The organism is Allobosea sp. BK604 (assembly GCF_004341515.1).
GTDB lineage: Bacteria > Pseudomonadota > Alphaproteobacteria > Rhizobiales > Beijerinckiaceae > Allobosea.
Map to the genome: position 1 here is coordinate 1 of NZ_SLZF01000003.1, position 455,427 is coordinate 455,427.

Consider the following 455,427-nt stretch of genomic DNA (forward strand, 5'->3'; position numbering starts at 1 on the left):
ACCATCGCCGTCATGCGAAAACTCATCGTCATCGCCAACGCCAAAATCCGCGACGCCAGACCTAAACTCCCAAATCAACAAGTGAGTTGATGACGTGGTTTGCGACGACTACATCCGCTCGTACAGCAACCTTGCCCGGATCGTTCCGTCGAGCGCCCTGATCTCCGACAGGATCGCATCGGCATCGGGACCGGTGCGATCGGCCTCCATCACCACGTAGCCGATCTCGCCATCGGTCTGGTAGTTTTGCGCGGAGATGTTGACGCCGCGCCGGGCGAAAATCTCGTTTAGCCGCTGCAGCATGCCCGGCTGGTTGCGCTGCACCTGGATGAAGCGCGTGCCGATCGGCCGCGGCGCCAGCTGCACCTGCGGGAAATTGACCGCGCCGACCGTCGAGCCGACATCGGAATAGTCGAGCAGCTTGCGCGCGACTTCAGAGCCGATGCGCTCCTGCGCTTCCTCGGTCGAGCCGCCGACATGCGGCGTCAGGATCACGTTGGGCAGCCCCTGCAGCGGCGTGACGAAGCGCTCGCTGTTCGAGGCCGGCTCCTTCGGGAAGACGTCGACCGCGGCGCCGGCGAGATGGCCGCTGCGCAGGGCCTCCGCCGCCGCCTCGAGATCGACCACCGTGCCGCGCGAATTGTTGATCAGGTAGCTCCCCCGGCGCATCGCGGCGATCTCGGCCTTGCCGATCATGCCATGCGTCGCGGGCGTCTCCGGCACATGCAGCGAGACGATGTCACAATTTCCGAGCAGCGCGTTGAGGCTGTCGACTGGCTCGGTATTGCCGTGGCGCAGCCGGTCGGTGTGATCGTAATAGATCACCCGCATCCCCATCGCCTCGGCGATGTTGGAGAGCTGGCTGCCGATATTGCCGTAGCCGATGATGCCGAGCGTCTTGCCGCGCACCTCGAAGCTGCCATTGGCCGACTTGTCCCAGCCGCCGTCATGCGCCGAGCGCGAGCGGTCGGGAATGCGCCGCAGCAGCATGACGATCTCACCGATGGTCAGCTCGGCGACGCTGCGCGTGTTCGAGAACGGTGCGTTGAAGACCGGGACGCCGCGTACACGCGCCGCCTCCAGATCGACCTGGTTGGTACCGACCGAGAAGCAGCCGACGGCGAAGAGCCGGCTCGCCCTCGCAAAGACCTCTTCGGTCAGGTGCGAGCGCGAGCGGATGCCGAGCACATGCACCTTCTCGACTGCTTTCAGGAGCTCCTCGTCACCAAGGGCCTTGGGCAGGCGGGTCATGTTGGTATAGCCGGCCTGGACCAGGAGGTCGGCGGCGGAATCGTTGATACCTTCGAGCAACAGGACGCGGATGCGGTCCTTGGGCAGCGACAGGCGTTCGGTCGTGTTCATCGGAGCAAATCGAGCTGGCGTCGGGGGCTTCGCTATACGCCTCGCCGGCCATTCTGTGCAGCCCGATTTCGCATTCGCGAAATGACGTGAGGACGCAGCGTGGATAGTCCGCACGGAGCGAACCTTGCCCGACATGGTCGCCCCTGTGGCGACCATCCCCGTCTCGCGACGCTCGTCGCAGACGAAGACGCAGGTGCTCGTGACAAGCCCGAGCATGACGGCGCGGGCGAAAGGAGCGGCTGAGCTCTAAGCTTTCTCCACGACCAGCGTCGCGCCCTCGACTCGCACGACCCGCACCTCGCTGCCCGCCAGCAATTCCGGCCCAGTGATGCGCCAGGAGGAATCACCGACGCGGATGCGGCCCTCGCCTCCGGCCATCGTCGCCTCCAGCTTGAAGACCTTGCCGATCAACTGGCGGCCGCGATCGTTCAGCCCCTGCGCCAGATCGGGCTCGTCGCTCCTGCGCCTGGTCAGCAGCCGCCCTGCGATGACGCTGGCGATCGAGAAGGCAGCGAAGACGAGCGCCGAAATCTGCCAGCCGACATCGAACAGGCCAACGACGAGCCCAGTCAGCAAGGCAGCCAGCCCGAGCCAGAGCAGGAAAATGCCGGGCGCAAGCAATTCGCCGCCGATCAGCACGAGCCCGAGGATGATCCAGCCCCAGCCGCCAAGCGATGCCAGCCACGTCGTCATGTCGGCCTCAGGCGCCGGTGCGGCCGGAGGCAGGCACCGAGCCGCCGCCGCGGCGAGCTTCGACCGCCTCCTCGCCGAAGACCGCGCGGGTGAGCTGGGCGATGCCGCCGACGGTACCGGCCAACGCCGCCGCCTCGATCGGCACGATCACCACCTTGCTGTTATGCGACGAGGCGATCGCTTTGAGCGCATCGGTATAGCGCTCGGCGATCAGGAAGTTGGCCGCCTGGATGTCGCCGCGGCTGATCGCCTCGCTGACCATGGCGGTCGCGTTAGCCTCGGCCTGGGCCAGGCGCTCACGCGCCTCGGCGTCGCGAAGCGCCGCTTCCTTGCGGCCCTCGGCGGCGAGGATCTGCGACTGCTTCTGGCCCTCGGCCTTCAGGATCTCGGCCTGCCGCAGGCCCTCCGCCTCCAGCACGGCCGCGCGCTTCTCGCGCTCGGCCTTCATCTGCCGGTTCATCGCGCCGGCAATGTCGGCCGGCGGCATGATGTCCCTGATCTCGATGCGCGTGACCTTGACGCCCCAGGGCGAGGCGGCAGCGTCCATGACGCGCAGCAGGCGCTCGTTGATCTCGTCGCGATGCGACAGAAGCTGGTCGAGATCCATCGAGCCGACGACCGTGCGGATATTGGTCATGGTCAGCACGACCAGCGCCTGGTCGAGCGAGGAAACCTCGTAGCTGGCCCGCGCCGCGTCGAGCACCTGGTAGAAGGCAGCGGCGTCGATCTTCACGCCGGCATTGTCCTTGGTGATCGCCTCCTGGCTGGGAATGTCGAGCACCTGCTCCATGACATTCACCTTGTGTCCGACGCGCTCGATATAGGGCACGATCAGGTTGAGCCCGGCGCCGAGTGTGCGCGAATAGCGGCCGAAGCGCTCGATCGTATAGTTGTATCCTTGGGGAACGGTCTTCACCAGAAAGGCGACCGTGATGACCGCCAGCAGAACCAGGGCGACGACAAAGATACTAAAGCCCGACATCGTAGCCATCTGACCGCCCGCCCCCAAAGCCCAAGCGCAAATGCGCTCTCCGGCGCAGTGAAACTGGCAATTGCGACAGCGCTATGCAAGCAGGGCTTATGGCGTCCCGCCCTCGAGCGCCTTCGCCACCCGGCGCATCATCTCGCCGATCGAGTTGCATTCCTCGTCGCTGAGCACATGCATCATCGCCTCGATGCGTTCGACATGAACCGCCATCGCCTTGCGCGTCACGATCTCGCCCTCAGGCGTCAGCCAGAGCCGGCGCACCCGCCGATCGGCCTCGTCGCCGCGGCGCTCGATCAGCTCGCGCCGCTCCAGTTCGGGCAGCAGCATGCTCATGGCGCTGCGCCCGACCAGCAGCTTCTCGGCGAGCTGCTGCTGGGTCAGCCCGGGGTGATGGAAGATATTGGCGAGCACGTCGTAATGCGCGAGCTGGATGCCGAGCGGCGCCAGGGCCTCGGTGAAGACCTTCTTCCAGAGCGCATGCACGCGCGCGACTGCGATCCAGTTGTGGAATCGCGGCAGTTGCCAGGGCAGCACCTGCGTCTCGGCTCGCACGTCCTCATCCGACGCTATTGAAATCGGCTCTTGAGTTTTGTTCATGGCTGAACATAATTGTTCATCGCTGAACGAACTAGGGCTTGTTCCATGTCCAGTCCTGCACTGCGTCTCATTCGCCCGCTCGTCCATTTCTCCAGCCTGGTTGCCCCAGGGACGACGGGGCGTCTTGCCTTCAAGGCCTTTTGTACTCCGCCGCGCCCCAAACAGCGAAGTGCGCAGAACGGTTCCACTGCCAGGACGGCTCAAAGCCGCCTGGCCGGGGCCGAGCGGCACGCGATCCCCTATCCGTGCGGCTCTGTGACGGCCTATGTCTTCGAGCCCGAAGGCGCTGAGGACTTCGCGGATCCGGCTCCGACCGTGCTGCTCCTGCATGGCTGGACCAGCGAAGCGGCTTTCATGACCGCTTTCGTCGCGCCGCTGACGGGAGCGGGCTTCCGCGTCGTCGCCTATGATCTGCCGGCCCATGGCAGCTCGACCGGGAGCGAGCTCAACCTCCCGCTCGGCGTCGCCAGCGTTGCCGCGGTGGCGCGGGCTTTCGCGCCGATCCACGCCATCGTCACGCATTCCTTCGGCGGCGCGATCGCGCTCGCCGCCATGGCCCAAAGCGTGCCGGGCCAGCCCGCCGTTACGGCCACTCGCCTTGCGATGATCGCGGCGCCCTCCTCGATGACGCAGATCACCCGCCAGTTCGGCGCGACGATCGGGCTCGGCCGTCGCGGCCAGGCCGCGCTGGAGCGGCGCATCCATGTCGTCGCCGGCAACCCGGTCGAGGCCTTCGAGGGCCGCGACCAGCTCCAGGCGATCCGCCTGCCGACGCTGCTGGTCCATTGCCGTGACGACCGTGAGCTCGAGTTCCGCCATGCCGAGGCGCTGGCGAAAGCCGGGCCCTTCGTGACGCTGGAGCCGGTGAAGGGCTTTGGCCACCGGCGGATCTTGCAGGCGCGGCCGGTGGTGGAGAAGGTGACGCGGTTCGTGATCGGGTGACACGATGCCCGTCCCGCTCGCGTCATTGCGAGCGCAGCGAAGCAATCCAGGAGCGGCAGCGCTCTACGTCCCCCTGGATTGCTTCGTCGCGATGCTCCTCGCAATGACGGCCGGCCTCAAATCCAGCCCATCAGCTCGCGCCGGACCACCGCCTCGATCACCCTGATGCCTTCCTCGGAATCGTTCAGGCAGGGCAGATAGGCGAATTTCTCCCCGCCATTATGCAGGAAGATCTCACGGTTCTCGACATCGAGCTCCTCGAGCGTCTCCAGACAATCGGCCGAGAAGCCGGGCGCGACGATGGCGAGCGATTTCGTGCCGCCTTGCGCAAGCGCCTTCACCGTCTCGTCCGTATAGGGCTGGAGCCACTCATCCGGCCCGAAGCGTGACTGGAAGGTCAGCTTGAAGCGCTCTTCCGGCAGGCCGAGTTCCTCGCCCAGCAGGCGCCAGGTCTTGACGCATTGGCAATGGTAGGGGTCGCCCTTGAGCAGATATTCCTTCGGCATGCCGTGGAAGGAGCAGAGGATCACCTCCGGCTGGAAATCGAGCTTCGCCAGCGAGGCGCGCATCGAGGTCGCGAGCGCGGCGATATAGACTGGATCGTCATGATAGGGCGGCGCGACACGCACCGAAGGCTGCCAGCGCATCTGCATCAGCGCGCGAAACGCGTGGTCGCAGGCCGTGGCCGAGGTCGGCGCCGCATATTGCGGGTAGAGCGGCACCAAGAGGATCCGGTCGCAGCCCTGGTCGAGCAGCGCCTTGAGCCGGCTCTTCACGTCAGGAAAGCCGTAGCGCATCGCCCAGTCGAAGACGAGCTTGTCGCCACCGAGCCCGGCAAGCCGCTCGGCCAGCTTCTCGGTCTGCCCCCGCGTGATCGTCTTGAGCGGTCCCTCGTCGCGCTCCTTGTTCCAGATCGAGGCGTAATCCTTGCCCTTCGGCCCCGGCCGCTTGGTCAGGATGATCAGGTTGAGCAGCGGCCACCAGACGAGGCGCGAGGTCTCGATCACGCGGCGGTCGGAGAGGAACTCCTTGAGATAGGCCCGCATCGGCCAATAGCTCGTGCCTTCCGGCGTGCCGAGATTCATCAGCAGCACGCCGACGCGGCCGTTGCGGATCGGCGGATGATCCGCCGGCAGGCGGGCGGCTTCCGGAAGCTTGCTCTGGACTGTCATCGGTCCCCGACTTTCGTTTGCTCGTGATTTAGACGAGTTGGAGCATTCGTCCAGCCGCGCCGGCGAAGGTGCGACATCGGAGAACCTGATCTGAACCCCGCCGGGCCGTCGGTTGTGTGAGATTTCTCACTTGTCAGTATCGCGCATCGCGCGGACGATCGCTTGCGATGACGCTGCCATCTGCGACGCGGAGCAATGCCATGCCGCCTCCAGGCCCAAAAGCACCGGTCTACGAGATCAAGAGCCGCATCATTCACGCGAACAAGGTCGTGGTGCCGGCGCCTCGTTACGGCGTCAAACCACCCCGGGGCCTCGATGTCGACGATCTGCGGATGCCGAATTTCGTCAAGCCGCAGGAGATGATGGCACTGCTCACCGATACGCCGCACCATAATCCAAGCCGCCTCGCGGTCACCCATGGGCTGGTCAAGACGCAGTTCGCCTTCGTCTTCAGCGATATCGAGCAGCAATGGCGCAGGTTGGCCGGCGCCCAGAACCGGATCACCCGCCAGTTCCAGGGCGGCGACGTCTTCGTCCAGGCCACGATCGCGGTGAACATCCTCGACGCCGACCGTCCGATCGAAAAGAACAAGCTGAGCGAGAAGCTGTTCGCGGTGATCTGGGAGCACGAATTGCTCCATGTCCTCGACGATATCGAGATCATGCGCAAATGGCTGCCGGAGAAGGCGCGCGAGGACGAATGGCTGAAGAAATACATGACCGAGGCGCGGGAACTCGATGAATCCTCCTTCGACCACTACATCCGCAAGGATAATCTGACGCCGTGGCTGCGGGACGGGCTGTGGACGGCCGAGCGCAACAGGCGGGCGGAGATCCGCGACGCGCCGGCGCGCTATGCCGAGCTCAACGAGGCGATCGCCAACATCCGCAGCCAGATGTGAAACACTGAGCCGATTAAAGACTGCGCGAGCAGTCTTGAACCTTTCCATTCAAGACTGCGATATTGCGCAGACCGCATCAGGCCCCCGCAGGGAGTCCGCTTCATGACCAAGCTCACCCGCCGCAATGCCCTCGGCGTCATCGCTGCCCCGGCCGCGCTCGCCGCGACCGCCCCTGTCGCCCATGCGCAGCAGCCGGCCCCGGCCTTCACGCTGCTTCTGGTCAACGACATCTACAAGATGAGCGACGACAAGGGTCGCGGCGGCTTCGCCCGCGCTGCCGGCATCGCCAAGGCCGAGCGCGCCCGCGGCGTGCCCGTCCTCTTCTGCCACGCCGGCGATTGCTACTCGCCCTCGCTGATGTCGGGCTTCGACCAAGGCGCCCATATCGTCGCGATGCAGAACAAGTTCGGGCTCGACGTCTTCGTTCCCGGCAACCACGAGTTCGATTTCGGCAAGGAGAACTATCTCAAGCTCACGGCGGCGCAGACCTATCCGACCTTCGCCGCCAACCTGCGCGACGCCGCCGGCAACGCCTTGCCCGGCCACAAGGATTCGCAGATTTTCGAGCTCGGCGGCCTCAAGGTCGGCGTCATCGGCACGGCCTATGATCCGACGCCGCAGATCTCCAATCCGGGCGACCTGAAATTCTCGTCGACGATGGAAGCACTGCGCCGCGAGGCCAAGGTGCTGAAATCGCAGGGCGCCGACATCCTCGTCGCCGTCGTCCATGCCGACCGCGCCATGGACCTGGAGATCGTGCGCTCGCGCGTCGTCGACATCCTGCTCACCGGCCACGACCACGATCTCGCCATCGCCTATGACGGCAAGGTGGTGATGGTGGAGTCGAACGAGGAAGGCAATTACGTCACCGCGATCGACATCGCCGCGACCGTGACCGGCGAAGGCGCCGCCCGGCAGGTCGCCTGGACGCCGACCTTCCGCGTCAACGATTCCCGCTCGGCGACGCCCGACCCCGAGGTCGTCGCCATCGTGAAGGGCTACGAGTCCGAACTGTCGAAAGAACTCGATGTCGAGATCGCGACGCTCGCCGCGCCGCTCGATTCGCGCACGGGCGTGATCCGCACCCAGGAGACCGCGATCGGCAATCTGATCGCAGACGCGCTCTGCGCCTCGACCGGCGCCAAGCTCGCGATCAGCAATGCCGGTGGCATCCGCGCCAACAAGCAATATCCCGCCGGGCACAAGCTGACCCGCCGCGACGTGCTCTCCGAGTTGCCCTTCGGCAACGCCTCGATCATGGTCCAGATCACCGGCAAGGATGTGAAGAACGCGATCGAGAACGGGCTTGCGCCGGCGCCGCAGGGCTCGGGCCGCTTCCCGGTGATCTCCGGTTTCAAGGTCGAGGCCGACGTCAAGCGGCCGCCCGGCCAGCGCGTCATCTCGATCACGGTCGATGGCCAGCCGATCGACGAGGCCGCGACCTACACCGTGGCTTCCAACAACTTCATGCTGGCGGGTGGCGACGGCTACACGTCGCTGGCGCGTGGCAAGGTGCTGATCGGCCTCACCGACGGCAAGCTGATGGCGAACGAGACCATGGTCTATCTGCGCCGTCTCGGCACCGTGGACGCCAAGGTCGAGGGCCGGATCGTCCTGACGTGAGTGTCTACGCGGCGGCGCTCGCACAATTTCTGGCGAGCCCGGCGAGCAGGGGCTGGAGCGGATTACCGGTCTTCGCCGCCGGTGGTGCAGCGGTGCGCGCCTGCGCCGCCGCCGATGCCGAGCGTGCGGCCGGCCATGTCGTCGCCCCGGCGCCCGAGCGCATCTTCGCCGCGCTGGCGCAAACGCCGCTGGAGACCGTACGGGCGGTGATCCTCGGCCAGGATCCTTATCCGACGCCCGGCCACGCCAACGGCCTCGCCTTCTCCTATGTCGGCCCGCCGCCGCTGCCGCGCTCGCTGGTCAATATCTACAAGGAGCGGGCGCATGACCTCGGTCATGCGGCGCCCAATGGCGGCGATCTCTCTGCCTGGGCCGCTCAGGGTGTGCTGTTGCTGAACTCGGCGCTCACTGTGCGCGAGGGCGCCGCCAAGGCGGGCTCGCATCTCTCGCTCGGCTGGAGCGCCGTCACCGACGCGATCATCACCGCCGTCTCGACGAAGCGCCCGCATGTCGTGTTCCTGCTCTGGGGCGCGCCGGCCCAGGCCAAGCGAGGCCTGATCGACGAGAGCCGGCATCATGTGATCGCCAGCCCGCACCCGTCGCCGCTCTCGGCAAGGCGGGGCTTTTTTGGCTCCAGGCCGTTCAGCCGGGCGAACGCGTGGCTCGAGGCGAAGGGCGAGCCTGCCATCGACTGGTGAAACGCGAAACGCTGTAAGGCTGCTTCAAAATTCGCCAGCCTGTGTCGGCTGGCGTGGCGGTCGAGAACCGGAGCGCAGCGTACATCTGTACGTGAGCACCGGAAGCGCAGACCGCCGCGTCAGACGGCCAGGATCGCGGATTTGGAAGCAGTCTTACCCCACCGGCCGCTCGTCCGCGATGACCTTGCCATCATTCGGCAAGGCCCCGAGCGGCAGGATCTCGACCGCGCCCTTGAGCTTCGTCACCTGCTGCAGGGTCGAGGAGACCGCGTCGACGAAGCCGGCCGGCTCGGCATAGATCTCGGCCTTGAGCGTCATCGTGTCGATCTCGTTGGCGCGGCCGACGACGAGCCTGAGCTTGGCGATCTCGGCATGGCGCCTGGCGATCTCCGCCACCTGCTCGGGACGCACGAACATGCCCTTGATCTTGGCGGTCTGGTCGGCGCGGCCCATCCAGCCCTTGATCCGCGTATTTTTCCGTCCGCTGGCGCTCGCGCCCGGCAGGACCGCCGTGAGATCGCCCACCGCCAGCCTGATCTGCGGATGATGCGGATCGAGATTGGTGACGACGATCTCGCCGACCTCCCCCTCCGCCACCGGATCGCCCGTGCCGGGCCGGACGATCTCGACGATCAGGTTCTCGTTCAGCACCATCCCGTCGCGGGAAGCCGTCTCATAGGCGATCAACCCGAGATCGGCGGTGGCATAGAGCTGATAGGCATCGATGCCGCGCGTCCTGACCCAGTCCTGCAGCGAAGGCGGGAAGGCCGCGCCGGAGACGACCGCGCGCTTGATGCAGGAGATGTCGACGCCACGCGCATCCGCCGCCTCGATCAGGATCTTCAGGAAATCGGGCGTGCCTGAATAGCATTGCGGCTTGTAGGCGGCGATCACCTCCATCTGTTGCTCGGTATTGCCCGGCCCGGCCGGGATCACGGCGCAGCCGAGCGCGCGCGCGGCGGAATCCATCAGGAAGCCGCCCGGCGTCAGATGGTAGCTGAAGGTGTTGAGGACGATATCGCCCGCACGGAAGCCGGCGGCGAAGAGCCCGCGCGCCGTACCCCAGGGATCGGCGCCTGTGCCCTCGGGCTCGAAGATCGGCCCCGGCGAGGTGAAGAGCCGGCCGAACGAGCCGAGCGGCGCTCCGACGAAGCCGCCGAAAGGCGGGGCCTCCTTCTGAAGGGAGGGCATGTCGGCCTTGCGCAGGATTGGCAGCCTTGCCAGAGCGTTGCGGTCGGTGATCGCTGCGGGATCGACGCCCCTGAGATGCTTGCCATAGGCCGGTGTTTTCAGCGCGGCTTCGAGCACGGACCTCAGCCTGGCGAAGAGAGCGGCCTCACGGTCACCCGGCGAGCGGGTTTCGAGATCGTCGTAATGCTCGCTCATCGGTGTCGTCCTCGATCTGCGTGCCGACGCGGCGGCTTTTCAACGGATGATGCGCAGGATGCGCAGGAAGTTCAGGAGCCCGACCAGCGCGCCGGCGACATAGGTGAAAGCGGCGGCCCGGAGCACGCCGCGCGCAGCCGGCAGGTCCTTGGCATGGAGGTAGCCGTCGCCGCTCAGGATCGGCAGCGCCTTGCCGAAACTGGCATCGAGCTCGAGCGGCAGGGTCACGAGATGCACGACGAGGCCGACGCCGAGCATGGCGATGGCAATGCCGGCCTGCATCAGCGCCAGCGCCGGCACATGCGTCACCGCCATGACCAGGGGCGCCGTGATCAGCACGACCATCGCGACCTTGTCGAAAATGATCAGGAAACGCGCCAGCGCCGTCCGCCAGGCGAAGAGCACGCTGCCCTGGGCATGCTGGATGGCATGGCCGACCTCATGCGCCGCGACCGCCACCGCCGTGATCGAGCGGCCATCGTGGTTATCCGGCGAGAGCCTGATCGCCCGCGCCTGCGGGTCGTAGTGATCGCCGCCCGTCGCCGTGGTCTCGACCTTGACCCAGTTCAGCTGGAAGCGGTCGAGCAGATGCCGCGCCAGTTCGCCGCCCGTGCCCTGCAGGTCCGGCCGGTCTGTCGCGTGCCGCGCCATTTCACTGCGCACCCAGGCCTGCGGCCCGAAGACCAGGGCAAGGATCAGGATGGCGATGATCAGGTACAGCATGGCGCATCTGGTACTCCGCCAGGCTTACGACAGCCAGCGCTTGCGGCGCTTGTAGCTCTTCACGTCGCGGAAGGACTTCTTGTCGCCCTCGGCGACGCCGAGGTAGAACTCCTTCACGTCTTCGTTCTCGCGCAGCATTGCGGCCTCGCCATCCATGACGACGCGGCCAGTCTCCATGATGTAGCCGTAGGTCGCATAGCGCAGGGCCATGTTGGTGTTCTGCTCGGCGACGAGGAAGGAGACGTCCTCTTCCGCGTTCAGCCTTCTGACGATCTCGAAGATCTCCTCGACGATCTGCGGCGCCAGCCCCATCGAGGGCTCGTCGAGCAGGATCATCTTGGGCTTCGACATCATTGCCCGGCCGACCGCGCACATCTGCTGCTCGCCGCCGGAGGTATAGCCGGCCTGCGAGTTGCGGCGCTGCCTGAGCCGGGGGAAGAGCTCGTAGATCTTCTCGAGGTCGCGCTTGATCGCGGCATTGCCGTCGCGCCGGGTGAAGGCGCCGGTCAGCAGGTTCTCCTCGATCGAGAGGTGGCCGAAACAGTGCCGCCCCTCCATCACCTGGATGCAGCCGCGCCTGACCAGCTCGTTCGGCGACATCCGGTCGACACGCTCGCCGTCGAAGACGATCGATCCCTTGGTCACCTCGCCGCGCTCGGCCTTGAGCAGGTTCGAGATCGCCTTCAGTGTCGTGGTCTTGCCGGCGCCATTGGCGCCGAGGATCGCGACGATGCCCTTGCGCGGCACGGTCAGCGAGACGCCCTTCAGCACCAGGATGACGTGATCGTAGATCACCTCGATATTGTTCAGCGCGAGGATCGTGTCCGTCGCGGTGGTGGCCGAGGGCTTATCGAGGGTCGCGGTCGACATTACCTGCTCCTTCCTTCTCCCCCTGCGGGAGAAGGTGGCGCGCAGCGCCGGATGAGGGGTCGCGCTGCGCGTCGAAAATTCGTTCGAACCGCAAGGCCGGATACGGCAAATGCGACCCCTCATCCGTCTCGGCTCCGCCGAGCCATCTTCTCCCGCAAGGGGAGAAGGGAGCGCGGCGCGCAACGCGTCAGATCACGACGATTTCTCGCAGGACTCCGTCCGCTTCGGCCAGCCGGTCGCCTTCTCGACATAGTCCTTGGCGCTGGCCTCGATCAGCGGGCGGACCTCGTCCTTCAGTGGCTCGATCCAGTCCGAGCCCTTGGTCCATTTGGTGCCGTCCCATTGCGAGACGAACATCTTGGAATGGCCGGAATGGTCGGTGCAGGAAACCGTGGTCGGCGTCGCGAACCCGTCCATGCCGATCTCCTTCAGCCGGGCCGGGGTGATGTTCAGCGTCTCCAGGCCGCGGCGCATGTCCTCGGCATTGACCACCTTCTTGCCGGTGACCTTCTGGGCGTTGCGGATCGCCTCGACGACCAGCATCGAGTTGTAGACACCGCGATTATAGAGCGCCTCACCGACCTTCTCCTTCGGCGTCGTGCTCTTACCCTTCTCGACGACGAACTTCATGATGTCCTGCATCGCCGGGAATTCAGTGCCCGATGCGGTCCAGCTCAGCGAACGATAGCCCTTGGCCTCAGCGCCACCGGCGCGGGCATCGTCATCGCCGCCTGCCCACCAGACGCCGACCAGCTTGTTGATCGGGAAGTTGTTCTTGATCGCTTCCTTGACCGCGGTAGGGTTCATCGCGCCCCAGCCCTGGTTGTAGAGGAAGTCGGGCCGGTCACGCCGGATCGAGAGCCAGAGCGAGCCCTGGTTCTGCATGTCCGCCGCGGCCACCGGATAGAGCTTGACCTCGAACCCGTATTTCTTGGCGAGGTTCTCGAGCACCGGGATCGGCTCCTTGCCGAAGGGCGCGTCGAGATGGATCAGCCCGAGCTTCTTGCCCTTGAGCTTGTCCATGCCGCCGAGCTCGGCCGCCATGTGCTTCACCATGACGGAGGCGCCGTCCCAATAGGTGAAGGGCGGGATGAAGACCCAGGGGAAATTCGTGCCGTCGGCCGAGGCCGAGAGGCCATAGGCCATCGACAGGATCGGGATCTTGTCGATATGGGCGCGCGGGATCGCGGCCAGCGTCGCGCCGGTCGACCAGGGCGAATAGACGATCGTGTTCTTCGATTTGGCCTGCTCGTAGCACTCGATCGACTTCTTGGTGTCGTAGCCGGTCTCGCATTCCTCGTAGACGATCTTGACGCCGTTCACGCCGCCATCGCGCTCGTTGATCATGGTGATGTAGTCGCGCATGCCGTCGCCGATCGGAATGCCCGAGCCCGAGAATGGCCCGGTGCGATAGGCGTTATTGGCGAAATAGACGCTGTCCTGCGCGGCCGCGGGTGCGATCGCCGCGCCGGCAGCCAGAAGCGCGCCCAGCGCTGCACCCTTCATCAGATTCAACTTCGTCATCTGTTGCTTCCTCCGTGGTTACATCGGACGGCGCTTTGCGCCTCTCCGTTCCTCCTGCCCGCCGCTTGTCGATGGTGGCGGGTCGTGTTCTTGGGCCGTCTCTCCCTCAGTACGGGAAGGGCCACGTCCGCAATTTCTGCTTGGTGATCTGCCAGAGCCGCGCCAGGCCATGCGGCTCGACGATCAGGAAGAAGATGATCAGCGCGCCGACCAGCATGAACGTGACATGCTCGGCGGCGGCGCCCGAGAGCGGCACGCCGAGCGCTGGCAGGCCGAATTTCAGGATGGTCGGCAGGCTCGCGATGAAGGCGGCGCCGAAGAAGGAGCCGATCAGCGAGCCGAGGCCGCCGATAATGACCATGAACAAGATGTTGAAGGAGAGGCGGATGGTGAAGACGTCATTGGCCTCGCCGCCGCCATACCAGAGGAAGATCATCATCGCGCCCGCGACGCCGGCAAAATAGGACGAGACGGCGAAGGCGGCGAGCTTGGTGTTGAGCAGCTTGATGCCCATCAGCTCGGCGGCGATATCCATGTCGCGCACCGCCATCCAGGAGCGGCCGAGCCTGCCATGGACCAGGTTCGATGCGATCCAGGTCAGCGCCACGACGAGGCCGAGGCAGACGAAATAACGCGTCTCCGGCAGCGAGGCCGGGCCGGTAACGGCGATGCCGAAGACATCGCGCTGCGGCACCTCGATCGCGCCCGAGGCATTGTAGTTGAACAGCCAGGGCACCCGCACGAAGGCCCATTGCAGAAAGAACTGCGCCGCGAGCGTTGCGACCGCGAGATAGAAGCCCTTGATCCGCAGTGAGGGCAGGCCGAACAGCACGCCGATCGCCGCCGAGAACAGGCCCGACAGCAGGATCAGGACGATGATGTTCACGCCCGGGAAAAAGGTCGTCAGCTTGTAGCAGGAATAGGCGCCGACCCCCATGAAGGCCGCGGTGCCGAGCGAGATCAGCCCGGTATAGCCGGTGAGGATGTTGAGCCCGATCGCCGCCATCGAGAAGACCAGGAACGGGATCATCACCGTCGCGATGAAGAAGTCGTTGCCGATCAGCGGGATGACGACGAAGGCGATCGCGAGGATCACGGCGATGCCGATCCGGTCCTGCAGGATCGGGAACACGGCCATGTCGGCCGCGTAGGAGGTCTTGTACTGGCCGGCTTCGCGGTAGAACACGGGTCAGCCCTCAGATTCGTTCGATGATCTTGTCGCCGAACAGGCCCTGCGGCCGGAACAGCAGGAAGCCGAGCGCGATGAAATAGGCGAGCCAGCTCTCGATGCCGCCGCCGATCAGCGGGCCCCAGTAGAACTCGCCGATCTTCTCGCCGATGCCGATGATCAGCCCGCCGACGATCGCCCCCGGGATCGAGGTGAAGCCGCCGAGGATCAGCACCGGCAGCGCCTTCAACGCCACGATCTCGAGCGCGAAGGAGACATCCGAGCGTGCGCCCCACATGATGCCGGTGATCAGCGCGACGATGCCGGCCGTGAACCAGACGATGACCCAGATCTGGTTGAGCGAGATGCCGACCGAGAGCGCCGCCTTGTGGCTGTCGGCGACGGCCCGCAGGGCCCGGCCGATCCGGGTGTACTGGAAGAACAGGGCGAGCGCCGCGATCATCAGCGAGGCGATGATCGCGGCGGCGATGTCGATCTTCTGGAAGGAGACGAAGCCGCCCAGGATCTTGGCGTCGATCGCGCCCTTCGGCAGGAAGAGCTCGTCCGTGATCATCTGCTTGGGATTGCCGCCGAAGACGGATTCGCCGAAGCCGATCAGGAAATAGGTGATCCCGAAGGTCGCCATGAACAGGATGATGTCGGGCTGGTTGACCAGCGGCCGCAGCACCACCCGCTCGATCGTGACCGCGAGCACGAACATCACGCCGAGCGTCAGGATAACTGCCAGGAAGGCAGGGACGCCCTTCTCGTGCAGGCCGACCAGCGTCAGCGCCGCGAAGACGACCATGATGCCCTGGGCGAAGTTGAACACGCCCGAAGCCTTGAAGATCAGCACGAAGCCGAGCGCGATCAGCGCGTAGAGCACGCCCGAGACGAGCCCTTCCCAGATCGTCTGCACCAGCAGGTCCGGCGCCGTGACCATTTGCTGGAACGGATCGATCAGCACGGCATAGAGCGTGCCGGAGCCGTCGAGCCTGGCGCCGACGATCGCCGCGACGACGATGGCCGCGAGGATGAGCCCGGCCTTGATCCAGCCATTGGCGAGGAGGCTCGGCGCGGGCCGGGTTGCGATATCGCTCATGGCCTGGCGCTCCTGACTACCGCGACGGAGGCTGCACACTCGCCGCCATTGCGGGCATGGCTGGGCAATCCCGGGACGGCTGCGCACCCAGTCCTCCCGGATTGCTTCGTCGCTGCGCTCCTCGCAATGACGGAGGAGCGCGTCATGCCGGAAAACGTACCGATCAATGCGCCACTCCCAGATAAGCGTCGATCACCTTCTGGTCGCGCTTGACCTCGTCAGGCGTGCCATCGGCGATCTTGCGGCCGTATTCGAGCACGACGACCCGGTCCGAGAGGTCCATGACCACGCCCATATCGTGCTCGATCAGCGCGATCGTCGTGCCGAACTGGTTGTTCACGTCGAGGATGAAGCGGCACATGTCCTCCTTCTCCTCGAGATTCATGCCGGCCATCGGCTCGTCGAGCAGCAGGAGTTCCGGCTCCATCGCCAGCGCCCGGCCGAGCTCGACGCGCTTTTGCAGGCCATAGGGCAGCTTGCCCACCGGCAGCTTGCGGATGTGCTCGATCTGCAGGAAGTCGATGATGTCCTCGACGACGCGGCGATGCTCGATCTCCTCCTGCATCGCCGGGCCGTGACGCAAAGCCTGCCAGAAGAAGCCGCGCTTCATCTTGAGCGTGCGCCCGGTCATGATGTTGTCGAGCGTCGACATGCCCTTGAACAGCGCGACGTTCTGGAAGGTCCGGGCGATGCCGGCGGCGGCAGCGCGATGGGGGCGCATCTTGCTGCGGCGCACGCCCTTGAAGGTGATCTGACCTTCCTGCGGCTGGTAGAAGCCGTTGATGCAGTTCAGCATCGAGGTCTTGCCGGCGCCGTTCGGACCGATGATGGCGCGCACCTCCCCCTTGCGGATGTCGAAGGAGACATCCGAAATCGCCTTCACGCCGCCGAAGCGCAGCGAGACATTCTCGACCGAGAGCAGGACCTCGCCTTTCTCCTTCGGGATCGGCGTGCCGGTGACGTTCATCGCTTCGGCGTTCATCATGCTGCCCTCGCCGGGGCGCTGGCCGGATAAGTCTCGGCATCGCGAACCTTGACCCTGGCCGAGATCACGCCCTTGCGGCCATCCTCGAAGGTGACTTCGGTCGAGATATCGGCGGCCTGCGAGCCATCATAGAGCGCGGCGACCAGCGGCGCATAGCGCTCGGCGATGAAGCCGCGCCGGACCTTCTGCGTGCGGGTCAGCTCGCCATCGTCGGCATCGAGCTCCTTGTGAAGGATCAGGAAGCGCTTGATCTGCGCCCCGCCCATCGCCGGCTCCGAGGCCAGCGACTTGTTCACCTCGTCGATATGCTGGGCGATCATGTCGTAGACGAGGTCGTGCCCGGCGAGCTCCTGATAGGAGGCATAGACGACATTGTTGCGCTCGGCCCAGTTGCCGACGGCAGTGAGGTCGATATTCAGCGCCACGGTCGCGTAATCGCGGCCCTGCCCGAAGGCGACGGCCTCCTTGATGTTCGGATAGAATTTCAGCTTGTTCTCGATGTATTTCGGCGGGAACAGCTCACCCGAGTTGAGCTTGCCGACATCCTTGGCGCGGTCGATGATCTTGAGATGCCCGCTCTCGTCAAAGAAGCCGGCATCGCCGGAGCGGACATAGCCATCCGCCGTCATCGTCTCGGCCGTTTTCTCCGGGTCCTTGTAATAGCCGCCGAAGATCGAGGGCGAGCGGTAGAGCACTTCGCCATTCTCATCGAGCTTGATCTCGACCAGCGGCGCCGGCCGCCCGACCGTGTCGGCCTTGATCTCGCCATTGGGCTGCATGGTGATGTAGACACCCGCTTCCGTCTGCCCATAGAGCTGCTTCAGATTGACGCCGATCGAGCGGTAGAAGCGGAAGATCTCGGGGCCGATCGCCTCGCCGGCAGTATAGCCGACCTTGATCTTGGTCAGGCCGAAGCGATTACGCAGCGGCGCGTAGATCAGCATGTCGCCGAGCTTGTAGAGCAGGCGCGCGCCGAGCGGCACCGGCTCGCCGTTGAGGATCTTCTCGCCATGCTTCTTCGCGACGCCGAGGAAATAGTGGAACATCCGGCGCATCAGCGGGCCCGCATCCTCCATGCGCACCATGGTGATGGTCAGCATGTTCTCGAAGACGCGTGGCGGCGCGAACGCGTAGGTCGTGCCGATCTCGCGCCGGTCGTCGATCACGGTCTCCGGGCTTTCCGGGCAGTTGACGCAGAATCCGGCCAGGATCGCCTGCGCATAGGAGAAGACATGGTCGCCGACCCAGGCGATCGGCAGATAGGCGATCACCTCGTCGTCCTGGTTCAGCCCGTCGAACTGGCAGCCGATCTCGGCGGCGGTAATCACGTTGTAATGGCTGAGCATCACGCCCTTGGGCCGCCCGGTCGTGCCGGACGTGTAGAGGATGATGGCGAGATCGGAGCCGACGCCCTGCTCGATCTCGCGATCGAGCGCCTTCGAGGCGGCGGCGTCCTTCAGCATGCGCTCGCCGGCGGCGATCACCTCGCCGATATCATGCAGCTTGCCGTGGTCGTAGTCGCGTAGGCCGCGCGGCTCGTCATAGAGCATCTGGCGCAGGCGTGGCAGCCGGTCGGCGATCGAGAGCACCTTGTCGACCTGCTCCTGGTCCTGCACGCAGGCGAAGACCGCCTCGGCATGATCCAGCACATAGGCCATCTCCTCGGCGACGGAGTCGGCATAGACGGGCACGGGAACTGCGCCGAGGCATTGCGCGGCGCACATCGCCCAATAGAGCCGCGGCCGGTTATAGCCGATGATCGCGACCTTCTCACCGCGCTTCAGGCCGAGCGCCTCGAGGCCCTTGGCAAAGGCGAGCACCTGCTCGGCCGTCTGCGCCCAGTTCCACGACTGCCAGATGCCGAGGTCCTTGTGGCGGAAGGCCGGGCGGTCGCCGCGCTCGCGCGCATTGCGGATCAGCAATTTCGGAAACGTATCAGCCTGGCCGGCAGCGATGCTTGCCACGATGCCGTTCTCCTCCCTGAGCGGCGGCCCGTACTTTGCGGGACGCCTTGTTGGACCATTCGGCCCTGTCGTTCATGCGATGGTTGCAAGACAGACCGATCTTCGCAAGCAGGGGCTTGACAGACAACTTGGTATTTGGTCGCTATTGTCCCGCCGAAGTGTGTGAGGACGCCTCGAAGCGCCGCCACGATGGCTGACTCTGCTGCTAGCTCTGCCTGCCTTCCGAGCATTCCCCTCCCCCGCCCAGCCCCAACGCCAGGCGCCTGTCATGAGCCCTCTTGTCATCGGCAGCGTCGCGTTCTGCTGCGTCTTTGGGGCGGCGGCCATCGGCATGCTGCTGCGCGCACGGCTGCCCGAACACCATCTGAGCGCGGATTCGCGTGACGCGATCAAGCTCGCGACGGCTGTCGTTGGAACGCTCTCCGCGCTCGCGCTCGGCCTTCTGATCGCCTCGGCCAAGCGCTCCTTCGACGAAGCCGGGCTGGAACTGCGGACGGTGGCCGCGCGCGTCCTGCTGCTTGACCGGGTCATGGCGCAATATGGCCAGGAGACCGCTCCGACCCGCGCTTTGCTGCGCAGGCAGCTAGAGGCGCGGCTGAAGGAGGCCATCGACGGCCGCGGCCGCCGAACGCTCGATGACGGCCTGGATATCGAGCCGGTCCAGGACGAGCTCAGGAAGCTCACGCCCCAGAACGACGGCCAGCGCTGGCTCCAGACCCGGGCGCTTCAGCTCAGCGGGTCGATCGCCGAAGCGCGCTGGATGCGGGCCGAGACCGAGGCAGGAGGGTTTCCGGGCCTGTTCCTCGCATTTCTGATCTTCTGGTTGGCCTTGCTCTTCGGCTCGTTCGGGCTGCTCGCACCAACCAACGCCACAACGATAGCAACCTTGTTCATCTGCGCCTTTTCGGTCACGGGCGCGCTCGCGATCATCATCGATATGGACCATCCCTATCTCGGCTTCATCCGCGCGTCCGATGCGCCGCTGCGCCTCGCGCTGGAGCGCCTGGGGCAGCCATGAAAAGATAAAAGCGGCCCAGCCCCACCGACCGGGGCCGGGTTCGCCACAGGTTTCAGAAGTCGATGGCCGTGAAGACCAGATTGTTTGCCGAGATCTCAGCCAGAGAAACGCCCTCGATCAGGATTCCGGCATCCACGAACCCTTCGAGCGTGACCTTGATTCCGGCATCCGTGTCCTGCGAGGCTGCCAGGAAGTCCTGGTAGTTGCGGACCGAGGCCAGGTCGCCATTGGCGTCGATCAGGAAGCTGAGGACGTCGCCTTCCGCGGCGTTGAAATCGGCGATCCGATCGATGCTGTCGGCCGTGCCGTAATCGACGGCCCAATGGAAGGTGTCGGCGCCCTCGCCGCCGCTCAGGGCGTCGGTTCCGGTAAAGCCTTCCAGCCAGTCATTCCCCGCACCGCCGAGCAGGCGGTCGTCGCCCGCGCCGGCGTAGAACACGTCGTTGCCGCCGCGCCCTTCCAGGAGATCGTCGCCACCCCAGGCGAAGAACTTGTCGTCGCCGTCACCACCGCGCAGTGAATCGTCGAAATGGCCGGTCTGCAGCTCGAAACTCTCGATGCCGACATAGGTCGGCCCACCCAGCATCCAGCCTTGCAGCGCATCGAACAGGAGCGGGCCTGGCAGGTCGCCGAGGCCGAACAGGAGGCGATCGTTGCCCTCCCCGCCATTGACCGTGTCCATGACATCCGCCCGGATCGTGTCATCCCCCGCGCCGCCATTGATCGTCGCGGCTCCGCCATCGAGCGAGAGGTGCGAGATATGGTCGTTGCCGTCGCCGCCATCGAGGATGTCGTTGCCTTCCCAACTGCCGATGGAATCGTCGCCGGCCCCGCCCTTGACGACATCGTCGCCCGCTCCGCCATCCAGCGAGTCATTATCGGCGCCGCCATCCAGGATATCGTCGCCGGCCCCGCCGTCGAGGGAGTCGAGGCCGTCGCCGCCGAACATCATGTCGTCGCCGTCGCCGCCGGACAGGGTGTCATAGCTGGCGCCGCCCGTAATCCAGTCATTGCCGGCGCCACCGCTCAGGGTGTCGACGCCGTCCCCGCCATGCAACTCATCGTCGCCCGCTCCGCCGATCAGTTCGTCGGAGCCGGCTCCGCCCTCGATGCGATCATTGCCCGCTCCGGTATCGGCGTAGAGATCGAGAGCGCCGGCGATCACGGTGTCATTGCCGTCCCCGGTCCTGACGACCGCCCACTCGATATCGCGGAAGAAGATGTGCTGGGCGGTGGCGGGATCGCTGCCGATCGTGCCATGGCCGCTCGCGCCGTTGAAGATGACATCCTCCGACGCTGACGTGGCATCGACGAAGAGCGCATCGTAGCCGGCGCCGCCGGTGACCGCCCCGCCCGTTCCGACCAGAGTGATCCGGTCGAATCCATCCCCGCCATCGAGACGGTCGTAACCGCTCGTGCTCGTGATGGTGTCGTTGCCTGCCCCCGCCTCGATGATGTCGTCCCCGGCGCCGCCATCGATCGTGTCGTCTCCGGCAAGGCCCCAGATGCGGTCCGCCTCATCCGTCCCGCGCAGCGTATCAGATCCATCCGTTCCAACGATTCCGGCCATGAAACCGCTCCTCCCTGGCTGAACCTCAAGGTACCGCAAATAGATAAACCGGCTCATCACAGATAATATCGATGTGCATCACACCTTATCGGGCGCGGCAAGACAATAAAAAACAGATATCGAGAGCTTAATTTTGAAATAGATCGATTATCGAAATAAATTTACGGACATCAAGGCACGCTATCTTCACCGAATGACACTTGGAAGCCGAAGTATTCTTTCGTAATGGGCAGCGCCACGCGCAGGTTGACCGAGACGTGATTGAGCGCAGCCGGATGCTCGACCAGCCACAGGACAATCGAGAGCCGGGGTCAGGCGCCCAACGAATTCCTCTCCTGCGTGTCGCTCAGCGCCACATGCCGCGCATCCGCGCCGCGACATCGATCCTGATACCGCTACCGCTCGCGGCCCGAGCCGCTGTCCCGTGCTCGGCAATCGGCCAGGCCACCTGCTCGAACAGGCCGAGCAGGCTGGCGGGAATGAAACGCGTCCGAGCGGCATAGACGTGCCTGTCACCGCGCGCGGCCTGACCATGGGTGAAGAAGCGCTGCGGCACGACGAGTTGGAGATCGTCCTTGGCGCGCGTCATCGCGACATAAAGCAGCCGGCGCTCTTCCTCGGTCTCCGCGGTTTCGCCGACAGCAAGGTCGATCGGGATGCAGCCATCGACCACGTTGAGCACGAAGACCGATTTCCATTCCTGGCCCTTGGCCGAATGGATCGTCGAGAGGATCAGATAGTCCTCGTCGAGATGCGGCGGGCCGGCCTCGGCGCTGGTCGCATCCGGCGGGTCGAGCGTCAGCTCGGTCAGGAAGCGCTCGCGCGAGGGATAGCCGCGGGCGATCTGCTCGAGCTGGACGAGATCGGCGCGGCGCGTGCTGAAATCCTCATGGATGCGCTCGAGATGCGGCTCGTACCAGAGTCGTGCCCGTTCCATCTCGGCCGGCCAGCCCGGCCCGGCACGCAGGCCAAGAGCGGTCTCGACGAAACTGTCCCAGTCGCTGCCGGTGCGCGGCGGTGGCGGCATGTCGCCGAGTGCCCTGAGCGCATCGCTGGCTGCATCGACCTGGTCGAGCACGCGCTGGGCGGCGCTCGGGCCGACACCCGGCAGCAATTGCAGGACGCGGAAGCCCGCGACCCTGTCCCGCGGGTTCTCGACGAAGCGCAGCAGCGCCAGCACGTCCTTCACATGGGCGGCATCGAGGAATTTCAGCCCGCCGAACTTGCGGAACGGGATGTTGCGCCGTTTCAGCTCGACCTCGAGCGGGCCGCTATGATGCGAGGCGCGAAACAGCACGGCCTGTTGCTTCAGCGCGGAGCCGTGCTCGCGGTTCTCCAGCACCTGACCGGCGACGTAGCGCGCCTGGTCGGCCTCGTCACGGACATTGACCAGCCGCGGACGTGCGGCCGATTCCCGCTCGGTCCAGAGATTCTTGGTGAAACGCTCGCGCGCCAGGCCGATCACCGCATTGGCCGCGGCCAGGACCGGCTGGGTCGAGCGGTAGTTGCGGTCGAGCGTGACGATCTCGGCCGGCGGCTCGAAGCTCTGCGGGAAGTCGAGGATGTTGCGGATCTCGGCTGCGCGGAAGGAATAGATCGACTGGGCATCGTCGCCGACGACCGTCAGCCCCTGCCCACTCGGTTTGAGCGCCAGCAGGATCGAGGCCTGCAGCCGGTTGGTGTCCTGGTACTCATCGACGAAGATATGGTCGAAACGGCTCCCGATCTCCTCCGCGAGGCCGGGATCGCCGACCGCCTGCGCCCAGCACAGCAGGAGATCGTCATAATCGAGCACGTTCTGGGCCTGCTTGGCCTCGACATAGGCGGCGAAGAGCTGCTTGAGCTCGGCCGCCCAGGCGGCGCACCAGGGAAAGGAGGCGCCGAGCACCGTCTCGACCGGCTGCTCGGCATTGACGCAGCGCGAATAGATCGCGAGGCAGGTTCCCTTCTTCGGGAAGCGCGCTTCCGTCTTCGAGAAGCCGAGCTCGTGCCGGACGAGATTGATCAGGTCGGCAGAATCCTCGCGGTCGTGAATGGTGAAGCTCGGGTCGAGCCCGAGCTCGACGGCGTAATCGCGCAGCAGCCGCGCCCCGACGCCGTGAAAGGTACCGGCCCAGCTCAGCGCATCGGTCATCACCGCGGCGCCCTCGCCCAGCACCTCGCGCGCGATGCGCTCGACCCGGCGCGTCATCTCGGCCGCAGCGCGACGCGAGAAGGTCAGCAGCATCATCCGGCGCGGATCGGCGCCGTTGACGATGAGATGCGCGACCCGGTGCGCCAGCGTGTTCGTCTTGCCGGAGCCGGCCCCGGCAATCACCAGCAGCGGGCGCGCGGCCGTGCCTGAGCCGTGCTCGACCGCACGCCGCTGCGCCGGGTTGAGCTTGTCGAGATAGGAATGGCGCGAATCGACTGCGAGCATGCGCCGGAGTCGATCACCTTTCGCGCTTTGTTCGCAATGGCAAAACACACCCGGCCCGGCTTCGAATGCCTGCGGCCAGTCGAAACGCTTATCCCTCGTAACGCGCCAGCCGCTCCAGATCGAGGATCGTGATCGCACCGTGCCCGATCTCGATCAGCCCGAGGGCGGCAAGCTTGGCCAGGCCCTGATTGGCCATTTGCCGGGAAATCCCGGCGAGCAGGCCGAGCTCCTCCTGCGAGATCGCGAGCGTGCGATCCTGATCGGGATAGAGGATCGGGTTGAACAGCCAGCTCAGGTTACGCGCCAGCCGCGCCGTCGAATCCAGCATACGGTCGGTCTCGGCCAGCGCGATGAACTGCGCCAGCCGCTCGTTGAACTGGTGCACGAGGAAGCGGTTGAAGGCGGCCGAATGCTCGAACAGCCAGAAGAAGGTCGAACGTCGCATCAGCGCGAGCCTGGTGTCGCGCAGGGCCACGAGATCGTAGCGCCTGGGCTCGGCCTTGATCACCGTGCCCTCGCCGAACCAGGCCCCGGAGCGCAGCCCGGCGAGCGTCGCCGATTTGCCCTCCTTCGAGGTGGTGCTCATCTTGACCAGGCCTTCGGCCACGCCGGTCCAGGATTCGAGCCTGTCGCCGACATGGCAGATATAGGCGCCCTTGCCATAGACCTTCACGCTGACGCCGCGCCGGGCCTCCTCGAACTCATCCGGCTTGAGGTCACGCGACCAGGCGGCGATGCGGCGCAGATCTTCGGGCAGGATCAAGGCTGGCTCACCGGTTGTTCGGCGAGCCGGGCGGCCCGCCACGCCGGCTTACTATGCTGCCGGTGACAGGCTCAACTCAAGGCTTCGCAGGAGAGGCCGGCCGGCCCGTGCCAATGCGAGCAGCGGATCACCGTGCAGAAATTCCCGCGCTTGAAGAGCGGGTCCTTATCCGCAAGCACATCGGCCTTGACGTTGCCGAAGGTCGTCTCCGGCTTGTGCCTGATGCCGTCATAGAAGGTCTGGATGATATCCTCCTTGAAATGCACGTCGCGCGGATGCGCGGCGACCACGGCCTCGCGCTCGGCATCGCTATAGTCGCCATAGGTCAGGCCGAGCACGTCCATCTCGACGCCGGCCGTGACGAGCGCCACGACGGGGTGCATGTGCTGCGGGATGCCCGGCGTGGTGTGCAGCGCGATCGCGGTCCAGACGGTGTCGATATCGGCCTGGACGATGCCGTGCCGGCGCAGGAAATTACGCGCCGCATTGGCACCGTCGACCTCGAAGCGCTCGTTCGGGCTGCTGTACTGCCTGGTCAGTCCCATGTCGTGGAACATGGTGCCGACATAGAGCAGTTCGGGATCGAAGCTCAGCCCGCGCTTCTTTCCCGCCAGCGCGCCGAAATAATAGACGCGGCTGGAATGGTGGAACAGCAGCGGCGCTTCGGTGTCGCGGACCAGTTCCGTCACCTCGCGCGCCAGCCGGCTGTCGGGAATGCTCACGCCCTCGATCGTCAATGCCATGGAAGCCTCCTGCAATGGGTTTCATCGGGAGGGTAGGCATCGGCTGATCTGTCTGCAATTGACGTGTTACGTCGATTTCTGCCAAATGCAGTTTCAAGCGGACGTGGGGAGATGCACGGCGATGATCCGCACAATGGCGATCCTGGCCGTGCCCGGCGTGCAATTGCTTGATGTTTCGGGGCCGCTCGACGTCTTCGCCGAAGCCAACAGGCAGGCCGGCGGGGAGCGTTACCGGCTGCTCGTCATCGCCAGTGCCCCGGGGCCGATCCGCAGCTCCTCCGGCGTGCAGCTGCTGCCGGACCATATCATCGGGACAGGCGCCGAACCCGAGATCGATACGCTGCTGATCGCCGGCGCTCCGCACGCGTCGCAGATGGAGCCCGAGCCGGCCTTGCTGGACTGGCTGCGGGCCGTCGCGCCCGGTGCGCGGCGCTATGGCTCGGTCTGCAGCGGCGCCTTCCTGCTCGCCGCGGCCGGCCTGCTCGACGGCCGCCGCGTCACGACCCATTGGGCCGACGCGGAACAGCTCGCGCGCTGCTATCCGGCTGTCACCGTCGAGCAGGACGCGATCCATCTCCGCGACGGCCGCCTGCGCACCGCGGCAGGCGTGACGGCCGGCCTCGATCTGGCGCTTGCCCTCGTTGAGGAGGATCTCGGCCGCGACATCGCGATGAAGGTCGCGGGCCAGCTGGTGATGTTCTTCAAGCGGCCGGGTGGCCAGATGCAGTTCAGCCGCAAGGGCGAGGCCCAGCCGGCTGGCCGTTCCGCCCTGCAGGAGATCCAGCGCTGGGTCGCCGCCAATCCCGCCGGCGATCACAGCGTCGCCAGCCTGGCCGGCCGCATGCAGCTGAGCCCGCGCCACTTCGCCCGGCTCTTCCGCAGTGAGGTCGGCCTGACGCCTGCAGCCTGGGTCGAAGCGGCGCGCGTCACCGCCGCGAGGCAGTTGCTTGAAACCGCTGGAACCACGCCCAAGCAGGTCGCCGCCCGCTGCGGCTTCGCTGATGCCGACACCTTGCGCCGGGCCTTTGCGCGCCATGTCGGCGTGACACCGGCGGAGTACCGCAAGCGCCATGCCCCGCCGCAGCGCTAAAGCCGAATCCGATCAATGAGGCAAGGCAAACGCCACCGACGCGATCAGCAGGATGGCGAAGACGATATTGACGATCCGGTTCGTGCGCGGCTCGCGGAAGAAGCGCGTCAGCGCTGCGCCCGTGACGAGCCAGAGCAGGTTGACCGCGGCGATGATCGCCATCAGCACGCCGGCCTTGGCCAGTGCATCGCTGGCGAGGGCGCCGCGCAGCAGCACGAAGCCTGAGAACAGCGCGGCCATCGCCGCATAGCCCTTCGGATTGACCAGCGACAGCAGTGCGCCGGCGGCGAAGGACGGCCGCGCGCCACGCTCGCTCGCATCGGTCAGCGGCGGCGCCGTGGCGATGCGATAGGCGAGATAGAGGAAATAGCCGGCCGCCGCGATGGTCACGACCGGCGCGACGCCCGGTACCGCCATCAGTACGCCGACCATGCCGCTGGCGGTGATCGCGATGACCCCGGCCATGCCGATGGTGATGCCGGTCGCATAGACCAGCCCCTCGCGCGCACCGAAGGCCGCGCCGGTCGCGGCCAGGCTCAAGGTCGCCGGACCCGGGCTGCCGGCAAGCGCGATGCCGGCGAGGACGAAGCCGAGCAATCCATCCATGTCGAGCCTCCGGCTGACCTACACTTGCGGTGTTGTCAGCCCGGATCGGCCCGCCGTCTTGAACGATCGTGCAGCGGAGCGCCTATTCCGCCGCGCGCGGCATGTCGAGCGCCTGCGCCGTGCCGGCGCGTAGCTTCGCCAGCAGCTCCGCCTCCTCGGCCTTCGCGGCCTTGAGATGGCGTTCCTTCACGTGGCCGAAGCCGCGGATCTTCTCCGGGATCGCGGCCAGCGCGACGCAAAGCGCATGGTTCTCCGGCGTCAGCTTGGCCAGGATCTCGTCGAGCAGCGCCTCGTAATCGGCAATCAGCTGACGCTCGGTCTTGCGCTCCTTGGTGTAGCCAAAGAGGTCGAAGCGGGTGCCGCGCAGGCCCTTCAGCTTCGCCAGCAGGCCGAAAGCGCCCATCATCCACGGGCCGAAGCTCATCTTGCGCGGCAGGCCGGTATTGGGATCGACCTTGGCCATCAGCGGCGGCGCGAGATGGAACTCGAAGCGCAAGGGCTTGCCCGACGCGCTGTCCTTCTCGAAGGTCGCGGCGACCTGCTTCCGGAACGAGCCGTCGGCATAGAGCCGCGCCACCTCGTATTCGTCCTTGTAGGCCATCAGCTTGAACAGATAGCGCGCGACGGTCTCGGCGAGCGCGTGCTGGCCCGACAGGACCTGCGTCTCCCTGACCTGCACCTTGGCAACGAGATGGCGATAGCGCGCCGCATACGCGGCGTTCTGGTAATCGGTGAGGAAGGCGACGCGGCGGGCGATGATCTCTTCGAACGACTCGGAGAGATGGCGCGCCTGGGTCGGCGCCTTGGCCTCGGCGAGAGCCGCAACCAGCGCGGCCGGATCATGTGCCGCGCGCCGGCCGAGCTCGAAGGCCTGCCTGTTCATCGCGACCGCTTCGCCGTTGAGCTCGATCGCCCTGAGCAGAGCCGCGCGCGACAGCGGCACCGCGCCGAACTGCCAGCCGTAGCCGAGCATGAACATGTTGGCGGCGATGGCATTGCCGAGGAAGGCCGTGGCAGCCGCCGTCGCATCGACGAAATGCGTCTGCTCACGGCCGGCGGCCGAGAGGATGCCGCGCTTCAGCCGCTCGATCGGCAGGGAGAAATCGGCATTGCGGGTGAAATCACCGGGCATGTTCTCGGCGGTATTGACAACCACCGTCGAGCCATCCTGCTTGATCGCGCCCAGCACCTTCCGCGAGCCGGTCACGGTGAGGTCGCAGCCGAGCACGAGATCGGCCTCGCCCGCGGCGACGCGGATCGCGTGGATCTTGTCGGGCGTCGGGGCGAGCTTGACATGGCTGAACACCGCCCCGCCCTTCTGCGCGAGGCCGGCCATGTCGATCATGCCGCAGCCCTTGCCCTCGAGATGGGCAGCCATGCCGAGGATGGCGCCGATCGTCACCACGCCGGTGCCGCCGACGCCGGTGACGACCACCGCGAAGGTGCGCTCCAGCGCCGGGACCTGCGGCTCCGGAATCTCGCCCGCGCCGAGCGCGCCGGCATCGAGCCGCTTCGGCTCCGCCTTCTTCGGCCGCGCGCCATGCACGGTGACGAAGGAGGGGCAGAAGCCCTTCACGCAGGAAAAGTCCTTGTTGCAGTTCGACTGGTCGATCTGGCGCTTGCGGCCGAACTCGGTCTCCAGCGGCTGCACCGAGACACAGTTCGACTGCACGCCGCAATCGCCGCAGCCCTCGCAGACCAGCTCGTTGATGATCACCCGCTTGTCGGGATCGGGATAGGAGCCGCGCTTGCGCCGGCGCCGCTTCTCGGTGGCGCAGGTCTGGTCATAGAGCAGCAACGAGACGCCCGGCACCTCGGCAAGCTCGCGCTGCACGGCGTCGAGATCGTCGCGGTGGTGGAGCGTCGTGCCCGCCGGCCATTGCGTGCCCGGCGGGTACTTGTCCGGCTCGTCGCTGACCACGGCGATGCGCTGGACGCCCTCGCCGGCGATCTGGCGCGCCATCTGGTCCGGCGAGAGATGGCCTTCCGCCTGCTGGCCGCCGGTCATCGCGACCGCGTCGTTATAGAGCAGCTTGTAGGTGACGTTGACGCCGGCCGCGACGGCCCAGCGGATCGCGAGCGAGCCGGAATGCGTGTAGGTGCCGTCGCCGAGATTCTGGAAGACGTGCTTGCGGGTGGAGAACGGCGCCTCGCCGATCCAGTTCGCGCCCTCGCCGCCCATCTGGGTGAAGCCGAAGGTGCTGCGGTCCATCCACTGCACCATGTAGTGACAGCCGATGCCGGCATAGGCGCGCGAGCCCTCGGGCACCACGGTCGACGTGTTGTGTGGGCAGCCCGAGCAGTAATAGGGCGTGCGCTTGGCGATGTCCTGCGCTTCGGCGAGCCGGCCCTGGGCATGGGCGATCTCCTCCAGCCGCGCCCGCAGCGCCGGATCGTCCTGGTATTGCAGCAGCCGGGCGCCGAGCGCGATCGCGACGTCGTTCGGGTCGAGCGCGCCATGGACCGGGAACAGCCATTCGCCGTTCTCGTCCTTCTTGCCGATCACCATGGGCTGCTGCTGGGAGCCGTAGAGCTCCTCGCGCACCTGCACCTCGATCAGCGAGCGCTTCTCCTCGACGACCATGACGAGGTCGACCCCGTCGACGAAGCTCTTCAGCTCGGACGGATCGATCGGCCATGGGCAGGCGACCTTGAAAAGGCGGATGCCGAGATCATTGGCGCGGACCTCGTCGATGCCGAGATCATCCATCGCCTGGCGCACGTCGAGATAGGATTTGCCGACGGTGATGATGCCGATACGCGGCTTCGAGCCGCCCGAGGTGATGGTCTGATTGAGCTTGTTGGCGCGGATATAGGCCAGCACGGCGGCGCGCTTGTGGATATGCAGCCGCTTCTCCTGGTCGACGAAATCGAGCTCGCGCCGGATGCTCAAGCCACCCGGCGGCATCACGAAATCGGTCGGCGTGACGATCTCGACCCGGTCGATCGAGCCGTCGACCGAGGCCGTCGATTCGATATTGTCCTTCACGCATTTGATGCCGACCCAGACCGAGGCGAAGCGCGAGAGCGCGAGGCCGTGCAGGGAATAGTCCATGATCTCCTGGACGCCGGCCGGGTTCAGGATCGGCATCATCCGGTCGACGAAGACGAATTCGGTCTGGTGCGCGTTGGTGGAGGATTCGGCGGTGTGGTCGTCGCCCATCAGGCAGATCACGCCACCATGCGGCGAGGTGCCGGCCATGTTACCGTGGCGGAAGACGTCGCCGGAGCGGTCGACGCCCGGGCCCTTGCCGTACCAGAGCGCGAAGACGCCGTCATACTTGCCTTCGCCCTGCAATTCGGCCTGCTGCGTGCCCCAGACGGCGGTCGCCGCCAGGTCCTCGTTCAGGCCAGGCTGGAAGACGACGTTCGAGGCCTTGAGCTGCTTGCCGGCACGCATCAGCTGCTGGTCGAGCCCGCCGAGCGGCGAGCCGCGATAGCCGGAGACGAAGCCGGCGGTGTTCAGCCCCGCGCGCTTGTCGCGCTCGCGCTGGACCATCAGCATGCGGGCGATGGCCTGCGTGCCGGTGAGGAAAATCTGCTTCTTGGTCAGGTCGTATTTGTCGTCGAGCGCGACCTCGCGCAAACCGCTCGCATCAGCCTGAGCGGCGACGCCGGATTTCTGCTGCATCTCGGCCATGGCCGACCTCCCACGATCGTCCGTTGACGGAATATGGGGCCGGTTGGGCCGACCTCCAACCTTCTTGAGAATACGTCAGCAATGCTGACATATCTCCCCTATAACGTCAATCACCTTGGGACGGTTCCAGGTAGCGCCGCGATTTGGCCCCGTTTGCGGGTGATGCCTGTGATGCTATTTCGTTGCAGAATCGGCGTAAGGCTTCAATGGCCGCGTCCCCTCATGCAGCACGCGCAGGATCAGGATTTTGACGCTCATTCCGCCCGGTTTGACCCTGCTCGCCATGATCGCGCTCTGGCTCGGCTTCGCCGCTCCGGCTCAGGCCCATCCCCACGTCTTCGTCAACGCCAAAGCCGAGATCGTCTATGCGCCCGATGGCAGCGTGAAGGCGCTCAAGTACATCTGGAGCTTCGACGAGGCCTATTCCGCCTACATGATCCAGGGGCTCGACAAGAACAATGACGGCAAGCTGACTCCGGACGAGCTCGCCGAACTCGCCAAGGTCAACATGGAATCGCTGCCGGATGTCGGCTTCTTCACCACCGCCAAGGCCAATGGCAAGCAACAGGAATTCAGCGTGCCGAGCGACGCCGCGCTGTCATACGAGAACAAGGTCCTGACGCTGACCTTCACCCTGCCGCTGAAGAACCCGCCCCATGCCAACCGCTCCTTCGGCATCGAGATAGGCGACCCCACCTATTTCGTCGCCTTCGACATCGTCGATGCGCCCGACGCGGTGATCACGCGGGATGCGCCGAAGGGCTGCGTCGTCCGCGTCGCCCGCCCGCCCAAGCTCGACCCGGCGACGGCGCTCAAGCTGGCCCAGGAGGACATCACCGCGACGCCGGACATGAGCGCCTATCAGGTCACCACCCGCGCGCTGGTCGCATGTCCCTGAGCACGGCGCCCGGGACGCTCGGCGCGCGAGGCGACACGAGGGCGCTGCTCCAGCGCATCCTCGTCGCCGTGCTCGCGCTGGCCCTGGTCACCGCCGCGCTCGGCCTGATCGCCTGGCTGATCTCGCTCTATCTCCCGCCACCACCTCCGCCGCCGCGCAATCCCTTCGGCACGGCGCTGCCGCGCGAAGCCCTGCCCTCGACCACCGGCATCGGCGCGCTGCTGATCGCCTGGCAATCGGCCTTCTATCGCGAGCTGACGGCTACCCTGAAATCGATCCATGACAGCGGCGCCGCGCTGCCCGCCTTGCTCTGGCTGTCCTTCGCCTATGGCGTCTTCCACGCCGCCGGCCCCGGCCATGGCAAGGCGGTGATCTCGGGCTATATTGTCGCCGATAATCGCAGCCTCCGGCGCGGGCTGGCGCTCAGCTTCGCCGCGGCGGTCGTGCAGGCTCTCGTCGCCATCGCGCTCGTCGTGTCGCTGACGCTGGCCCTAAGAGCCACCGCCGCGACGATGAGCGCGACGACGAACGTGATCGAGCAAGGCAGCTTCGTGCTCGTCGCTCTGGTCGGGCTCTATGTGCTCTGGCGCAAATCCGGCGCGCTCGTCGCGCTCGCCGGCAGCGCCACCGCACATGATCCCGCCTGCGACCATGTCCACCTGCCCGGTCCCGACGAGGTCGCACGGCTGAAGAGCTGGCGCGAGATGGCGGGCGTCGTCCTCGCCGCCGGCTTGCGTCCCTGCGCCGGCGCGCTGATCATCCTCGTCTTCGCCAATGCGCAGGGCCTGCTCTGGGCCGGCATCGCCGCGACCTTCGCCATGGCGCTCGGCACGGCGCTCACCACCGGCGCGCTCGCGGCGCTCGCCGTGTTCTTCAAGTTCACCGCCCTGAAACTGGCCAGCGGCGGCAGCCTGCGCGGCCCGCGGAACATCGCCGTGCTGGAAGTGCTCGCCGCGGCCTTCGTCGCCGTGCTCGGCGCGGCGCTATTCCTCGGCTTGTGGATCGGCGGCCAAGGAAGCTAGAGCATCGGCCCGAAAAGTGGATTGCGGTTTTCGGAAAAAGCCCATGCGAAGACAAGGAGCTTGATCACCGCTCCGGATCATTCTCCAGCAGGATCGGCTTGCCATGCGGCGTCGCCTCGGCGGCGCGCTCCCAGGCTGCTGCGCGGGCATCGACGCCATCATGCGAGGCTAAGCCCTTGGCGATGAGCAGATGCTCCAGCGCCTCGCACCAGCGCTCGTAATAATCCGAACCGTCCTTGCAACCACCGGCCGCCACCGCCTCGCGGATTTCGGCGCCGAGGGCCTCGGCCCATTCCTGCGCTGTGAAGACGCCCTTGTTCTGCAGGGCGACGACGAGCGCGAAGGCCTGGGCCTGCCAGGGCTCGGCGAAGACCGGCCCGTCGGCATCGCGCGGGATCGGCGTATTCGCCGCCAGCGCCAGCGCGAGTTCCACGTCAGGCCGGCTCAAGATAGCTCTCCCAGGCGTCGATGCTGACGCTGAGCGTCGGATCGGCGCCCCTGCCCCACAGCTCAGGGCCAGTGAACGCGACCGTGTAGAGCCATTGCGGCTGCTCGCCCTGGCCATGCGCGCTCGTGTCCGGGAAGACATGCGCGCCATGGACCAGCGCGATCGTGCCGAGCTTGGCGCGAGCATAGCGCGGCAACCGCGTATGGCCGGTCGGGTTCATGTTGATGGTGCGGACCTTGTCGCCCGGCCGGAAGCGCTGCGGACTCGTGGCCGGCCGCTCGGTCGGCCCGCCCTTGGCCAGCGCGCCCGGCACCATCTCGGCCTTGAGCACGCGCTTCGGCTGAGCCGGCACCTGGCTGACTTCCCCGCTCACCATTTCCTCGGCGCTGAGGAAGCCGTGGCGCTCCAGCAGGGTCGACAGCCCCTTGATCCAGATCTCGTAATAGCTCGACGACAGGTAGTCGGCCGGGCGCAGGCTTTCGCGCGCATGGCGGCTCTCGTCGATGCTCCAATGGCCCATGCCGCCGGCGGCGAGCGTCACCGCCAGCGCCCGCGCCTCCCAGGGCGCATGGAAGAGCGGCTCGTCCTTTTCGGGAGCGACCGGGCCGAAACCCATTTGTCCGCCGAGATCCTGTGCGCCGTTCATGCCGCGACCTCCGCCGGCTGCCGGGCAAGTCCGGTGCCGATCATCGCGTCACGGGTGACGAGATCTGCGAGCCGCTCCTCGCTCCAGCCCTCGGTGCCGGCCGGGCGCTCCGGGATGACGAGGTAGCGGATCTCTGCCGTCGAATCCCAGACGCGGATGCGCTTCGCCTCGGGCAGGGTCACGCCGAACTCGGCGAGCACGCCGCGCGGATCGATCACCGCCCGTGAGCGATAGGGCGGCGACTTGTACCAGACCGGCGGCAGGCCGAGCACGCTCCACGGGTAGCAGGAGCACAGGGTGCAGACGACCATGTTGTGCTCGTCGGGCGTATTCCAGACGCTGACCATGTGCTCGCCCTGCCGGCCGGTATAGCCGAGCTCCGCGATCGCGGCGGTGGCATCCTGCTTCAGGCGCGCGGCATAGGCCGGGTCGCTCCAGGCCTTCGCCACGACCCGGGCGCCGTTGCGCGGGCCGACCTTGGTCTCGTAGGTGTCGATGATCACGTCGAGGGCCGCCGGATCGACATAGCCCTTCTCGACCATCAGCGATTCCAGCGCCCTCACCCGCGCTTCGATCGGCGTGAAATGGTTGTCGTGCTCGTGGTCGTGATGATGGTGGTGATCGTGCCCGCTCATCGTCCTGCCTCCTCCCACGTCATTGCGAGGAGCGAAGCGACGAAGCAATCCAGGTGCCGTCCCGCGATACCTCTGGATTGCGTCGCTTCGCTCGCCATGACGATGTTACGCGATCCTGATCCGCGCCGCGCGTTCGAACTTCACCGCGAAATGGACCAGCGACTTGTCCGAGCCCTTCGGGCCGATCAGCGACAGGCCGAGCGGCGCCTCCGCGCGATGGGCGGCCGGGATCGTCACCTGCGGGAAGCCCGACAGGCCGGAAAGGCACAGGAGCCTGAGCGCCCGGTTGCGGAAATCCTCGAGCTCGCCCTCGCTGGCGCTGACCAGCGGCGCGATATCCGGCACCGTCGGCAGGATCAGCACGCCATCCGAGCCGAGCAGCTTGGCGAGCCGGTTGCGGAAGGCCTTGCGCACGCTGTCGGCCTTGGCGACCTCCTCGTCGCTGACCGATTTCGAGAAGGCGAAGCGCTCGGCCACGCCAGGCCCGAGCGGCGGCGCGTAGCGCTCGATCATGGCGCCATCGGCGTTCCAGGCGTCGCGGCCCTGGACCCAGCGGAAGGCCCAGTAGAGCGCATCGAGATCGCGCGCGGCCTTGACGGTCTCGGGCTCGCCCAGCACCGGCATGGCGCGCTGCACGACATTGCGCAGCGCATTCTCGGCGTCCGGCACGGCCTGCGCGAACATATCCTCGGCCAGCAGAAGGCGGGGCGTCTCCGACAGCGCAGTACGGTCCTTGCCGAAGACGACATCGGCGACGCGGGCAAAGGTCTTGCCGTCGCGGGCGAACCAGCCGGGCGTATCCAGGCTCTCGGCCAGCGGCCAGACCCGCTTCAGCGAGAGCCGGCCATGCGTCGGCCTGATGCCGAAGAGCCCGCCATAGCTCGCCGGAGCGCGAACCGAGCCGCCTGTATCCGAGCCCAGCGCGATATCCGCGAGCTTGCCGGCCACGGCAGCCATCGAGCCGGACGACGAACCTCCGGTGATCCGGTCGGGCGCCGCCGGATTGATCGGCGCGCCGAAATGCGCGTTCTTGCCGGTCATCGAGAAGGCGAGCTCGTCCGTATGCGTCTTGCCGACGAAGCGCGCACCGGCATCGAGCAGGGTCTTCACCAGCGGCGCCGTCTTGGCCTTGATGCCGGATTGCGCCAGCACGATCGGAGAGCCGGCCCCCGTCGGATAGCCCTTGACGTCGAACAGGTCCTTGACCGCGAGCGTGAGCCCTGCGAGCGGGCCGGTCGGCGCGCTCTTCACCGGAGCCTCCGGATAAGGCACGAAGCAGCGGAACGGATCGTCCTTGATGGTCATCGTCAAATCCCCCTGGCGTCGCCGTCCGAGCGCGGATCATGCGTCGCTTCGACATGGCCCTTCTGGTGCTTCACCAGCATGCCGGCATGGCCGAACTGGTCGGAATAGGCCTTTCCATACTCCTCGACCGGGTGACCGGCCGCTTTCAGTTGCGCCACCAGCGTCGGATCGAAGCGGCTTTCCAGCTTGAGCGAGACCGAGCCCGCGCCCCAGGTCCGGCCGAACAGGAAGCGCGGCGCATCGACGGCCGCCGCCGGATTCTGGCCGTAGCGATAGCGCGACAGGATCTGCGCCTGGAATTGCGGCTGCCCGTCGCCGCCCATGGCGCCATAGGCCATGATCCGCCCGTCATCGAAACGTGCCAGCGGCGGGTTCAGCGTATGGAATGGCTTGCGGCCGGGCGCGAGCGGATTGAGGGATGCCTTGTCGAGCGAGAAGGAGACGCCGCGGTTCTGCCAGTTGAGCCCCGTCCGCGGCAGGATGCAGCCCGAGCCGTATTCCCAGTAGATCGACTGGATATAGGAGACGGCGAGGCCGGAGCCGTCGATCGCGCCCATCCAGACCGTGTCGCCGGCATCCGTCTTGAACGGCCAGGCCGCGGCGCGCTTGCGGTCGATCGCCTCAGCCTCACGCTCGAAGACGGCCGCAGTCAGGAAGCTCGCGGGATCGACCTTGAGATGCGCCGGGTCGGTGACATGCCTGTCGCGAATGACGAAGGCGCGCTTGGTCGCCTCGACCAGGCCGTGAATGTGATCGAATCCCTCGGCGCGCTGAACGCCGAGCTTCTCGAAGATGCCGAGGATCAGCAGCGCCGCCAGCCCCTGCGTCGGCGGCGGAAAATTATAGGCGGTGAGCCCGGGCAGTTTCACCGAGAGCGGCTGCACCATCCGCGCCTTGAAGGCCTCGAGATCGGCCCGGGCGATCGGCGCGCCCATCCTTTCAAGATCGGCTGCGATCTCGCGCCCGATGTCGCCGCGATAGAAATCGTCGAGCCCGGCATCGGCAAGCTGCTGCAGCGTCGCGCCCAAGGCCTCGGGCTTGCGCCGCGCACCAGCCTTGGGCTGCTCGCCTTCCGGCCAGAAGAACGTGCTGAAGCCCGGCGCGGCCTTGGTTGCCTCGACCTCCTGCGGCACCGTCCGCAGCTCCGAAGCGGAGATTGCATAGCCTTCCGCGCAATGGCGAATGGCCTCGGCCAGCACGTCCTTCAGCGGCATGCGCCCGCCGAGCGTCTGCGAGAGTGCGAGCGCGGCCTGCCAGCCGCCGACCGCGCCGGCGACGGTGAGCGCCGCATCCGGTCCGCGCGAGGGAATCGTGTCGAAGCCCTTCTCGCGATAGCGCTCGATCGTTGCCAGGGAGCCGGCCGGGCCGCAGGCCTCGATCGCGTGGACCTTGCCGCCGGGCTCGTGCACCAGCCAGAAACCGTCGCCGCCGAAGGAATTCATATGCGGATAGACCACCGCGATCGTCGCCGCCATCGCGACCATCGCCTCGATGGCGTTGCCGCCTTCCGCCAGGACGGCGCGGCCAGCCTCCGATGCCAGACGATGGGGCGCGGCGACGGCGGCCGAGGCGAAAACAGGCGTTTCGATCATCGCGGGCTTTTCAATCCGACCGGGAGCAACCATCTGGCGAAGCGGCGCGATTTTGTTGCATGCCGCCAGCGTGTCGGCTAGGCGGATAAACACATAAGTTTTCGAGGAATAAACATGGCTGAACGCCACACCAACTGGCGCAATCTGGCACTGGTCGTCTCGCTCGGCATCCTGATCGCGGTCGAGCTCTTCGGCGTCGCGCTGGCCTCCGGCTGGGCCCTGGCCGGCCTGTTCGAGCTCGGGCCGATCGTCGGCTATGTCCTGATGGGTCTTTTTGCGGTGATCGCCGCCTATGCCCTGCTCAACCTGATGCGTCGCGTCATGCGCATCGAGCGCCTCACCGACTGGAACTGAGCGTCAGTCGCAGCGCTTGAGCGTCACCGGATCCGCCTCGGCCGGTAGATAGTCGCTCATCGCCCGGCATATCCCGGCGATGCAGATCCGGTAATCGGCCGTCGCGCCCGAGCGCCGCAGCACCACCTCCCTGAGCGGCGGCAGGTCGGGCCGCCAGCGCCAGAAGCCGTCGACGAGCTTCGCGCCATCAGGCGGGTCCATGCCGGCGCCCGAGCCCTCGACGCGCGCCTCGGTGACGCGCAGGCCCTCCGGCGTCTCGCGCCAGACCTCCTCCCACACTGTCTTCTGCACCGAGTGACGCCAGCCGAGCGTGACCTCGTCGCTGCCGAGCGCAACGACGAGGGCCCCGGCTGCGAGGCACAGGCTCACGCCGGGCTGCCGACCTGCCGCTGGCGCACCGCCCACCAATGCCGCCCGACGATCGCCGCCGTGAGCAGGTAGCCGAGCGCGTCGCTATAGGCGAACTCGCCGAACAGGAAGACGGCTGCGACGAAGGCGAGCACCCGCTCGGTCACGCTCAGGCGATCGAACAGATAGCCGATTGCGACGATACCGAAGAGGCCGATCGCGATCGTCGCCTTGAACACGGCATAGACCACCGCGGGCCAGAACCCGATCAGGTTCGACATCGGGTCGCCAGGCTGCAGCATCAGCGCCGGCGAATAGACCGCGATGAACGGGATGACGTAGCCGGCAAGCGCGACCCGCATCGCTTCCCAGCCGATCTTGTCCGGGTTTTCCCTTGCGATCGGCGCGGCCGCCAGAGCCGCCAACGCCACCGGCGGCGAGAGATCGGCCATGATGCCGTAGTAGAAGGCGAACATGTGGCTGACGATCAGCGGCACGCCGAGCTGTTCCAGCGCGGGAGCGGCGAGCGCCGCGACGATGATATAGGTCGGGATCGTCGGGATGCCGGTGCCGAGCAGGATCGACAGGATCATCGTCAGCACCAGCGCCAGGAACAGACTGGTCTTGCCGAGCCCGATCACCCAGGCGCCGAAGGTGGTGCCGATGCCGGTCTGCGTCATCAGGCCGATGATCGTGCCGACGATGGCGCAGGCGATACCGACCGGCAGCGCCGTCTTGGCCGCATCGGCGAGCGCGTTGCGGCAAATCACCAGCGTATTGCGGCCACCCAGCGTGAGGAAATTCAACAGGATCAGCGCCGCGATGATGCCGGCGACGACGCGGACATCCATGCCGTTGCGCAGCAGCACACCCGCGATCAAGCCCAGGCCCACCCAGAATATCACGCGCAAGGTCGTCGTCCTGAAGCCGAGCGCGACGCCGGTGCCGAGCAGCAGTCCGACGGTGAGCGCAAGGCCGATCGTGCCGGCGAAGAGCGGCGTGAAGCCGTGGAACAGCATGAAGACCAGCACGGCCAGCGGCAGCGCCAGGTACCAGCGTTCGCGCAGGGCCCGGAGCGGGCTCGGCAACAGCTGGCGCTCGATGCCGCGAAGCCCGTATTTGCCGGCTTCGAGATGCACCATCCAGAAGGCCGAGGCGAAATAGAGCACGGCGGGAATCGCGGCCGCCTTGACGATCTCGGAATAGTCGACGCCGAGCGTCTCGGCCATGATGAAGGCGGCGGCGCCCATCACCGGCGGCATGATCTGCCCACCCATCGAGGCCGTGGCCTCGACGCCGGCGGCGAAGGCGCGCCGGTAGCCGAACTTGATCATCAGCGGAATGGTGAACTGGCCGACCGTGACGACATTCGCCACGCCCGAGCCGGAGATCATCCCCATCAGGCCCGAAGAGAACACAGCGACCTTGGCCGGCCCGCCGCGCGACCCGCCGAACAGGCCGAGCGAGACATCGTTGAACAGGTGGATCATCCCCGCCTTCTCGAGGAAGGAGCCGAAGACGATGAAGAGGAAGATATAGGTCGCCGAGACATAGGTCGGCACACCGTAGAGGCCCTCGGTGCCGAAGGAGAGATGGCCGATGATCTGGTCGAAGCCGTAGCCGCGATGGTTGAAGGGCGATGGCAGGTATTGGCCGAAGAACCAGTAGAGCAGGCAGACGCCGCACATGATCGGCAGCGCATTGCCCATCAGCCGCCTGGCGGCCTCGAAGACGAGGATGACCAGCAGCGACCCGACGACGAGATCCATGGTCGAGGGATCGCCATCGCGCAGGATCAGGTCGGCGTAGAAGATCAGCTGGTAGAGCCCGACGCCGAAGCCGATGAGGCCGAGCCCCCAGCCGAGCAGGCGGCCGGCATCGCTCTTCGCCCGGAAATTGGCGACCAGGCCGAAGCTCAGCAGCAGCAGGAAGCCGACATGGATGCCGCGCACCGCCTGGCTCGGCAGGATGTGCCAGGCCGAGATCGCGATCTGGAAGCAGGCGAACACGAGCGCCACCGCATAGGCCACCAGACCCCAGTTGCCGGGTCCGAAGCCGGGCGGAAAGCCGTGCTCGAAATTGTCGAGCTCGGCATGCTCGACCTCGCCTTCCTTGACGCCGGAAAGCTCGTGCAGCTGATCGGTCTGGCTCGTCATCGCCGTCTTCTTTCGATTATCGACCAGGACGCCAGTGCGAGAAGCGTAGCGACGAAGCGATCCAGGGGGACTGCGTGAGGCCCCTGGATTGCTTCGCTCGCGCTCGCAATGACGATTGCGCTCCCGTCGGGTCGGCTACGAGCCGACCTTCAGGCCCTTTTCCTTGAGATAGCGCGCTGCGCCCGGATGCAGCGGGATCGGCATGCCCTCGAGCGCGCCCTCCAGCTTGATCGCCTTGCCGGCCGAATGCGCCGCGCCGACCTCGCCCAGATTCTCGAAGATGTTCTTCGTCATCTGGTAGACGAGTTCCTCCTTCACGCCCTCATGGGTGACGAGGTAGTTCACCACCGCGGCCGTGTTCACCGCGGCTGTCTGGCCGCCATAGGTGTTGGCCGGAATCTCGGCGCTGACGAAGGGGGCGCCGGCCTTGTCGATCACCGCCTTGGGCACCTCGACGACGACGATCTCGACCGAGGAGGCAAGGTCACGGATCGAGGCGACGCCGAGGCCGGCCGATTGCAGCGTCGCATCGAGCTGGCGGTTCTTCATCAGCTCGACCGATTCGGCGAAGGGCAGGTACTCGATCTTGCCGAGATCCTTGTAGGACAGGCCGGCGGCGCCGAGGATGGCGCGGGCATTGAGCTCGGTGCCGGATTTCGGCGCTCCGACCGAGAGGCGCTTGCCCTTCAGGTCCGCGAGCGTCTTGATGCCGCTCTCCTTGGAGGCGACGATCTGGACATAGTTCGGGTAGATCGCGGTGATGCCGCGCAGCTTCTTCAGCGGGCTCTTGAAGCCGGCATCCTCGTCGCCCTTCCAGGCAGAATCGAGCGAGTCGCCGAGTGTGAAGGCGATCTCGCCGCGGCCCTGCTGCAACAGCACGAGATTCTCGACCGAGGCCTTGGTCGCCTGGACCGACGGGCGCGTGCCCGGAATCTTGTCGCCATAGATCTTCGAGAGCGCGACGCCCATCGGGTAATACACGCCCGACGTGCCGCCGGTGAGGATATTGATGAACTCCTGCGCCTTGGCTCCGGCCGGCGCGGCGGCGATCAGGATAGCGGTAGCGAGTGCGGCCAAGCGGCGGCCGCGAAACAGCGTCTTCATGTTACCTCCCAGGCAATCCCGGTACGAGCGACCGGGCTGGCTCTCGTTGTAGAGCAGGCCAAGCACGAAGGGGAAGCGTAAGAAACGCAAGGCCTTATCCACTTTAGTCGGCACAGCGCGGCGCCTTCGCCATCTTTCGCCATCTTTGCCGGCCATGCCGGGGGATCATCGTCCGGTTGCCCTCGCCCCCTTGACGGGATGGCCGCGGTTACCGATCTCCGCAGAGCCCCGAGCGAAGAGAGACATGCAGAGCCGATCGAAGACTTTCGCCCTCGACCGACGCACCCTGATCAAAAGCGCAGGCGCCACCGCGGCGCTCGCCGCGCTGGGCTTCTCCCCCGAGGCCCTCGCCCAGCAAGGGCTCAAGCTCGGCAAGGCCGAGGATTTCGGCTTCGACACGCTGAAGGCCCGTGCCCGCGACCTTGCCAGCCAGCCCTATGCTCCACCGCCCCCGCCGCGCGCCGAGATTCTCGAGCGGATCGACTACGACGCGCATGGCAAGATCAAGTTCAAGCCGGAGATGGCGCTCTGGGCCAATGGCCCCTCGCCCTGGCCGGTGACCTTCTTCCATCTCGGCCGCTATTTCCGGAAGCCGGTGCGCATGCACGTGTTCGATTCCGGCAAAGCGCGCGAGATCGTCTATGACGAAAGCTATTTCGACATGCCGGCGGATTCTCCCGGCCACGACCTGCCGAGCGGCGCCGGCTTTGCCGGCTTCCGCTTCCAGGAGAGCCGCTCCGGCCATCCCGGCCGCCAGGGCGAGAAGCTCGACTGGCGCAGGAACGACTGGGTCGCCTTCCTTGGCGCCTCCTATTTCCGCGCCATTGGCGAACTCTATCAATACGGTCTGTCGGCCCGCGGCCTCGCCATCGACCCCGCTGTCGCGAGCCGGCCCGAGGAATTCCCCGACTTCACCCATGTCTGGCTGGAAACACCGCAGGAAGGGTCCGAATACGTCGTCGTCTACATCCTGCTTTCCGGACCCAGCGTCGCCGGCGCCTATCGCTTCCGCATGCATCGCGGCAAGGGCGTCTCGATGGAAATCGAGAAGGCGCTCTACCTGCGCAACGACGTCGCGCGCCTGGGCATCGCGCCGCTGACCTCGATGTTCTGGTATTCCGAGGCGGCCAAGCCGACCGCGATCGACTGGCGTCCGGAAGTCCATGATTCCGATGGGCTCGCCCTCTGGACCGGCTCCGGCGAACGGCTCTGGCGCCCGCTCAACAACCCGCGCCGCACCATCGCCTCGGCCTTCGGCGACGACAACCCGCGCGGTTTCGGCCTGATGCAGCGCGACCGGATCGGCGACCATTACATGGACGGTGTCTTCTACGAGCGCCGGCCGAGCTGCTGGGTCGAGATGATCGGGAACTGGGGCAGAGGCGCCGTCCAGCTCATCGAGATCCCGACCGATGACGAGATCCACGACAATATCGTCGCGATGTGGGTGCCGGAGGCGCCGGCCAGGGCAGGCAGCTCATACGAGTTCAAGTACAAGCTGCACTGGCTCGCCGACGAGCCCTTCGCGCCGCAGCTCGGCCGCGTCGTCGCAACCCGCCTCGGCAATGGCGGACGCCCCGGCACGATCCGGCCGAGGGGCGTGCGCAAGTTCATGGTCGAGTTCAAGGGCCCCGCCCTGGAGAAGCTTCCCTCCGGCCTGAAGCCGGAAGTGGTGCTCTCGACCTCCCGCGGCAGCTTTTCCTATATTTTCGCCGAGGCCGTGCCCAACGACGTTCCCGGCCATTGGCGGGCGCAGTTCGACCTTACTGTCGAGGGCGTCGATCCTGTCGAGATGCGCTGCTTCCTGCGTGGCGGCGATCAGGTTCTGACGGAAACCTGGCTCTTCCAGTACCTGCCGTTCTGAGGCGCCCGCACCTGGCCTCCCGTGCTTGGCCTCCCGCACTTGACGGTCTCGATCGGGCTCGTTCCGGCCGGCGCAAGCGTCCGTGACGAAGCGCACGGTCCGAGATGGCAATGGCCGCCAGAAGGGCGGGCGTGAGCGCTGAGCAGCGGTGTCATCCACAGACTCGGCTTGCTCGCGGCGCCCTGTAACATTATATCGTCCCAATGAGCCAAGGTCACAGCTATCACGTGCACCGTCCCGCTACCGAGGACCCCGGTTGGTCGCTGCTGCGCTTGTCAGCCGCAGGCCGGCTCGGGATTGCTTTCGCAATCATCGCGGCGCTCTGGGCGGCGACGCTCGCTGTAATCGCCTGAGGAAAGTTGAATATCGTGCCAGCGATCAGCATCGACGATTTGACCCTCGGCTATGACCGCCACCCCGCGGTGCATCACCTCTCGGGCGAGGTCGAGGCCGGCAGCCTGACCGCGATCGTCGGCCCGAACGGAGCCGGCAAGTCGACCTTGCTCAAGGGCATTGCCGGGGCGCTCTCGCCGCTCGATGGCGGCATCACGCTCGCCCGCGGCAAGCGCCTCGCCTATTTGCCGCAATCGGCCGATCTCGACCGCTCCTTTCCGATCCATGTCTACGATCTCGTCGCCATGGGCCTCTGGAACACGGCCGGCATCTTCGGCCGCATCGGCTTCGGCGCGAAGGGCAAGGTCGAGCAGGCCATCGCCGCCGTCGGCCTGACCGGCTTCGAGCGCCGGCCGATCGGCACGCTCTCCGGCGGCCAGATGCAGCGCGCCCTATTCGCGCGCCTGCTGCTGCAGGATGCCGACATCATCCTGCTCGACGAGCCGTTCACCGCGATCGACGCTCGCACCACCGCAGATCTGCTGGCACTCGTCCAGCGCTGGCATGGCGAGGCACGCACTGTCGTCGCCGTGCTGCACGATATCGAGACGGTGAAGCGAGCCTTCCCGCGGACCCTGCTGCTGGCGCGCGAGGCTGTTGCCTGGGGTGCGACAGAAGACGTGCTCACCGCCGCCAACCTTCTCAGGGCGCGGCAGATGGTCGAGGCCTTCGACAGCCACGCCGCCCCCTGCGAACGCGACGCGGCCTGATTTCCGCATAGAACGGCTAGGGTCTGTGTTCTACGACATCTTCATCGGCCCCTTCGCCGAATTCGACTTCATGCGCCGCGCCCTCGTCGGCATTGCCGCGCTCTCGGTCTCCGGCGCGCCGATCGGCGTCTTCCTGATGCTGCGGCGAATGAGCCTGACCGGCGACGCCATGGCTCATGCCATCCTGCCGGGCGCCGCGATCGGCTATCTCGTCGCCGGCTTCTCGCTCCCGGCCATGACGATCGGCGGGCTCGTCGCGGGCTTCGCGGTCGCGCTCGCGGCCGGCGCCGTCGCGCGGCTCACGGTGATGAAGGAGGACGCCTCGCTCGCCGCCTTCTACCTGATCTCGCTCGCGCTCGGCGTCACCATCGTCTCCCTGCGCGGCTCGGCGGTCGATCTCTTCCATGTCCTGTTCGGCAATGTGCTGGCGCTGGACGATGACGTGCTGCTCCTGCTCTCCGGCGTCGCGACGCTCACCTTGCTGACACTGGCCGCCGTCTATCGCCCGCTCGTGCTCGAATGCGTCGATCCCGGCTTCCTGCGCTCGGTCAGCCGCTCCGGCGGCATCGTCCATCTCACCTTCCTCGGCCTCGTCGTGCTCAACCTCGTCGCCGGCTTCCATGCGCTCGGCACCTTGCTCGCCGTCGGCCTGATGATGCTGCCGGCCGCCGCCGCGCGCTTCTGGACCGCCGACATCACCCGGCTGATCCTGCTCGCCACCGGCTTCGGCATGCTCTCCGGCTATGCCGGCCTCGTCCTCTCCTATTCCGGCGGCGGCAACCTGCCGGCCGGCCCGGCCGTGATCCTCGCGGCCGGCGCGCTTTACCTGCTGTCCCTTCTGCTCGGCACGCAGGGGGGACTCGCGCGCCGTGCCTTGCGCTTGCCACATCTCCAGCGCTAGTAATGTTATAGTGTTTCATTACATGCAGGAGAGACGCATGCTGAACCGTCGCCACCTCATTGCCGGATTTGCCTTCGGGCTCGCAGTGTCGGCCGCTCCGCTCGGCGCCTTCGCGCAGGAGAAGCTGCCGGTGGTCGCGAGCTTCTCGGTGCTCGGCGATTTCGTCAGGGAGGTCGGCGGCGATCGCGTCTCGGTCACCACCCTCGTCGGCCCCAATGGCGACGCGCATGTCTATTCGCCGACCCCTGCCGACGCCAAGAGCATGGCCGCGGCCAGGCTGATTGTCGTCAACGGCCTGAAATTCGAGGGGTGGATGACCCGCCTGATCAAGTCCTCCGGCGCCAAGGGCACGGTCGCGACCACTACGGCCGGCATCAAGCCGATCGAGTTCAAGGAGCCCGGCGAGGCGGATCACGCCCATGCCGGTCACGACCATGGTCGTGACGATCCGCATGCCTGGCAGAGCGTCGCCAACGCCAAGGTCTACATCGCCAATATCCGCGACGCGCTGAGCGCCGCGGATCCCGCCGGAAAGCTGGCCTATGACGCTAACGCGACGGCGTATCTCGCCCAGCTCGATCAGGTCGAGGGCGAGATCAGAGCGGCTGTCGCCCGTATCCCGGCCGACCGGCGCAAGGCTATCACCTCGCACGACGCCTTCGGCTATTTCGTCAAGGCCTATGGCATCGAGTTCATCGCCCCGCAGGGCGTCTCGACCGAGGCCGAAGCCTCGGCCAAGGACGTCGCCCGCATCATCCGGCAGGTGAAGGCGCAGAAAATCCCCGCAGTCTTCCTGGAGAATATCACCAATCCCCGCCTGATCGAACAGATCGCCCGCGAGACCGGCGCCAAGATCGGCGGCCAACTCTTCTCCGATGCGCTTTCCGACGCGAAAGGCCCGGCAGGGACTTACATCGCGATGATGCGACACAATATAACGCAAATCGAAAAGGCGCTCGGCGCCGGCCCGGCCTGACGCCGCGCCGCTTCCTCTCGCCATCGGCAGCAATCAGGTCCTATCCATGTCCGACAAGATTCCCGTCACGGTGCTCACCGGTTACCTGGGCGCCGGCAAGACCACGCTCCTCAACCGCATCCTGACCGAGGACCACGGCAAGAAATTCGCCGTGATCGTCAACGAATTCGGCGAGACCGGCATCGATGGCGACCTCGTCGTCGGCGCCGACGAGGAAGTCTTCGAGATGAATAACGGCTGCATCTGCTGCACCGTGCGCGGCGACCTGATCCGCATCCTCGACGGGCTGATGAAGCGCAAGGGCAAGTTCGACGCGATCATCGTCGAGACCACCGGCCTCGCCGATCCCGCCCCGGTCGCCCAGACCTTCTTCGTCGACCAGGATGTCGGCGACGCCACCAAGCTTGACGCCGTCGTCACCGTCACCGACGCCAAGTGGCTGAGCGAGCGGCTGAAGGATGCGCCGGAGGCGAAGAACCAGATCGCCTTCGCCGACGTCATCATCCTCAACAAGACCGACCTCGTCACGGCCGAGGAACTGGCCTCGGTCGAGGCCCAGATCCGCGCGATCAATCCCTATGCCAAGCTGCACAAGGCGCAGCGCTGCGATGTCGCGATCGACCAACTGCTCGACCGCAACGCCTTCGATCTCGACCGCATCCTCGATATCGAGCCCGATTTCCTCGAATCCGGCCATCACCACCACCATTCCGAGGAGGTGCGCTCGATGTCCTTCACCATCCCCGGTGATGTCGATCCCGAGAAGTTCATGCCGTGGATCAACGATATCTCGCAGGCGCAGGGCCCGAACATCCTGCGCTCCAAGGGCATTCTCGCTTTCAAGGACGAGCCGCGCCGTTTCGTCTTCCAGGGCGTGCATATGATCCTCGATGGCGACCTGCAGCGCGACTGGAAGGCTGGCGAGAAGCGCGAGTCGCGCCTCGTCTTCATCGGCCGCGATCTCGACGAGGACGAGCTGCGTGAGGGGTTTATGGCCTGCGCGGCGTGAGCTAAAGCCACGCCATGGAGATCACCAAACCCGTCTCGCTGCGCGAGCATGTCACCCCGATCGAGGCCGGCGAGCATGTCGTCGCCAGCTTCTGGCTGAAGCAGACGCTGGCGCTCGCGCTGGCGGATGGCCGCGTGCTGCGCTGGCGCGACGGCTCGACCGACATCATCGATGCGCATGCCGGCGGCCTGCTCTCGGCCTGCTCGGATGGCGAGCGACTGATCTCGGGCGGCGATGACGGCCGCGTCGTAGCGACCGGCGCCGATGGCGAGCCAAGCGAGATCGCCCGCGACGAGAAACGCCGCTGGATCGACGCCGTCACCGTCTCGCCCTCCGGCAGCCTCGCCTGGAATACTGGCAAGACCGTCCATGCCCGCGACGACAAGGGCAAGATCCGCACGCTTGACGCCGCCTCGACACCGCAGGGCCTCGTCTTCGCGCCTAAGGGCTACCGGCTCGCACTGGCGCAGATGAACGGCGTCTCGCTCTGGTATCCGAACACCGAGGCCAAGCCCGATTTCCTGGAATGGAAAGGCTCGCATCTCGATGTGACCTGGTCGGCGGACGGGCGCTTCATCGTCTCCTCGATGCAGGAGAACGCGCTGCATGGCTGGCGCCTCGGCGAGAAGCCGAGCCATATGCGCATGACCGGCTATCCGGCCAAGCCGCGCTCGTTGTCCTGGTCGCATGACGGGCTCTGGCTCGCCTCCAGCGGCGCCGATGCCGCGATCGTCTGGCCCTTCCAGGGCGAAGGCCCGACCGGCAAGGCCCCACGCGAATGCGGCGCCCGCCATGCCAAGGTCACCCGCGTCGCCTTCCATCCAAAGGCGCTGGTGCTGGCCGTCGGCTATGACGATGGCTGCATCCTGATGATCCGCCTGACCGACGCCTCCGAGCTGCTGGTGCGTGCGGCGCAACGCGGCAGCGGCATCACCGCCTTCGCCTGGGACAAGCTCGGCAAGCGCCTGGCCTTCGGCGCCGAGGACGGCTCGGCCGGCGTCCTCACCCTGCCCTGACAAGCGCCATGCGGTTCGGCCTCTTCGGCAAGGGCAATGACCGCAAGGCGGAAGGCGCCGGGCACGCGGCGCGGATCAAGGCCGAGACGCGCGAATTGCTCGGCCTGCCGGAGGCGGCCGCGATTGCGGTCAACGAGATCCTCTGCGCCGACCCCGCCTGTCCGGGCACCGAGACGGTCATCCTAGTGATGAACCCCGGCGAGAAGACGCGCGCCTTCAAGGCGCAGCTCGCGATGGCCGAGCTGACGCGGGAGGCTCTGGCCGCGGTACTGGCCCCGGCCAGGTAACGCGCGGAGCCACTCCCGTCCTTCCGAGCGCAGCGAAGCAATCCAGGAGGTCTCGCTCTACATCCCCTGGCTTGCTTCGTCGCAGACACTCCTCCTCGCTCGTCACCGACATCACCTGTCAGCAGCTGCGCCCGCGCGAGCTTAACCTTTCGCGCGCAGCCCCTTAGCTTGCCCTCATGGCGACACGTCCCCGCAAGCTCCGCACGATCAGCAAATCCCAGGCCCGGCAGATCTGGCTCCGCGCCCAGCGCCTCGATACGGCCGAGCCCTTTGGCTCGGGCGCAGAGGCGACACTCGCGGCGGTCGAGCATCTCGGCTATGTCCAGATCGACACGATCAACGTGATCGAGCGCTGCCACCACCACATCCTCTACAGCCGCATCCCGGCCTATGAGCGCGCGCATCTCAGGCAGGCGCAAGCGCTCGACAAGAGCGTCTTCGAATACTGGACGCATGCGCTGTCCTATATCCCCGCCAGGGACATCCGCTTCTTCCTCGGCGACATGAAGCTGCATCGCGAGAAGCCGGAGCCCTGGTACGCGTCGGTCAGCAAGAAGGACATGAGCAAGGTCATGACGCTGATCCGCAAGGGCGGCGCGCTGACCATCCGCGACATCGACGACGACGTCCTGGTCGAGAAGGACCATGCCTGGGCCAGCAAGAAGCCCTCGAAGCGGGCGCTGCAACTCGCCTTCTACAATGGCGTGCTGACCGTCAGCGAGCGCAACGGCATGCTCAAGAGCTACGAGCTCATGGAGCGGCATTTCGGCTGGGACACGCGCCCCAAGCCCGCGAGCGAGACGCAGCGCCTCGACTACCTGCTCGACCGGGCGCTACGCACGCAAGGTCTGATCAGCCTGGACTCGGCCTGCCATCTCGATGCGCCCAGCAAGCCCGGCCTCGCCGCGCGCATCGCCAGCCGCATGCGCAAGAAGGAGCTGATCCCGGTCGCGCTCGAAGGCGCCGAGAAGGTCGCGCATTGGGCGCAGCCAGCACTGCTGGAAGAGGAGCATCCGCCCGCGACGGCGCCGGTCCATATCCTCTCGCCCTTCGATCCGCTGATCATCCAGCGCAAGCGGCTGGAGCTGTTCTTCGGCTACGAGCACCGTTTCGAGGCCTATGTCCCCAAGGAGAAGCGCGTCTTCGGCTATTTCGCCCTGCCCGTGCTGGTCGGCGACGAAATCGCCGCCGTGCTGGACCTCAAGACCGACCGCGCCGCCGGCAAGCTCCTGATCCAGCAATGGACCTGGATCAAGCCGGAGACGCAGGAGCTGAAGCGGCAGATCGAGGAGGAGCTCGGCCGCTTCGAGAGATTCCAGCTCGCGAGCTAGCGCATCGGCCCGAAGATCGAAAAAGCCTCTTCGAGAACAATAAGTTAGATCAAACGTCATTGCGAGCGCAGCGAAGCAATCCAGGGGGGCGTGGAGCGCTGTCGCCCCTGGATTGCTTCGCTGCGCTCGCAATGACGGCGCTGCAGTGAACTTGGACTCAGGTCCGGTCGTTGCGGGTGCGCAGCTCGTCAAAATAGGTCTCGACGCGCTTGCGGTCGACGACATCGACATAGCGACGCTCGATATCGCGCAGATTGGCGATATGCGGCCCCTCCTCGACGTCGCCCACGCAATCCTCCGGCACGATCGTGCGATAGCCGCGCTGGAAGCTGTCGATCGCGGTCGCCCGGATGCAGCCGCTGGTATTGACCCCGGTCAGGATCACCGTGTCGACGCGCTGCTTGGTCAGAAAGGGCTGGATCGTCGTCTCGTAGAACATGGACGGGCCGCTCTTGCAGACGATCAGATCGCAGCCCGCTTCGGCGACGCGCTGATCGAGAATGGTCGTGGCATCGCCATGGAAATAGTTCCGGCGCACCGTCTCGATCTTCCAGTACGGCACGTCCTTCTCGCTGGTATATGCCGTGTAGCAAGCAGCCACCGGGATATCGTGCTCGCGCGCCTTGGCCATCAGAGCGAGCGTGTTCTCCAGCGCCCGCACGGCGAGCGGCCGGCCACCGAAGGGAAATTCGGGGCTGACATGGGAACTTTGAAAATCGATCACCAGAATAGCGGGACGCTGCCCGAAACCGACTTCGATCGCGCCGTAACCGGATGCCTTGTAGTCATCCGCGGCAACTGACTGATCCATCATCCAACTCCCATCATCTGCCAGGAAATCGTCGCTCAATACGTCAGTGCTGATATATGAGCGCCCGCGGGGGATGATTGGCAAGGCGAAAGATCAGGCGCCGAGCAGATCGACCAGATGCGGAATCAGCGGCTCGTCGGCGGGCGGCATCTCGAGCTCGCGCAGCTTTCCGGGACGCACCCATTTCAGCGCCTGCCCCTCCTGCGAGGCGACAGCGCCTTCCCAGCGCCGGCAGATATAGAGCGGCATCAGCAGGTGGAACTCGGGATAGGCGAAGCTGGCGAAGGTCAGCGGCGCCAGGCATTCCTCCTTCACGATGATGCCGAGCTCCTCGGCAAGCTCGCGGATCAGCGCCGGCTCCGGCCGCTCGCCGGGCTCGAGCTTGCCGCCGGGGAATTCCCACATGCCGGCAAGCGCCTTGCCCTCCGGACGCTGGGTGACGAGGACGCGGTTATCGGCATCGATCAGCGCGCAGGCGACGACGAGGAGCAGCTTCACGTGGGGCTCAATTCCCGTAGGAGACGAAGATGGACCGGCTCGGTGTCCTTGCCGGTCAGCGTGACCGTGTCATAGACGACCCCCGCGCCATCGGCGATGCCGAAAGCAAGGGCACTGCCGCAACGACAACGCAATCTCGGATCGGCGGCTCCGCACCAATCTTCGGCCGGCGGGGCGGGCTTACGCCCTCCTTCCCGCGCGCGATGTCGAGACCAGGTAAACACCGGCGAGGACGATGCCACCTCCGATAACCTGCCGGAGCTCCAGTTCCTCGCCGAGCACGACGATGCCCATGATCGTCGCCACGGTCGGCACGAGATAGCCGGTCATCGCCGCGCGCGTCGGGCCGGCGGCGCGGATCAGCTTCATGAACAGCGCCATCGGCACGGCGGTCGAGGCGACGCCGAGCGCCAGCATGGCAGGGATGTGGTTCTGGATCGGCGCCAGCGCCATCGGGCCGAGGAAAGCGAGCGTCAGTGCAAGCGCCACGAGGCCCGAGACGGTCTGCTGCCCGAGCGCCAGCCGGGCCGGGTCTCCCGCCGAGGCGGGCACCGCGCGCGTGTAGAGATTGCCGGCCGCATAGGCCAGCGTCACGCCGACCATCGCGAGGATGCTGAGCGCCGTCCCGCCGCCCTCTACCAGCCGCGGCCCGATCAGCACGGCGACCCCGACCATGCCGATCAGCACGCCGCCGATCCGGCGCCCCGACAGCCGCTCCTCGGCGAAGAGGAAATGCGCGGCGATCGCGGTGACCAGCGGCCCCGCCGCCTGGATCATCGCCGCCGGACCGCTGGCGAGCTGGATCAGGGCGTAGCTGACGAGCAGGTTCGGCACCCAGCCATTGGTGGTGCCGAGCACGAGCCAATGGCGCAGTTCATGCCGGCGCGGCCAGGGCTTCTGGCCGAGCCAGACAATCCAGAGCGCCAGGCTGGCGGCGCCCAGCAGCCCACGCCCGGCCGCGACCGCCAGCGGCGCCACCTCCCCGCTCATCAGCTTGATGAAGAGGAAGCTGCAGCCCCAGAAGAAGGAGCAGGTGACGAGATTACCGACGATGAAGGCCCGGCCGGGATCGGCCGGAAGGGTCGTCTCAGGAGCGGTAGTCACCATTGATCTCGACATAGGCCTTGGTGAGGTCGCAGGTCCAGACGGTGGACTTGCCTCGGCCCAGCCCGAGATCGGCGGTGACGACGATGTGCTCGCCCTTCATGTAGGTGGACACCGCCTCCTCGTCATAGGACGGCGCACGAGCCCCTTGCTTGGCGACGGTGATTTCGCCGAAGGAGATGTCGAGCCTGTCGCGATCGGCCGGCTCGCCGGCCTTGCCGACGGCCATGACGATGCGGCCCCAATTGGCGTCCTCGCCAGCGATCGCGGTCTTGACCAGCGGCGAATTGGCGATCGAGAGCGCGACGCGCTTGGCCGAACGCGCCGAGGCCGCGCCCGCGACACGAACCTCGACGAATTTGCGCGCGCCCTCGCCGTCCTTGCAAACGAGATGGGCGAGCTCGAGCAGGAGAGCATTCAGCGCCCGCTTGAAGCCGGAGAGGCGGGCATCGTTGATCTCGGTGATCTTCGGCACGCCACGCTCGGCCGCCTTGCCGGTGGCGAACAGCATCAAGGTGTCGGAGGTCGAGGTGTCGCTGTCGACCGTGACCGCGTTGAACGAGCCCTTCACCCCCTTCGTCAACAACGCCTGCAGCACGGGGGCGGCGATCGGCGCATCGGTGAAGACGAAGGAGAGCATCGTCGCCATGTCCGGCGCGATCATGCCGGCGCCCTTGGCGATGCCGGAAATGACGACCTCGTGTCCGTCGATCTTGGCCTTGCGGGTCAGCGCCTTCGGAAAGGTGTCGGTCGTCATGATCGCCTTGGCGGCGTCGATCCACGGACCGTCGGCGGCGCGTTTGGCGCAATCCTGCAGCACGCCCTCGAACTTCGTCGCGTCGAGCGGCTCGCCGATCACGCCGGTGGAGGCGATGAAGACCTCGGACGGCTTGCAGCCGGCCGCCTTGGCGGCGATCTCGGCGGTGAGCTTGACCGAATCGCGACCCTTCAGCCCAGTGAAGGCGTTGGCGTTACCGGAGTTGACGACGATGGCGCGGGCCTTGCCCTGAGCGAGGTTCTCGCGGCACCAGTCGACCGGTGCGGACGGGCATTTCGAGCGGGTGAAGACACCGGCGACCTGCGTGCCCTCGTCGAGCAGCACGAAGACCACGTCGGTGCGGCCCTTGTAGCGGATGCCGGCTTCGGCGGTGGCGAAGCGCACGCCGGGAACCGGCGGAACCTTGGGCTGGCGCTTGGGCGCGAGCGGCGAAACGGGAACATCCTTGCCAGCCATCGGGGCGTCTCCTGAAAGGGAGCACCGATGTGCCAAAGCGCCGGGCGGAAGACAAGGGCCACCGGAGCGCGGCCATGCGCGTCATCCTCGGGCTCGACCCGCGCAGATCTGGAAGAGAGGGCGCAGATTGCTTCCGCGCCCGCTCCGAAACGAGAGTCTCGGGCCGGCGCTATGCTCAGCCCGAGATTAACGCCTCAGTGAAGCTCAGGGCTTCTTCGGCTCGGCCGGCTTGTCGGTCGGAGCCGGGGTAGCGGGCTTGTCGAGCCGCTCGACCTTGGCCTTCTCGCGCAGCGCCACGACGATGTCCTGCTGCGCCTTGCGCTCCAAGTACTGGTCGATCTGCGGCTTGACCTCCTCGAATTTCGGCAACGGCTTGCTGCGCTTGTCCTCGAGCTTGATCACATGCCAGCCGAACTGGCTCTTCACCGGATCGGAGATCTGGCCCTTGTCGAGCTTGAACGCGGCCTCGGCGAATTCCGGGACCATGCGCTCCTTGGTGAACCAGCCGAGATCGCCGCCCTCCTTGCCGGAGCCGGGATCCTTCGAGAGCTCGGCCGCGACCTTGGCGAAATCCTCGCCCTTCTTCAGCCGCGCGGCGACATCCTTGGCCTTGGCCTCGTCCTCGACCAGGATATGGCGGGCATGAACCTCTTCCTCGGGCGTCATCGTCTTGACGGTGTCGTCGAAGAGCTTCTTCGCAGCTTCGGGCGTCACAGCCTTCTTCGACTCGCGCGAGATGTATTCATCGAGCAGCAGCTTGTCGCGCATATAGGCCAGCCGCGAGGTGAACTCGGGCGTGTCGGCGATCTTGGCGGCGGCCGCCGCCTTGGCGCCGAGCTTCAGGTCGACAAGGAAGTTGACGAGTTCGTCACGCTTGCGCTCGTCCGGCAGCTGGGCGAGGCGCTCCTGCAGGTCCTCGGTGGCGTTGCTGAGGTCCTGCTCGGTGATCGTCATGCCGTCGACCTTGGCGACGACCTTGTCCTGCTGCGCGAGCGCTGGCAGGGCGGCGAGCGGCGCGGCGACTAGCGCGAGCCCGAGCGGCAGCATGGCGAGACGGGACGATGTCATCGGGACGGCCTTTTGTTGATGTTGGGAACGTTTTGCTCTGCGTTCCCTGCCAGTTGAACGCGGCAAAGGCAAGGCGAGCAAGCCGCTTGCGGCCCGGTCTCACGAAGCTTTGCGACGCTGCGTCACGGCTCGCGCGGCGCAACTCTTGGCACCTGCCCTGCAAAACCCCACATGGCATGCGAACTATGTCGCAGCAACCGCGTATCGGCCTAGGCAAGGCAACGCTGGACCCCGCACCCGCACGCGTCTAAACACGCGGTCGAATTGAGATAATCCGGCTCCGCCGGCGCAGGGTCACGACCATGCGCGGCGGGGCCAGGCACCGAAAGAAGGCCAGACATGCTTGGCGCGCTCGCAAAGAAACTCTTCGGCTCGTCGAACGACCGACGCGTCAAGGGCTACGCCCCCCGTGTGGCAGCGATCAATGCGCTCGAAAAGGACATGGCGGCGCTGAGCGACGAGGCGCTGCAGGCGCGCACCCAGGAGTTCAGGCAGAAGCTCGCTGATGGCACGAAACTCGACGATCTGCTCGTCCCCGCCTTCGCCACGGTGCGCGAAGCGGCCAAGCGCGTCCTCGGTCAGCGCCCTTACGACGTCCAGCTCATCGGCGGCATTGTGCTGCACGAGGGCGCGATCTCCGAGATGAAGACCGGCGAAGGCAAGACGCTCGTCGCGACCTTGCCGACCTATCTCAACGCGCTCGAAGGCAAGGGCGTCCATGTCGTTACGGTCAACGACTACCTCGCCCGCCGCGACGCCGAATGGATGGGCAAGCTCTATAATTTCCTTGGGCTCTCCGTCGGCATCATCGTCCACGGCATCGAGGACGAGGAGCGGCAGCGCGCCTATGCCGCCGACATCACCTACGGCACCAATAACGAGTTCGGCTTCGACTACCTGCGCGACAACATGAAATACGAGGTCGCGCAGATGGCCCAGCGCGGCCACCATTTCGCGATCGTCGACGAGGTCGACTCGATCCTGGTCGACGAAGCCCGCACGCCGCTGATCATTTCCGGCCCGCTCGACGACAAGTCTGACCTCTATGTCGCGATTGACAAGATCCTGCCCGGCCTGGTGAAGACCGATTACGAGGTCGACGAGAAGCAGCGTGCAGTATCCCTGACCGAGGCCGGCAACGAGCATATCGAGGAACTGCTGCGCCAGGCCGAACTGCTCAAGGAAGGCGATCTCTACGACGCCGCCAACGTCACGCTCGTTCACCATGTCAACCAGGCGCTGCGGGCGCATACGCTGTTCCAGCGCGACAAGGACTACATCGTCCGCAACGACGAGGTCGTGATCATCGACGAGTTCACCGGCCGCATGATGCCGGGCCGGCGCTATTCGGAAGGCCTGCACCAGGCGCTCGAGGCCAAGGAGCACGTCACCGTCCAGCCCGAGAACGCGACGCTCGCCTCGATCACCTTCCAGAACTATTTCCGCCTCTACAAGAAGCTCGCCGGCATGACCGGCACCGCGGCGACCGAGGCGGAAGAGTTCTTCCAGATCTACAAGCTCGAAGTCGTCGAGATCCCGACCAACGTCCCCGTCGCCCGCCTCGACGAGGATGACGAGGTCTATCGCACCTTCGAGGAGAAGGTGCGCGCCATCATCCGCGAGATCACGGCGGCGCAGGAAAAGGGCCAGCCCATCCTGGTCGGCACCACCTCGATCGAGCGCTCCGAGCTCGTCGCCGAGATGCTGCAGAAGCAGGGCTTCAAGCTGATCGACTTCAGCGACCAGACCGCGCTGGAGCCGATCTACCAGGCTGCCCGGGCCGGCAAGCCCTCCAAGGCCTTCGCCGTGCTGAACGCCCGCTTCCATGAGCAGGAGGCCTATATCGTCGCCCAGGCCGGCGTGCCCGGCGCCATCACCATCGCCACCAACATGGCCGGCCGCGGCACCGACATCCAGCTCGGCGGCAATGCCGAGATGCGCATCCGCCACGACCTCGTCGGCATGGAGGAGGGCCCGGAGCGCGATGCCCGCGCCGCCGCGATCCGCGCCGAGGTTGCCGATTTCAAGCAGCGCGTGCTGAAGGCCGGCGGCCTCTACATCGTCGGCACCGAGCGCCACGAGAGCCGCCGCATCGACAACCAGCTGCGCGGCCGCGCCGGCCGCCAGGGTGACCCCGGCCGCTCCAAGTTCTTCCTGTCGCTGCAGGACGACCTGATGCGCATCTTCGGCTCCGACCGCATGGACGGCATGCTGCAGCGCCTCGGCCTCAAGGAGGACGAGGCCATCATCCATCCCTGGATCAACAAGGCGGTGGAGAAGGCGCAGGGCAAGGTCGAGGCGCGCAACTTCGACATCCGCAAGAACATCCTGAAATACGACGACGTCATGAACGACCAGCGCAAGGTCGTGTTCGAACAGCGCCGCGAATTCATGAGCCTGCCGAGCGTGCGCGAGACCATCGACGACATGCGCCACGGCGTGGTCGAGGACACCGTCAGCCGCCGCATCCCCGAGGACGCCTATGCCGAGCAATGGGATGCCGCCGGCCTGCGCGAGGATGTGCTGACCTATCTCAATCTCGACCTGCCGATCGAGGACTGGGCCAAGGAGGAAGGCATCGCCGATGCCGAGCTGCGCGAGCGCATCCGCACCCAGGCCGACCAGAACTATGCCGACCGCATCGCCCGCAATACCGACGAGGTGATGACCTATATCGAAAAGCAGGTGCTGCTGCAGACGCTCGATCATCTCTGGCGCGAGCATCTCGTCACGCTCGACCATCTGCGCCAGGTCATCGGCTGGCGCGGCTATGCCCAGCGCGACCCGCTGAACGAGTACAAGGCCGAAGCCTTCGAGCTGTTCGACAGCCTGATCGGCCGCCTGCGCGAGCAGGTCACCGGCAATCTGATGCGCATCGAGGTGCGCTTCGACGCGCCTGACGAGGGCGGCCTGCCGCCGCAGGAGGAGCCGCCGCTCGGCTTCGGCAACGATTACGGCGCGCCGTCCGGCGGCGGCCTGCAATATGCGGCGATCGAGGGCGACCTCGCCGTCGCCGATCGTAATCCGACCGATCCGTCGAGCTGGGGCAAGGTCGGCCGCAACGAGCCCTGCCCCTGCGGCTCCGGCAAGAAATACAAGCACTGCCACGGCCAGTTCGCCTGAGGCGCGGTGCTTCCACGCGATCGATCAAAAGGCTCCGGTCACGACCGGGGCCTTTTTTGTGGCTGCAAAGGCGGGACCGGTCCGCACCCGCAGAAGACCAAGCCTGAGGCTAGCCGATGTCGGATGTCAGCAACGCGACCGAGACAGCGCCCTTCGAGATCGTGCTCGACTTTACCGATGACGAGCTGCTGCAGTACGAGGCCGTCTCCGCGCATCGCTCCGCTGCCCGCACGAAGCCGCCCGGATCGATTTGGGAGGGTTGGACTGGGCCCATCCTCATTGGCTGCGTCTCCGCGAGCGCGGCAGCCACCCTCGCCATCGCCAGCGGAGCCGTCAGCTCACGTGCGGGTGCGGGCGTAGCGGCGCTGTCCTTCGGCACGTTCTGGGCCGGCCTGTGGGTTCCTGGCTTCATCGGCCGCCGCACGGCCGAGCAGCAGCGCAAGGTGGCCTTCGACGAGTTCCGCACCGAATGGAACGGCGCGCGCATCCTGGTGACATCTCAGGGACTCTGGATGCGTCATGGCGGCCTGCGCAGCTTCGTCAGCCGCAACGCCGTCCAGGCGACGAGCCGCGAGGCCGAGCTGTTCCTGCTCCACCTGCCCAGGGGCCGGCCTATGGTGATCCCGCTGCGCTTGCTGACATCAGCACAGCAGGCTCGGCTCGCCGCACTGTCATCGGTCGAAACGGAAAAGGGCCGCTCCTAGGAGCGGCCCCGCTGCAAACTGTTCCGATTTCTGCTCGGGCTCACTTCGCCGAGAAGATGCCCAGGCTGCTCGCAGTGATGTCGAAGGAGAGCGTCGCGACGACAGTCGGGTTGCACCATTTCGAGCTGGCATTCCCGGAATAGACGCCGCTCGGATCGGCCGTGAGCAGGAAACACTGCTTCTTCGACAGATCGGTGTCGTGGTAGCGCACGTCGGCGGTCAGGTTCTTCCAGGTATAGGAGATGCCGGCGTTCCAGTAGTTGTAATCGGGCAGATTGGTCGGGGGAATGGTCGACCAGATCGCCAGATTGGTGGTGCCGAGCCAGTAATGGCCGAACTCGCCGGAGATCGACAGGCCCTCGAGGAAGGGCAACATGTACTTCGCCGTTACCGAGGCATAGGTGCCGCTCGCGCCCGTGCCCAGCCAATCCCAGGCGTAGAAGACATTGGCGCCGACGGTCAGCTTGTCTTCCCAATTATACGAGACCTTGCCGTAGACCTCGGTGTAGTCGGTATTCCGGGGGGTCCAGTAGACGCCGAAACCGTCGATGAACTGCTTCTCGTTCGGGTAGTAGTACTGCCACACGCCGAGATCGAAGGTTACCGGACCGAATTTCGGGCGGATACCGCCGTAGAAATCGACTTCCGCCGGCGGCTTGGTGGCCAGGTCGACATTCGAGGCGTAGACGCCGGCATAGAACAGGTTGTCGTAGAATTGCAGCTCGACACCGCCCTGCACGGCCGGCTTGCGGTCGGTCTGCGAGATGCCGCGGAAATTATAGTCGGTCATCACCTTCGCGTTGAAGGCGGCATCGATCCAGACGACGCTGGGCACGACCGGAACCGGCGGCGGGCCCTTCTTGCTGGGCAGATCCGCGGCCTGGGCCGCACCAGCCGCCACGGCCAGCGACAGGACCGTGCCGGTCAGGGAATAACGAAAAAAGTCGAAAGCCATCATCAGCTCCGTCGAAGATCGAACCACGCGCAATCGCCGCGTTTCGGTCACAATCAAGGCAGTCGGAGTCCATTTTCGGCAAGATGAGCTTTTTTGCAGCACGCCCAACAATTGGGCAAAACAGGGGCCTGGCCATAGTTTTGACGCTCGTTAAATAAGCTTGGCCGACAAAGCGGAGTGATGTGTCTTTTTCGCCACCAGGAAAACGACGCGAAATCTCGCCCGCCTCAGGTCCATATGAAACTGCGAGGTGGCCCGAAGCGACCGGCTCGCGCTGAGTCGCTGGCTGCCAACCACATGAAAAACCCCTGCGGAGCTGCTCCGCAGGGGCTGAAGGCTGGAATAATGTCGGATATCAGCGCAGGGCCGACTGGCTCGAATAGGCTGCGGCCGGTTGGTCGAGCCGCGAGGTGCGCAGGCTGTCGGCACGGCGCGGCGGCAGCGGCGCGCGCACGCTGGTCGGCGCGTCCGGGATGACCGACGCAACCGGAGCCGATTCGGCAGTCGGAGCAGGCTGCGACGAGCCGCCGATCAGCGGCACGAAGCTGAGCGCGCGCTGGTAGAACGGGCGATTGTCCTCACCACCTTGCGGAGCGGCAGGTGCGGGCGCCGCAGCGACGCTGGCAGCGACCGGGGCCTGCTGGCCGGCGCCCGGCAGGACCTTGGCGACCTGAGTGGCGGCGGAGGCCGGCGCAGCCGCAGGCTTCGGCGCCGCGGGCTCGGCGGCGGCCGGCTTGGCCGGCTCGGCCTTGGCGGCAGGCGCGGACTCTGCAGCCGCGGAAGCGACCGCAGCCAGGACCGCATCGTCATCGGCGGAGGCTGCCCTGGCGGTCGCCTTCGCCTTGCCCTTATCGTCGAGCACGACGACGCGCGGGCCACCGGACAGCGCGTCCGGGCGGCTGACGCCGACATCGCGCGAGGCCCACGAGACCGAACGATTGAGCGAATCGGAGCCGCTGGCGATCAGCGTGCTCTTGAACGAGGAATGCTGGTCGCCGTCGTCATAGATCAGCTTGATCGCCGGCGTGCCCTTGGCGACGAGCGCAGCGACCTGGACCTCGTCGGAGCGGCGCTTCTCGGCAACCTGCGCAGCGGTGCTGCCGCCATTGAAGACGTAACGCCCGCCGCTGACGCCGACCGCCGGCTCGTCCTTGGCGACCTCGAAATAGTCGGTGCCTTCCTTCAGGTTCTTCCAGAAGGCGATATTCGGGTCGAGCCGGTGCTTGGCGAGGTTCTCCGGCGTCATCCGGAAGGGCAGCGCCTGCATCTGCACGGCCTTCTGACCGGCGCTCTGCGCCTCACGGACCAAGGCGTAGATCTCGCCGATCTGGTCGTCGGTCATCGAGTAGCAGCCGGCCGAGGAGCAGGCGCCATGCACCATCAGATGCGCGCCGGTGCGGCCATGCGAACGGTCATAGGCGTTGGGATAGCCCATGTTGAACGAGACATAATAGGACGAGTTCGGGTTCATCTGCCCGGGCGTGATGGCATAGAAACCTTCCGGCGCCATGCGGTCGCCCTCGCGCACCTTCGGGCCGAGCTGGCCGGACCAACGGCACATCGGGAAGGTCTTGAGCAGGGCGTATTTTCCGTCGCCGCGCTTCTTCCAGACCTCGAGCTCCGACTCCTTCTTGTATGAGCGGATCAGGATCGGCTGGTCCTTGCTCATGCCCTTCTCGGCCATGAGCGTATAGGTGGCGGAGGGGATCGGAATGTAATGGCGAGCGGAACTGCGATAGCGTTCCTCCTCGCAGGCGCCCAGGGTCAGAGCAACGAGCGCCACGAGGGCGAAGTGTCTAATTGCCACGTCGTCGATCCCATCGATCAGCGGTCGTTAGTGACCTTGTACCATGGAAGACGGCAAAATTGTGCCGCCCTTCGCCGTTGTAGAAGCGTTAGCCTTGAGCGTTCCTTACCACGGCCAGTCCATTTTTGGCCATATGGTCAAGGGACGGTTAAGTCCTGTGTCAACCGCCCCTTAGAGGCTGCGGCCGATCGCCAGGTATTTTTCCTCGCGCTGTGTCACCAACTCCTCACGTGAGAGCCCGGCGATGTCGGTCAGGGCCAGCGCGATCGCATCGCCCGCACGCCCGATCGCCGCCTCCGGATCGCGATGGGCGCCGCCGGTCGGCTCGTTGATGATGCGGTCGATGATGCCGAAGCGCAGCAGATCCTGCGCCGTGATCTTCATGCCGGTGGCGGCATCCTGCGCCTTGGCCGTGTCGCGCCAGAGAATCGAGGCCGCGCCCTCCGGCGAGATCACCGAATAGATCGCGTGCTCGAGCATCATGACCTTGCTCATCGCGGCAATTGCGATGGCGCCGCCCGAGCCGCCTTCGCCGATCACCAGCGCGACGCTCGGGCTGCGCAGGCCGAGGCACGCCTCGGTCGAGCGCGCGATCGCCTCGGCCTGGCCACGCTCCTCGGCCTCGATGCCGGGATAGGCGCCGGCCGTGTCGACGAAGCTGAGCACCGGCAGGCCGAAACGGTCGGCGAGCTCCATCAGGCGCACCGCCTTGCGATAGCCCTCCGGCTTGGGCATGCCGAAATTGTGCCGGATGCGCGTCTCCGTCGAGCTGCCCTTCTCCTGGCCGAGCACGCAGACCGCCTCGCCGCGGAATCGCCCGAATCCGCCGACGATCGCCTCGTCCTCGCCGAAGCCGCGATCGCCCGCCATCGGCGTGAATTCGGTGATCAGCTTGGCGCAGTAATCACTGAAATGCGGGCGCTGCGGATGGCGCGCGACCAGCGTCTTCTGCCAGGGCGTCAGCGCCGCATAGATTTCCTTGAGCGTCTGGCTCGCCTTGGTGTCGAGCTTGCCGATCTCCTCGGAAAGCGAATAGCCGTCGCCCTTCGCGTCGAGCGCACGCAACTCATCCGCCTTGGCCTCCAGCTCGGCGACAGGCTTCTCGAAATCAAGGTAGCTTCGCATCGTCATCCAGTTCTGGTCCGCGCCATCGGTCCGCGCGAACGCGACGAAGGGATGTAGGGGGCGCGAAAAAGCGGCGGACCTTGGCCGCGCCGCGCCGAAATTGTCAACCCGGCGAGGCCGTTCCGGGAGGGCTGCCGGCTCGCGGTGCGTTTCTCGGCGTTGGTGTCGGCGTCGCCTGCGGCAGCAGCACCGGCCGGAAGGCGAAGCTGCGCCGCGTCGCGCGCAGGGGCGCGCGACGGTAGAACTGCTTGGTCGCATCGATGACATGCACGCCGGCAAAGGGCAGCGAGATGCTGGAGCCGAGCCGCTCCCAGACCGGGGCCGAACGCATGAACAGCCGCCCCCTCAATGGCGGCACATAGAGCGCCTCGGCCCAGTTCTCCGGCGCCAGCGTCGCCCCGCGCATCAGCGCTTCGAGCTGCGAGCGGCTGAACGGCCGGCCATAGCCGAAGGGCGTCGCATCCATCCGCGCCCACAGGCCGCGGCGATTGGGCGCGACCACGAGCACGCGACCGCCCGGGCTGAGCACCCGCGCCACCTCCTCCAGCAGATCGTCCGGGCTCTCGGTCTCCTCGAGCGCATGCACAAGCACGATGCGATCGACCGAGGCGGTCGGCAGCGGCAGCAAGGTCGGCTCGACCAGTGCCGAAGCCGAGAGCCCGTCGGAGGGCCAGTTCACCACGCCCTGCGCCGCCGGCATGAAGGCGAGCACGCGTTCCGCCCCGGCGCCGAGCACGGAGAGGTAAGGCGTCGCGAAGCCGAGGCCGAGCAGGCGCTGTCGCCCGCAATCCGGCCAGAAGCGCAGCATCGCCCGACCGATGAAGCGACGCGCCACATGGCCTAGCGGGCTGGCATAGAAGGCGCGCAGGTCGACGACATCGAGAGCCATGCCACGGACATGGAATGCGGTGGGCACAATGGCAAGAGGGCGGGCCGCAACGGCGGCACGCCCCGGCGCGCTTGATTGGAACACGGCCTTGCCGCATTCAGTTCTCCAGCGATTGCCCCCACCCGGAGCCTTCCATGTCCCTCGATATCCATGTCTTCCGCACGCTCAGCGACAATGCCGGAGCCCTGATCCGCGACCCGGCGACACAGGCCTGCGCCGCGGTCGATGTGCCCGATGCCGCCCAGGTCCTGGCCGCGGCGGAGGAAAAGGGCTGGATCATCAGCGACATCTTCATCACCCATGCGCATTTCGACCACACCCAGGGCGTTGCCGAGCTGAAGGCCGCCACCGGCGCCACGGTCTACGGCCCGCCTGATTCCACCAGCCAGGCGCCGGTCGACACCGTCGTCGCGCAGGGCGACCAGGTTTCGCTCGGCGGCTTCGCTTTCGACATCTGGCACACGCCCGGCCATGCCGATGGCCATCTCAGCTATGTCGGCGTCCAGACGCGACTCGCCCTGGTCGGCGATGTCGTCTTCGTCATGGGCTGCGGCCGCGTCCAGCCGGGCCAGATGGGCGCGATGTGGAGCTCCCTCGCCAGGATCAGGACCCTGCCGGACGAGACCAAGCTCATCACCGGCCACGACTACACGCTCTCGAATGCCCGTTTCGCCATCGCCATGGATCCGGCCAATGCCGCCTTGCAGGCACGCCTCGCGGAAGCGGAGAAGGCCAAGGCCGAAGGCCGCTTCTGGGCCCTGACGACGATCGGCGAGGAAAAGGCGACGAACCCGTTCTTCCGCTCGTCGGAAGGCGCGCTCGCCGCCTCGGTCGGCCTCGTCGGCGCCCAGCCGGACGAGGTCTTCGCCGCCCTTCGCGAAGCCAAGAACAGGTTCTGAAGCAGCATGAGCCAGCAGCTCGACGGCCTGAGCGCGGCGGAGGTGATCCGCCTGCTCGAGCTCAAGCCCCATCCTGAAGGCGGCCATTATCGCGAGACGTTTCGCGACGAGGCCGGGCCGGAAGGGCGCGGCTTCTCGACGGCGATCTATTACCTGCTCGACGTCGGCGAGACATCGGAATGGCACCGCGTCGATGCGGCCGAGATCTGGCACCATTATGCCGGCGCACCGCTGGTGATCAGCGTCTCGCCCAATGGCCATGACGCCTCGGCCCATCATCTCGGCACCGACCTCAAGGCCGGGCAGCGTCCGCAATTCGTCGTGCCCACTGGCTGGTGGCAGAGCGCGACCTCGCTCGGCGCCTGGACGCTGGTCGGCTGCACGGTCGCGCCCGGCTTCGCCTTCTCGGGCTTCGAGATGGCGCCGTCCGGCTGGCGCCCGCAACCGCGCAAGCCGGGAGGTGGCCAGTGAACGCCGTGACCGCGATGACCGACGCGCCGGACGACCAGGCCCTCGTGCTCGAATGCGAACGGCGGGTCGTCAACGCCTGGCCCTCCCCCTCGACGCTGCTGATCGGCGACTGGGTGGTGCGCTTCGCCAGCGGCTATTCCGGACGCGCAAATTCCGCGTCGCCGTTGAAGCCCGGCGCCGAGCTCGACGACGCCACGCTCGCGATGATCGAGGAACTCTATCGCGCCGATGGCCTGCCGCCGAGCATCCGTCTGACACCGCTCGTCGGCGAGGACACCCATAAGCGCGTGCTGGCGCGGGGCTACAGGCTCAAGGACGCCTCCTTCGGTCTAATCGCCGATCTCGACGGCGCGGAGCCCCTGATCGAGCCCGACCTCCAGATCGAGGCCCGGCCAAGCCAGGATTGGATCGCCGGCGTCTCCTCGCATCAGGTCGAGGCCAAGCGCAACGAGGCCCAGCTCGCCGCCATCGTCGAGAAAGTGCGCCTGCCGGCCGCCTTCGCCACCTTCCTGCTGGCGGGCGAGCCGGTGGCCTATGGCATGAGCGTTGCCGAGCGCGGCATGGCCGAGATCGGCTCGGTCATCGTCGACCCCAACCATCGCGGCCATGGCTTGGGTCGCAGAATGATCACCGGCTTGATGAGCTGGGCCAGGCTGATGGACGCGCATGCCTCCTATCTCCAGGTCGATCAGACCAATGCGGTCGCGCTCAAGCTCTATGCCGGGCTCGGCTTCCGCCAGCTCTACGCCTACGAGACCCGCATCCTCGAATGACGGCTCCACCTGGCCGCCCCAATGCACGCGGCGGCCTGGCTGAGTTCTCTGGGCCCCCGAAGTCGGCGGCAGCTGCCGCCGGCATGTATATGTATGGACAGCTGCGCCTCCTCCGCTGGCCGATCCACGCCATTTCCGAGCATTTCAGTGCCGTGCTCGCTACCGGATAGACCGGCGTTACCACCTCCGGGAATCTTGCATACATTTTGGCGATGATGCTTGCCGCGCCTCGCCGCAATCTCTACCCATTGGCTTCGAGCCGCCTCAGAGCGGCCGGAACGCGTGGGAGGTCACATGAAGAATTTTACGAAAGCCGCTGTCGCGGCGGTGGCGCTGCTCGCCTCGGCCGGCGCGTCATGGGCGTTCCCCGATCGCCCGGTTCAGCTGATCGTGCCCTGGGCCGCCGGCGGCGGCATGGATTCGGTCATGCGCATCTTCGCGAACGGACTCGAGGCCGAACTCAAGCAGCCGGTCAATGTCATCAACCGCACCGGCGGCGGCGGCCTCACCGGCCATACCTTCATCGCCACCGCCCAGCCGGACGGCTACACGATCGGCGGCGCCAGCCCCGAGATCTCGTTCTACAAGAGCCTCGGCCTCGGCGATCTGACGCCCGAGAGCATGGACCTGTTCTCCCGCGTCTCGCTGATCCCAGCCGGCATCACCGTCAAGGCCGACAGCCCGTACAAGACCGTGGCCGACTATCTCAAGGCGGCGAAGGACAATCCGAAAGGCACGATGCTCGCCTCGGGCACCGGCGTCGGCGGCTCCTGGCATATCGCCTCCGGCGGCATCCTCAAGGCCGCCGGAATCGCGCCGGACGCGGTGAAATGGGTGCCGAGCAATGGCGGCGCGCCCGCCCTGCAGGACCTCGTCGCCGGCGGCATCACTGCCTTCACCGGCTCGCCGATCGAGGCCAAGGCGATGCTCGATGCCGGCCGCGTCCGCACCATCCTGCTGATGACCAACGAGCGCCATCCCAACTTCCCGGACGTCCCCAGCGCCAAGGAAGTCGGGCTCGACTGGACCTATGAGAACTGGTTCGCGCTCGCCGCCCCCAAGGGCGTCCCGGCCGAACGCCGCAAGATCCTGTTCGACGCCGCCCAGCGCACGATGCAGCGCGAGGATGTTCGCAAGGGCATGATGGACCGCGGCATCACCCCGGTCTGGGACAAGCCCGGCGAGTTCGAGACCTATGTGAAGGCCTTCACCGAGCGCGGCAACGCCGTGCTGAAGGATCTCGGGCTGACGAAGAACTGAGGCCGCGCCTTCGGGGCGGCTCGCGCCGCCTCGATCTTCGCGTCTGTGGCGATTTGGAAGTGAGGCCGGCCTCCGCCGAGGTCGGCCTTTTTTTGCGACCGGGGGCGTCTTAGACCGTGACCTGTGTGCCGACCTCGACCACGCGTCCGGTCGGGATCTGGAAGAAGCTCGTCGCGTCGGTCGCGCTCTTGGTCAGGCTGATATAGAGCTTGTCCTGCCAGATCGGCATGCCCGATTGCGGCGAGGCCTTGATCGAGCGACGCGACAGGAAGAACGAGGTCGACATGATGTCGAACTTGAAGCCCTGCTTGCGCAGCATGGCGAGCCCCTTCGGCACGTTCGGGCTCTCCATATAGCCATAGACCATCTCGACCCGCCAGAAATCGTCCGTGATGCGCGAGAGGCGCACCCGCTCCTCCTCGGGCACGCGCGGCGTATCGGCCGAGCGCACGGTCAGGATGACGTTGCGCTCATGCAGCACCTTGTTGTGCTTGAGATTATGCAGCAGCGAGGCCGGCGCGGTCTCGGGATCGCTGGTCAGGAACACCGCCATGCCCTTGACCCGATAGGGCGGGCTCTTCGAGAGCATGCCGACCAGTTCGAGCAGCGGCACGTCGGTCTTTCGGGTCTTGTCGAACAGGATCTTGGTGCCGCGCACCCAGGTCGCCATCAGCACGACCAGCATGACCGCCAGCATCACCGGCACATAGCCGCCGCTGAGCAGCTTCAGCATATTGGCCGAGAAGAAGGCGACATCGATGATCAGGAACGGGCCGATCACCGCCGCGGTCGCCGCTGTGCTCCAGCGCCAGCCCTTGCTGATCACGATCCAGGCCAGCAGCGAATCGACCACCATCGCCCCGAAGACCGAAATGCCGTAGGCGTGCGACAGGTTCGACGAGGTCCGGAAGCTCCAGACCAGGATCAGCACCACCACCAGCAGGATCGTGTTGATACGCGGGATATAGATCTGGCCCGAGGTCTGCTCCGACGTGTGCCTGATCTCGAGGCGCGGCAGCAGGCCGAGCTGGATCGCCTGGCGGGTCAGCGAATAGGCGCCGGTGATGACCGCCTGGCTGGCGATGATCGTCGCCACGGTCGCCATGATCACCAGCGGCAGGATCAGACCTTCCGGAGCGAGCTTGTAGAACGGATTGTCGATCGCGCTCGGGTCCGAGAGGATCAGCGCGCCCTGGCCGAGATAATTTAGCCAGAGCGACGGGAAGACCAGATAGAGCCAGGCCGAGCGGATCGGTCCCCGGCCGAAATGGCCCATATCGGCATAGAGCGCTTCCGCCCCGGTGACCGCGAGGCAGACCGAGCCGAGCACCGCCAGCGAGAGGCCGGGATGCGCGTAGAAGAAGTGCAGGCCGTGATAGGGGTTGATCGATGAGAAGACGCTAAGATCGTCGGCGATGTGGTAGATGCCGAGCCCGCCGAGCGTCAGGAACCAGATCAGCATGATCGGCCCGAAGAAATTGGCGACGCTCGCCGTGCCGCGGCTCTGCACCAGGAACAGCGCGAGCAGGATCGCGGTCGCGATCCAGAGCACGTAGCCATCGAAATAGGGCGTGACGAGCTTGAGGCCTTCGACCGCCGACAGAACCGAGATCGCCGGCGTGATCACCGCATCGCCATAGAACAGGGCGGCGCCGGCCATGCCGAGGAAGAGCACGAAGCCGCCGCGCATGCGCCCGAGCGCGCGCTGCGCCAGCGCGACCAGCGTCAGCGTGCCGCCCTCCCCGTTATTATCGGCCCGCAGCAGCAGCACGACATATTTCAGCGTCACGACCGCGACGAGCGACCACAGGATGAGCGAGAGCACGCCGATGACGACGCTGCGCGGCAGTGGACCGGTCAGGGCCACTTCTGCCCCGCCGCCATGGCCGCCGGCGGCCGCGCCGGTCGCCGCCAGCACGGTCTCGCGCAATGCATAGAGGGGGCTCGTGCCGATATCGCCATAGACGACGCCGAGCGCGCCGAGCGCGAGCGCGGCATAGCTCGCGGTCGAATGCCCGTGCTGAACGCCATGCCCGCCGTCGAGACCGAAACGGGAATCCCCCGTGCCAGCGGCCGGCGGATTCGGGTGGTCATGCCCCATCATGGCTCTCCACGGATGCTGCGGCGCAGCGAAAGGCCGGGGCCTCTAACACAAGCCCGGCGGCACGCAAAGGTGCATGCACGCCGAACCTGCAACGCATGACCGATTATTCGGCGGCATCGGCGCGCAGACCGTAACGCCGCTCGATATAATCGTTGACCATCGTCTTGAACTCGCCGGCGATCCCCGCTCCGCGCAAGGTCGCGACCTTCTTGCCGTCGACGAAGACGGGCGCCGTCGGTGCCTCGCCGGTGCCCGGCAAGGAAATGCCGATATCGGCATGTTTCGACTCGCCCGGCCCGTTCACGATGCAGCCCATCACCGCGACATTGAGCGCTTCCACGCCGGGATAGCGCGTCTTCCATTCCGGCATCGATGTCGAAATCCAGCTCTGGATGTCGCGCGCCAGTTCCTGGAACACGGTCGAGGTCGTGCGCCCGCAGCCCGGACAGGCCGCGACCAGCGGCACGAAGGCACGGAAGCCCATGGTCTGGAGCAATTCCTGCGAGGCCTTGACCTCGAGCGTACGGTCACCGCCGGGCCCCGGCGTCAGCGAATAGCGGATCGTGTCGCCGATGCCTTCCTGCAGCAGGATGCCGAGCGCCGCCGAGGAGGCGACCAGCCCCTTCGAGCCCATGCCGGCCTCGGTCAGGCCGAGATGGATGGCATAGTCGGCGCGGGCGGCCAGCATGCGGTAGACGGCGATCAGGTCCTGCACGCCCGAGACCTTGGCCGAGAGAATGATCTTGTCCTTGCCGAGCCCGATCTCCTCGGCGCGCACGGCCGAGAGCAGGGCCGACTGCACCATCGCCTCGCGCATCACCGCGCGCGCATCGAGCGGCTTCTCGGAGACGGCATTCACGTCCATCAGCGCCGTCAGCAGCTCCTGGTCGAGCGAGCCCCAATTGGCGCCGATCCGGACCGCCTTGTCGTGCTTGATGGCGAGCTCGATGATCTGGCCGAACTGCCGGTCCTTCTTGTCCTTGAAGCCGACATTGCCCGGGTTGATCCGGTATTTCGCCAGCGCTTCGGCGCAGGCCGGATGGTCGGCGAGCAGCTTGTGGCCGATATAGTGGAAATCGCCGATCAGCGGCACGTCGACGCCGATCCTGTCGAGTCGCTCGCGAATATGGGGCACGGCTGCCGCCGCCTCGTCGCGGTCGACCGTGATGCGCACCAGCTCCGAGCCCGCCCGCGCCAGCGCCGCGACCTGCTTCACGGTCTCCCCGACATCGGCCGTGTCGGTATTGGTCATCGACTGCACCACGATCGGCGCGCCGCCGCCGACTTCGACGCCGCCGACCTTGACCGGCACGGTAAGTCGGCGCGGCTGCGGCCCGGCGATTTCGGCAAGAGCTGCCGGCAGGACGGCTTCAGTCATGGGTAGCAGCGCTCCGGCAATGGTCGCAGCGGCCGACGATCTCGACCACCTGATGCGAGGGCGAAAATTGCCGCCCTTGCGCGATCGCCGCCACGGCCTTGCGCATGGCGGGCGATGAATCCTCGTCGACGCCGCCGCAGGCCTCGCAGATCAGGAAGGCGACGACCTCGTCGGCGCCATGCCCGTGCAGGCAGGCGATATAGGCATTGCGCGAGCTCAGCCGATGCACGAAGCCCTGCTCGACCAGGAAATCGAGCGCGCGATAGATCGAGATCGGCGCGAGCCGGCGCCCGCCCGGCGGCGAGATGCGATCAGCGAGATCATAGGCGCCCACCGGCTTGTGATCGGCATGGAGCGCTTCCAGCGCCTGGCGGCGAATCGGCGTCAGGCGCAGGCCACGCTCGCGGCAGACGCGCTCGGCCCGCGCCAGAGCCTCGGCGGCATGCTCCTGATGCTCGTGCGCGTGGCGGCATGAGCCGGCGTCATGGCTATCGTGCGCGTGGGCGAGTGGCTGCATTCTGGTCATTTTGCGTTGCAATAGCACAGTAAGCGGCGTTTCGTGACAATGATAACGTCGCAGATGCTACCCGCGCGCTATCTAAGCACTTTCTCCGGCAATGTCAGGAGCCTTGACGCTGATGTTCCTCAAAGACCGCACCGCCCTCGTCACCGGCTCGACCTCCGGGATCGGCCTCGCCTATGCCCGCGCCCTCGCCAAGGAAGGCGCCCATCTCGTGATCAACGGCATCATGCCCCCCGCCGATGCCGAGGCGCTGCGAACCGGGCTCGAGAAGGAATTCGGCATCAAGGCCCTGTTCTCGCCCGCCGACATGACCAAGCCGACCGAGATCGCCGCCATGGTCGCCGAGGCCGAGAAGGCCTTCGGCGCCATCGACATCCTGGTCAACAACGCCGGCATCCAGCATGTCGCGCCGATCGACGAATTCCCGATCGAGAAATGGGACCAGATCATCGCGATCAACCTGTCCTCGGCCTTCCACACCACCCGCGCCGCCCTGCCGAAGATGAAGGCCAAGGGCTGGGGCCGCATCATCAACACCGCCTCGGCGCATGCCTTCGTCGCTTCGCCCTTCAAGTCGGCCTATGTCTCGGCCAAGCACGGAATCGCCGGCTTGACCAAGACGGTGGCGCTCGAAGTCGCGACCCATGGCATCACCGTCAACGCCATCGCGCCCGGCTATGTCTGGACACCGCTGGTCGAGAAGCAGATCCCCGACACGATGAAGGCGCGCGGCCTCACCAAGGAGCAGGTCATCAACGACGTGCTGCTCGAGGCCCAGCCGACCAAGGAATTCGTCACGGTCGACCAGGTCGCGGCGCTCGCCGTCTTCCTCTGCACCGATTCGGCCAAGTCGATCACCGGCGCCACCCTGCCGATGGATGGTGGCTGGACGGCCGCGTGACCGGACGGCGCAGCAAGCGCGGCGCGCGCGTCGTCCCGGGCCTGGCCGGCCCGAAGGCGGAGAAGCGCGTCTCGCTGGCGCTCCAGGGCGGCGGCGCCCATGGCGCCTTCACCTGGGGCGTGCTCGACGCGATCCTGGAGGACGGGCGCCTCGCCATCGAGGCGCTCTCCGGCACCAGCGCCGGCGCGATGAACGCGGTGGTCCTGAGCGAGGGCTGGCTCGAAGGCGGCATCGACGGCGCCCGAACCGCGCTGGAGACCTTCTGGCGCCGCATCAGCGTCGACGGCAAATATGGCGGCTCGGAGCGCTCGCTGATCGACACCATGCTTGGCGCCTGGGGCGGCAGCAACGTGCCTCCGGCCCTGCTCTGGTTCGAGATGTTCTCGAAGGTCGCGAGCCCCTATGACGTCAACCCGCTCAACATCAATCCGCTGCGCGGCGTGATCGCGGACCTGATCGATTTCGACAAGGTCCGCGCCTGCCGGGCCGTCAAGCTCTTCATCGCCGCCACCAATGTCCGCACCGGCAAGATCAAGGTCTTCCGGGACGAGGAGCTGACCGCCGACCACCTGATGGCCTCGGCCTGCCTGCCGATGCTGTTCCAGGCGGTCGAGATCGGCGGCGAGGCCTATTGGGACGGCGGCTACATGGGCAATCCGGCCCTGTTCCCGCTCTTCTACGAGACCCATTGCGACGACGTGATGCTGGTGCAGATCAACCCGCTCCAGCGCAGGGAATTGCCGACCAATGCCCGCGCCATCCAGGACCGGCTGAACGAGATCACCTTCAACGCCTCGCTGCTGCGTGAATTGCGCGCCATCGCCTTCGTCAACCGCCTGATCGATGCCGGCAAATTGCCGAAGGACGAGTACAAGCGCGTGCTGATGCACCGCATCGATGGCGGCCCCCCGCTCGCCGAACTCACCAGCTCGACCCGCATGAACGCCGAATGGGATTTCCTGCTGCGCCTGCGCGACATGGGCCGGCACGCGGCGAGGCGTTGGCTGAAGCGGAACTACGACGCGATCGGCGTGCAGGGGACCCTCGATGTGCAGGAGGCGATTTCCTAGAGCATTTTCGAGCGAAGTGGACCCCGGTTCGCGTGAAGAAAATGCGTCCAAACAAATAGCTAGAGGATTTCCGCGATTCGAAGAAACGCGGAAATGCGCTAGGCGGGAGGCTGTCTGTCGCGAACCTGAGAAGCCTGGAGTGCGTGCCTATCGGGCGCCGACGCTTCGGCACCAATCCTCCAAGCTCTCCCGCACCTTCACGACGGGCTCGGCATCGCGCCGGAACGCCCACCAGACGAGTGTCCCCTGCCACAGGCCCAGCATCTGCCAGCCGAGCGCAGTGCCACGCTCGGCGTCATCGCAGAGCCGGCGCCCGAGCGCATCCGCCAGGCGCGCGCCCCATTCAGCGCCCCGCGCCCGCAGGACGGGGTTGCGAATGTCCTCGCGCAGCAGGAGCAGCCCGTCAGTGAAATCATACTCGGCGCGGCCTGAATTCGTCAGGCGCAACAGCAGCTCGATCGCCCCGGCGGAATCGGGCAAGGTATCCGCGTCGGCAGCGGCGGTCGTTTCGTCGAGCTGGTCCCACGCCCGTAGGAGGACAGCCTCCACCATTCCGACACGGGTCCCAAAGCGCTGCACCAGGGTCGCCGCGGCAAGGCCGGTCGCCTGCGACGCTTTGGCGAAGGACAGGTCCGAAGGGCCGTGCTCCCTCACGGCGGCCAGGAGCCTGTCGAGCAATTGCCCGTCGGAAATTGTCTTGCCTCGGCTCATGGGATAATTATAAATGAACATTCATTTATAATCAAACGGAACGGCGATGGCCAAGATCCTCGGCTATATTGCAGCGAGCGTCGATGGCTTCATCGCCACGCCGGACGACAGCCTCGACTGGCTTTTCAAGTATGAGGGCATGGACCTCGGCGAGGACGATTATCGCCTCTTCCTGAAGCGCATCCGCACCGTGGTCATGGGCCGCAGGACCTACGATTTCATCATGCAGGACCCCGGGCCCTGGCCCTACGGCGAACAGAGGGCGATCATCGTCACCTCCCGGCCGATCATCGCTCCGAAGGGGCCACTCGAAACCCGAGGCGATATCGACTCGTTGATCGCCGAACTGCGCAGTCTCGACGATGGGGACGTCTGGATGCTCGGCGGAGGCCAACTGCAAATGGCCTTCATGGAGCGCGGCGCGCTTGATGAGATCGAGATCTACGTCATGCCGGAATTGATCGGCGGCGGCAGACCGCTGTTTCCGCCGACCGGTTTCCGGGCAAGCCCGAGGCTCCTTAGCGCGCGGGCTTTGGAGCGGGGCTGCGTCCGACTTCACTACGCGCTCTCCACCGCCAGCACGGACTAGCGGAGATTGGGCTGACATCGCACAAGATGCCAGCCCACTCCCTCAGCCGACTGCAGGTACAGGAAGGCGGAGGCGGCCTCGCGGGCGCGACGCTGGGCTTCCTCGGGCGTCGGCGGATCGGCGAGGCGAAGCAGCAGCCCGAGCATCAGGTCGCCCCAGAGCAGGGCCAGGAATCGCATGGTCATTTCGACGGGATCTCCACTCAGGAGGCCGCGCGCCTGCGCCGTCCCGAGCAGGGCGGCCAGTTCCTTCCGGGCCGCCGCCCGCCCGATCGAGTCGAGCGCCTGCGCGATCTCCGGCGCCCGTTCGGCCTCGGCGATCGCCAGCCGGAAGACACCGACGACCACGGGATCGCTGACCTCGCGCAAGAGCCTCTCCCCAAACGCCGTCAATGCGGCCGCGAGGCTCGCGCGGTCATCGGGCTCGGGCATGTCGGCCAGCGGACGCATGCGGCCGGATCGTTCGGTGATGCAGGCGGCCAGCATGTCCTGCTTGTTGCCGACCAGCGCATAGAGCTCGCGCTTCGATACGCGCGCGCGGGTCGCGATCTCCAGCATGCTCGTCTGCGCATAGCCCTGCGCGCTGAAGGTTGCGAAGGCGGCTTCGAGAATGCGCGCCCGGGCAGATCCGCCATCTGCTCCCGCCGCTCCGGATCCTGCCGCCAAACGCTCCTCCTTGACTCTGGTACCAACTGGTACCAAGCTTATAGCGATGGATATCTTCAAGTTCCATCACCGGTGCTGACGGGGATAATCCTGACGGGAGACGCGCATGTCACCATCGACCATTCTCCAGATCCAGCTCATCCTCGGCTATCTGCCCTGGCTGCTCATCCTGGGCGCCTATGTGCTGCCGCGGATGAAGTCGCTGGACCACGCCCAGGCGCAGCGCGCCATCGCCACCCTGCACAGTTTCCGCTTCTTCGGCCTGGTCTTCATCGTGCCGGGTGTCGTCGGACCGGATCTGCCCACCGGCTTTGCGGCATCCGCCGCCTATGGCGATTTCGCCACCGGCCTGCTGGCGATGCTGGCGCTGATGAGCTTTCGGGTCCGTCCCCTGTTCTGGTTCTTCGTTGCCGTATTCAATCTCGTGGGAGCCGCCGATCTCCTCACCAACTACTATCACGGCGTCCAGTTCGGCCTTCCGGAACGGGCCGGGCAGCTGGCGGCGGCCTACTGGATTCCGATCCTCTACGTGCCCGCTCTGATGATCACGCATGTCCTGGCGTTTTATTTGCTGGTGCGGTCCCTGCGCGGGAGGGGGCATTCCGAGACCGCGCACACCACGGCTCGGGCTGTTGCCAGCTAACCACCGTCGGCTGAGAGAGCCCAGACCGTGCTCTTCTTGATCTCGGCATCCTCGAGCGAGCGTGTCACCGGCACCTGGTAGGTCGCGACTTCGACAAGCCTGTCCTTCGGTAGATAGCTCCGTCCGGGATCGCCGATCAGCACCTGCGCGCCGCGCGCGACCAGGCCGGAGAGCCAGGCGACCACGCTCTCCGCCATGGCCCGCTCGTAGCAGACATCGCCGGCGCAGATCACCTCCCAGCCCTCGTCCCGCCCGATCAGGTCGTCGAGCCTCGCGGTAATGGAAACATCGTTGACCGCGGCGTTGAGCTGCATCGCCTCGGCCGCGAAGGCATCGATATCGCAAGCCTCGACCTGCGCCGCGCCAGCCTTCGCCGCGGCGATCGCCACCAGTCCCGAGCCACTGGCGAAATCGAGCACGCGCCTGCCGCGCACGAATTCTGGATGGTCGAGGATATAGCGCGCCAGCGCCTGCCCGCCGGCCCAGGCGAAGGCCCAGAAGGGGGGCGGCAGGCCGATCGTGGCGAGCTCGTCTTCGGTCTTCTGCCAAAGCTCGGTCGCCTCCTCGGCGACATGCAGGCTGATCTCGGGCGCGTGCGGCGCCGGCAAAAGACGCGTATGCGCGAGGATGAAGCCGCGCCGGTCGAGCACCGCCTCCCCGCTCATGCCGCGATATCCGCGCTCGGCTTCGTCAGCAGCGAGCGGTAGAGCGCCTTCACCGCATCCATGACGTCGCGCTCGGTATGGCCGTCGAGCAGGCGGTTGCGGGCGCTCTGGCCCATGCGCTCGACCAGCCCGGGCGCCCCGGCCAGCACGACCAGCGCCTTGGCGAGGGCCGCCGGATCATCCGGCGGCACGACCATGCCGTCCTGCCCCTCACGCACGAAGCTGCGGCAGCCGGGAACGTCTGTGGTCAGGATCGCGCGCCCGGAGGACGCCGCCTCCAGGATCGTCCGCGGCAGGCCCTCGCCGCCGCGCGAGGGCAGGCAGCACAGATGATGCGCCCGCCAGACACCCTCGATATTGCGTGTCGGCCCGGCCCAGGTGATGCCCGGCCGCGCCGCCCAGTCGCGCAAGGTCGCCTCCGGGATCGCCTTTGGATTGGAGGGGTCGGGCGCGCCATGGATGGTCAGCTCGACCTTCGCGCCCTGCACGCGCGCCAGCCTGACGGCCTCGACCGCGAGATCGACACCCTTCGACCAGAGCATGCGCGCCACCAGCGCGACCTTGAGCGGCGGCGCCGGCGGCATCGGCTCCGGCATCAGCACCAGCGGATCGACCCCGGCACCGCCGACCAGCGCGACCTTGGCCTTGTCCTGCGGATCGAGCCCCAGCATCACCGGATCGTCGGGGTTCTCGAACAGGAAGCGCACCTGCGGCCCGTCGATCGCCTCGCGCAGCCAGAGCTTCGCCGCGAACCGGGCCGCCGCCGCTGCCTTATCCTGCCTGGCGCCGAGGAAGCCGAGGCCCGTCAGGGCGTAGACGCGCCGGTCGATCCCGGCGAGCTTGCCGGCGAGCCCGGCAAGCGCGATCGGCTTCAGCGCGATGCAATGCAGGATATCCGGCCGTTCGGCCTCGATCAGCCGCTTCAACGCCCTGACCTGATGAAAGAGCGCCTTGGGCGACAGGCTGCGCCGCTCGGCCTCGAGCGCGATCAGACGCGCGCCTGCCGCTTCGATGACGCGGCGATGCTGGCGTTCGCGCGCGATCACGGCGACGTCGAAATCCATCTCCCGCGCCGCACGCGCCATCGGCAGGAAATGCGAGGCGAAGAACCAGTCCTCGGTGGCGACGAAGAGAAGTTTTGGGCGGCGCATGATGCGCCGACATCAGGCTGATGCGGGCGCGAAGGTCAAGCGGTTGCCCTCGATCTCCGCTGCGCGCCCTGCTCAGACAGCGCCCACAGACTCACCGGTAAGTGGACGCGACAGATAGCGCACGGTCTTGCTGCCGCCATGGATCGCGGCTGCACCGACTTCGACGAAGCCGAGATTGGCATGGAAAGCGTCCGAGCCGGGATTGGGCGGGTCGGAATTGACTTCGCAAACGACCCGATCGTGCCCGGCGCGAGCGGCCTGCTTGAACAGGTCGAGATAGAGCCGGCGCGCATGGCCGCGCCCGCGCGCGGCAGCTGCGACGACGATGCGATCGACATAGACGAAGCGCGGATAGCGCGAGCGGAACCACAGGAAGTTCGGGCTGTCGTAATCGGCATCCTGGTCGAACGCGAGGAGCAGAGCCTCGTCCGCGCCGATGCGCTTGGCGAGAAAGGCCTCGGCTACGAGATGCCGCAGCCGGTCCGGCTCGAGCCAGGACAGTTCCACGGCATGGGTATTGTTGAGCGCAAGCAGCGCCTCGCTCGACGCCGTCGATTCGAGCAGCTCCGCCACGGTGAGCTGCACCAGATCGCCACTCACGCCATCGCCTCCCGGGGTTCTTTCGGCCTCAGCTCGATAACCTAGTGATGCGGCGTTTCCTTTATCCGCGGCAGGAACCAGGCGAGCAGGCCGATCGCCGGCAGGAACGAGCAGATCCGGTAGATCGTCTCGAGGCCGAGCTGATCGGTGAATTCGCCGAGCAGCGCGGCCGCCACGCCACCGAGGCCGAAGGAGAGGCCGTAAAAGAAGCCGCCGACGAGGCCGGTCCGGCCTGGCAAGAGCTCCAGCGCATAGATCAGGATGGCGGAAAAGGCGCTCGACATGATCATGTTGATGATGACCGTCAGAACGCCCGTCCAGAACAGATCGGCATAGGGCAGCACAAGCGTGAAGGGCAGCGCACCCAGGATCGAGAACCAGATGATCTTGTTGCGGCCGATCCTGTCCCCGAGCATGCCGCCGAACACCGCCCCGGCCGCCGAGGCGCCGAGGAACAGGAAGAGCATTACCTGCGAGGTCTGCACGGAGACCTCGAACCTCTCGATCAGGTAGAAGGTGTAGAACGAGCTGAAGCTCGCCGAATAGGCATTCTTCGAGAACAGCAGCACGATCAGGATCGCGACCGGCAGCGCGACATTACCGAGCTTGCGCGCTTGTTGCGGGATTGCCGCTCCGGAACTCGCCCTGGCGGCGGCTTGGCGCTTGCCGATCAGTGCATGCTGCGCGGCGGTCCATGTCATCAGCACCATCGCGATCAGCGCTGCCGCAGAGAACCACGCGATGCTGCCCTGCCCGTTCGGCACGATGATGAAGGCCGCGAGCAGCGGCCCGAGCGCGCCACCCGACTGGCCGCCGAGCTGGAACAGGCCCTGGGCGAAGCCGTGCCGCCCGCCGGAAGCGCTGCGCGCCATCCGCGTCGCCTCGGGATGGAAGATCGAGGAGCCGATGCCGACGCAGGCCGCCGAAAGCAGCAGCAGCGCGTAGCTGCCGGCAAAGGCGAGGCCAAGCAGCCCGGCCAGCGAGAAGCCCATGCCGATGACCATCGAATAGGGCATCGGGTTCTTGTCGGTATAGAGCCCGACCAGCGGCTGCAGCAGCGAGGCCGCGACCTGGAAGGTCAGCGTGATCAGCCCGATCTGCCCGAAATCGAGCCCATAGGCGCCCTTGATGATCGGGTACACCGCCGGGATCAGCGACTGGATCATGTCGTTGAGCAGGTGCGTGACGCTGAGCGCGATCAGCACCGGCATGGCGGCACGGCGGGCGACCCCGACCGGCATGGTCACGTTCATCGCAATCCGACTTCTGCTTCGGCTAAACAGTCTCTCTCCCTAATGCATGACGACCGGCCGAACAATTTTGCTGGCATGCTTGGAGAGCAATACGGAGGGCTGTTCGGCGCCGATATTCGAAAGCCGAACCACGCGCTGTCAAAACGCATCCGGCCCTCCGGGTGGGGCCGGAGGACCGGATCGGTGAGTCTGCGGGAACCGCTCAGTAGACGCTGCAGACCCTGCGGTAGCCGATCACTTCGCCGTAGCGGTTGAAGCGCTCGACCAGATCGCAGCGGCGCACCGGCACGTCCTCATAGACCGGCTCGGCATAGGCGCTGCCGGCCGAGGCCGCGATCAGGCCGCCGACGGCGAGCGCTCCGACGATGCCGGCACCGACGCCCCAATGCGCGCCGCGGTAACGCGGGCGAGCCTCGGCGCCGCCGGCGCTGGCGAGGATGGCGGTGCCGAGGGTGAGGGCGGCGAGGGCGGCGGTCACGCTCTTCTTGGAGGCGGTCATCGTCTGAACTCCGGTTCGGTGGGAGCGAACCACTCGCCCTCCATGCCCATTGGTCGCGGCAAGTCCGGAGTTGGTTCAAAGCGACTACGAAAAAATTCTGGAACGGTGGAGAGACCGTTCGAGAATTCGCTGGCGTGAGTCGATCGGCGCGGCCGTCGAGAACCGGAGCACAGCGGACATTGGTCCGTGAGCACCGGAAGCGCAGACCGCCGCGTCGAGCGGCCACGCCAGTAGAATTCGCGAATGGGCTCTCAGCGCGCCGCCGAGACCGGCAGTGCCCGCGCCAGCGCGCCTTGCGCGTCGATGCGCCCGGCGCCGAAGACCGGATCCTTGCCCTTCACGCCGAGATCAATGGCGCTCTCTGCCAGCAGCTTGCGCACGCCGTCGGGGTCAAGATCCGGCCGCTTCTCCAGCACCAGGGCAACAAGCCCCGACACATGCGCCGCCGCGATCGAGGTGCCCGACGAGAAGGCGTAGCGTCCGGCCGGCTCGGCCGCGAGCACGTCGACGCCCGGCGCGGCCAGCGCAACATAATCGCCGCGATTGGCTTGTGCGAACGGCTTGTCGTCAGCATCGGTCGCGGTCACCGCGATGACGCTGGCATCGGCACCCGGATAGAGCGGCGCGGCCTTGGCCCCACCATTGCCGGCAGCCGCGACCGCAATGACGCCCCTCGCCTTCGCCCCCGCGAGCGAACGCGACAGCAGCCGGTCCTGCGGCCCGGCGAAGCTGAGATTGAGGACGCGCGCGCCCTGCCCCACCGCCCAGTCGAGAGAGGCGAGGATGTGGAAGGTCGTACCGCTCGCCGACGCCGGTCCCGCCGTGCCGGCAAAGGCCCGCGCTGCCAGGAGCCGCGCCGCCGGCGCCACGCCCTGCAATCGCGCCTGCGCCAGGATCGCCGCGGCCATCGCCGTGCCATGCGCATGTGGCTGCGGTGGCGCCTCGCCTTCGAGTGCGTCGAAGGAGCTGACGACGACGCCCTGCAGTTCGGCATGGTTGAGGTCTGCGGCGGAATCGATCACCGCCACCTTGATCGCCGCGCCGCGCGCGATCTTATGGACATCGTCGAGATGCAGCTTCTCGACGACATATTGTTGCTGCCGCTCGCGACCGGCCGCCGCCGACGGTGCCTCCTTCGGCCTGACCGGGCTGAGGACCAGAGAGGGCTGCGATGTCACGCTCACGGCCGTGCTTCCGCCTATCGGTCGCTGCTCCTGCTGCAGTTCATATGTGTAGTTCGGCTGGGCGCTGGTGATGCGTGGATCGAGCGCCATTTCCATCAGCACCGCCCGCACATTGCGGCCGTCGTTGATCCTGATGCGGGCGATCGTGACACCCGCCAGCTCGAAGCGGCGACTTTCGATCAGCGTCGCGCGATAGGAGCTCAGCACGTCGGAGCCCTGTACGCCCGGCGCCAGCTCGAACAGGATCTCGTCATTGACCAGCCGCTGCTCGGTGGTCGGCGGTATCGAGATCGGCGGCGGTCCGGACGGGGGCAGCACCATGCTGCGTGGGGGCGTCATCGTGGCATCCGGAGCCGCCGTACCCGTGCCCCCACGACCTGACCGGGTCTGCTGCGCGTCCTGCGGCGACCCGCCACGATGGTCCTGCGCCGCGGTGTTGGGCAGGTCATAGCCGATCATAAGCAGCACCAGTCCGGCGGAACCGGCAAGGCGGGCCAGGCGTTTTGGTCGAGCGATCCGAATGTCGCGAGCCATGACGTTTTTCCCGTCTCTGTCGAAGCTACCAGAGAAGCGCCTCGATGGCCATTCACGGCGCCGGGGCGACGAAGCCGATGATCTCGCCCTCGTTCTTCATCCTCGCTGCGATGGCGTCGACCTGTGCCGGGGTCAGCGAAGCATCGCCGACGCGAACCTTGAAATAGCCGTTGGCGCGGGGCCCGTCGACCACGGCGGCATCATAGCGCTTGAAGAAAGCGGCGATGTCACCGGCCCTGGCTTCTGGCTTGAAGCTCAGCAGAACATAGCGCTCCGAGGCCTGTGCGCCCGACGTGGACGCGGTCTGAAAGCCGCCACCGCCCCCGCGCAGGACGAAGCCGGTCAGCGCCGCGCCCTGGATCGCGATCAGCGCCAGCGCCGCCGCGCTGGCATAGGCGAGCCGGCGAGGCGGCTGCGCGGCGAGCAACTGCCCGAGCCAGGTCAGGAAGCCGCCGCGCGCTCGCATCAGCAGCGTCGTCTGCTGCGGCTCAGCCTCGATCTGCGTCATCAGCCTGTCGAGGACACGCGGCGAGGGAGCCCCGAGGCTCTCGTTGAGCAGCGCCGTCTCGGCCATGTCCTCGCGGATGATCTCGAGCCGCGTGACGAGCTCGGGATCATCGGCGAGAGCTTTCTCGACCCGAACCTTGTCGGGCGCAGAGATGCGGCCATTGGCGTAGAAGGGCAGCAGTTCCTCTATGGCCACGCGCTGCGGGTCGTTCGCGATTGTATCAGTCATGACGCGCCTCCCGGAGCGATGCATAGCGAGAAATCAGGGCCAGCCCCGATCGATGCCGGCAGATTTGAGCAATTCGCCCAGCTTCTTGCGGGCATGAAAGAGCCTGGTCTTGACCGTGCTCTCGGGGATGCCGACGATCCGCGCCGCCTCCTCGACCGAGCTCTCGTGATAATAGACGAGGTCGATGACCTCGCGGTGCTCGACAGTGAGCTTGCCGAGGCAGGCACGGATGGCCAGACCCTTGTCCTGCTTCTGCAGCACGATCTCCGGATCGTCGGCCTCGTCCTCGATCGTCTCGGCGAACCCGTCGTCGAGCCCGGCCTCGCGTCGCTTGCGCAGCAGCGAATAGGCCTTGTTGCGGGTGATGGCGAGCAGCCAGGTCGAGACGGAGGAACGCGCCTCGAACCGGCCGGCCTGCCGCCAGAGATCCATGAAGACGTCACTGATCACATCCTCCGCCATCGTCTCGTCGCGGACGAGCCGCAGCGCGAAACGGTAGACATGCACCTGGTGCCGCGAGAACAGCACCTTCATGGCGAGCCGGTCGCCGGAGGCGATGCGCTTGACGAGATCGTCGTCGGTTTCGGTATGCATCGCCCCTGGCCCGGCAGGCCGGTTCACTGCTTTGTCGCAGCGAGCACGGCCGAGGTTCAATCGGCGCGAAGATTAATCGCTCGCGCGGTTTGCGCCAGTGCCTCCTTCAACCGGGGCCCCGCGAAATCGAGGAAGGCGCGCAGCTTCAGCGGCAGGAGACCGCGCCCGGCATAGACCAGGCTGACCGGCCGGGGCGGCGGCTCGAATTCCTCCAGAAGCAATGCGAGCCTGCCGGACGCAACGGCATCCGCCGCCTGGTAGGAGAGAACGCTGGTGACGCCAACGCCCTCCGTCGCCGCATCGATCGCGGCCTCGGCCGTGTTGACGGTCAGGCGCGGACGGATCGGCACGGAGATCTCCGACTTGCCGGCGCCGAAGCGCCAGATATCGGGTGAGGCCAACCCCTCGAAACTGATGATGTCGTGGCCGGCGAGATCGGCAGGCCGGTTCGGGCGGCCGCGTGCCGCCAGATAATCCGGGCTGGCGCAGACGACGCGACGCACCGCACCGACCCGCACGGCGACCATGCTGCTATCGGGCAATTCGCCGATGCGGACGCCGAGATCGACATGGTCCTCCAGCAGATGCACCACCCGATCGGCCAGCGATAGCCGCACCTCGATCTCGGGATAGGCACGCAGGAACGCCGCGATCACGGGCAGCACGTGCAGCCGGCCGAACACGATCGGCGCGGTGATCACCAACTCGCCGCGCGGAGCGCTGTATTCACCTGCAGCGGCGCGCTCCGCCTCGCCGACCTCCTCCAGGATACGCCGGCAAGCCGCGAGATAGGAGCGGCCGGCTTCGGTCAGCGAGAGCTGCCGGCTCGATCGCACAAGCAAACGGGTCCCGAGATGGCTCTCCAGCTCCGTCATCTTCCGGCTGACCGTCGTCAGCGGCATGCCCAGGCGGCGCCCGGCCGCCGAGAGGCTGCCGGCCTCGGTCACGGCGGCAAAGACCGACATCGCCTCGAACCGATCCATGTTGGCCTTCCGAAATTCGGTAGGATGCCTGCCAATCCTACCGGCTTACACCGCAATTCGGAAAGACCTACATCGCGTAGTATCAACAAGCAGCTCAGCTCGGTTCGAAACCTGTCCCGCCTCGTCGCCACGAGACGAGCTGTTCCGCACCGAGATCGGGTTTCCACGCGTCAGCGCCCCTAGGGCGACTTGAGCATCCCTTCCGACGGCCGGACAGCGTCCCGGCTGCCCCGAGATCATCAGGAGGCAAACATGACCGCGCTCCCCGCCTATGCGAGCGACGTCGCCTTCACGCCCACCGTCAAGGCCTACCAGAGCCGACGTGGCTCGCGCGCCGGCTATGCGGGGCAAGAGAAACGTGGCGGCTGGCAGACCACGATCACGCCTGATCTCGCTGGATTCATCGCGGCGCAGACCAGCGCCTTCCTCGCCACCGCCAATGCCGAGGGGCAGCCTTATATCCAGCATCGCGGCGGCCCCGCCGGCTTCCTGCATGTGCTCGACGAGAAGACGATCGCCTTCGCCGACTATGCCGGCAACAGGCAGTACATCACGCTCGGCAATCTCGCGGATAATCCCAAGGCGCATCTCTTCCTGATCGACTACGCCCATCGCCAGCGGGTCAAGATCTGGGGCGAGGCCAGGGTCGTGGAAGGCGATGCGGAACTGCTGGCGAAGCTGATGCCGGAGGGCTACCGGGCGAGGCCGGAGCAGGCGATCCTGTTCACGGTCGCGGCCTGGGACGCGAACTGCCCGCAGCACATCCCCCAGCGTTTCGAGGCCGCGGATGTAAAGGCAGCGCTCGATGAGCGCGACCGGCGCATCGCCGAGCTGCAGGCGGAGATCGAGAGGTTGCGGGCGGGAGCGACGCCAGCCTGATTGCTCCTCGATGGTCTAGCGTCTTGTTATTGCATCGGCTTGTCCGAAAACCGCAAGCCACTTTTCGGGCCGATGCGCTAACCTCCGCCGCGGCGATTCCCCATGCTGGACGGGCGACGCCGGGAGGTGGCGATGGACGGCTTGCTCGACAGGATCATGGATGCGCATCGGGCGATCCGCCCACAGGTGCCGGTGACGCCGCTCGACTACAGCAGCGCACTCTCCGCCGCCCTCGGCTGCGAAGTCCTCCTCAAGGGCGAACATCTCCAGCCGACCGGCTCGTTCAAGCTGCGCGGCGCCACCAACAAGACGCGCCTGCTGAACGAGAATGAGCGCCGCGCCGGCGTCGTCACGGCCTCGACCGGCAATCACGGCCTCGCTGCCGCGCGCGCCGGCAAGCTCGCCGGCGTTCCCGTCACGGTCTATGTCGCTGCCTCCGCCTCCAGGGCCAAGACCGATGCGATCAAGGCGCTCGGAGCCGAGCTCGTCGTGATCGACGGGCCGCCGATCGAGGCCGAGATCCAGGCGCGGCGCAGCGCCGGCGAGCAGGGCAAGACCTATATCTCACCCTATAACGATATCGACATCATCGCCGGCCAGGGCACGCTCGGCGCCGAGCTGGCCGAGCAGGCGCCGGATCTCGACGCCGTCTTCATCTCGGTCGGCGGCGGCGGGCTGATCGGCGGCACCGGCACGGCGCTGAAGCGGCTCAGCCCGCAGACCCGCATCGTCGGGGTCTGGCCGGAGAACTCGCCCTGCATGCTGCGCGCGCTCGAAGCAGGCGGGATCGTCGATGTCGCGGAACGGGATACGTTGTCCGACGGCACGGCGGGCGCGATCGAGCCCGGCTCGCTCACCTTCCCGGTCTGCCAGGCGGCGATCGACGCCAAGGTGACCGTGACCGAGGCCGAGATCGCCGCCGCGATGCGCCTGGTCGCCGAGACCGACCATTGGCTTGTCGAAGGCTCGGCCGGCGTCGCTCTGGCCGGGCTCGTCAAGCAGGCCGCGGCTTGGCGCGGCCGGAAGGTCGCCGTCGTGCTCTGCGGCCGCAACATCGCACTCGAGACTTTCCTCGAGGCGATCGGCTGAGCGGGCCATCGATCAGCGGAGCTGATGGAGAAGCCAAGAGATATTCCCGCCTCTGGCGTGGCAAATGCCAGCCGTCCGGCTTATGACGGGCGCGTCCTTCCCGTCCGGCATCCGGCCGGCCCTCCCCGCAATGATGGCTTCGCTACGATGAGAAATTTCGAACTGCCCGGCCGCTCGATGGCCGTCGCCCGCCACGGCATGGCCGCGACCTCGCATCCCCAGTCGACGCTCGCAGCGGTCAATGTGCTCCAGCGCGGCGGCAATGCCATCGACGCGGCTGTCGCGGCTGTCGCGGTGCAGGGCGTGGTCGAGGCCGGCTCGACCGGCATCGGCGGCGATTGCTTCGCGCTGCTGTCGAAGGGCGGCAGCACCGATATCGTGGCCTATAATGGCTCGGGCCGCGCGCCGGCAGCGACCGACCTCACCCTGTTCGAGCAGCAGGGCATCGACAAGATCGGCCCGCAATCCGTACATTCGGTCACCATCCCCGGCGCGGTCGAGGCCTGGGCAAGGCTCGTGCGCGACCATGGCAAGCTCGATCTCGGCGAGCTGCTCCAGCCGGCGATCAAGCTGGCGCGCGAGGGCTATGCGATCACGCCGCGCACCGCCTATGATCTCGGCCAGCAGGTCGAGCATCTCAGCGCCAACGCGACGGCGCGGAAGACCTTCCTCGATGCCGACGGCAAGGCGTTCGCGGTCGGCAGCGTCCACACTCAGCCCGAGCTCGCCAATACGCTGGAGGCCATCGCCAATCACGGCCCGGACGCCTTCTACAAGGGTGCCATCGCCGACGACATGGTCGAGACGCTGCAGGGCCTCGGCGGCGTGCAGTCGCAGGCCGATTTCGCCGCCGCCAAGGGTGAATACGTCAAGCCGATCTCGACCGAGTTCCGCGGCCGCTCCGTCTTCGAATGCCCGCCCAACGGCCAGGGCATCACGGCACTCCTGATCATGAACATCCTGTCGCGCTTCAAGCCGAAGCCCGACCCGCTCGACATCGACAACCTGCATATCGAGATCGAGGCGACGCGCCTCGCCTATGCCGCGCGCAACGCCTATGTCGGCGACAACGCCAACAGCTCGCTCGCCCGGCATATGCTCTCGGACAAGCTCGCCGACGAATTGGCCGCGATGATCGACCTGAAGCACGCCGTGGCGCTGCCGGCCTATTCAGAGGTCGAGCACAAGGACACGGTCTATATCAGCGTCGTCGACAAGGACCGGAACGCCGTCTCCTTCATCAACTCGCTGTTCTCGGTCTATGGCAGCGGCATCGTCAGCAAGCGCTCGGGCGTGCTCTTCCATAATCGCGGCCAGAGCTTCTCGCTGATCCGCAACCATCCCAACCAGATCGCGCCAGGCAAGCGGCCGATGCACACGATCATCCCCGCCATGGTCGCCCATGAGGGCAAGGTCGAGCTCTCCTTCGGCGTGATGGGCGGGCACTACCAGGCGATGGGCCATGCCCATGTCCTGTCGAAGGTCTATGACCATGGCATGGACCTGCAGAGCGCGCTCGACCTGCCGCGCCTCTTCCCGCTGCCCGGCACCGCCACGGTCGAGACCGAGGAGATCCTGCGCAAGATGCATGGCGAGGAGCTGAAGCGCCGCGGCTTCGAGATCGCAGTGCGGCCGAGCCCGATCGGCGGCGGCCAGGCGGTCGCCATCGACTGGAAGAACGGCACGCTCTCCGGCGCCTCCGATTGCCGCAAGGACGGCATGGCGCTGGGTTACTGAGGCGCTTCCCCAATCGGTGCCATGGTTGCCGCACGGGCGACCATGGCGGGAGCATTTGGCGACCCGTCCCGGTCCTAGTTCCCCACCACGCCGGCGGCCTTGATCACCGGCGTCCATTTCTCGATCTCGCTGGCGACGAGGCTGCGCAGGGCGTCCGGCCCGGTCTTCGCCGGCACGACCGCGCCGATATCCTCGAGCTTCTTGCGCGTCGCCGGGTTCTTCAGGGCCGAATCGACCGCGGCCGCAAGCTTGTCGACGATCGGCTTCGGCGTGCCCTTGGGCGCGAACATCGCATTCCAGCCGGAGGCGACGAATTGCGGCATGCCGGCCTCCGCCGTGGTCGGCACGTTCGGGATCGCGGCCGAGCGCTCCGGAGTGGCGATGGCGAACGCCTTGATATTGCCGGCGATGACCTGCGGTACGGTGTGCGGGATCTGGTCGCACATGACATCGTGCACGCCGGCGACGAGGTCGTTCAGCGCCGGGCCGGAGCCGCGATAGGCCACCTGCGGCGGCCGCGCCCCGATCATCGAAGTGAAGAGCAGGCAGCTCACATGCGAGGTCGAGCCGACGCCACCATGGCCGTTGTTGAGCTTGCCGGGGTCGGCCTTGATCAGCGCGATCAACTCCTGCAGCGTGTTCACCGGCAAGGTCTTCTTGCCGAAGACAGCGATCGGCGTGTCCGAGAGCTGGCTGACATGCTCGAAATCGGTCAGTGGGTTATAGGGCAGGTTGGGATAGAGCGCCGGCGCCGCGCCATGCGTGCCCATTTGCCCGACCAGGATCGTATAGCCATCCGGCGTCGCCTTGGCGGCGCGGTTGGAGCCGGTCGTACCGCCCGCCCCGCCGATATTCTCGACGGTGAGCTGCTGGCCGAGCGTCTGGCCCATATGCTCCAGCACGATGCGAGCCACGACATCGGTGTTGCCGCCTGCCGCATAGGGCACGATCACGTTGATCGGCTTCGTCGGATAGGCTTGAGCCAGGACCTGGGTCGCAGCCGTCAATGCAGCCGCAGCCAGCATGGCTGCGAAACTGTTACGCATCCTCATCATCGTCTCCCTGGGAAACGGCCGGTTCTCCGGTCCGCAGATCGTTTCAATCCCAGCGCCTGAGCGCCTGGATCACGAAAGAGGCGCCGCCCAGCGCGACGACGATGTCGAGCAGCAGCGCGTGGACCTTGAGCGGGATGCGGGCGAGCAGCGCCCTGGCGAGCCAGGCGCCGGGGAACATGCAGATCCCGATCACTGCGCCGAGCCAGGCCTGCGCGCCCGTCAGCACCGCCGCCTGGCCGAAGACCAGCGTCTTGATGAGATGCATGGTGAGCCCGACGATCGCATCGGTCGCGACCAGCGCAGCCCCCGCCAGGCCGGCGCCGAGCAGGATCGGAATCACCAGCAGGCCGCCGCCGATCGTCGTGCCCGAGAGCAGGCCGAATACTGCGGACGCCGCGAGCAGGCCGGCCGGCCCGACCCTGAAGCTCCGGCCGGCGAACACACGCTTGAGCACCACGACGGCGATGAGGAAGAGGCCGAGCACCAGCCCCGCCGCTTCATCGGGCTTCGTGTAGAGTAATGCGCCGGCAAAGCAGCTGGGAATCGCCGCCAGCAGGATGCGTCCGGTGACCGGCCAGTCGATCAGCCGCCAGAAGGCGCCTACGCGTGCAACGTGGCTCAGCAGCATCGCGACGCTGAGCGTCTGCACCACGGCGGCGACGCCGATGATCGGCGCCAGCACCAGCGAGAGCACGATCGCGCCGCCCGAGCCTGTCAGCGCGCTGAGCAGCGAGCCAATCAGTGCCGCGGCACCGACGGCAAGCGCCGTCGCCACATGCGCGGCCGATCCGAGCAATGCCGGGTCGGCCAGCAACGTCACGGCAAATAGGCCCCGCCATTCACATGCATGGTCTGGCCGGTGAGGTAGCGCCCGTTCGGCCCGGCGAGATAACGCACCATCGCCGCGACCTCCTGCGGCGTGCCACGGCGGCCGACGAGCGTGTGGTGGCGCTTGTGATGGTCCGGTTCGGCCGCCGAATGGCCGCCGCGCACGGTGCCGATCAGGCCCGGCGAAACCAGGTTCACCGTGATCTCGCGCTCGGCCAACTCCTGCGCCAGCGCCTTGGTCAGCCCGTCGAGCCCGGCCTTGGCGGTGACCACATGGGCGCGCTGTCTGGCGCCGGTATAGGCGGTGAGTCCGCCGATATTGATGATCGCGCCGGCCCCGCTCGCGGTCAGCGCCCCGAGCGCCGCCTGGGAGCACAGGAACGGCCCGTCGAGGATGACGCCGAGCACCTGATGCCACTGCGCCAGCGTCATGTCCGCGAAGGCGACCTCGCCGCGAATGGCGGCGTTGTTGACGAGTATGTCGAGGCGGCCGAACTGCTTGAGCGTGGCCTCGACAGCGGCGCGCACCGAGTCGGGTTTGGTGACATCGGCGAGTTGCGCTGCCGCGCGGCCACCTTCGGCCTCGACGGCGGCGACCATCTCGCTGAGTCCGGCCTCGTCCGAAAGTCCCACGCCCATCACCGCCGCTCCGCCCGCAGCGAGCTCCAGCGCAATGGCCCGGCCGATATTGCGGGCCGCGCCGGTGATCAGCGCGACCTTGCCTTCCAGCTCGCGCATCGTTCAGCCCCGCGCCGCCGAGAGATCGACTCCGCCACCCGCGACGATTTCGTCGAGCACGGCAGCCACCTTGTCGGAACGCTCGCGCGCCCAACCGCCGAAGGCCGCATTGTCGTGAAACTTCTGCAGGAGGTCGGCAGCCGAGAGCGGCTCATGCGCGCCGCCGCGCATATGCGGCTGACGCATCTCGCGCACCGAACCGTCCGTCAGCGTGGCCTTGATATGGCCGCTGAAATTGCGCGGATATTCATCGGCCGGATTGATCACGTAGGAGACCTTGGCGGCAAGCGCCCTCACCTTCGCCTCGGCCACGCGCTCCTCGGTGAACTGACCCAGGCCCGCGCCGCCATCCATGAAGCCGACGGCAACACAATAGGGCGTCGAGAACTTCGCGGCATAGGCATTCGGCGGCGCCTGCTTCAGCGCCAGCGGCTCCCAGAGCCGGTGCACCGTGCCCTCGCCGACCTGGCATTCCATGCTGACGATGTCCTCGGCCTTCACGCCCTGCTTCGCGAGGGCAACGGCGCAATCGACGAAGGGCTGGGTCATCGTCCCGCAGGCATAAGGCTTGAAGGCGAGCGTCTCGAGGATCCAGCTTTCGCCGAGCCTGTCGAGCAGCGGCACGAAGTCGGGCGTCTTCGACGGCGCGAAAGCGCGGTAGAAGCCATGATGGCCCTCGATCACCGTCGCCGGACCGAGGAAGCCGGCCTCGGCCAGGAAGGCGGCACGAATGCCGGCCTGCGCCGCCGCGCCAGCATGGAGCCGCTTGGTCCAGCTGCCATCGGCGAGATATTCGATAATGCCGGAGGCCAGGCTGCCGGCAATGCCGATCGCATGCGAGATCAGCGCCGGCGGCAGGCCGAGCGCGCTCGCCACTGCGGCAGCGGCAGCCGGCGCACCGATCACCGCCGTCGGGTGGAAGCAGGCCTTGTGGATCGCCTGCGGAGCGACGAGGCTCATCCGGCACATCAGCTCGGTGCCAACGGCGACGCCGCGCAGCACCGCCTCGCCCGAGAGCCCGCGATGCTCGGCCGCCGCCAGCACGGCCGGCACGATCACGGCGCCGGCATGGATCGGTCCGCCTTCGAACGTGTCGTCGAAATCCTCGCCATGCGCCGCCGTGCCGTTCACCAGGGCCGCGTCATAGGGACCGAGGCCGCCGGCATGGCCGATCGCGGTTGCCTTGCCCTCCGAAGCCGTCGAAGCCACGGCGGCGCGGACATAGTCGGTGTCGCGCGCGGCGACGCAGAGCCCGGCAATGTCGAGCAGCAACAGCCGGACGGTCTCACGCGCCTTGGGACTGGCGGTCGCGTGGGCGGCGAAGCTGGCGAGCCTGAGCGCGACCGGCTCGCCGATGGAAGTCTGATGGTTCACGCGTGCGCATCCTTGAGCTTGGCATTGCGCGCGTCGCGGAATTCGCGGACGAGCGACAGGGTGACGAAGACGAACGAGGCGAGCAGCAGGCCGACCGCAATCGGGTCTTCGAGGAAGATCGTGTGGTCGCCACCCGAGAGCAGCAGCGAGCGGCGATAGCTCGACTCGACCATGTGCCCGAGCACGACACCGAGGATCAGCGGTAGCAGCGGATAGCCGGCACGGCGCATCAGGTAGCCGACAAGGCCCATGCCGAGCGCGATGCCGAGATCGGCCAGCGAGGTGTTGAGGGTAAAGATGCCGGAGAGGATCAGCGCCAGGATGAAGCCGGCGAGATAGGCGCGCGGCCGGTTCACCAGCCAGACACAGACCGGCAGCAGCAGGATGCCGACGAGGATCTGCGCCAGGGTCGCGATGAATGAGCCGAGATAGAGCCCGACCACGACATCGGCATTCTGCTCGAACAGGCGCGGGCCTGGCAGCAGGCCGTGGATCAGCAGGCCACCGAGCAGCACCGCTGTCGAGTTCGAGCTCGGGATGCCGAAGGAGAGCAGCGGGATGAGCGCGGCGCTGGCCACCGTGTTGTTGGCGGTCTCGGGCGCCGCGACGCCCTCCTCCGAGCCCTTTCCGAACTTCTCCGGCTCCTTCGACCAGCGCCTGGCCTCGTTATACGAGAGAAACGCAGCGATCGAGCCGCCACCGCCGGGCGTCAGGCCCTCGAACGTACCGAGCAGGCAGCCGATGAATTGCGAGCGCTTCAGCCTGTTCATCATGCTCAGGCTCGGCAGGCGCACCCGTACCTGCTCGCTGACGCCGCCAAGCCCCTTCGAGCCCGACTGCATCATCAGCTCGCTGACCGCAAAGACGCCGATCATGATCAGTACCGGCTCGACTCCGCCCAGCAATTCCGGGCTGCCGAAGGTGAAGCGGGTCACGCCCGAGATCGGGTCGGTGCCGATCGTCGCGATCATCAGCCCGACGACGGCCGCCGCCAGGCCTTTCAGCAGCGAGCCGTTGGTCATCGAGGCGATGACGCTGAGGCCGAGGATGCCGAGCGCGAAATAGGAGGTCGGCTTGAAGGCGAGCGCCACCCAGGACAGCGGCTCCGTCAGCATGATCAGCATCAGCAGACCGAACAGGCTGCCGATCACGCCGGACCAGAGCGAGATGCCGAGCGCCTCGCCGGCGCGGCCTTGGCGCTTCATCTCGTAGCCGTCGATCACGGTCGCGGCGGCGGAATTGGTGCCGGGCGTGCGGATCAGGATGGCCGGGATCGAGCCGCCATATTCGGCGCCGATATAGGTGCAGGCCAGCAGCACGATCGCCTGAACCGGCGCCATGCCATAGGTGAAGGGCAGCAGCAGGGCCATGGTGATCGAGGCCGAGATGCCGGGAAGCGAGCCGCCAATGATGCCCCAGATCAGGCCGATGATCGAATAGAGGATGATCGGCGAGCCGAACAGAAGATCGAATGCGATACCGAGCGAATGCATCATCGCCTCCTCAGAGCATTTTCGAGCGAAGGGAGCATCGGTTCGCGTGAAGAAAATGCGTCAGATCAGATAGTTAGAAGAACCAGCCTGAGGGCTGATGCACGCCGAGAAGTTTGACGAAGATGCCCCAGTAGAGGAGCGCTCCGCCGAGGGCGGTGGCGAGGGTCTTCCAGTTCCGGGGCGCGCCCTCGTAGAGTGCGACTGCACCGATCAGCAGCGCGATCGCGGGCAGGTAGCCGATGATCGGCACAAGCACGACATAGGCGACGCCGAAGGCGAGGAAGCCCAGCGCGCGCGGCAGCGCCGAGGTCTCGTCCTCATCCTCTGACGGGGCCGAGGCCTCGGCGGCAGGCCGGGGCGCCGGCGAGAGCGCCCCGGCCATCACCGCCCGCGCCGTCAGGATGAGGCCGAACCCGGCCAGGATATAGGCCAGGATGCGCGGCAGGCCGGTCGCGCCGACATCGTCGGAGAGCGAGCTCTCCGCGATGTCGCCGATCGCCCAGTAATACAGGCCGGCAATGACCAGCACGACGATGCCGCCGGCGAGGTCCCTGAGAGCTGCGTGCTCGCGCATGGTATAGGTCTTTCCGAATAGATTCCGGGCTTGGATGCAGCCGGGGCGGCGGCGTCACTTGAGGACGCCGCTCTCCTTCAGGAAGGCTTCGGTGACGGTGCCGAAATTCTGGATGAAGCCCTGGTATTTCGCGTGCGGGATGAAATTCGCGACGAGGCTCTCGGTCCGGTAGACCTTCTTATAGTCCGGATCGGCCAGCACCTTCGGCACCGCCTCGTCCCAGATCTTGGTGATCTCGGGTGGCAATCCCTTCGGGCCGGCGAGCCCGCGGAACTTCTCCAGCGCGACCGGATAGCCTGATTCCTTCACCGTCGGGATGTTCGGGAAGGCCTCCATCCGCTGCGGATCGAAGGTCGCGAGCAGGCGGATCTTGCCGGCCTCCAGTTGCGGCCTGATCTCGGGAATCTCGCCGATGCCGATATCGAGCGTGCCGTTGAGCACATTGATCATCAGGTCGCCGCCGCCCTCATGCGAGACCACCGCCGGAAACACGTTCGCCGCCTTCTTGAGCTGTTCGGCGGCCTGGCGCTCCAGCGAGGCCGGATTGGCGGCGCCCCAGCGGCCGCGCGAGACCTGCGCCTTGTCGATCACGTCCTTCAGGGTTTTGTACGGGCCGTCGGCGCGGGTGTAGATCACCTCCGAGTCGGTGAAGAAGTTCACCAGCGGTTCGACATCCTTGTAGCCGTACTGAACCTTCGAGAGCAGCGAGGTGTAGATATAGGTCGGCGTCGTCGCGTAGAAGACGCTGCCATCGGCCGGGGCCGTCGCCAGCCGCGAGACCGCGCGCGCGCCGCTGCCGCCCTGCACGTTCTCGACGATGAAGGTCGCCTTGATGTATTTCGGCAGGTGCTTGGCCATCTCGCGCAGGAAGACGTCGCTGCCGCCTCCCGGGCTCGAATGGGTGACGAGCGTCACCACCTTTTGCGGATAATCGACCGGCGTCTGAGCAACGGCGTGACTTGCCGACCAGGCCGACAGGCTGGCGGCGACGGCAGTGGCGATGGCCAGATGTCGCATGGTATCCTCCCAGGGACCGATGAATGGGCCTCCCTGCATCGGAGAGGCCTCTTTCGATTGGTGCGGCGGCGCGGCTTCGGCCGCGCCTGCCGGTATCAGTGCGCGGCGCCGCGCAGCGGCCTTGCCGCAGTGGTGGTGTCGAAGACGAGCTGCTCGGCGAGCGTCTCGATCCGCGGCAGCTCATCGACCTTCCAGGCCATCTCGAGCAGCTTGTCCTGGGCGGCGTCGCTGATCGCGCCCTCGGCGCACATCCGGAACTTGGCCTCGAGATCGGCGTCGCTGATCGGATTGTCCGGGCCGCCGCGGTAGCGCTCGTCCGCCCATTCGACGAGCTTGCGGCCATCCTTGGTGTCGACCTCGATGCGCGAGCGGATCTTGTCATAGCCACGCGCGTCGATCTCGGGATCGCCGAGAACCTCGGTGCGCTTCTGCATGTCCTGCATCGCCGCCCCGGCGACGAACTCGTCGCTGAACTCGTGATGGCTGGCGCGGCGGCACAGCGCGATCATCGAAAGCAGCGCCGGCATCGAGAACTTGGCCTGGAGATGGTTCTGCGCCAGCGGGTAGCGGATCGGCTCGAGAATGTTCTTGCCGGCAAAGAAGCGGATGCGCTCGATCTGCTCGGGCTTGAGATCATGCTTGAGCACCAGCGCCAGCATCGCATCCATCGACTGGTGGGTCAGGATGCCCGACGGATAGGGCTTGATGCTGATGCCGGGCTCGACGATCGTCAGCGTCTTGCCGAAGCCCTGCGGCAGCTTCTCCTCGGAGAGCCCCTCGCCCATCACCTGGAAGAAGCCCCACTGGCCGTCGAGCGCGGCCGGATCGGCGGTGAAGCCGCGCGCCGCGAGCAGCGCCGCAGTGACGCCGTTCTCGGAGGCGCGGCCGACATGGAGCGGCTTGGTCATCGTGCCGAAGTTGCAGCGGATGCCGGCGGCGAAGCTCGCCGCGATGCCGAGCGCATGCGCCGCCTGGCTGCCCTTGAGGCCGAGCAGCTTGGCAGCCGCGGCGGCGGAGCCGAAGGTACCGACCGTGCCGCTGGTATGGTGGCCGCGGCGATAATGGCGCGGCGTCATCCATTCCGAGATCTTGCACTCGACCTCGAAACCGGTCTGGAAGGCGAGCATGAAGCGCTTGCCATCGACGCCGCCAAGGCGCTGCGACATCACCAGGGCCGCCGTCAGCGGCGGCACCGAGGGATGGGTCAGCAGGCCGTAGACATGGCGCGGATCCTGCGAGACCTGGGTATCGTCCCAGTCATGGGCATGGCCGGCAGTGCCGAGCACGCGGGCGGCGAGCGCGGCGGGAACACGGGTCTGGCCATGGCCGATCAGCAGCGCCTCGGCCTTGCCGCCGGTCTCGGCCGCATCGGCGGCCAGCATGCGCACCGAGCCCTCGAGCCCGCCGGCGAGATAGAGGCCCAGCGTATCGATGATGCAGCGCCGGCCGATCCGCAGCGCCTCGGCCGAGAGGTTGTCATAGCTCGCCGTTTCCATGAATTCGACGGCGGAGGCGGTGACGTGGTTGAGCTCGGTCATGGCGTGTCCGGTTTTCCCTTGTACGGTGGCGGTCAATTGGTCAGGCGCGGCGCCTGCGCCTCGGCCTTCTGATAGGCGGCAAGCAGGCGCGCCTTGGCGCGGGCGACATGGTCGGAATGGGCGCGCTGCGCCCGCTCTGGGTCCCGCGCCGTGACGGCCTCGACCATCTCGCGATGCTCGAGGTTGGAGACCTCGAGACCGCCGCCCTGCACCAGGCTGCGGGCGCGGAAGAGATGCAGCTTCTTGACCAGCCCACGATACTGCGCGGCGAGCGTGGCATTACCGCAGGCATCGATGATGAATTCGTGGAAGGCGAGATTGAGCGGGTAGTAGCGATCGAAATCGCGGCTGCGCGCCGCCGCCTCCATCTGCTCGAGGTAACCCTTCAGCCGCGCGATCTCCGCATCGGTGATGCGCGCAGCGAGGAGCTTGCCGGCAAGCCCGAACAGCACCGTGCGCACGTCGTAGATCTCGATCGCCTCCTCAACCGCCGGCTGGCGGATGAAGACGCCGCGATTGGGAATGAGCTCGACCAGGCCGAGCCCTTCGAGCGCCCGGAGGGCCTCGCGCACCGGACCGCGGCTAGTGCCGAAGCGCGTCGCCAGCAGGTTCTCGTTGACGCGCTTACCCGGCGGGATCTCCCCGCCGAGGATCGCCTTCTCGATCTCACGCTCAAGCACGCCTGAGAGCGAGCGGGTGCGGAGGATCGTCAGAGCATCGTCGGTTGCGTTCATGTCATCGGGTTATAAACGTCAACTGAAAACTGTCAACAGTTTGCAAAGCAAGCGTCAAGCGCCTGCCACGAGGGCGATCGTATCCGGACAGCAGGCGGCGATCGCTCACGATGCAGCCCGATTCCGAACGGAATGGACCTGTTTCCCCCGGGCTGTGCCGACCGCTCGCTCAGCGCTTGGAGCGTGACGTATTGAGGGCCACGGCTGCGCGAATGAGGGCCTTCAACGCTTCCTCATCGACCTCACCGCCTTCGCGGAAATCGATGGCGCGCCTGGTATTGCCCTCGAGGCTGGAATTGAACAGGCCTGCTGGATCGTCGAGTGAGGCCCCCTTGGCGAAGGTCATCTTGACCACGGCCTTGTAGGTCTCGCCGGTGCAGATCAATCCGCTGTGGGACCAGACCGGAACCCCGCGCCACTTCCACTCCTCGACCACTTCGGGATCGGCCTGCCTGATCAGCGCACGGAGCCGGGCGAGCATCTCGCCGCGCCAGTCTCCCAGCTCCGCGATCCTCGCATCGATCAGCTGGGAGGCAGAGGCTGCGCCGTCCTGAGCGTCTCTCGGATTCGCCTTCATGGATGCCGCCTTCATCATGGTCGCGCCCCGCGCTTCATTTCCGCTCACAGTCGCTCGCCGGGCAATTGGCTCGCCTGCTTTACCCAATCGACGAATTGAGCCTCGTCGAGCTGGCCCTCGTGGATGTCGAGATAGCGCACGTCCTTGTGCTTCGATTGCCCCGCCGGGAGAGGCTGCAGCGACGCGCCGCGGAAGAAGGTCACCTTGATGTAGTTCGTGAAGACATGAAGGCTGAGGAACCAGCCCTGCCCCTCATCCGCAACGCCGTAGAAGGGCGAGTTCCATTTGACCGCCTTGCGCACGCCGGGGATCGTGCGCGCGATCAGGGCGTCGAGCCGCCGCCCGACATCGCTTTTCCAGCCCGGCATGGCCGCAATATAGGCCTGCACGGGGGCGTCGCCATAGCCTTTCGCGATCTGAGGATTGCCGCCTGAGAGCAGCATCGGCTCGGCGCCGCCCGGCTTGGCGGCAACCACTTTCGCGGTCCCCTTCGGCTTTTTGGGCGCCTCTCCGGCCATGCGCTCACGTCCTTGCATCGGCGCGTCGCCTGCCCCGCCATTGCGCGGCATAAGGCAGCGCGAACATGTACAGCCCGCTGAACAGCAGCAGGAAGAGAGGCAGCAGCGGCGCGTAGACGATCCAGAGCGGCCGCTCGTTCAGCCCCAGCACGATGAAATTGGCGATGACCGTCACGGTAAAGACAATGGACAGCCAGCGATGCGCCTGTCGAATCCATGTATTCATGGGGATCTCCCTATTGCCGCGCGTCGCAGCAGATTTGACGATCGATGCCGGTGGATCTCAGTCCGCCTGCGCCAGGATCTGCTCCAGCTTCGTGAAGAACTGCTGCCAGCCGGCGCCAGCGCCGTGATAGGCCTGCTTCTGGTTCGGCCGGAACCCGGACTGTTCCATGCGCAGATGCGTCCCCGTTCCGGTCGGGGTGAGCGTGAACGTCACCACGCTCCGCAGGTCAAAGGCCGCATCCTCGTGCGAGAAATTCCATGTGTAGGACAGCGACCTGTTCGGTTCGACGGCGAGGACCTCGCAATCGAGCACACCGCCCCAATCGCCGCGAAGATTGAACTGGTGCCCCACGACAGGCTTAAAATCATTCTTCATCAGCCACTCCTCGATCAGGTGCGGTTGGGTGAGCGCACGCCAGAGCTTCTCCGGCGGATGAGCGATCTCGCGCTCGACGACGACGGAGCGCGTCTCGGCCGATGCTTCGGTCATTGGTCCATCCTTTTCAGCAAATCCTCGAGATCGTCGAACCGGGTTTCCCAGTACCCGGCCATCTGGCTCGTCCAGTCGAGCAGCGGCGCCAGGGCACCGCGCTGCGCGCTGTAATGCGTCTGGCGGCCCTCATGGCGGTCGCGCACTAGCCCGGCCTGCTTGAGGGCCCCGAGATGCTTCGACACGGCCGGTTGCGAGACGCCCGCCTGAGCCGTCAGCGCCGCGACGGTCTGTTCACCGTGACGGCACAGCCGCTCGAAGATGGCCCGCCGCGTCGGGTCGGCCAGCGTCTTGAAGAGCAGATCGGGGCTGTGCTGCATCGGAACCCATAACCCAATAGTTATTGATCAAACCAATAACCAGCGAGTTATGAGTAGTCAAGCGGCAGCGCCGGATGGCGCGGACTGGAACTGCGAGGCGACGCTATGCAGCCTCCGATCGCGATCAGAACCCTCGAAACAGAGCCTCGAACAGCTTGTCGATGAAGGCAGCCTTGCACCGGTCGGGATCGAAAACGGCCGTCAGCGTCGCGCCCTGCGCGGTGATCTCCGGGAATGGCGCGACAAGCCGGCCCTGGTCGATGAGATCGCGCAGCACGCTCGGCGGGCCGATGACGCAGCCCTGCCCCGATATCGCCGCCTGAGCCGCGATGTAGAAATGCGGCGCCGAGCGGATTGCCGCCGGCCGCTTGATTCCCGCAGCCTCGATCCAGCCTTCAAGCTCACCGCTCCGCGTTTCCGCAGCAAAGATGGTCTCGGCTTCGACACCGGCAAGACCAGTGGCGCGCAACGCCCCGGCGCGCTCAGGCGGGGCGAGTAACGTCAACCGCTCGACCCCGATTTCGCGGTGCCGCCAGCCTTCGGGCCGCCAGGAGGTGCGCAGAATGGCGATGTCGAACTGCGCGCTCTGCCAGTCATCTGTCGTGTGGAGCGCCGAGACGCGGATGGCGCGTCCGCCCGTCGCCGCCTGCGCATCGACCAGGCGTGGCATCAGCCAGTGAACCGAGAGCGTTGCATTGGCGGCCAGTGTGAGGACATGGCGCTCTCCCTTGCGCGATGCAGCCTCCCAGCCATTGCGGATCTGTTGCAGGCCGGCTCCGACGCTCTGCGCCAGCTCCGTTGCGAGCGCGGTCGGGCGCAGGCGGTGCCCCTTCTCGAACAGGGGAGCATCGATGGCTTCCTGCAACTGCCCGAGCTGCTTGCTGACCGCACCGGGCGTCACACACAGGTCATCCGCAGCGGCAACAATGTTGCCGGTACGGACGACCGCCTCGAGAGTCTCCAGAGCACGCAGTGAAGGCATTCGCGACATTGGATTTAACCTGAGCTCAAATTCAGGCGAACATAAATCGCTTTCATGTCGGCGTAAACAAGTCGATATAGCCCTCGGTAAAAGCAAAAACCGAGAGCGAAAGTGCCTGATAACTCAATATATACGAACGGCCGCGGCTATTTGCTGCCGAAAATACCTATTGTTGTGATCTGCTATGATGGATTTGATCCATCATATCTTGCAGACGCAGCCATAAGACGCATCTCGCCGCGCGTGTCCGATATGGCGGAGAACGGCTTCTACGCCAGCGCGCACTCGGCCATGCCGAGCTTCACCAACCCGAACAACGTCTCGATCGTCTGCGGCGCTCCGCCGCGCGTCCACGGCATCTCCGGCAATTACTGGTATGATCGCGCCACCGGCAAAGAGGTCATGATGACCGATGCCGGCCCGCTCAGCGCGCCGACGATTCTCGCCGGCCTCTCCCAGGCGGGCGTGAAGGTCGCCGCCGTCACCGCCAAGGACAAGCTGCGCAAGGCGCTGGCGGTCGGGCTGGCAGGCGAAGGCCTGCAAGGCATCGCCTTCTCGGCCGAAAAAGCGTCCGCCTGCACCGTGGCGGAACACGGCATCTCCGGCGAGGAAGCGCAGGCCGGACAGCCCGTTCCCGACCAGTACTCGCCGGAACTCTCGCTCTTCGTGCTGGACGCCGGGCTTCGCCTGCTCCGGACCGGCCGGGCGCAGGTGCTCTATCTCTCGCTCTCGGACTTCGTCCAGCACGCGCATGCGCCGGGCGCGCCGGAATCCGACGCTTTCATCCGATCGGTCGACCGGCGGGTCGGAGCGCTGCTGGATGAAGGCGCGACGGTCGGCATCGTCGCCGATCACGGCATGACCGATCTCTCGCTCGCCGATGGCTCGCCGAACATCCTTTACCTCGGCGACCGGCTCGATGCCCGCTACGGCGCCGGCCAGACCCGGGTCATCTGCCCGATCACCGATCCGTTCGTGCGCCATCACGGCGCGCTCGGCGGCTTCGTCCGCGTCCATATCCTCGGGGATCTCGACCATGACGAGGTCCGTGATTTCGTGAGCCGGCTTCCCGGGGTCGAGCTCGCCTTGCCGCGCGAAGAGATGTGCCGCCGCTTCGACCAGCCGATGGAGCGGGAGGGCGACGTCGCCGTCATCGCCGGCAAGGGCGTCGCGCTCGGCACTCACAAGGGCGCCCATGCGCTCGGCGAACTCGCCGGCGCCCGGCTGCGCTCGCATGGCAGCGTGGCCGAACGCGACGTGCCCTTCCTCGTCTCGCAGCCGCTCAACGCGACCTATCGGCGCAAGGCGGCGACCGAGCAGCTCCACAACTACGACATTTTCGATTTCGTGCTGAACGGCACGCGGTCCGAGGGGAACTGAGCGATGACCGACAAACGCCGCGCCGTCGTCCTCATCCTCGATGGGCTCCGCCGGGATTTCGTCACCCCCGAGCTGATGCCGCGGCTCTCGGCTTTGCGGGAGCGCGCGACCTGGTGCGCGCAGCATGGCTCGGTCTTCCCATCCGTGACCCGCGTCGTCTCGTCGAGCGTGGCGACGGGCTGCCGGCCAGCCCGCCACGGTCTCGCCGGAAACACGATCGCGCTGGTGGATAATGGCGCGCTCGCCCTGTTCGATGCCGGCAAACCCGAATTCATTACCGAGAAGCAGCGCCTTACCGGCGAGGCCCTCGCCATGCCGACGCTGGCCGAACGGCTCGCTCCGGTCGGCGGCGTCGTCATCTTCAACAATGTCTCGCCTGGCGCGGCCTATCTGCATGACCCGCTCGGGCACGGCCATGTCTATCACCGCGCCGGCAGTTTCGGTCCGGGGCGGGAGCCGGTCGCGGCTGGACAGGCGCTCAGGATCGCCGGCGATCTCGACGGCGATGCCGCCCTGGTCGCCCGTTTCACGAGTGAGGCGATCGAGGACGGCAAGCCGGCGCTGGCGCTCGCCTGGCTCGGCCATCCCGACACGACCCAGCATGATTATCCGCTCGGCTCGCCGGAAAATCACGAGGCACTGCGCAGGGCCGACGCCCATGTCGGCACGGTCATCGATGCCGTCGATGCCGCCCGCGCGCGTGGCGAGGAGATCCTGCTGCTTGTCGGCTCCGATCACGGCCACCAGACCGTCTCGGGTGTGGTTGACATCGCCGCCGAGCTGATCGCGGCGGGCCTGAAGGAGGCCCCGGAGTCGACCGATGTCGTCGTCGCGCCGAACGGCACCGCGGCGCTGATCTATGTCGATCCACAATACGAGCGCCGTGTCGCGCCGCTCGCCGCCTTCCTTGCCGAGCGCTCCTGGGTGGGCAGGCTGATCACGCCCGACGAATTCTCGGCATTCGGCATTCCCGCAGGCGGAGGGCTCGCCTTCGCCGTGTCGATGGCGGCCGATGACGAGGCCGTCAACGAATACGGCGTACCGGGCCTCAGCCTCGCGGCCAAGCCGGCGGGCGGCAAGGCCGACCGGCTCGGCTGCGGTCAGCATGGCGGGCTCGGCCGCTACGAGCAGTCGCCGGTGCTGGTGCTGGACGGCCCTGGCTTCGCGGCCGGCGCGGTGGCCGCCGAGCCGAGCTCGGCCATCGACCTGGCCCCGACCCTTCTCGCCTTTCTCGGACATGACGCGGACGGCCTCGACGGCCGATCGCTGCAGTTTCGCCCCTGACCTTCGCACCACCACTCGGAGACGCAGCCATGACCCGTTTCAGCAGTGATCACGGCCTTGACCGCCGCACTTTCCTCGCCGGCAGTGCCAGCCTCGCCGCCGCCCTTGCCGTCCTGCCCGTCGAGGCCTTCGGCCAGACCGCCCGCAAGGGCGTGCTCAAATATGCCACGCTCGGCCTCGACACCTCCGACCCGCATCGCCACACCGGCAGCATCGCGGTGCAGCAATGCTATGTCGAGACGCTGACCTCGATCGCCGCCGACGGCTCGGTCGAGCCCTTCCTGGCCGAGAGCTTCGAGATCTCGCCGGACGGTCTGAGCTATCGCTTCAAGCTCAGGCAGAACGTCAAGTTCCACAATGGCGACGTGATGAGCGCCGCCGACGTCGCCGCCAATTTCGAGCGCGTCAAGACCAAGGTGAAGGGCGGCTGGCTCGTCTCCGCCATGAAGGGCGTCGAGAAGCTGGAGACGCCCGACGCGACCACGCTCGTCGTCACGCTGAAGGAGCCCTATTCGCCGCTTCTCAGCCTGCTGTCCGAGCTCTGGATCCTGTCGCCGAAATCCGAAGGCTGGGACGACACGATCAAGACCCCGATCGGCACCGGCCCCTTCACCTTCGGCACCTGGCAGCCCAAGGTGAAGCTGTTCGCGCCGGCCTTTGCCGACTATTGGAAGAGCGGCGCGCCCAAGGTCGAGGCGGTCGAGTTCGATCTGCGCGACGGCGTCGACAAGAGCCTCGCCCTGCGCGCCGGGGACGTCCACATCATCAGCGCCGAGCGTGAAGCCGCCGAAGGTCTCGAGAAGGCCGGCGTCGCCACCATCTCGGGCCTCAAGGACTCGACCTGGTACTTCGTCGCCTTCAACAACCGCAAGCCGCGCAAGCCCTTCGACGACGAGCGCGTCCGCCGCGCCCTTGGCCTCGCCGTGGACAAGGCCGCCCTCATGAAGTTCGTCGGCGGCGACAAGGGCATCGTCACCAATCAGATCGTCGCGCCCGGCAATGTCTATTTCGACCAGGCCAGCCATGACGCCGACGCTTTCCGCAAGCCGGATCTCGACCAAGCCAGGAAGCTCCTGGCCGAAGCCGGCGTGAAGCCGGCCGACCACACGATCGAGTTCGTCTCCTGGCAGGAGCCCTATGCCCAGGTCGTCGTCCAGATGGTGCGCAAGCTCGGCTTCAAGGTGAACCATGTCGCGCTCGACGATATCGGCGCACAGAAGCGCCTCGGCCAGTACGATTGGGACATGAACGCGATGGCCTCCGGCCCGCGCGCCGATATCTTCCTGCGTTATGTCCGCCTGATGAGCGACGGCCCCAATCCGGTCCTCTGGGGCGGCATCCAGGACCCGGATCTCGACAAGCTGATCGACGAGGCGGTGAAGGAGCCAGACGCCGCCAAGCGCAGGGCGACCTATCTCAACGCCTCCCAGCGCGTCATCGACAAGGGCTATTTCTACGTGCTCGGGCACGCGCCGAGCCTGATCGCCGTCCGCAAGGGCGTGAAGGGTTATGACCCCGGCTTCACCTGGGCCTGCCACTGGGCGAGCGGCGGCGTCGCCCACACCTCGATCGACGCCTGATCTGACGGCGGGAGGGCGGCGGCCATGGCGATCCCGGGTTCAGCGGAGAAAGCCGGCCTCGAGCCGGCGCCACCATCACGGCGCCGCTGGCCGCTCGGCCTCGTCCTCGCCTGCGCCGTCGTGCTGCTGGTCGTTGCAGCCGGTGCGGCGGCGCCCTGGCTGACGGCGAACTCGCCGCTCGACCAGGATCTGCTCGCCATCAACCAGGGGCCGAGCGCGGATTTCCCGCTCGGCACAGACCATCTCGGCCGCGATGTCTTCGCGCGGTTGCTCTATGGCGCGCGCTCGACACTGGAGATTTCCGTCGCCGGCACGGCGATCGCCTTCGCCATCGGCGCCGGGCTCGGCCTCCTCGCCCTGGCTTTCGGGCGCTGGCCGGCGGCTTTTCTCTTCGCGCTCATCGATCTCGTCCGCGCGCTTCCCGGCACGCTGCTCGCGCTCCTGCTGATCGTCGGTCTCGGCAGCGGCCCCGGCCCGCTGATCCTGGCGCTCGGCATCTCCTTCGCGCCGCTCGTCGCCTATGTGACCCGCGCGACCTATCTGCGCGAGGCGGCGCGGGATTATGTCCAGGCAGCCGCGAGTTTTTCCGGGGGCAGGCTCCACATCCTGCGGCGCCACATCCTGCCCAACATTGCCGGCGCGCTGGTGACCCAGGCCGCGATCGTCCTGCCGCGCTGCATCGTCACGGAATCGGTGTTGAGCTTCCTCGGCGTCGGCTCCTCGCCGGACGAGCCGACCTGGGGCCGGATGATCGCGGATTCCAGCCGCTTCGTCGAACGTGCCCCGCACGCCATCCTGGTGCCGCTCGTGGCGCTGGTGCTGCTGACGCTCAGCCTGTCCGTGATCGGCAACCATTTGCGCCGTCACCTCGATCCAGTCCGTGGCGAAACCCGCGCTCCTGCCGGGGATGACGAGGCGGAAGCCGCAACCCAGCCGCCGCTCGCGACCGCCATGAGGGTATCGGCATGACCCGCATCCTCGCCATTCTCGCCAGCCTGCTGCGTGGCCTGCTGCAAGCCGCCTTCATCGTCATGCTGACCTTCTTCCTCTGCCGGGTGATGCCGGGCGACGTCGTCGACGTGCTCGGTCTCGAAGGTGGGCTGAGCGCCGAGCAGCAGGCCGAGATGCGCCATAGTCTCGGGCTCGACCAGCCCTTGCCGCTCCAGCTCGTGAACTGGGTCGGCCATGCGCTCGCCGGCGATTTCGGCCGCTCGATCCGTTTCGACCGCCCGGTCGGCGAGATGCTCGGGACGGCTCTTCCCGTCACCGCCAAGCTCGCCGCGCTGAGCTTCTGCTTCGGCGTCGCGCTCGCCCTCCTGCTCGCTGTCGCCGCCACGGCGCGGCCCTCGCGCTGGCTCGATGCGGCGATCGATGTCGTCAACACCTGGTCGATCGCGGTTCCGACCTTCTGCGCCGGCGTCGCGGCGATCCTCGTCTTCTCGATCTGGCTGGGCTGGCTCCCGGTCATCGGCGGGCTGCTCGTCCCGGTGCTGGTGATCGGGCTCGACAATGCCGGCCAGATCGTCAAGTCGCTGCGTGAGGAACTGCGCGAGGCGGTGATGCTGCCGCATGTGCGCACCGCGCGCGCCAAGGGGCTCTCGCCCTGGCGCATCGCCTTCGCCCATGTCCTGCCGGCCGCGATGCCGGTCGTGCTCGCTCTGTCGGGCCTCGTGCTCGGCGGACTCGTAGCCGGCTCGCTGACGATGGAGGTCCTGTTCGGGCTGCCCGGGCTCGGCAGCCTGACGCTCAACGCCATCCATGGCCGCGACTATCCGATCATCCTCGCCGCCGTGACGCTGATCGCGCTCGCGCTCGTCGCGATCAACACGGTCGTCGACATGCTTCACCGCCTGATCGATCCGAGGCTCTCCTGATGCGGCCGATCCTCGACATTGCCGATCTCGGTATCGCGATTGCCGGTCGGCGAGTCGTGCGTGATCTCTCCTTCTCGATCGCGCCTGGGGAGACCATGGCGCTGATCGGCGAATCCGGCTCGGGCAAGTCGATGACGGCGGCGGCGATCATGGGGCTGCTGCCGCCGGGCGCCCGCATCGCCGAGCGCTCGCGCCTGCGCTTCGACGGCCTGCCGCTCCGGCCCGAGGACGACGCCGCGATGCGCCCGCTGCGCGGCCGCGCCATGAGCATGGTCTTCCAGGACCCGATGAGCTGCCTCAACCCGTTCATGACGGTGGCCGGGCAGATCGACGAGGCCCTCCAAAGACTCGGGACCGGCAATAGAGCATTTTCGAGCGAAGTGGATACCGGTTCGCGTGAAGAAAATCCGTCAAAACAGAGAGATGGAGAATTTTCGCGATTCGGAGAAACGCGGAAATACTCGAGCGGTCAGCGGCGCGCGCGCATCCTGGAGCTGCTCGCACTGGTCGAGCTGCCGGATCCCGCTGCCATCGCCCGCCGCTACCCGCATGAGCTCTCCGGCGGCCAGCAGCAGCGCGTCATGCTCGCGATGGCACTGGCCGCCGAGCCGCGCCTGCTCATCGCCGACGAGCCGACGAGCGCGCTCGATGCCACCGTCCAGGCCGAAATCCTCCGGCTCCTGAAGAACCTCCAGCGCAGGCTCGGCAATGCGCTGCTGTTCATCACTCATGATCTGGCGGCGGCAGCCGAGCTCGCGCACCGCATCGTCGTCATGCAGGCCGGCCGGGCGGTCGAATACGGACCCGCCGCCATCGTTCTCGCCGATCCGCGCGAGGACTATACCCGCAAACTCGTCTCGACGCGCCGGATGCTTGCCGCCCCGCCGCAGACCCCGCCCGTGGCGCGCGCGTCCGAGCCGGTGCTGCGCATCGAGGAGCTCGTCCACGATTATCCCGCCAGGCGCATCCTCGGCCGGCCGTTCCGGTCGCTCCACGGCGTCTCGCTTGCGATCGCACCGGGCGAGACATTGGGCATTGTCGGCGAATCCGGCTCGGGCAAGTCGACGCTTGCCCGCCTCGCCATCGGCCTGGCCCGTCCCGGCGGGGGCGAGATCACGCTGTTCGGCACGTCGATTGCGCGGATGGCGCGGCTCGACCGCGCCCTGCGCCGGCGCTGCCAGATCATCTTCCAGAACCCCTATGGCGCCCTCAATCCCAGGCTCAGCGTTGAGGCCGCCATGCGCGAGCCGCTCGAACTGCTCGGCCTCTCCAATCGCGATGACCGGAGACGGATCGAGGCGGCGCTGGTCGATGTCGGGCTCGGCGGCGATCATCTCGCGCGCTATCCCCACCAGCTCTCCGGCGGCCAGCGCCAGCGCGTCTGTATCGCCCGGGCGCTCCTCTCCGAGCCTGAGCTGCTGATCTGTGACGAGATCGTCTCGGCCCTCGACGCGACCGTGCAGATGCAGGTGATCGCCATGCTCAAGGCACTCCAGGCGAAGCGCGGCTTCGCGATGATGTTCGTCGGCCACGACATCGAGATCGTGCGCTGGGTCTCGGACCGCATCGCCGTGATGCATCGCGGCCGCATCGTCGAGCAGGGTCCGGCCACGGCGATCGTCACGGCGCCGCAGGATCCCTATACGCAGACGCTGATGGCGGCGATGCCCGGCTCGATCGGCAGCGCGACCGCTGCAGGCCGTGGCGAATGGCGCACGCCCTTTAAGGAACACGTCGGGTAACCGCCCCCGTCAGCCTGAATCAGGGCTGCCGTAGGAAACGCGCGGTGGCCATGCCGCCTCGTCATGCCGCGCGCCTTGATCGCGGGCGGCCAAACCACGAAGTCACGCCGCGACACTCAATGGCGCTCGAGCCGGATCCGGTCAGGTTGCATCAACCTGATCGGTGCATCCGTCTCTCAACGATTGATAGAAAACGCGTGATCCGATCCGATCGCCTCGCGATCATATCGGCGCGTGCTCCAAGGGGCATGACATGGCTGATCTTGAACTCGGGCTGGATACGTTCGGCGACGTCACACGCGGGCCGGACGGAGCGCTCAAGCCGCATGCGCAGGTCATCCGCGACGTCATCGAGCAGGCGGTGCTGGCGGACGAACTCGGCATCGATTTCATCGGGCTCGGCGAGCATCACCGCGCCGATTTCGCCATCTCGACGCCGGAGACCGTGCTCGCCGCCATCGCCGGCCGCACCAGCCGCATCCGGCTCGGCTCGGCCGTGACCGTGCTGAGCTCGGATGATCCGATCCGCGTCTTTCAGCGCTTCTCGACCTTGGATGCCGCCTCTAACGGGCGCGCCGAGGTCATTCTCGGCCGCGGCTCCTTTACCGAGTCCTTCCCGCTCTTCGGCTATGAGCTCTCGCAATACGAGACCCTGTTCGAGGAGAAGCTCGATCTCTTCGCTGCGCTGCTCAACGACGAGGCCGTGACCTGGCGCGGCACGATCCGGCCGCCCTTGACCAACCAGCGCGTCTTCCCACCGGTCGAGAACGGGCCGCTGAAGACCTGGATCGGCGTCGGCGGCAGCCCGGAATCGGTCATTCGCGCAGTCCGCTATGACCTGCCGCTGATGCTTGCGATCATCGGCGGCGACCCGGCGCGCTTCAAACCCTATGTCGATCTCTACCACCGCGCCTATGCACAGCTCGGCAAGCAGGCGAAGCCGATCGGCGTGCATTCGCCCGGCTATGTCGCCGAGACGGACGAGCAGGCCCGCGAGGAATTCTGGCCTGACTACAAGCAGATGCGCGACCGCATCGGCGGCGAGCGCGGCTGGCCGCCGATGGCACGGGCTGAATTCGAGCAGGAGATCGAGCGCGGCTCGCTCTATCTCGGCTCGCCCGAGACCGTCGCCCGCAAGATCGCCACGACCGCGAAGACGCTGGGCATCGCCCGCTTCCAGCTCAAATACAGCGCCGGCCCCTTGCCGCATGACCGGCTGATGCGCTGCATCGAGCTTTATGGGACAAAGGTGATGCCGCTCGTGCGCGAGATGCTCAGGTAAAGCGGGCATCCTCCACATCGTCATTGCGAGCGAAGCGAAGCAATCCAGGGGCGGCAGCGCTCCAGGTCCCCCTGGATTTCCTACGGGCTAAACAAAATGGCGCGCCTCGCGGCGCGCCATTCCATTTCCAGCGATGGAAAACCGATCACTTCGTGCGCTTGGCGCCGATTTCCTCGTCCCAGCGACGGAAGGCCAGCACCATCTTGTCCGGCGTCAGCGGCACCTCGATCGGGTTGTTGGCGATCAGGGCCTCGTATTCCGGGCGGCCATATTCGGCGATCGCCTTCTGGCTCTCCGGCGGAGCCATCGAGAGGGGCACGTCCTTCACCGCCGGGCCCGGATAGAAATAGCCCTCGTCATAGGTATAGGCCTGCTGCTGCGGGGTCAGCGCGAAGCTGATCAGATCGAGCAGCACGGCGAGCTTGTCGTCCGGAACGCCCTTGGGGATGTACATGTACTGGGCGTCGGAGACCCAATGGAAACCCTTTAGCGCCTGGATCTTGGCTTCCTTCGGCACGATGCCGAGCACGCGCGGGTTGATGTCCCAGCCGGTGGTCGAGACGATCATGTCGCGCGAGCCGTCGCCGAGCTCCTTCATCGTCGCGGCGGTGCCGGTCGGATAATACTCGATGCCGTTGCCGAGCTCCTTCAGATAGGCCCAGGTCTTCTCCCAGCCATTGGCCGGATCCTTTGGGTCCTTGTCGCCGAGCAGGTAGGGCAGGCCCATGATCCAGGTGCGGCCGGGGCCGGAATTCGCCGGGCGGGCATAGAAGAAGCGGTTCGGGTTCTGCTTGGTATAGGCGAGCAGTTCCTCGGCCGTGGTCGGAACCGTCTTGACCCGGTCCGGCATGTACTCAAGCAGCGGCCCGGACGGATAATAGACCACGCACATGCCCTGGCCGGAGCCGAGATTGTGCATATCGAGCGCCGGCTTCATCAGCACCTTGGCCGGGTCCGGCAGAGACGCTGCATGCTCCGGCAGCAGCGTGACCCAGAGCTTCTGCTCGATGCCCGCCGCCAGCGCGTCGAGGCCGCCGATGACGAGGTCGATATCGTTGCGGTTGGCCGATTGCATCGCCTTGATCTTGCCGGGCAGTTCCGGCGCCGGCGCCTTGGTGAAGGTCATGCGCGAGACCAGGTTCTTCTTGGAGTCGCGATAGTTCTCCAGCGGCTTCTGCAGCAGGGCGAGCGCGCCGCCGACGTCGATGATGTTCAGCGCTACCGGCGCTTTCGGCAGCGGCAAGCCCTGCGCGAGGGCACTGGTGGCGCCGGTCGCGCCGAGCGTCAGGACGGCGGCGCCGCCCTCGACGAACTGACGGCGCGACGGGCCGGTCTTCCTGGTCTGGTCTGTCATGGTTCCTCTCCCTGGGATTGCCATTGCTTCTCGCGGTCAGGCTGGACCTGCCGCCGACTCCCGCATCACCGGGCCGGTGATGTCGGATCGTCCCGCCTCGAATTGGGGCGCCATACGGCTTCGGCCAAAGGCAAGCGCGCTGATCGCCCGTCGTCTTGTTCCCTGCATCGCCGGAGCCACGCGGTCGAGCCGCCGGTTCGCATAATTCGAAACCGTCGGGGCCGAAATATGGGCGCAGTGCGCGACGTCGATGATACTGGCCGCCATGGCGCTCTACTCAAACCGCATGGCGAGCGTTACACCATACCGGTAGACAGGCAACAAGAATTGAGTGGCGAAAGGGTGAACTATGGTCGGAGTTTCAGCGCAGGACCTCTCCGCCTGGATGACGGGAACCCTGCTGCCGCGCTGGCTTGAACGCGCCTATGACCCCGGCCGCCCCGGCTATGCCGAATGGGTCCGGCCCGATGGTGGCATCATGACGGCCGAACGACGCACGACGCTGGTCACTGCGCGGACGCTCTATGTCTTCAGCCACGCCCACCTGCTCGGCGTGCCCGGCGCGCTCGCGGCGGCGCGGCACGGCCTCTCCTTCCTGCTGAAGCAATGCCGGCGCAGCGATGGGCGCTTCAGCCATGCCTGCACCGCGACAGGTGAAGTCATCGACGGCAAATCCGATTTCTACGACCTCGCCTTCGTCATCTTCGCCCTGGCCTGGTACGCGCGGGCCACCGGTGAGGCCGAGCCGCTCGAACAGGCGGAAGCGGTGATGCGCTTCATCGAGACGGAACTCGCCTCGCCCTCGGGCGGCTTCCTCGAGGACACGCTCAATACGGTGCCGCACCGCCAGAACCCGCATATGCACCTGCTCGAAGCCTGCCATGCCATGGCCGAGTCCTCCGGCGACAAGCGCTGGCTGGAGCGCGCCGACGCGATCGTGCGGCTGATGCAGCAGCGCTTTGCCGCCGACGGGACGCTGGGCGAGTTCTTCGACAATGACTGGGCGCCATTTGCCGGCGAAAAGGGGCTCGTCCGCGAACCCGGCCATCACTATGAATGGACCTGGCTGCTCTATCATCACGAGCGGCTGACTGGCTCGAAGAGTGCCCGCGAGAGCGCCCGCCAGCTCTTCGCCTTCGGCGAGAAATTCGGCGGGGGTGCGCAGGGCAAGCCTGTCATCAACGAGGTCGACCCGCAAGGTCGGGTCCTGAACGGCGCGGCTCTGCTCTGGCCGCAGACGGAATATCTCAAGGCTCTGGCGGCGCGCGTCGAGTTCGAGGATGACCACGAGGCCGCCGCCCGGCTCGACCAGCATCTGCGCCTTGTCTTCGCGCATTTCGTCGACCCGGCAACCGGACTTTGGGCGAACCAGCTCGACGCGTCCGGCAACAAGGTTATCGAGCCGGTCCCCGTGCGCGTGCTTTATCACTTGCTGCTGGCGCTGGCGGATGTCTGTCGGGTGAAGACCGCTGCAAAAGCCTAGGGCATCATCCTCAAGAGCTCCGTCTGCCGGCCGAAGCGTAGCGGCGCAAAGGAATCCGTCGTAGGGCTGCGCTGCTTCCGTCATGGTCGGGCTTATCCCGGCCATCCACGTCTTCCTGCCGAAGCGCCGTGTTCAAGACACGGATGCTCGGCACAGGCCGGGCATGACGACAAGGATTGGGCGACGCGAAGAGGACCCGAATGCGCAGGATACTCGTCATCGGCATCGGCGCCGGCAACCCGGATTACCTGACCATCCAGGCCATTGCCGCGCTGAATAAGGCCGATGTCTTCTTCATTCCCGACAAGGGCGAGGAGAAGGCGGCCCTGCGCCAGCTGCGCACCGACATCCTCGACCGCTTCGTCGAGAACAAGGCCTATCGCAGCGTCGTCCTCAAGACGCCGAAGCGGGCCGAGGCCGGCTCAGACTATCGCGGCGCCGTCGATGACTGGCACGCGAAGCTAGCCGAGGCCTATGGCGAGCTCTTCACGGCCGAACTTGGCGAGGATCAATGCGGCGCCCTGCTCGTCTGGGGCGACCCCAGCCTCTATGACAGCACCTTGCGCATCATCGAGCGCATCCGGGCGACGGGCATCGCGCTCGACTACGAGGTCATCCCCGGCATCACCAGCATCCAGGCGCTCGCCGCCCGGCACCGTATCCCGCTGAACCGCATCGGCGAGCCGGTGCTGATCACCACCGGGCGAAAGCTCCCGTCGAACCCCGCAGAGGACACGGTGGTGATGCTCGATGGCGAGCAGGCATTTACGCGCGTCACAGGTAACTACGAGATTTTCTGGGGCGCCTATCTCGGGGCGCCGGAAGAGATCCTGGTGTCCGGCAAGCTCGGCGAGGTCAGCGAGGAGATCGAGCGGGTCAGGCGCGAGGCGCGCGAGGCCAAGGGCTGGATCATGGATACCTATCTGCTGCGCAAAGCGACGCCAGATAACGACTAGGACGCGGGAAACCCCTCTCCGGACGGGAGAGGGGCAGGGTTGAGGAGGTCTTCGCTCGCCAAGCTGTAACGTTCGCGCCGCGACAGAAGCTCACGCCTCCAGCAGGGTCCCCACACCCAGCAGCGCCTCGTCCTGGTTCACCGCGAGGCTCGTCAACCGATAGAGAATGAACCCGGCCTTCTCCGAGCGGATGCTGGCGAGCACCTTGCCAAAGGCATCCCTGATCCCACCGATCACTTCGCCTTCCGCCACCGTCTCAGAGAGCGTCTTGGCCGGATACCAGAGCCCGCTGACCGGCGCCTTGGGCACCCACATCGTCACGACCTTCTGCTCGCCTTCAGGAGCCGGCTCGGCCGCCTCGATCAGCCCGAGCTTGTGCATGACACGGTGCACGCCGGCGCTCATCATGCCGACCGTATCCTCGTCCCAGAGGCCATTGCCGCTCACCTCCGACAGGATGCCGGGGATGCCGAGCTGATGGGCCGCGTCGAGCGTATAGCCGGCGCCGCCGGACGCCACGATCACCGGCAGGCCGAAGGCCTCGGCCAGAGCCCGCGACTTCGCACAGGCGCGCGGATAGATCGTGAAGGGCGCCAGCCCTTCGTCGAGATCGCCGCCATGCAGATCGATATAGGCATCGGCGAGCGGATAGACGCTCGTCGTCAGCCAATGCGCCAGGCGCTGGCTGGTCGTGCCGGCGGCATCGCCGGGGAACATCCGGTTCAGGTTCTTCCCGTCCTGCGGCATCACGTAGATGCTGCGCTTGTGGAAGCCCTGCAGGTTGAGGATGGGCAGCACGATCAGCGTGCCCTTGATCCGCTCGGGCGAAAGCTTCAGCAGCCGCAGCGCGGTCTCGATCGAGCAATATTCCGAGCCATGGACTCCGGCCGTGACCAGCAGGCAAGGCCCGGGTTGCGCCCCCTCGATGATGCCGAAGGGAATCTCGATATCCTCTGCGAGCGGCCGGACATGGCCGAATTCGCTGCGGGCCTTGCCGGTGCGGATGGGCGGTAGGGTCGTCATCGTCGAATCCGTGTGAGAGCGCCTCGGCCGCCCTGAACCGGCTGCCGCGACGGAGCTTAGAGCGATCGGGCGCGATGAACAGCCGCCGGCGAAAAATCTCTCGTCGATGGCAGCGGCCTTGAGGTTAAATGGCACCGTCTACGGAAACCCGAGCTTCGCCCGCGATGACGATCGACAGCAGCACCGAACGCAAGGACCGGGCACTCTCGCACCACATCCTGCCGACCTCGGGCACGATGATCGGCATCTGCACCACCTTGATCGGGCTGACCAAGATCGTCGAGGCACATATCGGCCCGAGCCATGTCGATGAATACGCGGCGTTGACCGCGCTGCTCTTCCTGACCAGCGCGCTCGCCTCCTATATTTCGATGCGTCATGCCGACAGGAAGGAGTTGAGCCGGCGCTGTGAGCTGCTCGCCGACCAATGCTTCATCATCGGGCTGATCGGCATCACGATGATCTCGCTCTTTTTTGCCTATGAGATCATCTAGAGCATTTTCTGGGCGAAGTGGACACCGGTTCGCGCGAAGAAAATGCGTAAAAACAAAGGGATAGAGAATTTTCGCGCTTCGGAGAAGCGCGGACATGCCCTAGCACCGGAGCCCCAGCGAAAACGAGCGCCGGATGTCTCCGGCGCCCGCTCTCGTCACGATATCGCTGGCATCAGCGCGCCTTGCTGACATTCCAATAGACCGGCACACCGGTGGTCAGCAGCCCGTTGAGATTGGCCTGCTGGCCGCGCACCAGCCAGAGCTGGCCGACCGAGACATAGGGCACGGTCTCGACCGCGCGCTCCTGGATCTGCTTGGCGATCGCTTTGCGGGCGTCAAGATCGGGCGCGGTCGTGAAGGCCTCGCGCAGCTTCTCGATCGTCTCGTCGCAGGGCCAGCCGAACCAGGCCTTGTCGCAATTCGAGCGCAGGCCGAGATGGCCGACCGGCTCGGTCATATCAGGCGAGGCGGGCCCCGACTGGAACACCGACCAGCCGCCTTGCTCGACCGGGTTCTTGCTGGTGCGGCGGCTCGACAGCGTGCCCCAGTCCATCGCCTGGTAATCGACGTTGAGGCCGATATCGCGCATCATCTGGGCGACGACCAGCGTGTGCGGCGACAGCGCCGTCTCGGTCGCGTCGAGCAGCACGATCTTCTCGCCCTTGTAGCCGCTCTCGGCCACGAGCTTCTTGGCCGCCGCCGCGTCCGGCTTCGGATAGGCTGCGTCGGTGTAATAGGGCGAGTCGCACATGTAGAAGGACAGGCAGACGGTATAGAGCGCCTTGTCGTCGACATAGGCGCGCAAGGTCTGCTCCTGGTCGATCAGGCGCAGCATCGCCTGGCGCAGCTTCTGATTGTTGAAGGGCGGCTGCGACTGGTTCATCCGGAACACGCCCTGCAGCGCCGCGAGCTTGCCGATCTTGATCTTCGGGTTGCCCTTGACCAGCGGGATCATGTCCGGCGGCACTTCCTCGAAAATGTCGATCTCGCCGGCCTGGAGCGCGTTCAGCGCCGTCTGCGCATCCGGCATAATCACCCATTCGACGCGGTCGACATTGGCGATCTTTCCGCCGGCGAGCCCGTCCGGCGCTTCCTTGCGCGGCACATAGGTCGGCGCCTTCGCGTAGACGATCTTGGCGCCGGGCGACCATTCGTCCCTGACCAGCATGAACGGGCCGGAGCCGGTGGCATCGGTGATGTTCTGGCTCGACGGCGTCGCGGCGATGCGAGCCGGCATGATCACCGGCAGCATCGAGCTCGGCTTGCCCAGCGCGTCGAGCACGAGGCCCCATTTGGCCTTGAGCACGAGCGTGACCGTCTTCGGGTCGGTCGCGGTCAGCGAGGCCGTTTGCGCCATCAACTGCTGGCCGAGCCCGTCACGCTCGCCCCAGCGCTTCAGCGAAGCGACCACATCGGCCGAGGTCACGTCGGTCTTGTCGTGGAACTTCAGCCCGTCGCGCAGCACGAAGGTCCAGGTCAGCCCGTCCGGCGAGGTCGTATAGCTCTCGACCATTTGCGGCTTGATCAGCCCGGCCGAATTCTGCGCGAACAGCGTGTCGTAGACCATGTAGGCGTGGTTGCGGACCATGTAGTCCGAGGTCGTCATCGGATCGAGCGTGCGCAGGTCACCGAAGGGCCGCACCTTCAGCGTGGTCTGCGCCAGCGCCGGCAGCGCCGCCAAGATTAGCGCGATAGCCGCGGAGGCCATCGCCAATCGTCTCGTGAATGATCTCATCTTTCCCTCCCAGGTCTCGATCGTCGGCATCCCGCCTTGAGCCGGCGGCGTGGTCTTCGGTTCAGAGTCGGACCGTCATGGTGTCCGAAAGCCGCTGCGCCGTTTTCGGCATCATGTTCTAAGCTTGCGTGCGAGGCGCGGATCGATGGCATCGCGCAGGGCATCGCCGAGCACGTTGACGGTGAGCACCAGCAGCGCCAGCGCGATGCCGGGGAATGCGACCAGCCAGGGCGCGCGCTGCAGGAAGGGCCTGGCCTCGGCCAGCATATTGCCCCAGCTCGGGATCGTCGGCGGCGTGCCGGCGCCGAGGAAGGACAGGATCGATTCGACGATCATCGCGGAGGCGAAGACATAGGTCGCCTGCACGATCACCGGTGCCGCCGCATTCGGCAGGACATGGAGCATCAGCATGCGCGACAGCCGTGTGCCGTTGGTCACGGCGGCCTCGACATAGGTCTGCTCGCGGATCACCAGCACCGACGAGCGCACGATCCGCGCCATGCGCGGGATCTCGGCGATGCTGATCGCGATCACCACATTCTTCACGCTCGAGCCGAAGAGCGACATCAGCGCGATGGCGAGCAGGATGCCGGGGATCGCCATGATCCCGTCCATGATCCGCATGACCACGCCGTCGAGCTTGCGCACGAAGCCGGCGCTGAGCCCGATCAGCAGGCCGAACACGACGGTGACCAGCGTCACCAGCGCCCCGACCGTCAGCGAGATCGCCGTGCCGTTGAGCGTGCGCGAGAAGGTCGAGCGACCGACCTGGTCGGTGCCGAACAGGTTGTCGAGGCTGGGCGGCCTGAGCCGCTGCAGCGGGTTCAGCCGGACGGGATCGACCAGCACATGCGGCGCGATCAGAGCGACCGCCGTGAAGAACAGGATGACGATCAGCCCGCCGAGAATGACGGGATTGGTGCGCAGGAAGCGTCGCGCCGCCGCTGCCCTGCCCATCCCGCGCCCAGCGCTTGCCGATCCTGTCTCGGTCATCGCCATGGGGCCTCAGTAGCGGATGCGCGGGTCGAACAGCGCGTAGCTGAGATCGACCAGAAGGTTGACGACGACATAGACGACCGAAAAAACCAGGATCAGCCCCTGCACCACCGGATAGTCGCGCCGCAGGATCGCATCGGTGGTGAGCCGGCCGAGGCCGGGAATGTTGAACACCGTCTCGGTGACGACGACGCCGCCGAGCAGCGCAGCGATGCCGACCCCCACGACGGTGACGATCGGGATCGCGGCATTCTTCAGCGCATGGCCAATCACGACCTTGCGCGGCGCTACGCCCTTGGCATGGGCGGTGCGGACATAATCCTCCGCCAGCACCTCGAGCAGCGCCGTACGCGTGATCCGCGCCAGAAGCGCCGCATAGAGCATTGCGAGCGCAGCGCCGGGCAGGATCAGGCTGTTGAGGCAGGGCCAAAGCCCCTGCGCCAGTGGCACATAGCCCTGTGTCGGAAACCAGCCGAGCCCGAGCGCGAAGACATAGACCAGAAAGAACGCGACGATGAAGACCGGCGAGGAGAAGCCGAGCATGGCGAAGGCCATTACCGCCCGGTCAACCACGCTGCCGGCCTTGATCGCGGCGAGTGTGCCCAGCGGCAGGGCGATCGCCAACGCCATCACGATCGCGACCAAGGCCAGCATCGCGGTCGGCTCGATCCGTAGTCCAATCAGCCTGGTGACTTCCATGTCCGAGAAGACGGAACGGCCGAGATCGCCGCGGGCAATCTGCCCCGCCCAGGCGACGAGTTGCTCGACCAGCGGCCTGTTGAGGCCGAGCGTCTCGCGGATCGTCTCGATCTGCGCTGTCGTCGCCTGGTCGCCGGCAATCAGGATCGCCGGATCGCCCGGCGTCAGCCTGAGCAGGAAGAATACGAACAGCGCGACGACGGCGAGGACGGGAATGGTCGATGCCAGCCGGCGCAAGATGTAGGGGATCATGGACGGACGACCGGGCGCAGGAGCGCGTCAAGGCACGAGATCGTCATCACCAGCAGCCCCTCCCAGCGCCATTGTTGTAAAACGTTTCAAAGAAAGCTCTCACAGAAGCCAAAATCCAGCAAGCCCCATTTTTTTGTCGGTCTCTCTTGCCATTGCGGCACTTCTCCCGGAAGCTGAAGAAAATTTTGAACCGTTTTATAGGGAGGTTGGATGGCGACGATTCGAGACGTGGCGCGCCTGGCGAACGTGTCTGTGGCGACCGTGTCGAACGCGCTGAACAGCTCGGATCGCGTCAGTCCCGAATTGCTGGCGCGGGTGCGCGCGGCCGTGGAGAAGCTGAGCTACACGCCCCATGCCGGCGCGCGCTCGCTGCGCAAGCGTTCGAGCGGGCTGCTCGGCCTCGTCGTCGGCGACATCACCAACCCCTTCTTCTCCGACCTGTTCGAGGCGGTCGAGGATGCGGCGGCGGCAAACGGCTATCTCGTGCTGCTGTGCAATTCGAGCGAGCGCACTGAGCGCGAGGAAGCGCATCTGAAGATGCTGCGCACGCAGCGCATCGACGGGCTGATCCTCGCCCCGACCGGCGCCGCCTCGATGAACCGCGCCGCCCTGCTCGCCCAGCTCGAGGTGCCGGTCGTGCTGGTCGACCGCGCCATGGACGGGCTCGGCTACGACGCCGTGGTGCTGGACAACCGCAAGGCCGGATTCGAGGCGACGAGCCACCTGATCGGTTGCGGCCATAGGCGCATCGGCCTGATCAACGGTCCCGAGATCGTGCGCACCGCCGCCGACCGCATGCAGGGCTATCGCGAGGCACTGCTCTCGTCCGGACTGCCCTTCGACCCTGCCCTGGTCCGCGATGCCCTCTTCCAGGAGCGCCCTGCCTACGACTCCCTCGCCGAGCTGATGGCCCTGCCGCAGCCGCCGACCGCGATCTTCGCCACCAACAACCTGATGACCATCGGCGTGGTCACGGCCCTGGCCGATCGCGGCCTCTCCTGCCCCGAGGATATCTCGCTCGTCGGCATCGACGACCAGCCCTGGGCCGATGCCGTTCTGCCGCGCCTCACCGTTATCGCCCAGCCCGTGCGGGCGATGGGCGAGACCGCCTTCACTTTGCTCGCCGAACGCATTGGCGGGACGCGCCTCGGCCCCGGCACGACCACGGTGCTGGCGCCGCGCCTCGTCATGCGCCGCTCCTGCGGCTCACCTGCCTCCCTGAAAGCTGCCCATGTCTGACCTGACCAAGCTCAGCGCGCTCGCCGCGCGCGATCTGCTGCTCGCCGGAAAGACCTCCTCCGTCGAGCTCGTCCAGGCGGCCGAAAAGCGTCTCGCCGAGGTCGAGCCGAAGCTCAACGCCGTGCCGACGCTGTGCATCGAGCGAGCACTCGAACAGGCCGAGGCCGCTGACAGGGCTCGCCAGACCGGCAACGCGCCGCTGCTCGCCGGCCTGCCGATCGTGGTCAAGGACAACAATGATGTCGGTGGCGTCAGGAATACCGGCGGCACCTCGATCTTCAAGGACCGCATCTCCGAGACTTCGGACCGTACGGTCGCGGTGATGGAGCGGAACGGCGCGGTCGTGCTCGGCAAGTCGAACCTGTCGGAGCTCGGCGGCGCCCAGACCACCAACAGCGTCTTCGGCGCGACCCGCAATCCCTACGACACGCGCCTGACCTGCGGCGGCTCCTCCGGCGGAGCAGCAGTCGCGCTCGCCACCGGCGAGGCCTGGCTCGCCCATGGCAATGACTATGGCGGCAGCCTGCGCATCCCCGCCGCCTTCTGCAACGTCACCGGCCTGCGTCCCACGCCGGGGCGCGTGCCACGCAAGCGCCTCTCCGACCCGTTCGACACGATCGCGGTCGAGGGGCCGATGGCGCGCGACGTCGCCGATCTCGCGCTCTTCTTCGATGCCATGGTCGGTTACGAGCCCGGCGACCTGTTGACCTCGCCGTTAGGGGAGCCGCCCTTCCTCGATGCGGCCCTTCGACCGACGAAGCCAGCCCGCGTCGCGATCTCGGCTGATCTCGGCCTGCTGCCGGTGGCCGAGCCGATCCGCGCCGCGCTCGACAGCTTCGCGAACACGCTGACCACGGCCGGAATCTCCGTGCATCGCGGCTCGCCCGCAGTCGACGGCGCGATGGAGGCTTTTCGGGCACTGCGCGGCGAAGGCTTTTTCGCAGCCTGGGAGCCGATCTTCGCGGAGAATTACGAGAAATTCCCCAAGCCCGTCCTCGCCGATCTGCTGCGCGGCCGCGACCAGCCCGGCCGGGCCATCGTCGCCGCCAATCGCTATCGCAGCGAGCTCTACCGCCGCGCCGTCGATTTCCTCGACGAGCATGATTTTCTGATCTGCCCGGCGACGCAGGCCCTGCCCTTCCCGGTCGAGACGCTCTATCTCACCGAGATCGAGGGTCAGCCGATGCAGGATTATCTCGACTGGATCGCCATCACCGCGATCTGGTCGATCACCAGCCTGCCCGCGATCGCGATACCGATCGGCTTTTCGCGGGAGGGCCTGCCGATCGGCATCCAGATCCTCTCCCATGCCAGGCGCGAGGCCGATCTCTTCCGCCTCGCCGCCTGGATCGAGCGCGAGCTCGCCCTGCCCAAGACCCCGATCGACCCGCGTTGAGGCCTGTCATGCCATTACCTCGCCGCAGCATCGCCGGCCTGCAGGCCACAGCTCTCGGCTTCGGCGGCGCGCCGCTCGGCGACCTCTTCGACCATCTCGACGAGGGCACCGCGCAGGCGACGGTCGTTGCCGCGCTCGCCGCCGGCATCAGCCTGATCGACACCTCGCCACTCTATGGCCACGGCCTCTCCGAGCACCGGATCGGCGCCGCCCTGCGCAATGTCCCGCGCGACAGCGTCATCCTCTCCACCAAGGTCGGGCGCTGGATGGACCCGACCAAGCCCAAGACCGACGGCTCCGGCTATCGTGGCGGCCTGCCGCATCCGGCCGTGATCGACTATTCCTACGATGGCGCGATGCGTTCCTTCGAGCAGTCGCTCCTGCGGCTCGGCACCGACCGCATCGACATCCTGCTGATCCACGATGTCGACGTCTGGACCCATGGCGAGCTGATCGAGCAGCGCTTCGGCGAGGCGATGGCGGGCGCCTATCGCGCGCTCGATAGCCTACGCGCCTCCGGCACGGTCAAGGCGATCGGCATCGGCGTCAATGAATCCGAGATGTGCGAACGCTTTGCACGGGCCGGCGATTTCGACGTGATGATGCTCGCCGGCCGCTACACGCTGCTGGAGCAGGGCGCGCTCGACAGCTTCCTCCCGCTGGCGCTGGAGAAGAAGATCGCGATCATGCTCGCCGGGGTCTTCAATTCCGGCATCCTCGCCACCGGCGCCAAGGCCGGCGGCAACTACAACTATCGTGCCGCCTCGCCCGAGATCCTCGCCCGCGTCGCTCGCATTGAGGCGGTCTGCGAAGCGCATGGCGTGAAGCTGCCGCAAGTGGCGCTCGCCTTCGCCGGCGCGCATCCCGCCGTCGCCAGCGTCGTGCTCGGCGCCGTCACGCCCGAGCAGGTGCGCGAGAATCTCGACCTCTTCGCGCAGCCTGTGCCGCAACTGCTCTGGAGCGACCTCAAATCCGAGGGTCTGCTGCCGGCGCATGCGCCGGTGCCTGCCTAGAGCATTTTCGAGCGAAGTGGATACCGGTTCGCGTGAAGAAAATGCGTCAAAACAAGTAGATAGAGAATTTTCGCGATTCGAAGAAACGCGGAAATGCTCTAGGGGAGCCTTGGTGCCGTGCTGAAAGGTCTCGACCCCGTCCTGACGCCGGACCTGCTCTGGCTGCTCGCCGCCATGGGCCATGGCGACGACATTGCCGTGGTCGACGCCAATCACCCGGCCGAGCGCATTGCCGGGGCGACGGCGACCGGCCGGATCATCCGCCTGCCCGGCCTGACCATGGCGCGGGCGATCCGCGCCATTCTCTCCGTGCTGCCGCTCGATGATTTCGAGCCCGCGCCGGTCAGGTGCATGCAGGTCGTCGGCGATCCCGACGCCACTCCCGATATCCAGCGCGAGGTCCAGCTGGTGCTGGACGCTGCCGCCGGCCGGGCTCAGCCGATGGCTGGGATCGAGCGCTTCGGCTTCTACGAAGCGGCCAAGACCTCGTTCGGCATCGTCCAGGTCGGCGATATCAGGCCCTATGGCTGCTTCCTGCTCAGGAAGGGCGTAATCACCGCCCCTCCGGATAGCGAGCCTCAGCCCTAAAGCTGGATGTCGTCAGGCAGCCCGCCGAGCTCCTTGAGCTTCACCGGCCGGCCCTGCTTGACGCTCTCCATCGCGGCGGCCCCGCAGAGCATCGACATGGCCCCGGCGAGCGCACCGGCGCGCTGGCCGAGCGGATCGGGCGTGCCCGGCCGGAACAGCATGTCACGCAGCCGGTCGTCGCCGCCGAAATGGCCGCCGCTGTAATGCGGCACGCGGATGCGCTCGACCTTGCCGAAATTCCGCATCAGCAGGATCTCGTCATGATCAGGCACCTCGAAGGCCTGGCGCTCATACTGGCGGATCTCGATGCGCCCCTTGGTGCCGTTGAAGGCGAGGTGGTGCCCCTCGATCGGCATGAAGGTGTTCAGCGAATAGGAGACGATGACGCCGTTCTCATAGCGCAGCATCGCCGTCATCGTGTCGGGGATGTCGATATCCTCGCGATAGACGCAGCCGTCGCGATAATAGCCGTCGACATCGGCCGGCTCGTCATAGAGCGCGGTGAGCCACGGGTCCTTGCTCATATCGAGATAGAACTCGCATTGGCTCGTGTGCGGGCAGGAGGTGCAGCGCTCGCCGCGGAACGGACCGTTGCGACCATAATTGCGTTGCGTGCCATAGGCGGAGACCTCGACCGCGGTCGATTCCAGGTACCAGTTCAGCAGGTCGAAATGATGCGTCGACTTGTGGACGAAAAGGCTGCCGGAGTTCCGCTCATAGGCGTGCCAGCGGCGGAAATAGTCGGCGCCGTGCTTGGTATCGAGATACCAGTGGAAATCGACCGAGGTCACCGTGCCGATCGCGCCCTCGCGCAACAGCTGCTTGATGCGCGCCGCCGTCGGCGCGAAGCGGTAATTGAACGTGACGTCGATCTGCCGGCCCGTGCGCTTCTCCGCTTCCAGGATACGGCGGCACTTTTCTGGCGTCGTCGTCATCGGCTTCTCGGTGATGACCCGGCAACCGGCTTCCAGCGCCTTGACGATGATCTCGTCATGGGTGTCGTCGCGGCTGCAGACGATGACGATCTCGGGCTTGGCAACAGCCAGCATCTCGTCGACATTGGTGTAGATCGGTGCGTTCGTGCCCATCTGCTGGCGCGCATGGCTGGCGCGCATCTCGTTGATGTCGCAGACGGCGACGAATTCCGCGCGGTCGCGCCAGCCGGCGAGCAGTTCCTTGCCCCACATGCCCGCACCGCGATGGCCGGTGCCGACCAAGGCCACGCGATGGCGCTCTTCATTCGCGGCAGGCGCCGCCTCCCTCGTCAAACTCGCCGCGTCCGTCATCACTACATTTCCTCGTTGGTCTCTTGCTTTTGAACCCGACGGTCGGTGCGCTGAGCCGGACTCGCCGGTCGCAGCCACCAGCCGTCAGACGAAATAGTTCGGGTACGCGACGCGCAGCCGGTCGAGATCCGGGATCACCACGTTGAGATGGGTCTGCATCGCGTCCCGCGCCGCCGCGACATTGCGGCTCGCAATGGCGTCGCGGATGAGCACATGTTCGCCGATGACCTGGTGCATGCGACCCGCGACCGGCAGGGTCAGCCGACGCGCCCGGTTGATCTGCACCTTCACCTGGCGCAGCAGCTTCCAGATGCTGGGATAGCCGGCGATCAGCGCGATCGTCTCGTGGAAGGCCTCGTCGGCCTCGTGGAACGCGTCGATATCGCCGAGATCGGCGAGCATGCGCTGGCTGGCGAGCTTGGCGTCGAGCTGGGCGATATCCGCGATCGTCGCGATCTCCGCCATGCGCCTGATCGCCGTATCCTCGAGCGCCAGCCGGATCACATGCGCCTCGGGGATCGAGCCGAGCGGAATATGCGACACGAACGTGCCCGATTGCGGAAAGATGTCGACCAGCCCGTCCTCGGCGAGCCGGATCAGCGCCTCGCGCACCGGCGTCTTGCTGACGCCGAATTGCTGCGTGAGCGCCTTCTCCTGGAGAGGCGTTCCCGGCACGAGGCGCATGTTGACGATGGCCTCGTAGAGATCGTCGTAGATCACCGTCGCGGTGGTGACGCGCCTGATCGATGGTCGGATTCCCGACATGGCCGATCGGCCCCGCGGGACCGGCCCTTCCGCAACCTCGTGCTCGCCTTGCGTTTCCATCTCTTATCCTGGTCGGGGATAGCCGCTCGATCCAGCTTTGACATACTAGTATCTTAGTGTATGAGTTTTTCAAGAGTTCAAAACTAGATGCTCGCATGGAACGCCACCCCGAAGGGTCACAGCTGAATGAAAGGCCGGCCGGGCGGCGCTCGTCCGTCCGGTCCGACGCAGTCAGCCTGTCATCGCTTCGTCGTGGAATTCACGTGCAATTTCCCCCGGAAGCGCGGCAGACTATCGCCGATGCTCCCCTGAGGAGCGGCGCAAGCGAGGATTATCGTGCCCGCGGTGCAAGCCGGGCTCATGCAGGCTACAGCGCGCTGACACGCGCCAACGACATCAAGCAAAAACAAATCTTGGAAACGCACCAGTCGAGGGAGAGAGTCGATGAAAGGCTATTCTGTTAGCCGCCGTGCCCTGCTCAAAGCCGGCACCGGCGTCGCAGCGGCATCGCTGCTGGGTTTGAAATCAGTATCCGCTCAGGAGAAGAGCATCAGGGTGTTCTGGTGGGGCTCGCAGGAGCGTGCCGACCGGACCAACCGCGCCGTCGACGCCTATAAAAAGGCCAATGCAGGCATCGATGCCAAGACCGAGTTCGCCGGCTGGTCCGATTACTGGCCGCGCCTGGCGACCCGCGTCGCCGGCCGCAATGCGCCGGACCTGATCCAGATGGATTACCGGTACATGTTCGAGTACGCGCGCCGCGGCGCGATCGTGCCGCTCGACCAGTATCTCGGCAATGCGCTCAAGATCGAGGATTTCGGCAAGGCCAACCTCGAATCCTGCAGCGTCGACGGCAAGCTCTTCGGCATCAATCTCGGCGTGAATTCCTCCTGCGCCGTCTATGACATGTCGGCCTGGGAGCAGGCGGGCGTCGAGCCGATGACCTTCGGCACGAACTGGGACGAGTTCGCCAGCAAATGCGCCGCCTTCGCCAAGGGCAACAAGCGCCGGCGCTTCTACGCCACGATGGATGCAAGCGGCCATGAACCCGCCTTCGAGCTCTGGCTCGTCCAGAACGGCAAGGTGCTCTACACCGAGGACGGCAAGCTCGGCTTCGACGAGAAGGACGCCGGCAACTGGTTCAAGTACTGGGCCGATCTGCGCAAGGCAGGCGGCTGCGTCCCGGCCGATGTCCAGGCGCTCGACAAGTCGACCCTCGACACCACCATGCTGACGCTCGGCCATGCCGCGACCGTGTTCCCGCATTCGAACCAGTTCGTCGGCTTGCAGCAGCTCAACAAGGCCAAGCTCGACATCACCGCCTTCCCGGTCACCAAGGGCGGCAAGCCGGGCCAGTATCTGAAGCCGTCGCAGATGTGGTCGATCGCCTCGGATTCGAAGCTGCCGGAGGTCGCGGCCAAGCTGGCGAACTTCACGGTCGCGGAGCCCGAGGGCACGAAGATCCTCGGTGTCGAGCGCGGCGTGCCCGCCTCCTCCGCCGTCCGCGAGCAGCTTGCGCCGGATCTCGACGACGTCAGCAAGAAGGTCGTCGACTATATCGGCAAGCTCGGCCCCTATACCGCCAAGCTGCCGCCCTCCCCGCCCAAGGGCGCCGGCGAGGTCTTCACGGTTCTCGAGCGCGTCAGCCAGGAGGTCGGCTTCGGCACCTCCCCGGAGGAAGGCGGCAAGAAATTCGTCACCGAGGCCCAGACGATCCTCAAGCGGGGTTGATCCGCAATGGTAAGTTATACCGCAGGCGTTGCGGTCGATAAGCGCCCGGCGAAGGCCGGGCGCTTCAGCCGCCTCTTCTTCGCCGGCAATGGCGCAGGCTACATGTTCCTGCTGCCTTGGCTGATCGGGTTCCTCGGGCTGACGCTCGGCCCGGCCCTGGCCTCGCTCTACCTGTCCTTCACCAATTACGACCTGCTGCAGTCGCCGCAATTCGTCGGCGCGGCCAATTACGTCCACATGGCGACGGCCGACGCGAAATTCGCCGCGGCGATGAAGGTCACCTTCATCTACGTCATCCTCTCCGTGCCGCTGAAGCTCGCCTTCGCGCTGGCGCTCGCCATGGCCTTCAACCGCGGCATCAAGGGCCTGCCGGTCTACCGCGCGATCTTCTACCTGCCCTCGCTGCTCGGCGGCTCGGTCGCCATCGCGGTGCTGTGGCGCCAGCTCTTCGCCGCCGATGGCCTGGTGAACTCGGTGCTCTGGCTTTTCGGCATCGACGGCCCGAGCTGGATCTCGAACCCGAATTATTCGCTCTACACGCTGGTCGTGCTCTCGGTCTGGCAGTTCGGCTCCCCGATGATCATCTTCCTCGCCGGTCTCAGGCAGATCCCGCAGGACATGTACGAGGCTGCCAGCATGGACGGTGCCTCGAAGGCGCGCCAGTTCTTCCGGATCACCTTGCCGCTGCTGACGCCGGTGATCTTTTTCAACTTCGTCATCCAGACGATCGACGCGTTCAAGGCGTTCACGCCGTCCTTCATCATCTCGGCCGGCACGGGCGGGCCGATCAACTCGACCCTGTTCTATACGCTCTATCTCTATCAGGAGGCGTTCGGCTTCTTCCGCATGGGCTATGCCTCGGCACTCGCCTGGGTGCTGGTGCTGATCATCGCGGTCTTCACCGCCTTCTCCTTCCTCTCGGCACGCTATTGGGTGCATTACGATGACTGATGCAGCGCACACCGCCGCGCCCGGCGATGCGCCGGAGCGGTCGGTCCTCCATTCCATCCTGATCCACGCCACGCTGATCGGCGTCTCGTTCCTGATGCTCTATCCGCTGTTGTGGATGGTCTCGGGCTCGGTGCGACCCGCCGACGATATCTTCGGCGGCCAGACCTCGCTGATCCCGTCGCAGGTCACGCTTCAGGCCTACAAGACCGGCTGGTTCGGCCTGCAGGTCTCCTTCGGCACCTTCTTCCTGAATTCGCTGATCATCTCGGTGCTGGCGACGATCGGCAACGTGCTCGCCGCCTCCGTGACGGCCTATGCCTTCGCGCGCCTCGAATTCTTCGGCAAGAATTTCTGGTTCGCGCTGATGCTGGGCACCCTGATGCTGCCCTATCACGTCACGCTCATCCCCCAATATGTCCTCTTCCTGAAGATGGACTGGGTGAACACCTGGCTGCCGCTGGTCGTGCCGAAATTCTTCGCGGTCGACGCCTTCTTCATCTTCCTGATGGTGCAGTTCTTCCGCGGCATCCCGCGCGAGCTCGACGAGGCCGCGATGATGGACGGCTGCAGCGCCTGGCGGATCTACTGGAAGATCATCCTGCCGCTCTCGCTGCCGGTGCTGGCAACCGCCGCGATTTTCTCCTTCATCTGGACCTGGGAGGATTTCTTCGGCCCGCTGATCTATCTCGGCGACATCCACACCTACACGGTGCAGATCGGCCTGCGCTCGCTGATCGACTCGAGCGGCACGTCCGACTGGGGCGCTCTCTTCGCCATGTCGGTGCTCTCTCTGATCCCGATCTTCCTGCTCTTTCTCTTCTTCCAGCGCCTGCTGATCGAAGGCATCGCCACCACCGGCATGAAGCGCTGAGGAGATTGCGATGAGGACGCTCGACTTCGCCGTCATCGGCATCAACCACGACCATATCAACGGTCAGATCGGCGCGCTCCGGCGCGCCGGCGCCAACTGCGTCGGCTTCCAGGCGCCGGAGGACGACCTGGCTGCTGCTTTCGCGGCAAAGTACCCGGAGATCCCGCGCGTTGCCGAGGCCGCCCGGCTCTACGAGGATCCGTCGATCCAGTTGATCGTCAGCGCGGCGATCCCCGCCGATCGCGCCGCGATCGCCATCGCCGCCATGCGCCACGGCAAGGACGTGATGCTGGACAAGCCGGGCATGACCAGCCTTGCCCAGCTCCTCGAGATCAAGGCCGTGCAGGCCGAGACGAAGCGCATCGTCTCGATCATGTATTCCGAGCATTTCGAGGTCGCGGCCACGGTCAAGGCCGGCGAGCTCGTCGCTGCCGGCGCGATCGGCGACGTCGTCAACCTGATCGGCATGGGTCCGCACCGGCTGCGCAAGCCGCAGCGCCCCGGCTGGTTCTTCGAGCGCGAGCGCTATGGCGGCATCCTGACCGACATTGCCTCGCATCAATGCGAGCAGTTCCTGTTCTTCGCCGACGCTGTTGATGCCGAGATCCTTTCGGCCTCGGTCGACAACCGCGCCAATCCCGACAAGCCCGGCCTGCAGGATGTCGGCGACATGCACCTGCGCACACCGAAGGGCGTCACCGGCTATATCGGCGTCCACTGGTTCACGCCGGACGGTCTGCCGACCTGGGGCGACGGCCGGCTCACCATCGTCGGCACGCATGGCACGATCGAGCTGCGCAAATATCTCGACGTCGCCGGCCGGCCCGGCAAGGACCATCTCTTCCTCGTCGATCGCGAGGGCATGCAGCATATCGACTGCTCCACGGTCGAGCTGCCCTATGGCGGCCAGCTCATTGCCGATGTCCTCAACCGCACGGAGACGGCGATGCCGCAGGCTCGCTGCTTCAAGGCGATGGAGATCGCGCTCAAGGCTCAGCACCTCGCCGAGACCGGCAAGCTGCCGAGCGAATATTCCCAAGAGGCTGCCTGATGAGCGAAGTGAAGTCCGTCGCGGTGGTCGGCTGCAATATCGGCCGCTCGCATATTTTCGAGGGCTATGCGCCGCGGCCCGAGCGCTGGCGTCTCGCCGCCGTCTGCGACCTCAACCAGGAGCGGCTCGACAAGGTCGCCGACGAGTTCTCGGCCGAAAGCCGCACCAAATATTTCGACGAGTTGCTGGGCCGCGACGATATCGACGTCATCGACATCTCGACCCCGCCGGCGACGCATTACGAGCTCGTCACCAAGGCGCTCGCGGCCGGCAAGCATGTCGTCTGCGAGAAGCCGCTGGTCGGCTCGCTCCGTGACGTCGACAGGCTGCTCGAGGCGGAGGCGCAGAGCGGCCGCATCCTGATGCCGGTCTTCCAGTACCGCTACGGTGACGGCGCCCAGAAGGCCAAGCGCATCATCGATGCGAGGCTTGCCGGCAAGCCCTATCTCGGCACGGTCGAGACCCATTGGAAGCGCACGGGCGCCTATTACGAGGTGCCCTGGCGCGGCAAATGGGAGACCGAGCTAGGCGGCGTGCTGATGACCCACGCCATCCATATCCACGACATGCTGACCTATCTGATGGGTCCGGTTGCGAAGCTCTTCGCCCGCGCCACGACCCGGGTGAACGCGATCGAGGTCGAGGATTGCGTCGCCGCCTCGCTGGAAATGGCGAGCGGCGCGCTCGTCGCCGCCAGCGCGACGCTCGGTTCGCAGAACGAGATCAGCCGCCTCAGGCTCTGCTTCGAGAACGTCACCTTCGAGAGCGGCGGCGCGCAATATTCGCCGGGCGACGATCCCTGGACGATCCTGCCGGCCGATGACGAGATCGGCGCGAAGATCGATGCGCTGCTGGCCGATTACCAACCGGTCGGCCGCCGCTTCCTCGGCCAGATGGATGCGTTCCACGAGGCGCTGAACGGGCGCGCGCCGGTGCCGGTGACGATCGCGGATGCGCGCCAGGCACTGGAACTGGCGACGGCCTTCTATGAATCGGCGCAGACCGGCAGGGACATCGCCCTGCCGATCGGCGCCGACCATCCGAAATACCAGAGCTGGCGTCCGAACGGGCACTGAACCCACAGAAGAAAACCACGCGCGATCGCTGTCACAAGGCCGGAACGGCGGCGCGATCGCCAAAATGCGGAGGACGAGATGTCGACGAGCATCAGGCTCAACAAGGTGGTGAAGCGCTACAGCACGGTCGAGGTCATCCACGGTATCGACCTCGCCATCGATCCCGGCGAGTTCGTCGTCTTCGTCGGGCCGTCGGGCTGTGGCAAGTCCACGCTGCTGCGCATGATCGCGGGCCTCGAAAAGATCACCGAAGGCGACCTGCTGATCGATGGCGAGCGCATGAACGATGTCCCGGCCTCGCAGCGCGGCATCGCCATGGTCTTCCAGTCCTATGCGCTCTACCCGCATATGAGCGTCTACAAGAACCTCGCCTTCGGCCTGGAGACGGCCGGCTACAAGAAGGCCGAGATCGACGAGCGCGTGCAGCGCGTCGCCAAGATCCTGAAGATCGACACCTATCTGCAGCGCCGCCCGCGCGCCCTCTCGGGCGGCCAGCGCCAGCGCGTCGCCATCGGCCGCGCCATCGTGCGTGAGCCGAAAATCTTCCTGTTCGACGAGCCGCTGTCCAATCTCGACGCCGAATTGCGCGTGCAGATGCGCGTCGAGATCGCCAAGCTCCACCAGGACCTCGGCAACACGATGATCTACGTCACCCATGACCAGGTCGAGGCCATGACCATGGCCGACAAGATCGTGGTGCTGCGCGACGGCGTGATCATGCAGGCGGGCGCCCCGCTCGAACTCTATAACCGGCCGACCAACCAGTTCGTCGCCGGCTTCATCGGCTCGCCGAAGATGAACTTCCTCTCGGCCCGGGCCGGCGCCGCCGGCAACACGATCGAGGTCGCCGGCCGGAACGTCTCCCTCGCGGCGACCCTGGGCGTGCGCCAGGACGAGCCGCTGACCTTCGGCGTCCGGCCCGAGCATATCGTCGTCGGCGGCGAGGCCGGCGAAGTCCTCGGCGAGGTCAAGGTCCAGCTCGTCGAGCATCTCGGCGGCGAGACCGTGCTCTACACCACGACGGCGGGTGGCGAGAACCTGACGGTCTCGGCCTCCGGCCAACTGCGTGTCAATCAGGGCGAGAACGTGCCGCTTCGCATCGATCCGGCGGCCTGCCACGTCTTCGACAGCCAGGGCATGGCGCTGCGGGCCTGACCGGACCTATCCGGCCTCGCCCACGCCATCGGCGCGATTGAGCTTGATATCGGCGCCTGCCGCCCAGGCGCCGATATCCTCGCGCCGCAGCGCCGCCGCCATGAGGCCGGGAAACAGCTCGGGCGTACAGGTGAATACGGGGGTGCCTCGCCCTGCGCACGCGCATGGGTCGGCCGCTCGATGCGATCGGCGCATAGGCCCGTCCGTCTCTGCGGCATGGCAGAGCGACGCTGCCCAGGCTTGGCCCCGCCCGCGAACAGGTCGATAGTCGCGCGTCACGACGAATTTGCGGAGACTGGACGATGACGACCCCTGCGGCGAGCCCTGAGCAGCAAGCCTATCGCACCCAGAACTGGGCGCTGACCAAACCTTCGGCGCGCGGACGCAACGGCATCGTCGTCAGCCAGCAGCGCGAGGCCGCCGAGGCCGGCGCCGCGATCCTCGAAGCCGGCGGCAATGCGGCCGATGCCGCCGTCGCCGCGGCTTTCGCGCTGGCCGCGGTCGAGCCCTGGAATAGCGGGCTCGGCGGCATCGGCTTCGCCGTCGTGCACAAGGCCAACGAGACACGGGCGCAGGTCGTCGATTTCGGGCCGATCGCGCCGCACCGGGCCGACCCGGCCGACTATCCCCTCACCGGAGTGATGAAGAACGACCTCTTCACCTGGCCGGAGGTTGTCGGCGACCGCAATATCCACGGCCCCTATTCCTTCTGCGCACCGTCCTCGGTCGCCGGCTATGCCAAGCTGAAAGAGGCTTTCGGCACGGCCATGCCAATCTCCGAGCTGCTGCAGCCGGCGATCGCGCTCGCCAGGCGCGGGCTTGTGCAGGACTGGTACACGACGCTGAAGATCTCGTCCTCGGCCTCGGTGCTGCGGCTCTACGAGGAGAGCGCCCGGATCTACCTGCCGAACGGCCTGCCGCCGGTGCCGCCCTATCAGGGCAAGCCGGGCTTCTTCCGGCTCGGCAACCTGGCATCGACGCTGGAGCACCTCGCCAAGGCCGGGCTTGACGATTTCTATCGCGGCGACCTCGCACGGCGGCTCGCTGCCGATATCGCCTCCGTCGGTGGCATTGTCGATGCGCAGGACCTCGCCGATTGCCGGGCCGTCATCCGCGAGGCTCCTGTGCTCGACTGGCGCGGCACGCACCTGCTCCACACCGCCGGCGGCCTGACCGCGGCTCCGACGCTGGAAGCGGTGATGGCTGGCATGGCCGACAGCAAGCCGCGACAGAATGGCGGCGACGCCGCCTGGTTCGCGACGCTCTCGCGGGTGATGAAGCAGGCCTATGCCGAGCGTCTCGAAGGGCTCGGCGCCGCCAAGCCGATGGCGCTGGAACCGGCAGAGACCTGCACAACCCATCTTACGGTGGTCGATGGCGAGGGCAATCTCGTCGCGCTGACGACGACGCTCCTCTCGTCCATGGGCAGCCGCGTCGTGCTGCCGGACACCGGCGTGCTGATGAATAACGGCATGATGTGGTTCGACCCGCGCCCGGGCAGCGCCAATGCAATCGCGCCCGGCGCGCGCCCGCTCTGCAACATGTGCCCGGTCGTGGTGACGCCGAAGGACGGGACCTGGCCGCGCGCGGCGGCCGGCGCCTCCGGCGGGCGGCGCATCCTCGCCTCCGTCTACCAGATGCTGGCCTGGACGCTGGATTGCGGCATGGATGTCGAGACTGCGGCGCATCAGCCGCGGATCGACGTCTCCGGCCCGGACGGCACGACGGCCGATTGCAGGCTGCCGGCAGAGACGATTGCGGCACTGGAGGCCGAAGGGCCGCTCAGCATCGTCGAGCACAGCGTCATGCCGATCAACTTCGCCTGCCCCAATATCATCGTCGTCGGCAAGGACGGGGCGGAAGGCTGCAGCGACGCGGCCTCGCCGAGCTCGGCGGCGGTCGCCGCCGGCACGATGTGAGCCCGACCCACGACGTCATGCTCGGCCTCGTGCCGAGCATCCACGTCTTGAACACTGCCCTCGATCAACGAAGACGTGGATGGTCGGGACAAGCCCGACCATGACGAGTCAGCCCGTTCCGGATATCAAACCCGCTTCAGCCCCCACGGATAGGGCGCCGAGCCCGGCAGCATGCCGGTGAGGTTCTTGCGATAGGCGGTCTTGATCACGAACTGGCCGAGCGGGATCGTGGCGCATTCCTCCAGCGCCAGCCGGCCGATCGCGACCGCCGCCTTCTTCTGCGCCTCCGGATCGGGGGCGAAGAGCCATTCCTCCGCCAGCGCCTCGGCCTGGGGGCTGGTCCACCAGCCGAACCAGCCGCTGGCGCCGGGGCCGCGCACCAGGTTCGACAGTGCCGGATTGCCCCAGCCGATCGCCGCGCCGGTGGTGTGGAAGATGCTCCAGCCGCCCTTCTCGACCGGCTCGCGGCTGTTGCGGCGCTGAATCACCGTGCCCCAGTCGCTCGCTGCCATCTCGACATTCATGCCGAGATCCTTGAGCAGCTCGAAAGTCACGTCGCCGAGCGGGCCGATATCGGGGAAGTCGGTCGGATTGATGATCACGACCTTCTCGCCATTGTAGCCGGAGGTCTTCAACACCGCCTTGGCCTTGTCCATGCTCTGCGGCATCAGGTCTTCGAGCTCGCCCGTGTAATAGGGCGTGCCGCGCCACCACAGGTTCCGGCAGATCTGCCAGGTCGTGGTGTCGTCGCCCTGGCTGGCGCGCATATAGTCTTCCTGCTTGACGGCGAGGCGGACGGCGGCGCGGACCTTGGGATTGTTGAAGGGCGGCTGCAGGTGGTTGAGCCGCATGATCGAGCCGCGGCCGGCCGTGTCGATCACCTCGCGGGTGATGTCCGGGCTCTTCGCCAGCATCGGCTGGAGATCGGCGAGCGGGCGCTCCCACCAGTCGATCTCGCCCTTGACCAGTGCATTGGCGGCAGTGGCGGGGTCGGGCAGGATCGGCCATTCGACACGCTTGAAATACGCGACCTTGCCGCCGGCATTGCGGCTCGGCGGTTCGCTGCGCGGCTTGTAGCCGTCGAACTTCTCATAGACAGCCTTGCTGCCCGAGACATATTCGGCGGCGACGAATTTGTAGGGGCCGGAGCCGGTCATCTCCGTGACCTGCTTGTTGGCGTCGGTCTGCGCCAGCCGCTCCGGCATGATGAAGGGCGGATTGTCGCCCTTGGCGAGGCAGTCGAGCATCATCGGGAAGGGGCGCGTCAGCTTGATCTCGATGGTGCGGTCATCGGCCGGGTTCCAGGCTTCGACAACCTTGGCGAGAAGCTGGCCATAGGGGTCGCGCTGGCACCAGCGCTTCATGCTGGCGATACAATCGGCGGCCTTCACCGGCGCGCCGTCGTGGAACATCAGCCCCTCGCGCAGCTTGATGCGCCAGGTCTTGCCGTCGGCGGAGATCTCGTGCCCCTCCGCCATCTGCGGCTGCGGCTTGAGGGTGAGGTCGCCGCCATAGAGCGTGTCGAAGACATAGTAGCCGTGATTATTGGTCACGGTCGCGGTGGTCCAGATCGGGTCGAGCGCCGTCAGGTTGGCCTGCGGCGCCATTTTCAGGACGTCCGGGCTGGCGCCTTGCGCCAGTGCCGGAAGCGACAGTGAGGGGCCGATGGCGGCGAGTGCCGTTGCCCCCTTCAGGAATGTACGACGCTTCATGCTCTCCCTCCTCTGTCACGGCTCCCGGCCGCTCTTTGTGATCAGTCGAAGCCGATGAATCCCGGTGCCTCTCGCAAGGGCCGTGCCTGCGCGAGCATGGCGATATCCGGCGCCGGGCGAGCGGTCAGCGGATCGCCCGCGAGCGCAGCCTCCAGCGCAGCCGCGACCGCGAGCACCTTGGCATCGCCGCCACGCGGGCCGACGATCTGCAGACCGAAGGGCATGCCGAGCCGATCCAGGCCCACCGGCAGCGAGATCGCGGGATGGCCGACGATGGTGACGGCATAAGCGCAGGCGAGCCAGTGGAAATAGGTCCGGGTCGGCTTGCCGTCGATCTCGGCCGGATAGAGCTCGGTCCAGGGCCGCGGGCTCAGCGTGATCGCCGGCGAGAGGATGACGTCGTAGCGCTCGAAGAAGTTTTGCCAGTTCCTGTAGGCGATGGTCTGCTGCTTCAGCGCCCGGACGACGTCGAGCGCACCGTAGCGCAGCCCCTCCTCGACATTGGCGCGGACATTCGGGCCGACCTTCTCGGGCGTGTCGCGCACGCGCTCATGCATGTTGGCGAGGAAGGAGAGCGCGCGCAGCACCTCGAAACTCTCATCGGTGCCGCTGCAATCCGGCGTCGCCTCCTCGGCCGCGGCGAAGAGATGGCTGAAACGGCCGGTCTTCTCGGCAAAGACCTCGCGGATATGCTTCTCGGTCGGCGCAAAGCCGAAATCCGGCGTCAGCGCGACCTTGAGCGAAGCGAGATCGATCGCGCCAGGCCGTGCGAAATCCTCGGGCTTGCGTACCTGCGCGCCATGCACGGTCGTCGCCAGCGGATCGATGGCAGCGTCCGAGACCATGGTCGAGAGCAGCAGGCAGAGATCCGGCACGTTGCGCGCCATCGGGCCGAGCACGCTAAGCGGATTCCAGCCGAAGGGGCGCTTGTCGCTTGGCACCAGACCCGGCGTCGGCCGGAAGCCGACAATGCCGTTGAAGGCGGCGGGGTTGCGCAGCGAGCCGCCGGTATCCGAGCCGGTCGCGATCGGCACCATATTGGTCGCAAGCGCGACGCCCGAGCCGCCGGAGGAACCGGCAGCGCTCTTCATCGGGTCGAACGGGTTCCCGGTCGCGCCATAGACGGCGTTGCGCGTATTGGCGCCGGCGCCCCATTCCGGCGTGTTGGTCTTGCCGACGATGATCGAGCCCGCCTTGCGCACGCTGGCGACGATCAGTTGATCCTTCTCCGGCACATGCTCGGCGAAGAGCGGGCTGCCATAGGTGGTGCGCAGGCCGGCGACGTCCTCGAGATCCTTGATCGCGATCGGCAGGCCGTGCAGCGGGCCGAGCGTGTCGCCACGCGCGGTCGCCTCGTCCGCCGCCGCGGCGGTGGCGCGAGCGCGCTCGTCATCGCGCGCCACCATGGCGTTGACCGCGTGGTCGACTGTGTCGATGCGCTTGAGGCAGCTATCCAGCAGCTCGCGGGACGACAGCTTCTTGGCCCCGATCAGGGCGCGCGCCGCGACGGCGCTGAGGTCGCAAGGTTCAGTCATCGCATGTACTCAGGCTGCGAGCCGTGTCTCGACGAGACGTGCCAGCAGGCTCGCCCCCACCGGCAGGATGCCGTCGTCGAGGATGAAGGCCGGGTTGTGCACCGGCACATTGCCGGCATGGCCGACCCAGCAATAGGCGCCTGGCACCGCGCGCAGCATATCGGCGAAATCCTCGCTGCCCATCACCGGCTTCGGCTCGGTCAGCACATTCTGCGCCCCGACGATCTCTGCCGCGACACAAGCCGCAGCCTCGGCCTGCGGACCGTGATTGACCAGCACGTCGAAAATGCCGCGGATATCGACCTCGATCTGGACGCCGAAGGTCTGGCCGATACCCGCCGCGATCTCGCGCATGCGCTGGCGCGCGAGTTCGGCGGTCTCCGGCGAGAAGGTGCGGATCGTGCCGGCGAGCACCGCCTCCTCGGGAATGACGTTATAGGCCGAGCCGGCATGGATCTGCGTGATCGAGACCACGGCAGCCTCGCGCGGGTCGGCATTGCGGCTGACGATGGTCTGCAGCGCGCCCGCGAGCGTGATCGCCGCGACGACCGGATCGCGCCCCTGATGCGGCATGGCGCCATGGCTGCCCTTGCCGGTGACCTTGATGTCGAAAAAGTCGGCGCCCGCCATAGCCGGGCCGGGGAAGACCGAGATCTGTCCCGGCTCGAGATTGGGCGCATTGTGCAGCCCGTAGATCTCGTCGCAGGGAAAGCGCTCGAACAGTTTGTCGGCCAGCATGGCGCGCGCGCCGCCGAGGCCTTCCTCCGCCGGCTGGAAGACGAAGACGGCCGTCCCGGTGAAATCGCGGTTCTCGGCGAGATAGCGGGCCGCGCCGAGCAGCATCGTGGTGTGGCCGTCATGGCCGCAGCCATGGAAGCGGCCGGGATTCTTCGAGCGGAACGGCAGGTTGGTCGTCTCCTCCATCGGCAGCGCATCCATGTCGGCGCGCAGGCCGATGCGGCGGCCGGGGCCGCCGCTGCCGGTCAGGATGCCGACCACGCCGGTCTTGCCGATATTGCGATGGACCTCGATGCCCCAGGAGGCGAGCTTCTCCGCGACGATCCCCGACGTCCTGACCTCCTCGAAGCCGATCTCGGGATGGGCATGGATGTCGCGGCGGATGGCGACGAGATCATCCTTGAAGGCTTCGATCTGGGGCAGGCTGGGCATGTGGAACTCCGGGTAAGCGAGATCAACCGAAAACGGGGCCGAGCGGGGCAGTGCGGATGCCGGGGCGCAGGCGCTTCCACGGCAGGTGGGACGGATCGACCGGCATCGGGCCGGGCGCGGCGCAGACGATGATGGTCTCGGCGATCGGCTCGAAATCGGCGCGGAAATGCACCGAGCTCTTGTTGACCAGGATCGCCTGCTCGGTCGGCTCGATACCGACCTGCCGGTACATCGCCTGATCGGCCATTTGCGCCTTATGCGAGCCGACGACGATGCGTACGCCACCGATACGCAAGGCGGCGGACGGACCGAGATCGAGGCGCGAGCCACCGTAATAGGGGCCGGGCGCGACGAACCGGCCGTCGGAGAGCTGCTCGACCAGGAACTCGCCGTCGAGTGGCGCATCGCCGGGAATGCCCGACTTGGCGCCGAGCGAGAGCCTGATCGTCGCGCCGACGCCGGCCCGATGCGCCGCAGCCGCGGCCTCAGGATCGACGATGACGCCGATCGCAGCCTTGGTCGCACCATTTTCCACGAGTGCGCGGGCCATGCCCATCGTGTCGGAATCGCCGCCCGCGCCGGGATTATCCTGCGTGTCCGCGATCACGATCGGCTTCGAGGCGCCTGCAGACAGCGCCATCGCCTCGCGCACGCCCTCGTCGGGCGCGAAGACCTTGCCCCGGAAAGCGACCTCGCTCGCCATGATGCGTGCAGCGACCGCATCCGCGGCGCGGTCGGCATCGGCCTGTGTCAGGCCATAGGCCAGCACGGTCGGGCCGCAATCGGCGAAATCAGCAGCCGGAAAGCCCGGCAGGAAGGAGAGCGTCGGCACGCTTTCGCCTTCGAGAGCAGCGAGCTCGGCATAGATCGTCCTGCACGGCTCCATCGCCGTCGCCTGCCAGGCGATCGGGATCAGATAGGGGATCTGCCGGAACGCTTTTGCATGGCGCGTAGTCGTACCGATGAGGCCAGCCAGATAGGCGGTGGCGCGGCTGCCTGTCTCGGCCATGTCGACATGCGGATAGGTGCGGTAGGCGACGAGCGCATCCGCCATCGCCATCATCAGCGGCGTGACATTGCCGTGCAGATCGAGGGCAGCGACGAGCGGAACCTCGGGGCCGATGGCGGCGCGCACGCGCCTGAGCGTCTCGCCCTCGCCGTCCTCATAGGCCTCGCTGACCATGGCGCCATGCAGATCGAGGAAGACGCCGTCGAGCGGCAGCGCCGCCTTGATGCGCTCGACCAATTCACCGAGCAGTGCCTCGAAAGCCTCCGCCGTAACATGCGCGGATGGGCTCGCGGCGCACCAGTGCGTCGGGATGATCTCCCAGCCCAGGCCCTTCGCCGTCTCGACGAAGCCTGCGGCGGCGACATTGACATTGTGGACGGCGGCAAAGACCGCCTCGCCCCGAGCCAGCCCCGGCCAGCCGCCACCCTGGACGAAGGCCGCCAGATCCGCCTTGCTCGGCGCAAAGGTGTTCGTCTCGTGCAGGAAACCGCCAAAGGCGATACGTGGCGACATCAAGAGGCTCCGCCAGGACCGGGACAGGCGCAGCAGGTAATCATGCCCTGAGCCGGCGACCAAGGGCGAATTCTCGCCGCAGCTTGCTCATGCGGTAAGCAGCAACGGGAATCGCCGCTCACCGGCTGCGGCATAGGCCATGCTCAGCGCAAGCAAGCTGTCGAATTTGATCGTCAGCCCCTGAGCAGCGCGCAGAGCCCGTCCGCACCGAGCGCCCGGTTGGCGCCGCGTGACCAGCGGGCGATCCGCGAATGCATCCCGCTATTCCGCCGAAACGGGATAGCCCGGCAGGCGCGAGATCACGCCGAGCACCGGGCGCAGATGCTTTTCGAGCACGGCGCGCGCCTGCGCCTCATCGCCCGCGACCAGCGCCGCCAGCAGGGCGCGATGCTCCTCGCGGACGCGCTCGACGCGGTTGGGGTCGACGCCGAGCGTCGTCATCGCCACCCGCTGCTGGCGCGAGCCGAGCGAGCTGTAGAGCTCGGAGAGGACTTCGTTGCCGAGCGCCGAGACCATGGTGAGGTGGAACTGGCGGTTGAGCTCGACACGCTCGAAATGGTCGCGCGTGGCGAAGCGATCCATCTCGTCGAGGATCTCGGCCATGCGCGGCGGGATCGGAATCCGCTCCCCGCAGATGCGAGCGACCACGTAATTCTCGATCATCCGGCGCGTCTCGTAGAGATCGGCGAATTCCTGCGCCGTGACCTGGCGGACCTGCGCGCCGCGGCGCGGCAGCAGATCGACGAAGCGCTCTGCCTCCAGCCGGTGCAGTGCCTCGCGCACCGGCGTGCGCGAGACCGCCATCGCGGCCGCGATCTCGCCCTCCTCGATGAAGGAGCCGCCGGGGAAGCGCCCGCGCAGGATCTGCTCGCGGACATAGAAATAGACGCGCTCGCGCGTCGGCTTTCCATCCTCCTCCGCCGTGTCCCTGACAGCCGCCTCGTTGCGCTTCATCGTTCCGACCAGAAGTCCCGCCCGCCTCCTCTCCAGGCTGGGAGGCGATATGGACAGCTAAAAATCCGCCATGTATACGTGACGCATGATGAAATTTTCGGCGGCTTTTTGCAAGCGAGCACGGCTGGGCATTTGCCTCGCCCCGCGGCAGACTGCCGTCGTCGGCCTGTCCGGCACGCGCGATCACGCCAACTCACGGAACAAGCCACGGAAGGCGAGCGGCCGGCAGGCGGTGGCTCCATTCTTGCTCCGGGCAGCCCCGATCTAGCGGGCCCATCGACCGGCCCGCGTCACCAGCAGAGGATCAGCTCATGACGATATCCCGCCGCTCGCTGCTCCAGGCCGGTCTCGCTGCCCCGGCCCTGCTCTCCCCCCTGCTGTCGCAACGCGCCGTGGCGCAGAAGGCGGGCGGCATCATCCGCTACGGCCTCTCCGCCTTCCCGCCCAACCTGCAGCCCTGGGTCAGCACCGGCGCCTCGGCCGGCACGGTGAAGATGCTGATCAACCGCAGCCTCGTCGGCTACGGCCCGAATGGCGAATTGCGCGGTGAGCTCGCGGAGTCCTGGGCGCTCGACAAGGACGGCGCCTGGGTCTTCAAGCTGCGCCAGGGCTGCCTGTTCCATAATGGCGAGCCGGTCACCGCCGACGATGTGAAATGGTCGATCGAGCAGATCGCCGGCGAGAAATCGACCGCCTATATGCGGGCCCAGTTCCAGGGCGTCGAGCGCATCGAGATCCCCGATCCGCAGACCATCCGCCTCGTCACCAAGCAGCCCGAGGCGACGCTGCCGACCTGGTTCGGCAACTACAACACCTTCATCATCTGGCGGAAATCACAGCCGAACGAGCCGATCGGGGCCGGCCCCTTCCGCCTCGCCGGGCAGGAGCGCGGCACCTCGCTCGATCTCGTCGCCTTCGACAAATACTACAAGCCCGGCTTCCCCAAGCTGAAAGGCATCAGGTTCGTCGTCTATGCTGACGAGAACCTGCGCAACGCCGCGCTGATGTCGGGCGATGTCGACATGATCGAGTATGTGCCCTGGCAGTCGATGGCGGCGGTCGAGGCCGACCAGCGCCTCAAGCTCGACTCGGTCGAGGGGCCGTTCATGGACGTGCTCTTCAACGGCACCAAGCCGCCCTTCAACGATGCCCGCGTACGCCGCGCCGTCGCCCATGCCGTGAAGCGCGACGACATCGTCAAGGCGGCCTTCTTCGGCCGCGGCAAGCCGCTCGAGGGCCTGCCCATCGTCGAGGGCACGCCCTGGTACGACAAGGAGCTCGCCCATGGCTGGAACTACGATCCGGCCCGCGCCAAGGCGCTGCTGGCCGAGGCCGGCTATGCCAATGGCTTCCAGACGACGATGCTCGCCACCGCGCAATTCGGCATGCACAAGGACACTGCCGAGGTCGTGCAGCAGCATCTCGCCGCCATCGGCATCCAATGCGAGCTGCAGCTTCCGGACTGGTCGACCCGCGTCAACCGCGGCGTGCGCGGCCAATACGACATGGCGATCCACGGCGTCTCCTCCGACAATAACGACCCGGACGGGTTGACCGTGGTGCTGGACACCTCGCTCTCGCCGAGCCATGGCCGCTCCTTCAAGGTCGATGCGCCCCGCACCATCGCCGCGCTCGCCAAGGGCCGCGCCGAATTCGACCAGGCCAAGCGCGTCGAGATCTACAAGGAGATGCAACGCGTCGCGCTGGAGGAGGTGCCGCTGGTCGGCCTCGCCTGGCGCTCGCAGGGCTATGGCATGACCAAGGACGTCAAGGGCTTCGTCAACCTGCCCGGCGCGCTCACGACCTCCTCGGGCTGCATGCTCGAAGAGACCTATTTCGGATGAGCGTGGCTGCCGGAATCGCGAAGCGGTCGGGGGCGCCTGCCCGGTCATTGCGGGGAACGCGGCGACGAAGCGATTTTGGGGCCGCCAGGCGCCCGGTCCTCCTGGATTGCTTCGCTGCGCTCGCAATGACGGCGCGGGTTGGTCGGGCCTGCGCTGGCGCATTTTCGAGCGACGTGGACACCGGTTCGCGTGAAGACATGCGGAAAAGCTCTCGATGAGCGCCGGCTGGCTCGCGCGGCGCATCGCGCTCTCCCTGATCATGGCCTGGGTCGTGGCGACGATCGTCTTCCTCGCCTTGCACATGGTGCCGGGCGACCCGGCGGAGCTCCTGCTCTCGACCGGCGGCGCCGTGCCCGACGCCACGGCCGTGGCGGAATTGCGCGAGAAGCTCGGCCTGGAGCGGCCGCTGCTCACCCAATATGCCGCCTTCCTCGGCGGCCTGCTTCGCGGCGATCTCGGCACCTCGCTGGTCGACGACTATCCCGTCCTGCACGAGATCGGGCTGCGCCTGCCGCGCACGCTGGAGCTCATCTTAGCCGGCACATTGCTTGCGATCCTGATCGGCGTGCCGGCAGGCGTCTATGCCGCGCTGCATCGTGGCGGCGCCTTCGACCGCTTCGCTTCGGGCGTCACGGCGCTGCTGCTCGCCGTGCCGGTCTTCGTCGTCGGCACCCTGCTCGTGCTGCTCTTCGCCCAGACACTCAGGCTGATGCCGGCTGGCGGCTATATCGCGCTGGCACAGGACCCGGTCCAGCATCTCAAGCTCCTGACGCTGCCGGCGATCGCCATCGCCAAGGGCCTCGCCGCCGTGCTCTTCCGGATGACGCGCTCGGCGATGCTCGACGCGCTCGCCAACGACTATGTCCGTACCGCCTATGCAAAGGGGCTCGCGCCCCGGCGCGTGCTCATCGTCCATGTGCTGCGCAACGCGCTGAACCCGGTGATGACCGTGCTTGGCCTGCATATGGGCACGCTGCTCGGCGGCACCGTGCTGGTCGAATATGTCTTCAACTGGCCGGGCCTGTCGACGCCGCTGCTGCGCGCGGTCGAAGCGCGCGACTATCCGATGGTGGTCGGCATCGTGCTGACCATCTCGATCCTGTTCCTGCTGATCAACCTCGTCGTCGAGTTGCTGCAGGTGCTGATCGACCCGCGGATGAAGACGGCATGAGGCGGCTCTGGCTTCCCGCCGCCTGTGTCGGCATCATCATCCTGCTGGCGCTCTCGGCGCCGCTGCTCGGCCTGCCCGATCCGGTGCGCCAGGATATCGCCCGACGTCTCTCCGGCCCGATGCCGGGCTCCTGGCTCGGCCGCGACGAGTTCGGCCGCGACGTGCTCTCGCGTTTGATCTGGGGCGCGCGCACCAGCCTCGGCGTCGCCTTCGCGGCCGCACTCACCGCTGGCCTCGTCGGCACCGTGCTTGGCCTGATCGGCGGCTGGGCGCGGGGCTTCAGCGCCTTCCTCACCGTGCGCAGCGTCGAGATCATCATGTGCTTCCCGCCGATCGTGCTGGCATTGCTGGTGGTGACGCTGCTGGGGCCGGGCGCCGCGACGCTGATCCTCGTGCTCTCCGTGCTCTACCTGCCCGGCTTCGCCCGCGTCACCTATGCCGAGGTTCTGGCGGCGCGCGGACGCGACTATGTCGAGGCGACGCGCGCGCTCGGCGCAAGCCCGGCCCATCTCCTGTTCTTCACCGTCCTGCCCAATATCGCCGGGCCGATCCTGGTGCAGCTCTCGCTCGCGGTCGCAGCGGCCGTGGTGCTGGAAAGCGGCCTCTCCTTCCTCGGCCTCGGCGTCGTACCGCCGGCGCCCTCCTGGGGCCTGATGATCCGCGGCGCCCGCGCCACGATGGAGCAGGCGCCCCTGCTTCTGCTCTGGCCCTGCGCCGCGCTCACCCTGACCATCCTGGCGATGAACCTGCTCTGCGACGCGCTGCGTGACGCGGTCGACCCGCGCACGGCGGGGCGCTGACATGTCGCCACGCCCCTTCCCCGCGCCGCTTGCCGGCGCATCAATGACCACCCCGCTCTGCAAGGATTCCGACCATGGCCGCCAAGACTGACCCGCTCGTCCATATGGGCACCATCACCGGCGGCGAGGCGCGCGCGATCCTCGCGACGAACCCGGTGATCCTCCTGCCGATGGGCAGCCATGAGGATCAGGGCCCGCATGCACCGATGGGCGACTATCTGCTGGCCGAGAAGATCGCCGAGCTCTCCGCCATCCGCGCCTCGAAGGCCGGCGTGCGCACCCTGGTCGCGCCGGTCCTGCCCTTCGGCGGGGCCGACTGGTTCGCCGCCATGCCCGGCGGCATCGCCATCTCGCAGGCGACGCTGACCACGGTCATTGCCGAGATGGTCGACTCGTTGCACCGCCACGGCCTGACCCGGCTCATCGTCATCAACGGACACGGCGGCAATGTCGGACCGATCGCCGAGGTCGCGCGCGAGCTCTACGAGCGCGAGCGCATCGTGCTGCCGAGCCTCTATCTCTGGCGCATCGGCTACGGCCTTCTGCCCGGCATCGTCGGCGCCGAAAAATCGGCGAAGGTTTCCGGCCATGGCGCCGACCCGCTGACCAGCATCGGCCTCCATCTCTTCCCGGAGCTGATGCGGCCCGACCTGATCCCGGCCGGAACCAAGCTGAAGAACGACCCGCTGCTCGGCCTGCCCTTCACCGGGCTTGGCACCGCGAGCTTCGAGGGCGCCGAGGTCGCGATGCCCAACGGCTATGACGAGATCTACACCAAGGGCGTCGGCAAGGGCGATCCGAACCTCTGCTCGGCCGAGACCGGCGCGGCGCTGACCGAGAAGCTCAGCAATGTCTGCGCCCGCTTCATCGCCCATTTCGACGCCAAGGTCCCGGCCTAACCGTGAATCGTCCTCTACGGCCGGCGCGGATCGCCGAATTCACCTGCGAGAAGCGGCCAGCCACCGGCTCGCGCGGCATGGTCGTCACCAACCATCCGCTCGCCTCGGCGGCAGGCGCGCAGATGCTGCTCGCCGGCGGCAACGCGATCGATGCCGCGGTGGCCTCCCTCTTCGCGCTCACGGTTGTCGAGCCGATGATGGTCGGCATCCTCGGTGGTGGCCTGGCCCATATCCGCATGGCCGATGGCCGCCACACCGTCCTCGACGGGCTCTCGACCGCGCCGCGCCGGGCCAGCGCCGACATGTATGACTGCCTCTCCGACGAGATCGGCCGGGCTCGTGATGTCCGCGACCGCTTGAACGTCGTCGGGCCGAAGGCGGTCGCCGTGCCCGGCGCGCTCGCCGGCTGGTGCGAGGCGCTGGCGCGCTTCGGCACGTTGCCGCTCGAAGAGGTGCTGCAGCCGGCGATCGCGCTCGCCGAGCGCGGCTTCATCGCCACCCCCTATCTCTCGAACTGCATCGCCGGCGCAGCAGCCGACCTCGCCCGCGATCCCGGCCTGGCGAGGCTGCTCCTGCCAGGCGGCGAGCGGCTGCAGCCCGGCACGCGCCTGATCCAGACCGACTATGCCGCGAGCCTGCGCCTGATCGCCAGGGACGGGCCGGCCGCGCTCTATGCCGGCCCGCTTGGCAAGGCGCTTGCCGATTTCATGGCTGCCAATGACGGGCTGATCGACGAGGGCGACCTCGCCGCCTATCGCGTTGCCGAGCGCGAGCCGGTGCGCGGCCTCTATCGCGGCTACGAGATCGTCGGCCCGCCGCCGCCGGCCTCCTCCGGCGTCCATGTCGTGCAGATGCTCAACATCCTCGAAGCATTCGACATGGGCGGGCTCGGCTTCGGCTCGGCCGACAGCATCCATCTGCTGGCCGAGGCGCTCAAGATCGCCTTCGCCGACCGCGCCGTCGCAACCGCCGACCCTGCCTTCATCAAGGTCCCGGTCGACCGGCTGATCGACAAGGCCTATGCCGACGAGCGGCGCGCGCTGATCGCGATAGATACGGCGAAGCACTGGACAGCGGGCCTCTCCGGCGAATCCGCCGACACGACCCATGTCACGGTCGCTGACAGCGACGGCAACGTCATCTCCACCACGCAGACGATCAACGGCATCTTCGGCGCCTGCACGCAGATCCCCGGCACCGGGATGATCGCCAACAACTACATGTTCAATTTCGATCCGCATCCCGGCCGCGCACTTTCCATCGCGCCCGGCAAGCGCGTCTTCACCTCGATGGCGCCGATGATGGCGCTGAAGCAGGGCCGGCTCGCCTATGCGCTCGGCTTGCCCGGCGCCTTGCGCATCTTCCCCTCGGCGCTGCAGGCGCTGGTCAACCTGATCGACCATGGCATGAGCCTGCAGGAGGCGGTCGAGGCACCGCGCATCTGGACCGAGGGCGGCGTGCTCGAACTGGAGGAGGCGATCCCCGACGCCGTCGCCGCCGAGCTGACTGCCCGCGGCCACCGGATCGTCCGCTCCCCCCGCATCGCCGGCGGCATGAATGCCATCGCCTTCAACGCCGACGGCACCTTGACCGGCGCCGCCTGCTGGCGCGCCGATGGCACGCCGGTCGCCATGTCCGGTGGCCTGGCCCGCGCCGGGATCGGCTTCAGCACGAACTGATTTAGTAAAGCACTGGAAGCAGCATGCCTGAGACGATCGTCGTCCTCGACCTCATGACCCCCGAACGCGCCGACAAGCTGCGTGAATTCCTGCCAGAGGGTTTCGTCCTGACCCACGGCACGGCGCGCGGCGATGCGCATATGAAGGAGATCATCGCCGAGGCGGACTACGCCATTGCCGGCCAGGTCGGCGTCAACCGCGACGTGCTGAGCGCCGCCAGGAAGCTCAAGCTGCTGCATAAATGGGGCGTCGGCGTCGATAATCTCGATCTCGACGCCGCCCGCGAGCTCGGCATCAGGATCGCCCGCACCACCGGCAGCAACGCCGTGCCGGTCGCCGAATTCGCGCTCGGCCTGACACTCTCGGCTCTGCGCTTCATCTCCTATGGCCATGCCGAGCTGAAGAAGGGCGAATGGCGCGGCGGGCGGCTGCCCGGCGAGACCTTCATGCTCTCGGGCAAGACGGTCGGCATCATCGGCTTCGGCGCGATCGGCCAGAATCTCGCGCGCCTGCTCAAGGGCTTCGGCTGCACCATTCTCTACAACAAGCGCCGGCCGCTCGACGCCGTGGAAGAGGCCGCGATCGGCGCCAAATTCGCTGCGATCCCCGAGTTGCTGTCGCATTCCGACGTGATCTCGCTCAACTGCCCGCTGACCCCGGAAACCGCCAACCTGATCGACCGCGACGCCTTCAGGGCGATGAAGAGGACGGCGGTGCTGGTCAATGTCGCGCGCGGCGGCGTCGTGGCTGAGGCCGACCTGATCGAGGCGCTGAATGCCGGCGAGATCGCCGGCGCGGCCATGGATGTGTTCGAGACCGAGCCGCTGCCGTCCGACAGCCCGCTGCTCAAGGTCGAGAAGCTGGTAGTGACCCCGCATCTGGCGGCGATCGCCGCCGACAATTTCGCGCCGGTGGTGAAGCGCATGTTCGCCAACATGCTGCATGTCTCGCGCGGCGAGCCCGTGCCCGAACACGATCTGGTCGTGTAGCCACGGCCGCAGAGCGAGGGCTACGGCTAGAGCATTTTCGAGCGAAGTGGATACCGGTTCGCGTGAAGAAAATGTGTCAAAACAAGTAGATAGAGAATTTTCGCGATTCGAAGAAACGCGGAAATGCTCTTAGCGCTCGCTCTGCGTCAGCGCCATCTGCCAGAAATCCGCCTCCAGCCGCGAGGCCTTGGCGAAGAGCGCCGCCAACTCGCCGAAGCGCTGTTCGGTCATCGCCCGCGCGGCGAGATCGTCGAGATGGCGGCGCGCCTGCGCTGCCACCTCCTGGTAGCCCTCCCCGGCATATTCACCGATCCAATCGGTGTAAGGGTGGTCCGCCAGCGCGGCTACGCCATCCGGGGCCAGCCGCCGGCCGATCTCGGCATAACCGATGACGCAGGGCGCCAGCGCGACATGCAGGTCGAGCAGATCGCCCGCGACCCCGCAATCCAGCACGAAGCGCGTATAGGCGACCGTGGCCTGCAGCTCCGGTGCCGCCTCGATCTCGCCCGGAGGGAGCCCCCAGCGGCCGCACAGCCGGACGTGCAGATCCATCTCGACATCGAGGATCGCCGATAGCCCCGCCTTCGCCATCCGCATATCCGCCAGGTTCCGGCTCTTGTAGATGGCGAGCGCATAGGCCCGGGCGAACTGGATCAGGAACAGGTAGTCCTGCACGAGATAGGTCCGGAACGCCGCCTGCGGCAGAGTTCCCGCCCCCATCTGCCGGACGAAGGCGTGGTCGACATAACCAGCCCATTCCATGGGCGCAGCCGCTTTCAGGCGCTCGAAAATATCCATGCGGCCCTCGCCTAAAACGCCGTCGATACGGTGTGCCGGGCGGCTACCGCGATCCGTTCGTAGATCGCGATGAGCATCGAGCCAAGCGATGCCTGACAGGCAGCGGGGCGCCTGCCTACTGCCTCCTTGAGCGGCGTGGCTACGATCTCGCATCGACCTGCCCAGAATTTCAGCAGCGCCAGCCGGAGCGGCCGTTGACTCGTCAGGGCATCGGCGTATCGTCTCTATAAATGAAACTATAGTTCCATTAAATGGAACTCTGGGGCGTGCGAATGTCGATCCTGCTGGCTGCCGCAGATGTGCTTCGATGCTTCTCGAGCAACCGCCATGACGTGACCGTCACGGACCTGGTCACATTGCTCGGCATGCCCAAGAGCAATGCCTCGCGGCTGCTGCGGACGATGCGGGACGCGGGCATGCTCGAAGCCGTCGGCGAGACCAAGCGCTACCGCCCGAGCGTGCTGCTGCACCAGGCCGGGCAGGTCTATCGGTTCTCGGCTTCGCTGGTCGATCGCGGCGACGCCGTGGTCGCGCGCGTCGCCGGCGATATCGGCCATACCGGCTATATCAGCGTCCGCCACGGCATCGATATCGTCGGCGTCACCGCCCATCCGGGTCGCCATGCCCTGCGGGTCGTGACGGCGATCGGCGAGCGCATCAGCGCCTTCGCATCGAGCACGGGGCGTGCCCTGCTGGCACGCCTGCCGGATGACGAGATCCGCCGTCTCTATCCGGGCAATATCGTGCCGCCCTCGGCGACCGCACCGCAGCATGTCGACGAGCTGTTGCGCCGGCTCGCGGTCGTGCGCGCCAGGGGCTATGCCGAATCCGAGGACGAGGCTGTGCGCGGTGTCGGCGCCATCTCGGTCGCCGTCGGCGACCCGGCTACGGGCGACGCCGTCGCGCTTTGCATCTCCTTTCCGGCCGCCACGGCGACGGCCGAGGAGCGCAGCACCATCATCCGGTCCTTGAGCGAAGGAGCCGCAGCGATCGCGGCCGTGACCAAGGATCCGCTTTTCGTTCCTGTTCACCCCTCACCAGTGGAGTAAGCCATGAGCAATCGTTGGCGCATCGGCTTCGATATCGGCGGCACCTTCACCGACTTCATCCTGTATGACGAAGACAGCCGCTCGGTGCGCCTGCACAAGCGGCTGACCACGCCGCATGATCCCTCCGAGGCGGCCCTGATCGGCCTGGGCGAGCTGACTGAGATGGCCGGCATCACGCTCGCCGATGTCGGCGATATCGTGCACGGCACGACTCTTGTCACCAACGCCGTGATCGAGCGCAAGGGCGCCAGGCTCGGCCTGATCACCACGCGCGGCTTCCGCGACATCCTCGAGATGGGCACCGAGCAGCGCTACGACATCTACGACCTGTTCCTGACCTTCCCGGAGCCGCTTGTCTCGCGCGAGCTGCGCCTCGAAGTCGCCGAGCGCATCGACCGTGACGGCAAGATCGTCACCGCGCTCGATGCAGCCGCCGTGAAGGCCGCAGCCGGCCAGCTCGCCGCAGCCGGCTGCGAGGCGATCGCGATCTGCTTCCTCAACAGCTACCGCAACCCGGCGCATGAGCGCGAGGCCGGCCGCATCGTGCGCGAGGCCTTCCCCGAGCTCGCCGTCTCGCTGTCGAGCGAGGTCGTCGCCGAGATCTGGGAGTACCAGCGCTTCGTCACCACCGCCGCCAACGCCTATGTCCAGCCGCTGATGCAGCGCTATCTGGAACGGCTGGAGCGCGAGCTCGCGGCTCGCTCCTTCCGCGGCGTGCTGCGCCTGATGCATTCGGCCGGAGGCTTGGTCTCGCCCGAGACCGCCCGCACCTTCCCGATCCGCCTGCTCGAAAGCGGCCCGGCCGGCGGCGGCCTGGCGACCGCGCTCTTCGGCGAGCTCGCCGGGCACAAGGACGTTATCTCCTTCGACATGGGCGGCACAACCGCCAAGGCCTGCATGATCGAGGATGGCCGCGCCGAGATCGCGCCGATGCTCGAGGCCGGCCGCGTCAACCGCTTCTCGAAGGGATCTGGCCTGCCGATCAAGGCGCCGGTGATCGACATGATCGAGATCGGCGCCGGCGGCGGCTCGATCGCGGCGATCGACGAGGTCGGCCTGCTCAAGGTCGGCCCGCATTCGGCCGGCTCCGATCCCGGCCCGGCCTGCTATGGCATGGGCGGCACCAAGCCGACCGTGACCGACGCCAATCTCGTGCTCGGCTATTACGATCCGGGCTTCTTCCTGGGCGGGCGCATGGCGCTCGACGTCGGCGCGGCGCGCAAGGCCGTTGCGTCGATCGCCGAGCCGCTCGGCCTCTCCATTGAGGAAGCGGCCTGGGGCGTCCACAAGGTCGTGACCGAGAGCATGGGCGCCGCCGCCCGTGTCCATCTTGTCGAGAAGGGCAAGGATCCGCGTCGCTACGCCATGGTCGGCTTCGGCGGCGCCGGCCCGGCGCATGCCGTCGATGTCGCGCGCGTGCTCGGCGTCACCGAGGTCATCATCCCGCCGGCGTCCGGCGCGGCCTCGGCGCTCGGCTTCCTGGCCGCCCCGCTCTCCTTCGACCTGGTGCGCTCGCTGCCGGTCGAGTTCTCCGATGGCTTCGATGCCGGCGCGGTCAATGCGCTGCTCGGCGAGCTCGAGGCCGAAGGTCGCAAGCACCTGCTGGAAGCCGGCGTGAAGCCGGCCGATATCGCGGTCGAGCGCTCCGCCGACATGCGCCTCGTCGGCCAGATGCACGATATCGCGGTGACGCTGCCTGGCGGCACGATCGATTCCAGCAGCCTGGGCGCGATCCGCGAAGCGTTCAGCCGCGCCTATTCGGCCCGCTACACCGCCGTCTACGAGGGCGCCCGGCTCGAGGCGATCAATTTCCGCGTGCGCTGCACCGGCCCGGCGCCGACGCTCTCGCTCTCCGGCGCCGCCGGTGGCGGCGATGCCGATGCGAAGGTGAAGGGCGCGCGCCAGGCCTGGTTCGAGGGCGGCTGGAGCGAGGCGACCGTCTATGACCGCTACGCGCTGCGGCCCGGCGACAGCATCAGCGGCCCGGCCATCATCGAGGAGCGCGAGGCGACGACTATCGTGCCGCCCGGCGATACCGTGACGATCGACGACGTGCTGAACCTCGTGATCAGCGTCGCCAAGGCGAGCGCGGCCGAAACCTCGATCACGGCCGACATGCCGCTGGCGGAAGCCGCGCGGCGGATCGAGGCCGATCCGATCTCGTTGGAGATCATGTGGAGCCGGCTCGTCAACGTCGTCGAGGAGATGTGGCTTACCGTCTGCCGCACCGCCTTCTCGCTGGTGATCTCGGAATCGCAGGATTTCGCCTGCGAACTGCTTGATCCCGAAGGCGAGACGCTGGCCCACAGCCCACGCGCCATGCCGGTGTTCAACCTGACGCTGCCGCGCGCGGTCAAGGCGCTGCTCGAGCGCTATCCGGCCGAGACCCTCAAGCCGGGCGACGTGCTCATCACCAACGACCCCTGGCTTTGCGCCGGCCATCTCTTCGACATCGCCATCGTCACCCCGGTCTTCCTGGGCGAGCGCGTCGTCGGTCTGATGGGCACGGTCGGCCATGTCTCCGATATCGGCGGCACCAAGGATTCGCTCAGGGCGCGTGAGATCTACGAGGAAGGCTTCCAGATCCCGCCGATGAAATTCGCCGAGGCTGGGCGCATCAACGAGACGCTGGTGCGGCTGATCGCGGAGAATGTGCGCAACTCCGATCAGGTCCTAGGCGACCTGCACTCCTTCGTCGCCGCCAACGCGATCGGCGCCGAGCGGCTCAAGGCCTTCATGACCGATTACGGCATGCAGGACCTGCGCGCGCTCGCCCATGTCGTGCAGAGCCGTTCGGAGAAGGCGATGCGCGATGCGATCGCCGCCCTGCCGGATGGCGTCTATCACGGCACGGCCACGAATAATCCGTTGGGCACGCCGATGACTTATCCGCTGGCCCTGACGATCAAGCACGACGAGATCCATCTCGACTTTGCCGGCGCGCCACCGCAATTGCCGCAGGGCGGGCTCAACTGCACGCTGAACTACACCAGCGCCCACGCCACCTACCCGCTGAAATGCATGCTGACGCCGAATGTGCGCGGCAATGCCGGCTGCTACCGGCCCTTCACCATCGACGCGCCGAAGGGCTCGATCCTGAACTGCGACAAGCCGCTCGCCGTCAACCTGCGCACCCGCACCGGCTGGTATCTCGCGCCCAACATCTTCCGGGCCCTGTCGAAGGCGGCGCCGAAGCAGGTCCAGGCCTTCACCGGCCTGCCCGTCGCCGCCAGCGTCTACGGCCGCGACGGCGAAGGCCAAACCTATTCCGACATGCTCTTCGTCGGCGGCGGCCAGGGCGGCTCGGCCCATGGCGACGGCAAGTCGGGCCTGCTCTACCCGACCTCTGCCGCCAACACCTCGATCGAGACCTTCGAGGCGCGCGTGCCGGTCCTGGTGGTCGAGAAGACCTATTTGCAGGATTCCGGTGGCGCCGGCCGCCGGCGCGGCGGCCTCGGCCAGCGCGTCCGCTTCCGCAAGCTCGCCGATGATGGGCTGCCGACCCTGGTCTCGCTCTATCCGGAAGGCGTGGACAACCCGATCCCGGGCCTGTTCGGCGGCAAGGCCGGGGGCGGCGCATCGGGCCGTGTGCTCGATGAGAGCGGCGCCATCCGCAACGATGTCGGCACCGGCGCCCTGGTCCAGGTCATGCATCCCAGCGAGATCGTCGAGCTCGTCCTGGCCGGAGGCGCCGGCTATGGCGACCCGGCCGAACGCGACCCGAACGTCGTCAAGCGTGACATCGCGCGGGGCTTCGTCTCGTCCGAGGCGGCGCGCCGCGACTACGGCGCCAAGCCCGATTCTGCGCCCCAAGGCGCCACCGAAACCTCATCCGGCCAGTTCGTGGCCGGATGAGAGCAACGCCAACCGGCGTGAGAACCCGAAACGGGGCCAGAGGGGACTATACCTATGACTGAACCAAGGGAGACCGCGCCGCAGCGGCATCCAACCCTGTTCGAGCCGGCGACGCTGGTTCTGATCGCGATCCTCAGCGTCTTCGGCGCCATCATCGGCATGCAGTTGCTGGTCTCGCTCGGCGTGACCGCCAATACCTCGCTCATCGGCGCCATGGCGGCGATGGTTCTCGCCCGGATGCCGCTCGGGCTCTTCCTGCGCTACCGCTCGATCCACGTCCAGAACCTGGCGCAGAGCGCCATCTCCTCGGCGACCTTCGGCGCGGCCAACAGCCTGCTCCTGCCGATCGGCATCCCCTTCCTGCTCGGCCGCCCCGACCTGGTGATGCCGATGCTGATCGGCGCCTTCCTCGCCATGCTGCTCGACGGCTACCTGCTCTACCGGATGTTCGATTCCCGCGTCTTCCCGGCGACCGGGGCATGGCCGCCCGGCGTGGCGGCGGCCGAGGCGATCAAGGCCGGCGACGAGGGCGGCCGCAAGGCGGTGCTGATGGGCATCGGCTTCGTCGTAGGCATCATCGGCGCCTTCTTCAAGATCCCGATGTCGGCCTTCGGCGTCGCCTTCATCGGCAATGTCTGGGCGCTCTCGATGTTCGGCGTCGGCCTGCTGCTGCGCGGCTACTCGCCCCAGCTCTTCGACAACCCGACCTTCGCGAGCATCATCCCCAAGGGCGACATGATGGCCGCCTATATCCCGCACGGCTTCATGATCGGCGCCGGCGTCGTTGCGCTGGTCCAGGTTGCGCAGCTCCTGATGCAGCGCGACGAGGCGGCCAAGGCGCGGGAGAATGCGGCCGGCACCAATGATGCGGAGGTGCGGCGTGCGCTCGGCCTCGGCACGGCCGCCTACATCGCCATCGCCATCTTCCTCGCCCTTGCCGGCGGGCTGGTGACCGACATGTCCGTTGGCATGCTGATCCTGTTCGTGCTCTACGCCGCATTCGCCGCCTATGTGCATGAGCTGATCGTCGGCCTGGCGGCGATGCATTCGGGCTGGTTCCCGGCCTTCGCGGTGGCGCTGATCACGCTGATCATCGGAATGCTGATCGGCTTCCCGATGCCGGCGCTGGCACTGCTCGTCGGCTTCTCGGCGGCAACGGGCCCTGCCTTCGCCGACATGGGCTACGACCTCAAGGCCGGCTACATTCTGCGCGGTAACGGCATCGACCCGAAATTTGAGCGCGAAGGCCGCAAGCAGCAGCTCTTCGCGGCGATGTTCGCGTTCGTGATCGCCGGGCTCGTCGTGCTGGTCTCCTACCAGTCCTATTTCGACCAGAACCTCGTCGCGCCGGTCAACAGGGTCTACGCCGCCACGATCAAGGCCGGCGTCGCGCCGGGCGTCGCCTGGTCGCTCTTCCTCTGGGCCATCCCGGGCGCGCTCCTGCAGTTCCTCGGTGGGCCGAAGCGCCAGATCGGCGTGCTCTTCGCCACCGGCCTGCTGATCAACTTCCCCGTGGCGGGCTGGGCCGTGCTGGCCGGCATTGTCCCGCGCCTGGTCTGGGAGCGCCTGCGCGGCGCCGATGGCGAGGGCGACATGGAGGTCTTCGCCGCCGGCGCAATCGCAGGCGACGCGATCTTCAGCTTCTTCGACAGCGTCATCAAGAACTTCAGGCGCTGACCAAATAGCGGGGCCGGGCGTTCCCCGGCCCGGCCCTTTCCCGCATCGGCCGAAGACGGAGACAGGACTTGGCTCGTAAGCTCGGAACGCTCACCATCGGCCAGGCGCCACGCGCCGACATCACCCCGATCCTCGACGCCGTTCTGCCTGACGACGTGCCACGGCACCATGCCGGCGTCCTCGACGGCTTGACGCAAGCTGAGATCGCGCGCGACTTCGCGCCCCGGCCGGAGGGCGCGCTGCTCACGACCAGGCTGCTCGACGGCAGCGCCGTCATCACCGACCGCGACAAGACGGAGGCAGCGGCCGCGAGCAAGCTCGCCATGCTCGAAGCCGAGGGCTGCTCGACCATCCTGATGCTTTGCACCGGGCATTTCGGGACGCTCGCCTGCAAACAGGCCCGGCTCGTCGAGCCCGATCGCATCCTGCCGCCGGCCGTGGCGGCGATGGTCGGCGAGGAGCAGCTCGGCATCGTCGTGCCGCTGGCCGAGCAGATCGACAGTGAAGCGGCGAAATGGCGCCCGCTGGCGCGCCCGCCGATCTACGCCGCCGCCTCGCCCTATGTCGAAACCGAGCCCGGCCTTGCGGAGGCCGCCGCCGAGCTGGCGCAACGTGGCGCGACAATCCTGCTCCTCGACTGCATGGGCTTCGTGGAGCGCCATCGCACCGAGGCCGCACGGGGATCCGGCCTTCCCGTCATCCTGTCCAACAGCATGATCGCGAAGCTGGTCTCGGAAATCCTCTAGGGATCGACCTCGTCCAGGACCGCAATCTCGACGAATCCCGCGCAACCTGAGGCTGATCGGGCTTTCGGGCTCGCCCTGCTTGACAGGGCTCATCGGCCGGGCTCAGCTTTGGCTCAAAGAAAGGGCGATGCGGCCTGTCTTCGCAGCCAGCGTTTCGCTCACGAGGGAGCGCCACGCATGGAGGAATGCGAGGCCCATCGCCGTGCTCATCGTTGGAAGGCCGGAACGCGGTGCACCGCATCTGCCGTTCTGGCCCTTGGTATGCTGTTGCTTGGCGGCGCACCGACGCCATTGCACGCACAATCCACGCAACAGCCCGCGACTGATGCGAAAACGATCGGCATCCTGCTCGTCCACGAGAAGGTCGACCGGCCTCCCCCTCTGTCGCTGCTCGACATCCCGCCGAGCGATGACGGCGTTGCGGGCGCGAAACAGGCCATCGCCGACAACAACAATACCGGGCGCTTCCTCGGCCAGGATTTCCGTCTCGACATGATCGAGAGCGCCAAGCCCGACGAGCTCGTCGCGGAAGCTGTCAAGCAGGTCGCCGCAGGGCAGCATTTTCTTGTGCTGATGGTCCAGCCGCAGACCGTGCTCGCGCTGGCCGACGCGCTGAAGGACAAGGAGGCGCTCCTCCTCAATGCCGGCGTTCCCGACGAGAACCTTCGCGAGGAGGATTGCCGCGCCAATGTCTTTCACACCAGCCCATCGCGCGCGATGCTGGCCGATGCGCTGGCGCAATATCTCGTCTGGAAGCAATGGCGGCGCTGGTTCCTGATCGCCGGGCAACAGCCGGAGGATATCGCCTTCGCCGAGGCGCTCAAGCGCGCCGCCAAACGCTTCGGTGCGCGCATCGTCGAGGAGCGGACCTTCATCGTCGAAAGCGGCTCCAGGCGGGCCGATGGCGGCCACGAGCAGGTCCAGCAGCAGATTCCGCTATTCACGCAGAACGCCGCCGCCCATGACGTCGTGGTCGTCGCCGACGAGTCCGAGCAGTTCGGCGAGTATTTGCCGTTTCGCACCTGGGAGCCGCGGCCGGTCGCGGGCACACAGGGCCTGGTGGCGACAAGCTGGCATCCGGCGCTCGAGCAATGGGGTGGGACCCAGTTCCAGAATCGCTTCAGGCGCTCGGCCAACCGGACGATGCGCCCGCTCGACTACGATGTCTGGCTGGCGGTGCGCGCCATCGGCGAGGCGGCGACGCGCCGTCGCTCCACCGCCTTCGCCGAAATCTCGGCGCATCTGCGTTCAGCCGAGTTCGAGGTCGCCGGCTTCAAAGGGCAGAGGCTGACATTCCGGGACTGGAACGGCCAGCTTCGCCAGCCGCTGCTGATCGCGACGCCGAAGCTCCCGGTCTCGGTCTCGCCGCAGCCGGGCTTCCTGCACCAGTTCTCGGTGCTGGATACGCTCGGGATCGATCGGCCCGAAACGAAGTGCAAAATGTAGGAGACCGGTCGTTCTGACCTGAAGTGAATAGCGTCCTGAATTCTCGAAACGATGATCGGGAGCTGAACATGAGGCTGAAATACCCTCTTCTGACCGGCGCGTTGCTATTGCTCCCGGTCCCCGTGGAAGCGAACACCGTGTTCGTCTCCAATGAGAAGGACAACACCGTCAGCGTCATCGACAGCAATACGCTGCAGGTGACCAAGACCATCAAGGTCGGCCAGCGTCCGCGCGGCATCACGCTCGCCCGGAATGGCGAATGGCTGCTGATCTGCGCCAGCGACGATAACACCGTGCAGGTTTTCGACGCGAAGACGCTCGAATTCATCAAGAACCTGCCATCCGGCCCCGATCCGGAACTCTTCGTCCTCCATCCGACGGGCAACCCGCTCTACATCGCCAACGAGGACGACAACATCGTCACCGTCGTCGATATCGAGAAGGGCACGGTCCTGACCGAGATCCCGGTCGGCGTCGAGCCGGAAGGCATGGGCGTCAGCCCGGATGGGAAGATCCTCGTCAACACCTCCGAAACGACCAACATGGCGCATTTCATCGATACCGAGAGCAACAAATCGATCGATCATGTCCTGGTCGATGCCCGTCCGCGCTATGCCGAGTTCACGCCGGATGGGTCGCAGGTCTGGGTCAGCTCCGAGATCGGCGGCACGGTCAGCGTCATCGACGTGAAGACGCGCAAGCCCGTCGGCAAGGTCTCGTTCCAGATCAACGGCGTCAATGCCGACGCGATTCAGCCCGTCGGCGTGCGGATCACCAGGGACGGCAAGAAGGCCTTCGTCGCGCTGGGGCCGGCCAACCGGGTCGCCGTCATCGATGTCGCGACCCTGAAGGTCGAGCGCTATCTTCTGGTCGGACAGCGCGTCTGGCAGCTTGCCTTCACCCCGGACGAGAAGCAGCTCTTCACCACCAACGGCACCTCGAACGACGTCTCGATCATCGATGTCGAGAAGCTGCGCGTGACCAAGTCGGTGAAGGTCGGGCGCTATCCCTGGGGAGTCGTGGTCGCCCCATTCTGATCCGTTCACGCAACACAGGCGGCAAGCCGACAGATCTATCGGAAGGACAGCCATGAAGATCAGCCTCGTCGCCCTGCCAGCCACGGCAGCCCTTATGGCCGGCACAGCCCAGGCCGAGGGCTATCTCGCCCAGAAGGTCGAGCGGCTGCCGGTGCTGGAACTTGGCCTCGGCAATGCCGGCTACGGCATCTCGCAGAAGGACTTCAACCTTCTGACGGGCAAGGGCTATGTGCTGAAGCTCAAATCGACCGGTGCCAAGGAATGCGCCTGGGTAGCGCCGGAATTCACCAATTTCATCTGGCTGCGCAAGGTCGAGGTCAACAAGGTCGAGATCAAGGCCAGCCATATCTACGAGATCGAGATGGAGCGCGAAGGCGAGGCGGAGCTGTTCTTCGTGCCGATCCGGCCCGGCGAATATGCCTGGTCCTGCACGGGCCTGGCGGACAAGGGCATGGCCGGGCGGTTCATCGTCAAGTGAGCCTGGATATCCATCCCCCCGCCGTCACGGCTCTTTCGGTCGCCGAGGTGAGCCACGCCTTCGGGGACCGGCGCGCGCTCGTCGATGTCTCGCTCGACGTTCCGGCCGCCTCGTTCACCGTGCTGCTCGGCCTCAACGGGGCCGGCAAATCGACGCTGTTTGCCCTGATCACCCGGCTCTATGACAATGTCAGCGGCGAGATCCGCGTCTTCGGCCATGATGTGCGCCGCGCGCCCTCGGCGGCGCTCCGCCAGATCGGCGTGGTGTTCCAGAGCCGCTCGCTCGATGCCGATCTCAGCCTCCTGCAGAACCTCACCTATCACGCCGCGCTGCACGGCTTCGGCCCGGGGGCGGCACGCACCCGCGCCATGGCGCTGCTCCAAACCGTCGGGCTGGCCGACAAGGCGCATGACAAGGTCCGTGCCCTCTCCGGCGGGCAGGCGCGCCGTGTCGAGATCGCGCGCGCCTTGCTGCACGAGCCGCGCTGCCTCCTGCTCGACGAGGCGACGGTCGGCCTCGATATCGGTGCGCGCGAAGGCATCATCGCCCTGGTGCGCGGCCTCGTCGCCGGCGAGGGGCTCGGCGTCCTCTGGGCGACGCATCTGATCGACGAGGTCGCGCCGAGCGACCGCATCATCGTGCTGCACAAGGGCCGGGTCCTGTTCGCCGGCGATCACGACAGCCTGCTCGCCATGACCGGTATGGAAACGGTCCGCGATGCCTTCACGGCGATGACCGGCTCGGCAGCCGCGAACGCGCAGGGTGCGGCGGCATGAAGCCGGTTCCGACAGAGCGCCTTTCGGTGACGCGCGAGGGCCCGCATGTCCGCTCCGGCCTCGCCGGCTATCTCGCCTGTTTCAACGGCATCGTCTGGCGCGAGGTCCTGCGCTTCATCCATCAGCGCGAGCGCTTCCTCTCCGCCCTGGTGCGACCGCTCGTCTGGCTCTTCATCTTCGCCGCCGGGTTCCGCCAGGTCCTCGGCGTCTCGATCATCCCGCCCTACGAGACCTACGTTCTCTACGAGGTCTTCGTGACACCGGGCCTGATCGGCATGATCCTGCTCTTCAACGCCATGCAGTCATCGCTCTCCATGGTCTATGACCGCGAGACCGGCGCAATGCGGATCTTGCTCGTCAGTCCGTTCCCGCGCTGGTTCCTGCTCGTCTCCAAGCTGATCGGCAGCAGCGCGGTGTCCCTGCTGCAGGTCTATGTCTTCCTGCTGATCGCCTATTTCTGGGAGATCGAACCGCCCCTGCTCGGTTACTTCACCGTGCTGCCGGCGCTCGTACTCTCCGGCCTGATGCTCGGCGCGCTGGCCCTGTTCATCTCCTCGATCATCCGGCAGCTCGAGAACTTCGCCGGCGTCATGAACTTCGTGATCTTCCCGATGTTCTTCGCTTCTTCCGCGCTCTATCCGCTCTGGCGCATCCGGGAATCGAGCCCGCTGCTCTATGAAATCTGTCGCTTCAATCCCTTCACCCATGCGGTCGAGCTGATCCGCTTCGCCCTCTATGTGCAGCTCGATCCTGCCTCGCTCGCGGCGGTGCTCGCATTCACCGCCGTCTTTCTCGCTGCCGCGATTTACGCCTATAATCCCTCCAAGGGGTTGCTGGGCCGGCGCGGTGCTCCCGGAGGCGCGGCATGACGTTCGCGAGTGGCCTTTTACAGAACCGGCGCCTGCTCGATGCGGCGCTCCCGATCGCTTGTGGCGTGGCCCTGTTCGCCAGCCTTCCGGCGCAGGCGGTCGAGCCGGAATGGCCCTGCATTCAGAGGAAGGTCCTGACCCTCACCGCCGCACAAATGTGGGACGGCCCCGATGTCGATGGGCTCTCGGGCTGGCAGGACGATGCGGAGATGGGACGCCTGATCAAGGGGCTCGTCAGCCGCGCCAACCCGATGGAGAAAGCCGCGGAGAGCCTGGAGCAATGGGCCAAGGCCCAGCCTGACGCATCGCGGGACGAGAAGCTGAAGACGCTGTTCGCCGGCGTGCTGAAGTCCATCAATGACGATCGCGCCGTGGTCCTCGCCGGCCTGGAACGGTTTCAGCACCGGCAAAGGGAGATTGCCGAGCGCATCCAGGAGCAGGGCGCGGCCCTGAACACGCTTCGCGCCAAGGCGGCTACGGACGAAAAGGCCAAGGCTGAGCTGACGGCAGCCGAGGACAGGTACAAGTGGGACACGCGCTTCTTCGCCGAAAGGCAGGAATCGCTCCCAATCGCCTGTGAGATCCCCGTGCAGATCGAGCAGCGCGCTTTTGATCTCGCCCGCGAAATCCGGTCGCTGATGAAGGACTGAGGGGGCCAGGTAGCAGCGACTTCAGAACGCCGGCGCGACCTCGTCGAGCGGAAGCAGCGCATCGCTCCAGCCATCAATGCCGTCAGGGAACCAGATCACGTTGCTGTAGCCCCAGGAGACGGCGCGTTTGGCCGCGTTCCACGACATCCAGCAATCCTTCAGGCAGAAGAACACCAGCGCCCTCGAACGATCACCTTCCGTGAGCGTTTCCAGTCGCACTTCGAAGGCCCGCAGCAGCGGCTCTGGTATGACGCCATAACCCATATTGGCCAGCCAGGTCGCGCCCGGAATGCTCTTATGCGGCGGCTCGCGCCAGATCACGTGCGCCGGCAGGTTCGCCGGTTTCATGGCACGTGGCAGCACGTCGATGAAGAGCGCCTTCTCGTGCCAGAGAGCCTCCGCCGCTGGCGTGTCGATGACACGGGCTCCCTGCAGCGTCGCAGGAACCGGCGCGCGATAGGCATCGGTGCGATAGCCGGACGGCTCGTCCGGTATGCTCTGCGCCTGGCTGCCCGCCACGCCCGTCACCAGGAGGCAAAGGGCCAGCATGGTGGCCTGGCGCCACATGGTCAGCGCCGTGGCAATGTGATCGGCACCGTCTCCTCGTCCAGCAGCGGCACGCCGAAATCGAGCAGGATCGCATCGATATCGCCCTGTCTCTTGGCGATGATCTCGTTCAGCGTGTGCTTCCAGCCATCCTCCTGGTTGCGCACCCCGAACGTGATCCGATAAGCCATTCGCGGCCCGATCGTTTCCTTGAGCAGCGGCGTCACGGTCAGCGCTTCGCCGCCACGCCTGGCGAAATAGCCGCCGATCGGCCCCCACAGAATGCCGGCATCGATCTCCCCCGAGCGGATATCGGCGATCATCAGTTCGGCGGGAGAGTCGTAGCGCCGGTCGACGGTCAGCGGATAGGGCTTCGCCTTCTCCATGAGCCCGAGCATCGCCATGATGTTTCCGGGCGGTGTCCCCGCGACGATGCCGATACGCTTCCCCTTCAGGCGCTCATCCGCGAGCATTTTCACGCCATCGAGCCCCTGCCCCGGCCGAAAGAGCAGGACATAGCTCGAGCGGTAATAATGGTTGCTGTTGAGGACGAGATCGTCGCCCTGAGCATAGCCGATGATGAGATCGCAACGCTTGGCGAATAGCGTCTGGCGCACGAAACCCGTTGCCTGCGGAAACCAGGTATATTCGAGCGGGATCTTCAGCTCGTCCGCGACGAGCTCCGCGATCTTGTTCTCGAAGCCCTGCCGCGCCTCGTTGGAGAAGGGCAGATTGGCCGGATCGCTGCAGACCCGGAGAACCTCACGATTGACCAGATCGGCGCGGCCAGTCTCGGCCGCCGCGCTCAGGCTTGCTGCGGCGACGAGCACAAGCGCGCCAAAGATCAGCCGCAGACTGACACAGGCTGAACGAAGCACGTCCACCAGCGCTATCTTGGTCGCGAGGCCGGGCAACGAGCCGCTGCGTCCCGCTCTAGAGCATTTCCGCGTTTCTTCGAATCGCGAAAATACTCTAGGCTTTTGTTTTATCGCATTTTCTTCACGCGAACCGGTACCCGCTTCGCTCGAAAATGCTCTAGGAACCCATGCAGGTCTTTTCATTCTGAATGGCCGTCTCCGGCTTTTCACCGCTGCGCTCAGGGCGCGAGCCGCGCGGCAACGCGCCATCGGCACGCGCCTTGAGGTAGACGTAGATGTCGTCGAGGTAGCACATGACATTGACGTTATCGCCAAGCGCCGGCATGACGCTCGTCTTGTCCGGGCGGTTCACCGTACGCCCGCCGGCCACGACCGCCATGAAGTCCTGATATTTCATCGTTTTCAGGGACTCGACCAGCCCCGGCGCATAGGACGAGCCCTCGCCCTCGGGACCGTGGCAGACATGGCATTCGGAGTGATAACGGCGGAAGCCTGAATAGGTGTACCAGTCGACCTTGCCATCAGCGGTGATGTTGTAGGTCGGCTCGCCGTCCGCGGTCATCCATTTCCCGTCTTCCTCGGTCTTGGCCGGCTTTTTGTCCTGGGACGACCCGGAGGTCGCCACCAGAAGCACCGCCAACATGGCGAGATTTGCAAATGCGAAGCCGATGCCGAAGTGTTTCACTTTCAGCCTCTCCGGTAGTCCCCCGCCTGGCTGCCGTTAGCCGCGATCGTGGGACGGACGTCAAAAAGGCCGGCGCAACCTTCTCAAGCCGCGCCGGCCGTCCGCCGCGTGTCGATCACGGCAGCGTGAACACCGTCAGCGTGCCGCCGAGCGCGGTGTAGTCGCGCAATCCGGCATAGCCGCCGACCGCGCCGAGACCGTCGGTCGGGTTCGTCAGGCCAGCGGCGAGACCGATGCCGGCCCAGCCACCGATGCCCGACAGCACTGCGACATGCTGCTTGCCACCATGGCTATAGGTCATGACGTTGCCGATGATGCCGGAGGGCGTCTTGAACTTGAACAGTTCCTTGCCGTCCTTCTCGTCGACCGCCTTCAGATAGCCTTCCAGCGTGCCGTAGAACACCACGCCGCCGGCGGTCGTGAGCGCGCCCGACCAGACGGAGAAGGGCTCCTCCTTCGACCAGACGATCTTGCCCTCGCCAGCGTCCCACGCAATGAAATTACCCATTCCGCCATGGCTGCCGGGCGCGGGATACATCGACAGGGTCGCGCCGACATAGGGCTGACCGGCCGTGTAGGAGACGCGGAACGGCTCGTAGTCCATGCAGACATGGTTCGTCGGCACATAGAACAGGCCGGTACGCGGTGAGAATGCCGCCGGTTGCTGGTCCTTGGAGCCGAGCGCTGCCGGGCAGACACCCTTGGTGTTCTTGTCCTGGCCGGTCTGGAAGGTCGACATCGCCGGGACCACCTGCGGGCGGCCGAATTGCGGGCTGTTCTTGTCCATGACCACGCCGGTCGTCCAGTTGACCTTCGGATCGAATTTCTGCGCGACGAGCAATTCACCGGTCACGCGATCGAGCGTGTAGCCCAAGCCGTTGCGGTCGAAATGCACGAGCGCCTTGCGGGGTTGGCCACCGACCGGGATGTCCGCAAGGATCATCTCGTTGACGCCGTCATAGTCCCATTCGTCGAAGGGCGTCATCTGGTAGGCCCATTTCGCCACGCCGGTATCGGCATCGCGGGCGAAGATCGTCATCGTCCATTTCTGGTCGATCGGCTTGCCGTCGGCACCGGCCCGCTGCACCGGGTTCCAGGTCGAGGGATTGGCCGTGCCATAGAAGAACAGGTTGGTTTCCGGATCATAGGAATACCAGCCCCAGGCCGTGCCGCCGCCGATCTTCCACTGATCGCCCGTCCAGGTCTTCAGCGAGGAATCCTTGCCCACCGGCTTGCCGAGCGAGGTGGTCTTCTCCGGATCGATCAGCATCTCGTTGTCCGGTCCGGTCGAGAAGGCCCGCCAGAGTTGCTTGCCGGTCTTCATGTCATAGGCGGTGACATGCCCGCGCACGCCGAATTCGGCGCCGGAAATCCCGACGATGACCTTGTCCTTCACCGGCAGGACGGTCGCGGTGTTGGTCTCCCCCTTCTTCGGGTCGCCATTGACCGCTTTCCAGATCTCCTTGCCGGTCTTGGCGTCGAGCGCCACGACGGTGGTGTCGGCCTGATGGTGGAAGATCATGCCGTCAGCATAGGCGACGCCGCGATAGACCGTGTCGCAGCACATCACCGGGATGACCGATGGATCCTGCTTGGGCTCGTACTTCCAGATGATCTTGCCGTCCTGGGCCAGATCGAGCGCGTAGACGATGTTCGGGAACGGCGTGTGCACATACATCGTGTTGCCGATCACCAGCGGCGCGCCCTCGTGACCGCGCAGCACGCCGGTCGAGAAGGTCCACGCCACCTTCATGTTCTTGACGTTATCTCGATTGATCTGGTCGAGCTTTGAATATCGCGTATTGGCGTAGTCGCCCGTCTGGATCGCCCACTGATTTGGATCCGACGTTTGCTTGATCACATCAGGATTGGCTGATGCTTGTGTTGAAATGACTACGCCTGTTAACAAAGCGGCCGATTGGATGATCTTGCGCATGGCGTTCCTCCTGGCGTTTTGTTTGTATTGGGTAGCGCTCCATAGTATCACGGCAAGCCGCCGAAGCGTCCGAAGCGCTTGGGCACGCGTAGGGATCACGACTGTATCAACGCCAAACGAGCGCCAGCCGCAGAAGCCGATTTCTATCTATGGGCGCATGGTGTAGGCCCTTTTTTTGAATTGGACAAGATCACAGCGTGACAACTCGTCGCATTTTCGCCTGAACTCGGCGAAAGCGCCTCCGACATCAAGCGATCCGTCACGATTACTGACCTATCAAAGAGCAGTCGCAACATTTTTTGCATCGCACAATTTAATGGGAAGATCGGATAACTTGGTGATTTGCCAAGGTCAGAGCACGAAATGGCGACGATATCTTTTGCGTGCTACAAACGCTGATGGTTGTCGCCTCGAAGCCATCAGGCCCGGATGCAGGTTTGCTCATAGGCGAGCCTGACGGGAATAGCCTCGCCAAGCCGCGACGGCGCAGGCAAATGCTCTTCGGCGCGATACTGGGGCTGGCTCTGCTTGCGCTCGGCGCAGGCAATCCCGTGTTGCGGGCCAGTGCTCAGACCTCTCCTTCAGTCACTCCTCTCGAGGTCACCGAAATCGCGCCCGGCGTTTTCGTGCATCAGGGCGCCTATGCCGTGTTCACGCCGTCGAACCGGGGCGATATCGCCAACCTGTCCTTCGTGATCGGTCGCGATGCGGTCGCCGTGATCGACACCGGCGGCAGTGCGGCCATCGGACAGGCCCTGCGCGCCGCGATCCGGGCGGTGACCGACAAGCCCATCCGTTACGTGATCAACACGCATATGCATCCCGACCACCTGTTCGGGAATGTTGCTTTCGCAGATGATCGGCCGGACTTCATCGGCCATCACAAGCTGGCGCGCGCACTGGCGACGCGAGCCGAGCGCTATCTCGCCATCAACGCCGAATTGCTGGGTCCGGAGGCCTTTGCCGGCACGCGACTGATCCCGCCGACGCGCGTGGTGCAGGATCGGCTCGTCATCGATCTCGGCGAGCGCGAGCTGATGCTGGAAGCGCAGCCGACGGCGCATACGGACAACGACCTGACAGTGCATGACAGCACGACCGGAACGCTTTTCCTCGGCGATCTCCTGTTCATGCGGCACATTCCGGCGCTCGACGGATCGATCCGCGGCTGGATGGAACTGATCAACCGGCTGGAGCAGATCCCGGCAAGGCGTGCCGTTCCCGGCCACGGTCCGCCCTCGGCGGCATGGCCGGAGGCGATCCAGCCGCAGAAGCTCTACCTGCAAAGAATTTCCACGGAGGTGCGGCGCATGATAAAACAGGGGCGATCGATTGCCGAGGCCGCCGCTACCGTCGGGCTCTCCGAGAAGGATGCCTGGCTCCTGTTCGACGAGTTCAACGCCCGCAATGTGACGGCCGCGTTTGCCGAGCTCGAATGGGAATGATCACGGCGCCCGGCGGATGACCCGGAGGATGCCATGCCTGAGCTCATCGCCCGCCGCAGCGTCCTTGGCCTGGTCGGCGCCGCGCTGACCGGACTGCCGGCCATGCCGGCCTTCGCCTCCGAGGATCCCTGGCCTGGCCTCCATCAGGATGTGTTCCAGAACCGGCCGATCGTGGAAGATGGGCTGATCACGCTGGACGCGCCGATGCGTGCCGAGGACGCCGCACTCGTCCCGCTCACCGTGAAGGTCGCGCGCGACCAGGCCGCGCCGCCCAAATCCCTGACGCTGCTGATCGACAAGAACCCCGCGCCGGTCGTCGCCACTTTCTACTTCGGCGAAGGTTCCGGCGAGATCGAGCTGTCGACCCGCGTGCGCATCGACGCCTATTCCAACGTGCGCGCCGTAGTCGAGACCGCCGATGGCGCACTGCATATGACCACGAAATACGTCAAGGCATCCGGCGGCTGCTCGGCACCGGCACTGAAGGACGCCGAACTCGCCGAGGCCGAGCTCGGCAAGATGCAGTTCCGGCAATTTGCAGCGGACATGCCGAGCTCGAGCTCGCGCGAGGCGCAGCTCATGATCCGGCATCCCAATCATTCCGGGCTGCAGATGGACCAGCTCACCGGCTATTACATCCCAGCCAAATTCATCACCGACCTCGAAGTGAAACGCGGCGATACGCTCGTCTTCCGCATGGAGGGCGGCATCTCGCTGAGCGCCGATCCCAATATCCGCTTCACTTTCCGGCCGGCAGGGTCCGGCGACGTCATAACGGCCCAGGCGAAGGATACCGATGGCCGCGTGCTGCGCGGCAGCTGGCCGGTCAAGAGCGGAAGCGAGATGTGATCGCCCGACATGTTCGGCCTCTCCGACACGTCCTCGAAGCAGCCGCGTTCGCCGCTCTCGCTCTGCTATCTGCGCAAGTGCCGGCCTTCGCCGAAGCCAAGCTCACCGCTCGCGAGATCACGCAGCGCCTGTTCCAGCTCGCGCCGGGCGTGCGGGCCGATCTCGGTGGGCAGGATCTGCGCCGGCTCGATCTGAGCGGCCTCGATTTCCGGCGGGCACGGCTCGCCGGCAGCGATCTCTTCGGCACCGATCTCGTGCGTTCCAACCTGTCGGGCACCGATCTGCACGGCGCCCGGCTCGATCGCGCCGTCATCATCGGCACCGATTTCAGCGATGCCGATCTCTCCGGTGCGACCTTGCTGCTGCCAACGGCAGTGTCGAGCCTGACCTATGACGCCAGCGAAGCGCCGCGCTTCCGCAATGCCAATCTGGCGGGCACCCGGATCGTCGCCCATCTCAGTGGCGCCGACCTGAGCGGCGCCAATCTGACCGCGGCTATTTTCAACCATGCCGACATGCGCGGAACGCTGATGACCACCCTGCGCACCGAGCTTTTTGGCTGCGACCTCACGCGCGCGATCCTGCGTAATGCCGACCTGACAGGCATCATCCTGCGCTTCGCCAAATTGCGCGAGGCCGATCTGACCGGTGCCTCGCTGATCAATGTCGATCTGTCCAAGGCCGATCTCACCGGCGCCGATGTGACGGGGGCCGACCTGACCGGTGTCGATTTCGACGGCGCGATCCTGGTCGGCGTGAAAGGGCTCGACACCGCCAGGGGGCTTGCTCTGGCGCGCAATCTCGACAAGGCGGTAAGGTGACGCGTCGACTTCGTTGCGGAGCACGCCTGTGCTGTTGCTCGATCGGTCCGCTCGCCCTGCGCTGATTGCCGTCGCCGCTGCGGTGGCGGCTTTGCTTTGCGTCCGGCACAGCGGCGCCCAATCGCAGCAAAACGTCGATACGGCCCTCATCCTGGCGGTCGATGTCTCAAATTCGGTCGATGCCCTCCGTTACCGGCTGCAGGTCGAGGGCATTGCCGATGCGCTCGAAGATCCCGCCGTACAGGAGACGATCCTCGGCGGCGCGCACCAGTCGATCGCGGTCAGCGTCATCCTCTGGGCGGATCGGCCGAATCTTTCGATTCCATGGGTCAGGATCGCCAGCGCGGCCGATGCCGCCGCGCTGGCGGGCAAGGTGCGCCGGCTGGTCCGGCAGGACGGCGAATTCACCTGCGTGGCGCAAATGCTGCGCTTCGTCGCCGACAAGATCACGCCGCAGATCCCGGTGCAGGCGAGGCGCGTCGTGCTCGACGTGTCCGGCGACGGGCGGGAGAATTGCAACCCCGAGATCGCTCCCTCCGCGGTTCGCGACGACCTGGTCGCGATCGGCCTGACGGTCAACGGCCTGCCGATCCTGGAGGGAAGCCAGGCGGCGACGCTGGAGCGCTGGTATGGCGAGAACGTCATTGGCGGACCCGGCGCCTTTCTTTTGCCGGCACGCGGCTTCGAGGATTTCGGCCGCGCATTCAGGCAAAAATTCATGACGGAAATCAGTGGATTACCGATCGTGCCGATGACCGAGCCCGCTGGACTGAAGCCGCAGGTGCAACCGTGACATACACCGCCGAAGACAGGTTCTTGATGCGGCAGGACGGCCAGCCCCTTTGCAACGGGCTCCCGGCGGGTGTAGGCTCCCCTCGCTTTCCTAAGCGAAAGCTGGCCACGATCTGGAGATACCGATCATGCGCAAGTGGAAAAAACCCGCGATCATTGAAGTGACGGTCGGCTGCGAAGTGACCTCCTACGCGCCGGCGCAGCTCTGAAGCGTTCGATCTAGGGTACGGTTTGCCGCCTGCGGCGGAATGCGGAGATTTATGCCCGCGTGAAGCCGCCGGGTGTCAAAATCACGATTGCCTCGCCTGGAAGATCATGGCGGGGAGCTGTGTTTTGCGTTTGCACGTGAACGCTCGCGCAGTTCACGCCGTGAAGTGCGTCTTCGCTCCGGCGATCGCCCTTCACGGCGCTTTTGCGCTTGATTGCAATGCGCGGGGCGCCACATGACTGCTGAGACCACCCAGGATCTCGCGGCCCAGGATCTTGCGACGATTGTCCCGGCGCTTCCCCGCGGCGTCCGGCTGCGCTTTGACGAGGCCCGGCAGCAATGGTTCCTGCTCGGCCCCGAGCGTGTCTTCGAGCCCGACGAGACCGCGATCGAGATCCTGCAGCGCATCGACGGCACGCGCAGTGTCGAGGCCATTGCCGAGGATCTGGCGACGAGATTCGAGGCCGACCGCGACGAAATCGCCGCCGACGTCATGGCGTTCCTGCGCGGCCTGGCCAATCAGAGGATGATCGATCTGTGAGCGAGGTCGACACGCTCGTGCGGGCCGGCCCGGCGCGGCCCGAACCGCCGCCGCCCATGGGTCTGCTGGCGGAGCTGACGCATCGCTGCTCCCTGCGCTGTCCCTATTGCTCCAACCCGCTCGAACTCGACCGGCGCTCGAGCGAGCTCACCACTGCCGAGTGGAAACGGCTGATCGATGAGGCGGCGGCGCTCGGCGTCCTGCATATCTATTTTTCCGGCGGCGAGCCGATGCTCCGGCGGGATATCGCCGAGCTGGTCGCCCATGCGCACGAGGCCGGGCTCTACACCAACATGATCACCTCCGGCGTCGGCTTCCAGCCGGCCCTGCTGGACGCGGTCGCCGAGGCCGGCCTCGACCATATCCAGCTCTCGATTCAGGCCGTCGACGCGGCGACCTGCGACCGCGTCGCCGGCTACCAGGGCGCATTGGCGCGCAAGCATGCCGTCGCCGCCGACATTGCCCGGCTCGGGCTGCGGCTCACGGTCAATGCCGTCGTACACCGGGAAAACGTCCACCAGATCGGCGATTTCGTGCGGCTCGCTGAGGATTGGGGCGCGGCGCGCATCGAGATCGCCCATGTCCAATATTATGGCTGGGGCCTGGTCAATCGTGACCGGCTGATGCCGACGCGCCGGCAGGTCGAGACGGCGATGGCCGATGTCGAGGCGGCCAGGAGCCGTACGGCCGGGCGCCTCGTCATCGATTGCGTGCTGCCGGATTACTATGCCCGCTACCCGAAAGCCTGCATGGGCGGCTGGGGCGCTCGCCTGATGAATGTCACGCCGTCAGGACGCGTCCTGCCCTGCCATGCGGCCGAGACCATCGCGGGCCTGAGTTTCGACAATGTCCGCGACGCGAGCCTGTCGGAGATCTGGTACCGCGGCGTGGCGTTCAACGCCTTCCGCGGCACCGACTGGATGAAGGAACCGTGCCGGAGTTGCGAGCGGAAGCACCTGGATTTCGGCGGCTGCCGCTGCCAGGCCATGGCTCTGGCTGGCGACGCCTCTGCGACCGACCCTGCCTGCTCGCTGTCGCCGCTGCATCAACAGGTCGTGGCGCTGGCGGAAGCAGACGCCGCGTCTGACCGCAGCGACTTCATTTATCGGACCTATCAGGGCGTGTGACGCGCCGCGGACCGGTGCCCACTTTGCTCGAAAATGCTCAGATATCCCGTTCATCGGCGCTGCTGCAGCGCCAGCGGACCACCCGCCAATCCGGATGTTCTCCCGTCCATTGCGCCACATAGGGCTGAGCGCTCATGGCGCAGCGGTTCGGCGACATGTTGGCCTGCAGCGGAATGCGCTCGTTCCGGCAAATTGAGGGATCGCTCACCAGGCAAACGGAGATGACGATTGCAAGCATCCACTGCTCCTCGGCAGTTGCGTCTCTTGATCAGCTCCAACAATAGCAAAAATCACGCCAACGCTACGGGGCATGGAGTCGCTGCCATATCTTTCGGACCTTTCGCGCGGCATGCGCGCATGAGGCGAATGGGCGACGATCATCAGTCCGGAAACGCTGCTCAAGCGGCCGATAACGGATCATCCTTGGGATCCACCGATGATACGCCCGTGACATGGCTCGCGCCGGCCACTCGGGCTGGATCGAACCGCATGCTCTGATGGCTGGCCTGCCGTTGAACGGCCGAAGGCGGAAGCCCGTAGCGCTTCTTGAACAGATGGGTGAAATGCGAGGAGCTGCTGAAACCCCAGGAGAAGGCGATATCGGTTAGGGTCTTGCCCGATCTCGGGCCGAACTCCAGCTCCTCCAGGCATTTCTCAAGCCGCCTCTGCCAGATATAGCCGGTGATCGTCGTGCCTTCGTCGGCAAACGACATGTGGAGATAGCGCTTCGTGCGATCCAACGCCGCTGAGAGCTGCTCGATGCTGAGCTCCGGGTCGCTCAAATTCTCCTGAATGAAAGCCTTGATCCGGAAGGTCAGAGCGGAGCGGCCTGACTGGTGAAAGCGCGCTTCCGAAAAGAAGGGCAGCAGTACGAGTTCGAGCAGGGTTTCGGCCACCTGCTGCTCGCAGCACGGAGGCAGCGCGGGCGCCTCGCTGAAGACGGACGTGACGAAATTATGCGCCAGCCGGCCCGCGCCCTCGCGCGCCGAGACCTGCTGCGCATGGAACTGGTCGAGCGGCACGCCGCGTTGCTCCATCAACGCCCTGGGGATGATGACGACGTGATGCCTGGTCAGCGCGGGACTGGTGATCAGGTGCGGCCGCGCCACGTCATAGACCAGGCAATCGCCGGGAGTGATCACGAGACGCCGGCCATCCTGCTCGAAGATCGACGTGCCATAGGTCTGGAACAGCACCTTGATGACGCGATCTCCACCGAGCTCCGTCCATGTCGCGGGATGCGCGACCCGGTGCTGGCTGACTTCGATCTGGCAGAGCCGCAGCCGCCAGATCGTCGCATAGTCGATATGGCCGTCGATCGTCCCGGCCCCGAATGCGTCGACATGCAACCGGCCGCATAACGTGCCCAAAGCCTGCGCCCAATAGGCGGGCCGCAGGGGAGCTGCTGTCTTGGCCGTGCTGAGGGATACAATTGAATGGGTCATCGTCGCGCTCGTTCAAGCTTCGACCGGGCCACTATACATCGGCGCCCTGCAGTCACAAATCGTTCCCGCGTTCTGCTGCGACCGCCGACATTCCTCGACAGGCAAGCCGCCCTTCCCTGTGAGGCAAGCCCCGCGGCAAGAAAGATACAACACTGCCACCCGGGCGTGCGTCATCAGGTGCACGCAAACAAGCACCGGATTTCCGCGCGCGGGATCGTGGTCGTTCCCGAGGCAAAGTCATACCGGCAACTGGGGAGGGACAAGATCATGACGCAGGCCATATCCATCCACCCTTCGATTGATCGCGGCCTCCCGCCGGCTTCGGCCGGTTTCGCGGGCGGAACGCTCGTCTGCAAATGCACCGACCGCCCCGTGAAGGTGCGCGTCGACTCGCAATCGGCCCATAATCACGCCTGCGGCTGCACCAAGTGCTGGAAGCCGAAGGGCTATTTTTTCGCGATGATCGCCGTGGCCCCGCGCGACAAGGTCACCGTCCTCGAAAATGCCGACAAGCTACGGGTCGTCGACCCCTCCGCCACCATCCAGCGCCATGCCTGCACGGGATGTGGCGTCCACATGTACGGGCGGATCGAGAACAAGGGCCACCCGTTCTACGGACTCGATTTCGTTCATACCGAATTGTCTTCGGAGACGGGCTGGTCGCCCCCGGAATTCGCGGCCTTCGTCTCGTCCATCATCGAATCGGGCGCTGATCCGGCCAACCAGGGCAATGTCCGGGCGCGGCTCCGGGAGCTGCGCCTAGAGCCCTATGATTGCCTCTCGCCGCCCTTGATGGATTTCATAGCCACGCATATCGCCAAGGCATCCGGCGTGTTGAAGTCCTGATCGTTGCTTGGGAGGGACGGGCCATGAAGACGCGTGCCGCCGTCGCCTGGGAGGCGGGGAAGCCGCTGACGATCGAGACGGTCGAGCTCGGCGGGCCAAAGGCGGGCGAGGTGCTGGTCGAGGTGATGGCAACCGGGATCTGCCATACCGACGCCTATACGCTCTCAGGCATGGATTCCGAGGGCAAGTTCCCGGCGATCCTCGGTCATGAGGGCGCCGGCATCGTGCGCGAGGTCGGCGCCGGCGTGACGACGTTGAAGGTCGGTGACCACGTCATCCCGCTCTACACGCCCGAATGCCGCAATTGCAAAAGCTGCCTGTCGCGGCGCACCAACCTGTGCACCGCGATCCGCGCCACGCAGGGCCAGGGCCTGATGCCCGACGGGACCTCGCGCTTCTCCTGCGATGGCGGCGAGGTCTTCCACTATATGGGCTGCTCGACCTTCGCCAATTTCACCGTGCTGCCGGAGATCGCGGTCGCAAAAGTCCGCGAGGACGCGCCCTTCGACAAGATCTGCTATATCGGCTGCGGCGTGACGACCGGCATCGGCGCGGTGATCTACACGGCGAAGGTCTGGCCCGGCGCCAATGTCGTGGTCTTCGGCCTCGGCGGCATCGGGCTCAACGTCATCCAGGGCGCGCGCATGGTCGGAGCCGACAAGATCATTGGCGTCGATATCAACCCGGGCAAGCGCGCCATGGCCGAGAAATTCGGCATGACCGACTTCATCAACCCCAGCGAGATCGGCAACGACAAGGTGGTGCAGGCGATCGTCGACCTGACCGGCGGCGGGGCCGACTTCTCCTTCGACGCGACCGGCAACACCAATGTGATGCGCCAGGCGCTGGAATGCTGCCATCGCGGCTGGGGTGAATCGATCATCATCGGCGTCGCCGAGGCGGGCAAGGAGATCGCCACCCGTCCATTCCAGCTCGTCACCGGCCGGGTCTGGAAGGGCACCGCCTTCGGCGGCGCGCGCGGGCGCACCGATGTGCCGAAGATCGTCGACTGGTACATGGAGGGCAAGATCAATATCGACGACCTGATCACCCACAAGCTCACGCTCGAGGAGATCAACCACGGCTTCGACCTGATGCACGAGGGCAAGTCGATCCGGTCCGTCGTCGTCTATTGAGGTGGCCGTCGCCATCTTTTTGCTCGATAGCTCCGCCGTGATTGGGGCCAACTAGCCTTCCTCGTCATGGTCGAGCTCGTCCCGACCATCCACGCCTTCTCTTTTCGATCGAGATGTTCAAGACGTGGATGCTCGGCACAAGGCCGGGCATGACGGAGGCGAAGCAGCGCGAAGGGAGATATGCGGAAGTGCTTTGGTTCCGCCCAACGCGCCGATGCCTCAGAAACAGCGCAACTCGCCCTCGATCTGCGCCCGCTTCAGGCGCGCCACCTTCTCGCGCATCAGCGGCATGCTGAGGAACATCGACGTGTTCTGGCCGCCGCGCTGGCGCACCGACATGATCGTCTCGGCTTCCTCATAGTCCTTGTAGGGCAGGACGGACGCGATCACGTCGATCGAACAGGCGCATTTTTCCAGCACCTGCCGCGTCTGGCCATTCGCCGCCATGCAGCCGAAGACATAATCGGCGCGCGTGACCGTCGGATAATCATTGACCGGCGCGTCGACGGCGCCGGCGGCGCAGATGCCCATGATGCTGGCGAGCAGCAATCCCGCGACTGATGCCTGGGTATGACGGCGGCACCTCTCCCCCGTCCCAATCGCGTTCATGGCTGTCCTCGCGATCCCGTCAGGACAATGCGCTCCGTGAGCTTCGGCGCGCCCGCCAAGTCGCTGGTGAATTCGGATTTCAACTCGAGCAGCATCCCGGGCGCGGCCTCGGCCACCACAAATTCGAATTGGGCTCCCTCATAGCCGAGCATGCGTGTGGCATTGGGATCGTCGACGAAGGGCCTGACCGTGATGCGGGTCGCATCCAGCAACCTGCCCTCGAACTCGGCCTTGGTCGCCTCGCTCGTCGCCTTGTCGCGCAGGCCGGCGCGCAAACGATCCTTGAAATAGGGCGCCTTCCCGCCGGTCAGTTGCACCATGTTGCCGACGGACCGATCGAGGAAGATGACGAGCAGCGGATTGCCGGTGAGCCCGCTGATCGAATTGACGTCGCGTGCTCGTTCGCCCGTGAACATGCGCAGGTCGATATCGCGCGCGCCGTTTTCGGTGACAGACTTGATCGTGAGCTTGATATCGTCGCCGAAGGGTTGGCCGAGCCGCTGCGTGTCAGAGGCCGAGCGCTCAAGGTGATAGGTCAGTTCGGAGCCCGCAGCCACGCCTGACAAATGCGGACGGCTGAACAGGATTTCGGCCGGGCTCTCCTGAGCCCATGCCGGCCATGGCGCAAGCACCAGCAGAACCAGCAGCGCCAGGCAGCGCGCGAAGGCGAATGCGTATCCGCTCACATTGCATCTCCCCGATATGGACCAGGTCGAGCAGGCAGCTTCATTGCACGATAGAACGCGCCGACGGGCGCAGCAACCGAACTAAGCCGCCGGCACGAAGGCGCCAGGCGGGACATGGCCCGGCTCGACATAGGCGTGGTGGAGCGCGTCCAGCATGGCCCAGAGCACGTCGCATTTGAATTCGAGCGCTGCGATCACCGCCTGCTGCTCGGCCGGCGTGCGAGCATGGGCCGTGACATAGGCGAGCGCGGTCTCGACATCGCGCCGCGCCTGTTCCGGGCGGGCGGTGAAATAGCTCAGGCTCTCCGGACTGACGAAATCGTAATGCGCCAGCATGCCCTCGACACGGTGGCGAATGACCTGCGGCGAAAACAGCTCGGTCAGCGAGGACGCGACCGCTTCGAGCAGCGGGCGCTCGCGCACGAAATTGACGTAGGCATCGACGGCAAAGCGCGTCGCCGGCAGCACGCCGCGATGCGCCTGCACATCGGCGCGGGCCAACCCCAGGCTCTCGCACAGGCGCAGCCAACGCTCGATCCCGCCCTCGCCATCCTCGTGGCCGTCATGGTCGACGAGGCGCTGGCGCCAGGCCCGCCGCAGCGCCGGATCGCCGGCCCGCGCGATCAGAAAGGCGTCCTTCACGGGGATATGGGCCTGGTAGGTGAACCGGTTCAGGGCCCAGGCCTGGACCTCACCCTTGGTGCAGCGGCCCGAATGCAGCCGGACATGGAAGGGATGCTTGTCGTGGTAGCGCTGTGCGCCGACCTCGCGCAAACGCTGCTCCAGTTCCTCGGGCGATAGCAGAGCGGTCACAGCCTCACCTCCATGCCGTCATAAGCCACGTCGACACCGGCGGCCTCGATCATCAGACGCTCAGGCGAGCCCTCGATCAGTGCCGGATTGGTGTTGTTCAGATGGATATAGATTTTTCGAGCTGCCGGCAGCCCGGCAAGCCAGGATAGCGAGTCGCCGGGACCCGTGATCGGCATATGCCCCATCCTCCGCCCGGTCTTTTCGCCGACCCCGCTCCGGACCATCTCGTCATCGGTGAACAGCGTGCCATCGAAGAACACCACATCGGCGCGTCCCGCCTCGGCGCGCACCCTGTCGGAGAGGACGGCGCAGCCGGGAATATAGACGAGAGATCGGCCCCCGCCGCCGATCCGGATACCGGCCGTTTCGCCGGCTTCGGATTCGAGCTGTAGATTGGCACCCTCGAGGTAAAGCGGAGCCTTGCCGGGAACGGAAAAGAGCTCCGCCATGAGCCCGCCGGCCAGCGCGACCGGCTCCGAGGCGATCGCGGTGACGCGCCGTGCCGGCACCGGCCGGAGCATTGGGTTGCCATCGATCGCAGCCAGAACGGGCGCGAGCGCAATCAGATCGAATGGCTGCCGCTCCCGCACGCTGAGTAGCCCCGCGACATGGTCGATCTCGGCGCTGCTCAGAATGATCGTTCCGATCGGCGAGTGCCGCGCCTGGCGCGGCCACAGGGCCGGCGTCGCTCGAATCTGGCTGCCGAGATCGGGGGAGGCGTTCAGCACGACCCAGGTTTCGTCGTCGAGCGTCACCGCAAGGCTCGATTGCGTCCGCCAGGGCGCGCGGGGGTCCCCGCTCCAGGCGAGCGTGCAGACCCGGCATCGACAATTCCATTGCGGAAAGCCGCCTCCGGCAGCGGCGCCGAGAACGACGGCCTTCACCGGAGCCGCTCAGGCACCGCTTCCGACGCGGAAGCGCAAGCCACCATCTCCACCCGATTTGCGACCCAGGACATGTCCGATTCCTCGTGCCGAGAACCGATCAGCGCAACGTAGCTTTGGTCTGCTGAAGGCAGCCTAGGGCATCGGCGCCGTCGAGACTACGGCTGTCGACGCATCGATCGCCCTGCCTCGCCCATCAGCAAGGCGAGGATCGGGCATCCCGGCCGCGAGGCTGGCGAGCTTCGCGAGATATCGGCAGTCCCGATCCGCAGGTCTGGAGGGCCGCCGCGCAACGGCTTCCTCAGAACTTCACCGCGAGATTACCCTTGAAAGCATGGTCCTGGGCATCCTGGGCGAGCTGCCCGGTATAGGATAGGCCGAGCGTCGCGCTCTTGCTGATGGCAAGATCGAGCCCGGCCTCGACCAGAGCGGCATCCCCCGCGATCGGCAGGCTGGCGACGGTGAAGGCGCTGGAGCCGGCAAAGGCGAGCGTCGCCAGCGGTGTGGTGTCGCCGAACGCATGGCGCCAGGCGAGGCCGCCGCGCAAGGTCAGCGCCATGCCCTGAAGATCGAGGCTGGTCGAGACACGCAGACCCAGCGTCGAGTAGCCGATGCCGGTGTCGTCGCTGCGCCCCGACAGCGCCGCCACCCCGCCGATCTCGTTGAAGCCGTCGCTATGCAGGTTGACATAGGCGAGCCCTGCGAAAGGCTCGAGCGCGACACGGCCGAGATCGATCCGATAGCCAAGCTCGCCAAACACCTGGGCGGTGCCGGCATTGTAATCGGCCCTGAGGCTGTTGCCGAAGCCGGCAAAGGCTGCGATGCGCGAGCTCTCGATCGCGTGCCAGGTATAGCTCGCGCCGGTGCGCAGGCTGACAGCGCCCCACTGCCCGCCGCCATAGACGCCGAGATGATAATTGTCGCTCTCGCCGGAGGAGAGCCGGCCCTTCACGTCGAATTCCGAACGGCTGTAACCCGCAACGAGACCAAAGCGCATTGTGTCGAAGGCCGCGACATCGGCGCCGAGCAGGAAACCGCCGGTCGAGCGTGTCAGCTTGGCAGCATTGCGGTCGCTGTCCGTCCGGCCCCAGGCGCCATAGCCCTGGCCCCAGACGGCGAAGCGCTCGGTGCTGAGCCGAGGCATCGAGCCCTTCACGGCGGGGGCGAGATCGGCCGTGAAGCCGTAGTTCATCGTCGCCATCGGCACCGCTCCGACCGAGCCGAAGGCCGAGCGCAGCCGATCGTTCATCGCGTTGCGCAGCAGCCAGCTCTCCTCGACCAGCGCGGTCTTGGCCGAGGCGTGGATCTCGCCGGAAAGCGCGTCGAAGGCCGCCCGCGCCGAGGGCGCGTCCAGCACCAAGAGACTGTTGTAAAGCGCCAGAGTCCCGCCGAGCTGCGGCAGCGTGTCGAGTCCGCCGGCGGTGGCGAGCTGATTGCGCGTCAGCGCCACGCTGCCGAACACCGCCGGCTGCTGGTTTGGTCCAGGATTCGGGTTTGGTCCGGGATCCGGATTGGGTCCCGGACCGGGATCGTTGCCCTTGACCTGGATGACGAGGTCGACCTGATTGGGCTGGTGGTCGAGTGCAAGCTCGAGGAAGGCCGATTGCGTCGTGGCACCGGTAAAGGTGCCGTTGACCCCGCCGGTTGCGGTGACGATCGTATAGCGCTGGCCGTTGATGTAACTCGTCTGCGGATCGAGCGCGGTGACGCCGACCTGGCTGCCGGCCACGGTCGCCATGGCGGAGGCCGCGATCCGGTCGGATGAGCCATTGCCGGCGATCTCGACGGCATAGGTCGAGCCAGCCGCCAGCACGATGTTGCCGTTGACGCTCAAGGTGCCGACCGAGTTTCCCGGCGCGATCACGGCGCCGGACTGGATCGTGGTCGCACCGACCGTACCCGAGCCCTGCAGGCGTGCGCCTGCCAGGACATCGAGCGTTCCGCCAAGGGCGCCATTCACGACCAGCGTGCCGCCGTTCACGGCGGTCGTCCCGATGAAGCCGTTCGAATTTCCGCTCAGCACGGTCGTGCCCGCGATGGCTTCGATGGCCCCGGCGCCGGTCATGGCCGCGGCGAACTGATAGGCGTCGGAGGTATGATTGAAGATCAGCTTGCCGTCGCCTGCGCCGAAGGCGATCAGCCCCGCTGCAAGCGAGCCGGGAGCGGCTGCAGCCAGGCCCTTGGCGGCGCCGATATTCAACGTGCCGGACGAGCCGGCGGCCGCGGCGATGCCGACCGAGCCGCCGATCTCGACCGCAGCGCCATAGGCAATGGTCAGGACGCCCCGCCCCGCGACGCCGATCTGCAGATCGGCACCGTTGAGCCAGGACGAACCCTGGCCGCGCACGGTCGCCTCGCCGATGCCGGTCGCTTGCACGCCAAGGGCCGACGCGCCGGAGGTCAGCTTGCCTCCCGCCTGGACGAATATCACGGCATTGCCCTGGCCGCCGACGGCCAGACCACCCGAGGCCGACAGGGACGAGCCGGCACCGCTGACGGAGATGCTGCCGCCAGACCCGGGCCCGGTCGCAAGGGAAACGGATTGGGCTGCGACAGTGCCGCCCGCCATGACCGACACTGCGCCGGTCCCTTCCTCGCCGATCAGCATGCTTCCGGAGCCCAGGAAGCTCGATCCCGCCCCAGTCACGTTGAGGATACCCACGCCCTGGCTGAAGCCGCCGACGAGGGCATCCAGCGTCGTGACCTTGGCTCCGGCCTCGACATTCAATGTGCCGGAACCGTTGGCGCCGATGGCGAAGTCCCCGGCATTCGCCCAGCTCGAGCCGCCGCCGGTCACGGTCGCGGTGCCTTTCGCAGTGGCGAAGCTTGACCCGATACGGGCCTGGTCGCTCGTGACCGTCCCGCCATCGGACACGGTCAGCGTGCCGGTGCCGGCCGACCCGACGAAGATACCGCCGCTCGCATTGAGCCTCGATCCCGCTCCAGTGATCACACCGGTACCTTGGCCCGTGGCAGCGCTGGCGAAACCGATGCCGACGACATTCAACGTGCCGCCAGCCGCGATCATCAGCTTACCCACGCCGTCGGATCCGAAGCCGGCACTGGCTGTCGTCGTCCATGACGAGCCGGCGCCCGAGATGAGGACCTCCCCCGTCCCCGTCGGGCCAGAGCCCGCAGTGAGTGACTGGGAAGTGACCTTGGCGCCAGCCAGAATGGTCGCCGCGGCGCTGCCGCCGGGGCCGATGGCAACGTCGCCGGTGCTGTCCCAGCGCGAGTCCGCGCCGGTGATCTCGAAACCGCCCGTCGAGCCAGCCAGCTCTCCGAACGTCGCGTGATGTGCCTGAACGACGCCGCCCGCCGAGACCTGCACGCTGCCGCTGCCGGTGCTGCCGAATACGGCACTGAGGCCCGAGAGCGTCCAGGTGGAGTTCGCTCCGGTCACGGTGACATGACCGGTCCCGGCATCGCCGACGATGACCTCGTCGTGGCTGAGCACCGCGCCGCCGGCTGCGATGGTGAGTTGGCCATTCCCCTGCCGGCCGACGACGAAGGTGCCGTTGGTCGTCCATGACGACCCGGTGCCTGAGACAGTGGCCTGGCCGGTGCTCGATCCGTCATTCCCGATGATACTCGAGGCGCTGTTGACCACGCCGCCGGCCGTGACGGTCAGCGTGCCGGTGCCACCGCCGCCGACGACGATCTGGCCCGAGTTCGTCCAGCTGCCGCCGTTGACGTTGACGCCGCCCTGCGAACCGCCGGTCACGGCGAGCGTGACGTCCGTGCTGCTCACCGAGCCGCCCGCATTGATGTTGAGGCTGCCCTGGCCGAAATTTCCGATGGAGAGCGGCCCGCTGAGCGTCCAGCTCGAGCCGGCGCCGGATATGCTGACCTGGCCCAGGCTGGCGCCGCTATGTCCGATGACGCCGGTGCTGCTGTTGAGAACGGCGCCAGCGTTGATGCTCAGCGAGCCCTGGCCCTGATAGCCGACGTAGAAATCGGCCGTGTTCGTCCATTCCGATCCACCGCCGGTGAGGAGCGCCGAGCCGGTCGAGCCGCCGTCACGGCCGATATAGGTGGTGCTGGTGAGCAGCGAACCGCCCCCCTGGATTGCGAGCACTCCGGTCGCGCTCCGGCCGATCGTGAGGACATTCGCGATCGCGCCCAGCCCGGAATTCTGCGGCGAAGGCAACACGGTATCGATATCTGCATCCACACCGAGCGTCGGCATGCCTGCGGTCCAGTTGAGCCCATCGAACCAACTCGTGGAATTGGCGCCCGTCCAGACAGTCTGAGCGCTCGCGGGCAGCGCCGGCGCCAGCATCGCAAAGGCCGTCGTCGCCAGGAGCAGGCTGCGCAGGCCGCAGCCGTGAGCATTCCACTTGCGCCTTGACCGCAGGTCGGCTGTCGGCAGCGCAGTGGCAGCCCGCCTCGACTTCGTGACCCGACCGGACCGGGAACCGGAATTCGCCTTAGGCATTGCTCGCCCCTCGAAACGCCATCTCGTCGCTTCGGGGCAGCCCGCAAGGCGCCGGGCGCCATGGCTGATGCGGAGCGCGCGACGCCGTGTCGGGAATCCGCTCCCTCAGCCTCTCACGTGCTTTTGCGGGGACGCTCGGCGGGCTTGCAAGGAAATGGGGCGGTGCCGGCTCAATTGTATCCCAGGCTGCCCGGTTCGTATCCGTCCTTGCAAAATCATGGGGTGCCGCGTCGGGCCTGCCGGCTCGATTTCAGCTTCAGCGCAACTGGCGAATCCAGTGCCACATGTTGCGCTCGTCGGCATAGCGGCCGGCGCTCCGGCGTCCTTCCGCGGCATGCGCGCGCGCCTCGCGCGGCGTCACCCCGAACAGCTTGCGGAAGGCGCGCACGAAGTTCGTCCGGTAGGCGAAGCCGCAGCTTTCGGAGATATCGGCGATGCTCATTGTCGCGCAATCGGGATCGACGAGCATCGCCCGGGCGCGCCGCAATCGTCCCCCCGTCACATAGGAGGAGACGCCGCCATGGGGCTCGAAGAGATAGTAGAGCTTGCGCAGCGAGATGCCGAAGGCCGCGGCGACCGTCTCGGCCGACAGCGCGGGATCGGCGACGTGCTCGTCGATATGGCGCCGGATCTGCCCGGTCAGGGCAAGCCGGATCGAGGCCGCATTCTCTTCCGTCACCGACATGTTGAGCGCCGCCGCCGCGAGCTCCAGCGTCGGTTGGATGACCGCCTCGACCTCGTCATGGCTCATGCGGGGCGCCTCACGGTGCAGGCTCGCCAGATGCCCCCGGAGCAGCGCCGTCAGCGGCGCCTTGCCCGGGACGACGCGCAGATTGTGCTCGTCGGGAGCCTTCAGGAGCGGGGCGAGCATGCGGCGCGGAAAGGTGAGATTGAACGTGTCCAGGTCGAAGGCCGCCGTCGCCTGGGACTGTGCGAGATCCGCGATGATCACGTCGCCGGCTTCGGCGTATTCGTTCGACGCGGCATCGCGCCTGCCGTGCCGGCCGCCGAGTATGACCTGCAGCGTGACATGGTCGAGCCCGTCCCGGCCGATGCGCGCGGGCGACCGGTCGTAGTGATTATGGACCTTGCAGCTGTAGCGAGTGAGGATGGCTTCGCCCAGATGTGATGCGTCGGCAAAGAAATGGAAGCGGGATTCGGCCTCGCCATGCGGGCGCGCATCGTAGAAGACGCCGATGCTCTCCTGCCAGACCGTCATTGCGCTCCTGGGCGCGAGGCCGGCCGTATCCATCGCGACATACCGGACCTGGTTTGCGGCACTCGCAGCGGCCGGCACCGCCGGGTCGACATCCTCAGCCATTCACAGCTCCAGCACGGAGGTCATCACGGTCGGCCCCCGACAGGTCTCGCTAGCAGAGGTTGTATGACGATGTATGGCAATTCCGGAACTGGAAATTGCGTTGACGGCACATGACCGCGGCTGCAGCGCAGCTCACTTGAAGCCACGCGGAAATTCGCCCAACGTCCGCCCGACCATTCCGAGTGCATCCGATCATGCTTGCCGACACTGCCGCCCAAACCGTCTCGTTCTCGGTCAGCGATATCCCTGAGCACCATCGCGACGAGTTCATCCGGGATTTCTACGGGCGCCTCCAGATGCGTCTGCAGGTTGAGCCCGATCAGACGCACAGGCTCGTTTTCGATGCGCGGACGCTGTTCCTGTCCGATCTGAAATGCACGATGGCCTCGGTATCGCCGATGACCTGGCATCGGACGACAGAGTTGATGGCGGATGGCAACGACGATATCGCGCTGTCCTGGAACAAGGGCGGCTACCGGGTGTCGTTACCGGGGCGCGGCGACGTGACGACCCGGCCGGGCGCGGCCGCGATCCTGTCCCTCGACCGGCGCTGGACGGTCCAGGCCGAGGATTCGCGCTGGACGATGATGCTCCAGTTCAAGCGCTCGCTTCTCGCGCCCCTGGTGAGAAATCTCGACGAGATCGCGCCGGACCATATCGGTCGGTTCCAGCCCGTGCATCAGCTGCTGTTCGACTATCTCTCGTCGCTGCTCAGGATGGAGTCCGCCGCCACGCTCGGGCCGCTGGTGTCGCGGCATGTGGCCGACCTTCTGGCGGCTGCGTTCAACACGGGATCCGCCAGGCCGCCGTCACCCGGTATCCGTGCGGCGAGGCTGGCGGCCATCAAGCAGCACATTGCCCAGAACCTCCGGGACCCCGCTCTGTCGGCAGAACAGGTGTCGCGGAAATTCGCGATCAGCGACCGCTATATCCGCCAGCTCTTCGCCGAGGACGACACGAGCTTTTCCAGCTATGTCAGCGATCAGCGGCTGGCCTATGTCCATGGCTGCCTGACCGATCGCGGGCAGATGCTGCGGCGGATCGCCGATATCGCCTTCGATGTCGGCTTCACCGAACCCTCGACATTCTATCGGCAGTTCCGGATGCGCTATGGCCGGACGCCGACGGAGGTCCGGCAGGCCGCCTTGCGCGCCATCAACTGACGGCCTCGCGCGACAAGAGTATTAGGCGCGGCGGATGTTCCAGAACATGGTCGCCACCTTGACGCGGTCGACCAGGCTCTTGTGCAGTGCCGTCTGCCGATAGATCGCGCCAAGCGGAATAGCCGGCAATTCATCCATGCCGACGATCTGCATGTCGCGCGCGATGCGCTTCTGCTCGTCGAGCGACGGCGCTTCGAGCCAGGCGTCGCGCAGCTGCTCGAGCTTCGGGATGGTCGGCCAGCCGAACCAGGCGTCGCGGCCATTGCCGCGCAGCATGATATTGGTGCCGGGATTGATGAACCAGGCGCCCGGAAAGAGCCAGCAGCTCAGCGACCAGCCGCCCTTCTCGACCGGCTCCTCCGAGCGCCGGCGCTGGCTGACCGCGGCATTGTCGAGCAAGGTGACATCCATGTTGAGGCCGAGCCGGGTCAGCACGTCGCCCGCGACCTGCGCCAGCGGCGTCGTCGCCGATTGGCTGTCGGCGGCGCCGAGCAGCCGGACCGGCTCGTTGGCATAGCCGGCTTCCTTCAGGAGCTGCTTCGCCTTCTCCATGCTGCGCGGCCCCTTGAGCGGCTCGAGCCCCGCCTCGCTGGCGAGCACCGTGCCGGGCGGGAAGAAGCCCGTGCCGGTAGCAAAATTCTTCGGGTCGGTGCCGGCTACCGCCATGCAGAAATCGGATTGCTCGATCGCCGGCAGCAGCGCCTGGCGGATCTTCTTGTTGTTGAACGGCGGGTGCAGCGCGTTGAGGCGCATCATCGCCATGGACGGGATCGCCTCGAGCTGCGGCAGGTCGATTTCCTTGTGGCCGGTGAGGAGCTCGACCGTATCGGTCGTCGGCTGCCCGATCCAGTCGACGACACGGGTCTGCAGCGCCGCCGCGGCCGTCGCGGGATCCGGGATGCGGCGCCACTCGACCCGGTCGAAGAAGACCTGCTTCGGCCCGGCGGTCGGACCGGTCGCCCTGACCGGCGTCGGCTTGTAGCCCTGGAACTTCTCGAAGACGGCGATATCACCGAGCTTGAACTCGTCCTTCCTGAAGCGGAACGGGCCGGAGCCTGTCGTATCGGTGATCTGCGTCTTGGTATCGACCGAAGCGACACGCTCCGGCATGATCAGAGGCGCCGGCGCGCTGAGCTGGCCGAGCACAGCCGGCAGCATCGGGAAGGGCCGCTTCAGCTTGAAGCGCAGCCGGCGGTCGTCGATCGCCGTCAGCTCGTTCGTAAAGGCCATCAGCGTCGCGCCCATCGGCGCGGCCTGCGCCCAGCGCTTCAGGCTGGCGACGCAATCGCGCGCGCGGATCGGCTCGCCGTCATGGAAGGTGATCCCGTCGCGCAAGGTGATGGTGCAGCTGCGGCCGTCATCCTCCCAGAGATGACCTTCGGCAAGCTGCGGCTGCGGCTGGAACTCGCTGTCGAGCCCGTACAGCGTGTCATAGACCATGTAGCCGTAGTCGCGGGTGATATCGACGGTCGACCACATCGGATCGAGGATGGTGAGGTCGGTATAGGGCACGAAGCGCAGGACGCGCTGGCTGTCGGACTGGGCCAGCGCCGGGCGGCTCACCCCGGCCATCGCCGCCGCCGCACCCGCCTTCAGGAAATCTCGTCTATGCATCGGTCTTCCCCAGTTCTGAACGGCGCCTGGCTGCGGCCTCCCCGCTATTGGCCCTGCGCCTCGACGAGTTCGATCGCGCGCGACAGGCCATGCGCGATGCGGTTGGCGCGCCGGCGCAGGACGACGCGCGCCATCCGCGCCTCGTCGGGCGGCAGGCTCGCGAGCGTCAGCGCCGGTGTAAGCCCCGGCAGGATCCGGCTCGCGCGGCCGAGGTCGAACTCGAAATCGCTGCGGGCATGGTAGAGGATCGGGTTGAGATGGCGCCCGAGCCGCAACAAAAAGCCGGCATCGCCTCGTGCCGCCTCCGGCAAGGCGCCCAGCGCGGCGTCGAGCCGCTCGGCAAGGCCGCCGAGGTCGGTCAGTTCATCGAGATCAGGCGCCGTCTCACCGTAGTAGCGCAGGCCCGCCAGGACATCATCCGCCATCACCTCGCAATCGAAGGGCAGTGCTTCCGCTTCGATCAGGCCGGCGAGGAGATTGCGATAGATCAGCGTATCGACCGCCAGGATATCGGCGTCGAAACGCTCGATCGTGTCGTGATCCGTGTGCCACCACCAGGCGAGGCCGCTGCCCGGCAAATGCTCCGGGCTGGCCGCAGGCAGGAAGGCGCTGACCTGCGCGGTGGCGAGGCCGATCCCGCTGAAGCTCTGGTCGGAATTGCGGGCGGAACGCCGCGGGTCGATATACATGTCGGCGCGCTTCAGCGCCTGCGCGACGAAAGCCTCCTCCTCCGCGCTCTGCAGGCCGATCGTCGCGTCGAGCACGCGGCGCGCATAGGCGTTGAGCTCGGCTGTCGTGTTGCGCAGCGCCTTGGTCGTGCCGCCGCGTGTGCCGACGATATCGACATTTAGATAGGCGATCGCGTGGTCGTAGAGCGACTGCTGGAACCTGTCGGCATACCAGGACGAGCCGGCATAGCCGCCCTGCTCGTGGCCGCTCCAGAAGGCGAATTTCAGCCCATAGCGCGGCTGCGGACCTTGGCTGAACAGCCGGGCCAGCTCCATCAGCAAAGCGACGCCGGCGGTATTGTCGGTCGCCCCGTCGCGCCAGGTGCAATAATGCGCGCCGAGCAGGATGTAATAGGGCTCGCGCCCCGGTATCTCCGCGACTGGAAGCTTGGCCCGGCGCCATTCGGTATGAATCTCGGCGGAAAGCGTAACCGGCTTGCCCTCGGCAACCGCCGCGCGGAGCGCTGCCGCATCGTCGCGCGAAACCTGGACAGCGGGAATCGTCGGCAGCAGCGCCAGATCCCCTGGACCGGTCGGCGAGCCCCAGACCGGCGACGCCTGGACATAGTGCCGCTGTGAACCATGCGAGACCGCGATCAGACCAAGCGCACCGGCCCGCTGCGCGGCGATGCAGCTATCGTAGCGCGGCAACCCTTCGACCAGGACGAAGGCGCCCTTCACCTCGGCCCCCTGCCCCATCACGACAAGCGGCGCCGTCAGGCCGCCGGCCGGCGTCGCAGCGCTGAAGGCCACACCATTTGCAGCAATGGCTGCGCCGTCAATCGTGACCGAACAGCGCTCGGGCCAGCTGGTGAAGCAATCGAAGAGATGCACCTCCGGGACGAGCCCGCACTCCACCAGTTGCTCGCCAATATAGGCGCAGGCCTGATCGGCCTCCGGCGAGCCCGGCAACTTGCGGCCAAGCGAAGCCAGATCCGCCACCATCCGGTGTAGCCGCTCGGCGGAAATCCCGGCGATGGCCGGATCGGTAGGGATGTCGCCCGTCGCGAGCCTGCGCTCCGCCAACTCGCTCGACCCGAACTGTTCCATCGCCACGCTCCGCACTCCCGGCAAGCCGGTCGCGCGGTAGATCGCCTGCACGCCCAAGGCCGGGATTGGGGAAGCCTAGTTAGCTCCAATCTTGGCGTCAATAATTTGCGCCAATCTTGGCGCATTACCCGATTCAGCGGACTGGCCGAAGACAGGCGTTCGCTGCCGCACCGCCCAAGGCACGGCTTTCAGATCTCGGATTTGGCGAGATGCACGGCCTTCGGCGTCGAGGCGGCCTCTCGCCTCTGCCTGCGGAATCTTCGAGGATTCAGGCGGTAGAACAGGCCTGATCGAACAGCGGTCGCATGAATGCAAGCCGCCCATCTCTGTCGCTTCAAACCAATAAGGCGCTCAGCAGAGCTTCAGGGATCGCAACGTCGCGCTCAGCCCTGGCTCACCAACCATGTCGGCAGCTTCGCTCAACGAGAACCATTGCTGCTGCCGCTCGTCGCGCTCTCGCCAGACATCGAGGCTCCGCTCCACCTTCAGCGGATAGAGCTTCACATTGCACAGGATCGACTGATCGGCCAATCGCTTCCAATAGAGGTATTTACCGACGGACTTCTTGCAGATCTTGCCGACGACACCGGCCTCCTCCTGCGCCTCGCGGGCGGCCGCTTCATGCGCCTTCAACCCTTTGATCGGCCACCCTTTCGGGATGGTCCACCGCTTGGTCGTCCGGGTCGTCACGAGCAGGATCTCAGCTGAACCGTCGGGCGCAAAGCGCACCGGCAAGGCTCCGACCTGAAGTCGAGCTTTCGCAGGGCGCAGATCGGTCTTCATCGGGGAGGCGATTCCTTGTCGGAAATGTCTAGACAAGAGAACTGCCAGCCCAAGCCCCGCAATGCAATCGCAGATGTACCGGCCTGCACAACTTTCATCGCCGACTGGCAAAGCCCCGCCAGCACGGAGCCGGCGGGGCCGCGACAATCAAAATCGGTTAGATGCCCGGACGAGTATAGGGCGTCGCGTTGGCGTCGAACTGGGTCCAGCCTTCCCGCTCATACTCCGCACGGCGCGCCGACATGTCGATCGGCGTCGCCCGATCCATGATCGCCTCAGCCTCGGCAGCGCGCGCATCGGCCACGCGCACCGTAACGACGGAGCCGCCCCGGCGCACGTTCTCGGCGTAGAAATGCGCATCCCGCTCGCTGACGCCCGAACTGGTCATCGCCCCGATCAAGCCACCGGCCACTGCGCCGGCCGCCGCACCTGCCGCGGTCGCCGCGAGCCAGCCGGCTGCTACCACCGGGCCGACGCCCGGAATGGCGATCATGCCGAGGCCGGCGAGCAGCCCTGCAGCGCCACCGACGGCGCCGCCGATGCCCGCGCCTTCGCCGGCATTGCTGTCGTCGGCGTCTTCATCGTGGCCGATGAGGCTGACATTCTCGCTTGCAAAGCCGGCGGCCTCCAGGTCTTCCACGACGCCGCGGGCCATATCGTAATCGTCGTAAGAGCGAATGATCGTACGGGTCATCTCGAATTCCTCCTCTCGGCTATTCGTCAGTTGCGGGTGATGTTGCCGCGATAGTCGACGCCCACATTGACCTGTTGGCCGCTATGGGTCGCCTTGCCCTTCCAGACGCCGTTGTCGTCCTTCTTGAGGGCCGTCACTGCGCTATAGCCATTCGCTTCGAGCCGGCTTTTCGCCTGCCCCTCGGTAAAGCTGTTCGCGCCTGGTAGCGGCGCGTTCTTGTCCGCGTTTGCGTTCGGCGACGGCGTGGGTGCCGTGGTCGAGGTTTGGGCGACCGCGCCGAATGCCGTCAGCGCGCAGAACGTCGCTGCGAGAATCTCACGTTTCATAGATATCTCCGTTGGTTGAAGCGGCGCGAGCCGTGTCTTTCCGAACCGACAGTTACCTGCATTGTTCCCGGATTGGTCTTCTTGTGCGGCTCGACGTCGCAATCATCGGTGCTCTCCCCAAAACGGCTTCAGCGCCCCTTTCTCGGGCCAGCGGTTTCCGGCTTGGCCACATCGTGCTTCATCGCGGCCAAGCCATCGATATCCTGGGCCTCATACGGCGCATGCGGGCCGGTCGGATGTGGCGAGAGTGGGCTGGGCCCGGCCTTGCGCTCGGCCTGCTCGCCGGACTGTCCCGGTCGCTGCGCAGTCCTGAATCGGCCTGGCGAACCACTGACAGGAATGACGGTCGACTTTTCTGTCATCATTGCCTCCTCTTTCGCCGCCAACCGGAGGCACTGGAGAAGGTTCCCACCCAGGAAGGCAGCCGCGGCCGTTCTTGGCGCCGCAGGCAAGTCGTTATGGATCCCAGGGGCTGCACTGAGCTCCGCATCGCCGGATAGGCTCGGCGCCTGAAAAGGCGCATCGACCGACATGACCAGACTCAATTTATGCGGCTAACGGCACAGCATTCATGCCGTTCGTCGCGCATGGATTGACGGGGAACTTTCCGCCAACTGCGAGGCGACGCGCGAACAGCCGGGTTCATACCGCCAGGAACCCATCTGGCGGCGCCCCTGCACGCAAGCAAGGCATCGTTGGCGCGAACTATCGCGGTCGCGCCAGTTTCATACTTCCAGGTCAGAATTACACTCGACTAAGTTTCAAGACATAGGTTAGCTTTAAAGCGTCTACTTCATTTTTCCCATTTGATCGTTGAAGGGCTATTCCCCATGACGCAATCAATGGTTACAAGCGCGCTGGAATTCGATTACAATAAAGCTAAAGATGTAGAGAACCTGCTGGACGCTTTCCGGCCCGAATTATTCCACAGTAGCGGGAATATCCGGCAAGCGCTCCGCGACCAAGGTATCCATTTCCTTTCGATTACCGTCGTGCGCGGCGATGGGGCCGAGCCTACGCATCTCGTCATCGAGATCTCCGGCGATGGAGCACCACGCACGGTTTTCGACCGCATCGCAAAATCTCTGGATCCGTGGCTCAAGCAGATCTTTGCAGCCGCAGGCATTGCTCATGCCGGCTCGCTGGCTGACCAGCTCGCCGCGAGCCAGGTCAGGACGAGGCAAGACCTCTTTCGAACGGCTGGGCTCGAATTCTGCGGCACGCCGGGCTTCACCGTGGATCGCATCACGCGCGAGTACAAGCTGGCGGATTGGCTGCGCACCTATTTCGACGGAAACCCGCCAATGGGCCGCCCCGTCGAGATCATGGACAAGATCCGGGAGCGCGTACGGGCCGAACCGCAATATGCCGCCCTGCTCTCTGCCGAGCCGGTTCCGAGGATCGAGGCCGACGCCGGCAAGAAGCTCGATATCGGCTTTCTCCTGGGCCTGGTCGGGCGCGCAGCGATAACCTTTCTTTGGCCGGTCCTGCTCCCGCTGGCGGCACTTGTCGCAGTCGCCACCTGCTATTCATGGAGCAGCGGCGGGATCGGCCTCGCGGTGCTCACCTTTGTCGTGGCGCTGATCGTCGCCACGGGCATCGTTGTGGCCGTCCTGGCGGCTTTGTACGGAGGCCTTCGACGCGCGGAGAAAGCGAACACACCGATCGACACGCCGGTGGATCCTTCCATCATGGAAGCGGTCTCCAACTCCGAGAACCTCAAGGACACCCAACAGAACCATCTGGCCGGTGTCTCGGTCATGCAGGCGGGCTGGCTTCGGGAATTCACGCTCCGGATCGCCTTCTGGGTCATCCGGGAAATGGCCACCAAGCGCTTCAGGCCGGGCTTTCTGGGCGATATCGGCACCATCCATTTCGCGCGCTGGCTGAGGCTGCCGAAGACCAACAAGCTCCTGTTTTTCTCGAATTACGGCGGCAGCTGGGAAAGTTATCTCGAGGATTTCATCACCAAGGCGTCGAACGGCCTGACGGGCGCCTGGAGCAATACTGTGGGGTTCCCGCGCACGGAGAACCTGTTCTTCCAGGGATCGACCGATGGCGATCGCTTCAAGCGCTGGGCCAGACGTCAGCAGCAGCCTTCCCGCTTCTGGTACAGCGCCTATCCGCACCTGACGACAGCGCGCATCCGCACGAACGCCGCCATCCGCAGCGGCCTGGCCACTGCCTCGACCGAAGATGAGGCAGCCGCGTGGCTCGGACTTTTCGGGTCCGCTGTCCGGCCGTCCGACCTTATCGAGACTGCCGAAGTCCAGACATTGCTCTATGGCGGGCTGAGCCGGCACCGCTATTCCGCCTGCATTGCAGTCACGCTTCCTGCGCTGGCCGACAAGGCCCGTTCCTGGCTCAAGGATGTCACGCCTCGCGTCACCTTCGGAGACGAGCCCCCTGCGGACAAGGTCCTGATCCTCGCCATTTCGGCCACCGGCCTTCAGCGGCTCGGTCTTCCCGATGACGTCTACATGGGCTTTCCAACGGCATTTCGCGCCGGCATGAGCTCTCCGGCGCGGGCCAATCTGTTGGGCGACACCGGGGACGATCACGCGAAGCACTGGCTTTGGGGTGGGGACGCAAGCCCCGTCGACGCGGTCTTGCTCGTCTACGCCGACAATGCAGCGACCTTGGAGAGCACCATCGGTGAACTCGCCGCCGGCATTCGGTCCGCCGGAGGCAGCGAGGTTCATACGATCACGCCTTCGCCGCTGCCGGAGAGGAAGCCTGGGGAGTCTGGCGCGCGTGTCGCGTATGAGCCCTTCGGGTTCGCGGACGGAATTTCGCAACCGATCATTCGCGGCACCCGCCGCTGGCTGCGGCAATCCGATGCCATTCACACCGTCGAGCCCGGTGAATTTCTCCTCGGCTACCCGGACGGGAGAGGCTATTTCCCGCCATCCCCCGTCGCCAGTCCTTCGGCCGACCGTGGCAATGTCCTTCCGCTCGCGGACCGAAAGCAGACCCACGGCCTGCTCTTTCCAGCGTTCGATCCGCAGGCAGGCTCGTCATTGCGCGATTTCGGGCGAAACGGGACGTTCATGGTCGTTCGACAGCTCACGCAGGATGTCGCCGCGTTCAATGCCTTTCTGGCGGAGGCAGCGACGCTCTATGCGAACCATCCAGCAGTCCCCCGGGAACTTCCCAAAGACCTGCTGGAGGAGTGGATTGCGGCCAAGATGGTCGGCCGTTGGAAAGACGGCTCCTCCCTCGTCCGCTTTCCGCACGCGCCGGCAACGAGGCGCAGCGATAGCGCCAAGCAATTTCGCGGCGACAACGAGTTCCTCTTCGGCGCCGAGGATCCAATCGGGGAACGCTGCCCTCTGGGCTCGCATATTCGCCGCTCAAATCCCCGGGAGAGCATGCGGCCGGGCTCGAAGGAAGAGATCGGCATCGTCAACCGCCACCGCATCCTGCGGCTCGGGCGCGGCTTCGATCCCGATGGAGCGAAGGATCCACAAGAACCCGGCAAACCGGGGCTGCTCTTTATTTGCCTCAATGCCGATATCGAGCGGCAATTCGAATTCATCCAGCAGACCTGGGCGATGGCCTGGCAGTTTCATGGGCTCGCAAACGAGGTCGACCCGATCTCCGGGCGCGGCCGAAAGCTGGGACGCCTCACCATTCCTTCTGCCAATGGGCCGCTCAACCTGACCGGCATCAAGGATTGGGTTCGGGTTCGCGGCGGAGCCTATCTGTTCATGCCGAGCCGCAGTGCGCTGCACTTCCTGATCAACCTCGCGGACGGAACCTGATCGCAGCTGGCGAGGCTGCGTCAGGCACCGATCTTGATCAGCTCCCTGGCGATGATCGTGCGCTGGATCTGGTTGGTGCCCTCGTAGATCTGGGTGATCTTGGCGTCGCGGTAGAGCCGCTCGACCTCGAAGCCCTGGATATAGCCGGAGCCGCCGAAGATCTGCACGGCGTTGGCCGTCTGCGCCACCGCCATGTCGCTGGCGAAGCACTTCGCGATCGAGGAGGCGGAGGTCGCGGACAGGCCATGGTCGATGAGGAGCGCCGCCCTCTCGACGAGCGCGCGGGCCGCGGCAATGTCCTTGGCCATGTCGGCGAGCATCCATTGCAGGCCCTGGTTCTCCAGGATCGGCTTGCCGAACTGCCGGCGTTCCGGGGCATAGGCGAGCGCGGCCTCGAGCCCGGCCTGGGCGATGCCGACGGCCAGCGCTGCGATACCGGTGCGTCCCTTTTCGAGCACGCTCATCATGATGTGAAAGCCGCGTCCCTTCGGACCGAGCAGGGCCTCATGCGGCACCGTCACGCCGTCGAAGTTCAGCCCGCCGACCTGGCTGGCGCGCTGGCCCATCTTGTGCTCCTTCGCACCGCGCGAGACGCCGGGCGCATTGAGATCGACGATGAAGATGCTCATGCCGCGGTGACCGGCGGCAGGATCGGTCGAGACCAGGACGAAGCCGAGATCGGCGACGGGCGCGTTGTGGATCCAGAGCTTGCCGCCGTCGATGATATAGCCGTCGGCGGTCTCGCGCGCCGTCGTGCGGACATTGGAGAGGTCCGAGCCGGCCTCGGCCTCGGTCAGGCAATAGGCGACGCGGATCTTGCCGGTGAGAATATCGGGCAGGTGGCGGGCGATCTGATCCGGCGTGCCGTAGCGGGTCAGCAAGGTGCCGATCAGCTCGACGAGGCCGCATTGGTCGGCCACCGAAGCGTAGCCGCGGGATAATTCCTCCATGACGATGGCATAGGCGAAGGTGTCGAGCCCGGCGCCGCCATGCTCGGCGGGAACGGTGATGCCGAACAGGCCGAGCGTGCCCATCTGGCGGTAGATCTCGGCCGGGAAGGCCTCGCTGCGGTCGAGCTCGCCGGCGGCGGGCCGGATTTCGCCGTCAGCGAAGCGGCGGGCGGCCTCGCGAATCTGCTCGTAGATCGCCGCGTCATGGAGCGGGGCGCAAATCATTGCTTCCTCCAGAAAATGGAACGTTCCATTTATTTCTTGCTTGAGAACGAGCCTATCCGAGCATTAGCGTGATGAAAATAGGGATATTGCATTCTGGCAGCGCGAATGATATGGAACGTTCCAAAATCAGAAACAGCGCCGCACGGCGCCATGGGACGAAGCGATGCCGCGCCGGCGCGAGGCCAGGGACAAGGTGACGATCATCGACATCGCGGACGCCGCCGGCGTCTCGAAGTCGACTGTCTCGCTCGTGCTGACCGGACGCGGCAGCGTCAAATCCGAGACCCGCGAGCGCATCCACAAGGCGATGGACGCGCTCGGCTATGTCTATAACCGCGGCGCGGCCAACCTGCGCAATTCGGATTCGAAGATCGTCGGCCTCGTGCTGAACGATCTCTCCAACCCGTTCTTCGCCGAATTCGCGATCGGCGTCGAAAGCGTGCTGCAGATGGCCGGCTATGTCGCCTTCATGGCGAACACGGCCGAAAGCATCGTGCGGCAGGCGCAGGTGATGCGGATGATGCGCGAGCATGGCGCCGGCGGCATCATCCTCTGCCCTGCACTGGATACCGCCGCCGAGGAACTGGCCTGGGCCGATACCGCCGATACGCCGCTCCTCGTCGCGATCCGCCGCCTGCCGGGCGTCGCCGCCAGCACCGTCATCCCCGACAACACGGCCGGCTCGGCGCGAATCACGCGCCATCTCCTCAATCTCGGCCACAAACGCATCGCCTATATTGGCGGCATGCATTCCATGGTGGTCCGCCAGGATCGTTTCCTGGGTTTCAGCGGGGCCATGGCGGCGGCCGGCAATGCCATCGATCCCGGCCTCAACATCGAGAGCATGCCGACGCGCGATGGCGGCTTCAGCGCCATGGGCGCGGCTTTGGCACTGCCCGACCGGCCGACGGCGGTGGTCTGCTACAATGACGTGGTCGCGATCGGCGCCATGCTGGCCGCGGCCAAGCGGGGGCTCGTGGTCGGGCGCGACATCGCGATCTGCGGCTTCGACGACACCAGCGAAGCGCGCCATGTCTCGCCGGCACTCACCACGATCGCGGTCGACGCTGTCGGCCTCGGCGAGCGCGCCGCGGCGATGCTGCTCGAACGCATCACCAATCCGGATGCCCCGGCCACGACCCATATCGGTCCGGCCGATCTCGTCATCCGCGAATCCTGCGGCGCCTATCACCACGCGCTGCAGGCCGCGGGCTGAACCCTTCCCCGAAACAGACGAAAAATACGATGGCGTTCCCTCGCATCCTCTCCGCCGACGAAGCCGCCGCTCTCATCCCCGACGAGGCGATCGTCACCGTCTCCTCCTCCTCCGGCCTCGGCTGCCCCGATGCGGTGCTCGCCGCGATCGGTCGGCGCTTCCAGGCGGAAGGCCATCCGAGGAACCTGACTACGATGCACCCGATCGCCGCCGGCGACATGTGGGGCGTCAAGGGCATCGACCATCTCGCCCGCTCCGGCCTGCTGGCGCGCATCCTCGGCGGCTCCTACCCTTCCGGTCCCTCGAGCGCCGAGCCGCCGGCGATCTGGAAAATGGTCACCGGCGACGAGATCCCGGCCTACAACATCCCGAGCGGCATCCTGTTCGACATGCACCGCGAGGCCGCGGCCAAGCGGCCGGGCGTGCTGACCAAGGTCGGCATGGAGACCTTCGTCGACCCGAAGAATCAGGGCTGCGCCATGAACGAGCGCGCCGCTGCCCAGCCGATCGTCAGCCGCGTCACCTTCGACGGCGAGGACTGGCTCTATTTCAAGAGCATCATCCCGAAGGTTGCGATCATCCGGGCCACCACGGCCGATGAGCGCGGCAACCTCTCCTACGAGCATGAGGGTGGCTATCTCGGTCCGCTCGATCAGGCGCTGGCGGTGCGCAACAATGGCGGCATCGTCATCGCGCAGGTGAAGCGCGTGGTCGCCGCCGGCAGCATCAAGACTCAGGCTGTCTTCGTGCCCGGCATCCTGGTCGATGCCATCGTCGTCGCGCCCGACCAGATGCAGACGACGCAGACGCTCTACGATCCGGCGATCTCGGGCGAGGTCGCGCGACCGATGTCGAGTTTCGAGACGCCGGCCTTCGACGTCGCCAAGGTGATCGCACGCCGTGTCGCGCAGGAGCTGCGCCATGGCGATGCCGTCAATATCGGCTTCGGCATCTCGGCCAACGTGCCGCGCATCCTGATCGAGGAAGGCCAGCACGGCGCCGTGACCTGGGTGATCGAGCAGGGCGCCGTCGGCGGCGTGCCGCTGCTCGAATTCCAGTTCGGCTGCGCCTCCAATGCCGAGGCGATCGTGCCCTCGCCCTATCAATTCACCTATTTCCAGGGAGCGGGCTTCGACATGTCGTTGCTCTCCTTCCTGCAAATCGACCGGCAGGGCTCGGTCAACGTCTCCAAGCTCGGCGTCAGGCCACATGTCACGGCGGGCGCCGGCGGCTTCATCGACATCACCGCGCGTGCCAGGCGCATTGTCTTCTCCGGCTATTTCAGCGCTGCCGCCAAGCTCGCCATCGCCGACGGCAAGCTCGTCATCGAGAAGGAAGGCAAGGTGAAGAAGCTGGTCGAGGCGGTCGAGCACATCTCGTTCTCGGGTCCGCGCGCGGTCGAGCAGGGCCAGGACATCACCTACATCACCGAGCGCTGCGTGATGAAGCTGACCAGGGACGGGATCGTCGTTAGCGAGATCGCGCCCGGCGTCGATCTGGAGCGCGATATCCTCGCTCAGTCCGAATTCCCCCTGCTGGTGCCGCAGCCGCCGAAACTGATGGATGCGGCTTTGTTCAACGAGGCGCTGCTGGGCCTGACCGTGCAGAAGAGGGCGGCATGAGCGATCCCGTCCGCCTCGACATCACCGACGGGCTCGCGATCATCACGCTTGCCCGTCCCGAGAAGCTCAACGCGCTCGACGACGTGATGGTCAGCCTGCTCGGCAGCTATGCCGACAGGATCGACTCCGACCGCTCGGTACGCGCGGTCATCCTGACCGGCGAGGGCAAGGCCTTCTGCGCCGGCGGCGATATCGTTGCCTGGGGCGGTCTCTCGCCGCTGGAGATGGGCCAGGGCTGGGTCCGTACCGGCCACCGTGTCTTCGACAAGCTCGCGCGGATGAAACCGCCGGTCATCGCCGCTCTGAACGGACATGCGCTCGGCGGCGGGCTGGAGCTCGCCGTCACCGCCGATATCCGCATCTGCGAGGAGCAGGCCAAGATCGGCCTGCCAGAGAGCGGGCTCGGCATGATCCCGGGTTGGTCCGGCACACAGCGGCTGGTCCGGCGGCTCGGCGGGCGGGTGGCGCGCCGCCTCGCCCTGACCGGCGAGATCGTCACGGCCGAGACGGCGCTCTCGCTCGGCATTGTCGACCAGGTCGTCGAGAAGGGCGGCGCGCTCGCCGCCGCCAAGGCGATGGCGGAGCGTGTCGCGGCGCGCGGGCCGGTGGCCAATATCGTCGTCAAGCAGCTCATCAATGCGGCAGAGGACGAGGACCGCGCCTCCGTGATGGAGACGCTGGCCAGCTCGCTCGTCTCCTACACGCAGGACGTCAAGGAAGGCGTCGCCGCCTTCCAGGACAAGCGCCCGCCGCGCTACCGGGGTGAGTGAGATGAGCCGACCCGTCGCCCTGATCACCGGAGCAAGGCGCGGCATCGGCCGCGCGATCGGGCTCGCGCTCGCCGAAGCCGGCCACGACATCGTCTTCACCGACATTGCCGAGGACGCGGCGACGGAGGAGGCGCTCGGCCTCTTTTCTGCCGCCGGCGCCCGCGCGCTCTTCATCCGGCACGACGTCACCGCCATCGAGAGTCATGCCGATCTCGTCGCGACCGTCCTGCGCGAATTCGGCCGGCTCGATCTCTTCGTCTCCAATGCCGGCATCGGCGCGCCGGTGCGCGGCGACATGCTTGAGATCACGCCGGATTCCTATGACCTCGTCATGGGCGTCAACCTGCGCGGCGCCGCCTTCCTGAGCCAGGAAGTCGCCAAGGCGATGCTGGCACGGCACGGGAGCGGCAATCCGGCGATCGTTTTCATCACCTCGGCCAGCACCGAGCTCGTCTCGATCGACCGGGCGCAATACTGCGTCTCGAAGATCGGACTCTCGATGTGGGCGAAGGCGCTGGCCGTGCGGCTCGCGCCGGAGGGCATCCCGGTCTTCGAGGTCAGGCCAGGCGTCATCCGCACCGACATGACCGCCAAGGTCGCGGCGAAATACGATGCCCGCATCGCCGACGGGCTGATCCCGGCCGGGCGCTGGGGCGAAGGCGACGACGTGGCGCGCTGCGTCGCAGCTCTGGCCGGCGGCAACTTTGCCTATGCGACCGGAACCGTGATCAATGCCGATGGCGGGCTGATGATCCCGCGCCTATGAGCCGGCGCAGAGGTCGTAAGACGAAGAGCCGATACCCAATCGGCCGAGGAGGACATAGGAGGGGCGTATGACGGCTGGATGTTCGATCACCCGGCGGATTGGGCGGGTTGCATGAGTTACGAGTTCGATTTCGCCGACGTCTTCGCGGCGTGGCCCGAACTGCTGCAGGGCCTGCTCAACACGCTCTGGCTTTCGGCCGCGGCGATGGCGATCGGCATGGTGGTCTCGGTCGCCGGCGCGCTCGGCAAGACCTCCGGCCCGAAATGGCTGCGCTGGATCATCGACGAATATATCGAGCTGATCCGCAACACGCCCTTCCTGATCCAGATCTTCATGATCTATTTCGGCCTGCCCTCGATGGGCCTGAAATTCTCCTCGAATACGGCCGCGCTGATCGCGCTCGTCGTCAATGTCGGCGCCTACGGCATCGAGATCATCCGCGCCGGCATCGAGAGCATCCAGAAGGGGCAGGTCGAGGCGGGCAAGTCGCTCGGCATGCGCCCGCTCCAGATCTTCCGCTACATCATCCTGAAACCGGCGATCCAGGCGGTCTACCCATCGCTGACCAGCCAGTTCATCCTGCTGATGCTGAATACCAGCGTCTGCTCGGCGATCGCGGCAAGCGAGCTGACGGCGGTGGCGGGCGATATCCAGTCGCGCACATTCCGCAGCTTCGAGGTCTATTTCATCGTCACCTGCATGTATCTCGGCCTGTCGATCTTCTTCTGGACCGCCTTCGCCGGCATCGAGCGCAGCTTCCTGCGCAAGCCAACCCGGTAGGCCAAGACGATGCGCGAACTCGGACCCAACGAGATCCTCTTCATCTTGGCCGCGGTGCGCTGGACGCTGCTGCTCTCGCTCGTCGCCTTCATCGGTGGCGCGCTCGGCGGCCTGCTGATCGCACTCGCCCGCACCAGCGAGCTCAAATGGCTGAGGCTGCTGGCGAACGGCTACATCAAGCTGTTCCAGGGCACGCCCCTGTTGATGCAGCTCTTCCTCGCCTTCTTCGTGCCCGGCCTGTTCGGCTGGTCGGTCGATCCGTGGATGGCCGCGGCCATCGGCCTTTCACTGCATGCCAGCGCTTTCCTCGGCGAGATCTGGCGCGGCGCCATCGAGGTCGTGCCGCGCGGGCAATGGGAGGCGGCGACCTCGCTCGGCTTGCGCTACTGGCCGAAGATGGCGCTGGTCATCGCGCCGCAGGCGGTCCGGATCGCGATACCGCCGACGATCGGCTTCCTGGTGCAGCTGATCAAGGGCACCTCGCTCGCCTCGATCATCGGCTTCGTCGAGCTGACCCGGGCGGCGCAGGTGATCAACAACGCCACCTTCCGGCCCTTCACGATCTTCGCGCTCGTCGCGGTGGTCTATTACATCATCTGCCGGCCGCTCTCGGCCTACAGCAAGAGAATGGAGCAAAAGCTCCAGGTCGCCGCGCGCTAGGGCGCGGTGACGCCACGTCGCATCCCGAGGAGAACGCCCAATGTCCCTGTTCAAGTCCATCTGCCGCCGCAGCCTCGGCGCGCTCGTCTTCGCGGGCCTCGCCGCCGCGAGCCTGGGCGCCCCGGCGAACGCCGCCACGCCCGAGGAGATCAAGGCGCGCGGCAAGCTGATCGTCGGCCTCCTGACCGACTATCCGCCCTTCGGCGGCACCGATGCGCAGCAGCAGCCGGCCGGCTATGACGCCGACGTCGCCAAGTTGATGGCGAAGTCGCTCGGCGTGCAGGCCGAGCTCGTCCCGGTCACCGGCCCGAACCGCATCCCCTACCTGCTGACCAACAAGGTCGACGTGCTGATCGCGACTTTCGGCATCACCGCCGAGCGCTCGAAGCAGGTGCTGTTCTCCAACCCCTACAGCACGCTGACCATCTATGTGCTGGCGCCGAAGAACCTGACCATCAAGACGCCCGAGGACCTGAAGTCGGTCTCGATCAGCGTCGCGCGTGCCTCGACCCAGGACACCGCCATCAGCGCCATCGCCCCGCAGGGCACGCAGCTGAAGCGCTTCGACGACGACGCCACCGCGCTGCAGGCACTGATCTCCGGCCAGGTCCAGGCCATGGGCGCGAGCAACACCATCCTCGCCCAGCTCAACAAGGACTATGCGCAGCTCAACATGGAGCCGAAGCTGACCCTGCGCGAGCAGGCCAACGGCATGGCTTTCCGCAAGTCCGACACGGCCCTGGCCGCCTACGCCAATAATTTCATCGCCGAGATCGAGAAGAACGGCGAGCTCTCCGCGATCAACCAGCGCTGGTTCGGCATCCCGCTGAACAAGCTGCCGCCGATGCCGACCTTCTGAGAACCAGCCTGCGACTGGCGTGGCCGTCCGGCGCGGCCACGCCAACAAAATCCCAGGCTGCCTCTGAGCGTCGCGTGCTCGACCGGCTCCGGCCGGCCAAGCCGTTCACAACTCAAAGTGAGACGAGACGGATGACGATCTCCGCGAGCACCCCCGCCGCCGGCGACGTGATGATCGAGATGCGCCAGGTCGACAAGTTCTACGGCGACTTCCAGGTGCTGCGGAACATCGACCTCACAGTGGCGCGCGGCGAGCGCATCGTCGTCTGCGGCCCGTCCGGTTCCGGCAAGTCGACGCTGATCCGCTGCCTCAACCAGCTCGAAGAGCACCAGGCCGGCGAGATCGTGATCGAAGGCAAGCCGGTCCATGCCAGCATGCGCGGCATCGACCTGGTTCGTCGCGAGATCGGAATGGTCTTCCAGAGCTTCAACCTGTTCCCGCATCTCACCGTGCTGGAGAATTGCACGCTGGCGCCGATGAAGGTGCGCGGCCTCGGCAAGGCGGAGGCCGAGGCGACGGCGCGGATGTATCTCGAGCGCGTCCACATCCCCGAGCAGGCGCTGAAATATCCGATTCAGCTCTCGGGTGGCCAGCAGCAGCGCGTCGCTATCGCACGCTCGCTCTGCATGAACCCAAAGATCATGCTGTTCGACGAGCCGACCTCCGCGCTCGACCCTGAAATGGTCGCCGAGGTGCTTGACGTCATGGTCGAGCTTGCCGAGAGCGGCATGACCATGCTGGTCGTCACGCATGAGATGGGCTTTGCCCGCAAGGTCGCCGACCGAGTGATCTTCATGGATGCCGGCGAGATCGTGGAAGTCGCGCCGCCAGAGACGTTCTTCAGCAATCCGCGGAGCGAGCGGACGCGGAAATTCCTCGGCCAGATCTTGCACGCCAAACAGCAGCATTGAGACTGCCTTGGGCGCATGACGGGCGAGCAGCCTCATATGCCGTTCCCGGAGCATTTCCGCGTTTCTCCGAAGCGCGGCGCCGGATCAGCGTCCCGGGCGCAGCGGTCTGAAGGCAGTGCGGAGCTCGGCCGCCAGGAGTTCCGGTTGTTCCCAGGCCGCGAAATGGCCGCCTCTGTCGAGCTCGTTGAAGTAAACGAGATTGCGGTAGGCTCGGCGCGCCCAGGTCTCGGGGGCGCGATAGACCTCGTCGGGAAATACCGAGATCGCGACCGGAAGTGAGATCTCGCTGGTCTTCTGCGCGGCCGAAAGGACGACGCTCTGGCCTGCGGTCTCCCAGTACAGGCGCGCGGCCGAGGTCGCGGAGTTCGTCAGCCAGTACAGCGTGATGTCGTCCAGCACATCGTCTCTGGCGAGGCGACGCTCGGGCTCGCCATTGTTGTAGTCGAATATCCAGGCGGCGAGCCCTACGGGAGAATCGGTCAGGGCATAGCCGATCGTTTGCGGACGCGTGCCCATGATCGCGCCGTAAGCCCGGTATTTCTTGTAGAACGTATCGAGCGCGTCGAACGCGGCGCGCTCCTTGTCGGAGAGCCCCGCCGGCGCAGGCCCGCCGGCGGCAAGCGCCGCGGCGATCTCCGACGGCACCGTCGCAGGCAGGTTGATGTGGATGCCGAGCAAGCCGGCAACCTCCTGCCGCGCCATTGCGCTGGACACGGGCGCGCCCCAGTCGCCGCCCTGGGCGACATAGCGGGCATAGCCGAGCCGCCGCATCAACTCGGCCCAGGCGCGCCCGATCCGATCGGGGTTCCAGCCCTTTTCCGTAGGCTTGCCGGAGAAGCCGTAGCCGGGCATCGACGGGATCACGAGATGGAACGCGTCGGCGGCGTTTCCGCCATGCATCTCCGGATTGGTGAGCGGATCGATGATCTTGAGCTGCTCGATGATTGATCCGGGCCAGCCATGCGTCACAATCAGCGGAAGGGCGTCGTCATGTTTCGAGCGGACATTGATGAAGTGGATGTCGACGCCATCGATCTCCGTCATGAACATCGGCAGGGCGTTCAGGCGCGCCTCCACCTTGCGCCAATCATAGTCCATGCCCCAATGGCGGGCGATCTCCTGCAGCGAGGCGAGCTGATTGCCCTGCGAGCGATCGCCGACCGTTTCCTGGTCCGGCCAGCGCGTGGCCGCGATACGCCGGCGAAGATCCGTAAGCTGCGCGTCCGGGATTTCGACGCGGAACGGGCGAATATCAGCACCGTTCGGAGCGGCCGTCGGCCGCGAGGGCAGAAGGCCTGCGGCACTTGCCGCCAATCCCGTTGCGACCAGCCGCAAGAAGCAGCGGCGGTCATGGGCGATCACGCTGCCGTTGTTGCAGGCTCTCATAGCTTCCTCCCCTGTCTCTGCGGGCTAGGCGCTGAGCTGTCGGCGTTGCTGAAGTCGGTGGCGCGGGGCGCGATCGCGTTGGGGCTCGTTTCCAACGCGCGGCGCGCGGCCTCGTAGCGATCCCATTCCGCCTGGTCGGGCGGCGACGGGATCGTGATGGTCTCGCGGCGATCGAGGCCCGCTAGGCGATCCGGTGGTGCTTATGCAGCAGGCGGGCGATGAAGCTCGCAGCGATCCGCATCAGCGCAATTGATAGTCCAAGGCCCAAGCCCAATGCTAGGGGCGCCGGCCAGCGATCGGTGTGAGGCTGCGCGCGCCGATCTGGGCACATGCGTCAGCAGAGATGAGCCCCGGACAGGACCGATCCACCGGACCACTTGGGCAGCGACCAGGGCACCAACCGAGGAGATTGGGAGCTCCGCAATTTCGCCGTGACGACAGTCGCGCAGCGCAAGTTTCGATAGGCCAATCTTATCGCAATGATAGAAAATAATCGATTTTATTGGAGACGGCGGACCTGCTATCGATTCGTCTGACACTTGAGCGCCAGCTGGCTGCGCCAGCGGCGAAAGACAAATAAAAATAAAGACTTGGAGGAGACCACCTGATGCCGCGCCTCGGCCGGTTCCACCGCAAGGTCACACGCTTGGAAGCTCTCGTTTGACGAGGCCCGAGGCATTCCGATGCCGCCAAGTAGTTCCCGCGTGAATTTCGTAAGGCTAGACAAGTCCTTACGGGAACCGACCAATTGAACGAGTGCACGGCATGACGACGGACATTGCAGATACGAGAAATCCGCCCATTGTCCGGCCACGACGCAAGCGACGCATCGACCTCCTGCCCTACGCGCTGATCGCGCCGATCGGCCTGCTCCTCGCCGCGATCACCGTCTACCCGACGATCCAGGCGGTCTATCTCTCGATGACCGACGCTTCGCTGCTCCGGCTGGCGCGCGCCAAGTTCATCGGCGTGCAGAACTTCGTCCGGATGATGGGCGATCAGGTCTTCCTGGACGGCCTCTGGCGCACGCTGCGTTGGGATCTCGCGGTCGTCTCGCTCGAACTCTGCATCGCTCTGCCGATCGCGCTGTTCCTGAATATGAACTTCCGCGGCCGCGGCTTCGTGCGCGCCGCGATGATGGTGCCCTACATTACCCCGCCGGCCGTGGTCGGCCTGGTCTTCCTGTTCATGTTCGACGGCAATTTCGGCGTGGTGAACGACCTGCTGATCCGGCTCGGCGTGCTTGAGCGCGGCATCGCCTGGATGAGCGACCCGGCGGCGAGCTTCTGGATCGTGGTCTCCGCCATGGTCTGGTACGGCACGCCGCTGATGGCGCTGATCCTGCTCGCGGCGCTGCAGACGATCCCGGCCGAACTCTACGAGGCCGCCGAGGTCGACGGCGCCAGCCGCTGGGCGCAGTTCCGCAGCATCACCATCCCGCACATCCTGCCCTCGATCCTCTTCCTTGTGCTGCTGCGCATGATCTGGATGTCGAACCATATCGATATGATCTACGTGATGACGACGGGCGGCCCCGGTTTCACCAACCACACCGAGGCGATCTACAGCTTCTCGCTGACCAACCAGTTCCAGATCGGCTATGCCTCCGCCATCGCCGTGGTGCTGGCCGCGATCCTGATGGTGCTCTCCGCGCTCTATGTGCGCCACCTCGCCCGCTCAGTCCTGGCCCAGACCTCATGAACGCCGCCAAACGCCGCGCCCGCCGCATCAGGGGAATCTGGACCGCGATCGGCGCGGCCGCGATCCTGCTCTATTCGCTCGGCCCCCTGCTCTGGATCTTCATCGCCTCGATCACGCCCGAGCTGAAGGCCGACTTCAACCAGGCCTGGCTCAGCAACCGGCAGGTGACCTATCTCCCGTCCGAGCCGACGCTTGCCAATTATGGCGCACTGTTCGAGACCGTCCCCTTCGCCACCTACTTTCGCAACAGCGCCATCATCGCCACCGGCAACATGGTGCTGACGCTGGTGGTCGCGAGCCTCGGCGCCTATGGCTTCGTGCGCTTCAAGTTCTTCGGCCGCAGCAGCTTCCTCGTCGCGATGCTCGTCGCCTACACGATCCCGAGCGTGGTGCTGCTCGTGCCGCTGCTGGTGATCTTCCGCGCCTATGGGCTGAACAACACCCATCTCGGCATGATCCTGGCAGAGGCGACGCATTCGGCGCCCTTCGTCCTGCTGCTGATGATCAACTATTTCTCGACCCTGCCGCGCGATCTCGACGAGGCCGCCCAGGTCGACGGCTGCAGCAGGCTGAAGGTGCTCTGGCGCATCATCCTGCCGCTCTCGCTGCCCGGCCTGGTCGCAGGCGGGTTGCTCGCCTTCATCATGACCTGGAACAACTTCCTCTTCGCCTTCCTGCTGACCTCGACCGCCGAGGTGAAGACGCTGCCGGTCATCATGCGCCAGTTCGCGCTCGGCGAGCCCGCCGTCTGGGGCGTCAGCGCCGCGGGCGCGCTGGTGAGCACGTTGCCGGTCGCGCTGATCTTCCTGCTGTTCCAGCGGATGCTGATGAGCGGTCTCGCAGCCGGCGCCGTCAAAGGCTGAGCCAACCAACCACATCGGAAAGCCGGGAATCCGGCATCGCTCGGGGAGGATGACATGACGAGGACACGCAATCGATACGGCAAGGCCGGCGGCCTGACCCGCCGCCAGGCGCTCGCCACCGCGCTCGGCGGCGCTGCGCTCGCGGCGACGGGGGCCGAGGCGCAGGTCGCCTCGCCGGCCGTGCGCAAGAAGGTGAAGCTGAACTTCTGGAACTGGGCCGATAACCCGGTCCATCAGAAGATCTCGGTCGATTCCGCCGCGATGTTCAACGCCTCGCAGAATTTCATCGAAATCGCGGTCGATGCCAACATGGCGGTGATGGAGGCCCGCAAGAAGCTGGTCGTCTCCTATGCCGCCGGCGCCGCGCCCGACGTGATCATGACGATCCAGTACTGGGTGCAGGATTATCTCGACAACGGCATCATCGAGCCGATCGAGGACCGCTTCAAGAAATGGGACGAGAGCAAGGACTTCTTCCCGAACATCATGGAACAGACGCGCTCGCGCGCCGGCCAGCCCTTCCTGTTCCTGCCTCAGACCAGTATCCCCTATTACCTCTACTACCGAGCCGACTGGTTCAAGGAAGCGGGGCTGAACCCGCCCGAGACCTATGACCAGTTCATCTCGGCGGCGAAGGCGCTGACCAAGGCGCCGGACCGCTACGGCTTCGCCATGCGCGGCCAGACCGCCTCCGCCATCCAGGTCATCTTCCCGATCTGGGCGAGTGCCGGCGTCAAGTTCGCGACACCCGACGGCAAGGTCGATTTCGACTCGGCCGCCGCAATCGACGTCACCGAGAAATGGCTCGGCATGGCCCTGCGCGACAAGTCGGCCCAGCCGACCGCGGTCAATGACGGCTATCGCGAGCTCTACGCCCTGATGGAGAAGGGCCGCTGCGCCATGTGGTACTATGGACCGCATGCCAGCCCGGCGCTGATCTCGGCGCTCGGGGATTCCATCCAGGGCGTGCAGAACCCGCGCGTCGGCGACAAGCATTACATGATCGCGAACCCCGAAGGGCCGATGATGGTCTCCTCCTGCAAGGAGAAGGAAGCCGCCTGGGAGTTCATGAAGTTCATCACCAGCGGCGACGCGGCGATGCTCTACACCGCCAACCGCATGGTGCCGCCGGTGCGCAAGACGCTCTCCGAGCGACCAGTCTTCCAGAACAACCGCTTCATCAAGATGTCGCTCGACCATCTCGATACCTGGTGGACCCCGCCCTACGACCACCAGCACTGGACCAATTTCCAGGACAAGATCCCGCCCTATTGGCAGGAGGCTGTGCGCGGCAACATCACGGCGGCGCAGTTCAACCAGCAGGGCGCCAAGTTCCTGCGCGGCGAGGCCTGAGAGCGCAATCGCGGGGGCCTCGGCAGGCCCCCGCCCCCAATCCACAGTTAAAGAAGGCAGAGCTCGGCGGATGGCCCAGGTCAATCTACGCAAGGTGGTGAAGCGCTTCGGCGAGGTCGAGGTCGTCAAGGGCATCGACCTCGCCATCGCCGACCAGGAATTCGTCGCGCTCGTCGGCCCCTCCGGCTGCGGCAAGTCGACGACCCTGCGCATGATCGCCGGGCTCGAAGAGATCAGTGACGGCGACATCATGATCGACGGCAAGGTCGTCACCGATTTCGCGCCGAAGGACCGCGACATCGCCATGGTCTTCCAGAGCTACGCGCTCTACCCGCACATGACCGTGCGCGAGAACATGTCCTTCGGCCTGAAGCAGCAGCGCATGGCGAAGAGCGAGATCGACACCCGGGTCGACGAGGCCGCCCGCATCCTCAACATCGAGGACCTGCTCACGCGCAAGCCGAAGCAGCTTTCCGGCGGCCAGCGCCAGCGCGTCGCCATGGGCCGCGCCATCGTGCGCCAGCCGAAGGTCTTCCTGTTCGACGAGCCGCTCTCGAATCTCGACGCGCAGCTGCGCGTGCAGATGCGCACCGAGATCAAGCGCTTGCGCCAGAAAGTCCGCACCACCACGGTCTACGTCACCCATGACCAGGTCGAGGCGCTGACGCTGGCCGACCGCATCGTGGTGATGAACAAGGGCAGGATCGAGCAGATCGGCACGCCGCACGAACTCTATCACGAGCCGGCAACACGCTTCGTCGCCGGTTTCATCGGCTCGCCGGCGATGAACTTCATACCGGCCGCGATCGAGAGCCGGGACGGCAGGCTGGTGCTGGTGCTGAAGAACCCCGACCTCGTCTTCGACATCCCGGCCGAGCGCCGCGCGCGCTATGCCGCGCTTGCCGGACGCCACGACCTGCTGCTCGGCCTGCGGCCAGAGCATTTCTCAGCCATGACGTCGCCGCTCCCCGGCCATGGCGAGTTCCAGGCGCGGATCGACATCACCGAGCCGGTCGGGCTGGAGACCTTCGTCTATTTCCGCCTCGCCGAGACCGAGATCTGCGCGCGCCTGCCGCCGACGGCGGGAGCGCAGGAGGGCAAGCCGCTTCGGCTGGCCGCAGACCTCAACCAGATGCATGTCGTCGACCCGGCGACGGGACTGGTCGTTTAGGCACCGCTTCCGTCAATGCGAGAGCAGCGGCCCCCACGAGCCGTCTGGTCCTGTGGCCTGCACCGCACGCTGCCCTCTCCTTGCAGGACAGGGTTGCCCGCGTTCCACCATCGCAAGTAGAGAGCCCGAACGAATGTCGGCTCAGCGACAGCCCGCCTGAATCTCCCCTGCTAGACAGGTCCGATCGCGGAAAAGCGACTGGATCAGGGCTTTCAGATGGGCGTCATCGTCGGTTCGGGTGAGTATACCTATCGCGTTCACGAGAACTGGGCGAAGTTGCCCGACGGCTTCGCCTTCGGCGACGTGGCGGCCGTCGGGATCGACAGCAAGGACCGGGTCTACGCCTTCAACCGCTCGCAGGAACACCCGATGATGGTGTTCGACCGCGACGGCAATTTCCTGTCCTCCTGGGGTCGCGACCTGTTCAGCCATGCCCATGGCGTCAGTATGGGGCCGGACGACACGATCTACTGCACCGACGACATGAACCACACCGTCTGCAAGTGCACGCTGGACGGCAAGCTGCTCATGCGCATCGGCGAGCGCGACAAGCCGCAACCCTTCATGAGCGGGCGCCCGTTCAACCGCTGCACCCATACCGCCCTCTCGCCGAAGGGCGAGATCTATGTCACCGACGGCTACAGCAACGCCCGCGTCCACAAATACGCACCGGACGGCAGGCATCTCCTGTCCTGGGGCCAATCCGGAATGGGGCCGGGCGAATTCAACCTGCCCCACAACGTCACCTGCGACGACAATGGCTGGGTCTATGTCGCCGACCGCGAGAACCACCGCATCCAGGTCTTCGACGGCAACGGCAAATACGAGACCGAGTGGCGCAACGTCCATCGGCCGAACGGGCTGTTCATGCCGCGCGGCCCATGCCCAATCTGCTACGTCGGCGAGATCGGACCCTATTGGAGCTTCAACCGCGGCGCGCCCAATCTCGGCCCGCGCCTCTCGATCCTCGACAACAAGGGCAAGGTGCTCGTGCGCCTCGGCGAGGATCCGTCCGCCGGCAACGAGCCCGGAAAGTTCCTGTCACCGCATTCGGTCGCGGTGGATTCGCACGGCGACATCTATGTCGGCGAGGTCGCGGTCACCGGCTGGCCCTCGCTCTTCCCCGACAAGCCGCAGCCGCAGCTCTTGCGCAGCCTGCAGAAATTCGAACGCGTCCCGGCCGGTACGACCTCCTGAATGAAAAAGGGCGGGAGCGCCTCGTGCTCCCGCCCTCGAGTTGGCCGAGGCTTCCGCCTCAGCCCGGGATCATACGGCCGCCATTGACGTCGATCGTCTGGCCGGTGACGTAGCCGCTCATGGCCTCCGATGCGAGGAAGAGACAGGCGCCGACGCAGTCCTCCGCGGTGCCGAGCCGGCGCAGCGGCACGCCTGCGCGGACCGATTCCAGCCGTTCCTTCGCGGTGTTGGCATGGAAGCGGGTTACCATCAGGCCGGGCGCCAGCGTATTGACGCGAATCTCCGGCGCGAACTCGTTGGCCATTCCCTTCGTCAGCGAATGCAGCGCCGCTTTCGAGGCGGCGTACAGGCCGGAGCCGGGCTGGCCGCCGCTGCGCCCGGCGACCGAGCCGGTATTGATGATCGAGCCGCGGCCCGACGCCTTGAGATGCGGATAGGCGGCGCGCGTCACGGCGAGCACCGAGCGCAGGTTCAGGTCCATGACCTGGTCGTAGATCGCGTCGGAATAGCTCGCGAAGCGCTGCGGCTCGACCATGCCGCCGGCATTGTTGATGAGGGTGTCGAGCCCGCCCAGCCCCGCGACCGCCTGCTCGACGATCGCTGCCGCCTGCTTGGGATCGCGGACGTCGCCCGAGACGAGCATCGCCTTGCCGCCGGCAGCCGTGATCTTCGCGACGATCTCCTTCGCCTCGGCCGCGCTGCTGTTGTAATGGACCGCGACCGCCGCGCCATGCTCGGCGAAGCCGAGCGCCACGGCAGCGCCGATGCCGGAGCTGCCGCCGGTGATGAGGACGCGCAGGCCCTTGATGTCGTCGAGTATCATGATCTCACTCCTCGCATTCGCCCGTGGCGTCTAGCCGCCGACGAGCTTCAGGCCCGGCTCCGGCCAGGGCATCTCGATCAACTGCCCCGTGCCGGACAGCGTGATGTAGGCGGTCTTCAGCTCAGGGCCGCCGAAGCAGATATTGGTCGTGATCGGATCATGGGTCGGCACCTGCCGGATGACCTCGCCTTGCGGGCTGACGACCGTGATGCAGCCGGAGACCAGCGTAGCGATACAGATATTGCCGTTCGCGGAGACGGCGAGGCTGTCGAAGCGCTGGTAGCCCGGCAGGCCGCAGAGGATGCGCCCGCCATGCGGCGAAGGAAACGGCGCCCGCTTGACCACGCCCGGTGCCTCCAGATCGAAGGCCCAGAGCCGGCCGGTCTCGGTCTCGGCGGCGTAGAGCATCGTGCCGTCGGGCGAAAGACCGATGCCGTTCGGCATGATCATCGGATAGGCGACCTCGACGATACGCGAGCCATCGGCGAGCCCGTAATAGAGCCCGCCATTCATCCGCATCCGCGGATACATCTTGCCGAAATCGGTGAAGTAGAAGCCGCCATGCGCGTCGAAGACGATATCGTTCGGCCCGACCAGCGGATGGTCGCCGCAACGCGTGTAGAGCACGCGGCGCTCGCCGGTCTTGAGATCAAGCCGCTCGATCCAGCCACCGGCATAGCCTTCCGGCACGCCCGGCTTCGTCCGGTTGAAGCCCTCCTGCTTCTGGAACAGGAAGCCGCCATTGTTGCAAATATAGAGGGCGCCGTCGGGCCCGACAGCCATGCCGTTCGGTCCGCCTTCGAGCTGGGCGGCGATCTCGACGCGCCCATCGGCATGGACCCGCGTGACGGTACGGCGCTCGATCTCGACCAGCAGGACCGAGCCGTCGGCACAGGCGATCGGCCCCTCGGGAAATTGCAGCCCCGTCGCCAGAACACTCTGCCCGCTCATTGCCTATCCCTTCAGCGTCTCGACAGCGCGCCAGTCGACCTCGAGCCCGAAGCCGGGCTCCTCGGTCAGGTACACACGCCCATCGCGATAGGCCGCGCCGCCGTGGAAGATGCGATGGTGGATCGGATGGAGCGCATCGTTGCCGACCGACTCCGCGGCGAAGGCGGCATCGCCCAGCGACGAGACGAGATGGGCGTGGAGATGGGCAGCCGTATGCGGCGCCACCATCACCCCCTTCATCTGCGCATAATGTGCGATGCGCAGCGCCTCACTGAAGCCGGCATAGCGCGTGCAGTCGAACTGGACGTAGCGGACAGCGCCCGAATCGATGAAGTCGCGCACCGTGAAGCGGTGCCATTCGCGCTCGCCATGAGCGAGCGGGATCGGCGAGGCCGCCGCCAGCCGGACGAAATCCGCCGGCTGCAGATACCAGTGCAGCGGCTCCTCCAGCCAGAAGATGTCGTAGGGCGCAACCGCATGGGCGAAGCGGATGCAGCCTTCGACATCGTAGGGCGCGTTCATGTCGAGCATCAGCAGCACGTCGGGGCCGATGGTCTCGCGCACAGCCCTGACCCGCTTGACCTCGTCGGCAAGCGACAGCGCGCCGGTCTTCAGCTTCACCGCGCGGAAGCCCTTGGCAACATAGGCGCCGAGCTCCTCGGCGCAGGCGAAGGGGGATTCGCTCTCATTGTAGAAGCCGCCGACCGCGTAGGTGAAAACGTCGGTGCGCGTGCCGCCGAGCAGGCGGAAGACCGGCAGATCGGCCGCCTTGCCGCGAATATCCCAGAGCGCGATGTCGATACCGGCCATCGCGGCCATGAATTGCGGGCGCTGGTTGCGCGGCAGCGGCGGCGGCAAGCCATCCCAGCCGCCGATGCCGCCAGGACGCGGCACGGTGACCGAGAACAGCGTCTGCCAGATCTCGTTCGGCGCCAGCGGATCCATGCCCACGATCACCGGCGCAAGTTTCGCGAGCAGGTCGCAGACCGTTGCCTGCGGCCCCGTCGAAATCTCGCCGATGCCGGTTATGCCTGCATCGGTCCTGATCTCGACCAGGATGAGCTGCGCCTTGTCGAAGGGTTCATGCGCCGTCCAGAGCAGCTTCTCGAACGGCATCGAGAGCGGGTGGATGCGAAGCTCGGTGATCTTCACGGGGCCGTCCTCTCCGGCAGGGGCAGGCGCGGCCGCTCGGGATCGACGATCAGGTCGGCTGCGCGGATGCGCTCGCCACGCTGGAAGGCGAGCATGTTCTCGAAGGAATGGTTGGCCATGATCGCAATGTCGTCGACCAGGCTGCCGGCCGAGTGCGGGGTCAGCACGACATTCTCCAGCCCACGCAGGGCCGAGCCCGGCGCGAGCGGCTCCTCGGCGAAGACGTCGAGCCCGGCGGCCGAAAGCTGCCCGTTCTCCAGCGCGGCGACGAGGTCGTCCTCAACCACGAGCTCGCCACGCGCGACATTGATCAGCACCGCGCCTCGCTTCATCTTCGCGAGCGCTGCGCCGTCGATCATGCCTCGATTGGCGGCCCCGCCCGGGCAGTGCAGCGTGACGACGTCGCTTTGCGCATAAAGCTCGTCGAGCCCGGCATAGCGGGCGCCCGACGCCGCCTCGTCGGCAACCGGACCGCCGCGCTTGTAATAGAGAATCCTGCAGTCGAACCCTCGAAGCTGCCGCGCCACCGCCTTGCCGATATTGCCGAAGCCGACGATGCCGACCGTCTTGCCATGGAGCCGTTGCGAAACCGGCCTGAGCTCGGCCGGAATCCAGCGTCCCTCGCGCACCGCTCGGTCGGCGACCACGATCCGCCGCATCGCGGTCAGCATCAGCGTCACCGCGTGTTCGGCCACGGTATTGGCATTGGCGCCGGCGGTGATCGCCACGGTGATGCCGTGCCGCGCAGCCGCCGCGACGTCGATCTTCTCGTAGCCCGTGCCCCATTTCTGGATGAAGCGGACATGGCTCGCCTTCGCCATCATCCCGTCCGTGACCGGCGCGACGACGAGCAGCATGTCGCTCTCGGTCAGCATCGCCTCGGTCATGTCCTCCGGCCGCTCGGCATAGGAAAGATCGAAGTTCCCGGGCGCGATCCGGTCGATCACGCCCTGCGCGAACGGATCGAAGACGAAGCCGAGACAGGCAACGCGGTAGCGCCTGCCGGGTTGAGCATTGTCGTTCATGGCTGGACCGGCGGATGCGCGAAGATGTCGTGGTTGAGATCGGAAACGCGGCGGCAGCCGACATAGCCCATATTCTTCTCGAACTGGGTCGCGAACAGCGCCAGCACCTTCTCGGCACCGGCCTGCCCACCCGCGGCGATGCCATAGAGCGTCGCGCGGCCGACCAGCACGGCCTTGGCACCAAGCGCGACCGCCTTGACGATGTCGCTGCCCTGCCTGATGCCGCTGTCGAGCAGCACGGTGGCGCGGTCGCCGACCGCCTTCACCACCTCCGGCAGCATGTCGATCGTCGCGATCGCGGAATCGAGCGCGCGGCCGCCGTGATTGGAGACCACCACGGCGTCGGCGCCCTGATCGACGGCACGGCGCGCATCGTCGCCGCTGAGAATGCCCTTCACCACCAGCGGACCGGGCCAGGCCTTGCGGATGCGGCCGATGCCCTCCCAGGTCATGGAATGGCTGTTGGCCGGGCCCTTGCTCTGGGCAGTGGTGATGCGGCGCCGATACTTGTCCGGATAGTTCTCGTGGCGCGGCATGCCGCCATTCATGACATAGCGGCCGATCACCCCGGCGACCCAGCGCGGGTGCCGCGCCATGTCCATGACGAAGCGTGGGTTGAGCGAGATCGGGTCGGTGAAACCGTTGCGGTCGTTATATTCGCGCGTGCGGCCGAGCGCGGCATCGATGGTGACGACGAGCGCCTCGAAGCCGAGCTTCTTCGCCCGCTCGATCATCTGGAAGGAGAGATCCTCCTCCTTCCACATATAGAGCTGGAACCAGAGCCGGCCACCGGCTTCCTTGCCCGCCTCCTTCACGATCGTGTCGATGGCGGTGATCGAGTTCGCGGTAAGGGTGAAGGGCACGCCGGCGGCGGCCGCGGCCTTGGCGAGCGCGAGCTCGCCCTGGTACCAGCACAGGCCGGCTGCCCCGGTCGGCGCGATGGCGAGCGGGAAGGCGATGCGCTTGCCGAAGATCTCCGTGCCCATGTCGCGTTCGCTGAGATCGACCAGAAAGCGCGTGCGTAGCTTCAGCCGCTCGAAACCGGCCATATTCTCGGCCAGGGACAATTCGCGCTCGGCGCCGCGGTCCATGAACTCGAAGATACCCTTCGGCAGATGCCGGCGCGCAGCCTCGCGCATGTCAGCGAGATCGTGGCAGCGGCTCAGTCGTGTCATCGGGCAGGCCTCTTCATCGCATCCCGGCAGGCAGCCTACGCCGCCGCCTCGCCGCCCTGTGCTGCAAGTTTGTTGATCCTGTGCTGCGAGCGCAGCGACCAGACGAACATCGCCGCCGACAGCACCATGCAGGTCCCGGAGATCGGGTGCATGAAGATGTCGAGATAGGAGCCGTCCGACAGGGTCAGCCCGGCGCGCAGGCTCTTCTCGGTGATCGGCCCGAGCACGAAGCCGATGACGAAGGCGCCGAGCGAGAAACCGGTCTTCTCCATGCAGAAGCCGACCACCGCGAAGCAGAGCATGATCAGCACGTCGAAGACGCGATTATTGTCGGCGAAAGCACCGATCAGGCAAAACAGCAGGATGATCGGGAAGAGATACCAGACCGGCACGGTCATCAGCTTGATCAGGTAGCGGATGCCCGCCGTCATGATCACGAACAGCACGAAATGCGAGATCAGGCAGGCGGCGAAGATCACATAGACGATCTCCGGATGCTGGTTGAACAGCAACGGTCCGGGCTGCAGTCCGTGAATGACCAGCGCCGCGAGCAGGAAGACGTCGGTGACGCTGCCGGGAATGCCCATCGCGATCAGCGGCACGAGCGCGCCGCCCACGGTGGCGTTGTTGCCGCATTCCGACGCGACGATGCCGTCAGGGTGGCCGGTGCCGAACTTTTCCGGCGTCTTCGAGCTGGTCTTGGCCACGGTGTAGGAGACGAGCGAGCCAACGGTCGCGCCGATGCCGGGCATGATGCCGACCCAGGTGCCGATCACCGAGGAGCGGATCAGGTTCCACCATTGCGCTTTCCATTCGCGCATGCTGATCCACATGCTGCCCATCGTGGTCTCGACGGTCTCGACCTTGCGCTCGACCTCGATCAGGTCGGACATGACCTGCGCCACCGCATAGGCGCCGATGAGCACCGCGAGCGTCGAGAAGCCGGCGTCGAGATCATGGATGCCAAACGTAAGGCGCAGGTTGCCGGCCGAGGGGTCGGTGCCCGGCATCGAGACGAGGATGCCGAGCAGGCCCGAGATCAGTCCCTTGATGATCGAGCCCTGGCCGAGCGCCGCGATGAGCACCAGTGCCATCATCACCAGCGCCAGCAGGTCGAAGGGGCGCAGGCGGACGGCGATCTCCGAGAGCGGATAGGTCAGCGCCACCAGCGCCGCCCATGACACGAGCCCACCGAAGAGCGAGGCACCCACCGCATAGCCGAGCGCCTTGCCCGGCTGACCCTTTCGCGCCATCGGATTGCCGTCGAAGGTGGTGACGATCGAGGACGGCTCGCCGGGAATGCGCAGGAGGATCGCGGTGACCAAACCGCCGGCGATGGCGCCGACATACATCGAGACCATCAGGGTGAGCGCATTGTTGACCGTCATGTAGAAGGTCAGCGGCAGCAGCAGCGCGATGCCCATCGCGCCGGTGACGCCCGGAATGGCGCCGAGCAGGACGCCGAGCGCCGTGCCGCCGACGAGGAACGGCAAGGTTCCCGGCGAAACGACGGCGAGGGAAGCGGAGAGGAAGCCTTCCATGGTCTTGGACTTTCCGGGCCGTGGTCAGGGCAAATCGACGCCGAAAAGGCCGCCGAACAGGTAGGTGAGGCCGAAACCGACGGCGAGCGAGAGCGCGGCCGAAGGCAGCAGCGAGGCCTTCTCGAAGCGCTTGATCGTGATGCTCGAGAGGAACAGGAAGAGCGAGCTCGACGGGCCGAAAGGCAGCTTGAGGTAAAGCAGCACGAGGCAGCCGACGAGATAGGCGGAGACGGCCACGGCGAGCCAGGGCCGCCGCTCGAAATCCTCCTCCTCCAGTTCGCCGGGCGCCTTCAGCACCGGCGGCGGGGCGCCGAAGAAGGTCTGGAACAGGGCGACGATGCTGAGCACGATGATGGTGACCGCGACGATGCGCGGCATCGTGCCCGAGCCGAGCGGGTCATAGACGCCGGCCTTCAGCTTCAGCGAATCCCAGTAGACCAGGGCCGAGGCGAGCATGATGGCGAGGATGACGCCGCTGTCCTTGAGCGCTTTGCTCATCGAGATCGTCCGTTCGCGAGGATGTTCGGCGGCGGGACCCGAGGCCCCGCCGCGCGCGGAAGGCGAAGGTCAGTTCTTCATCCCGGCCGTCATCGGCCGCAGGCGCTCGAGTTCGCCGGCGAGCTGCTGCTTGAGCTCGTCGCCGGTCCTGACCTCCATGGTCATGCCGAGCTTCTCGCGGAACTCCTTCTGGACGGTCTCGGTCGCCAGCGCCTTCTTGAAAGCCTCGACCAGAACCGCGATGCGCTCCTTCGGCGTGCCCTTCGGCGCATAGAGATTGTGCTCGTTGCAGAACACCGCATCGTAGCCAAGCTCGCGCGCCGTCGGCACGTCGGCAATGGCCGGATCGCGCTTCTCGCCGAGCACCGCGAGCGGACGCAGGCCGCCGCCGCGGAAGGCGACGATCTCGCCGACGCCGAAATTGCCGAGGGTGATGATATTGCCCTTGATGCCGGCATAGCTCTCGGCCGCGCCGCCGAGCTGCACCTTCTTGAAGTCGGCGCCAGGGCTGGCCTTCTCCATCACGGCGACCGCCATGTGGTTGGCGCTGCCGATATTGCCGCCCCAGACGATCGAGCGCGGCTTGGCCACGATCGCGTCCATCAGCTCCTTGTAGCTCTTGTAGGGGCCGGTCTCGCTGACGCCGGCGACCATGCATTGCCGGTTGATCGAGATCACCGGCTCGAAATCCTTGTAGCCGAAATCGTTGAGCCCTGCCGCCTCCTGGATCAGCATGGCCGACTGGTGGATCAGGATCGTGTAGCCGTCCGGCGGGGCGTCCTTGACCTGCCTCGCGCCGATCGAGCCGCCGGCGCCGCCGACATTCACGGCCGCGATCGGCTGCGGCAGCAATTTGTTCTGCTCGATCGCGATCTGGAGGATGCGCGCCGAGGCGTCGGTCGCGCCGCCGGGATTATAGGGGATGATCCAGCGGATCGGCTTGGTCGGATAATCCTGCGCCGAAGCGGCGGGCGCGGCGCAGAGGCCGGCGAAGGCGAACGCGCAGGCAAGAGCATGTCCCGCAAAAGTGGACACCACTTTTGCGGTGAGGACATGCTCCAGCTTACTGATTTGGCGAGAATTTTTTTCGTTCGACCGCTTCCGGTCGAACGGAAGTCGCGCAAGGGCTGTGCTGAGCTTCATGATGTTCCCTCTCCGTAGCCGCACCGGACCACGGGGGGCCGAAGCCGCCCCTGCCCGACGAGACCTGTTCTGTCTCCCCGCATCGGGGCTCTGCGGCCCCTTGCTGCCGTGCAGCCTGCGGTTCGTCGGAAGAGGTAAGGGAATCGGATCGGGACTTCTGTCTTGTACCCGACAAGTTTTCGCCAATCCGCGCGGAGCGCGGCTCAGGCGTTCAACACGGCGGCAGGATCGAGCCTGATCGGCAGGCATTCGAGTGGCGCGACCTCGACGGCATCGGGCTCGACGGCCGGAACGAAGAGCCGGCGCCCGATCCGGCGGATATGGCCGGAGGCTTCCAGCGAGACCAGCAGCGTCGTGACGCTCTGGCGGGACGCGCCGACCATCTCGGCGATTTCCTGATGGGTGAAGTGCCCATCGATCTCCCATTCGCCGCCGCGGTCGATGCCGTAGAGCGTCGCGAGATGGCGCACCGCCATGGCGATACGCTGTTCCAGCGTCGACTCGCCGAGGATGCGGATGACGCGCTTCAGGAGCTCGCCCTTGAACTCGGAGATGGCGAGCGCGCAGCGCAGCGCCCGCGGCGAGCGCTCGATCAGCTGCAGATAGTCGGCGCGCCTGAGCCAGAGCACCCGGCAATCGACCAGCGCCTGCGCCGACCAGGAATGGTTGCCCGACCAGGGCGTGCAACCATGGGCGCCGACCAGCATGCCGTCGCGATAGTAGGAGGTCGTCTGCGAATTGCCGTTGTGCTGGACGTAATGGACCTTGATCGTCCCGCTCCTGATGACGAACAGGTTATCGGACGGATCGCCCTGATGATACAGGAGCTGATGCTTGGCCACCGTCCGCTCGATCGCCGAGGCGAGCAGAAAATCGCGATCATCGGGATCGAGCATTTCCAGCAATCTCGGATAGCGCTGGTCCCTGAACGCATGTGCCTTGGTCACGTCTGCCCGCATTGCGCTGTGACACCGTCTGATTACCGGGGTGGGCGCCGGCTTCCGCTCGCGCCCGGCTAATATTCAAGCGCCGCCCGGGGCCCAGGGTCAATGCATCGTACCGATACAGAAAAACTATCAAACGCCATGCAGACTTGTATTGGACACAATCGATGAAGCGCCGCTCAATCCAGGCGAACGCGACGGCGGGACAGCCGCGCGCACGCCAAGGAGACCTCCATGACTGCCGACCATCGCCACAAGGGCAACGCGGGCTTCATTTCCGATGACCGGATCGGCCCCTCGCCGAAGCCGATCGATGCCGCGGTGATCGCCCGCTACAAGAAGCTCAACGACGCGACCGGCACGATCTCCGATATTCTCGACAGCAAGGGCATCCGCGGCACGATCGGCGCCTCGAGGCTCCTGCCGAGCATTGCCGGCGCGACGATCGTCGGCCGCGCCATCACCGTCCGGAACACGCCCCAGCCCTCTGACCCCTATGCCGCCGTCTCCGAGAACGACAACCTGATGTGCGAGGTGGAAGGCATTCACCAGGCCGAAGCCGGCGACGTGCTGGTGATCCAGGGGCTGGAGGACATCTCCAACATGGGCGGCATCATGGCCACGGTCGCGACGCGCCAGAAGCTCTCCGGCGCTGTCGTGGATGGCGGCGTCCGCGACATCGGCCATTCGCGCAAGCTCAACTTCCCGATCTGGTCGAAGAACGTCTCGCCGATCACCGGCAAATGGCGCTGCGTGACCCAGGAGATCAACGGCACTGTCGAGGTCTTCGGCCTCTCGGTCTCCCCGGGCGATCTCGTGGTGGCCGACGAGACCGGCATCTGCTTCGTCCCGCAGGACCTGATCCTCGAGGTGCTCAAGCTCGCGGAGGAGGCCGATGCCAAGGAGGTGGAATGGGTCGAGAAGCTCGATGCCGGCCTGAGCATCCCCGACCTCGTCAAGCGCATCTACGTGAAATTCCCGCATCAGCAGAAATAGGCACGCCGTCACGACATCCTACGCAACCCGCCGCCGGCAATGGCGGCGGGCAATCATAAAAGAAACGCTCAGGGAGAGAATACATGCGCCGAATTGGCTTGATCTGTGCCGCCGTCGCGCTGGCATTGGGAGCGGCGGACCTCGCCGTCGCGCAAACCTATCCGTCCAACGCGATCCAGCTCGTCATCCCCTACCCTCCAGGCGGCTCGGAGGCTTTGGGCCGCAAGATCGCTGCGACCATGTCGAAGAATATCGGCCAGCCGATCGTGATCAACAACATCGCCGGCGCCTCGACGCAGATCGCCAGCCTCAAGATCAAGGAGGCCAAGCCCGACGGCTATACGATGTATGTGTCGAGCCCGCCGGAATTCGCCACCGGCCCCGCCTTCTACGCCAATCTCGCCTTCGATCCGCTCAAGGACTTCACGCTGGTCTCCTACCATGCGGAAGCGCCCTACCTGCTGCTGATCAGCGCCAAGCTGCCGGTGAAGACCTATGACGAGTTCCTCGCCTACCTGAAGAAGAACCCGAACGATGTCCGCTTCGGCTCCTACGGGCCGCTTTCGCAGGTCGATATCCTCGCCCGGCGCTTCAAGAAGGACACCGGCATCAATTTCGACATCGTGCCCTACAGTGGCGGCTCGCCGGCCTTCAACGCCCTGATGGCGGGCGAGATCCAGGCCGTGTTCGCGACGCCGATCCCGACGCGCGGCTTCATCACCGACAACCGGATGATCCCGGTCGCGGTCACCACCGAGAAGCGCTCGAAGCTCTTCCCGAACGTCCCGACGCTGAAGGAGGTCGGCCTGCCGATCGTCGATTCCGCCTCCTACGGCATCGTCGGCCCGGCCAACCTGCCGGCGAATATCGTCGCGTTCTGGGGCCGCGAATGGACCAGGGCGATGAACGACCCGGAGACCAAGGCCTTCATCGAGGACATGGGCGTCGAGATCGTGGCCTCCTCGCCGGAGCAGTTCCGGACCTGGCTGGTCGACAACACCAAACTCTGGAGCCGGCTCGCCACCGAACTCGGCATCGACAAGAAGAAGTAGGATGATCCGGCTGCGCAGCCCGAAGAACGTTCTCGCCGGGCTCCTCTTCATCCTGTTCGCCGCCGTGCTCGGCTGGCAATCCAGCAAGCTGGAGCTCGGTACCGCGGGCAGGATGGGGCCGGGCTATTTCCCGCTGCTGTTGGCGCAATTGCTCGGGCTGCTCGGCCTCGGCGTGCTCGTCGGCGGCCTTCGCCGGGACGGGGACGCCCTGCCCCGGGCCGACTGGCTCGGCCTGCTGCTGATCACCGCGGCGATCGTCGCCTTCGGCTTCATCCTGCCGCGCGGCGGCTTCATCGCGGCCGTGCTGGTCTGCAGCGCGCTCTGCGTCGCGGCAAGCCGGCCGTTCAAGCCGCTCGCTTCCGCGCTCTTCATCCTCGGCCTCATCGCCTTCTGCACGATCGTCTTCGTCTGGGGGCTGAAGATGCCGGTGCAGCTCCTGCCCTGAGACAGGCGCCGCCATCTCGACGCCAGACGGAGCGGCGCCCGCCCGCTCCAGGATGGAAGCATCATGCTCGATAACCTGCTACTCGGCTTCTCGGTGGCGCTGTCGCTCGACAACCTCGCCTATTGCCTCGCCGGCGCCCTGCTCGGAACCCTGATCGGCATCCTGCCCGGCCTCGGCCCGGCCGCGACGGTGGCGCTGCTTCTGCCGATCACCTTCACCATGTCGCCGGTCTCCTGCTTCATCATGCTCGCCGGCATCTATTACGGCGCGCAATATGGCGGCTCGACCACGGCGATCCTGCTGAAGATGCCGGGCGAGACCTCCTCGGTCGTCACCGCCATCGACGGCCACGAGATGGCGAGGCAAGGCATGGCCGGCAAGGCGCTCGCCACGGCGGCGATCGGCTCCTTCATCGCCGGCAGCCTGTCGGTGCTGCTGCTCGTCTTCTTCTCGCCGCCGCTGGCGGAACTCGCGCTCAATTTCGGTGCGCCCGAGTATTTCTCTGTGATGGTGCTCGGCCTCATCGTCGCGGTGACGCTCGCCTCGGGCTCCGTGCTGAAGGCGCTGGCGATGGTCGTGCTCGGCCTCTCGCTCGGCCTCGTCGGCCAGGACCAGTTCTCCGGCGAGTTCCGCCTGACCTTCGGCCAGCTCGAACTCTCCGGCGGGCTCGACTTCGTCGCGGTGACGATGGGCCTCTTCGCGGTCTCGGAAGTGGTGAAGAACCTCTCCGACACGACCGAACGCGGCGTCGTCACCCAGAAGCTGAAAGGGCTCTGGCTCACCTGGACCGACTTCAAGGCGATCATCATGCCCGTGCTGCGCGGCACAGGTATCGGCTCGATCCTCGGCGTGCTGCCTGGCGGCGGCGCGGCGATCGCCTCCTTCGTCTCCTACTCGCTGGAGAAGGGCATCTCGAAACAGCCGGAGACATTCGGCAAGGGCGCCATCGCCGGCGTCGCCGGTCCCGAGAGCGCCAATAACGCGGCGGCCCAGACCTCCTTTATCCCGATGCTGACGCTCGGCATTCCCGCCAACCCGGTCATGGCGCTGCTGATCGCCGTGCTGATCATCCAGGGCATTACGCCTGGCCCGCGCGTGCTGACGGCGCAGCCGACACTGTTCTGGGCACTGATCGCCTCGATGTGGATCGGCAATCTGATGCTGGTCATCCTCAACCTGCCGCTGATCGGCATGTGGACCAGGCTGCTCACCCTGCCCTACCGCTATCTTTTCCCGGCGATCATCGTCTTCAGCGCCATTGGCGCCTACAATACCGACAGCAGCGTCTTCGAGGTCTATGTCCTCGCCGCCTTCGGCCTGCTCGGCTACCTGCTGATGCTGCTCGACTGCGAGCCCGCGCCCTTCCTGCTCGGCTTCGTGCTGGGACCGATGCTGGAGGACCATTTCCGCCGCTCGATGCTGATCTCGCGCGGCGACCCGATGATCTTCCTGCAGCATCCCATCGCAGCGACGTTGCTCGCCATCGCCGCGGTCGCGCTCATCCTCGCCGTCATCCCGACCGTCCGGCGCAAGCGCGACGAAGCGTTGCAGGAATGAGCAGGCCATTCCCGCGCTCCGCTTTCCTGTCTAGTTTCGCCTGACCGCCGGCGGAGACCGGCAGCAGATGCGGACCTCCCTGAGCATGGGTACCGACCGACCCGCCCGCGGCAGCGGCGCCGAGACCAAGGTCGCGGCCGACGACATGGCGCTGATTCCCGGCCGGCCGGCGCAGCCCGAATTCCATCGCGGCCATCTCGGCCAGCGCCTCAACCTCAATCGCCTCCGCTATTTCGTGACGGTGGCGCAGGAGCTGCATTTCGGCCGCGCCGCGCGCAAGCTCGGCATCTCCCAGCCGCCGCTCAGCCTGCACATCAAGGCGCTGGAGGATGAAATGGGCTCGCCCCTGTTCATCCGCGCCAACCGTCAGGTCGTCCTCACGGCGGCCGGGCGGATGCTGCTCGGCCACGCGATCGGCCTGCTCGAGCACGCCCAGCGCCTCGACGAGATCATGCAGGGCGTCGGCACCGGCGATCTCGGCGAGATGTTCGTCGGCTGCGTGCCCTCGGCGATGTACGACGTGCTGCCGCGCATTCTCTCGCCTTACCGGGCGCGCCATCCGCGGGTCCATGTCGTGCTCAAGGAAGGGCACACCATGGATGTGATGAATGCGGTGCAGGAGGGCCAGGTCGATATCGGCGTCGTCTGGCGCAATGCCGCCGGCCCCTCCCTCGGCATCCAGCCGATCCTGAGCGAGCAGTTCGCCGCACTGGTGCCGATCGGCCATCCGCTCAGCCGGCAAAGCGTGCTGTCGCTCGACCAGCTCGCGAGCCAGCCCCTGATCCTGCCGCCGCGCAAGATCTCGCCCTATCACTACGACCACATCATCGCGGCCTTCGCCAAGCTGGGCCTGAGCCCGCGTATCGAATACGAGGTGCCGACCATCCTGTCGCAGATCGGCTTCGTCGCCTCGGGCTTCGGCATTGCGATCTCGCCGAGCTTCGCCCGACGCTTCATGACCGACCAGATTGCCCTCATCCCGATCGCGGAGCAGATGCCCTCGGTCATCCTCTCGCTGGTCTGGAACGAAACCCGTCCCTCCCCGGCCGTCGATCTGTTCCGCCAGGTCGCGAGCGAGATCTACGATGGCCGCGGTCTGTTGCCGTCGGCCGCACCGACAGGTTCGGCTCGAGCCCAATAACCGATGTCAGTCTAGAGCATTTTCGAGCGAAGTGGAGACCGGTTCGCGTGAAGAAAATGCGTCAAAACAAAGAGATAGAGAATTTTCACGTTTCGGAGAAGCGCGGAAATGCTCTACCGCCGCTGGCTCTTGACCAGCTCGAGGATGCCGGTTTCGGCGACGACCTGCCGTAGCTTGGCCGTTTCCGACGCCCAGCGCGCGCCAAAGCCGGCGGCGTTGAGATAGACGGGCTCGGAGCCGAGCTTGGCGATGGCGTCCTTGACTTCGGGATCGGCCATCGCCGCCGCGAAGACCTCGTCGAGCCTGGCGGCGATATCGGCCGGCAGCCCCTTCGGGGCGGCGACGCCAGTCCAGGACACAATCTCCGCATCGTAGCCCAGTTCCTTGGCGGTCGGCACATCCTTGTAGAGCGGATCTTCGCTGCGGGTGGCCCCGAAGCTGAGCAGGGGGCGCAGCTTGCCGGCCTCGATATGCGGCTTGTAGTCCACGGTGCTGCCGGCGGAGACGGCGATATGGCCGCCAAGCAGCGCGGTCAGCAACACGCCGCCGCCGTCGAACGAAACCGGCTCGATCTCGATGCCGGCGGCGCGCGCGAGCTGCGTCGGGCCGATATGCGAGGAATTGCCGAAGCCGGTGATCCCGTACTTGATCTTCCTGGGATGGGCCTTGGCGTCGTCGATGAGGTCCTTCGCCGTCTTCCAGGGCGTGTCGGAGCCGGTGACGAGGACAGGCGGCGTCACCGTGACCTGCGCGATCGGCTGCAGCGCGTTCGGATAGTCATGCCGCGAACCGCCATAGAGCGGCTGCAGGACCATGGTGCTGGTGACCATGCCGATCGTGTAGCCATCGGGGCGAGCGCCGACGAGTTCGTTGAGGCCGGTCATCGTGCCGGCGCCGGGCTTGTTCTCGATGATCAGCGGCTTGCCGAGGCGAGTCTCGACGGCCTTCGTCAGGATCCGCCCCATGATGTCGGTCGAGCCGCCGGCGGGGAAGGGCACGATCACGCGGATCGGCCGCTGCGGATAGCTCTGGGCGGAGGCCGGCAGTGCCGCGAACAGCGGCGCGAGACAGAGGGCCGCCAGCGCCATGCGACGGGTGCGAAGCTGATTCTGCATGTGTCTCTCCCTGATGACGTTCTTGTCGTTGTGCGTGGTGATCACCGCGGCGCCGAAGCGGCTTCCAGAGGCGCGCTGCCGAAGCGGCGCCTCAGCTCGAGACCGATGCGGATGACGATGAAGAGAGCCGCGGCGCCGAGCATGATGCCGCTGAACGGCCGCGACATCAGCGTGACGAGACTGCCATCCGCGAGAACCATCGACTGGATAAAACCCTTCTCGATGAGCGGCCCGAGGAAAAGCCCGATGATCAATGGCGCCACGCTGTAGCCGGTGCCCTTCAACACCCAGCCGAGCACGCCGAAGGCGATGGCGAGCCAGAGGTCCGAGAGGTTGTTGCCGATGAAATAGGTGCCGCTCAGCACGATGACGGCGACCAGCGGCATCAAGATGCCCAACGGGATGCGCAGAAGGCTGGCGAAGACGCCGACGAAGGGCAGGTTGATGACCAGCAGCATGACGTTGCCGACGACCAGGCTCGCCACCAGGCCCCAGAACAGATCCGGGCGGGTGCTCACCAGGTTGGGGCCGGGCGTGATGCCATGGATCAGGAAGCCGCTGAGCAGGAGCGCGGCGCCGGCGTTGAACGGCAGGCCAAGCGACAGCAGCGGGATCAGGGTCGAGGTGTCCGCGCCGTTATTGGCGGATTCCGGCCCAGCCACCCCCTCGATCGCTCCGGAGCCGAATTGGTCGCGCCCACGGCTGAACCGCTTCTCGACGGCGTAGGACAGGAAGGTCGAGATCGTTCCGGATGGTCCGGGCACCAGTCCGATCAGGAAGCCGATGACGCTGCCGCGGAAGATGGCGGGGATCGACCGGCTCAGCTCCTCGCGTGTCGGATAGAGGTCGCGGAAGGCGATGCGCGGCGGCGAGACCGCCGAATCGCCGTCGGCCGCCGTCTGCAGCACCTCGGCCATCCCGTAGACGCCCATGACGACGATGATGAACGAGACGCCGTCGAGCAGGATGTCGCTCGACATGGTGAAGCGTTCGACGCCGGTCATCGGATCGATGCCGATCGTGCCGAGCATGACGCCGACGACGACCATCAGGCCCGATTGCACCATTGACTGGCCGCTGATGCCGGAGAGCACGACCAGCGCCAGCACGGCGATGCAGAAATACTCCTGCGGCCCGAAGGCGAGCGCCCAGCCTGCGATGGTCGGGGCGAACAGCACGAGCCCGACCAGCCCCAGCATGCCGGCGAAAAAGGAGCCGAGGGCCGCGACCGAAAGCGCCGCTCCGGCGCGCCCGCGCCGGGCCATCGCGTAGCCCTCGACGCAGGTCACGACCGAGGCTCCTTCGCCGGGAACGTTGAGCAGGATCGAGGTGGTCGAGCCGCCATAGGCCGCGCCGTAATAGATGCCGCCGAAGATAACGAGGGCCGTGAAGGGATCGAGCCCGAAGCTGATCGGTATCAGCAGCGCGATCGTGCCGGAGATGCCGAGGCCGGGCAGCATTCCCGCGAAGGTGCCGAGCAGCACGCCGACGCCCGCCGCGACGAGGTTGCCCGGCGTCACCGCGAGCTGGAAGCCTTCAAGGAGGGCGTGGAAGGAGGTCATGGCAGATAGGTCATGGGAGGGCGGTCATGGCAGGGGCAGCTTGAGGACGAAGCCGAAGAGCAGCCAGATGATGGCGGAAAAGGCGCCCGCGATGACCAGCGTCTGGAGGAGCCCGCGCATGCCCCGGCTGACCAGCAGCAGGGCCAGCGTGGCGGCGAAGGTCGCCGGGAGGAAGCCGATCTTGCCCAACAGCGCCGCATAGGCGGCCAGAACGGCGAGGAAGGCCAGGGCGCGTTGCGGCGAAAGGCCGAGCTCGACCGGCCCCGGCGAGCCCACCCGCCAGACGCGGACGAGGTTGCCGATCGCCAGCGCGACGCCGATGCAGCCCGCTATCGTGGGCACGAAGCCGGCCCTCGGATTGTTCCAGACGCCGAACGAGAATCCGGTCGCGGCGTAGAGATAGAACGAGCAGCCGGCGAGCAGCGCCAGCGCCACGGCGAGCTGGACCGTCCGTGCCGCTGGCCCCGAGCGCTCTGCAGAGTTCAACGGCCCTACTCCACGACGGCCGGCTGCGCAGTTGCCTGCGGCATGTCGGCGAGGCGGCCCGACAGATCATCGCGCAGGGTCAGCAGGCGCTCCCAGCCGAGCATGTTGTAGGCGGCGAAGTGCTGATCCGTCGCTGCGGCATAGGCCTTCATCTCCCCGGCGAGAGTCTGCAGGAGGTCGAAGGCAGCATCGATCCGCGAGCGCACCTCGCGCGCGAAGGCACCGTCATCCGTCGGGCGATCGAGCAGGAATTTCGTCAGGATGCAGGCGTGGACAGCGGCACGCCATCCCGCCACATAAAGCCTGAAGGTCTCCATGCGGCCGACGAGATCCGTATGGGCCGCTTCCGTCAGGGCGGCAGGTGGATCGGATGCCAGGGCCGGCTGCAGCTCCACCAGCCTCAGCGCCTCGTCCTTTTCGGCCAGGATGGCGCGGACATTGGCGTCCGAGGTTTCGAGCGCGTTCTCCTTCGAGGCATCCCAGTCCTTCAGGCTGTTCTTCTTCTCGGCCAGCCACCAGGCATGATCGAGGCTGACGGGATAGTTGCTGGAGTCGGAGAAGACGCAGTCGTTGACGTACAGGCTCTTCGACACGATCTCCCAGGACCGGGCGAAGAGGCGCGCGCTCCAGTCGGCGGCGGCATCGAGCTCGGCATCATCAGCGCCCTGCCTGGTCATCCCGGTCTCGCTCAGCCAGGAGCGGTGGATCGTCCGGTCGGTCACCGCCGCATCCACGGCAAGCGCCGCTCCGGCATGGAGATTCAGCCGGTTGGGCGTGTGGAAGCAGGAATGTCCGTCGAGGCTTTCCCAGTCGGTCCGCAGGATGACGCCCTCGACGCCATGGCGCAGCGCCGTCTCCATGCGCTTGCGATAATCGTCGATGATGACGGCGGGCCCGATGCCCCAGCCGAAATACTGGCCCATGGTGTCGAACTCGACCCATTGCCGGTGATTGCCGACATCGCCGAGCCGCGGGTTGTCGGGGAAGGTCGGATAGTAGTCGTGCGGCGTGTTCTTGAGGCTGACGATCACGTCCTCCGGCAGGCCGGAGATGGTCTCTGCAAGCTCGGTTTGCGCCTTCTTGTCGAAGACGAAGTCGCGGATCATCAGCTCGCGGCCGGCGGCACGGATCGGCGCATGCATCGCCATGATCAGTTCGCGGTACCAGCGCTGCGGCGTGCTGCCCTTGCAGGCCTCGCATGTGCACCGGTTCGACGAGATCGCAAGCCGGCTTTCCCCCGTGCCCGGCGCCGTGATGATGCCGGCGATCCCCGGCAGATCCTGGAATAGCTCGGTGTATTTGGCGTCGACGAACTCCCACCAGAAGGGATCGTTCGGGCAAAGCGTTCCGCCTTTCACGAGCTGCGGATTGAGCTCGAGGAGGATATCGGGAAAGGACAGCTCCTTGTTCTCGAACCAGACCTCGATGCCGTGCCGCCCGGCCAGATCGATGACGCGTCGCAGGTAGTCGCGGCGCTGGTACGGGCCGCTGCGGCGCGTCGGCGTGTATTTGTAGAGCTTGGGATAAATCTCCCGGTAGCGCTCGAAGATGTTCCGCCCCGCGTCGGACGCCCCGAAGAGCGTGCCGGGATAGACGACCATGTCGACAATGTCGTTGCGGTGCAGGATGAGCGAGGTCATCTCGTGCCGGTGCGCAAACTCGATGCCGCGGCGGATCCAGTCGAAATTCCAGACATAGCCGCTGTGGAATTCGATCGCCCGCTTCGCAAATCTCGCCATGCCGTCACTCCGCAAAGAGCGAGGCGCAAAGGCGAGCCGGCGCGCATCCCATGCGGCCTTCGCCATCCCTGTGCTTCCTCGCCGCGCATTCTCGCGCTGTCTTGTTGTCCAATGCTGCGCCGGGAGCGGCCGCTACGTCGAGCACTGATTGATGCAGCAACCATAACCGCAGGCTATGGTAAGGCATGTTCAATCTTCGCCAGCTCGAAATATTCCGCGCGGTTATGATCGCCGGCAGTCTCACCGGCGCCGGCCGGCAATTGCAGATGTCACAGCCCGCCGTCTCGAAGGCGGTCCGGCGCATGGAGGATCTCGTTGGGTTTGCGCTCTTCCAGCGCGGCAAAGGGCGGGCCCAGCCCACGCCCGAGGCGCTCAATCTCTTTCGCGAGGTCGAGAAGGTGTTTCACTCGGTCGGCATCGTCGAGAAATACGCGCGCGACCTGAAGGAGTCGAAGGCCGGCGTGCTGACGCTGGCGTGCACGCCGACGCTCTCCTGCAGCTTCGTCGCCGATGCGATCGCGCGCTTCCGGCGTGAGCGGCCGCGCGTGCGGATCTGGCTGCAGATCGCCAAGACAAAGGAGATTCTCGATCTCGCCAGCAGCGGGCAGATCGACCTTGGCGTGATCTTCACGCCCGGTGACCATGCCGGAGCGGTGACGATACCGCTATTCACGACGTCATTGGTCTGCGTGATGGCACCCGGGCATCCATTGGCCGAACGGGTCGAGATCCGGCCTGGCGATCTCGCCGAGGAGGCGATCATCACCAACATCCAGAGCGAGCCGATCCACGAGCTGCTCGGAGAGGCCTTCCGAACCGTCGACCTCGATCGGCAGGTGATGGTCGGCAGCAATCATACGATCAGCGCCTGCGCCCTGGCGATGAAGGGCTGCGGCATTGCGATTGTCGAGCCGATGGGGGTGGCGGAGATTTTTCCGCAAGCCGTGCAGCGCCGGTTCTCGCCGGAAGTCGCGGTCATGCCGCGTATCGTCCACGCACGCCACATCGCGCTCTCGCGCACCGCTCGCGCCTTCCTCGCCGTGCTGCAGGAAGAGGCGGCGCCACACGGTGCCTCAAAGCTTCGGCAGCTCGACCCGGATGTGATCACCTAATGCCCTCGCAACTGCGGATGGCCGCTGGTCGGCGAATTCCAGCGCGATGCCGATCTTCGGGAGCGGCGGCAGGCCGGCGCAAACAACGTGGAGATCGGGCGGAACGGCCGTCCGGGTCAGGACGCTGATGGCGTGGCCGGAGCGGGCGATCGCGATGAGACCGGCCAGGCTGTTGCTGGCGAAGGCGATCCTGTAGCGCCGGGTGACCGCTTCCATGGCATCGCAGGCGGCCCGATAGTCGAGCGTCATCGGCGCCGAGAGCGCCAACGGCAGAATGGCGTGGCGCAGAAGCGCGGGCTCCGCCTTGTTGGCGACCCAGACGAAGCGCTCCTCCCGGACAACCTCGCCGCTCGTCACGTCCGGCACCGAAACGAGTGCCATCTCGATCTGCCGGCGGTGCAGCAGCGGGCGCAGCTCCGAGGTCGGCGCGCAAACCATGCGCAGCTCGACCTCCGGGTGGAGGGCGCAAAAGCCGCGCAACAGATCGGGCAGGAACGCAATCGAGTAGTCCTCCGGGCAACCAAGGCTCAGCGAGCCGCCAAGGCCCGTTCCGCACATCTCGGCGAGGATCTCGTCATGCCGCGCGAGCAGGCTCTCCGCATGCGCCAGGAGCGTGTGACCGGCCGTCGTCAAGCGCACGCCTGAGCCGCTCCGGTGCAGGATCGGCTGGCCGATCAACTCCTCGAGGCGCTGCATCTGCATGCTCAGCGCCGATTGCGTCCGCCCGACCTGCAGCGAGGCGAGGCTGATCGAGCCCGCCCGCGCGACGATGGTGAAATTCCTGAGCAAGGCGAGATCGAGCGTCGGCATGGCATCAAATCTTTCGATATCGGATTGAAGAAGTATCAATTTGCCTGCTGGCGCAAGGGCCGCTAGCGCTCTGGAACGGCGATTGCAGAGGCGCCGGACGAGAGGAGAAGCCGATGTCGCTCAATGCCGATCCCGCGTTCTGGGCCGCCGCCAGGAAGCATCTGACCCGCTATGGACCGAGCTTCGAATCGATCATCGTCGAACGCGCCGAGGGCTCCTTCGTCTATGATGCCGATGGCCGCGGCATCCTCGACTTCACGTCCGGGCAAATGAGCGCCGTGCTCGGCCATACCCATAAGGACATCGTCGCGACGGTCGACCGGCAGATGGCGTCGGTCGCGCATCTCTTCAGCGGCATGCTCTCGCGGCCGGTGGTGACGCTGGCCGAGCGGCTGGCGGCGCTGGCGCCTGGCCTAGACCGGGTCCAGCTCCTCACGACCGGGGCGGAGTCGAATGAGGCGGCCATCCGCATGGCCAAGCTGGTGACGGGCGGGCACGAGGTCGTCGCCTTCGCGCAGAGCTGGCACGGGATGACGGGCGCGGCCGCATCGGCGACCTATAGCGCCGGTCGACGCGGCTACGGGCCGGCCGCGGCGGGTTCCTTCGTGATCCCCGCGCCTAACTCCTATCGCCCGCGCTTCAAGCACGCTGATGGCAGCAATGACTGGCAGGCCGAGCTTGACGACGCCTTCGAGCTGATCGATCGCCAGTCGACCGGCAATCTCGCGGCGTTCATCGCCGAGCCCATCCTGTCGAGCGGCGGCATATTGGAGCTTCCCCTGGGCTACCTCGCCGCGCTGAAGCGCAAATGCGAGGAGCGCGGCATGCTGCTCGTCCTCGATGAGGCGCAGACCGGTGTCGGCAGGACCGGCCACATGTTCGCCTTCCAGCGCGACGGCGTGACGCCGGACATCATGACGCTATCGAAGACGCTCGGCGCCGGCCTGCCGCTCGCCGCGGTGATGACGACGGAGGCGATCGAGCAGAAGGCGTTCGAACGCGGCTTCCTGTTCTACACCACCCATGTCTCCGATCCGCTGACGGCGGCGGTCGGCGTGACCGTTCTCGACGTGGTCGAGCGCGACGGCCTCGTCGCGCAGGCCGGAGAGCGTGGTGACAGGCTGAAGCAGGGGCTGCTCGCGCTCCAGCAGAAATACGAATGCGTCGGCGACGTGCGCGGGCGCGGGCTGCTGCTCGGGCTCGAGATCGTCACCGACAGGCAGAGCAAGGCACCGGGTTTCGAGCTCGGCGCGCAGATCATGGACGAGGCCATGCGCAGGGGCCTGAGCATGAACATCGTCAAGCTGCCCGGCATGGGCGGCGTCTTCCGCCTGGCGCCGCCGCTGACGGTCTCGCATGCCGAGATCGACCAGGGACTGGCGATCATGTCGGATGCCATCGAGGCTGCCAGCCGAACTCGGTGAGAGCCGACGCACGACGTCTCGGCTTGGTGGATGCCGACTTGCCGGCGGCGACCAGGTTCCGCATCCGGCCGCTGCTTCGCACCGTCAACGGGCAGCAGCCGGAGAGCGCCTTCGTCACGTCGCCGCGAGGCGGGCCGTGGGCTGAGCGGGAAAAGGCTTGAACGTCGCAAGGACCAGCGTAGCCGCCAGCCCCAGGCCCCAGGAGCCGACATACATCGGCGCATAGGTGCCGAACGTGTCGTAGATCAGGCCGCCGAGCAAAGGCCCGGTGGACATGCCCAGGCTTCCTGCCATCGCGGTTCCGCCGATGATCGTGCCCATCATTCTCATCGGGAAATTCTCGCGGATGATCACCGCATAGAGCGGCATCGTGCCGGCATAAATGAATCCGACCACCACGGCCACGGCGTAGAAGCCGCCGAGTTGGCCGACGGAGGCATAGGCGAGAACGCCGAAGGCCTGCGCCAGCAAACCCGCCACGAGGACGCGCTGCGCCCCGAAACGGTCTCCCGCAAGGCCGAAGCCGATGCGTCCGAACATGCCGGCCAGACCCTCGACACTTTAGATCGAGACCGCCACGACCATCGGAATGCCGCAGGTGACGGCGTAGCTGACTGTGTGGAAGATCGGGCCGGAATGCGTGGCGCAGCAGAAAAAATTCGCCAGCATCAGCGTGATGAATTGCGGCGACCGCACCGCCTGGCCGACGCTCATCTCCGAGGTCGCCGCCGCGTCCGTGCTCTCGGCCGCGGCCTTGTTCGTCATGGGTGGCCGGCGCACGAGCAAGGCCGCCGGTATCATGATGACGGCGGCCATGCCGGCGATGATCAGCATTGCTGCGCGCCAATCGTGAATCGTGACCAGCCAGGCCGCCAGCGGCGCCATGGTCATCGGCGCCATGCCCATGCCTGCCGAAACCAGCGAAACGGCGAGCGCACGCTGCTCGTCGAACCAGCCGGTGACGCAGGCCATCATCGGCGCGAAGATCGCCGCGGTCGCGGCACCCACCAACAGGCCGAACAACAGCTGGAATTCGACGAGCGAGTCCGCCCGGCTGGCCAGCGCCAAGCTCGCAGCCAGTGTGATCGAGCCGGTCAGGATCACAGGCCGCGGGCCGAACCGGTCGGACAGGCCGCCCCAGACCATGCTTGCCGCCGCCATGGCGAGGAAGCCGATCGTCATGGCGCTGGAGAGGCCGGTGACGGACCAGCCTGTATCCTGCGACATCGGACGCAGGAAGACGGGCAGTGAGAACATCGCACCGACCGCGACGCAGCCGAGCAATCCGCCGGCTGCAACGATCACCCAGCGATAGGACAAGGCCATGCCGATCTCCTCCGGCGCGCGAGGCGCCGGCTTTCGATGTCGCATGCGAAGCACGGGATGGACTTCAGCGCCCCGAGATCAGCCCTGCGGCGGCTTCCAGTCGGCCGACGGGATCGTGTTGACCATCCAGGGAACGCCGAACTTGTCGATCAGCGAGCCGAAGCCGGGCGACCAGAAAGTCTCGCCGAAAGGCATCCCCACCTTGCCGCCCTCGGACAATTGATCGAACCAACGCTGGCCCTGCGCCTTGTCCTGGCTGTGCAGGGTGACATCGAAGCCGTTCTTGGGCTTCTCGATATTGGGAGCCCAGTTGGTGTCCATGTCCGCGCCCATCAGCGCCTGGTCGCCGACCTCCAGCCAGCAATGCATCAGCCAGGTCTTGTACTTGTCGTCGGTGATCGGCATGCCGGGAGGCGCGTCGCCATAGGGAAACGCAGCTGTGATCTTGCCGCCGAGGACCTTGGCGTAGAATTCGAAGGCCTCCCGGCATTGCCCCTGAAAGCTCAGGCTGGTCACGATCTTCATGGTCATCTCCTTTATCAAGGCGTCGCCGCCGACCGGGCTGGCGGAATCGTTGCGATGTCCGGCGACCGAGCCATGATGGATCGATCACCGGATGGCGATGGGGCTCGCCCGATCTGGGTTGATATCAACGTATAACCTCGAACAATGTCAATTGCCCTGATGCATTTGCAAATGGGCGTCCGAGTGCGCTGCGGATTTCTCAGTCGGCCCTGCCGCGGGCCTCGACATGCCACAGGGCGATCAATCGATCGCCGCTCGCGACGTGCAGGAAATCGTGAAGATTGATCGTCGGGTCGCAATGCGGGACGGTGCATTCGACCACCGTGCCGATCGGCAATGGGCCCTGCCCTTCCCGAGGAAGGATGCGACCGAATTCGTCGCCGCACCATTCGATCCGCCCGACCAGCTCGCCTCCGAGGAAGACACGCGGCGGCGGACCGTCGAGCGCGAAGCTCTTGCTGCCGCCGTCCGTGATGGCGAAGCCGAGCGAGCTGTGCCCGATCACGGTGACGGCGATGCGGAGCGCCGGCTCGAACTCCGGTCCGCCCTGCCCGTGCATGTCGACGCTGTTATAAGCCTCGTCCATGAAGACATAGGAGCCGGCCTGGATCTCGGTCAGCAGTTGCTCCTCGCCGTCGAGGAGATGGCTGCCGGTGCCGCCGCCCGAGACGACCTGCGGTTCGAAGCCGGCCTGGCGCAGCGCCGCGATCATGGCTGCGAGCAGCCGGCCCATCTCCTGATTGGCAGCCCGGCGTGCAGCGAAATCGTCGATATGCTGGACCCGGCCCTGATAGGCCTGGACGCCGCGATAGCGCAGCCCGTCCACCCCCGAAACGAGCTTCGCCAGGTCGACCGCCTCGGCCGGCGTCGCGACGCCGCTGCGCCTCAGCCCGACATCCAGGTCGATCAGCACGTCGAGGACCGCGCCGTGTCGCCTTGCCGCCTCGCCATAGGCGATGGCGAGATCGGCACGATCGACCACCACCCCGATCCGGCCACCGGCCGCTGCGGCGCGCGCCAGCGCATCGATCTTCGTCGGGCTGGCGATCGGAGCGCTGAGCAGCAGGTCGCGGATGCCGCCCTCGAACAGCGCCAGCAGTTCGCCGGGCTTGGCGCAGCAGATGCCGAGCGCACCCGCCGCCATCTGCTGGCGGGCGATCTCCGCGCATTTATGCGATTTCGCATGGGGCCGGACAGCGAGCCCAGCCTTGCGACAGGTCTCGGCGAGCAGTGCGATGTTCCGCTCGAACAGATCGAGATCGAGCACCGCCGCGGGGGTCTCGAGCCGGAACCGGCTGCCGGCTTCGCCAACGAGCTTCTGGTTGAGCGCCGCTGCGCCGAAAGGAGCGAGGGTCACGCGCGCGCCTCCATCATGTCCGCGCGCAGGCGCTGCGTTTCCTCCAGGTCAATCGAGGCCCCGTCCCGCGCGAGCACCACGCCATAGTCCCGTGCCGCGCCCGCGCTCGTGATCTTGCCTTCGAGCAGATCGTCGGCGACCCGGCCGATTTCGCGCTTGAAGGCGTCGCCGTAGCCGCCGCCACCGGCACCGGTCAGGCGGAACACGTCGCCGATGCCGGCGGTGAAGCTCTCCATCGGCATGGTCGGCAATTGCACGGCAGAACCATCGGCCCGCATCAGCAGATGCGCCGAGGGCGCACCGACGGCTCCCCCCTCGAAGCCGAAGGGCGGATGGTCGCGCCGGTCCCCGCGCAAGACAAAACGGGCCGGCGCGAGGAAACGGAACTCGCGGACGAAGGCGAGCCCGCCGCGGAATTCGCCGGGACCACCGGAATCCGGCACGAGCCCGTAGCGCAGCACCTCGACCGGCATGTCGGTCTCGATCATCTCGATCGGCTGGTTCGACAGATTGGCGGCGGGGTTGGAGATGCCCTCGATGCCGTCTTTGCCGGCGCGCGCGCCCCAGGTGCCGACGACCATCTCGTTCAGCACGAAGGAGCGCCCCTCATGCGTACCGCCGGCCGCGAGCAGATAGGGCCCGCCCTCGGAGCCGCCGATGGCGCGCTCCGGCACGACCTGGGCCAGCGCCTGCATGATCGCATCGAAGACGCGGTAGCCGACGACGCCGCGCGCGCCGCAGGCCGCCGGATAACGCGGGTTGACGAGGCAGCCCTCGGGCGCCCGCACCGTGATCGGCCTGAGATAGCCCTCGCAATTCGGGATGTCCTGCTGCGACAGGCAGCGGATCGCGCAGAAAGCGGCCGATTCCGGCAGGGATATCGGGCAATTGATCGAAGCCGCGACCTGCCCGGCCGTGCCGTCGAAATCGATGTCGATCGTGTCATCCGAGACCGTCACCGTAGCGACGATGGCGAGCGGTTCGGGCTTTTCGCCGACGCCGTCGATATAGTCGTAGGCGCGGTAGACCCCGTTCGGCAGCGCGCGGATGACATCGCGCATCATCGCCTCCGCATGGTCGTGCAACGCGTCGATATAGGCGTCGAGCGTTGCGGCGCCGTAGCGCCTGACCAGCGCCCGCAAGCCTTCTTCGGCGACGTTGCAGGCGGCGATCTGCGCGCGGATATCGCCGAGCACCTCGACCGGCGAACGGGTATTCGCCTCGATGATGCGGAACACGGCCTCGACCGGCTCGCCGCCCTCGTAGAGCTTGATCAGCGGCAGGCGCAGGCCTTCCTGCTGAATCTCCGTCGCGTAGATCGCGACGCTGCCCGGCACGATACCGCCGAGATCGGTGTGATGCGCCACCGTGGCGGCGAAGCCCGAAAGGCGTCCGTCGACGAAGATCGGCTTGAGGATATAGACATCCGGCAGATGCTGGCCGCCGGAGCCGTAGGGATCGTTGGCGATCAGGATGTCGCCGGGCCGCAGCGTGCCGCCGAAGCGCTCGCGCACGAAGCCCATGATGCGCGGGAACGAGCAGAGCTGGATCGGCAAGGTCAGCCCCTGCGCGATCACGCGGCCCTGCGCGTCGCAGAGCGCGGTCGAGTAATCCATGATGTCGCGCACCACCGGCGAATAGGCCGAGCGCATCACGATCAGCGCCATCTCGTCGGCGGTCGAGGCGAGCGCATTGCGGATCACCTCGAGCGTGATCGGGTCTATCTCTCGCGCGCTCATGCGGCCTCCAGGGCGATATCGATATTGCCGGCCTCGTCGAGCCGCGCGGTCTGGTCGGGGCCGACGACGCAGGTGCAGTCGTATTCCTCGATGACGAAAGGGCCGCGCCGGGCGATGCCGTCGAGATCGGCTCGGCCGATCACCGCGATCGCGGCCGAGGACCTGGCCGCGTCGAAGGCGACGATCCGGTCGTTGCGGCGCATTGGCGGCTCCGCCGCGAATTGCTGCCTCGGCGCGACGAGCGGCATTCGTACAGTCAGCCGGGCATTGACGAGATGGACCTGGTCCTTCTGCGAGCGATGGCCATAGGTGCGCTCGTGCTCCCGATGGAACAGCTCGGCCAGCTCCGCGACTGCAAAACGCCTGGCCGGCACGGTGAGCTCATAGGCCTGCCCGACATAGCGAAGATCGGCCGCGTGGCGGAACTCGGCCTGCGCGAGATCATAGCCTTCAAGCGCCAGGATGCGCGTTGCATCCTCGGTCAGCTCGCCGAAGAGCTGTCCCAGTCCGGCATCGTCCAGTTCCCCCGCGCGCCGCCGCGAGGGCCGCACGAATTCCTGCTCGACATCCGAGCGCAGCAGGCCGAGCGCGCTGAACACACCCGCGGCGCGCGGGATGACCACGCGCCTGATCCCGAGCGCCCTCGCGACCTCGGCCGCGACGACCGGGCCATTGCCGCCGAACGCGACCAGCGTCGCCTGGCGCGGGTCGCGGCCGCGATAGGTCGAGACCGCCTTGACCGCGCGCGTCATCGTCGTCACCGCGAGCGTGAGCACGCCGCGTGCCGTCTGCGTCAGGTCGAGACCGAGCGGGCGGGCGACCTGGTCGTTGAGCGCGGCGCGCCCGGCCTCGGCCTTGAGCGGAAAGCTGCCGCCGGCGAGCGCGACATCGTTGATGTAGCCGAGCGTCAGAAAGGCGTCGGTGAGGGTGGCCTGTTGGCCGCCGAGCCCGTAGCAGACCGGGCCGGGATAGGCGCCGGCGCTTTGCGGGCCGACCGAGACCTGGTTCATCCGGTCGATCGCGACGATGCTGCCGCCGCCGGCGCCGATCTCGGAAACGTCGATGAAGGGCATCTTGATCGGGTAGCCGCCGCCCTTGACCAGCTTGCTCGACAGGTTGATGCCGGCGCCAACCTCGTATTCGGTGGTGCGGGCCGGCTCGCCATGCTCGATCAGTGCCGCCTTGGCCGTGGTGCCGCCCATGTCGAAGGAGATGATGCTGGGCTCCGCGCCGCCGGAAACCAGCCTCGCGCAGGCGATGACGCCGGCCGCCGGCCCGGATTCGACCAGCGACGCCGCCCGTTTCACCGCCGAGCCCAGCCGCATGATGCCGCCGCCGGAATGCATCATCTCGACCTGGCAGGTCACGCCGATCGAGGCGAGCCGCGCCGTCAGCGCGCTGGCATAGTTGCGCACGACGGGGCCGATATAGGCGTTCACCACGACCGTGCTGGTGCGCTCGTATTCGCGGATCTCCGGCAGGATCTCGGAGCCGCGGCAGATATAGACCTCCTCCCCGAGCTCCTCGCGCAGGATGGCCTCGGCCGCGATCTCATGCTCCGGATTGGCATAGGCGTGCAGGAAGCTGATCGCGACCGCCTCGACCTTGGCCTCGCGGAAGCGCCGCGCCGCCTCGCGCACATCCTCCTCGGAAAGCGGAATGCGCACCGAGCCATCGGCCGCAAGCCGCTCGCGCGCCTCCAGCCGCAGATGCCGCGCCGCCAGCGGCTTCGGCTTGTCGTATTGCAGGTCGTAGAGCACCGGGATGCGCAGCCGCCGCATCTCAAGAACGTCGCGGAAGCCCTCGGTCGTCAGCAGGCCGGTGCGGGCGCCCTTGTATTCGAGGATCGCATTGGTCGCGACCGTGGTCGCATGGACGATGCCGGTGATCCGGTCCGGCGTCGTCTGGAATTCCTCGACCAGCGACTTGATCGCGAGGGCGATACCGCGGCTGTAATCATCCGGCGTCGAGGGCACCTTGCGTGTCTCGACCAGGCCGTCGTCGCGCGCGACCACGACATCGGTGAAGGTCCCGCCGATATCGATGCCGATCCTGTAGCTATGCTGCACCATGGAACTCGTCTCGGGTTTGGGAGGTGGCCGCGGCGGCGCGCATGGCGTCCGGCTGGCCTGGAGAGCGCCGGCCGGCGATGCCCTTGGGCACCGCCGCGATCAGGAGCTTGGTGTAGGGGTGGGTCGGCTGGTCGAGCACGTCGAGGCAGGCGCCCTGCTCGACGATCTCGCCCTTCCGCATCACGATGATCCGCGTGCAGAGCGTGCGCACCAGCGCGAGATCATGGCTGATGAAGAGCAGGGTGAGCCCAAGCTCCCGCGTCAGGCGCGAGAGCAGGTTGATGACCTGCGCCTGCAGGGAGACGTCGAGCGAGGAGACCGGCTCGTCGGCGATCAGGAGGTCCGGCTGCATCGCGAGCGCGCGGGCCAGGCCGACGCGCTGGCGCTGGCCGCCGGAGAGTTCGTGCGGCAGGCGGGGAGCCATTTCCGGGCCGAGGCCGACCAAGGTCAGCAGCGCCAGCGCCTCCTGCCCGCGTTCGACGCGCGGCACACCGCGCAACGCCAGCGTTTCCGTCAGGCAGCGCCCGATCGTCTTGCGCGGATTGAGCGCGCTGCTCGAATCCTGGAACACCATCTGGATACGACGGCGCCACGGCCCGCCATGATCGCGCATCAGCGCCGAGAGCGGCTCGCCATCGAGCAGCACCTCGCCCGAGCTTGGCCTTGCCAGCCCGACCGCGAGGTTCGCCAGCGTCGACTTGCCCGAGCCGCTCTCGCCGACGATGCCGACGACGTCGCCGCGGGCGATCTCGAGCGAGACGTCGTCGAGCGCGACGAAGCGGGTTTCGCGGCCGAGCAGCCGGTCGACCAGGCCGCCCTGCGGGAAGGATTTCGTCACATTGCGCAACGAGAGGAGCGGGCCGGTCATTGCGGCCTCCAGCAGGCGACGCGACGCGAGGCCTCGCCGACCATCTCGGGCATTTCGCTGGCGCAGGGCTCGACCGCGCGTGGGCAGCGCGGCGAGAAGGGGCAGCCAGCCGGCATGCGCCCGAGGCGCGGCGGCGCGCCCTCGATGGCGACGAGCGGGCCGACCGGGCCGACCAGGCTCGGCACGCAAGCCCTGAGCAGGCGCGTGTAGGGATGGCGCGGCGCAAGCTCGATCGCCTCGACCGGGCCGTCCTCGACGACCTTGCCGCCATACATCACCACGACCCGGTCGACGATTTCCGAGACGAGCTGGAGATTATGCGAGATGAAGATCACGGCGATGCCGAGATCGCGCCGCAGCTCGGCGATCAGGTCGACGATCTGCGCCTGCACGGTGACGTCGAGCGCGGTGGTCGGCTCATCGGCGATCAGCAGGCGCGGCTGGCAGGCGATCGCCATCGCGATCAGCGCGCGCTGGCGCATGCCACCGGAGAATTCGTGCGGATAGGCGTCGAGCCGTCTGGCCGCATCGCGAATGCCGACCCGCTCCAGCGCCTCGGCCGCGATCCGTCTCGCCTGGCCGGCGGATACCTGCTGGTGGGCGCGCACCACGTCGGTGATCTGGCGCCCGATGGTCAAGGCCGGGTTGAGCGAGCTCTGCGGATCCTGGAAGACCATGGCGATGTCACGACCACGAACGGCACGCATGCGGGCCTCGCCGACCTGCAGCAGATCCGCGCCGTCGAAGATCACGCGCCCGCCGGTGGCGCGTGCCGGCGAAGCGAGCAGGCGCATCACGGCCAGCATGCTCAGGCTCTTGCCCGACCCGGATTCGCCGACGATTCCGACCGCCTCGCCCGGCGCGATCGCAAAATCGACGCCGCGCACCGCCTCGATCACACCACCATTGGCGCCGCGGAAACCGACGCGCAGGCCCTCGATGCTGAGCAGGCTCATGCGACCAGTGTCCTGGCTTCGCTGCGCGGGTCGAACAGGTCGCGCACCGCATCGCCCAGGAGGTTGAAGCCGATCACGGTCAACGAGATCGCGAGGCCCGGGAAGACCGGCAGCCACCATTCGCCGGAATAGATCGCGTTGCGGGCATCCGAGAGCATCGTGCCCCAGCTCGGGGCCGGCGGCTGCACGCCCAGCCCCACGAAGCTGATCGAAGCCTCGACGACGATGCCGATGGCGACCAGGAGCGTCGCCTGGACGATGATCGGCGACAGGCAATTGGGCAGGATATCGCCGAGCACGATGTCCCAGTGGGACGCACCCTGGAGATAGCGCGCTTTGACGTAGTCGGCGCCGACGATGCGCTTGGCCACGGCATAGGTGATGCGGGCGAAGACCGGCGAGAACAGGCAGCCGACGAGCACGACGATCTTGAACTCGTTCGGCAGGACCAGAGGGCCGACCGGGAGCGGGCCGACACCGAGGATGCCGACGATGGCGATGGCCCAGACGAGAAGCGGAATGGAGGCGATGCCATCGACCAGGCGCATCGTGATCTGCTCGCCGAGTCCGCCCTTATAGGCCGCGAACAGCCCGGCGGAGACGCCAAGCAGCGCGCCGATCGTGACGGCACCGATGCCGACGGCGAGCGAGGCGCGCGCGCCGAAGATGATGCGGCTGAGCACGTCGCGGCCCGCCTGGTCGGTGCCGAGCCAATGCGCTGCGTCAGGTGCGCTCAACCTGTCCTCGACCGACAGCGCGATCGGGTCATAGGGCGCGATCAGCGGCGCGAAGACCGCGGCCAGGACGATGCAAATCACGATCGCGGCCCCTAACCAGCCGGTCCAGTCGATGGCGCGCAGGGCGGGGCCGAACCGGTTCATGCCGCCGCCCTCTGGCGCGGGTCGAGCACCCGGTTGAGCAGGTCGGCTCCGAGATTGGCGAAGACGAAGATGGTGGTGAACAGGAAGACGATGCCCTGCAGCAGCAGGAAATCGCGCTGCGAGATCGCGTTGAGCAGGGCGCGCGACAGGCCGGGCACGTTGAAGACCTGCTCGATGATCAGGGCCCATCCGAACATGTATCCGAACGAGAGCGCCGCGAGATTGACCACCGGCGGCAGCGCGTTGATGAGCGCATAGAACACGACCTGCCGGGACGAGAGGCCCATGGCGCGGGCGGTGCGGACATAGTCGCCGCGCAAGGTCTCCTGCAGGCTCGCCTGCGTCATCCGGGCGAGCACCGCGACATAGTAGACCGCGAGCGAGACGGCCGGCATCAGGATGGTCTGGAGATGCGCTGCAAGCCCGGCCGAGAGGGGCGCATAGCCACCTGGCGGCAGCCAGCGCAGGTCGACCGCAATGAAGCGGATCAGCACGATGCCGAGCCAGAAGGCCGGGATCGACAGGCCCAGCACCGAAAAGAAGCGGCTCAGCCGGTCGAAGACGCCGGCGGGCCGCAGCGCCGCGAGGATGCCGATGCCGACGCCGAGGATCACGGCGATGGCGAAGGCGAAGAGCACGATCGAGAGCGTCACCGGCAGCGCGTTCACGATCTCGGCCGCGACGTCGCGGCCGGTGACGAAGGACTTGCCGAAATCACCGCGCAGCACATCGCCGAGCCACTTGCCGTATTGCGTGAGGAACGGCTGGTCGAGGCCGTGCGCCTGCTCGAACTGCGCGATCTGCTCGGCATTGGCGTCGGCGCCGAGCACGATCCGGGCCGGGGAGCCCGGACCGGAACGCGTCAGCGCGAACAGCGCCAGTCCGACGAAGAGCAGCGTGCCGATCGACGAGATGATCCGGCCTGCAACGAGGCGAAGCATGGGCTTCGAGGTCCTAGGTCACGACATGTTGCGGTTGGCTCGTTCGAATCATCCCGGCCGCGGCGCAGTGGAGCGCCGGGATCCATCGTCGAGTGCCGAAGCCCTGCGACGGATCCCTGATCGGCGCGGCTCGGCCGCTTGTCCGGGATGACGCTCGAACGACTGCTCCTTCAGACTTTCACCTCGCCGACGCTCATGGTCAGCGCCTGGTTGACCTTGAAGTCCTGCACGCCCTGGCGCCAGAGATTGGAGGCATGGACGAAGCCGAGCACGCCGATAGGCGCGTCCTTGGCCATGACCATCTGCATCTTGCCGTAGATCTCCTTCAGCTTGGCCTGTTCGGTCTCGGCGAAGGCCGCCGCCATCAGCGCGGCGAGCTCGGGATTGTCGTAGCCCGTGCTCTTGGACAGGAACTGCCCGGGGATCACCGTGTTGGCGACGATGTAGGTCGGCTCGCCCGGCGACATGAAGACCTGCATTGCCATCTGGTGCTCGCCGCGGGCGATTTGCTGGATCAGCACCGAGAACTCGTAGACCTTGAGGTTGATCTTCACGCCGATCTTGGCGAGCTGCGCCTGCAGGAAGATCGCCGCGTCCTTGGTATCGAGCAGATAGGGCTCGGCCTGGATGCTGATGTCGATCTCCGCGCCGTTCGGATATTTCGACTTGGCCAGGAATTCCTTGGCTCGGTCGAGATCGAAGGCGAGTTCCTTGTCGGCCTCGGGGTTGAACCACCAGCCGCGCGGCGGCGCGAGCACGCCGGTTGGGTCGAGCAGCCCGTAATAGACCTTGTCGGCAATCGTCTTGCGATCGATGGCGCAGGAGAGCGCCTTGCGGAAATTCACGTCGTCGAGCGGCGGCTTCAGGGTATTGGTGAACATCAGGAGAGCGCCGCCCAGGGTCGGACGCGAGGCCCCAGTGACGTTCGGCATGGTCTTCAGTCGGTTGAACTCGCGCGGCGGCGGGGCGCTGATGATGTCGACCTGGCCGGTCAGCAGATAGGCGACGCGGGTCGCGTCCTCCGGGATCATCTTGACGACGAGCCGGTCCCAGGCCGGCAGGCCCTTGCGCCAGTAATTCGGGTTCTTCTTGAAGCTGATGGAGTCGTTCGGCTTCCACTCCTCGAAAATTCCGAAGCCGGTGCCGACGCCTGCGGGCTTCGACTTGAAATAGTCGTCGCCATGCTCCTTGCGCGAGCCGGCCGGGAAGATGCCCATGTATTTGGTGAGGAAATAGACCCATTGGCCATAGGGTTCGGAGAGCTCGAACTGGACCTTGAGCGGGTCGAGCACGGTCACCTTGGCGATCTTGGTGAAGAGCGGCCGGCGCAGCGCCTTGTTGTTGGCGTCGAGCAGGTAATCGAACGAGTATTTAACATCCTCGGCGGTCATCTTCTTGCCGTTGTGGAAGGTGACGTCGTCGCGCAATTCGAACGTATAGGTCTTCTTGTCGGCGGAGATCGTCGGCAGGGCCTTGGCCAATTGTGGCTTCAGCACGCCGTCGGCGTCGTATTCGACGAGGTTCTCGAACACGGTCTGGCCCAGGATCATCGCGTCGTGATTGAGCTGATTGATCGGATCGATCGTGATCGGATTGCTCGGCAGGACGACGGTCAGCGTCTTGCCGTTATTCGGCTGAGCGTAGAGCAAGCTCGAGGGCAGAAGCGAAGCAAGCGCGCCACCGGCGCCGGCGGCAAGGAACTCCCGGCGATTTGTCGGCAGATTGGCCATGTAACATCCCCTTTATATGGCAATGCCTTGGCGGCGCGGGACTTGGCCTTCGCACCGAACCCGATGAGCGTAACATCGCGCCGGCAAGGAATTAAAATAAGAACTCTTGGCCGCTTGATTGTGATTCACTATCGTCTTGCCGATGCGCTACACCTTCGGCCAGGCTGAAGCCTTCTACTGGGTCGCCCGGCTCGGCGGCTTCCGCGCCGCCGCATCGCATCTCAACCTGTCGCAGCCGACGGTGAGCCTCAGGGTCAAGGAGCTCGAGCGCATCCTCGGAGGCGATCTGTTCGACCGGTCGCTCTACCGGCCGGTGCCGACGACGCTGGGCTCCGCGATCTATGCTGATGTCGAGCGGATGCTGGCGCATGCCGAGCAGGTGCAGCGCCACAGCAAGGACGGGCTGCACGGCAAGAGCCTGCTGCGTATCGGCGCCGCCGATTCCTTCGCCGCCGCCATCCTGCCCGATCTGCTTGCCCAGTTGGCTCGCCGCCACGTCGAATTGCAGGTCGACGTCACCGTCGACTTCAGCACGAAGCTCGAACAGCTCCTGCTCGACCGCTCGATCGACATCGCCTTTCTCTCGCAGCCGCGCGTCCATGCGGGGATCACCATCGTCCCGCTTTGGCTGATCGATCTCGTCTGGGTGATCGGCGAGGGATTGCCTTTTCAGGGAAATGTGGCGACGCCGGAGAGCCTCGTCGACCTGCCGATCTTCACCAACAGCTCGCCATCGGGCCTGTTCACCACCATCCAGATGTGGTTCGGCGCGCATGGCCTGAAACCACGCCGACTCAATACCTGCAATCCGCTGACCGTGATCGCGCGCCTCGCCAGCGCCGGAACCGGCGCGGCGATGATCCCGCGCGAGATGATCCACCTGTCAGGCGAGAAGCTGACGCTGCGCGTCCTCGAATCCGATCCGCCGATCCCCTCGCACAATCTCTGCGCGATGTGGTGGAACAACGAATCCGCCGACGAATGCAGCTATCTCGCCAATCTCGCCCGTGACATCGCGACGAAGTGACGGGAGTGGCCGAACTGACCTGGAGCATATTCGAGCGAAGTGGGCACCGGTTCGCGTATAGAAAATGCGTCAGGCCAAAGAGAGCGCTTCCGCTTCGGAGGCAGAAGCGCTCTAGCTTGTCCATCGTTTGACAATCATGCGGGAAGCCAGGCTGCCTTCATTGAAAGCTGCCTGGCTTCCGTTCCAACGAACTCGCTGTCGGACGCGTGTTGATCCGTCACGTCATCGCAATCCGGCGGGCGAGCTTTATCGTCATCGCCCCCGCGACAGGTCTAACGGCAGACCCGCCTTCCGTTGACGATCGCACAGCGGACCGGCGCCGGCCTCACCACCACGGCCCTTGGCGCGGGTCGTCGCGCGACGACGGCGCCATTGGGCCCGGCGCATCCCGCTCTCACCACGCCACGCGCGCAGACGACAGCGTTGGCATCCTCCGGAACGGCGATCGCCGCCAGCCCGAGCATTCCGACAACCAGGATCAGAGCCTTCATGAACGGTCCTCCTGCCATGAGCGGCGGCGTTACTTCATCTCGATGCCGAGCTTCGCGCGCATGTCCTTGAACACGACGGCGATCGCCTCGATGATCTTCTTGTCTTGGTTGGCCTTGCAGTAAACGATCACCTCGTGCTCGGCCTCCTTCCCCTTCTTCACATCGAGGAAGTGCTTGCGCGCGAGGCCGTTGTACCAGCCGCTATACCAGGTGGCCAGCATGTCGGCGTCTTCCTGGAAGGTTCCGGCAAGTTGAGCGCAGGTGAGTTTCTGGACGTCGATGAAGCCGTTCTCGTCCGCGTAAGCGCTCAGCCTGGTCTGGGCCTGCGCCGCATGCAGCGACGAGAAGCCAAGGAGCGCTGCGATGATCAATGTCTTGCGCATGGTGGTTCAACCCTGATTTCGAAGTGACTGGAACTGCGGAAAAGTCATGCGGAGCCCATGCCGGCCCGCGAGAGCCGGCATGGGCCGTTCGCTCAGGAAACCTTCTTGGCCGCGGGCGGCTTCCATGTGCCGTTGAGGATCGACGGGTCCGCCTCGTTCGGCCAATACATCCGCAGCATCAGGATGAAGTCGCCGGTCGGCGCGGGAAGCCAGTTGGCTTCCTTGTCCTTGCCCGGGGACTCGGCCTGGATATAGAGATCGGTCGAGCCGTCGGGGTTCGTCTGCAAATCCTGCCGGGCGCTGATCGAATAGCGGTTGAGCGGATTGCTCACGAAGAAGTACTGGCTGTTATACATCGTCAGCGACCAGAACCCCTCCACCGGGGGCAGATGCCCCTTGGGGAAGCGCATGACGTATTTGTTCGCGCCACTATACTTGGCGCCGTCGGCGTCTTCCTTGGAGGTCGGATAGACGGCGTCCTGCGGACGATTGGCACCAAGCCCGATGGCGGTCACGAGCCCGCGCATCAGATAGTCCGTGCCATAGATGCCGGTCTTCGTGGTGAAGGCCCAGCCGTTCTCGTTCGTGACCGCCGGGTTGACCTTGAACTGGAGCATGATCCTGTCGAACCCGACTTCAGGGACCCGCTTGACGAAATCGGCTTTCAACTTGCTTGCGTCGAAGGCTTGCCCAGGGACGATGCCGATGCGCGCGAACTTGGCGAGCTGAGGCGCATCCGCCGCGGCGGGCGGATTGGTCTTCATCAGCTCGCAGAGCAGCGTGAAATAGGCGGTCGCATCCATGCGATTGACCTGCTCGCGAACCGGCGTCTTGAGGTCTATCTCGGGATCGACCTTGCCCGGGGGCGGCGTGTAGGCCTTGCCATAGGCGCTGAGCGGAACCAGCTTGAACTCGTCCTGCAGCTTGTGGACGGCTGCATAGTCTTCGGGCGTGCCGGTGCAATAGATCCGGCCGAGGAGCCAGACCAGGCTGGTCGGTGACTTGTATTCCTTGACGCCGGCGGGGAGGCTGCCGGTCCAGCCCGGCCCCGTGATCGCATAGGTCTGGGCGCCGGTGCCTGTGGTTCGCTTGCCCGGAACCTGGAAGACGTTCGTCCAGCCGTCCAGCATGGGCATCAGGAAATAGCGCCCCTGCATGTCGGGAATGCTGAGCACCCACGGCTCCTTGCCGACATCGAAGAACGAAGTCGTGTAGAGCGTGTCGGCGTTGGGCGCGGTGACGTCGCGGAACGACGCATCGGGATAATGGCGCAGCTTGATGATCTGCCCCATCGGCGCCTTGGTTCCGACCGGCTCCGCGACATTGGTCAGGATCCGCCGGGTCATTTCCATGGTCACGAGCGGGTAGCCATAGATATAGGCTTCGGTCGCGAGCCAGAAATCCTCCAGCCCCTCCCCTATGCCCAGCAGGCCACCTTCCTGGGCCAGCGCCGAACGGCTCATTGCCGATGCGGCGAGCAGGCTCACTCCGCCAAACGCGGCGGACCGACGGGTCATCTTCATGTCTACCTCCTCAACTGCTTCGAAGACGTGGTGGGGTCGAACGGCGGGGTGGTGACGGCACGCTCAGAAGCGCGCCGTGACACCAAGGATCGGGCCATGCGTGAGCATGTCGTACTCGTAGCGGTTGCTGCCGGAGCCCTTGGCATAGTCGACGTAAAGCGCGCGATAGCCGGCCATCGCGCTCCAGACGGTGTTCTCCGTGCGGGCGAATTCCCAGTTGACATTGCCCATGGCCTGCCAGCTGAGCCTGCTGCCCGCGCCGAAGCCTCCGATATCGCCCCGCAGCACCATGTCCACCTGTGGCGTGAAGCGGTGACGCAGGCGCAGCCCGACCAGCGGATCGAGCCAGGTCACGTCGCCGGAATCGGCAATGGCGCGGCCACGAGCGATGGTGAGGTCGCCCACATTGAGACCGGCGATCAGCCCCAGCTCGGCCTCGGCGTTCTGCCACCAGAAGCGGCCACCGCCATAGAGGTCGATCGCCGTTTCAGAGGCGCCGGCGCCCTGCCAGCGGACGAGCTCGTAGCCGAGCGCGGCTTCCGCAATGACCATCTCGAACTGGACCGTCGCGAACGCGGCCAAGGCCCCGCCAACAGCTGGCTGGACGCTGCGAGCGCGAGCGGCGCCGCCATCCGCGCCGATTTTCAAGTAGGTGAGATCGGTCATGATGGCGAAACGGCCGTTTCGCGCCTCGAAGGCCCCCATCAGGCCGAAGAGCTGTGCCGGGATCTTGCGGTCGAGGACCTCGCCGATGCCAGCATTGATGTCGGTGGTTCGGCCTTTGATGGTCGTCGACCCGTTGATCGCCGGCACCCAGGCATAGGGCATCGCGACGAAGGTCCATGCCGGCGGCACGGCGGGCGCGGTCGGCTCCGGCGGACGCAGCGGCAGATCGGCCGCGAAGGCCTGCGCTCCCCAGCAAAGAACGATGCCGGAGAGTGCCGACAGGCGGATAGTCCATCCCGTCATCGAGTGCTGCTCCGCCGCAGCCATGCGGCCGCGTCAAATCCAACCGTTCTGCAGATCATGCGAACACGCCCCCCGATCTGTCGTCCGGCCTGAGGAACCTCAAGCCGCCTGCCCATTTGCTGCGAGCCGGCCGGAGAGTTCTTGCCATTTCGCGCCAACAGCGCCTGCGGTCTCAAATCGACCGGAATGAACCTTCGGCACATCTTGTCGATCTGCGCGACGTCACTCCGTCGCGGCGGGTCCTGTCGGGCGTCGGCTCCCGCCGCCGCCGCGCCTCGCGTGCAATCCAGCCATCCGCTGCCTGCGATAGACAGCCGGCTGAATATTCATCAAACGCATGAAGATGCGGCTGAAGCTGCTTGGACCGGAATAGCCGAGGCGATCGGCGATGCTCGCGATGCTCAGCTCGGATTCGGTGAGAAGATGACAGGCCGTGGCCAAGCGCACTTCGGCAACCAGGTCGCTGTAGCTCGTGCCGATCGTCGCCAGCTGGCGCTGCAGCGAGCGCGGGCTGATGCCCAATCGTTTAGCGGTGGCCCGCAGGGAGGGGTCACCATCCTGCAGCAACCCAGCAATCATGGCGCGAACCGCATTCGGCGAGGCGACGGGGACAGTCTTCATCGACATCCCTATTGGCTGAGAACCCTTCCGGTTCTGCGATAGAGGCGGATTGACCGGCCGTCTTGCCAGAAGCCGCCAAAATGCGGATCGCGGCACTGAAGTATCGGCAACCACGTAACGTGTTTGTCGCGAAACGAGAACAGAGTATTCTGGGAGTCACCCTCGGCGGACCTCTCGGCCATGTCGTTGTGAATCAGGAAGAATTTCAAAACCTAGCTCTTAAGCCGTAGACGACGACTCCGGGGGGACGTTTTCCGATGGGCGATATTCCGCTGACTCGCTGCCAATTCCTCATTCCGTTCACGCACATCCTGGACAATCTTGGGGCACCGACAGATAGTCTTTTGTCGAAACATCGGCTTCCCGCATCGCCGGCGGAAAAGCCGGGCGGTTACATCCCGCTGCTGCCGACGATCCGCTTCGCGGAGGCCGCCCAGCGCGCGCAGGGCATCGTCGATTTCGGCTTCCAGGCGGCGAGGCAATTGCACTTCGAGCACCTCAGCGAAAAGATGCGGGCGGTGATCGGCCATTCGCCGACATTGCTGGTCGCGCTCCAGCAAGCCTGCAAATGGGCCTCCATCGAAGACACGATCCTGAGGCTGTGGCTCGAACGCGGCGACGACCGGATTCGGATTTGCAGCCGGTTGGTGGGGACAGCCGGACTTCCGCATCTCGAGCATTCGCAGTGGTTGCAGCTGATTTTCACCATCCATATCGTTCGGCAATTCACCGGCCCGCAGTGGAGTCCGGCGACGATCGCGTTCGAGGCCCGCTACACGCCCAGTCTGGAAACGCGCTCCCAATGGCCGAACACGCGCTTCCTGTCCGGCCAGCACGCATCCTGGATCGATGTGCCGGTCTCCCACCTCAGCCTTCCCGGCCGCCCGAACCCGATATCCGTTCCACCTCTTGCCGATGAGGACCCTCCGTCCAACTACGAGATCGTCGGCTTGCTCAGGATGCTGTTGCCATCCTACCTGGATGAAGGAGCGCCGGCGCTCGCGGACATGGCCGAGATGGCCGGCCTCAGCCCGCGCAGCTTTCAACGCAAGCTATCGCAGGCTGGATTCAGCTATTCGGATCTCGTCGACGCGGCCCGCCTCGACAACGCCAGCAAGCTCTTGCGCGACACGGATTCCAGAATCGTCGAAATCGCGCTGTCCTCCGGCTACACCGATCATGCCCATTTCACGCGCGCTTTCCGGCGAATGGCGGGTGTGACGCCCCGGCAATTCCGCGAGCAGTCACGGCGAGGATCGGACGGCCTGAGCTCATAGCCATCCCGAGTTCGCAGCTCCCGCCACATGCGCGTGGCGGATCCACGCCTGAGCCGCCCGCCACGCAACCATCGCCTCTCCAGCCGATTGGCGCGGAATGGCAATTCGCGTCTGAGCCTGCCCGTTACGATCCGGGTCGCGGCGACCTGGGCCGATGCGCCGCCGATCATGGATGCCGCAGCAAGCGCGGCTTGGATGGGACGACAGCATGTATGTTCTCGACGAGACGCCCTGGGGCGCCGACTGGGCCTGGAGCCTTCCGCTGATCCTGTTGAACGTGATCGTTCACGTCTTCGGCCTGGCCTTCATCTACGATGGCTTCACCGCCCTCCTTAGAAAGATCGGCCGCAAGCGGACTTTCATGGTTCGATTTGCCGTGGCGATGAACACCGCCGTATTCCTGATCGTGGCGTTGCATGGGCTCGAGGCGGTCACATGGGCCCTCGCCTATCTGTGGCTCGGTGCGTTCCCGGACGCGAAATCCGCAATGCTCTATTCGGTGGGAGCCATGACCGGTTTCGGCACCGGGACCGTTTCATTGTCGCCGCACTGGCAGATGATGGGTGTCCTGCAATCACTTGCCGGCGTGCTGCTGTTCGGTCTCACCACCGCGTTCATGTTTGCGATGTTCCAGGCGGTCTGGCCATCGCAGCAGCAGGCCCGCAACAATTCGGCTTCATCGCATTAGCGGGTTGTCTTCACGCGGACCGGGCACCCGGTTCGCGTAAAGACGATGCGATGAAACGAGAGCCTGAAGAATTCCGCGATTCGAGGAAACGCGGAGGTGCCTTACTCCCCGGTGGGGGCGCCGAGCATGAAGTCCTTCTGCAAGGCCCGATCCGATGACGGATACAGCGCCTGACATTCCGAGAAATAGGTCGTGTCGGGCCGGCGATTGGCCGGATCGGCGCATATCGCAGCAAGCTGCTCCTGCCTTGAACCTGCAGTCTGGCATCCCCCGAGAATAGATCCCAGGACAAGCAGGCAGCAGGCATATCGGACCGGTTTCATTGTCTGCGCCCTCCTCGGGTGCCAGCAAATGGAGTTACGTGACCTGGCCGATGTCGTCAGCTCAGGTAGATATTGGTGAAAGGAACTGGCGCGGGTGATCTTGCCATTTCGCGCCAAGCGCCGCAGTTCAGAAACATCTTCACCGTGGCTGCGCAAATGTTCGAGGAGCTGTGGTGTCACCGCGAGGCTAATGCCGCGCTGGGGGTTGGAGCATTTTCTGACGAATTGGCGTGCCTAGAGCCAGATCCGATCCGGTTGAATCAACCTGATCGGTGAATCCGCCTCTCAACGATCGATAGAGAGCGCGCGGTCGGATCAGCGCGTACTCTTGAGCGCCAGATTGAAAATCACGTTGAGCGCTTCATCGAGACCAATCTTCCAGCGGCTTCCCGGGCCTTGCAGAAAAATCGGAAAGCTGGAGACAGAGCGGCTTCTTGTCTCGGAAGACATTGCCGGCACAGGATGTCAGAAGGAAACCTTTGAAGCTCGATTTGGAACCGCGCACTCATTCCTTGCAAGCTCATGTAATCTTTGGAAGTCCGCTTGCCTGAAATATCGCAGAACGGTCTTGAAGCTCACCGTCCTCGCACCCCTTCCGCTATAAGCGGGGAGACGGCTTTAGAACTCCAAATTTGGCTTTACCCTGGAGGACCTTAGCCCACCTCGCGTCCGGCGAAGTGGAAATGGCGCGCCCGAAAGGATTCGAACCTCTGACCCTCAGATTCGTAGTCTGATGCTCTATCCAGCTGAGCTACGGGCGCGCATATCAGGTGCACGGTTTAAGGCCGTGCCGTTCCGATGCGGCGGAAATAGCCGCTCTCATTCGGCTTGGCAACCCCTTAAACTCGGCCCTGATATGAAAACGTCACAAGCCGGGGACAACTCACGCGGAGGGCTTCGCCTCAGCCGGCCTTGATCACCGATTGCCGGTTCAGCTCCGCTTCGCGCTCGCTGATCTCGGCCTGCTTGAGCAGCCGATTCTTCGTCAGTTTCTCGGCGATGCCGTAAAGCTGCTCGCGCCGGTCCATCTCGCGCCAGACATCGTCGGGCGCGACGCCGATCTCGCTCCAGAGCACGACGAGATTGTAGATCAGGTCGGCGCTCTCGAGGATGACCCGCTCACGCTCGCCCTGGACCGCCTCGAGCCCGACCTCGACGGCCTCTTCGGCCAGCTTCTTGGCCATCTTGGGCAGGCCCTCGCCGATCAGCTTGGCGGTACGCGAATAGGCGGCGTCGCGAGAGCGCGCGGCGAGAACGGCAGCGTGGAGCCGGTGGACAGAATCGACCATGTCGAGAGCGTCACCTCGTCTCATGAGCGTTTCGTGACAGCGCCGCGCAAAGGGAGGCGCGGACCCGACGAATCAGGCCCGCTACGAGGTTAGTTCAAATCCGAACAAGCGACAGGTCATTTCCTGCAAAACCGGGCAGAAGGCCTCAGTTCGCCGCAAATCCTGTGAAAAACTTCACAACATCCCGATAAACTGCTTGTTTGAACGGGATAATCAGCTCCGGCGTCTCGTCCAGCCGCGCCCAGCGCCAGGCGTCGAACTCGGCCTTGTGGCCGCCGGCCGGCGTCAGGATATTGATCTCGCTCTCAGCCCCTTCGAAGCGGAAGGCGAACCATTTCTGCGCCTGGCCCCGCCAGCGCCCCTTCCAGGCCTGCTTGCCGATATCGACGGGCAGGTCGTAGCTGAGCCAGGCCGGCGCCTCGGCGAGCAGAGACACCGAGGTGACGTTGGTCTCCTCCTGCAGCTCGCGCACGGCCGCCTGATACGGCGTCTCGCCCGGGTCGATGCCACCCTGAGGCATCTGCCATTCGAAGCCGGGCGCCACATGCTCGACCAGGCGCTTATTGGCACGCCGGCCGAGGAAGACCAGGCCGTCACGGTTGAACAGCGCCAGACCGACGCAGGGACGATAACCGGCAGGAGGAGAACTCGTCATCGCAACGCACCCGTCGTGGAAGGATTCCGGAAGCCACGCGCCGCGCTGACCGGGACGATGGCGATGCCCTTGGCCTCCAGCGTCGCGGCCCAGCGCACGATCCGCTCGACCGAGACCGGCAGGGCGGTGGCCGCGCCGACGGCGACGCCCCGCTCGCGGGCAAGGGCCTCCAGCTTCTGGAGTTCCTGGTCGATCGCGTCCGCTCGGGTCACGCCATCGATGACGCGATCGACCTTCAATGTCGGAATCTGCGCCTTGATGGCCGACGGAGCCAGCAGGCTGCGGGCCGACGAGCCGTCATCGACCACCATCAGCCCGCGCCCCGCGATCTCGCGCAGGATCGGCGAGAGCGCCGCCTCGTCCGCGGTCAGCCTCCCGCCAAGGAAATTGACGATGCCGACATAGCCGGTGAAGCGCCCGAGCAGCCAATGCAGCCGGTCGATATTCTCGGCCGCCTTCGGCCCGGCGAGCAGCGTCTGCGGGCCGGGATCGTTGTCGGGATAGTCGAAGGGCTCCATCGGCACTTGCAGGAAGACCTCGTGGCCGCCGCTGCGGGCGCGCTGCACGCTGCGCTCCAACTCCGTGCCATAGGGCGCGAAGCCGAGGGAGACCGGGCCGGGGAGCTTCGCGATCGCCTCCGCCGTGCCGTTCTGGCTGATGCCGAGTCCGCCGACCAGGAGCGCGATGCGGCCGGCCGGCTTCGTCGCCGGTGCCGGGCCGAGCGGGCGGGCATAGATCTGCGCCGGGGTCGCGCCGTCCGGGCCGACCTTGGGCAGCAGACCGAAGCGGCTGCGCTCGACCAATCGGCTGTCCGGCGCCGCCGCGAGCTTGACCTCGCCGCTATCGGGAACGGTGATGACGATGGCGCCTGGCGCCTCCGCACCGGGACGGACGACCGTGACCCCCGCTTCGCTCTCGAGCTGCCGGGCCGATGATTGCGGGCGCGCCGTCTCCTGGGCCGCCGGCGGGGCGGCGGGCGCCTGGGCGATCTCGGGCTTGGTCGCAACCGTCTTGTTGATCAGGGCAGTCGCCATCGGCTCGCCGCCATCGGGGTCGCGGCGCAGAGCCAGGACGAGGACGAGCCCGACCAAGGCGAGACCGATCACGCCGGCTCCGGCCAAGCCGAGACGCTGCGCCCAGGCCGAGCCCTGGCGCACCGGACGATCCTGGCCGAGCGGCCGATTGAGCTCGGTGAGCGGCGTTCCGGCCAAAATCAGCCGTCCTCAAAGGGTTGTACCCAAGCCGAATCAGCCGGCTCGCGCCCGTGATTTTGACGCTTGACGCTTCGGCAGTCGAGAGCAGCGCTGCCACACCGTGTATCGGCTTCAAAACGAAGCATCCCGGGCGAGGATCTCGCCCGGGATGCCAATGTCTAGCGATGCTCGAAAGTGCCGGCCGCGATCAGGGCTTGGGCGCTTCCGGAGTGGCCGGCGCTGCCGGAGCAGCGGGCGTCTCGGGCGCCGGGGCCGGCGCAGGCGTCGCCGCCGGAGCCGGAGCCGGAGCAGCCGCATCGCGCTTGACGCCGCGCAGCTGGTTCAGCGCCGCGATCAGCTGGGTGTCCTTTGTCGGATCGTTCGGGACATAGGAGGCCGAGCCGGACTGCTCCTCGCCATCGCCGGCCTTCAGGTGGCCCTTGAGCGAGGCCTCGCCCTTGTTCTCGGCGAGCTTGTCCTTGAGCTCGGCCGGGATCTCCTGCACGACCTCGATATCCGGGGTGATGCCCTTGGCCTGGATCGAATTGCCCGACGGCGTGTAGTAGCGCGCCGTGGTCAGGCGCAGGCCGCCATTGGCACCGAGCGGGATCACGGTCTGCACCGAGCCCTTGCCGAAGGAGCGCGTGCCCATCACGGTCGCGCGCTTGTGGTCCTGCAGGGCGCCGGCGACGATCTCGGCCGCCGAGGCGGAAGAGCCGTTGATCAGCACCACGACCGGCTTGCCCTTGGTCAGATCGCCCGACTTGGCGTTGAAGACCTGGGTCTCCTCGGCATTGCGGCCGCGCGTCGAGACGATCTTGCCGCGATCGAGGAAGGCGTCGGAGACCAGCACCGACTGGTCGAGACGGCCGCCGCGATTATTGCGCAGGTCGATGATGTAGCCCTTGATCTTGTCGGCGCCGATCTCGCTCGTGGTCTTCTCGATCGCCTTGCGCAGGCCCTCATAGGTCTGCTCGGAGAAGGTGCCGATGCGGATATAGCCGACATCGTTCTCGACCCGCTCCTCGACCGCCGGCACGACGATGGTCGAGCGCGTCAGGGTGAATTCCAGCGGATCGGGCTTGCCCGGGCGCTCGATCTTGAGCTTGACCTGGGTGTTGATGATGCCGCGCATCTTCTCGACCGCCTGGCTCAGGCTCAGGCCCTTGACCACCTCGCCATCGATCTCGCGGATGATGTCGTTGGCCAGGATGCCGGCCTTGGAGGCGGGCGTGTCGCGGATCGGCTTGGCGACCTTGAGCGTGCCGTCCTCCATCGTGACCTCGATGCCGAGGCCGCCGAACTGGCCGCGCATGTCGGTATCCATGTCGCGGAAGCTCTTGGCGTCGAGATAGCCCGAGTGCGGATCGAGCGAGGAGACCATGCCGTTGATCGCGGCCTCGATCAGCTTCTGCTCGTCAGGCTTCTCGACATAGTCGGTGCGGATCTTCTCGAAGATGTCACCGAAGAGATTGAGGCTGCGGTAGACTTCGGCCGAGGCCGCGACCGCGCTGGTCGACGACATGAGCCCGGTCTGATTCACCAGACCGGTGAGGCCCGCGCCGGCCATGGCGCCGACGAGAACGAGAGAGACCTTGCGCATCATCCGCGAACCTTTTCGCTTTGCGGTTTCGTCCACCACGGCGTCGGATCGATCGAGACGCCGTCTTTCCTGAATTCGATATAGAGAACCGGCTCGCCGGTCCCCGACCCCATGATCGTCGAAGCAGTTTCCGACGTTTCCCCCATCACCGCAACCGGTTCGCCCGCAAGGACGAACTGGTTGAGCGACACGTCGATGCGCTGCATGCCGGCCAACAGCAGATAGTACCCCCCGCCCGCATTCAGGATCAAGAGTTGCCCGAAGGAGCGGAACGGTCCCGCGTAAACCACCCAAGCGTCCGAAGGCGCCGAAACTAGGGCATTGGGACGAGTCTTGAGAGAAATTCCGCGTGTCGTGCCGCCAGCACCGTCATTTTCGCCGAAGCCACGCGATTGTGATCCGGCAACGGGCAGCGGCAGCAGGCCCTTGGCCTCGCCGAAGGCGATTTTCGGCGCGAGCCGCGCTGGATCGCGGAAGGCCAGCGCCGCCATGCGCTCGCGCTGCTCGCGCGTCTCGTTCTCCAGCGCCTGACGCGCCGCATCCGCCGCCTTGTTGGCGACCGAGATTTCCTTCTCGATCCGCTCGACGAAATCGCGCAGGCCCTTCGCTTGCGTGGCGAGTTCGTTCCCGGCGCTGCGCTGGGCCTCGACATCCTTGGCTGCGCTCGCCTCGCGCTCACGCCTGGCCTCGACCAGCGAGGCGAGACGGCGCCGCTCTCCGGCAAGCTGCTCCAGCTCGCCGCTGATCGATTTGCGTTCGTTGGCGATGCCCTCGCGCAGGCGCACCAGCTCGGCGAGATCGGTGCCGAGGATCTCGATCTCCTGGCGCAGGTCCGGCACCACGGCGCCGAGCAGCATCGAGGCGCGCACGGCTTCGAGAATATCCTCGGGCCGGACCAGCACGGCCGGCGGCGGCCGCCGGCCGATGCGCTGCAGCGCCGCGAGCACCTCGGCGATCAGCCCGCGCCGGCCTTCCAGCGAGCGCCGGATCGCCGACTCGCTGCCCTGCAGCAGGTTGAGACGCTCCTCCAGCGCCGCGATGCGACGCTCTGCCGCCTGCGTGCGGGCGGTGGTGTCGAGCAGCGCCTGATTCAGCCCGGCACGATCGGCCCGGATCCCGGCGATCTCCGCCTCCAACTTGGCCCGCGCCTCGGCATTGCCGGCGAGCCTGGCTTCGATCGCCTTCAGCTCCTCTTCGCGCGCCTGCTTCTCGACCTGCTTCTGCTGGGCCTCGCGGGCGAGCTGCTCGGGATCGGGCTGCGGCGCTTGAGCGGTCGCGGGTGCGAGCGCGAGCCAGAGACCGGCCAGCAACGCGCTACCGCCAAGGCGGGCCCTGTCGCGAATCACTGGCGGCACAAAGCTCATGCGCGATGATAGGGGTGTCCGGCGACGATCGTCATCGCCCGATAGAGCTGCTCGAGCGCCAGCACACGCACCAGCTGATGCGGAATGGTCAAGGCGCCGAAGGCGAGCGTGATGTCGGCACGGTCCCTGATCTCCTCGGCGAGGCCGTCGGCACCGCCGATGACGAGGCTCGCCGCCGCGGTTCCGCCATCACGCCCCGCGGCGATCTTTGCGGCGAAGGCCTCGCTGCCGAGGCTGCGGCCACGCTCGTCGAGCGCGATCAGCAGGCCGGGCTGCAGCTTGCCAAGGATGGCCGCCGCCTCCTCGCGCTTGCGCTCGTCGGAGCGGCGACCCTTGCCCTCGGCGATTTCGACGATCTCCGGCCCGGTGAAGCCGAGGCCGCGGCCCAGTTGCAGGGCGCGCTCGCGATAGCGCTCGCACAGCTCACGCTCCGGCCCGTCCTTGAGCCGGCCGACGGCAATGATGGCGAGGCGCACGTCCTGTCAGCTGACGTCAGCCGACGAGGCGCTCATGCGGCCGGTCGGCGCCCCACATCTTCTCGAGATTGTAGAACTGGCGCACTTCCGGCCGGAACACGTGGATGATCAGGTCGCCCGTGTCGATCAGCACCCAGTCGCAAGCCGGCACGCCCTCGACCTTCGGCGAAGGCAGGCCCGAGCCCTTGATGGCCTCGACCAGGCTGTCGGCGATCGACGCGACATGCCGGTTCACCCGGCCGGACGCGATGATCATCGCATCAGCCAGCGAGGTCTTGCCAACAAGGTCGATGACGGTGATGTCCTCGGCCTTCATATCTTCGAGGACATGCAGTGCGAGGGCCACGCTGTCAGCGGAAGGGTTGCCCGGGACAGCGGCCTGGGGAAGCGGCATCGGCTCGGCTTCACCAAGGGTTGGACGGTTCAGTTCCGTATCCTCACATGACGACGCGCTCGCGGCGCGACAGCTCTAAACTAATCGTAAACGGCCCGAAATTCAATCGCGACGGGGCGCGATGCCGAAAACTGTGAAGCGGTTTTCGGACGGCATCAAGCCCAGCCCTGAGCCGGGAGCCGGATTCAGGCCTGAACCAGCGTCGCGCTGCGGCGCTGGTTCAGGTCATCCGGCTGCAGCCAGTTGGCGCAGATAGGTCGAGGACAGATCGGAACGCTTGCCGTGCAGGAACACCCAGGCCGGAGGCTCCGATCCGGCCAGCGCAGCCGCCTCGTTTTCCGAAAGCCTGTAGCGTGCCAGCCAGTTGGCGGCGGGCGAGGCGACGGCGCGATGAGTCGTGCCTGGCCGGTCGATCACCGCGATCGGCATCATCCGCGCGATCGTCCGCCATTCGTTCCAGCGATGGAAGCCGGCGAGATTGTCCGAACCCATGATCCAGACGAAGCGCACGCCCGGGCAGCGCAGCTTCAGCGCCCGCAAAGTGTCGGCGGTGTAGCGGGTGCGCAGCCGCGCCTCGGCGCCGGTGACATGGATGCGGGCGTGATCGGCGAGCTCGCGTGCGATGTCGATGCGCTCGCCCAGAGGAGGTAGCGCCGAATTGTTCTTGAGCGGATTGCCCGGCGTCACCAGCCACCAGACCCGGTCGAGCTGGAGCCGGCGCAAAGCCGTCAGGCTCGCCATCCGGTGCCCCTCATGGGCCGGGTTGAACGAGCCGCCGAACAGGCCGATGCGCAGGCCGGGCGCATGGGCCGGCAGCCGCAGATCCTCTGGTCTCACGGCCGGATCTGACCGCTGCCATGGACCCGATACTTGAACGAGCAGAGCTGCTCGACGCCGACCGGCCCGCGCGCATGCATCCGGCCGGTGGCGATGCCGATCTCGGCGCCGAAGCCGAATTCGCCGCCATCGGCGAACTGGGTCGAGGCATTGTGCAGCACGATCGCGGAATCGACCTCGGCGAGAAAGCGCCGCGCCACATCTTCGTCCGCTGTGACGATCGCCTCGGTATGGTGCGAGCCGTAGCGCTCGATATGGTCGATCGCCTCGCCAAGCCCCTCGACCACCTTCGCGGCGATGATGCGGTCGAGATACTCGGTCGCCCAATCCTCGTCCGTCGCGGCGGTGACGCGCTGATCGACCGCCTTCACCGCCTCGTCGCCGCGTACGGCGCAGCCGGCATCGAGCAGCATGGTGACGAGCGGCTTCAGGTGCGTATCGGCGCAGGCCCTGTCGACCAGCAAGGTCTCGGCCGCCCCGCAGACGCCGATGCGGCGCAGCTTGGCGTTGAGCAGGATGCTGCGCGCCATCTCCAATTCGGCTGCTGCATGGACATAGACATGGCAGTTGCCGTCGAGATGCGCGAAGACCGGCACGCGCGCCTCGCTCTGCACCCGCGCCACCAGCCCCTTGCCGCCGCGCGGCACGACGACATCGACGGCGCCTTGAAGTCCGGCCAGGATCTCGCCGACCGCCGCACGGTCCCGCGTCGGAACGAGCTGGATCGCATCGCCGGGCAGACCGGCGGCCTCCAGGCCCCGGCGCATGGCGATGGCGATCTCGGTCGAGGAGCGGAAGCTGTCCGAGCCGGCGCGCAGGATCGCGGCATTGCCGCTCTTCAGGCAGAGCGCGCCGGCATCGGCGGTGACATTCGGCCGGCTCTCGAAGATCACGGCGATGACGCCGAGCGGCGTCGCGACGCGCTCGAAGACGAGCCCGTTCGGGCGCTCCCAGCTCGCGAGCACGCGGCCGACCGGATCGGCAAGCTCCGCGACACTGGCGACCGCCTCGGCGATCTCGGCGATCCTCTTCTCATCGAGCAGCAGGCGGTCGATGAAGGATTCCTTCTGGCCGGCCGCCTTGGCTTCGGCGAGATCGAGCGCATTGGCGGCAAGGATCGCCGGGGCACGCTCGCGCAGCGCCACAGCGATGGCCTTCAGCGCCGCGTTGCGCGTCTCCGCCGGCGCCAGCGCGACCTGCCGAGCCGCCGCGCGTGCCTTCCGGCCAAGGCCGTGCATGAGCGTGGCGACATCGCCCTGCCCTTCGCTTGCTGAGACCACGCGCAAGGCGCTTTCACCCGTCATCACGCACCGCCAAACCTTCGAACGTCCCAACCTTAGCCGACGCCGAGCGCCATGTCGTCCCGGTGGATCATCTCTGCCCGCCCTGGATAGCCCAGAATCGCCTCGATATCGCGGGAGGCCTTGCCGAGCACGAGCGCAGCCTCCGCCGCATCATAGGCGACGAGTCCGCGGCCGAGCACGCGGCCGTCCGGATCGCGGATCAGCACGGCATCGCCGCGGGCGAATTCGCCCTCGATCCGGCTGACGCCGACCGGCAGCAGGCTCGCCCCGCCGCGCAAGGCGCGGGCCGCGCCCGCATCGACATGCAACGCCCCGCGTGGCTCGAGCGACCCGGCGATCCAGGTCTTGCGCGCCGTCGCCGGCGTCGAGCCGGTCAGGAACCAGGTGCAGCGCGCGCCATTGGCGACCGCGCCGAGCGGGTTCTTCACCCGGCCGTCGGCGATCAGCATATGCGTGCCGCCGGCCGCCGCGATCATGCCGGCCTCGATCTTGGTGCGCATTCCGCCGCGCGAGAGCTCGGAGGCCGGCCCGCCGGCCATCTCCTCGATCTCGGCGGTGATCTTCGGCACCAGCGGGATGTGCTTCGCAGCCGGGTCGCGCGCGGGCGGCGCGGTATAGAGTCCGTCGATATCGGAGAACAGCACCAGGAGATCGGCGCCGGCCATGGTGGCGACGCGCGCCGCCAGCCGGTCATTGTCGCCATAGCGGATCTCGGTGGTCGCGACCGTGTCGTTCTCGTTGATCACCGGGATGGCGCGCAAGGCGAGCAACCGCCCCAGCGTCGCGCGCGCGTTGAGATAGCGGCGGCGCTCCTCGGTATCGGCTAGCGTCAGCAGCACCTGCCCGGCGGTGAGGCCGTGATGGCCGAGCGCCTCGGCCCAGTTGCGCGCCAGCGCGATCTGCCCGACCGCAGCCGCCGCCTGGCTCTCCTCCAGCCTCAACGGCCCCGAAGGCAGGCCGAGCACGGTGCGCCCGAGCGCGATCGCGCCCGACGAGACGACCAGCACCTCGGCGCCGCGTTGATGCAGATCGGCAAGATCCTCGACGAGCGCCGCGAGCCAGGCCTGGCGCAGCCGGCCACGCGCGCGGTCGACCAGCAGGGCCGAGCCGACCTTGACCACGATGCGACGGAACTGGCTCAGCGACGGGATATTCACGGGCGACTTTCGGCATAACGGTCAACTCGTCGACCGTCTTGGCGAAAAGCCTGCGATTGTAAAGCACTCGCTCGGTCGAGGCAGTCTGCAAACTGTCGCAAAACGTCGGAATTTTCCGGCCGATCACCCGAAAACGAAACGCTGTCATGCGTCAAAAACAGTGACAAAACGCCGTCCCTGCCTTATCTCGCGCACGCGGATAAAAATGGTGTCCGCTCACCACGAGAAGGCAAGCTTTGAAGTTCAATCAGGATCGCAATTTCACGGACCGTGCGGCGGCTTCTGCCAATGCCAAGAAGGCGCTGCTCGAGCGTTTCAAGGCGCGGCCGACCCAGGATGATCCGATCATGCAGCAGCGTCGCGCCGAGCGCGAGGCCGTTGCTGTCGCCCGCGCCGCGCGCGAGGCCGAGAAGGCCGCCGCCCGCGCGGAGGCCGAGCGCCTGGAAGCAATCGAGCGCGCCAAGCGCGAAGAGGAAGAGCGCATCGCCGAGGCCGCTCGCGAGGCCGCCCGCAAGGCCGAGCAGGCCAAGCGTGATGCCGAGCGCCCGCGCAAGGTGCTGCTCGAGGCTGTCCAGTACATGCAGATGCGCAGCGCCGGCAAAGGCCGCCGCTGAGCTTTCGCGATGGCCGGGCTCCGTCCCGGCCAGCTTCGCTCTCGCTCATCGATCCGGCCTCGGCGGCCGCGGCAGCCCGATATCGCGATCGGGCGCCAATGGACGCGCGAGCATTCTTTCCGATTCCGCAATGGTCTTCCTACAAGGCCAGGTGCTGTTGGAATTCGCGCTGCGGTGCCGCATTGGGATTGTGCAGTCGCGGCGGAGCGATTTGCTTTGCTTGGTTCCTGAACGGCACAACCGTCGATGCATACTCGGACTTAGCTGCCGGTCCACGCCATCGCGCCGCAACATAATCCGGCCCCAATACTCTCGGCCGGCACGCATTTACGTCCCAGCCAATCAAATAAGCAAACAATTCTAAGACTTTAGTATTAGTTCTTTCGCTTGCCATAGCAACCAAAGCTGGCAACTCTAGGGTATCGCAGCCACAGCGCTGCAAGAACGACTCGCCGCACCCATGGCGAGCACCCTGGGGAGGACTGCATGCCTACGGAGACGCCTAAGCCACGTTCCAATCGCCGCAACTTCTTGAAGGTCGGTGCGCTCGCCGGTGTTGGCGCCATCGCCATGCCCAATGTCAGCCGGGCTCAAACGACAACCTGGAAATTCCAGTCGACCTGGCCGACCAAGGACATCTTCCACGAATTCGCCGGTGACTTCGTCAAGCGCGTCAACGAGATGTCGGGCGGCCGGCTGAAGATCGACCTGCTCGCCTCCGGCGCCGTCGTGCCGGCCTTCCAGATGCAGGACGCGGTCGCGGCCGGCATCCTCGACGGCGGCCATGGCGTCTCCGCCTATTGGTACGGCAAGAACAAGGCCTTCTCGCTGTTCGGCACGCCCCCCGCCCTCGGCTGGGACGCGACCAACTTCCTCGGCTGGATGAATCATGGCGGCGGCTACGATCTCTATAACGAGCTCGTCGGCCAGGTGCTCAAGCTCAATCTCGTCGGCTTCTTCAGCGGCCCGATGCCGTGCCAGCCGCTCGGCTGGTTCAAGAAGGAACTCAAGACCGCCGACGATTTCAAGGGTCTGAAATACCGCACCGTCGGCCTCGCCGCCGATCTCAAGCAGGAGATGGGCGCCGCCGTCACAATCCTCGCCGGCGGCGAGATCGTCCCGGCGCTGGAGCGCGGCGTCATCGACGGCGCCGAGTTCAACAACCCGTCCTCGGACTCGATCCTCGGCTTCCAGGACGTCGCCAAGGTCTTCATGCTGCAGAGCTACCATCAGGCGGCTGAGAGCTTCGAGATCATCTTCAACAAGTCCAAGTTCGACGCCCTGCCGGCCGAGCTGAAGGCGATCGTCAAATACGCCGCCGAGTCCGAATCCTCCGACATGATCTGGAAGGCGCTCGACCGCTATTCCAAGGACCTTGAGGCGCTGCGCGCCAAGGGCGTTAATGTCGTGGCGACGCCCGAAGTGATCCTGAAGGCGCAGCTCGCGGCCTGGGACAAGGTGCTCGACAAGCTCTCCGCCGACCCGTTCTTCAAGAAGGTGGTCGAGTCGCAGAAGGCCTGGGTCAAGCGCACCGTCGGCTACCAGCGCCTCAACGAGCCCTCGCGCGAGCTCGCCTATACGCACTTCTTCAAGAGCTGAGGCCCAGCTCAAGCCCGCGCCCGCCATCCGAGCGATGGCGGGCGCTTTTCTCGTATCTGGCGTGGCTGGAGCATTTTCGAGCGAACTGGACACCGGTTCGCGTGAAGAAAATGCGTCAAAACAAACAGATGGAGAATTTCCGCGATTCGGAGAAACGCGGAAATGCTCCAGGGGCGGAAGCGTCGATGAAATTCATTCTCGCGATCGACAAGTTCAACACGGCCATCGGCAAGCTCGCCGGCTGGGCGATCGTCATCCTTACTTTTGCGATCAGCTACGAGGTCTTCGCCCGCTATGTGCTGCGCGCGCCGACGACCTGGGCCTTCGACGTCAGCTACATCCTCTACGGCACCCTGTTCATGCTGGCCGGGCCCTATGCGCTCGCTCGCAATGCGCATGTGCGCGGCGATTTCCTCTACCGCACCTGGAGCCCGGTGACGCAGGCCAGGCTCGACCTCGTGCTCTACATCCTCTTCTTCTTTCCCGGCATCATCGCCCTCGCCTGGGCCGGCTATAAATTCGCGGCCTTCTCCTGGATGATCCGCGAGCATTCCTCCAACTCGCCGAACGGCCCGCCGCTCTATCATTTCAAGACACTGATCCCGATCGTCGGCGTGCTGATGTGCGTCCAGGGCGCAGCCGAGGTGGCGCGCTGCATCATCTGCCTGCGCACCGGCGAGTGGCCGCCACGCCTGCATGACGTGGAGGAGACTGAAAAGCTCATTCTCGACGAAGCGGCCGCGGCCCGCGAAGGATCCATTTGATGTTCGGCCTCGGCAATCCCGAACTGGGCGTGGTCATGCTCGTCCTGTTCATCGTCTTTATCATGCTCGGCTTCCCGATCGCCTTCACGTTGATGGCGCTCGGCGTCGGCTTCGGTTACTGGGCAATGGGCGACAACGTCTTCGCCCTCGTCGTCCAGCGCGCCTATTCGGTGATGGCCAGCGACGTGCTGGTCTCGATCCCGCTCTTCATCTTCATGGGCTACATCATCGAGCGGGCGAACATCCTTGACCGGCTGTTCCATTCGATCCAGCTCGCGCTCGGCAATGTGCCGGGCTCGCTCGCCATCGCCACGCTCGCGACCTGCGCCATCTTCGCAACCGCGACCGGCATCGTCGGCGCCGTGGTGACCTTGATGGGCCTGCTCGCCTTTCCCGCCATGCTGCGCGCCGGCTATGACGTGAAACTCTCGGCCGGCGTCGTCTGCGCCGGCGGCTGCCTGGGCATCCTGATCCCGCCCAGCGTCATGCTCATCCTCTATGGCGCGACGGCCGGCGTCTCCGTGCCGAAGCTCTATGCCGGCGCGCTCTTCCCCGGCCTGCTGCTCGCCGGCCTCTATATGATCTACGTGCTCGTGCGCTGCTGGCTCAATCCGGCCCTGGCGCCAAAACTTCCCAAGGAGCAGACCGACGTCTCCTGGCTGAAGGTCTGGTGGGCGCTGCTGACCAGCTTTTTCCCGCTCACCATCCTGATCCTGTCCGTGCTGGGCGCCATCTTCTTCGGCCTGGCCACCCCGACGGAAGCGGCCGCCATCGGCTCACTCGGCAGCCTGATCCTCGCCGCCGCCTATCGCGCGCTCACCTTCGGGAAGGTCAAGGAATCCGTCATCCTGACCGCGCGGACCTCGGCGATGGTCTGCTGGCTTTTCGTCGGCTCCTATATCTTCTCGTCGATCTTTGCGATCCTCGGCGGCCACGAGCCGATCAAGAACCTCGTCACGGCGCTCAACCTCTCGCCAACCATGTTCCTGATCGTGGCGCAGCTGATCATATTCGTGCTCGGCTGGCCGCTGGAATGGACCGAGATCATCGTGATCTTCGTGCCGATCTTCCTGCCGCTGCTACAGTTCTTCCAGATCGACCCGCTGTTCTTCGGCATCCTGATTGCCCTGAACATCCAGACCTCGTTCCTCTCGCCGCCGGTGGCGATGGCGCCCTTCTACCTGAAGGGCATCGCGCCGCCGCATGTCACGATCAACCAGATCTTCTCGGGCGTGATGCCCTTCCTCTGGATCGTGCTGGTGGCGATGGTGCTGGTCTATATCTTCCCGGGCATCGCGCTCTGGCTGCCGAGATATCTCTACGGCTGAGCCCTCAGCCGTCGCTGCGCTGATCCTCGCCGCAACGGAAGCCGGCCGCCTTCTCGTCGGCGAGCCGGCGCGCCAGCGCATTGGCCTGGGTGCTGCGCCCGTCGACGCTGCCGATGATGCAGGATGCGCCATCCCCAGCGAGCCGGTAGACCACGAGCAGGCTGCCACCGAGCTTGCCGATGCTCTGGCCGGTCGCATAGCGCAGGATCGCGGCCTGCGGCTTGCCGCCTTTCGGGCCGCGCCATTCGATCGTGTTGCCGGCTTCGAAGAACACCGCCTTGTCGGTCAGCCGCTCATCCAGGGGCTTCTCTCCGAACCCGACCAGCGAGGCATCATCCCCCGCCGTCCAGATCACGGCGATGCCTGCCTTGCCGGCGCAGCGATGAATCGAGACCCCTTCATCGTCAGGCTTGGCCTTCCCGCATTTCGCATAGTCATGCTTGGTGTAGCTGCTCACCCAATCCTGGGCGAAGGCAGGCAGCGCGATCGCGGCCAGAAAGATGCCCAGCACGAGCTGTCTTGTCGGCATGGCATGGACCCCGTTGCGGCACGTCGCGCATCAAACGCCACGGTGAGCCGAAAGCCAATCGCCGCCGGGCAGGCAGCCTCCCACCAGCACCACTTGGCATCCTGCCCGACGCATGAAGCCCAGTGCGTGGCCGCGCCTTGACCGGTCGCAATTCTTGTATGCAACATGCGGCATACAGCCTGCCGCCTCAGGGATGGAGACAAGAATGAAAGTCATCGACCTCAGCATGCCGATCACGCCGCATTTCCGCTGGCCGATCGAGCTCGCGATCAAGGGCGATATCGCTGCCGGCGACCAGTTCCGCGTCAGCAAGCTGACGACGACCTGCCATGGCTTCTCCCATGTCGATGCCGCCGCCCATTTCGTCGCCGGCGCGCCGACCATCGAGACCACCCCGCTCGATCGTGTCGTCGGCCCCTGCCGCGTGCTGAACCTGCGCAATTGCCCGGACAACCAGGCTATCACGCCCGAGCAGCTCGAGGCGGCCGATCCCGGCGGCGCCGAAGGCGAGATCCTGCTGCTCGCCGCCGGCTGGAACGACCGCCGCAACTACCAGGACAAGACCTTCTGGACCGAGGCACCCTGGCTCACGCTGGAATCGGCCAAATGGCTGCAGGCCCGCAAGCCGACCGCGGTCGCCTTCGACTTCCCGCAGGATTTCCCGATCCGCCTCCTGCTCGAGAACAAGGAAGTGCCGAAGACCGAGCATGTCACGCATGACATCCTGCTCAAGAACGGCGTGACGCTGATCGAATACGTCTTCAACACCAGCAAGATCACCCAGCCGCGCGTGCTGTTCAGCGCCGCCCCGCTGCTGATCCCGAATGCCGACGGCGCGCCAGCGCGCTTCTATGCGATCGAGGGCCTGCCGGTCTGATGGCTTGCCGGTCTGATGGCTTGCACTGACTGACGGTGCTTGAGAATTCGCTGCTGTGAGTCGGCTGGCGTGACTTTTGAGAACCGGAGCGGAGCGGACATCGGTCCGTGAGCACCGGAAGCGTAGAAAGTCGCGCCAGACGGCTACAGCAGTAGAATTCGCGAGCACTGTCAGCGCATCATCTTCGGCAGCCAGAGGGTGATCTCCGGAAACAGGATCAGCACGATCAGCGTCCCGACCAGCGGGATGTAGAGCGGCAGCATCTCCTTCAGCACGGAGCGGATCGAGACCTTCGCGATATCCGCGATCAGGAAGAGCGCCAGCCCCATCGGCGGGGTGAACAGGCCCAGCATCAGGTTGAAGATCGCGACGATGCCGAGATGGATCGGATCGACGCCCGCCATGTGCAGCGGCCCGGCGATGATCGGGATCACCAGCAGCGTCGCCGTCGTGCTGTCGAGGAACATGCCGACGATCAGAAGCAGCACGTTGACGATCAGCAGCAGGACGAGCGGGTCCTTGCTGAGCGAAAGCAGCTCCTTGGCCGCCGCCTGCGGAATGCCCTCGACGGCGAGGATCCAGCCGAACAGCGCCGCCGCCGAGACGATGACCAGGATCGCCGCCGTGCTCTTGATCGTCTCATAGGCCGAGGCGAGCAGATGCTGCCAGGTCAGCGAGCGATAGATGACGACGCTGATGAAGATGACGTAGACGACCGTGATCGAGGCGGCCTCCGTCGGCGTGAACCAGCCGACCAGCATGCCGCCGACCATCAGGATCGGCGTCAGCAGTGCCGGCAGCGCCGAGAGGAAGGAGCTCGACAATTCCTGGCGCGTCGGCCAGCGCTCGGCCCGCGGGAAATCATATTTCCAGGCCAGGATCGCGACCGTGATCATCAGGAAGACGACACAGACCAGCGCCGGCACGATGCCTGCGATCAGCAGTTGCACGATCGAGACATTGGTCACAGAGCCATAGATGATCAGAGGGATGCTCGGCGGGAAGATCGGCCCGACGATGGCCGAGGCGCAGGTCAGCGCGCTGGCGAACTCCTTCTTGAAGCCATGGGCCGTCATCGCCTTGACCTCGATGCGCCCGAGCCCGCCGATATCGGCCAGCGCCGCCCCGCTCATGCCGGAGAAGACGAGGCTGGCGAAGATGTTCACCTGCGCCAGCCCGCCATGGATGCGCCCGACACAGGCCGAGGAGAAGGTGTAGATGCGCTCGGTAATGCCCGACTGGTTCATCAGGCTGCCGACGAAGATGAAGATCGGCACCGCCACCAGCGGGAAGGAATCGAGCGCATAGACCATGCGCTGCCCCACGAGTTCGAGCGGGAAATCGTTCCACAACACATAGGCGATGGCAGGCAGCATGACGGCGATCACGACCGGCCAGCCGAAGATGAAGAGCAGCGTGAAGGTACCCAGCAGCAGTAAGGTCATCGAAGCTCGCGATCAGGAGATGGCCGGGTATCCAGCGCAGAGGGCGAAGCGCGCCGCGTCGCGCGGCGCAGGCGCGTCAGACGATGTTCGGTGCGGGCTCGTTCGATTCTTCGTCGGCAAAATGAACATAGGGCGGGTGACCCGCGAGCGCTTTCCAGACCTGGATCAGCGACTCGATCATGCCGAAGACGAAGCCGAACAGGGCGGCCGAGAAGAAGATGTAATAGGGAATGCCGAGCGTCGGCGTCGCGTTGTTGAGATTGCGCAGCGTCGCCACCGTGACGGCGAGCCCGGCGATGGCCAAGCAGATCGCCCCCGTGGCGGGGATGACCACCGCCAGAACCGCCCGTACCCGCTTCGGCAGCGCATGGAGCAATTCCTCCATCCGGATATTGGCGCCGGTCGCGGTGATATAGGGCAAGGTCACGAAGACGACGCAGATCAGCATGAAGCGCGTCAATTCCTCCGAACCCATGAAGGGCGCGCGGAAGACCTGGCGCATCAGCACCTGGAAGGCCGGCAGGATCAGCATCAGCGCGATCATCGCCACGCCGATCCAGCGATAGAACTGCCGCACGGGCTTCATCAGGCGATCGATCGCCAGCATCGGACCGACATCCTCGGGCGCGACGGCTTGTTCTGACATGCGGAGCGGCTCCGGCGTGGCGGGCCGGCCTCAAGGCCGGCCGTGACATGGTGAAGAGTGCGAGGTCAGAGACCATCCGGGAATTCGCTGGCGCGAGACGACTGGCGTGGTCGTCGAGAACCGGAGCGGAGCGGACTGATGTCCGTGAGCACCGGAAGCGCAGACGGCCGCGTCAGGCGCCCGCGCCAGTAGAATTCACGGGCGGTCTCAGCGGATGGCTGAGATGCGGTCCATGTACCCCTTCCAGGTCGGGAAATCCTTGTTGACCTCGGCCACGACCTTCTCGCGGAACTCGGCGACCTTGAGCCCGTCCTTCTCGGTGATGACCTTCATGCCCTTCTTCTGGAGCTCGCCGATCAGGTCCTGCTCCGCCTTGTTGGCGGCCTGAAGCGTCTCCTGCGCCATCGTCTCGAACTCGGCCAGGATGGCCTTGCGGTCATCCTCGCTCAGCGAGGCCCAGACCTTCTCGTTGACGAAGACCGGCAGCACGTTCTGCATATGCCCGGTCAGCATCACATGGCTCTGCACCTCGTAGAGCTTGTTGGCATTGATCATGGTCAGCGGGTTTTCCTGGCCGACGACCATGCCGGTCATCAGCGCCGTCGGCAGCTCGCCAACCTCGACCGGGGTCGGGATCGCGCCAAAGCCCTTGATCATCGTCGTCCAGAGCTGCAGCGGCACGCCGCGGAACGGCTTGCCCTGCAGGTCGGCCGGCGACATCACCGCCATCTTGGCGGTCATCTGGCGCGCGCCGCGGAAGAGCCGGCCGACAATGCGCATGCCACCGCCCTTGACCAGCTTCTCGTTGAACTCGATCAGCACTTCGGATTTCTGCGGGTCGGTCGCCGCCAGCGCATGCGCGCCGTCGCGATAGACGAAAGGCGCATTGAAGACGGCGATATCCGGCGCCAGCCGCGCCAGCGAGGCGAATTCATGGTGACCCATCGAGATCGCGCCCGAGCGCACGCCGTCGATCAGCTCCTGCACGCCGCCGAGCTGCGAATTCGGGAACACCTGGACGGTCACGCGCCCGCCGGTGACCTTGGGAATGCGCTTGCCGGCCTCGTCGCCGTACCAGTACTGGATATCGCCTTCCGAGCCGACATGCGCATAGCGCACCCGGACGTTCTGCGCCGAGGCGCTGCCGATGCCGAAGGCGGCGCCGGCCGCGAGCATGGTGCCACCTGCGAGGAACTCGCGACGTCTGATCATGTCATCCTCCCGTTTCGACCGGCGTTTTCGCCGTGTCTTGCTTCCCGCTCTGTCCGGGCGGGCCCGGTTCATCTCCTTTAGTTCTACGCCTTGCGGGAGGATGGCGACGCGCATGAGCGGCTCCGCCGGCCCCGCTCTGGACCCGCCGTGGCTTTCATGCTTCGACCGGGAACGCCTTGGCGCGTTCCTCCCGAACGACCGCTTTGGCGCGGCTCTGTTCTGAATGCTGTATTTTGCATACAAGTTTGAAAAGCCGTCAAGCGGCAAAGGGAGGCTTCATGAGCGCCAGGCCCGCGGAGACGGACCAGCCTGCCAAGGAACCGCGCCGCAAGGGACGGCTGCACACCAGCACGGTCGACGCCCTGCACCGGATGATCGTCACCGGCGACCTGGAACCGGGGCAGAAACTGCGCGAGCAGGAGCTCTGCGAGCGACTTGGCGTGTCCCGCACGCCGCTGCGCGAGGCACTGCGGACATTGGCCGCTCAAGGGCTGGTTCAGCTCACGCAGAACCGCGGCGCCGAGGTCGCGCCGCTGACGCTCGCCGACATCACCGCGCTGTTCGACGTCGTCGGCTCGCTTGAAGCATTGGCCGCCCGGCTTGCATGCAAGGCTATGACCGACGAGGCCATCGCCGAGATCGGCGTGCTGCATTACCGGATGATGCTGCATCATGTTCGCGACGAGCTGCCGGATTACTTCGCGCTCAACCAGCAGATCCACCGCGCCATCATCGAGGGAGCGCAGAACCCTGTGCTGCTCGGCGTCTGGGAGGCGCTCGCGGCCCGCGTCGAGCGGGCGAAATACCTGCCCAACCTTCAGCCCAATCGCTGGAAGGCCGCGATGCACGAGCATGACGCGATGCTCGCCGCACTCGTCGCGCGCGACGGCAACGAACTCGGCCGGTTGATGGAAGCGCATTTCCACAACGGGCTGGCAGCGATCCTCGCCGCCAACGGTGCCGAAGCGCCGCCGGAGACTGCGGTGGATGGGAGCGCATGAACAAAGCTCCCCGCCGGCCGAAACGCGCTCAGGAACCGGTGATGATCAGCCTCAGCGCCTTGACGATGCCATCGACGGCGACGCTGGCGAGGATCAGCCCCATCACGCGGCTGATCACGCTGGCGCCAGCGTTGCCGATGACCGCGATGATGCGCGAGGCTGCGAAGAGCAGCAGCAGCAGGATTCCCAGGATGACAACGATCTCGAAAACCGTCTCAGCCTGCTCGGCGATGCTGACGCGGGAATTGTCGGTCAGCGTCATCACCGTCAGCATCGCGCCTGGGCTGGCGATGGAGGGAATGGCGAGCGGATAGACCGCGCGCTCGATATCGGCACGCCGGATCAGCTTCTCCTCCCCTTCGAGCTTCGACTCGCCGAAGATCATCGACAGCGCGAACAGGAACAGGACGATATTGCCGGCGACCTGGAACGAGCTCAGCTCGATATCCATCGCGCTGAGCAGGATCTGGCCGGCGACGACGAAGAAGCACAGGACGAGGAAGGCGACCAGCGTGCCCTGGATCGCCACACGCCGCGCCGCCGACGGGCTCATGCCCGCCGTCACGGCGAGGAAGATCGGCAAGGTGCCGATCGGATCGATCACCACCCAGAGCTTGACGAATTCGGTGATGAGACGATCCATGGCCGGGTCCGTTGAGATGCAGCGCGGCGGGCTCGCCGAAAGCTCCGGCGCGCCGCCCTGTCTACCGGGCTATCGCGGCTGCGTCATGGCCGTTCGGCCTCAATGGGCGGCGTGCTCGACCTCGGGAATGACCTTCAGCACGGCGGCCGCGTCGAGCTCGCTATGTCCCTGCGCGACCAGCATGCGGTAGAGCATCGTCGCCTGCGCCACCATCGGCATGGCCAGATGATGCTCGCGACCGGCCTCCATCAGCAGTTCTAGATCCTTCAGCACCTGCCTGGCATAGCCACGCGGCGCGAAATCCTCGGCGATCATGCGCGGCATCATCGCCTGCAGCACGGCGGAATTGCCGAGCCCCGGCGCCAGCGCCGCCGGGATCTTGCTGGCATCGACGCCATAGGCCTCGGCGAGGCGCAGCCCCTCGGCCACGATGCAGTAATTGGTCAGGCAGAGCGCCTGGTTGACCAGCTTGGTCGCCTGCCCCGCACCGATCTCGCCCATATGGGTGAAGAGCCCGAAACTCTCGATCAGCGGCCTGACCGCCTCGACCGCCTGCACCGTGCCGCCCGCCATGATCGCCAGCGTGCCGGCCTCGGCCGCGCCGGGGCCGCCCGAGACAGGCGCATCGATGAAGGCGATGCCTTTCTCCGCAAGAGCCTCGCCGAGCTTGCGCGTGACGGAGATCTCGGTGGTCGAGAAATCGACGACGATCCCGTCCGCGATCGGCGCTGCCGAGAGGATGCCGTCCGGCCCGATCACGACATCCGAGACCGCCTTGGTCGTGGTGACGGTGACGAGGATGCGGCTGCTGCGCCGTGCGACCTCGGCCGGCGACGCGGCGATCTCGACACCGAGCGCGGCGGCTTCGCCGCGGCGTGCCGCGTCGAGATCGTAGCCCACAACCTTGCGGCCCGTCGCCAGCAGGCGCTTGGCGAAGCCTGCGCCCATCAGGCCGAGCCCGATCAGTCCGACCGTTTCCCCCATTGTGATTGTTTACCTCCCCTGCCAATTCGGCGCGCGTTTGGCCAGGAAGGCTTCCATGCCCTCACGGAAATCGGCGCTCATGTAGCACATCACGACGAGGTCGCTGTCGGCGGTATGGTTCACCACGGACAGGCGGCGCATCGCTTCCTTCGTCGCGCGCAAGGTCAGCGGAGCATGACCGGCAATCGTCGTCGCCAGCTCCTTTGCGCGCGCCATCAGCGCGGCATGGTCGGCAACCAGCTCGTTGAACAGGCCGACATGCTTGCCTTCTTCGGCGCCCATCAGCCGGGCGGTGAAGACGATATCCTTGACCCGGTGCGGCCCGAGCAAGGTGCCGAGCCTGGCATAGTTGTTCATCGACAGGCAGTTGCCGAGCGTGCGCGCCACGGGAAAGCCGAAGCGGGCATCCTGCGTCGCGATCCGCATATCGCAGGCGCAGGCGATGCTGGCGCCACCGCCGGTGACCGCGCCGGAGATCGCCGCGATGGTCGGGATGGGGCAGGCCTCGATCTTGCGCAGCACCTCGTCGATGCGCGCCTCATAGGCCAGCGCATCCTCGGGCTTGTTGAAGGCGCGGAACTGCGAGATGTCGGTGCCGGCCGCGAAAGCCTTCTCGCCGGCGCCGGTCAGCACCAGCACCTTGGGCGAGCCATGGCCCTCGATATCGGCGCAGATCTCGGCGATCCGGTCATACATCGCGAAGGTCAGCGCGTTGCGCGCCTGCGGCCGGTTGAGCGTGATCCAGCCGATCTCGCCGCTGACCTCGTAGAGGATCTCGTCATTCATCGGCTTGGTCTCCTTGAGGCGCAGGCTCTAGATCGCGCCCGCCTTGCGCATGTCGGCGATCGCCGCGGCGTCGTAGCCGAGCTCGCCGAGTATCTCGTCATTATGCTCGCCGGCTTCGGGCGTCGGTGTCGCGACGCCCGCCGGGGTCCGCGACAGGCCGACCGGCTCGCCGACGACGCGAAAATCGCCCAGCACGGGATGGCTGACCGGCTGCGCGATCCCGAGATGCTGCACCTGCGGATCGTCGAACATCTCGTCGACGGCGTAGATCGGCCCGGCTGGCACGCCCGCCGCCTCGAAAGCGGCCAGCCAATGCGCCGAATCCTGCTCGCGCAGGATGTCCTCGAACATGACGCGCAACTCAGGCCGCTTCGGCAGCCGCTTCTCCATGCTGTCATAGGCGGGATTGTCGGCGAGCTCGGGATGGCCGATCGCGACGCAGAACTTGCGCCAATGCCCCTCGGCGCCGACGCCGATATTGATATGGCCGTTCCTGGTCGCATAGACGCCCATCGGCGTCGAATAGGGATGGTCGTTGCCGGCCTGCGGGGGCACCGTGCCCTCGACCAGGAAGCGCGCCGCCTGGAAATCCATCATGGCGATCTGGGCTTCGAGCAGCGAGGTCTGGACCCATTGCCCCTTGCCTGAGGTCTCCCGCTCCTGCAGCGCGACGAAGGCGCCGAGCGCGCCATAAAGGCCCGCCGCCGAATCCGCCACGGCAATGCCGGCGCGCACCGGCCCCTGCCCCGGCAGGCCGGTCACCGACATCATCCCGCCCATGCCCTGGGCGATCTGGTCGAAACCGGCGCGCGTGCGATAGGGGCCGCTCTGGCCGAAGCCGGAGATCGAGACCAGGATCAGCCGCGGGTTGAGCTTGTGCAGAGTTTCGAAATCGAGCCCGAGCCTCTCCTTCACGTCCGGTCGAAAGTTCTCGACGAGAAGATCGGCGCCCTCGATCAGCTTGCGCAGGATCGCCTGCCCTTGCGGCGTCTTGAGGTTGACCGTCAGCGAGCGCTTGTTGCGATGCAGGTTCTGCATGTCGTAGCCATGCCGCGCCCCGCTCATGTTCTCGTTCGGATCGAAGCCCGGCGGGCTCTCGACCTTGATCACGTCAGCGCCGAAATCGGCAAAGATACGGGCGCAGGTCGGGCCGGCCCGGACGCGGGAGAGATCGAGCACTCGCAGTTTGGAGAGAGCAGTGGACGGCGTCGGACGGGGCATGGCTCGGCTTGAAACGAACGCTGGGGCCGCCGACTATGCTGACAGCCCGGCAACGCGTCAACGCCCTGCCCATCTTGTATGCAAATTTCTCATACGCGAATGAAGTAGCCGCAGGATCGACAATCCGGCGGCCAAACCGCGATAAAATCCCCAATTCTCTTGTATGCAGCGCAGCCTAGCTGGACTTCGCGCCTTTTTTCGCGCCAGGCTTGGTCGCGGTCTGCGCGGCCACCGGATCGCTTGCCGGGAACGTATCCTTCAGTGCCTCGTGAAGATCGTCCTTGTCCTTCGTGCGCTCGGCCTGCTTCTGCTCGCGCTGTTCCTGACGCAGGCTTTCCTTGGCCGGATTCTTGGTCGCCGTGCTGGCAGCCATGGTCTCCCCCTGTCGTTCGATCCCGAATTCCGCAGCGGCAGCCGCGGTTATGGGTCAAACGCCGAAAGTCGAGGCGCGTTCCATTCCGGAGCATCGCACCGAATGTTGGACGGCATTTTCGGATCAAACGGATCCAAGGGGACGGATCGCCACCTCCCGCCCGATGGGACGCGCGGCGATCGCGCGCTCAGTGCCGCGCCGGGCCGTAGGCGTGATGGACGATGCGGGTGAGCGAGCGATAGAGCTGCTCCAGCCGGTCGAAACTGCCGCCATCCTGGGTGATCGGGCCGGCGCTGTTGGCGATGGCGACGAGCTGGAGCGCGACATCACTGCGCGGAATGTCGTTCGAGAGCTCGCCCTTCACCACGGCCTGGTCGATGCCGGCAATCACGAGGTTCTCCAGGCTGTTGCCGAAATCCGCCAGCACCTCGCGGCCCTTCGGGCCGATCACGTCCCGCTCCAGCCGCATCCGGCTGATCAGGCTCCAGGGATATGCCGTCTCTCCCGTCGGGTTATAGCGCAGGTAGCGCTGGCGGTTGGATTCCATCATCCCGTCGATCTTCTCGGCGAAACTCTTCTCGCCCGTCCAGTTCGTCTCCAGGGTGGCCAGCGTCTGGAGGACGTAGTCGACGATCACCTCCTCGCAGAGGTTGAGCTTGTTGCCGTAATAGTAATGCACATTGGCGCGGGTCGTGTTCAGGAGCTCGGCGACGTCCCGGAAGCGAAAGCCCTGATATCCATTGCGGATCAGGAGCTCGGTCGCGACGGTCTTGATCGCTCCCCTCATGACAGGTCTCCAGCAGCCGGCGCCGGTGCCGGGCGGCCCCTATGGCGGGGAAACGCGCCTGCGTCCAGAGATTCTCAGACTGCCGTCCAGCCGCCAGCGGCGGCGAAGGTCGTCGCCAGCTCGCCCCGATCGCATAGAACTCGATCAGGGCGCTGCAGTATCGGCTCAGCCAAGTTCTCCGATCCATTCCGCCACGGTGGCGGTGAAGGCATCGGGTCGGGAGATCGGGAAGAAATGCCCGCCGGAATCGAGCATCGTCTTGCGCGCGCCCGGCAGGGCCGCGGCAAGCTCCTCCTGCAGGAAGGCAGGCACGATCATGTCGTCGCGCGCGCCGAGGATCAGCGCCGGCATGGCGAGCGAGGCGATATCGCCCGACCCGTCGAAGGCGAGCAGCGCATCGATGCGCTCCTGCACGACCTGCCGCTCCTCATCCGAAGCCGGCGTCTTGGCCAGGGCGGCCTCGTAGACCGGCCAATTGGCTTCGAGCCAGATCGGCGGATAGGCCAGCAGCGTCGCCGTCGCCGCATAGGCCTGCGGATTGGCCTCGAGAATGGCGCGGCGCGTGCCGAACAGCGCCGCCATGTAGCGGCTGGGCTTGAGCCAGGCCGCGCTCAGGATCAAGCCGTCAAGCCGCTCGGGCGCCAGCCGGGCCAGCGCCTGGCCGATGCAGCCGCCGGTCGAATGGCCGAGCAGCACCGATCGCGCCGCGCCGGCTGCATCGAGCACGGCGAGGCAATCCTGCGCGAGTTGGTCGATCGTACAGGCGGCGTTGCCACGGGTGCTTGCGCCGACCCCGCGCTGGTCGAAGCGAATGATCCGGAATGAGCGCGCGAAAGCCGCAGTGCTGCCGTTCCAGAACGCCGCCGTGCCGCCAAGCCCGCTGACCAGCAGGAGGGCGGGGCCGGCGCCCTCGGCGCTCGCTCTGAGCTCCGCGCCATCGCTGGTGCGGACGATGAAGGTCTCGGCAGCGGAATGGGGCGAAGCAGCGCTCATACCCAGCTCATTTTTTCTGATCTTAGGAATAGTCCCAACCTCTACACTCTGAACCCGATCGGCTGACATGCAAGTCAGCACGCCCGGGCGCGTCGGGCTAGAACCTTGCCGCATTCGCGCCATGCCCCTGCCGCCGGCATATGGACGTAGCCATGGCGCGCTCCCATCTGGGCTGGAACCGCCGCCGAGCAAGGAAGCGCACATGGTCGATTTTTCAGTCCTCGATCTTTCCCCCGTGATCGAGGGGCAGGAACCTGGCGACGCGTTGCGCAACTCGCTCGATCTCGCCCGCCATGCCGAGGCGCTCGGCTACAAGCGCTACTGGGTAGCCGAGCACCACAACATGACCGGCATCGCCAGCGCTGCCACCTCGGTCGTGATCGGCTATCTCGCCGGCGGCACCAGCACGATCCGCGTCGGCGCCGGCGGCATCATGCTGCCGAACCATTCACCCCTGGTCATCGCCGAGCAGTTCGGCACGCTGGAGGCGCTCTATCCCGGCCGCATCGATCTCGGCCTCGGCCGCGCGCCGGGCACCGACCAGCGCACGCTGCGTGCATTGCGCCGCAGCCCGATGTCGGCCGACAATTTCCCGCAGGACGTGCTGGAGGTGCAGGCCTTCCTCGCCCCGGTGCAGCCGAACCAGGCAGTCCAGGCCGTGCCCGGCGGCGGCACCGAGGTGCCGATCTGGATCCTCGGCTCGAGCCTGTTCGGCGCCCAGCTCGCTGCCGAGCTCGGCCTGCCCTACGCCTTCGCCTCGCATTTCGCGCCGGAGGCGCTGGTGCAGGCCCTTGCCGTCTATCGCGAGCGCTTCAAGCCGTCCGATCAGCAGGCCACGCCCTATGCCATGCCCGGCATCAACATCGTCGCGGCCGAGACCGACGAGGAGGCGCGCTACCTCTTCACCACGATCCAGCAGCGCTTCACCGATATGGTCCGCGGCACGCGCGGCAAGCTCCAGCCGCCGATCGATGATATCGAGGCCTACTGGTCACCGATGGAGAAGGCGCATGTCCAGGGCATGCTGCGCTATGCCTTCGTCGGCTCGCCCGAGAGTCTGAAGCGTCAGCTCGGCGCTTTCCTCGACGCGACCCGCGCCGACGAGGTCATGGTCACAGCCCCGATACATGACCACGCTAAGCGCAAACGCTCCTACGAAATCCTCGCAGCGATTGCGCCAGAGATCGGCAGGGCGAAAAGCGCCGCCTGACGACGCACGCCCGGCACTCGTGCTCCGGTGTTGTCTCGCGGCGCCGGATCGATGCACGAGGGCCAGCATGAAGTTGAACGTCTCGGCGAGTCTGACCTATCGCTTCGCGGGCCCGACCTGGGTGATCGCCGCGATCGAGGCGGCCCATTCGCCGGATCAGGCCGTGCTGTCGGAAGAGTTGTGGATCACGTCGGGGCCCGCGCTGATTCGGGACACGGATTCGGCGACGGGCGAGCACCGCTTCCGCACCGCCCTCGAGGGGCAGGTCGGGATCAACTACCGCGCCGTGATCGATAACGGCCAGCGTCCGCTGCTCGGTCCCGATGCCCGCCAGCACGACTGGGCCGAGCTGCCGCGCGAGGTGCTGCCTTATCTGCTGCCGAGCCGCTTCTGCCCCTCCGACGAGTTCATGCGCTTCGCCCAGCGCGAGTTTCGGTCCGTCCAGGGCGGCGGCACTCGCGTGCTCGCCATCATCGACTGGCTCAACAGCCATCTCGACTATGTCCATGGCGTCAGCAGCGCCAAGACCACCGCCGAGCATACCTTCATTGACCGCGCCGGCGTCTGCCGCGATTTCAGCCATCTCGGCATCACCCTGGCCCGCGCCCTCAACATCCCGGCGCGCGCCGTCAGCGCCTATGCGCACGCGCTCAAGCCGCCGGATTTCCACGCGGTGTTCGAGGTTTATCTCGACGGGCGCTGGTGGCTGCTCGACCCGACACGGCTCGCGCCGGTCGAGGGCATGGTCAGGATCGCCAGCGGCCGCGACGCCGCCGATATCGCCTTCCTGACCAGCGAGTATAATTGCCAGTGCCTGAGCCAGACCATCACGGTCACGCGGGTGCCGGACGAGGCCGAAACGAGGGCGGCCTGAGCCTGCTTTATTTGCAAATGATTTGCGATAGGCCGGTTTTGCAAAAACAAGCCGGCATTGCTATCTCAGCAGCATGAAGGGAATCGACCAGCGCGTCGCCGTTTTCGAGGCTGAGCTTCGTCAGGCCGGGCTCCGGATGACGCAGCAGCGCCGGCTGATCCTGCGCGTGCTCGCCGAATCCGACGACCACCCCGACGCCAAGGGCATCTTCACCCGCGCCTTCGCGCATGACCCGACCCTGTCGCTCTCGACCGTCTATCGCACGATGAAGGTCCTGGAGACGCAAGGGGCGATCGAGCGCCACGCCTTCGAGGACGGCGTCTCACGCTATGAGCATGCCGACCAGCAGCATCATGACCATCTGATCGATGTCGAGACCGGCAAGGTCGTCGAGTTCTCTTCGCCCGAGATCGAGGCGCTGCAGGCGAAGATCGCCGCGGAACTGGGCTACGAGATCGTGCGCCACCGGCTCGAGCTCTATGGGCGCAAGATGCCGGCGGGCCGGCGCAAGAGCATCAAGAAGAACGCCTGACGCCGCGCCGTCATGCTCGGGCCTGACCCAGGCATCCCATGACCCGCACACCGCCCGGGAGATGGCCGGGTCAAGCCCGGCCATGACGCGCGGCGATTGGCCTCACCCCGCCTTGCGCTTGTTCTGCCGGTTGGCGATCAGGTCGTCGACCACCGCCGGATCGGCCAGCGTCGAGGTGTCGCCGAGCGCGCCGAACTCGTCCTCGGCGATCTTGCGCAGGATGCGGCGCATGATCTTGCCGGAGCGGGTCTTGGGCAGTCCAGGCGCGAACTGGATCAGGTCCGGCGAGGCGATCGGGCCGATCTCCTTGCGCACATGCGCGACGAGCTCCTTGCGCAGCGCTTCGCTCGATTTCTCTCCCGACATCAGCGTGACATAGGCATAGATGCCCTGCCCCTTGATGTCGTGCGGATAGCCGACGACCGCGGCTTCCGAGACCTTCGGATGCGCGACCAGCGCCGACTCGACCTCGGCCGTGCCCATGCGATGGCCGGAGACATTGATCACGTCGTCGACGCGGCCGGTGATCCAGTAATAGCCGTCGGCATCGCGCCGGCAGCCGTCGCCGGTGAAGTACTTGTTCGGATAGGCTGAGAAATAGGTCTCCTCGAAGCGCTTATGGTCGCCATAGACCGTGCGCATCTGGCCCGGCCAGCTCTCGGCGATCACGAGATTGCCCTCGGCCGCGCCCTCCAGCACCTTGCCCTCGGCATCGACCAGTTCCGGCTTGACCCCGAAGAAGGGCCGCGTCGCCGAGCCCGGCTTGAGACGGGTCGCGCCGGGCAGCGGCGTGATCATGATGCCGCCGGTCTCGGTCTGCCACCAGGTGTCGACGATCGGGCAGCGGTTGTCGCCCACCACGCGATAATACCATTCCCAGGCTTCCGGATTGATCGGCTCGCCGACCGAGCCGAGCAGGCGCAGCGACTTGCGCTTGGTCTTCTTCACCGGCTCCTCGCCGGCGCCCATCAGCGAGCGGATCGCGGTCGGCGCGGTGTAGAAGGTGTTGACCTTGTGCTTGTCGACCACCTCCCAGAAGCGCGAGATCGTCGGATAGTTCGGCACGCCCTCGAACATCAGCGTCGTCGCGCCATTCGCCAGTGGGCCGTAGACGATATAGCTGTGGCCGGTGACCCAGCCGACATCGGCCGTGCACCAGTAGATCTCGCCGTCATGGTAGTCGAAGACGTATTCATGCGTCATCGACGCGTAGACGAGATAGCCGCCGGTCGTGTGCAGCACGCCCTTCGGCTTGCCGGTCGAGCCCGAGGTATAGAGGATGAAGAGCGGATCCTCGGCCTTCATCTCGGCCGGGGGACAATGCCCTGAGACTTTCGCCGCCTCGTCATGATACCAGACGTCGCGGCCATCCTTCATCGCGACCTCGCCGCCGGTGCGCTTGACCACGATGACGGTCTTGACCGGCGCCTTCTCAGCAGCGGCGTCGACATTGGCCTTCAGCGGCACCTTGCGGCCGCCGCGCAGGCCCTCATCGGCGGTGATCACGACATCCGAGGTCGCGTCCTCGATGCGGTTCGCCAGCGAATCCGGCGAGAAGCCGCCGAACACCACCGAATGGATCGCCCCGATGCGCGCGCAGGCGAGCATCGCATAGGTCGCCTCCGGGATCATCGGCATGTAGATCGTGACCCGGTCGCCCTTCTTGACGCCCTTGGCCTTGAGCACGTTCGCGAACTTGCAGACCTCGGTATAGAGCTGCCCGTAGCTGATCTTCTTCGACTCGGAGGGGTCGTCGCCCTCCCAGATGATCGCGGTCTGCTTGGCCCGGGTCGCCAGATGGCGGTCGACGCAGTTGAAGGCGACATTGGTCGTGCCGTCCTCATACCATTTGATCGAGACCTTGCCCGGCTTGTAGCTGGCGTTGCGGACCTTGCTGTAGGGCTTGAACCAGTCGATCCTTTTGCCCTGCTCGGCCCAGAACTTGTCCGGATCCTTGATCGAGGCGGCGTACATCTTCTTGTACTTGGCGTCGGTCAGATATGCCTTCTTGGCCCAGGCCGCCGGCACCTCGTAGATCTTCTCGGACATGGTAGGCATCTCCCCAGACTTGGGCCGCCGGCGAACCATCGGCGACGCGGCTCAAGGCATAGCGACCGGATTCCCGGTGCACAATGGCCGCTTCTTGCGAATTGGCCGCATCATAGGACGGGAGGAGCGCCCGACAAGCTGGCAAAGCCTCCCACTTTGGTGTCACAGACTTTCGGCGAGGAGCCCTGTCGGTCGCGGAGAAGCCGTTTGAGAATTCGCTGGCGTGAGTCGGCTGGCTCGGCGGACGAGAACCGGAGCGGAACGTACATCGGTACGTGAGCACCGGAAGCGCAGGCTGTCGCGTCAGACGGCCGCGCCAGTAGAATTCGCAGATGGCTTCTACAATCCGCCCATCTTGCAGACGATGTCCCATTCCTCGTCGGTCACCGGCTGTACGGAAAGCCGGAACGAGGTCACCAGCGACATCTTGGCGAGCTTCGGCTCGGCCTTGACCGCGACCAGCGTCACCGGCCTTGGCAGTGGCTTCACCGCCGCGAAATCGACCAGCACCCAGGGCTCGCCCGGAATCCAGTTATAGGCCTCCTTGATGACCTCGACGATGCCGACGATCTCGAGCCCCTCGTTGGAATGGTAGAAGAAGACCTGGTCGCCCTTCTTCATCGCCATCAGGTTGAGCTTGGCGGTGTGGTTCTTCACCCCATCCCAGGCCGTGCCCTTGGCGCCGGCCTTGACCTGCTGGTCCCAGGACCAGGCGGAGGGTTCGGATTTGATCAGCCAGTGAGCCATTATTCGCCATCCTCTTCCTGCAGCGGCACCGGCGTGCGCGAGGCCGCCTCGCCCTGCTCGTTCCAGAAGCGCACCATCTCGCGCGTCAGCGCGGCGTAATCCTGTGGGCTGAGCTCGACGCGCACCTCGGCCTCGCCGAAGGGCAGCACCAGCACGAAGCGATGCGTGTCCTCGCGGCGCCGGCGGCGCAGCTCGATCACCCGCTGCGCGATGCGCCCGGCGAGCGGCACCGGCTGGCTCTCGGCCACGAGCTCGGCCCCCGTGGTCTTGCGCACCTCGGCGATGCCGCGCGCAACGCGCTTCGTCAGGTCGGACCAATCGTTCGCCATCGCCTCCTCCGCAACTCCCGGGTCAGGGCCGGATCTCGACCGGCGTTCCCTCCGGAACGCGGGCCCATATCTCCCGAATCTCGGCATTGGTGACTGCAACGCAGCCATCCGTCCAGTCGCGTTCGCGATGCAATGCGCCGAGCCAGCCGAGGCCGTTGCGAATGCCGTGGATCATGATGTCTCCACCAGGAGAGACGCCGGCGCTGCGGGCCGCGTCACGCGCCTGCGCATCCGGATAGGAGATGCGCAGCGCGAGATGGTAGCGGCTGCCCGGATGCTTGAAATCGACGGTGTACACTCCTTCCGGCGTCCGCCCGTCGCCCTCGCGCTCCTTCTGCCCGACAGGACTGGAGCCGAGCGCGACCGCGTATTGGGCGAGCGCTCGCCCATCGCGCTCCAGCGTCAGCCGCCGCGCCGCCTTCTCGATCACGACACGCGTCGCCTGCTCGTTTGCGGCCGCGAGAGCCGGCTCCGTCCGCAGAACCTGTGTGAACTCCAGCCCGAAGGCGAGAATGAGCCCGACGCACAGCAGCGCAGCCCCACGCTTGAGCATCGTTCCGCCCACGCTTAATTCTCCGCCCGGATCGGCCGCGCCAGCAGACCGGCCACGGCCTCGCGCACGCCGACCTTGCCCGCAATGATCGCTGCGACAGCCGCCGCGATCGGCGTCTCGACCTCCCTGGCCCGGGCCATCTGCGTCAGGATCGCGGCCGTGAAGGCACCTTCCGCCAGCTTGCCGCCGGCGGCCTCCTCCAGAGACTTGCCCTGGCCGAGCGCCAGGCCATAGGCGAAATTGCGCGATTGTGCCGAGCCACAGGTCAGCACCAGGTCGCCGAGCCCGGACAACCCCATCAGCGTCTCGGCCTGCCCGCCATAGGCCTCGCCGAAGCGGCGCAGCTCCGCGAAACCCCGCGCCACCAGCGCCGCCCGTGCGCTCTCGCCGAGCCCGAGGCCGATGGCGATGCCGGCCGCGATGGCGAGCACATTCTTCGCCGCGCCGCCGATCTCGACGCCGCGCGGATCACCACTGTGATAGATGCGGAAGGCCGGCGAGCTCAGCGCCCCGGCGAGATGCCGCGCCAGAGTTTCGTCGGCACAGGCCAGAGTCACCGCCGTCGGCAGCCCGCGCCCGATATCGGCCGCGAAGCTTGGGCCGGAGAGGATCGCGGGGATGGCAGCCGGCCAGACCTCGCCGATGATCTCGGTGGTGAAGCGGCCTGTCGCCTGCTCGATGCCCTTTGCCGCCGAGATCGCCGGCAAACCGGCTGGATGCGCCTCCGCCACCGCCTGCGCCACGCCCCGCAAATGCTGCGTCGGCAGTGCCAGGATGAGTGCCTGCGTCCGGTCGAGCGCCGCGAGCGAGCTCGTCGCCGTGATCGTTTCGGGCAGCGTCACGCCCGGAAGCCGCGGCGCCTCGCGTCGCTCAGCGATGGCCGCGACCGTCCGCTCGTCGCGTGCCCAGAGCAGGACGCGCCGCCCGGCGCGGGCCGCCGCGACAGCGAGCGCGGTGCCAAAGGAACCGGCGCCGACAATACCGATGGTCGAGAACTCGGCCCCGCCGCTCATCCCTGCGGCCTGAGCTCGTCCAGTGGCCAGCGCGGCCGCGCCACGGCGCTCATGTCGTCGATCATGCCGAGCCGCAGCCGCTCCAGCCCGGCCCAGGCGATCATCGCGCCATTATCGCCGCAAAGGTCCAGCGGCGGGGCAACCATCGGCAGGCCGGCCTCGGTCGCCAGCCGCGTCAGCCCGCGCCGGATCGACTGGTTGGCGGCGACGCCGCCGGCGACGACCAGCGTCGAGGGGGTGATGCCCTGGGCCCGGCACGCGCGCAGGCCCGCCCGCGTCCGGTCGACCAGCACATCGACGATCGCGGCCTGGAAGGACGCACAGAGATCTGCGACGTCGCGGTCCGAGAGCGGCGCAATCCGCTCCGCCACCAATCGCACCGCGGTCTTCAGGCCGGAGAGCGAGAAATCGGCATTGGACCGCCCCGCCATCGGCCGCGGGAACTCGAAACGCTCGGAATCGCCCTTCGCCGCCTCGCGCTCGACCGAGGGACCGCCCGGATAGGGCAGGCCGAGCATTTTTGCGATCTTGTCGAAAGCCTCGCCGACCGCATCGTCGATCGTGCCGCCGAGCTTCAGATAATCGCCGACGCCGCGCACCGCGAGCAGCTGGGTATGCCCGCCCGAGACCAGGAGCAGCAGATAGGGAAAGGCGAGATCGTCGGTCAGCCGCGCCGTCAGCGCATGCGCCTCGAGATGGTTGATCGCTATGAAGGGCCGCCCCGTCACCAGCGCGATCGCCTTGGCCGTGGTCAGGCCGACCATGACGCCGCCGACCAGGCCCGGTCCGGCCGCTGCCGCGACCGCGTCGATCTCCGACGGCTTCAGTCCCGCCGTCTCGAAGGCGCGCCCGACGATCCGGTCGATCGCGTCGACATGCGCGCGCGCCGCGATCTCCGGCACGACCCCACCATAGGCGGCATGCGCGGCGATCTGGCTCAGCACCTCGTTCGACAGGATCTTGGTCTCGCCCGAGCGCTCGACGGCGACGATCGCAGCCGCGGTCTCGTCACAGGTCGTCTCTATCCCCAGCACGCGCATGATCGGTCGACAGGTCTCGGTAAGGAATTCGGAAGGGCGGGGCGGCGAAGCTGCGGCGCTATCACATCGCGCTTTCCTTCCTATAGTGCGGCTAGAAGCATAAGGCCAAGAGGCTGATGCGCCGCCTTCAGGCGGTCAAGGTTGGGGTTAAGACACAAAGGCATGAGTGAGATCGCTTCGCTTCACGAACGGCAGCCCGGCCGCTTCGTCATCGGCACGCGCGGCAGCCCGCTGGCGCTGGCGCAGGCCCATGAATTCGCCGAGCGCCTGGCAGGCGCGCATGGCTGGGCCAAGGCGGAACTGCCGCTCGACATCATCCGCACCACCGGCGATGCGATTCGCGACCGGCCGCTCTCCGAGGCCGGCGGCAAGGGCCTCTTCACCAAGGAGATCGACCAGGCGCAGCTGCTCGGCCGCGTCGACTATGCCATCCATTCGGCCAAGGACCTGCCGACGACGCTGCCGGACGGGCTCGTCATTGCCGGCTATCTGCCGCGCGAGGACGTGCGAGACGCGCTGATCGCGCGCGGCGCCGCGGGAATCGCCGACCTGCGGCAAGGCGCCATCGTCGGCTCGGCCTCGCTGCGGCGCCAGGCCATCCTGAAGCGGGCAAGGCCCGATCTCGAGATCGTCCTGCTGCGCGGCAATGTCGGCAGCCGGCTGGAGAAGGTCGCGGCCGGCACGATCGACGCCACCTTGCTCGCCCTTGCCGGGTTGAAGCGGCTCGGCCTCGCCGACAAGGCCAGCGGCATCCTGGCCATCGAGGATTGCCTGCCGGCCGTCGGCCAGGGCGCCATTGCGGTCGTGACCCGCAGCGAAGACCCTGTCGCCACCGAGGCGCTGGCCCCGATCTTGTGCCGGGAGACCGGCATCGCACTCGCGGCAGAGCGAGCCTTCCTCGGCGAGCTCGACGGCTCCTGCCGGACGCCGATCGCCGGCCACGCCACGGTCGCGGGCGAGCGCTTCCATTTGCGCGGCCTGCTGCTTGCGCCCGATGGCAGCGCTGCCGTCGAGGACAGCATCAGCGGCCCGGTGGCCGAGGCGGCAGCGCTCGGCGCCGAGCTCGGCCGGTCGCTGCGCCGGCGCGCGCCCGCTGGCATCTATTCATGAAATCGCTCTATCGTCGAAGCCGGACGCCAGCATAGGAGGCCGCATGCGCGTATTCGTGTTCAGACCGCAGGCGGATGCCGAACGCAGCGCCCGGGCGCTGAGCGCGCATGGGCATGAGCCGATCGTGACGCCGCTCTTCGATATCGTCCGCCGCGCCGACCCGGCCCCGGACGGCAGCTTCGCGGCGCTGGTCCTGACCAGCGGCAATGCGGTGCCCTCGCTTGCCGACGCGCCCGCCGCCTGGCGCGAGCTGCCGGTATTCACCGTCGGCGCCCGCACGGCCGGCAAGGTCCGTGCTGCGGGCTTCGAGGATGCGCGCAGCGCCGATGGCGACCGCAACGACCTGATCGCGCTGATCCGCCAGAACATCACCGCGCCGGCCCGGCTGCTGCTGGTGATCGGCAAGGACCATCGCGAGGATGTCCCGACCCGGCTCGGCGAAGCCGGCTATGAAGTCGTGGTCTGGACCGCCTATGCGGCCGAAGCCCTCGCAAACCTGCCCGAGGAAACAGCGGCGCATCTGCGCAGCGGCGAGGCCGAGGCCGCGCTGCATTATTCGCCGCGCGGCGCCCAGACCTTCCTCGACCTCACCCGCAAGGCCGGGCTCGGCGAAGCGGCGCTGGAGCTGACCCATGTCGCGCTTTCGGCCGAGGTCGCGGCGCCGCTGATCAGCGCCGGCGCCAGCACCGTTCTCGTCGCCGAGCATCCGGAAGAGGCAGCTTTGCTCGACGCGCTCGACCAAGTGTCTTCTCGCAATCGCAATATCGGAGATGCTAGAGAGGGCGCGAGCGCGCCGGCTGGCGTCGAGACGGATAGGGACGCGATGAGCGAGCCGGACAAACCATCCACGCCGCGCGGGCGCGCCAGACGCACGCCGCCGACGATCGAGCTCAAGGCGAAGGACGATACTCCCGCGGCGACGGCCGAATCGGCCTCGCCTGTCGAGACGGAAGCGGCAGCGGAAGCCCTGCTGCCGACCGAGGCCCTGCCCCAGGAAGTGCCAACCGCCGGCGACGTGCCGCTGATCGACCCCGCCAAGTCGGCGGATGGCCCCGATACCGCCCAGCCCGGCCCCGCGGCCGCGACACCGGAGCAGCCGGCGCTACCGCGCCTGCCCCTGCCGGCGCTCGCCTTGGCCGGTCTCGTTGGCGGCGTCATCGGCGCCGGCATCGTCCTGTTCGCCTTCGGCCGCCCCGATACCGATACGAGCGCCCGGCAGATCGCCGATCTGCGCACCCGCATCGACGCCCTGCAGAGCGCCGGCACCAACTTGCCGACCCGCGCCAATCTCGAGGCGCTCGAACGCAAGACCGACGCCGCCCTGCAGGCCGTCGACCGCAGGGCCAGCTCCGCCGCCGATGCAGCCGTCAAGGCGGGAGCCGAGGCGCAGGCCGCCGCCTCTCGGCTGGCCGAGCTCGCCAACGCCCCGCAGCAGGCGCAGACGCCCGACAACAGCGCTGCGATCAACGCCCTGACCCAACGGCTCGGCTCGGTCGAGGCGCTCGCCAGGACCGCCGCAACGCCCACCCCGCAGGCTCTGGCCGCGGCGCGGATCGTCCTGGCCGAGCGCATTCAGAACGCCATCGCCTCCGGCCAGCCCTTCGCCGGCGATGTCGCGGCCCTCGCCAAGGGCGGCGGCGCGCCGGAAGGGCTCGCTGCGCTCCAGACCGTGGCGACAACCGGCGCTGCGACGCAGGCCGCGCTGCTCACGCAGTTCCGTGACCACCAGATCATGTTCGTGCGTGAGACGACGCCGGAGGCGGCAAGCTGGCAGGATAAGCTGCTCGGCCTCGCCAGCCGGATCGTCAGCGTGCGCCCGGTCGGCGATACCGGGGACAATGACCCCGGTACCTTGGTGATTCGGCTCGAAACGGCCATCGCCCGCAACAATATCGGTACGGCCGCGACGCTCTGGACGCAATTGCCAGAGCCGGCGCGCCGCGCCAGCGCCGCATTCGGCGAAGCGCTCCAAAAACGTGCGGCGGCAGATGCCGCCATCGCCAAGATCGCGCAAGATGCGGTCGCCGCGCTCGGCGCCGGCGGCTGACGGGGGATAGAGTCCGATGGTTCGCGTATTGCTCTATCTGTTCGTCATCGCCCTCCTCGCGGTCGGAGCGGTCTGGCTCGCCGACCGGCCCGGCCAGGTGCTCGTCGTCTGGCAAGGTCTCGAGTATCGCAGCACCGTCGCGATCGCGGCGATCGCCGTCGTCATACTCGCCTTCCTGGTGATGATCGCCTGGACGCTGATCCGCTTCATCCTCGGCCTGCCCTCGGCCTTCAGCTTCGCCTCGCGCTCGCGTCGCCGGGCGCGCGGCTTCGAGGCCGTGTCGCGTGGCATGGTCGCGATCGGCGCCGGCGATCCCGTCGCCGCCGGCCGCTATGCGCAGGATGCGCGCAAATTCGCCGGCAACGAGCCGCTGACCCTGCTGCTGGAAGCGCAATCCGCCCAGCTTTCCGGCGATCGCGGCCGGGCCGAAGCCGCCTTCAAGGCGATGCTGGAAAAGCCGGAGACGCGCGTGCTCGGCCTGCGCGGTCTCTTCGTCGAGGCGCGCCGCCGCGGCGACATGGCCGCCGCCCGCGCCTTTGCCGATGATGCCGTGCGCCGCTCGCCCTCGCTCGCCTGGGCCAATGACGCGCTGCTCGATTTCCACACCAGCGCCGGCGATTGGCAGGCTGCCCGCACCGCCGTCGAGCGCCGTGCCGCGCTGCGCCTCGCCGAGAAGGCCGAGGCCAAGCGTCAGCGCGCCGTGCTGCTCGCCGCCGAGGCGCTCGATGCCAAGGGCCGCGAGCCCGAGAAGGCGCTTGCCGCCGCGCTGGAAGCGGTCAAGCTCGCACCCGGGCTGACGCCGGCCGCCGCTCTTGCCGGCCGCATGCTCTCCGAGCGCGGCGATGTCCGCAAGGCAGCCAAGCTCCTGGAAGCTGCCTGGCGCGAAGCCTCGCATCCCGATATCGCCGCCGCCTATCTCGATGTCCGCCCCGGCGACAGCGCCCAGGACCGGCTCTCCCGGGCCGAGACGCTCGCCAAGCTGCGCCCCTCCGATCCGGAAGGCGTGCTGGCGCTGGCCGGCGCCGCCATCCACGCCCGCGACTTCGCAAGGGCGCGCAAGGTGCTGAAGCCCCTGCTCGCCGGAGGCGCCTCGGTGCGCGCCTGCCTGCTGATGGCCGAGCTGGAAGAAGCCGAGCACGGCGCGGCCGGCAAGGTCCGCGAATGGCTCTCCCGCGCGACCCGCGCGCCGCGCGACGCCGCCTGGGTGGCGGATGGGCTGGTCTCGGATCAATGGCTGCCGGTCTCGCCGATCTCCGGCCGGCTCGATGCCTTCGTCTGGACCGTGCCGCCCGCGACGCTCTCCAGCACCGGCCCGACCATCGAGGATGACGTCCTGGCCGATCTTGACGATCGCTCGGCCCCGCTGCTTGAAGCCAAGGCCGAGACGGTGACGCCGATCGTCGAGCCCGCCCCGGCCCCCGTGCAGCAGGCACCGATCGTCGTGACGGCGCCGGAACCGGTCGAGACGCCGCCTGCGCCGAAACCAGAGGCCAAGCCGGAGCCGGTGCCCGCCGCCAAGGTCGAAGCCAAGCCCGAGCCCGAGCCCGCGCCTGTCACCGAAGCATCGAAACCTGCGCCCGCCCCCGCGGCCCAGCGCGAAGCTCGCCCGTCTCCGGTGATCTTCCCGGTCTCGCACGCGCCTGATGATCCCGGCCCGGAAGAACCGCAATCTGAGGAGGCCGCGAAGGGCCGGTTCAAGCTGTTTGGCTAGAGCATCGGCCCGAAACGTGAATCACGGTTTTCGGGAAAGGCCGATGCGGGAACACGAAACTCGATCGTCGGGCCGGAAACGATATTCGGTCCGATGATCTGAGCCCGCGCTCTGCTTTCCCGGTTTCGGCCTTCGAAATGGGGTGCGGAGGACCGTCGCGCCGCTTATAGCGTAGCCATGAAATCCGATCCGATCGCGCCCAGTTCCGAAGGCACCACCCTCTTCGTCACCGCCGAGCAGGCCGGCACCCGCCTCGACAAGGCGCTAGCCCTGCTCGCCGGTGAGATTTCGCGCGCGCGGCTTCAGCAGGTGATTCGCGAGGGCGGCGTGCGCCTGAACGGCGCTGTCGCCAGCGATCCCAGCCGCAAGGTCGCCGAGGGCGATGCGCTGGCGCTGATCATGCCGGAGGCCAAGCCGGCTGCCCCGATCGGCCAGGATATCCCGCTCGATGTCGTCTACGAGGACGAGTACCTGATCGTCATCGACAAGCCGGCCGGTCTCGTCGTCCATCCTGCCGGCGGCCATGAGGATGGCACGCTGGTCAATGCTCTGATCGCCCATTGCGGCGACAGCCTCTCCGGCATCGGCGGCGTCAGGCGACCGGGCATCGTGCACCGGCTCGATAAGGATACGAGCGGCCTGCTCGTCGTCGCCAAGACCGACAAGGCCCATCAGGGCCTGGCCAAGCAATTCGCCGACCATGGCCGCACCGGCCCGCTCGAGCGCGCCTATCTCGCGCTGGTCTGGGGCGCGCCGCGCCGAATGCACGGCACGATCGACGCCCCGCTCGAACGCTCCAACCGCAATCGCGAGAAGATGGCGGTTGTGTCGGAAGGTCGCGGCCGCGAGGCGATCACTCATATCAGCCTGCTGGAGCGCTATCCGGCCCTTCTCAAGGGCCATGAGGAGCAGGAAGCGCTGGCAAGCCTGATCCAGTGCCAGCTCGAGACCGGCCGCACCCACCAGATCCGCGTGCACCTGAGTCATATCGGTCACCCCCTGCTCGGCGACCAGCTCTACGGCTCCGGCTTCGCCACCAAGGCCAGCCGCCTGTCCGAAGGAGCCCGCGAGGCGCTGGCCGCGCTCGGCCGCCAGGCGCTGCATGCGGCCGTGCTCGGCTTTGCCCATCCAATCACGCAGGAAGAGCTGCATTTCGAGTCGGAACCACCGGCAGACTTTGCAAAACTGCAAGCGGAACTCGCGGGTCTGTGAGCCAATCTGGCTCGTTTGCCCACTTTCCGCCTTTCTCCATTCGCATATAATGGGATTCTGGGATGCGGATGGCTTAAGGGGCGCCGCGCTGCCGGAACCGACCCGACCGCCAGACGGTTCATCAGTTGGTTCGGGCACATATCCAAGACTTGCGCGAGGGTCCTTCGCGCGGTTGGCCTGCCGCGAAGCGGGGGCCAGGAAAGGAGAACGAGCATGGCGATTGCATCGCTGCCCGTGATGTCCGCCGAGGGCGGACTTTCAAGATATCTCGAAGAGATCCGCAAGTTTCCGATGCTGGAGCCGAGCCAGGAGTACATGCTCGCCAAGCGCTGGCGGGAGCATGGCGACCGTGACGCGGCCCATAAGCTTGTGACCTCTCACCTCCGTCTCGTCGCCAAGATCGCCATGGGCTATCGTGGCTACGGCCTGCCGATCGGCGAAGTCGTGTCCGAAGGCAATGTCGGCCTGATGCAGGCCGTCAAGCGCTTCGAGCCCGACAAGGGCTTCCGGCTGGCCACCTATGCGATGTGGTGGATCAAGGCCTCGATTCAAGAGTACATCCTGCGTTCCTGGTCGCTGGTGAAGATGGGCACCACCGCGAACCAGAAGAAGCTGTTCTTCAACCTGCGTAAGGCCAAGAGCAAGATCTCGGCGCTGGGCGAGGGCGACCTGCGTCCCGACCAGGTCAAGCAGATCGCCACCAAGCTCGGCGTCAACGAGCAGGATGTGGTCGACATGAACCGCCGTCTCGGCGGCGACGCCTCGCTCAACACGCCTCTGCGCGAGGAGGGTGAGGGCGAATGGCAGGACTGGCTCGTCGACGACAGCGACAGCCAGGAGCGCCGCCTCGCCGAATCCGAGGAGAGCGACAACCGCCACACCGCGCTGCGTGAGGCGCTGACCGTGCTCAACCCGCGTGAGCGCCGGATCTTCGAGGCCCGCCGCCTCGCCGATGATCCGATCACGCTGGAGCAGCTTTCGGAGGAGTTCGGCGTCTCGCGCGAGCGCGTCCGTCAGATCGAGGTCCGCGCCTTCGAGAAGGTTCAGGACGCGGTCAAGAAGGCGCTAAGCCGGATCGAGGCGCCACGCGCCGCCCTGCCGGCCGCGTAAGCGCCGGCACAGATGCAGGAATACGAAGGGGGCGGTTTCCGCCCCCTTTCTTGATCAGTATAGCGGCTGCAAGGGCTGCATCGGCAGCCGAAGCGGCCCGAGATAGAAGCGGCCATCCCGCAGGACAAGCGGCGGGATCGGTGTGAGCCCGGGCGTGCTGCTCGCCTGCGATTGCCGGTTGCCGAAGAGTCCGCCGAGCCCGGACATCAGCCCGCCGACCTGCATGCCGCCAATGCGGTCGATCCCTGCGACGGCGGCATTGATCTCGCCGGCTGCGCGATGCGCGGAGTCGAGCATCAGGCGTCCGCTCGCCTCGGCGCGCACCGCCCCTTTCACCGATGTGAGCTTGGTCAGCTCGAACTGGCCTCCGGCGGCGCGCCAGGTCTCGAGCGAGTCCGGATTGAAGCCGCGCCGGAATGCCACCGACTGCGTCACGCTGGCCTGCAGGTCGAGATCACCCGGCTGGGTATTGCCGAGCAGCTCGTCCAGCCGGGGCAGGACCGATCCTTTGGCGCTGATCGCGATATCCATCACATTGTCGGTGGCGGGCCGCGTCGGGTTGCGCCTGAGATGGACCTCGACCTCGGAAGCCCGCCAGGTCTCGTCGGCGCTGCCGGGCAGGCTCAGCACCGCATTCGGCTCGGCCATCACCATGGACAGGCGCTCGAAGCCGGACAGCGTCAGCGCGACGCTGGCCTCGAATTGCTTCCAGCCAAGGTTCAGCTTGCGGCTCTCCGGCAGATTGGCCTGGAGCGGGCCGGTGACCTGCAGGATCGCGAGGCCCGGCGTATAGATCTGGCCGATGGCGACGCTCGGGCCGGTCTGCACGTTCACCGCATCGCCCCAGCGCGCCGAGGTCAGGGTCAGCGACGAGCAACGCACCTCGATCCGGAACGGATAGCCACCGAGGCTGCGGTCGGCGCAGGTCCAGTTCCGACCGGCCTGCGCCTCGCGTGCCAGCGCGTTGTCGAGCGTCTGCGACACCTGCCCCTGCACATAGAACCAGAAGCCGGACCAGCCGGCGGCGACCAGCACGATCAGGACGAAGGGCGCGTAGAGCCAGAAGCGGCTGCGGCGGCGCACTGGGATGGGGGCGGTCATGCAGGCCTGATCCATTGCGTGAATGCGCCGGGATTGTTAGCTCCCGAGCAGGATGAGCGCCAATACGGCGCGGATTGCGCTCCATCAAGCAGGGCCTCACGGCCAAATTGTGGGATGACGATGATTGCGGATGCAGGCGCCGGCGATCTCTGGGTCTTCGGCTATGGCTCACTGATCTGGCGGCCGGGCTTCCCCTTCGAGGAGAGCGTCGCGGCCAAGCTGAACGGCTATCACCGCTCGCTCTGCGTCTTCTCGCATGTCCACCGCGGCACGCCGGAGCGGCCGGGCCTGGTGCTCGGGCTCGATCGTGGCGGAACCTGCCGCGGCCTCGCCTTCCGCGTCGCCGCCGATCATGCCGATCAGACCATCGCCTATCTGCGCGAGCGCGAGCAGGCGACCGCGGTCTATCTCGAGCGGCATCTGCCGGTGACGCTGGAGGACGGCCGCAAGGTCAAGGCCCTGGTCTATGTCGCCGACCGCAAGCACCTGCAATATGCCGGGCGCCTGCCGGCGGCCGAACTGCTCAAGCTGGTGAGGCAGGGCCGCGGCAGCTCGGGCGAGAACCCCGACTACGTGCTGCGCACCCATGACCATCTGCACAAGATGGGGATTTTTGATCCGGTGCTCGCACAGCTCGCCGAGGAGCTGGCGCCCGGACTGACGCACCCGCGCCCGCCGCTTTAGATCATCGGACCGTCATGGTCGGGCAAGCTTTCCCAGCGGCCGACATTTGGGCGGCTTCAACGTCCGGCTCGCCGAGCCGTTTGGTCAATCCCCTCGGCAATCGTCCGATAAAGCGCGGGCGGTAAATCATGCGCCATGCCGTCGATCAGCATGAGCTCCGCATTTGGGATCGACATGGCGGTGTCCCTGCCGCAGGCCGGTAGAACGAGCGGATCGTCAATCCCATGCACGATGAGGGCTGGCACCGTGATGGCAGCCAACCGTGAACGACGGTCACCGGTGACAGCCATCGCCGCGATCTGTCGCCCGGTGCCGCCGGGGTCGTAGGCACGCCGGACTTCTTCCAGAACGAGCAGACGGTGAGCCTCGCCGTCGAATAGGTACCGAGATCCGGAGATGCGTTGCGCGAAGTCGAGGCTGTGCGCCAGAAACCCCGGCTCGTCGGAGAAAGGATTGGGTGCGGGGCGCGTCATCATCGCCATGATGTCGGGCGCGGCTTGCGGAAGCTCCGGATTGCCCGTGCTCGACATGATCGACGTCAGGGACAGGACCCGCCCGGGATGCTCGCTTGCCATGATCTGCGCGACCATGCCGCCCATCGAGCGACCGACGACATGCGCCCGATCAATGGAAAGACCATCAAGCAGGCCGATTGCGTCCGCAGCCATGTCATGGAGGCTATAGGGAACGCTTGGTCGTCGTCCCGCCATGAGCATAGCCGCCAGGGCGCCGAAATCGGGCGGAGGGCATTGGCTGAAATGCGTCGAACAGCCTGCGTCACGGTTGTCGAAACGGATCACGCGGTAGCCGCGCGCCGCGAGTTCTTCGCAGAACGGAGCCGTCCATCGAATCATTTGCGTGCCCAACCCGGCAATCAGCAGGATCGCTTCGTTGGTCTTGTCGCCGAAGCTGTCATAGGCCAGTTCGATACCGTTGGCGTGCACAGTGTTCATGGTCGGGTGAAGCCGGAGGCTGGAGTTCATTCAAGGGAAGGCGCGTGTCCTCGACCTTGTGGCCCCTCTCACGGCGCTTTCTTTCCGCGATCCAGCTTGTCGCGCGAAGCGTCTTTCGGGCCGAACGCCAGATGCAGGACATGCGCCCGGATGTCGTCCGGCCACGCCGCAATCCATTGCGCCAGCCTGGAGCGATCATCAGCAAAGAGGGCGCGGGTCGCCTCCTCATAGCCCGGTAGATCACCGGCTATCGCCAGCATGAAGTGATAGGCCGCCTCCTGGGCGGCACGGCGCTGCTGTCGCGTTCCGCCGGTCCGCCGCGCCTCGTCCACCAGCCTTCTCAGAGAGGCGGACGCACCGCCCGGCTGTTCGGCCAGCCAATCCCAATGTCTCGGCAACAATGTCACCTCGCGCGGGACGACCCCCAGTTTTGGCCGTCCTCGACCTCTCGCTTCGGAAATCTCATCCTTCGCGAGCTCGGACATCTCGCCTGGGCGGGGCCGATAGTGCGCGGCAGACGTCTGGGGTGGCCGGGATAGCCTCTCGATAATGTCGGCCTTGGTGCCGCGTAGATCCAGATCGATCACGCGGCCTGTCATGTCGTCGAAGACAAGGATCATGATCGAAGGGTCTCTTTCTGTTGCCGCTTTGACGGCAAGAGCCACTTCGATCAGCGGGCCGGACGACAATTGCCGCTGGCCGCCAAAGGCCGTGCAAGGTTTCGAGAGAGGGTTGGACATGCGCATGGCACCAAGGATCGATGACATTTAATACCCGGATAAAAATCTTGCGTCAATAATACCCGTGTAATATTGATCCCGAGGATCCTTCTGAGCGAGACGACGCCGCATCGTGTCGCGACGGGTTGAAAGGAGTGACGGGATGCAGCGCGAGGCACGCAGGGCAGCCATTGCTGCCTACAAAGAACGTAAGATCGTCGGCGGAATCTATCTGGTTCGCTGCGAGACGTCGGGCGAAGCGTGGGTCGGACAATGGCCCGACATCGAGACCATCCAGACCCGCCTATGGTTCACGCTGCGACAGGGCGTGAATCCTCACAAGAAGCTGCTCGAGGCTTGGCGCAGACATGGCGAGGCACAATTCAGCTTTGAGGTCCTGGAAAAGCTGGAAGATGAAGAATCGCCTTACATACGCGCCGCGAAATTGAAGGAACGAGCTTCCTATTGGCGCGAAAAATTGGTCGCAAACGCGGTTTGAGCGTCGCGACCATTGTTTCTCGTCATGCTCGCCCAAAAAGGCGAGCATGACGGCAAGGCCCATTGGAACTCGGGACCTCAGACCTCCGGCATCAGGTCGAGCAGTGCGGCGCGGCGGGTGAGCCCATCCTCGGCCAGCAGATGAACATGGATCTCGGTCGCGCCTGCCATCGCAACCGAACGGCGCCAGCGGGTCAGGGCGGCCTCGATGCCGAAGGGCCCGCTCTCGCGCGCGGCGATGATGCGCCGCTCGGCCGAGACCGCGAGCAGCACCGCGTCGCTGAAGCCGAGCGCGTGATCATCGGTGATCGAGAAGACCGAGGCGACAAAGCGCCGGCCCGAGCGGCCGCGCCAGGCGGTGAAGCGGCGCTCGGCCAGCCCCGCCGTGCTCCGCAGCGGCATTTCGCGCGCGACGGGCTCCTGAACGGCGTCGAAATCCAGCGAGATCTGATAAGCCAGGGCAGCCATTGCGTTGCTCCTTTGTTCTCGAACAAAATGAGAACGAAGCAGCCGCAAGTCAAGTGCGCCCCTGTCAGGACATGTCAGCAGGCCCCCGCCTCAGGCGCCCTTGTATCCGAGCGCCGCGAGCTCGGCCCGGCCAATGGCGAGCAGCCGGTCGCTTTCCGTCTCGATCCGCTGCTGCAGCAGGGCCTGGAACTCTTCCTTCGGCAAGCCGGGCTGAATCGGTTCCATGATCGTGACTCGGATCGTCCCCGGCCAGCGCAGGAAGCCGCGGCGTGGCCAATACAGCCCGGAATTGAGCGCGACCGGCACGCAGGGCACGCCGAGATCGTGGTAGAGATGCATCACGCCGGTCTTGTAGGCCGGCGGCGCGCCGGCCGGACGGCGCGTGCCCTCCGGGAAGATCAGCAGCTGGCGGCCCTTCTCGCCGAGCTCGACGCGCGCGCGCCGCATCACGTCGACCAGCGCCTTCGAACGCGCACCGCGATTGACCGGGATCATCCTGAGCTTCTTCAGGCACCAGCCGAACAACGGAATCCAGGTCAGCTCGCGCTTCAGGATGAAGACGGGGTCGCGGACGATGGTCACGAGCGCCAGCGTCTCCCAGGTGGATTGGTGCTTCGCCGCGACGATGATGCCGCCCGGCGGGATGTTCTCGAGTCCAGTGAACTCGTAACGCAGCCCCACAACGACGCGCAGGAGCCAGAGCGTGCTCCTGACCCAGGCGGTGGCAATGGCAAGCAGGTAGCGCGGCGGCAGCAGGATCGACGGCACCGCCGCGAAGATCAGCCACAGCGTCAGGTTGACATAGAACAGGCCGGTGATGAGGAGAGAGCGTAGCGCGAGCATGGCGGGCAAAGAGCCCGGCGCGCGGCCCGCGTCAAGCGTTGTCGGGGCAGTTCAGCCCGGGCGCTGGCCAGCCTCGGCCCGGCTCCGCTTTTCATGCGCCGGTCCGAGCGCATCGGGCGGCTTCGGCGAGACCGGCTTGCGCCCGCCGACGATCACCGACAGCCGCGAGGTCTCGGGATCGTCCTCCAATGCGCTGCGCAGCTTTGAAGCGAGGTATTTGGCATATTCCGGCACGAGCACCTTCGCGGTGCGCCATTCGTTCCACCAGCCGGACGTATCGATCTGCTCGGTCACGACCGGATGCGGCACGATGCGCACGCCCGGCATCGCATGGCGGAATTCGGCTGCCGTGCGCGGCATGTGATAGTTCGAGGTCACCAGCAGCAGCGAGCGGAAGCCGTGCTGGCGCACCCAGCGCCGGGTCTCGATCGCGTTGCCGATGGTGTTGCGGGCGCGATAGTCGAGATCGACGCAGCAGGCGAGCAATTCGCGCGACGAAGGATTGAGCTTGGCCAGTTCCTCGCGGCCGGTCTTCTCATTGACGCCGCTGATCAGCAGGCGCGAGCCGCGATCGGCGCCGAGCAGGCCGATCGCATCGCCGATACGCTGCGAGCCGCCGGTGACGACCACGATCGCATCGGTGCGCGGCACCGAAACAGGTTCGCGTGGCTCGAGCCCCGAGGCGAAGCGGACATAGCCGATCACGAAGCCCGCTATCAGCGCCAGGCCCACCGCAAGCATCAGACGCAGGACCCAGGCCCTGACGGAGCTCTTCCTGGCCCGCGCAGCTGGGATGGCCGCGCTGTCGCCCGTGCCTATCGCCAGTTCCCCATGCCTTTGCCTGCTTTCGGTCATCGCCATGTCTTGCCCAACTAAACCGGCATTCGGGCATAAGAGCGGCATGAAAAGCCCGCCCGGCCCTAGAGCTTAACGGTTTATGTCAGCACCCCCAGATAATGTCGCACGGTGAAGCGCGAGACCAACCCGGCGATCGCGGCGACGATGACCGCCACCAGCAGCACCACCGCATAGCCGGACCAGCCGATCTCGAAGGCGCCGAACAGCGCCTGGAGCTGCTCCGATTCCGGCGCCGCGCTCCAGCGCGAGGTGAACCAGCCGAGCAGCGCAATCGCGACGATCGCTGCGAGACCACCCGCCCCGCCGCCTTTCAGGCCGAGCCGGACGAAGCGGCTCTGGAATTCGCGGGCGATGAAGGCGTCGTCGGCACCGACGAGATGCAGCACCTCGACGCTGTCGCGGCTGCCCGCCATCGCCCCGCGCGTGGCGAAGGCGATGGCGAGCGCTGCCGCCGTCAGCACCAGCAGCACGGTCGCGACGCCCGCGAGAATGATCGTATTGGCCATCGTCGAGAGCCGCCGCAGCCAGAGCCGATGATCGTCCAGGCTCGCAGTCGGCACCTCCCGGCGCAAGTTGTCCTTGAAGGCAGCAAGATCGGCGCCTGGCGCGCCTTTCAGCCTGAGCACGATCAGCCGCGGCACCGGCAGCTCGACGAGGTCGAGCCCGGCGCCGAGCCATGGCTCGAGCAGCTTGTCCGACTCGGCCTTGGGGACCGCCCTCACCTCGCCGATGCTGGCGACGCCCTGGGCCATCTCGACGGCGCGGGCGACATCGGCCTCGATATTGCGGCGCGAATCCGGACGGACCTGGATCGTCATCTCGTTGGCGACGGCGCCGCGCCATTGCTCGGAGGCCCGCGCCGTCAGCACGGCCGCGCCGGCGCTGAGCGAGGCGAGGAAGGTCAGGATCGCGATCACCGCGACGAGCGCCCGCCCGGCGGCAGAATCGACCGGTACGAGCGGCTGGTCGCGCCTCAGGTTCGGCGGCAGGCCGCGCTCGCCCTGCTCGCTGTCGTTCTCCTCCGTCTCAGGCGTCGACATGCAAATGTCCATCGGCGAGGACGAGGCGCGGCGCGTCGTAGAGCTCCATCAGCGCGAGATCATGGGTGGCGATCACCACGGCGGTGCCGAGCTGCTGCAGCTCCATGAACAGCCTGAGCAGGCGCCGGCCGAGATTGGGATCGACATTGCCGGTCGGCTCATCGGCGAGCAGCAACTCCGGCCGGCCGATCAGGGCGCGCGCAATCGCGGCGCGTTGTTTCTCGCCGCCGGAAAGCACGGTCGGCACCGCGTGCATGCGCTCGCCAAGCCCGACCCAGCGCAGCAGCTCGACGACCTCGGCGCGATAGCTCGCCTCCTCCTTGCCGAGCACGCGCAGCGGCAGTGCCACGTTCTCATAGACGGTGAGGTGGTCGAGCAGGCGGAAATCCTGGAAGACCACGCCCATGCGGCGGCGGAAGGCGGTCAGCGTCGCCGGATCGAGCCGCGAGACGTCCTGGCCGAAGAGGTTGACCAACCCGCGCGTCGGCTTCAGCGCCATCAGGATCAGCCGGATCAGCGTCGTCTTGCCCGCGCCGGACGGCCCGGTGAGATATTGGAACGAGCGTGGCGCGATGCTGAAGTTGATATCCTTCAGCACCTCCGGGCCCATGCCATATCGCAGGCCGACATTCTCGAACCGAACCAAGCCTTGTTCCCCAGCTCTCTCTTCAACCCGCCTGCCGGCTATCCCCCGAATCCCCGACACGATCCTACACCGCAAGCCGCGATGGACGGAAAGCCCTGCAAGGTCAGTTTGACCAGCATGGGGCAGAGTTCTTCACGAGGCGTTAACCATAACTTGCGCCAATGGCGGTCACGCGCCCGTCCGCGTGGCTGAAGGCTTGAACCGTCCCTCGTCGCGGTGAAGGCTGGCAGCGGGCCAGCGCCATGTCGAAGCGGAACGCGTTCAGACCATGCTGATCACCTGCCCCTCATGCGCCAGCCGCTATGAGCTCGATGCCGCCAAGCTCGGCGAGACCGGGCGCAAGGTGCGCTGTGCCAGCTGCCAGGCGCTCTGGCATGTCGAGCCGCCGCCGGAATTCCCGGCCTTCCCGGAAGCTCCGAGCAGCGAGGAGACCGCCGCCCTGCTCGACGAGGAATTGCGCCGTGCCGCCGAGATCGACGACCAGGTCTCCGCGCTGACGGCAGAACGCGCCGCCGAGGCCGAACCGCCCCCGCCTCCTTCCGCGCGCCGGCGGCGCAAGGGCCGCGACAGCACGCCGCGCCCACCGCTGACGACACGGCTGCGAAATCTGGGGATGCCGGTCGCGCTCGCGCTTGGCGGAGTGGCGGTGCTCGGCCTTCTCGCCTGGAAGCGCGATTTCGCGGTGCGCACCGCGCCCCAGCTCGCCGTGGTGTTCGAGACACTCGGCCTGCCCGTCAACATTCGCGGCCTGACCCTGACCAGCGTCGAGAGCGGCCTGGTGCAGGACCTGCAGGGACGTTTCCTCGTAGTCGAGGGCGACGTCACCAACATCACCCGCAGCACCACCGAGGTGCCACTGATCGAGATCTCGGTGAAGGACGCGGCCAATCAGGTCCTCTACACCTGGACCACCGAGCCGCCGCGCGAACGTCTGGAACCCTCGGAACTCGTCCGCTTCCGGGCACGGCTCGCGACGCCGCCGGAGAACGGGCAATCCGTTCAGGTCCGCTTCACCTCGACCAAGCCGACCGGGCTCGCCAACGCGCACTGACCCGCCGCATAAAGCTTAAGCCCAGGCCACGCTTGTCCCCAGGGCACAATCGCCACACTATCCCGCCGGACGGGATCGTATAAACCAGCGATCAAGACTGAAACGCGTAGCTTCTACGCCATGGGGCCGCCTGGATGGACCAGCGCGGCCTGAAAGGACGTGAACGAGATGTCGCAGGCCCAGCGTATCCGGGTGCTCTACGAGGAGGAGGCGATCGCACGCCGCAACGAGGAGATGGCCAAGGCCATCGCCGCGGTCTCGCCGCCCGATCTGCTCGTGGTCGCGGTGCTGAAGGGCTCCTTCATGTTCGTCGCCGACCTGATCCGCGCCATGCATCGTGCCGGCATGACGCCGCAGGTCGAGTTCGTCCATCTCTCCAGCTATCGCGCCGCCACGATTTCGTCGGGGCAGGTCGAGATCCTGCGCGACGTGCAGAGCGACGTGCGCGGGCGCGAGGTGCTGCTGGTCGACGACATCCTCGAATCCGGCCGGACCCTGGCCTTCGCCAAGGACCTGCTTGCCGCGCGCGGCGCCAAGAAGGTTTCGAGCGTCGTGCTGCTGGAAAAGCCCGGCAAACGGGCCGTCAATATCCAGGCCGAATATGTCGGCTTCGACTGCCCGGATTATTTCGTCGTTGGCTACGGCATGGATGTCGCCCATTCCTATCGGCAATTGCCCTATGTCGGCGTCATCGAGACGGCCGACCAGGCCGGCCTGCCCGGGATCTGAACCATGTCGCGTATTCTCGTGGTCGATGATGAGGAGGCTGTGCGGGCGCTGGTCGCGCGCGGCCTGTCGCTGGACGGGCACGATTGCCTGACGGCGGCGGATGGCGCCGAGGCGCTCGATATCCTGATCGCCGAGAAAGGCCGCTTCGACCTTCTGCTCACCGATATCCGCATGCCGCTGATGGACGGGATCGCGCTCGCGCTCGCCGCCAAGCAGGAATTTCCGGATCTCACGATCATGCTGATGACCGGCTATGCCGAGCAGCGCGAGCGGGCCAAGAGCCTGGAGGCGATCGTCTCGGAGGTGATGACAAAGCCCTTCGCCATCGCCGACCTGCGCGCCACGGTGATGCGGGTGATCGAACGCTCGATCGGCTGAAGCTAGGGCATTTTCGAGCTAGCGATTCAGCCACCAGATCGACAGGTTGAGCAGCGTCGCGAATGCCACCCAGGCAGCATAGGGCCAGAGCAGACCGGCTGAGACCCTGTCGAGCGGCATGAACAATCTGATCGTCACCAGGATCATGATCAGGAGCGGCAGGATCACGGCGAGCCCCGCCGGCGGATTCTGCAGCGCGAAAAAGGCGAAGGACCAGAGCAGGTTCATCCCGAGCTGGAGATGATAGGCAGCGAGCGCGCCGCCGCGTCCCGGTCTACCCGGCGGCAGCCGCAGTATCCGGAAGACCGCCAGCGCCATCATGGCGTAGAGCGCCGTCCAGACCGGCGCGAACAGCCAGTTCGGCGGATTGAATGGCGGTTTCGCCAAGCTTGCATACCATGTCGGAATCTGCGGCAGCGTGGCGGCGCTGCCGAGCAGCGAAGCGGCTGTGACCGGCAGGATGGCGATGAGGGCGGCGAGCAGGAACGACATGCACGCGCCAACGCCGAGGGCCATTCCATGTTCCCGGCAGAGGCCGTATCTGCGCTGGGGGCAGGCCTCGCCGCTTGCGCTGGCCTGCACGAAATGAGATGAAACGTCCATTATAGTAGACGATCTGGATCGCCCCATGCCCAAGCGCCCGCTCCATCCCCGTTCGCTCGCCGCCCAGGCGATGGGCAAGGTCGACCCCGTGACGAAGGCCGTCGTGCCGCCGATCCATGTCGCGACGACCTATATCCGTGACGAGGACAACGCCTATTCCTCCGGCTTCGTCTATGGCCGTCCCGACAACGAGACGACGCGCGAGGCAGAGAGCGTGCTCGCCATGCTCGAAGAGGCCAAGGCCGGCGCGCTGCTGTTCGGCTCGGGCATGGCGGCGGCAACCGCCGTCTTCCAGGCGCTTTCGCCAGGCGACCATGTCGTCGCCTCCAAGGTGATGTACTGGGCGCTGCGCTCCTGGCTGCTGACCGAGGCGACGCGCTGGGGCCTGAAGATCGATTTCGTCGAGACCGACGACCTCGCCGCGCTCAAGGCCGCGGTGAAGCCGGGCGTCACCAAGCTAGTCTGGGCCGAGACGCCCTCGAACCCGCTCTGGACCATCACGGACATCGCCGGCGCCGCCGAGATCGCCCATGCCGCCGGCGCCAAGCTCGCAATCGACTCGACCTGCGCCTCGCCGGTCCATACCCGCCCGCTGACGCTCGGCGCCGACATCGTCATGCACGCCGCGACCAAGGTGCTGAACGGCCATTCCGACGTCGTCGCCGGCGCGCTCTGCGCCCGCGAGGATGATGAGTTCTGGAACCGGATCAGGACGGTCCGCAAGGGCCAGGGCGGCATTCTCGGTCCGTTCGAGGCCTATCTGCTGATGCGCGGCATGCGCACGCTCCATGTCCGCCAGGAGCGCCAGTCCGCCTCCGCCATGACACTCGCCCAGAAGCTCTCGGCTCATCCGCTGGTGGCGCGCGTGCTCTATCCCGGTCTGCCGCAGCATCCCGGTCACGACATCGCCGCCCGCCAGATGGAAGGCGGCTTCGGATTCATGCTCTCGATCCAGGTCACCGGCGGCGAGGCGGCCGCGGTCAAGGCGGCGGCGCATGTCGAGCTCTACAAGCGCGCCACCTCGCTCGGCGGCGTCGAGAGCCTGATCGAGCACCGCGCCTCGATCGAGGGCGCCGGCACGCCCTGCCCCACCGACCTCCTGCGCCTCTCGACCGGAATCGAGGATGTCGAGGATCTCTACGCCGATCTCGACCAGGCACTGAAGGCCGGGCACGCCTAGGCTCCCCGCCCCCCAGCCAAGCCTAAGCCGGCAAAGTTACTCCTCGGTTGCGGGAAGATCGAGAGACGATCGGGCGTGTCCACGCCCGATCGCGCCTATCCGAATATCGACATCGCAGCGCTCCGATGGGGGAAGGCGCCGTCACGCGACCGCTAAGAGAGCTCGGGGGACGAATTGCCGTCCCTATCCCCGATATCCGTCACAGGGCTGAAACAGCGCCCGGCTAGCTCGGCGTCATTCCCGCAGGAGATGACGACCATGCAAGTGATCGAGACCAATCGCCGCGCGCTTCTGCTCGGCCTCGGCGCCGCTGCCCTGATGACCCAGGCCAACACGGCATCCGCCCGTGTTTTGCCGGCTCTGCCGACGACCGATACCGGCAGCGACACCGCCTACTGGACCGCCGTGCGCAACCTCTACAGCGTCACGCCGGATATGGTGAACCTCGAGAACGGCTATTGGGGCATCATGTCCGAGCCGGTGAAGACCGAGTACAAGCGCCTGACCGATTTCGTGAATTTCGAGAACACGGTCTATGCCCGCACGAAGATCGGCAAGGACCTCGACGATGTCCGCACGCCGCTGGCCGCCTTCCTCGGCGTTGCCCGCGAGGAGATCGCGCTCTCGCGCGGCGCGACCGAGGCGCTGCAGGCGCTGATCTCCGGCTACAACAAGCTGAAGCCCGGCGACACCGTCCTCTACGCCGATCTCGACTATGACTCGATGCAATATGCGATGAACTGGCTGAAGGGCCGCCGCGGCGTCGACGTCGTCAAATTCGCCATTCCCGAGCCCGCCACCCGCCAGGCCGTGCTCGATGCCTATGACGCCGCGCTCAAGGCGAATCCAAAGACCAAGCTTCTCTTGCTGACCCATATCAGCCACCGCACCGGCCTGATGATGCCGGTCAAGGAGCTCGCCGCCATGGCCAAGGCGCGCGGCGCCGACGTCATCCTCGATGCCGCCCATAGCTGGGGCCAGGTCGATTTCCAGGCCAAGGACCTCGGCATCGACTTCATCGGCTTCAACCTGCACAAGTGGATCGGCGCGCCGCTCGGGGTCGGCATGCTCTACATCAACAAGGAGCGCCTCGCCGATATCGACACCTATATGGGCGACGAGGACTTCAAGGCCGACGACGTGCGCTCGCGCCTGCATACCGGCACGGTGAACTTCGCCGCCCAGCTCGCGGTACCCGCCGCGCTGGCGCTGCACCAGGAGATCGGCCCGCAGGCCAAGGAGGCGCGCTATCGCCACCTGCGCAACTATTGGGTCTCCAAGGCGCGCGAGATCAAGGGCGTCGAGATCCAGACCCCGGACGACCCGAGCATGGTCGCCGGCATCACCTCCTTCGCGCTGACCGGCAGGCGCACGGCGGCCGAGACCAACGCGATCGTTGCGGAGCTTCGCGACAAGCACAAGGTGATGACGGTCCGCCGCCGCGGCGTCGCCAAGGGCGACACGATCCGCATCTCGCCGGCGCCCTATATCATGGAGGCCGATCTCGACCGCTTCATCGCGGCCCTCGCCGTGGTCGCGGGCAACCGGGCGGGCTGAGCCGTCACAATCGCCAGCTTCCGCGCGTCAGAGAAGCGCGGAAGCGCTCCAGCCGTCGGCGCCAATCAGCCGCCGACGGCGGTGTATTCGGTCTCGATCGAGGATTCATGCGCCTCGTGGTCGAAGCCGTAGATATGGATCGAGATGGCCTCGCCCGGCCCGACATTGCGCATCCGGTGGATGTTCGGCCCCGAGGGCAGCATGCAGGCGACATAGCCGGCCTGCCGCTCCTGCTCCGCGGTGGCGACGGCCCGCTTCGCGTCGATCGCGCGGTACCAGGTCTCCGTCACCGTGCCCGACACGACGCCGAAGCAGCAGGAGCAATGGTGGTCGTGGATGCAGGTCGTCGCGCCCTCGCCCCAGACGATCGCCCAGACGCTGACGGCCTCGTCGCCGGCGAGCAGGTTGCGGGTATAGCGGCCCGGCTTGCGCTCGACCGGCAGGCGCTTGATCAGGTCGGGGATCGCGACGAGCTCATGCAGGACGGCACGGGCGGCACCGAGATAATCGCCCGAAAGCGTGCCTGCATCCGTCCGCAGGTTACGCAGCATCTCACCGCGCCGCTCGTGGTTCAGATATCCGTCCATGCCCCGCTCCCGCCGAAACCGTGCTGGAATCATGATAGCCGGCTGGGCCGGAAGCGGTTTGCGTCCTCACGCAAAATACCGATGATATTAGGATCAGATACTCAAAATTGGCCCAATCATAGAAAATTATTGCGACCCCTATCCAAAGATCGGAAAGCTATGATCCGGAAGGGGAAACGGATCCATGGCCAAGCTCGATGATTTCGACCTGCGCATCCTGGCGCTGCTTCAGCAGGATGCCAGCCTGCCGCTCGCTCAGCTCTCGGAGGCGGTCGGGCTCTCGCCGACCCCATGCTGGCGGCGCGTCCAGAAGCTGGAGAATGAGGGCTATATCAAGCGTCGCGTTGCGCTGCTCGACCGCGAGAAGCTCAAGGCAGGCGTGACCATCTTCATCGCAGTCAAGACCTCGCGCCATTCCATGGAATGGCTGGAGCGCTTCCACGCCGCCGTGCACGACCTGCCCGAGATCGTCGATTTCTACCGGATGAGCGGCGAGATCGACTATCTGCTCAAGGCCTTCGTCTCCGACATCTCGGCCTATGACGCGCTCTACAAGAAGCTGATCTCGCGCATCGACCTGAGCGACGTCACCTCGATGTTCGCGATGGAGGAGCTGAAGTCGACGACGGCGATTCCGCTCGGGTTCGCGGCAGGAAAAGTGTGAACTGCTTCGCCTGCGCGTCATGGTCGGGCTTGTCCCGAGCATGACGGAGTGCAGCAGCCGCGTCGCGGCGGTCAGCCCTTCGCCACCTTCTGGTAGTCTTTCACATCGGTGAAATTGATGTCGGGCACGCGCTCTGCATCGTATTTCAGCGTGAACTGGGACGAGGCCATGAAGACCGGGTCGCCGTCGAGATCATCTGCCATCGAGGATGGCTTGGACGAGACGAATTTCTGCAGCGCCACCTTGTCCTCGCTGGAGACCCAGCGCGCGATCGCGAACTGACACGGTTCGAAATCGACGGGCAGCGAATACTCCGCCTCCATCCGCTCCTTCAGTACGTCGAGCTGCAGCGCGCCGACGACGCCGACGATCGCGGGCGCGCCGTCATGCGGCAGGAAGAGCTGGACGACGCCCTCCTCGGCCATTTGCTGCAACGCCTCGCGCAGCTTCTTCGCCTTCATCGCGTCCTTGAGCTTGACGCGGCGCAGGATTTCCGGCGCGAAGCTCGGCACACCCTTGAAGACGATGTCCTCGCCCTCGGTCAGCGTGTCCCCGATACGCAAGGTGCCGTGGTTGGGCAGGCCGACGATGTCGCCGGCATAGGCCTCTTCGGCGATCGAGCGGTCGCGCGCGAAGAAGAATTGCGGCGCATTGAGCGGCATCGGCTTCGAGGTCCGCACCAGCTTGGCCTTCATGCCACGCGAGAGCTTGCCCGAGCAGACCCGCATGAAGGCGATGCGGTCCCGATGGTTAGGGTCCATGTTCGCCTGGATCTTGAAGACGAAGCCGGTCATCTTCGGCTCGTCCGCCTCGACCGGGCGTTTATCCGCGACCTGCGCCCGCGGGCTCGGTGCGTAACGGCCGAGCGCGTCGATCAGGTCGCGCACGCCATAGTCGCGCAGGGCCGCACCGAAATAGAGCGGCGTCAGATGCCCCTCGCGGAAGGCTTCCAGATCGAACGGCTTCAGCCCCTCGCGCGCGAGAAAAACCTCCTCACGCCAGGTCTCGGCCGCGCCATTCGGCAAAAATTCGTCGAAGAGCTTGTCGTCCTCGCCGGCGACAGGCGTGCCGGCATCGCTCTCGTCGCCCTTCTGGTTGCGCCGGAAGGTGTTGGAGGCGAAGTCGAGCGTGCCGGTGAACTCGCGGCCGCGCCCGACCGGCCAGGTCATCGGCGCGACGTCGAGCGCCAGCGTCGTCTCGATCTCGTTGATCAGATCGAACGGATCGCGCGTCTCACGGTCGACCTTGTTGATGAAGGTGACGATCGGGATGTCGCGGAGACGGCAGACCTCGAACAGCTTCTTCGTCCGCGCCTCGATGCCCTTGGCGGCGTCGATCACCATCACCGCCGAGTCGACTGCGGTCAGCGTCCGGTAGGTATCCTCAGAGAAGTCCTCGTGGCCGGGCGTATCCAGAAGGTTGAAGACGTGCCCGCCATACTCGAAGGTCATCACGGAGGTGACGACCGAGATGCCGCGCTGGCGTTCGATCTTCATCCAGTCGGAGGAGGTCTGGCGGCGGCCGGCCTTGGCGCGCACCTCGCCGGCGAGCTGGATCGCGCCGCCGAAATAGAGCAGCTTCTCGGTCAGCGTGGTCTTGCCCGCGTCCGGGTGCGAGATGATCGCGAAGGTGCGCCGGCGCGCATAGGGCGCCTCGGCGCTCGCCGCAGCTTCAAGGGTCGTAAGATCGGTCATGGCGCTGTTGAAGACAGGAAGGGGCGCCTGCTGTCAATTCTTCAGCCGGTAGCCGGTCCGGAAGATCCAGCCGACAACGGCGATACAGCCGACCAGGAAGACCAGCGTCATCGCCAGGCTGACGCCGACGCTGACATCGCCGGCGCCGTAGAAGCTCCAGCGGAAGCCGCTGATCAGGTAGACGACCGGATTGAACAGCGCGACCGTGCGCCAGAAGCCCGGCAGCATGTCGATCGAATAGAAGGCGCCACCGAGGAAGGTGAGCGGGGTCACCACCAGCAGCGGGATGACCTGTAGCCGCTCGAACCCGTCGGCCCAGATGCCGATGATGAAGCCGAAAAGGCTGAAGGTCGTCGCTGTCAGCGCCAGGAAGACGAGCATGAAGACAGGATGCTCGATCCTGAGCGGTACGAAGAAGGTCGCGGTCAGCAGGATGATCAGCCCGAGCAGGATCGACTTGGACGCCGCCGCGCCGACATAGGCGATCACCGCCTCCCACCAGGCCACCGGCGCCGAGAGCAGCTCGTAGATCGTGCCGGTGAATTTGGGGAAATAGATCGCGAAGGAGGCATTGGCGATGCTCTGCGTCAGCAGCGAGAGCATGATCAGCCCGGGCACGATGAAGGCGCCGTAGGACACGCCGCCTACCGCCGGCATGTGCGCGCCGATCGCCGCGCCGAAGACGATGAAATAGAGCGAGGTCGAGATCACCGGCGAGACGATGCTCTGCAGTGGCGTGCGGAAGGTCCGCGCCATCTCGAACTTGTAGATCGCGCGGATCGCGTGTGGATTGAAGGCCATCGCGCTCATGGGCGGTTCCTCACCAGGCTCACGAAGATGTCCTCGAGCGAGCTCTGGCTGGTGTTCAGGTCGTTGAAGCGGATGCCTGCGGCGGAGAGGTCCTGCAGCAGCGAGGTGATACCGGTGCGCTCCGCCTTGGTGTCGTAGGTGTAGACCAACTCCTCGCCTTCGGCCGCGAGAGCAAGATTATAGGCGGCGAGCGCTTCCGGCACCGCCGCCATCTTCTGCTGCAGCGAGAGCGTGAGCTGCTTCTTGCCGAGCTTGCGCATCAGCTCGGTCTTCTCCTCGACCAGGATGATCTCGCCCTTGCTGATCACGCCGACCCGGTCGGCCATCTCCTCGGCCTCCTCGATGTAATGCGTGGTCAGGATGATGGTGACGCCGCTTTCGCGCAGCCGCCGCACCAGCTGCCACATGTCCTGGCGCAGCTCGACATCGACGCCGGCCGAGGGCTCGTCGAGGAAGAGGATCTGCGGCTCGTGCGAGAGCGCCTTGGCGATCATGACGCGTCGCTTCATGCCGCCCGACAGCGTACGGATCATCGCGTTGCGCTTGTCCCAGAGCGAGAGGTCCTTGAGGATCTGCTCGATCAGCTCCGGATTGCGCGGCTTGCCGAAGAGGCCACGGCTGAAATTCACCGTCGCCCAGACCGTCTCGAAAGCGTCGGTGGTCAATTCCTGCGGCACGAGCCCGATCTTGGTGCGGGCCGAGCGGTAATCCTTGCCGATGTCGTGGCCATCGGCGGTGACCGAGCCGGCGCTCGGCGTCACCAGCCCGCAGATGATGCTGATCAGCGTGGTCTTGCCGGCCCCGTTGGGGCCCAGCAGGGCGAAGATCTCGCCACGGTGGATGTCCAGATCGATCGATTTCAGCGCGCTGAAGCCGGAGGCATAGGTCTTGGACAGCTTGGATACGGAGATGATGGGCGGCATGGCGACCATATAGGCGATGTGGTTGCAGGATGCGACGGCACAGCCATGCGCCGCATGCGCGGCGGAAGAAGCAGGGGCGCCTGTCAGCCGCCGTCAGCAGCGGACATGACAATGGCCGGGAGCGCCCTCCCGGCCATCAGGTCGATCAGCAATTGCCTTGCTCTATCTCATGAAGAACCAGAGCAGGATGATCACCGGAATCGGCACACCAAGTAACCACAGCGCTATCGAACGCATGTCGAAGCCCCCTGTTGAACAATTGTGGGAGAGCAACGCGATCGAGCGCTGGAAAGTTCCACAGGCAGCAAGCCCAAGCCTGGCGCCTACGGCGCGCCTGCCCGATTCTTACTTGAAGCCAAGGTTCTCCAGCATCTTGGTGGTCGCGTCATTGTACTTCTTGTCGCCTTCGAGCGAGGCCCAATAGGTCAGCAGGATCAGCTTGCCGCTCGCCACTTTCGGATTGATCGCAACATAGCGGATGACCGAATCCTCGCCCTTGGCCTTGGCCTTCAGCTCGCTGATCACCCAGGGGCGGCCGTTGACCTCAATCTGCACCGTCTCGCCGGCGCTCTCGATCTTGACGCCCTGGCCGTCGAAATAGCTGTTGTGCTCCTTCTGGACCGCGTCGATCTCGTTCGGCGGGATCAGCTCGACCCACATGTAGATCTCGTCGTCCGGGGTCTTGATCTGAATCCCGCGTGCGACCTTCTTGCCTTCCCAATCGTCGGGAACGGTGATCACCGCGACCGGATCGGCTTCGGTGATGTTGAAGGCCTCGGCTTGCGCCGGGGCGGTCGCAAAGGGGGTGGCGAAGGAAACAAGCGCGGCTGTGAGCGCGCAGGCAATGGTCCGCAACATCAGGATCTCCTGTCCCATCGAGGTCATGGCTGCCTGTGCCGAAGGTGATAGCGCCGGGACGATTGCCGCGGCACCCGCTCCCTCACCGAACGTCATGGGCAATGCGGACTGGCGATAAGTGAAGCCGCCGGCAGCCCTGTGCCAGGACGATAGATCGCCATTCACAGAACCGCGGGGCACAACCGCAGCCGTCAGGATTCCGACATAATTGAACCCGCCCGGCCTTCCCCCGGGAGCAGGCGGATCGGCGCCTGCTCCCGCGATGGAGGCCGAACGGGTATGAGACGCCGAGCGAAGCCGAGGCTTACTTGAAAGCGATGCTCTCGATCATCTTGTTCATGACGGCGTCATGGGTCTTGTCGCCGTCGATCGAGGCCCAATAGGTCATCATGATGATCTTGCCGCTCGCGACATTCGGATTGATCGCGACATAGCGGATGATCGAGTCGCCATCGCTGCTCTTGGCCTTCAGCTCGGTGAAGGACCAGGCACGACCGTTGATCTCCTTCTTCATCGTCTCCGACGCGCCGGTGACGGTGACGCCTTCCTTGTCGAAATAGCCGTTATGCTCCTTCTGCACGGTGTCGATCTCGCCCGGAGCGATCAGCTCGAACCAGAGATAGATTTCCTCGTCCGGCGACTTGATCTCGATGCCGCGCGCAATCTTCGAGCTCGTCCAGTCGTCGGGAATGGTGACGACCGCGACCGGATCGGCATCGGTGATGCTGAGCGCGCCGGCCAGGCTCGGGCTCGACGGCAGGATGACGGCGCCGGCAAGGGCGAGCGCGAGGCTGAACGCGCAAACCAGGGTTCGCAGCATGGGAGATATCCTTGTCAGATGGGTCGGATTGCGGCGCACGAGCCAGCCCGGCTTTCGAGCCTGCCGCAGGGCCAGATTGCCAGCGCAAAGGGGCTTTGCAAGGCGCGCGCAGTCGCCTCAGGCGGCGTTTTCGGCGCTGCTGTGCCAGTTCGGTAGATAGCCGTTCACAAGTGCCGCCAATGTTGACGGCGGCGTGACGACGGCGGCGAAACCTGCAGGCCGCGGCCGCTTCGCGACATAGCCCGCGGGCGACCAGAGCAGCGCCGCATCGCCCTGCAAGGCCAGCCATTCGCCCGGACCGGCCTCGACCATCGTGCCATCAGGCAGGTCATCCGCCCGCAGGCGGTGCAGGCGCTTGGCACGGCCGAGCCGGCGTTCGCCGTCGAGCCGGCGATCGATCTCCGGAAAGAGCGGAACCTGCTCGAGGCCGAGCCCGCGCACCAGCGCCGCGCGATAGGCCAGCGCATCGGCCCGCCGGCATTCCATGCAGGGCCGGTGCCCCGCTGCCAGCGCCGTGACCTCGTCGCAGAAGAACAGCTCGGTATAGCCCTTGCCCCAGACCTTGCGGCGCCTGCCCTTGAACGAAAGCACGCAGCAGATCCATTGCCGGGTGGCATAGGCGCGCTGCGGCAGCGCCTGCGTCTGCGGATCATGGAAGCGCCCGCCGCGATTGCCGAAAAGCTCGCCGCGCGCGGGATCGGCGAAGAGCGTGCCATCGGGGCGGACGCGGTTTGGCAAGGTCATGGGCTTAGTAAGATCCTGGGCGATCCGGAGAAGGTAAGCCGCAAACCCACAGTAACGGAGTTTCCTGCCAACATATGGCGGCAGGATCAGCGCCCCGGTTGCCCTACTCCCGTAATCCGGCCACCACCGGCGCGCGATAGGACATCAGCGCCGGCAGCAGCGAGACGACGCTGCCGATGGCGAAGAGCAGCAGAACCTGCAGCATCTCCCGGCTCTCCAGCGAGAATGCCAGCCTGAGCCCGGTCTGCGCCTCGACCAGTCCCGAGACCGCCCTTGTGAAGACCGCCCCGACGGCGAGCCCCGACAGGCAGCCGGCGCCGATCAGCAGCGCCATGCCGAGCCAGACCACGAGCAGCACATAGGCGCGCGGCGCCCCGAGCGCCCGCAGCACCGCATAGCGCCGCCGCCGCAGGCCGGCGACCGCGACGAGCAGCAGCAGCACCGCGGCCAGGATCAGCACCGCGTTCAGCACGGAGGCCACGACGAGCACATCCCTGACATCCCCCAGCGCGCGATAGAGCGTCACCAGCACCTCGGCCGGGAAGAAGGCCATGGTACCGCCCTGCCGGTATTGCGCCCGCAACTGATAGGCGCCGGCGACGCTGCGCGGCTTGACCACGATCGCCGGCACGCCCGGGATCTTCTGGCCATCGAAAGGCAGGCCGATGCCTGCTTCCTCCGAGGCATGGCCATTGCCGAGGCCATGGACCTCCCAGACGTTCTCGACCGGGACCAGGATGGCCCGGTCCCAGGGCGAGCCGAGGCGCGGCAGCCGCCCGACGGCGACATAGCCATGGCCCTCATGGCGATGGCCGGCCTCTTCCTCGTCGACCTGCCCGGGCTTCGCGGCATGTCCGAGCACGCCGTGCGAGGGCTCGATCGTCTCGCCAAGCTTGTAGCTGACATCCGCACCGAGCACGGCCTCGCCCTCTCCCGCGAAGAACCGCCCCTCGCTCGGCTTGAGCCGGCCCCAGCGGCTGACCAGATCCGCCGTCGTGCCAACGATGACATAGCCCCGGCTGATATCCCCGAAGGCGATCGGCGCCACCGCAGCGACCCGCTCGTCCTTGGCGAGCGTGTTGAGCAGCCGGCCGTCGATGAGCGGGATCGCATCGGGCTGCAGATAGATCGACGACATCACCAGCTGCGTCTGGCTGCCGGGTGCGCCGATCAGCAGGTCGAAATCCTCCGCCGCCGCGGCCGAGCTGCGCCGGAGCGCCCGCTCCTGCGCGCCGATGGCGACGCCGATCGCAACAGCCAGCGCGACCAGCGTGACGATCGCCAGCGCCGTCCAGCGCAGGGCGCGGATATCGGCCCAGACCATCGGGAACGGGTTCATGAGGCGAGCGCCAGGGGCTTGCCGGTCAGCGCACCGATCTCGACAACGCGCTCCATCCGCGCCAGCAGCGCCGCGTCATGCGAAGCGCAGATCAGCGTCGCGCCGGCCTCCCGCGCGACCTCGACAAGGAGCGCGCCGACCTCGTTCGCGTGCTCGGCATCGAGGCTCGCCGTCGGCTCGTCAGCCAGGATCAGCGCCGGCCGGCCCAGCACGGCACGCGCGATCGCGACGCGCTGCTGCTCGCCGCGCGAGAGCACCCGGGCCTTGCGGCGCAGATCGCCGAGCCCCATGCGCCCGGCCAGCGCCGCAGCGCGCTCGTGCTGGGCCTTGTCGATCCGCCAGGAGGAGAAGGTCGCCGGCAAGGTGATATTGGCGGCAACGTCGAGCTCCGGGATGAGGTGGAAATCCTGGAAGACGAAGCCGATCGTCTCGCGCCGCCAGAGGTCGCGGGCCGGGATCGGGAGAGAGGAGACCGCCTTCGCGTCCCAGGCTACGGAGCCGGCATCAGGCACGATGAGGCCGGCGATCAGGTGCAGCAGCGAGGTCTTGCCGGAACCGGAGGGCCCGCGCAGCCCAACGCGCGCGCCAGCGGGAATGGTCAGGTCGGGAATATCGAGGACCCTGAATGGCCGGCCGTCGCCGCCGCGATGGTCGAGCCGCACACCGTGGAGATGAAGCGGCTTCGCCGCGGCTTGGGCCGCGCCGTCAGGCAACGCGGAAACTGGCATCGACGAGTCTGATCTGGCTGACGAAACCGGTCTCGGCATCGGTGGCGGAGCCGATCTCGAGCCGCCCGGTCACGGCGACCTTGCGCCCAGCGCTGACCAGTGGCGTCTCTTCCTTCATGAAAATGACGACGATATCGACCGGCCAGTCGGCATCGGACTGGCAGAATGGGCAAATCGCCAGGGGCTCGCGCGTCAGCACGAAGAAGCGGCTCTCCGGCTTGAGCGGCGGCGCCATATAGCCGTTGATCCTGACCTCCTGGCCGCGCAGCGAGGTGACGCGGTCGGAGAACTGGAAGCCGAGCACGCCGAAGGATTTGTAGAGGCTGTCGAAGGCGATCGGCTCCGGCTCGGCCGCGAAGGCGGGAGGGGAAATGCCGAGCGCCGCGAGCCCCTGCAGGAGCCCGCGGCGGGTGAAGGACATGGGGGAGATGCGCAGCCGCATGATATTGCTCCTCATTCCCCCATTTGCGCGCTTTCCGTTCGGCCGATATCGGCCGAACGGACAGAATTCGCGCCAGGCAGCGTCGTCAGACTAGCTCACTTGCCGCCGAGCGCGAGCGCTTCCGCCATGACGCGGAAGACATAGGTGTTCGGCTTGTGGCCGCGGAACTTCTCGGCGCCCGGGCCCATCGCGGTCAGGACGACGTCGTCGGCAGCATGGACGCCCGAGTTCGACTCGAACGGCAGGTTGCCCTGCTTGCGCACCGCCATCGGCGCCGTGCAATCCTTCTCGTTGGCGACATAGGTGTTCTTCTCGGCGCCGGCGACGGCCGGGACGCGCTCGCCGTCCATATAGGGGCGGCCGGTGTCGCAAGTGTCGGGATAGGTGCCGAACACGACAGCGAGACGATGCGAGGTGTTGACGTCGGTCGGGTAGCCGTCGGCGTCGCGCGGGCCGTAATTCGGCACCACCGAGTCCTGGTAGACGCCGAGCTTGTCGCGCAGCAGCTGGCCGGGACGGTCGTCATTATAGGAGCCGATCAGCGAGACCGGATGGGCATGGTCGGCGACGACGATGATCAGCGTGTCGTTGCGCTCGCCGGCGAAGTCCTTGGCGGCCTTGACGGCGTTGTCGAGCATGATCGTGTCGAACACCGCGCGCTCCCAATCGAGCGAGTGGCTGTACTTGTCGATACGGGCCGACTCGACCATCAGGAAGAAGCCGTCCTCGTTGCCCTTCAGCATCTCGAGCGCGGCCTTGGTCTGCTCGACGACATCAGGCTGGTCCGGGAACTTCGAGATCGTGCCCTTCTTGGCCAGGCGCAGGTCGAAAGCGCCATCGATATTGCCGGTGTTGTAGAGGCCGAGCAGCTTCTTGGCGCCGCCGGAGACCGCAGCGTTCATCTCGGTCTTCGAGGTGGCGACGCTGTAGCCGGCCTCCTTGAACTTGGCGATGGCGTCGAGGTCGTCGGTGCGCTTAGAGCCGTTGGTCGCCTTCGGCAGGAAGTTCGGCGAGCCGCCGCCCATGATCACGTCCGGCTTCACGTCGAGGAACATTTTGACGATGTCGTTATAGTCCGAGCGGCGGCGGGTATGGGCCACCATCGAGGCCGGGGTGGCGTCCTCGATCTCGGCATTGGTGACGACGCCGATCGCCATCTTGTTGCGGCGGCGGATCACCTCGGAGATGGTCTCGACCTTGGGGTGGTCGAGGGTCAGCGCGTTCTTGGCGCAGTAGACGCCGAGCGCGTTGACGCAGGACTTGTGGCCGGTGGTGTAGGCATGGGCCGCGTTGGCGCTGTCGGTGACGACCGAGTCGCTGCCCGAGGTCGAGATCAGCGCCATGTTCGGCATGTCGTCGATGGCGAGCTCGCCGCCATAGCGGCCTTCCTTCAGGCCCTTCGACATGATGCGGGCGGCGGTGCGATGCGCGATCGAGAAGCCGTCGCCGACGAAGAGGATTACGTTCTTGGCGCGACGGGCCGGGGTCGAGAACACTTCCCAGGCCACTGTCGACTTGTTCGAGCCCTGCGTCGCTTCGACGACATAGCGGCCGGCCGGCAGCGAGGCGCCGCGCAGCCACATGGCGGAGTGCTTCTGGCCTTCCTCGTTCTGCATGAACGTGGTCTGGCGGCCGAAGATCTCGGCGGCCGGCTTGCCGTTCACGGTGACGTTGACGTCAGCCGAGGCCGGGGCGTCCGGGAACTCGACCTTGAAATCGAAGTGCGAGCCTTCGAGAATCTCGGCCCGGTCGATCGGATAGATCGTCTGGGCCACCGCGGGAGCGGCTCCGGCGAGCGTGGCCGCCACGGCCATCATCAGCAATCGTTGCGCCTGCATAAGTATACTCCGCCTGTCGCGCGTGTTGGTCGGGACTCGCTCAGACGCTTAGGCAGCCGAAGTGACAGTACGATTACTGGCCGATCGCAGGCGTAAAAGGAAATGTTATACAGTAACATCATTTCATTCATTGCATGGACGCTGCTGACGGCTTCCGACACCACCACAGTCTTCTAAGATGACGCTGAAGATCGTATCCCGAGCCGGCGAGGAGACCCCATGCTGACCTTTTATCATGCCCCGCGATCCCGTTCCTTCAGCATCTTCTGGCTGCTGGAGGAGCTTGGCGAGCCCTACACGATCGAGCTGGTCGACATCCGGGCCGAGGCCGGCGTGCCGGAATCCTACCGTGCGATCCAGCCCCATAAGAAGGTGCCGGCCATCGTCCATGACGGCACGACCGTCACCGAGCGCGCCGCGATCTCGCTCTATCTCGCGGATGCCTTCCCAGAGTCCGACCTCGCCCCCGCGCTCGGCGATCCGATGCGAGCCGCCTACCTCACCGCACTCGTCTACACCGACGCCGTGCTCGACCCGATCATCGCGACCAAGGCGCTCGACATCTCCTACAAGCCGGGCGACGTCTCCTTCGGTTCGCTGGCCGATGCCGTCGCCAATCTGGAGAAGCGGCTCGGCGCCCAGGACTACGCCGCGGGCGACCGCTTCACCGCAGCCGACACTCAGCTCGGAAGCGCCCTCCATTACGGCATCAACATCTTCGGCGCGCTGCCGCGCCTCCCCGTCTTCCAGGCCTATCTGCACCCGCTGCTGGCACGTCCCGCCCTGCAGCAATGCATGCAGAAGGACGAGGCCCTGGCCACTCAGGGCTCCTTGAAGCCGTAATCCGGGATGCCCTGCTCGTTGCCGTAGTATTTGTAGGGCAGGAACTTGCCGGACATGCTGATCCTGACCCGGTCGCCTTTCGGGTTGGGCTCGCGCTCGAACTCGATGTTGAAATCGATCGCCGACATGATGCCGTCGCCGAATTCCTCCTCGATCAGCGCCTTCCAGGCCGGGCCATTGACCATCACCATCTCGTAGAAACGGTAGATCAGCGGGTCGGTCGGCGGCATCGGCGTGCCGGTGCCACGATAGGGCACCTCGTTGAGCATGCGCTTTTCCATCTCTGAGAGCCCGAACAGCGCCGCCGCCTTCTCGGCCAGCGGCTTGACCAGCCTCATCTGGCCGAGCAGCGCGCCCACCACGAGAACCTCGGACATGCCGCCGATCTCGTCGGTAATGTATCTCCAGCTCCAGCCCTTCTCGCGCTTGATGTCGAGGATCTTTTCGGTGAGCTCTTCGCGCTTCATCCAGCCTTCTCCCTGTCCGTGACACGGCAGGGGCACGCAAGGATCGGGCCGGCCGAAAAAATGCCCGCGAATTTCTGAAAACGCGGCAGGATCATCTTAACGTTACGGTGAGTTAGGACCACAGACGTAAGGCATTTGAAGTATTTTCGGCGCCATTCACGAGGCCACCAAGCCACGCGGAAAATCCAGCGCCGATGAATGCCTACATTCCCCTGATCCTGTTCACGGTGCTGACCAATGCCGCCGCCCAGCTCATGCTGAAAAAGGGCATGACCGGCATCGGCCAGTTCGACATCCAGGGCGACGGCATCTTCTGGACGGTGCTGCGCGTCGTCTTCAATCCTTTCGTCTTCGCGGGCCTGTGCACCTTCGTCATCAGCATGGCCTCGCACCTGATCGTGCTCTCCAAGGTGCAGATCAGCTACGCCTATCCGTTCCTGAGCCTCGCCTATGTCGTGGTCGCGGCCTACGCCTATTTCGTCTTCAACGAGGATCTGACCGCCGCACGTATCGCCGGCATCGGGCTGATCGTCGTCGGCACCATCTTCATCGCCCAGAGCTGAGAGCTGCCATGGACCTGATCGCCCGACTGATCCTCCGCCTCGCCACCCTGTTCCACATGCCGGTCGAGCGCAGCGACCTGCGCCCGGTGCGCGTCCCGGCTCGCAATTCTCGTCATCGCAGCGCGCCGCCGCGCTGATCCCTGCAACCGAACCAGCGGAAGACCGAGCATGAAGCACATCATCATCGGTGGCGACGGATTCGTGGGCTCGCATCTGGCGGCCGATCTCGCCGCCATGGGCGAGGAGGTCCTCGTCGCCGACATACAGAACAGCGGCCACGCCCACTACGCCAAGGTGCCGTTCCAGAAGATCGACGTCACCAGCCCCGAGAGCGTCGAGAGCATCGCGCTGACGCCGGACGATCTCGTCTACAACCTCTCGGCCAAGATGCTGTCGCCGATCGTGACGCGCAGGGAACGCCACGACTTCTTCTGGCCGGTGAACTATCACGGCACCGCCAACATCCTGAACTGGATGGAGAAGAACGGCGCCAACAAGCTGGTACACTTCACCACCGACATGATCTACGGCCATTCGGTCACCGTCCCCCAGGACGAGACCCATCCGGCCAAGCCGCTCGGCGAATATGGCGAGAGCAAGCTCGCGACCGAGACGCTCTGCCAGACCTACCGCGACAAGGGCTTCCAGATCCCGATCTTCCGGCCGCGCCTGATCATCGGCCCGGGCCGCCTCGGCATCCTGGTCAAGCTCTTCCGGCTGATCGACATGAACCTGCCGGTGCCGATGATCGGCTCGGGCAAGAATCCCTACCAGTTCATCTCGGTCTTCGATTGTGCCAGCGCCTGCGTCGCCGCTTGGAAGGCCGGCTTCCCGAACAGCGCCTATAATCTCGGCTCCGACGATCCGCCGCCGGTGAAGAAGCTGCTCGGCGACCTGATCCGGCATGCCGGCTCGAAATCGATCCTGCTGCCGACCCCCGCCCCGCTGGTCAAGCTCACGCTCGACACGCTCGACGCGATCAACCTGCCGATCATGGACCCCGAACAGTACCTGATCGCCGACGAGATCTGCATTCTCGACACCGGCAAGGCCAAGCGCGAGCTCGGCTGGACTCCGAAACACCGCGACGAGGACATGCTGCTCGCCGCCTACACCGAATATCGCAAGAGCAAGGACGAGCTGAGGAGCAAGGCCGCATGAGCATGCCCGCTTTCAAGAACGACGTAGCCCCGGCCCGCCCGAAGCTGATCAGCGTCGAGGAAGCCAAGCAGCTCGATGCCGGCACGGTGCGCGATCTCTTCGCCGCCCATATCAACCCGGGCCAGCTCCATTTCCTCAAGCTCCTCGGCTTCGACAGGATCATCGTCGATCGCGCCGAGGGCATGCATTACATCACCCGCGACGGCCGCAAGATCCTCGATTTCTTCGGCGGCTTCTGCTCGGTCGCCTTCGGCCATAACCATCCGCGCATCGTCGCGGCCCGGCAGAAATTCCAGGACGAGCAGCGCCATGAGATCTGCATGGCCTTCATGTCGCAATATGCGGCCGCGCTCGCCAAGAACCTCGCCGAAATCGCGCCCGGCGATCTCGACATGGTCTTCCTCGGCTCGACCGGCTCGGAGGCCATGGAGGCTGCGCTGAAGGTCGCCGAGCAGGTCCAGGGCCCGGCCCGCTCCAAGATCCTGCACGCCGCGAACTCGTTCCACGGCAAGACCAAGGGCGTGCTCTCGGTCACGGATTCGACCCTCTACCAGTCGCAGTTCAAGCTGGTCGAGAACCGGGTCAAGGTGCCCTTCGGCGACATCGACGCCGTGCGCAAGGCGCTCGAAGCCGACCGCTCGATCGGCATCGTCGTGATGGAGACGATCCAGGGCGGCGGCGGCATCGTCGAAGCGCCGCTCGGCTTCTGGCGCGAGCTGCGCGCTCTCTGCGACAGACACGACGTGCTCTGGATCGCCGACGAGGTGCAGTGCGGGCTCGGCCGCACCGGCCAGTTCTTCGCCTTCGAGCGTGACGGCGTCGTGCCCGACGTCACCGCGCTCGCCAAGGCGCTCGGCGGCTCCAAGGCCGCGGTCGGCGCCATGATCGCGCGCCGCGACATCTACATGAAGGCCTATGGCAAGCCGAAGAGCGCGCTGATCCATGCGCAGGCGACCTTCGGCGGCATGGGCGAGGCCTGCATCAGCGCCATCGAGGGCCTCAATGTCCTCTATGACGAGGACCTGATGGGCAATGCCCTCCGCCAGGGCGATTACCTGATCGAGCGGCTCAACCAGCTGCGCGCCAAGCACCCGACACTGCTCAAGGAGATCCGCGGCCGCGGCCTGATGATCGGCGTCGAGTTCCAGGACATCAGCGAGACCATGCCCTTCGGCCTGAAGCACATGGTCGCGCTGCTCGACGACAAGCTGAAGGGCTCGCTCTGCGGCTTCGTCGGCGCCCTCCTGCTGAAGGATTACGACGTGCTCGTCGCCTTCACCGAATACAACCGCAACGTCATCCGGCTCGAGCCGCCGCTGATCGCGACTCGTGAGGATTGCGACACCTTCCTCAACGCGCTCGACGACCTGCTCTCACGTGGCATCACCCGCATCGTGACGGACTACCTGCGCAAGGTCGCGACGGCGAAGGGCTGAGACGACGCCGCAATGCATATCGCGCTTGGGAAGGGCGGCCGCAGGGCCGCCCTTTTTCGTTGACGTGGATCGCCCCCGGATCGGGCAGAGCTTGACACCACGGCGCGAGGGGCCAACTTAACAGGGTGAACACGCATGGCACCCAGATAATCCGGATCCATCCGATCGCGGAATTTTAGCCCCTGACCCGGCGACCCGCGTCCCGGTCAGGGATGCGTCGATGTTGCAGCCGCTGCGCTGCCTTCGCCGGTCGTTCGTTCACTCCCCGCTTCGATAGTCCCCCGCGGCCCTGCGCCGATCGCGCCGCCGCGTCATCACAGGTTTCAGACATGACCACAACCACCCCTCACAGGAACAACCGCAAGCCGAAGATCGTCGTCGGCGCGACCGATCACGAGCGCTTGAGTGCGCTGGCCGCGTCCATTCAGGACCGCATGCCGGAGCTCGCCGACGAGCTTCAGGCCGAGATGGAGCGAGCGAAAGTCGTCGCCGAGCGCCAGGTGCCGGCGAACGTCGTTCGCATGGGCTCCTTCGTCAGCTTTGAGTCGGATGCTGCCCCGACGCGCCGCGTCCAGCTCGTCTTCCCCGGCGAAGCTGATATCGCAGCCGGGCGCGTCTCGGTGCTGACCCCGATCGGCACCGCGCTCATCGGCCTGTCGCCCGGACAATCGATCGCCTGGACGGCACGCGATGGCCGTCAGCACAGGCTGACCGTCCTGAACGTCGAACAGGCTGTTCCCGAGGCAGTGGCTCCGAAGGAAGCGGGCTGATCTCAGCCCCCCGTGACCCTTCGCCAGAAGCCGGATGAGAAGCCCGGGTCGACATGCCCTGCGAACTCCCGCCAATGCGGGAACGACGCCTCGAAGGTCGCCGGCGACATGCGCGCGTCCTTGTAGGGATTGACCCGCCCGCCGGCTGAAAGCGCGATGCGATCGAGCTCGTCGAGCAGCCGCAGCGTGCGCTCGCCGCGATGCGGAAAATCGAGCGTCAGCGTCGCACCCGCGATCGGGAAGGACATCATGCCGGGCGACGGTACCTCGCCGAAGATTTTCAGCACGGTCAGGAACGAAGCCTCGCCAGCCGCGAGCGTGCGCCGGAGCATCGCCTCCACCGCCTCGCGCGCCTGCGCCATCGGTACCGCGCACTGGAACTGGCGCAGGCCCTTGGGCCCGTAGGCCCTGTTCCAATTGCTGACCCGGTCGAGCGGATAGAAGAATGGCCGGTAGGGGATGCGCCGCGGCTCCGGCGTGCTCGGCTGCGCCGCCCGGTAGAGCATGTTGAAACCGCGCAAAGTCAGCCGGTTGATCAGCGGGAAGGGCGGCTTGATCGGAAACGGCAGCGGATGCGGCGCGCGCTCCTGCGGCAGATCCGAGGCCGAGGCATGATTGGCCCGGAAAAACACGCCGCGCCCGAAGCGCGGCCCATCCGCGAGTGAATCGACCCAGGCCACCGTATAGTCATGCGTCGCGTCGGATTCGGCCGCGATCTCGAAGAAGCGGTCGAGCCCTTCGAAATGGATCGCCTCCTGGCGCATCTCGGCGGAGGGAACGCGCAACAATTGCAGGGTCACCTGGGTGATCAGCCCGGTCAGGCCGAACCCGCCGATCGTCGCGGTAAAGAACGGGCAGTTCATATCCGGCCCGCAGGTCAGCCGGCTGCCATCCGATCGCACCAGCTCGAAGGCGCGGACATGGCGCCCGAACGTCCCCTGGCGATGATGGTTCTTGCCGTGGACGTCATTGGCGAGCGCCCCCGCGATCGTGACGAAGGCTGTGCCCGGCGTCACCGGCAGGAACCAGCCATGCGGCACGACATGGTTCAGGATCGTGTCGAGCAGGACCCCGGCCTCGCAGGTGATGAGCCCGCTCTCGCGATCGAAGGCGAGGATCTGGCCGAGCTGGCGCGCCGCGATCAGCACACCGCCATCGTTCAGGCAGGAATCGCCGTAGGAGCGGCCATTGCCATAGGCGAGCGCGGGCTTGCGGAACGCCTCGGGAGCAGCGCTCCAGACCTCCGGCCCGACGATCTCGCTGTCCCGGGCAGTGAGCCCGCCCCAGGATCGATAATCCTTCAGCTCGTCTCTCACGGAATGACCGTCGCCGCGACCATGATCAGCACGACGGTGGCCCCCATCAGCTGGCTGCGCCAGTCGCGGATCATGAAGACCAGCGGATCATCGGGCATCTGGCCGCGCCGGGCCAGGAACCAGACGCGGGCCATCTGGTAAAGGATAATCGGGCAGATCAGCCAGATGATCTCGGGATGACGATAAAGCTCCTTCACCGCGGCGCTGTCGACATAGAGCGCCATGATCAGCGCGCAGGTGCAGCCCGAGGCCATGCCGAGCTGCGATAGCGCCTCGATATCCTCGGCGTGGTAGCCACGCCCGGCCTTCTTCAGGCCGGATTGGTCCTGCGTGATCCGGAGTTCGGCATAACGCTTCACCAGGGCGAGGCTGAGGAACAGGAACATCGAGAAGGCGAGCAGCCAGGACGAGATCGGGATCGCGGCGGCAGCGTTGCCCGCGAGGATGCGCAGGGTGTGCAGCGCGGCCAGCCCGAGCACATCGACGAGCAGCTTGCGCTTGAGGAAGAAGAGATAGAGCAGCGCCAGCACCAGATAGGCCGAGAGCGCCGTCAGGAACAGGCGCGGCTGCGGCACGAGCGCGGTCAGGGCGAAGGCGACGATCAGCAGCAGCGGGACCGCCGCATAGGCCTGGGCCTGTGTGATCTCGCCGGCCGCGAGCGGGCGCTTGCACTTGGTCGGGTGACGCCGATCGGCCTCGACATCGACGATATCGTTGAGCAGGTAGATCGCCGATGCGAGCAGGCTGAAGGCGACGAAGGCAACGACGCCGTGGCCGAGCGCCGCAAGATCGAACACATCATGGTTGAGCAGGATCGGCACGAAGACGAGCCCGTTCTTGAGCCAGTGATGCGGGCGCATCGCTCGGATCATTGCTGGGATAGGCATCTTGATGTCTCTGCTCACCTTGGACAGGCATCGTGACCGACCGCCATTGTGCGATCCCGGCCATCGATGGGCGAACTACATTGCTTCAGTGCCCCTCCTTATCGGCGTGAAGTCCTAAATCCGGGTGGATGACGTAACGTCCACCTCGTGATTTGCTCGCCATGATTAACACGTGCCTGCCGCAGCAATCGGAAATCCGGGGGCTGGGGATCATGGAGTTGCAACGATCGCGTGAACCGAAGTTCGCAATTCTGGCGCGGCGCGCTTGCAAAGCGCGCGGCGTCATCGGATCGTTATGCGCAACGCGATGATTTGCGGCATAGCTGCCGATATGGCTCAGACGATCTCCTTCAAGGCATCAGACAACACGATGGCTACGCCGGCCGAGACCGCAGCGGCGAACCGCGAACGGCTCGTCATCGTCGAGGATGATCCGGTCACGCGCGCCATGATCGCCGGCTATTTCACCGACCAGGGCTTCAGGGTCGAGGAAGCCGAGACGCTGGCGGAAGCGCGCCGCGTCGTACGCAAGTTCAAGCCGGAGCTGATCTTCCTCGACGTGGTCCTGCCGGATGGCGATGGCTTCGAGCTCGCCAAGGAGCTGCAGGGCTTTTCGGATGCCGGCATCATCTTCGTGACGCGGCGCGATACCGATATCGATCGCATCGTCGGCCTCGAGCTCGCCGGCGACCACTATGTCACCAAGCCTGTCAACCTGCGCGATCTCCTCGCCCGGACGCGCTCGCTGCTGCGGCGGCGCAAGATCGAGCGCGAGACGGCGCGGCGCAGCACCACGGTCACCTTCGGGCCGTTCATGATCGACCTGCTGCGGCGCGAGCTCGCCACGATCAACGGCGACCCCATCCGCCTGACCCGCGGCGAATTCGATCTCCTGGCCGCATTGGTCGACAGCAATGGCCGGCCCCTGAGCCGCGACTACCTGATCGAGGTGGTCAGCAACCGCCATAGCGAGGTCGACGCCCGGACGGTCGATGCGCTGGTGGCGCGGCTCCGGCGCAAACTGCTCGGCGCCAGCGAGCCGGGCGTGATCGCGACGGTCAGCGGCATCGGCTACAAGCTCGGCATCGCCGCCGAACGCAACGCGTAAACTGGCTCGGGTTAGAGCATTTTCGAGCGAAGTGGATACCGGTTCGCGTGAAGAAAATGCGTCAAAACAAATAGATAGAGAATTTTCGCGATTCGGAGAAACGCGGAAATGCTCTAGACCGGCTCGGCCTGGGCCGGCTCGGCTTCCGCCGTGCCGGCGCCCCGTCCGTGCAGATCGGCCAGGGCCTCGCCCCGCGCCTGGTCCAGCCCGGCGACGGCCTGCGCCAGCAGCGTGAACGGCGCGGTGAGCGCATCGCGTTCGAGCGCGGTCGCCCGCGCCAGGACGCGGCCGAGCCCCAGCGCTCCGGCCGAGCTGCCGAGCTGATGCGCTGCCCGGGCAAGCGCGGCGCGATCCCCCTCCTCGAGTGCGGCGCGCATCGTCTGGAGCAGCTCCAGCGAGACCGTGGCGAACAGGGCGACCAGATGATCGAGCCGCTGATCGCCGATCAGCTGGCTCTGGGTCTCGAAGAACAGCTCGTCGACCGCCTGCTCGGATGACAGCATGACCGATCCGCGCAGCTCGGCCCGCCGCGACCCGCTGCCCAGCACCTGCAGTAGCGCCGAGGTTGTCGCCGGCTTCGACAGCACCTTGGTGAGACCGGCCTCGCGCAGAAGGCGCATGGTCTCGGGCGAGACATCGGCGGTCAGCATCACGATCTCCGGCTGGACGATATCCGGCAGGGCGCGGATGGCGCCCGCGGTCTCGATCCCGTCCATGCCGCCCATCTGCATGTCGAGCAGCACAAGATCGATCTCCTCATGCTCCAGCAGCGTCACAGCAGCCTCGCCCGAAGCAGCGGCGAGCGCCCTGTGCCCGGCCTTGTCGATCATGATGCGCGCGACCTCGCGCGTGACCGGCTCGTCATCGACCACAAGCACCCGCATCGGCCGCTCGACGATGGCGAGATCCTCCAGCGGCTCGGCCGCCTTGGCCGGAACGGCCGGCAGCCTGGCCGTGAAGGTGCTGCCGACGCCGACCGCGCTGACCACGGAGAGCGTTCCGCCCATCAGCTCCGTCAATTTGGTGCAGATGGCGAGCCCGAGTCCGACCCCGCCCGACCGCCGCCCCGTCTCCGGATCGACCTGCACGAAATCCTGGAAGATCTTCTGCTGCATCGCCGGCGCGATGCCGATGCCGGTATCGCGCACGGAGATGACCAGCATCTCCTCCTCGAGCGCGGCGGCGAGGACAACCTCGCCGGCATCGGTGAAGCTGAGCGCGTTGCGCAGCAGGTTCTGCACGATGCGATTGACCTTGCCGCCATCGCCATGCAGCCGCACTCCCGCGGCGCTGCCGAGCTCGAGCTTCAGCGCGATCTCCTTGCGCTCCGCCGTCGGCTGCATCAGCGTGAACGCGGCGGTGAGCAAGGCGCCGGGCTCGTAATCGCGCAATTCGAGGCTTTCGGTCCCGGCTTCCAGCCGCGAGAGATCGAGCGTCGCATTCGCCAGATTGATCAGCGTATCGCCGGAGGCCGCCGCCATCTCGACGAGCCGCCGGTCGCGCCGGCTCATGCGCTTGCGGTCGATGATTTCGAGGACGCCCAGCACGCCGGAGAGCGGCGTGCGGATATCGTGGCCGACGACGGCGAGGAAGCGCGATTTCGCCTTGGTCGCCTCCTCCGCCACGTGCCGGGCCTGCTCCGCGGCGCGCTGGCCGGCAGAGGCCTGGTCGAGCGCGGCGGCGAGCGCGGCCGTGCGCTCGATCACCTTGTCCTCGAGCACGGCGCGGCTCTCCTGCAGGCGCGCCGCCATCAGGTTGAACTGGTCGCCGAGCTCCTGGAGCTCGTCCCCGGTGCTGATCGCAATGCGCTCGTCGAGCTGGCCGCGGCCGATCCGTAACGCGCCTTCGCTGAGCGCCCTGATCGGCGCGACGAGCCGGCGGCTCAGCATAATGCTGGCAAGAACCGCCCCGACCAGCGCCACCACGAGAATGGCGAGCGAGCGCAGGATCGAGGCGTAGATCGGCGCAAAAGCCTCCTGCTGCGGCAGGTCGACCACGACGCTCCAATCGAGATCGGGCACTTTCGTCATCACCGACAGCACCGCCCGGCCCTCGGTGTCGACGATCGAAACACCCGTGGCGGCCGCGTCGCTACCGTCGCGCGCCCCGGCCTGCGTATGGGCCGCGAGCAACGGCCGCAGATCGGTGTTGCGCAGCACGAGCCGGAGATCGGGATGGGCGATCAGCCGGCCTGAACGGGCGACGACATAGGCACGGCCGGCCGCGCCGACCTTGAGATGCGAGACGAGCTCCTTGATGAAGGTCAGGTTCACCGTCGCGATCGCGACGCCGTCGCTCGGCGTGACGATGCGCTTGGCCAGGACCATATAGGGCTCCGAGCCACGCCGGAACGCGACCTCGCCATAGTAATAGCCCTGCGCCATTGCCGCCTGGAAGCCGGGATCGGCCGACCAGTCGGTGCCGCTGCCGAGACGGTCACGCTCGAAACGCGACAGGCCCAGCAATTCGCGCCCATCGGTGCCAACCTGCCGCAGTTCGAGGATCGCTGGCACCTGCCTCAGCAGCCTGAGCCCGTCGAGCCGCCGGTCCTCGGCTGGATTGGCGCTGACGCCGCTCTGCGAGACCCAATCGAGCTGGCGCATGATGTCGCCGGCGAAGCTCGCGATCTTGTCCGCTGCCGCCTGCGCCTGCGCCTGCTGCGCCCGGACCACCAGCGCTCGCTGGTCGGCAAAGGCGAAGAGCGTCGAGACGACGGCATTGAGGCCGAGCGCGATGCAGATCGCCGAGCCGACGAAGATCGCATATTTGCGCGCGAGCCGGCCGCTCGGACTCTTGCCCGGCGCAAGCGGATCCGCACTCACGAGACGATCCGCGTCGCGCGCACGCGCAGCGACGTCGGCAAGGTGAGGCCCAGCTCCGTGGCGGCGCGCTCGTTGATCACCAGCTCGAAGCTGCGCGAGAACTGAACCGGAAGCTCGGCGACATCGGCGCCGCGCAGGATGAGATCGACATAGGAGGCGATCAGCTCGCTCGATTCGTCACGTCCGCCCGTATAGGACATCAGCCCGCCCGCGCTGACGAAGATGTCGAAGACATAGATCGCTGGCAGCCTGTGTCTCGCGGCCGCGCCGGCACAGACGCTGGCAAAGCGGTAGGTGAAGCTGTCCGGCGGGAACATCAGGCCGGTCCCGATATCCTCCGCCAGCTTCGCGATCGCCGGCTCGATCTGCGCCTGGCTGGAGAGGGGACAGTCGACGATCGCCACGCCCCGCTCCGCCGCGGCTGCGCGCATCTGCGCGACGTAAGTGCTGCCACCGGCCGCCGCTGTCGCCGGATTGTAGATGAGCCCCATGCGGCGCGTCGCCGGCGCGATCTCGGTCAGCAACTCGACCCATTTGCCGCTCATGGACGGGTCGTTGTTGCTGAAGCCGGTCGCATTGTTGTCGGGCCGGTCGAGCGAGCGCACGAAGCCGCTGCCGACCGGATCGGAGGCGGTGCCGAACAGCACGGGAATGGTCTTGGTCGCGCTCAGCGCTGCCACGGCCTCGGCGCTGGAGCCGGCGACGATGACGTCCGGCGCCTCCCGCACGAGCTCCCGCGCAGCCTCGACGAGCATGCTCTCGTCGAAGCCGTTGGGTCGTATCCGCAGGCGCAGGTTGCGGCCTTCCTCCCAGCCGCGCAGGGCGAGCTGCTCGCGCAGCATGCCGACGCGCAACCGCACGACGGGATGGTCGATCGGCAGGCCGATCAATAATGCGACCGTGCGTACGCGCTCCGACGCGCGGCCAGCGGCAGGCAGGTTGGCTGCGAGTGCGGTCAGGCCGGTCAGGAACGAGCGACGACGCATGCTGTGGGCACGACAAGGCGACGGTAAATCGGCGCCATCTCGTTGCATGTCCCGCGCGCGGCGTCGAGAGCTATCGTCCAGGCACTGGAACACGCCGCCGCGAAAATATTCAAGTGCCGGCGCCGCCTCAGCGATGCGTCGCCGCGCCAGCGCTGGATCGCAAACCCCTCCAGCCGCCGCGCCGTCCCATCATAATGCGCCCGCAGAAGAGGGGCCAGTTTTCGAGGAACCTCTGGCCGGCCCGCGCGTTTATTTCATAGCGATCATGAGTTTTGAGATCATTTGGCCCGCCATCTCCCCTCGGGGAGGTAGCGGGCCCTTTTTTTTGTCGATCACGCGCTCGGCTGCGAACACATCACGGGTGCAATATCAGCCTTCCACCCGGTCCCGACTTTGCGCGGGACGGCTTTCATGGCCGCCATTGTCCCGGTCCGGCTCGACCAGATAGTCGATGTGCCGGCGTCCGGACGCTCCCGTGCGGATCGAGACCGCGACACCGAAGATGCGCTGGATCGCTTCGACGGTCAGGACCTCGTCCGGCGGTCCTGCGGCTTGCAGGCGCCCATCATGGAGCAGCGCGATCTCGTCGCAGAACATGGCGGCGAGGTTGAGATCGTGCAGCGCCATGATGCAGGTGATGCCGAGACGGCGAATAAGGCTCAGGATCGCGAGCTGGTGCTGGATATCGAGATGATTGGTCGGCTCGTCGAGGATGAGCTCGCTCGGATCCTGCGCGAGGGCGCGCGCGATATGGACCCGCTGGCGCTCGCCGCCCGAGAGCGTGTGCCAGGATTGATCGTGCCGCTCCGCGAGCCCGACCCGCGCCAGCGCCTCGTTCACGGCGGCCTCGTCGCCCGCGTTCCAGGACGCGAGCGCGGTCCGGTGCGGCGTGCGGCCCAACCGGACCACGTCGCAGACGGAAAGCTGGATCTCCGTCGTCGCCTGCTGCTCGACGAAGGCGAGGCGGCGGGCAAGCTCGCGCCGGGCGACATCGGCGATGTCGCGCCCATCCAGGGTCACGACCCCGCTCGCGACATTGCGCAGCCGACAGAGCAGCCTGAGCAAGCTCGACTTGCCCGAGCCGTTGGGGCCGATCAGGCCGAGCACCCTGCCGGGCGCCGCCTGCAGCGTCACCCCGTCGACGATCATCCGGCCGGCGGCGCCCCAGCGCACGTCATGGGTCGCGAGCGTCATGCCGGGCGCCTCGCCCGATAGAGGATCAGCGCGAAGACTGGCGCGCCGAACAGCGCGGTCACTACGCCGATCGGCAGGATCTGCTGCGGAATCAGCACCCGCGACAGGATGTCGGCGAGGATCATGAAGATCGCGCCGGTGACCAGGCAGGCCGGCAGCAGCCGCGCATGGCCGGAACCGACGAGGAAGCGCGCGGCGTGAGGGATGATCAGCCCGACGAAGCCGACCGTGCCGACAATGCTGACCATGACCGCGGTCATTACCGCCGTCGTCGCGAACAGCACGATCTTCACCCGCGTGACCGCGACGCCCAGCGAGGCCGCGGCATCGACCCCGAAAGCGAAGGCATCGAGCGCCTTGGCGTGCAGCATGCAGATGGCGAAGCCGATGAGGGCGACGGGCGTCGCGATCCACAGGTCCGGCCAGCGCACGCCGCCGAAATTGCCGAGCAGCCAGAACATCACGCCGCGCGCCTGCTCGGCGCTGGCGAGCGTCGTCACGATGGTCGCGGTCGCCGCGTTGAAGAGCTGCGAGGTGGCGACGCCGGCCAGGATGACGCGGTCGCTCGATCCGCCCGCCCCCGTGGCCAGCAGCGCGACGACGGCAAGCGCCGCGCAGGAGCCGATGAAGGCGCCGGCGGAGACCGTCAGCGCCGCGCCGCCGATCCCGACGCCGAGGATCAGCACCGCGACGGCGCCGGTCGAGGCCCCGGCCGAGATGCCGAGGACATAAGGCTCTGCCAGCGGGTTGCGCAGCAGCGCCTGCAGGATCGCGCCCGAGAGCGCCAGGGCGCCGCCGCACAGCCCCGCCATCAGCGCCCGGCTCAGGCGATAGTCGAAGATCACGCCCTGCTGGATCGCGCTCACCGGGAAGTCGAGATCGAACAGCCCGTTGCCGAGCGCGCGCAGTGCCGTGTCGAGCGGGATGCGCATCTCGCCGATCGTCACCGCCAGCGCGACCGAAACGGTGAGCGCCAGCAAGGCGGCCAGCGCGACGGCGATCCGCGCCGGCCAGTTGGGGCCATGGACGGCGTGGCTCAAGGGGCGGCGCCGAAGCTGGCGATCGCCTTGGCGAGCGTCTCGATCCCGTCGATCGTGTCGAGGCCGGCGCGGGTCGCGCCGACATCCATGATCACGATCCGATTGTTCCTCACCGCGTCGAGCTTGCTGGCGACGGGGTCAGTCTTCAGGAAGTCGAGCTTCTTCTCGATGTCATCGGCGGGGAAGCGGCGGCGATCCATCTTCACAGCGACGATCACCGCAGGATTTGCGGCTGCGATGCTTTCCCAGCCGACCAGCGGCCATTCCTCGTTGGTGGCGATGATGTTGCGCGCGCCCAGCTTCGACAGGATATAGGCCGGCACGCCGTTCCTGCCCGCCATGAAGCCGTCGCCCTTGATGTCCTTGCTCGAGAACCAGACCACCACGGGCACGTCCCTGGCCTTGGCGTCAGCCACCGCCTGGACCGCCTTCTCCTCGCGCGCCTTCAGTTCGGCGATGAGCTTTTCGGCACGATCGGCGACATCGAATATCCCACCGAATTCGCGGATGTTGCGGTAGACCAGCTCCATCGTGAACATCTGCGTGCGCACGCCGTCGCCAGGGCCGGAATTGTCCTTGCCGACACAATCGGTCGGCGAGACATAGGTTGGCACCTTCATCTTCGCGAACTGGTCACGCTTGCCGACGATGCCGTTCGGCCCGACATGCCATTCGAACATCGCGGTGACGAGGTCGGGCTCCTGGGCGAGCACGGCCTCGAAGCTCGGATCATTGTCGGCGAGCCGCTTCACCTTGGCGTTCATGGCCTCATAGGGCTTGGCGACCGGGCTGAACCAGACCGCCGTGCCGACGACGCGGTCGCCGAGGCCGAGCGCGTAGAGGATCTCCGTCTGTGTCTGGCCGATCGCGACGACGCGCTTGGGCGGCGCGTTGAACGTGACGCTCTCGCGGCAGTTCTCCAGGGTCAGCGGATATTGGGTCGGCGCGGCCAGCGCGGCCCCCGCGACCAGAGTGCCGAGGAACGCCGCGGCAGGCCATCGCAGCAGGCGGGTGAAGTGGCGCGTCGTCGGCACGGCAGGAACTTTCGATGTAACATTGTTACATTTCTGATAGAGCGGACGGCGCTCGGCCGTCAAGCGTTCCGCGACGATGCGGGTGGTGGTCTTCACGAACATGGATTTCATCGCTCCCCGAGATGGCGGATGGGGAGTTGCGGGATGTGAACGGAGGACGGCTTGATGGCCGCGACCGACACATCTCCGGAACACCCCGTCCGAATGACGTAACCAAGGGTCGCGGCAGGTCTCCTGGCTCGCGGGTCGCAGCTCTCGCCCGTCTTCCCAAAGCCTTGCGGCTTCAGTGACATGAATGGACGCGAGCTCACCGCTGACAGTTGCGGGGGCAGCGCCGGCCTCTCACCGGCTTCCCTCTTAGCTCTCGAACCAGTGATTCGAGAGACCGTGACCACCATATCTAGTGGCAGCCGAACCGCACGTGTCAATCGCTCGCAGTTGGGCGGCGCTGAATCTGCACTCCCAGCGGAATCGCGTCGGCATCGCAGCCCGCTCGACGCATGAATGCGGCACCATGACGCGATCGTTATGCGTCCTGCGCATCGACAATCCTGAGCAAAAATAATATATGGATGCTTATGAACAGCATGCCTAAGGACATGCCCGGCAAAGACTTGCCCGGCAAGGACCAGCCAAAGCAGCAGCCGTCGCCGACCGTCGGCTTCCTCCTGCACGATGTCGCGCGCCTGCTGCGCAAGCGCTTCGAGCAGAATGCCCGCGGCTTCGGGCTCGGCCTGACCAGGTCGCAGTGGCAGGTGCTCGCCTATCTCGACAAGAACGAGGGCATCCAGCAGGGCGGCCTTGCCGAGCTGCTCGAGGTCGAGCCGATCACGCTCGGCCGCATCCTCGACAAGCTCGAGGCCTGCGGGCTGGTCGAACGCCGGCATGACGCCAGGGACCGCCGCGTCTGGCGGCTCTATCTCACCGACAAGGCCGGCCCCACCCTCGCGACGATGCGCGAGCTCGGCGAGATCACCCGCGCCGAGGCTTTCGGCGCGATTTCCGAGATCGAGCGTGCGGCTTTGCTCGCCCTGCTCGGCACGATGAGAACGAACCTCGCGACGGCCTGCGCGGCACCGCCGGCCGAAAGGCAGAAGACCGATGGATGACGCAGTCAGAAGACCAGAACCCATCCGGAACGACGATCCGGAGGCTTCCTTAGCCAGCAACGTGACCGAGCTCCGCCGCGCCGAAACCAAGCCCGGCGAGCCCGGCCTGCCGCCCGCGACGCCCCTGCCGACGGCCAAGGCACCCGAGACCGCCGCGCCCGCCCCTGCCGCGACCGCCAGCGCCCCGCCGGCCAGGAAGCCGCGCAGCCTCAAGCGAAAGCTCCTCTTCGCCGCGCTTCCGGTCGCGCTCGTCGCCGGCGGCTATTGGTATGTCGTCGGCGGGCAGATCATGTCGACCGACAACGCCTATGTGCAGGCCGATATCGTCGGTATCTCGACCGATGTCGCCGGCATCGTCAGCGAGGTCGACGTGCGCGACAATCAGCCGGTCAAGGCCGGCGACCTGCTCTTCAAGCTCGACGATGCCCAGTTCCGCTACGCGATCGAGCGCGCCGACGCGCAGATCGGCAGCGTCCGCAACGATCTCGAGGCGCAGAAGGCGAATTACAAGGCGATGCAGAGCCAGATCGCCCAGGCCCGGACCGATATCGAGTTCTATACCACTGCCTTCAAGCGGCAGCAGGACCTCGCCAACAAGTCCGTCGCCTCGCAGGCGACCTATGACTCGGCCAAGCACGATCTCGACGGCGCGGTGCAGAAGCTTTCGCAGCTCCAGAGCCAGCTCATCGGCATCGCCGCCGCCCTGAACGGCAATCCCGACGCGCCGATCGAGGATCATCCGCGCTACAAGGATGCCGTCGCCGCCCGCTCCGAGGCCGCCCGCCAGCTCGACCATACCGTGGTGAAGGCGCCGATGGACGGCATCGTCACCAACGTGCCCTCGCTGCAGAAGGGTCAGTATCTCGCCGACGCGACGGTCGCCTTCAGCCTAGTCTCATCCGATCATGTCTGGATCCAGGCCAATCCGAAGGAAACCGAGCTGACCTGGGTTCGCCCCGGCCAGAAGGCGACGGTTTATGTCGATACCTATCCCGGCGCCGAATGGACCGGCACGGTCGACAGCATCAGCCCGGCCTCGGCCGCGAGCTTCTCGCTGCTGCCGGCGCAGAACACCAGCGGCAACTGGGTGAAAGTCGTGCAGCGCATCGCCATGCGCGTGAAGATCGATACGCCCGCAGGCAAGCCGCAGCTGCGCGCCGGGATGAGCGTCGTACTCGATGTCGATACCGGCCGCGCCCGCGGCCTGCCCAGCTTCGTCACCGATCTGATCGGCAAAAAGACCGAGACCCACAATGGCTGATACCACCGCGGCGGCGCCTCCGGTCGCCAACCGCGGCGCCATCACCGCCTGCGTCATCCTCGCGGTGATCATGCAGGCGCTCGACACCACCATCGCCAATGTCGCCCTGCCCTATATCCAGGGCAGCGTCGCGGCCAGCGCCGACCAGATCAACTGGGTGCTGACCTCCTATATCGTCGCCGCCGCGATCATGACGCCGCCATCGGGCTTCCTTGCCGCCCGTTTCGGCCGGAAGCGCGTGCTCTCGGCCGCGATCATCGGCTTCGTCATCGCCTCCATGCTCTGCGGCGCGGCGCAATCGCTCAGCCAGATCGTCGGCTTCCGCCTGCTCCAGGGCTTCTTCGGCGCGGCTCTGGTGCCGCTGTCCCAGAGCATCCTGCTCGACATCTACACCCCGGAGGAACGTGGCTCGGCCATGGCCCTGTTCGGCGTTTCCGTCATGGTCGGCCCGGTGCTCGGCCCGGTCATCGGCGGCTGGCTGACCGAGAACATCTCCTGGCGCTGGGTCTTCTACATCAACCTGCCGCTCGGCGCGCTGGCGCTGGCCGGCGTCGCGATCTTCGTCACGGAGACGAAGACGAACATCCTCGCCAGGCTGGACTGGATCGGCTTCGGCGCGCTCAGCATCGCCATCGCCTCGCTGCAGCTCTTCCTCGACCGCGGCGCTCAGCTCGACTGGTTCGACTCGCTCGAGATCATCATCGAGGCCACGGTCTGCGTCGCCGCGTTCTACATCCTCGTGGTCCATACCTTCACGGCGCAGAACTCCTTCATCAAGCCGCGCCTGTTCCTCGACCGCAATTTCAGCGTCGGCATGATCTTCATCTTCATCGTCGGCATCACCTATCTCGCCTCGATGGCGCTGATGACGCCCTATCTGCAAACGCTGATGGGCTATCCCGTCGTCACCGCTGGCGTCGTCATGGGCCCGCGCGGCATGGGCACGATGGCCTGCATGTTCCTGGTCGGCAAGCTGATCGGCAAGGTCGATATCCGCATCCTGCTCGGTTCCGGCCTGCTGGTCAGCGCCTGGGCGATGTACGACATGGCCGGCTGGACGCCCGACGTCTCGCAGCAGACGATCGTCGTCACCGGCTTCATCCAGGGCGCGGGCCTGGGCTTGCTCTTCGTGCCGCTGACCACCGTGACCTTCGCCACCTTGCCGGCCGAGTATCGCGGCGACGGCACCGGCCTCTACAACCTCTCGCGCAATATCGGCTCCAGCGTCGGCATCTCGATCGTCAGCTACCTGCTGATCCGCAACACGCAGGTCAACCACGCCGAGATCGCCAACCACGTCACGCCCTATAACCGGATGTTCGAAATGCCGGCGATCAAGAACGCCTGGGATCCACTGACGCTGGCCGGGCGCGCCGCGCTCGACGAGGTCGTCACCCGCCAGGCGACGGTCATCGCCTATATCGACGATTTCAAGCTGCTGATGATCCTGTGCATCGCGGCGATGCCCTTCCTCGCGCTGCTGGTCACCCCGAAGCAGGAGAAGGCGCCCTCCGACGACCATGCGATCGTGATGGAATAGGCGGCGCGATCGCGCCGCTTCACTCCCGAGCAGCCCGGGCTGCAGCAAGACGACAGACGCGACGATCCTGGGGCACCGAATGAACGGTCCCAGTCCTTCCCGCCAGAGGTGCTAGCGCCGGTGCGGTGACCTGCCCTGGCCATATCTCGCCGAGACGCCGATCGTCCGGCCGAGGCCTGCGCGCTTCGCCGAGGCCGACCGCGCTTCGGCATAATCAGGCGCGACCATCGGATAATCGCGCGGAAGATTCCACTTCGCGCGATATTCGTCGGGGGTGAGCCCGTACTTGATTTGCAGGTGCCGCCGCAAGGTCTTGAACCTGCGCCCATCTTCCAGGCAGATGATATGGGACGCGGTGACGGATTTGCTGATCGGAACCGCCGGCTTGGGGGGCGGCTCCGGCTCCGCGACGGCGGTCGAGGCGAGCTTGCCGAGCGCCGAATGCGTGCTTTCGATCAGCTTGACCAGTTCCGAGCGGGGGAGGCTGTTGTGAGTGACATAGGCTGCGACGATCCGAGCCGATAATTCGGCCGCCGCTTCGCTCTCGTCAGTCATGGGTCGTTCCTTGAGGCTTCTCCCTCCCGTTCCCGGCGCCATCAGGAGGCGCGGCCACCGTCCTGTCTAGGGTTCACGTGGTCTCATCCACAGCGACGGCTCTCGTGGAGCCCCACCGGACCGCGTTGAACATCGCCTGCTCGGAGTCCGGTTGCCTCGGCTGCGAGGCCAGTCGCCGCCGGCAGCCAGCCTCGATCGCTACCGCTTGCGCGACTTCAGATGCGGCGCTGCCCCGATCGTCGTGGCGGTCTGGGACGCGACCGGGTCGCTCGCGGGAAAGGTATTCTCCAGCGCATGGGTCAGCGGGGCATCCCGGCCTTCCGCCCGCTCGATGCGATGCTGGGCGCGCTGCTCGTTGCGAAGGCTTTCTTTAGCCGGGTTCGCGCGGGTGGCCATTGGGACCTCCACCATAAGCTGGCAGGCGCGAAATGATGCCGGACGGCGCGCTCGGCGGCAATCGATTTCAGATGAAAGCCCCCGCCAGCCAGCCGAGCATGACAAAGGCTGCAATAGCGTACATGGCGATGCAGGCCTTCGCATCACGCGGCATATGGCGCATTCGGTCGTCCTCAGCTGTCGAGATGCGCACGCAATAAGAATGCCAGATGACGTCCGAGCGACATCCGATCGCAGGGAGGCGGGGCACCCGCGCCTCATCGTCGTCGCAGCGATCAATGGCTGTGACACCCCTGCGACTCGTCGCCCATAACCTTCAGTCGACGGCGTTGCACTCCATGCGCACGCGCTTCCCCGGCTCAGCGACCGTCGTGCACGATACCAATGTCGGAAGAGACGAAGCCGGGACGACCTCAGGCGTCGAAGCCGGCTGCAGCTGCAGCTTCGGTGTCTCGGACGTTGTTGTTGCAACCGGCAAAGTTGCTGCAACCGGCAAAGGCCTGGGCTTTACGAGAGCAGGCTGCTTGCGAGGCCGCACCTGAGCAGGTTCCGGCGGGGGAGGACCAACGACTTCCGGCGCTTCGGCTAGCGGCTCGGGAACCGCCTCAACCAATTCATTATGCGGAGGTGCCGGGTCCGGAGCGGTAGACCATGGCATCCAGGCCCTGAACTGGGAAAAGGCAGCAGCCGTCGACTCGTTTATCGATTCTGCCGTGGGCATGGAGCGTCCCATGCAGCCCGAAAAGATTAGAGCGATTAGGCATGCCGCAGATGCGCGACAACCGATGGTCGCCATAGGAGCCCCTTAGCGCTTTTCGCTCCCCAGCCAGGGCCAGATTGTTGCGAACAGGATCGGCTGTCAATTTCTTATCGTTCACAACACCACCTAAACGAAGTGGCCCGGATCGATTTCTAACGAGATACTTTCAAGCGCTCGACCCGGCGCCAGAGCTACGTACCCGCGCGATGCGGGGCAAGTCAGGGCGAGCGCAAATGACCCTTGGACATTTCTTTTGGGTCGCAGCCAGCTCAGCTGAATTGATGGCGTCCCGGAAGGGATTCGAACCCCTGACCTACGGTTTAGGAAACCGTTGCTCTATCCTGCTGAGCTACCGGGACGCACGCGAAACCGTGTAGCATAAAGCGCATGCGGGTGAAGCCTCTTGTTGCGGGTCTGGCCGGTCTGGTCGCCATTTTGAATGGCGCCCGGGCCGATGAATCCTGCCCGGGCCTCACGCCGGAAACGCTGACGGTGCGACTTCAGGGCATCGACGACCATGGCGATCCGCTTCTGGCCGATGGCAGGCGCCTTCGCCTCGTCGGGCTGGCGCCGCGCCAGAGCGAAAGCGAGATCGACCGCTTCGCCACCGAATTGCTGCCATGGCGGGACCAGGACCTCCGGCTCGTCGCGCTGGCGGGGCCTGATCGCTGGGGACGCTTGCCCGCCCGGCTTCTCGTCGAGCTTGGCCCGGAGGACGAGCCGCTTGATCTCGCCGCCGTGCTGCTCAACGCCAAGGCGGCCTGGCGCCTGCCCGACAGCGCCCACCCATCCTGCGACGCCGCCCTGAAGGCGGCCGAGGCCGCACTTGCCACGCCCGCGCGCCGAGGTAAGCCGGCGGAAACCGTCGACGGTCATGATATCGCCGCTTTGAAACTGCAGGCGGGCCGGGTCGTGGTGCTGGAGGGGCGGATCGCATCGGTTGGCGAGCGGCCACAGCGTTCCTATCTCAATTTCACGCGTCGGCGTGGGGCCGGCGCATCGATCGTCGTGTCGCGGAGGATCTGGCGCGAGATGCAGGATGTCGGCTGGACCACAGCCGCCTTGACGGGTAGACGCGTGCGAGCGCGCGGCGTGCTTGGCGGCGCGGATGGGCTCGCACTCGAACTTCCTTCGCGCACGGCACTGGAACTGATCGATTGAGCATGCTTGCGTTCTGGCGACGAGAAGCCCCGGTCTCAGCGAAGCGGCTTGCCGCAGCGCTGCTGCCGGCCGTGCTGCTTGCCGGCTGCCTCGGCGAGCAGAGCGCCCTGCTGCCGCCGCAGCGCCCGTCCGACGGCGAACTCGCCCCGCGCATCAGCGCGATCGCCCGCGCGTCCGACAGCGAGCACCAGCGCCTGCTCGCGGCCTTCGGCGGCGAATACCGCGCCCCGCAGGCCCGCGCCGTGCTCGACGATATCGTCGCCCGCCTGGCCAAGGCCGGCGAGGGCCAGATCGGCACCTATGAGATCACGATCCTGAACTCGCCGATCGTCAACGCCTTCGCGCTGCCCACCGGCCGGCTCTATGTGACGCGCGGGCTGCTCGCGCTGTCCAACGACACCTCCGAGATCGCCTCGGTGATGGCGCATGAGATCGCCCATGTCACCGCCAGGCATGCCGTCGAGCGGGCCGAGGCCGAGGCCGAATCCGCGGTGGTCAGCCAGGTCGTTTCGCAGGTGCTGAACGATCCTGTCGCCGGTGCCGCGGTGCAGGCCGGCTCGAAGCTCTCGCTGGCCCGCTTCTCGCGCCAGCAGGAGCTGGCCGCCGACCAGATCAGCGTGCGCAACATCTCCCGCGCCGGTTACGACCCCTATGGCGCCGGCCGCTTCCTGGCGGCGCTCGGCCGCAATACCGCCTTCCGCAACGCGGCCCAGGGCCAGAGCAGCGGCGACAAGAAGCTCGACATCCTCTCCTCCCACCCCTCGACGCCGGAGCGCGTCGCCGCCGTGACCGGCGCCGCCCGCCAGATCGGTGCCCCCGGCATCGGCGAGCGCGAGGCTTCGCGCTGGCTCTCGGCGATCGACGGCATCGCCTATGGCGACGATCCGAGCGACGGCGTGGTCCGCGGCAAGCGCTATCTCAACAGCGCCCTGCGCATCGCCTTCAGCGCCCCCGAGGGCTTCGATCTCGAAGCGGCGCGCGACATGGTGATCGGCGTCAGCAGCAACAATGCCCAGGCGCTGCGCTTCGATTCGGTCACGCTCAAGCCCGGTCAGACCTTGGAATCCTATGTCGCCTCGGGCTGGATCGAGGGCGTCACCACCGGCCCGGCCGAGACGCTCGACCTTGCCGGCCATCCCGCCGTGCTCGCCAGCGGCAAGGGCACCGACTGGACCTTCCGCCTCGCCGCGATCCAGGCCGGGTCGCGGGTCTATCGCTTCATCCTCGCCGCACGCGGCAACAGCGATCCCGAGCGGCCGATGCGGGCCGTGCTCGACAGCTTCCGCACGCTGACCCCGGCGGAAGCACAGGCAACGCGCCCGCTGCAGCTGCGCATCGTCAGCGCCGACAGCAGCGATCCGGCCTCGCTCGCCGGCCGCATGGCCGTGCAGGATCGGCCGCTCGAACTCTTCCTGCTGCTTAACGGCCTCGACAGGGCGAGCCGCCTCAACCCCGGCCAGCGCTACAAGATCGTGACGGAATAGCGCGGCGGCGGAACTCCGCGCGCCTCACGGCTTCCTGACTCCCCTTTGCCCGGAAGCTGGGCTTTACTCGCGCGCCGGCAGGCCGCCGGTCTTCGCGGGAGATTGCCATGGCCCTCGATCGCCGCATCGTCGAGCTCTATGACGAATACACCCATAAGCCGCTCGATCGCCGCGTCTTCATGAACCGCCTGCTCGCGATTGCAGGCACCGCCGCCGCGGCGGAAGCTGCGCTCGCGCTGCTCGAGCCGAACTATGCCCAGGCCCAGCAGGTCGCTGCCGATGATCCACGCCTGAGCGCGAGCCGCCTTGAGGAGGTGGTCAACGGCGTCAAGCTGAAGGGCTATCTGGTCACGCCGAAGGCGGCCGGCCGGCGCGGCGGCGTGCTGGTGATCCATGAGAATCGCGGCCTCAATCCGCATATCGAGGATGTCACGCGCCGGATGGCGCTCGCAGGCTTCACCGCGCTCGGCCTCGATTTCCTCGAGCCGCTGGGCGGCACGCCGAGCGATCCCGATGCGGCCCGGGCGCTCTTCCCGCAGCTATCGGGCGAGCAGGTCGTCGCGCAGGGGCGTGCGGCGCTCGCCTTCCTTGCCGCAAGGCCCGATGCCACCGGCAAGACCGGAGCCGTCGGCTTCTGCTGGGGCGGCGGCGCGGTCAACGATCTCGCCGTCTCGGCTCCCGAGCTCGCCGCCGGCGTCGTCTTCTACGGCCGTTCGCCAGATCTTGCGAAAGTGCCACAGATCAAGGCGCGCCTCCTGATCCAGCAGGCCTCGCGCGATACGAGACTGGTCCAACAGGTTCCGGATTACGAGAAGGCGCTGAAGGCGGCGAATATCCGCCACGAGATCATCATCTACCCAGATGTCGACCACGCCTTCCTGAACGACACCAGCGCCGAGCGCTATAACGCCGCGGCAGCCAAGCAGGCCTGGGAGCGCACCGTCGCCTTCCTGGCGACCGAGACCGGGACAGCCTGAACAACAAAAAACCCGGCGGTCGCCCGCCGGGTCTTGAACTTCGCGACGCGGAAGGTGCCTCAGGCGGCCTCTTCCTGCATGTCGTCGTTGTCGCCTTCGAGATCGTTGTCGGCGTCGGCATCGGCCTCGGACGCCTTGCTGGCGCGGCGCGGCGACTTGGCGAGCTGCCCCTCGATCTTCTTCAGCGCCTCGGTCTCGGTGACGTCGTCGACCACCGCGATCTCGCGGGTCATGCGGTCGACGGCCGCCTCATAGAGCTGGCGCTCGGAATAGGACTGCTCGGGCTGCGCCTCGGAGCGATAGAGGTCGCGCACGACCTCGGCGATGGCGACGAGATCGCCCGAATTGATCTTCGCCTCGTATTCCTGGGCGCGGCGCGACCACATGGTGCGCTTGATCCGGGCACGGCCGGTGAGGGTGTTCAGCGCCTTGGCGACCTGCTCGGCATCGGCGAGCTTGCGCAGGCCGACGCTGGCGGCCTTCGCGGTCGGCACGCGCAGGGTCATCTTGTCCTTGGAGAAGCTGACGACGAAGAGCTCGAGTTTGAAGCCAGCGACTTCCTGCTCCTCGATGGCCGTGATCTGGCCTACGCCATGTGAGGGGTACACGACGAACTCGCCCGTCTTGAATCCCTGGCGCACAACAGCTTTCTTCACAGTGGACATGCCGTTACGACTCCTGATCGGCCCGCTTGACGCGAGCCCGAGATTGTTCGCCCCCGGCCGGATGACCGAAGACACTCTGCCTGATGCGATACGGACTTGGCTTTCGGCCATAAGCCCGGCGCCTCACGCTCCCTCAGCCGACTGCTTCTTGCTAACCATTCGACACAGAAGACATGACGCTCCGGCGTTCGGCCGGTAGCTCATGATCCGTATCGAAGGGGGCGCCCCGTTTTTGAAAAACCTCGCAGGGGCAAGCGGAACGGAATTCGACTGTGCATAGGTTGTAGCACAAAAAACACGCCGAATCAAAGGTAAACGCTCTTTTGGACCGGGGCTGCTTGCCGCAGGCGTGATTTAGTTAACGCGTTTTTCGCATGCCCCTACGGCAGATTTGCCGGGTCGAAGCGCCAAAACGATGTCGGGGCAGCGCAGGCAGATGCCTCAGTCGCCCTCGCCCGGCTCCGGCGATAGCATCTCGAGCTTGCCCGCGACACCGTCGAAGGCCTTGGCGTCAGCCGGCGGTTCCTTCTTCTGGGTGATGTTCGGCCAGCTCGATGCATACTTGGAGTTGAGCTGCAGCCAGCTCTCGAGACCGGGCTCGGTATCGGGCTTGATCGCCTCCGCCGGGCATTCCGGCTCGCAGACGCCGCAATCGATGCATTCGTCGGGATGGATGACGAGCATGTTCTCGCCTTCATAGAAACAGTCGACCGGACAGACCTCGACACAGTCCATGTACTTGCACTTGATGCAGTTTTCGGTGACCACATAGGTCATGTCGCCAGTCCTTCCAGATCGGTCTCACCGCTCATAAAAGCCGCGAAGCCGGGTGTTTCAAGGCCGTTATTCCGGCCGAGTCGGGAAGAAAAATCTCTTCTCCGAGTTAGAATAAGAACAATCTTTTCCGTGCGCCTGCCGACACCCGCGAACGGACACCGGACGGCCCCGCGCTCTATCCGGTCGGCTCGTCATCCGCAAGCGACGCATCGCCGCGCGCGCCCTCGTCCAGCCGCTCATAGAGCAGTTTCGCCTCCTCATAGGGCCCGCGGCGTTCGCCGAGGGAGACGAGCTTCACGACGATGGTCGCGTGCGGCAGGGCGAGCGTCAGCACGTCGCCGAGCTTCAGGCCATGGGCGGCATTGTCGACCCGCCGACCGGCCACACGGACATGACCGTCATCGACCAGACGCACGGCGGCGGAACGCGTCTTCGCGAAGCGCGCGAACCAGAGCCATTTGTCGAGGCGCTGACGATCTTCTCGCAATGGCTCGTCCGATCAGCGCTTGCCTTCGAGCTGGGCCTTCAGCGCCGCGAGCTTGGCGAAGGGTGAATCCGGATCGGGCTCGCGGTCGGCCGGGCGCGGCTTGGGCGGCTGCTGGAAGCGCTCGCCGCGCTCCTCGCGGCGGGGTCCGCCCGGCCTCTGACCGTCGCGATCGCGCTTGAACTCCGGGCGCGGGCCGCGGTTCTGCTGGTCGGGGCGGCCATTGCGCTGCGGCTGGTCGCGGCGTGGTTGATCCTGACGCGGCTGGTCGTTGCGCGCCTGATCATGGCGCTGCGGCCGTTCCTGGCGCGCGCTCTCGGGCGAACCGGCGACGTTCTGGCCCTCTGCGGCGGCAGCCGGCCGGTCGCGTCGACGCTCGTCCGGACGCCGGTCGCGATTGGGACGGTCGCCACGCTCGCCGCGGTTGAAGCCGGGCTGGCGCTCGCCGGGCGCGCCGTCGCGGCGGCCACGATTGCCCTGCTCCGGCCGGCGTCCGCCACCCTGGTGGCGATGCGGCCGCCAGACCTCGATCATCTCGGGCTCGGCCGGGGCAGCGGGAGACTCCTCCGTCGCAGCGACCTCTGCCGGCGCAACCGCCTCGGTCGCGGGCTGCGTCTCGGTCGCCGCCTCCTCGGTCGTCTCCGGCTCGGCCGCCGGCAGCGCCGACATCATGTCCGCCGGAACCGGCTGCGGAATCTGCTGCAGCTCGGCCTCGGTCAGGATCGGTGCATCCGCCGTCTCCGGCGCAGCCGTATCGGCCACGACCGGCTCGGCAGCCTCGACCACCGGGGCCTCGGCCTGCTCGGCCGTCTCCGCTTCAGCCGCCTGCTGTGTCGGCTCGCCCGCCTCGGCAGGCTGCGCGGCCTCGCTGGTCTCGGAGGATTCCGTTGCCTCGGCGTTCAGCATCGCCTCGGTCTCGCCCGCCGATGCGGGAGCCTCGGTGACCTTGACCGGCTCGGTCGCGGCCGGCGGCGGGGCGAGCGGCACCGTGATGGCCGGACCTGGGCGCTTGACCGAGACATAGCCGAGCGAACGCAGGATCGAGGCGAAATCCTCGCCGGCGCAGCCGACGAGGGATGTCATCGCCCCGGTGACGACGAAGCCGTCCTGATCCGCGCTTCCGGCCGGCGGCTGCCCCTGCGTGGCGCCCGGCCGGTAGGCGATGGCCGGGCGGATTAGATCGGCGAGCCGCTCCAGGATGTCGACGCGCACGGCGCGCTCGCCGCAGACGCGATAGCCGGCAGCGCGATAAAGTCCTTTCGGCACCGCCTTGTCGACGGCGAAGGAGGTCCGGCCCGAGGCAGCGAGATGGGCGATATCGTCGAGCCCGGCCTGATCCGGCCCGCCATGCTTCAGCGTCCAGAGCTGGGCCGCGAGCGCCCGCGGCGCCGGCTTGAGCAGCGCGGGGACATAGAGATGGAAGGCGCCGAAGCGAATGCCGAGCTGGCGCAGCGCCGCGCGGCCCTCCTGGTCGAGCGCCTTCATCTCCTCGCCGACCTTGGCGCGTTCGAGCACGCCGAGCGCCTCCGCCGCCTGGTAGGCAATGCCGCGCGCGATCCCGGTCAGGCTCTCGGCATTCTCCAGCAGCTGGAGCGGCCCGAGCAGGCGGGTGATGTGATTCTTCAGCCAGGTGTTGAGCCGTCCCTCGACCTGCTCACGCGCCGGTCCGGTCAGATGTTCCTCGACCAGCAGGCGCAGTCGCGGCTCGAGCGCCTTCTCACCGGCCGTCAGGCGCGCCACCGGCTCGCCGATCCAGCGCACCAGGCCGTCATGCGACAGCACGAAGGCATCGTCCGCCGCGAGCACGACCCGCGCGGCACGCGCCTCGATCTCGCTGGCGAGCGCCTTCAGCGCCGCCATGTTCAAGGCCTTCGCCTCGGGCCCGCCCGCCTTCGGGTCCGCCGTGAAGCGAAAACCCTGCAGCATCCCGACATGCTGTCCCTCGACGAGCACATCGCCCGTCGCGGTGACCTCAGCCTCCAACATCGCATTCTCCCGCAAACGACGCATCAGCACGCTCGTGCGCCGATCGACGAAACGGCTGGCAAGCCTCTCGTGCAAAGCGTCCGACAGCTTGTCCTCTACAAGACGAGCCACCCCCTGCCAATGCTCTGGATCAGGTAGCCAGTCGGGACGATTGGCCACGAAGGTCCAGGTCCGTACCTGAGCGATGCGCGCCGAGAGCGTATCGATCTCGCCATCGGTGCGGTCGAGCAGGTCGAGCTGGGTCCGATACCAGTCGGGATCGAGCCTGCCATGCCGCATCAGCCTAAGATAGAGCGTTGTCGCAAGATCGGCGTGCTGCATTGGCGCGATCTTGCGATAATCGGGCAGGCCACAGACTTCCCAGAGCCGTTCGACGCCCGGGCGGCCATGCGCCAGCGCCTTCACATCCGGGTCGCGCGCCAGGATTTCCAGCGTCGTCATGTCCTCGGCGATCAGCGCACGCGTCAGCCCCGGCTCGGTCGGCAGCTGGTTCAGCGTGTCCAGCAGCCCAGGGATCGAGCGCAGGTCGAGATCGGAATTGCGCCATTGCAGCTGCCGAATCGGCTCGAACCGGTGGTCCTCGATCCGTTCGACCAGTTCCTGCTCGAAGGGCTCGCAGCGCCCGGTCGTGCCGAAGGTGCCGTCGCGGACATGCCGGCCGGCCCGGCCGGCGATCTGCCCGAATTCGGCCGGATGCAGCCTGCGGAAATGATGGCCGTCGAACTTGCTGTCGGCGGCGAAGGCGATGTGGTCAACATCGAGGTTGAGCCCCATGCCGATCGCGTCGGTGGCGACGAGGTAGTCGACATCCCCGGACTGGTAGATCTCGACCTGGGCATTGCGCGTGCGCGGCGAGAGCGCGCCGAGCACGACGGCCGCCCCACCCTTCTGCCGGCGGATCAGCTCGGCGATGGCGTAGACCTCCTCGACCGAGAAGGCGACGATGGCGGAACGCCGCGGCAGGCGCGTGATCTTGCGGTCGCCGGCGAAGGTCAGTTGCGACAGGCGCGGCCGCGTCACGACGTTGACGCCGGGAATGAGCTGCTCGACCACCGGCTTCATCGTGCCGGCGCCGATCAGCATCGTCTCGGCCCGGCCGCGCCGGTTGAGCAGCCGGTCGGTGAAGACATGGCCGCGGTCGAGATCGGAGCCGAGCTGGATCTCGTCGATCGCGACGAAATCCACCTCCAGATCGCGCGGCATCGCCTCGACCGTGCAGACCCAGAAGCGCGGCCGCTCCGGCTTGATCTTCTCCTCGCCGGTGACGAGCGCGACCGCATCCGCCCCAACCTTGTCGACGACGCGGCCATAGACCTCGCGCGCCAGCAGGCGCAGCGGCAGGCCGATCATGCCTGTCGGATGCGCCACCATGCGCTCGATCGCCAGATGCGTCTTGCCGGTATTGGTGGGGCCGAGAACCGCTGTGACGCCGCGCGAACGCACCGAGGGCGGGAGGGAACGAAGTGAAATCAAGTCGCGACCGATCGTGACATCCGGGCGGCTGCGCGACACCGGAGGCACTCGCGCTGACGCAAGGAAAGCGTTGGATTAGGCGGCGGAACGAGTCCTGAACGAAGCAAGCCCGAATCGCTGACTCAGCGAGAATCGGGATTCGTTCACGGCGATATCTCGTGGCATCGGCCACGATCGCCACAATATCTGGAATCGGGACACCGGCATGATTCCGCCTTTGTTCGCGAAGGCGCTGACAGCGCTGGGCTGTCGCTCCGGCCCCTACTTAAGCATGCCTTGCGACGAAACGAGAGGGGCAGCGTCATCGCATGCGCGCTGCAACGTGAAATGCTGCTGCGCAGGCAGTGGACTGCCTACAGGCAAGGAGCCTTGCCATCACGCTATCGCATATCCGTCCAGCGCAGTTCGCGCCGTGCTCAGCGTGCCCTACCGCTTGGCGCTAGCCGTTGTGCCCGGATCGACCTTGAAACTCGAAGCCTCGATCACGGCGGTGCCGACCATCGTCTTCACGGAGATACGCACCGGCACCATCATGTTCGTGCCGGCGACCGGCGCGAGCCAGGCGCTCATGTCGCGATTCTCGCGCATGAACTTGGTGCTCGGCCGCAATTCGCGATGGCCCGCGATCGGCACATAGCGCGCCTGGCAGACAGTGACCGGGCCGCTATAGCCTTCGAGCTGGACCTGCTTCGAGCCGGCATAGCTCAGCTTGATGTCGTAGCGTGCCGCGCCGTCGAAGATCGGCAAGGTCCGGTTGCAGGCGGCACCGGCGCCGCCCTTGCCGTCGACCGGCATCAGGAAGGCGCTGATCGGATCGACGACATTGCGCTTGTGGCTGTCGTTCAGCGGCACCCGGTCGGGCTTGGCATCGACCGGCGGCTCGACCGCGACGGCCTGCACGGCATTGCCGTCAAGCGCCATGCGCACGGTGCGGCTCTCGCTCGAACTCGCCGAGGTGACCGCGAAGGTCGAGGGCGAAACCCGGTTGCCACTGACATTGCCGGTCGCGGCGCCAGAGCCCCGCCCGCCGGTGAAGCTGCCGACGAGCCCGGTCAGCTTCGCGACCATGTCGATCTTGTAGCTGTTGGCATTGATGCCGCCGACGAGATTTGCGGTGCCGAGCGTCATGCCGAGCAGCGAAATATCGTATTTGGCATCGAGCGAAGCGGCGGCGGCCGGTGTTCCGAGCCCGACGGCGAGGATGAGCGCGGCGAGGCCAAGCCCAGAAAGGGGCGGCGCGATGGCAGGCTTCATCCAGCTCCTCCGGGCTCGTGATTCCGACGCATGATGCCGAGTGCTCGGCCTTAACCTTGGGACGACATCATGCTCAAAAATTCGTTAAGAGACGACTTCCAGGATGCGCCGTTTCCATCCCGCCGATCCTAGCACGGCATGCACTGCGAATCGGACTGAATCGTGGCCTCGTTCGCCGCATTTGGCGAGCGGCGTCTCAGCTCGATCGGTGGATGACGCAGGCGCGACACATTCGTCACGCGCGAGTGACGCTTGTCCTTGACGCGAACGGCCTGCTTGGCTATAGACCCGCGACTTCAATTTGACTTCCGGTGCTCATGTCCGGCACGTCGCGTGTCGGCATTTTTGTTTGAGCCTCCGGGTAAAGGGAACGAAACCATGGCCCGCCGTTGCGAACTGACCGGGAAAGCCACCCTGACCGGCCATCTCGTCAGCCACTCGAACCGTAAGACGAAGACCGTCTTCCGGCCGAACCTCGTCAATGTCACGTTGCAGTCCGACACGCTCGGTCGTGCCGTTCGCCTGCGCGTCTCGGCCAACGCCCTGCGCTCGGTCGAGCACCGTGGCGGCCTCGACGCCTTCCTGGTCAAGGCTCCGGCCGGCGACCTCTCGGTCGGCGCCCTCGCCCTGAAGCGCGACATCGAGAAGAAGCTCGCCGCCAACTGAGCGCGGGCTTCACGATCGATTGAATGAAGCGGCCGAAAGGCCGCTTTTTTCGTTTTGGCGCGGGCGCTGCCCGTCATTGCGAGCGCAGCGAAGCAATCCACGGGCCGCCGAGCTCTACGAGCCTGGATTGCTTCGCTGCGCTCGCAATGACGGCTAGGCCAGCTCGAATTCCAGCAGCAGCGTCCGCTGCAGGAACGAGAAATTATCGTCCGAGATCAGGGTCAGGATCGTCCGCCCCTGCGCCTGATGGACGCTGAGCCCTTCCATATTGTCGATTTCCTGGCCGAGATCGGCATCGATCAGATAGGGCCCGTCGAGCATCGCCCCCGGCCTGACACTCGCCCCGGCCACCCGCCTGATCCGCATGCCGACGCCGCTCAGCGGCTTGTACCAGCGCTCCAACAGCAGGAGATCGCCGCCCGGCAGGAAGGCGAGGTCGGTGATGTCGAAACCGTCATGGCGGCGCACCTGGAACAGGCCGGGCTGGCGACCGCCGATGATGAACCCTGCCGTCGGTTGGTCCTCCTTGCCGGAGCGCTCGGCGATCGCAATCAACGCGCCGGCCAGGGGATGGCCGGCAGGAGCGACGCCGAGCGCTTCCAGCCCGCGATTATTCGGCAGGCGCTTGACCTCGCGCGGCACCGGCATGATCCGTGCCCGCGCCTCGACGCCCTCCTTGGCCCAATCGAAGCGCAGGATGTCGTGCGTGCGCTCGACGCCGATATAGGCGATCCCATCGGCGATGCTCAGGCTTTCGGTGTCATAGTAGCGCGAGCGGGAGAGCGGCCGCCCGGACGCGCCGAGGATCGGCGAGAGCTCGGCACTGTCCAGCCCCGCGACCCGGCCGTTGCGGGTCACGACCTTCGCTGTCAGCCAGAAGCCGTTATCCGTGATGGCAACGAGATCCGCCCCATCGCGCGAGCGCCAGAGGCCGGACAGGCCGCCGAAGCGCGGGTGGCTGCCGGTGAGCGCAAGGCCACCGCGAAAGACCAGCTCGCCGAAGCGGCTCTTGCCGGGACTGCGCGGCTCGAAATGCTCGATCGGCCTGGCCGAAACCGTGATCGGGATACGCCCCGGCTCGACACTCTGCGCCAGCGCAGGCGCATTGATGGCCGCGGCGCCGAGGCCGCCGAGCAGGCCCCGCCGCGTCAGTCTCATTGCAGGCGACGCGAAACCGGGGCCTTCGTTGTCCCGCCGCCATCCTCCTCGAACAGCTCGGCGAGCTTCTCCGTCATCACGCCACCGAGTTCCTCGGCATCGACGATGGTGACGGCGCGGCGATAATAGCGCGTCACGTCATGGCCGATGCCGATGGCGATCAGCTCGACCGGTGAGCGCGTCTCGATCTCGGCGATGACATGGCGCAGGTGCCGCTCGAGATAATTGCCGGCATTGACCGACAGGGTCGAATCGTCGACCGGCGCGCCATCCGAGATCACCATCAGGATCTTGCGCTGCTCCGGCCGCCCCAGCAGGCGCTTATGCGCCCAATCCAGCGCCTCGCCGTCGATATTCTCCTTGAGCAGCCCCTCGCGCATCATCAGCCCGAGATTCTTCCGCGCCCGGCGCCAGGGCGCATCCGCCGCCTTGTAGATGATGTGGCGGAGATCGTTGAGGCGGCCCGGATTGGCCGGCTTGCCCGATTGCAGCCAGCTCTCACGCGCCAGCCCGCCCTTCCAGGCGCGGGTGGTGAAGCCGAGCAGCTCGACCTTGACGCCGCAACGCTCCAGCGTCCGGGCCAGGATGTCGGCGCAGGTCGCCGCGACCGTGATCGGCCTTCCGCGCATCGAGCCGGAATTGTCGATCAGCAGCGTCACCACTGTGTCGCGGAAATTCGTGTCCGATTCCTGCCGGAAGGAGAGCGGCTGGAACGGGTCGATGATGATCCGCGGCAGACGCGAGGGATCGAGCGCGCCCTCCTCCAGATCGAACTGCCAGGAGCGGTTCTGCTGCGCCATCAGGCGGCGCTGCAGCCGGTTGGCGAGGCGCGCGACCACGCCCTGCAGATGCGCCAGCTGCTTGTCGAGATAGGCGCGCAGGCGCGTCAGCTCCTCCGGATCGCACAGCTCTTCCGCCGTGACGATCTCGTCGAACTTGGTCGTATAGGCCTTGTAGTCGGTCAGCGGCCGGTCGTTCTGGCGGCCCTCGCGCGGGCGCGGGGCCTCGCCGGCCTCCTCCGACTCGGAGTTCTCGTCCTCGTCGTCCCAGTCGCCGGCCGGAGCATCGGCGGCCTCGGAGGCGCCCTCCTGCAATTCCTCGGTGGCGTCGTCGCTGACCTCGACCTCGGAGCGCTCGCCGCCGCTCTCCTGCTCGGCCTCGCCATCCTGCTGCTGCTGATCCTCGGAGGACTGGTCCTGGTTCTCGTCGTCCTCTTCCTCGTCCTGGCCCTGCGCGGTCTGCTCGGCCATGTCGAGCGAGACCAGCATGTCGCGGACGGTGCGGGCGAAGGCGCGCTGGTCCTCGACCGCGCCGGACAGCCGGTCGAGATCGGCGCCGGCCTTGGCCTCGATCGTCTCACGCCAGAGATCGACCAGCTTTGCCGCGGCCTGCGGCGGCTTCAGCCCGGTCAGGCGCTCGCGCACCATCAGCGCCAGCGCATCCTCCAGCGGCGCGTCGGCCCGGTCGGTGATCTCCTCGTAGCGGCCGCCGCGATGATAACGATCCTCCAGCATGGCGCCGATATTGCCGGCCATGCCGCTCATCCGGCGCGAGCCGATGCACTCGACCCGCGCCTGTTCGACCGCGTCGAAAACGGCGCGGGCGGCATCGCCCTCCGGCGCGGCGCGGCGGTGGACCGAGGCATCATGGCAGGCGAGCCGAAGCGCCATCGAATCGGAATGGCCGCGCAGGATCGCGACATCCTGCGCGGTCAGCTTGCGCGGCGGCTCGGGCAGGCGGGCGCGCTCGCCGATCAGCGAGGGCTTGTCCGCCGCGAAGACGATCTCGAGCTCGGGCTTGCGCGCGATCGCCTTCATCGCGCTCGAAATCGCGCGCTTCAGCGGCTCGGCCGGCGCTTCCTTGGGTTGCCCGGGCTTGCGGTTGGAGATGCTCATAGCGCCTTCACGAAGTGATGGATCCTTTGGCCTGCGACCGGATAATCCTCCATCCGGCCGCATTCGCGATAGCCCATGCGCGGGTAGAAGCCCGGCGCCTGAATGCTCATCGTAGCGAGATAAACACCGCGCGCGCCATAATCGCGCGCCGCCTGCTCGGCCATCGCCAGAAGCGCCTCGCCATGGCCGGCGCCGCGATGCGCCTCGTCGATCCAGAACAGGTCGACATAGAGCCATTCCCATTTCAGCTCGCCGACAAGGCCGCCGACCATGGCGCCGGCCTCATCGCGCAGGCTGAGTGCCAGCGGCTGCGTGTTGCGCGGCCCGATGCGGGCCTCGTTATGCGCGCTCAGGCCACGCAGCACCACCTCGCGGGTCGTGGCGAAATCCGCCTCATGCTGGACCGTGGCCGCTCCGGCCGCCGGCTCGGCGGCGCCCACGCATTCAGCAGCGATATCCGCCATGTTTCCGCTCCGTCAGCGCGAACGCCCGTCGAACAGCGTCGGCTCCAGATCGGTCGGTTCGACGCCGCCCAGACAGCGCACATTGACCGCGACCGTCGGCGTGCCATCCGGCGCCACCGCTTGCGCGAAGGATTCGATACCGCAGGTCTCGCAGAACAGATGCTGGATCTTCTGGGTATTGAACCGGTACTCGGTCAGCGCGTCCTCGCCCTTTTCGAGGGTGAAGGCGGTCGCCGGCGCGAAGGTCAGGATCGAGCCGCGGCGCTGGCAATAGGAGCAGTTGCAGGTGATCGTCCGGTCGAGATTGGCCTCGACCGTGTATGCGACCCGCCCGCAATGGCAGCTGCCCTGGTAACGCGCCATCGCCCGCCCCGCCTCAGCTCAGCACGACGTTAACGGCGCTCTCCGGCAGTTCCTTGCCGAAGGAGCGCTGGAAGAACTCGGCGACCAGCGCCCGCTCCATCTCGTCGCACTTGTTCAGGAAGGTGACGCGGAAGGCGAAGCCGATATCGCCGAAGATCGCCGAATTCTCGGCCCAGGTGATGACCGTGCGCGGGCTCATCACGGTCGAGAGATCGCCGTTCATGAAGGCGTTCCGGGTCAGGTCGGCGACGCGGACCATCTTGTTGACGATGTCCTTGCCCTCCGGCGAGGTCTGGTAGTGCTTCGACTTGGCGAGCACGATCGCGACCTCGTTGTCATGCGGCAGGTAGTTCAGCGTGGTCACGATCGACCAGCGGTCCATCTGGCCCTGGTTGATCTGCTGGGTGCCGTGATAGAGGCCCGAGGTGTCGCCGAGGCCGACCGTGTTCGCCGTGGCGAACAGGCGGAAGGCGGGATGAGGCCGGATGACGCGCTTCTGGTCGAGCAGCGTCAGCTTGCCGGATTGCTCGAGCACGCGCTGGATCACGAACATCACGTCCGGGCGGCCGGCATCGTACTCGTCGAAGACCAGCGCGATGTTGTTCTGCAGCGCCCAGGGCAGGATGCCGTCCTGGAACTCGGTGATCTGCTTGCCTTCCTTCAGCACGATCGCGTCCTTGCCGACGAGATCGAGGCGCGAGACGTGGCTGTCGAGGTTGACGCGGACGCAGGGCCAGTTCAGCCGGGCCGCGACCTGCTCGATATGGGTCGACTTGCCGGTGCCGTGATAGCCCGAGATCATCACGCGGCGGTTATGGGCGAAGCCGGCGAGGATCGCGATCGTGGTGTCGCGGTCGAAACGGTAATCGACATCGAGATCAGGCACATGGGCGTCCGGCTGCGAGAAAGCCGGCACTTCGAGGTCGGAATCGATCCCGAAGGTCTGGCGCACCGACAGCTTCATGTCGGGAAGGCCCTGGGCAGTCGTCGTTGTCATCATCGTGTCTCCGGGCGTGGGACAAGGACCGGGTGAAGACCGGTTGACCCGCAGCCGACCGAAAGGGGGAGGCGTATCCAACCCTAATTAGAGCGAAAGTCGCGGAGCGGCAATTCGCAAAGACTGAAGCCGGCAATTCGCAATAGGCATGCCAAGTTCCACAGCCATGCGCTGGAAGACGGGTCAGAGCCGCTTTTCAGCCCGGTCCGCCTGCCGTTCCGCCAGCAGACGCATGACGATCCCGGCGACCTTGCCCGCGCCATCGCGATCGATCGTCACACCCCCGGTGCGGTTCCGCTGCAGCGAGGCATCGACGGCCGCGCCCAGAGCCTCCGGCGTGAGCGGCTCCTCTCCCGAGAGCAGCAGGCAGCGGGCGAGGCCGGCGCGATCCATGGCCGCGGCCCGAATCGTCTGTTCGGTCTCGGCACCGGCATCGAAGGGCACGACGATGGCCGGCCGGCCGGCCCGAACCAGGTCGAGCACGGTATTGTAGCCGGCTTGGCTGATCGAGAGCGCGCAGCCGGCAAGCAGTGCCGGAAAGTCGGGCCGGACGCGTTCGACCACGACATGTGAAGGCGCCGATCCCTGCAGCCTGGCGAACTCCGCCTCGGCGATGCCGTGCCCGGCGAGGATGCGCCAGCGGCTGTCCGGGCGAGGGATGGCGGCAGCGATGACGATCTCGAAGAGCGGCAGCGACGCCGCCGAGCCGCCGCCGGAGACGATGATCTCGCCGTTCTCGACAGGCGAGAGCGCCTCCTCGGGGCCGGTCAGGTAGCCTGTATAATGCAGCGCCCCCGCCAGCTCCGGCCCGACCGGCCAGGACGCGTCGAGTGGCAGGAAGCCGGCATCGCCATGGACGAGCACGCCGGCGAAACGCTCGGCGATCCGCCGCTCGGCCTCGATGATCCGGTCCTGACGCGGCGTCACCAGCACGTCGCGGATCGAGGAAAGCGCAATGCTGTCCGGATTGGCGGCTTTCGCGGCAGCGATCAGGCCGAGAAACTCGTCGACGAGTTGTCGGCGGCCGAACGGAAAATGCTCGGTGATCACCACATCCGGCCGCAGGCTTTTCGCCAGATCGGTCAGCATCCTCATGCGCCCGGCCCGGCGCGCATCGTCGATCGGCCGGCCCTGCTCGTCGAGCAGGTTGCGGAAATCGAGCCCTTCCGTCTTGATCGGCGGCAATTGCACGAAGCTGAAAGCCTCGCCCGAGGCGGCGCGAATGGCCGTGCCGCCGCTCGCCAGCGTGACCTCGAAGCCGCCAGCCCCGAGCGCGCGGGCAAGATGCATCGCCCTGACCAGATGGCCGCTGCCGAGCAGATGCGTCACCGAGATCAGGACGCGCGGGCTCACGGACGCCCCTTCGCCAGCGAGCGCAGCAGCGCCTGGTGGATATGGTCGAGCCCGGCATCGGCCGAAAAATCCTCGCGCAGCCGCTTATAGGCCGCCCCGCCCAGGGCCAGGCGGCGGGCAGGGTCGCGGGCGAGTTCGCCAAGGCACTTTGCGAGCGCATCGACATCGCGAGGCGGAACCAGAAGTCCCTCGACGCCATCGCGCACGAATTCTGGAATGCCGGCGAAATCGGTGGCGACGATCGGCAGCGCCTGGCTTGCCGCCTCCATCACCACATTGGGCAGGCCGTCCCGATCGCCGTCTCCCGCCTGTTTCGACGGCAGCACGAAGAGGTCGGAGGCGCGCAGCGCCACGATCACCTCCCGCTGCGCCTTCGGCCCGAGCCAGGTGATGCGCCTGGTCAGTCCGAGCCGCTCGGCCTGCTCGGCAAGGGCCTTCAGCCTGTCGCCGCCACCGATATGGATGAGTTGCCAGTGCAGCTTGGCCGGAAGCCGCGCCAGCGCCGCGAGCAGATCGTCAAAACCCTTCTTCTCGACGGCGCGGCCGATGGTGACGAAACGCACGGGATCGGCTGGATCGCTGCCGTCGCGTGCCGCACGATCCGCGAGCGGGGCCGGAAAGCGAGCCAGATCGAGCCCGTGATAGACCAGCGCGACCTTGTCCGGCCGGTCCGACAGCCGCTGCAGCTCGCGATGGCCGTCGACCGTGCAGGTCACGCCCCATTGGGCCGCCCTGATCTTCTCGGACTTCTCCCAATCCGGGGTCGTCCAGATATCCTTGGCATGGGCCGAGAAGGAGAAGCTCAGGCGCCGCATCCGCGCCGCATAGCGGATCACCGAGGCCGGCGTGTGCAGATAATGCACGTGCAGATGCGTCACGCTGGCCGGCAGTTCGCGCGCCATGACACAGGCCTGGCCGAGCCGACGGATGCGGTTGGCCGTCGGCTCGCGCCAGAGGTCGCGCAGGAAGATGCCGAGCACGCCCAGGAACGAACCATTTGCCAGCACATGGCGCAGTCCCAGGAGCACGCGCCGCGGCTCGTCATGCAGATATTCCGGCAGGTAATGCACGGGAGCCGCGATCTCCTTGTGCATCAGGTGCTGCGCCCCGTCGGTCGGGTGGCGGAGCGACCAGATCGCGAAGGGCAGCCCGCGCCGCTGCAGGCCAAGCAGCTCCTGCGCAATGAAGGTTTCCGACAGGCGCGGATAGCCCTTCATCGCGATCGCGACCCGCGGCTGCACCTCGCCGCTCATCGCCGGCCGATCAGCATGAAGCGGGTGTAGTTCTTCTGCGGCAGCGCGCCGGCATAGAGCAGCTCGGAGAGGCCGGCCTGCGCCTTGAAGCTTTCGAGGCAGGCGACGCAGCTGCGATGGTCCGGCTCCCGGACATAATCGTTCGATTGCAGCAGCAGCGGCAGGCCGGGTGGCAGCGAGGCCAGCCAGCCGGGCACATCGTCGAGATGCTCGCAGCTCGTGTTGATGACGAGGCCGGGAGCAGCCTGTTGGCTCGCGAAATCGACAGCCATCATGTCGGCCGTGACCGTCCGGAACCGCCCCTCTGCGACATGCCGCCGATTCAGGCGCTCCGCGACCGGCGCGCAGCCGGGATCGATATCCAGGCTGAAGATCTCGCCGACCTTCAGCCGCTCGTCGTCGAGCAGCATCGCGCCGAGCACGCCATACCAGGCGCCGAGCACCCAGACCGGCCCTGCCGGCCGCGGCAGGATCTCGGCCAGGATATCGACCAGCCAGCGCTTGGAGGCGATCTGCTTATGGTTGAAAGCGACCCAGAGGTCATCGGGCATGCCATCGCCGACCAGCTTGGCGAGATCGCCCACGACCCGGTTGCCGGTCAATGCCGCAACGCCGCGCAGGATGTCGTAGAAGGCGTCCGGTGGGGCGTTGCTCATGTATTTCGCATAGTGTCGATCGATCCGGCCGGACCATAGGCAAGCCCGGCGGCAAAGGCCAGCCGGCCTGTGGACCCTCAGCCCTCCGAGGTCTCGTCTGCCGGCTTCTCCTTGGCGGAGCGCGACCTGCCGCGCCGCGGCCCGGGTCGCGGCCCGGCGGCGACCGCTTCGGCCGGGGCAGCGGTCTCGACAAGATCGGGCGCGGCAAAGGTCTGAGCCACCATCTCGCCCGAGTTCGGCCCGGGCGGCGGCGTCTCCACCGGCTCTTCTTCGCTCGCCGGGGCCTGTGGCGGCTTGGCGAACCCGAAGGCCGCCATCGGCTTGTCGCGTCCCTTGATCGGCACCTTGAGCGCAGTCGCGCTGCTGAAGCTGCGACCGGTCGCGGCGATCGTCGCCTCGGAGACGACGATATCGGCCAGCACGCGCCGCGTCGCCGCCTCCATTTGCGCAGCGATCATCACCGTCTCGCCGACCGTGATCTCATGGCGGCCGAGACTGTCGCTCTGCACCGCCCCGACCACGGCCTGGCCGGTATGGATGCCGATGCCGATCCGGAGCGGCAGCGGCAGGGCCGCGCCGAACTCGCGGTTCAGCGCCTCAACCGCGAGCACGATGTCGCCGGCGGCCGTGATCGCCGAGATGCCGGCCCGCGCCGCGCTGCCTTCGAGACCGAACACGGCCATGAAGCCGTCGCCATAGAAGGCATCGATGCGCCCGCCATGGGCGGTGATGGCCTGGCCCATCTCGTCGAAGAAGCGGTTGAGCAACCCGATCAGTTCATGCGGCAATTGCCGCTCGGACAGCGCCGAGAAGGCGCGCAGATCGGCCACCATCACGGTGAGCCCGCGCCGGCCGATGCTGCTGTCGAGCGCCAGGCTGTTCTGCGCCGCGGTGCCGAGCTTGGAGGCGAGCAGGATCTGCACCTGCAGGTCGTGCCGCGGCCTGATCTGGCAGGCGAGGCGCACGCGATCGGGCGCCGAGATCCGGCGCAGCAGTTTCGCTTCGTTCGGCCCTGGCACCGGCAGGTTCTCGGCCCCGTCCAGCACCAGGACACGGCAGGTGGCGCAGCGTGCCCGTCCGCCGCACAAGGCCGCATGCGGAATGCCGAAGCGCCGGAACATCTCCAGCACGGTAAGCCCGGGCGCGATCTTGCGCACGCCATGGCCGACGAAGCGCACGGTGATGGCGCGGGTCGTGCGCACCCTGATCTCGCGCCAGCCGACGAAGAGCGTGAAGAAGCCGACCAGGCCGAAGAAGGCCGACTTCGCCATGAGCACGTTGCGCTCCAGCGTGTGGCTCTGGACCTCGGTCATGACCTCCGGCGGCAGCGCCATCCTGTCCGCTTCGCGCCCGCCGACCATGAATCCGATCAGCGCCAGCAGCGGAACGAGGATCGCCAGCAGCAGGAACGGATCGCGCCAGCGCGCATAGCCGTCGCGCCCGCGGAAGGTGAAATGCAGGCCGATCATGCCATGGATCCAGACCAGCAGCAGCAGCAGCGACTGCGTCGGCGCATAATGCGGCCAGAGCCGGCGCAGCACGGTGTGGTAGCTCTCGTCGAGATGGAAAACGCTGCCCATCACCCGCGTGTTGACGATATGGTCGACGAGCAGCAGCGGGATGGCGAGCCCGAGCGCGATCTGCAGCAGCTCCCGCGCCGGCATGCGGAACGTCCTGCGCTGGGCCACGCGCAGCAGCGCGAAGACCGGGTGCACGATCAGCGCGCCGTAGAGCACGATCGTGCCCGGCCAGGAATGCCACAGCGCATAGCGCCAGTTCTGCACCATCTCCATCGCCTCGAGCCCGGCAATGCCGACGGCGTGGTTGAGGAAATGCGTGGTGGCGAAGAACAGCAGGACAAGGCCGGAGACCAGCCTGATGTCCCGGCTCCAGGACGAGGCCTGCTCCATCCCGGCGCTCAGGCCGGAATTCTCGCGCCGCGTGTTCGCGGCCTGGGGGAGGCTCATATGCCCCCCCGCCGGGACTTGAACCTGCTCAATGCACCTTCTCGCCGCTATGCAGCACGGAATCCGCCAGCCTGTAGAGCCGCGAGGCGAGATCGCGCGACAGCGCGATGCTGAAATCCGGGATTGTCTCCAGCAGTTCGAAGAACAGGTCCTTGGGCAGGCGCAGCGTCGCCACGTCGGTCTTCGCCGTGAGTTCCCCGATATAGCGCTGGCCGCTCAGGAGCGGCACGTCGCCGAACAGGCTCCCGGGCCGGAAGGTGAAGCGCCGTGCGCCGCCATCGGCGCCGACCTCGGCCAGCTCGGCCTCGCCTTCGAGGATGAAATAGACCCCTTCCGGCTGCTCGCCCTCGCCGAGGATGATCGTGCCGGCATCGAAATTCAGGCGCTCGCCCATCAGGGCCACGAGCTTCAGTCGCGGACCCGGCAGGGTGCGGAACAGCGGAACACTCCTCAGGCAGGAGAGATCGGCTTCGAGCGTCATGGTCGCGCCTCCATCCGTTCGGCGACCGGAAGCGCCGGCGACACGATGTCGCCCGCCCCTTGGTCTTCCCCGTCGCCGTCCTCGATCACGCCGGAGGGTCCGTGGAACACGATCCTCGGCGTGATGTCATTGGCAAGACTAGCATCTCCAAGAAGTAGGAACAGTGTCATTCCGGCGCAATGCTCACGCAGGCGGCGGATGATCTCCGGCCCCTTGCTCGTGGTGGCGATGAGCGCGGTGGGATCGAGCACCGCGATCTGCGGCGCCTTGATCAGGGCCTCCGCCAAGGGCACCGCGAGCCTGAGCCGCTGCGGCAGGTAGCGTCCGCGAATGCCGCAATCGGTGTCGAGCCCGAGCCGGTAGAGCTCCGCCTCCAGCCCCGAGCGCGAGAGCGCGGCGCGGATGATCTGCGCGACCTTCTTGCCGGCATCGGCGACGCCGAAGCCGATCCGGCCGAAGAGCAGGTTATCGCGCACGCTGGCGCCATGCATGATCTTCTGCGGATCGTAGAACTCGATATCGCCGGCAGCATCGGCCGGCAGATGCGCCTTGAAGCTGGCGCGCGCCCTGAGCAGGCGCCGGCGCAGGGCGTCGCCGACCAGGTTCAGCCTGTGCTTGGGCTCGATATAGCCGAGCGCGAGCGCAACCAGGTCCCGCTCCGTCTCCGGATCGAGCGGCTGGCGCATGTCCTGCTTGGCGAGCGTCGCCGCGAGCTCGTTCAGCTTCTCGAGGTCGAAGCTCGCACCGAACGTGTAGCGTTCGAACAGCGCATGGCCCTGCGGCAGGCCCTCGAAGATTTCGACCACGGTCGAGACGATCCGCGCGCCCACTTCGGCCAGCGGCTCGATCAGCGCCTCCGCCTGCAGGATGGCGCGGGCATAGGGCTCGCCCAGCAGGTGCTCGTTGGCGAAGCGCTCGCTCCGGCGCGTGCCGAAGATCAGGTTCTCGGCGATCGTCGCGTTGGCGTTGTAGCTTTCCGGATCGAAGGCCTGGACGATGCCCGCGATCTTGCTCTTGGCGAGCTCGTTGGAGACCGCCTCGCGCGCCTCGATGATGCTGTCCCGCACATGCGCATCGAGCGGGGCATAGAGCTTTCCGTCGAGACCGAGCTCATAGACGTCCTCGGCGACGCCGAGCACCTCCAGCACCCTGCGGATATGGGCCTCGAGATCGTCGCCATTGCTCAGGCCTGCGCCTTCGTAATCCGTCCAGTCGGCCGTGAACGGGAATGGCGTATTGCCGGAGCGCAGGGCCTCGATGAAGCGATGATGCTCCTGCGCCGTCAGCTTGCCGTCCGGATGCGGCTTCGGGCGGTGGCGCTTCAAGGGCAGCAGGATGTTCTCGCGCAAGGTGCCGTTGATGATTTCGCCATCCTGGCCGGCATAGCCGATGAGATGGCTCGCACGCTCGACCGAGAGCCGGCCGAGATTGGTCCGGTCGATCATCACCCGGCCGGAATAGGACATGATCTGCCGCCCGAGAATGCGGCCGAGCACGTCGCGGGCGCCGCCATCGGGGCCGATGATCGCGGCCACGCTCGGGCGCGGCACGCGCAATGACAGCGGCATGAGCAGCGGCTGGCCGCGATTATCCAGCACCTCGACGCTATCGAGACGGATCTCGCCCGTATCGGGCAGCCGCGTGACGCCCTCCTCCTCGGCGAGCACCAAAGTCTCGTCCGTATTGAACTGGCTGATCACCTGCTCGTATTTGATGGTGACGTCATTGCGCTGCTGGTCCCAGTCGATCAGCTCCTTGATCGGCGGCGGCAGGTCGCGATAGGCGGCGATCACGGCGACGAGCTGGCCGATGTCGAGGCGGCCCTGGAGCGCGAAATAGCCGCCGATCGCGTAGAAGAAGAACGGCGTCACCTGAGCCAGCAGGTTGTTCAGGAACTTGACCGCGAATTTGCGCTTGTAGAGCGCGTAGCGGATGTCGAACAGCGTCCCGAGCCGGCCGGCGATGTCGGACTGCACATAGGCCGTCGCGCCATGGCCCTGGATCGTCGGCCCGGCATCGACGACTTCGCCGATCCGTCCGGCGAGCTGGCGCGAGGCGATCTGCCGCTCGCGCCCCAGCCTGAGCTGCTCCTTGCGCAGGATCGGGATGATGATCGCCTGCGCGATCACGATCAGCAGCGCGATCGAGCCGAGCCAGACGCTCTGCGCCATGATGAAGACCAGAGCCGTCATCGCCTGGCTGAGCAGGAAGATCGGCTGGATGAAGGCATCACCGACGAAGCCGCCAATCGGCTCGACCTCGTCCTTGATCATGCTGGCGACCTCGGCCGGCTTGACCGAGCGCATCTCCTCGGGCCGGAACCGCATCAGCTGGCTGAACAGGTCGTAGCGCATGCGGCGCAGCATGCGCTCGCCGAGAATGCCCTTGCGGACGTTGATGACGTATTTGAAGGCGCCGTTGATCAGCACCAGCAGCAGGAAATACAGGCTCAGGCCGAGCAGCAGCCCGAGCTGATTGACCTGGATACCGTCGAACAGATGGAAGCGCGCGCCGCCGAGGAATTCCGGCATGCGGATGGTGAAGTCCATCAGGGTCGTGGTCGTCTTGCCGTCCTTGAACGCGCCGCCCTGGATCGCATCGTTGACGATGCGCTTGGGCACATCGAACGAGATCCAGTTGAACGGGATCGAGGCGAAGATGATCAGCAGAACGACAATCTGTTCGCCGCGGCTCTTCTGCCAGACGTAACGGAAGAGGTTTGTCTCCAAGGGGCGGTCCTGTCTGGCGGGGCGGGAGCCCGCCCGCCAATCGCTTAACCTGCTCTGCGACATATGTGTGTCAGGTACGGGTCCAGCGCAATGTCGCACTGCGGCAAGTGCGACGCTTGCATGACGAGCAGCTTGCATGGTTCGATCACGTTTGGTGGAGGAAAACGAATGGGCCTGAGGCGTGCCGGAGGCTGGCGCAGGCATGCCCTGGGGCTCGCGCTGCTCGTGGCGGCGGCCTCGCCTTCGCTTTCGGGACCGGCCGACGACCCGGCGCAATTGCTCCTGAAGGACGATTTCGAAGGCACGGATTTCGCCGCAAAGGGCGGGCTCTTCTATAAGGACAGCATCGAGCAGCGTGCCGGGCGCGTGACGTTCCAGAACACCGATGTCGAAGCCGGCACCGGCGCGGTGACGCTCTCGGTCAATCCGGCCTGTGGTAGTCACGCCGATGCCGATTGCGCCGAGCGGGCCGAGGTCTGGGAGCGGCCGGAAGTGCTCGCCGGCTATGACCAGACGGTCTGGTATGGGCTATCGGTCAATCTCGACGACCCCGTGCCGCAGGACGATGCCCGCTATGTCATCATGCAATGGAAGCGTGAGGCCCTTCCCCTAGGGGATGGCGACTATTCGCCGTTCATGGCGGTCAGGCTCTACCAGGGCCATCTCGGCGTCACCGTCGAGACCGACCTGGTCGAGACCTATCCTATCGGCGGGCCGGACCGCCCGGACGGCTGCAGGCCGGGCGAGGCGCTCGTCCTGAACCGGCCCACCGTCGGTCAGACCCGCGCTCTCGTCGCGATGGAAACGGGCACCAATCGTGCCAACTACCCGGGTTATTTCGATTCCTGCACGAGCGCGATCACGGTCACCCGGCATGGCGAGCTGCCCCCGGCCCAGAACGGCTGGATCGACTTCGTCTTCCGCTCCAGCCCGGGGCCGCATGGCAACGGCCATGTCGAGATCTTCGCCGATGGCCGCCCGATCGCCAGCGTGCGCGGCCATATCGGCCATGACGGTCCGGGCTTCGACAAGAACCAATATTTCAAGTTCGGTCCATACCGGGCGCCGAGCGCGCTGCCATGGAGCGTCACCTACGACAATTTCCGGCGCGGCCCGCGTTGCGCCGATGTCATGCGGGGCGGGCAATGTCCGCTCGACTAGGAGCCGTCACGCGTATCTCGATCGAGACGAGGATTGGCAAGGCCAAGCTTTCCACGTCTAGTAACAACATCCCGGCAGGCGGGAGCTAAACAGGGTTTTCGGACGTTAGCGGCTCATGGACATCTTGCGGATCAGCGATTTGCGGATCGGCTTCACAATTCACGGGCTTGCCCGCGAGGTCGTGAAGGGCGTCAGCCTGCGCGTGCCGGCCGGCAAGACGGTGGCGCTTGTCGGCGAGTCCGGCTCGGGCAAGTCGGTGATCTCGCAGGCGATCATGGGCCTGCTGCCGCGCGCCGGCGGCATTACCGGCGGCGCGATCCGCTTCCGCGATCCGCTGGCGCCGCAAGAGGTGATCGACATCGCCGCGCTGGAGCCGGAGGGCCGCGAGATCCGCGAATTGCGCGGCGGCCGCATCGGCATGATCTTCCAGGAGCCGATGTCTTCGCTCTCGCCGGTCCATACGATCGGCAACCAGATCGAGGAAGCGCTTCAGCTCCACCGCCCGACGCCGAAGGCCGAGGCGCGCGGCCTGATCGAGGCCATGCTCAAGCGCGTCGGCTTCAAGGACCCGCCGCGCGCCTACGATACCTACTCGTTCGAGCTCTCGGGCGGCCTGCGCCAGCGCGCCATGCTGGCCATGGCGCTGATCTGCCAGCCGGCGCTGCTGATCGCCGACGAACCGACGACCGCGCTCGATGTCACCATCCAGGCCCAGGTGCTCGACCTGATGCGCGATCTCCAGGCCGAGATGGGCATGGCGATCCTGCTCATCACCCATGATCTCGGTGTCGTCGCCAACATGGCCGACGAGGTCGTGGTGATCTATCACGGCGAGATCATGGAGAGCGGCCCGGTCGAGGACATCTTCCGGCACCCGCGCCATCCCTATCTCAAGGCGCTGCTCAAGGCCTCGCCGCATTTCGACATGCAGGAGGGCGAGCGGCTCGTCGCCTTGCGCGAGGCGCGCCCGCGCCAGAAGGCGGCGGCGCGCGTCGCTCGGCCTCGCGCTGCCAAGGCCGATGCGGCGCCGCTGCTGAGTGTGCGCGACCTGCGCAAGACCTATACGACCGGCGCGCGCAGCTTCTTCGGCAAGGGCAGCCTCACGACCATCACCGCCGTCGACGGCGTCAGCTTCGACATCGCCCGCGGCGAGTGCCTCGGCCTCGTCGGCGAGAGCGGCTGCGGCAAGACGACGGTCAGCAAGATCATCATGCGGGCCGTGACGCCCAATGCCGGCACGGTTACCTTCGACGATGGCCAGCAGCGCTGCGACATCCTCGCGCTCAAGGGCGAGGAGCTGCGACGTTTCCGCCAGAAGGTGCAGATGATCTTTCAGGATCCGGTCTCCTCTCTCTCGCCGCGCATGACCGTGATGAACATCCTGCGCGAGCCGCTCGTCATCCATGAGCGCGGCGACGGCGACGAGCAATTCGCCCGCGTCCGCAGCCTGATGGAGGACGTGGGCCTCGATCCGCGTTTCCTCAGCCGCTATCCGCATTCCTTCTCGGGCGGCCAGCGCCAGCGCATCGGCATCGCCCGCGCGCTCGCGCTAGATCCGGAACTGATCATCTGCGACGAGCCGGTCTCGGCGCTCGACGTTTCCGTCCAGGCGCAAATCCTCAACCTGCTCAAGGACCTGCAGGCCGAGCGCGGCCTGACCTTCCTGTTCATTTCCCATAATCTCGCCGTGGTGAACTACATGGCCGATCGCATCGCGGTCATGGCCAATGGCCGCATCGTCGAGATCGCGCCGCGCCATGCGCTCTTCACCACCCCGGTCCACCCCTACACCAAGGCGCTGCTGCGCTCGGTGCCCTTCGCCGATCTCGACCGCAAGCTCGATTTCAAGCTGGTAGCGCCGGGCGGCGCTTCCGATATGAGTCACTGGGCCCCGGCCTTCCGGCCGGAACCCGATGGTGCGGGCCTGGCCCCGCTCGCCCTGGGCGAAGGCCATTATGTACTGGCCCGCCCGAGCGCCGATATCAGGGAGGTGGCATGATGACCTCGCATCCCTCGCGCCGCTCCGCGCTGAAGCTCGGCGCCGCCGCCCTTACCGCGGCCGGCCTGCCGCGTCTGGCCTTGGCGCAGGACGCCGCCGCCAAGCCCGCGAGCTATATCGACAGCCCGTTCTGGGCCGAAAAGGTCGCCTCCGGAGCGCTGCCGCCGCTCGAGCGGCGCCTGCCAGCGGTGCCGCGCGTCATCCCCGTCGTCGCCCCGGAGCGCCAGCCCGGCCGCCATGGCGGCACGATCCGGACGCTGATGGGCGACCAGCGCGACATCCGTTTCATCACCGTCTACGGCTACACCCGGCTGCTCGTTTACAACGAGGAACTCGACCTGGTTCCCGATGTGCTCGAAGCCGTCGATGTCCAGGAGGGGCGCATCTTCACGCTGAAGCTGCGCGCCGGCCATCGCTGGTCCGATGGCAGCCCCTTCACCACCGAGGATTTCCGCTATTGGTGGGAGGATGTCGCCAATAACAAGCGGCTCTCGCCGGGCGGGCCGCCGCAGGCGCTGCTCGCCGCCGACGAGCCGCCAAAGGTCGAGATCCTGAGCGAGACCGAGATCCGCTACAGCTGGAGCAAGCCGAACCCGGTCTTCCTGCCGTCGCTGGCCGATCCGCAGCCGACCTATATCTACATGCCCTCGGCCTATCTGAAGCAGTTCCACGAGCGCTACGCCGACAAGGACACGCTGCAGGCCAAGGTCAAGTCGGTCAGGGTCCGGGACTGGGGCTCCCTGCACGAGCGCTATTCGCGCATGTACCGGCCCGAGAATCCCGAATTGCCGACGCTCGATCCCTGGCGCAACCTGACGCCGCTTCCGGCCGAGCTGTTCACCTTCCAGCGCAACGCCTATTTCCACCGCGTCGATCAGAACGGCCGGCAATTGCCCTATGTCGACGAAGTGACGATGACGCTCGGCACCGCGGCGCTTGTCCCGGCCAAGACCGCAGCGGGCGATTCCGACCTGCAGGCGCGCTATCTCGCATTCGCCGACTACACCTTCCTGAAGGATGCCTCGAAGCGGATGAATTTCGAGGTCAAGCTCTGGAAGCGCGCGGAGGGTGCCTGGTTCGCGCTGATGCCGAACCTGAACGCGATCGACCCGGTCTGGCGTGATCTCAACCGCGATGTCCGCTATCGCCGCGCCCTCTCGGTCGCGATCAACCGCCCGGACATCAACAAGGTCATCTTTTTCGGCCTGGCCAAGGAGAGCGGCAATACCGCGCTGCCGGGGAGCCCGCTCTTCAGCGCCGAGAATGCGACGATGTGGACCCGGTCCGACCCGGCACTGGCCAACCGCCTGCTCGACGAGATCGGCCTCGGCAAGCGCGACGGCGACGGCGTGCGCCTGCTACCCGACGGCCGCCGCCTGGAATTCACCATCGAGACGGCCGGCGAAAGCACCGAGGAGACCGACATCCTCGACCTGATCAAGCAGGATTTCTACCATGTCGGCATCAAGATCTATCCGCGCTCGACCCAGCGCGACGTCTTCCGCCGCCGGATCATCGCCGGCCAGACGATCATGTCCGCTTCCTCGGGCATGGACAATGCGCTGGTCGCGGCCGAGATGGAGCCCGATGCGCTGGCACCGACCTCCTCGGCCCAATTCCAGTGGCCGCGCTTCGGCCAGTTCCACGAGAGCGGCGGCCGCGAGGGCGAGAAGTCCGATATCCCCGAGGTCAAGGAGCTCCTCAGGCTCTATCACGCCTGGCGCAGGAGCTCGACCCATGAGGAGCGGCGCGACATCTGGCAGCAGATGCTGCGGATCAATGCCGAGCAGCTCTTCACCATCGGCGTGATCAACAGCACGCTCCAGCCCATCGTGGTCTCGCGCCATCTGCGCAACGTGCCGGATACGGGTTTCTACAGCTTCGAGCCCGGCGCCTTCTTCGGCCGCTACATGCCGGACGCCTTCTGGTTCGACGATGAGCGGCAAGTGAAGAGCTGACGATGCTGCTCCGCTATATTCTCAAGCGCATCCTGCTGATGATCCCGACGCTGTTCGTCACCAGCGTCCTGATCTTCACCGTGATCAACCTGCCGGAAGGCGACTATTTCGAGACGCTCGCGGCCGAGATGCAGGCCCAGGGCGAGAAGGCCGATCTCAGCCGCATCGAATTCCTCAAGAAGGAATACGGCTTCGACAAACCGCTGCCGGAGCGTTACCTGCACTGGGTCGTCGGCCTGCTCCAGGGCGATATGGGTTATTCCTTCGAATATCAGCGCCCGGTCCGAGAGGTTGTCGGCGACCGCCTGCTGCTGACCATGATGGTCTCCTTCGTCACGATCATCTTCACTTGGATCGTCGCCTTCCCGATCGGCATCTATTCCGCCACGCACCAGTACAGTTGGGGCGATTACGGGCTGACCTTCCTCGGGCTGATCGGCCTTGCCGTGCCGCATTTCCTGATGGCGCTGGTCTTCATGTATTTCGCCAATGTCTGGTTCGGCACCTCGATCGGCGGCCTGGTCGATCCGCAATATCTCAACCAGCCGATGAGCTGGGCCAAGCTCAGATCGGTGCTGGAACATCTCTGGATCCCGGTGATCATCATCGGCGCCGGCGGCACCGCGGGCATGATCCGCTCGGTCCGCGCCAACCTGCTCGACGAGTTGCAGAAGCAGTATTTCGTCACCGCTCGCGCCAAGGGCCTGCCTCCGGGCAGGGCGCTGCGCAAATACCCGCTGCGCATGTCGCTCAATTTCTTCGTCTCGGATATCGGCGACATCCTGCCCTCGATCGTCTCGGGCGCCGAGATCGTCGCGATCGTGCTCTCGCTTCAGACCACCGGGCCGCTGCTGATCCGGGCCCTCCAGAGCCAGGACATGTATCTCGCCGGCTCCTTCCTGATGTTCTTGTCGACGCTGACCGTCGTCGGCGTGCTGATCTCCGACATCGCGCTTGCGATCCTCGATCCGCGGATCCGCCTGCAGGGGGAGGCGACCAAGTGAAGCCCGGACTTCCGCCGGAAGGCGCGCCCCTGCCGCATACCGCCTCGACCGCCCCGTTCGAGCCTTATGCGATCGAGAAGATGACGCCCAAGCAGGAGCAGGTCTATCTCGCGTCGCAATGGCAGCTGATGTGGTGGAAATTCCGCCGCCACAAGCTCGCGGTCATCTCCGGGGTGGTCATCCTCGTGATGTACCTCATGGTCGCGTTCTGCGAGTTTCTGGCGCCCTATCACTATACGACGCGCAATACCGACTTCATTCGCGCCCCGCGCCAGCAGGTGCATCTCTTCCACGAGGGCAGCTTCATCGGCCCCTTCGTCTACCCCTATACGATGCGCCTCAACATGGAGAACCTGAAGCGGGAATACGAGGTCGACCGCACCACCCCGCAGCCGATCCGCTTCTTCTGCCGCGGCGACGACTACACGTTCTGGGGCCTCGTGTCGGGCAACCTGCACCTGTTCTGTCCACCCGAAGGCGGCACGCTCTTCCTGCTCGGCTCCGACCGGCTCGGCCGCGACGTGTTCTCGCGCATTCTCTATGGCGGGCGCATCTCGCTCAGTATCGGCCTGCTCGGCGTCGGCGTCAGCTTCGTGCTCGGCGTGATCATCGGCGGCATCGCCGGCTATTACGGCGGCAAGGTCGATCTCGTCGTCCAGCGCCTGATCGAGATCGTGCAATCGCTGCCGCATATCCCGCTCTGGCTGGCGCTGGCCTCGATCATGCCGCCCTCGTGGAGTCCGCTCCTGGTCTATTTCGGCATCACCATCATCCTCGGGCTGATGGACTGGACCGGGCTGGCGCGCGCCGTGCGCTCAAAACTGCTCTCGCTGCGCGAGGAGGATTATGTCGTCGCCGCGCAGCTGATGGGCGCCAAGCCCGCCCGCATCATCGGCCTGCACCTGATTCCCGGCTTCATGAGCCATCTGATCGCCGCCGCCACCATCACCATCCCCAAGACGGTGCTGGGCGAGACGGCGCTGAGCTTCCTCGGCCTCGGCCTCCGCCCGCCGATCACGAGCTGGGGCGTGATGCTGAACGAGTCGCTCAACGTCAACGTGGTGGCGCTCTATCCGTGGTTGCTCTATCCGGTCATCCCGGTGATCCTGATCATCCTGGCCTTCAACTTCCTCGGCGACGGCTTGCGCGACGCGGCCGATCCCTATCGCTGAGCGCTGCCGCGCCCTGTCATTGCGGATCGAGAAACCGGTGCGGATCGCATTCCACACGCCTCTCAACGCGTTCGAGGACGCGCGGATTTCCGGCGACAGACGCATGGCACAGCAGCTCGTCGAGGCCATGACCAACCTCGGCCATGAGCTCGAGCCGATCCCGAACGCACGCTCCTATATGCGCACGCCCGACGCCGAGACCCTGACCTTCCACCTCTGCGAGGCACGGGCGCGCCGCGACGCCCTGCTCGACGACTGGCGCCGCAACGGCGGAGCGCCGGACCTCTGGTTCACCTATCACAGTTACTACAAGGCGCCCGACCTGCTCGGGCCGGAGATCTCGCAGCAGCTCGGCATTCCCTATGTCGTCGCCGAGGGGAGCGATTCCGAGCGGCGCGTCGAGGGCGAATGGGCCGAGCATGTCGCAATCGCGCGCCGCAGCTTCGGAACGGTCGACCTGCATTTCTGCTTCACCGGCCGCGATCGCCAGGGCCTCCAGCCCTGGGGCCATGAGCACACCGCATTCCTGGCGCTGCCGCCCTTCATCCGCAGCGCGTCCGACGCTGGCTTGCCGAAGCCCGTGCTCGCCGGCCCGCCGCGCCTGCTCACCATCGCGATGATGCGGCCCGGCAAGTTTCCGAGCTACCGGGCGCTGGCGGCCTTGCTGGCGCTCGTTCCCGAGCCCTGGTCGCTGACCATTATTGGCGACGGCCCGATGCGCGGCGAGATCGAAGCCGCCTTCGCCGGCATCCCGCCCGGCCGCCTGCGCTGGCTCGGGGCCATCGCTCATGATCGCGTTAAGGCCGAGCTCGCCGCCCATGACATCTTCGTCTGGCCGGGGGTCCGGGAGGCCTATGGGTTGGTCTATCTCGAGGCGCAGGCCGCAGGCCTTCCTGTTATCGCTTTCGACAGCGGCGGGGTCTCGGCCACTGTCCGGCCCGGCGAGACCGCGCTTTTGGTGCCTGACGGCGACATCACGGCGCTCAAGCAGGCTCTCGCGCGCCTGCTGACCGACACGGCCTTGCGAACGCGCATGTCGGCCGCTGCCCGTCGCTTCGCCACGACGGAGCGCACGCCCGAGCGCGCCCGCGAGATCATTCGCGAAGGCCTCGCGCTCGCCATCACCAGCCACGCCGCCCGGACCAGGCGGACAGCATGAGCACGACGATCTGGCAGCCCCTGCTCGCCGAGCTCGATCGCTGGTCCGCGGAGGGTCGGCGCATCCGGCTCTGGCTCCGCGATGACGACGCCATCGCGCCGAGCCCGCAGCTCGACACCCTCGTCGGCCTCAGCGAGCGCTTCGCCCTGCCCGTGCTTCTGGCGGTGATCCCCCTTTCAGCCGAACCGGCCCTGGCGGAGCGCCTGCGCGACGCTCCTCTGCTGCGGCCGAGCCAGCACGGCGCCGCGCACCACAATCATGCGCCAGCACCCGGGAAGAAATCCGAGTTCGGCCTGCACCGGCCGGTGGACGACATCCTCGCCGAGGTCGAAGCGGCCAGGCGGCGGCTCGATGCGCTGTTCGGGCCGGCACTGCTCCCCGTCTTCGTACCGCCCTGGAACCGGATCGATCCTGCCATCGCCGCGAGGCTGCCTGCGCTCGGCTTCACCGGCCTGTCCTGCTTCCGCGGTTTCACACTCGGCCCAGAGGGCGGCCCGGCTCTCGCCAACACCGATATCGACATCATGGACTGGCATCGCGGGCGGGTCGGCCGGCAAGCCGCCGCGCTTGCAGAGGAGGCCCGCACCCTTCTGGAGCAGCGGCGCCTGTCACGTTCGCGCGACGACGGGCTCGGTCTTTTGCTGCACCATCGCGACCATGACGCCACCGCCTGGACGTTCCTTGACGGGTTCCTCGGAGCCGTCGCGCCTCATCCGGCGGTCGTCTTCACGGATCCGCGAATATTATTTGAGCCTTGATGCCGCCTGACGGGGCGCGCCCGGGCTTGGAGCCCGTCGCCTGAAGCGCTATGCTTCTTCCTGTTCAGGTGCGTTCGTCCTCTGCCCAGAGGTCGTGTGGCTTTGCTGTGGAGGGCGGCGCGTCCATGTCGTTCAATGTCGTCGACCTTTCCGGCGCCGAGCGTGCGCCGCGCGGGCCGCATGCGCCCCGCGTCCTCATCTACAGCCATGACACGTTCGGCCTCGGCCATATCCGCCGCTGCCGCGCCATCGCCAATTCTCTGGTGGCGAACTATCCTCATATATCAGTGATCATCGTCTCCGGCTCCTCGGTGATCTCGAGCTTCCAGTTCGGTGACGGCGTCGATTACGTCCGCATTCCCGGCATCGAGAAGCAGAGCGACGGTCGCTACCTGCCGCATCATCTCAATATCGATCTCAACGACACGATCCGCCTGCGTACCGACCTGATCAAGCAGGTCGTGCTCTCCTTCGATCCGGACGTGGTGATCGTCGACAAGGAACCGATCGGCCTGCGTGGCGAGCTCGAACCCTCGCTCGAGATCCTGCGCCGACGCGGCGCCCGCATCGTGCTCGGTCTGCGCGACGTGCTCGACGAGCCGGTCAAGCTGCACGAGGAATGGCGCCAGAGCGGGGCGATCGATGCGCTCGCGCTTTATGACGACATCTTCGTCTACGGGCTTGAAAGCGTCTATCAACCCCTCGCCGGCCTGCCGAACCAGCATCTCTTCGCCAACAAGGTGCAGTATACCGGCTATCTCAAGCGCGCCGTGCCGAGCCCGATGCCGCCGAACCGCTATCCGCGCCTGACCAAGGGCCCGTTCATCCTGGTCACGCCCGGCGGCGGCGGCGACGGCATCGGTCTGATCGACTGGGTGATCTCGGCCTATGAATCCGATCCGAGCATCGAATTGCCGGCCCTGATCGTCTTCGGGCCGTTCATGTCGCGTGAGAAGCGCCGCGAATTCGTCGAGCGCATCGCCCGCGTGCCGAAGCTCGAGAGCCTCGGTTTCGATCCACGCCTCGAATTGCTGATGAACCGCGCCCACTGCGTCGTCGCCATGGGTGGCTACAACACGTTCTGCGAGGTGCTCTCCTTCGACAAGCCGGCCCTGATCGTGCCACGCGTCAGGCCGCGTCTCGAACAGACGATCCGCGCCGAGCGCGCCGATCATCTCAAGCTCGTCGACATGCTGCATGATCCGGTCGAGACCGGCTGCAGCACGGTGCGCGATCCTGCCCTGATGGCGGCTGCGCTCCACGCCCTGCCCAAGCGCCTGCCGCCTTCGCAGGCCTTCGTCCAGGGCCTGCTCGACGGCCTTCCGGCGATCAGCCGGGCGCTGGCCAGCGACCTCTCGATGCCCGTGCGCGGCCGGGCGCTGGCCCAGAACGCCACCGCGGTCAGCTGACTGCCCAATATATGCTCACGGGTTCGACCTGGGCGCTCGCGCCAGGCTCCCGCTTCGCTCTGCGGAGCGCGGTCGCGGCGCGCGTCGGCGCCGGATAGGACGGCCGAGGAAGGAGGCATTGCCGCCGTCAAAAAGACGGCATTGCCCGCCTATAAAAAGTGCTCAAAAGGAGGGCTGACAAGGAGGTAAAAACCTCACAATATATCAGCAATGGGAGAATGACGGCGCTGCTTCGCCTCACCCCTAGGGAGGTTTTTTTCGATGGCTCAACTGCTCCTCAAGAATTTCGCGATGCTCGAGCCTGATCATGGCGAGTTGCGCCGCGGCGATGAGATTCTGGTTGAGGGAGAGACCATCCGCGAGGTCTCCGACAAGCCGATCAAGGCCGATGGCGCCGACGTGATCGATTGCGGCGGCCGCACCCTGATGCCGGGCCTGATCGACAGCCATGTCCATGTCATGCTCTCCGAGGTCTCCATCCGCGCGCTCGAAAACGTGCCCCTGACGCTCGCCACCGCCCGTGCCGCCCGCCTGATGAAGGGCATGATCGACCGTGGCTTCACCACGGTGCGCGACACCGGCGGCGCCGACTGGGGCATCAAGGAAGCGGTCGAGAAGGGCGATGTCGCCGGCCCGCGCCTGTTCATCGCCGGCGCCGCGATCGGCCCGACCGGAGGCCATAGCGACCCCCGCCGCCGCACCGATTTCGGCACCCGCTGCCATTGCTGCAATGCCATGGCCTATACGATGAACGTCTCCGACGGCGTCTCCTCGGTCCGCAAATCAGTGCGCGAGCAGATGCGCCTAGGCGCCGACCACATCAAGATCATGATGTCCGGCGGCGTCGCCTCGCCCTACGACCCGCTCGACTCGCTCCAGTTCAGCCTCGACGAGGTCCGCACCGCAGTCGAGGAAGCAGCCGCCTTCGGCCGCTATGTCTGCGCCCATGCCTATACGCCCGAGGCGATCATGCGGGCCGCTGAATGCGGCGTGCGCGCCATCGAGCACGGCAACCTGATCAACGACGCCGCCGCCAAGCTGATGGCCGAGAAGAAGATGTTTCTCACCGCCAACCTCGTCGCCTACTATGCGATGAAGGAGCGCGCCGCCGAGTTCGGCATGAACGCGGACATGCTGGCCAAGAACGACCTCGTCATCGATGGCGGCCTGAAGTCGCTCGAGATCTGCAAGCGCGCCGGCGTTCCTGTCGCTTTCGGCAGCGATCTGCTCGGCCAGCTCCAGGTCGAACAGTCACGCGAGTTCATCCTGCGCAGCGAGGTCCTATCGCCGATCGAGATCATCCGCTCGGCCACCACGACGGGCGCGCAGATCCTGCGGATGGAAGGCAAGCTTGGCACATTGCGTGCAGGCGCGTTCGCCGACATCATCCTGGTCGACGGCGACCCGCTCAAGAATCTGGGCCTGTTCCAGGATCAGGGCAAGCACCTGCCGGCGATCATGAAGGGCGGTGTCTTCCACAAGAACACGCTGCACTAGGCAGGCAAGATGACGATGCGAAGCGGCCAGACCAGCCCGGCGACGACGCCGCTCATCACGGGAGCCGGCGCTTGAGCGCCGCCACCCGCCCGAGCCTCGGCCGGATCGCGCTCAACGGCGCCGCCGGCCTGTCGCTCCTCTTCATCCTGCTGCCGCTGATCTTCGTCACCTGGCTCGCCTTCTTCCGGCAGGAGATCCCGTCCTTCCCGCCGGAAGGCTACTCGCTGAAATGGTTCGCCGCCGTCCCCGGCCAGAAGCCCTTCGTCGACGGCTTCATCCTCAGCGTCCAGGTCGGCGTGCTCGCGACCTTGATCGGCATCGTACTCGGGGTGCCGGCGAGCCTGGCGCTGGTGCGCCACCGCATCGTGCTCGGCCCGGCCATCAACACCTTGCTGCTGCTGCCGCTGGTCATGCCCGGCATCGTGCTCGGCACCTCGCTCTACGTCTTCCAGATCGAGGCCGAGATCGCGACCGGCTGGCCACTGCTCGGCTCCTTCGCCGGGCTCGTCTTCGCACATACGCTGGTCGTCGTGCCCTGGGTGGTCAGGCTCGTCACCGCCAGCCTCGTCGGCTTCGACCGCACCATCGAGGAGGCCGCGCAGAATCTCGGCGCCGGCCCCTGGACGACCTTCCGGCGCGTCACCTTGCCGAGCATCCGCTCCGGCATCGTCGCCGCCGGGCTGTTCGGCTTCGTCACCTCTTTCGGCAATCTCGAGATGAGCCTGTTCCTGGTCGGACCGGGCCGCACGACCTTGCCGATCGCCATCCTGCAATATCTCGAATGGAAGATCGATCCGACGGTGGCCGCGGCCTCCGTGATCCAGATCGTCCTGATCGGCGCCGCGATGATCATCACCGACCGTTACGTCAAGCTGAGCCGGGTGGTCTGAGCCATGGCCCGTCTCTCGCTCGACAATCTCAACAAGGTCTATGGCGATTTCAACGCCGTCGACAACGTCACCATCGACATCGCTGATGGCGAGTTCCTGGTCCTGCTCGGCCCCTCCGGCTGCGGCAAGACCACGACCTTGCGCATGGTCGCCGGCTTCATCGCGCCGACTGCCGGCAAGATCACCATCGGCGAGCGCGAGGTCACGACGCTGCCGCCCTGGAAGCGCAATTGCGGCCTCGTCTTCCAGAGCTATGCGCTCTTCCCGCACATGACCGTGGCGGAGAACGTCGCCTTCGGCCTGGAGATGCGCAAGATGTCGGCGGCCGACCGCGCCCCGCGCGTTGCCGAGGCGCTCAGGCTCGTGCGTCTCACCGGTTTCGACGAGCGCTATCCGCGCCAGCTTTCCGGCGGCCAGCAGCAGCGCGTCGCGCTCGCCCGCGCGCTCGCCATGCAGCCCGACGTGCTCCTGCTCGACGAGCCGCTCTCCAATCTCGACGCGAAGCTGCGCCAGGAGGTCCGCGTCGAGATCCGCGACCTGCAGCGCAAGCTCGGCCTGACCACGATCATGGTCACCCATGACCAGGAAGAGGCGCTCACCATGGCCGACAGGCTTGTGGTGATGGAGAAGGGCAAGGTCCGCCAGATCGGCAGCCAGCGCGAGCTCTACGAACAGCCCGCCGACCGTTTCGTCGCCGGCTTCATCGGCCGCAGCGCCTTCCTCGACGGCGAGATCAAGTCGCCCGGCCACTTCCTCACTGCCGGTGGGCTGGAGATCGCATCAGCGGCCGCGCAGGGCTCGGGCCCGGCGACGCTCGCCTTGCGGCCCGAGCGCATCGCTGTCGGCGGCGATGCGACCTCGCACCGGAACCGCTTCGAGGCCCGCGTCGAGCACGTCTCCTATCTCGGCGCATTGCTCGAGGTCGACGTGGCGCTCTCCGAGCATGACCGCATGCTCCTGCAGATCCCTAACCGGCAGGGCGGCGTCGAGCCGAAGCCCGGCGAGACCATCACGATAGGCTGGGCCGAAGACGCCGGGCTCGTCTATCCGCGCGAGCCGTAAGGCTCCCGGGCGTCCAACAGGGGAGTACATCATGAAGAAGATTCACAGGCGCGATGTCCTGAAAGGGCTCGGTACCGCAGCTGGCGTCGCAGCATTGGCCCCGTCCCTCGGCGCCGAGGCGCTCGCCCAATCCGGCGGCCGGGTCGTGGTCGGCACCTGGGGCGGCGACTATGCCGCGCTGCTGACCAAGAACATCGAGAACCCGCTGCTGAAGCCTAAGGGCATCGAGGTGGTGCAGGACCAGGCCGGCGACGCACCGCGCCGCGCCAAGATGGTGGCCGAGCGCCGCCTGCCGCGTGGCACGGTCGACATTCAGGGCTTCTCGGCCGCCAATATGTACGAGATGAACGAGGCCGGCGTCACCGAGACGCTCGACTACTCGAAGATCCCGAACGCCAAGAACCTGCTGCCGACGATGAAGTACCCGTACGGCGCTGGCCACATCTATTCGGGCAACGTCGTCATCTACAATCCCAAGCTGATCAGCACCGCCCCGACCGGCTTCAAGGACTGGCTCGACCCCAAATGGGGCAACAAGAACGGCTTCATCGACATCCAGTACCAGTCGATCTTCATCGCCGCCTCGATGGCAGCGACTGGCGGCGCCAGCATGAACGATCTCGACAAGGCCAAGGAGCTCCTGCTCGCGGTCAAGAAGGCCGGCGCCCGCGTCTACCCGACCAACGAGGCCTTCGCCCAGGCGATGAAGAACGAGGAGATCGGTATCAGCGCGATCTGGAAGGCGCGCGTCGTGCAGTGGCAGAACGCCGGCATCCCGTGCGAGGCGGTCTCCCCGGTCGAAGGCATCCCGACCTATGTCTCCGGCTTCGTCATCGCCAAGAACGCGCCGAACAAGGAGAACGCCTACGCCTACATGAACGCCATGCTGGAGAAGCCGCCACAGGAGGCTTTTGCCGTCGACATGGGCTATAACGGCACCGTCACCGGCCTCGCGGTCGCGCCCGACCTGCAGAAGCGCATCGGCTTTACGGCAGACGAGGAGAAGCGCCTCAAGGATCTCGACTATGCCTTCCTCGCCAAGAACGACTCGGCGATGAAGGAGTGGTGGGACAAGGTCTTCAAGGCGTGATGATGCCGTCGCTCCGCGCCGCCGCGCCATGGTCGGGCTTGTCCCGACCATCCACGTCTTGCGACGCGGAGACGATGGCAATGTCCCGCCTTTTCGGGTGCCGGTCGGGCTCAGGGCCCGCAAGGTGCGAGTTGCAGACGTGGATGGTCGGTACAAGCCCGACCATGACGGGTTGAGCCCATGAGCACCACCGCCCCAGAACCGGTCGCCGGCGGCCGCACCCAACTCGCCGGCACGCTCGTCGTGCCGGCGACGATCTTCGTCGCGATCGGGCTCATCGGCCCGATCGCGATCCTGTTCCGCTATTCGCTGAACCAGTTCATCCCCGGCCAGTTCATGGTCGACGGGCTGACGATCGAGAACTACGTCAAGTTCTTCACCGATTCCTATTATCTCAACGTCCTCTGGCGCACGATCCGCGTCTCCGTCATCTGCACCATTGCCTGCCTGATCATGGGCTTCCCCCTCGCCTATGTGCTGGCGCGCACCCAGAGCCGCTACAAGAACCTGCTGGTCATCTCGGTCGTGCTGCCGCTCTTCGTCGGCAATGCCGTGCGCTCGGCCGGCTGGATGACGGCTTTCGGGAGCAAAGGCGCACTCAACGCGTCCCTGATGGGCCTTGGCCTGATCGGAGAGCCGCTCGAAATCATGTTCACCGAGACCGCGGTCGTCATCGGCATCATCGCCGTCAACCTGCCCTTTATGGTGCTGACGCTGCAGGCCGTGATCGAGGGCATCAACCGCAATGTCGAGGAAGCCGCCTTCAGCCTCGGCGCAGGCCCTGCCGCGATGTTCCGCCGCGTGCTCTGGCCGCTGGCGATGCCGGGCATCCTCGCCGGCACGATCCTGACCTTCATCCTGGCGATGAACGCCTACGCCACGCCTGTCCTGCTCGGCGGCCCGAAATTCCAGACGATGGGCCCGCTCGTCTACGGGCAGTTCGCCCAGCAGAACAACTGGCCCTTCGGCGGCGCCATTTCCTTCATCCTGATGACTGCAACGATCCTGCTCACTGTCGCCGCCAACCTGATCGTGCAGCGGCGCTACCGCTGAGCCGCCCTCCAAGCCCGCTCGAGGATTCGCTGGTGCGAGCGGGCTGGTCGCGAATCGGAGTGGACATCGGGGCGTGAGCACCGGATGCGCGCACGGCCGCGTCAGACGGCCGCGCCGGTGGATTTTCGAATGGGCTTGCTGGCCAAGCCTTCTTCGCCGCAGTACATCTCGGCCATGAGCTTCACCGGATCCCTCGTTCCCATCGCGGTCGGCGCCGTCGCTGTCGTCCTCGTTCTGGGCCTCGTCAACATGTTGCGCGGCGGCAGCGCCAACACCTCGCAGAAGCTGATGCGCCTGCGCGTCGTGCTGCAATTCATCGCGATTCTGGTGATCGTGGGCGTGCTCTGGTGGCGCGGCGGTTAGGCGCCGTTAACCTTACCAAGCGCTGAATGATCGTTGCCTCCGCAAGGGCTATTCACATAAGCTTTTGATAAACAAGAGGGCGCCTGCACGGAAACGGACGGCGGCAGCTGCCCTTGCCACACTCTCGACATGAGTCTGTGTGCTCTCTTAACACTCATTCCGCCGACAAGAAGAACACCCGAATCATGATGCGCGTTGCGTTGCTGACCCTCGCCGGCCTTCTGGCTGCGGCGCCCCTCCAGGCGCAATCGCTGCCCTCCGGCGTCTCCAGCTACGCACCCACGGACGCGCCGGCCCCCTCCTGGGAAGCCCGTCTCGGCATCGGCGCCGCCAATCCCGGCGGGCGCGAGAGCGGCCTGCTCAACTTCAACGGCGAGGTGATGACCCCGCGCGTCGTCACCTTGAACGACCGCATCGCCTCGGCCTTCGTGCCGCGCTTCCATATCGGCTCCAGCCTGAACCTCAACGGCACGCGCTACGCCTATGCCGGCGCGACCTGGACCATCGACATCACCAAGACGATGTTCGTCGAGGGCAGCTTCGGCGCGGCCGTGAATGACGGCAAGACCGGGGCCGTCATCCCCGAGGACCGTCTCAATCTCGGCTGCAATGGCGGCACGCGCGAAGCTGCCGCGCTCGGCTTCAAGCTGAGCGACCGCTGGAGCCTGATCGCCTCGCTCGAGCATTTCAGCACGGCCGGCTGCTCAGGTTCGAACGGGACCAACCCGCGCGGCCCGGCCAATTTCGGCGCCCGGCTCGGCTACACCTTCTGACCCCTAGCGAAGACCGCTTCCGTTGCCGCAACGCCGCGCTATAAGCGGTGCATGGTCAGGCTCAATCGCATCTACACCCGCACGGGCGATGACGGCACGACGGGGCTCACGACCGGGCCGCGCCGGCTGAAATCCGATCTGCGCGTCGAAGCCTACGGCACGGTCGACGAGACCAATGCCTGCATCGGCCTCGCCCGCCTGCAAGCGGTCACGGAAGACGCCGATCTCGGCACGATGCTCGGCCGGATCAGCAACGATCTCTTCGACCTCGGCGCCGACCTCTCGACGCCCGATACGGGCGAAACGCTCGCCTTCGAGCCGCTGCGCATCGTCCAGGCCCAGGTCGACCGCCTCGAGGCCGAGATCGACCAGCTCAACGCTTCGCTGGCGCCGCTGCGCTCCTTCGTGCTGCCCGGCGGCACGCCGGCCGCGGCGCATCTGCATCTCGCCCGCACCGTCAGCCGCCGGGCCGAGCGCCTGATGGTGGCGCTGGCGCAAAGCGAAGGCGAGACCGTCTCGCCGCCCGCGCTGAAATACGTCAACCGGCTGTCGGATTTCCTGTTCGTCGCCTCCCGCTACCTCAATGCCAAGGCCGGGGGCGACGTGCTCTGGGTGCCCGGGCAGACTCGCTGATCAGGTGCCTTGATGTTCGTGCCGTTGCATGATGGCGTCCCGCTGCGCTTCATGCGCGCGCCCTATGTCACCTACGCGCTCGTCTCGGGCTGTATCGCCATTCACATCGCGCTCTGGCTCTGGCACGGCTCCTCGGGCGATGTGGCGACCATGGCCGGCTTCGGGCTGATCCCGTCGGTGCTGCTCGGCGCGGCGCAACTGCCGGAGGGCCTGGCCCATGCCCCGGCCTGGGCGACGCTGTTCACCAATATCCTGCTGCATGCGAGCTTCGCCCACCTGCTCGGCAACATGCTCTTCCTCTGGGTCTTCGGCGACAATGTCGAGGACTCGATGGGTCATGCCCGCTTCCTGCTGTTCTTCTTCATTTGCGGGCTGGCGGGCTCGCTCTTGCACACGCTGATGTATCCCGAATCGGAGCAGCCGCTGATCGGCGCCTCCGGCGCGATCTCGGGCGTCATCGCCTCCTATCTGATGATCTACCCGAATGTGCGGATCTGGGGCCTCGCCTTCAAATGGATCCCGATTCACATCCCGGCCGTGTACGCGCTCGGCGCCTGGATCCTCTTCCAGTTCCTCTCTGCCTTCATCGATCCGCAGGGCAATGTCGGCTGGTGGGCTCATCTCGGCGGGCTCGGCGCCGGCGCGGCGCTGACGCCCATTTTCATCCATCGTGGCGTCAAACTCTTCGGGCGCCGGCCCGGCCTGTGAGGCCCCTCGCCGATGCTGCGCTGCGGTTTTCCGTCGCGATCATGCGCCCGGATCGCAGCTTTCGTGGCGTTGACAAGCGCAAACGGCCATCGCTACGGTCCCTCCGCATTCAGCCGAGAGCCGCGATGCCGTCCTCCTGCCGGTCTTGAGCGGCACGGCCCAAATCGCATCTCTCCCGAACGGTGACGCAAACGATGAAGATCCTGGTGCCCGTCAAGCGGGTTGTCGATTACAACGTGAAGATCCGCGTCAAGGCGGACGGCTCGGGCGTCGAGCTCGCCAATGTCAAAATGTCGATGAACCCGTTCGACGAGATCGCCGTCGAAGAGGCGCTGCGCCTGAAGGAGGCCGGCAAGGCGACCGAGGTGATCGTCGTCTCGATCGGCCCGGCGCAGGCCGCCGAGACCATCCGCACCGGCCTCGCCATGGGCGCCGACCGCGGCATCCTGGTCAAGGTCGATGGCACGGTCGAGCCGCTTGCCGTCGCCAAGCTCCTGAAGAAGCTGGTCGAGCAGGAGGCGCCGCAGCTCGTCATCCTCGGCAAGCAGGCGATCGACGACGACAGCAACCAGACCGGCCAGATGCTCGCCGCCCTGCTCGACTGGCCGCAGGCCACCTTCGCCTCGAAGGTCGTGCTCAATGACGGCTCGGCCGAGGTCACCCGCGAGGTCGATGGCGGCCTGCAGACGCTGGCGCTGACGCTGCCGGCGATCGTCACCACCGATCTGCGCCTCAACGAGCCGCGCTATGCCTCGCTGCCCAACATCATGAAGGCCAAGAAGAAGCCGCTCGACGAGACCACGGCCGAGACGCTCGGCGTCGATGCCAGCCCGCGCCTGAAGGTCCTGAAGACCAGCGAGCCGCCGGCACGCTCGGCAGGCATCAAGGTCGGCTCCGTCGCCGAGCTGGTCTCGAAGCTCAAGAACGAAGCAGGAGTTCTCTGAATCATGACGACGCTGCTTCTCGCCAAACATGACAACACAACCCTCAACGAGGCGACCCGCAAGGCCCTGACGGCCGCCAGGCAGCTCGGTGCGCCCGTGCATGTCCTCGTCGCCGGTCACAACGCCAAGGCTGTCGCCGAGGCTGCCGCCAAGCTCGACGGTGTCGAGAAGGTGCTCCATGCCGAGGATGCGGCTTACGAGCATCGCCTCGCCGAGCCGCTCTCGGCCCTGCTCGTCTCGCTCGCCGGCCCCTATGACGCGCTCGTCGCGCCAGGCACGACCACCGGCAAGAACGTGATGCCGCGCGTCGCCGCGCTGCTCGACGTCATGCAGGTCTCGGAAGTCACCAAGGTCGTCTCGCCCGATACGTTCGAGCGGCCGATCTATGCCGGCAACGCCATCCAGACGGTGCAGGCGACCGACGCCAAGAAGGTCATCACCGTGCGCGGCGCCTCGTTCCAGGCGACAGCCGACGGCTCGGCCACCGCGCCGATCGAGACGGTCGCCTCGGCCGGCGATGCAGGCAAGTCGAGCTTCAAGGGCGAGGAAGTCGCCAAGTCCGACCGTCCCGAGCTGGCCTCGGCCAAGATCATCATCTCCGGCGGCCGCGCCCTCGCCTCGGCCGAGAATTTCGGCAAGGTCATCGAGCCGGTCGCCGACAAGCTGGGGGCTGCCATGGGCGCCTCTCGTGCTGCGGTCGATGCCGGCTATGCCCCCAACGACTGGCAGGTCGGACAGACCGGCAAGGTCGTGGCGCCGGAGCTCTACATCGCCGTCGGCATTTCCGGCGCGATCCAGCATCTCGCGGGCATGAAGGATTCGAAGGTCATCGTCGCCATCAACAAGGACGAGGAGGCACCGATCTTCCAGGTTGCCGATTACGGCCTGGTCGGCGATCTCTTCACCATCATGCCGGAGCTCGAGGCCGAGCTCGCCAAGCTCGGGCGCTAGCTCGGCCGCCGAAGGCGGCATTCAACCAGCCTCGGGCCGCCCGACGCGGCGGCCCGGACCGCGCCCGCCAGCGGGCGCCGACAGGAAAGATGGATCGAGACATGTCGGACCAGGCGATCAAGACGATCGGCATCATCGGCGCCGGGCAAATGGGCAATGGCATCGCCCATGTCGCGGCGGTCGCGGGGTTCGACGTCAGGCTGCATGACGTCGCCGAAGAGCGCATCAACGCTGCCCTGGCGACGATCGACGGCAACATGGCGCGCCAGGTCACCAAGGGCGCCATCGGCGACGATATCCGCCGCGCCGCGATGGCCAAGATCCTCGCGACGCCGGCGCTGGAAGGCCTCGGCGAATGCGACCTCGTCATCGAAGCCGCGACCGAGAGCGAAGAGGTGAAGCGCAAGATCTTCACTTCCATCTGTCCGCATTTGAAGCCCGAGGCGATGCTCGCCTCGAATACCTCGTCGATCTCGATCACGCGGCTTGCCGCGGCGACTGACCGGCCCGAGCGGTTCATCGGCATCCATTTCATGAATCCGGTGCCGCTGATGCAGCTCGTCGAGCTGATTCGCGGCATTGCCACCGACGATCACACCTTCGAAGCCGCCCGCGCCTTCATCGGCCAGCTCCACAAGACCGTGACGGTCTCCGAGGATTTCCCGGCTTTCATCGTCAACCGCATCCTGCTGCCGATGATCAACGAGGCGGTCTACACGCTGTATGAGGGCGTCGGCTCGGTCGAGGCGATCGATACCGCGATGAAGCTCGGCGCCAACCACCCGATGGGCCCGCTCCAGCTCGCCGATTTCATCGGCCTCGACACCTGCCTCTCGGTGATGCAGGTGCTCCATGACGGCCTGGCCGATTCCAAGTACCGGCCCTGCCCGCTCCTGGTGAAATATGTCGAGGCCGGCTGGCTCGGCCGCAAGACCAAGCGCGGCTTCTACGATTATCGCGGCGAGAAGCCCGTTCCGACGCGCTGAGCACCTGCCCCCTGCCTTCTCCTCCTGGGGGAGAAGGTCCGCTCCGAGGCAATCGGCGACGCCGCGTTTCATACCCATTGCGACAAGCGGCTCGGGGAACGCCAAGCCCTCAATCTGTGACGTGCAAAACCAGATCGGGCAGTATCACGAGCGTCTCGACCGATGCCTCGAAGGTTTCGATGAATTCGGACAGGCGTGTGGGCACGATTCTCTCGCATCCCGGACCGGGATCGTTGCTCATATAAATGTCCAGCGGCTTCGGGCACATTCTGACGAGCCTCAATAAGGTTGCTGCGACGGCTCTGAACGCTGCCGGATGATACCAATCGCCGCGGCCTGTATCCTTAACAATATCTTCGATGAAATAGTCGCAGTGAAGATAACGTGGCGAGTCTGAGATCGCGTAATATGCCGACCCAGGCTTCGCCGACGGCATTCCAGCGGCTATTTGAGCATAGTACGGCTCATCCAGCGGCAGGGGGTGCAGGATCAGCGCGACGCGACCATCTGGTTGTGCCAGTTGGCGCAGCATTGTTTCAGGCAAAGGCTCTGATGTTCTCAGAATAATGTGCTCACTCATGGCGGCAACATATGCACACGCCTCCGCGCTCAGGTACACTGGAGCAGCGAAGCCTGAGATTGGCATTGCACCGCAGATGGCCGCGACGCTGACCCGTCTTCACATTCCTGTCGTCTCGCGCTTACATTGATTCCTGAGCGGGATTCGTCCCGCTTCGATCAGCGGAGGTGCGACGGGTTTTGACGGCGCATGTGATGCATCCGATGGCGTCGCCGGACGGCTGTCCGGCACTCGTGCTCAACGCCGATTTCCGGCCTCTGAGCTACTATCCCCTTTCGCTGTGGAGCTGGCAGGACGCGATCAAGGCGGTGTTCATGGACCGCGTGAACATCGTCTCCGAATACGACACCGTGGTGCGCAGCCCGAGCTTCAACATGAGGCTGCCCTCGGTCGTCTCGCTGAAGACCTATATCAAGCCCTCGCGGACGCCGGCCTTCACCCGCTTCAACGTCTTCCTGCGCGACCGTTTCTCCTGCCAGTACTGCGCCGCTCGCGAGGAATTGACCTTCGACCATGTCATCCCGCGCGCCAAGGGCGGCCTGACCACCTGGGAGAACGTGGTCGCGGCCTGCTCGCCCTGCAACCTGCGCAAGGCCGACAAGCTGCCCTCCGTCGTCGGCATGCTGCCGCTGCAGAAGCCCTACGCTCCCACGGTCAACGACCTGCACCGGAACGGCAAGCTCTTCCCGCCGAACTACCTGCACGAGAGCTGGCTCGATTATCTCTACTGGGATTCCGAGCTGGAGCCGTAAGGCGCGCCCGGCGTCAGCCGCGCACGAGGCGTTTCAGGCCGAGCAGGCTCGCCACCAGCAGCCCGAACGAGATCAGGCAATTCCAGCCGGCGAGCGAGATGCCAAGGAAGCGCCAGGCAGCCTCGGTGCAGGAGACGATGCGCGTGGTCTGCAGCTGGCTCAGCAGGTTTCCGACACCTCCAGCCACAGGCGGCGCCCCGCCGCCGCAATCATTCGGGCCGAGGAACCAGCCCCATTCGACGCCGGCATGGTAGAAACCGAGCCCCGTGCTCCAGGCGAAAAGCAACGCAAAGCCGATGAGAGCGGCGATCTGAAGCGAGCGCGTGCGCGCGACGAAACCGGCGACCACCGCCAGCGCGATCGCGGCATAATGCGGCTGGCGCTGCTCCAGGCAGAGCTTGCAGGGCACGAGATGCCAGACGAGCTGTGACCACCAGGCGCCGGCGATCAGCATGGCGGAGGCGAGGCCGAGCAGCAGGATCAGCCGCAGCACGACCCCATCGGGAGCGCGTTCGGGCAGGGCGGACATCGTGCCTCCGGCGAAAGTGTTAGCAGGACAGCATCGCCCCGGAACCGGCGAAAACCTTCACGGCGAAATAGAGCACGATCAAGGCAGCGGCCGCGGCCGCGGCAACGAGCTTCAGGCGCCTTTCGATGAACAGCCGGATCGTGTCGCCATAGCTGCGCAGCAGCCAGGCCAGCGCGAAGAACCGCGCCCCGCGCGCGATGACGCAGGAGATGATGAAGAAGGCGAGCCCGACATGGACGACGCCGGCCAGGATGGTGACGACCTTGATCGGCGGCAGATGGGCCAGGCCCGAGGTGACCAGCAGGATCGCGGTCGTGTCGGGCCCGGCGCAGGCCCGGATCTGCTGGAAGGCATCGAGCTTGCCGTAGAACTCGAGAACCGGCCGGGCCAGCGCCTCGAAGGCGTAATAACCGAGGAAATAGCCGGCGATACCCCCCAGCGTCGAGAAGATCGTCGCGATCAGCGCCAGCCTGTAGGCGCGCTGCGGCGTCGCCACCGCCATTGGCACGAACAGGACATCGGCCGGGATCAGGAAGAAGGAGCTCTCGACGAAGGCGATCACGGCGAGCCAGACCTCGGCCGATTTGCGCGCCGCGAGCGACAGGGTCCAGAGATAGAGGCGCTTCATTGCGCCCGCCTTGCGCGGCAACTGATCGAGTTCCGTGCTGGACAATGCCGGGATCCGCTGTGTTCGAGGAGAAGGGTCAGGACGCCCGGCTTCTAGAGCATGCGGCCGGGCGGCGAAACCGGTTTCAGCCCCCGCCCTCACCGAATAGTGAAGACGCCGCGCTTGAGGTCCCTGAGCCCGGCGATGGCGGCGGCAGCGCGATGCGCGACCCAAGTCCGCGATTGACCGGGATCGCACGGCAATGATATCGCCTGAGGCGTTGAGGCAGGCGCCGTCCCGCGGTGTCCAGGCTTCGGCCCCTGTGGCGGAATTGGTAGACGCGCTCGACTCAAAATCGAGTTCCGCAAGGAGTGCTGGTTCGATCCCGGCCAGGGGCACCATTCCTGAACAGAAGTCGACTACAATCAGACGCCGAGCGCTGCGTAAGCGATGACGCACGCGCCTGCTGGAGGAGGAGGGGGTCTGCTGGACAAGGACAAGATCGGTAAGCTCCAGACAATCTGATCTGCCGGCGGGTAGGCAACGATGTTGGACGACGGGGAGGAAAGGCTGTGAAGAAGTCCAAGATCCTGGTGCTGGGAGCTGGTGGCATCGGCGGTTATTTCGGTGGCCGTCTGGCCGAGAACGGAGAGGATGTCACATTCCTGGTCCGCGAGGGGCGCCGCAAGATCCTCGCTGGCCAAGGCCTGCAGATCGAAAGCCCGTTCGGGGACGCGCAAATCACGGTCAAGACGATCCTCGCATCGGAGACGGCGCCGATCTACGACATCGTGCTCTTGACCTGTAAGGCCTATGATCTCGGCGACGCAGTCGCGGCAATCGCGCCCGCAGTGTCATCGACGGGCTGCGTGCTTCCCTTTCTGAATGGCCTTGCCCACATCGATCTGCTGAACGAAAAGTTCGGGCGCGATCGGGTGCTCGGAGGCACGGCCAAGATCCAGGCGACGATCACTCCCAATGGGGCGATTCGACAGTACAACGACTGGCGAACGCTGACCTTCGGTGAGCAGTCCGGGCAGATGACGCCGCGCGTGGCCGCGCTGGGGGCGCTGTTCGGGGCTGCGAAGGGCGTGGAAGCCCTGCCCGTAGGCGACGTCATGCAGCGGATGTGGGAGAAGCTGGTCCATCTCTCGACTGCAGCCACCATGACATGCCTGATGCGGGCCAATGTCGGCGAGATCGTGCGGACTCCCCATGGCCGTGCGATCTTTCTCGATCAGCTCCGTTGCGGCGCGGCGATCGCCGCAGCCAACGGGCATCCGCCGAGTCCGGCCTTCATGCAGAGTTGGGAAGAGACGTTTTCCCAGAAGGATTCCCAGTACTCGACATCGATGCTGCGGGACATCGAGCGAGGCGGGCGTACCGAGGTCGAGCACATCCTGGGCTACATGCTGGAGAAGGCGGCGAAAGCCCAGATCGCTCACGAGACGCTGCTGCTCGCCTACACCAACGTCAAAGCATTCGAGGAACGGCGGGCCGCTGGCCGCCTGTCCTGATAGCTTCGTCGGTCGCGCGCCGTCGGAACGAGCAGCGCGTATCCTACCAAGGTTCGCTGACGCACAGCACGGGGGACACCACGAGCACGGTATGGGCCGGGATCGGAAGCTCCTTACTGCCTGGGCTTGGCTGTCGGCATCGAGATGACCTTGCCATCGGGCAAGATGATGTCGCCTGGCTTCTGGCCCGGGCCGCAATCTCCGAGGCGCTTGGCTTCCACCAGCAGCTTGCGCTCCACGGTCCCAGGCTGTCCCGGCATGCCGGTCAGCTTTGTCGTTCCCTCCGTGCGAACGGTCGTCTGGAAATCGCCGGTGATGACGCTGCTGCCCGCGGCCTTGATCTGCCCAATCGCGCATTCTGTCTCAACCGCGTAGCCGGCCGCCGTCCTGGTGATCAGCATCTTCGAACAGGCTCCGCCAGCCATGCCGCCGACGAGCGCCTGATCGGTGCCGGGCCCGACACATTGCTTGGCGACCGTCTCGCCATCGGTGCCGGTCGACTTCGATTCCCAGAGGCCGGGCTTCCGCTGCGGAAGTTCCTCTGCCACTGCGGACCCAGCCGTGAGCAGGGTGAGCGTTACAAGAGCCGCAAGCTTCATCTTTGGTCTCCGGAGGCTTCGAGATTCGCAGAACGTGCCCCAGCCAAGACGGAGGCCGCGGCCAGATTGAGGCAGCCGACCATCGATCGGTGGAGGCATTTCAACCTCTCGTCATTCAACGCGTTGCCTTGGCGGGAGGCTCCGTCATGGCCGAGATGGTGGCTTATGCGCTCATTGCCGTCGGCAGCGCAGTTGCGGTCTACATGATCTTCACGGAGGGATTGCCACCCTGAGCATGGGCTCGCCAACTCCAGCTCAAAGCTTAGGACGCCCCGACATCGCCAGGGACAGCGTCCATGCGGCGATCAGCACAGTTACTGTTGATTCACCAAGTTGCCGCGCATTTTAGGCATATCCGGAACAGCCGGCATGGGTTTGCGCTTACCTTCGCGTAGCCGGAGGTCAAACGACATGCGCGGTCCATCCGTCCCTTCCATCGATATTTGCGCCTGGGTAGCAGTCGTCCTGCTCGTTACAACGAGCGCTACCATTGGGCTGCTCCTTCCCCTTCCGATTCCGTGAACGTTCGCCCGCGAGCGCAGTTGCTGGCGGCGCATCCAGGCCGAGGTGGCGGTCATCTCCGCAGCGTGGCCTATTCCTGTCCGCGGGCACGGGCCAGGGCGCTGTCGCGCTCTCGCTTGCCAATCGCGGTATGCGGAGGCACCCCGTCCTCAGCGAGTTCCGGGCAATTCATCACGGCCACGATCGAGCCCTTCTTCGCCTCGCTGCAATGGGTGTGGCGAGGCTCCATTTGCGAGCCGGCATCCATCAGACCCGCGATGCCGAAGCAGGCGACCGTAAGCGCTGCATAGGCGTAGTTCATGCCGATCTCCAGATTCAGGTTGAAACCTGAACCCGGTGACGGCCGGCGCGGTTCCTCGCCAGATGCCATTGCAGAGACGAGGGCAATTAACTTGGTCTCGGGACATGCGCTCAGCCGCGAGCGGAACTGCTCTCCAGGCTCGCGGCGCAATTCCTGGCGTCGGCGGCAATAGCTTTCGCCGCGTTCTTGCTGCAGAATGGCGATAATTGTGTCTGGTGGAGCTGGTTACGCCGATGTCCGCCCTGTCCCGCCGCACGTTCTTGATCGGATCAGCCGGCCTTTCGCTGGGCCTTGCCGGTTGCGCCGCGAGGCAGCCCGTCGCCGAGCTGGCGTCGAGCCTCGATCTGGCGCCACTTCCGGCGGTGCCGATCCCGCGAGCAACGACTGGCCCTTTGCCGGAGCCCGGCCAGCGGCTCGACTATGCGGCGATTTACGCCAGGACCGATGCAGGCGCGTTTCCCGTACCGGCGGTCGATCGCACGAAGGTCGATCCCGCCTTTCTGCGCGCCGAAGTCGCCTACCGCACCAGCGAGGCGCCGGGCACGATCGTGATCGATCCGCATGCCCACTACCTCTACCATGTCGAGGACGGTGGACGGGCGACACGCTATGGCGTCGGCGTCGGGCGTGAAGGCTTCGGCTGGTCCGGCGAGGCGGTGATCAAGACGAAGCAGCAATGGCCGGACTGGTATCCGCCCAAGGAAATGCTCGCGCGACAGCCGGAACTCGCTGCGAAGATGTCGCAGCTGCAGGGCGGCACCGGTATGCGAGGCGGTCCGAGCAATCCGCTGGGCTCCCGTGCCCTGTATCTTTGGCAGGACAACAAGGACACGCTCTTCCGCATCCATGGCACCGTCGAGCCGTGGACGATCGGCAAGAACGCCTCGTCGGGATGTATTCGCATGATCAACCAGGACGTGATGGACCTTTACGACCGCACGCCCGAGGGCACGAAGGTCGTGGTGCTGGGACGCGACCAGCCGGTGAACCGAAGCCGGTCCATCTGACGAAAGCCCAGCCACTTCCCGCACAGCAATGGCTTGCTGCGATGGTCCCGGTCTCAATTTGAATTGCCGCCACGCTGAGGCACCATGGGCGCATGCCGCCGATGCGCGGGCGCCATTCCCAACCTGCTCCTCAAGGCCCATCGATGCCTTCGGCGGCGTTGCCCCGCGGATCGGCCAGCGCCGGACGCAGCGAGAATGCCGCCGGACCCGCTGGCGCTTTGACCATTTCGGAGAGTGCGATGGATTACGTGAAATTCGGCAAGACCGGTCTTGAGGTCTCCCGTCTCTGCCTGGGCTGCATGACCTATGGCGAACCGAACCGCGGTGGCCATGCCTGGACCATGGGCGAGGAGGCGAGCCGGCCGCTGATCAAGCAGGCGCTCGAGCTCGGCATCAACTTCCTCGACACCGCCAACACCTATTCCGACGGCTCCTCCGAGGAGATCGTCGGCCGCGCCATCAAGGATTTCGCCAGGCGCGAGGACATCGTTCTCGCCACCAAGGTCTTCAATCGCATGCGCCCTGGCCCTAACGGCGCCGGCCTGTCGCGCAAGGCGATCTTCGCCGAGATCGACAACAGCCTGAAGCGGCTCGGCACCGATTATGTCGACCTCTACCAGATCCATCGCTGGGATTACGGGACGCCGATCGAGGAGACGCTGGAAGCGCTCCACGACGTCGTGAAGGCCGGCAAGGCGCGCTATATCGGCGCCTCCTCGATGCACGCCTGGCAATTCGCCAAGGCGCTCTATGTCTCGCGCCTGGAGGGCTGGACCGAGTTCGTCAGCATGCAGAACCATCTCAACCTGCTCTACCGCGAGGAAGAGCGCGAGATGCTGCCGCTTTGCGCCGATCAGACGATCGCCGTCATCCCGTGGAGCCCGCTCGCCCGCGGCCGCCTGACCCGCGACTGGAACGAGGGTACCCACCGCACCGAGACCGACGAGTTCGGCAAGACGCTCTATGGCGAGCAGGACCGGCCGGTGGTCGACGCGGTCGGCAAGATCGCGAGGGAGCGCGGCGTGCCACGTGCCCAGGTGGCGCTCGCCTGGATCGCTCAGAAGGGCGGCGTCACCGCCCCGATCGTCGGCGCCTCGAAGCCGCAGCACCTGACCGACGCCGTTGCGGCGCTCAAGCTCGGCCTGACGGCCGAGGAGATCGCCGCGTTGGAAGCGCCCTATCAGCCCCATCGCGTCGCCGGCTTCAAATAGCGCATCGGCCCGAAAAGTGGATGCGGTTTTCGGGACAAGCCGATGCGAAAACAAGGAGCTAGATCATCAGGCCGGATACGATATCCGGTCCAATGATCTAGCCGGCGCCCGCCTAGGCCTGCTCAGTTCAGGCTGCCGCGCTTGATGAAGGCGCCGCCCTTCATGATCACCGGCATGTGCCGGCCCTGGCGCGTCAGCAGCGTGAGGTCCTTCAGCGGGTCGCCATCGACCACGATCAGATCGGCATGGGCGCCCGCGGCGACCGTGCCGATCTTGCCTTCGAGCTTGAGCAGCTTGGCCGCGACATGCGTCGCCGAAGCGATGACCTCATGCGCCGGGAGCGCCCGGCCGCGGATGACGAACTCTTCCGACTGGTGCCGGTGCATCTCGCCGAGCAGGTCGCTGCCATAGGCCATGGCGAGCCCGGCCTTGCGCATGATGCCGAGCGAATCCATACCGGCGACGCGGACATTCTCGACCTTGGCGACGGAATCCGGCGGGAAGCCGAGCTTGCCGCCCTCGCTGGCGAGCTTGTCATAGGTCACCAGCGTCGGCACCGCGACAAAACCCTTCGAGGCGGCGAGCTTGGCGGTTTCGGCCTGGATCAGGTTGCAATGCTCCAGCGAATGCACGCCGGCCTCGACGCAGCGGCGGATCGCCTCGTCGGTATAGACATGGGCCGAGACGTAGGTGCCGGCCATCTTCGCTTCCTCGACGATCGCCTCCAGCTCGCTCCTGGAGAAGCCGAGGAAATGGATCGGGTCGGTCGGCGAGGCGCAGCCGCCATTGGCCATGATCTTCACGAAATCGGCGCCGCCCTTGATCTCCTCGCGCGCGGCGCGGCGGACTTCGTCGAGCCCGTCGCAGAGCCGGCCGAGCGAACCGAGCTTGTGGCCGGTCTTGCCGGCCGGACGGTCGTCGAAGCGGCCGCGGAAATCGCAATGGCCGCCGGTCTGGCTCAGCGCCTTGCCGGAGATGACGAGCCGCGGCGTCGGGAAATGACCCTCCTCCGTCGCAAGCTTCAGGCCGTAATCGGCACCGCCGACATCGCGCACCGTGGTGAAGCCGCGCCCGAGCATCTCGCCCATGATGGTGAAGGCGCGCGCCGTCACCAGCGAATCCGGCAGCATCGCGTTGCGGCCGAGATCGGCGACGCCGGCGACGACATGGACATGCGCGTCGATCAGGCCCGGCATCAGGGTGCGGCCCTTGATGTCCACGACCTTCGCCTTCTCCGCCGAGACCTTCTTCCCGACCTCCCTGATCTGCCCGCCCTCGACGAGGACCGAGACCGGATCGCCCCGCTCGGGCTGAGTGCCGTCGACGATGCGGGCATTGGTGAAGAGTGTGCTGGCCATGACAGGTTCCGTAGGGTGGGTGAATAAAGCCGGCTAATTATCGGAGGAGCAGCGCCGTGCCGTACATGCCGATGGCGAAGACGGTATGGCCGATGATGTTGAGCAGGCGGAGCTGATTGGCGTTAGCCCGTTTCGAGGCGGCGATGCCGGCGCCCATGCCGGGCTGCAGGATGAACCAGCCGCAGCCGACCGTGACGAGCCCGACGATCAGCGCCGGCAGGAAGCTCGGATTGCGGGCCCAGTCGAGCCCCCAGATCATCAGAAGAACGGCGGCGAACAGGATGCCGACGAGATAATGCATCACCCAGCCGATCGCGAGCTCGTTCGGCACCGGCTCGGCCTTGCCGATATCCGCATGGATGAAGCGCCCGCGCGGCAGATGCGCGAACCATCGCCCGACCAGCGCCCAGTTGGGCGCCGGCAGGCCGACGACGCGATTGAGGAACTGCGCCCAGAGATCGAGCAACGCCGTGCCGCCCGCGCCGATCAGCACGGCCTTGATAAGAAACTCGCTCATCGATCCCCCGAGATCTGCACCGGCGCTTCTCATCGCGCCTTGCCGGCAATGGAGGGGAAAGATCGCTGCGAGGTCAACCACGTCCCGCTGCATGGCGCGCCTGCGGCACAAACGCGGGGAACCCAACGCGCCGCCACCGGTTTCCCCCCTGAACCAAAGCGGGGGACATCATCGCATGGCAGCCGAAGCAGCGGCGAAGGCGCGTCCGGTCGGCCCACATGGGGCGGAGGAACTGCCCTCCGTCCTCATCACCAGCTACAATCTCGAAGTCCGCGACGAGGATGGTTTTGTTGGCGACAAGGCCAAGCGTGGCGCCTTTCTCGAGCATCTTGACGCCCTGCGCGAGCATTTGCGCAGGAATGGCGACGACCCGCTGAAGGGCGAAACCGAAAAGCTCGGCAAGAAGGAGCTCGATGCGCTCCTGCTCGAAGGCGTTCCGCATGAGGCAGCCCTGATCCTGAGCGCCATCGAGCGCTACGCGCAGTCGCTCGCCGTCGTCATTCGCCGCTTCGCCCGGCTCAAGGCCTGGAACGCGGTGGAGCGCATCGTCGTCGGCGGCGGCTTCCGCCAGAGCCGTGTCGGCGAACTCGCCATTGGCCGGGCCGGCATCATCCTGCAGACAGACGGGCACGAGGTCGACCTCGTCCCCATCCGCCACCATCCCGACGAGGCCGGGCTGATCGGCAGCGCCCATCTCGCGCCGAAATGGATTTTCGAGGCCTATGACAGCCTGGTCGCCGTCGATATCGGCGGCTCGAATATCCGCACCGGCATCGTCGAGCTCAGGCAGGACAAGGCCTCCGACCTGAGCAAGGCCAAGGTCTGGGATTTCGAACTCTGGCGCCATGCCGACGAGGAGATCAAGCGCGACCTTGCGATCAAGCGCCTCGGCAAGATGCTCGATGGCGAGATCGACAAGGCGACCAAGGCCGGACTGCGCGTCGCGCCCTTCATCGGCATCGGCTGCCCGGGCCTAATCGAGCCCGACGGCACGATCGACCGCGGCGCCCAGAACCTGCCGGGCAACTGGGAGGGCAATCGCTTCAACCTGATCGACTGCGTCCGCGAGATGGTGCCGCGGATCGGCGATCACGAGACCATGGTGACGATGCACAATGACGCCGTCATCCAGGGACTGAGCGAGACGCCCTTCATGCAGGATGTCGAGCACTGGGCCGTGCTGACCATCGGCACCGGGCTCGGCAATGCGAGCTACGAGAACCGCACCAAGCCGAAGGGCAAGAAGCAAGACATGAAGGGCGGCAAGAAATAGCGCCTCAGCGCTGCCGCCTGGCCGGCAGCGCCCATTGCAGGCCTCGCGTGACGATCGCCGGGAAGACGGTGAGATGGTCCTCGTCCTGGATGATCTGGCTGGTCAGCTTCAGGCCCGGGTAGTTCCGCCCGGCCAGAGCCTTCTCGAAGCCCTGGAGGTCGCCGATCATGTCGAGCGTGCGGCTGTAGCGCAGATTCTTCGCCGCCTTGTTCATCGTCTCGAACGAGCCGATCGCCATGAACAGATTGGCTGGCAGATCGGTATGCGCATCGGCGAATTCCTGCTCGCGCTTGAACATCACCTTCTGGTCGAACCAGAGCGACGGGCTGCCGATGATGTAATGCGAGAACATTTTCGGCTCGGTCAGCAGCACGTGCAGCCCGAAGAGCCCGCCATAGGAATGGCCGGCATAGATCTTCCGGCTCATGTCGGCGCGATAGGTCTTGGCGATGAAGGGAAAGACGTCGTCGTTGAGGAAGAGCCTGAAGGCCTCGGCCTCGCCGAAGATCGGCTTGCGGCCGGGCATGTCCGAGCGTTTCTCCAGCCGGCTCGGCGTCGGCGTATAATCGCGCCGGCGGCTGAATTCGGGTGTGTCGCCGGTCGCATAGGAAATCCCGACAAGGATGAAATCCTCGAGATCGCGGCCGCGATGGCCGACACGCCGGGCGATGCTGCGCACCAGCGGAAAGGCGTAATCGGCGTCGGTGACGAAGACGACCGGATAGCGCCGCCTGCCGTCGCGGTAGGATTCGGGCAGGCTGACATAGAGCTTGTAGGTCCGTTCCAGCTTGCCGGCGCGGATGTCCCAGACCTCGGTATCCTTCAGCGCGTAAGGCACCGGCTCCGAGACAGAGGCGTCCTGCGACTGCGCGGCAGCCGGCAGGGCCAATAGCAGGCCGATCAGCACAAGGCAGTAGCGCAGCATGATCTCAGCGGCCCTTCAGCGCCTCTGGCGTCGTTGCGAGGAGCGATAGCGACGAAGCGATCCAGGGGACCCGGCTGCCCGGCCGCCCTGGATTGCTTCGCTGCGCTCGCAATGACGCCGATGGCAGCGCCGAGGTCAACCGGAAAAGGACTACTGACGCATCGGCCCGAAAACTGGCTTGCGGCTTTCGGAAAAAGCCGGCGCGAAAACAAGGCGCTAGCGCCTGATCCCGGGCGTCTCGATCGGCAGCCCCTTGGCTCGCCCCGCGAGATAGAGCTCCAGCGCCAGATATTCCGGCGAGCCGTAGTCGAACTGCGTCGCGCGGACGCCGAGCGAGCAGGCGCGCAGGCGCCGGTGCAGCGAGCCGACATCGTTCCATTCCAGCCGATACGCGGGATAGCCGGTGCCCGCGCCATTGCTGATCGTGTCGCCGCGCAGCTTCTGGCCGACGAGCCCGTCATGGCATTGCTGGCAAGAGAGGTTGAGCTGCCCCTGCCGGCGCTCGAAAAAGGCCTTGCCCGCCTCGTAATAGGGTTTGGCCGCGCCACCGGTCTTCACGTCGACAGGCAGCCCGCGCGACAGCGAGGCGACATAGGCCGTCATCGCCAGCATCTCCGGTGTCTCATAGCCGAAAGCCGGCAGCTTCTGCCGCTCCGTCCGGCATTGCTCGATGCGCCCCTCGACATTGAGCAGCTTGCCGCTGGCCGCATCGACCTGCGGGTAATGCGTCGCCGCGCCGCGCAGGCTCTGCTTGGGATCGGCGTGACAGGAGACGCAGGCAGCCGCGTTGGGCGGCTTGCGGCTGAACAGCTCCTCTCCCTGCTCGACCCAGAACCAGGCGGGATTGCGCGTCTCGTCGTCCTGCTGGCGCCGCATCTCCGGCGAGAGGAATGCGCTGCCGGACTTGATCTCGGCGGAGGCAGGAACGGCAAGCAGGAAAGCCATGAAGCCCGCAATCTGGAATGCCAGGCCATGACGACCGGGCGAACGGCATTCCGCCCTCCTCCCGGGCGGCAGGCCCTCCCCCCTGCCCCACTCCCGTCCAGAAGAGGGGTTCCCCATGCCTCTCCTCGGTCCCAGGAGGATCACGTCACGACAAGCCGCGAGGTGCGCGTATAGGTCGCCCCGCCATCCTCGCGCCATTCGAAGACGATGTCGCCGGTCTCCACCGCGCGCGTCGTGAAGGACACGAAGGGATTGGCCGAGATGCCGGTATTCATGTCGAGCCGGAAGACCTGCTCGCCGGCATAGGTCGCGGTCAGGCGGTTCAGGATCTTGCGCGGCACGATGCCGCCCTTGCCGTCGGACTGGCCGCCGCGATCCATCGGATGGCGGGCCAGCACCCGGATCTCGATGATATCGCCGGCGCGGGCCTCGGCCGGCATGGTGATGCGGGCGTTGAAGGGCATCGGTTTCTCCCAGGGCATTTTCGAGCGAAGCGGGCGCCGGTTCGCGCCAGGAAAATGCGATAAAACAAAAGCTTGGAGAATTTTCGCGCTTCGAAGAAACGCGGAAATGCTCTAGCCGCCGTCGATACAGGCGCTCAGCGTCACCACGACATTGCCGTCGGCCAGGACATAGGAGCCGTCGCTGAGCGCGGCCACGGCCGTGACCGTCTGAGAGGTGGCGAGCCTCAGCGTGGTCGCGACCTCGGCCCGACCTGCGCGTGGCGTCAGATGGAAACGCGCCATGTCCGGAAACGGGTTCTTGTCGGCGATCAGATGGATCCAGCGGACATGCTCGGCCTCGGTCATCGGACTCTCGACCCGGATCCGGACATCGACCGAATTGCCGTTCTCGACGAGCTGGGGGATGTCGAGCACGATCCTGCCGCGCTCCGGCACGGCGCCTTCGGTGATGCGCGCGATCAGTTCCGCCAGCGGCTGCGGCGGCTCGCCTTGCTGAGCGCGGGCGGGCAGGACGGCGAAAGCCGCAGCCGCCGCACCGCCGGCGACGACGGCCCGCCGCGTCGGCAGCTCAGGGCGTCCCGAGCGAGGCGAGATAGGCGACGACATCTTCGATCTCCTGCGCCGACAGGGCCGGCTTGCCTCGATATTGCGGAGCGACGTCTAGCAGCCCTTCGGTCCGATAATAGGGCGGCATCACCGTCTCCGGATTGAGCCTGGAAGCGTCGACCAGCTTGAGCCGGATCTGCCCGGCAGTGAGCCTGGCGCCGACGCCTGCGAATGGCGGGCCGATCGAGCCCTGGAAAGGCTCGCGCCGATCGACGCCTTGATGGCAGATCAGGCAATTGCCGCGCTCGCGATCCCGGACCAGCGCCTCGCCATGGGCGATATCACCCGTGAGACCGCCGAGCGGACGCGGAATCGCGTCGCCGGCGACCTCGTAGGCTTCGAGCGCCGCGGTCTGCTGGGGAGCGGACAGGCCGCCCCCCAGCAGCAGCAAGGCGAAGGCCCGACGCAACATTGCCCTCGCCTGCGACCTCACGCCTTCCGCAGGTCGGTCTTGGCCAGCGGCACGGTGCGCACGCGCTTGCCGGTCGCGGCGAAGATCGCGTTGAACACGGCCGGCGCCGCGACCGCGATGGTCGGCTCGCCGACGCCGCCCCAGAAGCCGCCGGACGGTACGATCACCGTCTCGACCTTCGGCATCTCGTCGAGGCGCATCACCGTATAGGTGTCGAAATTCTCCTCGACGATGCGGCCATCCTTGACGGTGCATTCGCCATGGAGCGCCGCCGACAGGCCATAGACGAAGGAACCCTCGACCTGCCGCTCGATCTGCGCCGGGTTGACGGCGTGGCCGGGATCGGTCGCCGCGACGATGCGGTGGATCTTGAGCTTGCCGTCATCGCTGACCGAGACCTCGGCCACCGCTGCGACATAGGAACCGAAGCCCATCGTCTGGCAGATGCCGCGGAAGACGCCGGCGGGCAGCGGCTTGCCCCATTCCGCCTTCTCGGCGGCGGCATTCAGCACCGCGAGATGCTTGGGATGGTTCTTCATCAGTGCGCGGCGGAATTCGAGCGGGTCCTTGCCGGCGGCATGGGCCAGCTCGTCCATGAAGCATTCGAGATAGATCGTGTTCTGGTTCAGGTTCACCCCGCGCCAGAAGCCCGGCGGCACATGCGGATTGCGCATCGCGTGGTCGATCAGCAGGTTCGGGATGCCGTAGCCGATCGAGGCTTCCGGTCCCGGCGCGTTGAGGCCCTGGAACACGACCGGGTCGCGCCCGTTCTGGATGTTCTGCGGGAAGATGCCGGCGACGATCGACTGGCCGGAAATGCGCATGTGCAGGCCGGTCAGGTTGCCATCCTTGTCGAGCGCGCCGGTGAGCTTGCACTGCGTCAGCGGGTGGTAGCGCCCATGCGTCATGTCCTCCTCGCGCGACCAGAGCAGCTTGATCGGCGTGCCCGGCACCTGCTTGGCGATCCGCACGACCTGGGTCACCCAGTCATGCACCGCGCCGCGCCGGCCGAAGCCGCCGCCGAGGTCGATCTTGTAGGCCTCGCATTTGGCGAGCGGCAGTCCGGAAGCCTCGGCGGTCGCGGCAAGCGCCGCCTCGCCGTTCTGCGTGGGCGTCCAGACCTCGCAGCGCTCCGGCGTCCACAGCGCCGTCGCGTTCATCGGCTCCATCGTGGCGTGGTTCTGGAACGGATAGGCATAGACAGCCTCGACCACGCGCGCCGCATTGGCGATCGCACCCTTCACGTCGCCGACCTGGTTGCCGACCACGGCCTGCGGCGCGTCGAGACCTTCCTTGAGCCATTCGGCGAGGCTCTCGCTCGAGACCTTGGCGTGCTCGCCCTCATCCCAGACGATCGGCAGCGCATCGAGCGCCGTCTTGGCCTGCCACCAGGTCTCGGCCACGACCGCGACCGCGGTCTCGCCGACCGGCAGCACATGCTTCACGCCCGGCATGGACGAGACTTTGGCGGCCTCGAAGCTTTTCACCTTGCCGCCGAAGACCGGGCAATCCTTGATCGCGGCATTGAGCATGCCCGGCATCTTGAGATCGGCGCCGTAGACCTTCGAGCCATTGGTCTTGGCGACGGTGTCGAGCCGCTTCAGCGGCTTGCCGGCGATGGTCCAGTCCTTCGGGTCCTTGAGCGCGACATCCTTCGGGGCCTCCAGCTTCGACGCCGCCTCGGCGACCTGGCCGTAGCGGATCGAGCGACCCGAAGACTTGTGGCTGATCACGCTCTTCTCGGCCGCGCATTCCGCCGCGGGCACGTTCCACTGTGCGGCGGCAGCCTGGATCAGCATGGTGCGCGCCGCGGCGCCGCCCTTGCGGACATATTCGTGCGACTCGCGGATGCCGCGCGAGCCGCCGGTCGAGAAATTGCCCCAGACGCGCTTGCGCACGATGTTCTCGCCCGGCGTCGGATATTCGGTCGTCACCTTCGACCAATCGGCGTTCAGCTCCTCGGCGACGAGCTGGGCGAGGCCGGTCAGCGTACCTTGGCCCATTTCCGAACGGGCGATGCGGATCACCACGGTATCGTCGGGCTTGACCACGACCCAGGCATTGATCTCCTTGACGGAGCCTGCGCCCTGCGCGCTGGCCTCGTCAGCGAAGGGAATGCTGAAGCCGAAGGTGAAGGCGCCGGCGGCTGCGGCGGAGCCGGCAAGCACGGCGCGGCGGGAAGGCTTGGTCAGCGTAGCGGAAGTCATCTCGTCCTCCAGTAGCTCGGTCGCAGGGGAGCGAAGGCGTCACGGCCTGTCGGGCTCGAACCCAGCGCGGCGGGAAAAGGGAAAAGGGTGAGGCTCAGCCGCGGTTCATTGCGCCGCTGGCAGCGACGTCAAGGATCGCCGCCTTGACGCGCGGATACGTCCCGCAACGGCAGATATTCGTCATCTCACTGGCGATATCGGCCTCGGTCGGCTTAGGATTGGCCTGAAGCAGCGCCGCCGCGGTCATGATCATGCCGCTCTGGCAATAGCCGCATTGCGGCACGTCATGCTCGATCCAGGCCTTCTGCACGGGGTGGCTGCCATCGGGCGAGAGCCCCTCGATCGTGACGATCTTCTGGTCCTCGGTCACCGCGCTGATCGGCAGGGCGCAGGAGCGGGTCGCGACCCCGTCGATATGCACCGTGCAGGCCCCGCATTGCGCGACGCCGCAGCCATATTTCGTGCCGGTCAGGCCGATCTGTTCGCGGATCACCCAGAGCAGCGGCGTGTCACCGTCCACCACCACATCGATGATCTTGCCGTTCAGATTGAGCTTCGCCACCGTAAACCTCCCGGTATCGGTTCAAGAAGGACGGCGAGAGGGCCAGCGCGCCTCGCCGGGGATGCCGGGCAGGCCTCTTCTACGGGCCGCCAGACTTTCCTTGGACAAGATTGAAACTCAGATGGCGGCGCGAGCCAACGCCGCCCGGCAAGCCGATCACGCACCGTGATCGCGTCGTTTGCATAGGCTGGGAGTACAACTTTTCGGCGTGGAGTTGCCGCAAAATGCGGATTGGGAGCGGATTAAGCGCTGCCTTGCCATGTTCACGTCCCGATTATCGTCGATCAGCGCTTGGAAAGTCTCGTCATCGGCGATGGGCCGCCTCGCAGCAATGTGATGTAACCATCGCCGCCACGCCGTTTCCCGCAACAAGGTTCTGCATTTGTCGGCAACGACCCCTCCTTCCTTCTGTTCTTGCCATTCGACTCCCTGGCGGGCGAGGTTCGCTTCCGCACCGAATCATCCTGAGCGAGGTGAGGCCGGAATGGCTGCGCAGGCGTGCCGAAAGCCCCTTTTCTCAGCCGACGCCCTGCGGCGCGGCGTCCTCGTTGCGCTCGCGCTCCTCGTGACCCTTTTTGTCACCGGCCATGTCTGGGCCCAGACCGCCGACACGCAGCCGCCGCGCACCAGGCTGGAGAATGCCCGCGGCGAGCTCGCACAGATCGAGGGAACGCTCGCCAATATCGAGGCCAGCGACGCCGATCTCCAGCGCCAGAGAGCCCGTCTGCAGCCCCTGCTCGATCAGCTTCGGCGCCTCGTCGACGAGCAGGGCCCGCGCGCCGACCAGGCCAAGCTCAGGCTGGAACAGCTCGGCCCGAAGCCCGACGCCAAGGCACCGGCCGAGAGCGCCGACGTCGCCACCGAGCGCGAGACACGCGAGAAAGCCTTCGCCGAAGCCGACGAGACGCTGAAGATCGCCCGCGCCGCGCTGCTGCAGACCTCGCAGATCCAGACCGAGATCAGCGACCGGCGCCGTGAGCTCTTCGCCAAGGCCCTCTTCGCACCGGGCTCCTCGGTCCTGAATCCCGAGCTCTGGCACAGCGCCCTGACGGCACTGCCTGACGATATCCGGGCCTCCGGACTGATCCTCGGCGACTGGCTCAGCGTGGTCGGCGGCACCTTGCTCGACGAGCGCGGCCTGCTGCTCGGCCTCGCCTTCCTTGGCGCCATCGGGCTCTACGCCGCCCGCGCCCGCTACTTGCCGCGCTTCACGGCGCGGCTGGATGCGAACCCCGATTCCAGTAGCCTGCATTGCCTGCGCGTCGCCATCGCCCATCTCGTCGCCGGAGCCGCCCCGCCTGCGCTCGCGAGCTGGCTGATCTACCGCGCGCTCGCCACTGCCGGCCTGCTGCCGCCACGAATCCAGCCGGTGATCTGGGCGCTCGTCATCGGGCTCGCGCTCTTCGCCTTCGTCCAGGCCCTGGTCGATGCCGTGTTCGCGCCGGGCAATCCGCATCGCCGCCTCACCAGCGTGATGGATTCGACGGCTCGCATCGTCGTCTGGATGGCAGGCTCGCTCGCCATCGTGCTCGCGGCCGGAAAGGTCTTGGAGGCTTGGCTCCAGGCCATCGCGGCCGGGCTGCCGATCTCGATCCTGGTGCGCGGTGCCGTCTCGATCGTCTTCGCGGTTGTCCTGATCGTCGCGCTCTATCAGCTGCGCGATGACGAGGAGGTCGAGGAGGAGGCCAATCTCGGCCCCTATGTCCCGGTCGACGGCACGAGCCTCGGCCCGATCCGCATCCTCGGCTGGGTCGTCGGCGTCACCATCGCCGCCGCCACGCTCGCGGGCTACGGCGTCTTCGCCTCCTTCCTGAGCGAGCAGGTGATCTGGCTCGGCATCCTGGCCTGCCTCTTCCTGCTTGCCTTCCAGCTCGCCGATCTCGGCACCGCCGAGGCGCTGACCGGCAAGGGCCGGCTGGCGCTGACGCTGAAGGCGGGCCTCGGCTTCCGCAATACGACCCTGCAGAGGATCGCCGTCGTCGTCACCGGGCTGCTCAAGCTCGTCCTGATCGTCGTGACGCTGATGCTGGCCCTGGCGCCCTGGGGCCTCGAATCCTCCGACGTCCTGACCTCGCTCCGGGCTGCCTTCTTCGGTTTCCAGGTCGGCGGCGTCACCATCTCGCTGTCGTCGATCGTCGTCGCCGGCCTGGTCTTCGCCTTCAGTCTCGCCGCGACACGCGCCTTCCAGAGCTGGCTCGACGGCAAGTTCCTGCCGACCACGCATCTCGATTCCGGCCTGCGCAACTCGATCACCATCGCCATCGGCTATCTCGGCTACGCGGCGGCGGTCGCGCTCGCGGTCTCGTCGCTCGGCCTGAGCCTGGAGCGGCTGACGCTGGTCGCCTCGGCCCTCTCCGTCGGTATCGGTTTCGGCCTGCAATCGGTGGTGTCGAACTTCGTCTCCGGCCTGATCCTGCTCTGGGAACGGCCGATCCGTGTCGGCGACCAGGTCGTCGTCGGCGACGCCGAAGGCATCGTCAAGCGCATCAACGTGCGCTCGACGGAGATCGCGACCTTCGATCGCTCGACCGTCGTCGTGCCGAATTCGAACCTGATCAGCGGCGTCGTCCGCAACCGCGTCCGCACCGATCGCACCGGGCGTGTCCTGATCTCGATCACGGTGCCGCGCACGCTTGACCCGACTGTGGTCCGCGCCATGCTCAATGATGCCGCGACGTCCCATGGCGACGTCATGCAGAAGCCACCGCCAACCATCCTGTTCAAGAAGATCGGCACCGGCACCATGGATTTCGATCTGATCTGCGTGGTCGCCGATGTCGAGATCGTCGGCCGCGTCACCAGCGATCTCAACTACGTCATCCACAAGCGGCTGGCCGAGCTGGAAGAGGCGCCATCCCCGCCCGAACTCGTGGTCAAGGGGCTCGAGGGCGTCGAGCAATCGCTCGGAGACATCGCCGCCGCCGTCGGCCGGGAGGCCAGGTCGACTCGGCGCGCCAAAGCCGCCCCGGCCGCCCGCAAATCCGCGGCGAAGCCGGCGCAGGACGAAGAGGCCGAGGAGGCCGCGCCCGAACCCGCCCCCGCCCCGGCGCCCGAGCCGGCCAAGGACGACAGCAAGGAATGACCCGATGTTCAGCCTCCCGACGGCGCGCAGCACGGTGCGCCGCGCCGTGACCTGTCCTGCCCTTCTCGCCGGCGCCCTCGCCGCCTTCGGCCTCGCCGGCTGCACCGAGCCGGCCACCCGCACCCAGCCGGCCTTCTACCGCGATCTCAGCTCGCCCTCGGCCCGCGTCGACGCCGAGGAGGCGCGGGCGATGATCTCGGCCTATCGGCTGAATCATGGCCTGAACACGTTGAAGCTCGACCCCGCCCTGAACGAGGCCGCCGAGCGCGAAGCTGCCGCGATGGCCGCCGCCGACAAGCCGGCCCAGGCCGATGCGGTGAAGGCCCGCCTCGCCCGCGAGGGCCAGCCGGGGGCCGAGGCCAACCTCTCGGCCGGGTATCGCCGGCTCGCGGAAGCCTTCTCCGGCTGGCGCGACTCACCCCAGCATGACCGCGTCATGAAGATGCCGGGCGCCACCCGCATGGGCATCGCCACGGGCTATGCGCCCGGCTCGAAATACCAGGTCTACTGGGCCCTGATCATGGCGCCTTGATTCATGGAGCCGGAGAAATCTACCGAGATTTCGCTGGCGTGAGTTGGCTGGCGTGGCCGTCGAGAACCGGAGCGGAGCGGAGTTCATGTCCGTGAGCACCGGAAGCGCAGGCGGTCACGTCAGACGGCCTCGCCAGTAGAGATATCGATAGATTTCTTAAGGTTTCGCCCCGAACGGCAGTGGCGGCGCATCCGCCTTCAGCACGATCCCGACCCGCCGATTGAAGGCAAGATAGGGATTATCCTTCACATAGGGCTCGGTATCGGCCTTGCCGGTGACCGAGATGAAGCGCTCATCCGGCACACCGGCATTGGCGAGGATTTCGCGCACCGCCATGGCACGGCCGACCGAGAGCGTCCAGGGATCGCCCTCCGGCGCCGTTCCCGGACGCGGCGAGGCGGCATGGCCGGTGATCGCGACCTTGTTCGACATCCGTCGCAAGGTCGGTGCGATCGCCGCCAGGAGTTTGCGCATGCGCTCGTTCGGCTGGGTCGAGCCTTCCGCGAACATCGCCCGTCCGTCCTGATCGACGAGCTGGATATCGAGCCCCGCCTCCGCGACCTCGACGATGATGTTGCGAGACAGCTCGGTAATCTCCGGCATCTCGCGCAGGGCCTGCCTGAGCGAGGCGGCGGCAAGCGCGAAGCCGCGATCATGCGTCGCCGAGACCAGCCCGTCTTCCTTCTGCTGGTTATGGTTCGGCGCGGTCGTATCGGACGCGTCGCTGAGCGGGCGGATAGAGGCGTTCTTGATATGGGTCTTGGTCGGGATGCCGTCGACCTCGATGACACCGGCGAGCCGCATGTCGGTCTGCGTGCCGAAAGCCTCGCGCATCGAGCCGGCGACGATCTGGAGCTTGTTCTTGTCCTGGCTCGAATAGGCCGCGATCATGACGAAGAAGCTCATCAGCAGCGCCATGAGATCGGCGAAGGTTACGAACCAGCCGTGACCGCCATGGGCTCCGCGCTTCTTGCGCGCCATCGTTCAGGTTTCCGTCAGGCGGCTTCCGCCATTTCTGCACGATGATAATCGGGCAGATAGGCGAGCAGCATTTCGCGCACCAGGGTCGCGCTCTTGGAGTCGCGCATCTGCAAGACGCCGTCGATGATCAGGGTGCGCGAGATCTCCTCCTCTTCCAGCTTGATATGCAGCTTGTCGGCGATCGGCAGCGTGATCATGTTGGCGATCACCGCGCCGTAGAGCGTCGCCAGCAGCGCCATCGCCATGGCCGGGCCGAGCTTGGACGGGTCCGACATGTTGGCGAACATCGTCACCATGCCCAGGATCGTGCCGATCATGCCCCAGGCCGGGGCGCAGTCGCCGATGGCGCGATAGACGCTGGAGCCCTCGTCGAGCCGCTGCAGGAAGTTGTCGCGGTCGCGCTCCATCCTGTCGCGGATGAAATCCTTGTCGTAGCCGTCGGCGATGTAGCGCAGCCCCTGCGCCAGGAACGGGTCGGAGACCTCGGCGCTCTCGAGCGCGACCGGGCCGCTCTTGCGGGCGAGCTCGGCGACACGCGTGATCTCGTCGATCAGCTCACGCGGACGGACCGCGCGCATGGTGAAGGCGAAGCGCAGCCCCATCGGCAGGCCGTGCATGATGACCGAGAAGGGAAAGCGGATCATCGTCGCCGCGGTCGCGCCGCCGAAGATGACGATCACAGCATGCTTGTCGAAATACGCGGCGAAGTTGCCGCCGTCGATCATGATCAGGCCAACGATGACGCTGATGCCGGACAGAATGCCGACGCCGGTTGCGATATCCATGAAGGCCACCCTGATCCGGTCGGTCGCGTCCCTACCGTCACGTCGCGCAGCCTTGACGACAGGGATTTGCGGTTGATGGAAGCGTTAAGGGTGAGGTCTTGCTCCAGGCTTGCGGTCGGATAAAGCTGATGTCCATGTCTCTGCTTGCGATCTATGCCCGCGTCCTCGGCGAGCTCGGCCCCGAAAGGCGGCTCGGCCTCATCCTGGCTTTTGCCAACATCCTGCTCGCGGCGGCCGCCTTCGCCGAGCCGATGCTGTTCGGCGCGCTGATCGACAAGCTGACGACGATCCAGACCGCAGGGGAGCGCCCGACCTGGGGGGCGATAAGCGGCCTGATCGCCGCCTGGATCGGCTTCGGCCTGTTCAACATCGCTGCCGGCGTCTTTGTCGCGCTCCATGCCGATAAGCTCGCCCATCGCCGGCGCCTCGCGGTGATGGCCAAATATTTCGAGCACGCGCTGACGCTGCCGCTGGCCTATCACACGCAGACCCATTCCGGCCGGGTGCTCAAAGTGATGCTGGAAGGCGCCAGCGCCATGTGGGCTCTCTGGCTCTCCTTCTTCCGCGAGCATTGCGCCAGCTTCGTCGCGCTCTTCATCCTGCTGCCCTTCACGCTCTGGAAGAACTGGCAGCTCGGCCTGCTGCTGATCAGCCTGGTCGTGCTCTTCGGCTCGCTGACGGCCTATGTGCTGCGCAAGACCGACAAGCTGCAGAGCAATGTCGAGGCTTACCATTCCAGCCTTGCCGAGCGCGCCTCGGACGCGCTCGGCAACGTGCCGGTGATTCAGAGCTTCACCCGGATCGAGGCCGAGGTGCGCGGCCTGCGCAACACCATCACCAGCCTGCTCGATGCCCAGCTGCCGGTCCTGACCTGGTGGGCGGTCGCGGCGGTGGCGACCCGCGCCTCGGCGACGCTGACCGTGCTGGCGATCTTCGTCGTCGGCACCTGGCTCCTGATGCACGGACAGACCACGGTCGGCGAGATTGTCACCTTCATGGGCTTCGCCACCATGCTGGTCGGCAGGCTCGAGCAGATCGTCGCCTTCGTGAACTTCATCTTCATGCAGGCCCCGAAGATGCGCGAGTTCTTCGAGGTGCTCGACACCGCCCCGCAGGTGCGCGACCTGCCCAACGCCAGGGACGCCGGCCGGCTCGCGGGCGCCATCGCCTTCGACAACGTCTCGTTCTCCTATGACGGCAAGCGCGCCGCCATCGCCGACGTCTCCTTCGAGGTCCAGCCCGGCGAGACCATCGCCATCGTCGGCTCGACCGGCTCGGGCAAGTCGACCACGCTCGGCCTGCTGCACCGCGCCTTCGACCCGCAATCGGGCCGTATCCTCGCCGATGGCAGCGATATCCGCGAGATCTCGCTCCTGAGCCTGCGCCGCAATATCGGCGTCGTCTTCCAGGAGCCGATGCTCTTCGCCCGCTCGATCCGCGAGAATCTCACCGTCGGCAAGCCCGACGCGACCGATGCCGAGATGATGGAGGCGCTCGATCGCGCCCAGGCGACCGAGGTGATGGCGCGCCAGCCGGACGGGCTCGACACGCTGGTCGGCGAGCGCGGCCGCACCCTCTCGGGCGGCGAGCGCCAGCGCCTCTCGATCGCGCGCGCACTCCTCAAGAACCCACCGATCCTCATCCTCGACGAGGCGACCTCGGCGCTCGACGCCGCCACCGAGGTCAAGCTGCAGAAGGCGCTCGACGAGGTGATGAAGGGCCGCACCACCTTCGTCATCGCCCACCGCCTCGCCACCATCCGCAATGCCAACCGCATCCTCGTCTTCGAGCAGGGCAAGGTCATCGAGATGGGCTCCTTCGACGAACTCGTCGCCAAGGGCGGCCGCTTCGCAGCCTTGGCGCGGGCGCAATATCTCGTCAGCGACAAACCCGCCGGAACGCCAGCGGAAGGCGCGAGCCCGCTGGCCCAGAAGATCGGCGTCGAGTGAGCGGCGACGCCGCGCCGAGTGCGATCACGCGGCAACAGGGCGAGCCAGGATTACCGGACAGGTAATCGCTTTCATGCCGCGCCGCGTGCAGCATCTCTCCATCGCGGCACGCAGCCGCCGAGGAGAAGAGCCATGAAAGCCTACGGCGTCGCCATTCTGAAATCGGTCAATCTCGGGCCGGATATCGTCGCCTACCTGGAAGGGATCGACGCCACGCTGGCGCCATTTGGCGGCCGCTTCCTGATCCATGGCGACAAGCCGAAACGGCTGGAGGGCGATTGGGCGGGCGACCTGATCGTCATCGAATTCCCGGACCGGGCCAGCGCCGGCGCCTGGTACGCTTCGCCGGCCTATCGCGCGATCCTGCCGCTACGCACCGGCAACTCCATTGGCGACGTCATCCTGATCGACGGCGTGCCAGTGGAGCACCGCGCCACCGATGTGCTCGCTCCGCTCCCGAGTGCTTGACGGCGGACAAGGTCTTCTGTACCAATCGGTCAAGATTTTACCGATTGGTACACAGGAGCGTCATATGTCGGAGAGTCGCCCGCCGCTGCCACCCTTCACCGAAGAGACTGCGATCAAGAAGGTCCGCGCCGCCGAGGACGGCTGGAACAGCCGGGACCCGCAGCGCGTCTCCCTCGCCTACACGCCGGATTCGCTCTGGCGGAACCGCGCCGAATTCCTGCAGGGCCGCCCGGCCATCGTCGCTTTCCTCGCGCGCAAATGGACGCGAGAACTCGACTACCGGCTGATCAAGGAGCTCTGGGCCTTCACCGGCAACCGCATCGCCGTGCGCTTCGCCTATGAATGGCGCGACGATTCCGGCCATTGGTATCGCTCCTATGGCAACGAGAACTGGGAATTCGACGAGAACGGCCTGATGGCCCGCCGTTTCGCCAGCATCAACGACCTGCCGATCGCGGAAGCCGACCGCAAGTTCCACTGGGACCAGTCCGGTCCGCGGCCGGCCGATCATCCCAGCCTGAGCGATCTCGGGCTCTAGCGCCTCATGGCCAAACGCGTTGCCGAGCGCACCGAGCTGCTGCCGCCCCTTGCCGAGCTCTTCCGTGAATACGGCTTCGAGGCGGCCAGCCTCGCCCTGATCGGCGAGCGCACCGGGCTCGGCAAGGGCAGCCTCTATCACTTCTTCCCAGGCGGGAAGGAGGAAATGGCCAATGCCGTGCTCGACGAGATCGATGGTTGGTTCGAGCACGAGGTCTTCAGGCCGCTGCGCGAGGGGCCGGACCCGAACCGGGCGGTCGCGGAGATGCTGGTCGCCGTCGACGCCTATTTTCGCTCGGGCCGGCGCGTCTGCCTGGTCGGAGCGCTCGCCCTGGCCGAAACGCGCAATCGCTTCGCGGAACGCATCAAGGCCTATTTCGCGGACTGGGACCGGGCGCTCGCCCGGGCGCTGGAACGGGCGGGCTGGTCTCCCGAGGAGGCGGCCGCGCTCTCGCGGGAGACCCTCGCCCTCATTCAGGGGGCGCTGGTGCTGGCGCGGGCGCTCGACGATCCCGAGATATTCGGACGCCTGCTTGCCAATCTGAAGGTCCGGTTGGCTTTAGGGCCGGCTCAAAGCAGTTCGCGCGGGCAGGGGTGAGGGCCCGCCGCCAAACAGTGAGGCTTTTATCCAACAGCAGCTCCGCTTCGCTTCATTGGCTCGGTGGCGGGCCCTTATCCGCCTGCCGTTCCAGCCGGGTCTCAGGCCGCCTCGACCTGAGGCCGCGGCAATTGCGTGATCCGCAACGATGTCACGCGATTGCGGCTCTTCCTGACCACCTCGAACTTGAAGCCGTGGAAGGTGAAAGCCTGACCGGCATCGGGAATCGTGCGCGCCTCGAAGATCACGAGCCCGGCGATCGTCGTCGCCTCCTCGTCGGGCAATTCCCAGTCCATCGCCCGGTTGAGGTCGCGGATCGGCACGCTGCCATCGACCACGACGGAACCATCACTCTGATGGCGCACGCCTGGCAGCGCGATATCGTGTTCGTCGCGGATGTCGCCGACGATCTCCTCGAGGATGTCCTCGAGCGTGACCAGCCCCATCACCTCGCCGTATTCGTCGACGACCAGCGCGAAATGCGTCTTGCGCGCCAGAAAAGCCTTGAGCTGGGCCGGCAGCGAGGTCGTCACCGGCACGAACCACGGCGTATAGGCGATGGCCGCGACATCGAGCTTGCCGGCATCGCCATCGGCGGCGTCGAGCGCCCGCAGCAGGTCCTTGGCGTGCAGGATGCCGGTGATGTTCTCGGGCTTGCCGCGCCAGAGCGGCATGCGTGTATAGGGCGAGGCCAGCACCTCGCGCACGATCGCTTCCGGGCCGATATCGAGATCGATCGAGCGCATCTTGGTGCGGTGGATCATCACGTCCTCGACGCCGAGATCCTTCAGGTCGAGCAGGCCGCTGACCATGTCGCGGTCGGATTTCTGGCCGGTGCGCTCCTGCTTCATCAGGTCGACCTGGTCGCGCAGCGCCTCGTCGGCCGAAAGCACGGGGCGGGCCGAGTCGATCCTGCGGCCGACCAGCCGGAACAGGCGCCGGACGAACCATTGCAGCAGCCGCGCCAGCGGCCCGAACACGGCGACGGTCCAGGAGACCGGCCGCGCCAGCAGCAGCGCTGCCTGATCCGGCTTCCCGATCACCGCCATGCGCGGCAGGATCTCGGCGAAGGTGATGACGAGCAGCGCCATCCCGAGCGCCGAATAGAGCGCACCAATCCCGCCGAAGCGCGCGACCAGGGCATAGGTCGCGAAAGCGACCGTACCGATCTTGACGATGATCTTGCCGAGCAGGAGCGCCCCGATCAGCCGCTCGCGATCGGCCAGCAGGCGCAAGACCAGACCGGCGCGCCGATCGCCTGCCTTTTCCAGCGCCGAAAGCCGCGCGCGCGATGCCGTCGTCAGCGCCGTCTCGCTCCCGGCGAAGAAGGCCGAGAGCGCGAGACCGACGAGGACGATCAGCTCCGCCAGCAAGGGGTTGACCATCGTCAGCATGGCGCCGGGTTCTGCAAATCAGGCTGCGGCCAGCTCGGTCTCGATGAAGGCCTTGACCTCCTCGGCAGCGACGCCGGGCGCGATAAAGCTCCGGCCGATGCCATGCGCCAGGATGAAGGTCAGCACGCCGCGCTTGACCTTCTTGTCCTGGCCCATGGCGCTGACGATCTCCTCGGCGCTTCCCGCCCCGCCCGGCACCTGCGACAGGCGGCTCGGCAGGCCGACCGCATCGAGATGGGCCGAAACCCGCACCGCATCCTGTCCGGGGCAGAGGCCGAGCCGCTGCGAGAAGCGGAAGGCGAGCGCAAGCCCGATCGCGACCGCCTCGCCATGGACGAGCCGGTTCGCATCATAGCCGGTGAGCCGCTCCAGCGCGTGCGCGAAGGTATGGCCGAGATTGAGCAGGGCGCGATCGCCTTCCTCGCGCTCGTCACGTGCCACGATCGCCGCCTTGGCCTTGCAGGAGACGGCGACCGCATGATCGCGCTCCGGCCCGCCGGCGATGATCCGGCCCCAGTTCGCCTCGCACCAGTCGAAAAAGGCGCGATCGTCGATCAGCCCGTATTTCACCACTTCGGCATAGCCGGCCTTGAACTCGCGCTCGCTCAGCGTGTCGAGCAGCGCGGTATCGGCGATGACCAGCGCCGGCTGGTGGAAGGCGCCGATCAGGTTCTTGCCATGCGGCGAGTTGATGCCGGTCTTGCCGCCCACCGAGGAATCGACCTGCGCCAGCAGCGTCGTCGGGATCTGCACGAAGCGCACGCCGCGCCGGAGCACGGCCGCGGCGAAGCCGGTCAGGTCTCCGACCACGCCGCCGCCGAACGCGATGACGAGATCGTTGCGCTCGATCTTGGCGGCGAGCAGCGAGTCGCACAGCGTGATGAAGCGCGAATAGGATTTCGAGGCCTCGCCCGGCGGAATCTCGATGCGCGTCGCGCTGATGCCGGAGAGCTGCAGGCAGTTCTCGAAGGCCTGCGCATGCAGCGCGGCGACGCGCTCGTCGGTGACCAGCGCGGCCTTGGCTCCGGGCGCCAGCGCCGCGATCAGGTCGGCGGCCTCGCAGAGCTGGTGGCGTCCGATATGGATATCGTAGCCGCGGCCCTCGAGCGCGACGGGGACCACGATGCGCGCGCCGGAATTCTTGGCGCCCGGATTCTTGGCGGCTGACGGACTCATGGCGGCACTCACTGGTTCCTGGAACGCAAATGGTGATCGAGCGCAGCCATCGCATCCCTGACCACGACCTCGTGCGGATCGTCGCGCGACAGCAGCGTCAGATCGGCCAGAGCATAGATCGGCTCGCGCTCCGCCAGCATCCGGCGCATCGTCGCCTCGGGATCGGCGGTCTGCAGCAAGGGCCGGTTCGAGCGCTTGCGCACCCGCCGCATCAGAACATCGACCTCGGCCTTGAGCCAGATCGAGATGCCGAGCTCGGCGATGCGCTGACGCGTCTCGGCATTCATGAAGGCGCCGCCGCCCGTCGCCAGCACGAGCGGGGCCCGCGTCGTCAGGATGCGGCTGATCACTCGGCGCTCGCCGTCGCGGAACTCGCTCTCGCCGCGCTGGGCGAAGATTTCGGGGATGGTCATCCCGGCCGCGGTCTCGATCTCGGTATCGGCATCGACGAAGGGCAGGCCGAGCCGGGTCGCGAGGTGCCGGCCGACCGAGCTTTTGCCGGAGCCCATCATGCCGACGAGCACGACGGCGCGCTGACCGAGTGCGTCGCGCAGCGCGTCGCGGTCCATGCTCTCAACAACCTCGGCAATCGTCATCGCAACAAATCCTTTAGCTCCGTCTAGCATGAGCGATCCGGCGACGTCATGTCCTCTGCTCGCTGCGACTGTGCATGTACTTGCATCTGCTGCCCCGCATCGGGAATAACCGGGAATGTCCTGAATCGGGACGAGGTTGCAAAGGATCGCCGGCACGTGCCGACCCTGTTCAGGTTCATCGCCTTTCTCGCCATCATCGGCGGGCTGATCTTCGGCGGCATGGTCGCGCTGGTGACCTTCGTCCAGCCCGAGCCGCGCGACATGGTCGAAATCGTGCCGCCGGCGAAGCTGCAGCCGAAATGAGCCGCTCGCCATGACGAGGCAAGCCCGCGCCCGGCTTTCGGCCTTCCTCGACATGCTCGCGGCCGAGCGCGGCGCGGCCAGGAACACGCTCGAAGCCTATGAGCGCGATCTTGACGACTATCTCGAATTCGTCGCCGGCCGGGGCGGGCTCGAAACCATCGGCGCCGGCGATATTCGCGCCTGGCTCGGCGAATTGGCGGAGCGCGGGCTGAAAGCCTCGTCTGCCGCGCGGCGGCTTTCGGCCGTGCGGCAGTTCCACCGCTTCCTTTACACCGAGGGGCTGGCGGGCAGCGACCCTTCCGCCGCGATCGAAGGTCCGCGCCAGGGCCGGCCGCTGCCGAAGGTCCTCTCGGTCGCCGATGTCGACCGGCTGATCGAGACGGCGCGGCTCGCCTGCGAGCGCGAGGGCCTCTCCCCGGCGAGCCGCCTGAAGGCGCTCAGGATGCGCTGCCTGATCGAGATGCTCTACGCCACCGGGCTGCGCGTCTCCGAGCTGATCGCACTGCCGCTCTCGGCGGCGACAACGCGCGAGCGCTTCCTCGTGGTCCGCGGCAAGGGCGACAAGGACCGGCTGGTGCCGCTGAACGAGGCGGCGCGCGCGGCCGCCCGGGATTATCTCGATGCATTGCGGCAGGCCGGCGCGGCCGAAGGCCGCTGGCTCTTCCCCTCCGAGGGCGAGAGCGGTCACCTGACCCGCCAGGTCTTCGGCCGCGATCTCAAGACGCTCGGCGCTGCAGCGGGGCTATCGCCCCTGGCGCTCAGCCCGCACGTGCTGCGCCATGCCTTTGCCAGCCACCTCCTGCAGAACGGCGCCGACCTGCGCGTCGTGCAGGAATTGCTGGGGCATGCCGACATCGCGACGACACAGATCTACACCCATATCCTCGACGAGCGCCTGAAAAGCATGGTGCGCGACCTGCACCCGCTGGCGGACGAGAGCTGATCGATCTCGAATTCTCGAATCTCACGACAGGTGAGACTGAAAGTGGGGAATCCCGGAATCGCGAGGATTGATCCCGAGTCCAGGAATAAGTGCCGAACGACGGCGACTTGGCCGTGGCGTTGCATTGGGCAGGGTCGATCGCATCCGTACGCAGGAGCGAGCGGTTCGCACGCCGGACTCGCCCCTTACGAGAGCTGCGGCGCCATCTCATTGGCCCCGCCAGCGCGAAAGCACCGGGCGGCATGTCCCTCTCCAATCACGAGATTGCCGGGTATGTCGGCTGCGCAGCGATCGATGAAGCTCTCGCAGCGTGGACCGAAGGCGCAGCCGGGCGGGGGCGCCGCGAGATCGGGAGGCGAGCCGGGAATGGCCTTCAGCCGCTCGTCCTTGCCGAGCGTACCATGCGCGCGCGAGGCGAGCAGCCCGCGCGTGTAGGGATGCGCGGGATTGCCGATGACATCCCTGACCGAGCCGCCCTCGACGATGCGGCCGGCATACATCACCGCGATCCGGTCGGCGATCTCGACGGCGACGCCGATATCATGCGTGACGAAGACGATGGCGAGGCCGAACTCGCGCTGCAATTCGCGCAGGAGCAGCAGAACCTGAATCTGCACGGTGGCGTCGAGCGCCGTCGTCGGCTCGTCGGCAAGCAGCACCTTCGGCCGGCAGGCGAGCGCGAGCGCGATCATGGCGCGCTGGCGCATGCCGCCCGACATCTCGTGCGGGAAATTGTCGAGCCGGCGCTCCGGCGAGGGAATGCGGACGCGCTCGAACAGCTCGAGTCCGCGCCTGCGTCCTTCCGCCCGCGACACGCCCTCGTGCCGCATCACGGTCTCGGCGATCTGGTCGCCGATGCGGTAGACCGGGTCGAAGGCGAGACCGGGATCCTGGAAGATCATCGAGACGGTCTTGCCGCGATAAGCGCGCAAGGCCGAGGGCGAGAGCGCCAGCACGTCCTCGCCGTCGACCCGGATTCCGCCCCCGATCTTCGCCGATTTCGGATGCAGCCGCATCAGCGCGCGCAGAGTGACGCTTTTTCCCGAGCCGGATTCGCCGAGCAGCGCCAGGGTCTCGCCCGGCTTCAGGGAGAGATCGACGCCGCAGACGGCGCGGATCATGCCGCGACCGGCGGCAAAATCGACGGTCAGGTCCTTGGCCTCGACGATGGGTGGCAATGTGCTGTTCATGCCGCAGCTAACCTTGGATGGCCGGATTGCGGATCGACGAGATGGCAGGCCGCGAGATGCTGCGGACTGGCCTCCGCCAGATCGGGCTCGGCGTGGCTGCAGAGCGCAGAGGCCATCCTGCAGCGCGGGTGGAAGCGGCAGCCGCTTGGCGGGTCGATCGGGTTCGGCGGATCGCCGGTGAGCGGCGCCTCCTCGGTCAGGTTGTCGGGGTCCATGGACGGCATCGAGGACAGCAGGGCGGCCGTGTAGGGGTGGCCCGGCTTCTCGAAGATCGGCTCGGACGGGCCGACCTCGGCGACCTTGCCGAGATACATCACCATGATCCGGTCCGACATGAAGCGCACCACGTTCAGGTCGTGGGTGATGAACATGTAGGTCAGGCCGAAATCGCGCTTGAGGTCGAGCAGCAGGTTGAGCACCTGGGCCTCGACCGACTTGTCCAGCGCCGAGACGGCTTCATCGAGGATGAGCAGCCTCGGATCGAGCGAGAGCGCGCGGGCGATGTTGACGCGTTGACGCTGCCCGCCGGAGATTTCGTGCGGATAACGCCCCGCGAAGCGCCGCGGCTCCAGCCCGACGCGATGGAGCAGGTCGTGCGCCTTGGCGATCGATGCGGAGGCCGAGGCGCCGTGGATGCGTGGGCCGAAGGCGACCGTGTCCTCGACGGTCAGGCGTGGATTGAGCGAGGCATAGCTGTCCTGGAAGACCATCTGGACCTGCCGGCGAAATGCCTTCAGGTCGAGCGCGGCCGAGCCGACCTTCTCGCCGTCGAACAGGATGTCGCCGGCATCAGGCTTGATGATCTGCATGACGAGCCGTGCCGTGGTCGACTTGCCGCAGCCGGATTCGCCGACGATACCCAGCGTCTCGCCCTTGGCGACACTGAAATCGACGCCATCGACGGCGCGGACCACGCCGCTCGGCTTGCCGAAGAGCCCGCCCTTGCCGCCGAAATGCTTGACCAGGCCGCGCACGTCCAGAAGCGGTGTACCGGCGCCGCCACGGTCGCGCGGATCGTTCGCCACGTCGCTCATTGCCGCACCTCCATCGCGCCGCGCAGCCCGTCCGAGAACAGGTTGAACGAGATCGAGGTGATGAAGATCATCGCGCCCGGCAGCGCCGCGACCAGCGGCTGGTTGTAGATCGCGGTGCGCAGCGTGTTCAGCATCAGGCCCCATTCCGGCTCGGGCGGCTTCACGCCCAGACCGAGGAAGGACAGGCCGGAGGAGAGGATCATCGAGACGCTGATCAGGCTGGTCGCATAGACGAAGATCGGTCCCAGAACGTTGCCGAGCACATGGACGCGCACGATGGTCAGCATGCTGGCTCCCGATATTCGCGCAGCCTCGACGAAATCGCGATTGCGGGTCTGGGTCGTGACCGATTCCGCGATGCGGGCGATCTGCGGCACGAAGACGACGGTCAGCGAGACGATGGAATTGAGGATGCCGGCCCCCAGCGCGCCCGAAAGCGCGATCGCCAGCAGCACCGAGGGGAAGGCGAAGAACACGTCGATGACGCGCATCACCACCGTGTTGATCCAGCCGCCGACATAGGCCGCGAAAATGCCGATCGAGGAGCCGACGACGAAGGCGAGGATGACCGGCGTCACGCCCATGAAGAGCGAGAGCCGGCCGCCATAGATCAGGCGGCTGAGCAGATCGCGCCCGAGCTCGTCGGTGCCGAGCGGGTAACCGGGCGTGCCGATGGGCCTGAGGCGCCGCACCATCGAGCCACGGAACGGATCGGCCGGCGCGATATAGGGCGCCAGGATCGCGGCGAGCACGATGACCAGGATCACGGCGAGCGCGATCATGGCGACAGGGTCGCGCACCAGCCTGCGGCCGACGCTCGTCCAATAGCCCTCGCTCTTGACCGGGGTGACGGTGACGATCGCGCCTGCGTCGATTGCGGTCATGCGGTTAGCCTCGCTGGATGCGCGGATCGAGCGCGGTCTGGAGCACGTCGACGATCAGGTTGAGACCGACGAAGAAGAGCGCGAGCACGAGGATCGTGCCCTGCAGCAGCGGCAGGTCGCGCTGGAAGATCGCGGTGTTGAGCAGGAAGCCGGTCCCCGGCCAGGCGAAGACGGTCTCGATCAGGATCGAGCCGCCGAGCAGATAGCCGAGCTGCAGGCCCATGACGGCGAGCGCGGTCGGCGCCGCATTGCGCACGACATGCTTGAAGACATCCCACTCGCCCATGCCCTTGGCCCTGAGCGCCTGGACGAAGTCCTGCGAGAGGATGTCGGCGACGAGCGCTCGCACGGTCCGGGCGATGATGCCCATTGGGATGGCCGACATCGTGATCGCCGGCAGGATGATATAGCGCAGGTGCTCCCAGTCGAATTTCCAGGCGGTCGAGCCGCCGGGCCCCGCCCCTGTCGAGGGCAGCCAGCCGAGCAAGGCGGAGAAGACGATCACCATCACCATGCCGAGCCAGTAATGCGGCACGCTGACGCCGAGGATCGAGACCAGCGAGGCGAGCCGGTCGAGCAGGCTGCCGCGGAAATAGCCGGCGACGAAGCCGAAGAAGGTGCCGAAGCCGAAGCCGATCAGCGTCGCGAGCGAGGCCAGGATCAGCGAGTTGCCGACGGCGCGGCCGACCTCGCTGACGACCGGACGGCCCGATGCGATGGAGGCGCCGAGATCGCCATGCAGCACCTTCCAGAGCCAGATTCCGTATTGCACCGGCAGCGGCTTGTCGAAGCCATAGGCGGCGCGCATCTCGGCCTGCTGCGCGGCGGTCGCGTCGATCGGCATGATCGCCGTCAGCGGATCGCCCGGCGCGAGATGGACGAGCAGGAAGCAGACGATACTGACGCCGAAAGCGACGGGCAGCACATAGACGAGGCGCTTCAGGGCGTAGAGGAGCAAGGATCACCTCCCGGCGACGGGCGCAGCCGCGCGAGGCGGCCGCGCCATCGCGTTCTCACTTGTCCATCGTGATCGGCGAGAAGTCCTGGAACCAGTTCTGCGCCTGGACGAAGCCCTTCACCTTGGCGCTCATCGCGCGCGGGTTGACGTCGTGCGTGACCATCAGGAACAGCGCCTCGTCGACATATTTCTCGTGGATCCTCTGCAGGATCGCGGACTGCTCCTTCGGATCGAACGTGTTGCGGACCTGGTCGAAGAGCTTGTCCATCTCCGGATCGCAGTAATAGCCCCAGTTGGTGCCGGCCGGCGGCGTGAGATTGCACTGGAGATGGCGAATGAAGCCGGTGAACGGGTCCTGGATGAAATAGGTGTAGTTCATGCCCGTGCCGCCGCGGGAGCTCGCATCCTTGGCGCCGGCGCGCCAGATGTTGATGAGCTGGTTCCACTCGACCACCTCGAAATCGACCTTGATGCCAATATCGGCGAGATTCTGCTGCACCAGCTCGTTCATCGGCAGCGGCTGCATCTGGCCGGAGCCCGAGGGCGAGATCAGGATCTTGGTGACAAGCGGCTTCTCCGGCGTATAGCCGGCTTCCTTCATCAGCTTCTTGGCTTCGTCCGGCTTGTATTCGAGCTTGAACTTGGGCTTGCCGAACCATTGGTGGCCCGGCGGATAAAAGCCCTCGGCCGGGATCATCATGCCCGCCAGCAGCTCGTTCATGCCGTCGCGGTCTACCGCGAGATTGGCCGCCTTGCGGATGCGGATATCGTTCCAGGGCGAGCCCTCGGCGCGCGAAAGATGCCAGGTCCAGTTATGCGGATAGGCATTGGTGACGATCTTGAAGCCGGCCGAGGTCAACGACTTCGCCGCGTCGGGAGCCGGCGCCTCGATCCAGTCGACCTGACCGGAGCGCAGGGCGGCGACGCGGGCATTGGCCTCCGGCAGCGGCACCAGCACGAGCTTGTCGAGCTTGGGCACGCGAGGCTTGTCCCAATAGTCGGGGTTCGGTGCCAGCTCGGCGCGCTCGCGCGGAACGAAGCTCGTCAGCTTCCACGGGCCGGTGCCCGAGGGCGACTTGGCGACATTGTCCCAGCTCTTGCCCTGCTTCTCCCAGTTGGCGGGCGAAGACATCAGGATCCACGCCAACTGGTACGGCAGCGTCGCGTCGGGCGACTTGGTGACGATCTCCAGCGTCAGCGGCTCGACGGCGCGGTAAGACGCGACCGCCGGAATGCGTGACTTGCCCTGCGCCGATTGGCGCTGGTCGAATTGCGCGGCCTCGTTCTTCAGCAGCTTGTCGAGGTTCCAGACCACTGCGTCCGCGGTGAAAGTCGAGCCGTCATGGAATTTCACGTCGGGGCGGAGCTTGAAGATCCATTTGGTCTTGGTCGCGTCCGCGGGATCGAGGCCCCAGCTCAGGGCGAGGCCCGGCACGAGGTCGGAGGGCTTGGTAGCGCTCGACAGGTCCCAGTTGATCAGCGCGTCATAGACCGTATAGCCCATGAAGCGCATGCCCTCGCCGCCATTGTCGGCCTGGCCGGTCGTCAGCGGGATGTCGGATGCCGTCATCCCGATCCGCAGCGTGCCCTGCGCCAAGGCGGCTCCGTGCAGGGCGGGCAGGATGGCGAGGACGAAGGCGGTCTTCAGAAAAGATCGGCGCATAGAACCCTCCAATTGGCGTGGTTCCGGCGTAGCAAGCTTCGTGCCGATTCTGCCGCTCTCGGAGGCAGCTATGGCCGCCACCCTGCACATTGCGCTCGATGGTACCGTTGCGGGAGATCCCTCAGGCCTGTTGCGGAGACCTAGACGAGCGGTCTGGTCCGCTGCAGATGGCGCCCCAGCTTCGTCGTGTCGCTCAGCATGCCGTCACGCACGACCAGGCGACCGCGGACCAGCAGGGATACAGGCCAACCGGTGATCTCGAGATCTTCATAGGGTGTATAGTCGACACCATGATGCAGATCGGCCTGGCGGATCGGCCGTTTCAGCTCGGGATCCCAGATCGCGATATCGGCATCGTAGCCCACGGCGATCGAGCCCTTGTTGGGCAAGCCATAGATCCTGGCATGGTTGGTTGCAGTCAGTGCCACGAAGCGTTCGAGGCTGATCCGGCCCTTGACCACCCCCTCCGAGAACAGGATCGGCAGCCGCGTCTCGATGCCGGGGATGCCGTTCGGCACCCAGCGGAAGGAGGAGCGGCCCTTCGGCGCCAACTTGCCGGCCTCATCCTCGTAGCGAAACGGGCAATGGTCGGACGAGAAGACCGAGAAGACGCCCTGCTGCAGCCCTTCCCAGCAGGCCTGCTGCGAGGCGAGGTCGCGCGGCGGCGGCGAGCAGACATATTTCGCGCCCTCCATCCCGGTCCGCTCCATGTCGGCCTCGGTCAGCACGAGATATTGCGGGCAGGTCTCGCCCATCACCTTGAGCCCGCGTGCCTGCGCCCGGCGGATCTCCTCCATCGCCTCGCGGTTGGAGACATGAACGATCATGATCGGCACGTCGATCAGCTCGGCCAGCGAGATCGCGCGGTGCGTGGCCTCGCGTTCGACCGGGATCGGCCGCGAGCGGCCATGGAAATGCGGCGCGGTCTTGCCCGCGCGTTCCAGCCGGTCGGTGAGGAAGCGGATCGCGTCGTAGTTCTCGGCGTGGATCTGCACCAGGGCGCCGGCCTCGCGCGCGACTTCGAGCACGCTCAGCATTTCGTAATCGTCGAGCGCCATGCCCTCATAGGTCATGAAGACCTTGAAGGAGGTGTAGCCGTCGGCGAACAGCGCCGGCAGCTCCTGGCCAAGCACGCTTTCAGTCGGGTCGGAGACGATCAGATGGAAGGAATGGTCGACATGGCAATTGCCTAGTGCCAGCGCGTGATAGTCGGAAAGCGCTGCGCGCAGCGACTGGCCCTTCTGCTGCAGGCAATAGGGCATCACGGTGCTGTTGCCGCCGAAGGCCGCCGCCCGCGTCGCGCTCTCGAAATCGTCGGCCATGACGATGCCCGGACCCGATGGCTGCGAGATATGGACATGGCTGTCGATGCCGCCGGGCAGGACCAGTTTGCCGGTCGCGTCGATCACCTCCTCGGCGCCGGCCAGCGCCTCGCCGATCGCGACGATGCGCCCGTCCCGAATGCCGATATCGGCGACATAGCTGTCGCTGGCCGTGGCGAGCCTGCCGTTCCGGATGATCAGGTCGAAAGCAGGCATTTGCGGTCTCACTTGGCTTGCGGGGGCGATGTCAGGCGCGGGTCGCGAAACAGGCGGCCCCAGCGGGCGAAATCCTCCATCGGCTGGCCAAGCGCGGCGAGGCAGCCCCAGAGCGTGACGGCGACGGAATCGAGCAGGAGCGGCCCGTTCTCCCGCTCGAGCTCCGCGGCGATGCGGGCACCATTCATATTGGTGCACAGGATGGTGACCGCGTCCGGCCCGGCCGCCGCGACCTCGCGGATCATCCCGCCGATGGTCTCCTCCTCGACCGTGCCGAAGGAGAAATTGTCGCGGATGCCGAGATGGCGCTCGGCCGGGCAGCTTACGCCGGCAGCGGCGAAGGTCTCGACGATGCGGGCCTGCACATCGTCGGTATAGGGCGAGACCAGGCCCTGGCTGACGGCGCCGATGCGGCCGAGGATACCGAGCAGCGCCAGGATGCAGGTACTGGCGCGGATGCCGGTCGCGGCCGTGATGCGCTCGGCCAGAGCCCGGTCGCGCGCGATGCCGAGCCAGCTCGCCGACGTGCCGTTCCAGGCGATGACATCGACCTTGGCGTGGGCAAGCAGCTCGGCCGCACGCAGGATCTCGCTGTCGTCGAATTGGGCGAGCGCCTGCTGATCGAGTGCGATCTCAGTCACCTTGAAGCGGCTGAAATGGGCGCTGATGCCATCGACTCCAGCCAGCATCGCGCTCGTCACCGGCTCGAGAACGGTGTTCGAGGACGGAGTCAGCATTCCGATCCGCAGCATCGCCTACTCCGCCGCCGACAGCGTGCCGCCATTGACACCGCGATAAGCCGCGATCTCCTCGGCAAGCAGATTGTCCAGCGAAGGCCCCTCCTCCACGCAGACGATCGGCCTGAGCCGCGTCTCGACCAGCGAGAGGTGATTGTTCATCGCCTTCACCGCCTTGCCGCGCTCGCGCCCGGCCAGGGCGCGGAAGATGGCGCGATGCTCCTCGCAGCCGCAGGCCGAGCCGGCGGTGGTCTCGTAGCGCTTCACCAGCATCAGCGTGCGGCTGATCAGCTCGTGCGCCTGGCGCTGGACGATCGGGTTGCCGGTCATCTCGGCCAGGAGGAAATGGAATTCGGCCGACAGCGCCTGCCAGGTCGCCTGATCGCCGCGGCGCAGGGCATCGGCCTCGGCGTCGACATGCTGCTGCAGGCGCTCGACCTGCGCCTGCGTGAGATTGTCGGCGAGATGCGCGGCCATGCCGCTTTCCAGGATTCGGCGCGCCTCATAGACGACGCGACCCTCGCGCAGGTCGGGCTCGATAGTGAAGGCGCCGCGATTCCTGACGATCTCCAGCAGCCGCTCATGGCCGAGCCGGTGCAGCACCTTGCGGATGCGCTCGCGGCTGACGCCGAACAGGTCGGCGAGCCGGTGCTCGCCCAGCTTCACCCCGCCAGGCAGCTTTCCGGCCAGCAGCAGCCGGGAGAGGATTCCGTGAATCTCAGCTTCGTTCATGAGCCAACTTCATCGCAGTCGCGCGCCATGTGAAGGCGGCGCCGAACCCTTGCAAGTCTAGCGCCAATTGGCCCGGCGTGATGCACATTCTGTCAGCGATTGTGCACAAAATTAGCGCCCCGAATGATGCGTCGATGGCGGCAAGCGTCCCCACGCCGCACCGCACTTCATCCCTTATGCATCTGTTTTCATTGGCATTACCGGTTTCTCCATCCGCTCGACTGAGTTGGCACGGCCGTTGCTCAAGGCAAAACATCCGCGCCGTTTCCGGAGCGCGGCGAACTCGTGAGGCCGGATCATGGATATGCTTCTCAACGGCAGGCTGAGCCGCCGCTCGCTCCTCAGGGCCGGCACTGCGGCGGCGGCCATGGTCGCCATGCCGGCCGTCCTGCGCGCCCAGACCAAGGAACTCGTCGTCGGCGGCGCTGCCGGCCACAAGCCCTGGGTCGAGCAAGTCGTCATCCCGGCCTTCGAGAAGAAATACAATTGCAAGGTGATCTTCGAAGGCACCCGCTCCCTCGTCAATCTGGAGAAGATGCAGAAGAACAAGGGCAGCCAGTACATGTCGGTCGTCCAGATGGACGATCCGGTCATGATCCTCGCCGTCCAGGAAGGCCTGCTCGATCCGCTGACCCCGGCCAAGGCGCCGAACCTCGCCGATCTCGTGCCCGGCTCGACGCATATGGACGGGATGTGGGCGAACTATCTCCAGCCCTGGCTCGGCGTCGCCTACGGCAAGTCGACGATGAAGGCCCCGCCGGCCTCCTGGGCCGAGATGTTCGACGCCAAGTACAAGGGCCGAATCATCATCCCCTCGCTGCAAAACACCGAAGGCCTGCCGGCGCTCTTCGTCGCCGGGCTGCTCGCCGGCGGCTCGATGGAGGCCGTGCAGAAGGACACCGATGCCGGCTTCAAGAAGCTCGCCGCGCTGAAGCCGAACCTGCTGACGATCTACACTCAGCAGCCGCAGGCCTATAATCTGCTCGAGCAGGGCGAGGCCTATATGATCGGCCCGGCGATGTCGTCCTATGCGCTGGAGCGCAAGGCAGCCGGCGCGCCGATCGACCTCGCCGCTCCCAAGGAAGGCGTCTTCGCCATGCCGTCGGGCATCGCCGTGATCAAGGGCGCGCCGCAGGCCGAGCTCGCCTTCGCCTATGTCAACGAGATGCTCGGCGCCGACTTCCAGAGCAAGCTCGCCGGCCCGACCTTCTCGCTTGCCACCAACAAGGCCGTGCCGAAGCCGGAGGGCCTGGGCGCCGACGTGAAGATCCACCAGATCGACTGGGCGAATGTCGCCAAGCAGCGCAACGACTGGATCAAGCGCTGGGACCGCGAGATGGCGATCTGATCGGATGAAGTCCGGCTTCCTCTCCGTATCGGGTGCGGCGAAGACTTTTGGCGCCGCCACCGTGCTCGACGGTGTCGACCTCTCGATGGGCCGCGGCGAGTTCATCTCGCTGCTCGGCCCCTCGGGCTGCGGCAAGACCACCTTGCTGCGCATCGTCGCCGGGCTGATGACGCCCGACCAGGGCAAGGTCGCCCTCGATGGCGAGGACATCACCAGGCGCCCGCCGCACAGGCGGGATGTCAGCGTCGTCTTCCAGAACTACGCGCTCTTCCCGCATCTCAGCGTCGCCGAGAACGTCGCCTTCGGGCTCAAGGCGCGCGGCGCGGCCAAGGACGCGATCGCGCCTGCGGTCACCAAATATCTAGGCCTCGTGCAGATGAGCGCCTTCGCCGGACGCTCGATCAAGGCGCTCTCCGGCGGCCAGCAGCAGCGCGTCGCGGTAGCGCGCGCGCTCGCCGTCGGCCCCAAGCTGCTGCTGCTCGACGAGCCATTCTCGGCGCTCGACCGCAAGCTGCGCGAGGCGATGCAGATCGATCTGAAGCGCATCCTGCGCGAGGTCGGCACTACCGCGATCTTCGTCACCCACGACCAGGACGAGGCGCTGACCATGTCGGACCGGATCGCGGTGATGCATCGCGGCCGGATCGAACAGCTCGGCACGCCGGCCGAGATCTACCACAGCCCGGCGACGCCCTTCGCACTCGGCTTCGTCGGCCTCTCGACACAGCTTCCCGGCAAGGTCGTAAGGGCCGCCGACGGCATGGTCGAGATCGAGACCGCGGCCGGTCCGATCCGCGCGAGGGCGAATTTCATCCCCGGCAGCGCCGTGCTCGTCGGCGTTCGGCCTGAGCGCATCGCCATCGGCGAAGCCAAGGCCAACCGCATCGAGGCTGCGCTTGCCGATGCCGCCTTCCAGGGCGCGCGCGTGCAGCTCCATTTCGCCGCGCCCGCAGGCGGGCAAATCCTGGCCGAGGCGCCAATCCTCCCGGCGCAGGCCGGGCCGGGAACCAGGCTCGATCTCTCCTGGGACGTCGAGGACACGCTGGTCTATCCGGCGCCGGATCTGGCGGCATGAGCAAGGCCGGCCGCTTCGACCCCGTCCTGCTGCTGGCCGTGCCGGCGGTGCTCTATCTCGCGCTGGTCTACGGCATCCCGCTGCTCGTCCTGCTCGGTCGCAGCATGCTCGCCGGCGGCGCGCCCTCGCTCGCGCCCTTCATCGGCTTCTTCTCGGACGGCTTCAGCTGGATCGTGATCGGCAACACGATCCGCATCGCCGTCCTCGTCACCTTGCTTTGCCTGGTCATCGGCTATCCGACGGCGCTGGCGCTCGCCCGTGCCAAGGGCTTGGCCCAGGCCCTGATCCTCGTCGCGATCATCCTGCCGCTCTCGGTCGGCGTCGTGGTCAAGGCCTTCGCCTGGCAGATCGTGCTCCGGCGCGACGGCGTCGTTTCCCAGATCATGACCGGCATCGGCCTCTGGGACGAGCCGCAGCGCCTGCTCTTCACCGAGGCCGGGCTGGTCATCGGCGCTGCAAACGTCTTCGTGCCCTTTATGATCCTGCCGATCTATTCGGTGCTGAAGCTGATCGATCCGCGCCTCGGCGAGGCCGCGGCGACGCTCGGCGCCTCGCCGGTCTACCGCTTCTTCAAGGTCGCGCTGCCGCTCTCGCTGCCCGGCATCGTCACCGGCATCGCTTTCGTCTTCTCGATGGCGGCCTCGATGTATGTCATCCCGAACCTGCTGATCGGCGACCGCTTCCAGACGCTGGCGACGATGACCGGCCGCTCCTTCCTGTTCATGCGCAACGAACAGCTGGGCTCGACCACCGCGGTTGTGCTGCTGGTGCTGACCGTCGCCGTCGTGGTGGCCAGCGCCGCGCTCTCGAAGCGGCTGGGAGGCGCATCGTGACCGCCGTCGAACGCGTCGCCTCCTTCGTCGTCTGGCTGCTCGCCGCCGCGACCGTCATCTTCCTGCTGACGCCGCTCGTGGTCACGGTCGCAGTCTCCTTCGGCTCGAGCGCGGTCTTCACCTTGCCGGCGCCGAGCTGGTCGCTGCGCTGGTATCAGGCGCTCGGCCGCTCGCGTGAGCTCTGGCCGGTCGTGCTCGCCTCAGTGCAGCTCGCGGCGCTCTCGACCGTGATCGCGCTCGCGCTCGGCACGCTCTGCGCCATCGGCTTGCTGCGCGGCGACTTTCGCGGGCGCGATGCGGTCGTCACCTTCCTGGTCTCGCCGCTGATGCTGCCGGGCCTCGTCATCGGCATCGCCATGCTGGAGACGTTTCGCGCCGCCGGGCTGCGTGATGTCTGGGCAAGCCTGATCCTCGCTCATGTCGTGATCACGCTGCCCTATGTCATCCGCACGGTTTACGCGGCGCTCTCGCTCTTCGACTTCACCCTCATCGACGCGGCGCGCACGCTCGGCCTGTCCTATCCCAGGGCGATCATGAAAGTCCTGGTGCCTTCGCTGGCGCCGGCCTTCCTGACCTCGGGCATGTTCGCTTTCCTCGCGTCCATGGATAATTATCCGATCTCGATCTTCTTCACCGACGCCTGGACCAAGACCTTGCCCATTCAGATGCTGCAATATGTCGAGGAAAGCCCCGATCCCACCATCGCCGCCATCTCGACCCTGCTGATCCTGCTCGCCGTCGCTGTGCTCGTCGTCGGCGACCGGCTGGTCGGCCTGCGCCGCATGGTCGATCTCTGATGTTTCCCGGCACCAGGACCGACCGCGATTTCCGCGGCTATGGCGGCAACCCGCCCACGATCCGCTGGCCGAATGATGCCCGTCTTGCCGTCTCCGTCGTCGTCAATGTCGAGGAAGGCGCGGAACTCACCCTCAGCCAGGGCGACGAGCGCAACGAGAGCGTCTACGAGGTCCAGGAGGAGATCGCGGGCGTCCGCGATCTCTGCATGGAATCGCATTTCGAGTACGGCACCCGCGCCGGCTGGCCGCGCATCCGCGAGCTGCTGCAGCGCTATGGCGTCCGATCCACGCTGAACGCCAATGGCCGCGCGCTCGCCATCTCGCCCTGGCTGGCGCAGGAAGGCGTCGCTGACGGCCATGAGGTCGCGGCCCATGGCTGGCGCTGGGAGCGCCACGCCCATATGGACGAGGCGACCGAGCGCGAGGCGATCGCGCTGACGGTCAAGGCCATCACCGAGGCCGCCGGCACGCCGCCTCGCGGCTGGCACACGCGTTCCGCGACCTCGACCAATACGCGCCGCCTGCTCAAGGAGCATGGTGGCTTCCTCTACGATTCCAACGACTACAACGACGACCTGCCCTTCCTCGTCGATGTCGATGGCAGCGATCATCTCGTGTTGCCCTATGCCTTCGACACCAACGACATGCGATTCCAGCGCGGCGGCGGCTTCGTCTTCGGCGATGATTTCGCGCGCTACTGCATCGACGCGTTCGACCGGCTCTACGAGGAGGGAGCGAACGCGCCGCGCATGCTGTCCGTGGGATTGCACCTGCGCATCATTGGACGACCGGGGCGCATCGGCGGGCTGGAGCGCTTCCTCGCGCATACGGCGGCGAAATCCGGTGTCTGGTTCGCCCGCCGGGACGAGATCGCGCTGCACTGGCTGAAGGCGATCGGGCGCGAGGATCTCATCCCTGGCCGCTGAGGCCCGGGCGTGCCGGGTTCAACGATGCTCGATCCGCCCCGCCAGCGCGTCCGCCAGGCCCTTCGTCGGCTTCGGCGCCGGCCGCCGGAAGGTCCCCGCGCTCGCCTTGCGCGGCCTCAGCGCCACCAGCGCCTCGGCCTGCTTCAGCGCCGCGCCCATCTGGTCGACGACCGGCACCGGGATACGCTCAGCCACTTTCGCGGCCAGTCCCGCCAGCGGCGCGCCGGCAAGGATGACGACATCGGCCTCGTCCTCGAGCACGGCGCGCTGCGCCAGCTGAACGATCACCGCCTCCTTCTCCTCCTGCACGTCGGCGATGTCGGCGAAGCTCTCGTCGAGCATGCGGATGCCGGCGCAGCGGCCGGTGAGCCCGTGCATCTCGACGCATTCCGCGTACCAGGGTCCGAGCGCGCGGGCGAAGGTGACGATGGCGAAGCGCCGCCCGAGCATGCAGGCGGTCAGCATCGCCGCCTCCGCCATGCCGATCACCGGAATGTCGAAAAGCTCGCGCGCACCCATCAGGCCGGGATCGCCGAAGGCGGCGATCACCGCCGCATCGACCTTGTCGTGATGCTCGGCCAGCATTTCGAGCGCGATCGCGCCACCGATCTGCGCTTCGGCCCGGGTCGCGATATAGGGCACGCCGCGAGGGGCCGTCAGCGGCACGATCTCGGTCCCGGGCGCGGCCACGCTCTTGGCCGCAGCGAGCAGGCGCTGCGTGATCGCCTCGGTGGTGTTGGGGTTCAGGAGCAGGATGCGCATCGCCTATCCCTGCGATGCCCACCGGCACTTGGCAATGGTCAGATCCGGCTGGCGCGGGCCGCGTCCATGAAGCGGCGGGTCAGGTCGATGTCCCAGCGCAGCACGTCGCCGGGTTTGGCGTCCTTGCGCATCAGCGCGGTGCTGACGATGACGCCGTCGCAGACCGAGAGCGCCTCGCCGACATTGCCCTCCGTGACGCTGCCGCCGAGCAGGATTGGCCGCTTGATGCCGCTCGCGCGCGCCTTGCGGATGCGGGCAAGCGAATCCGGAAAGTCTGAGCCGGTGATGATCAACCCGTCGGCGCCGGTCTTCTGGACCCATTCGGCGGCGAATTCCGGCGTCTCCGACGAGAGCGGCACGGCGGTGCGGTCATGCACATCGGCGAGGATGGCGATGTCCTGCCGGCCGAGCACAGCACGGAAAGCGACCGCCTGCGCGCCCATGCCGTTGCGTGGTCCCTGTGCCGTCATCACGCCGCCGACGAAGACCTTGAGCCTGACGAAATCGGCGCCCGACGCATGCGCCACCGAGAGCGCCGCGACGGGATCATGGGCCTCGATGATGATGCCGAGCCCGATATCCGGCACTTCGGCGCGGAGAAACCGGGCGAGCGCAGCGGTCATCGCGATGGAATCGGCTGCGGCCCGCCCCGACTCGCGCGTCGCGTCCTGCAGCTTGATATAGGGCACGCCGGCTTCCGCGAAGACCTTCGCATTGGTCGCGACATAGTCCTCGTAGGCCGCCATGCTCGTCCCGCGCGAGCGGGCGAAATCCGGCAGGTGCAAGGCTGCGATGACGAGGGGCTTGGGCGAGAAGACGCGGAGGGACACGGGCGCTCCCATGGCTTGGGATTGGAAGGAGATGGTCAGGCGGCCGGGGCGGCCCGGCTCATCGTAGCGAAAAGGCTGTCGAGCTGGTGGCGGCTCGTCTGTCGATCGAAGGGCAAGGCGCCGTCGGCGCCGAAGCGGCTGACGATCCGCGAGGCCGAGGCGGTGCCGAAACAGGCGGCCTTGACCAGGTCGCCGGTCTCGACCAGCCCGGCAAGAAAGCCGCCGCAGAAGGAATCGCCCGCGCCGGTCGGGTCGACGGCCTGCGTCGGCAGGATCGGCACGGCGACCGCCCTGCCGACCTGCCTGTCCCAGACCAGCGAGCCCTTGCCGCCGAGCTTGACGGCGACGCTGCCGCGGCAATGCGCGGCCAGGAGCGCGAGCGCCGATTCCAGCCCCATATCCGGCAGGATGGCGCGCAGCTCGACTTCGCTCGGCAGGAAGGCATCGACCTCGGCGAGAAAGGGCGCGATCTCGTCGAGGCTGAGCTCCGCGAGCTGCCAGCCGGCATCGAGCGTCACCACCATGCCGCGGCTGTTGAACAGGGGCAGCATGCCGCGCAGCACGACCGGCCGGCAGGGCGCGAGATGCACGCCGCGCGCCTCCAGATAGGATGGCGGCACCTGCTCGGGCACCAGCGGATGCGTGTCGCGGAACTCGGAATAGCTCAGCTCGCCGGGCCTCTCGCGCCGGCGCAGCAGATCCTGCCAGCGCGCGACCTCCTCGGGCGTCAGTCGCTTGGTGTCGAAGCCCGCCTCGGCGAGTTCGCCCGGCGTGCTGCGCAGCCGCTCGTGGCGCTCGCCCTGTTCGTCGTAGATGAACCAGTTGCAGCTTTCGAGCGCCGCATCGGCCGAGACGACGCCGTCGAGCAGGATGCCGTTGGCGCGCAGCGTCGCCAGCGCATCGGCCGGGTAGGTCGAGACCGCGACGCTGACGAGGCCGACGCTCTCGGCCCAGCAGAGCGCCCCGACGGCGGAATAGGCGGCGTTGCCGCCCACGCGCGCCAGGGCCACCGTCCCGTCCGACGAGATGACGTTGTCGACAGTCAGCCCGCCGACGGTGACGAGCTCCGGCCTCACGCCGCGAGGCCGCCGAGCTGTGGCGCACCCAGGCCGAGCGCATCGCGCGCCTTGGTGACGTGGTAGGAGAAGAGATGCAGCGGCACGCTGTAAACCAGCGGCGCCAATTCGACGCGCACCGGCGGCAGGTGCCAGGCATGGGCAACCTGGGCGCTGATCGCAGTCTCGCCCTCGGGCACCAGCGCGATGGTATGGCCGCCAACGCCCTTGCCGACGATCGCCGTCTCCAGCGCGCGCTGGTGGCTCGCCTCGTCGGGCGCGATCAGGAACATCGGATCGCCCGCCTTCTGGGTGCGATAGTGATGGTACTCCTCCAGCGGGAGGGCGCTGGCATGGATCGGCGCCAATTCCTTGAGCTTGGCGGCACCGAAGGCGGCCGGGGCGAAATGGGGGCCGGCGCCGGTGAGCAGCACGAACTCGGCCCGCGCCAGTTCGTTCCCGAGCGCCGCGGTCCGCTCGTAGAAGCCGGTGGATACGCTGTCGATCAGCGCCGGAAGCGCAGCGAGATCAGCGGCAAGGCCGGGCGCATCACCTTCGCCACGGCCGCGCGCCTTGGCGATGGCGAGCGCCAGCGCGATCTTGAGCGCCATGGCGGCGGTGCTCGACTGCGTCGGCCAGCCGCCGCGTGTCGCCTGGATCAGGAGCGCGTTGGGAAAGTCGCGCATCATCGGCGCGGTCGCGGTGTTGGTGAGCCCGACGACATAGGCGCCCTTCGCCTGCGCGCCCTTCAGGCCCGCGGTGACCGGAGCCGTGTTGCCGCTGGAGCTGAGACCGATGACCAGCGTCGCCTCGTCGACGGTCGAGAGCCCGTATTGTTCGAAATCGAAGGCCTCGTAGGGCTCGCAGATCACGCCGAGCACGCGCTCGACCGCAAGCCGCACGCCCTGCCCCGAGATCCAGGAATCGCCGCAGCCGATCATGACGATCCGGCGCAGCGGCCTGTCCTTCATCTCGGCCGCGATGCGCTGGACCGTCTCTGCCGTGGTCTCCAGCGTGCGCGAGATCGCCTGGCCCTGCGCCATCATCTCCAGATTGGTCAGCTCCACCCGGCGGAAGCGCTCCGGATCTCCGGGCGCATCCGAGGAGGATTCACGCTTCAGCTTCTTAAATTCCTGGCTCTGGTCGACCATTCTCGGGATACCCTGCGTTCGGACGGGTGATCGGGGGCGACGCACTCGATAGCGGCGCTACTGACTTTCGATATCCTTCATTCTATATCAAAACGCAAGACGAAGCGAAGCCCAATGAATATGCAGCCGCACGACCCCGCCAAGGACCGCATCCCGCCGCGGCAGGAGCGCATCCTCGAAATGCTCGCCGACAAGGGCGTGGTCGAGGTGACGACGCTCTCCGACGAGCTTGGCGTCTCCGCCGTGACCATCCGCGCCGATCTCGACGCCCTGGAGAAACGGCGCCTGGTCCGCAGGGTCCGCGGCGGCGCCATGGCCCTGCGCCCCGCCCGCTTCGAGCGCCCGCTCGATCTGCCGAGCCAGTCTTTCTCCGAGGAAAAGGAGCGCATCGCCGAGGTCGCCGCCAGCCTCGTCCGCGACGGCGAGACGATCATCCTCGATTCCGGCACGACGACTTTGGCCCTGGCCCAGGCGCTGCCGAAGACGCTCACCGACGTTGTCGTGGTCACCAACAATCTCGACATCGCCGGCGCCCTCCAGCCGCATCAGGGCATCACCGTCATCGTCACCGGCGGCCGGCTGAAGCGCGGCGGCCGCAACGCCAATTCACGCAGCCTGATCTCGCCCTTCGGCACGCATTTGCTGCGCGAAATCAATGCGGACGCCGCTTTTCTGTGCTGCGCCGGCGTGGAGGCGACCCGCGGCTTCACCAACGGCAACTGGGAGGAGGCCGAGATCAAGCAGGCGATGATCGCCTCGGCCCTGCGCGTCATTTTCGTCGCCGATCACGGCAAGATCGGCCATGTTGGGAGCGCGCGCATCGCCTCGCTCGAGCAGGCCGACATGCTCGTCACCGACAATGGCGCAGCCGCGGCCGATATTCAGGCACTGGAGCAGGCCGGCCTGCGCATCGTGGTGGCATGAGGGCGCGAAATTCATCGTTGCCTGACTAAGTTTTACACTTGCGATAATTTTCGTTTCTACACAAACTGAAAGGCATCAGCAGATCGACGGCAAGCCGCGCCCGACTCGGGCGCTCCCGCAGCAGCCCAAGCACAGTCAGGAGGCCGACCATGACGCCACTGTCCCGCCGCACATTCCTCGGGGCCGCTGCCGGCAGCGTCGCGCTCGCCGCACCCAGCGTCCTGCGCGCCCAGGCCCGCGAGCTGGTGATGATCGGCTATGGCAGCGCCCAGGACGATCCGCTGAAGCGAGCCGGCGAGATCCTCGGCAAGAGGCATCCCGGCGTCTCGCTGCGCGTCATCGGCGGCCTCTCGGCCGAGGCGATCGCTCAGATCAAGGCCTCGCGCGGCGCCTCGCCCTATGATTTCGCGGTGATGGGCTCTCCGGCCATCATCAATGCCGTCGACGAGGGTGTGCTCGAGCCGCTCGACCTGTCGAAGGTGCCGAACGTCGCCAATCTCGACCCGAAATTCCCACCCTACGCCTATGGGATGGGGGCACCGATCAGCTATGCCGGCATCGGTATCGCCTACAACAAGCAGATGGTGCCGAACCCGCCCAAGACCTGGGCCGATCTCTGGAAGCCCGAATATGCCGGCAAGATCGGCGTGTCCCGGCCGCAATCGAATCTCGGGCTCGCCTGCATCTCGATCGGCGCCACAGCCTTTGGCAAGACCGACGCCGATACGGATTTCGGCCTGGCCAAATGGAAGGAGCTGAAGCCGCTGGTCGGCCGCAGCCCCGGCCTGCTGCAGCAGATGCTGGAGCGCGGCGAGATCGGGCTCTGCCCGCTCTGGCACGACAACACCGGCATCGCGGTCTCCAGCGGCCTGCCGCTCGGCTATGCCAAGGTGACCGGCCCCGGCCCGCTGATCCTGCCGACCTGCGTCGTCAAGTTCACCCGGACCGCCCATAGCGAGCTGATCCACGAATTCACCAACATCCTGCTGGAAACCGAGAGCCAGAATTTTGCGGCGCAGCCGCCCTATTATTTCGGCACCGTGGTCAAGGGCATCGTGCCGCCGGCCGGCGCCGCCGCCTATCTGCCCTCGACGCCCGAGGAGATCGCCTCGATGACCTCGGTCGACTGGCCGAAAGTGGCGCCGAACCGCGGCAAGATCGTCGAGGCCTTCGACCGGATGTTCGCAGGGTGAACGTGGCGGCCGATGTCATCGACATGAAGACCGGCGCCCCGCGGTCCGCCCCGGTCGTCGATATTCGCGGAGCTGTGAAGCGCTTCGCCGATCTCACAGTGCTCGACCGCTGCTCGCTCTCCGCTCAAGAGGGAGAGATCCTGACGCTGCTCGGCCCGTCCGGCTGCGGCAAGACCACGCTGCTGCGTTGCATCGCCGGATTCCTGACGCCGGATGCGGGCGAGATCCTGATCGACGGCAAGGATACCGTGCCGGTGCCGGTCAACCGCCGCTCGGTCGGCGTTGTCTTCCAGAGCTATGCGCTGTTCCCGCACCTGACGGTCGCCCGCAATGTCGCCTATGGGCTGAAGATGCGTGGCATGCCCGCCGCGGAGATCGAGACGCGCGTCACGACCGCGCTCGCGACCGTATCGCTCACCGGCTTCGAGGGGCGCTATCCGAGCCAGCTCTCCGGCGGCCAGCAGCAGCGTGTCGCCATCGCCCGCGTGCTGGTGCTGGAGCCACGCGTGCTCCTGCTCGACGAGCCGTTCAACGCGCTCGACGCCAAGCTGCGCGGCTCGATGCAGATGGAGCTGCGCCAGCTCATCAAGCGGCTCGGCATCACCGCGATCTTCGTCACGCACGACCAGGAAGAGGCGCTGACGATGAGCGACCGCATTGCCGTGATGCGAACCGGCAAGGTCGAGCAGTTCGGCACGCCCGAGGAGATCTTCGACCGGCCGGCCAATGCCTATGTCGCCGATTTCGTCGGCGCCTCGAATTTCTGGGACGGCTATGCCAGCGGCGGCCGTGTCGTGTTGCCGGACGGGCAGACGGTCGCGACCGGGCTCTCCGGCGAGGTCCGCGTGATGATCCGCCCGCATAATCTCGCGCTGCGCCCGGCCGGGCCGCAGGCCTCGTCCTGGACCGGCACCATCCGATTCCGCCGCCATGTCGGCGCGCTGATGGAGTACGAGATCGGACTCGACGGCGAGCACGGCCTGCGCGCGCTCGCCTTGCGCGACGGCAGCACCGCGTCGCTCGCCGCCGGCGACAAGGTTTCGCTGACCTTGCGCGATGCCGCCGGCTGCATCGTCTTCCCGCGCTCATGACCAGGTCGCTGCCCCGCCGCCTGCTAGACGAGATCCTGTCCGGGAGCGGGATCTGGCCGGCCGTGCCGGCGATCGTCGTGCTCCTCGTCGTCGCCGTGATCCCGTTCGCGATCCTGCTCTCGCTCGGCTTCTCCGAGATCACGGTGGCGCGCGGCGTCATCGTCTCGCAGGACTTTTCCCTGCGCTATCTCACGACGGCGCTCACCGACCCGCTCTACCACACCACCTTCCAGCGCTCGCTGACGCTGGCGCTGATGACGACCTTCTTCTGCGTGCTGCTCGGCTACCCGGTCGCCTATCTCTTCCTGATCGGGAAGCCCTGGGTCCGGCGCGTCATCCTGGTGCTGACCATCGCGCCGATCCTGACCAGCGGCATCGTGCGCACCTATGCCTGGATCATCATCCTGGGCGGTCGCGGCGTGGTGAACAGCGTGCTCCTCGATCTCGGGCTGATCTCGGCGCCCTTGCGCATCATCAACACGCAATGGGCCGTGGTAATCGGCATGGTGCAGGTGCATCTGCCGGTGATGATCCTGCCGCTGATCGCGGTGATGAGCCGGCACGACCGGCGGCTCGACGAGGCCTCGGCCAATCTCGGCGCGAGCCGGCTCGGTACGCTCTGGAACGTCGTGCTGCCGCTCAGCATCGGCGGGCTCGGCACCGGGGCGGCGCTGGTCTTCACGCTGAGCTACACGACCTTCGTCGTGCCGCAACTGCTCGGCGGCGGCAATTATCTCAATGCCGCGACGATGATCTACGAGCAGGTGGTCTATTCACTCGAATGGAGCAAGGGCGCGGTGACCGCGCTGATCCTGATGAGCACCTGCCTGATCGTGCTCCTGATCTTCGCCTGGCTGACCAATCTGGGCACACGCTGGACAAGGGTCGCGCAGCGATGACCACCGGTTTCCACAGGGCGGAGCTTCTCGACAGGCTGGGCATCGGCGTCATCGTCGCGCTGGCCGTGATCGCGCTGGCACTGCTGCTGCTGCCGGCGGCGATCGTCGTGATCATGTCCTTCGACACGCGCGGCTATATCAGCTTCCCACCGGCGGGCTTCACCCTCGACTGGTACTACAAGGTCTTCAACCAGCCGGTGCTGGTCAACGCGATGCTGACCAGCATCAAGGTCGGCGTCTACGTGACCCTGCTCTGCATCGCGCTCGGCGTGCCCACCGCGCTCGCCTGCGTCCGTGGCGATTTCCGGGGGGCGACGGCGCTGTCGGTCTTCGTCCTGGTGCCGCATATGGTGCCGGGCATCGTGCTCGGCGTCGCCGTGCTCTTCGCCGGCGCGCTGTTCGGCATCGGTCCCTCGATCTGGCTGCAGTCGATCTCGCTCGCGACCTATGTCATGGCCGTGATGGTGCGCACGGTGATGGCCCGCCTGCAGCGGCTCGACCCGTTGCTGGAGCAGGCTTCGGCCAATCTCGGCGCGACACGCTGGCAGACCTTCCGGACGGTCACCCTGCCGCTGCTGCTGCCGGCGATCCTCGCCGGCGCTGTCTTCACCTTCATCGAGGGCTTCGACAACCTCTCGGTGACGATCTTCACCCATGGCTATCGCGACCGGCCGCTGCCGGTCGAGCTGCTCGCCATCGTGCAGAACACCAATTCGCCGCTGGTCGCGGCGGTGTCGAGCGTGCAGATCCTGCTCGCCATGCTGGCGCTGGGCGTGATCTCACTGACCATCGGCCTCGACCGGGTCAACGAGTAGCGCGAGGCGCATCCGGGCAGGGCGGCAGCGTCGATTGCCTGCCAACCCCGCTTTAATAGAGTCCGAGCCATGACCGACCGCGCCACGATCGACCGCGACCTCCGGGGCTATGCCGGAACCTGGCCGGACCTGACCTGGCCGAATGGCGGCAAGCTCGCCGTGTCGGTGGTGATCAATTTCGAAGAGGGCGCCGAACTCCAGGTCGGCGACGGCGATGCTCGCTCCGAGCCGATGGGCGAGGTGATCAGCGTCGTGCCCGCAGGCAAGCGCGACCAGGGCCAGGAGCAGATCTTCGCCTATGGCACCCGCGCGGGACTCTGGCGCATGCTGCACGCGCTCGACGAAACGAAGCTGCCGGCGACGATCTTCTTTTGCGGCCGTGCCGTCGAACGCTCGCCGGACTTGGCGCGGCTCGTCGTTGCCCGCGGCCACGAGCCCGCGGTGCATGGCTGGCGGTGGCGCCCGCATGCCGATTACGACACGCGCGAGGCCGAGGCGGCCGATCTCGATCGGGCGACCGAGGTCATCGCGGCCGCGACCGGGGTTCGTCCCGTCGGTTTCTTCTGCCGCGGCGGCGAGAGCCCATGGACACGGGCGCTGCTCGCGGAGCGCGGCTTCCTCTACGGCTCGAACGGCTTCGACGACGACCTGCCCTATTGGGACGAGCCCGTTCCTGGCAGGCCGCTGCTGATCGTGCCCTACGCGCTCGACAGCAACGATATGAAGTTCTTCCATCCCAACGGCTTCGTGCGGGCGCAGGAGATGGTCGACTACGTCACCGACGCGCTCGACGTCCTCGAGCAGGAGGCGGCGCGCGACCTGCCGCGCCTGCTCAATCTCGGCTTCCATTTGCGTATCGTCGGCCGGCCGGCCCGCTTCGCCGCCTTCCGCGACATCATGCGGCTCCTGGCGAGCCGCCGTGACCGGCTCTGGATCGCGACGCGGGCCGAAATTGCGCGAGCCTTCGCTGCTTCCGTGCCGCCGGAGGCCCGCTGATGCTGCGCCTTGTCCTGATCAACCCGAATACCAATACCGCCACGACCGAGACCATGCGCGCGATCGCACAGGAAGCGGCGCCGGCCGATATACGGATCGAGGGCATGACTGTGGCCCACGGCGCGCCACTGATCACCGACGCAACTGCGCTCTCCGTCGCGGCCGGGGCTGTGGCCGAACTGGCGGAAGGGCTGCTCGCCGACCGGCCGGCCGGCGTGATCGTCTCGGCCTTCGGGGACCCTGGCCTCGGCGCTCTGCGCGAGCGCCTGCCATGTCCGGTCACTGGCATCGCAGAGGCCGGGATGCTCGAAGCGGCCGAAGGCGGACGCGCCTTTGCGGTGGTGACGACGACGCCGGATCTCGTCAGTTCGATTGCGGCCAAGGCGCAAGCCTATGGCCATGCGCAGAGCTTCCGCGGCGTGACGCTGACAAAGGGCGAGGTCCATGCGGTGATGAGCGATCCGCAGCGGCTCGTCGAGGCGCTCGCCGAAGCATGCGCGGAGGCGATCGAGCGGCTGGGGGCGCAGGCACTTGTGATCGGAGGCGGGCCGCTTGCGCTCGCCGCAAAGGCGTTGGAGGCGCGCTTCCCCGTGCCGCTGATCGCGCCGATCCCGGCTGCCGTCAGGCTGACCTTGAAGCGCTCGGGCTAGAACCGTCCGCTCGGCCGGTAATGCGGCTCGTCGCCGAGCCCGTCGAGATAACCATCATAGAAGCTGCGGACATGCGGCATCACCGCTTCCGCGAGCGCGATGCGCTCGCGCTCGGCCGGCGTTTTCGGTTTCGCCAGTGCCTCGGCGATGCCTTCAAGCACCGCCTCCCTGTTCACGCGCGTGAAGCGCCGCTCGCGATACACCCAGTCGCCCCCGATCATGACGCTGTGCACGGCCCTCGATTTGGCTCGCTGGACCAGCACGTCGACGAAGCCGAGCGCATCATCCTGATAGGGGAAGGTCACGTCCTTCCAGTCGAACAGCACGAGATCGGCCGCCATGCCTGGCGTGAGCCGGCCGATCTGTCCGGCGAAGGGCGTCGTCGCGGCGCCATGCTCCGTCGCCATGCGCAGCACCTGCGCCGGCGTGGGATGCGGCGCATCGATGCCCGGCTCGCGATGGGCGCGCAGCACGAGCCGCATTTCCTGCAGCATGTCGCGATCGTCGTTGATGCCGGCCTCGTCGATGCCGATCGCGACCGGAATGCCCTGCGCCAGGAAGCGATTGACCGGCGCGACACCGCTCTTGAGGCGAAAATTCGAGCTGCAATTATGGCAGACGCGCGTGCCGCTATGGGCGCAAAGCTCGATATCGGCCTCGCTCATCCAGACGCCGTGGCCGATGGTGAAATGCGGCCCGAGCAGTCCGAGCTTGTCCAGATAGGCCAGCGCCGAGCCGCCAGTGCGCTTCCTGGCATAGGCCTTCTGATAGGGCGTCTCCAGCACATGCATATGCATCGGCATGCCGGTGCGGCGTGACAGGTCGCCCGCGGTTTCCAGGGCCTTGTCCGAGAGCCAGTGCAGGTTCGAGGGCGCGACCTGAATGCGGATAAGCCGGTCCGTGCCATGGCGCCGGAACAGTTCCTCGAAAACGGCGACCTGATCCGCCAGCGGCACGGTGAAGCGCTCGAAATAGGCCCGCATCGCCGGCACCAGCTCATCGGGCAGGCGCGCGACGAAATCCCGATCGGCCTCGTAGACGAGGCGGTTCTGGTCGCGCAGCGCCATTGAATAGGAGGCGCGCATGCCCACCGCACGATAGGCCGAGATCACTTTTTCAGCGGCGGCAATGATATCGTCCGGAGTGCCCGGCGCGCGCGAGTGCAGATGCTGAACCGTGGTGACTCCGCTCGCGATCATCTCGAAGGCCGAAAACAGCGTGTCGGCGTGGAGATCGACATCGCGCAGGGCGAGGCGGCTGGCGAACCAGAGCTCGAGCGGATGGTCGGGCGAGCCGAGCTGGAGCGGAGTCAGCCCGACATGATGGTGCGAATTGACGAAGCCGGGCGTGACCGCGAAGCCGGCGCCACCGGAGATGTCAGCCTCGGGATAGCGTGCCCTGAGGTCAGCAACAGGTCCAATAGCGCGGATCATGCCGTCGACGCAGACGATGCCGGCATCACCGTGCAGGATCGGCTCGCCCGCCGGGTCAAAACCTTCGAGCAGGGTCGCGCCCCAGACGATGCGGGTGGACATATACAAGCACTCCAAAACGCCCCGTGTCGTCATGGTCGGGCTTGTCCCGACCATCCACGTCTTCCCTTCATCCACGTTGCAAGACGTGGATGCTCGCCACAAGGGCGAGCATGACGGGGACGGCTAACCCAACCGACGCAGCCGCGTGATCCGGCTCGGATTGCCCTCGGCCAGCAGGATATCGCCATTTGGCGTGCCGAACAGGCCATGCGCGCCATTCAGCATCGGCCGGCAGCGCCCGAGGCGCTCGCCGTTCGGGCCGATCTTCTGCAAGCTCGGCACCATGTCGGTGACATAGGCGTTGCCATCCTCGTCGCCCCAGATCGCCATCGGCTGGTAGAGATCGCCCCAACTCGCGAGATGCTCGCCCTCGCGGTCGAAGACCTGGACGCGGTTGAGCGTGCGGTCGACCACCACGACGCGGCCATCGGCGAAGGTCCAGAGCGCATGCGGCCAGCCGAACTGCCCGTCGCCGGAGCCGTGTCCGCCCCAGCTCTGGATCAGCTCGCCCTCGGCCGTGAACCGATGCACCAGGCTCGCCGCATAGCCGTCCGAGACATAGATCTCGCCCCAGGCCGAGACATGCACGTCGGTCGGGTGGTTGAAGGGCGAGAGCGGCTCGCCGCGCCGGCCGATCCCGCCAAGGCGCTCGCCCGTGGCGGAGAAGACGATCACCTCGTGCATGTCGCGGTCGACCGCGAGGATGCGGCCTTTCGCATCCGCCGTCAGGTAATGGGAATCGGCGATGCTGGCGCCGCCCCAGCCGGTCAGGTAATTGCCCTCCGGATCGAGTTCGATCACGCGCGGATCGTCGGGATGCACCAGCGGGTCGTGCCGAAGCATCACGAAGACATGGCCGCGCCGATCGACGGTCACGTCGGTGACGAAGCCGCTGTTCTTCGGCCAGGAGCCGAAGGGGCGCTCGACGCGGTAGCGTGCGCCGCCGAGCGCGACGATCAGGTCATGCGAAGCCAAGGCGTGCCATCCTTCAGGCCGTGCGGCCGGAGAAAGGGTGAGTCTTCGCCCAATGCTTGGCGATGTCGAGCCGCCGTGTCACCCAGACGCCCTCGTGCTTCTGCACATAGTCGAGAAAGCGGGCGAGGCCGGCGGCGCGAGCCGGATGGCCGATCAGGCGCATGTGCAGGCCGACGGACATCATCTTCGGCTGGGTCGCGCCCTCCGCGTAGAGCATGTCGAACGCGTCCTTGTGCCACTCGAAATAATCGTTCGAGGTGCCGAAGAAGCCCGAGCCGAACTTGCCGTCATTATTGACCAGCGAATAGGGCACGATGAGCTGCGGCTTGCCGTCGACCAGCCGCCAATAGGGCAGCTCGTCGTCATAGGCGTCGGAATCGTAGAGGAAGCCGCCTTCCTCCATCAGGAGCCTGCGCGTGTTGACGCTGGGCCCGTAGCGGCAATACCAGCCGAGCGGCCGCTCGCCGACAGTCGCCTCGAGCGATGTGATCGCCCTGGCGATGTGCTCGCGCTCCTCCGCCTCGCTCAGTTCGTAATGCTTGATCCAGCGCCAGCCATGGCAGCAGACGTCGAAACCCGAGGCCTTGATCGCGGCGGAGGCTTCGGGATTGCGCTCCATCGCCAGCGCGCAGCCGAACACCGTCATCGGCAGGCCGCGCTCCTGGAACAGCCGCATCAGCCGCCAGAAGCCGACGCGACTGCCATAGGCGAACATGCCCTCGCCGGCGAGGTCGCGCCCCTTCACACCGGTCGGCAGGCCCGCGGCTTCGGTCAGGCCGATCTCGGTGTAGCCCTCGCCATCCTGCACCGAAGGCTCCGACCCCTCCTCGTAGTTCATTACGAAATTGATCGCGATGCGGGCGCCGCCCGGCCATTGCGGATCGGGCGGGTTGGCGCCGTAGCCGATCAGGTCGCGGTCATAGGCAGTCGTCATGGCGGTCTCCTGTCGTCATTACGGGCGCAGCGAAGCAATCCAGGGGCCTCACGCACTCCTCCTGGATTGCTTCGCTGCGCTCGCAATGACGGGGTTGGTTTGCATCAGGCGCTCATGCGCTTGGTCAGGCCGGTGAGCCGGTCCATCACGATCATCAGCAGGAGCGTGGCGAGGATCAGCACGCCGGCAATCGCGGCGATCCGGACGTCCAGCGTCGATTCCATCATCCCCCACATCCGGATCGGCAGCATTCCGGTGCGTGCGTTCGAGAGGAAGAGCGAGACCGGGACATTGTCCATCGAGGAGATGAAGGCGAGGAAACAGCCGGCCGCGATGCCGGGCGCGATCAGCGGCAAGGTGATCCGGCGAAAGCCGTAGAAGCGGCTGGCGCCGAGATTGGCGGAGGCTTCTAGCAGCGCCGGGTCGAGCTGTGTCAGGCTCGCCAGCGTGGTGCGGAAGACGAAGGGCGCGATCACGACGAGATGGCCGGCGATCAGCAGGTTGAGCGAGGGCCTGATGCCGAGCACCGAGAAGAACATCAGCGCCGCCAGCCCATAGGACAGGCTCGGCAGGATCAGCGGCGACAGGAAGCTCGCCTCCAGCAGGCGGGCGGACGGGCGGCTGACCCGCGTGATCGCCAGCGCCGCCAGCACCGAGAGCACGGCTCCGACGACCGTCGCGACGAAAGCGACCCAGACGCTGTTCCAAGCGGCGGTGTGGATCGGCGCCGAGCGCACCGGATCGAACAATTCGCGATACCAGCGCAGCGACAGGTCCGGCGGCGGGAAGCGCAGGGTCTGCGAGGTGGTGAAGGAGGTCGCGATCACGATGATCACCGGCGCAACCAGGATCAGGATGCCGAGTCCGGCGAGCAGGCCGACGATCCAGTTATAGGTCACGTCGCTGAGGGTGGAGCGCTGCACGGCCGATCCTCAGTTCGTTTTCGCGAAGCGGCCGAGCCAGCCGAGCGCCATGATGCCGGCAAGCACGGTGAAGAGCAGCGTCAGCGAGGCGACGGCGGCGAAGGGCCAGTTATAGACCACGGTCGATTGCTGCCAGATCAGAGCCGGCAAATAGACCAGCCGCGCCCCGCCGATCACGGATTGCGAGATGAAGGCGGTGGTCGCCGAGGCGAAGACCAGCGTCGCGCCCGCGATCCAGCCCGGCAGGGTCAGCGGCAGCACCACCTTGAAGAAGGTCCGCCATTTCGAAGCGCCGAGCGCGCGCGAGGCGTCGACCAGGTTCTGGTCCATCTGGTTCATGATGGTGAGCAGCGGCAGTAGCATCAGCGGCATCTCGATCTGCGTCAGCGCGATCACGAGGCCGAGCTCGGTCTGGAGCAGGTTGAGCGGCGCCGCCGTAAGCCCCAGCCCCATCAGCGTCTGGTTGACCACACCCTCGCGCGCCAGGATGACGATCCAGGCGAAGGTGCGAATGACCACCGAGGTCAGCAGCGGCATGAGGATGATGAAGATCAGCAGGCGCTGCAGCTTGGGGCCCGAGGCGCGGAAGACGAGTGCCAGCGGATAGGCGAGCAGGGTCGTCGCCGCGACGGCGAAGAGTCCGAGCTTCAGCGTGTCGAAGATGACCTTGAGATAGAAGGCGTCGCCGTAGAATTTCGTCCAGCTGTCGAGGCCGAGCCGCGTCTGCTCGGCATCGGCGTAGAAGCTGATGCCGAGCAGGATCGCGAAGGGCGCCGCGAAGAAGACGAGATAGGTCAGGCCGAGCGGCGCCGCGAGGCGCCACTCGACCCGGTCGCCGGGGGCGCTGCCCCCGGCCGCTGCTATGGCGGCTCCAGCCATCGGATCGCGCCTTACTTGGTGATTTCCTTGTTGAAGCGCTCGATCCAGGCGGCACGGACCGGATTGATCTTGGTCCAGTCATGCGTGACCATCTTGGTCAGTTCGTCGACCGACTTGATGTCGAGGGTGTCGACCAGCTTCACGTCCTTGTTGATCGGGATCATGTTGTAGGGCTGCTGCTGCAGTGCGGCCTGGATCTCGGCCGAGATCGCCGTGTCCATGTACTTGTAGGCGTTCTCGACATTGTCGGCGCCCTTCACGATGTGCAGCGTGGTCTGGAACGTGATCGCGCCGCTGTCGGGCTTGACGAACTCGATATCGACGCCGCGGCCCTTCAGGATCGCGACCGTGTTGGTGTTGGTATACATGATGTCGATCTGGCCCTGCTGATACAGCCCAGGCATTGCCGCCGGCGCCGCGACAGCGGCAGCCTTTGCGACGGCCTTCTTCAGCTCGGCGAAGATCGGCTCCATGTTCTCGATCGAGCCGCCGAACGCCTTGGCCATCTCGATGATCGAGACCGTGCCGAAGGTGGTCTGGAAGCCGGTCAGGCCGAGCCGCTCGACATAGGGCGACTTGAACAGGTCGGCCCAGCCCTTCGGCGGCGTCGGGAACTTCTTCGGGTTATAGGCGATGCCGACGACCTGCGCATTGCAGGTGACGCCATGCGAGGTGATCAGCCCGTCCGGCACCTTGGCGGCGTTGGTCAGCTTCTTGGCGTCGATCGGCTCGAACAGGCCGGCTTGCATCGCAGAAGCGGCCGGGCCGGGATCGAGCACGAAGCAGTCGAAGGGCGGCACGCCGCGCGCCGCCCGGACCTTGGCGACCTGGTCGACCGCGAAGAGCGAGTCGAAGGCGATATCGACATTGGCGCTCTTCTTCAGTGCGGGCGCGACGACGCCGCGATAGGCCTCCTCCCAGGTGCCGGGATAGATCGCGGCGGTCAGGCCGCCGGCTGCTCGCGCGCTCAGCGGCAGGGAAGCGGCAAGGCCGAGGGCACCGGCACCGGCAAGCAGGTCGCGGCGGCTGATCGTGGTCATGGCTGTCGTCTCCGTTGAGTTGCTGGAATCAGGGTTTGGCAAAGAGCGAAGGCCGGGCATGGTCGGCGAGCGCACAGAAGGCCGTCTCGGCCCGGCTCGACGCGACGCCGGGCCGCCGCGGCACGGCGACCTTGAGCGAGGTGCCGTCGGGCGCCGTGACATCGTGGATGAGCTCGCCGCCGATCGGCAGGCTGAGCTTGAGCGAGACGGGGAAGCGGCCCTCGCCGGCCTCGTCGGCCAGCGTCATTTGCTCGGGCCGGACGGAGACGAGCACCGGCGCGCCGGGCGCGAAGTTTTGGCGCGAGGGAACAGTCCAGCTCGTGCTGGTCGAAAGCGCCACGCGATAGCCCTCCGCCGTCGCGGCCTCGACCGTGCCGGCGAGCAGGTTGCTCGAGCCGATGAAGCCGTTGACGAAGAGGCTCGCCGGCTCATCATAGATCTGCACGGGCGTGCCGAGCTGTTCGATCCGCCCCTGGCTCATCACGGCGATGCGATCGGCGATCGCCATCGCCTCGTCCTGGTCATGCGTGACCATGATCGCGGTGAGCGCGAATTGCCGCTGCAGGCGCTTGATCTCGATTTGCATGTCGAGGCGCAGGTTCTTGTCGAGCGCGGCGAAGGGCTCGTCGAGCAGCAGGATGCGCGGCCGGATGGCGAGCGCGCGGGCCAGCGCGACGCGCTGCTGCTGACCGCCGGAGAGCTGCCGCGGCTTGCGGTCGGCGAGCGTCTCGAGCTGGACGATCGCCAGCATCTCGGCGACGCGCTCCTCCTGCAGCTTTCGGCTCTCGCCACGCGCAGCGAGCCCATAGGCGATGTTCTGCGTCACCGTCATGTGCGGGAACAGCGCGTAATTCTGGAAGACGATGCCGATCTCGCGTTTGCTCGGCGGCAGGGTGTCGATCGGCCGGTCGCCGATAATGATCTTGCCGTTGCCCTGCTCGATGAAGCCGGCGACGATCCTCAGCAAGGTGGTCTTGCCGCATCCCGAGGGGCCAAGCAGCGCGACGAATTCGCCGCCCTTGACCTCCAGCGTGACGTTGTCGACCGCGAGCCCGCCGCCATAGCTATGGGTGATGCCGTCGAGCGTCAGCGGCTGGGCCGTCGCGAGGCCGGTCTCGGAGCGCGGCAGCATCACGCGGCAGCTCCTCGCCCGGCCGTCCGATGCAGGTGCCCTGAAGCGCCTCGGCGACGGATTATCCTTGCATTGGCAGCAACGACGTCACCGGGCATCCAGGCAGCTCCTCGAGGGTCAGGGGAAGGAGCCGGCCTCCTTCCGCTTCTTGGCGGTCAATCTGGTACGCAAGATGCGTGCCGACTGCTCGACGGGAGCGAGGGCCTCGCGCAGCTGTGCCAGGGGATCGGGCTCTTCCGGGATCTGCAGCTTGGCCTCCCAGCTGCCGAGATGCGCAGCCATGCGGCGTTCGGCTTCGATCGGGTCTCCCGCTTCCAGCGCAGTGACGATTCCGGCATGTTCGGAAAAGGAACGGACAGCCTCCTCGTCGGACTGGTGATTCATAGCCGCCAGCGTCGTGCGCACCGTGAGATCGCGGATCGTCTCGGCGAGCAGCCGGTTTCCAAGGGCACCGGCCAGGCAGACGTGAAAGTCGCCGAGCAGGAAGCTGCGCAGCCCGGCATTCTGCCCATCCAAGGCGCCGCGCTGCTGCTCGATATGTGCGCGCAGGCGTTTCATACCGCGCTCGTCGATCCGGTTCGCAGTGCGCAGCAGGCCGGTCTCAATGACATAGCGGGCCTCGAAGGCTTCGCGGGCCTGCTCGCGCGACGGCTCGACGAGATACCAGCCACGCCTTGCGCTGACCTCGACGATGCCGCGCGCCGCCAGCCGGATCAGCGCCTCGCGCACCAGCGTGCGACTGCAGGAGAAGAGCGCCGCGAGTTCCTTCTCGCCGAGCCGGCTGCCCGCCGGCAGCTTCTCGGCCAGCACGGATTCGAGAATGCGGTCGCTGATCTGAGCCGGCAGCGTCATGATGGTTCCCTAGCGATTGCTCGGCAGCAAGCCGCGTGCCACAGGTATACAAGATTGATCGGCAAGTGTCGCGCTGCCGATACCGAGGACAACATGACCCCGATAGCCGACCTGCTCACGAAACAAGCAGATCAACATGGTGCTCCGCCTGACTCAGAGCCCTGGCACCTGAGCGCGGCCGAGCTCGCGCAAGGCTACCGCGCCGGCACGTTCGACCCTGTCGAGGTGGCCGAAGCCTGCCTGGCACGCGCTGAAGCCTGCGAGCCGACACTCAACGCCATGGTGGTGCTCGACCGGGAGGGCGCGCTCTCCGCCGCCCGCGAAAGCAGCAGGCGGTTCGCCGGTGGTGCGCCGCTGGGCCCGCTCGACGGCGTGCCGGTCAGCGTGAAGGACAACATGCATGTCGCCGGCCTGCCGACGAGCTGGGGCAGCCGCCTCCTGCGCGACGTCAGGCCGACGCGCGACGAGATTCCGGTCGCGAGACTGCGGGCAGCGGGCGCCGTCTTCATCGGCAAGACGAACCTGTCCGAGTTCGCCATGCAGGGCTTCACCTCCAACGCGGTCGCGGGAACGACCCGCAATCCCTGGAACCCCGCCCTGACGCCCGGCGGCTCCTCGGGCGGCGCGGTCGCCGGTGTCGCCGCCGGCTATTGCCCGCTCGCACTCGGGACTGATGGCGGCGGCTCGACCCGCCGGCCCGCCTCGCATTGCGGCCTCGTCGGCTTCAAGCCATCGATGGGACTGGTGCCGCGCGGCGGCGGCCTGCCCGAGATATTTCTTGGATATGAGGTCGCTGGAGCGATCGGGCGCAATACCGCCGACGTCACCACGCTAACCGAAATTCTCTCGGGCCAGGATCTCGCGGTGCCGCCACCAGAGCGCGCGCGAATCCTGTTTGTGCCGGGCTTTGCCGATCATCCCGTCGATCCGGGCATTGCAGGACAGGTTCGCAACGCCGCCCAGACATTTGCCAGGCTCGGGCATCAGGTCGAAGCAATCGGCAATTCGAGCTTCGCCGAGCAGATCAACCAACTCTGGATGACGATGTCCGCGATCGGACTGGCCTGGATGCTCGATGAGCCGGCGGCTTGGCCGGAACTCGGCTACGGTCCGGGCGAGCGTCCCGACATCGCAATCTGTGGCGAGGCGGCGCGGGCCAACTATCGGCTCGGCGCCTCCGCCCGCGGCACGGCCCTGTTCGAGATCCTCGTCGCGGTCGAACAGCTCAAGCGAGAGCTGGCTCGGCAGTTCTCCCGTCACGAGATTCTCCTGATGCCGGCCACGGCGGCTCTGCCTTGGCCGGCGGAAGAGAGCCACCCGCCCCATATCGATGGCCGTGCGGTGGGGCCGCGCGGTCATGCCATCTTCACGGGCTTCGCCAATGCCGCCGGTCTGCCGGCCATCGCGACTCCCTGCGGCTTCGTCGACGGCTTGCCGACCGGCTTTCAGCTCGTTGGGCCGCATGGCGCCGATCCCATGCTGCTCGCGCTATCGAGGCAGTTCGAAGACACTTACGGCCACGATGCCTTCGGGAAGGCGCCAGGCGCATGATCGGTTGATCGGTTCTGAAACGTCGTTCGCGGGCCCGGGGGATCATCAGGCGACCAATGCCAAATAGCCGCGCACCCTGATCAGTTGCTCGCGAAGATGCCCTAGAGCATTCCCGCGATCCTCCGAATCGCAAAATTCTCCATCTATTTGTTTTGACGCATTTTCTTCACGCGACCCGGTGTCCGCTTCGCTGGAAAACGCTCTAATCCCGCACCTTCTCCCCGCCTTCCGCCTTGAAACTGCTTTCGGCGACATTCATCGTGCGTCCTTCGAATTGACCGACCTCGATGAAGACGTCCAATTGCTGGCCTATCCTCACGCTCAGATCTTCGGCCTCGAGCGCGTAGATGACTTGCATGACGCGCGTGTCCACACGCTCCAATGCCTGCCCGGAGAGGGAGCGCTTGGGAACGACCAGGGGCTCGACCCTGACAAAACTGAGGCTGGCCCGCCGGCGCTCCCGGCCGCGCTCATAGGCCAGCGCCGGCGCGCCCGGCTGGTAACGCGTGATATCGGCCTCGTCGATATCGATGCGAAGGTGCAGGGGATCCGTCCGTCCCAGAATGAGCAGCCCCTGCGAAAGGGCGCCGGCCTGGGCGAACTCGCCGGGTCGCAAGTTGACCTGAAGGACCATGCCGTCGTCGGGCGCGCGGACGCTATGGAGCTCCAGATCCGCCTCGGCGAGCTTGAGCGCACGTTGCGCCTGTTCGACCACCGCGAGCTCCACCGCGATCGAGGCAGCTGGTCCGCCAGCTTCGTCGAAGAGAGCGAGGTTGGCGGTCGCGACCGTCAGCCTTGCTCGTGCTTCCGAGAGCTTGGCATTGGCTTGGCGCAGCATGTTGTTGCGACGCGTGATCTCCCGCGACGTGATGGTGGCTCCGGCGTTGAGGACGCCGGCCACGCGGACGAGATCCATTGCCTCGTCTTTTTCGGCCTGCGCCGACTCGACGGCCGTATGGGCGACCTGGACCTCGGCCCGCAAGCCCGCCACCCGTGATCGCGCGAGCGCAAGCCGCGCCTGGGCCGCCGCAACCTCTCCATGGCGCTGCAGCAGCGTCGCTTCGGCTCGGCTTGCATTGAGAGCAAAAAGCGGCTCGCCGCGCTTCACCACGGCGCCGGGAGCCACAAAGACCCGCGCGACCGTTCCCGAGATATCCGTTCCGATCTTGATCTCCTGGCTGGACGGCTCGACCAGGCCGGCCGCACCGATGAGAGCCATTGGCGCATTGCGGCTGATGGAGACCCGGGAGATTCCCGGTGCCGATGGCTCGGGCCTGGGCTCGATGGCCGGCCGGCCGCCGCCCTTGCCGGCGATCGAAAACGCCGCTCCCAGTAGCGAGACAAAGGCGACCAGCGGGAGGCCATAGGTCAGGATTGGTGAGCGCCGCCCGATCATCACGCGGCCTCCCGGTCGAGACGGGCCTGCACCCGGGTAATGCGCCCGTCGCTCATATGCGCGATGCGGTCGGCGAAGGGAGTGATGCGATTGTCGTGGGTGACAACGATGACGGCCCGGTCGCGGCTGACGGCGACCCCGCGCAGGAGCTGCATCACGCCGTAGCCGGATGCCATGTCCAGCGCCGCAGTCGGTTCATCGCAGATGACCAGCGCCGGCTCGTGGATGAGCGCACGTGCAATGGCGACGCGCTCCTGTTCGCCGACCGAAAGCTGCGATGGATACATGCCGGCATGCGCGGCGAGGCCAACCTCGAAAAGCAGATCATTGGCCCTGATTTCGGCTCGGGCTGCGCGCTCTCCTTGGACGAGCAACGGAATCGCGACGTTCTCCGTTACGGTCAGGGCGGGGAACAGGTTCAGCTTTTGAAAGACGATGCCGACATGGGCGCCACGAAACCGGACCATGCCGGCTTGGCCGAGCTTGCCGAGATGGGAGCCGAATAATTCGATGGCCCCGGCTTCTCCCGGGAGCAGCCCTGCCATGATCGAGATCAGGGTGGTCTTGCCGCAACCCGAAGGACCAACCAGGAACGTCATTTCGCCGGCAAGCACATCGAGATCGATGCCGTGGAGGATCCGAGTGCGGGTGCCACCGCTGACGACGTCCTTGACGATCCCGCGGCAGGACACGGCGACGACTCCAGCGTGGTCCGCTTTGGGAGCTCTCATCGCCTAGCTCCGGAAGATGACCGCCGGCTCGACGGCGAAAACCCGCCGCAGGCTTGCCAGCGTTGAGAGCAGGATGAGCACGGACACCGCGCCCGCAACGCCGGCGGCGATCCACCAGGGGAGGATGAAGCCGCGCAATGCCGAAGTCGGCGTGCACACGAATTCGAAGAAGGCGGCGGCAAGGCCGATGCCGATCGCGTAGCCGGTCGTGCCCACGACGGCGGCCTGGAGCAGGACAAGGGCCGTGATACGGAAATCCGTGACGCCGATGACCTTGAGCATGGCGTATTGCGGGAGGTTGTCGGACACGAACATGCTGAAGGTCAGGCCGACGATCGCACTGCCGACCAGCATCCCCAGCAGGATCGTCGTGATGAAACTCATCGGGATGCCCGTGCTTCTGATGTAGTATTGGACGGTCCGTCGGGAGAATTCTTCGGAAGAATGGGCCCTCAGGCCAGTTTGATCGGTAATGGCGAGCGCAACATTTGTCGGCTCCAGATCTCTTGCCGCCTTTGCGAGAACGAAAGAGAGCTGGTTTCGACCGGTCGGCAGATAGCTCAGCGCCTGGCTGTAGCGCGCGTAGATGATGACCTGAGCGGAGAAGGCAGCGGCGGCATCCGTGATCGCGGTAACGACCGCCCGCCGATCGTTGAGTTCCAGCGTCCTGCCGACAGCGAGCGGCTCGCCGGGCCACAGCTGCATGAAGCCGACCCGGTCGATCGCGATGGCGTCGGGACGTTGCAGGTCCGCGACCGACCCGATGACGAACCGTTGCGTCGCTCCGATCAGCGTCGTGTCTTCGACGCCCAGGATCAGCGCATTCTTCGTTCGCCCCTCCGGCGTCTTGACCGGCGCCGTCGCCTTGAAGAGAGGCGCTGCCCAAACGACTCCTGGAACGCCGCGGACCCGATGGAGGTCTCCGTCCCGCATCGGGCGGACCAGATCGAGATATTCGACTGATGGGTCCATGACCCAGATGTCTGCGTCCTGCGCATCGGCGATGATATTCTGCGACCGCGTCATCAATCCGACGAACATGGCGCTCTGCTGCGCGACCAGCAGGGTGGCAAAGGCGACGCCGAAGACCAGGCCGAGCAACTTGCCCCGATCGCCGAACAGGATTTTAAGAGCAAGGATCGGCATGCATCTCTCGCACTCAGACTGAACGATCCCAAGCGACGACGGCGCAGCTATTCCGCCGCGATCGCCGGAGGCCCGGCAGCAAGTCCCATCTCGTTCCAGAGCGTGACGAGCGCCATGATCAAGCGATCCATGTCCGCGTCTCCGTGCAGGGGCGACGGGCAGAGGCGCAGCCGTTCGGTCCCACGGGGCACCGTCGGGTAATTGATCGGCTGAACGTAAATCGAGAAGCGCTCGAGCAGGCTATCCGTCAGTTGCTTGCACAGCTCCGGATCCCCAACGAGCACCGGTACGATGTGGCTCGGGTTCGGCAGGACCGGGATCCCGGCAACTGACAGCCGGCGTTTCAGAGTGCTGGCCCTTTCCTGATGGCGCTGCCGCTCGACCTGGCTTCCCTTCAGGTGTCGGATGCTCGCAAGCGCGCCGGCGGCGATGGCCGGCGGCAGCGAGGTCGTGAAGATGAAACCGGGCGCGCAGCAACGGATCGCGTCGCAACAATCACGGCTCGCCGCGATGTAGCCGCCCATGAGCCCGAACCCCTTGGCCAGGGTGCCTTCGATGATATCGATCTTGCCGCCGATCCCCTTCAGTTCTGCGATGCCCGCGCCGCGGGCGCCGTACAGGCCGACGGCATGAACCTCATCGAGATAGGTCAGGGCGCCGTAGCGGCTGGCAACATCGCAAATCTCCTCGATCGGCGAGATATCGCCATCCATCGAATAGACGGATTCGAATGCCACGATCTTGGGCAGGTCCGGGTCGACCGATTTGAGGTGACGCTCGAGATCCGCAACGTCGTTATGCCGCCAGACCCGCTTGGCTCCCCCGCCGTGGCGGATCCCCGCAATCATCGACGCGTGGTTTTTCTCGTCCGAGAAGATGACCGCTCCGGGCAGCAGATTGGCCAGCGTCGAGAGGGTCGCGTCGTTGGCAACATAGCCCGAGGTGAAGAGAAGCGCCGCTTCCTTCCCATGCAGCTCCGCCAGTTCTGCTTCCAGCTCGACATGGTAATGTGTCGTGCCGGAAATATTGCGCGTGCCGCCGGAGCCGCCTCCAGCGCTATCGATGGCCTCGTGCATCGCGGCCAGCACGTCCGGGTGCTGGCCCATCCCGAGATAGTCGTTCGAGCACCACACGGTCACATGACGTGCATGCCCGCCGTTGAAATACTCCGCTACGGGATAGTGGCCACGGACGCGCCGAATATCGGCAAATATGCGATATCGTCCCTCCGCCTGGATCTTATGGATTTGCTGCGACAATACTGCGGAGTAATCCATGGTCAGACCCGGCCTCCGGCTCAAAAACGATCAAGGACAAATTGCGGGCAGAATATCCGAAGGAATTTCTATAACTTAAGCGCGAAGTGGTCATGATACAGTGAGAGAGGCTGGTCTTCTGCGGACCAAAGTTTAGAAAAATGCAGGACAAAGGTCTCTGTGCGGCAGAGTCCATGCCCCGCGCGGCGGCGACCCAGGTTGTCGCACATGTCGACGCAACCCATCGCGCACCAGATCATCGGCCCGAAAAGTGGATTGCGATTCTCGGAAAAAGCCAAATCGAAAACAAGGAAGCTGGATCATCGGACCGAATACGCTCCGATGATCTAAACGCAGCGACTGATCTGAAGTGTTCTCCTGAGCTTCGTGCCGCCATCGATCGTGACGTCGTCGATTCGCCATTCGGAGCCAACGCGCTTCAGGACGAAGGTTCTCCCTTGCAGATCATTCATGTTCTTGAAGCTGGCCGCCACATGGCGTTCCCCCTCGCTCACGGCTTTTTCCGAAAGCGTGAGTTCTGTAATCTTCCAATCCTGGCCGCTGAACCAGATCGTGCTGGCGTAACGTTGATCGCCGATCTTCTGCTCGCAACGTCGATCCTTCTGGACCAATGCAAAGAAGCCCGCCGTAAAATACGGCTTGTCGGGTGGAAGGCCTTTGGTTGAAAGATGAGCATACGCTCGCTTCACGAGGTCGGTCGCTGGCCGGGGGTCGCGAGCTACGCCCGTTGATGTTTCGGCGGCGGAGGGAGCTGGCGATACCGGCTGCGAGCTGCCGGGACGAGGTACCGTCGTCCCCAACGCAAGCGAAGTTCCAGTCTCGATGCTGTAGCGCTTGGAGCCTGTCGGGCAACAGCGTGGATCGCCAGGTCGCGGCATCGTGGTCGTCAGCTCCACGACGCCATGGGAAAACTTTGGCTGTCGCGGCTGCTCGCCATAGATATTGGGTGCGTAGCGCAGAAACTTGAAGGTGCTCCCCTCCCCTATGAAGAGTGCCACTTTGAGGTCGAAATTTCCGGCGGCGCCTTCGATGTCGCGATAGACGAATACAATTGCATCGTCCTGGCCGTCGCCGGTGAAGTCGCCATAGAAGGCGATTGGCCACGGCAGCTCCAGCATTCCCCGTTGCTCTCTGACAAACTCTTTCAGTCCTGCCCTGGCCACCCCCCGCCATTGCAGGTCCTGTGCCTGCACGAGAGCGATAAGCCCAACTGGCAGAGATGCCAGCACGCTTAGCCGTATAAGCATTGCGGTCACACCGAAGGCGAACGCAGCTATTGAAAAGGATTGAAAGCGCTTCACGGCAAATCTCCCGATCGAGGACAACGTCACCTCGTGGCTTGAGCGGGCAGTGGATCGGCGCAGTCAGAATTTCAGCTTCGGTTGAGGAGCGAACGGCGCTTGCGGCGTCGACGTGATGATGAAATCGCGATGTGCTCGCGGCGTGGGTCCAAGCGGAATGCTCTTGACGAGCTTCATCGTCTTCGCGTCGATGACGCGCATCGCATTCTGGGTCGGATTGAGTGCGACCAGCAGGCTGTCATCGGCCGTTAGCGCGAGCCCCGAGATCGTCGCTCCCGTCGCGATTCCCGCAGTGAGCTGGCGGGTCTGGCTATCAAACCTGTAGATCCCGCCATTCTGCCGCGCCCGGAAATAGTAGCGGCCGTCACGGGACAGGGCGGCCTCGGGGGTTCGCGTGCCGGGCTCGCTGACGAGCTGGTAGATCGAGGCCGTCTCGCTCGCGAACAGGTCGAGATTGGCCATGCCGAAGGTGACCATTCCGTCATCGCCGACGACCACGGGGCCGCTTCTGGTGGCGCGGAACGCCGCCATGCCGTTGACCAGCGTGGCCGAGAGCGGCAGCTGGCCGATCTGGCGCAGGGTGGCGGCGTCTATCACCACGAGCTCGTTCCGCCCCGGGATCAGCAGCCGGGCGCCGTCCGCGATGACCTCGATGCTCGGATTGGTCAGATAGCCGGACAAGGCCCGCTCGACCGGAGCGGCGCCGGCTCCTGCTGTGGTCGGCAGCCGCACGAGCCGGCCGACCTGGTTCAACAGGTAAAGATGCGCGCCGTCCGGGGATACGGCGATATTCGTGCGTGACAGGCTCTCCCCGGCATCCTGGGAGGCGTCGAGATAGGGCGCGATATCGAGCGTGTGCCGGACGAGATGGCTGGCGACATCGACGACCGAGACGGTCTTGTCGCCCTGATTGAGCACGAAGACGCTGCGTCCGTCGCGGCTGGCGACGGCGCCGCGCGGCAGCTGGCCGACCGGAATCTGGCGCAGGATCGCCCCCGTCCTGACATCGACGATCGC

General features: G+C 66.3%; 425 protein-coding genes, 3 tRNA genes, 3 pseudogenes and 1 riboswitch (1 of these 432 only partly in view). Of the genes and pseudogenes, 184 read left to right on the forward strand and 247 right to left on the reverse strand.

The window, feature by feature from the left end:
• Positions 1-108: 108 nt before the first annotated feature.
• The 4 genes from serA to EV560_RS09465 all read right to left on the reverse strand — a co-directional run bounded on the left by serA (position 109) and on the right by EV560_RS09465 (position 3,595).
• Entirely contained in the window at positions 109-1,362 is a 1,254-nt protein-coding gene (gene serA, locus EV560_RS09450) for a phosphoglycerate dehydrogenase (RefSeq protein WP_131855520.1), read from the reverse strand.
• Positions 1,363-1,608: 246 nt separating this feature from the next.
• Positions 1,609-2,055, reverse strand: coding sequence for an NfeD family protein (locus tag EV560_RS09455; protein ID WP_131855521.1), 447 nt, complete (start codon positions 2,053-2,055; stop codon positions 1,609-1,611).
• Between the two features lie 7 nt (positions 2,056-2,062).
• Entirely contained in the window at positions 2,063-3,046 is a 984-nt protein-coding gene (locus EV560_RS09460) for an SPFH domain-containing protein (protein WP_131855522.1), read from the reverse strand.
• An 87-nt stretch (positions 3,047-3,133) separates the two neighbouring features.
• Positions 3,134-3,595 carry a MarR family winged helix-turn-helix transcriptional regulator gene (locus EV560_RS09465; RefSeq protein ID WP_248311973.1) on the reverse strand — a complete coding sequence of 154 codons (462 nt, stop codon included), beginning with the start codon at positions 3,593-3,595 and terminating at the stop codon, positions 3,134-3,136.
• 300 nt (positions 3,596-3,895) lie between these two features.
• Between EV560_RS09465 and EV560_RS09470 the strand changes: the two genes are divergently transcribed.
• Positions 3,896-4,582: an alpha/beta fold hydrolase gene (locus EV560_RS09470; RefSeq protein ID WP_165923402.1), complete on the forward strand. Its 687-nt coding sequence runs from the start codon at positions 3,896-3,898 to the stop codon at positions 4,580-4,582.
• Between the two features lie 116 nt (positions 4,583-4,698).
• Here the strand turns inward: EV560_RS09470 and hemH are convergent, their stop codons facing one another.
• Positions 4,699-5,754 carry a ferrochelatase gene (gene hemH / locus EV560_RS09475; RefSeq protein ID WP_131855525.1) on the reverse strand — a complete coding sequence of 352 codons (1,056 nt, stop codon included), beginning with the start codon at positions 5,752-5,754 and terminating at the stop codon, positions 4,699-4,701.
• A 200-nt stretch (positions 5,755-5,954) separates the two neighbouring features.
• Here hemH and EV560_RS09480 point away from each other — a divergent pair, with 200 nt between their 5' ends.
• The 3 genes from EV560_RS09480 (at position 5,955) to ung (ending at position 8,977) form a co-directional block, all read left to right on the forward strand.
• Positions 5,955-6,656 (forward strand): hypothetical protein, encoded by a 702-nt coding sequence (locus EV560_RS09480; RefSeq protein ID WP_131855526.1) that lies wholly within the window; start codon positions 5,955-5,957, stop codon positions 6,654-6,656.
• 102 nt (positions 6,657-6,758) lie between these two features.
• Positions 6,759-8,279, forward strand: coding sequence for a bifunctional metallophosphatase/5'-nucleotidase (locus EV560_RS09485; protein WP_131855527.1), 1,521 nt, complete (start codon positions 6,759-6,761; stop codon positions 8,277-8,279).
• Positions 8,276-8,977 (forward strand): uracil-DNA glycosylase, encoded by a 702-nt coding sequence (gene ung / locus EV560_RS09490; RefSeq protein WP_131855528.1) that lies wholly within the window; start codon positions 8,276-8,278, stop codon positions 8,975-8,977. Before EV560_RS09485 ends, ung begins: the two co-directional genes overlap by 4 nt.
• Before the next feature lie 153 nt (positions 8,978-9,130).
• Here ung and EV560_RS09495 read toward each other — a convergent pair whose 3' ends face one another.
• The 8 genes from EV560_RS09495 to EV560_RS09530 form a co-directional block, all read right to left on the reverse strand.
• Positions 9,131-10,363 (reverse strand): phenylacetate--CoA ligase family protein, encoded by a 1,233-nt coding sequence (locus EV560_RS09495; protein ID WP_131855529.1) that lies wholly within the window; start codon positions 10,361-10,363, stop codon positions 9,131-9,133.
• Between the two features lie 39 nt (positions 10,364-10,402).
• A complete protein-coding gene (locus EV560_RS09500; protein WP_131855530.1) occupies positions 10,403-11,086 on the reverse strand; it encodes a zinc metallopeptidase in 684 nt (227 codons plus the stop codon).
• 24 nt (positions 11,087-11,110) lie between these two features.
• The gene (locus EV560_RS09505; protein WP_131855531.1) at positions 11,111-11,956 is read right to left on the reverse strand and encodes an ABC transporter ATP-binding protein; all 846 of its coding nucleotides are present in this window, start codon (positions 11,954-11,956) and stop codon (positions 11,111-11,113) included.
• Positions 11,957-12,148: 192 nt separating this feature from the next.
• The gene (locus tag EV560_RS09510) at positions 12,149-13,480 is read right to left on the reverse strand and encodes an ABC transporter substrate-binding protein (RefSeq protein WP_131855532.1); all 1,332 of its coding nucleotides are present in this window, start codon (positions 13,478-13,480) and stop codon (positions 12,149-12,151) included.
• A 106-nt stretch (positions 13,481-13,586) separates the two neighbouring features.
• Positions 13,587-14,666 carry a branched-chain amino acid ABC transporter permease gene (locus EV560_RS09515; protein WP_131855533.1) on the reverse strand — a complete coding sequence of 360 codons (1,080 nt, stop codon included), beginning with the start codon at positions 14,664-14,666 and terminating at the stop codon, positions 13,587-13,589.
• 10 nt (positions 14,667-14,676) lie between these two features.
• Positions 14,677-15,591 carry a branched-chain amino acid ABC transporter permease gene (locus EV560_RS09520; RefSeq protein WP_131856175.1) on the reverse strand — a complete coding sequence of 305 codons (915 nt, stop codon included), beginning with the start codon at positions 15,589-15,591 and terminating at the stop codon, positions 14,677-14,679.
• A gap of 322 nt (positions 15,592-15,913) precedes the next feature.
• A complete protein-coding gene (locus EV560_RS09525) occupies positions 15,914-16,732 on the reverse strand; it encodes an ABC transporter ATP-binding protein (RefSeq protein WP_165923441.1) in 819 nt (272 codons plus the stop codon).
• Entirely contained in the window at positions 16,732-18,702 is a 1,971-nt protein-coding gene (locus EV560_RS09530; RefSeq protein WP_131855534.1) for an AMP-dependent synthetase/ligase, read from the reverse strand. The genes EV560_RS09525 and EV560_RS09530 overlap by 1 nt, the downstream gene beginning before the upstream one ends.
• Before the next feature lie 265 nt (positions 18,703-18,967).
• Here EV560_RS09530 and EV560_RS09535 point away from each other — a divergent pair, with 265 nt between their 5' ends.
• A complete protein-coding gene (locus EV560_RS09535; protein ID WP_131855535.1) occupies positions 18,968-19,717 on the forward strand; it encodes a bestrophin-like domain in 750 nt (249 codons plus the stop codon).
• 52 nt (positions 19,718-19,769) lie between these two features.
• On the opposite strand, the gene EV560_RS09540 is transcribed toward EV560_RS09535, so the two are convergent.
• From EV560_RS09540 to EV560_RS09555, 4 genes are all read right to left on the reverse strand, one after another.
• Complete coding sequence (locus tag EV560_RS09540) at positions 19,770-21,287, reverse strand: calcium-binding protein (protein WP_131855536.1); 1,518 nt, start codon at positions 21,285-21,287, stop codon at positions 19,770-19,772.
• A 346-nt stretch (positions 21,288-21,633) separates the two neighbouring features.
• A complete protein-coding gene (locus EV560_RS09545) occupies positions 21,634-23,706 on the reverse strand; it encodes an ATP-dependent helicase (RefSeq protein ID WP_131855537.1) in 2,073 nt (690 codons plus the stop codon).
• 88 nt (positions 23,707-23,794) lie between these two features.
• On the reverse strand, positions 23,795-24,469 hold the full coding sequence (locus EV560_RS09550) for a Crp/Fnr family transcriptional regulator (protein WP_131855538.1): 675 nt from the start codon (positions 24,467-24,469) through the stop codon (positions 23,795-23,797).
• A gap of 71 nt (positions 24,470-24,540) precedes the next feature.
• Positions 24,541-25,212, reverse strand: a complete 672-nt coding sequence (locus tag EV560_RS09555; protein WP_131855539.1) for an HD domain-containing protein — start codon at positions 25,210-25,212, stop codon at positions 24,541-24,543.
• 121 nt (positions 25,213-25,333) lie between these two features.
• Here EV560_RS09555 and EV560_RS09560 point away from each other — a divergent pair, with 121 nt between their 5' ends.
• The gene (locus EV560_RS09560) at positions 25,334-26,302 is read left to right on the forward strand and encodes a GlxA family transcriptional regulator (RefSeq protein ID WP_131855540.1); all 969 of its coding nucleotides are present in this window, start codon (positions 25,334-25,336) and stop codon (positions 26,300-26,302) included.
• A gap of 12 nt (positions 26,303-26,314) precedes the next feature.
• On the opposite strand, the gene EV560_RS09565 is transcribed toward EV560_RS09560, so the two are convergent.
• Positions 26,315-26,908: a LysE family translocator gene (locus EV560_RS09565; RefSeq protein WP_131855541.1), complete on the reverse strand. Its 594-nt coding sequence runs from the start codon at positions 26,906-26,908 to the stop codon at positions 26,315-26,317.
• Positions 26,909-26,990: 82 nt separating this feature from the next.
• Positions 26,991-30,548 carry an indolepyruvate ferredoxin oxidoreductase family protein gene (locus EV560_RS09570; RefSeq protein WP_465246996.1) on the reverse strand — a complete coding sequence of 1,186 codons (3,558 nt, stop codon included), beginning with the start codon at positions 30,546-30,548 and terminating at the stop codon, positions 26,991-26,993.
• Between the two features lie 247 nt (positions 30,549-30,795).
• Between EV560_RS09570 and EV560_RS09575 the strand changes: the two genes are divergently transcribed.
• Both EV560_RS09575 and EV560_RS09580 read left to right on the forward strand, forming a co-directional pair.
• Entirely contained in the window at positions 30,796-31,446 is a 651-nt protein-coding gene (locus tag EV560_RS09575; protein WP_131855542.1) for a DUF1007 family protein, read from the forward strand.
• Positions 31,437-32,468, forward strand: coding sequence for a nickel/cobalt transporter (locus EV560_RS09580; protein WP_131855543.1), 1,032 nt, complete (start codon positions 31,437-31,439; stop codon positions 32,466-32,468). Before EV560_RS09575 ends, EV560_RS09580 begins: the two co-directional genes overlap by 10 nt.
• Before the next feature lie 64 nt (positions 32,469-32,532).
• On the opposite strand, the gene EV560_RS09585 is transcribed toward EV560_RS09580, so the two are convergent.
• The 5 genes from EV560_RS09585 to EV560_RS09605 all read right to left on the reverse strand — a co-directional run bounded on the left by EV560_RS09585 (position 32,533) and on the right by EV560_RS09605 (position 37,094).
• The gene (locus EV560_RS09585; protein WP_465246997.1) at positions 32,533-32,916 is read right to left on the reverse strand and encodes a nitrile hydratase accessory protein; all 384 of its coding nucleotides are present in this window, start codon (positions 32,914-32,916) and stop codon (positions 32,533-32,535) included.
• On the reverse strand, positions 32,903-33,562 hold the full coding sequence (gene nthB, locus EV560_RS09590; protein WP_131855544.1) for a nitrile hydratase subunit beta: 660 nt from the start codon (positions 33,560-33,562) through the stop codon (positions 32,903-32,905). The genes EV560_RS09585 and nthB overlap by 14 nt, the downstream gene beginning before the upstream one ends.
• On the reverse strand, positions 33,559-34,197 hold the full coding sequence (nthA, locus tag EV560_RS09595) for a nitrile hydratase subunit alpha (RefSeq protein WP_131855545.1): 639 nt from the start codon (positions 34,195-34,197) through the stop codon (positions 33,559-33,561). The genes nthB and nthA overlap by 4 nt, the downstream gene beginning before the upstream one ends.
• A gap of 105 nt (positions 34,198-34,302) precedes the next feature.
• Positions 34,303-35,502 (reverse strand): amidase, encoded by a 1,200-nt coding sequence (locus EV560_RS09600; RefSeq protein ID WP_131855546.1) that lies wholly within the window; start codon positions 35,500-35,502, stop codon positions 34,303-34,305.
• A 2-nt stretch (positions 35,503-35,504) separates the two neighbouring features.
• Positions 35,505-37,094 carry a gamma-glutamyltransferase family protein gene (locus EV560_RS09605; RefSeq protein ID WP_131855547.1) on the reverse strand — a complete coding sequence of 530 codons (1,590 nt, stop codon included), beginning with the start codon at positions 37,092-37,094 and terminating at the stop codon, positions 35,505-35,507.
• A gap of 114 nt (positions 37,095-37,208) precedes the next feature.
• On the opposite strand from EV560_RS09605, the gene EV560_RS09610 reads away from it, so the two are divergent.
• Entirely contained in the window at positions 37,209-37,448 is a 240-nt protein-coding gene (locus EV560_RS09610; RefSeq protein ID WP_131855548.1) for a hypothetical protein, read from the forward strand.
• Positions 37,449-37,451: 3 nt separating this feature from the next.
• Here the strand turns inward: EV560_RS09610 and EV560_RS09615 are convergent, their stop codons facing one another.
• From EV560_RS09615 to EV560_RS09625, 3 genes are all read right to left on the reverse strand, one after another.
• Positions 37,452-37,817 (reverse strand): DUF1850 domain-containing protein, encoded by a 366-nt coding sequence (locus EV560_RS09615; RefSeq protein ID WP_131855549.1) that lies wholly within the window; start codon positions 37,815-37,817, stop codon positions 37,452-37,454.
• Positions 37,814-39,952: a TRAP transporter permease gene (locus EV560_RS09620; RefSeq protein WP_131855550.1), complete on the reverse strand. Its 2,139-nt coding sequence runs from the start codon at positions 39,950-39,952 to the stop codon at positions 37,814-37,816. The genes EV560_RS09615 and EV560_RS09620 overlap by 4 nt, the downstream gene beginning before the upstream one ends.
• 135 nt (positions 39,953-40,087) lie before the next feature.
• Positions 40,088-41,056 carry a TAXI family TRAP transporter solute-binding subunit gene (locus tag EV560_RS09625; protein WP_131856179.1) on the reverse strand — a complete coding sequence of 323 codons (969 nt, stop codon included), beginning with the start codon at positions 41,054-41,056 and terminating at the stop codon, positions 40,088-40,090.
• 244 nt (positions 41,057-41,300) lie between these two features.
• On the opposite strand from EV560_RS09625, the gene EV560_RS09630 reads away from it, so the two are divergent.
• The 8 genes from EV560_RS09630 (at position 41,301) to EV560_RS09665 (ending at position 49,543) form a co-directional block, all read left to right on the forward strand.
• Complete coding sequence (locus tag EV560_RS09630) at positions 41,301-42,920, forward strand: OpgD/OpgG family glucan biosynthesis protein (RefSeq protein ID WP_131855551.1); 1,620 nt, start codon at positions 41,301-41,303, stop codon at positions 42,918-42,920.
• Positions 42,921-43,288: 368 nt separating this feature from the next.
• Entirely contained in the window at positions 43,289-44,023 is a 735-nt protein-coding gene (aztA, locus tag EV560_RS09635) for a zinc ABC transporter ATP-binding protein AztA (RefSeq protein WP_465246998.1), read from the forward strand.
• Between the two features lie 70 nt (positions 44,024-44,093).
• On the forward strand, positions 44,094-44,924 hold the full coding sequence (locus EV560_RS09640) for a metal ABC transporter permease (protein WP_131856181.1): 831 nt from the start codon (positions 44,094-44,096) through the stop codon (positions 44,922-44,924).
• A 37-nt stretch (positions 44,925-44,961) separates the two neighbouring features.
• Positions 44,962-45,900 (forward strand): metal ABC transporter substrate-binding protein, encoded by a 939-nt coding sequence (locus EV560_RS09645; protein WP_131855552.1) that lies wholly within the window; start codon positions 44,962-44,964, stop codon positions 45,898-45,900.
• Between the two features lie 46 nt (positions 45,901-45,946).
• Positions 45,947-46,909, forward strand: coding sequence for a CobW family GTP-binding protein (locus EV560_RS09650; RefSeq protein ID WP_131855553.1), 963 nt, complete (start codon positions 45,947-45,949; stop codon positions 46,907-46,909).
• Between the two features lie 14 nt (positions 46,910-46,923).
• Positions 46,924-47,925: a WD40 repeat domain-containing protein gene (locus tag EV560_RS09655; protein ID WP_131855554.1), complete on the forward strand. Its 1,002-nt coding sequence runs from the start codon at positions 46,924-46,926 to the stop codon at positions 47,923-47,925.
• 8 nt (positions 47,926-47,933) lie between these two features.
• Positions 47,934-48,212, forward strand: a complete 279-nt coding sequence (locus tag EV560_RS09660; RefSeq protein WP_131855555.1) for a hypothetical protein — start codon at positions 47,934-47,936, stop codon at positions 48,210-48,212.
• A 176-nt stretch (positions 48,213-48,388) separates the two neighbouring features.
• Positions 48,389-49,543: a winged helix-turn-helix domain-containing protein gene (locus EV560_RS09665; RefSeq protein ID WP_131855556.1), complete on the forward strand. Its 1,155-nt coding sequence runs from the start codon at positions 48,389-48,391 to the stop codon at positions 49,541-49,543.
• Positions 49,544-49,700: 157 nt separating this feature from the next.
• On the opposite strand, the gene EV560_RS09670 is transcribed toward EV560_RS09665, so the two are convergent.
• From EV560_RS09670 to EV560_RS09690, 5 genes are all read right to left on the reverse strand, one after another.
• Positions 49,701-50,354: an isochorismatase family protein gene (locus EV560_RS09670; protein WP_131855557.1), complete on the reverse strand. Its 654-nt coding sequence runs from the start codon at positions 50,352-50,354 to the stop codon at positions 49,701-49,703.
• A 93-nt stretch (positions 50,355-50,447) separates the two neighbouring features.
• Positions 50,448-50,852, reverse strand: a complete 405-nt coding sequence (mutT, locus tag EV560_RS09675) for an 8-oxo-dGTP diphosphatase MutT (protein ID WP_465246999.1) — start codon at positions 50,850-50,852, stop codon at positions 50,448-50,450.
• A 180-nt stretch (positions 50,853-51,032) separates the two neighbouring features.
• The gene (locus tag EV560_RS09680) at positions 51,033-51,956 is read right to left on the reverse strand and encodes a DMT family transporter (RefSeq protein ID WP_165923403.1); all 924 of its coding nucleotides are present in this window, start codon (positions 51,954-51,956) and stop codon (positions 51,033-51,035) included.
• Positions 51,940-53,190 (reverse strand): bifunctional glutamate N-acetyltransferase/amino-acid acetyltransferase ArgJ, encoded by a 1,251-nt coding sequence (gene argJ, locus EV560_RS09685; RefSeq protein WP_131855560.1) that lies wholly within the window; start codon positions 53,188-53,190, stop codon positions 51,940-51,942. Before argJ ends, EV560_RS09680 begins: the two co-directional genes overlap by 17 nt.
• A 204-nt stretch (positions 53,191-53,394) precedes the next feature.
• Positions 53,395-54,258, reverse strand: a complete 864-nt coding sequence (locus tag EV560_RS09690) for a peptidylprolyl isomerase (RefSeq protein WP_131855561.1) — start codon at positions 54,256-54,258, stop codon at positions 53,395-53,397.
• Positions 54,259-54,597: 339 nt separating this feature from the next.
• Between EV560_RS09690 and secA the strand changes: the two genes are divergently transcribed.
• Both secA and EV560_RS09700 read left to right on the forward strand, forming a co-directional pair.
• Complete coding sequence (secA, locus tag EV560_RS09695; protein WP_131855562.1) at positions 54,598-57,381, forward strand: preprotein translocase subunit SecA; 2,784 nt, start codon at positions 54,598-54,600, stop codon at positions 57,379-57,381.
• A 116-nt stretch (positions 57,382-57,497) separates the two neighbouring features.
• The gene (locus tag EV560_RS09700) at positions 57,498-58,085 is read left to right on the forward strand and encodes a hypothetical protein (RefSeq protein WP_131855563.1); all 588 of its coding nucleotides are present in this window, start codon (positions 57,498-57,500) and stop codon (positions 58,083-58,085) included.
• A 40-nt stretch (positions 58,086-58,125) separates the two neighbouring features.
• Here the strand turns inward: EV560_RS09700 and EV560_RS09705 are convergent, their stop codons facing one another.
• The 4 genes from EV560_RS09705 to EV560_RS09720 form a co-directional block, all read right to left on the reverse strand.
• Positions 58,126-59,040 (reverse strand): TorF family putative porin, encoded by a 915-nt coding sequence (locus EV560_RS09705; protein WP_165923404.1) that lies wholly within the window; start codon positions 59,038-59,040, stop codon positions 58,126-58,128.
• 355 nt (positions 59,041-59,395) lie between these two features.
• A complete protein-coding gene (locus tag EV560_RS09710; protein WP_131855565.1) occupies positions 59,396-60,847 on the reverse strand; it encodes a L,D-transpeptidase family protein in 1,452 nt (483 codons plus the stop codon).
• A 171-nt stretch (positions 60,848-61,018) separates the two neighbouring features.
• The gene (locus EV560_RS09715) at positions 61,019-61,972 is read right to left on the reverse strand and encodes an acetyl-CoA carboxylase carboxyltransferase subunit alpha (protein ID WP_131856182.1); all 954 of its coding nucleotides are present in this window, start codon (positions 61,970-61,972) and stop codon (positions 61,019-61,021) included.
• Between the two features lie 103 nt (positions 61,973-62,075).
• Positions 62,076-62,861 (reverse strand): class I SAM-dependent methyltransferase, encoded by a 786-nt coding sequence (locus tag EV560_RS09720; RefSeq protein WP_131855566.1) that lies wholly within the window; start codon positions 62,859-62,861, stop codon positions 62,076-62,078.
• A 134-nt stretch (positions 62,862-62,995) separates the two neighbouring features.
• Here EV560_RS09720 and gloB point away from each other — a divergent pair, with 134 nt between their 5' ends.
• The 4 genes from gloB (at position 62,996) to EV560_RS09740 (ending at position 66,264) form a co-directional block, all read left to right on the forward strand.
• Positions 62,996-63,760, forward strand: coding sequence for a hydroxyacylglutathione hydrolase (gloB, locus tag EV560_RS09725; RefSeq protein WP_131855567.1), 765 nt, complete (start codon positions 62,996-62,998; stop codon positions 63,758-63,760).
• A 6-nt stretch (positions 63,761-63,766) separates the two neighbouring features.
• Positions 63,767-64,231 (forward strand): cupin domain-containing protein, encoded by a 465-nt coding sequence (locus EV560_RS09730; RefSeq protein ID WP_131855568.1) that lies wholly within the window; start codon positions 63,767-63,769, stop codon positions 64,229-64,231.
• Positions 64,228-65,004, forward strand: coding sequence for a GNAT family N-acetyltransferase (locus EV560_RS09735; protein ID WP_131855569.1), 777 nt, complete (start codon positions 64,228-64,230; stop codon positions 65,002-65,004). Before EV560_RS09730 ends, EV560_RS09735 begins: the two co-directional genes overlap by 4 nt.
• 294 nt (positions 65,005-65,298) lie before the next feature.
• Positions 65,299-66,264 carry a Bug family tripartite tricarboxylate transporter substrate binding protein gene (locus tag EV560_RS09740; protein ID WP_131855570.1) on the forward strand — a complete coding sequence of 322 codons (966 nt, stop codon included), beginning with the start codon at positions 65,299-65,301 and terminating at the stop codon, positions 66,262-66,264.
• Between the two features lie 109 nt (positions 66,265-66,373).
• Here the strand turns inward: EV560_RS09740 and EV560_RS09745 are convergent, their stop codons facing one another.
• The 3 genes from EV560_RS09745 to EV560_RS09755 all read right to left on the reverse strand — a co-directional run bounded on the left by EV560_RS09745 (position 66,374) and on the right by EV560_RS09755 (position 70,263).
• Positions 66,374-68,368: a potassium transporter Kup gene (locus EV560_RS09745; protein WP_131855571.1), complete on the reverse strand. Its 1,995-nt coding sequence runs from the start codon at positions 68,366-68,368 to the stop codon at positions 66,374-66,376.
• 103 nt (positions 68,369-68,471) lie between these two features.
• Entirely contained in the window at positions 68,472-69,746 is a 1,275-nt protein-coding gene (gene ispG / locus EV560_RS09750) for a flavodoxin-dependent (E)-4-hydroxy-3-methylbut-2-enyl-diphosphate synthase (RefSeq protein ID WP_131855572.1), read from the reverse strand.
• Positions 69,739-70,263 carry a transcriptional repressor gene (locus EV560_RS09755; RefSeq protein WP_131855573.1) on the reverse strand — a complete coding sequence of 175 codons (525 nt, stop codon included), beginning with the start codon at positions 70,261-70,263 and terminating at the stop codon, positions 69,739-69,741. Before EV560_RS09755 ends, ispG begins: the two co-directional genes overlap by 8 nt.
• 121 nt (positions 70,264-70,384) lie before the next feature.
• On the opposite strand from EV560_RS09755, the gene EV560_RS09760 reads away from it, so the two are divergent.
• Complete coding sequence (locus EV560_RS09760; protein WP_131855574.1) at positions 70,385-71,170, forward strand: 3-hydroxybutyrate dehydrogenase; 786 nt, start codon at positions 70,385-70,387, stop codon at positions 71,168-71,170.
• Complete coding sequence (locus EV560_RS09765) at positions 71,167-72,240, forward strand: patatin-like phospholipase family protein (protein WP_207907986.1); 1,074 nt, start codon at positions 71,167-71,169, stop codon at positions 72,238-72,240. Before EV560_RS09760 ends, EV560_RS09765 begins: the two co-directional genes overlap by 4 nt.
• A 147-nt stretch (positions 72,241-72,387) precedes the next feature.
• Here EV560_RS09765 and EV560_RS09770 read toward each other — a convergent pair whose 3' ends face one another.
• Positions 72,388-72,951, reverse strand: a complete 564-nt coding sequence (locus tag EV560_RS09770; protein WP_131855575.1) for a TetR/AcrR family transcriptional regulator — start codon at positions 72,949-72,951, stop codon at positions 72,388-72,390.
• Positions 72,952-72,997: 46 nt separating this feature from the next.
• Here EV560_RS09770 and EV560_RS09775 point away from each other — a divergent pair, with 46 nt between their 5' ends.
• Positions 72,998-73,540, forward strand: coding sequence for a dihydrofolate reductase family protein (locus EV560_RS09775; protein ID WP_131855576.1), 543 nt, complete (start codon positions 72,998-73,000; stop codon positions 73,538-73,540).
• On the opposite strand, the gene EV560_RS09780 is transcribed toward EV560_RS09775, so the two are convergent.
• Positions 73,537-74,265 carry a TetR/AcrR family transcriptional regulator gene (locus EV560_RS09780; RefSeq protein WP_348982207.1) on the reverse strand — a complete coding sequence of 243 codons (729 nt, stop codon included), beginning with the start codon at positions 74,263-74,265 and terminating at the stop codon, positions 73,537-73,539. The two genes, EV560_RS09775 and EV560_RS09780, sit on opposite strands and share 4 nt — an antisense overlap.
• Positions 74,266-74,311: 46 nt before the next feature.
• On the opposite strand from EV560_RS09780, the gene EV560_RS09785 reads away from it, so the two are divergent.
• The gene (locus EV560_RS09785; protein ID WP_131855577.1) at positions 74,312-74,848 is read left to right on the forward strand and encodes a hypothetical protein; all 537 of its coding nucleotides are present in this window, start codon (positions 74,312-74,314) and stop codon (positions 74,846-74,848) included.
• Here EV560_RS09785 and EV560_RS09790 read toward each other — a convergent pair.
• From EV560_RS09790 to EV560_RS09830, 9 genes are all read right to left on the reverse strand, one after another.
• Positions 74,845-75,513 carry a class I SAM-dependent methyltransferase gene (locus EV560_RS09790; RefSeq protein ID WP_131855578.1) on the reverse strand — a complete coding sequence of 223 codons (669 nt, stop codon included), beginning with the start codon at positions 75,511-75,513 and terminating at the stop codon, positions 74,845-74,847. The two genes, EV560_RS09785 and EV560_RS09790, sit on opposite strands and share 4 nt — an antisense overlap.
• Positions 75,510-76,664, reverse strand: coding sequence for a glycosyltransferase family 4 protein (locus EV560_RS09795; RefSeq protein ID WP_131855579.1), 1,155 nt, complete (start codon positions 76,662-76,664; stop codon positions 75,510-75,512). The genes EV560_RS09790 and EV560_RS09795 overlap by 4 nt, the downstream gene beginning before the upstream one ends.
• A gap of 72 nt (positions 76,665-76,736) precedes the next feature.
• A complete protein-coding gene (locus EV560_RS09800; RefSeq protein ID WP_207908014.1) occupies positions 76,737-77,237 on the reverse strand; it encodes a GNAT family N-acetyltransferase in 501 nt (166 codons plus the stop codon).
• A gap of 68 nt (positions 77,238-77,305) precedes the next feature.
• Complete coding sequence (locus EV560_RS09805; protein ID WP_131855580.1) at positions 77,306-78,517, reverse strand: MFS transporter; 1,212 nt, start codon at positions 78,515-78,517, stop codon at positions 77,306-77,308.
• A 202-nt stretch (positions 78,518-78,719) separates the two neighbouring features.
• Positions 78,720-79,016 (reverse strand): hypothetical protein, encoded by a 297-nt coding sequence (locus EV560_RS09810; protein WP_131855581.1) that lies wholly within the window; start codon positions 79,014-79,016, stop codon positions 78,720-78,722.
• Between the two features lie 251 nt (positions 79,017-79,267).
• Entirely contained in the window at positions 79,268-80,734 is a 1,467-nt protein-coding gene (locus EV560_RS09815) for a S8 family serine peptidase (RefSeq protein ID WP_131855582.1), read from the reverse strand.
• Between the two features lie 52 nt (positions 80,735-80,786).
• Positions 80,787-81,470: an anti-sigma factor family protein gene (locus EV560_RS09820; RefSeq protein WP_131855583.1), complete on the reverse strand. Its 684-nt coding sequence runs from the start codon at positions 81,468-81,470 to the stop codon at positions 80,787-80,789.
• Positions 81,471-81,503: 33 nt separating this feature from the next.
• Entirely contained in the window at positions 81,504-82,064 is a 561-nt protein-coding gene (locus EV560_RS09825) for a sigma-70 family RNA polymerase sigma factor (RefSeq protein WP_131855584.1), read from the reverse strand.
• 56 nt (positions 82,065-82,120) lie between these two features.
• The gene (locus EV560_RS09830) at positions 82,121-83,047 is read right to left on the reverse strand and encodes a LysR family transcriptional regulator (protein ID WP_131855585.1); all 927 of its coding nucleotides are present in this window, start codon (positions 83,045-83,047) and stop codon (positions 82,121-82,123) included.
• 252 nt (positions 83,048-83,299) lie between these two features.
• On the opposite strand from EV560_RS09830, the gene EV560_RS09835 reads away from it, so the two are divergent.
• The 3 genes from EV560_RS09835 (at position 83,300) to ggt (EV560_RS09845) (ending at position 86,752) form a co-directional block, all read left to right on the forward strand.
• Complete coding sequence (locus tag EV560_RS09835) at positions 83,300-83,926, forward strand: pyridoxamine 5'-phosphate oxidase family protein (protein ID WP_131855586.1); 627 nt, start codon at positions 83,300-83,302, stop codon at positions 83,924-83,926.
• Positions 83,927-84,058: 132 nt separating this feature from the next.
• Complete coding sequence (locus EV560_RS09840; protein ID WP_131855587.1) at positions 84,059-85,015, forward strand: threonine/serine dehydratase; 957 nt, start codon at positions 84,059-84,061, stop codon at positions 85,013-85,015.
• 147 nt (positions 85,016-85,162) lie between these two features.
• Positions 85,163-86,752, forward strand: coding sequence for a gamma-glutamyltransferase (gene ggt / locus EV560_RS09845; protein WP_131855588.1), 1,590 nt, complete (start codon positions 85,163-85,165; stop codon positions 86,750-86,752).
• Positions 86,753-86,826: 74 nt separating this feature from the next.
• Here ggt (EV560_RS09845) and EV560_RS09850 read toward each other — a convergent pair whose 3' ends face one another.
• The 15 genes from EV560_RS09850 to EV560_RS09920 all read right to left on the reverse strand — a co-directional run bounded on the left by EV560_RS09850 (position 86,827) and on the right by EV560_RS09920 (position 99,311).
• Entirely contained in the window at positions 86,827-87,798 is a 972-nt protein-coding gene (locus tag EV560_RS09850) for a tripartite tricarboxylate transporter substrate-binding protein (protein ID WP_131856185.1), read from the reverse strand.
• A gap of 52 nt (positions 87,799-87,850) precedes the next feature.
• On the reverse strand, positions 87,851-88,627 hold the full coding sequence (locus EV560_RS09855; RefSeq protein WP_131855589.1) for a sulfite exporter TauE/SafE family protein: 777 nt from the start codon (positions 88,625-88,627) through the stop codon (positions 87,851-87,853).
• Positions 88,624-89,373, reverse strand: coding sequence for an SDR family NAD(P)-dependent oxidoreductase (locus EV560_RS09860; protein ID WP_131855590.1), 750 nt, complete (start codon positions 89,371-89,373; stop codon positions 88,624-88,626). Before EV560_RS09860 ends, EV560_RS09855 begins: the two co-directional genes overlap by 4 nt.
• A gap of 3 nt (positions 89,374-89,376) precedes the next feature.
• Positions 89,377-90,747, reverse strand: coding sequence for an MmgE/PrpD family protein (locus tag EV560_RS09865; RefSeq protein WP_131855591.1), 1,371 nt, complete (start codon positions 90,745-90,747; stop codon positions 89,377-89,379).
• Positions 90,744-92,240, reverse strand: coding sequence for a tripartite tricarboxylate transporter permease (locus EV560_RS09870; protein WP_131855592.1), 1,497 nt, complete (start codon positions 92,238-92,240; stop codon positions 90,744-90,746). Before EV560_RS09870 ends, EV560_RS09865 begins: the two co-directional genes overlap by 4 nt.
• Before the next feature lie 73 nt (positions 92,241-92,313).
• On the reverse strand, positions 92,314-92,814 hold the full coding sequence (locus EV560_RS09875; RefSeq protein ID WP_131855593.1) for a tripartite tricarboxylate transporter TctB family protein: 501 nt from the start codon (positions 92,812-92,814) through the stop codon (positions 92,314-92,316).
• A 54-nt stretch (positions 92,815-92,868) separates the two neighbouring features.
• Complete coding sequence (locus EV560_RS09880) at positions 92,869-93,831, reverse strand: tripartite tricarboxylate transporter substrate binding protein (RefSeq protein ID WP_131855594.1); 963 nt, start codon at positions 93,829-93,831, stop codon at positions 92,869-92,871.
• 95 nt (positions 93,832-93,926) lie between these two features.
• A complete protein-coding gene (locus EV560_RS09885) occupies positions 93,927-95,369 on the reverse strand; it encodes an MmgE/PrpD family protein (protein WP_131855595.1) in 1,443 nt (480 codons plus the stop codon).
• 32 nt (positions 95,370-95,401) lie between these two features.
• On the reverse strand, positions 95,402-96,103 hold the full coding sequence (locus EV560_RS09890) for an FCD domain-containing protein (protein ID WP_131855596.1): 702 nt from the start codon (positions 96,101-96,103) through the stop codon (positions 95,402-95,404).
• A 169-nt stretch (positions 96,104-96,272) separates the two neighbouring features.
• On the reverse strand, positions 96,273-96,698 hold the full coding sequence (locus EV560_RS09895; RefSeq protein WP_131855597.1) for a DUF1801 domain-containing protein: 426 nt from the start codon (positions 96,696-96,698) through the stop codon (positions 96,273-96,275).
• A gap of 26 nt (positions 96,699-96,724) precedes the next feature.
• Positions 96,725-97,198: a DUF1801 domain-containing protein gene (locus EV560_RS09900; protein WP_131855598.1), complete on the reverse strand. Its 474-nt coding sequence runs from the start codon at positions 97,196-97,198 to the stop codon at positions 96,725-96,727.
• A gap of 4 nt (positions 97,199-97,202) precedes the next feature.
• Positions 97,203-97,424, reverse strand: a complete 222-nt coding sequence (locus EV560_RS09905) for a hypothetical protein (protein ID WP_131855599.1) — start codon at positions 97,422-97,424, stop codon at positions 97,203-97,205.
• Positions 97,425-97,481: 57 nt separating this feature from the next.
• Complete coding sequence (locus tag EV560_RS09910; protein WP_131855600.1) at positions 97,482-97,913, reverse strand: SRPBCC family protein; 432 nt, start codon at positions 97,911-97,913, stop codon at positions 97,482-97,484.
• Positions 97,910-98,233 carry an ArsR/SmtB family transcription factor gene (locus EV560_RS09915; RefSeq protein WP_131855601.1) on the reverse strand — a complete coding sequence of 108 codons (324 nt, stop codon included), beginning with the start codon at positions 98,231-98,233 and terminating at the stop codon, positions 97,910-97,912. The genes EV560_RS09910 and EV560_RS09915 overlap by 4 nt, the downstream gene beginning before the upstream one ends.
• A gap of 124 nt (positions 98,234-98,357) precedes the next feature.
• Positions 98,358-99,311: a LysR substrate-binding domain-containing protein gene (locus EV560_RS09920; RefSeq protein WP_131855602.1), complete on the reverse strand. Its 954-nt coding sequence runs from the start codon at positions 99,309-99,311 to the stop codon at positions 98,358-98,360.
• Between the two features lie 15 nt (positions 99,312-99,326).
• On the opposite strand from EV560_RS09920, the gene phnA reads away from it, so the two are divergent.
• The 7 genes from phnA to EV560_RS09955 all read left to right on the forward strand — a co-directional run bounded on the left by phnA (position 99,327) and on the right by EV560_RS09955 (position 108,357).
• The gene (phnA, locus tag EV560_RS09925; protein WP_131855603.1) at positions 99,327-100,595 is read left to right on the forward strand and encodes a phosphonoacetate hydrolase; all 1,269 of its coding nucleotides are present in this window, start codon (positions 99,327-99,329) and stop codon (positions 100,593-100,595) included.
• A 3-nt stretch (positions 100,596-100,598) separates the two neighbouring features.
• Positions 100,599-101,879 (forward strand): alkaline phosphatase family protein, encoded by a 1,281-nt coding sequence (locus EV560_RS09930; protein ID WP_131855604.1) that lies wholly within the window; start codon positions 100,599-100,601, stop codon positions 101,877-101,879.
• 29 nt (positions 101,880-101,908) lie between these two features.
• Positions 101,909-103,459: an ABC transporter substrate-binding protein gene (locus EV560_RS09935; protein ID WP_131855605.1), complete on the forward strand. Its 1,551-nt coding sequence runs from the start codon at positions 101,909-101,911 to the stop codon at positions 103,457-103,459.
• 24 nt (positions 103,460-103,483) lie between these two features.
• The gene (locus EV560_RS09940) at positions 103,484-104,428 is read left to right on the forward strand and encodes an ABC transporter permease (RefSeq protein WP_131855606.1); all 945 of its coding nucleotides are present in this window, start codon (positions 103,484-103,486) and stop codon (positions 104,426-104,428) included.
• Complete coding sequence (locus EV560_RS09945; RefSeq protein ID WP_131855607.1) at positions 104,425-105,333, forward strand: ABC transporter permease; 909 nt, start codon at positions 104,425-104,427, stop codon at positions 105,331-105,333. The genes EV560_RS09940 and EV560_RS09945 overlap by 4 nt, the downstream gene beginning before the upstream one ends.
• Positions 105,333-107,075 (forward strand): dipeptide ABC transporter ATP-binding protein, encoded by a 1,743-nt coding sequence (locus EV560_RS09950; RefSeq protein WP_131855608.1) that lies wholly within the window; start codon positions 105,333-105,335, stop codon positions 107,073-107,075. The genes EV560_RS09945 and EV560_RS09950 overlap by 1 nt, the downstream gene beginning before the upstream one ends.
• Before the next feature lie 253 nt (positions 107,076-107,328).
• Entirely contained in the window at positions 107,329-108,357 is a 1,029-nt protein-coding gene (locus tag EV560_RS09955) for an LLM class flavin-dependent oxidoreductase (RefSeq protein ID WP_131855609.1), read from the forward strand.
• Between the two features lie 145 nt (positions 108,358-108,502).
• On the opposite strand, the gene EV560_RS09960 is transcribed toward EV560_RS09955, so the two are convergent.
• Positions 108,503-109,711 carry an extracellular solute-binding protein gene (locus tag EV560_RS09960; protein ID WP_131855610.1) on the reverse strand — a complete coding sequence of 403 codons (1,209 nt, stop codon included), beginning with the start codon at positions 109,709-109,711 and terminating at the stop codon, positions 108,503-108,505.
• A gap of 385 nt (positions 109,712-110,096) precedes the next feature.
• On the opposite strand from EV560_RS09960, the gene EV560_RS09965 reads away from it, so the two are divergent.
• Entirely contained in the window at positions 110,097-111,194 is a 1,098-nt protein-coding gene (locus EV560_RS09965) for an AGE family epimerase/isomerase (RefSeq protein ID WP_165923405.1), read from the forward strand.
• A 200-nt stretch (positions 111,195-111,394) separates the two neighbouring features.
• Positions 111,395-112,150, forward strand: a complete 756-nt coding sequence (gene cobF, locus EV560_RS09975; RefSeq protein ID WP_131855613.1) for a precorrin-6A synthase (deacetylating) — start codon at positions 111,395-111,397, stop codon at positions 112,148-112,150.
• A gap of 90 nt (positions 112,151-112,240) precedes the next feature.
• Here the strand turns inward: cobF and EV560_RS09980 are convergent, their stop codons facing one another.
• Complete coding sequence (locus EV560_RS09980) at positions 112,241-113,173, reverse strand: succinylglutamate desuccinylase/aspartoacylase family protein (protein WP_131855614.1); 933 nt, start codon at positions 113,171-113,173, stop codon at positions 112,241-112,243.
• A 164-nt stretch (positions 113,174-113,337) separates the two neighbouring features.
• Between EV560_RS09980 and EV560_RS09985 the strand changes: the two genes are divergently transcribed.
• The gene (locus tag EV560_RS09985; protein ID WP_131855615.1) at positions 113,338-113,667 is read left to right on the forward strand and encodes a hypothetical protein; all 330 of its coding nucleotides are present in this window, start codon (positions 113,338-113,340) and stop codon (positions 113,665-113,667) included.
• 172 nt (positions 113,668-113,839) lie between these two features.
• On the opposite strand, the gene EV560_RS09990 is transcribed toward EV560_RS09985, so the two are convergent.
• The 3 genes from EV560_RS09990 to EV560_RS10000 form a co-directional block, all read right to left on the reverse strand.
• A complete protein-coding gene (locus EV560_RS09990; RefSeq protein ID WP_131855616.1) occupies positions 113,840-115,402 on the reverse strand; it encodes an ABC transporter substrate-binding protein in 1,563 nt (520 codons plus the stop codon).
• A 111-nt stretch (positions 115,403-115,513) separates the two neighbouring features.
• Positions 115,514-116,395: an ABC transporter permease gene (locus EV560_RS09995; protein WP_248311978.1), complete on the reverse strand. Its 882-nt coding sequence runs from the start codon at positions 116,393-116,395 to the stop codon at positions 115,514-115,516.
• Positions 116,396-116,407: 12 nt separating this feature from the next.
• Positions 116,408-117,349: an ABC transporter permease gene (locus EV560_RS10000; protein WP_131855617.1), complete on the reverse strand. Its 942-nt coding sequence runs from the start codon at positions 117,347-117,349 to the stop codon at positions 116,408-116,410.
• Positions 117,350-117,559: 210 nt separating this feature from the next.
• Between EV560_RS10000 and EV560_RS10005 the strand changes: the two genes are divergently transcribed.
• The 4 genes from EV560_RS10005 to EV560_RS10020 all read left to right on the forward strand — a co-directional run bounded on the left by EV560_RS10005 (position 117,560) and on the right by EV560_RS10020 (position 121,585).
• A complete protein-coding gene (locus EV560_RS10005) occupies positions 117,560-118,588 on the forward strand; it encodes a LacI family DNA-binding transcriptional regulator (RefSeq protein ID WP_131855618.1) in 1,029 nt (342 codons plus the stop codon).
• Positions 118,581-119,984 (forward strand): amidase, encoded by a 1,404-nt coding sequence (locus tag EV560_RS10010; protein ID WP_131855619.1) that lies wholly within the window; start codon positions 118,581-118,583, stop codon positions 119,982-119,984. Before EV560_RS10005 ends, EV560_RS10010 begins: the two co-directional genes overlap by 8 nt.
• A gap of 8 nt (positions 119,985-119,992) precedes the next feature.
• Positions 119,993-120,997, forward strand: a complete 1,005-nt coding sequence (locus EV560_RS10015) for an aldo/keto reductase (RefSeq protein ID WP_131855620.1) — start codon at positions 119,993-119,995, stop codon at positions 120,995-120,997.
• A 117-nt stretch (positions 120,998-121,114) separates the two neighbouring features.
• Positions 121,115-121,585 carry an RbsD/FucU family protein gene (locus EV560_RS10020; protein ID WP_131855621.1) on the forward strand — a complete coding sequence of 157 codons (471 nt, stop codon included), beginning with the start codon at positions 121,115-121,117 and terminating at the stop codon, positions 121,583-121,585.
• Here the strand turns inward: EV560_RS10020 and EV560_RS10025 are convergent.
• Both EV560_RS10025 and EV560_RS10030 read right to left on the reverse strand, forming a co-directional pair.
• Complete coding sequence (locus tag EV560_RS10025; RefSeq protein WP_131855622.1) at positions 121,582-122,871, reverse strand: Gfo/Idh/MocA family protein; 1,290 nt, start codon at positions 122,869-122,871, stop codon at positions 121,582-121,584. The genes EV560_RS10020 and EV560_RS10025 overlap by 4 nt on opposite strands.
• A gap of 84 nt (positions 122,872-122,955) precedes the next feature.
• On the reverse strand, positions 122,956-123,636 hold the full coding sequence (locus EV560_RS10030) for a GntR family transcriptional regulator (protein ID WP_131855623.1): 681 nt from the start codon (positions 123,634-123,636) through the stop codon (positions 122,956-122,958).
• 444 nt (positions 123,637-124,080) lie between these two features.
• Here EV560_RS10030 and EV560_RS10035 point away from each other — a divergent pair, with 444 nt between their 5' ends.
• From EV560_RS10035 to EV560_RS10070, 7 genes are all read left to right on the forward strand, one after another.
• The gene (locus EV560_RS10035; protein WP_131855624.1) at positions 124,081-125,367 is read left to right on the forward strand and encodes an ABC transporter substrate-binding protein; all 1,287 of its coding nucleotides are present in this window, start codon (positions 124,081-124,083) and stop codon (positions 125,365-125,367) included.
• 6 nt (positions 125,368-125,373) lie between these two features.
• Complete coding sequence (locus tag EV560_RS10040) at positions 125,374-126,318, forward strand: carbohydrate ABC transporter permease (protein ID WP_131855625.1); 945 nt, start codon at positions 125,374-125,376, stop codon at positions 126,316-126,318.
• The gene (locus tag EV560_RS10045) at positions 126,311-127,189 is read left to right on the forward strand and encodes a carbohydrate ABC transporter permease (protein ID WP_131855626.1); all 879 of its coding nucleotides are present in this window, start codon (positions 126,311-126,313) and stop codon (positions 127,187-127,189) included. The genes EV560_RS10040 and EV560_RS10045 overlap by 8 nt, the downstream gene beginning before the upstream one ends.
• A gap of 10 nt (positions 127,190-127,199) precedes the next feature.
• Positions 127,200-128,240 carry a Gfo/Idh/MocA family protein gene (locus EV560_RS10050; RefSeq protein ID WP_131855627.1) on the forward strand — a complete coding sequence of 347 codons (1,041 nt, stop codon included), beginning with the start codon at positions 127,200-127,202 and terminating at the stop codon, positions 128,238-128,240.
• Positions 128,240-129,316 (forward strand): Gfo/Idh/MocA family protein, encoded by a 1,077-nt coding sequence (locus EV560_RS10055; protein ID WP_131855628.1) that lies wholly within the window; start codon positions 128,240-128,242, stop codon positions 129,314-129,316. Before EV560_RS10050 ends, EV560_RS10055 begins: the two co-directional genes overlap by 1 nt.
• A 78-nt stretch (positions 129,317-129,394) precedes the next feature.
• Positions 129,395-130,471 (forward strand): ABC transporter ATP-binding protein, encoded by a 1,077-nt coding sequence (locus EV560_RS10060; RefSeq protein ID WP_131855629.1) that lies wholly within the window; start codon positions 129,395-129,397, stop codon positions 130,469-130,471.
• 302 nt (positions 130,472-130,773) lie between these two features.
• Positions 130,774-132,390, forward strand: coding sequence for a gamma-glutamyltransferase (locus EV560_RS10070; RefSeq protein ID WP_131855631.1), 1,617 nt, complete (start codon positions 130,774-130,776; stop codon positions 132,388-132,390).
• 125 nt (positions 132,391-132,515) lie between these two features.
• Here EV560_RS10070 and EV560_RS10075 read toward each other — a convergent pair whose 3' ends face one another.
• From EV560_RS10075 to EV560_RS10095, 5 genes are all read right to left on the reverse strand, one after another.
• Positions 132,516-134,102: an ABC transporter substrate-binding protein gene (locus tag EV560_RS10075; RefSeq protein ID WP_131855632.1), complete on the reverse strand. Its 1,587-nt coding sequence runs from the start codon at positions 134,100-134,102 to the stop codon at positions 132,516-132,518.
• Between the two features lie 41 nt (positions 134,103-134,143).
• Entirely contained in the window at positions 134,144-135,637 is a 1,494-nt protein-coding gene (locus tag EV560_RS10080) for an amidase (RefSeq protein WP_131855633.1), read from the reverse strand.
• A 9-nt stretch (positions 135,638-135,646) separates the two neighbouring features.
• Positions 135,647-136,807, reverse strand: a complete 1,161-nt coding sequence (locus EV560_RS10085) for a M20 aminoacylase family protein (RefSeq protein ID WP_131855634.1) — start codon at positions 136,805-136,807, stop codon at positions 135,647-135,649.
• A 22-nt stretch (positions 136,808-136,829) separates the two neighbouring features.
• The gene (locus EV560_RS10090; RefSeq protein ID WP_131855635.1) at positions 136,830-138,329 is read right to left on the reverse strand and encodes a M81 family metallopeptidase; all 1,500 of its coding nucleotides are present in this window, start codon (positions 138,327-138,329) and stop codon (positions 136,830-136,832) included.
• Positions 138,330-138,590: 261 nt separating this feature from the next.
• Positions 138,591-139,283, reverse strand: a complete 693-nt coding sequence (locus EV560_RS10095) for a GntR family transcriptional regulator (protein WP_131855636.1) — start codon at positions 139,281-139,283, stop codon at positions 138,591-138,593.
• A 311-nt stretch (positions 139,284-139,594) separates the two neighbouring features.
• Between EV560_RS10095 and EV560_RS10100 the strand changes: the two genes are divergently transcribed.
• From EV560_RS10100 to EV560_RS10125, 6 genes are all read left to right on the forward strand, one after another.
• Positions 139,595-141,127 (forward strand): ABC transporter substrate-binding protein, encoded by a 1,533-nt coding sequence (locus EV560_RS10100; RefSeq protein WP_131855637.1) that lies wholly within the window; start codon positions 139,595-139,597, stop codon positions 141,125-141,127.
• Between the two features lie 214 nt (positions 141,128-141,341).
• Complete coding sequence (locus EV560_RS10105; protein ID WP_131855638.1) at positions 141,342-142,298, forward strand: ABC transporter permease; 957 nt, start codon at positions 141,342-141,344, stop codon at positions 142,296-142,298.
• A complete protein-coding gene (locus tag EV560_RS10110; protein ID WP_131855639.1) occupies positions 142,295-143,098 on the forward strand; it encodes an ABC transporter permease in 804 nt (267 codons plus the stop codon). The genes EV560_RS10105 and EV560_RS10110 overlap by 4 nt, the downstream gene beginning before the upstream one ends.
• A gap of 74 nt (positions 143,099-143,172) precedes the next feature.
• Positions 143,173-143,997 (forward strand): creatininase family protein, encoded by an 825-nt coding sequence (locus EV560_RS10115; protein ID WP_131855640.1) that lies wholly within the window; start codon positions 143,173-143,175, stop codon positions 143,995-143,997.
• A 77-nt stretch (positions 143,998-144,074) separates the two neighbouring features.
• Positions 144,075-145,676: a gamma-glutamyltransferase gene (gene ggt / locus EV560_RS10120; RefSeq protein WP_131856187.1), complete on the forward strand. Its 1,602-nt coding sequence runs from the start codon at positions 144,075-144,077 to the stop codon at positions 145,674-145,676.
• A gap of 23 nt (positions 145,677-145,699) precedes the next feature.
• The gene (locus EV560_RS10125) at positions 145,700-146,665 is read left to right on the forward strand and encodes a 2-hydroxyacid dehydrogenase (protein ID WP_131855641.1); all 966 of its coding nucleotides are present in this window, start codon (positions 145,700-145,702) and stop codon (positions 146,663-146,665) included.
• Positions 146,666-146,794: 129 nt separating this feature from the next.
• Here EV560_RS10125 and tenA read toward each other — a convergent pair whose 3' ends face one another.
• On the reverse strand, positions 146,795-147,463 hold the full coding sequence (gene tenA, locus EV560_RS10130) for a thiaminase II (RefSeq protein WP_131855642.1): 669 nt from the start codon (positions 147,461-147,463) through the stop codon (positions 146,795-146,797).
• Positions 147,464-147,735: 272 nt separating this feature from the next.
• Here tenA and EV560_RS10135 point away from each other — a divergent pair, with 272 nt between their 5' ends.
• The 10 genes from EV560_RS10135 to EV560_RS10175 all read left to right on the forward strand — a co-directional run bounded on the left by EV560_RS10135 (position 147,736) and on the right by EV560_RS10175 (position 160,046).
• Positions 147,736-148,512 (forward strand): IclR family transcriptional regulator, encoded by a 777-nt coding sequence (locus tag EV560_RS10135; RefSeq protein WP_131855643.1) that lies wholly within the window; start codon positions 147,736-147,738, stop codon positions 148,510-148,512.
• A 3-nt stretch (positions 148,513-148,515) separates the two neighbouring features.
• A complete protein-coding gene (locus EV560_RS10140; protein WP_131855644.1) occupies positions 148,516-152,367 on the forward strand; it encodes a hydantoinase B/oxoprolinase family protein in 3,852 nt (1,283 codons plus the stop codon).
• A 54-nt stretch (positions 152,368-152,421) separates the two neighbouring features.
• Entirely contained in the window at positions 152,422-154,044 is a 1,623-nt protein-coding gene (locus EV560_RS10145; RefSeq protein ID WP_131855645.1) for an OPT/YSL family transporter, read from the forward strand.
• A 68-nt stretch (positions 154,045-154,112) separates the two neighbouring features.
• Complete coding sequence (locus EV560_RS10150; protein ID WP_131855646.1) at positions 154,113-154,790, forward strand: AroM family protein; 678 nt, start codon at positions 154,113-154,115, stop codon at positions 154,788-154,790.
• Between the two features lie 291 nt (positions 154,791-155,081).
• A complete protein-coding gene (locus tag EV560_RS10155) occupies positions 155,082-156,236 on the forward strand; it encodes an ABC transporter substrate-binding protein (protein WP_248311980.1) in 1,155 nt (384 codons plus the stop codon).
• A gap of 68 nt (positions 156,237-156,304) precedes the next feature.
• Complete coding sequence (locus EV560_RS10160) at positions 156,305-157,273, forward strand: YVTN family beta-propeller repeat protein (protein ID WP_131855648.1); 969 nt, start codon at positions 156,305-156,307, stop codon at positions 157,271-157,273.
• A gap of 52 nt (positions 157,274-157,325) precedes the next feature.
• The gene (locus EV560_RS36345; RefSeq protein ID WP_248311981.1) at positions 157,326-157,751 is read left to right on the forward strand and encodes a cupredoxin domain-containing protein; all 426 of its coding nucleotides are present in this window, start codon (positions 157,326-157,328) and stop codon (positions 157,749-157,751) included.
• On the forward strand, positions 157,748-158,527 hold the full coding sequence (locus EV560_RS10165; protein ID WP_248311982.1) for an ABC transporter ATP-binding protein: 780 nt from the start codon (positions 157,748-157,750) through the stop codon (positions 158,525-158,527). The genes EV560_RS36345 and EV560_RS10165 overlap by 4 nt, the downstream gene beginning before the upstream one ends.
• Positions 158,524-159,396: an ABC transporter permease gene (locus EV560_RS10170; protein WP_131855650.1), complete on the forward strand. Its 873-nt coding sequence runs from the start codon at positions 158,524-158,526 to the stop codon at positions 159,394-159,396. The genes EV560_RS10165 and EV560_RS10170 overlap by 4 nt, the downstream gene beginning before the upstream one ends.
• On the forward strand, positions 159,393-160,046 hold the full coding sequence (locus EV560_RS10175; RefSeq protein ID WP_131855651.1) for a hypothetical protein: 654 nt from the start codon (positions 159,393-159,395) through the stop codon (positions 160,044-160,046). Before EV560_RS10170 ends, EV560_RS10175 begins: the two co-directional genes overlap by 4 nt.
• A 21-nt stretch (positions 160,047-160,067) precedes the next feature.
• On the opposite strand, the gene EV560_RS10180 is transcribed toward EV560_RS10175, so the two are convergent.
• The 4 genes from EV560_RS10180 to EV560_RS10195 all read right to left on the reverse strand — a co-directional run bounded on the left by EV560_RS10180 (position 160,068) and on the right by EV560_RS10195 (position 164,091).
• Entirely contained in the window at positions 160,068-160,595 is a 528-nt protein-coding gene (locus EV560_RS10180; RefSeq protein WP_131856188.1) for a PQQ-dependent catabolism-associated CXXCW motif protein, read from the reverse strand.
• A 20-nt stretch (positions 160,596-160,615) separates the two neighbouring features.
• Positions 160,616-161,653 carry a substrate-binding domain-containing protein gene (locus EV560_RS10185; RefSeq protein ID WP_131855652.1) on the reverse strand — a complete coding sequence of 346 codons (1,038 nt, stop codon included), beginning with the start codon at positions 161,651-161,653 and terminating at the stop codon, positions 160,616-160,618.
• Positions 161,628-162,113, reverse strand: a complete 486-nt coding sequence (locus EV560_RS10190; RefSeq protein ID WP_131856189.1) for a c-type cytochrome, methanol metabolism-related — start codon at positions 162,111-162,113, stop codon at positions 161,628-161,630. Before EV560_RS10190 ends, EV560_RS10185 begins: the two co-directional genes overlap by 26 nt.
• 157 nt (positions 162,114-162,270) lie before the next feature.
• Positions 162,271-164,091, reverse strand: coding sequence for a methanol/ethanol family PQQ-dependent dehydrogenase (locus EV560_RS10195; protein ID WP_131855653.1), 1,821 nt, complete (start codon positions 164,089-164,091; stop codon positions 162,271-162,273).
• 494 nt (positions 164,092-164,585) lie between these two features.
• Between EV560_RS10195 and EV560_RS10200 the strand changes: the two genes are divergently transcribed.
• The 7 genes from EV560_RS10200 (at position 164,586) to pqqE (ending at position 169,874) form a co-directional block, all read left to right on the forward strand.
• Complete coding sequence (locus EV560_RS10200) at positions 164,586-165,536, forward strand: quinoprotein relay system zinc metallohydrolase 2 (RefSeq protein ID WP_131855654.1); 951 nt, start codon at positions 164,586-164,588, stop codon at positions 165,534-165,536.
• A 33-nt stretch (positions 165,537-165,569) separates the two neighbouring features.
• On the forward strand, positions 165,570-166,385 hold the full coding sequence (locus tag EV560_RS10205) for a quinoprotein dehydrogenase-associated SoxYZ-like carrier (RefSeq protein ID WP_131855655.1): 816 nt from the start codon (positions 165,570-165,572) through the stop codon (positions 166,383-166,385).
• A 77-nt stretch (positions 166,386-166,462) separates the two neighbouring features.
• The gene (locus tag EV560_RS10210; protein ID WP_248311984.1) at positions 166,463-167,206 is read left to right on the forward strand and encodes a pentapeptide repeat-containing protein; all 744 of its coding nucleotides are present in this window, start codon (positions 166,463-166,465) and stop codon (positions 167,204-167,206) included.
• Positions 167,207-167,234: 28 nt separating this feature from the next.
• On the forward strand, positions 167,235-167,999 hold the full coding sequence (locus EV560_RS10215; protein ID WP_248311985.1) for a DUF1194 domain-containing protein: 765 nt from the start codon (positions 167,235-167,237) through the stop codon (positions 167,997-167,999).
• A 127-nt stretch (positions 168,000-168,126) separates the two neighbouring features.
• Complete coding sequence (pqqA, locus tag EV560_RS36855; protein WP_131856192.1) at positions 168,127-168,207, forward strand: pyrroloquinoline quinone precursor peptide PqqA; 81 nt, start codon at positions 168,127-168,129, stop codon at positions 168,205-168,207.
• Positions 168,208-168,441: 234 nt separating this feature from the next.
• Positions 168,442-168,747, forward strand: coding sequence for a pyrroloquinoline quinone biosynthesis peptide chaperone PqqD (gene pqqD, locus EV560_RS36015; RefSeq protein ID WP_207907988.1), 306 nt, complete (start codon positions 168,442-168,444; stop codon positions 168,745-168,747).
• A gap of 17 nt (positions 168,748-168,764) precedes the next feature.
• Positions 168,765-169,874 carry a pyrroloquinoline quinone biosynthesis protein PqqE gene (gene pqqE, locus EV560_RS10225; RefSeq protein ID WP_465247003.1) on the forward strand — a complete coding sequence of 370 codons (1,110 nt, stop codon included), beginning with the start codon at positions 168,765-168,767 and terminating at the stop codon, positions 169,872-169,874.
• A gap of 37 nt (positions 169,875-169,911) precedes the next feature.
• Here the strand turns inward: pqqE and EV560_RS10230 are convergent, their stop codons facing one another.
• Positions 169,912-170,112, reverse strand: a complete 201-nt coding sequence (locus EV560_RS10230) for a hypothetical protein (protein WP_131855657.1) — start codon at positions 170,110-170,112, stop codon at positions 169,912-169,914.
• Between the two features lie 160 nt (positions 170,113-170,272).
• The gene (locus tag EV560_RS10235; protein ID WP_131855658.1) at positions 170,273-171,319 is read right to left on the reverse strand and encodes an AraC-like ligand-binding domain-containing protein; all 1,047 of its coding nucleotides are present in this window, start codon (positions 171,317-171,319) and stop codon (positions 170,273-170,275) included.
• 267 nt (positions 171,320-171,586) lie between these two features.
• On the opposite strand from EV560_RS10235, the gene gfa reads away from it, so the two are divergent.
• Entirely contained in the window at positions 171,587-172,165 is a 579-nt protein-coding gene (gene gfa, locus EV560_RS10240) for an S-(hydroxymethyl)glutathione synthase (protein WP_131855659.1), read from the forward strand.
• Between the two features lie 23 nt (positions 172,166-172,188).
• Entirely contained in the window at positions 172,189-173,301 is a 1,113-nt protein-coding gene (locus tag EV560_RS10245; protein ID WP_131855660.1) for an S-(hydroxymethyl)glutathione dehydrogenase/class III alcohol dehydrogenase, read from the forward strand.
• Between the two features lie 219 nt (positions 173,302-173,520).
• Here the strand turns inward: EV560_RS10245 and EV560_RS10255 are convergent, their stop codons facing one another.
• From EV560_RS10255 to EV560_RS10280, 6 genes are all read right to left on the reverse strand, one after another.
• Positions 173,521-173,910 (reverse strand): hypothetical protein, encoded by a 390-nt coding sequence (locus tag EV560_RS10255; protein ID WP_465247000.1) that lies wholly within the window; start codon positions 173,908-173,910, stop codon positions 173,521-173,523.
• The gene (locus EV560_RS10260; RefSeq protein ID WP_131855662.1) at positions 173,907-174,596 is read right to left on the reverse strand and encodes a hypothetical protein; all 690 of its coding nucleotides are present in this window, start codon (positions 174,594-174,596) and stop codon (positions 173,907-173,909) included. Before EV560_RS10260 ends, EV560_RS10255 begins: the two co-directional genes overlap by 4 nt.
• An 81-nt stretch (positions 174,597-174,677) precedes the next feature.
• Positions 174,678-175,409 carry a pyrroloquinoline-quinone synthase PqqC gene (gene pqqC / locus EV560_RS10265; RefSeq protein WP_131855663.1) on the reverse strand — a complete coding sequence of 244 codons (732 nt, stop codon included), beginning with the start codon at positions 175,407-175,409 and terminating at the stop codon, positions 174,678-174,680.
• Entirely contained in the window at positions 175,406-176,293 is an 888-nt protein-coding gene (pqqB, locus tag EV560_RS10270; RefSeq protein ID WP_131855664.1) for a pyrroloquinoline quinone biosynthesis protein PqqB, read from the reverse strand. The genes pqqC and pqqB overlap by 4 nt, the downstream gene beginning before the upstream one ends.
• Positions 176,294-176,594: 301 nt before the next feature.
• A complete protein-coding gene (locus EV560_RS10275) occupies positions 176,595-180,482 on the reverse strand; it encodes an autotransporter domain-containing protein (protein WP_165923406.1) in 3,888 nt (1,295 codons plus the stop codon).
• 505 nt (positions 180,483-180,987) lie between these two features.
• Positions 180,988-182,052, reverse strand: a complete 1,065-nt coding sequence (locus tag EV560_RS10280) for a helix-turn-helix transcriptional regulator (RefSeq protein ID WP_131855666.1) — start codon at positions 182,050-182,052, stop codon at positions 180,988-180,990.
• Positions 182,053-182,246: 194 nt separating this feature from the next.
• Between EV560_RS10280 and EV560_RS10285 the strand changes: the two genes are divergently transcribed.
• A complete protein-coding gene (locus tag EV560_RS10285; protein ID WP_131855667.1) occupies positions 182,247-183,215 on the forward strand; it encodes a helix-turn-helix domain-containing protein in 969 nt (322 codons plus the stop codon).
• Positions 183,216-183,236: 21 nt separating this feature from the next.
• Here the strand turns inward: EV560_RS10285 and EV560_RS10290 are convergent, their stop codons facing one another.
• From EV560_RS10290 to EV560_RS10310, 5 genes are all read right to left on the reverse strand, one after another.
• Positions 183,237-184,829 carry an ABC transporter substrate-binding protein gene (locus tag EV560_RS10290; RefSeq protein WP_131855668.1) on the reverse strand — a complete coding sequence of 531 codons (1,593 nt, stop codon included), beginning with the start codon at positions 184,827-184,829 and terminating at the stop codon, positions 183,237-183,239.
• Between the two features lie 44 nt (positions 184,830-184,873).
• Positions 184,874-186,607: a M28 family peptidase gene (locus tag EV560_RS10295; protein ID WP_131855669.1), complete on the reverse strand. Its 1,734-nt coding sequence runs from the start codon at positions 186,605-186,607 to the stop codon at positions 184,874-184,876.
• Positions 186,608-186,958: 351 nt separating this feature from the next.
• On the reverse strand, positions 186,959-187,390 hold the full coding sequence (locus tag EV560_RS10300; RefSeq protein ID WP_131855670.1) for an NUDIX hydrolase: 432 nt from the start codon (positions 187,388-187,390) through the stop codon (positions 186,959-186,961).
• Between the two features lie 157 nt (positions 187,391-187,547).
• A complete protein-coding gene (locus tag EV560_RS10305) occupies positions 187,548-188,084 on the reverse strand; it encodes a general stress protein (protein ID WP_348982209.1) in 537 nt (178 codons plus the stop codon).
• Positions 188,085-188,110: 26 nt separating this feature from the next.
• Entirely contained in the window at positions 188,111-188,410 is a 300-nt protein-coding gene (locus EV560_RS10310) for a PepSY domain-containing protein (RefSeq protein ID WP_131855671.1), read from the reverse strand.
• Between the two features lie 830 nt (positions 188,411-189,240).
• Here EV560_RS10310 and EV560_RS10320 point away from each other — a divergent pair.
• The gene (locus EV560_RS10320) at positions 189,241-192,174 is read left to right on the forward strand and encodes a Dyp-type peroxidase (RefSeq protein WP_131855673.1); all 2,934 of its coding nucleotides are present in this window, start codon (positions 189,241-189,243) and stop codon (positions 192,172-192,174) included.
• Between the two features lie 20 nt (positions 192,175-192,194).
• Here the strand turns inward: EV560_RS10320 and EV560_RS10325 are convergent, their stop codons facing one another.
• Positions 192,195-193,349 carry an acyl-CoA dehydrogenase family protein gene (locus EV560_RS10325; protein ID WP_131855674.1) on the reverse strand — a complete coding sequence of 385 codons (1,155 nt, stop codon included), beginning with the start codon at positions 193,347-193,349 and terminating at the stop codon, positions 192,195-192,197.
• Positions 193,350-193,512: 163 nt separating this feature from the next.
• On the opposite strand from EV560_RS10325, the gene EV560_RS10330 reads away from it, so the two are divergent.
• The 8 genes from EV560_RS10330 to EV560_RS10365 all read left to right on the forward strand — a co-directional run bounded on the left by EV560_RS10330 (position 193,513) and on the right by EV560_RS10365 (position 200,933).
• A complete protein-coding gene (locus tag EV560_RS10330; RefSeq protein ID WP_131855675.1) occupies positions 193,513-194,565 on the forward strand; it encodes a LacI family DNA-binding transcriptional regulator in 1,053 nt (350 codons plus the stop codon).
• A gap of 29 nt (positions 194,566-194,594) precedes the next feature.
• Complete coding sequence (locus EV560_RS10335) at positions 194,595-196,187, forward strand: acyl CoA:acetate/3-ketoacid CoA transferase (RefSeq protein ID WP_131855676.1); 1,593 nt, start codon at positions 194,595-194,597, stop codon at positions 196,185-196,187.
• On the forward strand, positions 196,184-196,957 hold the full coding sequence (locus EV560_RS10340) for an enoyl-CoA hydratase/isomerase family protein (RefSeq protein WP_131855677.1): 774 nt from the start codon (positions 196,184-196,186) through the stop codon (positions 196,955-196,957). Before EV560_RS10335 ends, EV560_RS10340 begins: the two co-directional genes overlap by 4 nt.
• A gap of 1 nt (position 196,958) precedes the next feature.
• A complete protein-coding gene (locus EV560_RS10345) occupies positions 196,959-197,723 on the forward strand; it encodes a 3-ketoacyl-ACP reductase (RefSeq protein WP_131855678.1) in 765 nt (254 codons plus the stop codon).
• 111 nt (positions 197,724-197,834) lie between these two features.
• Positions 197,835-198,503, forward strand: a complete 669-nt coding sequence (locus EV560_RS10350) for an amino acid ABC transporter permease (RefSeq protein WP_131855679.1) — start codon at positions 197,835-197,837, stop codon at positions 198,501-198,503.
• A 9-nt stretch (positions 198,504-198,512) separates the two neighbouring features.
• The gene (locus EV560_RS10355; RefSeq protein ID WP_131855680.1) at positions 198,513-199,163 is read left to right on the forward strand and encodes an amino acid ABC transporter permease; all 651 of its coding nucleotides are present in this window, start codon (positions 198,513-198,515) and stop codon (positions 199,161-199,163) included.
• 40 nt (positions 199,164-199,203) lie between these two features.
• On the forward strand, positions 199,204-200,022 hold the full coding sequence (locus EV560_RS10360) for a transporter substrate-binding domain-containing protein (protein WP_131855681.1): 819 nt from the start codon (positions 199,204-199,206) through the stop codon (positions 200,020-200,022).
• A gap of 131 nt (positions 200,023-200,153) precedes the next feature.
• A complete protein-coding gene (locus EV560_RS10365; RefSeq protein ID WP_282568848.1) occupies positions 200,154-200,933 on the forward strand; it encodes an amino acid ABC transporter ATP-binding protein in 780 nt (259 codons plus the stop codon).
• 84 nt (positions 200,934-201,017) lie between these two features.
• Here the strand turns inward: EV560_RS10365 and EV560_RS10370 are convergent, their stop codons facing one another.
• Positions 201,018-202,319: an epoxide hydrolase family protein gene (locus EV560_RS10370; protein WP_131855682.1), complete on the reverse strand. Its 1,302-nt coding sequence runs from the start codon at positions 202,317-202,319 to the stop codon at positions 201,018-201,020.
• A 184-nt stretch (positions 202,320-202,503) separates the two neighbouring features.
• A pseudogene (locus EV560_RS36355) lies at positions 202,504-202,602 on the reverse strand (TerC family protein); the annotation flags it as partial.
• A gap of 482 nt (positions 202,603-203,084) precedes the next feature.
• On the opposite strand from EV560_RS36355, the gene EV560_RS10380 reads away from it, so the two are divergent.
• From EV560_RS10380 to EV560_RS10400, 5 genes are all read left to right on the forward strand, one after another.
• A complete protein-coding gene (locus EV560_RS10380; RefSeq protein WP_131855683.1) occupies positions 203,085-204,020 on the forward strand; it encodes a carbohydrate ABC transporter permease in 936 nt (311 codons plus the stop codon).
• Positions 204,017-204,883: a carbohydrate ABC transporter permease gene (locus tag EV560_RS10385; protein ID WP_131855684.1), complete on the forward strand. Its 867-nt coding sequence runs from the start codon at positions 204,017-204,019 to the stop codon at positions 204,881-204,883. Before EV560_RS10380 ends, EV560_RS10385 begins: the two co-directional genes overlap by 4 nt.
• A gap of 54 nt (positions 204,884-204,937) precedes the next feature.
• The gene (locus EV560_RS10390; RefSeq protein WP_131855685.1) at positions 204,938-206,236 is read left to right on the forward strand and encodes an extracellular solute-binding protein; all 1,299 of its coding nucleotides are present in this window, start codon (positions 204,938-204,940) and stop codon (positions 206,234-206,236) included.
• A 70-nt stretch (positions 206,237-206,306) separates the two neighbouring features.
• Positions 206,307-207,407: an ABC transporter ATP-binding protein gene (locus EV560_RS10395; protein WP_131855686.1), complete on the forward strand. Its 1,101-nt coding sequence runs from the start codon at positions 206,307-206,309 to the stop codon at positions 207,405-207,407.
• Positions 207,408-207,623: 216 nt separating this feature from the next.
• Positions 207,624-208,604, forward strand: a complete 981-nt coding sequence (locus EV560_RS10400) for a peptidyl-alpha-hydroxyglycine alpha-amidating lyase family protein (protein WP_131855687.1) — start codon at positions 207,624-207,626, stop codon at positions 208,602-208,604.
• A 58-nt stretch (positions 208,605-208,662) separates the two neighbouring features.
• Here the strand turns inward: EV560_RS10400 and EV560_RS10405 are convergent, their stop codons facing one another.
• From EV560_RS10405 to EV560_RS10445, 9 genes are all read right to left on the reverse strand, one after another.
• Entirely contained in the window at positions 208,663-209,427 is a 765-nt protein-coding gene (locus tag EV560_RS10405) for an SDR family NAD(P)-dependent oxidoreductase (RefSeq protein WP_131855688.1), read from the reverse strand.
• Positions 209,428-209,457: 30 nt separating this feature from the next.
• Entirely contained in the window at positions 209,458-210,378 is a 921-nt protein-coding gene (locus EV560_RS10410; protein WP_131855689.1) for an SMP-30/gluconolactonase/LRE family protein, read from the reverse strand.
• Positions 210,379-210,381: 3 nt separating this feature from the next.
• The gene (locus tag EV560_RS10415; RefSeq protein WP_131855690.1) at positions 210,382-211,530 is read right to left on the reverse strand and encodes a mandelate racemase/muconate lactonizing enzyme family protein; all 1,149 of its coding nucleotides are present in this window, start codon (positions 211,528-211,530) and stop codon (positions 210,382-210,384) included.
• Entirely contained in the window at positions 211,527-212,555 is a 1,029-nt protein-coding gene (locus EV560_RS10420) for a 2-hydroxyacid dehydrogenase (RefSeq protein ID WP_131855691.1), read from the reverse strand. Before EV560_RS10420 ends, EV560_RS10415 begins: the two co-directional genes overlap by 4 nt.
• A complete protein-coding gene (locus EV560_RS10425; RefSeq protein ID WP_131855692.1) occupies positions 212,552-213,730 on the reverse strand; it encodes an alpha-hydroxy acid oxidase in 1,179 nt (392 codons plus the stop codon). The genes EV560_RS10420 and EV560_RS10425 overlap by 4 nt, the downstream gene beginning before the upstream one ends.
• A gap of 35 nt (positions 213,731-213,765) precedes the next feature.
• Positions 213,766-215,271, reverse strand: a complete 1,506-nt coding sequence (locus EV560_RS10430) for a tripartite tricarboxylate transporter permease (RefSeq protein ID WP_131855693.1) — start codon at positions 215,269-215,271, stop codon at positions 213,766-213,768.
• A 24-nt stretch (positions 215,272-215,295) separates the two neighbouring features.
• Positions 215,296-215,769: a tripartite tricarboxylate transporter TctB family protein gene (locus EV560_RS10435; protein WP_131855694.1), complete on the reverse strand. Its 474-nt coding sequence runs from the start codon at positions 215,767-215,769 to the stop codon at positions 215,296-215,298.
• A gap of 69 nt (positions 215,770-215,838) precedes the next feature.
• On the reverse strand, positions 215,839-216,804 hold the full coding sequence (locus EV560_RS10440; protein WP_165923407.1) for a Bug family tripartite tricarboxylate transporter substrate binding protein: 966 nt from the start codon (positions 216,802-216,804) through the stop codon (positions 215,839-215,841).
• A 311-nt stretch (positions 216,805-217,115) separates the two neighbouring features.
• Entirely contained in the window at positions 217,116-217,859 is a 744-nt protein-coding gene (locus tag EV560_RS10445) for a Crp/Fnr family transcriptional regulator (RefSeq protein WP_165923408.1), read from the reverse strand.
• Positions 217,860-218,090: 231 nt separating this feature from the next.
• Here EV560_RS10445 and EV560_RS10450 point away from each other — a divergent pair, with 231 nt between their 5' ends.
• The 5 genes from EV560_RS10450 (at position 218,091) to EV560_RS10470 (ending at position 223,047) form a co-directional block, all read left to right on the forward strand.
• Positions 218,091-218,852 (forward strand): RraA family protein, encoded by a 762-nt coding sequence (locus EV560_RS10450; RefSeq protein ID WP_131855697.1) that lies wholly within the window; start codon positions 218,091-218,093, stop codon positions 218,850-218,852.
• Between the two features lie 83 nt (positions 218,853-218,935).
• Complete coding sequence (locus tag EV560_RS10455) at positions 218,936-219,904, forward strand: Bug family tripartite tricarboxylate transporter substrate binding protein (protein WP_131855698.1); 969 nt, start codon at positions 218,936-218,938, stop codon at positions 219,902-219,904.
• Between the two features lies 1 nt (position 219,905).
• Positions 219,906-220,349, forward strand: a complete 444-nt coding sequence (locus EV560_RS10460; protein WP_131855699.1) for a tripartite tricarboxylate transporter TctB family protein — start codon at positions 219,906-219,908, stop codon at positions 220,347-220,349.
• A gap of 63 nt (positions 220,350-220,412) precedes the next feature.
• On the forward strand, positions 220,413-221,906 hold the full coding sequence (locus EV560_RS10465) for a tripartite tricarboxylate transporter permease (protein WP_131855700.1): 1,494 nt from the start codon (positions 220,413-220,415) through the stop codon (positions 221,904-221,906).
• Between the two features lie 67 nt (positions 221,907-221,973).
• Positions 221,974-223,047 carry a LysR family transcriptional regulator gene (locus tag EV560_RS10470; protein ID WP_131855701.1) on the forward strand — a complete coding sequence of 358 codons (1,074 nt, stop codon included), beginning with the start codon at positions 221,974-221,976 and terminating at the stop codon, positions 223,045-223,047.
• A 113-nt stretch (positions 223,048-223,160) separates the two neighbouring features.
• Here the strand turns inward: EV560_RS10470 and EV560_RS10475 are convergent, their stop codons facing one another.
• From EV560_RS10475 to EV560_RS10490, 4 genes are read right to left on the reverse strand one after another with little or no spacing between them, the layout of a single operon-like run.
• Positions 223,161-224,162 carry a Bug family tripartite tricarboxylate transporter substrate binding protein gene (locus EV560_RS10475; RefSeq protein ID WP_131855702.1) on the reverse strand — a complete coding sequence of 334 codons (1,002 nt, stop codon included), beginning with the start codon at positions 224,160-224,162 and terminating at the stop codon, positions 223,161-223,163.
• 41 nt (positions 224,163-224,203) lie between these two features.
• A complete protein-coding gene (locus tag EV560_RS10480; protein WP_131855703.1) occupies positions 224,204-225,724 on the reverse strand; it encodes a tripartite tricarboxylate transporter permease in 1,521 nt (506 codons plus the stop codon).
• 24 nt (positions 225,725-225,748) lie between these two features.
• Positions 225,749-226,210, reverse strand: a complete 462-nt coding sequence (locus tag EV560_RS10485; RefSeq protein ID WP_131855704.1) for a tripartite tricarboxylate transporter TctB family protein — start codon at positions 226,208-226,210, stop codon at positions 225,749-225,751.
• Positions 226,211-226,215: 5 nt separating this feature from the next.
• A complete protein-coding gene (locus EV560_RS10490; protein ID WP_131855705.1) occupies positions 226,216-227,949 on the reverse strand; it encodes a hypothetical protein in 1,734 nt (577 codons plus the stop codon).
• Between the two features lie 185 nt (positions 227,950-228,134).
• On the opposite strand from EV560_RS10490, the gene EV560_RS10495 reads away from it, so the two are divergent.
• Positions 228,135-229,061: a LysR substrate-binding domain-containing protein gene (locus EV560_RS10495; protein WP_131855706.1), complete on the forward strand. Its 927-nt coding sequence runs from the start codon at positions 228,135-228,137 to the stop codon at positions 229,059-229,061.
• Here EV560_RS10495 and EV560_RS10500 read toward each other — a convergent pair.
• The gene (locus EV560_RS10500) at positions 229,023-229,871 is read right to left on the reverse strand and encodes a LysR substrate-binding domain-containing protein (protein WP_131855707.1); all 849 of its coding nucleotides are present in this window, start codon (positions 229,869-229,871) and stop codon (positions 229,023-229,025) included. The two genes, EV560_RS10495 and EV560_RS10500, sit on opposite strands and share 39 nt — an antisense overlap.
• Before the next feature lie 113 nt (positions 229,872-229,984).
• On the opposite strand from EV560_RS10500, the gene EV560_RS10505 reads away from it, so the two are divergent.
• A complete protein-coding gene (locus EV560_RS10505; protein WP_131855708.1) occupies positions 229,985-231,295 on the forward strand; it encodes an aspartate aminotransferase family protein in 1,311 nt (436 codons plus the stop codon).
• Positions 231,296-231,409: 114 nt separating this feature from the next.
• On the opposite strand, the pseudogene EV560_RS10510 reads toward EV560_RS10505, so the two are convergent.
• From EV560_RS10510 to EV560_RS10555, 10 genes and pseudogenes are all read right to left on the reverse strand, one after another.
• A pseudogene (locus tag EV560_RS10510) lies at positions 231,410-232,621 on the reverse strand (MFS transporter).
• A gap of 78 nt (positions 232,622-232,699) precedes the next feature.
• On the reverse strand, positions 232,700-233,146 hold the full coding sequence (locus tag EV560_RS10515) for a VOC family protein (RefSeq protein WP_131855709.1): 447 nt from the start codon (positions 233,144-233,146) through the stop codon (positions 232,700-232,702).
• Between the two features lie 199 nt (positions 233,147-233,345).
• Positions 233,346-234,503: a DSD1 family PLP-dependent enzyme gene (locus tag EV560_RS10520; protein ID WP_131855710.1), complete on the reverse strand. Its 1,158-nt coding sequence runs from the start codon at positions 234,501-234,503 to the stop codon at positions 233,346-233,348.
• On the reverse strand, positions 234,500-236,242 hold the full coding sequence (locus EV560_RS10525) for a hydantoinase B/oxoprolinase family protein (protein WP_131855711.1): 1,743 nt from the start codon (positions 236,240-236,242) through the stop codon (positions 234,500-234,502). Before EV560_RS10525 ends, EV560_RS10520 begins: the two co-directional genes overlap by 4 nt.
• Complete coding sequence (locus EV560_RS10530; RefSeq protein WP_131855712.1) at positions 236,239-238,314, reverse strand: hydantoinase/oxoprolinase family protein; 2,076 nt, start codon at positions 238,312-238,314, stop codon at positions 236,239-236,241. The genes EV560_RS10525 and EV560_RS10530 overlap by 4 nt, the downstream gene beginning before the upstream one ends.
• The gene (locus EV560_RS10535; protein ID WP_131855713.1) at positions 238,301-239,182 is read right to left on the reverse strand and encodes an ATP-binding cassette domain-containing protein; all 882 of its coding nucleotides are present in this window, start codon (positions 239,180-239,182) and stop codon (positions 238,301-238,303) included. Before EV560_RS10535 ends, EV560_RS10530 begins: the two co-directional genes overlap by 14 nt.
• Entirely contained in the window at positions 239,179-240,138 is a 960-nt protein-coding gene (locus EV560_RS10540; protein WP_131855714.1) for an ABC transporter ATP-binding protein, read from the reverse strand. Before EV560_RS10540 ends, EV560_RS10535 begins: the two co-directional genes overlap by 4 nt.
• Positions 240,135-241,019, reverse strand: coding sequence for an ABC transporter permease (locus EV560_RS10545; protein ID WP_131855715.1), 885 nt, complete (start codon positions 241,017-241,019; stop codon positions 240,135-240,137). The genes EV560_RS10540 and EV560_RS10545 overlap by 4 nt, the downstream gene beginning before the upstream one ends.
• Positions 241,016-241,960, reverse strand: coding sequence for an ABC transporter permease (locus EV560_RS10550; protein WP_131855716.1), 945 nt, complete (start codon positions 241,958-241,960; stop codon positions 241,016-241,018). Before EV560_RS10550 ends, EV560_RS10545 begins: the two co-directional genes overlap by 4 nt.
• A gap of 170 nt (positions 241,961-242,130) precedes the next feature.
• Positions 242,131-243,690 carry an ABC transporter substrate-binding protein gene (locus tag EV560_RS10555; protein WP_131855717.1) on the reverse strand — a complete coding sequence of 520 codons (1,560 nt, stop codon included), beginning with the start codon at positions 243,688-243,690 and terminating at the stop codon, positions 242,131-242,133.
• Between the two features lie 142 nt (positions 243,691-243,832).
• Here EV560_RS10555 and EV560_RS10560 point away from each other — a divergent pair, with 142 nt between their 5' ends.
• Positions 243,833-244,717 carry a LysR family transcriptional regulator gene (locus EV560_RS10560; RefSeq protein WP_248312024.1) on the forward strand — a complete coding sequence of 295 codons (885 nt, stop codon included), beginning with the start codon at positions 243,833-243,835 and terminating at the stop codon, positions 244,715-244,717.
• A 272-nt stretch (positions 244,718-244,989) separates the two neighbouring features.
• Here EV560_RS10560 and EV560_RS10565 read toward each other — a convergent pair whose 3' ends face one another.
• The 5 genes from EV560_RS10565 to EV560_RS10585 form a co-directional block, all read right to left on the reverse strand.
• Entirely contained in the window at positions 244,990-245,208 is a 219-nt protein-coding gene (locus EV560_RS10565; RefSeq protein ID WP_131855719.1) for a hypothetical protein, read from the reverse strand.
• A 29-nt stretch (positions 245,209-245,237) separates the two neighbouring features.
• Entirely contained in the window at positions 245,238-245,591 is a 354-nt protein-coding gene (locus tag EV560_RS10570) for an HdeA/HdeB family chaperone (protein ID WP_131855720.1), read from the reverse strand.
• A 92-nt stretch (positions 245,592-245,683) separates the two neighbouring features.
• Positions 245,684-247,114 (reverse strand): DUF1254 domain-containing protein, encoded by a 1,431-nt coding sequence (locus tag EV560_RS10575; RefSeq protein ID WP_131855721.1) that lies wholly within the window; start codon positions 247,112-247,114, stop codon positions 245,684-245,686.
• A gap of 63 nt (positions 247,115-247,177) precedes the next feature.
• Complete coding sequence (locus tag EV560_RS10580; protein WP_131855722.1) at positions 247,178-248,083, reverse strand: hypothetical protein; 906 nt, start codon at positions 248,081-248,083, stop codon at positions 247,178-247,180.
• Positions 248,084-248,305: 222 nt separating this feature from the next.
• Positions 248,306-248,704, reverse strand: a complete 399-nt coding sequence (locus EV560_RS10585; RefSeq protein WP_165923409.1) for a helix-turn-helix domain-containing protein — start codon at positions 248,702-248,704, stop codon at positions 248,306-248,308.
• Between the two features lie 257 nt (positions 248,705-248,961).
• Between EV560_RS10585 and EV560_RS10590 the strand changes: the two genes are divergently transcribed.
• Both EV560_RS10590 and EV560_RS10595 read left to right on the forward strand, forming a co-directional pair.
• A complete protein-coding gene (locus EV560_RS10590; protein WP_131855724.1) occupies positions 248,962-249,981 on the forward strand; it encodes an AraC family transcriptional regulator in 1,020 nt (339 codons plus the stop codon).
• A 208-nt stretch (positions 249,982-250,189) separates the two neighbouring features.
• Positions 250,190-250,669 carry a hypothetical protein gene (locus EV560_RS10595; protein ID WP_131855725.1) on the forward strand — a complete coding sequence of 160 codons (480 nt, stop codon included), beginning with the start codon at positions 250,190-250,192 and terminating at the stop codon, positions 250,667-250,669.
• A gap of 1,007 nt (positions 250,670-251,676) precedes the next feature.
• Here EV560_RS10595 and EV560_RS10600 read toward each other — a convergent pair.
• The 11 genes from EV560_RS10600 to proB all read right to left on the reverse strand — a co-directional run bounded on the left by EV560_RS10600 (position 251,677) and on the right by proB (position 261,264).
• A tRNA-Arg gene (locus EV560_RS10600) sits at positions 251,677-251,753 on the reverse strand.
• A 141-nt stretch (positions 251,754-251,894) separates the two neighbouring features.
• Complete coding sequence (gene hisE, locus EV560_RS10605; RefSeq protein WP_131855726.1) at positions 251,895-252,281, reverse strand: phosphoribosyl-ATP diphosphatase; 387 nt, start codon at positions 252,279-252,281, stop codon at positions 251,895-251,897.
• Between the two features lie 145 nt (positions 252,282-252,426).
• On the reverse strand, positions 252,427-252,936 hold the full coding sequence (locus EV560_RS10610; protein ID WP_131855727.1) for an RNA pyrophosphohydrolase: 510 nt from the start codon (positions 252,934-252,936) through the stop codon (positions 252,427-252,429).
• Positions 252,933-254,147 carry a divergent polysaccharide deacetylase family protein gene (locus EV560_RS10615; protein WP_248311986.1) on the reverse strand — a complete coding sequence of 405 codons (1,215 nt, stop codon included), beginning with the start codon at positions 254,145-254,147 and terminating at the stop codon, positions 252,933-252,935. The genes EV560_RS10610 and EV560_RS10615 overlap by 4 nt, the downstream gene beginning before the upstream one ends.
• Positions 254,148-254,337: 190 nt before the next feature.
• Positions 254,338-255,732 (reverse strand): S41 family peptidase, encoded by a 1,395-nt coding sequence (locus tag EV560_RS10620; RefSeq protein WP_131855729.1) that lies wholly within the window; start codon positions 255,730-255,732, stop codon positions 254,338-254,340.
• On the reverse strand, positions 255,732-257,078 hold the full coding sequence (locus EV560_RS10625; RefSeq protein ID WP_248311987.1) for a murein hydrolase activator EnvC family protein: 1,347 nt from the start codon (positions 257,076-257,078) through the stop codon (positions 255,732-255,734). Before EV560_RS10625 ends, EV560_RS10620 begins: the two co-directional genes overlap by 1 nt.
• A gap of 14 nt (positions 257,079-257,092) precedes the next feature.
• Positions 257,093-257,572 carry a 23S rRNA (pseudouridine(1915)-N(3))-methyltransferase RlmH gene (gene rlmH / locus EV560_RS10630; protein WP_131855731.1) on the reverse strand — a complete coding sequence of 160 codons (480 nt, stop codon included), beginning with the start codon at positions 257,570-257,572 and terminating at the stop codon, positions 257,093-257,095.
• 16 nt (positions 257,573-257,588) lie between these two features.
• Entirely contained in the window at positions 257,589-257,966 is a 378-nt protein-coding gene (rsfS, locus tag EV560_RS10635; protein ID WP_131855732.1) for a ribosome silencing factor, read from the reverse strand.
• A 225-nt stretch (positions 257,967-258,191) separates the two neighbouring features.
• Positions 258,192-258,803 (reverse strand): nicotinate-nucleotide adenylyltransferase, encoded by a 612-nt coding sequence (locus EV560_RS10640; RefSeq protein WP_131855733.1) that lies wholly within the window; start codon positions 258,801-258,803, stop codon positions 258,192-258,194.
• On the reverse strand, positions 258,800-260,041 hold the full coding sequence (locus tag EV560_RS10645; protein WP_131856196.1) for a glutamate-5-semialdehyde dehydrogenase: 1,242 nt from the start codon (positions 260,039-260,041) through the stop codon (positions 258,800-258,802). The genes EV560_RS10640 and EV560_RS10645 overlap by 4 nt, the downstream gene beginning before the upstream one ends.
• Before the next feature lie 98 nt (positions 260,042-260,139).
• Entirely contained in the window at positions 260,140-261,264 is a 1,125-nt protein-coding gene (gene proB / locus EV560_RS10650; protein ID WP_248311988.1) for a glutamate 5-kinase, read from the reverse strand.
• Between the two features lie 236 nt (positions 261,265-261,500).
• Between proB and EV560_RS10655 the strand changes: the two genes are divergently transcribed.
• From EV560_RS10655 to EV560_RS10670, 4 genes are all read left to right on the forward strand, one after another.
• Entirely contained in the window at positions 261,501-261,878 is a 378-nt protein-coding gene (locus EV560_RS10655; protein ID WP_207907989.1) for a DUF6481 family protein, read from the forward strand.
• 486 nt (positions 261,879-262,364) lie between these two features.
• Positions 262,365-263,477 (forward strand): TRAP transporter substrate-binding protein, encoded by a 1,113-nt coding sequence (locus tag EV560_RS10660; RefSeq protein ID WP_131855734.1) that lies wholly within the window; start codon positions 262,365-262,367, stop codon positions 263,475-263,477.
• Between the two features lie 185 nt (positions 263,478-263,662).
• Positions 263,663-264,241, forward strand: a complete 579-nt coding sequence (locus EV560_RS10665; protein ID WP_131855735.1) for a TRAP transporter small permease subunit — start codon at positions 263,663-263,665, stop codon at positions 264,239-264,241.
• Positions 264,241-265,569 (forward strand): TRAP transporter large permease, encoded by a 1,329-nt coding sequence (locus EV560_RS10670; protein WP_131855736.1) that lies wholly within the window; start codon positions 264,241-264,243, stop codon positions 265,567-265,569. Before EV560_RS10665 ends, EV560_RS10670 begins: the two co-directional genes overlap by 1 nt.
• Before the next feature lie 4 nt (positions 265,570-265,573).
• Here the strand turns inward: EV560_RS10670 and EV560_RS10675 are convergent, their stop codons facing one another.
• Positions 265,574-266,098: a hypothetical protein gene (locus EV560_RS10675; protein ID WP_131855737.1), complete on the reverse strand. Its 525-nt coding sequence runs from the start codon at positions 266,096-266,098 to the stop codon at positions 265,574-265,576.
• 205 nt (positions 266,099-266,303) lie between these two features.
• Here EV560_RS10675 and EV560_RS10680 point away from each other — a divergent pair, with 205 nt between their 5' ends.
• The gene (locus EV560_RS10680; RefSeq protein WP_131855738.1) at positions 266,304-266,975 is read left to right on the forward strand and encodes a cyclase family protein; all 672 of its coding nucleotides are present in this window, start codon (positions 266,304-266,306) and stop codon (positions 266,973-266,975) included.
• A gap of 170 nt (positions 266,976-267,145) precedes the next feature.
• Here EV560_RS10680 and EV560_RS10685 read toward each other — a convergent pair whose 3' ends face one another.
• The 3 genes from EV560_RS10685 to EV560_RS10695 all read right to left on the reverse strand — a co-directional run bounded on the left by EV560_RS10685 (position 267,146) and on the right by EV560_RS10695 (position 270,278).
• Complete coding sequence (locus EV560_RS10685) at positions 267,146-268,420, reverse strand: TRAP transporter large permease (protein ID WP_131855739.1); 1,275 nt, start codon at positions 268,418-268,420, stop codon at positions 267,146-267,148.
• A 76-nt stretch (positions 268,421-268,496) separates the two neighbouring features.
• On the reverse strand, positions 268,497-269,066 hold the full coding sequence (locus EV560_RS10690) for a TRAP transporter small permease (protein WP_131855740.1): 570 nt from the start codon (positions 269,064-269,066) through the stop codon (positions 268,497-268,499).
• A gap of 207 nt (positions 269,067-269,273) precedes the next feature.
• The gene (locus EV560_RS10695; protein ID WP_131855741.1) at positions 269,274-270,278 is read right to left on the reverse strand and encodes a TRAP transporter substrate-binding protein; all 1,005 of its coding nucleotides are present in this window, start codon (positions 270,276-270,278) and stop codon (positions 269,274-269,276) included.
• 176 nt (positions 270,279-270,454) lie between these two features.
• Here EV560_RS10695 and EV560_RS10700 point away from each other — a divergent pair, with 176 nt between their 5' ends.
• The gene (locus tag EV560_RS10700; protein WP_131855742.1) at positions 270,455-271,279 is read left to right on the forward strand and encodes a GntR family transcriptional regulator; all 825 of its coding nucleotides are present in this window, start codon (positions 270,455-270,457) and stop codon (positions 271,277-271,279) included.
• A 28-nt stretch (positions 271,280-271,307) separates the two neighbouring features.
• Here EV560_RS10700 and EV560_RS10705 read toward each other — a convergent pair whose 3' ends face one another.
• The 7 genes from EV560_RS10705 to EV560_RS10735 form a co-directional block, all read right to left on the reverse strand.
• Positions 271,308-271,922: a MarC family protein gene (locus EV560_RS10705; protein ID WP_131855743.1), complete on the reverse strand. Its 615-nt coding sequence runs from the start codon at positions 271,920-271,922 to the stop codon at positions 271,308-271,310.
• A gap of 99 nt (positions 271,923-272,021) precedes the next feature.
• Entirely contained in the window at positions 272,022-272,906 is an 885-nt protein-coding gene (locus EV560_RS10710) for an NAD(P)-dependent oxidoreductase (RefSeq protein WP_131855744.1), read from the reverse strand.
• Between the two features lie 9 nt (positions 272,907-272,915).
• Positions 272,916-273,692 carry an enoyl-CoA hydratase/isomerase family protein gene (locus EV560_RS10715; RefSeq protein WP_131855745.1) on the reverse strand — a complete coding sequence of 259 codons (777 nt, stop codon included), beginning with the start codon at positions 273,690-273,692 and terminating at the stop codon, positions 272,916-272,918.
• Positions 273,693-273,719: 27 nt separating this feature from the next.
• On the reverse strand, positions 273,720-274,913 hold the full coding sequence (locus EV560_RS10720; RefSeq protein WP_131855746.1) for a CaiB/BaiF CoA transferase family protein: 1,194 nt from the start codon (positions 274,911-274,913) through the stop codon (positions 273,720-273,722).
• Between the two features lie 175 nt (positions 274,914-275,088).
• A complete protein-coding gene (locus EV560_RS10725; RefSeq protein ID WP_131855747.1) occupies positions 275,089-275,286 on the reverse strand; it encodes a hypothetical protein in 198 nt (65 codons plus the stop codon).
• Positions 275,287-275,473: 187 nt separating this feature from the next.
• Positions 275,474-276,073, reverse strand: coding sequence for a TetR/AcrR family transcriptional regulator (locus EV560_RS10730; protein ID WP_131855748.1), 600 nt, complete (start codon positions 276,071-276,073; stop codon positions 275,474-275,476).
• Positions 276,074-276,238: 165 nt separating this feature from the next.
• On the reverse strand, positions 276,239-277,066 hold the full coding sequence (locus EV560_RS10735; protein WP_131855749.1) for an alpha/beta fold hydrolase: 828 nt from the start codon (positions 277,064-277,066) through the stop codon (positions 276,239-276,241).
• A 202-nt stretch (positions 277,067-277,268) separates the two neighbouring features.
• Between EV560_RS10735 and EV560_RS10740 the strand changes: the two genes are divergently transcribed.
• From EV560_RS10740 to EV560_RS10750, 3 genes are all read left to right on the forward strand, one after another.
• Complete coding sequence (locus tag EV560_RS10740; RefSeq protein WP_131855750.1) at positions 277,269-278,276, forward strand: LLM class flavin-dependent oxidoreductase; 1,008 nt, start codon at positions 277,269-277,271, stop codon at positions 278,274-278,276.
• Positions 278,277-278,343: 67 nt separating this feature from the next.
• Entirely contained in the window at positions 278,344-279,150 is an 807-nt protein-coding gene (locus EV560_RS10745) for a transglutaminase-like domain-containing protein (RefSeq protein WP_131855751.1), read from the forward strand.
• Positions 279,151-279,223: 73 nt separating this feature from the next.
• Complete coding sequence (locus EV560_RS10750; protein ID WP_131855752.1) at positions 279,224-279,682, forward strand: Fur family transcriptional regulator; 459 nt, start codon at positions 279,224-279,226, stop codon at positions 279,680-279,682.
• Between the two features lie 102 nt (positions 279,683-279,784).
• On the opposite strand, the gene acs is transcribed toward EV560_RS10750, so the two are convergent.
• The 6 genes from acs to tsaD form a co-directional block, all read right to left on the reverse strand.
• Positions 279,785-281,731 (reverse strand): acetate--CoA ligase, encoded by a 1,947-nt coding sequence (acs, locus tag EV560_RS10755; protein ID WP_131855753.1) that lies wholly within the window; start codon positions 281,729-281,731, stop codon positions 279,785-279,787.
• A gap of 339 nt (positions 281,732-282,070) precedes the next feature.
• Positions 282,071-282,478, reverse strand: coding sequence for an EVE domain-containing protein (locus EV560_RS10760; RefSeq protein WP_131855754.1), 408 nt, complete (start codon positions 282,476-282,478; stop codon positions 282,071-282,073).
• Positions 282,478-282,807, reverse strand: coding sequence for a hypothetical protein (locus EV560_RS10765; protein ID WP_131855755.1), 330 nt, complete (start codon positions 282,805-282,807; stop codon positions 282,478-282,480). Before EV560_RS10765 ends, EV560_RS10760 begins: the two co-directional genes overlap by 1 nt.
• A gap of 22 nt (positions 282,808-282,829) precedes the next feature.
• Positions 282,830-283,360, reverse strand: coding sequence for a L,D-transpeptidase family protein (locus tag EV560_RS10770; RefSeq protein WP_131856198.1), 531 nt, complete (start codon positions 283,358-283,360; stop codon positions 282,830-282,832).
• Positions 283,361-283,374: 14 nt separating this feature from the next.
• The gene (locus tag EV560_RS10775) at positions 283,375-284,373 is read right to left on the reverse strand and encodes an NAD(P)H-dependent glycerol-3-phosphate dehydrogenase (RefSeq protein ID WP_131855756.1); all 999 of its coding nucleotides are present in this window, start codon (positions 284,371-284,373) and stop codon (positions 283,375-283,377) included.
• Positions 284,370-285,413, reverse strand: coding sequence for a tRNA (adenosine(37)-N6)-threonylcarbamoyltransferase complex transferase subunit TsaD (gene tsaD, locus EV560_RS10780; RefSeq protein ID WP_131855757.1), 1,044 nt, complete (start codon positions 285,411-285,413; stop codon positions 284,370-284,372). The genes EV560_RS10775 and tsaD overlap by 4 nt, the downstream gene beginning before the upstream one ends.
• 162 nt (positions 285,414-285,575) lie before the next feature.
• Between tsaD and hemC the strand changes: the two genes are divergently transcribed.
• From hemC to rpoH, 5 genes are all read left to right on the forward strand, one after another.
• Entirely contained in the window at positions 285,576-286,523 is a 948-nt protein-coding gene (gene hemC / locus EV560_RS10785) for a hydroxymethylbilane synthase (protein ID WP_131855758.1), read from the forward strand.
• A 43-nt stretch (positions 286,524-286,566) separates the two neighbouring features.
• Positions 286,567-288,570 (forward strand): uroporphyrinogen-III synthase, encoded by a 2,004-nt coding sequence (locus EV560_RS10790; protein ID WP_165923410.1) that lies wholly within the window; start codon positions 286,567-286,569, stop codon positions 288,568-288,570.
• A 16-nt stretch (positions 288,571-288,586) separates the two neighbouring features.
• The gene (locus tag EV560_RS36680) at positions 288,587-290,281 is read left to right on the forward strand and encodes a heme biosynthesis protein HemY (RefSeq protein ID WP_131855760.1); all 1,695 of its coding nucleotides are present in this window, start codon (positions 288,587-288,589) and stop codon (positions 290,279-290,281) included.
• Positions 290,282-290,458: 177 nt separating this feature from the next.
• A complete protein-coding gene (locus EV560_RS10800) occupies positions 290,459-291,493 on the forward strand; it encodes an RluA family pseudouridine synthase (protein WP_131855761.1) in 1,035 nt (344 codons plus the stop codon).
• Positions 291,494-291,706: 213 nt separating this feature from the next.
• Entirely contained in the window at positions 291,707-292,603 is an 897-nt protein-coding gene (gene rpoH / locus EV560_RS10805; protein WP_131855762.1) for an RNA polymerase sigma factor RpoH, read from the forward strand.
• A gap of 54 nt (positions 292,604-292,657) precedes the next feature.
• Here rpoH and EV560_RS10810 read toward each other — a convergent pair whose 3' ends face one another.
• Positions 292,658-293,704 (reverse strand): DUF2125 domain-containing protein, encoded by a 1,047-nt coding sequence (locus tag EV560_RS10810; RefSeq protein ID WP_165923411.1) that lies wholly within the window; start codon positions 293,702-293,704, stop codon positions 292,658-292,660.
• Between the two features lie 120 nt (positions 293,705-293,824).
• Between EV560_RS10810 and EV560_RS10815 the strand changes: the two genes are divergently transcribed.
• Positions 293,825-294,388, forward strand: coding sequence for a gamma-glutamylcyclotransferase (locus tag EV560_RS10815; protein ID WP_207907990.1), 564 nt, complete (start codon positions 293,825-293,827; stop codon positions 294,386-294,388).
• A gap of 56 nt (positions 294,389-294,444) precedes the next feature.
• On the opposite strand, the gene EV560_RS10820 is transcribed toward EV560_RS10815, so the two are convergent.
• Complete coding sequence (locus EV560_RS10820) at positions 294,445-295,341, reverse strand: alpha/beta fold hydrolase (protein WP_131855764.1); 897 nt, start codon at positions 295,339-295,341, stop codon at positions 294,445-294,447.
• A 68-nt stretch (positions 295,342-295,409) separates the two neighbouring features.
• Positions 295,410-296,081, reverse strand: a complete 672-nt coding sequence (locus EV560_RS10825; protein WP_131855765.1) for a DUF2239 family protein — start codon at positions 296,079-296,081, stop codon at positions 295,410-295,412.
• A 142-nt stretch (positions 296,082-296,223) separates the two neighbouring features.
• Here EV560_RS10825 and EV560_RS10830 point away from each other — a divergent pair, with 142 nt between their 5' ends.
• Entirely contained in the window at positions 296,224-296,559 is a 336-nt protein-coding gene (locus tag EV560_RS10830) for a GIY-YIG nuclease family protein (protein ID WP_131855766.1), read from the forward strand.
• A gap of 77 nt (positions 296,560-296,636) precedes the next feature.
• Here the strand turns inward: EV560_RS10830 and EV560_RS10835 are convergent, their stop codons facing one another.
• From EV560_RS10835 to ftsE, 5 genes are all read right to left on the reverse strand, one after another.
• Positions 296,637-297,026: a hypothetical protein gene (locus EV560_RS10835; RefSeq protein ID WP_131855767.1), complete on the reverse strand. Its 390-nt coding sequence runs from the start codon at positions 297,024-297,026 to the stop codon at positions 296,637-296,639.
• A 90-nt stretch (positions 297,027-297,116) separates the two neighbouring features.
• Positions 297,117-297,869: a lysophospholipid acyltransferase family protein gene (locus tag EV560_RS10840; RefSeq protein ID WP_131855768.1), complete on the reverse strand. Its 753-nt coding sequence runs from the start codon at positions 297,867-297,869 to the stop codon at positions 297,117-297,119.
• A 51-nt stretch (positions 297,870-297,920) separates the two neighbouring features.
• Positions 297,921-298,610 carry a YdcF family protein gene (locus tag EV560_RS10845; RefSeq protein ID WP_248311990.1) on the reverse strand — a complete coding sequence of 230 codons (690 nt, stop codon included), beginning with the start codon at positions 298,608-298,610 and terminating at the stop codon, positions 297,921-297,923.
• A 194-nt stretch (positions 298,611-298,804) separates the two neighbouring features.
• On the reverse strand, positions 298,805-299,767 hold the full coding sequence (locus EV560_RS10850) for a cell division protein FtsX (RefSeq protein WP_131855770.1): 963 nt from the start codon (positions 299,765-299,767) through the stop codon (positions 298,805-298,807).
• The gene (ftsE, locus tag EV560_RS10855) at positions 299,754-300,413 is read right to left on the reverse strand and encodes a cell division ATP-binding protein FtsE (RefSeq protein WP_131855771.1); all 660 of its coding nucleotides are present in this window, start codon (positions 300,411-300,413) and stop codon (positions 299,754-299,756) included. The genes EV560_RS10850 and ftsE overlap by 14 nt, the downstream gene beginning before the upstream one ends.
• 268 nt (positions 300,414-300,681) lie before the next feature.
• Here ftsE and EV560_RS10860 point away from each other — a divergent pair, with 268 nt between their 5' ends.
• The 3 genes from EV560_RS10860 (at position 300,682) to EV560_RS10870 (ending at position 302,571) form a co-directional block, all read left to right on the forward strand.
• Complete coding sequence (locus EV560_RS10860) at positions 300,682-301,464, forward strand: zinc-ribbon domain-containing protein (RefSeq protein WP_131856200.1); 783 nt, start codon at positions 300,682-300,684, stop codon at positions 301,462-301,464.
• 168 nt (positions 301,465-301,632) lie between these two features.
• A complete protein-coding gene (gene hpt / locus EV560_RS10865; protein ID WP_131855772.1) occupies positions 301,633-302,193 on the forward strand; it encodes a hypoxanthine phosphoribosyltransferase in 561 nt (186 codons plus the stop codon).
• Between the two features lie 3 nt (positions 302,194-302,196).
• Entirely contained in the window at positions 302,197-302,571 is a 375-nt protein-coding gene (locus EV560_RS10870; RefSeq protein ID WP_131855773.1) for a response regulator, read from the forward strand.
• An 18-nt stretch (positions 302,572-302,589) separates the two neighbouring features.
• On the opposite strand, the gene EV560_RS10875 is transcribed toward EV560_RS10870, so the two are convergent.
• Positions 302,590-303,087, reverse strand: coding sequence for a TspO/MBR family protein (locus EV560_RS10875; RefSeq protein ID WP_248311991.1), 498 nt, complete (start codon positions 303,085-303,087; stop codon positions 302,590-302,592).
• A 112-nt stretch (positions 303,088-303,199) separates the two neighbouring features.
• On the opposite strand from EV560_RS10875, the gene EV560_RS10880 reads away from it, so the two are divergent.
• Entirely contained in the window at positions 303,200-304,354 is a 1,155-nt protein-coding gene (locus EV560_RS10880; protein WP_131855774.1) for a trans-sulfuration enzyme family protein, read from the forward strand.
• Between the two features lie 258 nt (positions 304,355-304,612).
• A complete protein-coding gene (locus EV560_RS10885; RefSeq protein ID WP_248311992.1) occupies positions 304,613-305,911 on the forward strand; it encodes an aminotransferase class V-fold PLP-dependent enzyme in 1,299 nt (432 codons plus the stop codon).
• Positions 305,912-305,976: 65 nt separating this feature from the next.
• On the opposite strand, the gene EV560_RS10890 is transcribed toward EV560_RS10885, so the two are convergent.
• On the reverse strand, positions 305,977-306,498 hold the full coding sequence (locus tag EV560_RS10890) for a cysteine dioxygenase (RefSeq protein ID WP_165923412.1): 522 nt from the start codon (positions 306,496-306,498) through the stop codon (positions 305,977-305,979).
• A 184-nt stretch (positions 306,499-306,682) separates the two neighbouring features.
• Here EV560_RS10890 and EV560_RS10895 point away from each other — a divergent pair, with 184 nt between their 5' ends.
• Complete coding sequence (locus EV560_RS10895) at positions 306,683-307,162, forward strand: Lrp/AsnC family transcriptional regulator (protein ID WP_131855777.1); 480 nt, start codon at positions 306,683-306,685, stop codon at positions 307,160-307,162.
• 71 nt (positions 307,163-307,233) lie between these two features.
• On the opposite strand, the gene EV560_RS10900 is transcribed toward EV560_RS10895, so the two are convergent.
• The 10 genes from EV560_RS10900 to EV560_RS10945 all read right to left on the reverse strand — a co-directional run bounded on the left by EV560_RS10900 (position 307,234) and on the right by EV560_RS10945 (position 317,358).
• Positions 307,234-308,856: a peptide chain release factor 3 gene (locus tag EV560_RS10900; protein WP_131855778.1), complete on the reverse strand. Its 1,623-nt coding sequence runs from the start codon at positions 308,854-308,856 to the stop codon at positions 307,234-307,236.
• 33 nt (positions 308,857-308,889) lie between these two features.
• Positions 308,890-309,657, reverse strand: a complete 768-nt coding sequence (locus EV560_RS10905; RefSeq protein ID WP_131856202.1) for an ABC transporter permease — start codon at positions 309,655-309,657, stop codon at positions 308,890-308,892.
• Between the two features lie 5 nt (positions 309,658-309,662).
• Entirely contained in the window at positions 309,663-310,589 is a 927-nt protein-coding gene (locus EV560_RS10910; protein ID WP_131855779.1) for an ABC transporter ATP-binding protein, read from the reverse strand.
• A 345-nt stretch (positions 310,590-310,934) separates the two neighbouring features.
• A complete protein-coding gene (locus EV560_RS10915) occupies positions 310,935-311,447 on the reverse strand; it encodes a hypothetical protein (protein WP_131855780.1) in 513 nt (170 codons plus the stop codon).
• 304 nt (positions 311,448-311,751) lie between these two features.
• Positions 311,752-312,267, reverse strand: coding sequence for a hypothetical protein (locus EV560_RS10920; protein ID WP_131855781.1), 516 nt, complete (start codon positions 312,265-312,267; stop codon positions 311,752-311,754).
• 117 nt (positions 312,268-312,384) lie between these two features.
• On the reverse strand, positions 312,385-313,011 hold the full coding sequence (locus tag EV560_RS10925; RefSeq protein WP_131855782.1) for a hypothetical protein: 627 nt from the start codon (positions 313,009-313,011) through the stop codon (positions 312,385-312,387).
• Positions 313,012-313,114: 103 nt separating this feature from the next.
• A complete protein-coding gene (locus EV560_RS10930) occupies positions 313,115-314,350 on the reverse strand; it encodes an FtsX-like permease family protein (RefSeq protein ID WP_131855783.1) in 1,236 nt (411 codons plus the stop codon).
• Positions 314,347-315,078 carry an ABC transporter ATP-binding protein gene (locus EV560_RS10935; protein WP_165923413.1) on the reverse strand — a complete coding sequence of 244 codons (732 nt, stop codon included), beginning with the start codon at positions 315,076-315,078 and terminating at the stop codon, positions 314,347-314,349. Before EV560_RS10935 ends, EV560_RS10930 begins: the two co-directional genes overlap by 4 nt.
• Positions 315,056-315,520: a hypothetical protein gene (locus EV560_RS10940; protein WP_131855785.1), complete on the reverse strand. Its 465-nt coding sequence runs from the start codon at positions 315,518-315,520 to the stop codon at positions 315,056-315,058. The genes EV560_RS10935 and EV560_RS10940 overlap by 23 nt, the downstream gene beginning before the upstream one ends.
• A gap of 95 nt (positions 315,521-315,615) precedes the next feature.
• Entirely contained in the window at positions 315,616-317,358 is a 1,743-nt protein-coding gene (locus tag EV560_RS10945) for an alkaline phosphatase (RefSeq protein WP_131855786.1), read from the reverse strand.
• 219 nt (positions 317,359-317,577) lie between these two features.
• Here EV560_RS10945 and EV560_RS10950 point away from each other — a divergent pair, with 219 nt between their 5' ends.
• A complete protein-coding gene (locus tag EV560_RS10950) occupies positions 317,578-318,201 on the forward strand; it encodes a glutathione S-transferase family protein (protein WP_131855787.1) in 624 nt (207 codons plus the stop codon).
• Here EV560_RS10950 and cynS read toward each other — a convergent pair.
• A complete protein-coding gene (cynS, locus tag EV560_RS10955) occupies positions 318,180-318,668 on the reverse strand; it encodes a cyanase (protein ID WP_131855788.1) in 489 nt (162 codons plus the stop codon). The two genes, EV560_RS10950 and cynS, sit on opposite strands and share 22 nt — an antisense overlap.
• Positions 318,669-318,862: 194 nt before the next feature.
• Between cynS and EV560_RS10960 the strand changes: the two are divergent.
• The 5 genes and pseudogenes from EV560_RS10960 to rnk all read left to right on the forward strand — a co-directional run.
• Positions 318,863-319,228 (forward strand): annotated as a pseudogene (locus EV560_RS10960) (DMT family transporter); the annotation flags it as partial.
• 11 nt (positions 319,229-319,239) lie between these two features.
• Positions 319,240-319,368, forward strand: coding sequence for a hypothetical protein (locus EV560_RS36685; RefSeq protein WP_282568850.1), 129 nt, complete (start codon positions 319,240-319,242; stop codon positions 319,366-319,368).
• A 31-nt stretch (positions 319,369-319,399) separates the two neighbouring features.
• A complete protein-coding gene (locus EV560_RS10965; protein WP_131855790.1) occupies positions 319,400-320,392 on the forward strand; it encodes an NAD-dependent epimerase/dehydratase family protein in 993 nt (330 codons plus the stop codon).
• On the forward strand, positions 320,389-321,828 hold the full coding sequence (locus EV560_RS10970; protein WP_131855791.1) for an aspartate aminotransferase family protein: 1,440 nt from the start codon (positions 320,389-320,391) through the stop codon (positions 321,826-321,828). Before EV560_RS10965 ends, EV560_RS10970 begins: the two co-directional genes overlap by 4 nt.
• Before the next feature lie 329 nt (positions 321,829-322,157).
• Positions 322,158-322,598: a nucleoside diphosphate kinase regulator gene (gene rnk / locus EV560_RS10975; protein ID WP_131855792.1), complete on the forward strand. Its 441-nt coding sequence runs from the start codon at positions 322,158-322,160 to the stop codon at positions 322,596-322,598.
• Between the two features lie 2 nt (positions 322,599-322,600).
• Here rnk and EV560_RS10980 read toward each other — a convergent pair whose 3' ends face one another.
• Positions 322,601-323,914, reverse strand: coding sequence for an FAD-binding oxidoreductase (locus EV560_RS10980; RefSeq protein ID WP_165923414.1), 1,314 nt, complete (start codon positions 323,912-323,914; stop codon positions 322,601-322,603).
• Positions 323,911-324,801: a UbiA family prenyltransferase gene (locus EV560_RS10985; protein ID WP_131855794.1), complete on the reverse strand. Its 891-nt coding sequence runs from the start codon at positions 324,799-324,801 to the stop codon at positions 323,911-323,913. Before EV560_RS10985 ends, EV560_RS10980 begins: the two co-directional genes overlap by 4 nt.
• Before the next feature lie 331 nt (positions 324,802-325,132).
• Between EV560_RS10985 and EV560_RS10990 the strand changes: the two genes are divergently transcribed.
• The gene (locus tag EV560_RS10990; protein WP_465247001.1) at positions 325,133-325,909 is read left to right on the forward strand and encodes a response regulator; all 777 of its coding nucleotides are present in this window, start codon (positions 325,133-325,135) and stop codon (positions 325,907-325,909) included.
• Between the two features lie 113 nt (positions 325,910-326,022).
• On the opposite strand, the gene EV560_RS10995 is transcribed toward EV560_RS10990, so the two are convergent.
• The 5 genes from EV560_RS10995 to EV560_RS11015 all read right to left on the reverse strand — a co-directional run bounded on the left by EV560_RS10995 (position 326,023) and on the right by EV560_RS11015 (position 333,087).
• Positions 326,023-328,731 (reverse strand): ATP-binding protein, encoded by a 2,709-nt coding sequence (locus tag EV560_RS10995; protein ID WP_131855795.1) that lies wholly within the window; start codon positions 328,729-328,731, stop codon positions 326,023-326,025.
• Positions 328,728-329,717 carry an ABC transporter substrate-binding protein gene (locus tag EV560_RS11000; RefSeq protein ID WP_165923416.1) on the reverse strand — a complete coding sequence of 330 codons (990 nt, stop codon included), beginning with the start codon at positions 329,715-329,717 and terminating at the stop codon, positions 328,728-328,730. Before EV560_RS11000 ends, EV560_RS10995 begins: the two co-directional genes overlap by 4 nt.
• A gap of 369 nt (positions 329,718-330,086) precedes the next feature.
• On the reverse strand, positions 330,087-330,911 hold the full coding sequence (locus EV560_RS11005) for an ABC transporter ATP-binding protein (protein ID WP_131855797.1): 825 nt from the start codon (positions 330,909-330,911) through the stop codon (positions 330,087-330,089).
• Entirely contained in the window at positions 330,908-331,951 is a 1,044-nt protein-coding gene (locus EV560_RS11010; protein ID WP_131855798.1) for a FecCD family ABC transporter permease, read from the reverse strand. Before EV560_RS11010 ends, EV560_RS11005 begins: the two co-directional genes overlap by 4 nt.
• Entirely contained in the window at positions 331,948-333,087 is a 1,140-nt protein-coding gene (locus EV560_RS11015) for an ABC transporter substrate-binding protein (RefSeq protein ID WP_131855799.1), read from the reverse strand. Before EV560_RS11015 ends, EV560_RS11010 begins: the two co-directional genes overlap by 4 nt.
• 105 nt (positions 333,088-333,192) lie before the next feature.
• Positions 333,193-333,390: riboswitch (cobalamin riboswitch) on the reverse strand.
• Between the two features lie 194 nt (positions 333,391-333,584).
• On the opposite strand from EV560_RS11015, the gene EV560_RS11020 reads away from it, so the two are divergent.
• The 3 genes from EV560_RS11020 (at position 333,585) to EV560_RS11030 (ending at position 336,895) form a co-directional block, all read left to right on the forward strand.
• Positions 333,585-334,094, forward strand: a complete 510-nt coding sequence (locus EV560_RS11020) for a MarR family winged helix-turn-helix transcriptional regulator (RefSeq protein WP_131855800.1) — start codon at positions 333,585-333,587, stop codon at positions 334,092-334,094.
• A 61-nt stretch (positions 334,095-334,155) separates the two neighbouring features.
• Positions 334,156-335,355, forward strand: a complete 1,200-nt coding sequence (locus EV560_RS11025) for an HlyD family secretion protein (protein WP_248311993.1) — start codon at positions 334,156-334,158, stop codon at positions 335,353-335,355.
• A complete protein-coding gene (locus EV560_RS11030; RefSeq protein ID WP_131855802.1) occupies positions 335,348-336,895 on the forward strand; it encodes a DHA2 family efflux MFS transporter permease subunit in 1,548 nt (515 codons plus the stop codon). The genes EV560_RS11025 and EV560_RS11030 overlap by 8 nt, the downstream gene beginning before the upstream one ends.
• 111 nt (positions 336,896-337,006) lie before the next feature.
• Here EV560_RS11030 and EV560_RS11035 read toward each other — a convergent pair whose 3' ends face one another.
• From EV560_RS11035 to EV560_RS11045, 3 genes are all read right to left on the reverse strand, one after another.
• Positions 337,007-337,450 (reverse strand): Ros/MucR family transcriptional regulator, encoded by a 444-nt coding sequence (locus EV560_RS11035; protein WP_131855803.1) that lies wholly within the window; start codon positions 337,448-337,450, stop codon positions 337,007-337,009.
• Between the two features lie 198 nt (positions 337,451-337,648).
• Entirely contained in the window at positions 337,649-337,846 is a 198-nt protein-coding gene (locus EV560_RS11040; RefSeq protein ID WP_131855804.1) for a hypothetical protein, read from the reverse strand.
• Positions 337,847-338,888: 1,042 nt separating this feature from the next.
• A tRNA-Arg gene (locus tag EV560_RS11045) sits at positions 338,889-338,965 on the reverse strand.
• 28 nt (positions 338,966-338,993) lie between these two features.
• On the opposite strand from EV560_RS11045, the gene EV560_RS11050 reads away from it, so the two are divergent.
• From EV560_RS11050 to EV560_RS11060, 3 genes are all read left to right on the forward strand, one after another.
• On the forward strand, positions 338,994-339,767 hold the full coding sequence (locus EV560_RS11050; RefSeq protein ID WP_131855805.1) for a hypothetical protein: 774 nt from the start codon (positions 338,994-338,996) through the stop codon (positions 339,765-339,767).
• 2 nt (positions 339,768-339,769) lie between these two features.
• Positions 339,770-341,251, forward strand: a complete 1,482-nt coding sequence (locus EV560_RS11055; RefSeq protein ID WP_131856204.1) for a M48 family metalloprotease — start codon at positions 339,770-339,772, stop codon at positions 341,249-341,251.
• A 107-nt stretch (positions 341,252-341,358) separates the two neighbouring features.
• A complete protein-coding gene (locus EV560_RS11060) occupies positions 341,359-342,228 on the forward strand; it encodes a dienelactone hydrolase family protein (protein ID WP_131855806.1) in 870 nt (289 codons plus the stop codon).
• 59 nt (positions 342,229-342,287) lie between these two features.
• On the opposite strand, the gene EV560_RS11065 is transcribed toward EV560_RS11060, so the two are convergent.
• From EV560_RS11065 to EV560_RS11085, 5 genes are all read right to left on the reverse strand, one after another.
• Positions 342,288-342,893 carry a CarD family transcriptional regulator gene (locus EV560_RS11065; RefSeq protein ID WP_131855807.1) on the reverse strand — a complete coding sequence of 202 codons (606 nt, stop codon included), beginning with the start codon at positions 342,891-342,893 and terminating at the stop codon, positions 342,288-342,290.
• A 441-nt stretch (positions 342,894-343,334) separates the two neighbouring features.
• The gene (gene fdxA, locus EV560_RS11070; protein ID WP_131855808.1) at positions 343,335-343,670 is read right to left on the reverse strand and encodes a ferredoxin FdxA; all 336 of its coding nucleotides are present in this window, start codon (positions 343,668-343,670) and stop codon (positions 343,335-343,337) included.
• 175 nt (positions 343,671-343,845) lie between these two features.
• A complete protein-coding gene (locus tag EV560_RS11075; RefSeq protein ID WP_131855809.1) occupies positions 343,846-344,157 on the reverse strand; it encodes an RNA-binding S4 domain-containing protein in 312 nt (103 codons plus the stop codon).
• A 12-nt stretch (positions 344,158-344,169) separates the two neighbouring features.
• Complete coding sequence (locus EV560_RS11080; RefSeq protein WP_131856205.1) at positions 344,170-347,610, reverse strand: helicase-related protein; 3,441 nt, start codon at positions 347,608-347,610, stop codon at positions 344,170-344,172.
• A gap of 429 nt (positions 347,611-348,039) precedes the next feature.
• A complete protein-coding gene (locus EV560_RS11085; protein ID WP_131855810.1) occupies positions 348,040-348,867 on the reverse strand; it encodes a DUF3108 domain-containing protein in 828 nt (275 codons plus the stop codon).
• A gap of 378 nt (positions 348,868-349,245) precedes the next feature.
• Between EV560_RS11085 and rpmB the strand changes: the two genes are divergently transcribed.
• Positions 349,246-349,533 (forward strand): 50S ribosomal protein L28, encoded by a 288-nt coding sequence (gene rpmB / locus EV560_RS11090; RefSeq protein ID WP_131855811.1) that lies wholly within the window; start codon positions 349,246-349,248, stop codon positions 349,531-349,533.
• 153 nt (positions 349,534-349,686) lie between these two features.
• Here the strand turns inward: rpmB and EV560_RS11095 are convergent, their stop codons facing one another.
• The 11 genes from EV560_RS11095 to EV560_RS11145 form a co-directional block, all read right to left on the reverse strand.
• Positions 349,687-350,691: an esterase-like activity of phytase family protein gene (locus EV560_RS11095; RefSeq protein ID WP_131855812.1), complete on the reverse strand. Its 1,005-nt coding sequence runs from the start codon at positions 350,689-350,691 to the stop codon at positions 349,687-349,689.
• Positions 350,688-352,586: a cobaltochelatase subunit CobT gene (gene cobT, locus EV560_RS11100; RefSeq protein WP_131855813.1), complete on the reverse strand. Its 1,899-nt coding sequence runs from the start codon at positions 352,584-352,586 to the stop codon at positions 350,688-350,690. Before cobT ends, EV560_RS11095 begins: the two co-directional genes overlap by 4 nt.
• Positions 352,583-353,050, reverse strand: coding sequence for a GNAT family N-acetyltransferase (locus EV560_RS11105; protein ID WP_131855814.1), 468 nt, complete (start codon positions 353,048-353,050; stop codon positions 352,583-352,585). The genes cobT and EV560_RS11105 overlap by 4 nt, the downstream gene beginning before the upstream one ends.
• Before the next feature lie 12 nt (positions 353,051-353,062).
• Positions 353,063-353,413: a GFA family protein gene (locus EV560_RS11110; protein ID WP_131855815.1), complete on the reverse strand. Its 351-nt coding sequence runs from the start codon at positions 353,411-353,413 to the stop codon at positions 353,063-353,065.
• A gap of 13 nt (positions 353,414-353,426) precedes the next feature.
• Complete coding sequence (cobS, locus tag EV560_RS11115; RefSeq protein ID WP_131855816.1) at positions 353,427-354,413, reverse strand: cobaltochelatase subunit CobS; 987 nt, start codon at positions 354,411-354,413, stop codon at positions 353,427-353,429.
• A 180-nt stretch (positions 354,414-354,593) separates the two neighbouring features.
• Positions 354,594-355,763: a glycosyltransferase family protein gene (locus tag EV560_RS11120; protein ID WP_131855817.1), complete on the reverse strand. Its 1,170-nt coding sequence runs from the start codon at positions 355,761-355,763 to the stop codon at positions 354,594-354,596.
• The gene (locus tag EV560_RS11125; protein WP_131855818.1) at positions 355,760-357,016 is read right to left on the reverse strand and encodes a glycosyltransferase; all 1,257 of its coding nucleotides are present in this window, start codon (positions 357,014-357,016) and stop codon (positions 355,760-355,762) included. Before EV560_RS11125 ends, EV560_RS11120 begins: the two co-directional genes overlap by 4 nt.
• Positions 357,013-357,672 (reverse strand): class I SAM-dependent methyltransferase, encoded by a 660-nt coding sequence (locus EV560_RS11130; protein WP_131855819.1) that lies wholly within the window; start codon positions 357,670-357,672, stop codon positions 357,013-357,015. The genes EV560_RS11125 and EV560_RS11130 overlap by 4 nt, the downstream gene beginning before the upstream one ends.
• Before the next feature lie 77 nt (positions 357,673-357,749).
• Positions 357,750-359,639 (reverse strand): adenylate/guanylate cyclase domain-containing protein, encoded by a 1,890-nt coding sequence (locus tag EV560_RS11135; protein WP_131855820.1) that lies wholly within the window; start codon positions 359,637-359,639, stop codon positions 357,750-357,752.
• A 28-nt stretch (positions 359,640-359,667) separates the two neighbouring features.
• Entirely contained in the window at positions 359,668-360,120 is a 453-nt protein-coding gene (locus EV560_RS11140) for a Crp/Fnr family transcriptional regulator (protein WP_131855821.1), read from the reverse strand.
• The gene (locus EV560_RS11145; protein WP_165923418.1) at positions 360,117-362,849 is read right to left on the reverse strand and encodes an ABC transporter transmembrane domain-containing protein; all 2,733 of its coding nucleotides are present in this window, start codon (positions 362,847-362,849) and stop codon (positions 360,117-360,119) included. Before EV560_RS11145 ends, EV560_RS11140 begins: the two co-directional genes overlap by 4 nt.
• 168 nt (positions 362,850-363,017) lie before the next feature.
• Between EV560_RS11145 and EV560_RS11150 the strand changes: the two genes are divergently transcribed.
• The 20 genes from EV560_RS11150 (at position 363,018) to EV560_RS11245 (ending at position 384,419) form a co-directional block, all read left to right on the forward strand.
• Positions 363,018-364,010 (forward strand): heparin lyase I family protein, encoded by a 993-nt coding sequence (locus EV560_RS11150; RefSeq protein ID WP_131855823.1) that lies wholly within the window; start codon positions 363,018-363,020, stop codon positions 364,008-364,010.
• Positions 364,011-364,125: 115 nt separating this feature from the next.
• Positions 364,126-366,009, forward strand: a complete 1,884-nt coding sequence (locus tag EV560_RS11155; RefSeq protein WP_131855824.1) for an ABC transporter ATP-binding protein — start codon at positions 364,126-364,128, stop codon at positions 366,007-366,009.
• Entirely contained in the window at positions 366,006-367,967 is a 1,962-nt protein-coding gene (locus EV560_RS11160; protein WP_131855825.1) for an ABC transporter substrate-binding protein, read from the forward strand. The genes EV560_RS11155 and EV560_RS11160 overlap by 4 nt, the downstream gene beginning before the upstream one ends.
• 5 nt (positions 367,968-367,972) lie before the next feature.
• Positions 367,973-368,971 carry an ABC transporter permease gene (locus EV560_RS11165; RefSeq protein WP_131856206.1) on the forward strand — a complete coding sequence of 333 codons (999 nt, stop codon included), beginning with the start codon at positions 367,973-367,975 and terminating at the stop codon, positions 368,969-368,971.
• Entirely contained in the window at positions 368,968-370,143 is a 1,176-nt protein-coding gene (locus EV560_RS11170; RefSeq protein ID WP_131855826.1) for an ABC transporter permease, read from the forward strand. Before EV560_RS11165 ends, EV560_RS11170 begins: the two co-directional genes overlap by 4 nt.
• A 103-nt stretch (positions 370,144-370,246) precedes the next feature.
• The gene (locus tag EV560_RS11175) at positions 370,247-371,302 is read left to right on the forward strand and encodes a glycosyltransferase family 4 protein (protein ID WP_131855827.1); all 1,056 of its coding nucleotides are present in this window, start codon (positions 370,247-370,249) and stop codon (positions 371,300-371,302) included.
• On the forward strand, positions 371,299-372,060 hold the full coding sequence (locus EV560_RS11180) for a polysaccharide deacetylase family protein (protein WP_131855828.1): 762 nt from the start codon (positions 371,299-371,301) through the stop codon (positions 372,058-372,060). Before EV560_RS11175 ends, EV560_RS11180 begins: the two co-directional genes overlap by 4 nt.
• Positions 372,061-372,185: 125 nt before the next feature.
• Complete coding sequence (locus EV560_RS11185) at positions 372,186-373,469, forward strand: glycosyltransferase family protein (RefSeq protein ID WP_131855829.1); 1,284 nt, start codon at positions 372,186-372,188, stop codon at positions 373,467-373,469.
• Positions 373,470-373,730: 261 nt separating this feature from the next.
• A complete protein-coding gene (locus EV560_RS11190) occupies positions 373,731-374,966 on the forward strand; it encodes a metal-dependent hydrolase family protein (protein WP_131855830.1) in 1,236 nt (411 codons plus the stop codon).
• A 71-nt stretch (positions 374,967-375,037) separates the two neighbouring features.
• The gene (locus EV560_RS11195) at positions 375,038-375,856 is read left to right on the forward strand and encodes an ABC transporter permease (protein ID WP_248311994.1); all 819 of its coding nucleotides are present in this window, start codon (positions 375,038-375,040) and stop codon (positions 375,854-375,856) included.
• Positions 375,857-375,859: 3 nt separating this feature from the next.
• Complete coding sequence (locus EV560_RS11200; protein WP_131855831.1) at positions 375,860-376,918, forward strand: ABC transporter ATP-binding protein; 1,059 nt, start codon at positions 375,860-375,862, stop codon at positions 376,916-376,918.
• A gap of 31 nt (positions 376,919-376,949) precedes the next feature.
• The gene (locus EV560_RS11205) at positions 376,950-378,008 is read left to right on the forward strand and encodes an ABC transporter substrate-binding protein (RefSeq protein ID WP_131856208.1); all 1,059 of its coding nucleotides are present in this window, start codon (positions 376,950-376,952) and stop codon (positions 378,006-378,008) included.
• A gap of 180 nt (positions 378,009-378,188) precedes the next feature.
• Complete coding sequence (locus tag EV560_RS11210; RefSeq protein ID WP_131855832.1) at positions 378,189-379,061, forward strand: ABC transporter permease; 873 nt, start codon at positions 378,189-378,191, stop codon at positions 379,059-379,061.
• 174 nt (positions 379,062-379,235) lie between these two features.
• Complete coding sequence (locus EV560_RS11215) at positions 379,236-379,424, forward strand: twin transmembrane helix small protein (protein ID WP_131856209.1); 189 nt, start codon at positions 379,236-379,238, stop codon at positions 379,422-379,424.
• A gap of 185 nt (positions 379,425-379,609) precedes the next feature.
• The gene (locus tag EV560_RS11220) at positions 379,610-380,197 is read left to right on the forward strand and encodes an acyloxyacyl hydrolase (RefSeq protein WP_131855833.1); all 588 of its coding nucleotides are present in this window, start codon (positions 379,610-379,612) and stop codon (positions 380,195-380,197) included.
• A gap of 51 nt (positions 380,198-380,248) precedes the next feature.
• On the forward strand, positions 380,249-380,830 hold the full coding sequence (locus EV560_RS11225; RefSeq protein WP_131855834.1) for a cob(I)yrinic acid a,c-diamide adenosyltransferase: 582 nt from the start codon (positions 380,249-380,251) through the stop codon (positions 380,828-380,830).
• 12 nt (positions 380,831-380,842) lie between these two features.
• Positions 380,843-381,538, forward strand: coding sequence for a rhomboid family intramembrane serine protease (locus EV560_RS11230; RefSeq protein ID WP_131855835.1), 696 nt, complete (start codon positions 380,843-380,845; stop codon positions 381,536-381,538).
• A 194-nt stretch (positions 381,539-381,732) separates the two neighbouring features.
• On the forward strand, positions 381,733-382,482 hold the full coding sequence (locus EV560_RS11235) for an electron transfer flavoprotein subunit beta/FixA family protein (protein ID WP_131855836.1): 750 nt from the start codon (positions 381,733-381,735) through the stop codon (positions 382,480-382,482).
• 3 nt (positions 382,483-382,485) lie between these two features.
• A complete protein-coding gene (locus tag EV560_RS11240; protein ID WP_131855837.1) occupies positions 382,486-383,433 on the forward strand; it encodes an electron transfer flavoprotein subunit alpha/FixB family protein in 948 nt (315 codons plus the stop codon).
• Positions 383,434-383,534: 101 nt separating this feature from the next.
• Positions 383,535-384,419, forward strand: a complete 885-nt coding sequence (locus EV560_RS11245; RefSeq protein WP_131855838.1) for a 3-hydroxybutyryl-CoA dehydrogenase — start codon at positions 383,535-383,537, stop codon at positions 384,417-384,419.
• A gap of 109 nt (positions 384,420-384,528) precedes the next feature.
• Here EV560_RS11245 and EV560_RS11250 read toward each other — a convergent pair whose 3' ends face one another.
• Positions 384,529-384,999 (reverse strand): hypothetical protein, encoded by a 471-nt coding sequence (locus EV560_RS11250; RefSeq protein ID WP_131855839.1) that lies wholly within the window; start codon positions 384,997-384,999, stop codon positions 384,529-384,531.
• Positions 385,000-385,193: 194 nt separating this feature from the next.
• Between EV560_RS11250 and EV560_RS11255 the strand changes: the two genes are divergently transcribed.
• On the forward strand, positions 385,194-385,751 hold the full coding sequence (locus EV560_RS11255) for an HNH endonuclease (RefSeq protein ID WP_131855840.1): 558 nt from the start codon (positions 385,194-385,196) through the stop codon (positions 385,749-385,751).
• A 13-nt stretch (positions 385,752-385,764) separates the two neighbouring features.
• On the opposite strand, the gene EV560_RS11260 is transcribed toward EV560_RS11255, so the two are convergent.
• Both EV560_RS11260 and EV560_RS11265 read right to left on the reverse strand, forming a co-directional pair.
• Positions 385,765-386,280 (reverse strand): disulfide bond formation protein B, encoded by a 516-nt coding sequence (locus EV560_RS11260; RefSeq protein WP_131855841.1) that lies wholly within the window; start codon positions 386,278-386,280, stop codon positions 385,765-385,767.
• A 19-nt stretch (positions 386,281-386,299) separates the two neighbouring features.
• A complete protein-coding gene (locus tag EV560_RS11265; RefSeq protein ID WP_131856210.1) occupies positions 386,300-386,908 on the reverse strand; it encodes a YqaA family protein in 609 nt (202 codons plus the stop codon).
• 295 nt (positions 386,909-387,203) lie between these two features.
• Here EV560_RS11265 and EV560_RS11270 point away from each other — a divergent pair.
• Positions 387,204-387,288 (forward strand) — tRNA-Leu (locus tag EV560_RS11270).
• 171 nt (positions 387,289-387,459) lie between these two features.
• Positions 387,460-388,404 carry a 2-dehydropantoate 2-reductase gene (locus tag EV560_RS11275; protein ID WP_131855842.1) on the forward strand — a complete coding sequence of 315 codons (945 nt, stop codon included), beginning with the start codon at positions 387,460-387,462 and terminating at the stop codon, positions 388,402-388,404.
• Positions 388,405-388,517: 113 nt separating this feature from the next.
• Here the strand turns inward: EV560_RS11275 and EV560_RS11280 are convergent, their stop codons facing one another.
• Together EV560_RS11280 and EV560_RS11285 are read right to left on the reverse strand one after the other, a co-directional pair.
• Positions 388,518-389,003 carry a DUF3617 domain-containing protein gene (locus EV560_RS11280; RefSeq protein ID WP_131855843.1) on the reverse strand — a complete coding sequence of 162 codons (486 nt, stop codon included), beginning with the start codon at positions 389,001-389,003 and terminating at the stop codon, positions 388,518-388,520.
• A 592-nt stretch (positions 389,004-389,595) separates the two neighbouring features.
• Complete coding sequence (locus tag EV560_RS11285) at positions 389,596-389,826, reverse strand: hypothetical protein (RefSeq protein WP_131855844.1); 231 nt, start codon at positions 389,824-389,826, stop codon at positions 389,596-389,598.
• A 233-nt stretch (positions 389,827-390,059) separates the two neighbouring features.
• Here EV560_RS11285 and EV560_RS11290 point away from each other — a divergent pair, with 233 nt between their 5' ends.
• Both EV560_RS11290 and EV560_RS11295 read left to right on the forward strand, forming a co-directional pair.
• The gene (locus EV560_RS11290; RefSeq protein WP_131855845.1) at positions 390,060-390,833 is read left to right on the forward strand and encodes a L,D-transpeptidase; all 774 of its coding nucleotides are present in this window, start codon (positions 390,060-390,062) and stop codon (positions 390,831-390,833) included.
• A gap of 239 nt (positions 390,834-391,072) precedes the next feature.
• Complete coding sequence (locus tag EV560_RS11295) at positions 391,073-392,044, forward strand: aldo/keto reductase (protein WP_131855846.1); 972 nt, start codon at positions 391,073-391,075, stop codon at positions 392,042-392,044.
• 122 nt (positions 392,045-392,166) lie between these two features.
• On the opposite strand, the gene EV560_RS11300 is transcribed toward EV560_RS11295, so the two are convergent.
• Positions 392,167-393,402, reverse strand: a complete 1,236-nt coding sequence (locus EV560_RS11300; RefSeq protein ID WP_131855847.1) for a metal-dependent hydrolase family protein — start codon at positions 393,400-393,402, stop codon at positions 392,167-392,169.
• Between the two features lie 37 nt (positions 393,403-393,439).
• Positions 393,440-393,919 carry a DUF2938 domain-containing protein gene (locus tag EV560_RS11305; protein ID WP_131855848.1) on the reverse strand — a complete coding sequence of 160 codons (480 nt, stop codon included), beginning with the start codon at positions 393,917-393,919 and terminating at the stop codon, positions 393,440-393,442.
• Between the two features lie 175 nt (positions 393,920-394,094).
• On the opposite strand from EV560_RS11305, the gene EV560_RS11310 reads away from it, so the two are divergent.
• Positions 394,095-395,192 (forward strand): ROK family protein, encoded by a 1,098-nt coding sequence (locus tag EV560_RS11310; protein WP_131855849.1) that lies wholly within the window; start codon positions 394,095-394,097, stop codon positions 395,190-395,192.
• Between the two features lie 4 nt (positions 395,193-395,196).
• On the opposite strand, the gene EV560_RS11315 is transcribed toward EV560_RS11310, so the two are convergent.
• The 7 genes from EV560_RS11315 to EV560_RS11345 all read right to left on the reverse strand — a co-directional run bounded on the left by EV560_RS11315 (position 395,197) and on the right by EV560_RS11345 (position 401,313).
• The gene (locus EV560_RS11315) at positions 395,197-396,117 is read right to left on the reverse strand and encodes an alpha/beta hydrolase (protein WP_131855850.1); all 921 of its coding nucleotides are present in this window, start codon (positions 396,115-396,117) and stop codon (positions 395,197-395,199) included.
• A gap of 216 nt (positions 396,118-396,333) precedes the next feature.
• Entirely contained in the window at positions 396,334-397,062 is a 729-nt protein-coding gene (gene soxA / locus EV560_RS11320; RefSeq protein WP_207907992.1) for a sulfur oxidation c-type cytochrome SoxA, read from the reverse strand.
• Positions 397,063-397,202: 140 nt separating this feature from the next.
• Positions 397,203-397,526, reverse strand: coding sequence for a thiosulfate oxidation carrier complex protein SoxZ (soxZ, locus tag EV560_RS11325; protein WP_131855852.1), 324 nt, complete (start codon positions 397,524-397,526; stop codon positions 397,203-397,205).
• Positions 397,527-397,637: 111 nt separating this feature from the next.
• Positions 397,638-398,132: a thiosulfate oxidation carrier protein SoxY gene (locus EV560_RS11330; protein ID WP_131855853.1), complete on the reverse strand. Its 495-nt coding sequence runs from the start codon at positions 398,130-398,132 to the stop codon at positions 397,638-397,640.
• Positions 398,095-398,544 carry a sulfur oxidation c-type cytochrome SoxX gene (soxX, locus tag EV560_RS11335; protein ID WP_131855854.1) on the reverse strand — a complete coding sequence of 150 codons (450 nt, stop codon included), beginning with the start codon at positions 398,542-398,544 and terminating at the stop codon, positions 398,095-398,097. Before soxX ends, EV560_RS11330 begins: the two co-directional genes overlap by 38 nt.
• A 17-nt stretch (positions 398,545-398,561) precedes the next feature.
• A complete protein-coding gene (locus tag EV560_RS11340; protein ID WP_131855855.1) occupies positions 398,562-400,751 on the reverse strand; it encodes a xanthine dehydrogenase family protein molybdopterin-binding subunit in 2,190 nt (729 codons plus the stop codon).
• Positions 400,752-400,845: 94 nt separating this feature from the next.
• A complete protein-coding gene (locus tag EV560_RS11345; RefSeq protein WP_131855856.1) occupies positions 400,846-401,313 on the reverse strand; it encodes a (2Fe-2S)-binding protein in 468 nt (155 codons plus the stop codon).
• 565 nt (positions 401,314-401,878) lie between these two features.
• On the opposite strand from EV560_RS11345, the gene EV560_RS11350 reads away from it, so the two are divergent.
• Together EV560_RS11350 and EV560_RS11355 are read left to right on the forward strand one after the other, a co-directional pair.
• On the forward strand, positions 401,879-404,395 hold the full coding sequence (locus EV560_RS11350; RefSeq protein ID WP_165923419.1) for a DUF3772 domain-containing protein: 2,517 nt from the start codon (positions 401,879-401,881) through the stop codon (positions 404,393-404,395).
• A 4-nt stretch (positions 404,396-404,399) separates the two neighbouring features.
• On the forward strand, positions 404,400-404,927 hold the full coding sequence (locus EV560_RS11355; protein ID WP_131855858.1) for a CAP domain-containing protein: 528 nt from the start codon (positions 404,400-404,402) through the stop codon (positions 404,925-404,927).
• Between the two features lie 156 nt (positions 404,928-405,083).
• Here EV560_RS11355 and EV560_RS11360 read toward each other — a convergent pair whose 3' ends face one another.
• The gene (locus tag EV560_RS11360) at positions 405,084-405,908 is read right to left on the reverse strand and encodes an OmpA/MotB family protein (RefSeq protein WP_131855859.1); all 825 of its coding nucleotides are present in this window, start codon (positions 405,906-405,908) and stop codon (positions 405,084-405,086) included.
• A 14-nt stretch (positions 405,909-405,922) separates the two neighbouring features.
• Positions 405,923-406,693 carry a motility protein A gene (locus tag EV560_RS11365; RefSeq protein ID WP_131855860.1) on the reverse strand — a complete coding sequence of 257 codons (771 nt, stop codon included), beginning with the start codon at positions 406,691-406,693 and terminating at the stop codon, positions 405,923-405,925.
• 134 nt (positions 406,694-406,827) lie between these two features.
• On the opposite strand from EV560_RS11365, the gene EV560_RS11370 reads away from it, so the two are divergent.
• The 4 genes from EV560_RS11370 to EV560_RS11385 all read left to right on the forward strand — a co-directional run bounded on the left by EV560_RS11370 (position 406,828) and on the right by EV560_RS11385 (position 410,245).
• Complete coding sequence (locus EV560_RS11370; protein WP_131856211.1) at positions 406,828-408,642, forward strand: glucan ABC transporter ATP-binding protein/ permease; 1,815 nt, start codon at positions 406,828-406,830, stop codon at positions 408,640-408,642.
• 132 nt (positions 408,643-408,774) lie between these two features.
• Positions 408,775-409,110: a DUF1330 domain-containing protein gene (locus EV560_RS11375; protein ID WP_131855861.1), complete on the forward strand. Its 336-nt coding sequence runs from the start codon at positions 408,775-408,777 to the stop codon at positions 409,108-409,110.
• A gap of 64 nt (positions 409,111-409,174) precedes the next feature.
• On the forward strand, positions 409,175-409,648 hold the full coding sequence (locus tag EV560_RS11380) for a nuclear transport factor 2 family protein (RefSeq protein ID WP_131855862.1): 474 nt from the start codon (positions 409,175-409,177) through the stop codon (positions 409,646-409,648).
• Between the two features lie 6 nt (positions 409,649-409,654).
• Entirely contained in the window at positions 409,655-410,245 is a 591-nt protein-coding gene (locus tag EV560_RS11385) for a TetR/AcrR family transcriptional regulator (protein ID WP_131855863.1), read from the forward strand.
• A 101-nt stretch (positions 410,246-410,346) separates the two neighbouring features.
• Here the strand turns inward: EV560_RS11385 and EV560_RS11390 are convergent, their stop codons facing one another.
• Genes EV560_RS11390 through EV560_RS11400 form a run of 3 tightly spaced genes read right to left on the reverse strand, consistent with a single transcriptional unit; the run spans position 410,347 to position 413,411 of the window.
• Positions 410,347-411,639: an HlyC/CorC family transporter gene (locus EV560_RS11390; protein ID WP_131855864.1), complete on the reverse strand. Its 1,293-nt coding sequence runs from the start codon at positions 411,637-411,639 to the stop codon at positions 410,347-410,349.
• Positions 411,640-411,657: 18 nt separating this feature from the next.
• The gene (gene aroB, locus EV560_RS11395; protein ID WP_131855865.1) at positions 411,658-412,815 is read right to left on the reverse strand and encodes a 3-dehydroquinate synthase; all 1,158 of its coding nucleotides are present in this window, start codon (positions 412,813-412,815) and stop codon (positions 411,658-411,660) included.
• Positions 412,816-412,823: 8 nt separating this feature from the next.
• Positions 412,824-413,411 carry a shikimate kinase gene (locus tag EV560_RS11400; RefSeq protein WP_131855866.1) on the reverse strand — a complete coding sequence of 196 codons (588 nt, stop codon included), beginning with the start codon at positions 413,409-413,411 and terminating at the stop codon, positions 412,824-412,826.
• Positions 413,412-413,567: 156 nt separating this feature from the next.
• Here EV560_RS11400 and EV560_RS11405 point away from each other — a divergent pair, with 156 nt between their 5' ends.
• Both EV560_RS11405 and xerD read left to right on the forward strand, forming a co-directional pair.
• Positions 413,568-413,714, forward strand: coding sequence for a histidine kinase (locus EV560_RS11405; protein WP_131855867.1), 147 nt, complete (start codon positions 413,568-413,570; stop codon positions 413,712-413,714).
• Positions 413,715-413,724: 10 nt separating this feature from the next.
• Positions 413,725-414,657 carry a site-specific tyrosine recombinase XerD gene (gene xerD, locus EV560_RS11410; protein ID WP_131855868.1) on the forward strand — a complete coding sequence of 311 codons (933 nt, stop codon included), beginning with the start codon at positions 413,725-413,727 and terminating at the stop codon, positions 414,655-414,657.
• A gap of 185 nt (positions 414,658-414,842) precedes the next feature.
• On the opposite strand, the gene EV560_RS11415 is transcribed toward xerD, so the two are convergent.
• The 8 genes from EV560_RS11415 to EV560_RS11450 all read right to left on the reverse strand — a co-directional run bounded on the left by EV560_RS11415 (position 414,843) and on the right by EV560_RS11450 (position 423,393).
• Positions 414,843-415,847, reverse strand: a complete 1,005-nt coding sequence (locus EV560_RS11415; RefSeq protein ID WP_131855869.1) for an ABC transporter ATP-binding protein — start codon at positions 415,845-415,847, stop codon at positions 414,843-414,845.
• The gene (locus tag EV560_RS11420) at positions 415,844-416,881 is read right to left on the reverse strand and encodes an ABC transporter ATP-binding protein (protein ID WP_131855870.1); all 1,038 of its coding nucleotides are present in this window, start codon (positions 416,879-416,881) and stop codon (positions 415,844-415,846) included. Before EV560_RS11420 ends, EV560_RS11415 begins: the two co-directional genes overlap by 4 nt.
• The gene (locus tag EV560_RS11425; RefSeq protein ID WP_131855871.1) at positions 416,878-417,765 is read right to left on the reverse strand and encodes an ABC transporter permease; all 888 of its coding nucleotides are present in this window, start codon (positions 417,763-417,765) and stop codon (positions 416,878-416,880) included. Before EV560_RS11425 ends, EV560_RS11420 begins: the two co-directional genes overlap by 4 nt.
• A 4-nt stretch (positions 417,766-417,769) precedes the next feature.
• Positions 417,770-418,723, reverse strand: a complete 954-nt coding sequence (locus EV560_RS11430) for an ABC transporter permease (RefSeq protein ID WP_131855872.1) — start codon at positions 418,721-418,723, stop codon at positions 417,770-417,772.
• A 55-nt stretch (positions 418,724-418,778) separates the two neighbouring features.
• A complete protein-coding gene (locus tag EV560_RS11435) occupies positions 418,779-420,386 on the reverse strand; it encodes an ABC transporter substrate-binding protein (RefSeq protein WP_131855873.1) in 1,608 nt (535 codons plus the stop codon).
• Positions 420,387-420,526: 140 nt separating this feature from the next.
• A complete protein-coding gene (gene hydA / locus EV560_RS11440) occupies positions 420,527-421,924 on the reverse strand; it encodes a dihydropyrimidinase (RefSeq protein WP_131855874.1) in 1,398 nt (465 codons plus the stop codon).
• An 8-nt stretch (positions 421,925-421,932) separates the two neighbouring features.
• Positions 421,933-422,676, reverse strand: coding sequence for a maleate cis-trans isomerase family protein (locus tag EV560_RS11445; protein ID WP_131855875.1), 744 nt, complete (start codon positions 422,674-422,676; stop codon positions 421,933-421,935).
• 3 nt (positions 422,677-422,679) lie between these two features.
• Positions 422,680-423,393 carry a GntR family transcriptional regulator gene (locus EV560_RS11450; protein ID WP_131855876.1) on the reverse strand — a complete coding sequence of 238 codons (714 nt, stop codon included), beginning with the start codon at positions 423,391-423,393 and terminating at the stop codon, positions 422,680-422,682.
• Between the two features lie 298 nt (positions 423,394-423,691).
• On the opposite strand from EV560_RS11450, the gene EV560_RS11455 reads away from it, so the two are divergent.
• Genes EV560_RS11455 through EV560_RS11475 form a run of 5 tightly spaced genes read left to right on the forward strand, consistent with a single transcriptional unit; the run spans position 423,692 to position 428,372 of the window.
• Positions 423,692-424,741, forward strand: coding sequence for an ABC transporter substrate-binding protein (locus EV560_RS11455; protein WP_131855877.1), 1,050 nt, complete (start codon positions 423,692-423,694; stop codon positions 424,739-424,741).
• A gap of 4 nt (positions 424,742-424,745) precedes the next feature.
• Positions 424,746-425,816, forward strand: a complete 1,071-nt coding sequence (locus EV560_RS11460) for an ABC transporter ATP-binding protein (protein WP_131855878.1) — start codon at positions 424,746-424,748, stop codon at positions 425,814-425,816.
• Positions 425,813-426,649, forward strand: a complete 837-nt coding sequence (locus EV560_RS11465; protein ID WP_131855879.1) for an ABC transporter permease — start codon at positions 425,813-425,815, stop codon at positions 426,647-426,649. The genes EV560_RS11460 and EV560_RS11465 overlap by 4 nt, the downstream gene beginning before the upstream one ends.
• Positions 426,646-427,446: an ABC transporter permease gene (locus tag EV560_RS11470; protein WP_131855880.1), complete on the forward strand. Its 801-nt coding sequence runs from the start codon at positions 426,646-426,648 to the stop codon at positions 427,444-427,446. The genes EV560_RS11465 and EV560_RS11470 overlap by 4 nt, the downstream gene beginning before the upstream one ends.
• Positions 427,446-428,372, forward strand: coding sequence for a polysaccharide deacetylase family protein (locus EV560_RS11475; RefSeq protein WP_131855881.1), 927 nt, complete (start codon positions 427,446-427,448; stop codon positions 428,370-428,372). The genes EV560_RS11470 and EV560_RS11475 overlap by 1 nt, the downstream gene beginning before the upstream one ends.
• An 18-nt stretch (positions 428,373-428,390) precedes the next feature.
• On the opposite strand, the gene EV560_RS11480 is transcribed toward EV560_RS11475, so the two are convergent.
• Genes EV560_RS11480 through EV560_RS11495 form a run of 4 tightly spaced genes read right to left on the reverse strand, consistent with a single transcriptional unit; the run spans position 428,391 to position 432,170 of the window.
• Positions 428,391-429,134, reverse strand: a complete 744-nt coding sequence (locus EV560_RS11480) for an aspartate/glutamate racemase family protein (protein ID WP_131855882.1) — start codon at positions 429,132-429,134, stop codon at positions 428,391-428,393.
• Positions 429,135-429,172: 38 nt separating this feature from the next.
• On the reverse strand, positions 429,173-429,964 hold the full coding sequence (locus EV560_RS11485; protein WP_207907993.1) for a BtpA/SgcQ family protein: 792 nt from the start codon (positions 429,962-429,964) through the stop codon (positions 429,173-429,175).
• Between the two features lie 35 nt (positions 429,965-429,999).
• Positions 430,000-431,040: a carbohydrate kinase family protein gene (locus tag EV560_RS11490; protein WP_131855884.1), complete on the reverse strand. Its 1,041-nt coding sequence runs from the start codon at positions 431,038-431,040 to the stop codon at positions 430,000-430,002.
• The gene (locus tag EV560_RS11495) at positions 431,037-432,170 is read right to left on the reverse strand and encodes an SIS domain-containing protein (protein ID WP_131855885.1); all 1,134 of its coding nucleotides are present in this window, start codon (positions 432,168-432,170) and stop codon (positions 431,037-431,039) included. The genes EV560_RS11490 and EV560_RS11495 overlap by 4 nt, the downstream gene beginning before the upstream one ends.
• A 114-nt stretch (positions 432,171-432,284) precedes the next feature.
• Between EV560_RS11495 and EV560_RS11500 the strand changes: the two genes are divergently transcribed.
• The 7 genes from EV560_RS11500 (at position 432,285) to EV560_RS11530 (ending at position 438,738) form a co-directional block, all read left to right on the forward strand.
• Positions 432,285-433,094: a DeoR/GlpR family DNA-binding transcription regulator gene (locus tag EV560_RS11500; protein ID WP_207907994.1), complete on the forward strand. Its 810-nt coding sequence runs from the start codon at positions 432,285-432,287 to the stop codon at positions 433,092-433,094.
• Positions 433,095-433,243: 149 nt separating this feature from the next.
• Positions 433,244-434,287, forward strand: coding sequence for an ABC transporter substrate-binding protein (locus EV560_RS11505; RefSeq protein ID WP_131855886.1), 1,044 nt, complete (start codon positions 433,244-433,246; stop codon positions 434,285-434,287).
• Positions 434,288-434,289: 2 nt separating this feature from the next.
• The gene (locus EV560_RS11510; RefSeq protein ID WP_207907995.1) at positions 434,290-435,378 is read left to right on the forward strand and encodes an ABC transporter ATP-binding protein; all 1,089 of its coding nucleotides are present in this window, start codon (positions 434,290-434,292) and stop codon (positions 435,376-435,378) included.
• Entirely contained in the window at positions 435,375-436,277 is a 903-nt protein-coding gene (locus tag EV560_RS11515) for an ABC transporter permease (protein ID WP_131855887.1), read from the forward strand. Before EV560_RS11510 ends, EV560_RS11515 begins: the two co-directional genes overlap by 4 nt.
• Complete coding sequence (locus EV560_RS11520) at positions 436,274-437,092, forward strand: ABC transporter permease (RefSeq protein WP_131855888.1); 819 nt, start codon at positions 436,274-436,276, stop codon at positions 437,090-437,092. Before EV560_RS11515 ends, EV560_RS11520 begins: the two co-directional genes overlap by 4 nt.
• A gap of 69 nt (positions 437,093-437,161) precedes the next feature.
• Positions 437,162-438,088, forward strand: a complete 927-nt coding sequence (locus EV560_RS11525; protein ID WP_207907996.1) for a polysaccharide deacetylase family protein — start codon at positions 437,162-437,164, stop codon at positions 438,086-438,088.
• Positions 438,088-438,738, forward strand: coding sequence for an aspartate/glutamate racemase family protein (locus EV560_RS11530; RefSeq protein ID WP_131855889.1), 651 nt, complete (start codon positions 438,088-438,090; stop codon positions 438,736-438,738). The genes EV560_RS11525 and EV560_RS11530 overlap by 1 nt, the downstream gene beginning before the upstream one ends.
• Here the strand turns inward: EV560_RS11530 and EV560_RS11535 are convergent.
• From EV560_RS11535 to EV560_RS11570, 8 genes are all read right to left on the reverse strand, one after another.
• The gene (locus tag EV560_RS11535; protein WP_131855890.1) at positions 438,735-440,273 is read right to left on the reverse strand and encodes an amidohydrolase family protein; all 1,539 of its coding nucleotides are present in this window, start codon (positions 440,271-440,273) and stop codon (positions 438,735-438,737) included. The two genes, EV560_RS11530 and EV560_RS11535, sit on opposite strands and share 4 nt — an antisense overlap.
• Positions 440,274-440,396: 123 nt before the next feature.
• On the reverse strand, positions 440,397-441,248 hold the full coding sequence (locus tag EV560_RS11540; RefSeq protein ID WP_131855891.1) for an NHL repeat-containing protein: 852 nt from the start codon (positions 441,246-441,248) through the stop codon (positions 440,397-440,399).
• 13 nt (positions 441,249-441,261) lie between these two features.
• Positions 441,262-442,182 (reverse strand): polysaccharide deacetylase family protein, encoded by a 921-nt coding sequence (locus tag EV560_RS11545; protein WP_131855892.1) that lies wholly within the window; start codon positions 442,180-442,182, stop codon positions 441,262-441,264.
• Positions 442,183-442,286: 104 nt separating this feature from the next.
• Positions 442,287-443,105, reverse strand: coding sequence for an ABC transporter permease (locus tag EV560_RS11550; RefSeq protein ID WP_131855893.1), 819 nt, complete (start codon positions 443,103-443,105; stop codon positions 442,287-442,289).
• 9 nt (positions 443,106-443,114) lie between these two features.
• Positions 443,115-443,984 (reverse strand): ABC transporter permease, encoded by an 870-nt coding sequence (locus EV560_RS11555; RefSeq protein ID WP_131855894.1) that lies wholly within the window; start codon positions 443,982-443,984, stop codon positions 443,115-443,117.
• Positions 443,985-443,995: 11 nt separating this feature from the next.
• Positions 443,996-445,024 (reverse strand): extracellular solute-binding protein, encoded by a 1,029-nt coding sequence (locus EV560_RS11560; protein WP_131855895.1) that lies wholly within the window; start codon positions 445,022-445,024, stop codon positions 443,996-443,998.
• Positions 445,025-445,052: 28 nt separating this feature from the next.
• On the reverse strand, positions 445,053-446,156 hold the full coding sequence (locus tag EV560_RS11565) for an ABC transporter ATP-binding protein (RefSeq protein WP_131856215.1): 1,104 nt from the start codon (positions 446,154-446,156) through the stop codon (positions 445,053-445,055).
• Between the two features lie 117 nt (positions 446,157-446,273).
• Positions 446,274-447,008 (reverse strand): GntR family transcriptional regulator, encoded by a 735-nt coding sequence (locus tag EV560_RS11570; RefSeq protein ID WP_248311995.1) that lies wholly within the window; start codon positions 447,006-447,008, stop codon positions 446,274-446,276.
• Positions 447,009-447,101: 93 nt separating this feature from the next.
• On the opposite strand from EV560_RS11570, the gene EV560_RS11575 reads away from it, so the two are divergent.
• Positions 447,102-448,559: an amidase gene (locus EV560_RS11575; RefSeq protein WP_131856216.1), complete on the forward strand. Its 1,458-nt coding sequence runs from the start codon at positions 447,102-447,104 to the stop codon at positions 448,557-448,559.
• A 202-nt stretch (positions 448,560-448,761) separates the two neighbouring features.
• Here EV560_RS11575 and EV560_RS11580 read toward each other — a convergent pair whose 3' ends face one another.
• The 6 genes from EV560_RS11580 to EV560_RS11605 all read right to left on the reverse strand — a co-directional run.
• Entirely contained in the window at positions 448,762-449,955 is a 1,194-nt protein-coding gene (locus EV560_RS11580; protein WP_131855896.1) for an HlyD family secretion protein, read from the reverse strand.
• Positions 449,955-450,686, reverse strand: coding sequence for an ABC transporter ATP-binding protein (locus EV560_RS11585; protein ID WP_131855897.1), 732 nt, complete (start codon positions 450,684-450,686; stop codon positions 449,955-449,957). The genes EV560_RS11580 and EV560_RS11585 overlap by 1 nt, the downstream gene beginning before the upstream one ends.
• A 3-nt stretch (positions 450,687-450,689) precedes the next feature.
• Positions 450,690-451,832: an ABC transporter permease gene (locus EV560_RS11590; RefSeq protein ID WP_131855898.1), complete on the reverse strand. Its 1,143-nt coding sequence runs from the start codon at positions 451,830-451,832 to the stop codon at positions 450,690-450,692.
• Positions 451,833-451,879: 47 nt separating this feature from the next.
• Positions 451,880-453,109: a 5-aminolevulinate synthase gene (gene hemA / locus EV560_RS11595; protein ID WP_131855899.1), complete on the reverse strand. Its 1,230-nt coding sequence runs from the start codon at positions 453,107-453,109 to the stop codon at positions 451,880-451,882.
• Between the two features lie 326 nt (positions 453,110-453,435).
• Positions 453,436-454,410 (reverse strand): hypothetical protein, encoded by a 975-nt coding sequence (locus EV560_RS11600; protein ID WP_131855900.1) that lies wholly within the window; start codon positions 454,408-454,410, stop codon positions 453,436-453,438.
• 63 nt (positions 454,411-454,473) lie between these two features.
• Positions 454,474-455,427, reverse strand: the 3' portion of a protein-coding gene (locus tag EV560_RS11605; protein ID WP_131855901.1) for a beta-propeller fold lactonase family protein. Its footprint extends 159 nt past the window's final position; the window shows 954 of its 1,113 coding nt (coding positions 160-1,113); its start codon lies off the right edge, out of view — the gene reads right to left on this strand; its stop codon occupies positions 454,474-454,476.

Bases quoted from the DNA above. Each gene is read 5' to 3' on its own strand.
- EV560_RS11525 (WP_207907996.1), top strand. From the start codon at position 437,162: ATGACCGACCGCGCCACGATCGACCGCGACCTCCGGGGCTATGCCGGA.
- EV560_RS09630 (WP_131855551.1), top strand. From the start codon at position 41,301: ATGCAGAGCCGATCGAAGACTTTCGCCCTCGACCGACGCACCCTGATC.
- EV560_RS10075 (WP_131855632.1), bottom strand. From the start codon at position 134,102: ATGAAGCGTCGTACATTCCTGAAGGGGGCAACGGCACTCGCCGCCATC.
- gfa (WP_131855659.1), top strand. From the start codon at position 171,587: ATGACGCAGGCCATATCCATCCACCCTTCGATTGATCGCGGCCTCCCG.
- EV560_RS36345 (WP_248311981.1), top strand. From the start codon at position 157,326: ATGAAGATCAGCCTCGTCGCCCTGCCAGCCACGGCAGCCCTTATGGCC.
- EV560_RS10675 (WP_131855737.1), bottom strand. From the start codon at position 266,098: ATGCCGACAAGACAGCTCGTGCTGGGCATCTTTCTGGCCGCGATCGCG.
- EV560_RS10810 (WP_165923411.1), bottom strand. From the start codon at position 293,704: ATGACCGCCCCCATCCCAGTGCGCCGCCGCAGCCGCTTCTGGCTCTAC.
- rnk (WP_131855792.1), top strand. From the start codon at position 322,158: ATGACCACAACCACCCCTCACAGGAACAACCGCAAGCCGAAGATCGTC.
- EV560_RS11560 (WP_131855895.1), bottom strand. From the start codon at position 445,024: ATGACCACGATCAGCCGCCGCGACCTGCTTGCCGGTGCCGGTGCCCTC.
- EV560_RS10170 (WP_131855650.1), top strand. From the start codon at position 158,524: ATGAAGCCGGTTCCGACAGAGCGCCTTTCGGTGACGCGCGAGGGCCCG.
- EV560_RS09850 (WP_131856185.1), bottom strand. From the start codon at position 87,798: ATGCGTAACAGTTTCGCAGCCATGCTGGCTGCGGCTGCATTGACGGCT.
- EV560_RS09795 (WP_131855579.1), bottom strand. From the start codon at position 76,664: ATGCGCCGCCCAAAACTTCTCTTCGTCGCCACCGAGGACTGGTTCTTC.
- EV560_RS09895 (WP_131855597.1), bottom strand. From the start codon at position 96,698: ATGATGAAGGCGGCATCCATGAAGGCGAATCCGAGAGACGCTCAGGAC.
- EV560_RS11580 (WP_131855896.1), bottom strand. From the start codon at position 449,955: ATGATCGGGCGGCGCTCACCAATCCTGACCTATGGCCTCCCGCTGGTC.
- EV560_RS10575 (WP_131855721.1), bottom strand. From the start codon at position 247,114: ATGAAGATGACCCGTCGGTCCGCCGCGTTTGGCGGAGTGAGCCTGCTC.
- EV560_RS10480 (WP_131855703.1), bottom strand. From the start codon at position 225,724: ATGACCTCCTTCCACGCCCTCCTTGAAGGCTTCCAGCTCGCGGTGACG.
- EV560_RS10435 (WP_131855694.1), bottom strand. From the start codon at position 215,769: ATGAGCAAAGCGCTCAAGGACAGCGGCGTCATCCTCGCCATCATGCTC.
- EV560_RS11005 (WP_131855797.1), bottom strand. From the start codon at position 330,911: ATGACGCTCGCGACCCATGACGTGCGCTGGGGCGCCGCCGGCCGGATG.
- EV560_RS10985 (WP_131855794.1), bottom strand. From the start codon at position 324,801: ATGCCTATCCCAGCAATGATCCGAGCGATGCGCCCGCATCACTGGCTC.
- EV560_RS11020 (WP_131855800.1), top strand. From the start codon at position 333,585: ATGCCCGGCAAAGACTTGCCCGGCAAGGACCAGCCAAAGCAGCAGCCG.
- EV560_RS10045 (WP_131855626.1), top strand. From the start codon at position 126,311: ATGACTGATGCAGCGCACACCGCCGCGCCCGGCGATGCGCCGGAGCGG.
- EV560_RS10105 (WP_131855638.1), top strand. From the start codon at position 141,342: ATGAGCGCCGGCTGGCTCGCGCGGCGCATCGCGCTCTCCCTGATCATG.
- EV560_RS10070 (WP_131855631.1), top strand. From the start codon at position 130,774: ATGACGACCCCTGCGGCGAGCCCTGAGCAGCAAGCCTATCGCACCCAG.
- EV560_RS10945 (WP_131855786.1), bottom strand. From the start codon at position 317,358: ATGCAGGCGCAACGATTGCTGATGATGGCCGTGGCGGCCACGCTCGCC.
- EV560_RS11260 (WP_131855841.1), bottom strand. From the start codon at position 386,280: ATGTCCGCCCTGCCCGAACGCGCTCCCGATGGGGTCGTGCTGCGGCTG.
- EV560_RS11555 (WP_131855894.1), bottom strand. From the start codon at position 443,984: ATGGCTGGAGCCGCCATAGCAGCGGCCGGGGGCAGCGCCCCCGGCGAC.
- EV560_RS10565 (WP_131855719.1), bottom strand. From the start codon at position 245,208: ATGAAGGCTCTGATCCTGGTTGTCGGAATGCTCGGGCTGGCGGCGATC.
- EV560_RS10825 (WP_131855765.1), bottom strand. From the start codon at position 296,081: ATGTCCAACCCTCTCTCGAAACCTTGCACGGCCTTTGGCGGCCAGCGG.
- EV560_RS10100 (WP_131855637.1), top strand. From the start codon at position 139,595: ATGACGATATCCCGCCGCTCGCTGCTCCAGGCCGGTCTCGCTGCCCCG.
- EV560_RS10470 (WP_131855701.1), top strand. From the start codon at position 221,974: ATGCGGACCTCCCTGAGCATGGGTACCGACCGACCCGCCCGCGGCAGC.
- EV560_RS09620 (WP_131855550.1), bottom strand. From the start codon at position 39,952: ATGACGAGCCAGACCGATCAGCTGCACGAGCTTTCCGGCGTCAAGGAA.
- EV560_RS11330 (WP_131855853.1), bottom strand. From the start codon at position 398,132: ATGTCGTCGCCTATCTCGCCTCGCTCGGGACGCCCTGAGCTGCCGACG.
- EV560_RS10325 (WP_131855674.1), bottom strand. From the start codon at position 193,349: ATGATTTGCGCCCCGCTCCATGACGCGGCGATCTACGAGCAGATTCGC.
- EV560_RS10370 (WP_131855682.1), bottom strand. From the start codon at position 202,319: ATGAGAGCCTGCAACAACGGCAGCGTGATCGCCCATGACCGCCGCTGC.
- EV560_RS11450 (WP_131855876.1), bottom strand. From the start codon at position 423,393: ATGAACGAAGCTGAGATTCACGGAATCCTCTCCCGGCTGCTGCTGGCC.
- hemH (WP_131855525.1), bottom strand. From the start codon at position 5,754: ATGACAGTCCAGAGCAAGCTTCCGGAAGCCGCCCGCCTGCCGGCGGAT.
- EV560_RS11355 (WP_131855858.1), top strand. From the start codon at position 404,400: ATGTTCAGCCTCCCGACGGCGCGCAGCACGGTGCGCCGCGCCGTGACC.
- EV560_RS11050 (WP_131855805.1), top strand. From the start codon at position 338,994: ATGCGGGTGAAGCCTCTTGTTGCGGGTCTGGCCGGTCTGGTCGCCATT.
- EV560_RS11380 (WP_131855862.1), top strand. From the start codon at position 409,175: ATGTCGGAGAGTCGCCCGCCGCTGCCACCCTTCACCGAAGAGACTGCG.
- EV560_RS11425 (WP_131855871.1), bottom strand. From the start codon at position 417,765: ATGACCGCAATCGACGCAGGCGCGATCGTCACCGTCACCCCGGTCAAG.
- EV560_RS10000 (WP_131855617.1), bottom strand. From the start codon at position 117,349: ATGATCCCCTACATCTTGCGCCGGCTGGCATCGACCATTCCCGTCCTC.
- EV560_RS11500 (WP_207907994.1), top strand. From the start codon at position 432,285: ATGAATATGCAGCCGCACGACCCCGCCAAGGACCGCATCCCGCCGCGG.
- EV560_RS10940 (WP_131855785.1), bottom strand. From the start codon at position 315,520: ATGCGGCTGCGCATCTCCCCCATGTCCTTCACCCGCCGCGGGCTCCTG.
- EV560_RS10610 (WP_131855727.1), bottom strand. From the start codon at position 252,936: ATGACGAGTTCTCCTCCTGCCGGTTATCGTCCCTGCGTCGGTCTGGCG.
- EV560_RS11180 (WP_131855828.1), top strand. From the start codon at position 371,299: ATGAGCACGACGATCTGGCAGCCCCTGCTCGCCGAGCTCGATCGCTGG.
- EV560_RS10890 (WP_165923412.1), bottom strand. From the start codon at position 306,498: ATGGACGGATATCTGAACCACGAGCGGCGCGGTGAGATGCTGCGTAAC.
- EV560_RS10430 (WP_131855693.1), bottom strand. From the start codon at position 215,271: ATGGAAGGCTTCCTCTCCGCTTCCCTCGCCGTCGTTTCGCCGGGAACC.
- EV560_RS09555 (WP_131855539.1), bottom strand. From the start codon at position 25,212: ATGGCATTGACGATCGAGGGCGTGAGCATTCCCGACAGCCGGCTGGCG.
- EV560_RS10910 (WP_131855779.1), bottom strand. From the start codon at position 310,589: ATGCCGCCCATCATCTCCGTATCCAAGCTGTCCAAGACCTATGCCTCC.
- EV560_RS10465 (WP_131855700.1), top strand. From the start codon at position 220,413: ATGCTCGATAACCTGCTACTCGGCTTCTCGGTGGCGCTGTCGCTCGAC.
- EV560_RS10525 (WP_131855711.1), bottom strand. From the start codon at position 236,242: ATGAGCGCGCGAGAGATAGACCCGATCACGCTCGAGGTGATCCGCAAT.
- EV560_RS10160 (WP_131855648.1), top strand. From the start codon at position 156,305: ATGAGGCTGAAATACCCTCTTCTGACCGGCGCGTTGCTATTGCTCCCG.
- EV560_RS09640 (WP_131856181.1), top strand. From the start codon at position 44,094: ATGCGCCGCGCCCTCGTCGGCATTGCCGCGCTCTCGGTCTCCGGCGCG.
- EV560_RS11575 (WP_131856216.1), top strand. From the start codon at position 447,102: ATGACCCCGATAGCCGACCTGCTCACGAAACAAGCAGATCAACATGGT.
- EV560_RS10125 (WP_131855641.1), top strand. From the start codon at position 145,700: ATGCCTGAGACGATCGTCGTCCTCGACCTCATGACCCCCGAACGCGCC.
- EV560_RS09730 (WP_131855568.1), top strand. From the start codon at position 63,767: ATGAGCCAGCAGCTCGACGGCCTGAGCGCGGCGGAGGTGATCCGCCTG.
- EV560_RS11135 (WP_131855820.1), bottom strand. From the start codon at position 359,639: ATGAGCCTCCCCCAGGCCGCGAACACGCGGCGCGAGAATTCCGGCCTG.
- EV560_RS09460 (WP_131855522.1), bottom strand. From the start codon at position 3,046: ATGGCTACGATGTCGGGCTTTAGTATCTTTGTCGTCGCCCTGGTTCTG.
- EV560_RS09805 (WP_131855580.1), bottom strand. From the start codon at position 78,517: ATGAACGTGACCATGCCGGTCGGGGTCGCCCGCCGTGCCGCCATGCCG.
- EV560_RS09665 (WP_131855556.1), top strand. From the start codon at position 48,389: ATGGCGACACGTCCCCGCAAGCTCCGCACGATCAGCAAATCCCAGGCC.
- EV560_RS10665 (WP_131855735.1), top strand. From the start codon at position 263,663: ATGAAATTCATTCTCGCGATCGACAAGTTCAACACGGCCATCGGCAAG.
- EV560_RS09495 (WP_131855529.1), bottom strand. From the start codon at position 10,363: ATGAGCGAGCATTACGACGATCTCGAAACCCGCTCGCCGGGTGACCGT.
- EV560_RS10820 (WP_131855764.1), bottom strand. From the start codon at position 295,341: ATGAACACTGTGCACGCCAACGGTATCGAACTGGCCTATGACAGCTTC.
- EV560_RS09580 (WP_131855543.1), top strand. From the start codon at position 31,437: ATGTCCCTGAGCACGGCGCCCGGGACGCTCGGCGCGCGAGGCGACACG.
- EV560_RS10300 (WP_131855670.1), bottom strand. From the start codon at position 187,390: ATGAAGACCGATCTGCGCCCTGCGAAAGCTCGACTTCAGGTCGGAGCC.
- EV560_RS09935 (WP_131855605.1), top strand. From the start codon at position 101,909: ATGACCCGTTTCAGCAGTGATCACGGCCTTGACCGCCGCACTTTCCTC.
- EV560_RS09610 (WP_131855548.1), top strand. From the start codon at position 37,209: ATGGCTGAACGCCACACCAACTGGCGCAATCTGGCACTGGTCGTCTCG.
- EV560_RS09785 (WP_131855577.1), top strand. From the start codon at position 74,312: ATGTCACCATCGACCATTCTCCAGATCCAGCTCATCCTCGGCTATCTG.
- EV560_RS11295 (WP_131855846.1), top strand. From the start codon at position 391,073: ATGGATTACGTGAAATTCGGCAAGACCGGTCTTGAGGTCTCCCGTCTC.
- EV560_RS11225 (WP_131855834.1), top strand. From the start codon at position 380,249: ATGGTCAGGCTCAATCGCATCTACACCCGCACGGGCGATGACGGCACG.
- EV560_RS09940 (WP_131855606.1), top strand. From the start codon at position 103,484: ATGGCGATCCCGGGTTCAGCGGAGAAAGCCGGCCTCGAGCCGGCGCCA.
- EV560_RS09965 (WP_165923405.1), top strand. From the start codon at position 110,097: ATGACGGGAACCCTGCTGCCGCGCTGGCTTGAACGCGCCTATGACCCC.
- cynS (WP_131855788.1), bottom strand. From the start codon at position 318,668: ATGAAGCGCGAAGAGCTCACCGAAAAGATCCTCGACATCAAGCGCGAG.
- EV560_RS10585 (WP_165923409.1), bottom strand. From the start codon at position 248,704: ATGAAGACTGTCCCCGTCGCCTCGCCGAATGCGGTTCGCGCCATGATT.
- EV560_RS09510 (WP_131855532.1), bottom strand. From the start codon at position 13,480: ATGACGAAGTTGAATCTGATGAAGGGTGCAGCGCTGGGCGCGCTTCTG.
- EV560_RS09605 (WP_131855547.1), bottom strand. From the start codon at position 37,094: ATGATCGAAACGCCTGTTTTCGCCTCGGCCGCCGTCGCCGCGCCCCAT.
- EV560_RS10750 (WP_131855752.1), top strand. From the start codon at position 279,224: ATGAAGGGAATCGACCAGCGCGTCGCCGTTTTCGAGGCTGAGCTTCGT.
- EV560_RS10895 (WP_131855777.1), top strand. From the start codon at position 306,683: ATGGCCAAGCTCGATGATTTCGACCTGCGCATCCTGGCGCTGCTTCAG.
- EV560_RS09455 (WP_131855521.1), bottom strand. From the start codon at position 2,055: ATGACGACGTGGCTGGCATCGCTTGGCGGCTGGGGCTGGATCATCCTC.
- EV560_RS10455 (WP_131855698.1), top strand. From the start codon at position 218,936: ATGCGCCGAATTGGCTTGATCTGTGCCGCCGTCGCGCTGGCATTGGGA.
- EV560_RS09740 (WP_131855570.1), top strand. From the start codon at position 65,299: ATGAAGAATTTTACGAAAGCCGCTGTCGCGGCGGTGGCGCTGCTCGCC.
- EV560_RS11095 (WP_131855812.1), bottom strand. From the start codon at position 350,691: ATGAGACTGACGCGGCGGGGCCTGCTCGGCGGCCTCGGCGCCGCGGCC.
- EV560_RS11265 (WP_131856210.1), bottom strand. From the start codon at position 386,908: ATGAAGCGCCTCTATCTCTGGACCCTGTCGCTCGCGGCGCGCAAATCG.
- EV560_RS10200 (WP_131855654.1), top strand. From the start codon at position 164,586: ATGCTCTTCGGCGCGATACTGGGGCTGGCTCTGCTTGCGCTCGGCGCA.
- EV560_RS11150 (WP_131855823.1), top strand. From the start codon at position 363,018: ATGGGCCTGAGGCGTGCCGGAGGCTGGCGCAGGCATGCCCTGGGGCTC.
- pqqA (WP_131856192.1), top strand. From the start codon at position 168,127: ATGCGCAAGTGGAAAAAACCCGCGATCATTGAAGTGACGGTCGGCTGC.
- aroB (WP_131855865.1), bottom strand. From the start codon at position 412,815: ATGAGTCCGTCAGCCGCCAAGAATCCGGGCGCCAAGAATTCCGGCGCG.
- EV560_RS11435 (WP_131855873.1), bottom strand. From the start codon at position 420,386: ATGCGCCGATCTTTTCTGAAGACCGCCTTCGTCCTCGCCATCCTGCCC.
- EV560_RS10550 (WP_131855716.1), bottom strand. From the start codon at position 241,960: ATGCTTCGCCTCGTTGCAGGCCGGATCATCTCGTCGATCGGCACGCTG.
- EV560_RS11040 (WP_131855804.1), bottom strand. From the start codon at position 337,846: ATGGCCACCCGCGCGAACCCGGCTAAAGAAAGCCTTCGCAACGAGCAG.
- EV560_RS09815 (WP_131855582.1), bottom strand. From the start codon at position 80,734: ATGGCTCGCGACATTCGGATCGCTCGACCAAAACGCCTGGCCCGCCTT.
- EV560_RS11310 (WP_131855849.1), top strand. From the start codon at position 394,095: ATGGCAGCCGAAGCAGCGGCGAAGGCGCGTCCGGTCGGCCCACATGGG.
- EV560_RS10500 (WP_131855707.1), bottom strand. From the start codon at position 229,871: ATGCCGACGCTCGATCTCGCCTTGCTCAGGAATTTCACCATCGTCGCG.
- EV560_RS11505 (WP_131855886.1), top strand. From the start codon at position 433,244: ATGACGCCACTGTCCCGCCGCACATTCCTCGGGGCCGCTGCCGGCAGC.
- EV560_RS11590 (WP_131855898.1), bottom strand. From the start codon at position 451,832: ATGCCGATCCTTGCTCTTAAAATCCTGTTCGGCGATCGGGGCAAGTTG.
- EV560_RS10570 (WP_131855720.1), bottom strand. From the start codon at position 245,591: ATGCGCAAGACATTGATCATCGCAGCGCTCCTTGGCTTCTCGTCGCTG.
- EV560_RS10080 (WP_131855633.1), bottom strand. From the start codon at position 135,637: ATGACTGAACCTTGCGACCTCAGCGCCGTCGCGGCGCGCGCCCTGATC.
- EV560_RS09825 (WP_131855584.1), bottom strand. From the start codon at position 82,064: ATGCATACCGAAACCGACGACGATCTCGTCAAGCGCATCGCCTCCGGC.
- EV560_RS10505 (WP_131855708.1), top strand. From the start codon at position 229,985: ATGTCGCTCAATGCCGATCCCGCGTTCTGGGCCGCCGCCAGGAAGCAT.
- EV560_RS11530 (WP_131855889.1), top strand. From the start codon at position 438,088: ATGCTGCGCCTTGTCCTGATCAACCCGAATACCAATACCGCCACGACC.
- EV560_RS10450 (WP_131855697.1), top strand. From the start codon at position 218,091: ATGACTGCCGACCATCGCCACAAGGGCAACGCGGGCTTCATTTCCGAT.
- tsaD (WP_131855757.1), bottom strand. From the start codon at position 285,413: ATGCGCGTGCTGGGGATAGAGACGACCTGTGACGAGACCGCGGCTGCG.
- EV560_RS10710 (WP_131855744.1), bottom strand. From the start codon at position 272,906: ATGGGGGAAACGGTCGGACTGATCGGGCTCGGCCTGATGGGCGCAGGC.
- EV560_RS10790 (WP_165923410.1), top strand. From the start codon at position 286,567: ATGCGCGTATTCGTGTTCAGACCGCAGGCGGATGCCGAACGCAGCGCC.
- EV560_RS11390 (WP_131855864.1), bottom strand. From the start codon at position 411,639: ATGCTGACGATGGTCAACCCCTTGCTGGCGGAGCTGATCGTCCTCGTC.
- EV560_RS10035 (WP_131855624.1), top strand. From the start codon at position 124,081: ATGAAAGGCTATTCTGTTAGCCGCCGTGCCCTGCTCAAAGCCGGCACC.
- soxA (WP_207907992.1), bottom strand. From the start codon at position 397,062: ATGGCTTTCCTGCTTGCCGTTCCTGCCTCCGCCGAGATCAAGTCCGGC.
- EV560_RS09655 (WP_131855554.1), top strand. From the start codon at position 46,924: ATGGAGATCACCAAACCCGTCTCGCTGCGCGAGCATGTCACCCCGATC.
- EV560_RS10140 (WP_131855644.1), top strand. From the start codon at position 148,516: ATGAGCAATCGTTGGCGCATCGGCTTCGATATCGGCGGCACCTTCACC.
- EV560_RS10335 (WP_131855676.1), top strand. From the start codon at position 194,595: ATGGCGTTCCCTCGCATCCTCTCCGCCGACGAAGCCGCCGCTCTCATC.
- EV560_RS10055 (WP_131855628.1), top strand. From the start codon at position 128,240: ATGAGCGAAGTGAAGTCCGTCGCGGTGGTCGGCTGCAATATCGGCCGC.
- EV560_RS10760 (WP_131855754.1), bottom strand. From the start codon at position 282,478: ATGGCTCACTGGCTGATCAAATCCGAACCCTCCGCCTGGTCCTGGGAC.
- EV560_RS10735 (WP_131855749.1), bottom strand. From the start codon at position 277,066: ATGAGCGCTGCTTCGCCCCATTCCGCTGCCGAGACCTTCATCGTCCGC.
- EV560_RS11200 (WP_131855831.1), top strand. From the start codon at position 375,860: ATGGCCCGTCTCTCGCTCGACAATCTCAACAAGGTCTATGGCGATTTC.
- EV560_RS11035 (WP_131855803.1), bottom strand. From the start codon at position 337,450: ATGACTGACGAGAGCGAAGCGGCGGCCGAATTATCGGCTCGGATCGTC.
- EV560_RS09520 (WP_131856175.1), bottom strand. From the start codon at position 15,591: ATGGTCACGGCGCCGGACCTGCTGGTGCAGACGATCTGGGAAGGGCTC.
- EV560_RS11515 (WP_131855887.1), top strand. From the start codon at position 435,375: ATGACCAGGTCGCTGCCCCGCCGCCTGCTAGACGAGATCCTGTCCGGG.
- EV560_RS11415 (WP_131855869.1), bottom strand. From the start codon at position 415,847: ATGAACAGCACATTGCCACCCATCGTCGAGGCCAAGGACCTGACCGTC.
- EV560_RS10025 (WP_131855622.1), bottom strand. From the start codon at position 122,871: ATGACGGACGCGGCGAGTTTGACGAGGGAGGCGGCGCCTGCCGCGAAT.
- EV560_RS09645 (WP_131855552.1), top strand. From the start codon at position 44,962: ATGCTGAACCGTCGCCACCTCATTGCCGGATTTGCCTTCGGGCTCGCA.
- EV560_RS09905 (WP_131855599.1), bottom strand. From the start codon at position 97,424: ATGAATACATGGATTCGACAGGCGCATCGCTGGCTGTCCATTGTCTTT.
- EV560_RS09985 (WP_131855615.1), top strand. From the start codon at position 113,338: ATGACGATCGACAGCAGCACCGAACGCAAGGACCGGGCACTCTCGCAC.
- EV560_RS10255 (WP_465247000.1), bottom strand. From the start codon at position 173,910: ATGAACGCGATTGGGACGGGGGAGAGGTGCCGCCGTCATACCCAGGCA.
- EV560_RS11210 (WP_131855832.1), top strand. From the start codon at position 378,189: ATGAGCACCACCGCCCCAGAACCGGTCGCCGGCGGCCGCACCCAACTC.
- EV560_RS10235 (WP_131855658.1), bottom strand. From the start codon at position 171,319: ATGACCCATTCAATTGTATCCCTCAGCACGGCCAAGACAGCAGCTCCC.
- EV560_RS10685 (WP_131855739.1), bottom strand. From the start codon at position 268,420: ATGACCTTACTGCTGCTGGGTACCTTCACGCTGCTCTTCATCTTCGGC.
- EV560_RS10285 (WP_131855667.1), top strand. From the start codon at position 182,247: ATGCTTGCCGACACTGCCGCCCAAACCGTCTCGTTCTCGGTCAGCGAT.
- EV560_RS10365 (WP_282568848.1), top strand. From the start codon at position 200,154: ATGACGATCTCCGCGAGCACCCCCGCCGCCGGCGACGTGATGATCGAG.
- EV560_RS11370 (WP_131856211.1), top strand. From the start codon at position 406,828: ATGTCTCTGCTTGCGATCTATGCCCGCGTCCTCGGCGAGCTCGGCCCC.
- cobF (WP_131855613.1), top strand. From the start codon at position 111,395: ATGCGCAGGATACTCGTCATCGGCATCGGCGCCGGCAACCCGGATTAC.
- EV560_RS10345 (WP_131855678.1), top strand. From the start codon at position 196,959: ATGAGCCGACCCGTCGCCCTGATCACCGGAGCAAGGCGCGGCATCGGC.
- EV560_RS10535 (WP_131855713.1), bottom strand. From the start codon at position 239,182: ATGACCGGCCCGCTCCTCTCGTTGCGCAATGTGACGAAATCCTTCCCG.
- EV560_RS10180 (WP_131856188.1), bottom strand. From the start codon at position 160,595: ATGCTGGCCCTTTGCCTCCTGGTGACGGGCGTGGCGGGCAGCCAGGCG.
- hemC (WP_131855758.1), top strand. From the start codon at position 285,576: ATGAGTGAGATCGCTTCGCTTCACGAACGGCAGCCCGGCCGCTTCGTC.
- EV560_RS09625 (WP_131856179.1), bottom strand. From the start codon at position 41,056: ATGAAGACGCTGTTTCGCGGCCGCCGCTTGGCCGCACTCGCTACCGCT.
- EV560_RS10360 (WP_131855681.1), top strand. From the start codon at position 199,204: ATGTCCCTGTTCAAGTCCATCTGCCGCCGCAGCCTCGGCGCGCTCGTC.
- EV560_RS11465 (WP_131855879.1), top strand. From the start codon at position 425,813: ATGAGCAAGGCCGGCCGCTTCGACCCCGTCCTGCTGCTGGCCGTGCCG.
- EV560_RS11495 (WP_131855885.1), bottom strand. From the start codon at position 432,170: ATGGTCGACCAGAGCCAGGAATTTAAGAAGCTGAAGCGTGAATCCTCC.
- EV560_RS10620 (WP_131855729.1), bottom strand. From the start codon at position 255,732: ATGCGCAAGGTCTCTCTCGTTCTCGTCGGCGCCATGGCCGGCGCGGGC.
- EV560_RS11545 (WP_131855892.1), bottom strand. From the start codon at position 442,182: ATGACGACTGCCTATGACCGCGACCTGATCGGCTACGGCGCCAACCCG.
- EV560_RS09560 (WP_131855540.1), top strand. From the start codon at position 25,334: ATGATCCGCACAATGGCGATCCTGGCCGTGCCCGGCGTGCAATTGCTT.
- EV560_RS09880 (WP_131855594.1), bottom strand. From the start codon at position 93,831: ATGCGACATCTGGCCATCGCCACTGCCGTCGCCGCCAGCCTGTCGGCC.
- EV560_RS10420 (WP_131855691.1), bottom strand. From the start codon at position 212,555: ATGAACGACAATGCTCAACCCGGCAGGCGCTACCGCGTTGCCTGTCTC.
- EV560_RS11445 (WP_131855875.1), bottom strand. From the start codon at position 422,676: ATGCTGCGGATCGGAATGCTGACTCCGTCCTCGAACACCGTTCTCGAG.
- EV560_RS10190 (WP_131856189.1), bottom strand. From the start codon at position 162,113: ATGTTGGCGGTGCTTCTGGTGGCGACCTCCGGGTCGTCCCAGGACAAA.
- EV560_RS10875 (WP_248311991.1), bottom strand. From the start codon at position 303,087: ATGGCCCTCGGCGTTGGCGCGTGCATGTCGTTCCTGCTCGCCGCCCTC.
- EV560_RS10305 (WP_348982209.1), bottom strand. From the start codon at position 188,084: ATGACCCGTACGATCATTCGCTCTTACGACGATTACGATATGGCCCGC.
- EV560_RS11230 (WP_131855835.1), top strand. From the start codon at position 380,843: ATGTTCGTGCCGTTGCATGATGGCGTCCCGCTGCGCTTCATGCGCGCG.
- EV560_RS09545 (WP_131855537.1), bottom strand. From the start codon at position 23,706: ATGCTCGCAGTCGATTCGCGCCATTCCTATCTCGACAAGCTCAACCCG.
- ggt (WP_131856187.1), top strand. From the start codon at position 144,075: ATGGTCGTCACCAACCATCCGCTCGCCTCGGCGGCAGGCGCGCAGATG.
- EV560_RS10005 (WP_131855618.1), top strand. From the start codon at position 117,560: ATGGCGACGATTCGAGACGTGGCGCGCCTGGCGAACGTGTCTGTGGCG.
- EV560_RS09670 (WP_131855557.1), bottom strand. From the start codon at position 50,354: ATGGATCAGTCAGTTGCCGCGGATGACTACAAGGCATCCGGTTACGGC.
- EV560_RS10395 (WP_131855686.1), top strand. From the start codon at position 206,307: ATGGCCCAGGTCAATCTACGCAAGGTGGTGAAGCGCTTCGGCGAGGTC.
- EV560_RS11535 (WP_131855890.1), bottom strand. From the start codon at position 440,273: ATGTCCACCCGCATCGTCTGGGGCGCGACCCTGCTCGAAGGTTTTGAC.
- EV560_RS09790 (WP_131855578.1), bottom strand. From the start codon at position 75,513: ATGAGCGGGGAGGCGGTGCTCGACCGGCGCGGCTTCATCCTCGCGCAT.
- EV560_RS11385 (WP_131855863.1), top strand. From the start codon at position 409,655: ATGGCCAAACGCGTTGCCGAGCGCACCGAGCTGCTGCCGCCCCTTGCC.
- EV560_RS11105 (WP_131855814.1), bottom strand. From the start codon at position 353,050: ATGGCGGATATCGCTGCTGAATGCGTGGGCGCCGCCGAGCCGGCGGCC.
- EV560_RS10835 (WP_131855767.1), bottom strand. From the start codon at position 297,026: ATGGCTGCCCTGGCTTATCAGATCTCGCTGGATTTCGACGCCGTTCAG.
- EV560_RS09835 (WP_131855586.1), top strand. From the start codon at position 83,300: ATGACCGCGCTCCCCGCCTATGCGAGCGACGTCGCCTTCACGCCCACC.
- EV560_RS10935 (WP_165923413.1), bottom strand. From the start codon at position 315,078: ATGCCAGTTTCCGCGTTGCCTGACGGCGCGGCCCAAGCCGCGGCGAAG.
- EV560_RS10770 (WP_131856198.1), bottom strand. From the start codon at position 283,360: ATGCTCAAGCGTGGGGCTGCGCTGCTGTGCGTCGGGCTCATTCTCGCC.
- EV560_RS10830 (WP_131855766.1), top strand. From the start codon at position 296,224: ATGCAGCGCGAGGCACGCAGGGCAGCCATTGCTGCCTACAAAGAACGT.
- EV560_RS10690 (WP_131855740.1), bottom strand. From the start codon at position 269,066: ATGTCAGAACAAGCCGTCGCGCCCGAGGATGTCGGTCCGATGCTGGCG.
- EV560_RS11155 (WP_131855824.1), top strand. From the start codon at position 364,126: ATGGACATCTTGCGGATCAGCGATTTGCGGATCGGCTTCACAATTCAC.
- EV560_RS11420 (WP_131855870.1), bottom strand. From the start codon at position 416,881: ATGAGCGACGTGGCGAACGATCCGCGCGACCGTGGCGGCGCCGGTACA.
- EV560_RS10915 (WP_131855780.1), bottom strand. From the start codon at position 311,447: ATGTTGCGGACCATTGCCTGCGCGCTCACAGCCGCGCTTGTTTCCTTC.
- EV560_RS36685 (WP_282568850.1), top strand. From the start codon at position 319,240: ATGGACCTGATCGCCCGACTGATCCTCCGCCTCGCCACCCTGTTCCAC.
- EV560_RS09990 (WP_131855616.1), bottom strand. From the start codon at position 115,402: ATGAGATCATTCACGAGACGATTGGCGATGGCCTCCGCGGCTATCGCG.
- EV560_RS09565 (WP_131855541.1), bottom strand. From the start codon at position 26,908: ATGGATGGATTGCTCGGCTTCGTCCTCGCCGGCATCGCGCTTGCCGGC.
- nthB (WP_131855544.1), bottom strand. From the start codon at position 33,562: ATGAACGGCGCACAGGATCTCGGCGGACAAATGGGTTTCGGCCCGGTC.
- EV560_RS11245 (WP_131855838.1), top strand. From the start codon at position 383,535: ATGTCGGACCAGGCGATCAAGACGATCGGCATCATCGGCGCCGGGCAA.
- cobS (WP_131855816.1), bottom strand. From the start codon at position 354,413: ATGATGACAACGACGACTGCCCAGGGCCTTCCCGACATGAAGCTGTCG.
- argJ (WP_131855560.1), bottom strand. From the start codon at position 53,190: ATGGCTGGCAAGGATGTTCCCGTTTCGCCGCTCGCGCCCAAGCGCCAG.
- EV560_RS09600 (WP_131855546.1), bottom strand. From the start codon at position 35,502: ATGACCATCAAGGACGATCCGTTCCGCTGCTTCGTGCCTTATCCGGAG.
- EV560_RS10775 (WP_131855756.1), bottom strand. From the start codon at position 284,373: ATGAGCGGCGGGGCCGAGTTCTCGACCATCGGTATTGTCGGCGCCGGT.
- EV560_RS11255 (WP_131855840.1), top strand. From the start codon at position 385,194: ATGCATCCGATGGCGTCGCCGGACGGCTGTCCGGCACTCGTGCTCAAC.
- EV560_RS09480 (WP_131855526.1), top strand. From the start codon at position 5,955: ATGCCGCCTCCAGGCCCAAAAGCACCGGTCTACGAGATCAAGAGCCGC.
- EV560_RS10275 (WP_165923406.1), bottom strand. From the start codon at position 180,482: ATGCCGACGCTCGGTGTGGATGCAGATATCGATACCGTGTTGCCTTCG.
- EV560_RS11185 (WP_131855829.1), top strand. From the start codon at position 372,186: ATGTCGTTCAATGTCGTCGACCTTTCCGGCGCCGAGCGTGCGCCGCGC.
- hydA (WP_131855874.1), bottom strand. From the start codon at position 421,924: ATGCCTGCTTTCGACCTGATCATCCGGAACGGCAGGCTCGCCACGGCC.
- EV560_RS09485 (WP_131855527.1), top strand. From the start codon at position 6,759: ATGACCAAGCTCACCCGCCGCAATGCCCTCGGCGTCATCGCTGCCCCG.
- EV560_RS10475 (WP_131855702.1), bottom strand. From the start codon at position 224,162: ATGCAGAATCAGCTTCGCACCCGTCGCATGGCGCTGGCGGCCCTCTGT.
- EV560_RS11015 (WP_131855799.1), bottom strand. From the start codon at position 333,087: ATGTTCGTGAAGACCACCACCCGCATCGTCGCGGAACGCTTGACGGCC.
- EV560_RS10380 (WP_131855683.1), top strand. From the start codon at position 203,085: ATGACGACGGACATTGCAGATACGAGAAATCCGCCCATTGTCCGGCCA.
- EV560_RS09525 (WP_165923441.1), bottom strand. From the start codon at position 16,732: ATGAACGCCGAAGCGATGAACGTCACCGGCACGCCGATCCCGAAGGAG.
- EV560_RS10330 (WP_131855675.1), top strand. From the start codon at position 193,513: ATGCCGCGCCGGCGCGAGGCCAGGGACAAGGTGACGATCATCGACATC.
- pqqD (WP_207907988.1), top strand. From the start codon at position 168,442: ATGACTGCTGAGACCACCCAGGATCTCGCGGCCCAGGATCTTGCGACG.
- EV560_RS11480 (WP_131855882.1), bottom strand. From the start codon at position 429,134: ATGCGCATCCTGCTCCTGAACCCCAACACCACCGAGGCGATCACGCAG.
- EV560_RS11305 (WP_131855848.1), bottom strand. From the start codon at position 393,919: ATGAGCGAGTTTCTTATCAAGGCCGTGCTGATCGGCGCGGGCGGCACG.
- EV560_RS11315 (WP_131855850.1), bottom strand. From the start codon at position 396,117: ATGCTGCGCTACTGCCTTGTGCTGATCGGCCTGCTATTGGCCCTGCCG.
- EV560_RS09660 (WP_131855555.1), top strand. From the start codon at position 47,934: ATGCGGTTCGGCCTCTTCGGCAAGGGCAATGACCGCAAGGCGGAAGGC.
- EV560_RS09760 (WP_131855574.1), top strand. From the start codon at position 70,385: ATGTTCCTCAAAGACCGCACCGCCCTCGTCACCGGCTCGACCTCCGGG.
- EV560_RS10715 (WP_131855745.1), bottom strand. From the start codon at position 273,692: ATGAATGACGAGATCCTCTACGAGGTCAGCGGCGAGATCGGCTGGATC.
- EV560_RS10705 (WP_131855743.1), bottom strand. From the start codon at position 271,922: ATGGATCGTCTCATCACCGAATTCGTCAAGCTCTGGGTGGTGATCGAT.
- EV560_RS10295 (WP_131855669.1), bottom strand. From the start codon at position 186,607: ATGGAACAGTTCGGGTCGAGCGAGTTGGCGGAGCGCAGGCTCGCGACG.
- EV560_RS10495 (WP_131855706.1), top strand. From the start codon at position 228,135: ATGTTCAATCTTCGCCAGCTCGAAATATTCCGCGCGGTTATGATCGCC.
- EV560_RS10280 (WP_131855666.1), bottom strand. From the start codon at position 182,052: ATGGCTGAGGATGTCGACCCGGCGGTGCCGGCCGCTGCGAGTGCCGCA.
- EV560_RS09570 (WP_465246996.1), bottom strand. From the start codon at position 30,548: ATGGCCGAGATGCAGCAGAAATCCGGCGTCGCCGCTCAGGCTGATGCG.
- EV560_RS10115 (WP_131855640.1), top strand. From the start codon at position 143,173: ATGGCCGCCAAGACTGACCCGCTCGTCCATATGGGCACCATCACCGGC.
- EV560_RS09500 (WP_131855530.1), bottom strand. From the start codon at position 11,086: ATGCTGTACCTGATCATCGCCATCCTGATCCTTGCCCTGGTCTTCGGG.
- EV560_RS10490 (WP_131855705.1), bottom strand. From the start codon at position 227,949: ATGGCGAGATTTGCGAAGCGGGCGATCGAATTCCACAGCGGCTATGTC.
- EV560_RS10060 (WP_131855629.1), top strand. From the start codon at position 129,395: ATGTCGACGAGCATCAGGCTCAACAAGGTGGTGAAGCGCTACAGCACG.
- EV560_RS11400 (WP_131855866.1), bottom strand. From the start codon at position 413,411: ATGACGATTGCCGAGGTTGTTGAGAGCATGGACCGCGACGCGCTGCGC.
- EV560_RS10230 (WP_131855657.1), bottom strand. From the start codon at position 170,112: ATGCTTGCAATCGTCATCTCCGTTTGCCTGGTGAGCGATCCCTCAATT.
- EV560_RS10730 (WP_131855748.1), bottom strand. From the start codon at position 276,073: ATGAGGGGAGCGATCAAGACCGTCGCGACCGAGCTCCTGATCCGCAAT.
- EV560_RS11055 (WP_131856204.1), top strand. From the start codon at position 339,770: ATGCTTGCGTTCTGGCGACGAGAAGCCCCGGTCTCAGCGAAGCGGCTT.
- EV560_RS10385 (WP_131855684.1), top strand. From the start codon at position 204,017: ATGAACGCCGCCAAACGCCGCGCCCGCCGCATCAGGGGAATCTGGACC.
- EV560_RS09995 (WP_248311978.1), bottom strand. From the start codon at position 116,395: ATGACCGAGACAGGATCGGCAAGCGCTGGGCGCGGGATGGGCAGGGCA.
- EV560_RS10880 (WP_131855774.1), top strand. From the start codon at position 303,200: ATGCCCAAGCGCCCGCTCCATCCCCGTTCGCTCGCCGCCCAGGCGATG.
- tenA (WP_131855642.1), bottom strand. From the start codon at position 147,463: ATGGATATTTTCGAGCGCCTGAAAGCGGCTGCGCCCATGGAATGGGCT.
- EV560_RS09745 (WP_131855571.1), bottom strand. From the start codon at position 68,368: ATGATGGGGCATGACCACCCGAATCCGCCGGCCGCTGGCACGGGGGAT.
- EV560_RS11060 (WP_131855806.1), top strand. From the start codon at position 341,359: ATGGCCCTCGATCGCCGCATCGTCGAGCTCTATGACGAATACACCCAT.
- EV560_RS11360 (WP_131855859.1), bottom strand. From the start codon at position 405,908: ATGGCGCGCAAGAAGCGCGGAGCCCATGGCGGTCACGGCTGGTTCGTA.
- nthA (WP_131855545.1), bottom strand. From the start codon at position 34,197: ATGAGCGGGCACGATCACCACCATCATCACGACCACGAGCACGACAAC.
- EV560_RS09885 (WP_131855595.1), bottom strand. From the start codon at position 95,369: ATGACCGAGCTCAACCACGTCACCGCCTCCGCCGTCGAATTCATGGAA.
- EV560_RS10015 (WP_131855620.1), top strand. From the start codon at position 119,993: ATGCCATTACCTCGCCGCAGCATCGCCGGCCTGCAGGCCACAGCTCTC.
- EV560_RS10885 (WP_248311992.1), top strand. From the start codon at position 304,613: ATGCAAGTGATCGAGACCAATCGCCGCGCGCTTCTGCTCGGCCTCGGC.
- EV560_RS10930 (WP_131855783.1), bottom strand. From the start codon at position 314,350: ATGAACCCGTTCCCGATGGTCTGGGCCGATATCCGCGCCCTGCGCTGG.
- EV560_RS09820 (WP_131855583.1), bottom strand. From the start codon at position 81,470: ATGACTGATACAATCGCGAACGACCCGCAGCGCGTGGCCATAGAGGAA.
- EV560_RS09980 (WP_131855614.1), bottom strand. From the start codon at position 113,173: ATGACGACCCTACCGCCCATCCGCACCGGCAAGGCCCGCAGCGAATTC.
- EV560_RS10095 (WP_131855636.1), bottom strand. From the start codon at position 139,283: ATGAAGCGCAACGAGGCGGCTGTCAGGGACACGGCGGAGGAGGATGGA.
- EV560_RS11250 (WP_131855839.1), bottom strand. From the start codon at position 384,999: ATGAGTGAGCACATTATTCTGAGAACATCAGAGCCTTTGCCTGAAACA.
- EV560_RS10815 (WP_207907990.1), top strand. From the start codon at position 293,825: ATGATTGCGGATGCAGGCGCCGGCGATCTCTGGGTCTTCGGCTATGGC.
- EV560_RS09955 (WP_131855609.1), top strand. From the start codon at position 107,329: ATGGCTGATCTTGAACTCGGGCTGGATACGTTCGGCGACGTCACACGC.
- EV560_RS10925 (WP_131855782.1), bottom strand. From the start codon at position 313,011: ATGACCTTGCCAAACCGCGTCCGCCCCGATGGCACGCTCTTCGCCGAT.
- EV560_RS10425 (WP_131855692.1), bottom strand. From the start codon at position 213,730: ATGACACGACTGAGCCGCTGCCACGATCTCGCTGACATGCGCGAGGCT.
- EV560_RS10695 (WP_131855741.1), bottom strand. From the start codon at position 270,278: ATGATCAGACGTCGCGAGTTCCTCGCAGGTGGCACCATGCTCGCGGCC.
- EV560_RS09875 (WP_131855593.1), bottom strand. From the start codon at position 92,814: ATGCGCGAGCACGCAGCTCTCAGGGACCTCGCCGGCGGCATCGTCGTG.
- gloB (WP_131855567.1), top strand. From the start codon at position 62,996: ATGTCCCTCGATATCCATGTCTTCCGCACGCTCAGCGACAATGCCGGA.
- EV560_RS10050 (WP_131855627.1), top strand. From the start codon at position 127,200: ATGAGGACGCTCGACTTCGCCGTCATCGGCATCAACCACGACCATATC.
- serA (WP_131855520.1), bottom strand. From the start codon at position 1,362: ATGAACACGACCGAACGCCTGTCGCTGCCCAAGGACCGCATCCGCGTC.
- EV560_RS09830 (WP_131855585.1), bottom strand. From the start codon at position 83,047: ATGGATCGGTTCGAGGCGATGTCGGTCTTTGCCGCCGTGACCGAGGCC.
- EV560_RS36680 (WP_131855760.1), top strand. From the start codon at position 288,587: ATGGTTCGCGTATTGCTCTATCTGTTCGTCATCGCCCTCCTCGCGGTC.
- EV560_RS10175 (WP_131855651.1), top strand. From the start codon at position 159,393: ATGACGTTCGCGAGTGGCCTTTTACAGAACCGGCGCCTGCTCGATGCG.
- hemA (WP_131855899.1), bottom strand. From the start codon at position 453,109: ATGGATTACTCCGCAGTATTGTCGCAGCAAATCCATAAGATCCAGGCG.
- EV560_RS10850 (WP_131855770.1), bottom strand. From the start codon at position 299,767: ATGTCGACGCCTGAGACGGAGGAGAACGACAGCGAGCAGGGCGAGCGC.
- EV560_RS09890 (WP_131855596.1), bottom strand. From the start codon at position 96,103: ATGAACGCAACCGACGATGCTCTGACGATCCTCCGCACCCGCTCGCTC.
- EV560_RS10185 (WP_131855652.1), bottom strand. From the start codon at position 161,653: ATGAAAAGACCTGCATGGGTTCCTAGAGCATTTTCGAGCGAAGCGGGT.
- EV560_RS09960 (WP_131855610.1), bottom strand. From the start codon at position 109,711: ATGACAGACCAGACCAGGAAGACCGGCCCGTCGCGCCGTCAGTTCGTC.
- EV560_RS10410 (WP_131855689.1), bottom strand. From the start codon at position 210,378: ATGAGCGGGCAGAGTGTTCTGGCGACGGGGCTGCAATTTCCCGAGGGG.
- EV560_RS11065 (WP_131855807.1), bottom strand. From the start codon at position 342,893: ATGTCCACTGTGAAGAAAGCTGTTGTGCGCCAGGGATTCAAGACGGGC.
- EV560_RS09770 (WP_131855575.1), bottom strand. From the start codon at position 72,951: ATGAGCCGAGGCAAGACAATTTCCGACGGGCAATTGCTCGACAGGCTC.
- EV560_RS11085 (WP_131855810.1), bottom strand. From the start codon at position 348,867: ATGAAGCCTGCCATCGCGCCGCCCCTTTCTGGGCTTGGCCTCGCCGCG.
- hisE (WP_131855726.1), bottom strand. From the start codon at position 252,281: ATGGTCGATTCTGTCCACCGGCTCCACGCTGCCGTTCTCGCCGCGCGC.
- EV560_RS10580 (WP_131855722.1), bottom strand. From the start codon at position 248,083: ATGACGGGATGGACTATCCGCCTGTCGGCACTCTCCGGCATCGTTCTT.
- EV560_RS10290 (WP_131855668.1), bottom strand. From the start codon at position 184,829: ATGCATAGACGAGATTTCCTGAAGGCGGGTGCGGCGGCGGCGATGGCC.
- EV560_RS10840 (WP_131855768.1), bottom strand. From the start codon at position 297,869: ATGCTCGCGCTACGCTCTCTCCTCATCACCGGCCTGTTCTATGTCAAC.
- EV560_RS10870 (WP_131855773.1), top strand. From the start codon at position 302,197: ATGTCGCGTATTCTCGTGGTCGATGATGAGGAGGCTGTGCGGGCGCTG.
- EV560_RS10135 (WP_131855643.1), top strand. From the start codon at position 147,736: ATGTCGATCCTGCTGGCTGCCGCAGATGTGCTTCGATGCTTCTCGAGC.
- EV560_RS11125 (WP_131855818.1), bottom strand. From the start codon at position 357,016: ATGAGCGGCGAGGTGCAGCCGCGGGTCGCGATCGCGATGAAGGGCTAT.
- EV560_RS09690 (WP_131855561.1), bottom strand. From the start codon at position 54,258: ATGACATCGTCCCGTCTCGCCATGCTGCCGCTCGGGCTCGCGCTAGTC.
- EV560_RS11290 (WP_131855845.1), top strand. From the start codon at position 390,060: ATGTCCGCCCTGTCCCGCCGCACGTTCTTGATCGGATCAGCCGGCCTT.
- EV560_RS11240 (WP_131855837.1), top strand. From the start codon at position 382,486: ATGACGACGCTGCTTCTCGCCAAACATGACAACACAACCCTCAACGAG.
- EV560_RS11570 (WP_248311995.1), bottom strand. From the start codon at position 447,008: ATGACGCTGCCGGCTCAGATCAGCGACCGCATTCTCGAATCCGTGCTG.
- rsfS (WP_131855732.1), bottom strand. From the start codon at position 257,966: ATGCCGCTTCCCCAGGCCGCTGTCCCGGGCAACCCTTCCGCTGACAGC.
- EV560_RS09950 (WP_131855608.1), top strand. From the start codon at position 105,333: ATGCGGCCGATCCTCGACATTGCCGATCTCGGTATCGCGATTGCCGGT.
- fdxA (WP_131855808.1), bottom strand. From the start codon at position 343,670: ATGACCTATGTGGTCACCGAAAACTGCATCAAGTGCAAGTACATGGAC.
- EV560_RS09505 (WP_131855531.1), bottom strand. From the start codon at position 11,956: ATGTCGACCGCGACCCTCGATAAGCCCTCGGCCACCACCGCGACGGAC.
- EV560_RS10145 (WP_131855645.1), top strand. From the start codon at position 152,422: ATGACTGAACCAAGGGAGACCGCGCCGCAGCGGCATCCAACCCTGTTC.
- EV560_RS10320 (WP_131855673.1), top strand. From the start codon at position 189,241: ATGACGCAATCAATGGTTACAAGCGCGCTGGAATTCGATTACAATAAA.
- rpoH (WP_131855762.1), top strand. From the start codon at position 291,707: ATGGCGATTGCATCGCTGCCCGTGATGTCCGCCGAGGGCGGACTTTCA.
- soxZ (WP_131855852.1), bottom strand. From the start codon at position 397,526: ATGCCCTTCAACGCCCGCATCACCATGCCGGCCGAGGCCCGCGCCGGC.
- EV560_RS09700 (WP_131855563.1), top strand. From the start codon at position 57,498: ATGTCGGATGTCAGCAACGCGACCGAGACAGCGCCCTTCGAGATCGTG.
- EV560_RS10110 (WP_131855639.1), top strand. From the start codon at position 142,295: ATGAGGCGGCTCTGGCTTCCCGCCGCCTGTGTCGGCATCATCATCCTG.
- EV560_RS11280 (WP_131855843.1), bottom strand. From the start codon at position 389,003: ATGAAGCTTGCGGCTCTTGTAACGCTCACCCTGCTCACGGCTGGGTCC.
- EV560_RS11585 (WP_131855897.1), bottom strand. From the start codon at position 450,686: ATGAGAGCTCCCAAAGCGGACCACGCTGGAGTCGTCGCCGTGTCCTGC.
- EV560_RS10530 (WP_131855712.1), bottom strand. From the start codon at position 238,314: ATGGTGCAGCATAGCTACAGGATCGGCATCGATATCGGCGGGACCTTC.
- EV560_RS09540 (WP_131855536.1), bottom strand. From the start codon at position 21,287: ATGGCCGGAATCGTTGGAACGGATGGATCTGATACGCTGCGCGGGACG.
- EV560_RS10845 (WP_248311990.1), bottom strand. From the start codon at position 298,610: ATGCTTGCGGTGGGCCTGGCGCTGATAGCGGGCTTCGTGATCGGCTAT.
- EV560_RS09705 (WP_165923404.1), bottom strand. From the start codon at position 59,040: ATGGCTTTCGACTTTTTTCGTTATTCCCTGACCGGCACGGTCCTGTCG.
- EV560_RS10205 (WP_131855655.1), top strand. From the start codon at position 165,570: ATGCCTGAGCTCATCGCCCGCCGCAGCGTCCTTGGCCTGGTCGGCGCC.
- EV560_RS11220 (WP_131855833.1), top strand. From the start codon at position 379,610: ATGATGCGCGTTGCGTTGCTGACCCTCGCCGGCCTTCTGGCTGCGGCG.
- EV560_RS10920 (WP_131855781.1), bottom strand. From the start codon at position 312,267: ATGCTGCGAACCCTGGTTTGCGCGTTCAGCCTCGCGCTCGCCCTTGCC.
- acs (WP_131855753.1), bottom strand. From the start codon at position 281,731: ATGTCCGAGAAGATCTACGAGGTGCCGGCGGCCTGGGCCAAGAAGGCA.
- EV560_RS10965 (WP_131855790.1), top strand. From the start codon at position 319,400: ATGAAGCACATCATCATCGGTGGCGACGGATTCGTGGGCTCGCATCTG.
- EV560_RS09900 (WP_131855598.1), bottom strand. From the start codon at position 97,198: ATGGCCGGAGAGGCGCCCAAAAAGCCGAAGGGGACCGCGAAAGTGGTT.
- EV560_RS09775 (WP_131855576.1), top strand. From the start codon at position 72,998: ATGGCCAAGATCCTCGGCTATATTGCAGCGAGCGTCGATGGCTTCATC.
- EV560_RS11130 (WP_131855819.1), bottom strand. From the start codon at position 357,672: ATGAGCAACGCCCCACCGGACGCCTTCTACGACATCCTGCGCGGCGTT.
- EV560_RS10950 (WP_131855787.1), top strand. From the start codon at position 317,578: ATGCTGACCTTTTATCATGCCCCGCGATCCCGTTCCTTCAGCATCTTC.
- EV560_RS10350 (WP_131855679.1), top strand. From the start codon at position 197,835: ATGAGTTACGAGTTCGATTTCGCCGACGTCTTCGCGGCGTGGCCCGAA.
- EV560_RS10590 (WP_131855724.1), top strand. From the start codon at position 248,962: ATGGGCGATATTCCGCTGACTCGCTGCCAATTCCTCATTCCGTTCACG.
- EV560_RS11110 (WP_131855815.1), bottom strand. From the start codon at position 353,413: ATGGCGCGTTACCAGGGCAGCTGCCATTGCGGGCGGGTCGCATACACG.
- EV560_RS10085 (WP_131855634.1), bottom strand. From the start codon at position 136,807: ATGCCCAGCCTGCCCCAGATCGAAGCCTTCAAGGATGATCTCGTCGCC.
- ggt (WP_131855588.1), top strand. From the start codon at position 85,163: ATGAGAAATTTCGAACTGCCCGGCCGCTCGATGGCCGTCGCCCGCCAC.
- EV560_RS10900 (WP_131855778.1), bottom strand. From the start codon at position 308,856: ATGACCGATCTTACGACCCTTGAAGCTGCGGCGAGCGCCGAGGCGCCC.
- EV560_RS10555 (WP_131855717.1), bottom strand. From the start codon at position 243,690: ATGGCCAATCTGCCGACAAATCGCCGGGAGTTCCTTGCCGCCGGCGCC.
- EV560_RS10040 (WP_131855625.1), top strand. From the start codon at position 125,374: ATGGTAAGTTATACCGCAGGCGTTGCGGTCGATAAGCGCCCGGCGAAG.
- EV560_RS10195 (WP_131855653.1), bottom strand. From the start codon at position 164,091: ATGCGCAAGATCATCCAATCGGCCGCTTTGTTAACAGGCGTAGTCATT.
- EV560_RS11365 (WP_131855860.1), bottom strand. From the start codon at position 406,693: ATGGATATCGCAACCGGCGTCGGCATTCTGTCCGGCATCAGCGTCATC.
- EV560_RS10400 (WP_131855687.1), top strand. From the start codon at position 207,624: ATGGGCGTCATCGTCGGTTCGGGTGAGTATACCTATCGCGTTCACGAG.
- EV560_RS09810 (WP_131855581.1), bottom strand. From the start codon at position 79,016: ATGACCGCCTCCAAGAAGAGCGTGACCGCCGCCCTCGCCGCCCTCACC.
- secA (WP_131855562.1), top strand. From the start codon at position 54,598: ATGCTTGGCGCGCTCGCAAAGAAACTCTTCGGCTCGTCGAACGACCGA.
- EV560_RS11160 (WP_131855825.1), top strand. From the start codon at position 366,006: ATGATGACCTCGCATCCCTCGCGCCGCTCCGCGCTGAAGCTCGGCGCC.
- EV560_RS11300 (WP_131855847.1), bottom strand. From the start codon at position 393,402: ATGGCCAGCACACTCTTCACCAATGCCCGCATCGTCGACGGCACTCAG.
- EV560_RS09930 (WP_131855604.1), top strand. From the start codon at position 100,599: ATGACCGACAAACGCCGCGCCGTCGTCCTCATCCTCGATGGGCTCCGC.
- EV560_RS10725 (WP_131855747.1), bottom strand. From the start codon at position 275,286: ATGGCTGCCAGCACGGCGACCAAGAATCCGGCCAAGGAAAGCCTGCGT.
- EV560_RS09720 (WP_131855566.1), bottom strand. From the start codon at position 62,861: ATGGCTCTCGATGTCGTCGACCTGCGCGCCTTCTATGCCAGCCCGCTA.
- cobT (WP_131855813.1), bottom strand. From the start codon at position 352,586: ATGAGCATCTCCAACCGCAAGCCCGGGCAACCCAAGGAAGCGCCGGCC.
- EV560_RS11235 (WP_131855836.1), top strand. From the start codon at position 381,733: ATGAAGATCCTGGTGCCCGTCAAGCGGGTTGTCGATTACAACGTGAAG.
- EV560_RS10970 (WP_131855791.1), top strand. From the start codon at position 320,389: ATGAGCATGCCCGCTTTCAAGAACGACGTAGCCCCGGCCCGCCCGAAG.
- EV560_RS11340 (WP_131855855.1), bottom strand. From the start codon at position 400,751: ATGACTTCCGCTACGCTGACCAAGCCTTCCCGCCGCGCCGTGCTTGCC.
- EV560_RS11285 (WP_131855844.1), bottom strand. From the start codon at position 389,826: ATGAACTACGCCTATGCAGCGCTTACGGTCGCCTGCTTCGGCATCGCG.
- EV560_RS10540 (WP_131855714.1), bottom strand. From the start codon at position 240,138: ATGAGCCTGCTCAGCATCGAGGGCCTGCGCGTCGGTTTCCGCGGCGCC.
- EV560_RS09715 (WP_131856182.1), bottom strand. From the start codon at position 61,972: ATGCGAAGCTACCTTGATTTCGAGAAGCCTGTCGCCGAGCTGGAGGCC.
- EV560_RS09910 (WP_131855600.1), bottom strand. From the start codon at position 97,913: ATGACCGAAGCATCGGCCGAGACGCGCTCCGTCGTCGTCGAGCGCGAG.
- EV560_RS10745 (WP_131855751.1), top strand. From the start codon at position 278,344: ATGAAGTTGAACGTCTCGGCGAGTCTGACCTATCGCTTCGCGGGCCCG.
- EV560_RS10545 (WP_131855715.1), bottom strand. From the start codon at position 241,019: ATGAACCGGTTCGGCCCCGCCCTGCGCGCCATCGACTGGACCGGCTGG.
- soxX (WP_131855854.1), bottom strand. From the start codon at position 398,544: ATGTTGCGTCGGGCCTTCGCCTTGCTGCTGCTGGGGGGCGGCCTGTCC.
- EV560_RS09860 (WP_131855590.1), bottom strand. From the start codon at position 89,373: ATGCGCGAGCTGGAAGGCAAGGTCGCGCTGATCACCGGCGCGGCCCGC.
- EV560_RS10720 (WP_131855746.1), bottom strand. From the start codon at position 274,913: ATGCCCCGTCCGACGCCGTCCACTGCTCTCTCCAAACTGCGAGTGCTC.
- EV560_RS10860 (WP_131856200.1), top strand. From the start codon at position 300,682: ATGCTGATCACCTGCCCCTCATGCGCCAGCCGCTATGAGCTCGATGCC.
- EV560_RS09535 (WP_131855535.1), top strand. From the start codon at position 18,968: ATGAGCCCTCTTGTCATCGGCAGCGTCGCGTTCTGCTGCGTCTTTGGG.
- hpt (WP_131855772.1), top strand. From the start codon at position 301,633: ATGTCGCAGGCCCAGCGTATCCGGGTGCTCTACGAGGAGGAGGCGATC.
- EV560_RS11215 (WP_131856209.1), top strand. From the start codon at position 379,236: ATGAGCTTCACCGGATCCCTCGTTCCCATCGCGGTCGGCGCCGTCGCT.
- EV560_RS10310 (WP_131855671.1), bottom strand. From the start codon at position 188,410: ATGAAACGTGAGATTCTCGCAGCGACGTTCTGCGCGCTGACGGCATTC.
- EV560_RS11375 (WP_131855861.1), top strand. From the start codon at position 408,775: ATGAAAGCCTACGGCGTCGCCATTCTGAAATCGGTCAATCTCGGGCCG.
- EV560_RS11205 (WP_131856208.1), top strand. From the start codon at position 376,950: ATGAAGAAGATTCACAGGCGCGATGTCCTGAAAGGGCTCGGTACCGCA.
- EV560_RS11520 (WP_131855888.1), top strand. From the start codon at position 436,274: ATGACCACCGGTTTCCACAGGGCGGAGCTTCTCGACAGGCTGGGCATC.
- xerD (WP_131855868.1), top strand. From the start codon at position 413,725: ATGACGAGGCAAGCCCGCGCCCGGCTTTCGGCCTTCCTCGACATGCTC.
- EV560_RS10595 (WP_131855725.1), top strand. From the start codon at position 250,190: ATGTATGTTCTCGACGAGACGCCCTGGGGCGCCGACTGGGCCTGGAGC.
- EV560_RS10515 (WP_131855709.1), bottom strand. From the start codon at position 233,146: ATGAAGATCGTGACCAGCCTGAGCTTTCAGGGGCAATGCCGGGAGGCC.
- EV560_RS09945 (WP_131855607.1), top strand. From the start codon at position 104,425: ATGACCCGCATCCTCGCCATTCTCGCCAGCCTGCTGCGTGGCCTGCTG.
- EV560_RS10460 (WP_131855699.1), top strand. From the start codon at position 219,906: ATGATCCGGCTGCGCAGCCCGAAGAACGTTCTCGCCGGGCTCCTCTTC.
- EV560_RS09870 (WP_131855592.1), bottom strand. From the start codon at position 92,240: ATGCATTCGCTCGGTATCGCATTCGATCTTCTGTTCGGCTCGCCGATC.
- EV560_RS10765 (WP_131855755.1), bottom strand. From the start codon at position 282,807: ATGGCGAACGATTGGTCCGACCTGACGAAGCGCGTTGCGCGCGGCATC.
- EV560_RS09755 (WP_131855573.1), bottom strand. From the start codon at position 70,263: ATGCAGCCACTCGCCCACGCGCACGATAGCCATGACGCCGGCTCATGC.
- EV560_RS10340 (WP_131855677.1), top strand. From the start codon at position 196,184: ATGAGCGATCCCGTCCGCCTCGACATCACCGACGGGCTCGCGATCATC.
- EV560_RS11475 (WP_131855881.1), top strand. From the start codon at position 427,446: ATGTTTCCCGGCACCAGGACCGACCGCGATTTCCGCGGCTATGGCGGC.
- EV560_RS10030 (WP_131855623.1), bottom strand. From the start codon at position 123,636: ATGTCGGGAATCCGACCATCGATCAGGCGCGTCACCACCGCGACGGTG.
- ispG (WP_131855572.1), bottom strand. From the start codon at position 69,746: ATGACTGAAGCCGTCCTGCCGGCAGCTCTTGCCGAAATCGCCGGGCCG.
- EV560_RS10245 (WP_131855660.1), top strand. From the start codon at position 172,189: ATGAAGACGCGTGCCGCCGTCGCCTGGGAGGCGGGGAAGCCGCTGACG.
- EV560_RS11190 (WP_131855830.1), top strand. From the start codon at position 373,731: ATGGCTCAACTGCTCCTCAAGAATTTCGCGATGCTCGAGCCTGATCAT.
- EV560_RS10090 (WP_131855635.1), bottom strand. From the start codon at position 138,329: ATGTCGCCACGTATCGCCTTTGGCGGTTTCCTGCACGAGACGAACACC.
- EV560_RS09650 (WP_131855553.1), top strand. From the start codon at position 45,947: ATGTCCGACAAGATTCCCGTCACGGTGCTCACCGGTTACCTGGGCGCC.
- EV560_RS10800 (WP_131855761.1), top strand. From the start codon at position 290,459: ATGAAATCCGATCCGATCGCGCCCAGTTCCGAAGGCACCACCCTCTTC.
- EV560_RS10645 (WP_131856196.1), bottom strand. From the start codon at position 260,041: ATGCACGGCCTTGGCCGGAAGGCACGCGCGGCGGCTCGGCAGGTCGCG.
- EV560_RS10010 (WP_131855619.1), top strand. From the start codon at position 118,581: ATGTCTGACCTGACCAAGCTCAGCGCGCTCGCCGCGCGCGATCTGCTG.
- rpmB (WP_131855811.1), top strand. From the start codon at position 349,246: ATGGCCCGCCGTTGCGAACTGACCGGGAAAGCCACCCTGACCGGCCAT.
- EV560_RS11030 (WP_131855802.1), top strand. From the start codon at position 335,348: ATGGCTGATACCACCGCGGCGGCGCCTCCGGTCGCCAACCGCGGCGCC.
- EV560_RS10990 (WP_465247001.1), top strand. From the start codon at position 325,133: ATGGCTCAGACGATCTCCTTCAAGGCATCAGACAACACGATGGCTACG.
- EV560_RS10670 (WP_131855736.1), top strand. From the start codon at position 264,241: ATGTTCGGCCTCGGCAATCCCGAACTGGGCGTGGTCATGCTCGTCCTG.
- EV560_RS09840 (WP_131855587.1), top strand. From the start codon at position 84,059: ATGGACGGCTTGCTCGACAGGATCATGGATGCGCATCGGGCGATCCGC.
- EV560_RS10660 (WP_131855734.1), top strand. From the start codon at position 262,365: ATGCCTACGGAGACGCCTAAGCCACGTTCCAATCGCCGCAACTTCTTG.
- EV560_RS10355 (WP_131855680.1), top strand. From the start codon at position 198,513: ATGCGCGAACTCGGACCCAACGAGATCCTCTTCATCTTGGCCGCGGTG.
- EV560_RS10390 (WP_131855685.1), top strand. From the start codon at position 204,938: ATGACGAGGACACGCAATCGATACGGCAAGGCCGGCGGCCTGACCCGC.
- EV560_RS10560 (WP_248312024.1), top strand. From the start codon at position 243,833: ATGCGCTACACCTTCGGCCAGGCTGAAGCCTTCTACTGGGTCGCCCGG.
- EV560_RS09915 (WP_131855601.1), bottom strand. From the start codon at position 98,233: ATGCAGCACAGCCCCGATCTGCTCTTCAAGACGCTGGCCGACCCGACG.
- EV560_RS10405 (WP_131855688.1), bottom strand. From the start codon at position 209,427: ATGATACTCGACGACATCAAGGGCCTGCGCGTCCTCATCACCGGCGGC.
- EV560_RS11460 (WP_131855878.1), top strand. From the start codon at position 424,746: ATGAAGTCCGGCTTCCTCTCCGTATCGGGTGCGGCGAAGACTTTTGGC.
- EV560_RS10680 (WP_131855738.1), top strand. From the start codon at position 266,304: ATGAAAGTCATCGACCTCAGCATGCCGATCACGCCGCATTTCCGCTGG.
- EV560_RS11455 (WP_131855877.1), top strand. From the start codon at position 423,692: ATGGATATGCTTCTCAACGGCAGGCTGAGCCGCCGCTCGCTCCTCAGG.
- EV560_RS10740 (WP_131855750.1), top strand. From the start codon at position 277,269: ATGGTCGATTTTTCAGTCCTCGATCTTTCCCCCGTGATCGAGGGGCAG.
- EV560_RS11140 (WP_131855821.1), bottom strand. From the start codon at position 360,120: ATGACGCTCGAAGCCGATCTCTCCTGCCTGAGGAGTGTTCCGCTGTTC.
- EV560_RS11000 (WP_165923416.1), bottom strand. From the start codon at position 329,717: ATGCGTCGTCGCTCGTTCCTGACCGGCCTGACCGCACTCGCAGCCAAC.
- EV560_RS11565 (WP_131856215.1), bottom strand. From the start codon at position 446,156: ATGCTGCCGCGCTCCGAGACCGGCCTCGCGACGGCCCAGCCGCTGACG.
- EV560_RS11175 (WP_131855827.1), top strand. From the start codon at position 370,247: ATGGCACAGCAGCTCGTCGAGGCCATGACCAACCTCGGCCATGAGCTC.
- EV560_RS10905 (WP_131856202.1), bottom strand. From the start codon at position 309,657: ATGGCCTTCAATCCACACGCGATCCGCGCGATCTACAAGTTCGAGATG.